The organism is Nocardioides thalensis (assembly GCF_013410655.1).
Classification (GTDB): domain Bacteria; phylum Actinomycetota; class Actinomycetes; order Propionibacteriales; family Nocardioidaceae; genus Nocardioides; species Nocardioides thalensis.
Genome location: NZ_JACCFP010000001.1, coordinates 2,430,011 through 2,884,195, shown reverse-complemented (window position 1 = coordinate 2,884,195; position 454,185 = coordinate 2,430,011). Strand labels below are relative to the sequence as shown.

Annotated in this window: 425 protein-coding genes, 1 tRNA gene, 1 other RNA gene, 2 pseudogenes and 2 riboswitches (2 of these 431 only partly in view); of the genes and pseudogenes, 257 read left to right on the top strand and 172 right to left on the bottom strand. The window is 71.4% G+C overall.

All coding sequences use genetic code 11. The features are described 5' to 3' along the window. Positions 1-205, top strand: partial view of an LCP family protein gene (locus HNR19_RS14090; RefSeq protein WP_343047188.1) — the end only. The gene continues 716 nt to the left of window position 1, outside the view; 205 of the gene's 921 nt are visible here — the last part of the coding sequence; its start codon lies beyond the left edge, outside the window; it ends in the stop codon at positions 203-205. Here the strand turns inward: HNR19_RS14090 and HNR19_RS14085 are convergent. Beyond that, positions 192-1,103, bottom strand: coding sequence for an LLM class flavin-dependent oxidoreductase (locus HNR19_RS14085; RefSeq protein WP_179668507.1), 912 nt, complete (start codon positions 1,101-1,103; stop codon positions 192-194). The two genes, HNR19_RS14090 and HNR19_RS14085, sit on opposite strands and share 14 nt — an antisense overlap. Then, positions 1,100-2,470, bottom strand: a complete 1,371-nt coding sequence (locus HNR19_RS14080) for an FAD-binding oxidoreductase (protein WP_246303516.1) — start codon at positions 2,468-2,470, stop codon at positions 1,100-1,102. The genes HNR19_RS14085 and HNR19_RS14080 overlap by 4 nt, the downstream gene beginning before the upstream one ends. A gap of 86 nt (positions 2,471-2,556) precedes the next feature. Here HNR19_RS14080 and HNR19_RS22855 point away from each other — a divergent pair, with 86 nt between their 5' ends. Together HNR19_RS22855 and HNR19_RS14070 are read left to right on the top strand one after the other, a co-directional pair. Then, a complete protein-coding gene (locus tag HNR19_RS22855) occupies positions 2,557-3,048 on the top strand; it encodes a MarR family transcriptional regulator (RefSeq protein WP_179668505.1) in 492 nt (163 codons plus the stop codon). Positions 3,049-3,090: 42 nt separating this feature from the next. Further along, the gene (locus HNR19_RS14070) at positions 3,091-3,921 is read left to right on the top strand and encodes an oxidoreductase (protein ID WP_179668504.1); all 831 of its coding nucleotides are present in this window, start codon (positions 3,091-3,093) and stop codon (positions 3,919-3,921) included. Positions 3,922-3,945: 24 nt separating this feature from the next. Here the strand turns inward: HNR19_RS14070 and HNR19_RS14065 are convergent, their stop codons facing one another. From HNR19_RS14065 to HNR19_RS14045, 5 genes and pseudogenes are all read right to left on the bottom strand, one after another. After that, positions 3,946-4,245 (bottom strand): hypothetical protein, encoded by a 300-nt coding sequence (locus HNR19_RS14065; protein WP_179668503.1) that lies wholly within the window; start codon positions 4,243-4,245, stop codon positions 3,946-3,948. Between the two features lie 120 nt (positions 4,246-4,365). Next, positions 4,366-5,112: an HNH endonuclease signature motif containing protein gene (locus HNR19_RS23580; protein WP_343047187.1), complete on the bottom strand. Its 747-nt coding sequence runs from the start codon at positions 5,110-5,112 to the stop codon at positions 4,366-4,368. A 116-nt stretch (positions 5,113-5,228) separates the two neighbouring features. After that, a pseudogene (locus HNR19_RS23575) lies at positions 5,229-5,771 on the bottom strand (DUF222 domain-containing protein); the annotation flags it as partial. 209 nt (positions 5,772-5,980) lie between these two features. Beyond that, positions 5,981-7,129, bottom strand: coding sequence for an MFS transporter (locus tag HNR19_RS14050; RefSeq protein ID WP_179668500.1), 1,149 nt, complete (start codon positions 7,127-7,129; stop codon positions 5,981-5,983). 37 nt (positions 7,130-7,166) lie between these two features. Then, positions 7,167-7,239, bottom strand: a tRNA-Arg gene (locus HNR19_RS14045). A 106-nt stretch (positions 7,240-7,345) separates the two neighbouring features. On the opposite strand from HNR19_RS14045, the gene argS reads away from it, so the two are divergent. From argS to HNR19_RS13930, 23 genes are all read left to right on the top strand, one after another. Further along, positions 7,346-9,001: an arginine--tRNA ligase gene (gene argS, locus HNR19_RS14040; RefSeq protein ID WP_179668499.1), complete on the top strand. Its 1,656-nt coding sequence runs from the start codon at positions 7,346-7,348 to the stop codon at positions 8,999-9,001. 16 nt (positions 9,002-9,017) lie between these two features. Then, a complete protein-coding gene (gene lysA / locus HNR19_RS14035) occupies positions 9,018-10,412 on the top strand; it encodes a diaminopimelate decarboxylase (protein ID WP_179668498.1) in 1,395 nt (464 codons plus the stop codon). Positions 10,413-10,418: 6 nt separating this feature from the next. Further along, positions 10,419-11,732, top strand: coding sequence for a homoserine dehydrogenase (locus HNR19_RS14030; protein ID WP_179668497.1), 1,314 nt, complete (start codon positions 10,419-10,421; stop codon positions 11,730-11,732). A gap of 2 nt (positions 11,733-11,734) precedes the next feature. Then, a complete protein-coding gene (gene thrC / locus HNR19_RS14025) occupies positions 11,735-12,802 on the top strand; it encodes a threonine synthase (protein WP_179668496.1) in 1,068 nt (355 codons plus the stop codon). A 2-nt stretch (positions 12,803-12,804) separates the two neighbouring features. After that, positions 12,805-13,716: a homoserine kinase gene (gene thrB / locus HNR19_RS14020; RefSeq protein WP_179668495.1), complete on the top strand. Its 912-nt coding sequence runs from the start codon at positions 12,805-12,807 to the stop codon at positions 13,714-13,716. 232 nt (positions 13,717-13,948) lie between these two features. After that, positions 13,949-15,616, top strand: coding sequence for a transcription termination factor Rho (gene rho, locus HNR19_RS14015; protein WP_425490733.1), 1,668 nt, complete (start codon positions 13,949-13,951; stop codon positions 15,614-15,616). Between the two features lie 109 nt (positions 15,617-15,725). Continuing rightward, positions 15,726-15,938: a 50S ribosomal protein L31 gene (gene rpmE, locus HNR19_RS14010; RefSeq protein WP_179668494.1), complete on the top strand. Its 213-nt coding sequence runs from the start codon at positions 15,726-15,728 to the stop codon at positions 15,936-15,938. 129 nt (positions 15,939-16,067) lie between these two features. After that, positions 16,068-17,144 (top strand): peptide chain release factor 1, encoded by a 1,077-nt coding sequence (gene prfA / locus HNR19_RS14005; protein ID WP_179668493.1) that lies wholly within the window; start codon positions 16,068-16,070, stop codon positions 17,142-17,144. Then, entirely contained in the window at positions 17,141-17,983 is an 843-nt protein-coding gene (prmC, locus tag HNR19_RS14000) for a peptide chain release factor N(5)-glutamine methyltransferase (protein WP_179668492.1), read from the top strand. The genes prfA and prmC overlap by 4 nt, the downstream gene beginning before the upstream one ends. Before the next feature lie 28 nt (positions 17,984-18,011). Then, a complete protein-coding gene (locus HNR19_RS13995) occupies positions 18,012-18,689 on the top strand; it encodes an L-threonylcarbamoyladenylate synthase (RefSeq protein WP_179668491.1) in 678 nt (225 codons plus the stop codon). Beyond that, positions 18,689-19,852 (top strand): MraY family glycosyltransferase, encoded by a 1,164-nt coding sequence (locus HNR19_RS13990; protein WP_179668490.1) that lies wholly within the window; start codon positions 18,689-18,691, stop codon positions 19,850-19,852. The genes HNR19_RS13995 and HNR19_RS13990 overlap by 1 nt, the downstream gene beginning before the upstream one ends. Positions 19,853-19,894: 42 nt before the next feature. Further along, on the top strand, positions 19,895-20,392 hold the full coding sequence (locus tag HNR19_RS13985; RefSeq protein ID WP_179668489.1) for a hypothetical protein: 498 nt from the start codon (positions 19,895-19,897) through the stop codon (positions 20,390-20,392). Between the two features lie 30 nt (positions 20,393-20,422). Beyond that, entirely contained in the window at positions 20,423-20,674 is a 252-nt protein-coding gene (locus HNR19_RS13980) for an AtpZ/AtpI family protein (RefSeq protein WP_218910257.1), read from the top strand. 9 nt (positions 20,675-20,683) lie between these two features. Further along, positions 20,684-21,493, top strand: a complete 810-nt coding sequence (gene atpB / locus HNR19_RS13975; protein WP_343047186.1) for a F0F1 ATP synthase subunit A — start codon at positions 20,684-20,686, stop codon at positions 21,491-21,493. Positions 21,494-21,566: 73 nt separating this feature from the next. Then, on the top strand, positions 21,567-21,788 hold the full coding sequence (gene atpE / locus HNR19_RS13970) for an ATP synthase F0 subunit C (RefSeq protein ID WP_118925418.1): 222 nt from the start codon (positions 21,567-21,569) through the stop codon (positions 21,786-21,788). Positions 21,789-21,854: 66 nt separating this feature from the next. Further along, entirely contained in the window at positions 21,855-22,406 is a 552-nt protein-coding gene (locus tag HNR19_RS13965; RefSeq protein WP_179668488.1) for a F0F1 ATP synthase subunit B, read from the top strand. Continuing rightward, entirely contained in the window at positions 22,406-23,221 is an 816-nt protein-coding gene (locus HNR19_RS13960) for a F0F1 ATP synthase subunit delta (RefSeq protein WP_179668487.1), read from the top strand. The genes HNR19_RS13965 and HNR19_RS13960 overlap by 1 nt, the downstream gene beginning before the upstream one ends. Positions 23,222-23,276: 55 nt before the next feature. Then, on the top strand, positions 23,277-24,914 hold the full coding sequence (atpA, locus tag HNR19_RS13955) for a F0F1 ATP synthase subunit alpha (protein WP_179668486.1): 1,638 nt from the start codon (positions 23,277-23,279) through the stop codon (positions 24,912-24,914). A gap of 2 nt (positions 24,915-24,916) precedes the next feature. Further along, positions 24,917-25,852: a F0F1 ATP synthase subunit gamma gene (locus HNR19_RS13950; RefSeq protein ID WP_179668485.1), complete on the top strand. Its 936-nt coding sequence runs from the start codon at positions 24,917-24,919 to the stop codon at positions 25,850-25,852. A gap of 28 nt (positions 25,853-25,880) precedes the next feature. Continuing rightward, positions 25,881-27,335, top strand: coding sequence for a F0F1 ATP synthase subunit beta (gene atpD, locus HNR19_RS13945; RefSeq protein ID WP_179668484.1), 1,455 nt, complete (start codon positions 25,881-25,883; stop codon positions 27,333-27,335). A 2-nt stretch (positions 27,336-27,337) separates the two neighbouring features. Next, positions 27,338-27,745 (top strand): F0F1 ATP synthase subunit epsilon, encoded by a 408-nt coding sequence (locus tag HNR19_RS13940; RefSeq protein WP_179668483.1) that lies wholly within the window; start codon positions 27,338-27,340, stop codon positions 27,743-27,745. 31 nt (positions 27,746-27,776) lie between these two features. Further along, positions 27,777-28,217 (top strand): DUF2550 domain-containing protein, encoded by a 441-nt coding sequence (locus HNR19_RS13935; protein ID WP_179668482.1) that lies wholly within the window; start codon positions 27,777-27,779, stop codon positions 28,215-28,217. Continuing rightward, positions 28,214-29,386, top strand: a complete 1,173-nt coding sequence (locus tag HNR19_RS13930; protein WP_343047185.1) for an MFS transporter — start codon at positions 28,214-28,216, stop codon at positions 29,384-29,386. The genes HNR19_RS13935 and HNR19_RS13930 overlap by 4 nt, the downstream gene beginning before the upstream one ends. 10 nt (positions 29,387-29,396) lie before the next feature. On the opposite strand, the gene HNR19_RS22850 is transcribed toward HNR19_RS13930, so the two are convergent. After that, complete coding sequence (locus HNR19_RS22850) at positions 29,397-29,810, bottom strand: pyridoxamine 5'-phosphate oxidase family protein (protein WP_343047184.1); 414 nt, start codon at positions 29,808-29,810, stop codon at positions 29,397-29,399. A gap of 310 nt (positions 29,811-30,120) precedes the next feature. Here HNR19_RS22850 and HNR19_RS13920 point away from each other — a divergent pair, with 310 nt between their 5' ends. Both HNR19_RS13920 and HNR19_RS13915 read left to right on the top strand, forming a co-directional pair. Next, complete coding sequence (locus HNR19_RS13920; protein ID WP_179668480.1) at positions 30,121-30,459, top strand: hypothetical protein; 339 nt, start codon at positions 30,121-30,123, stop codon at positions 30,457-30,459. Between the two features lie 66 nt (positions 30,460-30,525). Continuing rightward, on the top strand, positions 30,526-30,963 hold the full coding sequence (locus tag HNR19_RS13915) for a hypothetical protein (protein ID WP_179668479.1): 438 nt from the start codon (positions 30,526-30,528) through the stop codon (positions 30,961-30,963). Between the two features lie 88 nt (positions 30,964-31,051). On the opposite strand, the gene HNR19_RS13910 is transcribed toward HNR19_RS13915, so the two are convergent. From HNR19_RS13910 to HNR19_RS13895, 4 genes are all read right to left on the bottom strand, one after another. Continuing rightward, positions 31,052-31,867, bottom strand: coding sequence for an ElyC/SanA/YdcF family protein (locus tag HNR19_RS13910; RefSeq protein ID WP_179668478.1), 816 nt, complete (start codon positions 31,865-31,867; stop codon positions 31,052-31,054). Further along, positions 31,845-32,027, bottom strand: coding sequence for a hypothetical protein (locus HNR19_RS13905; RefSeq protein ID WP_179668477.1), 183 nt, complete (start codon positions 32,025-32,027; stop codon positions 31,845-31,847). Before HNR19_RS13905 ends, HNR19_RS13910 begins: the two co-directional genes overlap by 23 nt. A 223-nt stretch (positions 32,028-32,250) precedes the next feature. Continuing rightward, the gene (locus tag HNR19_RS13900) at positions 32,251-33,810 is read right to left on the bottom strand and encodes a hypothetical protein (protein ID WP_179668476.1); all 1,560 of its coding nucleotides are present in this window, start codon (positions 33,808-33,810) and stop codon (positions 32,251-32,253) included. 61 nt (positions 33,811-33,871) lie between these two features. Next, on the bottom strand, positions 33,872-34,414 hold the full coding sequence (locus tag HNR19_RS13895) for a putative glycolipid-binding domain-containing protein (protein WP_179668475.1): 543 nt from the start codon (positions 34,412-34,414) through the stop codon (positions 33,872-33,874). A gap of 153 nt (positions 34,415-34,567) precedes the next feature. Here HNR19_RS13895 and HNR19_RS13890 point away from each other — a divergent pair, with 153 nt between their 5' ends. Further along, on the top strand, positions 34,568-35,026 hold the full coding sequence (locus tag HNR19_RS13890) for a hypothetical protein (protein ID WP_179668474.1): 459 nt from the start codon (positions 34,568-34,570) through the stop codon (positions 35,024-35,026). Positions 35,027-35,098: 72 nt separating this feature from the next. Further along, the gene (locus HNR19_RS13885) at positions 35,099-35,614 is read left to right on the top strand and encodes a putative immunity protein (RefSeq protein WP_179668473.1); all 516 of its coding nucleotides are present in this window, start codon (positions 35,099-35,101) and stop codon (positions 35,612-35,614) included. Between the two features lie 100 nt (positions 35,615-35,714). Here HNR19_RS13885 and HNR19_RS13880 read toward each other — a convergent pair whose 3' ends face one another. After that, positions 35,715-38,924, bottom strand: a complete 3,210-nt coding sequence (locus tag HNR19_RS13880) for a DEAD/DEAH box helicase (protein ID WP_179668472.1) — start codon at positions 38,922-38,924, stop codon at positions 35,715-35,717. A gap of 134 nt (positions 38,925-39,058) precedes the next feature. Continuing rightward, positions 39,059-40,498 (bottom strand): FAD-binding oxidoreductase, encoded by a 1,440-nt coding sequence (locus HNR19_RS13875; RefSeq protein ID WP_179668471.1) that lies wholly within the window; start codon positions 40,496-40,498, stop codon positions 39,059-39,061. 156 nt (positions 40,499-40,654) lie between these two features. Here HNR19_RS13875 and HNR19_RS13870 point away from each other — a divergent pair, with 156 nt between their 5' ends. Then, complete coding sequence (locus HNR19_RS13870) at positions 40,655-44,101, top strand: BREX system ATP-binding domain-containing protein (RefSeq protein WP_179668470.1); 3,447 nt, start codon at positions 40,655-40,657, stop codon at positions 44,099-44,101. 3 nt (positions 44,102-44,104) lie between these two features. Here HNR19_RS13870 and HNR19_RS23570 read toward each other — a convergent pair whose 3' ends face one another. Genes HNR19_RS23570 through HNR19_RS13855 form a run of 3 tightly spaced genes read right to left on the bottom strand, consistent with a single transcriptional unit; the run spans position 44,105 to position 46,359 of the window. Further along, positions 44,105-45,115, bottom strand: coding sequence for a lytic murein transglycosylase (locus HNR19_RS23570; protein ID WP_218910256.1), 1,011 nt, complete (start codon positions 45,113-45,115; stop codon positions 44,105-44,107). After that, the gene (locus HNR19_RS13860; protein ID WP_179668469.1) at positions 45,112-45,690 is read right to left on the bottom strand and encodes a cob(I)yrinic acid a,c-diamide adenosyltransferase; all 579 of its coding nucleotides are present in this window, start codon (positions 45,688-45,690) and stop codon (positions 45,112-45,114) included. The genes HNR19_RS23570 and HNR19_RS13860 overlap by 4 nt, the downstream gene beginning before the upstream one ends. A gap of 42 nt (positions 45,691-45,732) precedes the next feature. After that, the gene (locus HNR19_RS13855; RefSeq protein ID WP_179668468.1) at positions 45,733-46,359 is read right to left on the bottom strand and encodes a hypothetical protein; all 627 of its coding nucleotides are present in this window, start codon (positions 46,357-46,359) and stop codon (positions 45,733-45,735) included. 223 nt (positions 46,360-46,582) lie between these two features. Between HNR19_RS13855 and HNR19_RS13850 the strand changes: the two genes are divergently transcribed. The 3 genes from HNR19_RS13850 (at position 46,583) to HNR19_RS13840 (ending at position 50,380) form a co-directional block, all read left to right on the top strand. Beyond that, positions 46,583-46,897, top strand: coding sequence for an STAS domain-containing protein (locus HNR19_RS13850; RefSeq protein WP_179668467.1), 315 nt, complete (start codon positions 46,583-46,585; stop codon positions 46,895-46,897). A 91-nt stretch (positions 46,898-46,988) separates the two neighbouring features. Continuing rightward, positions 46,989-48,986: a protein meaA gene (locus HNR19_RS13845; RefSeq protein WP_179668466.1), complete on the top strand. Its 1,998-nt coding sequence runs from the start codon at positions 46,989-46,991 to the stop codon at positions 48,984-48,986. A gap of 20 nt (positions 48,987-49,006) precedes the next feature. After that, positions 49,007-50,380, top strand: a complete 1,374-nt coding sequence (locus HNR19_RS13840) for an NAD(P)-binding protein (RefSeq protein ID WP_179668465.1) — start codon at positions 49,007-49,009, stop codon at positions 50,378-50,380. Between the two features lie 15 nt (positions 50,381-50,395). Here the strand turns inward: HNR19_RS13840 and HNR19_RS13835 are convergent, their stop codons facing one another. Continuing rightward, positions 50,396-51,400: a hypothetical protein gene (locus tag HNR19_RS13835; RefSeq protein WP_179668464.1), complete on the bottom strand. Its 1,005-nt coding sequence runs from the start codon at positions 51,398-51,400 to the stop codon at positions 50,396-50,398. A gap of 129 nt (positions 51,401-51,529) precedes the next feature. On the opposite strand from HNR19_RS13835, the gene HNR19_RS13830 reads away from it, so the two are divergent. Genes HNR19_RS13830 through HNR19_RS13820 form a run of 3 tightly spaced genes read left to right on the top strand, consistent with a single transcriptional unit; the run spans position 51,530 to position 53,224 of the window. Then, positions 51,530-51,724 (top strand): hypothetical protein, encoded by a 195-nt coding sequence (locus HNR19_RS13830; protein WP_179668463.1) that lies wholly within the window; start codon positions 51,530-51,532, stop codon positions 51,722-51,724. Between the two features lie 35 nt (positions 51,725-51,759). After that, positions 51,760-52,284: a ferritin gene (locus HNR19_RS13825; protein WP_179668462.1), complete on the top strand. Its 525-nt coding sequence runs from the start codon at positions 51,760-51,762 to the stop codon at positions 52,282-52,284. A gap of 7 nt (positions 52,285-52,291) precedes the next feature. Further along, positions 52,292-53,224, top strand: a complete 933-nt coding sequence (locus HNR19_RS13820) for an FAD-dependent oxidoreductase (RefSeq protein ID WP_179668461.1) — start codon at positions 52,292-52,294, stop codon at positions 53,222-53,224. Here HNR19_RS13820 and HNR19_RS13815 read toward each other — a convergent pair. Next, positions 53,193-54,602, bottom strand: coding sequence for an MFS transporter (locus HNR19_RS13815; RefSeq protein WP_179668460.1), 1,410 nt, complete (start codon positions 54,600-54,602; stop codon positions 53,193-53,195). The genes HNR19_RS13820 and HNR19_RS13815 overlap by 32 nt on opposite strands. Positions 54,603-54,705: 103 nt before the next feature. On the opposite strand from HNR19_RS13815, the gene HNR19_RS13810 reads away from it, so the two are divergent. Beyond that, entirely contained in the window at positions 54,706-55,563 is an 858-nt protein-coding gene (locus HNR19_RS13810; RefSeq protein WP_179668459.1) for an MmyB family transcriptional regulator, read from the top strand. On the opposite strand, the gene HNR19_RS13805 is transcribed toward HNR19_RS13810, so the two are convergent. Together HNR19_RS13805 and nucS are read right to left on the bottom strand one after the other, a co-directional pair. Next, positions 55,560-56,150 carry a DUF952 domain-containing protein gene (locus HNR19_RS13805; protein ID WP_179668458.1) on the bottom strand — a complete coding sequence of 197 codons (591 nt, stop codon included), beginning with the start codon at positions 56,148-56,150 and terminating at the stop codon, positions 55,560-55,562. The genes HNR19_RS13810 and HNR19_RS13805 overlap by 4 nt on opposite strands. Before the next feature lie 8 nt (positions 56,151-56,158). Continuing rightward, a complete protein-coding gene (gene nucS, locus HNR19_RS13800) occupies positions 56,159-56,857 on the bottom strand; it encodes an endonuclease NucS (RefSeq protein ID WP_179668457.1) in 699 nt (232 codons plus the stop codon). Between the two features lie 126 nt (positions 56,858-56,983). On the opposite strand from nucS, the gene HNR19_RS13795 reads away from it, so the two are divergent. Next, positions 56,984-58,150, top strand: coding sequence for a 3-hydroxyacyl-CoA dehydrogenase family protein (locus HNR19_RS13795; RefSeq protein WP_179668456.1), 1,167 nt, complete (start codon positions 56,984-56,986; stop codon positions 58,148-58,150). Positions 58,151-58,208: 58 nt separating this feature from the next. Here HNR19_RS13795 and HNR19_RS13790 read toward each other — a convergent pair whose 3' ends face one another. Continuing rightward, positions 58,209-58,712 carry a DUF4189 domain-containing protein gene (locus HNR19_RS13790; RefSeq protein ID WP_179668455.1) on the bottom strand — a complete coding sequence of 168 codons (504 nt, stop codon included), beginning with the start codon at positions 58,710-58,712 and terminating at the stop codon, positions 58,209-58,211. 107 nt (positions 58,713-58,819) lie between these two features. Here HNR19_RS13790 and HNR19_RS13785 point away from each other — a divergent pair, with 107 nt between their 5' ends. Next, complete coding sequence (locus HNR19_RS13785; protein ID WP_179668454.1) at positions 58,820-59,614, top strand: alpha/beta fold hydrolase; 795 nt, start codon at positions 58,820-58,822, stop codon at positions 59,612-59,614. A gap of 3 nt (positions 59,615-59,617) precedes the next feature. Here HNR19_RS13785 and HNR19_RS23565 read toward each other — a convergent pair whose 3' ends face one another. Continuing rightward, positions 59,618-60,157, bottom strand: coding sequence for a CGNR zinc finger domain-containing protein (locus HNR19_RS23565; protein ID WP_179668453.1), 540 nt, complete (start codon positions 60,155-60,157; stop codon positions 59,618-59,620). A 39-nt stretch (positions 60,158-60,196) separates the two neighbouring features. Here HNR19_RS23565 and HNR19_RS13775 point away from each other — a divergent pair, with 39 nt between their 5' ends. From HNR19_RS13775 to HNR19_RS13765, 3 genes are all read left to right on the top strand, one after another. Further along, positions 60,197-61,186, top strand: coding sequence for an EamA family transporter (locus tag HNR19_RS13775; RefSeq protein ID WP_179668452.1), 990 nt, complete (start codon positions 60,197-60,199; stop codon positions 61,184-61,186). A gap of 168 nt (positions 61,187-61,354) precedes the next feature. Further along, positions 61,355-61,870, top strand: a complete 516-nt coding sequence (locus HNR19_RS13770; RefSeq protein ID WP_179668451.1) for a SigE family RNA polymerase sigma factor — start codon at positions 61,355-61,357, stop codon at positions 61,868-61,870. Beyond that, the gene (locus HNR19_RS13765) at positions 61,870-62,991 is read left to right on the top strand and encodes a hypothetical protein (protein ID WP_179668450.1); all 1,122 of its coding nucleotides are present in this window, start codon (positions 61,870-61,872) and stop codon (positions 62,989-62,991) included. The genes HNR19_RS13770 and HNR19_RS13765 overlap by 1 nt, the downstream gene beginning before the upstream one ends. Before the next feature lie 58 nt (positions 62,992-63,049). Here the strand turns inward: HNR19_RS13765 and HNR19_RS13760 are convergent, their stop codons facing one another. The 3 genes from HNR19_RS13760 to ccrA all read right to left on the bottom strand — a co-directional run bounded on the left by HNR19_RS13760 (position 63,050) and on the right by ccrA (position 66,911). After that, entirely contained in the window at positions 63,050-64,198 is a 1,149-nt protein-coding gene (locus HNR19_RS13760; protein ID WP_179668449.1) for an AI-2E family transporter, read from the bottom strand. Then, a complete protein-coding gene (locus HNR19_RS13755) occupies positions 64,195-65,397 on the bottom strand; it encodes a coiled-coil domain-containing protein (protein WP_179668448.1) in 1,203 nt (400 codons plus the stop codon). The genes HNR19_RS13760 and HNR19_RS13755 overlap by 4 nt, the downstream gene beginning before the upstream one ends. 173 nt (positions 65,398-65,570) lie before the next feature. Beyond that, positions 65,571-66,911 carry a crotonyl-CoA carboxylase/reductase gene (ccrA, locus tag HNR19_RS13750; protein ID WP_343047183.1) on the bottom strand — a complete coding sequence of 447 codons (1,341 nt, stop codon included), beginning with the start codon at positions 66,909-66,911 and terminating at the stop codon, positions 65,571-65,573. Between the two features lie 195 nt (positions 66,912-67,106). On the opposite strand from ccrA, the gene HNR19_RS13745 reads away from it, so the two are divergent. The 3 genes from HNR19_RS13745 to HNR19_RS13735 are packed head-to-tail and all read left to right on the top strand — an operon-like array spanning position 67,107 to position 69,384. After that, entirely contained in the window at positions 67,107-67,820 is a 714-nt protein-coding gene (locus tag HNR19_RS13745) for a 5-oxoprolinase subunit PxpA (RefSeq protein ID WP_179670269.1), read from the top strand. Then, on the top strand, positions 67,817-68,533 hold the full coding sequence (locus HNR19_RS13740; protein ID WP_179668446.1) for a 5-oxoprolinase subunit B family protein: 717 nt from the start codon (positions 67,817-67,819) through the stop codon (positions 68,531-68,533). The genes HNR19_RS13745 and HNR19_RS13740 overlap by 4 nt, the downstream gene beginning before the upstream one ends. Further along, on the top strand, positions 68,530-69,384 hold the full coding sequence (locus HNR19_RS13735; RefSeq protein ID WP_179668445.1) for a 5-oxoprolinase subunit C family protein: 855 nt from the start codon (positions 68,530-68,532) through the stop codon (positions 69,382-69,384). The genes HNR19_RS13740 and HNR19_RS13735 overlap by 4 nt, the downstream gene beginning before the upstream one ends. A gap of 9 nt (positions 69,385-69,393) precedes the next feature. On the opposite strand, the gene mce is transcribed toward HNR19_RS13735, so the two are convergent. Then, positions 69,394-69,837: a methylmalonyl-CoA epimerase gene (gene mce, locus HNR19_RS13730; RefSeq protein ID WP_218910255.1), complete on the bottom strand. Its 444-nt coding sequence runs from the start codon at positions 69,835-69,837 to the stop codon at positions 69,394-69,396. A gap of 141 nt (positions 69,838-69,978) precedes the next feature. On the opposite strand from mce, the gene HNR19_RS13725 reads away from it, so the two are divergent. From HNR19_RS13725 to HNR19_RS13695, 7 genes are all read left to right on the top strand, one after another. Further along, entirely contained in the window at positions 69,979-71,181 is a 1,203-nt protein-coding gene (locus HNR19_RS13725; RefSeq protein ID WP_179668443.1) for an acetyl-CoA C-acetyltransferase, read from the top strand. A gap of 2 nt (positions 71,182-71,183) precedes the next feature. After that, positions 71,184-72,173, top strand: coding sequence for a methylmalonyl Co-A mutase-associated GTPase MeaB (meaB, locus tag HNR19_RS13720; protein WP_218910254.1), 990 nt, complete (start codon positions 71,184-71,186; stop codon positions 72,171-72,173). Between the two features lie 16 nt (positions 72,174-72,189). Then, complete coding sequence (gene dxr / locus HNR19_RS13715) at positions 72,190-73,287, top strand: 1-deoxy-D-xylulose-5-phosphate reductoisomerase (RefSeq protein ID WP_179668442.1); 1,098 nt, start codon at positions 72,190-72,192, stop codon at positions 73,285-73,287. Positions 73,288-73,313: 26 nt separating this feature from the next. Next, positions 73,314-74,672 carry a M50 family metallopeptidase gene (locus tag HNR19_RS13710; protein ID WP_179668441.1) on the top strand — a complete coding sequence of 453 codons (1,359 nt, stop codon included), beginning with the start codon at positions 73,314-73,316 and terminating at the stop codon, positions 74,670-74,672. 31 nt (positions 74,673-74,703) lie between these two features. Then, positions 74,704-75,855, top strand: coding sequence for a flavodoxin-dependent (E)-4-hydroxy-3-methylbut-2-enyl-diphosphate synthase (gene ispG, locus HNR19_RS13705; protein WP_179668440.1), 1,152 nt, complete (start codon positions 74,704-74,706; stop codon positions 75,853-75,855). A 37-nt stretch (positions 75,856-75,892) separates the two neighbouring features. Next, positions 75,893-76,738: a GNAT family N-acetyltransferase gene (locus tag HNR19_RS13700; protein ID WP_179668439.1), complete on the top strand. Its 846-nt coding sequence runs from the start codon at positions 75,893-75,895 to the stop codon at positions 76,736-76,738. A 62-nt stretch (positions 76,739-76,800) separates the two neighbouring features. Then, positions 76,801-78,561 carry a proline--tRNA ligase gene (locus HNR19_RS13695; protein WP_179668438.1) on the top strand — a complete coding sequence of 587 codons (1,761 nt, stop codon included), beginning with the start codon at positions 76,801-76,803 and terminating at the stop codon, positions 78,559-78,561. Positions 78,562-78,564: 3 nt separating this feature from the next. Here HNR19_RS13695 and HNR19_RS13690 read toward each other — a convergent pair whose 3' ends face one another. Further along, positions 78,565-79,176: a TetR/AcrR family transcriptional regulator gene (locus HNR19_RS13690; protein WP_179668437.1), complete on the bottom strand. Its 612-nt coding sequence runs from the start codon at positions 79,174-79,176 to the stop codon at positions 78,565-78,567. 54 nt (positions 79,177-79,230) lie between these two features. Here HNR19_RS13690 and HNR19_RS13685 point away from each other — a divergent pair, with 54 nt between their 5' ends. Together HNR19_RS13685 and HNR19_RS13680 are read left to right on the top strand one after the other, a co-directional pair. Then, entirely contained in the window at positions 79,231-80,106 is an 876-nt protein-coding gene (locus tag HNR19_RS13685) for an alpha/beta fold hydrolase (RefSeq protein ID WP_179668436.1), read from the top strand. Between the two features lie 9 nt (positions 80,107-80,115). Continuing rightward, entirely contained in the window at positions 80,116-80,835 is a 720-nt protein-coding gene (locus HNR19_RS13680) for an HAD family hydrolase (protein WP_179668435.1), read from the top strand. Positions 80,836-81,215: 380 nt separating this feature from the next. On the opposite strand, the gene HNR19_RS13675 is transcribed toward HNR19_RS13680, so the two are convergent. After that, complete coding sequence (locus HNR19_RS13675; protein ID WP_179668434.1) at positions 81,216-81,632, bottom strand: ferritin-like domain-containing protein; 417 nt, start codon at positions 81,630-81,632, stop codon at positions 81,216-81,218. Beyond that, positions 81,629-82,105, bottom strand: a complete 477-nt coding sequence (locus tag HNR19_RS13670; protein ID WP_179668433.1) for a hypothetical protein — start codon at positions 82,103-82,105, stop codon at positions 81,629-81,631. The genes HNR19_RS13675 and HNR19_RS13670 overlap by 4 nt, the downstream gene beginning before the upstream one ends. A gap of 144 nt (positions 82,106-82,249) precedes the next feature. Between HNR19_RS13670 and rimP the strand changes: the two genes are divergently transcribed. From rimP to HNR19_RS13655, 3 genes are read left to right on the top strand one after another with little or no spacing between them, the layout of a single operon-like run. Further along, on the top strand, positions 82,250-82,726 hold the full coding sequence (gene rimP, locus HNR19_RS13665; protein WP_179668432.1) for a ribosome maturation factor RimP: 477 nt from the start codon (positions 82,250-82,252) through the stop codon (positions 82,724-82,726). 4 nt (positions 82,727-82,730) lie between these two features. Next, positions 82,731-83,714 (top strand): transcription termination factor NusA, encoded by a 984-nt coding sequence (gene nusA, locus HNR19_RS13660; RefSeq protein ID WP_179668431.1) that lies wholly within the window; start codon positions 82,731-82,733, stop codon positions 83,712-83,714. 18 nt (positions 83,715-83,732) lie between these two features. Then, a complete protein-coding gene (locus HNR19_RS13655) occupies positions 83,733-85,295 on the top strand; it encodes a WD40/YVTN/BNR-like repeat-containing protein (protein WP_179668430.1) in 1,563 nt (520 codons plus the stop codon). Positions 85,296-85,301: 6 nt separating this feature from the next. On the opposite strand, the gene HNR19_RS13650 is transcribed toward HNR19_RS13655, so the two are convergent. Further along, positions 85,302-86,072, bottom strand: a complete 771-nt coding sequence (locus HNR19_RS13650; RefSeq protein WP_179668429.1) for a family 16 glycosylhydrolase — start codon at positions 86,070-86,072, stop codon at positions 85,302-85,304. Between the two features lie 80 nt (positions 86,073-86,152). Between HNR19_RS13650 and HNR19_RS13645 the strand changes: the two genes are divergently transcribed. The 6 genes from HNR19_RS13645 to HNR19_RS13620 all read left to right on the top strand — a co-directional run bounded on the left by HNR19_RS13645 (position 86,153) and on the right by HNR19_RS13620 (position 92,795). Continuing rightward, positions 86,153-86,512, top strand: a complete 360-nt coding sequence (locus HNR19_RS13645) for a YlxR family protein (protein WP_343047344.1) — start codon at positions 86,153-86,155, stop codon at positions 86,510-86,512. A gap of 96 nt (positions 86,513-86,608) precedes the next feature. Next, on the top strand, positions 86,609-89,425 hold the full coding sequence (gene infB / locus HNR19_RS23220; RefSeq protein ID WP_179668428.1) for a translation initiation factor IF-2: 2,817 nt from the start codon (positions 86,609-86,611) through the stop codon (positions 89,423-89,425). Positions 89,426-89,505: 80 nt separating this feature from the next. After that, the gene (rbfA, locus tag HNR19_RS13635; RefSeq protein ID WP_179668427.1) at positions 89,506-89,982 is read left to right on the top strand and encodes a 30S ribosome-binding factor RbfA; all 477 of its coding nucleotides are present in this window, start codon (positions 89,506-89,508) and stop codon (positions 89,980-89,982) included. After that, a complete protein-coding gene (truB, locus tag HNR19_RS13630; protein ID WP_179668426.1) occupies positions 89,979-90,833 on the top strand; it encodes a tRNA pseudouridine(55) synthase TruB in 855 nt (284 codons plus the stop codon). The genes rbfA and truB overlap by 4 nt, the downstream gene beginning before the upstream one ends. A 17-nt stretch (positions 90,834-90,850) precedes the next feature. Further along, positions 90,851-91,798 (top strand): bifunctional riboflavin kinase/FAD synthetase, encoded by a 948-nt coding sequence (locus tag HNR19_RS13625; RefSeq protein WP_179668425.1) that lies wholly within the window; start codon positions 90,851-90,853, stop codon positions 91,796-91,798. A gap of 1 nt (position 91,799) precedes the next feature. Then, entirely contained in the window at positions 91,800-92,795 is a 996-nt protein-coding gene (locus HNR19_RS13620) for a hypothetical protein (protein WP_179668424.1), read from the top strand. 10 nt (positions 92,796-92,805) lie between these two features. Here HNR19_RS13620 and HNR19_RS22820 read toward each other — a convergent pair whose 3' ends face one another. Both HNR19_RS22820 and HNR19_RS22815 read right to left on the bottom strand, forming a co-directional pair. Further along, positions 92,806-93,441 (bottom strand): response regulator, encoded by a 636-nt coding sequence (locus HNR19_RS22820; protein WP_343047182.1) that lies wholly within the window; start codon positions 93,439-93,441, stop codon positions 92,806-92,808. A gap of 371 nt (positions 93,442-93,812) precedes the next feature. Further along, positions 93,813-94,478 (bottom strand): annotated as a pseudogene (locus HNR19_RS22815) (sensor domain-containing protein); the annotation flags it as partial. 210 nt (positions 94,479-94,688) lie between these two features. On the opposite strand from HNR19_RS22815, the gene HNR19_RS13610 reads away from it, so the two are divergent. The 4 genes from HNR19_RS13610 (at position 94,689) to HNR19_RS13595 (ending at position 101,104) form a co-directional block, all read left to right on the top strand. After that, complete coding sequence (locus HNR19_RS13610) at positions 94,689-96,857, top strand: MMPL family transporter (protein ID WP_179668422.1); 2,169 nt, start codon at positions 94,689-94,691, stop codon at positions 96,855-96,857. Between the two features lie 190 nt (positions 96,858-97,047). Further along, complete coding sequence (gene rpsO / locus HNR19_RS13605) at positions 97,048-97,323, top strand: 30S ribosomal protein S15 (RefSeq protein ID WP_179668421.1); 276 nt, start codon at positions 97,048-97,050, stop codon at positions 97,321-97,323. 150 nt (positions 97,324-97,473) lie between these two features. Beyond that, positions 97,474-99,702: a polyribonucleotide nucleotidyltransferase gene (locus HNR19_RS13600; protein ID WP_179668420.1), complete on the top strand. Its 2,229-nt coding sequence runs from the start codon at positions 97,474-97,476 to the stop codon at positions 99,700-99,702. A 7-nt stretch (positions 99,703-99,709) separates the two neighbouring features. After that, the gene (locus HNR19_RS13595) at positions 99,710-101,104 is read left to right on the top strand and encodes a M16 family metallopeptidase (protein ID WP_343047181.1); all 1,395 of its coding nucleotides are present in this window, start codon (positions 99,710-99,712) and stop codon (positions 101,102-101,104) included. A 101-nt stretch (positions 101,105-101,205) separates the two neighbouring features. On the opposite strand, the gene HNR19_RS13590 is transcribed toward HNR19_RS13595, so the two are convergent. Beyond that, positions 101,206-101,724, bottom strand: coding sequence for a class I SAM-dependent methyltransferase (locus tag HNR19_RS13590; protein ID WP_179668419.1), 519 nt, complete (start codon positions 101,722-101,724; stop codon positions 101,206-101,208). Between the two features lie 50 nt (positions 101,725-101,774). On the opposite strand from HNR19_RS13590, the gene dapB reads away from it, so the two are divergent. Next, positions 101,775-102,569, top strand: a complete 795-nt coding sequence (dapB, locus tag HNR19_RS13585) for a 4-hydroxy-tetrahydrodipicolinate reductase (RefSeq protein ID WP_179668418.1) — start codon at positions 101,775-101,777, stop codon at positions 102,567-102,569. A gap of 231 nt (positions 102,570-102,800) precedes the next feature. Here dapB and HNR19_RS13580 read toward each other — a convergent pair whose 3' ends face one another. From HNR19_RS13580 to HNR19_RS13550, 7 genes are all read right to left on the bottom strand, one after another. Continuing rightward, a complete protein-coding gene (locus HNR19_RS13580; RefSeq protein WP_179668417.1) occupies positions 102,801-103,346 on the bottom strand; it encodes a GNAT family N-acetyltransferase in 546 nt (181 codons plus the stop codon). A gap of 133 nt (positions 103,347-103,479) precedes the next feature. Beyond that, on the bottom strand, positions 103,480-104,415 hold the full coding sequence (locus HNR19_RS13575) for an NADPH:quinone reductase (protein ID WP_218910252.1): 936 nt from the start codon (positions 104,413-104,415) through the stop codon (positions 103,480-103,482). Between the two features lie 149 nt (positions 104,416-104,564). Continuing rightward, the gene (locus HNR19_RS13570; protein ID WP_179668415.1) at positions 104,565-104,906 is read right to left on the bottom strand and encodes a putative quinol monooxygenase; all 342 of its coding nucleotides are present in this window, start codon (positions 104,904-104,906) and stop codon (positions 104,565-104,567) included. 71 nt (positions 104,907-104,977) lie between these two features. Continuing rightward, positions 104,978-105,988 carry an ABC transporter permease gene (locus HNR19_RS13565; protein ID WP_179668414.1) on the bottom strand — a complete coding sequence of 337 codons (1,011 nt, stop codon included), beginning with the start codon at positions 105,986-105,988 and terminating at the stop codon, positions 104,978-104,980. Next, on the bottom strand, positions 105,978-107,501 hold the full coding sequence (locus HNR19_RS13560; RefSeq protein WP_179668413.1) for a sugar ABC transporter ATP-binding protein: 1,524 nt from the start codon (positions 107,499-107,501) through the stop codon (positions 105,978-105,980). The genes HNR19_RS13565 and HNR19_RS13560 overlap by 11 nt, the downstream gene beginning before the upstream one ends. Position 107,502: 1 nt before the next feature. Beyond that, entirely contained in the window at positions 107,503-108,708 is a 1,206-nt protein-coding gene (locus HNR19_RS13555) for a sugar ABC transporter substrate-binding protein (RefSeq protein ID WP_179668411.1), read from the bottom strand. After that, complete coding sequence (locus HNR19_RS13550) at positions 108,705-109,289, bottom strand: VOC family protein (protein WP_179668410.1); 585 nt, start codon at positions 109,287-109,289, stop codon at positions 108,705-108,707. Before HNR19_RS13550 ends, HNR19_RS13555 begins: the two co-directional genes overlap by 4 nt. Before the next feature lie 122 nt (positions 109,290-109,411). Between HNR19_RS13550 and HNR19_RS13545 the strand changes: the two genes are divergently transcribed. Then, positions 109,412-110,314, top strand: a complete 903-nt coding sequence (locus HNR19_RS13545) for a LysR substrate-binding domain-containing protein (RefSeq protein ID WP_218910251.1) — start codon at positions 109,412-109,414, stop codon at positions 110,312-110,314. A gap of 160 nt (positions 110,315-110,474) precedes the next feature. Here HNR19_RS13545 and HNR19_RS13540 read toward each other — a convergent pair whose 3' ends face one another. After that, on the bottom strand, positions 110,475-111,341 hold the full coding sequence (locus tag HNR19_RS13540; RefSeq protein ID WP_218910250.1) for an NAD(P)H-dependent oxidoreductase: 867 nt from the start codon (positions 111,339-111,341) through the stop codon (positions 110,475-110,477). 65 nt (positions 111,342-111,406) lie between these two features. On the opposite strand from HNR19_RS13540, the gene HNR19_RS13535 reads away from it, so the two are divergent. From HNR19_RS13535 to HNR19_RS13525, 3 genes are read left to right on the top strand one after another with little or no spacing between them, the layout of a single operon-like run. Next, on the top strand, positions 111,407-112,276 hold the full coding sequence (locus HNR19_RS13535; protein ID WP_179668408.1) for a helix-turn-helix transcriptional regulator: 870 nt from the start codon (positions 111,407-111,409) through the stop codon (positions 112,274-112,276). A 45-nt stretch (positions 112,277-112,321) separates the two neighbouring features. Further along, positions 112,322-113,107, top strand: a complete 786-nt coding sequence (locus tag HNR19_RS13530; RefSeq protein WP_179670263.1) for a CoA transferase subunit A — start codon at positions 112,322-112,324, stop codon at positions 113,105-113,107. A 1-nt stretch (position 113,108) separates the two neighbouring features. Next, a complete protein-coding gene (locus tag HNR19_RS13525) occupies positions 113,109-113,747 on the top strand; it encodes a 3-oxoacid CoA-transferase subunit B (RefSeq protein ID WP_179668406.1) in 639 nt (212 codons plus the stop codon). 93 nt (positions 113,748-113,840) lie between these two features. Here the strand turns inward: HNR19_RS13525 and HNR19_RS13520 are convergent, their stop codons facing one another. Further along, positions 113,841-114,257 carry a rhodanese-like domain-containing protein gene (locus HNR19_RS13520; RefSeq protein ID WP_179668404.1) on the bottom strand — a complete coding sequence of 139 codons (417 nt, stop codon included), beginning with the start codon at positions 114,255-114,257 and terminating at the stop codon, positions 113,841-113,843. An 84-nt stretch (positions 114,258-114,341) separates the two neighbouring features. On the opposite strand from HNR19_RS13520, the gene HNR19_RS13515 reads away from it, so the two are divergent. The 3 genes from HNR19_RS13515 to HNR19_RS13505 all read left to right on the top strand — a co-directional run bounded on the left by HNR19_RS13515 (position 114,342) and on the right by HNR19_RS13505 (position 116,354). Next, positions 114,342-114,809 carry an Lrp/AsnC family transcriptional regulator gene (locus tag HNR19_RS13515; RefSeq protein ID WP_218910249.1) on the top strand — a complete coding sequence of 156 codons (468 nt, stop codon included), beginning with the start codon at positions 114,342-114,344 and terminating at the stop codon, positions 114,807-114,809. A gap of 2 nt (positions 114,810-114,811) precedes the next feature. Continuing rightward, positions 114,812-115,267 (top strand): GNAT family N-acetyltransferase, encoded by a 456-nt coding sequence (locus tag HNR19_RS13510; RefSeq protein WP_179668403.1) that lies wholly within the window; start codon positions 114,812-114,814, stop codon positions 115,265-115,267. 82 nt (positions 115,268-115,349) lie between these two features. After that, positions 115,350-116,354 (top strand): aldo/keto reductase family protein, encoded by a 1,005-nt coding sequence (locus tag HNR19_RS13505; RefSeq protein WP_179668402.1) that lies wholly within the window; start codon positions 115,350-115,352, stop codon positions 116,352-116,354. Here the strand turns inward: HNR19_RS13505 and HNR19_RS13500 are convergent. Together HNR19_RS13500 and nadA are read right to left on the bottom strand one after the other, a co-directional pair. Further along, a complete protein-coding gene (locus HNR19_RS13500) occupies positions 116,351-116,938 on the bottom strand; it encodes a DUF3043 domain-containing protein (protein WP_179668400.1) in 588 nt (195 codons plus the stop codon). The genes HNR19_RS13505 and HNR19_RS13500 overlap by 4 nt on opposite strands. Positions 116,939-116,960: 22 nt before the next feature. Next, on the bottom strand, positions 116,961-118,145 hold the full coding sequence (gene nadA, locus HNR19_RS13495) for a quinolinate synthase NadA (protein WP_179668398.1): 1,185 nt from the start codon (positions 118,143-118,145) through the stop codon (positions 116,961-116,963). A 103-nt stretch (positions 118,146-118,248) separates the two neighbouring features. Here nadA and HNR19_RS13490 point away from each other — a divergent pair, with 103 nt between their 5' ends. Then, positions 118,249-119,334, top strand: a complete 1,086-nt coding sequence (locus tag HNR19_RS13490; RefSeq protein ID WP_179668397.1) for a glycerate kinase family protein — start codon at positions 118,249-118,251, stop codon at positions 119,332-119,334. Here HNR19_RS13490 and HNR19_RS13485 read toward each other — a convergent pair. Further along, entirely contained in the window at positions 119,304-120,320 is a 1,017-nt protein-coding gene (locus HNR19_RS13485; protein ID WP_179668396.1) for a hypothetical protein, read from the bottom strand. The genes HNR19_RS13490 and HNR19_RS13485 overlap by 31 nt on opposite strands. Before the next feature lie 77 nt (positions 120,321-120,397). On the opposite strand from HNR19_RS13485, the gene HNR19_RS13480 reads away from it, so the two are divergent. The 3 genes from HNR19_RS13480 (at position 120,398) to erpA (ending at position 122,489) form a co-directional block, all read left to right on the top strand. Beyond that, the gene (locus HNR19_RS13480) at positions 120,398-120,868 is read left to right on the top strand and encodes a DUF4334 domain-containing protein (RefSeq protein ID WP_179668394.1); all 471 of its coding nucleotides are present in this window, start codon (positions 120,398-120,400) and stop codon (positions 120,866-120,868) included. Further along, a complete protein-coding gene (locus HNR19_RS13475) occupies positions 120,865-121,959 on the top strand; it encodes an alcohol dehydrogenase catalytic domain-containing protein (protein ID WP_179668393.1) in 1,095 nt (364 codons plus the stop codon). The genes HNR19_RS13480 and HNR19_RS13475 overlap by 4 nt, the downstream gene beginning before the upstream one ends. Before the next feature lie 83 nt (positions 121,960-122,042). Continuing rightward, positions 122,043-122,489: an iron-sulfur cluster insertion protein ErpA gene (gene erpA, locus HNR19_RS13470; protein ID WP_246303512.1), complete on the top strand. Its 447-nt coding sequence runs from the start codon at positions 122,043-122,045 to the stop codon at positions 122,487-122,489. A gap of 57 nt (positions 122,490-122,546) precedes the next feature. On the opposite strand, the gene HNR19_RS13465 is transcribed toward erpA, so the two are convergent. Beyond that, positions 122,547-122,771: a hypothetical protein gene (locus HNR19_RS13465; RefSeq protein WP_179668392.1), complete on the bottom strand. Its 225-nt coding sequence runs from the start codon at positions 122,769-122,771 to the stop codon at positions 122,547-122,549. 121 nt (positions 122,772-122,892) lie between these two features. On the opposite strand from HNR19_RS13465, the gene HNR19_RS13460 reads away from it, so the two are divergent. After that, complete coding sequence (locus HNR19_RS13460; protein WP_179670260.1) at positions 122,893-123,825, top strand: carbohydrate kinase family protein; 933 nt, start codon at positions 122,893-122,895, stop codon at positions 123,823-123,825. Here the strand turns inward: HNR19_RS13460 and HNR19_RS13455 are convergent. Both HNR19_RS13455 and HNR19_RS13450 read right to left on the bottom strand, forming a co-directional pair. Continuing rightward, a complete protein-coding gene (locus tag HNR19_RS13455; protein ID WP_179668391.1) occupies positions 123,818-124,042 on the bottom strand; it encodes a sulfurtransferase TusA family protein in 225 nt (74 codons plus the stop codon). The two genes, HNR19_RS13460 and HNR19_RS13455, sit on opposite strands and share 8 nt — an antisense overlap. After that, positions 124,035-125,195, bottom strand: a complete 1,161-nt coding sequence (locus HNR19_RS13450; protein WP_343047180.1) for a cysteine desulfurase family protein — start codon at positions 125,193-125,195, stop codon at positions 124,035-124,037. The genes HNR19_RS13455 and HNR19_RS13450 overlap by 8 nt, the downstream gene beginning before the upstream one ends. Before the next feature lie 103 nt (positions 125,196-125,298). Here HNR19_RS13450 and ctaC point away from each other — a divergent pair, with 103 nt between their 5' ends. From ctaC to HNR19_RS13430, 4 genes are all read left to right on the top strand, one after another. After that, complete coding sequence (gene ctaC, locus HNR19_RS13445; RefSeq protein ID WP_179668390.1) at positions 125,299-126,216, top strand: aa3-type cytochrome oxidase subunit II; 918 nt, start codon at positions 125,299-125,301, stop codon at positions 126,214-126,216. Further along, entirely contained in the window at positions 126,213-127,961 is a 1,749-nt protein-coding gene (gene ctaD / locus HNR19_RS13440; RefSeq protein WP_179668389.1) for an aa3-type cytochrome oxidase subunit I, read from the top strand. Before ctaC ends, ctaD begins: the two co-directional genes overlap by 4 nt. After that, the gene (locus HNR19_RS13435; RefSeq protein WP_179668388.1) at positions 127,961-128,377 is read left to right on the top strand and encodes a cytochrome c oxidase subunit 4; all 417 of its coding nucleotides are present in this window, start codon (positions 127,961-127,963) and stop codon (positions 128,375-128,377) included. Before ctaD ends, HNR19_RS13435 begins: the two co-directional genes overlap by 1 nt. 204 nt (positions 128,378-128,581) lie before the next feature. Further along, positions 128,582-129,811, top strand: a complete 1,230-nt coding sequence (locus HNR19_RS13430; RefSeq protein ID WP_179668387.1) for a L,D-transpeptidase — start codon at positions 128,582-128,584, stop codon at positions 129,809-129,811. A 7-nt stretch (positions 129,812-129,818) separates the two neighbouring features. Here HNR19_RS13430 and HNR19_RS13425 read toward each other — a convergent pair whose 3' ends face one another. Genes HNR19_RS13425 through HNR19_RS13405 form a run of 5 tightly spaced genes read right to left on the bottom strand, consistent with a single transcriptional unit; the run spans position 129,819 to position 135,502 of the window. Next, positions 129,819-131,441, bottom strand: coding sequence for a glycosyltransferase family 39 protein (locus HNR19_RS13425; protein WP_179668385.1), 1,623 nt, complete (start codon positions 131,439-131,441; stop codon positions 129,819-129,821). Beyond that, positions 131,441-132,901 (bottom strand): hypothetical protein, encoded by a 1,461-nt coding sequence (locus HNR19_RS13420; RefSeq protein WP_179668384.1) that lies wholly within the window; start codon positions 132,899-132,901, stop codon positions 131,441-131,443. The genes HNR19_RS13425 and HNR19_RS13420 overlap by 1 nt, the downstream gene beginning before the upstream one ends. Further along, positions 132,895-133,839 carry a lysylphosphatidylglycerol synthase domain-containing protein gene (locus tag HNR19_RS13415; protein ID WP_179668382.1) on the bottom strand — a complete coding sequence of 315 codons (945 nt, stop codon included), beginning with the start codon at positions 133,837-133,839 and terminating at the stop codon, positions 132,895-132,897. The genes HNR19_RS13420 and HNR19_RS13415 overlap by 7 nt, the downstream gene beginning before the upstream one ends. Further along, a complete protein-coding gene (locus HNR19_RS13410) occupies positions 133,836-134,540 on the bottom strand; it encodes an O-methyltransferase (protein WP_218910248.1) in 705 nt (234 codons plus the stop codon). The genes HNR19_RS13415 and HNR19_RS13410 overlap by 4 nt, the downstream gene beginning before the upstream one ends. Then, positions 134,537-135,502: a glycosyltransferase gene (locus HNR19_RS13405; RefSeq protein WP_179668381.1), complete on the bottom strand. Its 966-nt coding sequence runs from the start codon at positions 135,500-135,502 to the stop codon at positions 134,537-134,539. The genes HNR19_RS13410 and HNR19_RS13405 overlap by 4 nt, the downstream gene beginning before the upstream one ends. Before the next feature lie 183 nt (positions 135,503-135,685). Here HNR19_RS13405 and HNR19_RS13400 point away from each other — a divergent pair, with 183 nt between their 5' ends. After that, positions 135,686-137,026: a hypothetical protein gene (locus HNR19_RS13400; RefSeq protein ID WP_179668380.1), complete on the top strand. Its 1,341-nt coding sequence runs from the start codon at positions 135,686-135,688 to the stop codon at positions 137,024-137,026. Positions 137,027-137,126: 100 nt separating this feature from the next. Here the strand turns inward: HNR19_RS13400 and HNR19_RS13395 are convergent, their stop codons facing one another. From HNR19_RS13395 to ctaE, 5 genes are all read right to left on the bottom strand, one after another. Beyond that, positions 137,127-137,693, bottom strand: a complete 567-nt coding sequence (locus HNR19_RS13395; RefSeq protein ID WP_218910246.1) for an MOSC domain-containing protein — start codon at positions 137,691-137,693, stop codon at positions 137,127-137,129. Between the two features lie 72 nt (positions 137,694-137,765). Beyond that, on the bottom strand, positions 137,766-139,487 hold the full coding sequence (gene qcrB / locus HNR19_RS13390) for a cytochrome bc1 complex cytochrome b subunit (protein ID WP_179668379.1): 1,722 nt from the start codon (positions 139,485-139,487) through the stop codon (positions 137,766-137,768). Continuing rightward, the gene (gene qcrA / locus HNR19_RS13385; RefSeq protein WP_179668378.1) at positions 139,477-140,589 is read right to left on the bottom strand and encodes a cytochrome bc1 complex Rieske iron-sulfur subunit; all 1,113 of its coding nucleotides are present in this window, start codon (positions 140,587-140,589) and stop codon (positions 139,477-139,479) included. Before qcrA ends, qcrB begins: the two co-directional genes overlap by 11 nt. Further along, on the bottom strand, positions 140,586-141,461 hold the full coding sequence (gene qcrC, locus HNR19_RS13380; protein ID WP_179668377.1) for a cytochrome bc1 complex diheme cytochrome c subunit: 876 nt from the start codon (positions 141,459-141,461) through the stop codon (positions 140,586-140,588). Before qcrC ends, qcrA begins: the two co-directional genes overlap by 4 nt. Before the next feature lie 85 nt (positions 141,462-141,546). Further along, entirely contained in the window at positions 141,547-142,200 is a 654-nt protein-coding gene (gene ctaE / locus HNR19_RS13375) for an aa3-type cytochrome oxidase subunit III (protein WP_179668376.1), read from the bottom strand. Positions 142,201-142,306: 106 nt separating this feature from the next. Here ctaE and HNR19_RS13370 point away from each other — a divergent pair, with 106 nt between their 5' ends. From HNR19_RS13370 to trpD, 3 genes are read left to right on the top strand one after another with little or no spacing between them, the layout of a single operon-like run. After that, on the top strand, positions 142,307-143,218 hold the full coding sequence (locus HNR19_RS13370; RefSeq protein ID WP_179668375.1) for a cytochrome c oxidase assembly protein: 912 nt from the start codon (positions 142,307-142,309) through the stop codon (positions 143,216-143,218). 25 nt (positions 143,219-143,243) lie between these two features. Further along, positions 143,244-143,651 carry an Rv3143 family two-component system response regulator gene (locus HNR19_RS13365; RefSeq protein ID WP_179670256.1) on the top strand — a complete coding sequence of 136 codons (408 nt, stop codon included), beginning with the start codon at positions 143,244-143,246 and terminating at the stop codon, positions 143,649-143,651. 2 nt (positions 143,652-143,653) lie between these two features. Further along, positions 143,654-144,679 carry an anthranilate phosphoribosyltransferase gene (gene trpD / locus HNR19_RS13360; protein ID WP_179670255.1) on the top strand — a complete coding sequence of 342 codons (1,026 nt, stop codon included), beginning with the start codon at positions 143,654-143,656 and terminating at the stop codon, positions 144,677-144,679. Positions 144,680-144,689: 10 nt separating this feature from the next. Here trpD and HNR19_RS13355 read toward each other — a convergent pair whose 3' ends face one another. The 4 genes from HNR19_RS13355 to HNR19_RS13340 all read right to left on the bottom strand — a co-directional run bounded on the left by HNR19_RS13355 (position 144,690) and on the right by HNR19_RS13340 (position 151,896). Further along, the gene (locus tag HNR19_RS13355) at positions 144,690-145,322 is read right to left on the bottom strand and encodes a YgjV family protein (protein WP_179668374.1); all 633 of its coding nucleotides are present in this window, start codon (positions 145,320-145,322) and stop codon (positions 144,690-144,692) included. Between the two features lie 8 nt (positions 145,323-145,330). Further along, a complete protein-coding gene (locus tag HNR19_RS13350; protein WP_179668373.1) occupies positions 145,331-145,609 on the bottom strand; it encodes an Lrp/AsnC family transcriptional regulator in 279 nt (92 codons plus the stop codon). Positions 145,610-145,625: 16 nt separating this feature from the next. Continuing rightward, positions 145,626-150,071, bottom strand: coding sequence for a hypothetical protein (locus tag HNR19_RS13345; RefSeq protein ID WP_179668372.1), 4,446 nt, complete (start codon positions 150,069-150,071; stop codon positions 145,626-145,628). Positions 150,072-150,204: 133 nt separating this feature from the next. Further along, positions 150,205-151,896: a DEDD exonuclease domain-containing protein gene (locus HNR19_RS13340; protein WP_179668371.1), complete on the bottom strand. Its 1,692-nt coding sequence runs from the start codon at positions 151,894-151,896 to the stop codon at positions 150,205-150,207. Between the two features lie 64 nt (positions 151,897-151,960). Here HNR19_RS13340 and HNR19_RS13335 point away from each other — a divergent pair, with 64 nt between their 5' ends. The 5 genes from HNR19_RS13335 (at position 151,961) to HNR19_RS13315 (ending at position 156,225) form a co-directional block, all read left to right on the top strand. After that, entirely contained in the window at positions 151,961-152,191 is a 231-nt protein-coding gene (locus HNR19_RS13335; protein ID WP_179668370.1) for a hypothetical protein, read from the top strand. 34 nt (positions 152,192-152,225) lie between these two features. After that, positions 152,226-152,432 carry a hypothetical protein gene (locus HNR19_RS13330; RefSeq protein WP_179668369.1) on the top strand — a complete coding sequence of 69 codons (207 nt, stop codon included), beginning with the start codon at positions 152,226-152,228 and terminating at the stop codon, positions 152,430-152,432. A gap of 139 nt (positions 152,433-152,571) precedes the next feature. Next, positions 152,572-152,732, top strand: a riboswitch (cyclic di-AMP (ydaO/yuaA leader). 98 nt (positions 152,733-152,830) lie between these two features. Further along, complete coding sequence (locus tag HNR19_RS13325; RefSeq protein ID WP_179668368.1) at positions 152,831-153,748, top strand: C40 family peptidase; 918 nt, start codon at positions 152,831-152,833, stop codon at positions 153,746-153,748. Between the two features lie 298 nt (positions 153,749-154,046). Then, positions 154,047-154,958 carry a hypothetical protein gene (locus HNR19_RS13320; RefSeq protein ID WP_179668367.1) on the top strand — a complete coding sequence of 304 codons (912 nt, stop codon included), beginning with the start codon at positions 154,047-154,049 and terminating at the stop codon, positions 154,956-154,958. A 61-nt stretch (positions 154,959-155,019) separates the two neighbouring features. Further along, positions 155,020-156,225 carry a M48 family metallopeptidase gene (locus tag HNR19_RS13315; RefSeq protein ID WP_179670254.1) on the top strand — a complete coding sequence of 402 codons (1,206 nt, stop codon included), beginning with the start codon at positions 155,020-155,022 and terminating at the stop codon, positions 156,223-156,225. A gap of 82 nt (positions 156,226-156,307) precedes the next feature. On the opposite strand, the gene HNR19_RS13310 is transcribed toward HNR19_RS13315, so the two are convergent. From HNR19_RS13310 to HNR19_RS13270, 9 genes are all read right to left on the bottom strand, one after another. Continuing rightward, positions 156,308-156,514 (bottom strand): Flp family type IVb pilin, encoded by a 207-nt coding sequence (locus HNR19_RS13310; RefSeq protein ID WP_179668366.1) that lies wholly within the window; start codon positions 156,512-156,514, stop codon positions 156,308-156,310. 131 nt (positions 156,515-156,645) lie between these two features. Continuing rightward, positions 156,646-157,299 carry a response regulator gene (locus HNR19_RS13305; protein ID WP_179668365.1) on the bottom strand — a complete coding sequence of 218 codons (654 nt, stop codon included), beginning with the start codon at positions 157,297-157,299 and terminating at the stop codon, positions 156,646-156,648. Continuing rightward, positions 157,296-158,852: a sensor histidine kinase gene (locus HNR19_RS13300; RefSeq protein ID WP_179668364.1), complete on the bottom strand. Its 1,557-nt coding sequence runs from the start codon at positions 158,850-158,852 to the stop codon at positions 157,296-157,298. Before HNR19_RS13300 ends, HNR19_RS13305 begins: the two co-directional genes overlap by 4 nt. A gap of 19 nt (positions 158,853-158,871) precedes the next feature. Next, positions 158,872-159,798, bottom strand: a complete 927-nt coding sequence (locus HNR19_RS13295; RefSeq protein WP_179668363.1) for a type II secretion system F family protein — start codon at positions 159,796-159,798, stop codon at positions 158,872-158,874. After that, complete coding sequence (locus tag HNR19_RS13290) at positions 159,798-161,771, bottom strand: type II secretion system F family protein (protein WP_179668362.1); 1,974 nt, start codon at positions 161,769-161,771, stop codon at positions 159,798-159,800. The genes HNR19_RS13295 and HNR19_RS13290 overlap by 1 nt, the downstream gene beginning before the upstream one ends. Then, on the bottom strand, positions 161,764-163,263 hold the full coding sequence (locus HNR19_RS13285; protein ID WP_179668361.1) for a TadA family conjugal transfer-associated ATPase: 1,500 nt from the start codon (positions 163,261-163,263) through the stop codon (positions 161,764-161,766). Before HNR19_RS13285 ends, HNR19_RS13290 begins: the two co-directional genes overlap by 8 nt. After that, positions 163,263-164,444, bottom strand: a complete 1,182-nt coding sequence (locus HNR19_RS13280; protein WP_179668360.1) for a CpaE/TadZ family protein — start codon at positions 164,442-164,444, stop codon at positions 163,263-163,265. The genes HNR19_RS13285 and HNR19_RS13280 overlap by 1 nt, the downstream gene beginning before the upstream one ends. A gap of 7 nt (positions 164,445-164,451) precedes the next feature. Beyond that, a complete protein-coding gene (cpaB, locus tag HNR19_RS13275) occupies positions 164,452-165,162 on the bottom strand; it encodes a Flp pilus assembly protein CpaB (RefSeq protein ID WP_179668359.1) in 711 nt (236 codons plus the stop codon). A 251-nt stretch (positions 165,163-165,413) separates the two neighbouring features. Then, on the bottom strand, positions 165,414-167,210 hold the full coding sequence (locus HNR19_RS13270; protein WP_179668358.1) for an AMP-binding protein: 1,797 nt from the start codon (positions 167,208-167,210) through the stop codon (positions 165,414-165,416). Positions 167,211-167,314: 104 nt separating this feature from the next. On the opposite strand from HNR19_RS13270, the gene HNR19_RS13265 reads away from it, so the two are divergent. Genes HNR19_RS13265 through HNR19_RS13245 form a run of 5 tightly spaced genes read left to right on the top strand, consistent with a single transcriptional unit; the run spans position 167,315 to position 171,529 of the window. Beyond that, the gene (locus HNR19_RS13265) at positions 167,315-167,773 is read left to right on the top strand and encodes an SRPBCC family protein (protein WP_179668357.1); all 459 of its coding nucleotides are present in this window, start codon (positions 167,315-167,317) and stop codon (positions 167,771-167,773) included. Between the two features lie 40 nt (positions 167,774-167,813). After that, positions 167,814-169,037, top strand: coding sequence for a TRC40/GET3/ArsA family transport-energizing ATPase (locus HNR19_RS13260; RefSeq protein WP_179668356.1), 1,224 nt, complete (start codon positions 167,814-167,816; stop codon positions 169,035-169,037). Next, positions 169,034-169,465 carry a hypothetical protein gene (locus HNR19_RS13255; protein ID WP_179668355.1) on the top strand — a complete coding sequence of 144 codons (432 nt, stop codon included), beginning with the start codon at positions 169,034-169,036 and terminating at the stop codon, positions 169,463-169,465. Before HNR19_RS13260 ends, HNR19_RS13255 begins: the two co-directional genes overlap by 4 nt. Then, positions 169,462-170,421 (top strand): ROK family glucokinase, encoded by a 960-nt coding sequence (locus tag HNR19_RS13250; protein WP_179668354.1) that lies wholly within the window; start codon positions 169,462-169,464, stop codon positions 170,419-170,421. Before HNR19_RS13255 ends, HNR19_RS13250 begins: the two co-directional genes overlap by 4 nt. Positions 170,422-170,434: 13 nt before the next feature. Further along, positions 170,435-171,529 (top strand): ROK family protein, encoded by a 1,095-nt coding sequence (locus HNR19_RS13245; RefSeq protein WP_179668353.1) that lies wholly within the window; start codon positions 170,435-170,437, stop codon positions 171,527-171,529. Between the two features lie 308 nt (positions 171,530-171,837). Here HNR19_RS13245 and HNR19_RS13240 read toward each other — a convergent pair whose 3' ends face one another. Beyond that, on the bottom strand, positions 171,838-172,614 hold the full coding sequence (locus tag HNR19_RS13240; protein ID WP_179668352.1) for an alpha/beta hydrolase: 777 nt from the start codon (positions 172,612-172,614) through the stop codon (positions 171,838-171,840). Positions 172,615-172,724: 110 nt separating this feature from the next. On the opposite strand from HNR19_RS13240, the gene HNR19_RS13235 reads away from it, so the two are divergent. The 7 genes from HNR19_RS13235 (at position 172,725) to HNR19_RS13205 (ending at position 179,833) form a co-directional block, all read left to right on the top strand. After that, complete coding sequence (locus tag HNR19_RS13235; protein WP_179668351.1) at positions 172,725-173,450, top strand: lysophospholipid acyltransferase family protein; 726 nt, start codon at positions 172,725-172,727, stop codon at positions 173,448-173,450. A gap of 16 nt (positions 173,451-173,466) precedes the next feature. After that, positions 173,467-174,597 (top strand): MacS family sensor histidine kinase, encoded by a 1,131-nt coding sequence (gene macS, locus HNR19_RS13230; RefSeq protein WP_179668350.1) that lies wholly within the window; start codon positions 173,467-173,469, stop codon positions 174,595-174,597. Further along, a complete protein-coding gene (locus HNR19_RS13225) occupies positions 174,594-175,097 on the top strand; it encodes a flavin reductase (protein WP_179668349.1) in 504 nt (167 codons plus the stop codon). The genes macS and HNR19_RS13225 overlap by 4 nt, the downstream gene beginning before the upstream one ends. 97 nt (positions 175,098-175,194) lie before the next feature. Then, on the top strand, positions 175,195-175,338 hold the full coding sequence (locus HNR19_RS13220) for a hypothetical protein (protein ID WP_179668348.1): 144 nt from the start codon (positions 175,195-175,197) through the stop codon (positions 175,336-175,338). 40 nt (positions 175,339-175,378) lie between these two features. Continuing rightward, the gene (locus HNR19_RS13215) at positions 175,379-178,246 is read left to right on the top strand and encodes an AAA family ATPase (RefSeq protein WP_179668347.1); all 2,868 of its coding nucleotides are present in this window, start codon (positions 175,379-175,381) and stop codon (positions 178,244-178,246) included. Between the two features lie 29 nt (positions 178,247-178,275). After that, positions 178,276-178,929 (top strand): response regulator, encoded by a 654-nt coding sequence (locus HNR19_RS13210; protein ID WP_179668346.1) that lies wholly within the window; start codon positions 178,276-178,278, stop codon positions 178,927-178,929. Then, positions 178,922-179,833 carry a hypothetical protein gene (locus tag HNR19_RS13205; RefSeq protein WP_218910245.1) on the top strand — a complete coding sequence of 304 codons (912 nt, stop codon included), beginning with the start codon at positions 178,922-178,924 and terminating at the stop codon, positions 179,831-179,833. The genes HNR19_RS13210 and HNR19_RS13205 overlap by 8 nt, the downstream gene beginning before the upstream one ends. Here HNR19_RS13205 and HNR19_RS13200 read toward each other — a convergent pair. Next, the gene (locus HNR19_RS13200; RefSeq protein WP_179668345.1) at positions 179,830-180,642 is read right to left on the bottom strand and encodes a DUF1028 domain-containing protein; all 813 of its coding nucleotides are present in this window, start codon (positions 180,640-180,642) and stop codon (positions 179,830-179,832) included. The genes HNR19_RS13205 and HNR19_RS13200 overlap by 4 nt on opposite strands. Positions 180,643-180,770: 128 nt before the next feature. Here HNR19_RS13200 and HNR19_RS13195 point away from each other — a divergent pair, with 128 nt between their 5' ends. The 3 genes from HNR19_RS13195 (at position 180,771) to HNR19_RS13185 (ending at position 184,651) form a co-directional block, all read left to right on the top strand. Continuing rightward, positions 180,771-181,799, top strand: coding sequence for a 6-phosphofructokinase (locus tag HNR19_RS13195; protein WP_179668344.1), 1,029 nt, complete (start codon positions 180,771-180,773; stop codon positions 181,797-181,799). Positions 181,800-181,875: 76 nt separating this feature from the next. Next, positions 181,876-183,081 carry an amidohydrolase family protein gene (locus HNR19_RS13190; protein ID WP_179668343.1) on the top strand — a complete coding sequence of 402 codons (1,206 nt, stop codon included), beginning with the start codon at positions 181,876-181,878 and terminating at the stop codon, positions 183,079-183,081. 82 nt (positions 183,082-183,163) lie between these two features. Further along, positions 183,164-184,651, top strand: coding sequence for an APC family permease (locus tag HNR19_RS13185; RefSeq protein ID WP_179668342.1), 1,488 nt, complete (start codon positions 183,164-183,166; stop codon positions 184,649-184,651). Positions 184,652-184,654: 3 nt separating this feature from the next. Here the strand turns inward: HNR19_RS13185 and HNR19_RS13180 are convergent, their stop codons facing one another. Then, a complete protein-coding gene (locus HNR19_RS13180; RefSeq protein WP_179668341.1) occupies positions 184,655-185,416 on the bottom strand; it encodes an endonuclease/exonuclease/phosphatase family protein in 762 nt (253 codons plus the stop codon). A gap of 66 nt (positions 185,417-185,482) precedes the next feature. Here HNR19_RS13180 and HNR19_RS13175 point away from each other — a divergent pair, with 66 nt between their 5' ends. The 4 genes from HNR19_RS13175 (at position 185,483) to HNR19_RS13160 (ending at position 188,978) form a co-directional block, all read left to right on the top strand. Then, positions 185,483-186,118, top strand: coding sequence for a hypothetical protein (locus HNR19_RS13175; RefSeq protein WP_218910244.1), 636 nt, complete (start codon positions 185,483-185,485; stop codon positions 186,116-186,118). A 37-nt stretch (positions 186,119-186,155) separates the two neighbouring features. After that, complete coding sequence (locus tag HNR19_RS13170) at positions 186,156-187,502, top strand: class II 3-deoxy-7-phosphoheptulonate synthase (RefSeq protein ID WP_179668340.1); 1,347 nt, start codon at positions 186,156-186,158, stop codon at positions 187,500-187,502. 47 nt (positions 187,503-187,549) lie between these two features. Further along, positions 187,550-188,143 carry a cupredoxin domain-containing protein gene (locus HNR19_RS13165; RefSeq protein WP_179668339.1) on the top strand — a complete coding sequence of 198 codons (594 nt, stop codon included), beginning with the start codon at positions 187,550-187,552 and terminating at the stop codon, positions 188,141-188,143. 160 nt (positions 188,144-188,303) lie between these two features. After that, entirely contained in the window at positions 188,304-188,978 is a 675-nt protein-coding gene (locus tag HNR19_RS13160) for a DUF6928 family protein (protein ID WP_179668338.1), read from the top strand. Positions 188,979-189,037: 59 nt separating this feature from the next. Here the strand turns inward: HNR19_RS13160 and HNR19_RS13155 are convergent, their stop codons facing one another. After that, positions 189,038-189,250 carry a hypothetical protein gene (locus HNR19_RS13155; RefSeq protein WP_179668337.1) on the bottom strand — a complete coding sequence of 71 codons (213 nt, stop codon included), beginning with the start codon at positions 189,248-189,250 and terminating at the stop codon, positions 189,038-189,040. A gap of 95 nt (positions 189,251-189,345) precedes the next feature. Continuing rightward, the gene (locus HNR19_RS13150) at positions 189,346-189,648 is read right to left on the bottom strand and encodes a hypothetical protein (RefSeq protein WP_179668336.1); all 303 of its coding nucleotides are present in this window, start codon (positions 189,646-189,648) and stop codon (positions 189,346-189,348) included. 154 nt (positions 189,649-189,802) lie between these two features. On the opposite strand from HNR19_RS13150, the gene HNR19_RS13145 reads away from it, so the two are divergent. Further along, on the top strand, positions 189,803-190,267 hold the full coding sequence (locus HNR19_RS13145; RefSeq protein ID WP_179668335.1) for an SRPBCC family protein: 465 nt from the start codon (positions 189,803-189,805) through the stop codon (positions 190,265-190,267). Here the strand turns inward: HNR19_RS13145 and HNR19_RS13140 are convergent, their stop codons facing one another. Beyond that, a complete protein-coding gene (locus tag HNR19_RS13140) occupies positions 190,268-190,831 on the bottom strand; it encodes a TetR family transcriptional regulator (protein WP_179670252.1) in 564 nt (187 codons plus the stop codon). It abuts the gene before it with no gap. A gap of 85 nt (positions 190,832-190,916) precedes the next feature. On the opposite strand from HNR19_RS13140, the gene HNR19_RS13135 reads away from it, so the two are divergent. After that, on the top strand, positions 190,917-191,243 hold the full coding sequence (locus HNR19_RS13135; protein ID WP_179668334.1) for a DMT family transporter: 327 nt from the start codon (positions 190,917-190,919) through the stop codon (positions 191,241-191,243). A 51-nt stretch (positions 191,244-191,294) separates the two neighbouring features. Next, on the top strand, positions 191,295-191,951 hold the full coding sequence (locus tag HNR19_RS13130; RefSeq protein ID WP_179668333.1) for a flavin reductase family protein: 657 nt from the start codon (positions 191,295-191,297) through the stop codon (positions 191,949-191,951). Here HNR19_RS13130 and HNR19_RS13125 read toward each other — a convergent pair. The 4 genes from HNR19_RS13125 to pknB all read right to left on the bottom strand — a co-directional run bounded on the left by HNR19_RS13125 (position 191,935) and on the right by pknB (position 196,590). Further along, a complete protein-coding gene (locus HNR19_RS13125) occupies positions 191,935-192,963 on the bottom strand; it encodes a zinc ribbon domain-containing protein (RefSeq protein WP_179668332.1) in 1,029 nt (342 codons plus the stop codon). The genes HNR19_RS13130 and HNR19_RS13125 overlap by 17 nt on opposite strands. A 78-nt stretch (positions 192,964-193,041) precedes the next feature. Beyond that, positions 193,042-193,524 (bottom strand): SRPBCC family protein, encoded by a 483-nt coding sequence (locus HNR19_RS13120; protein WP_179668331.1) that lies wholly within the window; start codon positions 193,522-193,524, stop codon positions 193,042-193,044. Between the two features lie 72 nt (positions 193,525-193,596). Then, a complete protein-coding gene (locus HNR19_RS13115; RefSeq protein ID WP_179668330.1) occupies positions 193,597-194,463 on the bottom strand; it encodes a deoxyribonuclease IV in 867 nt (288 codons plus the stop codon). Between the two features lie 72 nt (positions 194,464-194,535). Next, positions 194,536-196,590, bottom strand: coding sequence for a Stk1 family PASTA domain-containing Ser/Thr kinase (pknB, locus tag HNR19_RS13110; protein WP_343047178.1), 2,055 nt, complete (start codon positions 196,588-196,590; stop codon positions 194,536-194,538). A 160-nt stretch (positions 196,591-196,750) separates the two neighbouring features. Between pknB and HNR19_RS13105 the strand changes: the two genes are divergently transcribed. From HNR19_RS13105 to HNR19_RS23215, 3 genes are read left to right on the top strand one after another with little or no spacing between them, the layout of a single operon-like run. Beyond that, entirely contained in the window at positions 196,751-197,137 is a 387-nt protein-coding gene (locus HNR19_RS13105; protein WP_179668329.1) for an Rv2175c family DNA-binding protein, read from the top strand. A gap of 18 nt (positions 197,138-197,155) precedes the next feature. Continuing rightward, positions 197,156-197,719, top strand: coding sequence for a guanyl-specific ribonuclease (locus HNR19_RS22810; RefSeq protein WP_179668328.1), 564 nt, complete (start codon positions 197,156-197,158; stop codon positions 197,717-197,719). Positions 197,720-197,723: 4 nt separating this feature from the next. Then, positions 197,724-198,134: a barstar family protein gene (locus tag HNR19_RS23215; RefSeq protein WP_179668327.1), complete on the top strand. Its 411-nt coding sequence runs from the start codon at positions 197,724-197,726 to the stop codon at positions 198,132-198,134. Positions 198,135-198,159: 25 nt separating this feature from the next. Here the strand turns inward: HNR19_RS23215 and HNR19_RS13090 are convergent, their stop codons facing one another. Further along, entirely contained in the window at positions 198,160-199,248 is a 1,089-nt protein-coding gene (locus tag HNR19_RS13090; RefSeq protein WP_179668326.1) for a polyprenyl synthetase family protein, read from the bottom strand. A 92-nt stretch (positions 199,249-199,340) separates the two neighbouring features. On the opposite strand from HNR19_RS13090, the gene metF reads away from it, so the two are divergent. Beyond that, positions 199,341-200,231 (top strand): methylenetetrahydrofolate reductase [NAD(P)H], encoded by an 891-nt coding sequence (gene metF / locus HNR19_RS13085; RefSeq protein WP_179668325.1) that lies wholly within the window; start codon positions 199,341-199,343, stop codon positions 200,229-200,231. A gap of 78 nt (positions 200,232-200,309) precedes the next feature. On the opposite strand, the gene HNR19_RS22800 is transcribed toward metF, so the two are convergent. Further along, on the bottom strand, positions 200,310-201,614 hold the full coding sequence (locus HNR19_RS22800; RefSeq protein WP_246303511.1) for a phytoene desaturase family protein: 1,305 nt from the start codon (positions 201,612-201,614) through the stop codon (positions 200,310-200,312). Next, positions 201,614-202,096: a YbaK/EbsC family protein gene (locus HNR19_RS22795; protein ID WP_179670251.1), complete on the bottom strand. Its 483-nt coding sequence runs from the start codon at positions 202,094-202,096 to the stop codon at positions 201,614-201,616. The genes HNR19_RS22800 and HNR19_RS22795 overlap by 1 nt, the downstream gene beginning before the upstream one ends. A 52-nt stretch (positions 202,097-202,148) precedes the next feature. On the opposite strand from HNR19_RS22795, the gene HNR19_RS22790 reads away from it, so the two are divergent. The 5 genes from HNR19_RS22790 to HNR19_RS13050 all read left to right on the top strand — a co-directional run bounded on the left by HNR19_RS22790 (position 202,149) and on the right by HNR19_RS13050 (position 206,018). Further along, entirely contained in the window at positions 202,149-202,595 is a 447-nt protein-coding gene (locus tag HNR19_RS22790; RefSeq protein WP_179668324.1) for a hypothetical protein, read from the top strand. A gap of 108 nt (positions 202,596-202,703) precedes the next feature. After that, on the top strand, positions 202,704-203,189 hold the full coding sequence (locus HNR19_RS13065; RefSeq protein ID WP_179668323.1) for an SAV_6107 family HEPN domain-containing protein: 486 nt from the start codon (positions 202,704-202,706) through the stop codon (positions 203,187-203,189). Positions 203,190-203,245: 56 nt separating this feature from the next. Beyond that, complete coding sequence (locus tag HNR19_RS13060; protein WP_179670249.1) at positions 203,246-203,962, top strand: methyltransferase domain-containing protein; 717 nt, start codon at positions 203,246-203,248, stop codon at positions 203,960-203,962. A gap of 249 nt (positions 203,963-204,211) precedes the next feature. Then, positions 204,212-205,423 (top strand): DNA polymerase IV, encoded by a 1,212-nt coding sequence (dinB, locus tag HNR19_RS13055; RefSeq protein ID WP_179668322.1) that lies wholly within the window; start codon positions 204,212-204,214, stop codon positions 205,421-205,423. A 151-nt stretch (positions 205,424-205,574) separates the two neighbouring features. Continuing rightward, a complete protein-coding gene (locus HNR19_RS13050) occupies positions 205,575-206,018 on the top strand; it encodes a DUF3040 domain-containing protein (protein WP_179668321.1) in 444 nt (147 codons plus the stop codon). Positions 206,019-206,227: 209 nt separating this feature from the next. On the opposite strand, the gene HNR19_RS13045 is transcribed toward HNR19_RS13050, so the two are convergent. The 3 genes from HNR19_RS13045 to HNR19_RS13035 are packed head-to-tail and all read right to left on the bottom strand — an operon-like array spanning position 206,228 to position 210,799. After that, entirely contained in the window at positions 206,228-208,552 is a 2,325-nt protein-coding gene (locus HNR19_RS13045) for a transglutaminaseTgpA domain-containing protein (protein ID WP_179668320.1), read from the bottom strand. Continuing rightward, the gene (locus tag HNR19_RS23560) at positions 208,549-209,805 is read right to left on the bottom strand and encodes a DUF58 domain-containing protein (protein WP_179668319.1); all 1,257 of its coding nucleotides are present in this window, start codon (positions 209,803-209,805) and stop codon (positions 208,549-208,551) included. The genes HNR19_RS13045 and HNR19_RS23560 overlap by 4 nt, the downstream gene beginning before the upstream one ends. Positions 209,806-209,821: 16 nt before the next feature. Continuing rightward, a complete protein-coding gene (locus HNR19_RS13035) occupies positions 209,822-210,799 on the bottom strand; it encodes an AAA family ATPase (RefSeq protein ID WP_179668318.1) in 978 nt (325 codons plus the stop codon). Between the two features lie 346 nt (positions 210,800-211,145). Between HNR19_RS13035 and mraZ the strand changes: the two genes are divergently transcribed. The 25 genes from mraZ (at position 211,146) to HNR19_RS12910 (ending at position 235,803) form a co-directional block, all read left to right on the top strand. Beyond that, complete coding sequence (mraZ, locus tag HNR19_RS13030) at positions 211,146-211,559, top strand: division/cell wall cluster transcriptional repressor MraZ (protein WP_246303510.1); 414 nt, start codon at positions 211,146-211,148, stop codon at positions 211,557-211,559. Between the two features lie 272 nt (positions 211,560-211,831). Continuing rightward, complete coding sequence (locus HNR19_RS13025; RefSeq protein WP_179668316.1) at positions 211,832-211,996, top strand: hypothetical protein; 165 nt, start codon at positions 211,832-211,834, stop codon at positions 211,994-211,996. A 13-nt stretch (positions 211,997-212,009) separates the two neighbouring features. Beyond that, positions 212,010-212,975: a 16S rRNA (cytosine(1402)-N(4))-methyltransferase RsmH gene (gene rsmH, locus HNR19_RS13020; protein ID WP_179668315.1), complete on the top strand. Its 966-nt coding sequence runs from the start codon at positions 212,010-212,012 to the stop codon at positions 212,973-212,975. After that, positions 212,972-213,547, top strand: coding sequence for a cell division protein FtsL (gene ftsL, locus HNR19_RS13015; RefSeq protein WP_179668314.1), 576 nt, complete (start codon positions 212,972-212,974; stop codon positions 213,545-213,547). The genes rsmH and ftsL overlap by 4 nt, the downstream gene beginning before the upstream one ends. 39 nt (positions 213,548-213,586) lie before the next feature. Continuing rightward, complete coding sequence (locus HNR19_RS13010; RefSeq protein WP_246303509.1) at positions 213,587-215,386, top strand: peptidoglycan D,D-transpeptidase FtsI family protein; 1,800 nt, start codon at positions 213,587-213,589, stop codon at positions 215,384-215,386. After that, entirely contained in the window at positions 215,386-216,891 is a 1,506-nt protein-coding gene (locus HNR19_RS13005; RefSeq protein WP_179668313.1) for a UDP-N-acetylmuramoyl-L-alanyl-D-glutamate--2,6-diaminopimelate ligase, read from the top strand. Before HNR19_RS13010 ends, HNR19_RS13005 begins: the two co-directional genes overlap by 1 nt. Beyond that, positions 216,888-218,297 (top strand): UDP-N-acetylmuramoyl-tripeptide--D-alanyl-D-alanine ligase, encoded by a 1,410-nt coding sequence (locus HNR19_RS13000; RefSeq protein WP_179668312.1) that lies wholly within the window; start codon positions 216,888-216,890, stop codon positions 218,295-218,297. The genes HNR19_RS13005 and HNR19_RS13000 overlap by 4 nt, the downstream gene beginning before the upstream one ends. After that, positions 218,297-219,382 (top strand): phospho-N-acetylmuramoyl-pentapeptide-transferase, encoded by a 1,086-nt coding sequence (gene mraY / locus HNR19_RS12995; RefSeq protein ID WP_179668311.1) that lies wholly within the window; start codon positions 218,297-218,299, stop codon positions 219,380-219,382. The genes HNR19_RS13000 and mraY overlap by 1 nt, the downstream gene beginning before the upstream one ends. Then, a complete protein-coding gene (gene murD, locus HNR19_RS12990; protein WP_179668310.1) occupies positions 219,379-220,845 on the top strand; it encodes a UDP-N-acetylmuramoyl-L-alanine--D-glutamate ligase in 1,467 nt (488 codons plus the stop codon). Before mraY ends, murD begins: the two co-directional genes overlap by 4 nt. 78 nt (positions 220,846-220,923) lie before the next feature. Further along, the gene (gene ftsW / locus HNR19_RS12985; RefSeq protein WP_343047177.1) at positions 220,924-222,123 is read left to right on the top strand and encodes a putative lipid II flippase FtsW; all 1,200 of its coding nucleotides are present in this window, start codon (positions 220,924-220,926) and stop codon (positions 222,121-222,123) included. 54 nt (positions 222,124-222,177) lie between these two features. Further along, a complete protein-coding gene (gene murG / locus HNR19_RS12980) occupies positions 222,178-223,269 on the top strand; it encodes an undecaprenyldiphospho-muramoylpentapeptide beta-N-acetylglucosaminyltransferase (protein WP_179668309.1) in 1,092 nt (363 codons plus the stop codon). Beyond that, the gene (gene murC, locus HNR19_RS12975) at positions 223,266-224,684 is read left to right on the top strand and encodes a UDP-N-acetylmuramate--L-alanine ligase (RefSeq protein ID WP_179668308.1); all 1,419 of its coding nucleotides are present in this window, start codon (positions 223,266-223,268) and stop codon (positions 224,682-224,684) included. The genes murG and murC overlap by 4 nt, the downstream gene beginning before the upstream one ends. Then, complete coding sequence (locus HNR19_RS12970) at positions 224,681-225,409, top strand: cell division protein FtsQ/DivIB (RefSeq protein WP_179668307.1); 729 nt, start codon at positions 224,681-224,683, stop codon at positions 225,407-225,409. Before murC ends, HNR19_RS12970 begins: the two co-directional genes overlap by 4 nt. A 380-nt stretch (positions 225,410-225,789) precedes the next feature. Then, positions 225,790-226,986, top strand: coding sequence for a cell division protein FtsZ (gene ftsZ, locus HNR19_RS12965; protein ID WP_179668306.1), 1,197 nt, complete (start codon positions 225,790-225,792; stop codon positions 226,984-226,986). A 15-nt stretch (positions 226,987-227,001) separates the two neighbouring features. Then, on the top strand, positions 227,002-227,727 hold the full coding sequence (gene pgeF / locus HNR19_RS12960; protein WP_179668305.1) for a peptidoglycan editing factor PgeF: 726 nt from the start codon (positions 227,002-227,004) through the stop codon (positions 227,725-227,727). Next, the gene (locus HNR19_RS12955) at positions 227,724-228,422 is read left to right on the top strand and encodes a YggS family pyridoxal phosphate-dependent enzyme (RefSeq protein WP_179668304.1); all 699 of its coding nucleotides are present in this window, start codon (positions 227,724-227,726) and stop codon (positions 228,420-228,422) included. The genes pgeF and HNR19_RS12955 overlap by 4 nt, the downstream gene beginning before the upstream one ends. 55 nt (positions 228,423-228,477) lie before the next feature. Beyond that, positions 228,478-228,981 carry a cell division protein SepF gene (locus HNR19_RS12950; RefSeq protein ID WP_179668303.1) on the top strand — a complete coding sequence of 168 codons (504 nt, stop codon included), beginning with the start codon at positions 228,478-228,480 and terminating at the stop codon, positions 228,979-228,981. A 61-nt stretch (positions 228,982-229,042) separates the two neighbouring features. Beyond that, complete coding sequence (locus tag HNR19_RS12945; protein WP_179668302.1) at positions 229,043-229,333, top strand: YggT family protein; 291 nt, start codon at positions 229,043-229,045, stop codon at positions 229,331-229,333. Between the two features lie 130 nt (positions 229,334-229,463). Further along, positions 229,464-230,243: a DivIVA domain-containing protein gene (locus HNR19_RS12940; RefSeq protein WP_179668301.1), complete on the top strand. Its 780-nt coding sequence runs from the start codon at positions 229,464-229,466 to the stop codon at positions 230,241-230,243. A gap of 177 nt (positions 230,244-230,420) precedes the next feature. Beyond that, the gene (locus HNR19_RS23555) at positions 230,421-231,479 is read left to right on the top strand and encodes a TraR/DksA family transcriptional regulator (protein ID WP_343047176.1); all 1,059 of its coding nucleotides are present in this window, start codon (positions 230,421-230,423) and stop codon (positions 231,477-231,479) included. Next, entirely contained in the window at positions 231,452-232,051 is a 600-nt protein-coding gene (gene lspA / locus HNR19_RS12930; RefSeq protein ID WP_179668300.1) for a signal peptidase II, read from the top strand. Before HNR19_RS23555 ends, lspA begins: the two co-directional genes overlap by 28 nt. Continuing rightward, positions 232,048-232,986, top strand: a complete 939-nt coding sequence (locus tag HNR19_RS12925; protein ID WP_179668299.1) for an RluA family pseudouridine synthase — start codon at positions 232,048-232,050, stop codon at positions 232,984-232,986. Before lspA ends, HNR19_RS12925 begins: the two co-directional genes overlap by 4 nt. Next, on the top strand, positions 232,973-233,437 hold the full coding sequence (locus tag HNR19_RS12920) for a GNAT family N-acetyltransferase (RefSeq protein WP_179668298.1): 465 nt from the start codon (positions 232,973-232,975) through the stop codon (positions 233,435-233,437). The genes HNR19_RS12925 and HNR19_RS12920 overlap by 14 nt, the downstream gene beginning before the upstream one ends. 326 nt (positions 233,438-233,763) lie before the next feature. Beyond that, a complete protein-coding gene (locus HNR19_RS12915; RefSeq protein ID WP_343047175.1) occupies positions 233,764-234,294 on the top strand; it encodes a 2'-5' RNA ligase family protein in 531 nt (176 codons plus the stop codon). 3 nt (positions 234,295-234,297) lie between these two features. Continuing rightward, positions 234,298-235,803: a sulfatase family protein gene (locus tag HNR19_RS12910; protein ID WP_179668296.1), complete on the top strand. Its 1,506-nt coding sequence runs from the start codon at positions 234,298-234,300 to the stop codon at positions 235,801-235,803. Positions 235,804-235,807: 4 nt separating this feature from the next. Here the strand turns inward: HNR19_RS12910 and HNR19_RS12905 are convergent, their stop codons facing one another. Both HNR19_RS12905 and HNR19_RS23550 read right to left on the bottom strand, forming a co-directional pair. Next, complete coding sequence (locus HNR19_RS12905; RefSeq protein ID WP_179668295.1) at positions 235,808-236,479, bottom strand: response regulator; 672 nt, start codon at positions 236,477-236,479, stop codon at positions 235,808-235,810. Continuing rightward, on the bottom strand, positions 236,476-238,629 hold the full coding sequence (locus HNR19_RS23550; protein ID WP_179668294.1) for an ATP-binding protein: 2,154 nt from the start codon (positions 238,627-238,629) through the stop codon (positions 236,476-236,478). The genes HNR19_RS12905 and HNR19_RS23550 overlap by 4 nt, the downstream gene beginning before the upstream one ends. Positions 238,630-238,795: 166 nt before the next feature. Here HNR19_RS23550 and HNR19_RS12895 point away from each other — a divergent pair, with 166 nt between their 5' ends. After that, positions 238,796-239,446 (top strand): hypothetical protein, encoded by a 651-nt coding sequence (locus HNR19_RS12895; RefSeq protein WP_179668293.1) that lies wholly within the window; start codon positions 238,796-238,798, stop codon positions 239,444-239,446. Positions 239,447-239,473: 27 nt separating this feature from the next. Here the strand turns inward: HNR19_RS12895 and HNR19_RS12890 are convergent, their stop codons facing one another. Then, positions 239,474-240,274 (bottom strand): DEAD/DEAH box-containing ATP-dependent helicase, encoded by an 801-nt coding sequence (locus HNR19_RS12890; protein ID WP_218910242.1) that lies wholly within the window; start codon positions 240,272-240,274, stop codon positions 239,474-239,476. Between the two features lie 69 nt (positions 240,275-240,343). Here HNR19_RS12890 and HNR19_RS12885 point away from each other — a divergent pair, with 69 nt between their 5' ends. Beyond that, positions 240,344-240,904: an NYN domain-containing protein gene (locus tag HNR19_RS12885; RefSeq protein ID WP_179668292.1), complete on the top strand. Its 561-nt coding sequence runs from the start codon at positions 240,344-240,346 to the stop codon at positions 240,902-240,904. Positions 240,905-240,926: 22 nt separating this feature from the next. On the opposite strand, the gene HNR19_RS12880 is transcribed toward HNR19_RS12885, so the two are convergent. Beyond that, the gene (locus HNR19_RS12880; protein ID WP_179668291.1) at positions 240,927-241,841 is read right to left on the bottom strand and encodes a TIGR01777 family oxidoreductase; all 915 of its coding nucleotides are present in this window, start codon (positions 241,839-241,841) and stop codon (positions 240,927-240,929) included. Positions 241,842-241,893: 52 nt separating this feature from the next. On the opposite strand from HNR19_RS12880, the gene HNR19_RS12875 reads away from it, so the two are divergent. Beyond that, entirely contained in the window at positions 241,894-242,319 is a 426-nt protein-coding gene (locus HNR19_RS12875) for an MmcQ/YjbR family DNA-binding protein (protein ID WP_179668290.1), read from the top strand. Here the strand turns inward: HNR19_RS12875 and HNR19_RS12870 are convergent. Then, entirely contained in the window at positions 242,316-242,528 is a 213-nt protein-coding gene (locus HNR19_RS12870; RefSeq protein ID WP_179668289.1) for a hypothetical protein, read from the bottom strand. The genes HNR19_RS12875 and HNR19_RS12870 overlap by 4 nt on opposite strands. Before the next feature lie 26 nt (positions 242,529-242,554). Here HNR19_RS12870 and HNR19_RS12865 point away from each other — a divergent pair, with 26 nt between their 5' ends. Next, a complete protein-coding gene (locus HNR19_RS12865) occupies positions 242,555-243,103 on the top strand; it encodes a CGNR zinc finger domain-containing protein (protein WP_179668288.1) in 549 nt (182 codons plus the stop codon). A 69-nt stretch (positions 243,104-243,172) separates the two neighbouring features. Then, positions 243,173-243,385: a hypothetical protein gene (locus HNR19_RS12860; RefSeq protein WP_179668287.1), complete on the top strand. Its 213-nt coding sequence runs from the start codon at positions 243,173-243,175 to the stop codon at positions 243,383-243,385. A gap of 13 nt (positions 243,386-243,398) precedes the next feature. Here HNR19_RS12860 and rnpB read toward each other — a convergent pair. Beyond that, positions 243,399-243,761, bottom strand: an RNA gene (gene rnpB / locus HNR19_RS12855) — RNase P RNA component class A. A 21-nt stretch (positions 243,762-243,782) separates the two neighbouring features. Here rnpB and HNR19_RS12850 point away from each other — a divergent pair. From HNR19_RS12850 to HNR19_RS12805, 10 genes are all read left to right on the top strand, one after another. After that, positions 243,783-244,196, top strand: coding sequence for a tetratricopeptide repeat protein (locus HNR19_RS12850; protein WP_179668286.1), 414 nt, complete (start codon positions 243,783-243,785; stop codon positions 244,194-244,196). 26 nt (positions 244,197-244,222) lie between these two features. Further along, a complete protein-coding gene (locus HNR19_RS12845; protein WP_179668285.1) occupies positions 244,223-244,408 on the top strand; it encodes a hypothetical protein in 186 nt (61 codons plus the stop codon). Beyond that, positions 244,409-244,717 (top strand): hypothetical protein, encoded by a 309-nt coding sequence (locus tag HNR19_RS12840; protein ID WP_179668284.1) that lies wholly within the window; start codon positions 244,409-244,411, stop codon positions 244,715-244,717. 269 nt (positions 244,718-244,986) lie between these two features. Beyond that, positions 244,987-245,613: a TetR family transcriptional regulator gene (locus tag HNR19_RS12835; protein ID WP_179668283.1), complete on the top strand. Its 627-nt coding sequence runs from the start codon at positions 244,987-244,989 to the stop codon at positions 245,611-245,613. Positions 245,614-245,627: 14 nt separating this feature from the next. Further along, entirely contained in the window at positions 245,628-246,194 is a 567-nt protein-coding gene (locus HNR19_RS12830) for an HhH-GPD-type base excision DNA repair protein (protein WP_179668282.1), read from the top strand. Between the two features lie 47 nt (positions 246,195-246,241). Beyond that, positions 246,242-246,622, top strand: coding sequence for a hypothetical protein (locus tag HNR19_RS12825; protein ID WP_179668281.1), 381 nt, complete (start codon positions 246,242-246,244; stop codon positions 246,620-246,622). Between the two features lie 56 nt (positions 246,623-246,678). Continuing rightward, a complete protein-coding gene (locus HNR19_RS12820; RefSeq protein ID WP_179668280.1) occupies positions 246,679-247,995 on the top strand; it encodes a SpoIID/LytB domain-containing protein in 1,317 nt (438 codons plus the stop codon). 140 nt (positions 247,996-248,135) lie between these two features. Beyond that, positions 248,136-249,686, top strand: coding sequence for an RNA polymerase sigma factor (locus HNR19_RS12815; RefSeq protein WP_179668279.1), 1,551 nt, complete (start codon positions 248,136-248,138; stop codon positions 249,684-249,686). 352 nt (positions 249,687-250,038) lie between these two features. Beyond that, positions 250,039-250,710, top strand: a complete 672-nt coding sequence (locus tag HNR19_RS23545) for an ANTAR domain-containing protein (RefSeq protein ID WP_179668278.1) — start codon at positions 250,039-250,041, stop codon at positions 250,708-250,710. A 131-nt stretch (positions 250,711-250,841) separates the two neighbouring features. Further along, complete coding sequence (locus HNR19_RS12805) at positions 250,842-251,309, top strand: DUF5994 family protein (RefSeq protein ID WP_179668277.1); 468 nt, start codon at positions 250,842-250,844, stop codon at positions 251,307-251,309. A gap of 7 nt (positions 251,310-251,316) precedes the next feature. Here the strand turns inward: HNR19_RS12805 and HNR19_RS12800 are convergent, their stop codons facing one another. From HNR19_RS12800 to HNR19_RS12775, 6 genes are all read right to left on the bottom strand, one after another. Then, positions 251,317-252,489, bottom strand: a complete 1,173-nt coding sequence (locus tag HNR19_RS12800; RefSeq protein ID WP_179668276.1) for a PP2C family protein-serine/threonine phosphatase — start codon at positions 252,487-252,489, stop codon at positions 251,317-251,319. A 3-nt stretch (positions 252,490-252,492) separates the two neighbouring features. Next, positions 252,493-252,915 carry an ATP-binding protein gene (locus HNR19_RS12795; RefSeq protein WP_179668275.1) on the bottom strand — a complete coding sequence of 141 codons (423 nt, stop codon included), beginning with the start codon at positions 252,913-252,915 and terminating at the stop codon, positions 252,493-252,495. Further along, entirely contained in the window at positions 252,905-253,237 is a 333-nt protein-coding gene (locus tag HNR19_RS12790; RefSeq protein WP_179668274.1) for an STAS domain-containing protein, read from the bottom strand. The genes HNR19_RS12795 and HNR19_RS12790 overlap by 11 nt, the downstream gene beginning before the upstream one ends. Next, positions 253,237-255,231: a glycosyltransferase family 2 protein gene (locus HNR19_RS12785; RefSeq protein ID WP_218910239.1), complete on the bottom strand. Its 1,995-nt coding sequence runs from the start codon at positions 255,229-255,231 to the stop codon at positions 253,237-253,239. The genes HNR19_RS12790 and HNR19_RS12785 overlap by 1 nt, the downstream gene beginning before the upstream one ends. 35 nt (positions 255,232-255,266) lie before the next feature. Beyond that, positions 255,267-256,103 carry an EamA family transporter gene (locus HNR19_RS12780; protein ID WP_179668273.1) on the bottom strand — a complete coding sequence of 279 codons (837 nt, stop codon included), beginning with the start codon at positions 256,101-256,103 and terminating at the stop codon, positions 255,267-255,269. Positions 256,104-256,194: 91 nt separating this feature from the next. Continuing rightward, on the bottom strand, positions 256,195-256,425 hold the full coding sequence (locus HNR19_RS12775; RefSeq protein WP_179668272.1) for a DUF7455 domain-containing protein: 231 nt from the start codon (positions 256,423-256,425) through the stop codon (positions 256,195-256,197). A 249-nt stretch (positions 256,426-256,674) separates the two neighbouring features. On the opposite strand from HNR19_RS12775, the gene HNR19_RS12770 reads away from it, so the two are divergent. After that, on the top strand, positions 256,675-258,765 hold the full coding sequence (locus tag HNR19_RS12770) for a DNA gyrase/topoisomerase IV subunit B (RefSeq protein ID WP_179670243.1): 2,091 nt from the start codon (positions 256,675-256,677) through the stop codon (positions 258,763-258,765). 10 nt (positions 258,766-258,775) lie between these two features. Next, complete coding sequence (locus HNR19_RS12765) at positions 258,776-259,147, top strand: hypothetical protein (protein WP_179668271.1); 372 nt, start codon at positions 258,776-258,778, stop codon at positions 259,145-259,147. 8 nt (positions 259,148-259,155) lie between these two features. Here HNR19_RS12765 and HNR19_RS12760 read toward each other — a convergent pair whose 3' ends face one another. The 4 genes from HNR19_RS12760 to HNR19_RS12745 all read right to left on the bottom strand — a co-directional run bounded on the left by HNR19_RS12760 (position 259,156) and on the right by HNR19_RS12745 (position 264,893). Further along, positions 259,156-259,650, bottom strand: a complete 495-nt coding sequence (locus HNR19_RS12760) for a beta-class carbonic anhydrase (RefSeq protein ID WP_179668270.1) — start codon at positions 259,648-259,650, stop codon at positions 259,156-259,158. A gap of 209 nt (positions 259,651-259,859) precedes the next feature. Next, positions 259,860-261,641, bottom strand: coding sequence for an MFS transporter (locus HNR19_RS12755; protein WP_179668269.1), 1,782 nt, complete (start codon positions 261,639-261,641; stop codon positions 259,860-259,862). Then, positions 261,641-262,402 carry an LppX_LprAFG lipoprotein gene (locus tag HNR19_RS12750; RefSeq protein WP_179668268.1) on the bottom strand — a complete coding sequence of 254 codons (762 nt, stop codon included), beginning with the start codon at positions 262,400-262,402 and terminating at the stop codon, positions 261,641-261,643. The genes HNR19_RS12755 and HNR19_RS12750 overlap by 1 nt, the downstream gene beginning before the upstream one ends. Before the next feature lie 4 nt (positions 262,403-262,406). Beyond that, entirely contained in the window at positions 262,407-264,893 is a 2,487-nt protein-coding gene (locus HNR19_RS12745) for a DNA gyrase/topoisomerase IV subunit A (protein ID WP_179668267.1), read from the bottom strand. A 60-nt stretch (positions 264,894-264,953) separates the two neighbouring features. Here HNR19_RS12745 and HNR19_RS12740 point away from each other — a divergent pair, with 60 nt between their 5' ends. From HNR19_RS12740 to HNR19_RS12685, 12 genes are all read left to right on the top strand, one after another. Further along, the gene (locus HNR19_RS12740; RefSeq protein ID WP_179668266.1) at positions 264,954-265,565 is read left to right on the top strand and encodes a dihydrofolate reductase family protein; all 612 of its coding nucleotides are present in this window, start codon (positions 264,954-264,956) and stop codon (positions 265,563-265,565) included. A gap of 34 nt (positions 265,566-265,599) precedes the next feature. Next, on the top strand, positions 265,600-268,311 hold the full coding sequence (locus tag HNR19_RS12735) for a bifunctional acetate--CoA ligase family protein/GNAT family N-acetyltransferase (RefSeq protein ID WP_343047174.1): 2,712 nt from the start codon (positions 265,600-265,602) through the stop codon (positions 268,309-268,311). A 45-nt stretch (positions 268,312-268,356) separates the two neighbouring features. Then, positions 268,357-268,941 (top strand): DUF5998 family protein, encoded by a 585-nt coding sequence (locus HNR19_RS12730; RefSeq protein WP_179668265.1) that lies wholly within the window; start codon positions 268,357-268,359, stop codon positions 268,939-268,941. 4 nt (positions 268,942-268,945) lie between these two features. Then, positions 268,946-270,082: an alkaline phosphatase family protein gene (locus HNR19_RS12725; RefSeq protein WP_179668264.1), complete on the top strand. Its 1,137-nt coding sequence runs from the start codon at positions 268,946-268,948 to the stop codon at positions 270,080-270,082. A gap of 131 nt (positions 270,083-270,213) precedes the next feature. Next, positions 270,214-270,744 (top strand): SigE family RNA polymerase sigma factor, encoded by a 531-nt coding sequence (locus HNR19_RS12720; RefSeq protein WP_179668263.1) that lies wholly within the window; start codon positions 270,214-270,216, stop codon positions 270,742-270,744. Continuing rightward, a complete protein-coding gene (locus HNR19_RS12715; protein ID WP_179668262.1) occupies positions 270,741-271,931 on the top strand; it encodes a hypothetical protein in 1,191 nt (396 codons plus the stop codon). The genes HNR19_RS12720 and HNR19_RS12715 overlap by 4 nt, the downstream gene beginning before the upstream one ends. 19 nt (positions 271,932-271,950) lie before the next feature. Next, positions 271,951-272,607: a thymidine kinase gene (locus HNR19_RS12710; protein ID WP_179668261.1), complete on the top strand. Its 657-nt coding sequence runs from the start codon at positions 271,951-271,953 to the stop codon at positions 272,605-272,607. Between the two features lie 195 nt (positions 272,608-272,802). Continuing rightward, entirely contained in the window at positions 272,803-273,975 is a 1,173-nt protein-coding gene (locus tag HNR19_RS12705; RefSeq protein WP_179668260.1) for a hydroxymethylglutaryl-CoA reductase, read from the top strand. A gap of 21 nt (positions 273,976-273,996) precedes the next feature. Beyond that, on the top strand, positions 273,997-276,027 hold the full coding sequence (locus tag HNR19_RS12700) for a M3 family metallopeptidase (RefSeq protein WP_343047173.1): 2,031 nt from the start codon (positions 273,997-273,999) through the stop codon (positions 276,025-276,027). 106 nt (positions 276,028-276,133) lie between these two features. After that, a complete protein-coding gene (locus HNR19_RS12695; RefSeq protein WP_179668259.1) occupies positions 276,134-277,048 on the top strand; it encodes a PDDEXK family nuclease in 915 nt (304 codons plus the stop codon). A gap of 67 nt (positions 277,049-277,115) precedes the next feature. Then, a complete protein-coding gene (locus HNR19_RS12690) occupies positions 277,116-278,273 on the top strand; it encodes a PQQ-dependent sugar dehydrogenase (RefSeq protein ID WP_179668258.1) in 1,158 nt (385 codons plus the stop codon). A gap of 33 nt (positions 278,274-278,306) precedes the next feature. Further along, positions 278,307-279,461, top strand: a complete 1,155-nt coding sequence (locus tag HNR19_RS12685; RefSeq protein ID WP_179668257.1) for a PQQ-dependent sugar dehydrogenase — start codon at positions 278,307-278,309, stop codon at positions 279,459-279,461. Positions 279,462-279,518: 57 nt separating this feature from the next. Here the strand turns inward: HNR19_RS12685 and panB are convergent, their stop codons facing one another. Then, complete coding sequence (gene panB, locus HNR19_RS12680; RefSeq protein ID WP_179668256.1) at positions 279,519-280,373, bottom strand: 3-methyl-2-oxobutanoate hydroxymethyltransferase; 855 nt, start codon at positions 280,371-280,373, stop codon at positions 279,519-279,521. Between the two features lie 118 nt (positions 280,374-280,491). Next, entirely contained in the window at positions 280,492-280,983 is a 492-nt protein-coding gene (locus HNR19_RS12675) for a VOC family protein (RefSeq protein WP_179668255.1), read from the bottom strand. Positions 280,984-281,076: 93 nt separating this feature from the next. Between HNR19_RS12675 and HNR19_RS12670 the strand changes: the two genes are divergently transcribed. The 3 genes from HNR19_RS12670 to HNR19_RS12660 all read left to right on the top strand — a co-directional run bounded on the left by HNR19_RS12670 (position 281,077) and on the right by HNR19_RS12660 (position 284,976). After that, positions 281,077-281,568 (top strand): SigE family RNA polymerase sigma factor, encoded by a 492-nt coding sequence (locus HNR19_RS12670; RefSeq protein ID WP_179668254.1) that lies wholly within the window; start codon positions 281,077-281,079, stop codon positions 281,566-281,568. Further along, positions 281,565-282,785, top strand: coding sequence for a hypothetical protein (locus HNR19_RS12665; RefSeq protein WP_179668253.1), 1,221 nt, complete (start codon positions 281,565-281,567; stop codon positions 282,783-282,785). Before HNR19_RS12670 ends, HNR19_RS12665 begins: the two co-directional genes overlap by 4 nt. A gap of 106 nt (positions 282,786-282,891) precedes the next feature. Continuing rightward, the gene (locus HNR19_RS12660; RefSeq protein WP_179668252.1) at positions 282,892-284,976 is read left to right on the top strand and encodes an NAD(+) synthase; all 2,085 of its coding nucleotides are present in this window, start codon (positions 282,892-282,894) and stop codon (positions 284,974-284,976) included. Positions 284,977-284,996: 20 nt separating this feature from the next. On the opposite strand, the gene HNR19_RS12655 is transcribed toward HNR19_RS12660, so the two are convergent. After that, on the bottom strand, positions 284,997-285,470 hold the full coding sequence (locus HNR19_RS12655; RefSeq protein WP_179668251.1) for a hypothetical protein: 474 nt from the start codon (positions 285,468-285,470) through the stop codon (positions 284,997-284,999). Between the two features lie 122 nt (positions 285,471-285,592). Between HNR19_RS12655 and HNR19_RS12650 the strand changes: the two genes are divergently transcribed. The 6 genes from HNR19_RS12650 to HNR19_RS12625 all read left to right on the top strand — a co-directional run bounded on the left by HNR19_RS12650 (position 285,593) and on the right by HNR19_RS12625 (position 293,987). Next, positions 285,593-286,282, top strand: a complete 690-nt coding sequence (locus HNR19_RS12650) for a helix-turn-helix transcriptional regulator (RefSeq protein ID WP_179668250.1) — start codon at positions 285,593-285,595, stop codon at positions 286,280-286,282. A 37-nt stretch (positions 286,283-286,319) separates the two neighbouring features. Further along, complete coding sequence (locus tag HNR19_RS12645; protein ID WP_179668249.1) at positions 286,320-287,657, top strand: glutamine synthetase family protein; 1,338 nt, start codon at positions 286,320-286,322, stop codon at positions 287,655-287,657. Further along, on the top strand, positions 287,654-290,635 hold the full coding sequence (locus HNR19_RS12640; protein ID WP_179668248.1) for a bifunctional [glutamine synthetase] adenylyltransferase/[glutamine synthetase]-adenylyl-L-tyrosine phosphorylase: 2,982 nt from the start codon (positions 287,654-287,656) through the stop codon (positions 290,633-290,635). The genes HNR19_RS12645 and HNR19_RS12640 overlap by 4 nt, the downstream gene beginning before the upstream one ends. Positions 290,636-290,796: 161 nt before the next feature. After that, a complete protein-coding gene (locus tag HNR19_RS12635) occupies positions 290,797-291,354 on the top strand; it encodes a manganese efflux pump (protein WP_218910238.1) in 558 nt (185 codons plus the stop codon). A 143-nt stretch (positions 291,355-291,497) separates the two neighbouring features. Continuing rightward, positions 291,498-292,343, top strand: coding sequence for a DUF559 domain-containing protein (locus HNR19_RS12630; protein WP_179668247.1), 846 nt, complete (start codon positions 291,498-291,500; stop codon positions 292,341-292,343). Between the two features lie 114 nt (positions 292,344-292,457). Beyond that, entirely contained in the window at positions 292,458-293,987 is a 1,530-nt protein-coding gene (locus HNR19_RS12625) for an SDR family NAD(P)-dependent oxidoreductase (protein ID WP_179668246.1), read from the top strand. A gap of 290 nt (positions 293,988-294,277) precedes the next feature. Here HNR19_RS12625 and HNR19_RS12620 read toward each other — a convergent pair whose 3' ends face one another. Genes HNR19_RS12620 through HNR19_RS12610 form a run of 3 tightly spaced genes read right to left on the bottom strand, consistent with a single transcriptional unit; the run spans position 294,278 to position 300,678 of the window. Beyond that, the gene (locus HNR19_RS12620) at positions 294,278-296,980 is read right to left on the bottom strand and encodes an alpha/beta hydrolase (protein ID WP_179668245.1); all 2,703 of its coding nucleotides are present in this window, start codon (positions 296,978-296,980) and stop codon (positions 294,278-294,280) included. Positions 296,981-297,027: 47 nt separating this feature from the next. Next, positions 297,028-297,480: an SRPBCC family protein gene (locus HNR19_RS12615; RefSeq protein WP_179668244.1), complete on the bottom strand. Its 453-nt coding sequence runs from the start codon at positions 297,478-297,480 to the stop codon at positions 297,028-297,030. Between the two features lie 51 nt (positions 297,481-297,531). After that, complete coding sequence (locus tag HNR19_RS12610) at positions 297,532-300,678, bottom strand: hypothetical protein (RefSeq protein WP_179668243.1); 3,147 nt, start codon at positions 300,676-300,678, stop codon at positions 297,532-297,534. Positions 300,679-300,887: 209 nt separating this feature from the next. Between HNR19_RS12610 and HNR19_RS12605 the strand changes: the two genes are divergently transcribed. Genes HNR19_RS12605 through HNR19_RS12590 form a run of 4 tightly spaced genes read left to right on the top strand, consistent with a single transcriptional unit; the run spans position 300,888 to position 303,951 of the window. Beyond that, complete coding sequence (locus HNR19_RS12605) at positions 300,888-301,103, top strand: DUF6458 family protein (RefSeq protein WP_179668242.1); 216 nt, start codon at positions 300,888-300,890, stop codon at positions 301,101-301,103. A 21-nt stretch (positions 301,104-301,124) separates the two neighbouring features. Beyond that, positions 301,125-302,396, top strand: a complete 1,272-nt coding sequence (locus tag HNR19_RS12600; protein WP_179668241.1) for a protein kinase domain-containing protein — start codon at positions 301,125-301,127, stop codon at positions 302,394-302,396. After that, on the top strand, positions 302,393-302,677 hold the full coding sequence (locus HNR19_RS12595; protein WP_179668240.1) for an FIMAH domain-containing protein: 285 nt from the start codon (positions 302,393-302,395) through the stop codon (positions 302,675-302,677). The genes HNR19_RS12600 and HNR19_RS12595 overlap by 4 nt, the downstream gene beginning before the upstream one ends. 44 nt (positions 302,678-302,721) lie before the next feature. Beyond that, positions 302,722-303,951 (top strand): cytochrome P450, encoded by a 1,230-nt coding sequence (locus HNR19_RS12590; protein ID WP_179668239.1) that lies wholly within the window; start codon positions 302,722-302,724, stop codon positions 303,949-303,951. Positions 303,952-303,958: 7 nt separating this feature from the next. Here the strand turns inward: HNR19_RS12590 and HNR19_RS12585 are convergent, their stop codons facing one another. From HNR19_RS12585 to HNR19_RS12565, 5 genes are read right to left on the bottom strand one after another with little or no spacing between them, the layout of a single operon-like run. Further along, entirely contained in the window at positions 303,959-304,885 is a 927-nt protein-coding gene (locus tag HNR19_RS12585; RefSeq protein WP_179668238.1) for a metallophosphoesterase, read from the bottom strand. Positions 304,886-304,895: 10 nt separating this feature from the next. Next, on the bottom strand, positions 304,896-305,312 hold the full coding sequence (locus tag HNR19_RS12580; protein ID WP_179668237.1) for a hypothetical protein: 417 nt from the start codon (positions 305,310-305,312) through the stop codon (positions 304,896-304,898). Next, positions 305,312-307,849, bottom strand: a complete 2,538-nt coding sequence (locus HNR19_RS12575) for a molybdopterin-dependent oxidoreductase (RefSeq protein ID WP_218910236.1) — start codon at positions 307,847-307,849, stop codon at positions 305,312-305,314. Before HNR19_RS12575 ends, HNR19_RS12580 begins: the two co-directional genes overlap by 1 nt. Further along, positions 307,849-308,301, bottom strand: a complete 453-nt coding sequence (locus tag HNR19_RS12570; RefSeq protein ID WP_179668236.1) for an SRPBCC family protein — start codon at positions 308,299-308,301, stop codon at positions 307,849-307,851. The genes HNR19_RS12575 and HNR19_RS12570 overlap by 1 nt, the downstream gene beginning before the upstream one ends. Before the next feature lie 11 nt (positions 308,302-308,312). Further along, positions 308,313-309,569 (bottom strand): NADH:flavin oxidoreductase/NADH oxidase family protein, encoded by a 1,257-nt coding sequence (locus tag HNR19_RS12565; protein ID WP_179668235.1) that lies wholly within the window; start codon positions 309,567-309,569, stop codon positions 308,313-308,315. 89 nt (positions 309,570-309,658) lie between these two features. Between HNR19_RS12565 and HNR19_RS12560 the strand changes: the two genes are divergently transcribed. Together HNR19_RS12560 and HNR19_RS12555 are read left to right on the top strand one after the other, a co-directional pair. Next, entirely contained in the window at positions 309,659-310,219 is a 561-nt protein-coding gene (locus HNR19_RS12560; RefSeq protein WP_179668234.1) for a TetR/AcrR family transcriptional regulator, read from the top strand. Positions 310,220-310,235: 16 nt separating this feature from the next. Beyond that, positions 310,236-311,156, top strand: coding sequence for a patatin-like phospholipase family protein (locus HNR19_RS12555; RefSeq protein ID WP_179668233.1), 921 nt, complete (start codon positions 310,236-310,238; stop codon positions 311,154-311,156). Positions 311,157-311,160: 4 nt separating this feature from the next. Here HNR19_RS12555 and HNR19_RS12550 read toward each other — a convergent pair whose 3' ends face one another. Further along, positions 311,161-311,583, bottom strand: coding sequence for a hypothetical protein (locus HNR19_RS12550; RefSeq protein ID WP_179668232.1), 423 nt, complete (start codon positions 311,581-311,583; stop codon positions 311,161-311,163). 93 nt (positions 311,584-311,676) lie between these two features. Here HNR19_RS12550 and HNR19_RS12545 point away from each other — a divergent pair, with 93 nt between their 5' ends. Then, on the top strand, positions 311,677-312,369 hold the full coding sequence (locus tag HNR19_RS12545; RefSeq protein WP_179668231.1) for a helix-turn-helix transcriptional regulator: 693 nt from the start codon (positions 311,677-311,679) through the stop codon (positions 312,367-312,369). An 8-nt stretch (positions 312,370-312,377) separates the two neighbouring features. After that, entirely contained in the window at positions 312,378-312,806 is a 429-nt protein-coding gene (locus HNR19_RS12540) for a protein-tyrosine phosphatase family protein (RefSeq protein WP_179668230.1), read from the top strand. On the opposite strand, the gene HNR19_RS12535 is transcribed toward HNR19_RS12540, so the two are convergent. After that, a complete protein-coding gene (locus HNR19_RS12535; RefSeq protein ID WP_179668229.1) occupies positions 312,793-314,181 on the bottom strand; it encodes a metallophosphoesterase in 1,389 nt (462 codons plus the stop codon). The genes HNR19_RS12540 and HNR19_RS12535 overlap by 14 nt on opposite strands. Positions 314,182-314,395: 214 nt before the next feature. Between HNR19_RS12535 and HNR19_RS12530 the strand changes: the two genes are divergently transcribed. Both HNR19_RS12530 and HNR19_RS12525 read left to right on the top strand, forming a co-directional pair. Then, positions 314,396-315,490, top strand: a complete 1,095-nt coding sequence (locus HNR19_RS12530) for a Glu/Leu/Phe/Val dehydrogenase dimerization domain-containing protein (RefSeq protein ID WP_343047172.1) — start codon at positions 314,396-314,398, stop codon at positions 315,488-315,490. Beyond that, positions 315,487-318,945, top strand: coding sequence for an indolepyruvate ferredoxin oxidoreductase family protein (locus tag HNR19_RS12525; RefSeq protein WP_179668227.1), 3,459 nt, complete (start codon positions 315,487-315,489; stop codon positions 318,943-318,945). The genes HNR19_RS12530 and HNR19_RS12525 overlap by 4 nt, the downstream gene beginning before the upstream one ends. Before the next feature lie 50 nt (positions 318,946-318,995). Here HNR19_RS12525 and HNR19_RS12520 read toward each other — a convergent pair whose 3' ends face one another. Next, the gene (locus HNR19_RS12520; RefSeq protein ID WP_179668226.1) at positions 318,996-320,219 is read right to left on the bottom strand and encodes an MFS transporter; all 1,224 of its coding nucleotides are present in this window, start codon (positions 320,217-320,219) and stop codon (positions 318,996-318,998) included. 111 nt (positions 320,220-320,330) lie between these two features. Between HNR19_RS12520 and HNR19_RS12515 the strand changes: the two genes are divergently transcribed. Next, positions 320,331-320,783: a MarR family winged helix-turn-helix transcriptional regulator gene (locus tag HNR19_RS12515; RefSeq protein ID WP_179668225.1), complete on the top strand. Its 453-nt coding sequence runs from the start codon at positions 320,331-320,333 to the stop codon at positions 320,781-320,783. Positions 320,784-320,796: 13 nt separating this feature from the next. Here HNR19_RS12515 and HNR19_RS12510 read toward each other — a convergent pair whose 3' ends face one another. Then, the gene (locus HNR19_RS12510; protein WP_179668224.1) at positions 320,797-321,228 is read right to left on the bottom strand and encodes a CBS domain-containing protein; all 432 of its coding nucleotides are present in this window, start codon (positions 321,226-321,228) and stop codon (positions 320,797-320,799) included. A 75-nt stretch (positions 321,229-321,303) separates the two neighbouring features. On the opposite strand from HNR19_RS12510, the gene HNR19_RS12505 reads away from it, so the two are divergent. Further along, positions 321,304-322,038, top strand: coding sequence for a GntR family transcriptional regulator (locus HNR19_RS12505; RefSeq protein ID WP_179668223.1), 735 nt, complete (start codon positions 321,304-321,306; stop codon positions 322,036-322,038). A gap of 173 nt (positions 322,039-322,211) precedes the next feature. Beyond that, complete coding sequence (locus HNR19_RS23200) at positions 322,212-322,346, top strand: hypothetical protein (protein ID WP_281366476.1); 135 nt, start codon at positions 322,212-322,214, stop codon at positions 322,344-322,346. Between the two features lie 4 nt (positions 322,347-322,350). On the opposite strand, the gene HNR19_RS12500 is transcribed toward HNR19_RS23200, so the two are convergent. From HNR19_RS12500 to HNR19_RS12475, 6 genes are all read right to left on the bottom strand, one after another. Next, on the bottom strand, positions 322,351-323,337 hold the full coding sequence (locus HNR19_RS12500) for a TerC/Alx family metal homeostasis membrane protein (protein WP_179668222.1): 987 nt from the start codon (positions 323,335-323,337) through the stop codon (positions 322,351-322,353). A gap of 33 nt (positions 323,338-323,370) precedes the next feature. Then, the gene (locus HNR19_RS12495; protein ID WP_179668221.1) at positions 323,371-323,934 is read right to left on the bottom strand and encodes a hypothetical protein; all 564 of its coding nucleotides are present in this window, start codon (positions 323,932-323,934) and stop codon (positions 323,371-323,373) included. 10 nt (positions 323,935-323,944) lie between these two features. Continuing rightward, complete coding sequence (locus HNR19_RS12490; RefSeq protein ID WP_246303508.1) at positions 323,945-325,360, bottom strand: Nramp family divalent metal transporter; 1,416 nt, start codon at positions 325,358-325,360, stop codon at positions 323,945-323,947. Between the two features lie 246 nt (positions 325,361-325,606). Further along, positions 325,607-327,751 carry an acetate--CoA ligase family protein gene (locus tag HNR19_RS12485; RefSeq protein WP_179668219.1) on the bottom strand — a complete coding sequence of 715 codons (2,145 nt, stop codon included), beginning with the start codon at positions 327,749-327,751 and terminating at the stop codon, positions 325,607-325,609. Between the two features lie 35 nt (positions 327,752-327,786). After that, complete coding sequence (frc, locus tag HNR19_RS12480; RefSeq protein ID WP_179668218.1) at positions 327,787-329,013, bottom strand: formyl-CoA transferase; 1,227 nt, start codon at positions 329,011-329,013, stop codon at positions 327,787-327,789. 152 nt (positions 329,014-329,165) lie between these two features. After that, positions 329,166-330,524, bottom strand: a complete 1,359-nt coding sequence (locus tag HNR19_RS12475) for an MFS transporter (RefSeq protein WP_179668217.1) — start codon at positions 330,522-330,524, stop codon at positions 329,166-329,168. A gap of 99 nt (positions 330,525-330,623) precedes the next feature. Between HNR19_RS12475 and sucC the strand changes: the two genes are divergently transcribed. Beyond that, positions 330,624-331,793 carry an ADP-forming succinate--CoA ligase subunit beta gene (gene sucC / locus HNR19_RS12470; protein ID WP_179668216.1) on the top strand — a complete coding sequence of 390 codons (1,170 nt, stop codon included), beginning with the start codon at positions 330,624-330,626 and terminating at the stop codon, positions 331,791-331,793. A gap of 13 nt (positions 331,794-331,806) precedes the next feature. Then, the gene (gene sucD / locus HNR19_RS12465; RefSeq protein ID WP_179668215.1) at positions 331,807-332,721 is read left to right on the top strand and encodes a succinate--CoA ligase subunit alpha; all 915 of its coding nucleotides are present in this window, start codon (positions 331,807-331,809) and stop codon (positions 332,719-332,721) included. A 19-nt stretch (positions 332,722-332,740) separates the two neighbouring features. Here sucD and fdhD read toward each other — a convergent pair whose 3' ends face one another. From fdhD to HNR19_RS12430, 7 genes are all read right to left on the bottom strand, one after another. After that, positions 332,741-333,589 carry a formate dehydrogenase accessory sulfurtransferase FdhD gene (gene fdhD / locus HNR19_RS12460; RefSeq protein WP_179668214.1) on the bottom strand — a complete coding sequence of 283 codons (849 nt, stop codon included), beginning with the start codon at positions 333,587-333,589 and terminating at the stop codon, positions 332,741-332,743. Positions 333,590-333,613: 24 nt separating this feature from the next. Continuing rightward, positions 333,614-334,105, bottom strand: coding sequence for a formate dehydrogenase subunit delta (locus tag HNR19_RS12455; protein ID WP_179668213.1), 492 nt, complete (start codon positions 334,103-334,105; stop codon positions 333,614-333,616). A 1-nt stretch (position 334,106) separates the two neighbouring features. Then, on the bottom strand, positions 334,107-336,926 hold the full coding sequence (fdhF, locus tag HNR19_RS12450; RefSeq protein ID WP_179668212.1) for a formate dehydrogenase subunit alpha: 2,820 nt from the start codon (positions 336,924-336,926) through the stop codon (positions 334,107-334,109). Further along, a complete protein-coding gene (locus HNR19_RS12445) occupies positions 336,923-338,521 on the bottom strand; it encodes a formate dehydrogenase beta subunit (protein ID WP_179668211.1) in 1,599 nt (532 codons plus the stop codon). Before HNR19_RS12445 ends, fdhF begins: the two co-directional genes overlap by 4 nt. Then, positions 338,518-339,009 (bottom strand): NAD(P)H-dependent oxidoreductase subunit E, encoded by a 492-nt coding sequence (locus tag HNR19_RS12440; RefSeq protein ID WP_179668210.1) that lies wholly within the window; start codon positions 339,007-339,009, stop codon positions 338,518-338,520. The genes HNR19_RS12445 and HNR19_RS12440 overlap by 4 nt, the downstream gene beginning before the upstream one ends. Before the next feature lie 55 nt (positions 339,010-339,064). Further along, on the bottom strand, positions 339,065-340,804 hold the full coding sequence (gene oxc, locus HNR19_RS12435) for an oxalyl-CoA decarboxylase (protein ID WP_218910233.1): 1,740 nt from the start codon (positions 340,802-340,804) through the stop codon (positions 339,065-339,067). Positions 340,805-340,902: 98 nt separating this feature from the next. Then, positions 340,903-341,874, bottom strand: coding sequence for a 2-dehydropantoate 2-reductase (locus tag HNR19_RS12430; protein ID WP_179668209.1), 972 nt, complete (start codon positions 341,872-341,874; stop codon positions 340,903-340,905). 99 nt (positions 341,875-341,973) lie between these two features. On the opposite strand from HNR19_RS12430, the gene HNR19_RS12425 reads away from it, so the two are divergent. The 5 genes from HNR19_RS12425 (at position 341,974) to HNR19_RS12405 (ending at position 347,352) form a co-directional block, all read left to right on the top strand. After that, positions 341,974-342,810, top strand: a complete 837-nt coding sequence (locus tag HNR19_RS12425; protein WP_179668208.1) for a hydroxypyruvate isomerase family protein — start codon at positions 341,974-341,976, stop codon at positions 342,808-342,810. 22 nt (positions 342,811-342,832) lie between these two features. After that, complete coding sequence (locus HNR19_RS12420) at positions 342,833-343,735, top strand: 2-hydroxy-3-oxopropionate reductase (RefSeq protein WP_179668207.1); 903 nt, start codon at positions 342,833-342,835, stop codon at positions 343,733-343,735. Between the two features lies 1 nt (position 343,736). After that, complete coding sequence (gene gcl, locus HNR19_RS12415) at positions 343,737-345,512, top strand: glyoxylate carboligase (protein WP_179668206.1); 1,776 nt, start codon at positions 343,737-343,739, stop codon at positions 345,510-345,512. Between the two features lie 155 nt (positions 345,513-345,667). Then, on the top strand, positions 345,668-346,018 hold the full coding sequence (locus tag HNR19_RS12410; RefSeq protein WP_246304733.1) for a YciI family protein: 351 nt from the start codon (positions 345,668-345,670) through the stop codon (positions 346,016-346,018). A gap of 44 nt (positions 346,019-346,062) precedes the next feature. Continuing rightward, entirely contained in the window at positions 346,063-347,352 is a 1,290-nt protein-coding gene (locus tag HNR19_RS12405; protein WP_179668204.1) for an RNA polymerase sigma factor, read from the top strand. Here HNR19_RS12405 and HNR19_RS12400 read toward each other — a convergent pair. Continuing rightward, positions 347,337-348,779 (bottom strand): flavin-containing monooxygenase, encoded by a 1,443-nt coding sequence (locus HNR19_RS12400; RefSeq protein WP_179668203.1) that lies wholly within the window; start codon positions 348,777-348,779, stop codon positions 347,337-347,339. The two genes, HNR19_RS12405 and HNR19_RS12400, sit on opposite strands and share 16 nt — an antisense overlap. Before the next feature lie 44 nt (positions 348,780-348,823). On the opposite strand from HNR19_RS12400, the gene HNR19_RS12395 reads away from it, so the two are divergent. Then, positions 348,824-349,420 (top strand): TetR/AcrR family transcriptional regulator, encoded by a 597-nt coding sequence (locus HNR19_RS12395; RefSeq protein WP_179668202.1) that lies wholly within the window; start codon positions 348,824-348,826, stop codon positions 349,418-349,420. A 49-nt stretch (positions 349,421-349,469) separates the two neighbouring features. After that, a complete protein-coding gene (locus HNR19_RS12390; protein WP_343047171.1) occupies positions 349,470-350,339 on the top strand; it encodes an SDR family NAD(P)-dependent oxidoreductase in 870 nt (289 codons plus the stop codon). A gap of 37 nt (positions 350,340-350,376) precedes the next feature. Here the strand turns inward: HNR19_RS12390 and HNR19_RS12385 are convergent, their stop codons facing one another. After that, positions 350,377-350,988, bottom strand: a complete 612-nt coding sequence (locus HNR19_RS12385; RefSeq protein WP_179668201.1) for a TetR family transcriptional regulator — start codon at positions 350,986-350,988, stop codon at positions 350,377-350,379. Between the two features lie 57 nt (positions 350,989-351,045). Between HNR19_RS12385 and HNR19_RS12380 the strand changes: the two genes are divergently transcribed. The 3 genes from HNR19_RS12380 to HNR19_RS12370 are packed head-to-tail and all read left to right on the top strand — an operon-like array spanning position 351,046 to position 354,328. Continuing rightward, positions 351,046-352,002, top strand: coding sequence for a patatin-like phospholipase family protein (locus HNR19_RS12380; RefSeq protein WP_179668200.1), 957 nt, complete (start codon positions 351,046-351,048; stop codon positions 352,000-352,002). Then, positions 351,999-353,477, top strand: coding sequence for a flavin-containing monooxygenase (locus tag HNR19_RS12375; protein WP_179668199.1), 1,479 nt, complete (start codon positions 351,999-352,001; stop codon positions 353,475-353,477). The genes HNR19_RS12380 and HNR19_RS12375 overlap by 4 nt, the downstream gene beginning before the upstream one ends. Continuing rightward, on the top strand, positions 353,474-354,328 hold the full coding sequence (locus tag HNR19_RS12370) for an SDR family oxidoreductase (RefSeq protein ID WP_179668198.1): 855 nt from the start codon (positions 353,474-353,476) through the stop codon (positions 354,326-354,328). Before HNR19_RS12375 ends, HNR19_RS12370 begins: the two co-directional genes overlap by 4 nt. A gap of 13 nt (positions 354,329-354,341) precedes the next feature. On the opposite strand, the gene HNR19_RS12365 is transcribed toward HNR19_RS12370, so the two are convergent. The 8 genes from HNR19_RS12365 to HNR19_RS12330 are packed head-to-tail and all read right to left on the bottom strand — an operon-like array spanning position 354,342 to position 364,559. Then, positions 354,342-355,055 (bottom strand): enoyl-CoA hydratase/isomerase family protein, encoded by a 714-nt coding sequence (locus HNR19_RS12365; protein WP_179668197.1) that lies wholly within the window; start codon positions 355,053-355,055, stop codon positions 354,342-354,344. Then, positions 355,052-356,884 carry an FAD-dependent oxidoreductase gene (locus HNR19_RS12360; protein WP_179668196.1) on the bottom strand — a complete coding sequence of 611 codons (1,833 nt, stop codon included), beginning with the start codon at positions 356,882-356,884 and terminating at the stop codon, positions 355,052-355,054. Before HNR19_RS12360 ends, HNR19_RS12365 begins: the two co-directional genes overlap by 4 nt. Further along, entirely contained in the window at positions 356,881-358,479 is a 1,599-nt protein-coding gene (locus HNR19_RS12355; protein WP_179668195.1) for a long-chain-fatty-acid--CoA ligase, read from the bottom strand. Before HNR19_RS12355 ends, HNR19_RS12360 begins: the two co-directional genes overlap by 4 nt. Positions 358,480-358,517: 38 nt before the next feature. Further along, on the bottom strand, positions 358,518-359,339 hold the full coding sequence (locus tag HNR19_RS12350; protein WP_179668194.1) for an SDR family oxidoreductase: 822 nt from the start codon (positions 359,337-359,339) through the stop codon (positions 358,518-358,520). Beyond that, the gene (locus HNR19_RS12345) at positions 359,336-360,568 is read right to left on the bottom strand and encodes an acyl-CoA dehydrogenase family protein (RefSeq protein ID WP_179668193.1); all 1,233 of its coding nucleotides are present in this window, start codon (positions 360,566-360,568) and stop codon (positions 359,336-359,338) included. Before HNR19_RS12345 ends, HNR19_RS12350 begins: the two co-directional genes overlap by 4 nt. 29 nt (positions 360,569-360,597) lie before the next feature. Further along, positions 360,598-361,965 carry an FAD-dependent oxidoreductase gene (locus HNR19_RS12340; protein ID WP_218910231.1) on the bottom strand — a complete coding sequence of 456 codons (1,368 nt, stop codon included), beginning with the start codon at positions 361,963-361,965 and terminating at the stop codon, positions 360,598-360,600. A gap of 6 nt (positions 361,966-361,971) precedes the next feature. Beyond that, positions 361,972-363,039 (bottom strand): alpha/beta hydrolase, encoded by a 1,068-nt coding sequence (locus tag HNR19_RS12335; protein ID WP_179668192.1) that lies wholly within the window; start codon positions 363,037-363,039, stop codon positions 361,972-361,974. Beyond that, positions 363,036-364,559 (bottom strand): flavin-containing monooxygenase, encoded by a 1,524-nt coding sequence (locus HNR19_RS12330; protein WP_179668191.1) that lies wholly within the window; start codon positions 364,557-364,559, stop codon positions 363,036-363,038. Before HNR19_RS12330 ends, HNR19_RS12335 begins: the two co-directional genes overlap by 4 nt. Before the next feature lie 214 nt (positions 364,560-364,773). Here HNR19_RS12330 and HNR19_RS12325 point away from each other — a divergent pair, with 214 nt between their 5' ends. From HNR19_RS12325 to HNR19_RS12295, 7 genes are read left to right on the top strand one after another with little or no spacing between them, the layout of a single operon-like run. After that, positions 364,774-365,436, top strand: a complete 663-nt coding sequence (locus tag HNR19_RS12325; protein WP_179668190.1) for a hypothetical protein — start codon at positions 364,774-364,776, stop codon at positions 365,434-365,436. Then, on the top strand, positions 365,429-366,772 hold the full coding sequence (locus HNR19_RS12320) for a glutamine synthetase family protein (RefSeq protein WP_179668189.1): 1,344 nt from the start codon (positions 365,429-365,431) through the stop codon (positions 366,770-366,772). The genes HNR19_RS12325 and HNR19_RS12320 overlap by 8 nt, the downstream gene beginning before the upstream one ends. Further along, positions 366,769-367,551, top strand: a complete 783-nt coding sequence (locus tag HNR19_RS12315; protein ID WP_218910230.1) for a gamma-glutamyl-gamma-aminobutyrate hydrolase family protein — start codon at positions 366,769-366,771, stop codon at positions 367,549-367,551. Before HNR19_RS12320 ends, HNR19_RS12315 begins: the two co-directional genes overlap by 4 nt. Next, a complete protein-coding gene (locus HNR19_RS12310; RefSeq protein ID WP_218910229.1) occupies positions 367,548-369,164 on the top strand; it encodes an AMP-binding protein in 1,617 nt (538 codons plus the stop codon). Before HNR19_RS12315 ends, HNR19_RS12310 begins: the two co-directional genes overlap by 4 nt. A 2-nt stretch (positions 369,165-369,166) precedes the next feature. Further along, on the top strand, positions 369,167-369,937 hold the full coding sequence (locus HNR19_RS12305) for an enoyl-CoA hydratase/isomerase family protein (RefSeq protein WP_179668188.1): 771 nt from the start codon (positions 369,167-369,169) through the stop codon (positions 369,935-369,937). Further along, the gene (locus HNR19_RS12300) at positions 369,934-371,031 is read left to right on the top strand and encodes a Zn-dependent alcohol dehydrogenase (protein WP_179668187.1); all 1,098 of its coding nucleotides are present in this window, start codon (positions 369,934-369,936) and stop codon (positions 371,029-371,031) included. The genes HNR19_RS12305 and HNR19_RS12300 overlap by 4 nt, the downstream gene beginning before the upstream one ends. A 28-nt stretch (positions 371,032-371,059) precedes the next feature. Then, positions 371,060-372,520, top strand: coding sequence for an aldehyde dehydrogenase family protein (locus HNR19_RS12295; RefSeq protein WP_179668186.1), 1,461 nt, complete (start codon positions 371,060-371,062; stop codon positions 372,518-372,520). A gap of 24 nt (positions 372,521-372,544) precedes the next feature. Here HNR19_RS12295 and HNR19_RS12290 read toward each other — a convergent pair whose 3' ends face one another. Next, positions 372,545-373,180 carry a TetR/AcrR family transcriptional regulator gene (locus HNR19_RS12290; RefSeq protein WP_179668185.1) on the bottom strand — a complete coding sequence of 212 codons (636 nt, stop codon included), beginning with the start codon at positions 373,178-373,180 and terminating at the stop codon, positions 372,545-372,547. Between the two features lie 438 nt (positions 373,181-373,618). On the opposite strand from HNR19_RS12290, the gene HNR19_RS12285 reads away from it, so the two are divergent. Genes HNR19_RS12285 through HNR19_RS12275 form a run of 3 tightly spaced genes read left to right on the top strand, consistent with a single transcriptional unit; the run spans position 373,619 to position 377,196 of the window. Continuing rightward, positions 373,619-375,019 carry an MFS transporter gene (locus tag HNR19_RS12285; RefSeq protein WP_218910228.1) on the top strand — a complete coding sequence of 467 codons (1,401 nt, stop codon included), beginning with the start codon at positions 373,619-373,621 and terminating at the stop codon, positions 375,017-375,019. 42 nt (positions 375,020-375,061) lie between these two features. After that, positions 375,062-375,820, top strand: coding sequence for a transporter (locus HNR19_RS12280; protein ID WP_179668183.1), 759 nt, complete (start codon positions 375,062-375,064; stop codon positions 375,818-375,820). Then, positions 375,817-377,196: an NAD(P)/FAD-dependent oxidoreductase gene (locus HNR19_RS12275; RefSeq protein WP_179668182.1), complete on the top strand. Its 1,380-nt coding sequence runs from the start codon at positions 375,817-375,819 to the stop codon at positions 377,194-377,196. Before HNR19_RS12280 ends, HNR19_RS12275 begins: the two co-directional genes overlap by 4 nt. Here HNR19_RS12275 and HNR19_RS12270 read toward each other — a convergent pair. Continuing rightward, the gene (locus HNR19_RS12270; protein ID WP_179668181.1) at positions 377,193-377,846 is read right to left on the bottom strand and encodes a winged helix-turn-helix transcriptional regulator; all 654 of its coding nucleotides are present in this window, start codon (positions 377,844-377,846) and stop codon (positions 377,193-377,195) included. The two genes, HNR19_RS12275 and HNR19_RS12270, sit on opposite strands and share 4 nt — an antisense overlap. A 93-nt stretch (positions 377,847-377,939) precedes the next feature. On the opposite strand from HNR19_RS12270, the gene HNR19_RS12265 reads away from it, so the two are divergent. After that, positions 377,940-379,397 (top strand): DHA2 family efflux MFS transporter permease subunit, encoded by a 1,458-nt coding sequence (locus HNR19_RS12265; protein ID WP_179668180.1) that lies wholly within the window; start codon positions 377,940-377,942, stop codon positions 379,395-379,397. On the opposite strand, the gene HNR19_RS12260 is transcribed toward HNR19_RS12265, so the two are convergent. The 4 genes from HNR19_RS12260 to HNR19_RS12245 form a co-directional block, all read right to left on the bottom strand. Further along, on the bottom strand, positions 379,366-379,737 hold the full coding sequence (locus tag HNR19_RS12260) for a hypothetical protein (protein WP_179668179.1): 372 nt from the start codon (positions 379,735-379,737) through the stop codon (positions 379,366-379,368). The two genes, HNR19_RS12265 and HNR19_RS12260, sit on opposite strands and share 32 nt — an antisense overlap. Before the next feature lie 36 nt (positions 379,738-379,773). Further along, entirely contained in the window at positions 379,774-380,355 is a 582-nt protein-coding gene (locus tag HNR19_RS12255; RefSeq protein ID WP_179668178.1) for a dihydrofolate reductase family protein, read from the bottom strand. Between the two features lie 63 nt (positions 380,356-380,418). Beyond that, positions 380,419-381,240, bottom strand: a complete 822-nt coding sequence (locus HNR19_RS12250) for a helix-turn-helix domain-containing protein (protein ID WP_343047170.1) — start codon at positions 381,238-381,240, stop codon at positions 380,419-380,421. 175 nt (positions 381,241-381,415) lie between these two features. Then, positions 381,416-382,567, bottom strand: a complete 1,152-nt coding sequence (locus HNR19_RS12245; protein WP_179668176.1) for a DUF2306 domain-containing protein — start codon at positions 382,565-382,567, stop codon at positions 381,416-381,418. Positions 382,568-382,629: 62 nt separating this feature from the next. Between HNR19_RS12245 and HNR19_RS12240 the strand changes: the two genes are divergently transcribed. Further along, positions 382,630-383,274, top strand: a complete 645-nt coding sequence (locus tag HNR19_RS12240; RefSeq protein WP_179668175.1) for a WHG domain-containing protein — start codon at positions 382,630-382,632, stop codon at positions 383,272-383,274. A gap of 147 nt (positions 383,275-383,421) precedes the next feature. Here the strand turns inward: HNR19_RS12240 and glnA are convergent, their stop codons facing one another. Continuing rightward, the gene (glnA, locus tag HNR19_RS12235) at positions 383,422-384,840 is read right to left on the bottom strand and encodes a type I glutamate--ammonia ligase (RefSeq protein WP_179668174.1); all 1,419 of its coding nucleotides are present in this window, start codon (positions 384,838-384,840) and stop codon (positions 383,422-383,424) included. Between the two features lie 218 nt (positions 384,841-385,058). On the opposite strand from glnA, the gene HNR19_RS12230 reads away from it, so the two are divergent. Next, complete coding sequence (locus HNR19_RS12230) at positions 385,059-385,463, top strand: RDD family protein (RefSeq protein ID WP_343047169.1); 405 nt, start codon at positions 385,059-385,061, stop codon at positions 385,461-385,463. Between the two features lie 142 nt (positions 385,464-385,605). Continuing rightward, positions 385,606-385,791: a hypothetical protein gene (locus tag HNR19_RS12225; RefSeq protein ID WP_179668172.1), complete on the top strand. Its 186-nt coding sequence runs from the start codon at positions 385,606-385,608 to the stop codon at positions 385,789-385,791. Here the strand turns inward: HNR19_RS12225 and HNR19_RS12220 are convergent. The 6 genes from HNR19_RS12220 to lipB all read right to left on the bottom strand — a co-directional run bounded on the left by HNR19_RS12220 (position 385,788) and on the right by lipB (position 397,130). Beyond that, on the bottom strand, positions 385,788-386,501 hold the full coding sequence (locus HNR19_RS12220) for a DUF4191 domain-containing protein (RefSeq protein WP_179668171.1): 714 nt from the start codon (positions 386,499-386,501) through the stop codon (positions 385,788-385,790). The genes HNR19_RS12225 and HNR19_RS12220 overlap by 4 nt on opposite strands. Further along, positions 386,498-387,463, bottom strand: coding sequence for a lipoyl synthase (lipA, locus tag HNR19_RS12215; protein ID WP_179668170.1), 966 nt, complete (start codon positions 387,461-387,463; stop codon positions 386,498-386,500). The genes HNR19_RS12220 and lipA overlap by 4 nt, the downstream gene beginning before the upstream one ends. Positions 387,464-387,496: 33 nt before the next feature. Then, the gene (locus HNR19_RS12210) at positions 387,497-388,483 is read right to left on the bottom strand and encodes a hypothetical protein (protein ID WP_179668169.1); all 987 of its coding nucleotides are present in this window, start codon (positions 388,481-388,483) and stop codon (positions 387,497-387,499) included. After that, positions 388,480-389,406, bottom strand: coding sequence for an ATP-binding cassette domain-containing protein (locus HNR19_RS12205; RefSeq protein ID WP_179668168.1), 927 nt, complete (start codon positions 389,404-389,406; stop codon positions 388,480-388,482). The genes HNR19_RS12210 and HNR19_RS12205 overlap by 4 nt, the downstream gene beginning before the upstream one ends. 96 nt (positions 389,407-389,502) lie before the next feature. Then, positions 389,503-396,318, bottom strand: a complete 6,816-nt coding sequence (locus tag HNR19_RS12200) for a SpaA isopeptide-forming pilin-related protein (RefSeq protein ID WP_179668167.1) — start codon at positions 396,316-396,318, stop codon at positions 389,503-389,505. 74 nt (positions 396,319-396,392) lie between these two features. Then, positions 396,393-397,130, bottom strand: a complete 738-nt coding sequence (gene lipB / locus HNR19_RS12195; protein WP_343047168.1) for a lipoyl(octanoyl) transferase LipB — start codon at positions 397,128-397,130, stop codon at positions 396,393-396,395. A gap of 70 nt (positions 397,131-397,200) precedes the next feature. Between lipB and HNR19_RS12190 the strand changes: the two genes are divergently transcribed. Beyond that, entirely contained in the window at positions 397,201-397,965 is a 765-nt protein-coding gene (locus tag HNR19_RS12190; RefSeq protein WP_179668165.1) for a hypothetical protein, read from the top strand. Here HNR19_RS12190 and HNR19_RS12185 read toward each other — a convergent pair. Further along, complete coding sequence (locus HNR19_RS12185) at positions 397,905-398,810, bottom strand: TIGR01777 family oxidoreductase (protein ID WP_179668164.1); 906 nt, start codon at positions 398,808-398,810, stop codon at positions 397,905-397,907. The two genes, HNR19_RS12190 and HNR19_RS12185, sit on opposite strands and share 61 nt — an antisense overlap. Positions 398,811-398,888: 78 nt before the next feature. After that, positions 398,889-399,105: riboswitch (cobalamin riboswitch) on the top strand. A 128-nt stretch (positions 399,106-399,233) separates the two neighbouring features. On the opposite strand from HNR19_RS12185, the gene HNR19_RS12180 reads away from it, so the two are divergent. Further along, positions 399,234-401,642: a ribonucleoside-diphosphate reductase subunit alpha gene (locus HNR19_RS12180; RefSeq protein ID WP_179668163.1), complete on the top strand. Its 2,409-nt coding sequence runs from the start codon at positions 399,234-399,236 to the stop codon at positions 401,640-401,642. Beyond that, positions 401,639-402,655, top strand: a complete 1,017-nt coding sequence (locus HNR19_RS12175) for a ribonucleotide-diphosphate reductase subunit beta (protein WP_218910227.1) — start codon at positions 401,639-401,641, stop codon at positions 402,653-402,655. Before HNR19_RS12180 ends, HNR19_RS12175 begins: the two co-directional genes overlap by 4 nt. Before the next feature lie 67 nt (positions 402,656-402,722). Here the strand turns inward: HNR19_RS12175 and sucB are convergent, their stop codons facing one another. Then, the gene (sucB, locus tag HNR19_RS12170; protein WP_179668162.1) at positions 402,723-404,570 is read right to left on the bottom strand and encodes a 2-oxoglutarate dehydrogenase, E2 component, dihydrolipoamide succinyltransferase; all 1,848 of its coding nucleotides are present in this window, start codon (positions 404,568-404,570) and stop codon (positions 402,723-402,725) included. A gap of 44 nt (positions 404,571-404,614) precedes the next feature. Beyond that, a complete protein-coding gene (lpdA, locus tag HNR19_RS12165; protein ID WP_179668161.1) occupies positions 404,615-406,003 on the bottom strand; it encodes a dihydrolipoyl dehydrogenase in 1,389 nt (462 codons plus the stop codon). 96 nt (positions 406,004-406,099) lie between these two features. Between lpdA and HNR19_RS12160 the strand changes: the two genes are divergently transcribed. After that, positions 406,100-406,498, top strand: a complete 399-nt coding sequence (locus tag HNR19_RS12160) for a hypothetical protein (RefSeq protein ID WP_246303507.1) — start codon at positions 406,100-406,102, stop codon at positions 406,496-406,498. Here HNR19_RS12160 and HNR19_RS12155 read toward each other — a convergent pair. Then, complete coding sequence (locus tag HNR19_RS12155) at positions 406,495-408,015, bottom strand: leucyl aminopeptidase (RefSeq protein ID WP_179668160.1); 1,521 nt, start codon at positions 408,013-408,015, stop codon at positions 406,495-406,497. The genes HNR19_RS12160 and HNR19_RS12155 overlap by 4 nt on opposite strands. A gap of 25 nt (positions 408,016-408,040) precedes the next feature. On the opposite strand from HNR19_RS12155, the gene gcvT reads away from it, so the two are divergent. From gcvT to HNR19_RS12115, 9 genes are read left to right on the top strand one after another with little or no spacing between them, the layout of a single operon-like run. After that, positions 408,041-409,162 carry a glycine cleavage system aminomethyltransferase GcvT gene (gene gcvT, locus HNR19_RS12150; protein ID WP_179668159.1) on the top strand — a complete coding sequence of 374 codons (1,122 nt, stop codon included), beginning with the start codon at positions 408,041-408,043 and terminating at the stop codon, positions 409,160-409,162. 4 nt (positions 409,163-409,166) lie between these two features. Then, positions 409,167-409,433, top strand: coding sequence for a hypothetical protein (locus HNR19_RS12145; RefSeq protein ID WP_246303506.1), 267 nt, complete (start codon positions 409,167-409,169; stop codon positions 409,431-409,433). A gap of 2 nt (positions 409,434-409,435) precedes the next feature. Further along, a complete protein-coding gene (locus tag HNR19_RS12140) occupies positions 409,436-410,080 on the top strand; it encodes a PhzF family phenazine biosynthesis protein (RefSeq protein WP_281366475.1) in 645 nt (214 codons plus the stop codon). After that, entirely contained in the window at positions 410,047-410,274 is a 228-nt protein-coding gene (locus HNR19_RS23195) for a PhzF family phenazine biosynthesis protein (RefSeq protein WP_343047167.1), read from the top strand. Before HNR19_RS12140 ends, HNR19_RS23195 begins: the two co-directional genes overlap by 34 nt. A gap of 10 nt (positions 410,275-410,284) precedes the next feature. Beyond that, positions 410,285-411,079 carry a thymidylate synthase gene (locus tag HNR19_RS12135; protein WP_179668158.1) on the top strand — a complete coding sequence of 265 codons (795 nt, stop codon included), beginning with the start codon at positions 410,285-410,287 and terminating at the stop codon, positions 411,077-411,079. Next, positions 411,076-411,591 carry a dihydrofolate reductase gene (locus HNR19_RS12130; RefSeq protein ID WP_179668157.1) on the top strand — a complete coding sequence of 172 codons (516 nt, stop codon included), beginning with the start codon at positions 411,076-411,078 and terminating at the stop codon, positions 411,589-411,591. The genes HNR19_RS12135 and HNR19_RS12130 overlap by 4 nt, the downstream gene beginning before the upstream one ends. Before the next feature lie 42 nt (positions 411,592-411,633). Next, positions 411,634-412,578: an LLM class F420-dependent oxidoreductase gene (locus tag HNR19_RS12125; protein WP_179668156.1), complete on the top strand. Its 945-nt coding sequence runs from the start codon at positions 411,634-411,636 to the stop codon at positions 412,576-412,578. A gap of 38 nt (positions 412,579-412,616) precedes the next feature. Then, entirely contained in the window at positions 412,617-413,513 is an 897-nt protein-coding gene (gene dapA / locus HNR19_RS12120) for a 4-hydroxy-tetrahydrodipicolinate synthase (protein WP_179668155.1), read from the top strand. Further along, on the top strand, positions 413,510-415,195 hold the full coding sequence (locus HNR19_RS12115; RefSeq protein ID WP_179668154.1) for a ribonuclease J: 1,686 nt from the start codon (positions 413,510-413,512) through the stop codon (positions 415,193-415,195). The genes dapA and HNR19_RS12115 overlap by 4 nt, the downstream gene beginning before the upstream one ends. 56 nt (positions 415,196-415,251) lie before the next feature. On the opposite strand, the gene HNR19_RS12110 is transcribed toward HNR19_RS12115, so the two are convergent. Continuing rightward, complete coding sequence (locus HNR19_RS12110) at positions 415,252-418,404, bottom strand: M4 family metallopeptidase (protein WP_179668153.1); 3,153 nt, start codon at positions 418,402-418,404, stop codon at positions 415,252-415,254. Positions 418,405-418,688: 284 nt separating this feature from the next. Here HNR19_RS12110 and HNR19_RS12105 point away from each other — a divergent pair, with 284 nt between their 5' ends. The 7 genes from HNR19_RS12105 to HNR19_RS12075 all read left to right on the top strand — a co-directional run bounded on the left by HNR19_RS12105 (position 418,689) and on the right by HNR19_RS12075 (position 434,074). Beyond that, a complete protein-coding gene (locus HNR19_RS12105) occupies positions 418,689-421,286 on the top strand; it encodes a DNA translocase FtsK (protein ID WP_179668152.1) in 2,598 nt (865 codons plus the stop codon). A 5-nt stretch (positions 421,287-421,291) separates the two neighbouring features. Continuing rightward, entirely contained in the window at positions 421,292-422,965 is a 1,674-nt protein-coding gene (locus HNR19_RS12100) for a helix-turn-helix domain-containing protein (protein WP_246304719.1), read from the top strand. 85 nt (positions 422,966-423,050) lie between these two features. After that, positions 423,051-424,439 (top strand): 30S ribosomal protein S12 methylthiotransferase RimO, encoded by a 1,389-nt coding sequence (rimO, locus tag HNR19_RS12095; protein WP_179668150.1) that lies wholly within the window; start codon positions 423,051-423,053, stop codon positions 424,437-424,439. Then, entirely contained in the window at positions 424,436-425,074 is a 639-nt protein-coding gene (gene pgsA, locus HNR19_RS12090; RefSeq protein ID WP_179668149.1) for a CDP-diacylglycerol--glycerol-3-phosphate 3-phosphatidyltransferase, read from the top strand. Before rimO ends, pgsA begins: the two co-directional genes overlap by 4 nt. A gap of 184 nt (positions 425,075-425,258) precedes the next feature. Further along, a complete protein-coding gene (locus HNR19_RS12085; RefSeq protein WP_179668148.1) occupies positions 425,259-433,208 on the top strand; it encodes an ExeM/NucH family extracellular endonuclease in 7,950 nt (2,649 codons plus the stop codon). Further along, on the top strand, positions 433,205-433,693 hold the full coding sequence (locus HNR19_RS12080) for a CinA family protein (protein WP_343047166.1): 489 nt from the start codon (positions 433,205-433,207) through the stop codon (positions 433,691-433,693). Before HNR19_RS12085 ends, HNR19_RS12080 begins: the two co-directional genes overlap by 4 nt. 81 nt (positions 433,694-433,774) lie before the next feature. Next, positions 433,775-434,074, top strand: coding sequence for a helix-turn-helix domain-containing protein (locus tag HNR19_RS12075; protein ID WP_179668147.1), 300 nt, complete (start codon positions 433,775-433,777; stop codon positions 434,072-434,074). A 6-nt stretch (positions 434,075-434,080) separates the two neighbouring features. Here the strand turns inward: HNR19_RS12075 and htpX are convergent, their stop codons facing one another. From htpX to HNR19_RS12055, 4 genes are all read right to left on the bottom strand, one after another. After that, entirely contained in the window at positions 434,081-434,959 is an 879-nt protein-coding gene (gene htpX / locus HNR19_RS12070) for a zinc metalloprotease HtpX (protein ID WP_179668146.1), read from the bottom strand. A 66-nt stretch (positions 434,960-435,025) separates the two neighbouring features. Continuing rightward, entirely contained in the window at positions 435,026-435,790 is a 765-nt protein-coding gene (locus HNR19_RS12065; protein WP_179668145.1) for an Fpg/Nei family DNA glycosylase, read from the bottom strand. Beyond that, positions 435,783-440,357, bottom strand: coding sequence for an ATP-dependent helicase (locus HNR19_RS12060; RefSeq protein WP_179668144.1), 4,575 nt, complete (start codon positions 440,355-440,357; stop codon positions 435,783-435,785). The genes HNR19_RS12065 and HNR19_RS12060 overlap by 8 nt, the downstream gene beginning before the upstream one ends. Positions 440,358-440,409: 52 nt before the next feature. Continuing rightward, a complete protein-coding gene (locus HNR19_RS12055; RefSeq protein WP_179668143.1) occupies positions 440,410-442,428 on the bottom strand; it encodes a PTS mannitol transporter subunit IICBA in 2,019 nt (672 codons plus the stop codon). Positions 442,429-442,600: 172 nt separating this feature from the next. Between HNR19_RS12055 and HNR19_RS12050 the strand changes: the two genes are divergently transcribed. Together HNR19_RS12050 and HNR19_RS12045 are read left to right on the top strand one after the other, a co-directional pair. Next, the gene (locus HNR19_RS12050; protein ID WP_179668142.1) at positions 442,601-443,659 is read left to right on the top strand and encodes a zinc-dependent dehydrogenase; all 1,059 of its coding nucleotides are present in this window, start codon (positions 442,601-442,603) and stop codon (positions 443,657-443,659) included. Positions 443,660-443,681: 22 nt separating this feature from the next. After that, a complete protein-coding gene (locus tag HNR19_RS12045; protein ID WP_179668141.1) occupies positions 443,682-444,449 on the top strand; it encodes a DeoR/GlpR family DNA-binding transcription regulator in 768 nt (255 codons plus the stop codon). Here the strand turns inward: HNR19_RS12045 and ptsP are convergent. Beyond that, positions 444,446-446,119, bottom strand: a complete 1,674-nt coding sequence (ptsP, locus tag HNR19_RS12040; protein WP_179668140.1) for a phosphoenolpyruvate--protein phosphotransferase — start codon at positions 446,117-446,119, stop codon at positions 444,446-444,448. The two genes, HNR19_RS12045 and ptsP, sit on opposite strands and share 4 nt — an antisense overlap. 91 nt (positions 446,120-446,210) lie before the next feature. Here ptsP and HNR19_RS12035 point away from each other — a divergent pair, with 91 nt between their 5' ends. The 7 genes from HNR19_RS12035 (at position 446,211) to HNR19_RS12005 (ending at position 450,095) form a co-directional block, all read left to right on the top strand. Continuing rightward, a complete protein-coding gene (locus HNR19_RS12035; protein WP_179668139.1) occupies positions 446,211-447,161 on the top strand; it encodes a hexose kinase in 951 nt (316 codons plus the stop codon). 16 nt (positions 447,162-447,177) lie between these two features. Next, on the top strand, positions 447,178-447,462 hold the full coding sequence (locus HNR19_RS12030) for an HPr family phosphocarrier protein (RefSeq protein ID WP_179668138.1): 285 nt from the start codon (positions 447,178-447,180) through the stop codon (positions 447,460-447,462). Between the two features lie 31 nt (positions 447,463-447,493). Further along, complete coding sequence (locus HNR19_RS12025) at positions 447,494-447,907, top strand: VOC family protein (RefSeq protein WP_179668137.1); 414 nt, start codon at positions 447,494-447,496, stop codon at positions 447,905-447,907. A gap of 9 nt (positions 447,908-447,916) precedes the next feature. After that, positions 447,917-448,549 (top strand): hypothetical protein, encoded by a 633-nt coding sequence (locus HNR19_RS12020; RefSeq protein WP_179668136.1) that lies wholly within the window; start codon positions 447,917-447,919, stop codon positions 448,547-448,549. 4 nt (positions 448,550-448,553) lie between these two features. Then, complete coding sequence (locus HNR19_RS12015) at positions 448,554-449,024, top strand: GNAT family N-acetyltransferase (RefSeq protein ID WP_218910224.1); 471 nt, start codon at positions 448,554-448,556, stop codon at positions 449,022-449,024. Positions 449,025-449,118: 94 nt separating this feature from the next. After that, positions 449,119-449,475: a YciI family protein gene (locus HNR19_RS12010; RefSeq protein ID WP_179668135.1), complete on the top strand. Its 357-nt coding sequence runs from the start codon at positions 449,119-449,121 to the stop codon at positions 449,473-449,475. Positions 449,476-449,723: 248 nt separating this feature from the next. Then, complete coding sequence (locus HNR19_RS12005; RefSeq protein WP_179668134.1) at positions 449,724-450,095, top strand: HNH endonuclease; 372 nt, start codon at positions 449,724-449,726, stop codon at positions 450,093-450,095. Here the strand turns inward: HNR19_RS12005 and HNR19_RS12000 are convergent. After that, the gene (locus tag HNR19_RS12000; protein ID WP_179668133.1) at positions 450,062-450,508 is read right to left on the bottom strand and encodes a methyltransferase domain-containing protein; all 447 of its coding nucleotides are present in this window, start codon (positions 450,506-450,508) and stop codon (positions 450,062-450,064) included. The two genes, HNR19_RS12005 and HNR19_RS12000, sit on opposite strands and share 34 nt — an antisense overlap. Positions 450,509-450,598: 90 nt before the next feature. Continuing rightward, positions 450,599-451,171, bottom strand: a complete 573-nt coding sequence (locus HNR19_RS11995; RefSeq protein ID WP_179668132.1) for a 1-acyl-sn-glycerol-3-phosphate acyltransferase — start codon at positions 451,169-451,171, stop codon at positions 450,599-450,601. A 68-nt stretch (positions 451,172-451,239) separates the two neighbouring features. Between HNR19_RS11995 and HNR19_RS11990 the strand changes: the two genes are divergently transcribed. After that, positions 451,240-451,899: a class F sortase gene (locus HNR19_RS11990; protein WP_179668131.1), complete on the top strand. Its 660-nt coding sequence runs from the start codon at positions 451,240-451,242 to the stop codon at positions 451,897-451,899. A 3-nt stretch (positions 451,900-451,902) separates the two neighbouring features. Here the strand turns inward: HNR19_RS11990 and HNR19_RS11985 are convergent, their stop codons facing one another. The 5 genes in view from HNR19_RS11985 to pdxR are tightly spaced (at most 33 nt apart) and all read right to left on the bottom strand, a layout consistent with a single transcriptional unit that may run on beyond the window. Continuing rightward, positions 451,903-452,232 (bottom strand): TfoX/Sxy family protein, encoded by a 330-nt coding sequence (locus HNR19_RS11985; protein ID WP_179668130.1) that lies wholly within the window; start codon positions 452,230-452,232, stop codon positions 451,903-451,905. A 28-nt stretch (positions 452,233-452,260) separates the two neighbouring features. Then, positions 452,261-452,842 carry a TIGR03086 family metal-binding protein gene (locus HNR19_RS11980; RefSeq protein WP_179668129.1) on the bottom strand — a complete coding sequence of 194 codons (582 nt, stop codon included), beginning with the start codon at positions 452,840-452,842 and terminating at the stop codon, positions 452,261-452,263. Continuing rightward, positions 452,839-453,348, bottom strand: coding sequence for an SRPBCC family protein (locus HNR19_RS11975; RefSeq protein WP_179668128.1), 510 nt, complete (start codon positions 453,346-453,348; stop codon positions 452,839-452,841). Before HNR19_RS11975 ends, HNR19_RS11980 begins: the two co-directional genes overlap by 4 nt. Beyond that, positions 453,345-453,728, bottom strand: coding sequence for an ArsR/SmtB family transcription factor (locus HNR19_RS11970; protein ID WP_179668127.1), 384 nt, complete (start codon positions 453,726-453,728; stop codon positions 453,345-453,347). The genes HNR19_RS11975 and HNR19_RS11970 overlap by 4 nt, the downstream gene beginning before the upstream one ends. Positions 453,729-453,761: 33 nt before the next feature. Then, positions 453,762-454,185 carry the end of a MocR-like pyridoxine biosynthesis transcription factor PdxR gene (pdxR, locus tag HNR19_RS11965; protein WP_179668126.1) on the bottom strand. It continues 911 nt past the right edge of the window, so only the last 424 of its 1,335 coding nucleotides appear in the window; the start codon falls outside the window, past its right edge; the stop codon is at positions 453,762-453,764.

The following is a 454,185-nucleotide window of genomic DNA, read 5'->3' as shown; positions in this document are numbered from 1 at the left end:
GAACCTGCACACCGACCTGGCGCCGTCCGAGCTGTTCCGGATCGCCCACGCGATCGCCGACGTCGACCCGGCCAAGGTGACCAGCTGCGTCGTCCACGGCGGCTTCGCCAACATCGGCGGCGCCAGCGTGGTCACCCCCGACACCGCGGCGGCGCGGCGCTACGGCGACGACGCCCGCAACGACGCCACCATCAAGAGCTGCTAGCGGCACGCTCCTTCGCGACGAGCTCGCGTACGGCGGGGGCCACCTCCGCGGCGTACCGCTCGGTGACCGCGTGGTCGTCGCCGCCGATGAGGAACGCGGTGACGCCGTGGGTCAGCGTGAGGTCGGCGAGCTGCTCGACCCACGCGTTCGGCGGGCCGTCGAGCAGGCCGCGCCCGGTGGGGGAGAACCCGACGCGCATGAAGTTCATGAGCCGCCGGACGTCCTCCGGGTTGCGCCCGGCCTCGACGGCGGCCGCGTCGATGCGCGCGTTGAGCCCGGGCAGGTCGGCGACACCGCCGGGGATGTACTCGATCGTCGGCAGCCAGCCGTCGCCGTGGGTGCCGGTGAGCTCGAGCATCCGGCGCTTGTAGGCGCCGACCCAGATGGCGATGTCGTGCGCCGGAGCGGGGCCGCGCCTCGCGCCCGCTGCCGTGTAGTAGTCGCCGTCGAGGCGGACCCCTCCCGGCGCGTCGGTCGCCCACAGCTCGCGGATCAGGGTGATGCCCTCGCGGAGGGCGTCGACCCCCTGGGCGGGCGCCAGCCGGCGACCGCCCATCGCGGCGATGCCGTCCCAGAACGCGCCCGCGCCGATGCCGAGCTCCAACCGGCCGCCGCTCAGGATGTCGAGCGAGGCCGCGGCCCGCGCCAGCACGGCGGGCGGACGCAGCGGCAGGCTGGTGACGTTGCCGGCGACGTGGACGCGCTCGGTGCGCGCGGCGACGTACGACAGCAGGGTCCAGGTGTCGAGGAACGACGGTTGGTACGGGTGGTCCTGGAAGGTCACCAGGTCCAGCCCCGTCCGGTCGGCGGTCACGGCGAGATCGACGACGGCCTCGGCGTGGTGGGCGGACGGGGTGACGAAGGTGCCGAACAGAAGGTCGTGTCCGTAGTCGGTCATGATGCGAGCTCCTCCTCGTCGGAGTCGGTGGTGGCGGGCGGGATGTTGAAGTTGTCGCGGAACAGGTTGTGGGGGTCGTAGCGCAGCTTGAGAGCGCGCAGGCGGTCGAGCACGGGAGGCGGGAACGCCTCAGTCAGGCGTTCGGGTCGGAGGTCGGTCTCGAAGCTCAGGTAGGTCCCCTCGAAGTGGTGGGAGATCCCGTCCCAGAGCGCGTCGAGCACCGCGCGGTCGCCGCCCATCGCCGTCACCTGGAACGCGGCGCCGCGGTGGGAGAACGCCGTCTCGTCCGGGGGTACGTCGGCGATGGCGCCGCCCATCGCGCGGAGCTGGAAGAAGTAGACCTGGCCGGTGCGCAGCAGCCGAGCGGCGTCGGCGGCGAGCTCGGGGGTCAGCGCGGTCAGCAGGGCCGACCGGGTGACCGGCTCTCCGTGGCCGCGATGGCCCTCCGGCCCGACGTCGGGGGCTTCCGCCATCACCGCCGCGTAGGTGGTCAGCACCACCTCCTGCTGAACCAGCGTGCCCAGCTCCTCGGCGAAGGGGCGCAGCCGCTCGACGACGACGTCGGCGTCGGGGGAGGCGGCGATGGCGTACAGCTGAACGACCGACTGCCCCTGCCGGGGCTGCCCGGTCACGAGGAACACCGTCGTGTCCCGCGGAGCCGCGCTCGCCAGCTCGCCGTAGCGCCGGAGCGTCTCCTCGATGTCGGCGGAGACCAGGGTGAGCTTCGCCCAGCCCACCTCGGGCACGTCGTCCACCTCGAACTCGAAGGCGGTGGCCACCCCGAAGTTGGCACCCGCGCCGCGGACGGCCCAGAACAGGTCGGGGTGCTCGTCGCGCGTCGCGCGCACCTGGCTGCCGTCGGCCAGGACGAGCTCGACGGCGCGGAGGTGGTCGATCGTCAGGCCGTGCTGGCGGCCGAGCAGCCCGATGCCGCCCGCGGTGGCGAGCCCGCCGACGCCCACGCCGCCGTAGTCGCCCGACCCAAGCGCCCAGCCGTAGGGGTCGAGCGCTGCCGCGACCCGCTTCCAGGTGGCGCCGGGCCCGATCCGGACCCGTCGGCGCTCGACGTCGAGCACCTCGATCGTGTCCAGGGCGCCGACGTCGATGACGATGCCGCCGTCGTTGGTCGACCGGCCGCTGATGCCGTGGCCTCCGCTGCGGATGCCGAGCGGGACGTCGGGGTGGCGCCGCGCGAACGCCAGCGCGTCGGCCACCTCGGCGGGGGACCGGGGACGCAGCACGAGTCCGGGCGACCCGGACCGGAGGTACGTCGACCTCACGCTGCGGTAGGCGGGATGGCCCGGCACGACGGCGTTGTCGGCGAGCGAGACGGGCACGTCGTAGGCGATGCCCTGGGGGAGTGACATGCAGGTTCCTCGGTGGTTCATCGGTTGGATAGATCGTCTGTACGACAGACGATTGGTTCAACAGAGTATTGCGTTAGGATGTTCCCGTGGCCGAGCGACGGACGAGACGTGAGCCGGAGGCCCGCGCCGAGGACCTCGGGTGGAGCCTCGGCGTGCTGCTGCGCGGCTTCCGCGAGTCGGTCGCGCCGCGGCTCGACGACCTGCCCCAGGGCGCGCGCGGCTACGAGGTCCTCTGTGCGGTGGTGAACGGCGACCACCCGAGCCAGCTGGCCCTGGCGCGCCACCTCGGCATCGACCGCACCGTGATGACCTATCTCGTCGACGACCTCGTCGAGGCCGGGCTCGTCGAGCGTCGGCCCAACCCCACCGACCGGAGGCAGCGCCTGGTCGTCGCCACCAGAGCAGGGGAGGAGCTGGTGGCGACCCGTTGCGCCCAGGTCGCGGAGGCGGAGGCCGAGCTGCTGCACGGCCTCGAGCCCGCGGAGCGCGCGCAGCTGCGGCGGCTGCTCGACAAGGCGGCGGGAGCGGCGGGCGGCGTCGACCGCGCGGCCGTCTGCGAGACCATCGCCGACAGCTGAGCGGCGGTTCCCGAGGCCCGTCCGGGCTGCCATGATCCCGGCATGACGAAGACCGTGCTGATCACCGGCTGCTCCTCCGGCATCGGCGAGGCGACCGCACGGCGCCTGGCAGACACCGGCTGGGACGTCTGGGCCAGCGCCCGTCGCCCCGAGACCCTGGACCGGCTGGTCGCCGCCGGGTGCCGGGCCGTCCGGCTCGACGTGACCGACGAGGCCTCGATGACGAGCGCCGTCGACACCGTGCTGAGGGAGTCGGGTCGGCTCGACGCGCTGGTCAACAACGCCGGCTACTCGCAGTCGGGCGCGGTCGAGTCCCTCGACGTCGACGCCGTGCGGCGCCAGTTCGAGACCAACGTGTTCGGCCTGCTCCGGCTGACCCAGCTGGTGCTGCCGGCGATGCGGGAGCAGCGGTCCGGCCGGATCGTCAACATCGGCTCCATGGGCGGCAAGATCACCTTCCCGGGCGGCGGCGCCTACCACGCGTCGAAGTACGCCGTGGAGGCCCTCTCCGACGCGCTCCGCTACGAGGTGTCGGGCTTCGGCGTGCGGGTCGTCCTCGTCGAACCGGGCCTGATCACCACCAATTTCGACGCCGCCGTCGCGGCCGGCATGCCGGAGGGGGAGGGGCCGTACGCCGCGTTCAACGCCGACGTCGCGCAGGCGACCACGGCGGCGTACGACGGTCCGCTCGCGCGGTTCGGCGGCCCACCGGAGGCGGTGGCGAAGGTGATCGAGAAGGCGCTCACCGCGAAGCGACCCAAGCCTCGCTACACCGTCACGCTCTCGGCGCCGGCGGCGATCCTCGCGCGCCGGGCGCTCGGCGATCGAGGCTGGGACCTCGCGATGCGGGCGCAGTTCCCGCGCCCGAGCTGACCTTGCCGGCGCTCGGCGGCCCGGTCACACCGAGCCGATGACTTCGACGAGGTACAGGGCCGCGAGGAGTGCGATCGGCATCAGCGCCGCGATCCCGCAACCGAGAGCGGTGCGGGGCATCCGACGCCACAGCGCGAGCGCCGGCAGCGCGAACGCCAGTCCGAGACCGGACGGAATCCCGACCACGAGCGGGAGGAGGTAGCCGAGTCCCGCCAGTCCGGAGTCGCCAGCAGTCGCGATGTAGCGGTCGGTCTCCGCCCACATCCACACCGCGGCCACTGCTCCCGGAACGGCGAGAACGAGCGCGAGAGAGGCGAGGACCACCGGAGCTCGGCTCGGGCGAGCTGGCAACGGTGGGGGCGCGGCAGTTCTCATGCCTCCACGGTGCTCGCCGCGTCGCGGATGCGCATGAGTGCGGATGCTCAACCTGAGACGTCGCTGCCCTCAGGCCGCGTTCGGTGGTCTGGCTCGGGCGGGTGCGAAGGACCATCGGTCGCTGGTGTCGATGGGTGGTGGTGGTGTCCACACGGGTCTGCCGGTGTCGTCGTCGATGGTGACGGTCCAGGGGGTGCGGTGGATGGCGGTGTGGTGTTTGCGGCAGAGCAGGATGAGGTTGTGCAGGGCGGTGGTGCCGCCGTCGGCCCAGTGGTGGATGTGGTGGGCGTCGCAGGCGATGGGGAGGCGGTTGCAGCCGGGGAAGGCGCAGTGTCGGTCGCGGAGCACGAGGGCGTTCCAGATCGGGGTGGGGACGGTGCGGGTGGTGCGGCCGATGTCGAGGATCTGCCCGGGGGTGCCGAGGACGGTGGGGATGATCTCGGCGGCGCAGGCCAAGCGTCGTACCGCAGTGGCGGAGAGCCGGTCGCCGGAGGGGAGGAGCCCGTCGGTGTCGAGGTGCCCGGTCCCGGTGAGGCGGGTGGTCAACGCGTCGAGCGATGTGGTGATGGTGATCCGGGCGGTGGTGCCGTGGGCGTGGGGTAGTGAGTCGGTGGCTTGGAGGCGGCGGGCGGCTTCGACGAGGGCGTCGAAGAGGCGGGCGCCGGACTCGCGGGGATCGCGGCCGTCGTGGCGGCAGTCGGGGTCGGGACACCCGTGGCTGATCCGCTGGCCGGTCTCGGGGTCGCGCCACTTCTTGGCGTCGGGTTCGCCGCCGCAGGCGCCGGGCTCGGTGACCACGGGAGCGGCCAGCGGCATGAGGGCGGTTTTGACGAGCTCGGTGTCCTCGGCGGTGCCGTAGCCCTTGATCTTGTAGCCGCCGAGCTTGTCCTTGTGAAGGTGAGGAACCGGGCGCGGTGGGCGGAGCGTTCGGCCTTGTCCTTCTCGGTGTCCCACGCCAGGAGGGTGCCGTCGGGGTCGAGGTCGTGGATCACGTCGGTGATGTCGTGGTCGAGGTCGGTGGCATCACGCTGCTCACCGACCGCCAGCTCCAGCAGCTTGCCGGCGGCGGCCGCCCGGAGGTCGTCGACGTGGGGGAGCTTCGCCACGTTGGACCCGATCACGCTGGCTTGGGCCAGGGACACCTCCCCGGCGGCCATCGCCTCCCGCACGTGGGGGAGGTCGGCGGTCTGCTTCGCCACGCGCAGGTAGGTCGCGCCGGTGCCTTTGTGGCCGCCCAGGAGATGGGTGAGGAAGTCCTTCGTCGTGGCCCAGCCCAGCTTGTCGGCGGCGCCGGTGGCCTCCAGCTGCTCGGCGACCTCGACCAGGGCCGCGTCGGCGTACGCCCGGATCCGCGCGATCGCCACCGCGGCCTCAGGAAGCAGGGAGTCCTCGACCTGGTCCCACTGCCCACCGGCGAGGTCCGCGCACGCCTGGACCGCGGCTGCGGCCGTGTCGAGCGCGGTGGTGGAGGTCATGCGCTCATCCTATCGAACAAATGTTCGATTCACAAGAGTGATGGATGCCGCCTTTGGAGGATCTACTCCGCCTGCCCGGCGCCGACTCGCGACCGCGGCCAGTCGGCAACCTCCCTCGTGCCCAGCCGCTTGAGCCGCAACCACCTCGGCCCCGATTGCCGACTGCGATACGAGTGCCGAACGAGTTCAGTTGGGCTCGCGGGTGGACCTCAGTCCCTCACCGGCGTCGCCCGGCAGTGCTCCCGGTGCGCCTCGAGCCGCTCGCGCCGACGGGTCGACGGCGGGCAGAACGGCAGCGCGGCGGCTGTCGCAGCCGCCGCGCCCAGGAGGGCCACGGCGTGGCCGCTCTCCTGGATCACCACTCCGGCGAGCGAGGGTCCGACCAGGGTGCCGACCGTCAGCGCGGCGCTGACCGCGGCGAGGCCCGCGGCCGGGTGGCCGGCGAAGACCTGCGCGGACCAGATGCCCTGCGCGGCGATCACCGAGGCGTAGAAGGCGCCGAACGACACGGCCGCCACCAGGGCGAGGGCCAGTTGGGCCGTGGCCACGGCGAGCAGGCCGAGCGACGCAGCGAGCAGCGCCGTCGCCGCGAGGTAGCCGGACCGCAGGCCGGTGTGCGCGAAGGCCAGGCCGCTGATCGACCCGAGCAGGCAGGCGGCGCCACACGTCGCGTAGACCGCCCGCGATGCCGTGGACCCGAGGTCGGCGTTCTGCATCGCGTCCACGCTGAAGGCCCACCACACCGAGCTGCCGATCCCGACCAGCACCGCGGACAGGAGGAGGGGGCGCGACCTCGGACAGAAGAACCAGGTCACGCTCAGCTGCGGGCGGCGGAGCCCGTCGTCGTCGCGCGCGGGCGCCAGGCGGGTCGCGGCGACGCCCACGACGACCGCGATCGCCACGAACCCCGCCCACGCCAGCCGCCACTGGTCGCCGGCCACGATCGCGACCGGCCCGGCCAGTGCGACGCCCCAGCCGGTGCCGGAACTGATCGTCGACCACACCACGTCCCGGCGCTCGGCGGGGACGTGGCGGTCGACGATGTCGGCGTACGGCGGGAACGCGAAGCCGGACGCCGCGCCGCCCACCAGGACCCCGACCCCCAGGACGGCGACGGTGTCGGCGACGGCGATGGTCGCCATCCCAGCGACGGCCGTCGCCGCCGCGAGGGCGACCGCGGCCCGTGGTCCCCAGCGCTCCGTCACCTGCACCACCGCGACGTTGGCGACCAGGTAGGACACGTAGGTCGCCGAGGACACCAGTCCGGCTGCGCCGGCGCTCATGCCGAGGTCGGTGCGCATCTCGGGCAGGAGCAGCCCGTAGCCGTAGCGGGCGAGACCGAACGTCACGGCGATCATCGCCGTGCCTGGCAGCAGAACAGCCTTGGTGTTCGTGCGCCCTCGGCAGGATTCGAACCTGCGACACCTGGTACCGGAAACCAGTGCTCTATCCCCTGAGCTACGAGGGCAATCACGCCGCCATCCGGCCCGAGAGGGCGTCGTGCGGCGCGGTGAGGAACCTTACCGGTCGATATCGGTGCGAGAGAAACCGGAGCCCGCCGATACGCTTGACCGGTGACCCCCGAGCAGCTCTCCGCCACTGTCGTCGACGCCCTGACGGCACTCGTCCAGCGGGGTGACCTCACCCTCGCCGACGGCGTGCCCGCGCAGGTGACGGTGGAGCGACCGCGGCAGAAGGGCCACGGCGACTACGCCACCAACGTCGCGCTCCAGCTCGCGAAGAAGGCCGGCACCAACCCGCGGGCGCTCGGCGACCTGCTCGCCGCGCAGCTGCGCACCGCCGACGGCATCGGCGACGTCGAGGTCGCCGGCCCCGGCTTCCTCAACATCACCGTCGACGCGGGTGCCCAGGGGCAGGTGGCGGCCGACATCGTGGCCGCCGGCGCGGCGTACGGCTCCTCCGACGCGTTCGCGGGCGAGAAGATCAACCTCGAGTTCGTCTCGGCCAATCCGACGGGGCCGCTCCACATCGGCGGCGTCCGGTGGGCGGCCGTCGGCGACGCGCTCGGCCGGATCTTCACGATGACCGGCGCCGAGGTGACGCGGGAGTACTACTTCAACGACCACGGCTCGCAGATCGACCGGTTCGCGCGGTCCCTGCTCGCGTCGGCCAAGGGCGAGCCGGCGCCGGAGGACGGCTACGGCGGCGACTACATCCGCGAGATCGCGGACGCCGTCGTCGCGGAGCGGCCCGACGTGCTGCAGCAGCCCGCCGAGGAGGCGCAGGAGACCTTCCGCGCGCTCGGCGTCGACATGATGTTCGCCGAGATCAAGAAGTCGCTCCACGACTTCGGCGTCGACTTCGACGTCTACTTCCACGAGGACGAGCTCCACAAGAGCGGCGCCGTCGGCCACGCGGTCGACCGCCTGCGCGAGCTCGGCAACATCTACGAGAAGGACGGCGCCCTCTGGCTCGCCACCGAGAGGTTCGGCGACGACAAGGACCGGGTGGTCATCAAGTCCGACGGCAACGGCGCCTACCTGTCCGGCGACCTGGCCTACTACCTCGACAAGCGCGAGCGCGGCTTCGACCGCTGCTTCATCATGCTCGGGGCCGACCACCACGGCTACGTCGGCCGGATGATGGCGATGTGCGCGGCGTTCGGCGACACCCCGCACGTCAACCTCGAGATCCTCATCGGCCAGATGGTCAACCTCCTCAAGGACGGCGAGCCGCTGCGGATGTCGAAGCGCGCCGGCACCGTCGTCACGATCGACGACCTCGTCGAGGCGATCGGGGTCGACGCGGCCCGCTACGCCCTGGCGCGCTACCACGCCGACAGCCCCATCGACATCGACCTCGACCTGTGGGCCCGGCAGACCAACGACAACCCCGTGTTCACGGTCCAGTACGCCCACGCGCGGATCGCCAGTCTGCTGCGCAACGCGGCCGACCTCGGCCTCGAGCACGAGTCGCACCCCGAGCTGCTCACCCACGAGAAGGAGGGCGAGCTGCTCCGCGCGCTCGCCGAGTTCCCGCGGGTGGTCAAGGCCGCCGCGGAGCTGCGCGAGCCGCACCGCGTCGCGCGCTACCTCGAGGAGCTGGCCGGCACCTACCACCGGTTCTACGACAACTGCCGGGTCCTGCCGATGGGTGACGAGGAGGCCGGCGACCTGCACCGCGCGCGGCTGACGCTCGTCCACGCCACCCGGGTGGTGCTCGCCAACGGCCTCGACCTGCTCGGCGTCTCGGCGCCCGAGCGCATGTGACCGGGAGAGCGAGCAGATGACCCACGAGGCAGGTTGGGCGCACGCGCCCGGAGCCCTGCGCGGACCCGCCTGGCTGCAGCCGCCGCGCGACGTCAACGCCCTGGTCCCGCTGCTGTGGTCGTCGACCGCGCACAAGGACGCGAACGGCGACCTCGTCGTCGGGGGAGTGCCCGTCGCCGACCTGGTCGCCGAGCACAACACCCCGGCCTACGTCCTCGACGAGGACGACTTCCGCGGCCGGGCGCGCGCGTTCCGCGACGCTTTCGCCGGGTGGGACGTCTACTACGCCGGCAAGGCATTCCTGTGCACGGCGGTCGCACGCTGGATCGCCGAGGAGGGTCTGAGCCTCGACGTGTGCTCGGCCGGCGAGCTGACCGTCGCGCTGCGCGCGGGCTTCGACCCCGCCCGGATTGGCTACCACGGCAACAACAAGTCGGTCGCCGAGCTCCGGCGCGCGGTGGCGGAGGGCGTGGGTCGGATCGTCGTCGACTCCTTCCAGGAGATCGAGCGGCTCGAGATGATCACCGCCGACACCGGCATGACCGCGCGCGTCATGGTGCGGGTCACCGCCGGCGTCGAGGCGCACACGCACGAATACATCGCGACGGCGCACGAGGACCAGAAGTTCGGGCTCTCGATCACCTCCGGCGACGCGTTCGAGGCCGTACGGCGGCTGCAGGCCTGCGCCGGGATCGAGCTGCTCGGCCTGCATTCCCACATCGGCAGCCAGATCTTCGACGCCTCCGGCTTCGAGGTGGCGGCCCGCCGGGTGCTGGCGCTGCACGCGCGGGTGTCCGACGAGCTCGGCGTGACCATGCCCGAGATGGACCTCGGCGGCGGCTTCGGCATCGCCTACACCACCCAGGACGACCCGTCGGACCCCGCGCAGCTGGCCACCGAGATGGGAAAGATCGTCGAGCACGAGTGCCGCGCCCTCGGCATCGACGAGCCGCGCCTGTCGATCGAGCCCGGCCGCGCGATCGTCGGTCCCGCGATGTGCACCGTCTACACGGTCGGCACCGTCAAGCCGGTCACCCTCGATGCGGGCGCGGTCCGCACCTACGTCAGCGTCGACGGCGGCATGAGCGACAACATCCGCACCGCCCTCTACGACGCCGACTACTCCTGCACGTTGGCGGCCCGCGGCTCCGACGCGCCGCCCGTGCTCGCGCGCGTCGTCGGCAAGCACTGCGAGGCCGGCGACATCGTGGTCCGCGACGAGTTCCTGCCCTCCGACGTGGGGCCCGGCGACCTGATCGCGGTCCCCGGCACCGGCGCCTACTGCCGCTCGATGGCCTCTAACTACAACCACGCGCTCCGCCCGCCCGTGATCGCGGTGCGGGACGGGGTCGCGCGCGTCGTCGTACGACGCGAGACTGAAGACGATCTCCTGGCTACGGATGTGGGTTGAGTTGTGATGACGGAGGGTGAGAAGCCCCTGAAGGTGGCCGTGCTCGGCTGCGGCGTCGTGGGCTCGCAGGTGGTGCGGCTGATCCACGAGCAGGCCGACGACCTCGCCGCGCGGGTCGGCGCACCGGTCGAGCTCGCCGGCGTCGCCGTACGGCGCCTCGACGCGCCGCGTGACATCGACGTGCCGGCCGACCTGCTCACCACCGACGCCGCCGGCCTCGTCGCGCGCGACGACGTCGACGTGGTGGTCGAGGTGATCGGCGGGATCGAGCCCGCGCGCTCGCTGATCCTCAGCGCTCTCGAGAACGGCGCGTCCGTCGTGACGGCCAACAAGGCCCTGCTCGCCGAGGACGGCCCGACCCTTTACGAGGCGGCCGAGAAGGCTGGCCGCGACCTCTACTACGAGGCCGCCGTCGCCGGGGCCATCCCGATCGTGCGACCGCTGCGTGAGTCGCTCGCCGGCGACAAGGTCACGCGGGTGCTCGGCATCGTCAACGGCACCACCAACTTCATCCTCGACAAGATGGACGCGCAGGGGAGCGGCTTCGAGGACGCCCTCGAGGAGGCCCAGGCTCTCGGTTACGCCGAGGCCGACCCGACCGCCGACGTCGAGGGCTTCGACGCGGCCGCGAAGGCCGCGATCCTCGCCAGCCTGGCGTTCCACTCCCGGGTCACCGCGGCCGACGTCCACCGCGAGGGCATCAGCGACGTGACCGCCGCCGACGTGCGCTCGGCCGCCGACCGCGGCACCGTCGTCAAGCTGCTCGCGATCGCCGAGCTGCGCGAGAGCGAGTCGGGCGAGGAGGCCGTGAGCGTCCGCGTCCACCCGGCGATGATCCCGAGGTCCCACCCGCTCGCCAGCGTGCGCGAGGCGTTCAACGCGGTCTTCGTCGAGTCCGAGGCCGCGGGACAGCTCATGTTCTACGGCCCGGGGGCCGGCGGCGCGCCGACCGCGAGCGCGGTGCTCGGCGACCTGGTCACGGTGGCGCGCAACCACCGGCAGGGCACCCGCGGGGTGGGCGAGTCGGCGTACGCCGACCGCGCCGTCCTGCCGATGGGGGAGACGCCCACCCGCTACCACGTGGCGATCGACGTCGACGACCGTGCGGGCGTGCTCGCCGCCGTCGCCAACGCTTTCGCCAAGCACGACGTGTCGATCCAGACGGTCCGCCAGGAGGGCCGCGGCGACGACGCCCAGCTGGTGGTCGTCTCCCACGAGGCGACCGACGCCCGGCTCGCCGCGACGGTCGAGGAGCTGCGCGGCATGGACATCGTTCGCGACGTCACCTCGGTGATGCGTGTGGAAGGGACCGACGAGTGAACGTGACCCAGGGGACCCACCAGTGGCGCGGCGTGATCGAGGAGTACCGCGAGCTCCTCGACATCCCCGCCGGCACCCCGGCGGTGACGCTGCGTGAGGGCGGCACGCCGCTCGTGCACTCGGAGTGGCTCTCCGGTCTGACCGGTGCGCAGGTCTGGCTCAAGGTCGAGGGCAGCAACCCGACCGGCTCCTTCAAGGACCGCGGCATGACCGCCGCCATCTCGGTCGCCGCCGCCGAGGGCGCGAAGGCCGTGGTCTGCGCGTCGACCGGCAACACCTCGGCGTCGATGGCCGCGTACGCCGCCAAGGCCGGCCTGACGCCGGTCGTGCTCGTGCCCGAGGGCAAGATCGCCGCCGGCAAGATGGCGCAGGCGGTGCTGCACGGCTCGCGGCTGATCCAGGTCCGGGGCAACTTCGACGACTGCCTGCGGATGGCGCGCGAGATGGCATGGAACTACCCGGTCGCCCTCGTGAACTCGGTCAACCCGGTGCGGCTCGAGGGCCAGAAGACCGCCGCGTTCGAGATCGTCGACTTCCTCGGCGACGCTCCCGACTACCACCTGCTGCCGGTCGGCAACGCCGGCAACGTCTCGGCGTACTGGCTCGGCTATATGCAGTACGCCGCGCTGGGGCGGGCGTCGAAGAAGCCCGTGATGCGCGGCTTCCAGGCCGAGGGCGCGGCGCCCCTCGTGACCGGCGAGCCGTTCCCCGACCCCGAGACCAAGGCGACGGCGATCCGCATCGGCAATCCTGCGTCGTGGAAGCTGGCCGAGGCCGCCCGCGACGAGTCCGGCGGCCGGTTCGCGTCGGTCTCCGACGCGCAGATCCTCGCGGCGCAGCAGGAGCTCGCCCGCCACGACGGCCTGTTCGTCGAGCCCGCCTCCGCGGCCGGCATCGCCGGGCTGCTGCAGGAGCTCGCCGGCGGCGCGTCGTACACCGGGGCCACCGTGGCGATCACGGTGACCGGCCACGGCCTCAAGGACATCGCGACCGCCCTCGAGGGGGTCGTCCTCCCCGACACCGTGGTGGACGCCGAGGTCGACGCGGCCGCGACCGCCGCTGGACTGTAGGCGTGAACGGCTTCGCCCCGGGAGTCGCCCGGGTGTCCGTGCCCGCGACCTCGGCCAACCTCGGCCCCGGCTTCGACGCGCTCGGGCTCGCGCTCGGCCTCCGTGACCGGCTCGAGGCCGAGGTCACCGACGACGGCGTCGTGATCGAGGTCGAGGGCTTCGGCGCCGAGGACGTGCCGCGCGACGAGTCGCACCTCGTCGTCCGGTCGATGTACGCCGCGTTCGAGGCGCTCGAGGTGAAGCCCGCCGGCCTGCGGCTGTCCTGCGTCAACGTCATCCCGCACGCGCGCGGGATGGGGTCGTCCTCCGCGGCGATCGTCGCCGGCGTCTGGCTCGCGCGCGAGCTGGTCGCCGGAGGTCGGCTGCTGCTCGACGACGCCGCCCTGCTCGACCTCGCGGCGCGGATCGAGGGCCACCCCGACAACGTCGCGCCCGCGCTCCTCGGTGGCTTCACGATCTCGGGACAGGACGCCGACGGTTCGTTCTACGCCGTCCCGGGGGCGGTCGACCCGCGCGTCGGTGCCGTCGTCTTCATCCCGCCGGAGCCGGTGTCGACGGCGATGGCGCGCGGGCTGCTGCCCGCCGAGGTGCCGCACGCGGACGCGGCCACGAACGCCGGCCGCGCCGCGCTGCTGGTCGCCGCGCTCGGAGGGCGGCCGCAGGAGCTGCTGCGCGCGACCGAGGACCGGCTGCACCAGGACTACCGCCGGCCGGCGATGCCCGCCAGCCTCGAGCTGGTCGAGACGCTGCGCGCGGACGCCGTACCCGCGATCGTGTCGGGCGCGGGGCCGACGGTCCTGGCGTTCACCGACACCTCCGACCGCGACCGCATCGCGGACCTCGTCGACCGCTGCCCGGAGGGTTGGACGGCGCTCGACCTCGCGGTCGACATGCGCGGCGCCACCGCGTGGTGACGGTGGTACATTGAGGCCGCTCGGCTGATCAGCCGTGCAGCGCGACACCGGATCGATCCGATACGCGCATTCAAACTCCCTCGCCCCGACCCGCACCTGTGCGTGCTCGTCCGTCGGGGCCACCGATACGTGGGAAGGACCTCACGTGACCGAAACGACCGAATCCGCCGCGGCGCCGGCCAAGAAGCGCTCCGGTGGACTCAACTCCATGCTGCTCGCCGACCTCAAGGCGATGGCAGGCGGCATGGGCATCGCCGGCGCGAGCAGCATGAAGAAGGCGCAGCTCGTCGAGGCGATCAAGGGCGCGCAGGCGGGCCAGTCCGGCCAGCAGCGCCCCGCGGCGGAGGCCAAGCCCGCCCAGGACAAGCCGGCCGAGCAGAAGGCCGCGTCCGAGCAGAAGGCCGCGTCCGAGCAGAAGCCCGAGCAGAGCGCCGAGCCCGAGAAGAAGACCGAGCCGGAGCAGCGTGCCGACGACCAGCGGGGTGGCAAGCAGGACGGCGGCAAGAAGGACCAGCAGGACGGCGGCAAGAGGGCCGGCGGCCAGAAGGACCAGAAGGACGAGCGCCAGAAGGACCAGAAGGACGAGCGTCAGGACGGCGCGCGTCAGCAGAACCAGCAGGGGCAGCAGAACCAGCAGGGCCAGCACGACGACGACCAGGGCGACGGCGAGGGCGGCAGCCGCCGCAACCGGCGCCGCCGCGGCCGCGACCGCGCGACCCGCCAGGGCGGCCGCAACGAGCCCGACCCGGTGATCCTCGAGGACGACGTCGTCGTCCCGGCCGCGGGCATCCTTGACGTGCTCGACAACTACGCGTTCGTCCGCACCAGCGGCTACCTCGCTGGCACCGACGACGTCTACCTCTCGCTCTCGATGGTGCGGAAGTACGGCCTGCGCCGCGGCGACGCGATCGCCGGCCAGGTGCGCCAGCCGCGCGAGGGCGAGCGCCGCGAGAAGTTCAACCCGATGGTGCGCATCGACAGCGTCAACGGGATGGAGCCCGAGCAGGCCAAGAACCGCGTCGAGTTCAGCAAGCTCACCCCGCTGCACCCCAACGAGCGGCTGCGGATGGAGACCGGCCCCGACAACCTGACGGGCCGCGTGATCGACATCGCCGCGCCGATCGGGAAGGGCCAGCGCGGCCTCATCGTCGCGCCCGCCAAGTCGGGCAAGACCATGATCCTCCAGGCGATCGCCAACGCGGTGACGGTCAACAACCCCGAGTGCCACCTGATGGTCGTGCTCGTCGACGAGCGACCGGAGGAGGTCACCGACTTCGAGCGCTCGGTCAAGGGCGAGGTCATCTCGTCGACGTTCGACCGCCAGCCGGTCGACCACACCACGGTCGCCGAGCTCGCGATCGAGCGGGCCAAGCGCCTCGTCGAGCTCGGCCACGACGTGGTCGTCCTGCTCGACGGCATCACCCGCCTCGGCCGCGCCTACAACCTGGCGATGCCCGCGTCGGGCCGGATCCTCTCCGGAGGCGTCGACTCCGCCGCGCTGTACCCGCCGAAGAAGTTCTTCGGGGCCGCGCGCAACATCGAGAACGGCGGCTCCCTCACCATCCTCGCCACGGCGCTCGTCGAGAGCGGCTCGAAGATGGACGAGGTGATCTTCGAGGAGTTCAAGGGCACCGGCAACATGGAGATCCGGCTCAGCCGTGAGTTCGCGGAGAAGCGGATCTTCCCGGCGATCGACGCGGTCGCGTCGGGCACCCGCCGCGAGGAGCTGCTCCTCAGCGACGAGGAGCTGCAGATCGTCTGGAAGCTGCGCCGGGTGCTCGCCGGCCTCGACGGCCAGCAGGCGCTCGAGCTGCTGGTGCAGCGGCTGAAGAAGACGCACTCCAACATCGAGTTCCTGATGCAGGTGCAGAAGAACACGCCGGTGCCGGAGGCGAAGTAGCGATTCGTCTCCCGCTCGCCGTACCCCGTAGACTTGTGGGTCGGCCCCGGTTCACGCCTGCATCCCGCACGGCGACCCGGGAGACCCTTGAAACCCTTGTGAGGAATCCATGAAGAAGGACATCCACCCCGACTACGTGGTCACCCAGGTCACCTGCACCTGTGGCGCGCAGTTCATCACGCGCAGCACGGTCGCGTCGGGCTCGATCCACTCCGACGTCTGCTCGCAGTGCCACCCGTTCTACACGGGCAAGCAGAAGATCCTCGACACCGGCGGTCGCGTCGCGAAGTTTGAGGCAAAGTACGGCAAGAAGCAGTCCTGACCTCCCAGCGCCGCCCGGCACGCACGCTGGCTGCGTTGTCGTCAGTCGACGGCCCGCTTCGCTTGAAGGCCGCCTCCTTCCTCCGCCTTGCCATCGCACGCACCGAACGACGCTGGAAGGCCAGGCAGAGTGAGTGCATTTGACGCAGTAGAAGGTCTGCTTGCTGAGCATGCGGACCTGGAGCAGAAGCTCGCTCTGCCAGAGACGCACGCTGACGCCCGGCTCGCGCGTACCCTCAACCGGCGGTACGCCGAGCTGGGCGCCATCATCGGCGCCTGGCGCGAGTGGCAGCAGTACGGCGAGGACGCCGGCGCCGCTCGCGAGCTGGCCGCCGACGACCCGTCGTTCGCCGACGAGGTCACCGCGCTGCTCGAGGGGCAGGAGGCGGCCGCCGAGCGGCTCCGCCGGCTGCTCGTGCCGCGCGACCCCACCGACGACAAGGACGCGATCCTCGAGGTGAAGTCGGGGGAGGGCGGCGAGGAGAGCGCTCTCTTCGCGGGCGACCTGCTGCGGATGTACACCCGCTACGCCGAGCGGCGCGGCTGGAAGACCGAGGTCATCGACGCCACCGAGTCCGACCTCGGCGGCTACAAGTCGGTCACGGTCGCGGTGAAGGGCGGGAGCAGCGAGCCCGGCCAGGCGCCGTTCGGGCTGCTGAAGTTCGAGGGCGGCGTGCACCGGGTGCAGCGGGTGCCGGTCACCGAGTCGCAGGGCCGGATCCACACCTCCGCCGCGGGTGTCCTCGTGCTGCCCGAGGCCGAGCAGGTCGACGTCGAGATCAACGACAACGACCTGCGCATCGACGTCTTCCGCAGCAGCGGGCCCGGAGGCCAGTCGGTCAACACCACTGACTCCGCGGTGCGCATCACGCACCTGCCCACCGGCATCGTCGTCAGCTGTCAGAACGAGAAGAGCCAGCTGCAGAACAAGGAGCAGGCGATGCGCATCCTGCGCGCGCGGCTGCTCGCCGCCGCCCAGGAGGAGGCCGACGCCGCCGCCGGTGAGGCCCGGCGCAGCCAGGTGCGCACCGTCGATCGCTCCGAGCGGATCCGCACCTACAACTTCCCGGAGAACCGCATCTCCGACCACCGCACCGGCTACAAGGCCTACAACCTCGACGCCGTGCTCGACGGCGACCTCCAGCCGGTGCTCGACTCAGTGGCGGAGCTGGACATGGCCACGCGGCTGGCGGCGCTGGAGTCGTGACCTCGCGACGCGACCTGCTGCGCGCAGCGCGGCAGACGCTCGCCGCCGCCGGGGTCGCGAGCCCCGATCACGACGCGGCCGTGCTGCTCGCTCACGTGCTCGGCACGAGCAAGAGCGGGCTCGCCCTCGTCACCGACGTCACGGCCGAGCAGGCCGCCGCCTTCGACGAGCTCGTCGTACGGCGCTCCGCCCGCGAGCCGTTGCAGCACCTCACCGGCGTCGCCTACTTCCGCCACGTCGAGCTCGCCGTCGGCCCCGGCGTCTTCGTCCCCCGGCCCGAGACAGAGCTGCTCGCCGGCTGGGCCATCGAGCAGGCGGGCGCCGGCACCGTCGTGGTCGACCTCTGCACCGGATCGGGCGCGATCGCCAAGGCGGTCGCCGACGAGGTGCCGAGCGCTCGGGTCCACGCCGTGGAGCTGTCCGAGGACGCACACGCGTGGGCGGAGCGCAACCTCGCCGGCAGCGGGGTGGACCTGCGCCAGGGCGATGCGTTCACGGCGTTCGACGACCTCCTCGGCGAGGTCGACGTGCTGGTGTGCAACCCGCCGTACGTGCCGCTCGAGGCGTGGGAGTCGGTGGCGACCGAGGCGCGCGACCACGACCCGCACCTGGCCCTCTTCTCCGGGCAGGACGGCCTCGACGCCATCCGCCTGCTCGAGGCGCGCGGCGCCGTGCTCCTCAAGGAGGGCGGGGTGATCGGCGTCGAGCATGCCGACGTCCAGGGGGAGTCCGCGCCGGCCGTGTTCGCCGCCACCGGGCGGTGGCAGGAGGTCCGCGACCACGAGGACCTCGCGGGCCGCCCCCGGTTCCTGACCGCGCGGCGTGCCCCGGTCGGCTGACCGCGCCGGGCGGTGCGAGGATGGCCGGGTGACTGCCCAGCGCTTCGCCACCGTCGACCCGGCGTCGCCCGAGGACGTCGAGGCCGCCGTCGACGCGGCCAGCCTCGCGATCCAGCGGGGGCGCCTGGTCGTGCTCCCCACCGACACCGTCTACGGCATCGCCGCCGACGCATTCGACTCCGGCGCCGTCCAGCGGCTGCTCGACGCGAAGGGGCGGGGCCGTGACATGCCGCCGCCCGTCCTGGTCGGCAGCGCCGGCACGCTCGACGCGCTCGCGAGCGACGTGCCGCCGTACGTCCGGCCGCTCGTCGACGCGTTCTGGCCCGGGCCGCTGACCGTGGTGTGCCACGAGCAGTCCTCGCTCCAGTGGGACCTCGGCGACACCCGGGGCACCGTCGCGGTGCGGATGCCCGACCACGAGGTCGCCCGCAAGCTGCTCGACCGCACCGGACCGCTCGCCGTCAGCTCGGCCAACCTCACCGGCCACGACGCGGCGACCGACGCCGACCAGGCCATGGAGATGCTCGGCGAGAAGGTGGCCGTCGTGATCGACGGCGGCACCACGCCCGGCAACGTGCCGTCCACGATCGTCGACGCGACGGGGGACCGGCCCCGCCTGCTGCGTCTCGGCGCGATCAGTGTCGAGCAGCTCGACGAGGCGCTCGCCGAGCACGCGGTGACCGTCGAGACCGACGAGACGGGCTGATGCGCGAGTACCTCGTCGTCTTCCTCGTCGCCGCGGCGGTGACCTACCTGCTCACGGTCGTCGCGCGCGAGATCGCCGTGCGCACCGGAGCGGTGGCCAAGGTGCGCGACCGCGACGTCCACGACGAGCCGATCCCGTACCTCGGCGGGCTGGCGATGCTGGGCGGCCTCTTCGGCGCGTTCCTGGTCGCGCGCGAGCTGCCGTTCCTCTCCACCTCGGCCCCGTGGGTGTTCGAGGACGCGCTGTCGGTGCTGGTCGCCGGGGCGCTGGTCTGCGCGGTCGGGGTCATCGACGACATCTTCGAGCTCGACGCGCTGACCAAGTTCGGCGGCCAGGTGCTCGCGGTCGGGGTCCTCGTCTACTCCGGCATCCAGTTCCGCTACTTCTACTACGCCAACGGCGAGCAGTTCTCGCTCGATCTCGCCCAGGGTGCGCTGCTGACGGCCTTCCTGGTCGTCGCCACCGTCAACGCGGTGAACTTCATCGACGGCCTCGACGGGCTGGCCGCCGGCGTCATCGGCATCAGCGCGGTGGCGTTCTTCCTCTTCGCCTACACGCTCTCCTACGCCAACGACGTCACGCGAGCGACCACGAGCGCGCTGCTGTCGGCGGCGCTTGCGGGCGCGTGCGCCGGCTTCCTCGCCCACAACCTCCATCCGGCGCGCCTGTTCATGGGCGACAGCGGCTCGATGCTGCTCGGCCTGGTGCTGTCCGCCACGGCGATCACCCTGACGACGCAGTTCGGCCCGGGCGACCTGACCAAGGGGGCCGGGGGCGGGCGGTCGAGCATGCTGCCCGTGCTGCTGCCTGCGGCGCTGCCCGTGCTGATCCTGATTGTCCCGCTCGCCGACCTCGTGCTCGCCGTCGTACGACGCACGTGGGCCCGCCGCTCGCCGTTCGCCCCCGACAAGCAGCACCTGCACCACCGGCTGCTGGAGATCGGGCACTCGCAGGGGAGGGCCGTCCTCATCATGTGGCTGTGGGCCGGGTTGATCGCGTTCAGCACGGTGTTCGCGAGCCTCTACACGGGGGTGGCGGTGTGGATCGGCGTGGCCGTCGCGTTCGTCGTCACGGTCGCCCTGACCTTCGTGCTCCCGGTGGTGCAACGTCCCGGGAAAGTGGGTACCGAAGGCCCCGATGCGGAGCCCTCCGGGACTTTGTGATAACTTTCACGAGCACCGACCAACGACCAGAACGGCCGCCCGATGCAGACGACCGAACGCACCGCCAGGCGCACGACGCCGCTGGTCGTCGCGGCTCTCGTGACGGTCGGTCTCGGTGGTGCGCTCGCCGTTGTCGCGGCCCTCACGCAGGGCAGCGCAGCGGCGTACGGCGCCCTCGTCGGCACCGTGATCGCGGTGGGTGTCTTCGCGTTCGGCGCGTTCGCGGTCGACGGGGTGTCCAAGCTGATGCCGGTCGCCTCGCTGCTCGTCGCGCTGCTCACCTACACGTTCCAGGTGCTGTTGATGGCGCTGGTGTTCGTGGCGGTCAACCGTTCCGGCCTGCTCGACTCGACCCTCGATCGCGTCTGGCTCGGGGGAGCGATCATCCTCGGCGCGCTGACCTGGTCGTTCGTGCAGATCTGGGCCACCTCGACCGCCCGAATCCCGGTGTTCGACGAGCCCGCTGAACGCCCGGTGAACACGGCGTCGAACACGGCCGATGAGGCTCACGCCCACGCGACGGAGGGCGGTGCAAGGTGAGGCGAACCTGCTGCTATTGTCCGGGGCGCAATGAGTCAGCCCGACGAGAAACCGAAGGGCGACCCGTGGCATGCGTTCGGCTACATCGTGGCCGGGGTCGCTTTCTACGGGCTGCTGGGCTGGCTCGCGGACAGGTGGCTCGGCACCCGCTACCTGGTGGCGATCGGCATCCTGGCCGGCGCGGCGATGGGCATCTACATGACATTCGCACGCTTCCGGCAGGAGCCGCCCGATGAGCCCGGCTCCCCACAAGCACAGTCAGACCCGCAGGACACGGAGTAAGGAGACCTGGTGATCACCGCAGCCAGCACCACCACCGCAGCGGCAGCGGCGGAGGAGAGCTTCCACGCTCCCGGGCCCAGCATCTTCGACCTGCCGCCGGTCTTCGAGATCGGGAGCCTCGGCGTCACCAAGCCGATGCTGCAGCTCGTGCTCGCCGCTGGCCTGGTCTTCACCTTCTTCTACGTCGCCTCGCGCTCGCGCTCGCTGGTGCCCGGTCGGCTCCAGTACGCCGGTGAGAGCGCCTACGGCTTCGTGCGCAACAGCGTCGCGCGCGACATCATCGGCAGCCGCGACTTCCAGAAGTTCGTGCCGTACCTGGTGGCGCTCTTCTTCTTCATCCTGGTCAACAACCTGTTCGCCAGCATCCCGTTCATCCAGTTCCCGACGTTCAGCCGCGCCGGCATGGCCTACGCGCTGGCCGGTCTGTCCTGGCTGATCTACAACGGGGTCGGCATGGCCAAGCACGGCGTGCTCGGCTACCTCAAGCTCCAGAGCGTGCCGTCCGGCGTCAGCCCGGCGATGTACCCGCTGCTGGTCCCGCTGGAGTTCTTCTCCAACATCCTGGTCCGGCCGGTCACCCTGGCCCTCCGTCTGTTCTGCAACATGTTCGCCGGCCACATCCTGCTGGTGCTGTTCGCCACGGGCGGTCTCTACCTGATCGAGCACGTCGGCGGGGTCGGCTACATCGCGGGCCCGCTGGCCTGGGTGCTGGCCATCCTGGTGAGCTTCCTGGAGATCCTGGTGCAGTTCCTGCAGGCCTACGTGTTCGTCCTGCTCAACGCCATGTACATCCAGGGTGCGCTCGCCGACGAGCACTGATCGGCCCGCACGCGTCCCTCGACCACAACCCCACAGTTCTCACACGAGAAAACAACCCGAAAGGAAAGTAGCCATGGGTGGCTCTCTCAACATGATCGGTTACGGCCTGGCCGCCATCGGCCCGGGTATCGGCATCGGTCTCATCTTCGCCGCGTACATCAACGGCGTTGCCCGCCAGCCCGAGGCGCAGAGCCGTCTCCAGTCGATCGCGATCCTCGGCTTCGCGCTCGCCGAGGCGCTCGCCATCATCGGCATCGCGCTCGCGTTCGTCCTGACCGGCGAAAGCACTCAGTGACGTTCGGTCTCCGACCGACGTCCTGAGCAGCACCTCATCAACGCTCGACCCAGATAGGTCAGGTCCATGAAGACACTCGTGATCCTCGCGGCGGCAGAGGGGGAGGAGCACAACCCCCTCGTCCCGCTGTGGGAGGAAGTCGCGATCGCCCTCGTGGTGTTCGGCATCCTCTTCTTCGCCATCTGGAAGTTCGTGGCTCCGAACTTCGAGAAGACGTTCTCGGACCGCGCGCAGGCGATCGAGGGTGGCCTCGCTGCGGCCGAGACCAAGCAGGCGGAGGCCGACGCCAAGCTCGCCGAGCTCGAGCAGCAGCTCGCCGACGCCCGGCACGAGGCGGCGCGCATCCGTGAGGAGGCGCGTGAGCAGGGTGCTGCGATCGTCGCTGAGATGCGGGAGCAGGCGCAGGCCGAGGCCGGCCGCATCGTCGAGCACGGCAAGGCGCAGATCGAGGCGGAGCGCCAGCAGGCGGTCACCTCGCTCCGTGCCGAGGTCGGCACGCTCGCGACGGGCCTCGCCGGCAAGATCGTCGGTGAGTCCCTGGAGGACGACGAGCGCCAGGCCCGCGTGGTCGAGCGCTTCCTCGCCGACCTCGAGGCCGGCACGCCCGGAGTGAACTGATGGTTGCTCCTGCCGGATTCCGTGGTGCCTCGGCCGAGGCCGTCGCCGCGCTGACCGACCAGGTCGGCGGCGTGGCGCAGGACAAGGCCGAGGTGGTGGCCACCGAGCTGTTCTCGGTGGCCGACACGCTGCGCGCCGAGGGCGCGCTGCGGCGCTACGCGACCGATGCCACCGTGCCCGCCGAGGCCCGTTCCGGTCTGACCGGTGAGGTCTTCGGCGGCAAGGTGGACGGCGCCACCCTCGACCTGCTCACCGCAGCCGTCGGCCGCCGGTGGACCCGGACGCGCGACCTCGCCGACGCCCTCGAGCACCTCGGCGTCGTCTCTGCGGTCCGCGCGGCCGGCACCGACAGCGAGCGGCTCGTCGACGAGCTGTTCGCGGTCCGCTCGGTGGTCGCCGACAACAGCGAGCTCCGGAACGCGCTCTCCGACCCCGCGCGCACCGTCGCCGACAAGAACGGCCTGGTGGAGGACCTCCTCGGAGGAAAGGCGCTGCCCTCCACCATCGCCCTGGTCAAGCAGTCCCTGGCCGGCACGCACCGCACGGTGACGGCCGCGCTGGAGGACTACGAGAAGGTCGCCGCGTCCGTCCACGGACAGCGCGTCGCGACCGTCCACGCCGCCCGCCCCCTCGCCGACGGCGAGCAGCAGCGGCTGGCCGACGCCCTGAGCCGGCAGTACGGCGTGCCGGTCCACCTCAACGTCGTCGTCGACCCGGCCGTCCTCGGCGGCATCCGGGTCGAGATCGGCGACGACGTCATCGACGGGACGGTCTCGAGCCGCCTCGACGTCGCCCGACGTAGCCTCGCTGGCTGACGGCACCGCACCCGCCCACCCTGAGTTTTCGAAGCACAAGAGAGAAGGACTGACGATGACGGAACTGTCCATCCGTCCTGACGAGATCCGCGACGCGCTGGCCAAGTACGTCGCCGACTACCAGCCCGCTGCGGCGAGCAAGGAAGAGGTCGGCACCGTCGCGTCCGCCGGTGACGGCATCGCCCGCGTCAGCGGCCTGCCCTCGGCGATGGCCAACGAGCTGCTCGAGTTCGAGGACGGCACCCGCGGCCTGGCCCTGAACCTCGAGGACCGCGAGATCGGTGTCGTCATCCTCGGTGACTTCGACAAGATCGAGGAGGGCCAGACGGTCCGCCGCACCGGCGAGGTCCTCTCGGTCCCCGTCGGCGCCAACTTCCTCGGCCGCGTGGTCGACCCGCTCGGCAACCCGATCGACGGTCTCGGCGAGATCGAGGCCGAGGGTCGCCGCATCCTCGAGCTCCAGGCGCCGGGCGTCATGGCCCGCAAGTCGGTGCACGAGCCGCTCGCCACCGGCATCAAGGCGATCGACGCGATGACCCCGATCGGCCGCGGCCAGCGCCAGCTGATCATCGGCGACCGCGCGACCGGCAAGACCACGATCGCGATCGACACGATCATCAACCAGAAGCAGAACTGGGAGTCGGGCGACCCGAGCAAGCAGGTCCGCTGCATCTACGTCGCCATCGGCCAGAAGGGCTCGACCATCGCCTCCGTGCGTGGCGCCCTCGAGGAGGCCGGTGCGCTGGAGTACACGACGATCGTCGCGGCCCCGGCGTCCGACAGCGCGGGCTTCAAGTACCTCGCGCCCTACACCGGCTCGGCCATCGGACAGCACTGGATGTACGACGGCAAGCACGTCCTCATCGTGTTCGACGACCTGACCAAGCAGGCCGAGGCCTACCGCGCCGTGTCGCTGCTGCTGCGGCGCCCGCCGGGCCGCGAGGCCTACCCGGGCGACGTCTTCTACCTGCACTCCCGCCTGCTGGAGCGTTGCGCGAAGCTGTCCGACGACATGGGCGCGGGATCGATGACCGGTCTGCCGATCATCGAGACCAAGGCCAACGACGTGTCGGCCTACATCCCGACCAACGTCATCTCGATCACCGACGGCCAGATCTTCCTGCAGTCCGACCTGTTCGCTGCCAACCAGCGGCCAGCGATCGACGTCGGCGTCTCGGTCTCCCGCGTCGGTGGCGCGGCGATGACGAAGGCGATGAAGGCCGTCACCGGCTCCCTGAAGGTCGACCTGGCGCAGTTCCGCGCCATGGAGGCGTTCGCCATGTTCGCCTCCGACCTCGACGCCGCGTCCAAGCAGCAGCTGGCCCGCGGCCAGCGGCTGATGGCGCTGCTCAAGCAGCCGGCCTACTCGCCGTACCCGCTCGAGGAGATGACCGTCTCGCTGTGGCTCGGTACCACCGGCCGCCTCGACGACGTCCCGACCGAGGACGTGCTGCGCTTCGAGCAGGAGTTCCTCGACTACCTGCGCCGCTCGCACGAGGGGGTCCTCGCCGCGATCCGCGAGACCACCAAATTCGAGGACGAGGCCGGCCTGGAGTCGGCGTACAACTCCTTCCTCGACCAGTTCGAGACCTCCGAGGGCGGCAGCATCAAGGTCGGGCACGAGCCCGAGGCTGGTGCGATGGCCGACGACGAGCTCGAGCAGGAGCAGATCGTCAAGCAGAAGCGGGGCTGACGATGGCCGTATCGCTGCGTGAGTACCGCGCGCGGATCAAGTCGACGGAGTCGATGAAGAAGATCACGCGCGCCATGGAGCTCATCGCTGCGTCCCGGATCATCAAGGCGCAGCAGCGGGCGCAGGCGGCAGCGCCGTACGCCCGTGAGCTCACCCGTGCCGTGTCGGCGGTGGCGACGTTCTCCAACGTCGACCACCCGCTGACCCGGGAGGAGGAGAACCCGAAGCGTGCGGCCGTGCTCGTCATCACGAGCGACCGCGGTCTCGCGGGTGCGTACTCCTCGAGCGTCCTCAAGGAGGCCGAGCGGCTCTCCGAGCGGCTGCGCGACGAGGGCAAGGAGATCGACTACTTCCTCTCCGGACGCAAGGCCGAGGCCTACTTCAAGTTCCGCGGGCGGCCGTTCGTCCAGTCGTGGACCGGGTTCAGCGACCAGCCGACCTACGACAAGGCGGCGGAGATCGGCCGGGCGCTGATCGACGCGTTCCTCGCAGACAGTAGAGAGCAGGGCGAGGAGGGCGGCTACGACGATGTCGACGAGGTCCACGTCGTCTACACCCGCTTCCGCTCGATGCTGATCCAGGAGCCGACGGCGATTCGACTGCTTCCCCTGGAGGTCGTCGAAGGCGAAGAGGCGCCGGAGGAGTCGGAGCTGCTTCCGCTCTACGAGTTCGAGCCGTCTCCGGCACAGGTGCTCGACGGGCTGCTTCCGCAGTATGTCCAGAGCCGGATCTTCTACTGCCTGCTGCAGGCCGCGGCCTCCGAGCTCGCCGCCCGCCAGAAGGCGATGAAGGCGGCGACGGACAACGCCGACGAGCTCATCAAGAAGCTCACCCGGATCGCCAACCAGGCGCGCCAGGCGGGCATCACCCAGGAAATCAGCGAGATCGTCGGCGGCGTCAATGCGCTTGCCGACGCTCAGGCTGCTGCGAACGACTGACCCGCACACGAATCAACGGAGTATCAACATGACTGCAACGGTTGAAGAGACCACGACCAGCGGTGCGGCCCAGGTCGGTCGGGTCGCCCGGGTCATCGGCCCGGTCGTCGACGTGGAGTTCCCCGTCGACGCCATGCCCGAGATCTACAACAAGCTCGAGGTCGAGGTCACCCTCGCCGGCGAGACCGCGGTGCTGCCCCTCGAGGTGGCCCAGCACATCGGCGACGGCATGGTCCGCGCCATCTCGCTGAAGCCCACCGACGGCCTGGTCCGCGGCGCCCAGGTGACCGACACCGGCGGCCCGATCACGGTCCCCGTCGGCGACGTCACCCTCGGCAAGGTCTTCAACGCCACCGGCGACTTCCTCAACCTCGAGGAGGGCGAGGTGCCCGACGTCCAGGAGCGTTGGGGCATCCACCGCAAGGCGCCGGCGTTCGACCAGCTCGAGTCCAAGACCCAGATGTTCGAGACCGGCATCAAGGTCATCGACCTGCTGACGCCGTACGTGACCGGTGGAAAGATCGGCCTGTTCGGTGGTGCCGGCGTCGGCAAGACCGTGCTCATCCAGGAGATGATCGCCCGCGTCGCCAAGAACCACGGTGGTGTGTCGGTGTTCGCCGGTGTCGGCGAGCGCACCCGTGAGGGCAACGACCTCATCGAGGAGATGAAGGAGGCCGGCGTCTTCGACAAGGTGGCGCTGACCTTCGGCCAGATGGACGAGCCGCCGGGCACCCGCCTCCGGGTCGCCCTGTCCGCGCTGACGATGGCGGAGTACTTCCGCGACGTGCAGAACCAGGACGTGCTGCTCTTCATCGACAACATCTTCCGGTTCACGCAGGCCGGTTCCGAGGTGTCGACGCTGCTCGGCCGGATGCCGTCCGCGGTGGGCTACCAGCCCAACCTCGCCGACGAGATGGGTGTGCTCCAGGAGCGCATCACCTCGACGCGTGGTCGCTCGATCACCTCGATGCAGGCGATCTACGTGCCCGCCGACGACTACACCGACCCGGCGCCGGCGACGACGTTCGCCCACCTCGACGCGACCACCGAGCTGTCGCGTGAGATCGCCTCGCTCGGCATCTACCCGGCCGTGGACCCGCTGACCTCGACCTCGCGGATCCTCGACCCGCAGTACATCGGTCAGGCGCACTACGACTGCGCGATCCGCGTGAAGCAGATCCTCCAGCGCAACAAGGAGCTGCAGGACATCATCGCGATCCTCGGTGTCGACGAGCTGTCCGAGGAGGACAAGATCATCGTCTCCCGGGCCCGCCGGATCCAGCGGTTCCTGTCGCAGAACACCTACGTCGCCAAGCAGTTCACCGGCATCGAGGGCTCGACGGTTCCCGTCGACGAGACGATCGAGGCGTTCAACAAGATCTGCGACGGCGAGTACGACCACGTCGCCGAGCAGGCCTTCTTCATGTGCGGCGGTCTCGACGACGTCGAGGCCAAGTGGGCCGAGATCCAGAAGAGCCTCTGACCATGGCCGACACCACTTCCGAGCCCCTGCACGTGGAGCTCGTCGCCGCCGACCGGACCGTGTGGTCCGGCTCGGCCGCGATGGTCATCGCGCGCACGGTCGAGGGTGACGTCGGTGTCCTGCGCGACCACGCCCCGATGCTGTCCCTCCTCACGGAGGCGGTCGTCGAGATCCAGGTCGCGGACACCAACGACGTCGTCGTCGCAGCGGTCGACGGTGGCTTCATCTCGGTCGCCAACAACCGGGTGTCGATCCTCTCCGAGCACGTCGAGCTCGGCGAGGAGATCCACGTCGAGCAGGCGAAGGCCGAGCTCGAGGAGGCGCGCGGCCTGATCGGCGCCAACAACGAGGCTGAGCAGCGGGTCCGGCACGCCGAGGCGCGCATCCGGGCCGCCGAGAAGGCTTCCTAGGTCTCGAACAGAAGGGCGCGGCGGAGGCTCGATGGCGTGGTGGCAGTGGCTGCTCGACATATCGGGCGCCGTGCTGCTCCTGCTCATCGCCTTCGGCGTCGGCCTGATCCTCCGCCGCAGGTTCATTGCCCGTCACGGCGGCACGTTCGAGCTCAGCCACCGGCTGAGCTCGGACGTCGCCGGCCGTGGCTGGGTGCTCGGCCTGGGGCGCTACTCCGGCGAGAAGCTCGAGTGGTTCCGGATCTTCACGCTCTGGCCCCGGCCCAAGGCCGTCTGGTACCGCGAGCAGCTGTCGTACGGCGACCGCCGGCTCCCGGAGGGCTCGGAGCTGATGTCGCTCTATCCCGACCACGTCGTCATCCGCTGCCACTCGCTCGAGGGTGACGTGGAGCTCGCGATGAGCGAGTCGTCGCTGACCGGCTTCCAGGCCTGGCTCGAGGCCAGGCCGCCCGGCACCGACTGGAACAAGTGATCATCGCCGCGCGCAACGCCGTTGCGCTCGTCTTCGTCCTCAACGGCCTCGCGTTCTCGTGCCTCGTGGCGCGCCTGCCCGACGTACGGTCCGGTCTCTCGCTGTCCAACGGCGAGCTCGGCCTGCTGCTGCTCGCCATTACCGCGGGCTCCCTGGTCGCGCTCTCCGCGAGCGGCCGACTCGTCGACCGGCTCGGTGCCGCGGCCGTGGTCCGCGCCGGGTGCGTCTTCGTCGTCGCCGGCTTCCTGCTCGCGACGGCGGGCGTCGCCGCTTGGTCGTCGGTGCCGGTCACGGCGGCCGGCTTCGTGGTCTACGGCGCCGGCATCGGCGGCTGGGACGTCGCGATGAACGTCGAGGCGGCCGAGGTCGAGCGCGAGCTGAAGCGCACGATCATGCCGCGCTTCCACGCCGCGTGGTCGCTCGGCACGTTCGGCGGGGCCGGCATCGGCGTGGTGCTCACCCGGCTCGACGTACCCGTTGCCGTGCACTGGATCGTAGGCGCGGTCGCCGCTGCCGTGCTCACCGGTGTGAGCGCGGGCCGGTTCGTCACGGCCTCGCCGAAGGCCGACGACGAGGAGGGCGTCGTGTCCGGACGCTCCCGGTCGCCCTGGCGGGAGCCGCGCACCCTCGCGATCGGCCTGGTCGTGCTGTGCTTCGCGGTCGTCGAGGGTGCGGCGAACGACTGGCTGACTCTCGCGCTCATCGACGGCTACGACGCCGAGCACTGGGTCGGCGTCGCCGGCTTCGCCGTGTTCGTGTCCGCGATGACCATCGGCCGGCTGACCGGTCCTCGCGCGCTCGACCACTTCGGCCGGGTGCCGGTGCTCGCTGCCAGCGCGGGTGTCTCCGGCGCCGGCATCGCGCTCGTCGTGTGGGGCGGAGTCTGGCCCCTGGTGACCGTCGGCATCGTGCTCTGGGGGCTCGGCGCCGCCCTCGGCTTCCCGGTCGGCATGAGCGCCGCCGCCGACGACCCGGCCGATGCCGCCCGCCGGGTCGGCGTGGTGGCCACCATCGCCTACGGCGCCTTCCTCGGGGGCCCGCCGCTGCTCGGCTGGCTCGCCGACCACGTCGGCACCCTCGACGCGCTCGCCGCCGTCGCCGCCCTCCTCGTCGTCGCCCTGCTCGCGGTGGGCTCGATGAAGGAGCAGCACCGGGAGTCGGCGGAGTAGGCCGCTCGCGCTACGGGGCGACGAGGCTCTGCGACAGCAGGAACCGCTCGACCTCGATGCGCAGCGCGACCCGCGTCGGGTTCTCACGCGGCGTGCGGTAGCGCGCGGCGTACCGCTCCTCGGCGCGGTGGACCGAGGCGGGGTCGGTCTTCACCGCAGCCAGGCCCTCGAGCGTCGACCAGCTCCTGCCCTCGACCTGGCACGCGGCGACCCGCGGGTCCGCGGACGCGTGGGCGGCCTTCAGCGAGCTCGCCGACGTGATGACCCACGCGCAGCGCCACTCGAGGTCGAGCGCGACGCCGACCGGGGTCACGTGGGGGTGGCCGTCGGCGCGCAGGGTCGTGAGGGTGCAGAGGCGTCGTTCGGTCCAGAACTCCAGAAGGGGGCTGGGGAAGTCGTCCCAGTCCGGTTGCCACGACGTCACGCGAGCATCCTCCCACTCGGGGTGGGTGGGGGAGGAGGGAGTGGAGGTCGGCGTGCCCGGGATGAGCGGGGCTAGCGGACCGCGAACGCCTTGTAGGTCTCCCAGCACCGCTCGGCCGCAGCCTCGACTCCGCCGCAAGCCAGAATTCAAGCCCGGGTCGGAACGGCTGCGGCCCTCGTGACGTCCCATACTCGTGCTCGTGCGCTCCGTCCTCGCCCTTGCATTCGCCGTGGGGACTCTTGTCGGTTGCGGCGTGGCCCAAGGCGAGGATCCGAGTCCGCACCCCGAGGCGACCGCCTCTGATTCTGACGTGAGGGTCGTCGAGAAGGCGCACGCGGACCTGGTGCTCTACGTGAGCAACCAGTCCTTCGATGACGAAGAAGTGCGCCTGACAGTTGCCGTCGACGGCGTGACCGTGGTCGATGGCGACTTCTTCGTCGAGGACCAGCACAACTGGGTGAGCTTCCCGCTCAGCCTGTCACCAGGTGACCACGACATCACAGCAGAGTCCGACACCGGGGCGGAGATGATCGAGTCGTTCCGCGTGCCCGGCGACAGGATGCGCTTCGCGATCATCGACCACTGGGGCGAGGACGGCTCGGCAGACCTGGAGTGGACGTTCCACCGACAACCTGTCGCGTTCGGCTGATGGCGTTCCTCGCTTACACGTGAGTGGCGCCCGCTCCGGCACCCGTCGCCATGGGAACCTTCACGGATGAGTGAGGTGCGAGAAGTTGTCGCAGCCCGGGGTACGGCTTCGAACGGCGCCAATTGGACGCTGCTGTACCGGCCTGAGGGCGGAGGGGTGCGGCACCACCTGGCTCTCTTTGTGAACGGCGGTGAACGTGAGAGCGCGTCTGGATTCGACATACCGGACACGACCGAGATCGGGTTCAGGGGCGGGCTCGCGCCAGGGAACGGAAGCTACTACCTGTACGGCCTCGTCACGTCCCGGATCCACTCAGTGCGAGCAGAGAGTGAGCAGGAGCACGACCGTTCTGACGTGTTGACCGCGACTCTCTCGGGGGCGACGGCCAATGACGGCGGCGCACTGCGCAGCTTCGTTATCGTTCGCCCGCCAGTCGACAATGTGACTGCTCTCGTCGGGCTGGACCAGGAAGGGCGCGAGGTGCAGAGGATCTCTCTGCCCTGACCGACGTCTGGTGCGGCACCAACTGGCACGCGGCGCCGATGGGGCGCTGGTGAACGCCTTCATTGCCCGCGAGCGGTGAGTGCCCCCGCTAGGGCATTGCGCGGTCCCAGTCCGGGTGCGCGGCGATCAGCGCGCGGTGGGCCGCGTCGACCTCCTCAGGCACCTCGACGTGGGCGATGAAGTCGCGGCCCCGCGGGCCGTAGCCGTGCGCGTCGTCTCGGAGCCGGGGGACCTCGCCCATCACGAGAGACAGCCATCGGTTCCAGGGCCATGCATCGCGGCTGTCGGGTCCGGGTCTGTTGACAGCGCTCGCGCTTGCCAGGGTCCAGGTACGGCGGAATCGGGCGTCCATTCGGCGCTGCATGGTGGGATCCTGGACGAGGGCGACGGTTCGTGGTCGGAGCCCGTGCCGGGCAGCGACGTGCTCCGCCAACGTGACGTTGTTGCCGCAGTTGGTCGAGCGGTCCTCGATTAGGACGTCCTCGATGCCGTGCACCTCGCGCATCCAGACGGCCATGACTTCGGCCTCAGTCGTAGCAGTTGTCTCCTCGGACTGAGGGTCCAAGCCGACCGCGGTGAGCGTGGCGTCGGTGGTGTGGCCCCGACCGCCCACCAACATCAAGGTCTCGACCTCGCCGGCCGTCACGGCATCGACCGCGACCTGCCACGTCGGGGGCATCGACCCGCCGAAGAGCAACATGAGATCGACCCGTCCGCGCCACGGGTCGGTCAACGCGAGCCAGCTGGCGATGGTGTCCAGCCGCCGAAGGTCCTCATCATCGATGGCGCGCGTTGCTCGTCCCGGATCGTCATCTCGGGTTGCGTCACGTCGCCATCCTGCCCGAACGGCCACGCCGGAATGGGCTACTTCGCAGTTCGACCTAGCGATCGCCAGGGTCGTCACTGATCGTTCGCCCGCCGAGACCTCGAGCGGCGATCATGAACAGCGCGACACCGACGCCCACCGCAGCGGGGCCGAAGAAATCCCAGGGCGCGCTGACATTTCCGCGGAAGTTGTTGTAGATCAGTACGACACCGAGGACGAACATGAAGGGCGCGATCACAGCGCATAGGACGACAGTCACAGGCGACGGTTGACGTTGGGCCACCGCGGCAGCGTAGGCGACGCAGGGGCGAGTGGTGCCACTGGCACGATCGCGACCAGCCACCTCCATCTCCACGAGACACGTACCCGGGACTGCGCGCCCTCAACGCACTGCGCCGGTCCGACCGACTAGGTCGGTCAGCATGATCGCGCGGGTATCCAAAGGGCAGGGGCGGGGTCGATTACGGCGGTGGCGACGGGTCGCTTTGGTAGATCTCGCCGACGACTCCACCGCTCGAGTTGCGGATGGGTTGGAATCGTCGGGTGCCGGCGGTGGTGACCAGTCGGCCGAGGCCGTGGGGGGTGACCCACCGGTAGGTGCCGAGGCCGAGCTGGCGCAGGTCGTAGCCGCGGCCGTCGCCGGCGTGGGTCTTGATCCGGTGGTGCTGGCGGGTCAGGGGGGCGTCGTTGTGGTCGCCGGTCTGCCCGGGTGGCCCGCCCTTGTCGATCGGGACGTAGGGGGTGGCGTGGTCGTGGTCCAGGCGCCGGTAGGCCAGGTTGGTGGAGTGGGGGAACACGTCGCCGAGCATCCGCAACAACGTGCGGTGCTTGACCAGGGTGGGGTGCTCGTAGCCGTTGACGGAGTGGGCGTGGTTGAGGTCGATGACCGGCTGCATCGTGACCTCGCGGTTGGCCAGGAGGTCGCCGAGCTGTTCCAGCAGCATCGGGCCGATGCCCTCCACCCGGGCGACCCCGTTGGCGAGGCCGAGGAGGACCAGGTCGGAGAGGTGGACGTAGATCGTGGCGGGGCGCTTCTTCTTCGGCGCCGGCAACGGCCCCGGCTCCGGATCAGGCTCCGGGTCGGGCTCGGCCGGCGGCGGCTCCGGTACGGGTGCCGGGTCCACGTCGTTGGTGGCGTGGGTGGCGTCGGTGGCGGGCGCGTTCTCTGCGGCCGGTGGGGTATCGGCGGGGGTGGTGGCGGTTTCGAAGGTGCCGACGGGTGGGCGGTCGCAGTCGGTGAGGAACGCTGAGGCGCGGTGGGGGTCGGTGAGGAGTTCCAGGGCCATGACCTGCAGCTCGCCGCGGGTGATGGTCTCGGCGACCTCTGGGGGCAGGTGGTCGAGGATGAGGTCGGCGAGCTCCTCGATGGAGTCGCATGCGTCGATCGCGACCCCGGGCGGCAGCTTCCACGTCACCCGCGTGCTGGCGGGTTCGCCTTCGACCTCGTCCACGCTCGATCCGGGTCGGGGTTGGGAGACGCGGACGCCGATCTCGGCGGCGTCCTTGGCGACCTTCGCGCGGTGGGCTTCGGGGTCGGCCTCGATCACCTTGGCCTCGGCGATCGCCAGGACCCGCCCCGGGGACTGCCCGGCCGCTGCGGCGACGGCGATGTCGACGATCTCGACCGCTTCCTTGGAGAGTCTGCGGGACATGGCGGCGACCTTGCGGGCCACCCACACCGGAAGCATCCGTGCTTGGACGGCCTCCCACACCAGCGGCAGCCGGTGCCGCAGGTCCAGGGCGTCGGCAGCGAGGTGCTTGGTGGCGATCACGCCCATCTGCTGGGAGATCGCGAACTCACCCCAGCACAGCTCCCGGGTCTTCGGTGTGCCCTCCCCGCCGAAGTCGAGCAGCTGATCGGCACCGATCACCCGGCCTTCGCCGGGGTCGGTGGAGTGGATGTCGGCCCACTGCAACGCCAGCCGGAGCAGGTCGACCTCACACTCCCGCGACCTGGACAACAAGGCCTCGGACGCGGCCAACACCGCTGCCGCGTCGAGGTCCTGCGCGCCCGAGATCATGGGCCTATTCAAGGCCGAGGGTCCGACACAAACCCGCTGCCCGGCGAGTTGTGCACAGGCGTCAATTCTCGGTGCGTGCGACCGCCCGCCAGAGGCCCTCGTACTCGAGGACCAAGCCGTTTTCGTCCACCTGGATCTCGGCCTCGAAGTCGTCCTGCGTGTAGCGGTACCGACGCTCGCCGAGGCGGGCATATGTCTGGCGCACCGGGCGTACGTCGAGGTCGGGCCAGACCAGCCAGGCGACCTCGATCTCCGCGTCCTCACCGATCCCCAGGTCGAGGCGACGGATCGGCAGCGTGTTGGTGGCCGGAGTGAAGCTGAGGTCGACATCCACGCAGCTCTGAAGCTCCGGAGGGCGCGGCTCCCCGGACCAGAGAGCCGCGAGGTCGGTCAACGCCTGCGAGGGACCTCCTGCCGTCGAGACGTCGACCTCGACGTCGGTGGTTGCCCACGTCGTATCGACCGACACCGCGTAGCGGATCTCCATCGGCCGCCCCTCATCGTGCGTCAGCACGGTCCCGGTCAGCCGCCAGCCGCGATCGGTTCTGTCCAGCACGCAGAGCTCGCTGCCGCCGTCGGACGCCTGCCAGAGCACCGAGGTCACGAGGCACACGTTAGGTCACCCCCTTGCCGCTGATCGGTGCTGAGGAGATGCCACGTCGCCACAGTTGTCCACAGGCCCTCCGGCGAGGGTCGCGGCCAAGGCCCTGGAAAGCGACGATTGCTCGCACACATCGTCTCGATCTCGGGAGCTTCCATGGCCCAGCCCCACCACGACGAAGGCGTCATCGTCAACGGCGCGTTCTCGATCGAACCGCCCCTGGACGACGAGACCTTCGACCTCCTCGACCTCGTCATGCGCGAGAGCTTCCGCGCGACGCTCGCCGGCCGCGGCTCGTCCGTGCTCGACCGGCTGGTGCCGGGGCACCCGGAGGGCGCCAACCCGTGGGTCGGGTGCGAGGACGGGTGCTGCCTGATGATGGAGGAGGTCCCGCTGATCCAGACCGACGCCGTGCAACCGTGGCTGACCTACCTGGTCGGTACGACGCTGAAGGGCTACCAGGTGAGCGGCAGCGTGCTGTGGTGGGACATCGCGAGCGACGAGCACTTCGCCCTGCAGGTCAGCGGGCGCCAGATCCGGAAGAAGTCGCTGTTGAAGGCGCGCACCAAGGAGGCGAGGAGCGGCACCAAGCGCCCCGCCCTGCGTAGCGTCTGACGCATCGTCACGGCGCGGGCTACTCTCCATCGCGATGCCTGCTCGCACCGTCACCGTCGGGGGTGGCGCCCGGTGATCCTCCCGAAGGTCCGCGACCCGCGCTTCGTGACGATCCGCCGTGGCGGGACGCTCACGGACGAGGACCACCACCTCCTCGCGCTCTGGGCGGCTGCGAGCGCGGAGCACGTCCTGCACCACTTCGAGGCGGCCAGGCCCGACGACGCCCGGCCGCGGGAGGCGATCGAGCACGCCCGCGCGTGGGTGCGCGGCGAGGTGAAGATGATGGAGGCACGGGCCGCGGGCGGACACGCGATGGGCGCGGCCCGGGAGCTGCGCGGAGCCGCACGCAATGCCGCGTACGCCGCCGGTCAGGCCGCGGTCGTCGCACATGTGGCAGCGCACGAGCTCGGCGCGGCCGCCTACGCCATCAAGGCCGCCCGTGCGGCTGCGCCCGTCGACGAGGCGGAGGAGGCGGGGCGGCGCGAGTGCGCGTGGCAGCGTGACCAACTGCCCGCGCCGATCCGCGACCTCGTGCTCGACGACCAGCGGTTGCGCAACGAGATCTGCTGGTCGGTCTTCGACTGCTGAGGGCCGGAGGTTTCGAGGCTCGGCCGCGGGCGGCCTCGCACCTCAACCACCGGCGGCCGGCTCGGCCGCGGGCGGCCTCGCACCTCAACCACCGGCCGGGTCAGTCGCCGAACAGCCCCCGGATGTCGTCGGCGCCGATGGCGGTGCTCATCGCGCCGTCGCCGTCGACGACCTGGGAGAACAGCTCGGCCTTGCGGGCCTTGAGCTCCATGACCTTCTCCTCGATCGTGTCGAGGGCGACCAGCCGGTAGACGTGCACGTGCGCGGTCTGGCCGATCCGGTGCGCGCGGTCGACGGCCTGCGCCTCAGCGGCGGGGTTCCACCACGGGTCGAGCACGAAGACGTAGTCGGCCTCGGTCAGCGTCAGGCCGACGCCGCCGGCCTTGAGCGAGATCAGGAAGACCGGCGCCGCCCCGTCGCGGAACCGCTGGATCACCGTCGGCCGGTCGCGGGTGGAGCCGTCGAGGTAGGTCGTCTGGATGCCCTCGGCCGTGAGCCGCTCGCGGACGCGGCCGAGGAACGAGGTGAACTGGCTGAACACCAGCGCCTTGTGGCCCTCCTCGGCGATCTCCTGCAGGTGGTCGACGAGCAGGTCGAGCTTGGCCGACCCGACGGCGTCGTGTGCCGGGTCGATGAGCGCGGGATCGAGCGCCAGCTGGCGCAGGCGGGTGAGCGCGCTGAAGATCGCCACCCGGTTGCGGTCGAAGTCGTCGACGAGGCCGAGGATGCGCTGGCGCTCCTTCGCGAGGTGGGTGTCGTAGAGCTTGCGGTGCTTGGGGCCGAGGACGACGTCGAGCTCCTGCTCCTGCTTGGGCGGCAGGTCGTCGGCGACGAGCTCTTTGGTACGGCGCAGCAGGAACGGCCGGATGCGCCGGCGGAACCGGTCGAGCGCCTGCTGGTCGCCGCCCTTCTCGATCGGGCGGACCACGATCTCGTTGAACTTCTGCGGCCACGGGTAGAGCCCCGGGACGGTGATCGAGAGCAGGGCCCACAGCTCCATCAGGCGGTTCTCGAACGGGGTGCCGGTCACCGCGAGCCGGAACGGCGCGGCCACGAGGCGCGCGGCACCGTAGGTCTTGCTGTTGTGGTTCTTGACCTGCTGGGCCTCGTCGAGCACCAGTCCTGCCCACCGCACCGACGCGTAGTCGGCCTGGCCGATGCGGAGCAGCGTGTAGGTGGTGACCACGAGGTCGGACTCCGCGGCGATCGCGGCCACGTCGTCGGTGCCGCGCTGGACCACGCCGACCCGGAGCCCGGGCGCGTGCCGCTCGGCCTCCTGCGCCCACGCCGAGACCACGGAGGTCGGGGCGACGACGAGGAAGGGGAGGGCGGACGCCTCGTCGTCCTTCTGCTTGGCGTAGGCCATCAGCGCCAGCACCTGGAGCGTCTTGCCCAGGCCCATGTCGTCGGCCAGGATGCCGCCGAGCCCGTGGTCGTAGAGGAACGCCAGCCACGAGAACCCCGACCGCTGGTAGGACCGCAGCTCGGTGGTCAGCCCGACCGGCTCGCGGTCGGGCAGCGCGTCGAGGTCGCGCAGGGCCTCGGCCCGGCGTACCCACGCCGCCGCCTGCGCGTCGACGATGCCGGTCTCGGCGAGCTGGGCCCAGACCCCGAGGTCGTGCTTGCCGACGCCGATGCGTTCGCCGTCGACCTCGCGCAGCTCGCCCGCGGCCTCGACGACCTCGCGCAGCCGGTCGAACTCGGGCCGGTCGGTGGAGATGTAGAGCCCGCTCGACAGCACCAGGAACTCGTGGCCCCGGGTGAGCGCGGCGAGCACGTCGGGCAGGGGCACGGACTCGCCCTCGACGCTGATCGTCACCATCAGGTCGAGCCAGTCGGTGTATTGCTCCTCGGCCTCCTCGTCGGGCTCGACGAGGTCGAAGCTGATCTCGGGAGCGTCGGTCGCCTCCCGGAAGTCGGGCCGCTGCTCCTGCACGACCTCGACGTCGTCGAGCTCCTCGAGGAACGGCAGGTCGTGGAGCGCCAGCGCGAGCGCGTCGCCGCCCGACACCTCGGTGCGCCCGAGCAGCTCGGCCGGCACCCGCGCCTTGATCTCGCGCTCCGCGGCCCGGTCGCGCAGGCCGCCCAGCAGGTCGCTGCTGTGGAGGCCGCAGCGGTGGGCCTCGCCGTAGCGCCAGGTCCACGTCAGGTCGGCCTCGGTCGAGCTCAGCCAGGCCACCTCGACCAGCAGCGTCGGCGCGACGGCCTCGGGGACCACCACCGACCCGTCGGACGAGCGCAGCGGCAGCTGCCGCACCAGCGTGGTCAGCCGGTCGCGGAAGGCGTCGAGCTGGTCGTCGGGTACGACGACCGCGTCCTCGTCGAGGAGCTCGCGCACCGAGCGCGGCACCGGCCCGGAGAGCCGCGCGAGCACGAGGCCGCCGGTCGCCCGGTCGAGGAGCGCGACCGAGGTCGCGGGAGTGCCCACGACCAGCACGTCGGGCCCGCGCCGCAGCTCACCGTCGACGTCGACGCCGACGCGCATCCGGGCACCGCCCTCGGTGGCGGTGAGGTCGGCCGCGAGCGCGACGGGATCGGGTCGCAGCTCGACGGAGGAGATCGGCGCCACTGGCAGGATCTTGATGCCGCTGTCGACCGCCGCGCGCAGCAGGTCGACCGCCCGCGGCCCGAACTGGTCGAGCGACGGCGAGACGCCGGTGGAGTAGTAGCCGCGGTTGGCCTGGAGCGCCGCGTGCAGCGCGCCGATCGCGTCGGCCTGCGCCGGCTCGAACGCCCGCGAGATCAGCCCGGCGTGGATGTCGGGCCACTCGGCCCCGGTCTTGATCCAATTGTCGCGGGCTCCGGGCCGCATCGGCCGCACCCGGATCGCGGGGCCGGACCGGTAGTGGCTGCTGCCGCGGCCCTCGTCGAGGCTCACCTGGAGCGCGAGCGGGAGGGGCGCCTCCGCTGCCCGCTCCTGGGTGGCGAGGTCGTCGACGAGCGAGCCCAGCCGGCGCTCCCAGTCGCTCGACCCGGACGTCGGCGCGTGGCCGGCGCGGATCGACATCGCCACGGCGGCGCCGTGCTTGCACATCGTGCGCACCGGGCAGGTGCACAGCGTGAACAGCCAGCCCTTGGGCGCCGTACGCCCCGGTGCCGTCGCCCGGCCGACCTCGGCGTGCAGCTGCACGTGGTAGGGCGCGGGACGGGTGCCGATCACGTCGGCGGTGGCGGTGACCGCGCCGGCGGAGAGGCTGCTGATGTGGGGCGGCCCGTCGAGCCGGTCGCGGTAGTCGGCGGCGCGCTCGAGCGTCTCGAGGCTGAAGTAGTCCTCGAGGAACTCGTCGGTCATCGCGGCCAGCACGTCCATCGCACTGCCATCGTTCCACGCACGTGCGACAGGGCCGGGGGGTCATCCACAGCCCTGTCGCGACCTGTGTCAGCGGACGTTGCCGACGGTGTTCCTGGTGTTCTTGGTGTTCCTGGTGGCAGCTCCGATGGGTCTCATGTCGTGGGCTGCCCGTCCTCGAAGAGCCGCGGCACCCGGTGGTTGGCGACGAACAGCCCGTGCGGGTCGACGGCCGAGCGCACCCCGGCGAGCTGGCGCCACGCCTCGGGCCGGTAGCCCCGTCGTGCGTCGATCGGGTTCTCGGCGAAGTTCAGGTAGGCAGCGCCGGTGGAGTACGGCGCCAGCGCGCCGGTGAGGGCGGTGGCCGCGCCGTGCACCGCGGCGCCCATCTCGGGCGTCATGGCCATGCCGGCCTGGAACGCGCCGAACTGCGCGTCCAGGCTCGACAACACGCCGCCTCCCTCGTGCGCGCGACCCAGCGCGCCGCCGAGCTGCCGGAGCTCGGCGATCGCGAGCGGCGTCTCGACGCCGGGACCGGCGTGCTGGAGGAACGTGTCGATCGCGCCGTCGGGCAGGCCCTCGAGCATCGCGGAGTCGGACACGCCGGGCATGCCGCCCTCGGGGTCCATGTGCAGCCGGACCAGGCTCTTGGCGGGCACCCGGCCGAACGTGTCGAGCTCGGGCCGGAGGGCACGCAGGCCGGCGAGGATCTCCGCGCCGTCCTCGTCGGAGCCGAGCACGGCGCCGTCGATGACGGCCACGGTCCGGCCGGCGAGGAACTCGGGGATCTCCGGCAGCGGCGGCATCCGCAGCACCCGGAACGCGGTGGTGATCTCGTCGGGGGCGCCCGGCGCCCAGGCGGCCCACTCGCGCAGCACCTTCTCGATGTGCTCGGGTCCCCACAGCATCATCCCGGCGTAGGCGGTGGGGATGTCGTACATCCGGAACTCGAGCGCGGTCACCACGCCGAAGTTCCCACCTCCTCCCCGCAGCGCCCAGAACAGCTCGGCGTTGTGGCTGGCGTCGGCCCGCACCAGGGTGCCGTCGGCGACGACGATCTCCACGGCGGTGAGGCTGTTGGTGGCGAGGCCGAGCTTGCGGGCGTACCAGCCGATGCCGCCGCCCAGCGAGTAGCCGGCGATGCCGACGTCGGGGGAGGAGCCGTGCAGCACCGCCTTCCCGTGCGCGGCCGCGGCGTCGACGGCGGGCTCCCACAGGGTGCCGCCCTCGACGCGGACGATCCCGCGGGTGGGGTCGGCGATCGCCATCGTCATCTCGGACATCCGGACGATCACGACGTCGTCGAGGCCCTGCGCGGCGAGCGGACCCGCGTTGTGGCCGGTGCTCTGCGGCGCGACCCGGAGGCCGGTCTCCGCCGCCATCCGGACGATGGTGGCCACCTCGGCGGCCGAGCGCGGTACGGCCACGGCGGCCGGACGCTGGTCGACGGCGAGGTTCCACGCGACCCGGGCGGCGTCGTACTGCTCGTCGCCGGGGAGGACGACACGGTCGCCGAGCAGGCCGCGGAGGGCGTGGCCGGCGGCGAGGGGGTCGGTGGTGCCGGTGGTCAGGTCCAGGTCGTTGTCGATGCTCATCGGGGTTCCTTCGGTCGGAGGGTTGGTGGTGCGATGGACCGAAGGTGCCCGGGACCGCTTGGGGCCGACTTGGGGTTCACTTGGGGCCCGACTGGGGCCGTCGGCGAATGACGCAAAGCGGCCCGTACGGCGCCCGCGCGTCCCTATGCTGCGGACGTGCCGCCGCCCGCACACCTCGAGGTCTCTGTGCTCGGAGCGCTCGAGGTCCGCCGTGATACGACGGCTCTGGACCTGGGCGCTCCCAAGCAGCGCGCGCTGCTGGCGTCGCTCGTGCTCGCCCGCGGCCGCCCGGTGTCGGTCGACGGGATCATCGACCACCTCTGGGGCGACGACGCGCCACCCGGCGTCACGGGCACGCTCCAGGCCTACGTCTCCCAGCTGCGGCGGGTGGTCGAGCCCGACCGCGCTCCGCGCACGCCGGCGACGATCCTGGTCACCGCGGCCCCGGGCTACGCGCTCAAGGTCCCGGACGACCAGGTGGACGCGCACCGGTTCGAGCAGGCGGTGTCGCGGGCCCACAAGGCGCTCCAGGCGCTGCCGGTCTGGGGACCCCACGAGCTGCCCAGGGACGAGATCGACAGGCAGCGCGCGACGATCGACGCCGCCCTCGAGAGCTGGCGCGGCACGCCGTACGCCGACCTCGGCGACGTCGACGCCGCGGCCAACGAGCGCACCCGGCTGGAGGGCCTGCGGCTGGTCGCGTTCGAGGACCGCGCCGCCGCCGGCCTCGCGCTCGGCGACCACGCGACCGTCGCGGCGGACCTCGAGGCGCTCACGTCGGCGCATCCGCTCCGCGAGCGGCTGTGGGCGCTGCGGGCGGTCGCGCTCGCCCGCGCGGGCCGCCAGGCCGACGCCCTCGACGTGCTCGGCCAGGTACGCCGGGTGCTCGACGAGGAGCTCGGTATCGACCCCTCCGCCGAGCTCCGCGACCTCCAGGCCGCCGTGCTCCGGCAGGACGAGCGGCTGGTGTGGGCCGCGCCCGCCTCCGGCCCGGTCCGTACGGCGCCGCCGGCGCCGGTGGCGGAGCCCGCATCGTCGGAGCCGCCGCGGCCCCGCCGCCCGGACGCCGAGGCCCCGGTCGCCCCGTGGCCGATGATCGGTCGCGACGCCGAGCTGGCGGCGCTCACCGGTGCGCTCGACGACGTGGCCGACGGCCGCACGTCGTTCGCCGCGCTGACCGGCGAGCCCGGCATCGGGAAGTCCCGGCTCGCCGCCGAGCTGCTCGTCCAGGCCCGGCGCCGCGGCTTCCGGGTCCTGGTGGGCCGGTGCTCGCAGGACGAGGGCGCTCCGTCTCTGTGGCCGTGGAAGGCCGTGCTCGACGCGCTCGGCACCGACCTGATGACCCTCGTCGACGCGGCCGGCGGGCCCGGTGGTCCCGGTGGCTCCGGTGGCGCCGACGAGGACGGCCGGTTCCGGCTCTGGGAGGCGGTCACCTCGGTCGTCCGCGACGCCGCGCGGCAGGGTCCGACGGTGCTGCTGCTCGAGGACCTGCACTGGGCCGACCACGCGAGCCTGCGGGTGCTCCGGCTGCTCGTCGAGGCGGCTCACGAGCCCGTGCTGGTCGCGGGCACGTGGCGGCTCCACCCGCCCCCGACCGGGACCCTGGCCGACGTCGCGGAGGCTCTCGCCCGCCGGCACGCCGTACGGGTCGACCTCCACGGTCTGCCCGAGCGCGACGTACGCACGGTGTTCGCGGCCGTGTCCGGCCGCGAGCCCGAGGGGGACACCCGCGCGCTGGTCGCGCGCACCGACGGCAACCCGTTCTTCGTCGTGGAGCTGGCGCGGCTCTCCGCCGAGCGCGGTGGTGGCGTCGACCTCGCCCACGGCGTGCTTCCGGCAGCCGTCGGCGACGTGCTCGACCGGCGGATCGGCCGGCTGCCGGACGACACGATCGCCGCTCTGCGCACCGCCGCCGTCATCGGCCGTCGCTTCGACCTCGCCACCCTCGCGCGGGCAGCGCGTCTCGACGAGGACGACGCGCTCGACGTGGTCGACCCCGCCGTGGCCGCCGGCCTGGTGCGGGAGGACGGTGTCGACCACTACCTGTTCACCCACGCCCTCGTGCGCGACCGGCTGCGCGCGGCGGTCGGCGCCAGCCGGGTCGCGCGGGTGCACGCGCGCGTCGCCGACGCGCTCACCGCGGTCGGACGGGAGACCGAGGCCGCCCACCACTGGCTCGAGGCCGGCCCGGCGCACGCGGCGCTCGCCTGGCGCGCCGCGCGCGACGCCGCCGGCGTCGCCGCGCGCCTCTACGACCACGGCCAGGCGGCCGACCTGCTGTCCGGTGCGCTGGCGAGCATGGACCACGACCCCGAGGCCACGCTGGAGGACCGCTACGCCGTCCTGATGGAGCTCGCGGAGGCCGACAAGTGGGCGGTGCGGATCCAGCACCTGGTGTCGGTGGTCGAGGAGGCGATCCGGATCGGCAAGGAGCTGCGCGACCCGGAGCGGGTCGCTCGGGCCGCGCTCGCACCGTCCACCGGCGTGCTGTGGCGCACGGCTCCGGCGTTCGAGGAGAACGGCCTGGTCATCGCTGCCATGCGCGGCAGCCTCGAGCGGCTGCCTCCCGGCGACGGCGAGCTGCGCTGCCGCACCCTGCTCGGGCTCGCCCTGGAGCTCTCGGGGGACGGGGAGATCCCCGATCCCGACGCGTCGCCGGCCACCGACCTGGCGCGGTCCGACGACGCCGTCGCTCTCGCCGAGGAGGGCCGCGCGATGGCACTGCGGCTCGGCGACCCGGCGCTGGTGATCACGGCCAACCAGCTCTCGTTCATCTCGATGTGGAGCCCGACCAGCGCTCCCGACCGGCTCTCCTGGAGCAGCTATGCGCTCGAGCTCGCCGAGGCCACCGGCGACCAGCGGTCGGCGGTCGTGTCCGGCGTCCTCCGCGCGATGGTGCTGGGTGACCTCGGCCGCGTCGAGGAGATGACCGCCCAGGTCGCCCGCACCCGGGTGCTCGTCGAGCGGCTGCGGATCGCGTACGGCGACCTCATGCTCACCGGGCTGGAGGCGGTGTGGGCCGCGGCCGCCGGCCGCTTCGACGACCTCGACCGGGCGCTCGAGCGGATCGCCGACCTCGGCGTGCGGATGGACCACGAGTCGACCGACGAGGCGTTCGCCGCCACCCAGCTGGTCAGCTCCTACTGGCGCGACCGGCCCGCCGAGGCGCTGCCGGTGATCGACCAGCTGCTGAAGCACGACTGGCCGTTCCAGACGAGCGACGCCGTCTACCGGTGGCGGTCCGGCGACCAGGACGGCGCCCGCCGGGTGCTCGACGACCTCGGCTGGCCGCCGGAGGAGGAGAACCAGCTGAGCCTGCTCGCCTGGAGCCACGCCGCGGAGGCCGCGCTGTACCTCGGCGACACCGCCCTGGCTGCGCGGGCCGAGGGCTACCTCGCTGGCTTCGCCGGCCGCCCCTGCACCGTCGGCGGCGCGATCGTGATGGCGCCGGTCGACGCCTACCTGGCGCTCGCCGCACGGGCACAGGAGCGGGCGGACGACGCCGCGGCGCACGCCGACGCGGCCGCGGCGCAGGCGGACGCGTGGGGGCTCGGCGCGGTCAGCTCGTGGCTCGCGGGGATGCGGACGGCGTACGACTTCTAGCGGTCAGTTCGTGATCGTGCCGAGGTGCCGCTCGGGGTGCTCCTCCGCGTACCGCCGCGCCGGGATGGACTCCTGCGACTCGTAGCCGACCGGCAGCCACAGGTCGCCGATCTCGGAGAGGTACATGATCTGCCACCGCACCAGCCCGTCGAGGGCGGCGGGGTCGCGCTCGATGATGCGCGCGTAGGCGAGGATCCCCTGCACGTAGCCCGAGTGGTTGTTGTAGCGGTGGAGCGCGTTCTCCAGGTCCGCCGGGTCGCCGGTGCCGCCGCCGTTGGACGCGAGGTAGCGCGCGGCGCCGAGGATCGCGTCGCGGGGGTCGTTGACGTCGCCCTCGCCGTACGCCGCCCAGGTCTCGGGCATGAACTGCATCGGTCCCTGCGCCCCGGCGACCGACGTTCCGCGGATCTTGCCGAACCCGGTCTCGACGAAGTTGACCGCGGCCAGCACCTCCCACGGCACGCCGAACTCCTCCTCGCCGTCGCGGTAGTAGCGCTCCAGCTCCTGGGTGGGCTCCGGGGGCACGATCCGCCACGCCGGCACGGTGTCGGACAGCTCGGTCAGCACGCTGCGCAGCGAGCGCCGCGCGGTCAGGTGGTCGCCGAGCGACGCGCGGTAGCGGGCGGGGATCGCGGAGCGCACCCGCTCCTCCCAGGCCGGGGTCCGGGCGAGGTGGCGGTAGAGCAGCTGGGTCTCGAACGCCGCCGCGTCGAGCACGCGCTGAGCCGAGCCCGGGTCGTGGAGGAGGTCCTCGGCGAGGGTCAGCCGGTCGGCCAGCTCGGCCGGGGTCCGCGGCGCCTGCCAGGACTCGGTGACCGGTGGCGCGCTCGGCAGCGGCTGGGAATCGAGCTCGGGCACCTGGGCGGTCTTGTCCGGGTCCGGGTCGGCCGGCGGGTCCGGGACCCGGTGCCGCCCGGTCGTCTCCTCCGTCGGCTGCGAAGCACGCTCCTCCTCGCCGCTGCACCCCGAGAGCAGCGCGAGGACGGCGACCGCGGCGACCGCTGCCCGGATCACTTGCTCCGCTCGCCTCCCGGGACCCACAGCACGTCGCCGTGCTCGCGGTTGGCGTACCGGGCGAGGATGAACACCAGGTCGGAGAGCCGGTTGAGGTAGGTGATCGCCAGCTTGTTCATGACCTCGCCGTGCTCGGCGTACGCCGCCCACGCCTTGCGCTCGGCCCGGCGCACCACGGTGCGGGCGACGTGCAGCTGGGCGGCGGCCGGCGTACCGCCGTTGAGGATGAACGAGCGCAGGTTGGGCAGCTGCTCGTTGTAGTGGTCGCACCACGCCTCGAGCCGGTCGACGTAGTCCTGCTCCACGCGCAGCGGCGGGTACTCCGGGTCGTCCGTCACCGGGTTGCACAGGTCGGCGCCCACGTCGAAGAGGTCGTTCTGCACGTGCACCAGCACCTTGACGACGTCGTCGTCGAGCCCGCCCGTCGCCACTGCGACGCCGATGAAGGCGTTGGCCTCGTCGACGTCGGCGTAGGCCTCGAGCCGCGAGTCGGTCTTCGTCGTGACGCTCATGTCGCCGAGCCGGGTCTCGCCGGCGTCGCCGGTGCGCGTGTAGATGCGGGTGAGGTTGACCATGGCCCGAGCGTACGGCGACCGCGCGTCACGTCGGCCGGCGAGTCAGCGGGCGGCCACCCACCAGCCGCTGGCGCGGGGGAGCGCGCCGCCGGGCACGACGTCGAGGATGTCGGAGTCCGGGTCGTCGGCCGTGTACTCGCCGAGCCCCTCGCACACGAACGTCCCGGCCGTCTCGGTGGCGGTGAAGGAGAGCAGCGTGACGTCGCACTCCTCGCGCTCGTAGGACGTCAGGTAGGTCCGTCCGCCGATGTCGATGCGGACGACGGGCGAGATCGTCCCGGCCGCGAGCTCGTTGCCCGCGTCGTCGAGCTGGTCGATCGTCAAGCGCGCGTCCTCGAAGGCGCCGATCTCCACGTGGTAGGACCCGTACTCGAACCCGCTCTCCGTCACGTCCTCGGAGGTGACGCACGAGGTCGTGCCGTCGTCGAGCTCGACCTCCGCAGCGAAGGATCCGGTCCGGTACGTCGCCCGGCCGGGGACCTCCACGGTGCCGGCGGCCGGTGGCTCGCCGCCACACGGCTCGGGGGAGGCGCTGGTGGACGGGTCGTCCGCGGCGGCGGGTCGGGCCCGCTCCGGCGGGCCGTCGTCACCGCACGCGGCGAGCGACGCCGCCGTCGCCAGCAGCGCAGCGGCGGCGCACACGCGACGCAGGTCTCGAGCAGGCTTCATTGATCTCTCCCAGGGGTGGCCTCAGGGGCAGAACGGGGGGTCTCCCGGATGCTGGCACGCCCCGCGGGCGGCGAAACTCCGTTCGTCGACAGTTCGTCCTCGAGGATGAAAGGCCGACACGACAGGAGAATTTCGGCGCAGCGTGCAACCGATTCCGTGTGGCGAGCGTCATGGTGGGTAAAGAACCACTCACAGACGCGAGGCCGAGAGGGAGGGATGGTCGATGGACATCACCACCGATGGACCCCACCTGCGCCTCAGCGGCGACCTCGACGTGCGCAGCACCTTCGAGGTCCGCAACGCGATCTACGACGCGCTGGCCCGCGGCGACGACCACACGCCGGTCACGATCGACATCTCCGAGGTCGACAGCATCGACCACACCGCGCTCAAGGTGATCGCCGCCGCCAGCCGCAACGCCGCCCGTGAGGGTCGCCGCGTCGTGCTCCGCGGGGCGTGCCCGGCGGTGCTCCGGATGCTGCACATCAGCCACCTGATCCGGGTGGTCGAGGTCGAGCGCGAGCCCATCGCGGTGTGATCGGCGGGCCGGCAGCCGGTCCGGCCCCTGTGGAGAACGCCACATTCCGTCGCAGTTACCTCCCGGTAGCAATCGGCCTACGCTTCGCTCTATGACTGCGAAGGACCGCCCCTGGGTGATGCGCACGTACGCCGGCCACTCGACCGCCGAGGCGTCCAACGCGCTCTACCGCACCAATCTCGCCAAGGGGCAGACCGGTCTCTCGGTCGCCTTCGACCTGCCGACGCAGACCGGCTACGACCCCGACAGCCCGCTCGCCCGCGGCGAGGTCGGCAAGGTCGGCGTGCCGGTCCCGCACCTCGGGGAGATGCGCAAGCTCTTCAACGAGATCCCGCTCACCGAGATGAACACCTCGATGACGATCAACGCCACCGCGATGTGGCTGCTGGCGATGTACCAGGTGGTCGCCGAGGAGCAGAACCCCGACCTGTCGCCGTCCGAGGTCGCCCACCAGCTCGCGGGCACGACCCAGAACGACATCATCAAGGAGTACCTGTCGCGGGGCACCTACGTGTTCCCGCCCGAGCACTCGCTGCGGCTGATCGCCGACATGATCGCCTACACGGTCCACGAGATCCCGAAGTGGAACCCGATCAACATCTGCAGCTACCACCTGCAGGAGGCCGGCGCCACGCCGACGCAGGAGCTCGCCTACGCGCTGTGCACCGCGATCGCGGTCCTCGACCAGGTCAAGAACTCCGGCCAGGTCAACGACGAGGACTTCGAGAAGGTCGTCGGGCGGATCTCCTTCTTCGTCAACGCCGGCGTCCGGTTCATCGAGGAGACCTGCAAGATGCGGGCCTTCGTGGAGCTGTGGGACGAGATCACCCGCGAGCGGTACGGCGTGCAGGACCCGAAGATGCGCCGGTTCCGCTACGGGGTGCAGGTCAACTCCCTCGGCCTCACCGAGGCGCAGCCCGAGAACAACGTGCAGCGGATCGTGCTCGAGATGCTCGGCGTGACGCTGTCGAAGAAGGCGCGCGCCCGCGCCGTACAGCTGCCGGCCTGGAACGAGGCGCTCGGCCTGCCGCGCCCGTGGGACCAGCAGTGGTCGCTGCGCCTCCAGCAGGTGCTGGCCTTCGAGTCCGACCTGCTGGAGTACGACGACATCTTTGACGGCTCCCACGTGATCGAGGCGAAGGTCAAGGAACTCGTCGACGGCGCCAAGGCCGAGATCGACCGGGTGCAGGCGATGGGCGGCGCGATCGCCGCCGTCGACTCCGGCTACATGAAGCAGGAGCTGGTCTCGGCCCACGCGGCGCGCCGCTCCCGGATCGAGGCCGGCGACGAGGTCATCGTCGGCGTCAACAAGTACGAGACCACCGAGCCGAGCCCGCTGACCGCCAACCTCGACGAGGCGATCATGACCGCCGACCCGAAGGCGGAGGAGTCCGCGATCGCGTCGGTCGAGGCGTGGAAGGCCCAGCGCGACCAGGCCGAGGTCGACGAGGCGCTCGCGAAGCTCGCGAACGATGCGAAGTCGGGCGTCAACCTGATGACCGCGACGCTGGCCGCGGCTCGCGCTGGTGCGACGACGGGCGAATGGGCCGGGACCCTGCGCGAGGTGTTCGGCGAGTTCCGCGCGCCCACCGGTGTGGCCGGCGCCGTCGGGGTCGCCGAGGCAGGTGCCGAGCTGACCGCTGTCCGCGACGCCGTGAAGCGCACCGGCGAGGAGCTCGGCGGCCGGCTGCGGCTGCTCGTCGGCAAGCCGGGGCTCGACGGGCACTCCAACGGCGCCGAGCAGGTGGCCGTCCGCGCCCGCGACGCCGGGTTCGAGGTCATCTACCAGGGCATCCGGCTCACGCCGGAGCAGATCGTCGCCGCGGCCGTGGCCGAGGACGTGCACTGCGTCGGCCTCTCGATCCTCTCCGGCTCGCACATGGAGCTGGTGCCGGCGGTGCTCGAGGGCCTGAAGGCCCAGGGCATGGCCGACGTGCCGGTGATCGTCGGCGGCATCATCCCCGAGTCCGACGGGCGCAAGCTGGTGGAGCTCGGCGTCGCCGCGGTCTACACGCCCAAGGACTTCGGGCTGACCGAGATCATGGGCGGGATCGTCGACGTGATCCGGAAGGCCAACGGGCTGGGCTGAGCAGGAGTAGCGTCCGCCTCATGGCGGAGGCGCTCAGCGCTGATTACGTCGTGGTCGGCGCGGGAGCGGCGGGCATGGCGTTCGCCGACGCCGTCGTCGGCCACTCGGATGCCGAGGTCGTCATCGTCGACCGGCGCCACGCTCCTGGGGGCCACTGGGTCGACGCCTACCCGTTCGTCCGGCTCCACCAGGCGTCATTGTTCTACGGCGTCGCGGGGGAGCAGCTCGGCGACGGCAGCGTCCAGACCTCCGGCCCCGAGCAGGGGCTCCAGGAGCGTGCGACCGCTCCGGAGATCTGCGCCTACTACACGCGGGTCATGGACCGTCTCGTGCGGACCGGGCAGGTGAGGTTCCTGCCCGGCTGCGACTGGCTGGCGGACGGACGCGCCCGCTCGCGCGCCTCGGGCAAGGAGTACGCCGTGAGCGCCCGCCGTGCCGTCGTCGACGCCCACTACCTCGAGCCGATGATCCCGGCGACGACGCCGGCGCCGTTCGAGGTCGGTGACGGTGCCCGGGTGATCCCCGTCAACGAGCTGGTCCGGCTCGACGGCGCACCGTCGCGCTACGCGATCGTCGGCTCCGGCAAGACTGCGACGGACTCCATCGTGTGGCTGCTCGGCAACGGCGTCGACCCGGACCGCATCTGCTGGATCCGGCCGCGCGACCCCTGGCTCCTCAACAGGGCGAAGGTGCAACCCGATCCCGCCGTCTTCCTCGGCATCGGCGCCGACATGATGGAGGCCGCGGCGACCGCATCGTCCCTGGACCAGATGTTCCTGCGCCTCGAGGAGGCCGGCGTCGTGCTGCGGATCGACACCGCCATCACCCCCACGATGGCGCGGACGCCGACCCTGGCGCAGTGGGAGCTCGACCTCCTGCGTTCGGTCGACGACGTCGTTCGGCTCGGTCACGTCCGGCACGTGGATCCCGGCCGCATGGTGCTCGACGACGGCACGGTGCCGCTGGCCGCGGACACGGTCGTCGTGCACTGCGCCGCGGCCGGGCTGCGGGACCGGCCGTCCGTGCCGATCTGGGGCGAGGGCACGATCACGGTGCAGCCGACCCGGGCCGGGTTCCCCTGCTTCGGTGCCGCGATGATCGGCTACGTCGAGGCGACCCGCGGCGACACCGACGAGAAGAACCGGGTGTGCCCGCCGTCGACCTACCCGAACTCGCTCGCGGACTGGACACGCATGCAGGTGCTCGGCGCCCGGTCCGCGGCGGCGTTCAACGCCGAACCCGACATCGCGGCATGGGCCAACGACTGCCTGCTCAACCCCGCGCGGGTGCCGGCCGAGAAGGCCGGCGACCCGGCCGTGGGTGCGGTGAAGGAGCGGATCGCCGCTGCCGGCGGCCCCGGACTGGCCCGGATGGCGGAGCTCGCCGGGCTCTGACTGCGCGGTGACGACTCAGCGGTCCAGGTAGCGCTCGGCGGCCTCGGTCCACCCGCGCGGGTCCGCGCCGTCGTGTGCCCGGCCGACGGCGACGTCGAGGATCGTGTCGAAGCCGGCGTCGCTCTGCTCCCAGTTGGTGTCGATCACGTACGCCGCGCCGTCGCCCATCGCGCGCACCAGGTCGAGGTGGGCGCGGATCATCGGCCACCAGCGGTCGCCGTACGTCTCGAACGTGAAGTCCCGCGGGCGGATGTCCGTGGGTCCGTCGATGGTCACGGTCACCTCGCGGTCGCTGACGCTGAGCGTGGCGACCGCGGGGCCTGCCGCGGCCACGAGCGCGTCCCACCGCTCGGCGTCCTCGGCGTCGAGGCCGCGGCCGCTCAGGTAGCCGCCGCCTCCGGAGATCAGGACGTCGGCCCATGCGGGGATGTCGGACGCCGCGACGTCGTCGGCGACCGCGCCGATGTCGGCGTACGTCGCCTCGGGCGGCATGTTGACCCAGACGTCGGACCCGGCGTCGTTCAGCGAGACGTAGCCGTGCTCGGCCAGTCCGCCGGCGGCAACCAGGAGACCCGCGGCGTCGGCGAGGTCGGTCTGCTCGGCGGTGTCGACGTGGAGGCTGACGCCGGCTCTCGTGGCGGCGATCGACTCGTCGCGGTCGCCGTCGACCTCGCCTATCTCGGCGAGCCCCTGCTCGAGGGCGGCAGCCACCTGCTCGGCCGTGGCGTCGCCGGAGGCGTGGATCACGAGGATCAGCTCGTTGATGCCCTCGCCGTCGATGCTGCGGAACTCGTAGCCCACGGCGTCGACACCGGCGAGCGCCTCCACCTCCTCCGCGAGATCCTCGGCGGCCTCGCAGTCGGCGGGGGAGTCGGCCTCGGTGGCGCAGCGGGCTCCGGTCTCGTGCGGGTAGCGTCCGCTGTCGTCGGTGCCGCCGCCGTCGCACCCGGCCAGGACCAGGGTCGCGCCGGTCGCGAGCATCGCGAGGCGGGTGAGGAGGACGACGCGGGAGCGGTGCATGCGGCCACCGTGCCCGGGCGTGAGGGCTGGCATGTCAGGAACCGGGGTAATTCGTCCGTCGGGACGAGCCGTACGACCACAGAGCGGTCCCACCAAGGCAAGCCTTACCTCTACCGATAGGGTGCGTGCGTGGGCAAGGGCAAGAAGGGGAGGCGCAAGCTCCCCAAGACCAAGTGCTGCGAGTCGAGCTCGAAGTGCGGTCGCTGCCCCCTGCGGATGCTCAAGGAGGGCACCCTGCCCGAGGGCCTCACCGTGAAGCACCGCCGGCTGGTGACGGTGAAGGGCAAGAAGGTCACGAAGAAGGCGCTGCAGAAGGCCGCATAGGGGGCGCTGTCGGCGGCATCGATAGGGTTCCGACCATGGCTGCCACCCGCTTCTCCGACCAGCTCAACGCCCAGATCGGCAACGAGTTCGCGTCCCACAACCAGTACCTCGCCTGCGCCGTCCACTACGACGCGCTGACGATGCCCCAAACGGCGGCCTTCTTCTACAACCAGGCGCTCGAGGAGCGTGACCACGCGATGATGATGGTGCAATACCTCCTCGACACCGACGTTCCGGTCACCATCCCCGCCGTGCCCGCGCCGACCGCCGACTTCGCCGACGTGGTCGAGCCCGTCGCGCTCGCGCTCGAGCAGGAGCGGCGGGTCACCCAGCAGATCAACGACCTGCTGCGCACCGCGCGCGAGGAGAACGACTTCGCCTCCGAGCAGTTCATGCAGTGGTTCATCAAGGAGCAGGTCGAGGAGGTCGCGACGATGAGCGACCTGCTCGCCGTCGTGACCCGCAGCAAGGACGACGTCAACGACATCGAGGAGTGGGTCGCCCGCGAGACCGGGGGCGCCCAGGACGACCCGACGGCGCCGCGGTTGGCCGGCGCCTGAGGCAGTCATGGCCAGGGTGATCGTCGTCGGGGCCGGCGTGATCGGCCTGTCCTGCGCGGTGCGCCTCGCCGAGGCGGGCCACCGGGTCGACGTCGTCGCCCGCGACCTGCCCCGCGAGACGACGTCCGCCGTCGCGGGCGCGTTCTGGTCACCGCACGGCGCCCTCCCGGTGGAGCGGGCGCGCGCCTGGTCGGCCCGCTCCTACGACGTGTTCACGGAGCTCGCCTCCGATCCCGCCAGCGGCGTCGTGCTGAGGCCGGGCACGGAGGTCTTCGCGACCGAGCAGCCCGAGCCGGAGTGGCGCGGCGCCGTACCCGATCTCGCCCGGGAGACCTCGCTTCCGGAGGGCTACGCCGACGGCTGGACGTTCACCACTCCGGTCGTCGAGATGCCCCTCTACCTCGACTGGCTGGCAGCGCGGCTCGCCGCGCTCGGCGGCACGCTGACCCGCATCAACCTCTCGGCGCTGCCGCCGACCGGCGACGGCGAGGGCGCCGACCTGGTGCTCGACTGCGCCGGTCTCGGCGCCCGGCTCTTCGCCGGCGACCTGTCGGTCGAGCCGGTGCGCGGACAGGTCGTGGTCGTCGAGCAGGTGGGCCTGGACCGGGTGTGGTTCGACCCCGCGGGGCCGACGTACGTCGTGCCGCGGTCGGGCGACATCGTCGTCGGCGGCACGCTGCAGCCCGGGGAGTGGAGCCGTACGCCGGACCCGGCCGCCGCCGACGACATCCTGGCCCGCGCAGCCCGGCTGGTGCCCGAGATCGCGGGCGCGCGGGTGCTCCGCCACAAGGTCGGGCTGCGCCCCGCGCGGCCGGAGGTGCGGGTGGAGCGCCAGGGCGACGTGATCCACTGCTACGGGCACGGTGGCAACGGCGTCGGCCTCAGCTGGGGCTGTGCCGACGAGGTCGTCAGCCTCGCCGGGAGTCCAGCAGCCGGGTGAGCCCGGCGACCACGACCATCGCGGCCGCCAGGAGGAGCACGGTGCGCTCGAACCCGTCGCCCACGCCCCAGCCGAGGTAGACCGACCCGACGACGGCCGAGCCGAAGCCGAGACCGGCCTGCATCACCGTGATCAGCAGTCCGCCGCCGAGGCCGGCGAGGTGGGCCGGCACCTGGCTCAGGACGACGCCGACGATCGGCGACCACACGAGGCCGAGGCCGAGTCCGCTGAGCGCCATCGGCAGGGCGACCTCCGCGGCGCCGAACGTCGCGGTCGCTCCGAGGTCGTCGAGCGCGAGGGCGAGCCAGCCGAACCCGGCGGCCGCGACCAGTGCGCCCACGGTGAGCACGGTGGCGCCGTACCGCGGAAGGAGGCGTCCGGCCACGATGGAGGCGACGAGGAACGCGGCCGACATCGGGAGCAGGCTCACGCCGATGCGCAGCGGGTCGAGGCCGTGGACGGCAGCCATGTAGGAGTAGACGAACATGAAGCCGCCGAAGGTCACGAACATCGGGGTGGCGACGGCGAGGCCGACGGGGATGCTGCGGAACCGGAACAGGCTCGGCGGCACGAGCGGGAGGTCGCCGCGGCGCTCGGTGCGCGCCTGCCATGCCACGAGCGCGGTTGCCGCCACCGGGACGCCGGCGAGGCACAGCCAGGTCCACAGGGGCCAGTCGAGCGTGCGGCCCTCGGTGAGGGGCAGGATCAGCAGGGCCATCGTCGCGAACAGCAGGCCGGCGCCCGGCCAGTCGAGCGCCGTGCGCGACGGGGCCTTGGACTCGGGGAGCCAGCGGACCACTGCGGCGAGCACGAGCACGCCGAGCGGAAGGTTGATCCAGAACACCGAGCGCCAGCCGAGGTCGGACCCCGCCAAGCTGCCGCCGACCAGGAACGCCAGGGAGGTGGCGATGCCGGCCGTCGCGCCGAACCAGGCCAGCGCGCGGGTGCGGTGGTGGCCCTCGGTGTTGGCGTGGATGCTCGCCAGCACCTGCGGAGCGACGAGCGCGGCGCTGACGCCCTGCACGAAGCGGGCGCCCACGAGCTGGAGCGGGGTCTGGGCGGCGGCACACAGCAGGCTGGTCACCGCGAACGCCGCGAGCCCGAGCACCAGCATCCGCTTGCGCCCGTGGGAGTCGCCGAGCCGCCCGCCGATCACCACCAGCGCGGCGTACATGACGCCGTAGGCGCCGACGACGAGCTGCAGCATGCCGGGCGATGCGTCGAGGTCGACGCCGATCTCTCCGAGCGCGACGTTGACGCTGAAGAAGGACATGACGGGCACGGTCAGGGCCGCGAGGGCGGCCACCAGGGCTGCCGGGTGCAACCGTCGCTGGTCGACCGCGTCGCCGGTCGAGGGTCGGGGGAGGGTGGAAGTCATGGCCAGTAGTCTTGGGGCGGTCGGATCAGGGTGGTGAGTGCCTGGTTATCCCGGTAGTGGCAGCAACTGGATAACCCCCACGGGCGGTGCGACCATCGTGTCCGTGGCCACCGACACCTCGCGCCGGCGTACCGAGCTCGCCGACTTCCTCCGCACGCGACGCGAGCGGCTCACGCCCGACGACGTCGGGCTCCCGCGCGGAGGTCGCCGACGCACGCCGGGCCTGCGGCGCGAGGAGGTCGCTCTGCTCGCCGGGATCGGCGTGACCTGGTACACCTGGCTCGAGCAGGGACGCGACATCAACGCGTCGGTCCAGGTGCTCGAGGCGATCGCGCGGACGCTGCAGATGGACAACCAGGAACGCTGGCACCTGTTCCAGCTGGCCGGGGTCACGATCGCCGCCGCGTCCTCGGAGCACGCGGAGCTGTCCACGGCTCAGCAGGAGGTGCTCGACCAGCTCGACCCGTTCCCGTCCGCGGTGGTGTCGCCGCGGTTCGACATCCTCGGCTACAACCGCGCCTACAACCGGCTGTTCGGTGACGTGGACTCGATCGAGCCGGGCGAGCGCAACACGATCTGGCTGTTCTTCACGAGCCCGCGCCTGAAGGACATGTGCATCGGCAACCGCGCGCAGGCCGCCGCCCACCTGGTCGCGACGCTGCGCTCGGCGTCGGCCCAGCACGTCGACGACCCGTTGTGGACCGGCCTCGTGCAGCGTCTGCGCGAGGCGTCCGAGGAGTTCGACGCGCTCTGGCGCCGCCACGACGTCGTCCACGGCGCGCTGCCCGCGAAGGACTTCCGCAGCCCGGTCGGCGACCTCCACCTCCAGGTCAGCCGGTTCGAGATGGGCGAGAACGGCAGCGCCCGGATGACGGTCTACTCGCCGCGCGACGAGGCGACCCGCGGGCGGCTCACGCAGCTCGTCGAGTACGACGCCGCGCAGCGCCTGCGGGCGGTCTAGCCGGCGCTCGCGCCGCTCCGCCGCGCGTGGAGCCAGACGCCCGCGACGACACCCACCGCGAGACCGACCCCCGCGCCGACCAGCCCGCCGGTGTCGCCCTGCGTGTAGCCGACCGCCGCGCCGGCGACGGTGCAGACGAGCACGACCGCGGCGACGAGCACGTTGGCGAACATCTCCTGGAGGAACAGCCGGCTGAAGCTCGGTCCGGGTGCGGTGGGTCCCGGCGCAGCGGGGGTGGGGGCCGGTCCATCCGGCGTCGTACCCGCCTCCGGCAGTGGCAGGGCGCGCACGACGGCGTCGACCCGGAGCGGCCCGTAGAGGTGCGGGAACGTCTCGGTGCCGCCCGGTGCCGCCGGCTCCTCGACCACCGGCACGTCGAGCAGGTCGGTGTCGATCTGGAGGAGCAGCAGCGGCTCGGTGACGTCGGCGTAGAAGCGCTCGCGCACCGCCGGCCACTGGTCGGCACGGCTGGCGTGGATGAAGCCCTCCTCGGCGAGCGTGCGCCCGCGCGTGGAGATCGTGTAGGCGCCTTCGCCCTGCGCCGCCTCCCAGTCGGAGGCGAGCGCGAGGTGGAAGATCGTGGCCATCTCGCTCCTCAGAACAGCCGGTCGGTCGGGTCGTCGAGACCGCGCAGCGCGTCGTAGTCGACGACGGCGCAGGTGATGCCGCGGTCGCCGGCGAGCACGCGGGCCTGCGGCTTGATCTCCTGGGCCGCGAAGATCCCGCGCACCGGCGCGAGCAGCGGGTCGCGGTTGAGGAGCTCGAGGTAGCGGGTGAGCTGCTCGACGCCGTCGATCTCGCCGCGGCGCTTGATCTCGACCGCGACGCTCACGCCGTCGGCGTCCTTGCACATCAGGTCGACCGGTCCGATGGCAGTGGGGTACTCGCGACGCACCAGGCTCAGACCGGGCATGAGCGTGCCGGGGTGGTCGGCGAGCAGCTCCTGGAGGTGCTTCTCGACGCCGTCCTTCTGGAGGCCGGGATCGATGCCGAGCTCGTGGGAGGAGTCGTGGAGGATCTCCTCGATCAGGATCCGTAGCGTGTCGGGCGTCGCGCCCTTGGCCGCCTTCGCGGTCACGGTCCACTCGACCCTCTCGGTGCCGTCCTCGTCCACGACGGACTCCCGGACCGTGCAGGGCGGCGACATCCAGTTCAGCGGCTTGTAGGAGCCGCCGTCGGAGTGGACCAGGACCGAGCCGTCGGCCTTGATCATCAGCACCCGGGTCGCCATCGGGAGGTGTGCGGTCAACCGGCCTGCGTAGTCCACCTGGCAGCGAGCGACGACGAGTCTCACGAGGCGCGAATCTACAGTGGCGGCGATGAGGGGAGGCGGGAGCCCGCCGTACGCGTGTCCAGCGCCACGTCTCGCATAGTTACCGGACGGTAGAACTCCGTGTGACGGCGTGTGACACTGCCTGTCATGACTTCCAGCGAAGAGATCTTCAGCACCCTGGTGCTGCCGTACCTCAACCACGCGGTGCGTATGTACGAGGCCGACTACGCCTCGGCGGCCGACATCGACGCGGCGATGCGGTTCGGCTGCGGCTACCCGCAGGGCCCGCTGGCGACGATCGACGAGATCGGCGCCGCGAAGGTCCGCAACGAGCTCGACGAGCGGTTCAAGCAGACCACCGACCACCTGCACCAGCCGGCCGACCTGCTCGAGCAGCTGGCTGCCGAGGGCAGGACGTTCGCCGAGGCGAGCGCGGCCGGTGAGGTCGCGACCCCCGAGCTCAAGCACGACATCGCCAAGGTCGGCGTCGTCGGCACCGGCACGATGGCCTCCGGCATCGCGCTCGTCTTCGCACAGAGCGGCTACGAGGTCACCTACGTCGGCCGTAGCCAGGAGAAGCTCGACGGCGTGGTCGGCTACGTGACCAAGAACCTCGACCGCGCGGTGTCGAAGGGCAAGCTCGACGAGGCCGGCAAGGAGGCCGTGCTCGGCCGACTGACCGGCGCGACCGAGCGCGAGGCGCTCGCCGACGTCGACATCGTGGTCGAGGCCATCGCCGAGGACCTCGCGATCAAGACCGAGCTCTACAAGGACCTCGACCGGATCTGCAAGCAGGGCGCGATCCTCGCGACCACCACCTCGAGCCTCCCGATCACCCGCCTCGGCGAGGCGACCTCGCGGCCCGAGTCGGTCATCGGCATGCACTTCTTCAACCCCGCGCCGGTGATGAAGCTGGTCGAGGTCGTCACCACGCCTGCCACTGGCGCCGACGTCGACGAGACCGTCAAGGCGCTGTGCGCGAAGGTCGGCAAGGTCGCGGTCTCCTGCGGCGACCGCGCGGGCTTCATCGTCAACTGCCTGCTGTTCCCCTACCTCAACGACGCGGTCAAGCTGCACGAGTCGGGCGTCGCGATCGCCGACATCGACGCCGCGATCAAGGAGCAGGCCGGCTTCCCGATGGGGCCGTTCGAGCTGCTCGACGTGGTCGGCAACGACGTGTCGCTGGCGATCCAGAAGGAGCTCTACGCCGAGTTCAAGGAGCCGGGCTTCGCGCCGGCCGAGCTGCTGGAGCAGAAGGTCGCCGCCGGCGAGCTGGGCCGGAAGACCAAGAAGGGCTTCCACGACTACGCGTGAGCCCGTCGTACGACGGAAACCGCCCCGCGCCTCGTCGAGGCGCGGGGCGGTTCGTCGTTCAGCGGCCGGTGCAGTCGGCGATCGCGACGTACTCCTCGCCGTCGCCCCGCACCGCGCGCAGGGCGCGGCGGACCGCCTTCCGCCGGGTCTCCTTGACCGTCAGCCGGCGCGCGAAGTCGGTCTCGCGGTGCGCCCACTGGAGCAGGTCGCCGTCGCTCGCGCGGTAGGCGATCGCCAGGCAGCCGTGCCGGTTGGTGCCCGCGGCGCGGCAGTCGGCGTCGTACTCGTCGGCGGAGTACTGCTTGCACAGCCTCTTGGCGGTCCGCCTCGCCGCCTCGCGCGTTGCGGTGTTCTCCCAGGTGTAGGCGACGCCCGTGCTGACGTTGAACGCGCCGCCGATCCAGCACCGCGGCGGGTTGCACTTCCTGCGCTCGGTCCCGGCCGCTCCCGCACTGTCGCCGTTGTCCGATGACGCAGCCGGGATCACGGCGAGCAGGGTGCCGCCGAGGAGCAGCGCTGCGGCCAGCGCGACTGCGGTGCGGATGAGTGCGGTCGGTGTCATGCGTCGTCTCCCGTGGTGAACGAATGGCTGGACAGCATCCTGGCCCCACCCCATCACGACTCCGACCCCGCTCGCCGCACGTTCGGCAGACTGCCTAGCCTTGCCGGGTGACGTTGCACACGAGTGAGCTCGGGGAGTCCGGCAGTCGCGTGGTCTTCCTGCACGGGCTCTTCGGGCAGGGCAAGAACTGGACGACCATCGGGAAGGCGCTCGCGACCGACCACCGGGTGCTGCTGGTCGACCTGCCGCACCACGGCCGCTCGCCCTGGGCCGACCGCTGGGACTACCGCGACGTCGTCGAGCAGGTCGCCGGCCTCTGGACCGCCGACGACCCGGTGACGCTGGTCGGGCACTCCCTCGGGGGCAAGGTCGCGATGCTGCTGGCGCTGCTCCACCCGGAGCTGGTCGAGCGGCTCTGCGTGGTGGACATGTCGCCGGTCAACTACGAGTCCAACCCGGTCGGCGGGCTCGCGCGCTACGCGACGGCGCTGCGGTCGATGGACCTCGACGCGATCGACGGACGCGGGGACGCCGATCGGATGCTGGCCGAGCACGAGCAGAGCCCGACCGTGCGGTCGTTCCTCCTGCAGAACCTGCGGCGGGACGGTGACGGCTGGCGCTGGCAGCCCAACCTGGAGGTGCTCGAGCGTGACATGCCGCTGCTGGGCGCCTGGCCCGACGACCTCGTCGCGGACGCGGCGCCGTACGGCGGACCGGTGCTCTGGGTGGCGGGCGGGCGGTCGGAGTACGTCAGCGACGAGTACGCCGACGAGATGGCCCGCTACTTCCCGCGGGTGCGCCGGGTGACCGTCAAGCAAGCCGGGCACTGGGTGCACTCCGAGCAGCCCGACGTGATGATCGAGGCGCTGCGGCGGTTCCTCAAGGCTCCGGTCGAGCAGTAGGGCTCAGGCGCCGGCGGCCTGGCGCGCGCGGTAGGCCGCGACCGCGTTGCGGTTGCCGCACGCCGCGGAGCAGAACCGTCGTGAGCGGTTGCGGGACAGGTCGAGCACGACGCCCTCGCAGTCGTCGTCGGCGCAGATGTCGAGGCGCGACATCTCGTCGGCGCGGATCATGTCGATCATCGCCATCGCGGTCTCCACGATGATCCGCTCGTGCAGCGGCCGCTCGGGGCCGACGGCGTGGATGTGCCAGTCGAGGTGGTCGTGCCGCACGAGCTGGGGGAGCGCGTCGTACTCGCGGAGCATCGCGTTGACCTGCTCCACCGCCTCGTCGCGGTCACTCGTGAGCAGGCGGCGCAGCCGGTCGCGGACGCCGCGGACCGCCTCGAGCTCGGCACGGTCGCGGTCGTGGCGGCCGGTGTACTCGAAGTCGGCGAAGAACCGGTCGAGGTCGGCGACCGTCGTCAGGGTGTCCGGCGCGAGCCCTGTGTTGGCGAGCGTCACCGCCGCCTGGAGGGCGATGCTCGTGTCATCGGCGAATACCACGTTGACAGGTTATCCGAACTGCCACTAGCGTAATGACCCATGGTGTCGATGACTCATGACAGCGCGGGGGCGGCCGGTACGTCGGCCGAGCTCCCCGTCACCCGCGCGTCGGCCGGCATCGGCCTCGCGCTGGCCTCGGCGGTGTCGTTCGCGCTGTCCGGCGCGCTCGCCTCGCCGCTGCTCGACAGCGGCTGGAGCGCGGGTGCCGTCGTCCTGGTGCGGATCGGGCTCGCGGCGCTCGTCGTGCTGCCGTTCGGCATCGCCGCCGTGCACGGCCGCTGGCACCTGGTCCGCGCCGCCGCGCCGACGATCGCGCTCTACGGCGTGCTCGCGGTCGCCGGGGCGCAGTTCTGCTACTTCTCCGCGGTGCAGACGATGGAGGTCGGCCCCGCCCTGCTGATCGAGTACACCGCGCCCGCCGCCGTCGTCGCCTGGCTGTGGCTGCGCCACGGGCAGCGCCCCGGCCCGCTCACACTGGCGGGCGCGGCGGTGGCCGCGCTCGGCCTGCTGCTCGTGCTCGACCTGTTCTCCGGGGCCGACTTCGACGTCGTCGGGGCCGCCTGGTCGCTGGGCGCGATGGTGGGCGCCGCGGCGTACTTCCTCATCTCCGCTGACGACACCACCGGCCTGCCGCCGATGGCGATGGCCGGCGGGGGCCTGCTCGTCGGAGGGGTGGCGCTGGCGCTGCTCGGGCTCGTCGGCGCGCTGCCGATGCGGACGGCCACGGAGGCGGTGACCTACGCGGGTCTCGACGTCGACTGGTGGGTCCCGCTGCTGCTGCTCGGCCTGGTCACCGCCGCGCTGGCCTACGTCACCGGCATCGCCGCCGCCCGCCGACTCGGGTCGCGCCTGGCCTCCTTTGTCGCGTTGAGCGAGGTGGTCGCCGCGGTGCTGTGGGCGTGGGCGCTCCTGGGCCAGCTGCCCAGCCCCGTCCAGTTCGTCGGTGGCGCCCTGATCCTGGTCGGCGTCATCGGGGTGAAGCTCGGTGAGCCCCGCCTGGCCGCCGAGTCGGCAGAAGTTCACGGCTGAGACACGCCGAGTCGGCAGAAGTTCACGCGTGGGGGACGCCGAGTCGGCAGAAGTTCACGGCTGAGGGACGCCGAGCCGGCGCGTGATCACCGGCCGACTCGGCAGAAAGTCACGCCGGCGACGCAACATTTCCGCGTCCGCTGACGTGAGTCGTGCGTGGATGTGGGGGTGACCGAGCGCAGCGGCGGCGAGACGGCCGCCGAGCCCGGCTTCGACGCGTGGGTCGAGGCGCGAGTGGCGGCGCTGCTGCGGTTCGGCTACCTGGTCACCGGGTCGCAGCAGGCGGCCGAGGACGCGGTGCAGTCGGCGCTGGTGCGGGCGTGCGAGAAGTGGTCGCGGGTACGACGGACCACCGATCCGGACGCCTATGTGCGCCGGATGGTCGTCAACGCACACGTCTCGGCCTGGCGGAAGTCCGGCCGGCGCGAGTCGCCGGTCGCGCTGGTGCAGGACCGGACGGCCGGCGACCCGGCCGAGGCGGTCGCTCGTGACGACGCGGTCTGGCGGATGTGCGCGGCGCTGCCGCCGCAGCAGCGGGCCGCCGTGGTGCTGCGGTTCTACGAGGACCTCGAGTACGGCGAGATCGCCGCCATCCTCGGGGTTGCCGAGCCGACCGTGCGCTCCCACGTCCACCGGGCGCTCGCGGCACTGCGCCGCGAGCTCGAGGCGGAAGAGGAGGCGTGATGCACGACCAGGAGCTGGAGCAGGTCCTGCGCGCCGGGCTCGCCGCCCGCGCCGAGGAAGCGGACACCACGGCGCCCGTGGTCGATCGCGCCCGGGCCGACGTGGGCCGGCGGCGCCGTACGCGATGGTCGATGGTGGGTGCTGCGGCGGCGGTGACGGTGATCGCCGGGGGCGCGTCGGTGGTCGCCGTTACCGGCAACGAGCCGCCCGACTTCGTGCCGCTGGAGGTCGATCGCACGCCAGGCACGGCCGACCGCGAGTGGCGCACGGAGTACTGGGCAGACGTTGCGGTCGACGTGCCTGCCGACTGGGGCTACGGGGGAGCGCCGAGCAGCGGCAGGGGTCGCGTCGCCTGCTACCCGACACCGATGGTCACCGCAGATGGAGAGCACCTGGAACGGCTACGGTCCAAGCCCGAGGTGTCCGGTTACGTCGGACGGCCGATCACCATGACCGACTCCTGCGCGGGCTACGTTGCCGGTGCTCCGTTCGAGGCGAACGGGCCGTTCGTGTGGCTCGGCGCCGCAGTACCGCCCGGAGTGATAGAGCGCGACGGATTCGTCCAGGAGACGGTCGAGGTCAACGGCACCACTCTGACCGTCGGCACCACGGATGACGCCCTTCGCGAGCGGATCCTGTCCACGGCCCGCGGCGGCGAGATCTGCGCCGCGTACCTTGACCGCATCCCTCGCGCCGACTATGCCATGACGGATGAGGGTCGCGGCGACCTGCTGCACGCCGAGGTGTGTGCGTATCACCGCAGCGACGACGGGGACTACAGGCTCTCCTACGCCCGCACGCTCAACGCGGCAGTTGCTGAGGAGACCTATGCCGCTGCGGAGGCAGCCCCGAGGGCGACGGTCGACTGCGACGACGACCCGTTCGAGTTCGTCGTCGTACAGGCGACGTACGACGACCCGTTCGGCTCCGAGGTTCTGCAGCGCACGGCCATCTACACCATGGGATGTGGTGGAAGTGTCGACGTCGGAGATCGCTGGTCGACGCACACGATGACTCCGCAGTCGGCCGCGCCGTGGGCGACTCACGGCATCCCTGCGACCGTCTATGGCCCGAGCAGCGCTCCCTGGGTCTACGACTACTTCATCGGGCCCCAGGGATAGGCCGGAGGTTTCGAGGCTCCTCGCTGCGCTCGTCGCACCTCAACCACCGGCCTGACGACTACTTCAGGTCCTGACGACGTACGACGACCTCGCGGATGACCAGCAGGATGGCCGCTGCGGTGGGGATTGCCAGCAACGCGCCCACCACGCCGAGCAGGCCGGCACCGACGAGCGCGGCGATCACGATCACCGCACCAGGAAGGTCGACCGAGCGCGACATCACCCGCGGGTAGATCACGTAGTTCTCGACCTGTTGGTAGATCGCGAAGAAGATCACGCACGCGATGCCGCTCTTGATGTCGGTGGCGAACGCGATCGCCGAGACCACGATCGCACCCAGCGTGGCGCCGATCATCGGGATGATGTCGAGCAGCGCGACCACGAAGGCGAGCGCGACGGCGTACTCCCGGACCTCGGTGAACCACAGGAAGATCAGCGACGAGATGCCCGCGCACAGCGCGACGATGAACGCCCCGGACACATAGCCACCGATGTTGTGGATGACCTTGTCGCCGAGCTTGGCGACGCGCTCGCGCCGGGAGGCGGGCGCGAGCTGGTAGATCGCGTGCGTCGTGGTGTTGAGCGACGCGAGGAAGTAGAGCGTCAGCACAATGATGATGAACGCGTTGAAGACCGCCGAGAGGATCTTCAGGCCGAAGCCGAGCACGCCACCGAAGAGCGTGGAGACGAAGTCGCCGTTGGCGACGTAGTCCTTCGCCTTGTCGATGACGTCGTACTCCTCGTTGAGCTCCTGGATCTGCTTGTTCTTCTGGAGCTCGTCGAGCCAGATCGGCGCGTTGTCGGTGAGCGCGCGCACCTGGTCGGTGATGACCGGGACGATCGCCACGATGAACAGTGCGATCGCGCCGGCCGCGATGACGATGACGGCCGTGGTGGCGAGGGAGCGGCGCAGCCCGCGGCGCTCGAGAAACTCGACCGACGGGTTGAGGCCCGCCGCGAGGAAGAACGCGACGACGACCAGCATCAGCGTGGAGCCGATGCTCGCGACGGCCTGGAACAGCCAGAACGCGATCAGCGCCCCGAGCGCGCCGAAGAAGCCCCAGTAGAACGGGCCGCGGTGGAGCGGCTCGCCGGGCTCGCCGTACGGCGAGGGCTCGACGATCGCGGCGCCTCCGTTGCCGTCAGTCGCGTCCGGGTCGCCGGTGCCGGACTCCTCGTCCGGCACCGAGCGACCGAGGAACCTCAACTCTCGTCCTCGCCGAAGCCCGAGACGAGGTCGGCCAGCGAGGACAGCTGCGCGGTGATCGCGGCCCGGCGCTTGGTGAGCCGGTCGAGCTCGGCGCGCGTCGCCTGGAGCTTGCGCTCGGCCTCGGCGTCACCGGCGCTGGTGATCGCCTCGGCCTGGGTCCGGGCCGACGCCACGATCTGCTCCGCCTCGCGGCGGGCCCGCGTGAGCAGGGCCTCGCTCTCGGACTGCGCGGCGTTGCGGCTCTCCGTAGCCCGCTTGTTGGCCTCGGCGGCCCGCTGCTCGGCGGCGGCAGCGCGCTCCTCGGCCTCCTGCACCAGGCGGGTGGTCTCGGCGACGGCGGTGTTGTGGTGATCGGTGGCCTCGCGGGCCAGCCGCTCCTTCTCGACCGCGAGCATCCGGCGGGCCTCCATGACCTCGCGGTCGGCGGCGGCGCGGGCCTGCTCGACCTCGCGCTGCACGCCGCTGCGCAGCTCGCTGGCCTCCTGCTGTGCGGCGAGCCGCAGCTGCTCGGACTCGCGCCGCGCGGAGGCGAGCAGGTCCTCGGCCTCGGTCTTCGCGAGGGCCCGCTCCTGCTCGGCGTCGGCGAGCAGGCGGGTGCGGTTCTCCTCCAGCTCCCGCAGCTGTACGGCGCGCATGTCGTCGGCCTCGCGGGAGGCCTCGGCGCGGATCGCCTTGGCGTCGCGCGTGGCCTGGTCGCGGATCTCGGCAGCATCGCGCTCGGCGATCGCCCGGATCTCCTCGGCCTCCTCCTCGGCCAGCCGCAGCATCGCGCTGGCGCGGCCGCCCAAGCCGGCGTACGTCGGCGCCTCGGCCTCCGTCATCTCGCTGCGGAGCTTCTCCAGCTCCTGCTCGAGGTCGATGACCCGCTGCTCGGACTCGGTCAGGCTCGCCCCCAGAGCCGCCTTGTCGCTGCTGAGCTGCCGGATCTGCGCGTCGACCGCCGCCCGGTCGTAGCCGCCCCGCTTGACCACCGGCAGAGAGCCGGGGGCGGGCGCCGCCGGACGCTGCGCGGGCGCACCGGTCGCGCCGCTCGGCGCTGCCGGGCGCGCGGCCGGCGCCTGCGTCGGCGGCGTGCTCGACTGCACGGCCGGGATCACCTGGGTGCGTTCCGCGTCTGGGGCCGGCTTGGGCGCCTTCGGCTTGGCCTCACCGTTGTTCGGCTCGTCGTCGAAGATGGACAGACCCTGGTCGCTCATGCGCAGGCTCCCTGTGGTGCTCGGCGGTTGGGGGACTGGGACATCATCCCCGATCCGTCTCGCCGATCCCAGCCGGGTCAGGCAAACCTTGGTTACATCTCAGGGACCGAAAACGCCGTCGGCCCGGCCCCACGCGGGGACCGGGCCGAGGTGAGCGTCGTACCTGTGCGGGCTCAGATTCCTCGGAAGAGGTTGATCTTGTCGAGGTGCTGCTCGCGGAGCTCGTTGTTGAGGACGCCCTGGCCCTCCTGAGGCGCGAGGCAGAGCACGCCGACCTTGCCCTGGTGCTTGTTGTGGTGCACGTCGAGGGCGGCCTGGCCGGTGTCCTCGAGGCGGTAGGTCCGCGACAGGGTGGGGTGGATCTTGCCCTGCGCGATGAGGCGGTTGGCCTCCCACGACTCGCGGTAGTTGGCGAAGTGGGAGGAGATGATCCGCTTGAGGTTCATCCACAGGTAGCGGTTGTCGTACTCGTGCATGTAGCCCGTGGTCGAGGCGCACGTAGTGATGGTGCCGCCCTTGCGGGTGACGAACACCGAGGCGCCGAAGGTCTCGCGACCGGGGTGCTCGAAGACGATGTCGATGTCCTCGCCGCCGGTGAGCTCGCGGATGGCCTTGCCCAGGCGCAGCCACTCCTTCGGGTTCTGCTCGGTGCCGTCCTCGTTCCAGAACTTGAAGTCCATCTCCGAGCGGTTGATGACCTTGTCGGCGCCCATGTTGCGCACGATCTGGGCCTTCTCCTCGTTGGAGACCACGCAGATCGGGTTGGCGCCGCCGTTGAGGGCGTACTGCGTGGCGAAGCCGCCGAGCCCGCCGGAGGCGCCCCAGATCAGCACGTTGTCGCCCTGCTTCATGTTGCCGCCGTTGGCGGAGACGAGCTGGCGGTAGGCGGTGCAGTTGACCAGGCCGGGGGAGGCGGCCTCCTCCCAGGTGAGGTGCTCGGGCTTGGGCATCAGCTGGTTGGCCTTGACCATCGCGACGTCGGCGAGACCGCCGAAGTTGGTCTCGAATCCCCAGATCCGCTGCGAGGAGTCGAGCATCGTGTCGTTGTGGCCGTCGGGCGACTCGAGCTCGACGGACAGGCAGTGCGCGACCACGCGGTCGCCCGGCTTCCACTTGGTCACGCCCGGGCCGACGGCCAGCACGACGCCGGACAGGTCGGAGCCGACGATGTGGTACGGCAGGTCGTGGCGCTTGGCGAGGTCGGACTCGCGGCCGTAGCGCTCGAGGAAGCCGAAGGTCGACACGGGCTCGAAGATCGAGGTCCACACCGTGTTGTAGTTGATCGCCGAGGCCATCACCGCGACGAACGCCTCGCCGGGACCGAGCTCGGGCAGCGGCACCTCGTCGACGTGCAGCGACTTGCGGGGGTCCTTCTCCTTCGAGGGCATGCCCTCGAACATGTCGACCTCGTCCTTGTGGACCGTCACGGCCCGGTAGGACTCCGGAAGGTCGAGGTTGGCGAAGTCCTCCGCGGAGGTGCCTTCCGCCTGGATGGCATCGAGAATGTGCTGCACGGTCGTTGTCTCCCTTGGGTCTGAGCGATGGGGTGGCAATACGGCCGTCCGGAACATTACTCACCAGTAATGGGCTGGTGTCAGGTTCGTGACAGGCGTCTCATCGCGGAGCCAGGGCGTCGACGTGGGCTCAGCGACGCAGGCATGCGCCACGATAGAGCGGTGACCTCTGCCTCCGCCGCCCCGGTCCGTGGGATGGTCGACCTCAACGCCGACGTCGGCGAGTCCTTCGGGCGCTGGACGCTCGGCGACGACGCCGCGCTGATGCCGCACCTGACCAGTGCCAACGTCGCGTGCGGCTTCCACGCCGGCGACCCGATCACCCTGCGCCGCACCTGCGAGCTCGCGGTCGGCTACGGCGTCGTGATCGGCGCGCAGGTCGGTTATCGGGACCTCGCCGGGTTCGGGCGAAGGTTCATCGACGTGCCCGCCGACGAGCTGACCGCCGACGTCCTCTACCAGCTCGGCGCGCTCGACGGGCTGGCGCGCGCGGTCGGGGGAGCCATCGGCTACCTCAAGCCCCACGGCGCGCTCTTCCACGCGGTCACCACGCACGAGGAGCAGGCGCGCGCGGTCGTCACCGCGGTCGTCGAGCACGGCGGGCTGCCGGTGCTCGGGCTGCCGGGCTCGCTGTTCCTCACGCTCGCGGAGGAGGCGGGACTGCCCGTCGTGCCCGAGGGGTACGCCGACCGCGGCTACCGCCCCGACGGCTCGCTCGTGCCGCGGTCGGAGGCGGGCGCCGTACTGACCGATCCGGAGGAGGTCGCTGCCCAGGCGGTGCGGCTGGCCGAGGCGGGCACGGTGCGCTCGCTGTGCGTCCACGGCGACTCGCCGGGAGCGCCGCGCCTGGCCGCCGCCGTGCGGGCGGCCCTTGCCGAGGCCGACGTCGCGGTTGCGCCGTTCGCATGACCGTTCTTTCGTACGGCGACCGCGCCCTTTTGGTCGAGCTCGGCTCGACGGAGGCCGTGATCGAGCTCGCAGCCTTGGTGTCCGGCGAGGCGGAGGTGGCGGGGTTGGTCGAGGACGTCGTGCCTGGTGCGAGGACGCTGCTTCTCGTAGCGGGGGCCGGTGTCTCGGTGGATCGTTTGCGTGCGGCGTTGTCGGAGCTCGGCGAGGCTCCCTCCCGGCTTGGCGTCTCCGCCGCGCGACGGCGCTCTTCGGCTGGACGCCGCGCGGGCTGGGGCGCCGGCGCGTCGTCGGCGAATCGCCGGGAGGTGGCCCCGTCGAGCCCCGCCGCCGGCGGCCGCGAGGTGGTCGTGCCGGTTGCCTATGACGGTGCTGATCTCGATGTGGTGGCGCGGTTGACCGGGCTCAGTGTCGAGGAAGTGGTCGCGGCGCACACGGGGACGTCGTGGCGGGTGGCGTTCGGCGGGTTCGCACCGGGGTTCGCCTATCTGGTGGGTGGTGACCCGCGGCTGCAGGTGCCCCGGCGGGACACGCCGCGGACCGCGGTGCCGGCGGGGAGCGTGGGGCTGGCGGGGGAGTTCAGCGGGGTCTACCCGCGGGAGTCGCCGGGCGGGTGGCAGCTGATCGGGCGGACCGACGAGGTGATGTGGGACGTCGACCGGGAGCCGCCGGCGCTGCTGGCGCCCGGTGCGACCGTGAGGTTCGTCGAGGCATGAGCGAGCTGATCGTCCGCCGGGCAGGGCTCGTCCTGGTGCAGGACGCCGGGAGACCGGGGCAGGCCGCCATCGGCGTGGGGCGGTCCGGCGCGGCGGACCGGGCGTCGTACGACCTGGGCAACCGGCTCGTCGGCAATGCACCCGGGGCCGCGGCGCTCGAGGTGGTGATGGGCGGCCTCGAGGTGGAGGCGACGGCGACGGTCTGGGTGTGCGTGACCGGGGCGCCCGCGCCCCTCGATGTCCACGGGCGGGGGGAGCCGCCGGGCGTCGTGCTCGCGCTGCGCGCGGGCCAGCGGCTCAGGCTGGGGGTCCCCGCGACCGGCCTCCGCTCCTACCTGGCCGTCCGCGGCGGTATCAACACCCCTCCGGTGCTCGGCTCGCGCTCGCGCGACACGCTCGCCGGGCTCGGGTGCGCGCCGCTGTCGGAGAACGTGACGCTGCCGGTCGGGTCCGCGGTGGAGACGGACATCTCCGTCGAGGGCTTCCCGACGCCCGCGCCCGCCGGTGACCCGGTGCTCCGCGTCGTGCGTGGACCGCGAGACGACTGGGTCATCGACCCGGACCGTCTCGTCACGACGACGTGGACGGTGTCGCAGGACTCCGACCGGGTCGGCGTCCGCCTCTCCGGCGGAGGGCTCGAGCACGCCGAGCCGGGGCGGCAGCTGCCGAGCGAGGGCGCCGTCAGGGGTGCGATCCAGGTGCCGCCGTCGGGAGAGCCCGTGGTGTTCGGGCCCGACCACCCGGTGACCGGCGGCTACCCGGTGGTCGGCGTCGTGGTCGACGAAGACACCGACCGCCTCGCCCAGCTCAGGCCGGGGGAGACGGTCGGGTTCAGGTGGGTCCGGGGGTGATGCGGTCGGTCAGTGCGCCTCGCCCGACGGCTCGACGAGCTCGACGAGCACGCCGCCCGCGTCCTTGGGGTGGATGAAGTTGACCCGGCTGTTCGACGTGCCGCGCTTCGGCTCCTCGTAGAGCAGGCGCAGGCCGCGCTCGCGCAGGGTCGCGGAGACCGCGTCGATGTCGGCGACTCGGTAGGCCAGCTGCTGCAGGCCGGGGCCGCTGCGGTCGAGGAACTTGCCGATCGTCGAGTCGGGGGAGAGCGGTGCGAGCAGCTGGATGCAGGTGTCGGTGTCGCCTACCCGGACCATGGCCTCGCGGACGCCCTGCTCCTCGTTCGTCTCCTCGTGCGCCACCGTCATCCCGTAGGTGTCGGTGTAGAACGCGATCGCCTCGTCGAGGTCGGGCACGGCGATGCCCACGTGGTCGATGGCGGTGAAAAGGTGCTGCACGTCGCTCAGGCTCATGCGGCCCATTGTGCCGATGGTTTGCCGTGACGGGCTGTGACGAGCGACTCACCGGATCGGGCGTGGACGCCCCTGCCCCTGCTGGCTACCCGCGAGTATCGTCACGAGAGTTCACCCACTCTCTTCACGGAGGCACCTGGAATGTCCCAGTCCGAGAACCCCAGCGTCATCGTCGCCGGCGCCCGTACGCCGATCGGCCGCCTCCTGGGCGGCCTGAAGTCCCTGTCGGCGGCGGACCTGGGCGGCATCGCCATCAAGGGTGCGCTCGAGAAGGCCGGTGTGTCGGGCGACCAGGTCGACTACGTGATCATGGGCCAGGTCATCCAGGCCGGTGCCGGCCAGAACCCCGCGCGGATTGCGGGCCACAAGGGCGGCATCCCGATGAGCGTCCCCTCGATCACGATCAACAAGGTGTGCCTCTCCGGCCTCAACGCGATCGCGACGGCCGACCAGATGATCCGCGCGGGCGAGGTCGACGTCGTCGTCGCCGGCGGCATGGAGTCGATGACCAACGCCCCGCACTTCCTCCCGAAGTCGCGTGAGGGCTTCAAGTACGGCGACGTGAGCCTCGTCGACTCGATGGCCTACGACGCTCTCTTCGACCAGTTCACCCAGCAGGCGATGGGCCTCCTCACCGAGGAGTGCAACGCCGCCGCGCAGAACCTGACCCGCGAGGAGCAGGACGAGTTCTCCGCCCAGTCGCACCAGAAGGCGGCCGTGGCCTGGAAGAACGGCGTCTTCGACGAGGAGGTCGTGCCCGTCGAGATCCCGCAGCGCAAGGGCGACCCGGTCGTCGTCAAGGAGGACGAGGGCGTCCGCGGCGACACCACCGCCGAGTCGCTCGGCAAGCTGCGCGCGGCGTTCTCCAAGGAGGGCACCATCACCGCCGGCTCCTCCTCTCAGATCTCCGACGGCGCCTGCGCCGTCGTCGTCATGAGCAAGGCCAAGGCCGAGGAGCTCGGCCTCGACTACCTCTGCGAGATCGGCGCCCACGGCATGGTGGCCGGCCCCGACTCCACGCTGCAGCTCCAGCCCGCCGCGGCCACCGCCGCCGCGTGCGAGAAGGAGGGCATCGCCGCCTCCGACCTCGACCTGGTCGAGTTCAACGAGGCGTTCGCCGCGGTCGGCATCTCCTCGGCCCGCGAGCTCGGTCTCGACAACGCCAAGGTCAACGTCAACGGCGGCGCCATCGCGCTGGGCCACCCGGTCGGCATGTCCGGCGCCCGCGTGGTCCTGCACCTCGCCCTCGAGCTCAAGCGCCGCGGCGGCGGCGTCGGCGCGGCCGCCCTGTGCGGCGGCGGCGGCCAGGGCGACGCGCTGATCGTGCGCGTGCCGCAGGCCTGAGATTGGCTGAGCACAACGTAGGGGGCGGCCGCCGCGGGATCACCGCGGCGGCCGTTCCTGACTTGGTGGCGAAGGCGCGGGAGGGCGACGCCCGGTCGGTCGGCCGGCTGGTCTCGCTCGTCGAGGACGAGTCGCCGCTGCTGCGCGAGGTGATGCGCGCGCTGGCGCCGTACGCCGGGAACGCGCGGATCGTCGGGCTGACCGGCTCGCCGGGCGTGGGCAAGTCGACCTCGACCAATGCGCTGGTCGGGGCCCTGCGCAAGCGCGGGCAGCGGGTGGCCGTGCTCGCGGTCGACCCGTCGTCGCCGTTCTCCGGCGGCGCGCTGCTCGGCGACCGGATCCGGATGTCCGACCACCTGCTCGACAGCGGGGTCTTCATCCGGTCGATGGCCGCCCGGGGCCATCTCGGCGGGCTCGCCTGGACCACCCCCCAGGCGCTGCGCGTGCTCGACGCCTCCGGCTTCGACGTCATCGTCGTGGAGACCGTCGGCGTCGGCCAGAGCGAGGTCGAGATCGCCGGCCTCGCCGACTCCACGATCGTACTGCTCGCACCCGGGATGGGCGACGGCATCCAGGCCGCCAAGGCCGGCATCCTCGAGATCGGCGATCTCTACGTCGTCAACAAGGCCGACCGCGACGGCGCCGACAAGGTGCGCCGCGACCTGCGCTCGATGCTCGGTCTCGCCGAGCGGCCCGAAGGCGCGTGGAAGCCGCCCGTCCTCAAGACCACCGCCCAGACGGGTGAGGGCGTCGACGAGGTCGCCGACGCCCTCGACGAGCACCACGCCTGGCTGGTCGAGTCCGGCGACCTCCAGCGGCGCCGGGTGCGCAGGGCCCGCGACGAGATCGAGGCGATCGCCCTCACCTCGCTGCGCAAGCGGTGGGGCTCGGTCGGCTCCGGCGACCGCCTCGACGAGCTCGCCGCCGCGGTCGTCTCCGGCGACACCGACCCCTACGCCGCCGCCGACGAATTGCTCCCGGAAGAGCGCTGACTGGGAGGATGAGGGCGTGAGAGACGTCGTCATCCTCGGCTCGACCGGGTCGATCGGCACCCAGGCCCTCGACCTGGTGCGCGCCAACCCCGACCGCTTCCGCGTGGTCGGGCTGACCGCCGGTGGCGGCAACCCGGCGCTCTTCGAGCAGCAGGTGGCCGAATTCGCGCCCGCGTTCTACGGACTGGGCGAGGACGCCAGCATCGAGGCCGCGCAGCGGCCGGCCGACGTCGTGCTCAACGGCATCACCGGCGCCGTCGGCCTGCGGCCCACCCTGGCCGCGCTCGACGCCGGCACCATGCTCGCGCTCGCCAACAAGGAGTCGCTCATCATCGGCGGCCCCCTGGTGAAGGAGCGCGCCAAGCCCGGCCAGATCGTCCCCGTCGACTCCGAGCACAGTGCCATCGCCCAGAGCCTCCGCGGCGGGAGCCCGGCAGAGGTACGCCGCCTGGTGCTGACCGCGAGCGGCGGGCCGTTCCGCGGGCGCACCCGCGACGACCTCGCGCAGGTCACGCCGGAGCAGGCGCTCGCACACCCCAACTTCGCGATGGGCCGCGTGATCACCACCAACTCGGCGACGCTCGTCAACAAGGGCCTCGAGGTGATCGAGGCGCACCTGCTCTTCGACATCCCGTTCGAGCGCATCGACGTCGTCGTCCACCCGCAGCAGATGATCCACTCGATGGTCGAGTTCATCGACGGCGCGGTCGTCGCGCAGATCGGGCTGCCGACGATGCTGGTCCCGATCGCGATGGGGATGGCGTGGCCCGAGCGCGTCCCGAACGCCGAGGCGCCTGTCGACTGGACGCGGGCGTCCGACTGGCGGTTCGAGCCCGTCGACGACGCCGCGTTTCCCGCGATCGCGCTCGCCCGCGAGGCAGGCGCGCGCGGGCTCACCGCGCCCGCGGTCTACAACGCGGCCAACGAGGTCTGCGTCGACGCCTTCCACGAGGGCCGGCTGCCGTTCCCGGGCATCGTCGACGTGATCGCCGACGTCGTGACGCGTCACGACGTACCCTCGACACAGAGCCTCACCCTCGACGACGTCCTCGCGGCCGACGCCTGGGCGCGTGAGGCCGCTGCCACCCGCATCGCGGCCATCGCCGCGAGCTGACCTGAACGACCGAGGATCGCCGCTTCATGGATGCCCTGCTCTACGCCGCCGGCTTCGTGCTCTTCATCGTCGGCATCCTGGTGTCGATCGGGCTGCACGAGCTCGGCCACATGATCCCCGCCAAGAGGTTCGGCGGGAAGGTCACGCAGTACTTCATCGGCTTCGGACCCACCGTGTGGTCCAAGCAGGTCGGCGAGACCGAGTACGGGCTCAAGGCGTTCCCCCTCGGCGGCTACGTGAAGATCGTCGGGATGCTCCCGCCCGACGCGGAGCACCTCGCCGACGAGATCACCTACGACGCCGACGGCAACCAGGTGACGCGGGTCCGCAAGTCCAACACCGGCATGTTCACCCAGCTCATCTCCGACGCACGGGCGGCGGAGTGGGAGCTGGTCGGCCCGGAGGACTCCGGCCGCCTCTTCTACAAGATGCCGCCCTGGAAGAAGGTCGTCGTGATGGCCGGCGGCCCGTCGGTCAACATCCTCATCGCGTTCTTCATCTTCGCCGGCGTCTTCGCGACCTACGGCAATGGCGGCGACCCGAAGATCGAGCCGGTGATCAGCCAGGTCCACGCCTGCGTCGTGCCTGCCGACGAGAACAACCGTGTCTGCACCGACGAGGAGATCCGCACCGACCCGACGCCGGCCTACGCGGCCGGCCTGCGCACGGGCGACGAGATCGTCGAGTTCAACGGCACCGCGATCACCGGCTGGGAGCAGCTCCAGGACCTGATCCGCGCCAACGGCGACCAGCGCGCCGAGATCGTCGTCGAGCGCGACGGCGAGCGGATGACGTTCGACACCCGCACCACCGTCACCCCGAGGTTCCTCACCGAGGACGCGGAGGAGGCCGAGCCGGTCGGCTTCCTGGGCGTCTCACCCACCCAGAGCCCGACCACCGGCGGCCCGCTCTACACGATCGGCCAGATGGGCCACATGACCGTCGACGTCGCCGAGGCGCTGGTCACCCTGCCGGTCAAGGTCTTCGACGTCGGCCAGGCGATCCTCGGCCTCGAGGAGCGCGACCCCGAGGGGCCGATCAGCATCGTCGGCGGCGGCCGGCTCGCCGGCGAGACCGCGGCCCACGACGAGATCGCCAACCAGGACAAGGCCGTCGGCTTCCTGCTGATGCTCGCCGGCTTCAACTTCTTCATCGGGATGTTCAACTTCATCCCGCTGCTGCCGCTCGACGGGGGCCACATCGCGAGCGCCCTGTGGGAGGCCGTACGCCGCGGCTTCGCGCGGCTGCGCGGGCGTCCCGATCCCGGCTACGTCGACGCCGCCAAGCTGCTGCCGATCGCGTACGTCGTCGCCTCCGTGATGCTCGTCATGGGCCTGGTCCTGATCGTCGGCGACCTCGTCGTCCCCGTCCACCTGGAATCGTGAGCGACGGCCTCCCGCAAGTACCCTTGAGGGCATGACCGCGATCTCCCTCGGCATGCCTGCCGCGCCCGCACCGGTGCTGGCTCCTCGCCGCAAGACCCGGCAGATCCAGGTCGGCAAGGTCGGCGTCGGCAGCGACCACCCGATCTCGGTCCAGTCGATGACCACGACGCTGACGGCCGACGTCAACACGACGCTCCAGCAGATCGCCGAGCTGACCGCCGCAGGCTGCGACATCGTCCGCGTCGCGTGCCCCTCGGCCGACGACGCCGAGGCGCTCCCCGAGATCGCCCGGCACAGCCAGATCCCGGTCATCGCCGACATCCATTTCCAGCCGAAGTACGTCTTCGCCGCCATCGAGGCGGGCTGCGCCGCCGTCCGGGTCAACCCCGGCAACATCAAGAAGTTCGACGACCAGGTCAAGGAGATCGCCCGGGCCGCCAAGGACCACGGCACCTCCATCCGCATCGGCGTCAACGCCGGGTCGCTCGACAAGCGGCTGCTCGAGAAGTACGGCAAGGCCACTCCGGAGGCGCTCGTCGAGAGCGCGGTCTGGGAGGCCAGCCTCTTCGAGGAGCACGACTTCCACGACTTCAAGATCTCGGTCAAGCACAACGACCCGGTCGTGATGGTGCGCGCCTACGAGCTGCTCGCCGAGCAGGGCGACTGGCCGCTGCACCTCGGCGTGACCGAGGCCGGCCCGGCGTTCCAGGGCACGATCAAGTCCGCGACCGCGTTCGGCGCGCTGCTGAGCAAGGGCATCGGCGACACCATCCGGGTGTCCCTGAGCTCCCCGCCGGTCGAGGAGGTCAAGGTCGGCATCCAGATCCTCCAGTCGCTCAACCTCCGGCCCCGCAAGCTGGAGATCGTCTCCTGCCCGAGCTGTGGCCGCGCCCAGGTCGACGTCTACACGCTCGCCGAGCGGGTCACCGCCGGCCTCGACGGACTCGAGGTGCCGCTGCGCGTGGCCGTCATGGGCTGCGTCGTCAACGGCCCCGGCGAGGCGCGCGAGGCTGATCTTGGCGTCGCCTCCGGCAACGGCAAGGGCCAGATCTTCGTCATGGGCGAGGTCATCAAGACCGTCCCCGAGGCCGAGATCGTGGAGACCCTCATCGAGGAGGCGATGAAGATCGCCGAGACGATGGAGCCGGTCGAGGGCGCCGAGCCCGCCGTCACCGTCTCGTAGTCCGCGACGCCTTCCGGGGGTGCCATAGGCTCACCCCGTGCTGACCACCCGCCACGGCGTGCGCGTGCTCGGGGCCAACGACCTCGACGCGTTCCTGGCGCTCGCGGGCGCCGACCCGGTGGTCAACGTGTTCGCGATCCATCGCGCGCGGACCACCAACCTCGAGCCGCGGTGGCTGGGCGGGGAGATGTGGGGCCGCTTCGACGGCGGCCACCTCACGGCCGCCTGCCACGTCGCGGCCAACCTGGTGCCCGTCGAGGCGGGGGTCGACGACGCGCTGGTGTTCGCGGAGCGCGCGGTCTCGCGGCGCCGTACCGTCTCCACCATCGTGGGCCCTCAGGACGCGGTGCGACCGTTCTGGGAGCGGGTGTCCGGCGACTGGGGTCGGCCGCGCGACGTCCGCTGGGACCAGCGGCACCTGGTCATCGACCACGCCCCGCACGTCGCACCCGACCCGCAGGTCCGCTGCAGCGTCCGCGACGACCTCGACACGCTCTACCCGGCGTGCGTCGCGATGTACACCGAGGAGGTCGGTGTCTCGCCCGAGGTGGGCGGCGGCCGCGACCTCTACCGGGCGCGGGTCGCCCAGCTGATCAGCCGCTCGTGGTCGTTCGTGCGCTACGACGGCGACGAGCTCGTCTTCAAGGCCGAGGTCGCCTGCGCGACGCCCGACGCCGCGCAGATCCAGGGCGTGTGGGTGCCGCCGCACCGCCGCAACCAGGGCATCGCGACCGCCGGGATGGCGGCCGTCGTCAAGCAGGTCCGCGACCGGATCGCGCCGACGGTGTCGCTGTACGTCAACGACTGGAACGCCGCCGCCCGCCACTCCTACGAGAGCGTCGGCTTCGTCGAGACCGCCCGGTTCGCGACCGTCATGTTCTGACCGGCCGGCCGAGGAGGCGAACCCGCTGTGGCCGCGCGCCCCGCGCCGCCTAACCTGTGCGCATGATCTCCCGGATGTCGACCCTGTTCGTGCGCACCCTGCGGGACGACCCGGCGGACGCCGAGGTGCCGAGCCACCGGCTGCTCGTGCGCGCGGGCTACATCCGGCGCGCCGCCCCCGGCATCTACACCTGGCTGCCGCTGGGCCTGCGGGTGCTGCGCCGGATCGAGGACATCATCCGCACGGAGATGGACGCGATCGGAGCCCAGGAGCTCTCGTTCCCCGCGCTCCTTCCCAAGGAGCCCTACGAGGCGACCAACCGCTGGACCGAGTACGGCGACAACATCTTCCGGCTCAAGGACCGCAAGGACGCGGAGTACCTCCTCGGTCCGACCCACGAGGAGATGTTCACCCTCGTGGTCAAGGACCTCTACAGCTCCTACAAGGACCTGCCGCTCTCGATCTACCAGATCCAGACGAAGTACCGCGACGAGGCGCGGCCGCGCGCCGGGCTGCTGCGCGGTCGCGAGTTCACGATGAAGGACTCCTACTCCTTCGACGTCGACGACGCGGGGCTGGACAAGAGCTACCAGGCGCACCGCGACGCCTACATCCGGATCTTCGACCGCCTCGGTTTCGAGTACGCCATCGTCAAGGCGACGGCCGGCGCGATGGGCGGATCGAAGTCCGAGGAGTTCCTCGCCAAGGCCGACGTCGGGGAGGACACCTACGTCCGCTGCTCGAAGTGCGACTACGCCGCCAACGTCGAGGCCGTGGAGGTGCCCGTCCCGCCACCCGTGCCGTACGACAACGCCCCCGCTGCTCACGCGGAGGCCACGCCGGGCACGCCGACGATCGAGACGCTCGTCGACTACCTCAACGAGAAGCTGCCCCGGGACGACCGGCCCTGGACCGGCGCCGACACCCTGAAGAACGTGCTCCTGGTCCTCAAGCACCCCGACGGCACCCGGGAGCCGGTCGCGATCGGCCTCCCCGGCGACCGCGAGGTCGACCAGAAGCGGCTCGAGGGCCAGCTCGAGCCGATCGAGGTCGAGGCGATGGACGAGGCCGAGCTCAACAAGCACCTCGCCCTGGTCAAGGGCTACATCGGGCCGGCCGGCATCGCCAACGCCGGCATCCGCTACCTCGTGGACCCGCGGGTCTCCGAGGGCACCCGATGGGTGAGCGGCGCCGACGTCGCCGGATCGCACGTCCTCGACCTCGTGGCCGGCCGCGACTTCACGCCCGACGGCACCATCGAGGCGGCCGAGGTGCGCGACGGCGACCCCTGCCCGCGGTGCGACGAGGGCGTGCTCGAGTCCGCCCGCGGCATCGAGATGGGCCACATCTTCCAGCTCGGCCGCAAGTACGCCGACGCCCTCGACCTGAGGGTGCTCGACGAGAACGGCAAGCTCGTCACCGTGACCATGGGCTCCTACGGCATCGGGCCGTCCCGCGCGGTCGCCGCGATCGCCGAGGGCACCCTCGACGACCTCGGGCTGTGCTGGCCCCGCGACGTCGCGCCGTACGACGTGCACGTCGTGGCCGCCGGCAAGGACCCGGCGGTGTTCGAGGCTGCCGAGACGCTGACGACCGAGCTGTCGGCGCGGGGCATCGACGTCCTCTACGACGACCGGGCCGGCAAGATCAGCCCCGGCGTGAAGTTCAAGGACGCCGAGCTGATCGGCGTGCCGACGATCGTGACGGTCGGCCGCGGGGTGGCCGACGGCGTCATCGAGGTCAAGGACCGGCGCACGGGGGAGAAGTCGGAGGTGCCGCTCGCGGACGCCGCGGCAAGCCTGGCGGACCTGGTCCGCGGCTGACGACTACCCGGGGGTGTCGCCGACCAGGCCGGTGATCACCGCGACCAGGGCGGCGCGCGCCTCCTCCGTCGCGACCGCGCGGTCCTCGGCGGTCGCGCAGTAGAGCGCCGCCTCGTCGAGCGCGCCGGCGAGCACGTGGGCCAGCGGCCGGACCGGCTGCTCGGGCAGGAGACCGCCGTCGATGGCGGCCGTGAGGCCCAGCTCGATGACTCCCAGCCCGTAGCGGAGCCCGATCTCCCGCCACCGGGCCCAGCCCAGGGCCGCCGGTGCGTCCAGGAGTGCGATCCGCTGGACGGCGGGGTCGGCACAGGCCTCGAGCCAGGCGTCCACGCTCGCCCGCATGGTGGCGAGGAGGTCGTCCGGGCCAACCGCGGCGATCTGCGCGCCGATCCGTTCCGCGATCTCGGCCTCGACCTGCTCGAAGACGGCCGCGAACAGTTCCTCCTTGCCCGAGAACTGGTGGTACAGCGCGCCTCGGGTGACGCCCGCGACCCGGGCGATCTGGTCGGTCGACACGGCGGCGTATCCCTGCTCGGCGAAGAGCGGGCGAGCGGCCTCGACGAGGGCGGCGCGGGTGGCGGCCGAGCGCTCGGCCTGGGTGCGCTTGCTTTTCATACAACCTGTCCGTAAGTTACGTACAACCTGTTCGTAACGGTAGTGGAGGCAGCGATGAACCCACCAGCGACCCGCCGCAGCATCGACCTCCCGGCAGGCACCATCCACTACCGGGAGCACGGGCCCGCGGACGGCCCGGTCGTCGTCTTCGTCCATGGGTTCCTGGTCGACGACACCCTCTGGTCCGACGTGCCCGAGCGGCTGGCCGCCCGGGGATTCCGCGCACTGGCCCCGACCTGGCCCTTGGCGTCGCACACCACCGCGATGCGCGAGGGCGCCGACCTCTCCCCGCGCGGGATCGCCCGGATCGTTCTCTCGTTCCTCGACGCGCTCGACCTCCGCGACGTGACGCTCGTCGGCAACGATACGGGCGGCGCAGTCTGCCAGTTCCTCCTCGACGAGGACGCCACGCGCGTCGGCCGCCTGGTCCTCACCAACTGCGACGCCTACGACCAGTTCCCGCCGTTCCCGTTCGGGCTCCTGTTCCGCGCCGTCCGCCGTCCCGGGCTCGGGCGGCTCCTCCTCCAGGCCACACGGGTGGGCCGCCTCCGCGTGGGACTGCTCGGCTTCGGCGGGCTGGTCGAGCGACGGCTCACGGCCGCCGAGACGGATCCGTGGGTACGCCCCTACCTGGACGACGCCGCCATTCGGCGCGACGTCGCCTCGTTCGCACGCGGCTGGGCACGATCGGACCTCGTCGACGTGGCGACCAGGCTCCCGGCGTTCGACCGGCCCGTCCTGCTGTGCTGGGCGCCCGCCGACCGGTTCTTCAAGATCGGACTGGGGCGTCGTCTCGCGGCGGACCTCCCGGACGCGCGGCTCGTCGAGGTCCCCGGCGCGCGCACGTTCGTCGCGCTCGACCAGCCGGCGCGCGTGGCCGACGAGATCGCCGCGTTCGCCGGTGCCACCGTTGAGGGTGGCCTCTCGTAGAGTCCGCGCATGACCAGCGCGCACCAGATCGAGGCCGTCATCTTCGACTGGGGCGGCACCCTGACCCGCTGGCACGACGTCGACTTCCACGCGGAGTCGCTGGCGCTGGCGGCCGCGGTCGTCGCGACGCCGAGCAGCGAGGACGACCGCCACCTCCACGCGCGCCGGCTGCACGAGGCCGGCAGCGTCATCTGGGGCCGCAGCCGCGACCACCAGCAGAGCGCGACGATCGCCGACCTGTTCGTCGAGGCCGGCCTCGAGCACGACCCCGAGCTGCTGACCGCCTACTACGAGTTCTGGGTGCCGCACACCGAGACCGACCCCGAGGTGCGTCCCCTGTGGGAGCACCTTCGGTCCGAGGGCATCAAGGTCGGCGTCCTCTCCAACACGATCTGGCCCCGCGAGTGGCACCGCGGGTTCTTCGAGCGGGACGGCGTGCTCGACCTCCTCGACGGCGACGTCTACACGAGCGAGGTCCAGTGGACGAAGCCCGCCCCGGAGGCGTTCCGCGCGGCGATGGACGCGGTCGAGGTGAACGACCCGGCGCGCTGCGTCTACGTCGGTGACCGGCTCTTCGACGACGTCTGGGGCGCCCAGAACGCGGGCCTGCGAGCGATCCACATCCCGCACAGCGCGATCCCGACCGAGCAGGTCGGCCACACCGAGGGCGTGCCCGACGCGGTCGCCCACCGGCTCGCGGACATCCCGGGGATCATCGCCGCCTGGTGACGGTCCCGGTCGTCTAGTCCACTTTGACCATTGCGCTCGGCGGCGGCGCGGGTCGATGATGCTGCAGTTCCCGGTCCTGCTCCCCGGGCTCACTGCTCTCTCGGACGCCCTCTCGCGATTGCGACGCCCGGTCGTGCGTTGCAGGTTCCTGCACTGCACGTTTCTGAGGTACGCCTTGGGATGACCCCACGGCGGCCTGTGTTGCATGATCATGCACAAGCGATCGGCGAGCCCCACACTCTCCGAACGCGGCAGACCGTTGTCCCCGGTCGCCAGTGGTCCGCGATCCCGAATTTCGGGGGACGTCTCGGGAGTCCCCCGGCGTTCGAGATCGCGGGCCGCTGCCAATTACGGGCTTTGCGACGCGTGAGGCGTCGGGATCAGAGCCCCGGGAGCGACGCCGGCTTCCCGCCGAACGCCAGCTGCCGCACGGCGGAGTCGAGGAGCGCCTCGACGCCCCACTCCCGCAGGTCGCTTCTCGTGCTCGCCACCAGATAGGCGTACGTCGATGCCGCCGCCCGCTCGATCCGCAGCGCGCGGTCGGCGATCGCCGTGGGTGTCGACAGGTCCGCCGGCAGCTCGTAGCCCGGCTCGGCCGCCCGCGGCTCGGCACCGGCCTGCTCGACGAGGCCGATCAGCGCGTCGCGGCGCTCCTGGTGCACCAGGTAGGCGGCGGTGACGTCGGAGAACAGCGTCGGCGTCGCCGACTGCGAGGTCTGCGCGCCGAGAGCGCCGTAGACCCACACCGCCGCGTGCTCGGCGGCCAGGGTGCGCTGGAGGGCCTCGGTGGCGGTCATGCGCCCGCCACCGCCCGCTGCTGCGCGACGCCGGCGGCCATCGCGGCGAAGACCTGGGCGAGCGCCCCGCTCTGGGCCTCGACCGCGGCCGCGACGAGTCGTCGTTGCAGCCGCTCCTCGGCGCGCAGCAACGCCGCCCGTGCCGACGCCTCGTCGCCAGGAGCGGAGCCGTCCGCCTCGGTGTCCGCGTCGAGCCGGTCGAGGTGGGTGCGGTGCAGGTCCGCGAACGCGCGGGCGACCCCGCGCAGGCCGCGGTGCCTGCGGGCCGTGGCGCTCGCCGCTCCCAGCGCCGTACCGATCTCGCCGACGACCCGTTCGACCAGGTCGCTGTCGGCCCCGACGGCGGGCGCGGTCGGCTCTGCCGACGCCCCGGACCCGGCGTCCTGGCTGCCGCACCCTGTGGCCAGGGCGACGGCTGCGCCGACCCCTCCGAGGAGCAGGCCGCGGCGGGCGACGGGGGAGCGGCTGAGCACGGGCAGACCCTACCCGCGAGGTTGCGGGACCGAGCGCCCGGAGCCGCTATCGTGGACGGTCAGGCACCGGTCGGTCCGCGACTGCTCGCGGACCAGCGGGTGCCCACAATTGGACCCACAACAGGACAGGGAGAGATCTCACTGATGAGCGCCAGCCAAGCCGCGACCGCGGAACGCATCGAGGCCGAGCTCACCGGCCCGCTCGGGGCGTTGGGCCTGGACGTGGAGGCCGTCGAGATCACCCCTGCCGGGAAGCGCCGCGTGCTGCGGATCGCCGTCGACAAGGACGGTGGCGTCACGCTCGACGACGTCGCCGCGGCCACCCGGACGGTCAACGAGGTCCTCGACGACTCCGACGTGATGGGCGAGCAGCCCTACACCCTCGAGGTCACGTCGCGCGGTGTCGACCGGCCGCTGACGCTGCCGCGCCACTGGCGCCGCAACGAGTCCCGCCTGGTCAAGGTGTCGCTCCACGAGGGCGGCGACCTGACCGGCCGGATCACGTCGTCCGACGACGACGCCGTCACCCTCGAGGTCGACGGCACGCAGCGCGAGCTGGCCTATGCCGACGTCAAGAAGGCGCTCGTGCAGATCGAGTTCAACCGCAAGAGCGAGGACTGACGACATGGACATCGACCTGAACATCCTGCGCATGCTCGAGCGGGAGAAGGAGATCAAGTTCGACGTCCTCGTCGAGGCCATCGAGCAGGCGCTGCTGACGGCGTACCAGAAGACCGAGGGGCACCACGAGGGCGCCCGGGTCGAGCTCGACCGCAAGACCGGCCACGTCACCGTCCTCGCCCCCGAGGTCGACGACGAGGGCAACAAGATCGGCGAGTACGACGACACGCCCGAGGGCTTCGGCCGGATCGCCGCGACGACGGCCAAGCAGATCATGCTCCAGCGGCTGCGCGACGCCGAGGACGAGATCAAGTTCGGCGAGTTCTCCGGCAAGGAGGGCGACATCATCTCCGGCGTCATCCAGCAGGGTCGCAACCCCGACGACGTGCTGGTCGACGTCGGCAAGATCGAGGCGATGCTGCCCGCTAGCGAGCGCGTGCCCGGCGAGGACTACCGCCACGGCACCCGCATCAAGTGCCTGGTCGTGTCGGTGCGCAAGGGCATGCGGGGGCCGCAGATCACGCTCTCCCGGTCGCACCCCAACCTCGTGAAGAAGCTGTTCGCGCTGGAGGTGCCCGAGATCGCCGACGGCACCGTCGAGATCGCGGCCATCGCCCGCGAGGCGGGCCATCGCACGAAGATGGCGGTCCGGTCGACGGTGTCCGGTGTCAACGCCAAGGGCGCCTGCATCGGCCCGATGGGCCAGCGGGTGCGCAGCGTGATGGCCGAGCTCGGCGGCGAGAAGATCGACATCGTCGACTTCTCCGACGATCCGGCCCGCCTGGTCGCCAACGCCCTGTCCCCGGCCCAGGTCAGCAAGGTCGAGATCGTCGACCCCGACGCTCGCTCCGCGCGCGTGGTCGTGCCCGACTTCCAGCTGTCGCTGGCGATCGGCAAGGAGGGCCAGAACGCCCGCCTCGCCGCGCGGCTCACCGGCTGGCGGATCGACATCCACTCCGACGAGGAGCCGCCCCCGCCGGTGGCATGACGGAACCGCTTGGGCGCGATGGCGCGTCGTACCAGCATGCGCTTCCGCACGGCAGCGGCCTGCCTGCCCCTCCTCGTCCTGGCGGCGTGCGGGGACGGGCCCTCCGGCGACCCGACCGGCCCGCGCGCAGAGGCGCCGGAGTGGCTGCCGCAACACCTCGGCGGTGAGGCGTCCGTCGACTTCCCGACCCTGCTGGTGACGGAGGGTGATGACGCCTTGGTGCTGATGCTGTCCGATGACGGTGTTCTCCAGCCGCACCTGTCGCGCGGTGGCGGCGACTTCGAGGCCGGAAGGCGGATCGACCTCGACGAGCGGTACCCCGCGCTCGCAGACGCCGTGAGGCTGGCCGACGGCACCTGGTTCGCGCTCGGCAACGCCGGGGTGCGGGAGGTCGACGGTGACGAGCAGTTCACCTACGACCCCCTCGCGCTGCGCAGCGACGACGGCCTGGCCTGGGAGCAGGTGGAGGTCACCGGGTTCGGCGCGTCGGTGGAGTTCAGCGACCTGCAGGTCGTCGACGGCCGGTTGGTCGTCGTCGGCAGCCACCGCAGCGAGGGCGACCTGGGCGGCTTCGAGGCGCGCGCCTGGACCAGTGGCGACGGTCGGACGTTCACCCAGGCGCTGCTGCCCGGTGTGCCCGACTACCGCGACTACGACGACGAGTCCTCCGTCAGCGACGTGGTGGCCACCGGCGGCGCCCTGCTCGCCGCAGGCAGGGTCGGCCGACGGGCCGCGCTGTGGCGGTCCGAGGACGGGGGCCGCTCCTGGGAGGGCGTCGACCACCCGGTGCTGGACCGCGCCTACGCGGTCTCCGGGATGCAAGCCGACGGTCCGACGGTCGTGGCGACGACCAGCGCCTCCGACACGCAGGCGATCCGCTCCGGCGACGGCGGCCGCACCTGGGAGCCGGTCGACGCGCTGCCGGTCAACGAGGAGGCCGACGGCTGGGCCCCGCTGTGGGCCGGCGCAGGCAGGTTCTTCACCCTCACCGGCATCGACGACATGAGCTGGTCGGAGCCCGAGGTCTGCTACGCCGACATCGACCAGTGCGGCTACGAGCGGCAGCCAGGCCCCCGCGTCGTCGCCAGCGCCGACGGGAGGAACTGGACCACGGTCGACACCGAGGGGCTCGGCGAGATCGACCACATCGCCGGGACCGCGAACGGCACGGTGCTGGTGATGGCCGGCGAGGGCGACGGTCGCACCGTGTACGCCTGGCCGTCGGGGGTCGAGCTACCGGAGGCCGACGAGCCCGCGCTGCCGGAACGGGTGGAGCTGGTCGAGGTGCCCCAGGGCGAGCAGCCAGCGGTCGGCGTCCGCTACCACGCCCCGATGTATGTGCACTGCGGGATGGACTGGCTCTGGTTCGCCGACGCGACCTGGCGCAGGACCGATGGCGGCCCGGGCGTCGAGACCGGTGCCGGCGAGGGTGCGCCGGATGGCTGGCCGCTGGTCGAGGGCCAGCAGACCCTCTACGGCTACGCGACCGTGCTGGCGGACGGGACCCTCGAGTACAGCGCCGACGACGGCACGGTGATCGCGACGTACGAGCGCAGGGGAGGCGCGCCCGGCTGCGACTGAGCAGGGTCACGCGGAGGTGCCGCTGACCTCCTCGACCACCAGCCGCGGCACCAGGTGCTCGTCATCGCCCGTCGACCAGTCCGGGAAGTCGAAGACCGCGAGCATCAGCTGCATCGGGTACGTCGGCGGGCGCGCGCAGCGCCGTACCTCCTGGCCGTCGACGGTGAAGACCGCCTCGTCGGCGTCCCAGTCGACCGCGTAGGTGTGCGGCTCGGCGACGTCGACGTCGACCCGGGGTGCGGCGAAGTCGTCGGCCAGCGCCGGGTCGCGGAACGGCTTGATGCCGACGCCGACCTCGGCCGAGGGCGCCCCGGGCGGCCCGAGCGCGCGGCCGAAGACCTCGAACACGCACAGCTCACCGCACTGGAGCTGCTCGGGGTCGTCCTCGAAGCCGGCCAGCCACAGCGCGGCCATCGAGCGGTGAGAGAGCGTCATCCGGGCGCGGATCGCCACCCGCCCGGACCTCGGCAGCCAGCCCTCAAAGCGGGGTTCCTCGGCCAGCACGACCAGACCCTCGCGGTAGCGCTGCTGGCCGCGGGACGACCCGACCGGCCCGGACCAGCTGCCGGACTGGATGCCTGAGACGCGCAGCGGGGGATGGTGGTCGTCGGGGCACCACAGCGGGTGGTCGACGGGGATCTCCAGGGTGAGGCCGGCGCCGTCGAGGCGGTAGGCCGCGGCTGTCGCCTCCCGCGACGACCACGCGGGCAGATAGTGGGGCAGCCAACGGGAACGATCGAGGTCGGGCCCGGTGAACCGGTCGAGGAACGTGTCCACGCCACTGTTCTACGCGGTGCGGCCCCGCCGCGCACGCCGGTTCGTGCTCGCTGCGCCTGACGCGGTAGAGTTTCCGTTTGGTGGCACGCCAAAGGAATATCCCTGCGTCCCCGGACGATTCCCTCTCCGAGGGCCCCGTCCGGACCTGCATCGGATGCCGGAAGCGGGCCTCCCGACGCGAGTTGTTGCGGGTGACCGCCGGCTCGGACGAGCACGGCCGCCCGGTCGTGGTCCCCGATCCCGACGGCACCGCACCCGGCCGTGGAGCGCACCTGCACCCCACGACCGCGTGCTACGACCTCGCGGTGCGGCGGAAAGCCTTCGCCCGAGCCCTGCGCGTGACGCAGGGGACGGCAGGGCTGTCCAGCGCACCGGTGGGGGAGTACCTCTCCTCGCAGGCACCGAATCCGACCGACAGAAGCTGGAGCACCCGCTCATGAGCACTCGATGAGTTCCTCGCGATGAGCCAGTTCAACCTGTTCCACCCACCAACGGTCTGAGAATCCCCCACCGGGTCTTGGGCCAGAAGGAGAAACGTGGCCAAGACCCGAGTTTCCGAACTCGCGAAGAAGTACGGCATCCCGAGCAAGGAGGCGCTCGAGAAGCTGAGCGCCATCGGTGAGTTCGCCAAGACTGCTTCTTCGAGCATCGAGCCCCCTGCGGTGAAGAAGTTCGAGGACGCCTACGGCGCCGAGCTTCTCGCCAAGATGAAGCCGGCCGAGCCGGCTGAGAAGGCCGCCCCCAAGGCGCCCGCGAAGAAGGCTGCCGCCGCTCCCGCGGCGGAGCCCGCTGCCGAGGCACCTGCTGCCGAGGCGCCCGCCAAGAAGTCCGCCCCGAAGCCGGGTCCGGCGAAGAAGGCCGCGCCCAAGCCCGCCGAGCCGGCAGAGCCTGCTGCTGCCGAGCCGGCGCAGCCCGCCGCGGCCGCCGAGGCACCGGCGCCCGAGGCGCCTGCCGCGCCGAAGCCCGGCCCGGGCGGTGCGGCCAAGCCGGGTCCCGCGCCCAAGGCGCCCGCCCCGCGTCCCGTCGGCAAGCCCGGCGGCACGCCGCGCCCCGGCAACAATCCGTTCTCGTCGAGCCAGGGCATGGGCCGTCGTCCGGCCCCGCCGCGCGGCGCGCCCGAGACCGGTGGCGGCGACAACCGTCCGCCGCGTCCGCCGGCCGCGGGCGGGCGTCCCGGCATGCCTCGCCCGAACCCGGCGATGATGCCGAAGTCGCCTGCCGCGTTCGGCAACGGTCCCGGCGGCCGCGGCCCGGGTGGCCCCGGCGGTCGCGGCGGTGCGCCCGGCCGCGGTGGCGCGCCCGGTCGTGGCGGTGCCCCCGGCCGCGGTGGCGCCGGCGCAGGTGCGCCCGGTCGTCCCGGTGGCGGTGGCTTCGGTCCGTCCGGCGGCGGTCGCCCCGGTGGCGGTCGTCCCGGCCAGCGTGGCCAGACCCAGGGTGCCTTCGGTCGCCCGGGCGGTCCCGCGCGCCGTGGTCGCAAGTCGAAGCGGGCGCGTCGCCAGGAGTTCGAGGCCATGGAGGCCCCGACGATCGGCGGCATGCGGGTCCGCAAGGGCAACGGCGAGACCGTCCGGCTCGCCCGTGGCGCCTCGCTGACCGACTTCGCGGAGAAGATCGGCGTCGACGCCGCCTCGCTGGTGCAGATGCTGTTCCACCTGGGCGAGATGGTGACCGCGACCCAGTCCGTGGGCGACGAGACCCTGGAGCTGCTCGGTGAGGAGCTCAACTACAAGGTCGAGGTCGTCTCGCCCGAGGACGAGGACCGCGAGCTGCTCGAGTCGTTCGACCTCGAGTTCGGCGCCGACGAGGGCGACGAGGCCGACCTCGTCGTCCGGCCCCCGGTCGTCACCGTCATGGGTCACGTCGACCACGGAAAGACCAAGCTGCTCGACGCCCTGCGTGGCGCCGACGTGGTCGCCGGCGAGGCGGGTGGCATCACCCAGCACATCGGCGCCTACCAGGTGCACACCGAGGTCGACGGCGAGGACCGCCGCATCAGCTTCATCGACACCCCGGGTCACGAGGCGTTCACCGCCATGCGTGCCCGCGGCTCGCAGTCGTCGGACATCGCGATCCTCGTGGTCGCCGCCGACGACGGCGTGATGCCGCAGACGGTCGAGGCGCTCAACCACGCCAAGGCCGCCGAGGTCCCGATCGTGGTCGCGGTCAACAAGGTCGACAAGCCCGAGGCCGACCCGACCAAGGTCCGCGGCCAGCTCACCGAGTACGGCCTGGTCCCCGAGGAGTACGGCGGCGACGCGATGTTCGTCGACGTCTCCGCGAAGGCCGGCATCAACCTCGACAAGCTGCTCGAGGCCGTCGTGCTCACCGCCGACGCGTCGCTGGACCTGCGGGCCAACCCGCACCAGGACGCCCAGGGCCTCGTCGTCGAGGCGCACCTCGACCGCGGTCGCGGCCCGGTCGCGACGATCCTCGTCCAGCGCGGCACCCTGCGCGTCGGCGACTCGATCGTCGCCGGCCCGGCCCACGGCCGCGTCCGCGCGATGCTCGACGAGCACGGCAACGAGATGGCGGAGGCCGACCCGGGTCGCCCGGCGATGGTCCTCGGTCTGTCGTCCGTGCCCGGCGCCGGCCAGAACTTCATCGTGGTCGAGGACGACCGTGTCGCCCGCCAGATCGCGGAGAAGCGGGAGGCGCGCGAGCGGGCCGCCCTGCAGGCGAAGCGCCGCGTGCGCCGTACCCTCGAGGACTTCATGGCCTCCATGGAGAAGGGCGAGAGCCAGGAGCTCAACCTCATCCTCAAGGGCGACGTGTCCGGTTCGGTCGAGGCCCTCGAGGACGCGCTCGCGCAGATCGAGGTCGGCGACGAGGTGTCGCTGCGGGTCATCGACCGCGGTGTCGGTGCGATCACGGAGGCCAACGTCAACCTGGCGGCCGCCTCCGACGCGATCATCATCGGCTTCAACGTGCGGGCCCAGGGCAAGGCGGCCGAGCTCGCCGACCGCGAGGGCGTGGAGATCAAGTACTACTCGATCATCTACCAGGCCATCGAGGAGATCGAGGCCGCGCTCAAGGGCATGCTCAAGCCGGAGTACGAGGAGTCGACCCTCGGCCAGGCGGAGATCCGTGCGATCTTCCGCTCGTCCAAGGTCGGCAACATCGCCGGCTGCATGGTCACGAGCGGCCTGATCCGACGCAACGCGAAGGTGCGCGTCATCCGCGACGGCGCCGTCGTCGCCGACAACCTCGACCTCGCGTCGCTCAAGCGGGAGAAGGACGACGCGGCGGAGGTCCGGGAGGGCTTCGAGTGCGGTCTCGTGCTCCGGAACTTCCAGGACATCAAGGAGGGCGACATCGTCGAGGCCTTCGAGATGACGGAGATCCCGCGCGGCTGACCCTGCCGTAGTGCCATCGTGTGGCGCCGGCCCGGTTCGTCCGGGCCGGCGCCACACGCCTGTCTGAGAGAGTGAGAAGCATGACCAACCCGCGCGTGCGCAAGATCGCGGACCGGATCCAGGTGATCGTGGCCGAGATGCTGGAGCGCCGGATCAAGGACCCGCGGCTCGGCTTCGTCACCGTGACCGACGTCCGGCTCACCGGCGACAGCCAGAACGCCACGATCTTCTACACCGTCCTCGGCGACGCCGAGGAGCAGGCGAGCACCGCCGCGGCGCTGGAGTCGGCCCGGGGCCTGCTCCGGTCCGAGGTGGGCAAGCAGCTGGGCATGCGGCAGGTGCCGACGCTGGCGTTCCAGCTCGACGCCATCCCGGAGAGCGCCCGCCACCTCGACGAGGTGCTGGCGAAGGCCCGCGAGGCCGACGCCGCGGTCGCCGCCGCCCGCGCCGGCGCGCAGCCGGCGGGGGAGGCCGACCCCTACAAGAAGCCGCGGGAGATCCCGGCCGACGACGACGTCGAGGAGCCGGGGGACACCGAGGAGGACCTCGACCGATGACGGCCTCCGGCCTCGTCGTCGTCGACAAGCCGGCCGGGATCACCAGTCACGACGTCGTCTCGCGCGTACGGCGCCTGGCCGGCACCCGCAAGGTCGGGCACGCCGGCACGCTCGACCCGATGGCCACCGGCGTGCTCGTGCTGGGCGTCGAGCGGGCCACGCGGCTGCTGGGCCACCTGCTGATGACCGACAAGTCCTACGAGGCGACGATCCGCCTCGGTGTCACCACGGTCACCGACGACGCCGAGGGCGACGTCATGGAGACCCGGGACACGAGCGACGTCACCGAGGCCGCGGTGCGCGAGGCCCTCGCGCGCTTCGTCGGCGACATCGAGCAGGTCCCGACCGCGGTCTCGGCGATCAAGGTCGACGGCAAGCGCGCCTACCAGCGGGTCCGCGCCGGCGAGGACGTGGAGCTGACCGCCCGGCCGGTGACGATCCACGAGCTCGTCGTCACCCGCGTCGCGCTACCGGAGGTCGACGTCACCGTGCGGTGCTCGAGCGGCACCTACATCCGGGCGATCGCCCGCGACGTCGGTGAGGCGCTCGGCGTCGGCGGCCACCTCACCGCCCTGCGGCGTACGGCGGTCGGACCCTACGGACTCGACGTCGCGCAGACCCTCGACCAGCTGGGCGAGGAGTTCTCCGTGCTCCCGATCGCCGACGCGGCCCGGTCGGCGTTCCCGGCCGTCGACCTCGACGACAGCCAGGCGCAGGCCGTTCGGTACGGCCGGCCGCTCGCGCTGCCCATCGACGGCCTCACGGCGGTCTTCGCGCCCGACGGCGAGTTCCTGGCGCTCTACCGGCCCGAGGGCGGGAACGCCCGCCCTGCCGCCGTGTTCGTCGGCTGATCGGTAGGCTCCCGCCCGTGCAGGTGTGGCGCGACAACTCCCTCGTCCCGGACGACCTCGGTCGCACGGTGGTGACGATCGGCAACTTCGACGGCATGCACCTGGGTCACCAGCACGTCGTACGGCGCGCCGGCGAGGTCGCCGCCGAGGTCGGGGTCGACCACGTCGTCGCGGTCACCTTCGACCCGCACCCGATCGCGGTGCTGCGACCCGAGCACGCGCCGCCCACGCTCACCACGATCGACGAGCGGCTGCGGCTGCTCGGCGACGCCGGCGTCGACGACGTGCTCGTCGTCCCGTTCTCGCGCGAGATCGCGGGCTGGACCCCGGAGGAGTTCATCGACCGGATCCTCGTCGAGGCGCTGCACGCGCGAGCGGTAGTCGTGGGCGCGAACTTCCGGTTCGGCAACCGCGCCCGCGGTGACATCCACACCCTGCGGGAGGCGGGCGAGACCCACGACTTCGTGGTCGAGGCCGTCGAGCTCGACGGCGGCCCGCAGGTCTGGTCGTCCACCTACGTCCGCACCTGCCTCGCCGCTGGCGACGTGGCCGGTGCGGCGGAGGCGCTCGGCCGCCCGTTCTGCACCCGCGGGGTGGTCATGGAGGGTGACAAGCGCGGCCGCGAGCTGGGCTACCCGACGGCCAACGTGCCCGTCGCGCCCGGCGCCGCCGCTCCCGCGGACGGTGTGTACGCCGGCCGCCTCCGGATCCTGAGCGGCCCCGAGGCCGGGAGCGACCTGCCGGCCGCGATCAGCGTCGGCACGAACCCGACCTTCGCCGGCGAGCGGGAGCGCCGCGTCGAGGCCTACGTGCTCGACCGCACCGATCTCGAGCTCTACGGCGTCGAGGTCGAGGTGACGTTCGTCGACCGGGTCCGGGGCATGGTGCGCTTCGACAGCGTCGACGACCTCCTCGTCGCGATGGCCGACGACGTCGTCCGGACCCGCGAGATACTCGGGGCCTGAGATGGAGCACGACGCGCGAGCGGGGGAGCGCGCGGCAGCAGAGGGCTGGTTCGCCCACCACGGTCTTCCCTACTTCGTCGACCACGTTCGTGAGGACGTCACCGACCGGCTCTCGAAGGGCTGGGTCTGGCTCGTGGTCGTCGTCGCGGTGCTCGCCGGTGCCGGCAGCGCGGGGCTCGTGACGGCGTACGGCGACGGCTCGTGGGGGCCCGTCGCCGGGGTGAGCGTCACGCTCGGCGTCGTCGTGCTCTACGCCGTCCTCGCGCTGCACGCCTCCGCGATCGCGCGGTGGGCGCTGCGCCGCGCGCTGCGCAGCCTCGGCCTGCTGTTCCCGCTGGCGACCCGGGCGCTCCCTATGCTGCTGCTCTTCATCACGTTCCTCTTCATCAACACCGAGGTCTGGCAGGTGTCCTCGGCGCTCCACGGCGGCGTGCTCTGGGGATCGGTCCTGTTCTTCGCCCTGGCCGCGTGCGCGTTCCTCGTGCCGCGCGTCGCCCAGGAGCTCGACCACTTCGACGACCGGGTCCAGGTCGAGGAGGTGCTGGCCGGCATCGCCGGCACGCCGATGGAAGCCGCCGGTGAGCAGATCGTCCACGACGGCGTCGACCTCCCGGAGGAGGCCCAGGTGACCGGGCTCCAGATGGTCAACCTGGTGCTCGTGCTGGTGATCGCCCAGGCGGTCCAGGTCCTGCTCCTCTCGCTCGCGGTGTTCGCGTTCTTCGTCGTGTTCGGCGCGGTGGTGATCGACGACAGCGTGATCACTTCGTGGGTGGGCCACGACCCGACGTACCCTCCCGGTCCGGAGCTCGCGAGCCACGAGCTGCTGCACGTGGCGCTGTTCCTCGCGGGCTTCAGCGGCCTGTACTTCACGGTCGTCGCGATCACCGACGACACCTACCGCAAGGAGTTCTTCACCTCGGTGATGAACGAGCTGGCGCGCGCGGTCAGCATGCGGGTGATCTACCGGATGCTCGACGGCGGCGCGGGCCCACCCTGACCGACCCCGGTCAGAGCCGCAGCCACGCCAGCACGGCCCGCACCCGGCGGTGGTCGTCGCTGTCGGGCGGCAGGTCGAGCTTGGTGAAGATGCTGTTGATGTGCTTCGCGACCGCCTTCTCGGTCACGACGAGCCGCTCCGCGATCGTCGCGTTCGAGCGACCCTGGGCCATCAGTGCGAGGACCTCGCGCTCCCGGGCGCTCAGGCGGTCGAGCGGCTGCTGCTTCGCCATCACCGTCGCGACCACCTCCGGGTCGAGCACGGTGCCGCCCGCGACCACCCGGCGCACGGCGTCGACGAACTCGCCGACGTCGGAGACCCGGTTCTTCAGCAGGTAGCCCACCGCGCCCTCGCCGCTGGCCAGCAGCTCCCGCGCGTAGAGGTGCTCGACGTACTGGGACAGCACCATGACGGGGAAGCCCGGGCGCTGCCGGCGTACCTCGATCGCGGCGCGGAGACCCTCGTCGGTCTGCGTCGGAGGAAGGCGTACGTCGAGGACGGCCGCGTCGACGTCGGGGTCCTTCAGCGCGGTGTCGAGCGCATCGGCGTCGTCGACGGCGGCGACGACGGTGAATCCGTTGCCCTCGAGGAGCTGGGTGAGGCCGGCACGGAGGAGGGCGTGGTCCTCGGCGAGGACAAGGCGCACGGGACCTCCATCGTGATGATCGTGGGCCCGCCGACCGGGCTCGAGACCATCATGGCGCCGTCGAACGCCCGGAGTCGCCTCATTACCCCGGTGATGCCGGTTCCGGACGTCGGGTCGGCGCCCCCGGCCCCGTCGTCGCCGACCTCCACGCGCAGCACACCGTCGGCATGTCCCAGGCGGATCCAGGCGGTCTCCGCGCGGGAGTGCTTGGCGACGTTGGCCAGGCACTCAGCAACGGCGAAGTAGACCGCCGACTCGACCGGGTCGCTCGGCCGGCCCGCGAGCGATGCCTCGACCTGGACCGGGATCGCCATGTCGAGCGCGAGCGCCTCGACGGCGCCGACCAGTCCTCGGTCGGCCAGCACCGGCGGGTGGATCCCGCGCACCACGGAGCGCAGGTCGTCGAGCGCCGCCTCGCTGGACTCGCGAGCGTCGTTGACCAGGCGGCGTGCCCCTTCCGGGTCCTGGTCGAACATCGCGTCGGCCATGCCGAGGCTCAGCGACAGCGCGACCAGGCGGGCCTGCGCGCCGTCGTGCAGGTCGCGCTCGAGCCGCCGCAGCTCGGCCGCGGAGTCGTCGACGGCAGCGGTGCGGGTCTCGGTCAGCTGCTCGACCCGGCGCTCCAGGCGCTCGGTGACGCCGGGGGAGAGCAGCCACTGGTCGGAGATCGCGCGCAGCCGCATCAGCGGGCCGACGGCGTAGTACCAGATCCACCAGGTCGCGACGCCGAGAAGGAGCACGACCACCACCAGCGACACGACGAACCCGAGCGTCATCGCGACGAGCATCCAGCCGAGGTCGCGCCAGGTCATCGGGTCGGTCGCCACCGCCCGGAGCCGGGCGAGTGGTGCCAGCCCCGCCAGGGGGACGTATGGCGCCGGCAGCTCGCGTTCGAGCACGGTGGCCGCCATCCGCCGGTGCCCGTTGGCCAGCGCGCGGGTCGCCGGGATCGCCACGGCGAGGAACAGGGCGCCGACCCACAGGATCATCAGCACCCCGCCGACCACCCAGAACACGAACAGCACGATCAGCGGCACCAGGGTGATCGCCTGCAGGGCGGCGTACCCAGTGAGCCGCAGTCGGCCGGGACGTCGGGGGTGGTCGGACACGCCGCCATCCTGCCCGAGCCGGTCGTGTCCGGCAGTGGTGCACGCACCACCTCTCGCCGGGGTGTCAGCGCTCCTGCCGCGGACGGCCGTCGCGCCGAGGCTGGGAGGGTCCCCACCGGTTCGAGCGAAGGAACCCCCATGTCCAACCCGTTGACCACGGTGTCCATGCGCGCCGCGCGCTGGAGCGCCACCCACCCCTGGCGAGCGATCCTCGGCTGGATCGGCCTCGTCGTGATCGCCGTCGCCCTGTCGACCGCCGTGTCCAGCCAGGAGGCCACGGACGCCGACTACCGCGTCGGAGAGTCCGGCACCGCGGACCGCTGGGTGCACGAGGCCGGCCTCGCGGCACCGGAGTCCGAGCAGGTCCTCGTGACCGCCGCCGACGGACCGCTCGACCAGGCCGAGGCGGAGTCCGCCGGTGCCCGGTTGGTCGACGCCGTCGGCGCGGTCGACGGTGTCGCCGAGGTCTCGGAGCCGCAGTGGAACCCGGACCGTACGGCGATGCTGGTGTCGGCGCAGCTGGCGAAGGACCACGACGATGCCGCGCCGATCCTGGCCGCGGTGGACGACGTCCGAGCCGACTTCCCGGGCCTCGACATCCGCCAGGCCGGCGACCTCACGCTGGACGACGCCATCGACGACCGGGTCGGCGACGACCTGTCCTCCGCGGAGGGCATCAGCCTCCCGATCACCCTGGTCCTGATGCTGCTGGCGTTCGGCGCGCTCATCGCCGCCGGCCTCCCGGTGCTCCTCGCGGCGACCAGCGTGGCCGCGACGATCGGCATCAGCGCTCCCGTGTCCTACCTGTTCCCGGCGGAGCCGACCGTCACCAGCATGATCGTGCTGATCGGCATGGCCGTCGGGGTCGACTACTCGCTCTTCTACCTCAAGCGCGAGCGGGAGGAGCGCGCCCGCGGGCGGAGCACCCGCGACGCCGTCGAGATCGCCGCCCAGACCTCCGGCCACTCCATCCTGGTCTCCGGCGGCGCGGTCATCTGCGCGATGGCCGGCCTGTTCCTGATGACCGACGTGACGTTCAACAGCCTCGCCGTCGGGTCGATCCTCGTCGTCGCGATCGCGGTCCTCGGCTCGATCACCGTGCTGCCCGCGCTCCTCGCCCGGCTCGGTCGCTGGGTCGACCGGCCGCGGGTCCCGCTGCTGTGGCGGCTGAACCGCCGGATCGGCCAGGGCGGGATCAGCCGGCGCCTCATCGCGCCGGTGCTGCGCCGGCCGGTCGTCGCACTCCTCGCCGGGGTCGCCGTGGTGGCCGCGCTCGCCGTACCTGCGCTCGGCATGAAGACCCACGCGTCGAACCTCGACACCCTGCCCGGCGACATCGCCGAGGTGCAGACGTTCAAGGACATCGTCGAGGAGTTCCCGGCCGAGGGGCCGGTGGCGCAGGTCGTCGTCCGCGCGGCCGCGGCCGACCGGGCCGACGTCGCCGACCGCCTCGACGACCTGGCCGCGGCCGCCGCCGACACCGGCAGCTTCCGCGCGCCGAGCGGGCCGGCGGTCGTCTCCGAGGACGGCCGGACGACGATCCTCGAGCTCCCGATGCCGTTCGACGAGTCCGACGAGGCCGTCGACGACGCGTTGCGGCTCCTGCGGGACCGGCTGGTGCCGGAGTCGGTCGACCTGGCCGGCGCGTCGGTCGCCGTCGGCGGCGGCGCGGCCGAGTCGCTCGACAACCAGCAGCGGATGTCGGACCGGCTGCCGCTCGTCATCGCCTTCGTGCTCGTGCTGACGTTCCTGATGATGGTGTTCGCGTTCCGCAGCATCCCCATCGCGGTGGTGTCGACGGTGCTCAACCTCGCCTCCGTCGCGGTGGCGTTCGGGCTCATGACGCTGGTGTTCCAGCACGGCGTGGGCGAGTCGCTGCTCGACTTCGACAGCCCCGGGTTCGTCATCGACTGGATCCCGCTGTTCGTGCTCGTCGTGCTCGTCGGCCTGTCGATGGACTACCACGTCTTCGTCGTCAGCCGGATCCGTGAGCTCGTGGACGCCGGCCTGCCGGCCCGGCTCGCGGTCCAGCGCGGCGTCACCGACACCGCGGGCGTCATCACGAGCGCCGCCGCGGTGATGGTGTCCGTGTTCGCGATCTTCGCGACCCTGAGCATGCTCGAGATGAAGATGATGGGCGTCGGGCTCTCCGCCGCCATCCTGCTCGACGCGACCCTGGTGCGGCTGGTGATGCTGCCGGCGGCCCTGGTGCTGCTCGGTGAGCGGGCCTGGTGGCCGAGCCGGCGGCGACCCCGGCGGGGCGAGCCGGTCGTGCCGTCCGTGCCCGAGATGGTGACGGCGGGGTGAGGGACCAGCGGGAGGCGGGGCCGCTGATTGGGTGGTCCCCGCCTCCCGCTGTTAGCCTTGACCGGTTGTCCGACGGGCGGTTGCGCCCGCGGACCGCACCTCGCCGTCAGAACGGCCGCGGACAAAGAGTGCCCCGGTGGACATGCCCGGGCGCGCCGCGCAACGAGAACCGGAAGGAACCCAGACAAGCATGGCTATTGGTACCGACGCGGAGACCAAGAAGAAGATCATCGCCGAGTACGCCACCACCGAGGGCGACACCGGTTCGCCGGAGGTGCAGGTTGCGCTGCTCAGCCACCGGATCGGTCACCTGACCGAGCACCTCAAGCAGCACAAGCACGACCACCACAGCCGCCGCGGCCTGCTGCTCCTCGTCGGCCAGCGCCGCCGCCTCCTGAACTACCTGAAGAAGACCGACATCGAGCGTTACCGCTCGCTGGTGGAGCGCCTCGGCCTCCGTCGTTGATCTTCGGCGACACATGGTTCACGGAACGGACGACCCCCTCGGGGCTCGTCCGTTCTGTGTTTCCGGCGCAGGTCGATACGCTGGTCTGCGACAACACATCCATTGAGCAGCGGAGCAGCGCGCTCTGCGACGTACGAATAAGAGAACATCTTGACTGAACCCACCATCTCCGCCGTCGAGACCGTTATCGACAACGGCAAGTTCGGCACCCGCACCGTCAAGTTCGAGACGGGCCTCCTCGCCCGCCAGGCCGCCGGCTCGGTGACCGCCTACCTCGACGACGAGACGATGCTGCTCTCGGCCACCACGGCCGGCAAGCAGCCCAAGGACCACTTCGACTTCTTCCCGCTGACGATCGACGTCGAGGAGCGGATGTACGCCGTGGGCCAGATCCCCGGCTCGTTCTTCCGGTCCGAGGGTCGTCCGGGCGAGGACGCGATCCTCACCTGCCGTCTGATCGACCGCCCGCTGCGCCCGACCTTCAAGAAGGGCCTGCGCAACGAGGTCCAGGTCGTCATCACCGTGCTGGCGCTCGACCCCGACCAGCCCTACGACGTGCTCGCGATCAACGCCGCGTCGATGTCCACCCAGCTGTCCGGCCTGCCGTTCTCCGGCCCGATCGGCGGCGTCCGCGTCGCGCTGATCGAGGGCCAGTGGGTGGCGTTCCCGAGCCACAGCCAGCTCGAGAAGGCCGTCTTCGACATGGTCGTCGCCGGCCGGGTCACCGACACCGGTGACGTCGCGATCATGATGGTCGAGGCCGAGGCGACCGAGGAGACCTTCGACCTGGTCCGCGGCGGCGCCACCGCGCCGTCCGAGGACGTCGTCGCCGGCGGTCTCGACGCGGCCAAGCCGTTCATCAAGCAGCTCGTCGAGGCCCAGGTCGAGCTCGCGAAGCAGGCCGCCAAGCCGGTCATGGACTTCCCGATCTTCCTCGACTACGAGGACGACGTCTTCGCCGCCGTCGAGGCCGCCGTGCGCGCCGACCTGGTCGAGGCGATGAAGATCGTCGACAAAACCGAGCGCAACGACCGCACCGACGAGCTCAAGGAGAGCCTGCTGGAGCGGCTCTCCGGCGAGTTCGAGGGCCGCGAGAAGGAGATCGGCGCGGCCTTCCGCTCGGTCAACAAGCAGGTCGTCCGCGAGAGCATCCTCCGCGACAAGGTCCGCATCGACGGCCGCGGTCTCGCCGACATCCGGCCGCTGCACGCCGAGGTCGGCGTGATCCCGCGGGTGCACGGCTCGGCGCTGTTCGAGCGCGGCGAGACCCAGATCCTGGGCGTCACCACCCTCGACATGCTCAAGATGGAGCAGCAGCTCGACACGCTGTCCCCGGAGAAGCACCGCCGCTACATGCACAAGTACGTCTTCCCGCCGTTCTCCACCGGTGAGACCGGCCGCGTCGGCTCGCCGAAGCGCCGCGAGGTCGGCCACGGCGCGCTCGCGCGCCGGGCGCTGCTGCCGGTGCTGCCGACGCGCGAGGAGTTCCCCTACGCGATCCGCCAGCTCTCCGAGGCCATGGGCTCCAACGGCTCGACCTCGATGGGCTCGGTCTGCGCCTCGACCCTGTCGCTGCTCCAGGCCGGCGTGCCGCTGAAGGCGCCGGTCGCGGGCATCGCGATGGGCCTGGTCTCCGGCGAGATCGACGGCAAGACCGAGTACGTCGCGCTGACCGACATCCTCGGTGCCGAGGACGCGTTCGGCGACATGGACTTCAAGGTCGCCGGCACCCGCGAGTTCGTCACCGCGCTGCAGCTCGACACCAAGCTCGACGGCATCCCGGCCGAGGTTCTCGCCCAGGCCCTCACGCAGGCCAAGGACGCGCGCCTGGCGATCCTCGACGTCATGGCCGAGGCCATCGACGCCCCCGAGGAGATGTCGGTCCACGCCCCGCGGATCATCACCGTGACGGTCCCCGTCGACAAGATCGGCGAGGTCATCGGCCCCAAGGGCAAGGTGATCAACCAGATCCAGGAGGACACCGGCGCCACCCTGTCCATCGAGGACGACGGCACCGTGTTCATCGGCGCGACCAACGGCGAGGCCGCCGAGGCCGCCCGCGCGGCGGTCAACGCGATCGCCAACCCGACCATGCCCGAGGTCGGCGAGCGCTACCTCGGCACCGTCGTCAAGACCACCAACTTCGGTGCGTTCGTGGCGCTGCTGCCGGGCAAGGACGGCCTGCTGCACATCAGCAAGCTGCGCAGCCTGGCCGGTGGCAAGCGGGTCGAGAACGTCGAGGACGTGGTCTCGGTCGGGCAGAAGCTCCAGGTCGAGATCGCCGAGATCGACGACCGCGGCAAGCTCTCGCTGGTCCCCGTGGTCGAGGACGCCGAGTCCGCCGACGCGGAGTCCGCGGAGTCCTCGGACGAGGAGTGAGCACTCCTTGAGCATCAGCTCTCGGACGACGGCCGGCCCGCGCGACGCGGGCCGGCCGTCGGCCTTGTCCGGACCCAACGCCACCGCCTCCGCGTCCGTCGCCGCGCGCGCCTCCACGCGCACCCTGGAGACGGTCCGCGACGGCCGCGGCCACGTGACCTCGCAGGTACGGCGCACCGTGCTCCCCTCGGGCCTGCGCATCGTCACCGAGCAGATGGCGGGCGCCCGCTCGGCGTCCATCGGCGTCTGGGTCGGCGTCGGCTCCCGCGACGAGACGGCGGCGACCCATGGCGCCTCGCACTTCCTCGAGCACGTGCTGTTCAAGGGCACGTCGGAGCGCTCGGCACTCGACATCTCGATCGCGCTCGACGCGGTGGGCGGCGAGTTCAACGCGTTCACGGCCAAGGAGTACACCTGCTTCCACGCGCGGGTCCTCGGTGAGGACCTGCGGCTGGCGGTCGACGTGCTCGGCGACATGCTCACCGACTCGCTGGTCGCCGACCACGACGTCGACGCCGAGCGCGACGTGATCCTCGACGAGATCGCGATGCACGACGACGACCCCGACGACGTCGTCCAGAACCTCCTCGCCGACCTGGCGTGGGGCAGCGGGCCGCTGGGCCGGCCGATTGCCGGCACGGTCGAGTCGATCCAGGCGATGACGCGCGACCGCATCAACCGCTTCTACAAGAAGCACTACGTGCCCGAGAACATGGTCGTCTCGGTCGCCGGCGCCGTCGAGCACGCCGACGTGGTCCGCACGATCAAGAAGGCCTTCGGCCGCAACGGCTTCCTCGACGGGCAGGCGGAGCCGCGATCGCCCCGCGGCGCCGTACGCCGCCCTCGCGTGCGCGGGGGAGAGGCCCACGTCTCCCGCCCCTTCGAGCAGGTCAACCTGGTCCTCGGGGTCGAGGGGCTCCCGCGCGACGACGACCGCCGGTTCGCGATGGGCGTGCTCAACACCGCGCTCGGTGGCGGCACGTCGAGCCGGCTGTTCCAGGAGGTGCGCGAGCATCGCGGCCTCGCCTACTCGGTCTACTCGTTCGCGGCCAACTACGCCGACTCGGGCCTGGTCGGCGTCGCCGTCGGCTGCCTGCCCGAGCGGCTCGACGAGGTGCTCGCGACCGTGCGCGCCGAGCTGGCGCTGATCGCGACCGAGGGCATCACTGCCGAGGAGCTGTCCCGCGGCAAGGGACAGCTGACCGGCGGGCTGGTGCTCGGCCTCGAGGACTCCGGCTCGCGGATGATGCGTCTCGGCAAGGCCGAGCTCGTGCACTCCGAGGTGCTCGGCATCGACGAGGTCACCGCCCGGATCGACGCCGTCACCCTCGACGAGGTGCGCGACGTCGCGCGCGAGGTCTTCTCCCGTCCCGAGCTGCTCGCGGTCGTCGGGCCGGAGTAGGCGCGAGTCGGCAGCGACGGGTCTCGATACAACGCCGTCGCGGCTTCGCAGGCTCAGCCGCGGGCGTCACTCGACCAGCGACGCTTGGTAGGCGCAAGCGCCTACCTGCGCCCGATGATGCCGATCACCGGGGGCTGCTTGCTGTCGACGATGTAGACGCGGAAGCCGCCCTCGGTGAGGGCGGCGGACGCCTTCGACAGGATCTCGGGCACCTGCTCGGGGCGCTTGGTGTCGTAGAAGAGGTTCACCGAGCCGCCGGGCAGCACCCGCTCGTGGAGGAGCGCCACCTCCTCCTTGCAGTCGCGGACCCAGAACAGGTTGACGTCGAACGCGAAGACCTTGGTGAGTCGCTTGACCGGCACCCGGAGGGTGGCGAGGTCGATCTGCCGGACGGTGAGCTTGCCGGCCTGGACGTGCTCGGCGCAGCGCTGCTTGGTGCGGTCGACGCCCGCCTCGGAGCGGTCGATGGCGAACATCTTGCCCTTGCCCTCGAGCCGCCTGCAGATGAGGTCGGCTGCCGCACCCGTGCCGCACCCGATCTCGAGGACGTGATCGTTGTGCTGGACGTCCATGAAGTCCACCGCCCAACGGATCCGGGCCGGGATCGTCTGCACCGCCATGGGTCCAGCCTGCCAGAAGTCGTAACCGGCCAAGGCACTACGTTGGCCTTGTGGGAACGAGTGTCGCGAACGAAGCAACCCCCTCCAACGGCTCCGCGCCCCTTCCAGTCGGCGTGCTCGGCGCTCGCGGCAAGGTCGGCAGCGAGGTGTGCGCCGCCGTCGCCGGTGCCGACGACCTGGCGCTCGTCGCCGAGGTCGACCAGGGCGACGAGCTCGACCTGCTGGTGTCGTCGGGCGCCCGCGTCGTCGTCGACTTCACCCACCCCGACGTGGTCATGGACAGCCTCGAGTTCTGCATCGACCACGGCATCCACGCCGTCGTCGGCACCACCGGCTTCGACGAGGAGCGACTGGCCACGCTCCGGGGCTGGCTCGACAAGAGCCCCGGGACCGGCGTGCTCATCGCCCCGAACTTCTCCATCGGCGCCATCCTGATGATGCGGTTCGCGGCCGTCGCCGCGCCGTTCTACGAGTCCGTCGAGGTCGTCGAGCTCCACCACCCCGACAAGGCGGACGCCCCGAGCGGTACGGCGCGGCGTACTGCCGAGCTGATCGCCGCCGCCCGCCGTGACGCCGGCGCGCCGCCTATCCCCGACGCGACCTCGACCTCGCTCGACGGCGCTCGCGGCGCGGACGTCGACGGCATCCGCGTCCACGGGCTGCGGATCCGCGGGCTGGTGGCCCACCAGGAGGTCGTGCTCGGCGGTCTCGGGGAGACGCTGACGATCCGGCACGACTCCCTCGACCGGGTCTCCTTCACGCCCGGTGTGCTGACCGGCGTCCGCCGGATCGGCGAGTTCCCCGGCCTCACCGTGGGGCTCGAGCACTTCCTCGACCTCGACTAGCGATCCCTGAGGCCGGCGCACCGCTGGGTTGGCGGTGCACGTTTGTGCGCTGCACCAACCTGCAGACGCCGCGCTCTGGCGAGGACGGCCGGAGAGTGGAATCGTCAGGAGTGCTCCCTCAACCGGGCGACTCGGGTGCCCGGTCCGGACAGTCCACGGCTGTCCTCCACGACTCGGGGACCCTGCGCCGGACGGGGAAGGCGCAGGGTCCCCGATTCGGCTTTTCCGGGCTCAGTCGGTCAGCGCGGTGTGCAGCCGGACCTGCTTCACGGACTCGTCGCCGGCGTCGTCCGCGAGCTCGCGCGACGCCCCGTCGGGGCCCCAGCCGGCGCCGGTGAGGAAGCCGCGCAGCGTGTCGTCGGAGGCGTCGACCCAGCAGACGGCGCGGGCGAACCCGTCGACGCGCAGCGTGTCGACGCAGGCCTGGAGCAGCCGGGAGCCGTGGCCGCCGCCCGTCTCGTCGGGCGCGACCGTGAACTCGGCGACCTCGCCGTCGGCCGAGGGGTCGGCGTCGGGGTCGGTCGCCGGCCCGGTGAGCGCGAACGCCACCACCCGGTCGTGCGCGAGGGCGACCAGCGCGCGGCGGCGGGCCTCGGGCGGGCGGGCGAGCGTCTGCCGCCAGGCCTCGGCCAGGGCCGGCTCGTCGATGCCCCGCTCGTCGAGCAGCGCAGGCAGGCGGTCGCCGTACCGCACGGCCCACGAGCGGAGCTGGATCGCGGCGATGCTGCCCGCGTCAGCGGGCCACGCGACCCGCGCGGACACGTCGGAGGTGGTCACCGGGAGATCCTCTCAGCAGGTCCTCGTGGTGCTCTCGTTGGACTCGGTTCTAGGATCGGACACATCGCCGTTCGCGGCGCGCCTGGTCACCGCGAGTCGGTGTTGCCACGCACGAGTAGACCGGCATTGTCGGTCAGGTTCCCTGCACGTCGATGAGCGCCTTGCCGAGGAGATTGCCGCGCACGGCGCGGTGCGCGTCAGCGACCTCGGACAGTGCGAACTTGGTCACCGGCAACGAGGTCAGGGCACCGGCCTCGAGTGCGTTGGCGACGCCGGCGACCGCGCGGCGCTTCGCGGCGTCCGAGATCGTGTAGACGAGCATGAATTCCAGGCGGAGATTCGCTTCCAGAAGACGCCACGGCATGACGGTCGGCCGGGCGGGATGGGCGTAGACCTGGACCGACGCCCCGGGTGAGGCGACCGTCGCGTCGAGCTCGATGTTGCTCGGCAGGTCGACCTCCAGGATGCGTGTCACGCCGTTCGGCGCCCATCGCACGAGGGCGCCCGCAACGTCGTCCTCGTTGTAGTTGACGACGAGATCTGCTCCGGCTGCTTCGGCGATGGCGGCCTTCTCCGGGCTCGACACGGTTGTTGCCACCTGCGCCCCGGCATGTCGGGCCAGCTCGATCGCGAAGTGTCCTACCGCCCCAGCGCCTCCGTGGACGAGCACGTGCTCGGTGGGGTCCAGCGGTCCGTCGGCAAAGAGGCAGTAGTGGGCGGTCATCGCCGGGATGCCCAGTCCCGCAGCGAGGTCGTCTCCGACGTCTTGCGGCAGTGGCACCGCGTGCTGGACAGGCAAGGTGACGTACTCCGCGGCCGTTCCGGAGTCGCGGCCCCACTGTGCCTGCCACATCCAGACCCGCTCGCCGAGTCGGTGTGCCGGGACGCGCGTGCCGATCGCGACGATGACGCCGACTCCGTCGTGGTGGGGCGTGATCCACCTCGTTCGGGACCGCGGTCTGCGTGCGGCGATGCCCGTTGGGTCGACGTGCGACGTCGGGGACGCGATGCGGTCGCGGGCTTTCCAGTCCGTCGGGTTGACCCCGGACAAGCTGACGTGGACCAGCACCTCGTGCGGTCCGGGGTCCGGTCTTCGCACCTCGTCGATCCCGATGATGCCCGCTCGTGGTCCGTCGCTCTGGTAGCGAGCGGCTCGCATGGCCGCAGGCAGCATCGGCGTGTCCCCGTGGGCGTGGGTGGGAGCCGTTTCTCTCCGGCTCACGCAGAGGCGGCGTGTCCGGAGATCGAGCCCTTGTCGGCATGGCCGCCGGGGGCCTCCTCGTAGTAGACGATGTCGGGATCCTGCGCCAGGTAGGTCCCGACCTCGGCCAGCGCGGTCTGGATGTGGTCGCTGTTGAGGTGGTCCGTCAGCAACTCGAGGTTCTCCCACCGCTCCACGTAGACGAGGCGGCTAGGGTCGGTCAGTCCTCGGTTGAGCGCGTAGAGGAGGCAGCCGGGCTCCTGGTGGGTCTCGTCGAGCAGGTCCGCCAGGAACTTCTCGAGCTCACCCTCCCTCCCGGGCTTTGCGACGAACGATGCGACGACGATGACTTCCGACATGGTCTCTTCCGATCTTTCAGTTGGACGCCAGTCTGGTCCGGCGTGGGTGGGATGGCGTTGAGAAGTGGATTTCACACGGCAGCCGCGTGCGCTGCCTGCTGCTCGAGGCGCGCGAGCTGCCGGGCCCGCGCTCGTGCGGCCTTGGCACGGGCTGCGTAGCCGGATAGGCCGACGGCGACGATCAGCACGGATCCGTTGAACACCGGCTGGACCCAGAACGGAGCGCCGAGCTGTTGGAGGCCCGATACGGCGACGGAGAGCGTGTAAGCGGCGAGGACGGCGCCGACTGGATTGAACCGGCCGGGGGTAATTGCCGTGGCGCCGAGGAATGCGCCGGCGAAGGCCGGCAGCAGGTAGGTCGCTTCGCCGCCCGGTACGACCGAGCCCAGCTGGCTGCCGAGTATCACCCCGGCGGCGGAGGCCAGCAGGCCTGAGGCAACGAAGGACCCGATGATCACCCGGTCCGCGCGAATGCCGCTCAGCTCGGCCGCGCGGCGGTTGCCGCCGACCGCGTAGAGCCTGCGTCCGACGGGCAGGCGGGACAGCACGAACCACAGCAGCACGGTGACGAGGAAGACATAGACCACCGGCAGCGGCACGCCGAGCAGGTGACCCCGGGCGAGCCTCGTCAACGACTGCGGGACTCCGGTGTAGATCGGGGCCCCGCCTGTGTACCAGACGACGGTGCCTCCGAGGACAGTGCTCGTCGCCAGCGTCGTCACGAACGCCGTGATCTTGAGCTTGACGATCACGAGGCCGTTGACGAGGCCGATCGCTGCACCGGCAGCCAGGGCGAGGGCGATGGCGACGGTGGGGGAGAGGCCCTGGAGCGCGCACAGTCCGCAGACGAGCGCCTGCCCCGTGCCGAGCACACCAGCCACGGAGAGATCGAACTCGCCCACGATGAGGGGCATCATGGCGGCGAGCGCCAGGAGCACGACGACGGCCTGGTTGTTGAGGATCGCTCGGTAGTTGTCCGGCGTCGCGAAGCTCGCGGGTCTGGCGAGGGAGAAGCCGACGACGAGGATGAGCAGGATGAGCGCCAGGCCGTAGCGGGAGAGCCAGCTCGAGTCAGTTCCCATAGGAGGCTCCTGTGAGTGCGGCGATGGTGAGGTCGTCGCCGTCGAGGACGCGAGCGACGACCCCGCGGCGCATGACGACCGCGCGATCGGCAAGGTCGTTGATCTCCTGGAAGTCCGAGCTGGCGAGCACGACCGCGAGACCCTGGGCTGCCGCGTCCCTCAGCTTGCGGTAGATGGTGGCGCGCGCGCCGATGTCGACCCCGGCCGTCGGCTCGCAGAGAACCAGGAGGGTCGGATCGGTCGCCATCGTCCGCGCCACAAGCACCTTCTGCGCGTTGCCGCCGCTGAGGGTCGCGACGGTCGCGTTGCTGTTGGGTGGGCGTACGTCGAACGCGTGGATCCAGTGATCTGCCTCGCTCCGCTCGCGCCGGTGGTTGAGCGGCCACCAGCGCCTGCGCGGATTGGGGAACAGATTCTCGCGAACGGTCAGTCCGCCGGCGAGACCCTCGGCGTTCCGTTCCGCCGGCACGTGTTGGACTCCCCGGCTCAACGCCTGGCCTGGGCGCCGAGCGGCGTATCCACGCCCGTCGAGCTGGACGTCACCGCCCTGGATCGGCCCTGCGCCGGACAACGCCGAGGCGAGTGCGAGGTGGCCGGCGTCGGCAAACCCGGTGAGTGCGACGATCTCGCCCGGGCCGACGTCGAAGGACACCGGCCCGAAGCCGTGGCCGGACAGGTCTCTCACAGCGAGTCGCGGGGGCCCTCCAGCGGGGACCGATCGTCGGGTCGGCATCTCCGGGACGGCGCCGACGATGAGCTCGATGAGATCGTCTCTGCTCAGCTCCTCGACCGGGCGGCTGCCGACGACTTGGCCGTTGCGCAAGACCGTCACATGGTCGCAATGGCTCAGCACCTCGTCGAGCCGATGCGTCACCAGGATGCACGAGATGCCCTTCTCGCGAAGTCGTTCCAGGGTGGAGAGGAGACGTGCGGCCTCTCCGGCAGCCAGGCTGGCCGTGGGCTCGTCGAGGACGATCAGCCGAGCGTCCTGGACGAGAGCCCTCGCGATGGCGACCGCCGCCTGCTCGGCGATGGACAGCTCACCGACCGGGACGTTCGGGTCGAGGGCGACGTCCAGTCGCGCGAGCGCCTCCCTGGCCCGGGCTTGGGTGGCCGGCCAGCTGATCCCGGAGAGGCCGGTCGGGTAGCCGGCATATTGGGCGATGTTCTCGGCCACGGTCATGGTGGCGACGAGGCCGAGATCCTGGTGGATGAACACCACCCCTCTCTCGGCCATGGTGCGCGGCGTTCGTCGTGGCGGCAGTGCCTCGCCGTCCAGTCGCACCTCGCCGGCGTCCTCGTGCTCGACGGCAGCGAGGATCTTGACCAGGGTGGACTTGCCCGCGCCGTTCTCGCCCAGGAGGGCGTGCAGCTGGCCGCGTCCCACGTGGATGTCGACATCGGCGAGTGCCGCGGTGCCGCCGTACACCTTGCGAAGCCGGCGCACCTCGAGGAGCCCGCTACTCCCCGTCCTCGTGCCTGGTCGTTGCACGACGCGCAGGTCGGTCGTCATGTCAGTGCAGCTTCCAGAGCTCGGCGTACTGCGCCTCGTAGTCGAAGTAGGACACGAAGGCGCCGACGCCGGAGTCGGGGAGGTCCTCTGCGGTGTAGAGGTGGGCGAGCAGCGGGAGATCGGCGTTCTCGACGTACGGTTCGCCGGCCATCCCGCGGATGACCTGGTCGATGCACTGGTACATGGCCAGCCTGGGGTCGACCGAGCTGACCATCTTGATCGAGCCGTCGGCGAGCAGCTGCTGGTTGACCGCATCCAGGTCGTCCGCGTAGATCGAGATGTCGCGGCCCGAGGCCTTGACTGCCTGGACGGCCGAGAACATGCCGACCGAGTACGGCAGGACCAAGGTGTTCATGTCCGGGTTCGCGTTGATGATGCCGGTCAGGATGTTGGCCGACTTGGCGGAATCGACGGCGTCCCCGATCTGCCACGTCTCTGTCTTGATCGTGCAGGTGGAACAGTCCTCGACCACCTGGACGAGGTTGTCGATCTTGCGGATGACCGCGGGGAATGCCTCGTCGCGGATCGCGACCACGTTGGCATCGCCATCGGTGTCGGCGACGATGCCCCAGCCCAGCAGCTCAGCGGAGAGGCCGTTGGCGTAGTCGGCGGCCGCGTCGAACTGGCCGTTGCTTCCGGTGGGAGTGGGGTCGCACGTCGACACGGTGATGATGCCCTCGGACTTCGCCTCCTCCAGCTTGTCGGCCACCTGGGTCGCGGTGATGCAGATGCCGACGATCGCTGAGGGGTTCAGCGCGATGGCGCTGGACATCGCTTGGTTGAGGTTGGGGATGTCGGCGGCGCCGTTGATGTTCACGGCCTCGGCCTCGAAGCCGGCACCCTGAGCGATCTCGACGCCGGCCTCCGCCGTCTCGTTGCAGACGGTAGCGCCGCAGGAGACGAACACGATCGACGCATTCTCCGGGAGCTCGGGGGTCTCGGTGGGCCCGAGCCAGGTCGTCATGGTCCGGAGGTCTTCGCCGGCGGTGAACTCGTTCTGTGGCGCGTAGACCACGCCGCTGGTGGCGTCGTCCCTGATTTGCTGAGCGAGCGCGACGTAGTCGGCCGAGCTTCCTGCCGCGCCGCCGTCGGAGCCGCTGGACCCGGTTGCGTCGCCGCATGCGGCCACGAGGGCCACGATCATCGCGAGGAGCGCCACGAGTACCGGCACCCGCCCGCCGACCAGGCGCGAGCTGCGGACGCTCATGCGGACACCGCCTGCGAGTCGGCCGAGTGGTCGCCCTCGGCGTAGCCGCCACCGAGATCGCCGCTGAGGGCGATGCCGGCCTGCTCGGGTCGGAAGAGTGAAGCCGCGCGGTTCCAGTCGCTCAGCTCGTGGTCTCCGGCCCAGGTCCTCACCTGCTGCGAGATGTGCGGGGGCAGCGCCGTGGCGTCGGCGTAGTCGACCTCGATCACGTTGCCAGCCGGGTCGCGGAGCCAGAACTGGACCTCACCTCGCGGCAGCTCGTAGGTGTGGTGAGGGAACGTCTCGGTGTCGACGACGCCCTCGTGGTGTGCCCGGTCGTAGAGCTGCACGAATCCGGGGAGATCGTCGATCGCGATGGCGAAGTGGTAGGCGGACGACCACGGGCCCTGTCCCTGGCGATCGGCCGCCGCATCGTGCTGGACGAGGTGGATCTGGATCTTGCCCAGCATGAGCCAGGCAACCGGGACCGGAAACCTCGGCGACGGGATGACCCGTGCGCCGAACCAGTCGACGTAGAAGGCACTGACCCGGTCGACGTCGTCGACCGGAAGTGCCACGTGATTGATGTACGGCAGGGCCATCGGGCTGCTCCTTGCTCGCGGTGGTGAGACGTCCGTCACCCTGACTCCAGAGGTGTCATGCTGTCCAATACCAATATCGGCGGATTGTCATAGCCATTTGGAATGCCGGGAGAGGGCCCATCGTGAACCTGCGCCAGCTGCAGTACTTCGTCGCCGTCGTGGACGAGGGCGGCTTCACCCGCGCCGCCCAGCGCCTGTTCGTGTCCCAGCCCAGCCTGTCCAAGCAGCTGGCGCAGCTGGAGGCAGAGCTCGGCGGCGCGCTCATCGAACGGCTGCATCGCGGCCTCCGCCTGACCCCGAGCGGACGGGCGTTCCTTCCCGAGGCCCGTGCCGCGGTTCTCTCGGCCGAACGCGCCCGGCGGGCCGCGCGGTCGGCCCACGAGCTCGACACGGGGACCTTGGAGGTCGCCACGCTCCTGTCGATCGCCGTCGGCATGCTCCCGCGTGCGATCCAGACCCTCCGCTCGCGGCATCCGGGGGTACTGGTCGACCTGCACGAGTTCCGCCACCGGAAGACGCTCGAGGAGGCCGTCCGGGGCGGCTTGGCTGATCTCGCGATCGGGCCCGTGCCCGTCGAGTGGGACGGGCCGATCATCAACCTGGGCTGGGAGGAGTTCGTGCTGCTCCTTCCGCCGGACGACCCCGCCCTCGAGGGGCCTCGGACCATCGACCTCGCCACCCTCGCCGATCGCCGTTGGGTGCTGCCCGCGCCGAGCGCAGGCATGGCCCCGCTGGTGGACGGGGTGTGCCGGGAGGCAGGGTTCGCGCCTGCACCCGCGGTCCACACCTCGCAGGTCGATGCATTGGCCCGCTTCGCGGCAGCGGGCCTCGGCCCGACGATCCTGCCCGCCAACGTCGTACCGCCAGACGTCAAGCGACTCACTCGCAGGTTGGAGAGGCCCCTCGCCAGGCAGCTGGCGCTGTACACGCGCAGCGAGTGGACGCCACTAGGCGAGGCGTTCGCCGCCACCCTCTGGGACGCGACATCGGCCCGAAGGCCGCGCAACGCCTTCGTCGTGCCCTGAGGGGTTGCGGGCCTCCGCGCGCGGCCATGGCCACATTTCGCCATCAGGCGAGCGGGCCGTTGCCGGCCGCCCGTCCCCGGAAATCGCATGCCGGGGCCGCAATGAGGGCGCCCGCCCCTGACCATCGTGGGGCGGGCGCCTCGATCGCGGACGACTGCGCCTACCGCGAGTGCAGCCCGAAACCCGAGCGGCCGGCGGGCTCCAGACCCTCCTTGAGGTGGAGCGACGGGATCTCATAGTCGCCGAAGTTCTGGCGGCGGAACGGGATCGGGTCGGCAGACTCCAGGTTCTCCAGACGGTGCTCCCAGGCCTTGGCGATGTCAGGGTAGTCCTCGTCGGTGGTCCGGTCCGTGCCGTACAGGACGAACGGCGGGAGCACCTCGATGCCCGGGTAGTAGAGGATGCCGTGGTGGATCGGGAACAGCAGGTCGTCGATCGGACCGTTGATGCCTCGGTCTGAATAGTGTGACTCCGGTCCACCGGCGGTCACGGACAGCATCGCGCGCTTGCCCAGGAGGGTGCCCTCTCCGAACCGCTCGCCGTACTTGACGTCGCTATGCTCGCCGACGCCGTAGGCGAAGTGGTACGTGAAGACGCGGTCGACCCAGCCCTTGAGGATGGCCGGCATCGTGTACCACCACATGGGGAACTGGAAGATGTACGTGTCGGCCCAGAGCAGCTTCTCCTGCTCGGCCTTGACCTCAGGGGCGAGTGTGCCGGTGTCGAAGGCAGTGCCCGAGTCCGCGGCGACCTTGAGCGGGCTTGAGGCAGAGGGGCCGTAGTCCTCCGCATCCAGGACGGCTTTCCACTTCATCCCGTAGAGATCGCTGACCTGAACCTCGTGGCCTGCGCTCTCCAGCGTCTTCACGGCCAGGTCCTTCAGCGAGCCGTTCAGCGAGCGAGGCTCCGGGTGGGCGTAGACGATCAGCACCTTCATGTGAAACTCCTTCGAATCGGCGTGCGCCTCGATGGGCGGTCTCCGATCTTCGACTGATCCGCGCGCGTCGTTCAGGGGCGCTGCGTCCATCGGAGCGGGGTTCCTGGGACCAGCAGTACCACCGTCATCGACCCAGCACACGTGATACTTGCGGCATGGATGATCTTGCGGACTTCCTCCGCTCCCGCCGGTCGCGCGTGGATCCGATCGATGCGGGAATCCCTGTCGTCGGGTATCGCCGCGTACCTGGGCTGCGGCGTGAGGAAGTCGCGCACCTGGCGGGGGTGAGCGTCGACTACTACGTGCGCCTCGAGCAGGGGCGCGCAACCCAGCCCTCGGAGCAAGTCCTCGACGCTCTTGCGCGGGTCCTCGGGCTCGACGACATCGAGCTCGAACACCTGTACCGGCTGGCGCGCCAGAAGCGCCGCAAGGCCCCGTCGCCGACCGGTCGGCTGCGGCCGGAGCTCGTGCGGGTCCTGGACCTGATCACCGACGCCCCGGCATTCATCGTCGACCATCGTCTCGACGTCGCGGCCGGCAACCGACTTGCCGAGCTCCTTTATGGCCGGTCGATGACGGGCCTGAACACCGCCCGGCACGTCTTCCTCGACGAGGACGAGCGCGGCCTGTACGCCGGCTGGGAGCAGTGCACTCTCGACGTGGTGGGTCACTTGCGCCTCGCCGCCGGTAAGTATCCCGATGATCCGCGACTGACGTCGCTGATTGGTGAGCTGGCGATGGGCAGCGAGCGCTTCCGGCGGCTGTGGGCTCGCGCCGACGTTCGTGCGCGCACCCACGGCCGCAAGGCCTACCGGCACCCGATGGTCGGTGATCTGGAGCTGCACCAGGAGGACTTCATGCTGCCCGACGAGTCGGGGCTGGAGCTCCTGGTGCTCTCGGCCGCCCCGGGCAGCCCGTCCGCAGACGCGCTTCGTCTCCTCATCGGCCTGAATGCCGACGGTGATGTGCGTTCCATGCCGGGGCGGCGGCTGGGCGTGGACGACGGCGACCCCGCGAAGCGCTAGGTGGCGTCGAGCGGTGAAATGGTGAGCCAGGAAGCAATGAGCGGAATCGACAAGGTCGTCCCCAGCGCTGCCGAGGCTGTCGGAATCATCCCTGACGGGGCGACGCTCGCCGTCGGCGGTTTCGGGATCTCCGGCATCCCTGCGGTGCTGATCGATGCCTTGGTCGCTGCGGGCACGGGTGATCTGGAGGTGATCTCGAACAACTGCGGCGTCGACGACTGGGGCCTCGGACGCCTCCTTTCGGCACGGCGGATCAGTCGCATGGTGGCGTCCTACGTGGGCGAGAACAAGGAGTTCGCGCGCCAGTACCTTTCGGGCGAGCTCGAGGTGGAGCTGACCCCGCAGGGCACGCTGGCAGAGCGGATGCGCGCCGGCGGATCGGGGATCCCGGCCTTCTTCACGGCGACCGGCGTCGGGACCCAGGTCGCAGAGGGCGGGCTGCCATGGCGGTACGACGCCAGCGGCGCTGTCATGATCGCGTCTCCTCCTAAGGAGGTCCGCGTCTTCCAGACGGCCGCGGGGCCCAAGGAGTTCGTCCTCGAGAACGCGATCGTCGCTGACTTCGGCCTCGTGCGTGCATGGAAGGCCGATCGACACGGCAACCTCGTCTTCCACAAGTCGGCCCGCAACTTCAATCCGCTGGCCGCCGCGTGCGGTCGCGTGACGATCGCCGAGGTGGAGGAGCTCGTCGAGCCCGGCGACCTGGACCCAGACGGGGTCCACACGCCCGGGATCTACGTGCAGCACGTCGTGCCACTGACACCAGCGCAGGCGAAGGACAAAAGGATCGAGAGGCGGACCGTGCGCCCACCCCAGCCGGAGGAGTCCTGATATGGCCTGGAGTCGCGCTGAGATGGCTGCCCGAGCGGCGGCGGAGCTGACCGACGGCTCCTACGTCAATCTCGGCATCGGGTTGCCGACGCTGGTGCCCAACTACGTCCCTGACGACTTCGAGCTGGTGCTGCAGTCGGAGAACGGGATCCTTGGCCTCGGACCCTATCCGGCGTACGGCAAGGAGGACCCGGACCTCATCAATGCCGGCAAGGAGACGGTGACCGTGCGTCGCGGCGCGTCATTCTTCGACTCCGCAACCTCATTCGGAATGATCCGGGGCGGCAAGATCGACGTGGCGATCCTCGGTGCGATGCAGGTCTCGAAGTCGGGGGACATCGCGAACTGGATGATTCCCGGCACGATGGTCAAGGGGATGGGCGGCGCGATGGACCTCGTGCACGGCGCCAGGAGGGTCATCGTGCTGATGGAGCACGTCGCCAAGGACGGCTCCTGCAAGGTCGTCGACGAATGCTCCCTGCCACTGACGGGCCGGGGGGTGGTCCAGCGGATCATCACGGACTTGGCGGTGATTGACGTAGTCCCAGCCGCTGAGGGCGGCGGTCTGCGTCTTGTCGAGCTCGCGCCTGGTGCGACCGAGAACGAGGTGCGCGAACGGACCGAGCCGACCCTGGGCTGATGTCGGCTCGGCTGCGAGCTCATGGGCCCGGCTGCGAGCTGCAGCCGGGCCCCCTCGCGCGTCCCGCTACGGTCAGGAGGAGCCGGCCGCGTGTCAGGCGGCCGGGGCGGTTAGCGGGTCGGGCTGCTGGCGCGTCCGGCCGTCATCGGTGACGACGGCGAGGCCCTCACGCGCCCAATATTCGAACCCGCCGATGAGTTCGCGGACACTCGTGTAGCCAAGCGTGGCCAACGCCAACGCTGCGCGCGTGCTCCCGTTGCAGCCAGGTCCCCAGCAGTAGACGACGATCTCTTGGTCGAGCGAGGTTGCTACGGCGCCGATGCGGTCCTGGAGGTCGGCGTTCGGGATGTGCACCGCGCCGGGGATGCGCCCCTGTGCCCATGCAGCGTCCGACCGAGTATCGATCACGAGTGGCGGGTTGCCGCCGGCACGAGCGGTAGCCAAATCAGAGGGGTCGGTCTCATAGGCGAGCTTCGCGGCGAAGAAGGCGGCCGCAGCGATCTTTGTCATGACACAATTGCACCGTCACGCTCACGCTGAGGGAACGGCCATCGTGGGCAGTTTTCTTGCTATCGCCGCGCAATCAACGGCATCATGGCTATCGTGCCTGCGAATCCACGGATTGACCTTGACGAGACGGATCGCGAACTCGTCCTGCTCCTGCAGCGCGATGGTCGTGCGACGGTGGCCGACCTTGGCCGTGCTGTCAGCCTGTCGCCGAGCGCAACCTCGGATCGACTGCGGCGACTGACGGATGCAGGCGTGATCAGCGGATACTCGGCAGTCATCGATCCGGAAGCCCTTGGATATGCGATCACGGCATTCGTCCGACTCTCGTATCCGTCGGGCAACTACAAGCCGTTCACCGATATGGTCGACGCCACTCCCGAGATTGTTGAGGCTCACCATGTCACGGGCGTCGACTGTTTCATCATCAAAGTGCACGCCCGGTCCATGCAAGATCTCGAGCGCATCGCGGGCCGGATCGCCGCAATGGGGACGATTGCGACCAGCGTGGTGTATTCAAGCCCGGTCCCTGGACGCCACCTCGTACCGGCGTAGCCATGACCGGGATTCGAGTTGAGTGGCTCACTGTCCCCTCCCGGACTCCATCGCTGGCAGCGCTCATCCATGCGCACGCCGAATACGAGCGATCTTCTGTGCGCCAACCAGCCGACGAGGTCCTGTCTCGGCTGGACGCTTGGTGTCGCGAAGGGCGAGTCGAGCTAGCCGGCGCCTTCGTCGGTAGCGAGCTGGCTGGATACGCGTCCCTTACTTCCGACGTCGCCACCTGGACGGGAGAAGAATTCGGGCACCTCGACTGCCTCTATGTCAACGAGGCCCACCGCGGTCAGATGCTCGGACAGCAGCTGGTCGATGCTGTCGTCGGACGCGCGCGCGTGCGCGGATTCCGTGAGCTCCAGTGGCAAACACCTAGCTGGAACACGCGCGCAATCCGCTTCTATGAACGGATCGGGGCTACTGGCACGCACAAGCAGCGGTTCCGACTGGAGCTTTGAGCGGCTCACGCAACCGATGGAGAGCCCTCGACGTATTAACACGATTCCTCACCCGCCACCACCGCGCCGATAGGTTGGAGTAATGGAAATCCGCAACCTCGGAGCGAGTGGGCTGAAGATCTCGGCCATCGCCTACGGCAACTGGATCACCCACGGCTCACAGGTCGAGGAGGACGCGGCGCTCGCCTGCGTCCGCGAGGCGCTGGACCAGGGGATCACCACCTTCGACACCGCCGACGTCTACGCCAACACCAAGGCGGAGAGCGTGCTCGGCAAGGCCCTGGCCGGCGAGCGCCGCGAGGGGCTGGAGATCTTCACGAAGGTCTACTGGCCGACCGGCCCCGGCAAGCACAACGACCACGGGCTCTCGCGCAAGCACATCATGGAGTCGATCGACGGCTCGCTGAGCCGCCTCGGCACCGACTACGTCGACCTCTACCAGGCGCACCGCTACGACTTCGAGACGCCGCTGGAGGAGACGATGGAGGCGTTCGCCGACGTCGTCCGGTCGGGCAAGGCGCTCTACATCGGGGTCTCCGAGTGGACCGCCGAGCAGATCCGCGCCGGCCACGCACTCGCGCGCGAGCTGCGGATCCCGTTCGTGTCCAACCAGCCGCAGTACAACATGCTGTGGCGGGTCATCGAGGCCGAGGTGGTGCCGACGTCCGAGGAGCTCGGCATCGGCCAGATCGTGTGGTCGCCGATCGCGCAGGGCGTGCTCACCGGGAAGTACCTGCCCGGCGAGCCGCCTCCGGCGGGCTCGCGGGCCACCGACGAGTCCGGTGGCGCCGGTTTCGTCAGCCGGCTGCTGACCGACGAGCTGCTCGAGAAGGTCCAGCGGCTCAAGCCGATCGCCGACGAGGCCGGCCTGTCCCTCGCCCAGCTTGCCGTCGCGTGGGTGCTCCAGAACCCCAACGTCTCCGCGGCGATCATCGGCGCGACCAGGCCCGAGCAGGTCGCCGAGAACGTCAAGGCCGCCGGCGTCCGGCTCGAGGACGACGCGCTGAAGGCGATCGACGAGGTGCTCGGAGACTCCGTCGAGCGCGACCCGGCGAAGACGGTCTCCCCGCCGAAGCGTGATTTCTAGCGGTAAGTGTCCGGGAGGCTCTGGCCGATCTTGACCTGCGCCTTGGGCATTCGCATGAACTTCATCTGCAGCGACCGGGTGATCGCGTAGAACGTGGTGCCCTTGTAGTCCTCGCCGGGGAAGCGCTGGGTGAGCGCGCGGCGCAGTCGGAATCGCAGGATCACCATGTCGACGATCACGAACAGGAACGTCGCCAGCATCACCATCGTGCTGGCGCCCATCAGGGTCGAGTTGCCGCTGTAGCCGAGCACCATGCTGATGATCAGCAGCGGGATCAGCATCTCGACGAGCGAGAACCGGACGTCGACGAAGTCGCGCACGAAGCGGCGCATCGGGCCGCGGTCACGGGCCGGCAGGTAGCGCTCGTCGCCGGTCTTCATCGCGGCGCGGATCTTACGGCTCTCCTCGCCGCGCGCCTGGCGCTGCCGGGCGGCGAGCTCCTTGCGGTTGCGGGGCGCGCGGGCCTTGGCCCGGGCGAGGGCCTCGGCCTCCTTGCGGGTCGGCGTCGGTCGTCCCTTGCCGCCCTCCTTGACCGGCTGCACGGTCTCGGGCTCGGGCGTCTCGGACTTGCTTCGGCGGAACAACGATCCTCCAGTCAGGGCCGGCTCAGTCGCGGTGCGACTTGCCCGGCAGGTCGAGCATCCGCTGCAGGGCGACGAGTGCCTCCTGCTCGGTCTTGGGGTCGACCTCGATCACGTTGACGACGTTGCCGGCGACGAGGTTCTCCATCGCCCAGACGAAGTGGGGGAGGTCGATCCGGTTCATCGTCGAGCAGTAGCAGACGTTGCGGTCGAGGAAGACGATGTTCTTGTCGGGGTGCGCGGTGGCCAGGCGCTGCACCAGGTTGAGCTCGGTGCCGATCGCCCAGCTCGAGCCGGCCGGCGCCGCCTCGATCGTCTTGATGATGAACTCGGTCGAGCCCACCAGGTCGGCCTTCAGCACGACCTCGTGCTGGCACTCGGGGTGCACCAGCACGTTGAGGTCGGGGATCTTCGCGCGGAGCTCGTCGATGACGTCGGGGGAGAAGCGGCCGTGGACCGAGCAGTGGCCCTTCCAGAGGATCACCTTCGCCGCGCGCAGCTCCTCGGGCGTGAGGCCGCCGTTGGGCTTGTGCGGGTTCCACACCACGCAGTCGTCGAGCGAGTAGCCCAGCTTGAGCACCGCGGTGTTGCGGCCGAGGTGCTGGTCGGGGAGGAACAGCACCTTGGTGTCGGCGTTGTCGGGGCCCTTCTGCTCGAACGCCCACTCGAGGGCCACCTCGGCGTTGGACGACGTGCACACCACGCCGCCGTTGCGACCGCAGAATGCCTTGATGTCGGCGCTGGAGTTCATGTAAGTGACCGGGACGACCTGGTCCTGGACGCCCGCCGCGGCCATCGCCTCCCAGGCGGCCTCGACCTGCGCGATCCGCGCCATGTCGGCCATCGAGCACCCGGCCGCGAGGTCGGGGAGCACGACCTGCTGGTGCGGGCCGGTCAGGATGTCGGCGGACTCGGCCATGAAGTGCACGCCGCAGAAGACGATGAACTCCGCCTCCGGGCGCGCGGCCGCGTCGCGTGCGAGCTTGAACGAGTCGCCCGTGACGTCGGCGAACTGGATGACCTCGTCGCGCTGGTAGTGGTGGCCGAGCACGAACACCCGGTCGCCCAGCGCCTCCTTGGCGGCGAGTGCGCGCGCCACCAGGTCCGGGTCGGACGCCGGCGGCAGGTCGCCCGGACATTCGACGCCCCGCTCCGAGAGCGGGTCGGTGCCACGGCCCAGCGGCAGCAGAGGCAGGTCGACGGTGGTCATGTCCTGATCCTATTCGCCGACCGGGGGTGCGCCCATTTCGCGGTCAGCCCAGCAAGAACCGACACCGTGACGGCGGCATTCCCGGGTCCGCGATGATGGGCGCATGCGGATCCTCGTGGCCCCGGACAAGTTCGCCGGCACCCTGTCGGCGGTCGAGGCGGCGGCGGCGATCGCCGAGGGCTGGCGGCGGCAGGCGCCCGCCGACGAGGTCGACACGGCGCCGATGTCGGATGGCGGCCCGGGGTTCGTCGACGTGCTCAACGCGGCGCTCGGCGGCGACCTGCTGGCCGTCACCGTCGCGGGTCCGCTGGGCACCGAGACGCCGGCGACCATCCTGATGGCGGGCGGCACGGCGTACGTCGAGAGCGCGCAGGCGTGCGGCGTCCACCTGACCGGTGGCGACAACGGCGAGAACGCGACGACGTACGGCGTCGGCCAGCTCGTCAGCGAGGCGGTCGCGGCGGGGGCGACGCGCGTCGTGCTCGGCCTCGGCGGCTCGGGCACCAACGACGGCGGGGCGGGGATGCTCGCGGCGCTCGGTGCGGCCGCCGACGTGCCGCTCGACCGCGGCGGCGCCGCCCTCGAGGGCGTGACCGAGGTCGACCTCTCCGCACCCCGCGCCGCGCTCGCGGGCGTCGAGCTGGTGGCGGCCAGCGACGTCGACAGCCCGCTCGCCGGCCTGTTCGGCGCGACGAAGACGTTCGGCCCCCAGAAGGGCATCGCCGAGGAACGGCTGCCGTGGCTCGACGGCGTCCTGGAGGCGTACGGCGCCGCGACCGATCGTCGGTTGGCCCTCGAGGCGGGCACCGGCGCCGCCGGCGGGCTGGGCTTCGCCGCCATGCTCCTCGGCGGGAGCCGCGTCCCCGGCATCGACCTGGTCGCGGAGGCGGTCGACCTGTCCGGCCGCGCCCGGGAGGCCGACGTCGTGGTGACCGGCGAGGGCGCGTTCGACTTCAGCAGCCGCGCCGGGAAGGTGCCGGCGGGCGTCGCCGCGGTGGCGGCCGCGGCACTGCGACCCTGCGTCGTGCTCGCCGGCCAGGTGCTGGTCGGCTCGCGGGAGATGCGGGCGCTCGGGATGGACTCGGCCTACTCCCTGGTGGACGCCGTGGGGGAGGAGCGGGCGTTCGCCGACCCGGCCGGCGCCCTCGCGGACCTCGCTCAGCGGGTCGCGAGGACCTGGTCGAGGTAGGCCTTCGCCTCGTCGATCCAGGTGCGACCCTGGCGGTCGGGCCGGGCGTCCCTGCCGAGCTCCAGCCGGACGAAGCGGTCCTCCTGGTAGCCGTCGTCGTCGAACGCGTACTCGTTGGTGATCTCCAGCGTCGCGTGCTCGTCGAGACCGGCGAGGACCTCCACCTGCTCGCGGACCAGCGGCCACAGCTGGTCGCCGTACGCCTGCGTCGTGAGCTGCTTCGGCGGGACGTCCTCGGGCAGGCGGGTGATGATCCAGATCGCGGTGCCGGCGAACGTCACCGAACGCACGGCCTCGTGGTCGAACGCCGCGGCCACCCCGTGCCACGCCTCCAACAGGTCCGGCGTCAGTCCCTCGTACCAGCCGAAGGACGCCTTGCGGTCGCCCGCGGTGACCGACAGGTCGCCCTGCACGCTGTCCGCGAGGAGCGGCTCGGACCGGATCGCGTCGATGTCGTCCGCGAGGGCCGCCCGGGGGTCGGACCCCTCGGCGGCACCGAAGACGGACCACTCCGTGGGCGAGACCACGACGACGTTGTGGTCGGGGAGCGCGGTGACCGCGGCGAGGAGCAGCTCGGCCATCCGCTCGTTGGCCGCGTGGTCGCGGGTGCTGCCGAAGATCCCGGGAGCAGCGTCCGGCGCGAAGTCGTCGCCCGCCCGACTCGTCGTACCGGCGCCGAGCGTGACCTTGCTGTCCTGGGGCGCGCCCTCACTCGCGCGCTCGCGCCGGCGGAGCGCGTCGAGCACCGCGGTCACCTCGTCGGCGGTCGCGTCGGAGGCCATGTCGACGACGATCTCCTCGCCGTAGTACTCCGTGTCGAACGCCTCCCGCTCGACCTTCGCGTCGTCGACGCCGGCCATCGCCTCGAGCTCGTCCTCGAACGCCGCCTGCGCGTCGTCGGACCCGTCGTCGCCGCACCCGGCAAGGAGGACTGACGAGAGGACGAGGACGCTGAAGCCGCGGCGGGCACGGGATCCGATTGGCACCGGGCGATCATGCCGCACCGATCACAGGGACGAACGGCACTGGCGCCGATGTTGGAACACGTTCTAGTGTCGGGCCCGTGATCGACACCCGTGCCCGTTTCGAGGCGCTTCGCACGGCCGACAGCGCCGACCCGACCGATCTCGACCAGCTGTGGGCCGACCTGGACACCACCACCGTTCCGGAGGTCCTCGGCTCGTGGCGCGGCGGCGACTTCGCCACCGGCCACGTCGCGAGCCAGGTGCTCACGAAGGTCCGCTGGCACGGCAAGCGCTTCGACGGCCCGCTCGCCGCCGTACCGCTGCTGTGCCGCGACGACCAGGACGAGCTCTACTCCAACAAGGAGGCCGGCGGGGGAGGCGAGGCCTCGCTGTGGCCCGTCGAGTTCCGCGGCGAGGTCACAGCGACGATGGTCTACGACCGGATGCCGGTCTTCGACCACTTCAAGAAGGTCGACGACGACACGTTGATGGGCATCATGAACGGCAAGCTCTCCGACGCCTTCGGCATCGACGACCTGTACTACTTCTGGCTGGAGCGCGAGGCGTGAGGACCACGGTCGCGCTCGTCGAGGAGCCGGGCGGGCCGTTCACGTTCGCCGACGTCGAGCTGGACGAGCCCCGCGCCGACGAGGTGCTGGTCCGGGTGGTCGCGACCGGCATCTGCCACACCGACCTGACGGTGCCGACCATGCTGCCCGCCGAGATGATGCCCACGGTGATGGGCCACGAGGGCACCGGCGTCGTCGAGGCGGTGGGACCGGAGGTCGAGGGCATCGCCGTCGGCGACCACGTCGTCATGAGCTTCCGCTCCTGCCGGGCCTGCCCACCGTGCCGGGCCGGCGACGTCGGCTACTGCGAGCAGACGCTCCTCTTGAACTACATGGGCATGCGGCCCGACGGCTCGACGTCGATGCGCCGCGGCGACCAGCAGGTGTTCGGCAACTTCTTCGGCCAGTCCAGCCTCGCCCGGCACGCGCTGGCGTACGCCGACAACTGCGTCGTCGTCGATCCCGCCCTCGACCTGAGCCTGCTGGCGCCGTTCGGGTGCGGCTTCCAGACGGGAGCGGGCACGGTGCTCAACGTACTCGACCCGGCACCCGAGGAGCCGATCGTGGTGTTCGGCGCGGGCGCGGTGGGGCTCGCTGCGGTGGCCGCCGCCCGGGGGATCGGCGTCGAGAGCGTGATCGTCGTGGACCCGCTCGCGGAGCGGCGCCGCGTCGCCGAGGGCTACGGCGCCACGACCCTGGACCCGACCGAGGGTGACCAGCCGGTCGAGCAGCGCGTGAAGGACCTCACGGGCGGCGGCGCGCCGTACGCCATCGACACGACGGCCCTGCCGGCCGTCGTGCTCCAGGCGCAGCGGTCGCTGCGCTCGCGGGGCCTGCTGGTGCCGCTGGGGCTCGGGGCGCCCGAGTACACGATCGACGCGATCGACCTGCTCCAGTCGGGCAAGGTGATCCGGTCGTCGATCGAGGGCGAGTCCGACCCGCTGACGATGATCCCGCGGCTGGTGCAGATGCGGGCTCAAGGCGCCTTCGACGTCGACCACCTGGTGACGACGTACCCGTTCGAGCGGCTGGCCGACGCGGTCGCGGACGCGACGGCGGGCAAGGTGGTCAAGCCCGTCCTGGTCTGGTGAGTCCGCGGTGAACCACGGGAATAACCGTCGGTGTGCGACCATTGGAACTGTCGAACACCGACCCGAGACCTTCTGGAGAGTTCATGAGCGACGCATGCGGATGCGGCGGCCACGGCCACAGCCACGAGGCGCCCGCCACCACTGCCACCGGCACTGCGACTGGCACGGCGACCGCGAGCGCCCCTGTCATCACCGACCGGCGTGAGGACCAGATCAACCTCAGCCCGGTTGCCGCGACCAAGGTGAAGAGCCTCCTCGAGCAGGAGGGTCGCGACGACCTCCAGCTGCGCATCTCCGTGCAGCCCGGCGGCTGCAGCGGGCTGCGCTACCAGCTGTTCTTCGACGAGCGCACCCTCGACGGCGACGTCGTCAGCGACTTCGACGGCGTGTCCGTCGTCGTCGACCGGATGAGCGTCCCCTACCTCAACGGCGCGGTCATCGACTTCGTCGACACGATCGAGAAGCAGGGCTTCACGATCGACAACCCCAACGCGACGGGTTCCTGCGCCTGCGGCGACTCGTTCCACTGATCCACATGCACGAACGCCCCCTGCCGAGCCGGCAGGGGGCGTTCGTCGCGTCCGGGGTCAGTCGAGGTGCAGGTGCAGCGCGTTGGCCAGTCGCTGGGCGGCCTCGCTGATCTCGATCTCGCGCTTGGGCACCTCGCGCGGGAAGTCGTCGTAGTGGATGCTCGGGGCGGGCGCCACCGCCTTGCGGGCGGCGTCGCTCATCCGGGCGGCCATCCGGTCGCGGGCGGCCGCAGCGCCGGCGGACATCTCTGCGGGCGTGGCGAGCTCCTCGTAGGGCGTCATGTCTTCGACGCTATGCGTTACTTCCGGGTAGACCCATCTCTACTTGCGGGTAGTGTTCCGCGTCGTGACTGACGCTCCCGGAGCCCTGCTGATCGCGGGCTCGATCGCCACCGACCACCTGATGACCTTCGACGGGCAGTTCAGCGACTCCCTCGTCGTCGACCAGCTCGACAAGCTCTCGGTGAGCTTCCTGGTCCACGACCTCGAGGTCCGCCGTGGTGGCTGCGCGGGCAACATCTCCTTCGGGCTGGGTCAGCTCGGCCTGCACCCGGTCCTGGTCGGCGCCGTCGGCGAGGACTTCGCCGACTACCGCGCCTGGCTGGAGCGGCACGGCGTCGACTGCGCCCACATCCACGTGTCGCCCACCCGGCACACCGCGCGCTTCGTCTGCACCAACGACTCGACCATGGCCCAGATCGCGTCCTTCTACCCGGGCGCGATGAGCGAGGCGCGCGAGATCGAGCTCAAGCCGATCGTCGACGTGGTCGGGGACCCCGCCTACGTGCTGATCGGCCCGGACGACCCCGAGGGCATGCTCCGGCACACCGACGAGTGCCGCAGCCGCGGCTACCGCTTCGTGGCCGACCCGTCCCAGCAGCTCGCGTTCGGCGACGGAGACCTGATCCGCCAGTTGATCGACGGGGCCGACATCCTCGTGACCAACGAGTACGAGACGCACGTCATCGAGAAGAAGACCGGGTGGGGGACCGACGACGTCCAGGACCGGGTCCGGCTCCAGGTCACCACCCTGGGCGCCGACGGCGTCCGCATCTGCGGCCGCGACCAGGAGCTGATCGAGGTGCCAGCTGCCAAGAACGTGACGCCGGTCGAGCCGACCGGCGTCGGCGACGCGTTCCGCGCCGGGTTCCTCGCCGCCCTCGGCTGGCAGCTCTCGCTCGAGCGCGCGGCGCAGGTCGGGTGCGTGCTGGCGGCGTACGTCGTCGAGACCGTGGGCCCGCAGGAGTACTCCTTCACGCCGGAGCAGTTCGTCGGCCGCGTCCGCGAGTCGTACGGCGACGCCGCCGCCGACGAGGTCGGGGCCTTCGTCAGCTGACCCGCCGTACGACGTAGCGCGGCGCGCCGTCGTCGGCGAGCTCCTCGCCGACGTACTCCTGCCCGCGCATCCGGCACCACGCCGGCACGTCGTAGCGCGCGGCGGGGTCGCGGGCGACCACGGCGAACGTCTCGCCGACGGCGACCGACGGCAGCGCCCGGGCCAGCTCGATCACCGGGCGCGGGCAGGGGAGGTCGCGGCAGTCGAGCTCAAGCACCGATGCTCCCGCGGATCTGGGTGACCGCGTCGACCAGGGCGGCGCAGAACCCGTCGACCTCGGCGTCGTCGGAGTCGCGGCGCAGCGAGACGCGCACGTTGCCGTGGGTCAGCGCGCCCATCGCGGCGAGGACGTGGCTCGGCTCCAGCGTCGAGGCGGTGCAGGCCGAGCCGCTGGCCACGCCGTACCCGCGGCGGTCCAGGGCGGCGACCAGCTCGTCACCGGCGACGTAGAGGCAGGAGAACGTCACCAGGTGGGGGAGCCGTTCGTCCGGGTCGCCGACCACCTCGGTGTCGGGCAGGCCGGCGGCGACGGCCCGGATCCGCTCCGTCAGCGCCCGTTGCCGCGCGGCCACCTCGTCGCGCTCGGCGAGCACGGCCTGCAGGGCAGCGGCCGCGCCCAGCGCGGCCGGCACGTTGGCATTGCCGCCCAGGTTGTCGAGGCCGTCGTCGCCCGGGAACGGGTTCGTCCAGCGCGTGCCACGGCGGACGGCGAGGATCCCGACGCCGGCGGGTCCGCCGAACTTGTGCGCGGAGCCGGCGAGTGCCGACCACTGCTCCGGCAGGGGCATCCGCCCGAGCGAAGCCGCGGCGTCGACGAACAGAGGGACGCCGGCCGGCAGATCGACCACGTCGACCGGCTGCACGGTGCCGACCTCCTGGTTGGCCGCCTGGAGCGCCACCGCTGCGACGTGCTCGCCGCGGGCGGCCGCGGAGAGCGCTTCAGGCGCGACCCGGCCCGCGGCGTCGACCGGGACGGAGACGTGGGCGGGGGAGTCGCGCCAGCCCACCGCGTGCAGCACCGAGGAGTGCTCGACGGCCGAGTGGACGATGCCGGAGCGACCCGAGCCCGACCGGGCGGAAACGAGGCCGAGCAGACCTCGATGGACGGCGTCGGAGCCGGACGCGGCGAACCCGACCTCGTCCGAACGCACCCCGAGGCACTCGGCCACCACGGCGCGGGCGTTGTCGAGGAGGAGCCGGGCGTCGCGGGCCGTGCGGTGCAGCCGCCGCGGGTCGCCGTACCCCCGGTCGAGCGCCGCCGTCAGCGCTGCCCGCGCCGCGGGGTGCAGCGGCTCGGCCGAGGCGGTGTCGAGGTAGCCGGAAGCGCCGCCCACAGGGGGTTCCGTGCTGCCGCCGGGGGTACTGGTCACCCCTGGAATCTATCCGGCGTCTGAATGCAGACCCCGCGGCGAACCGCCGGTCCGATTCCGCTAGGGTTCGTGATGATCTGACCCTCGAGAGGAAGGCTCGTTCGTGGGCTTGTGGCACCCCGAGCGCACGCGAGGAGCCCGGCGATTCCGCCGGCCGGCCTCGCTCGCCGGATTCGTCGTACTCGCTCTCGCCCTCGCGGGCTGCTCCAAGGAGTCCGAGGCGGGCCGTCTCGGCATGCCGGAGATCGTCACCGAGCAGGGCGACGGCATCCTCGAGCTCTGGCAGGGGGCGTGGATCGCCGCGCTCGTGACCGGCGTCGTGGTCTGGGCTCTCATCCTGTGGCCGGTGTTCTACTTCCGCCGCCGCAACGACGACGAGATCCCGGTCCAGACCCGCTACAACCTGCCGGTCGAGATCTTCTACACGGTCTTCCCGATCGTGATGGTCGTCGTCTTCTTCTCCCACACCGTGCGCGTCCAGAACGACGCCCTCGAGATGGTTGCCGAGCCCGACGTGTGCGTGACCGTGGTCGGACAGAAGTGGACCTGGACGTTCAACCACCACCTCGACGCGGCCGACTGTGCTGGCGACGAGGACACCCAGCAGGGCGAGGTCGGCTACGTCACCGGTGACTTCAACAGCGAGGAGGGCAACCGGCCCACCCTCTACCTCCCGGTCGGCCAGACCATCGAGTTCGACCTCTACAGCCCCGACGTCATCCACGACTTCGGCATCCCGGCGTTCGCCATGCGCATGGACGTGGTGCCCGGCTACGACAACGGCTTCCAGGTCACGCCGACCGAGACCGGCGGCCCCTACAAGGGCTACTGCTACGAGCTGTGCGGCGCCTACCACTCCCGGATGCTGTTCCAGGTCGAGGTCGTCAGCCAGGACGAGTACGAGCAGTACGTCGCCGACCTGGCCGCGGACCCCGACCACCACGCCGACGAGCCGGTGACCGGCGGGGCGTACGCCGACGAGGCCTACCTGAACCCCGAGACCGAGGGAGAGCACGAGTGACCGCGACCGCAGCGCGCTCGGCCGAGCTGACCGAGCGCAAGCCCCTGGGCCAGCAGCTGGTCCGGGTGCTGACGACCACCGACCACAAGGTCATCGGCAACCTCTACTTCATCACGGCGCTGGCGTGGTTCATGGCCGGCGGCATCATGGCGCTGCTCATCCGCTCCGAGCTCGCCTACCCCGGGAGCCAGGTCGTCAACGAGGAGCTCTACAACCAGCTCTTCACGATGCACGGCACGATCATGCTGCTGCTGTTCGCGACGCCGCTGTTCTTCGCCTTCGGCAACGCGATCATGCCGCTCCAGATCGGTGCGCCCGACGTCGCGTTCCCGCGGCTCAACATGTTCAGCTACTGGCTGTACCTCCTCGGCGGCCTGATCGCCGCGGCGGGCTTCCTGACCCCGCAGGGCGCGGCGTCGTTCGGCTGGTTCGCCTACACGCCGCTCTCCGACTCGGTCAACAGTCCCGGCGTCGGCGGCGACCTGTGGATCATGGGTCTCTGGATGGCCGGTCTCGGCACCATCCTCGGCGCGGTCAACTTCATCACCACGATCATCTGCATGCGCGCGCCCGGCATGACGATGTTCCGGATGTCGATCTTCGTCTGGACCGTGCTGATCACCAGCCTGCTGGTCCTGATCGCGTTCCCGATCCTCGCCGGCGCGCTGCTCTCGCTCGAGGCCGATCGACAGATCGGGGCCCACGTCTTCGACCCATCCCATGGTGGGGCGATCCTGTGGCAGCACCTGTTCTGGTTCTTCGGGCATCCCGAGGTCTACATCATCGCGCTGCCGTTCTTCGGCATCATCTCCGAGATCCTCCCCGTGTTCAGCCGCAAGCCGATCTTCGGCTACGTCGGCCTGGTCGCCGCGACCATGGGCATCGCGATCCTGTCCGTGGCGGTGTGGGCCCACCACATGTTCGTCACCGGCGCGGTCAACCTGCCGTTCTTCTCGGGCATGACATTCCTCATCGCCGTGCCGACAGGCGTGAAGTTCTTCAACTGGATCGGCACCATGTGGGGCGGATCCGTGCGCATGGACACACCCATGCTCTGGTCGGTCGGCTTCCTCACGACGTTCCTCTTCGGCGGCCTGACCGGCATCATCCTGGCCAGCCCGCCGCTTGACTTCCACGTGTCCGACTCCTACTTCGTGGTGGCGCACTTCCACTACACGGTGTTCGGCACGGTCGTGTTCGCGATGTTCGCGGGCTTCTACTTCTGGTGGCCGAAGCTCACCGGCCGGATGCTCGACGAGCGGCTCGGCAAGATCCACTTCTGGCTGCTGTTCATCGGCTTCCACACCACGTTCCTCGTGCAGCACTGGCTGGGCGTGGAGGGCATGCCGCGGCGCTACGCCGACTACCTGCCGGGCGACGGGTTCACCACGCTCAACCAGGTGTCGACCATCGGCGCGTTCATCCTCGCGTCCTCGATGCTGCCGTTCTTCTACAACGTCTACATCACCCGCAAGTCGCCGCTGGTCAACACCGACGACCCGTGGGGCTGGGGCCGCTCCCTGGAGTGGGCGACCAGCTCGCCGCCGCCGCGCCACAACTTCACGTCGCTGCCGCGGATCCGCTCCGAGTCGCCGGCCTTCGACCTGCACCACCCCGAGGTCGCTGCCATCGAGCTCGACGCCAACCCGGCGGAGAAGGGGGACCGGCTCGCCGACATCCCTGACACCGAGGGGCGTGCCGAGCACGTCGCGGAGATGAACGAGAAGAAGGACGGCGACGCCTGATGAAGATCGAGGCCTGGCTCTTCGGGATCACCACCGTCTTCCTGGTGCTGGTGACCCCTGCCTACTGGTTCATCACCGACGCGGGCGAGACCGGCGCCGACTGGACCGGCACCTCCGCCCTGGTCATGACCACGCTGCTCGCGGCGATGGTCACCCTCTACCTCGGCTTCCACGCCAACCGCATGGACGCCCGGCCGGAGGACCTCAAGGAGGCCGAGATCGCCGACGGCGCCGGCGAGCTGGGGTTCTTCCCGCCGTACTCCTGGTGGCCGATGTGGTGCGCGCTGTGCCTCTCGACGATCGTCCTCGCGCTGTCGTTCACGGCGTGGTGGCTGGCGATCATCGGCGGCGTGCTCGGCACGATCGCGCTGTCCGGTTGGATCTTCGAGTACTACCGCGGAGAGCACGCGCACTGAGCGCCGTATGTGACTAGACGCACATCACGCGCCCCGGGTTGCACCCGGGGCGCGTGATGTTTCTCTACGGCCGGGGATCCGTCGGGATGGGGGTCCGGCGGTTATCCTCGAAACGCGTCGCCACCCGGTCCGGTCTCCCCACGGCCCGACCGCGGTCCCAGAGGCGGCGTGCGCCGTACGCCATCGAGAGAGACGCACTTCGCCATGCTGCCTGTTCCCAAGCTGTTCCGACGCGCCCCGCTCGCCGCGGGGGTCGTCGTCGTGACCGTGTCCGCGCTGGCCCTGTCGGGCTGTGAGGCAGCGCAGGACGCCGCCGAGAACATCCCCGGTGTCGGGGCCTCCGACGACGAGACCACCGCCGTCGCCGAGACCACGCCTGTGCAGCTGAAGGCCAACGTCAAGCGGGGCGCCACCGACGTCCCGGTCTCGACGCTCGTCGAGGTCACCGCGGCGCACGGCGAGCTCGACAAGGTGACCGTGACCGGCGGTGGCGCCAAGCTGCCCGGCGAGATCTCCGCCAACGGCGCTTCCTGGACCGCGACCGAGCGGCTCGAGCCCGGCGTCACCTACTCCGTGAAGGCCACCGGCACCGGCGAGGACGGCGAGAGCGCGCGGTGGACCTCGGAGTTCACCAGCCAGGCGCTGACGCTGGACCAGCAGACCTACCCCTCGGTCGCGCCGCTCGACGGCGAGACCGTCGGAGTCGGCATGCCGGTGGTCGTCACGTTCGACCTGCCGGTGACCGACAAGAAGACGATCGAGCGCAACCTGCACGTCGAGACCACTCCGGCGCAGGAGGGCACCTGGCACTGGGTGACCGACAACGAGGTGCACTACCGGCCGAAGAAGTACTGGCAGGCGGGCACCGAGGTCAGCGTCGACGTCGACATCAACGGCGTTCCCGCCGGCGGCGGCCTCTACGGCCAGGAGGACCGGCAGATCGACTTCACAGTCGGCGACGCGCACATCTACAAGGTCAACGCGCAGACCCACCAGATGGAGGTCTTCTCCAACGGCAAGCTGCTGCGGACCATCCCGATCACGACCGGCAAGGAAGGGTTCACGACCCGCTCCGGCGTCAAGGTCATCATCGAGAAGTTCGACGTGAAGCGGATGAACTCCGAGACCGTCGGCATCCCGCAGGGCTCCGCGGAGGCCTACGACATCGACGACGTGCAGTGGGCGATGCGCCTCACCTACTCCGGTGAGTTCATCCACGCCGCGCCGTGGTCGGTCGGCTCGCAGGGCTACGCCAACGTCTCCCACGGCTGCACCGGCATGAGCACCGAGAACGCCGGCTGGCTCTACGACATGACCCTGCGGGGCGACGTCGTCGAGTACGTCGGCACCGACCGGCCGATGGAGCCCTACAACGGGTACGGCGACTGGAACATCGACTACGCCGACTACCGCGCGGGCTCGGCGCTCGACTGACCGTCGGTCAGCTCGCGCAGTCGTCGAGGCGGCGCACCTCGATCTCGGGGCCGGGTCGCACGAACGCTGGCGGGTACCAGTTGAAGCTGAGGTCGTAGGAGAAGGCCGGGCCCTCCCAGCCCTCGCGGTAGGGCGAGAACCTGGCCGCGACGCTGCTCTCGGCCTCGAGTCGGTCGTAGTACGCGACCGCGTCGTCGACGGCGGCGGCGAGCCCACGGTCGCGCTGGTGACTGTTCACCATCACCCAGCAGTAGCCGCCCGCGCGGTAGTCGTCGACCAGCTCCGGCCCGAGCGAGGTCTCGTAGAGCTGGTACGGCGGGCGGACCGGATAGCGGTCGAACCCCGCCGCCGCCGGCAGGTAAGAGCCCGGCACGGACGGCTCCACCACGATCCGACGGGCGCCGGTCACGTGGGTGGTGATCCATTCCCGCGCCTGGGTGCGGGTGTCGGTGCGAGTCAGGACCGCGTCGCTGCGGACGGCGTCGACGACGGGCTGCCCGAGTGCGATGACCGTGACGACCGGGATCGCCAGGAGGGCGGCCCGCTTCGACGTGCGCTCGCGCCACCACGTCATCACGCGGGCTGCGCCGTACCCCGCGAGCACGGCGAGGGCCGGGTAGGCGGGCAGGAACCAGCGCGCGAAGAAGCGGTCCTGCGAGCTCATGTAGACGTAGAGCACCAGGGGGAACAGGAGCAGCAGGGCCGCCCGCGCCGGGTGGCGACGCACGGCGACGACGGCGCCGATGACGGCAAGTGCCAACGGCGCGACGCCGAACGCCCATGGCAGCGTCGCCGGGTAGTAGGTCCAGCCGCCGGCGTCCTGGCCGAGCTTCGCGGTGGCGGCGAGGGAGGACTGACCGGTGAGCTGCTCCCGCGCGGTCGCGAAGTCGAGGACCAGGTACGGGTTGACCAACAGCAGCACGCCCACACACGCCGCGCCAGCGCCCACGAGGAGCAGGAGGGCACGCTGCGGCCGCTCGTCGCGGCGGACCACGCGGAGGACGACCGCGAGCGCGACGACAAGGGCCATCGGGGCGGCGAGGTACTTCGTCGCCCCGGCGAGTCCCACGGCTGCGCCGGCCAGGACGTAGGTCCACCAGCGGCCGCTGTCGAGGATCAGCAGGCAACCCACGAGCGCGACTGTGAGGGGGACGAGCGTGGGGACGTCGTTGACGGCTTGGTGGCTGTAGAACACGGGGAGGAACGCGAAGGTGACGAACGCAGCCGCGAACAGGCCACTGGCCTCGTCGAAGAAGCGCCTGCCCGCCCAGAAAACCAGCGGAACCAGCGCGGTCCCGAGCACGGCAACGACGGCGCGGGCCACGGTGAACGCGGGGGCGGGGTCGGCATCGAAGCCGGAGACGAGGTCCCCGGACCAGCCCGCGTCGACGACGACGAACACCGCTGCTAGCAGGTAGGTGAGCGCCGACGGGTTGTCGTAGTAGCCGGGCTCGAGGTCCCCGCCCGCCGCGTCGATCGCGCGCGGGACGAAGTGCAGGCCCTCGTCGGGGTTGTAGGCGAACGGCAGGCCGTGGCGGAGCCCGACCAGCCGAAGCACCAGCGCGGCCACGACCAGGCCGAGCAGGAGCAGCGTTGCCCGGCGGGAGGCACCGGTCGGAACAGGTGTCATCAATCGGTGAGCACCGGCGCCGCGCGCCGCACAGGCATCGCAGACCCGGGGCGTACGGCGACCGCGCGTCGCGCGAACGCCACCACGACGAGGACCCCGGCCGCTGCCGCAAGCCCGAGGAGCGCCCCGGGCAGGATGCCGCCGACCGGGTGCGGCGCGTCGGGGTAGAAGACGTGCCGGAGCTGCATCCAGGTCAGCCCGATCACGAGCCACACCAGCAGTAGCACCGACCAGGCCGTCGCCAGCTGCCAATCGCGCCGGAGCGGGTCGTCGGTCCGCCACCAGCGGCCGACGGCGAGCATGCCGAGCGCTGCCGCAGTGGCGAGCAGCGGCGCCAGCGGCATGAAGTACCGGTCGTGATGGCCGCCTCCGGCGAGGAGGAACGGCACGATGTTGGCGATCGTCGCCGCGGCGTGCAGCCCCAGGAGGACCCACACCGGATCGAGCCGGAGCGACCCCCGTCGCCAGGCGGCCACGGCGACGGTCGGGGCGAGCAGCACGAGCGCGACGAGCAGTGGCCACGTGGTCTGCACGCCTTCGACCAGGCTTGGGATGCCGGGGACGTCACTGAGCCCCCGCACCGGCTGCCGCTCGAACTTCTCCAGCAGGGCGCTCTGGCCGGTGAGGTCGCCGTACAGGCTCAGGTTGCGCAGGTAGAACCAACCGGTCGCCAGGGCCGGGACTCCGCCAGTGACGGCGCTGGCGACGATCGCGGTGCGCCAGCCCTCGCGGCGCCACAGGACGACAAGCAGGACGACCGTCGTGATCGCGACGAGGACGACGCCGGGCGCGCGGGTGCCCGCCGAGCACACGCCGGCGGCGGCCAGCACGACGAGCCGGGCCGGGGTGACGCGGTCCCGGAGGATACGGATGGCCATCCAGATGCCGAGGAGGGCGGCCGTGGAGCTGAAGCCGTCGTTCAGGAGGAACCCGGCCCGCATCGCGAGCGTAGGGGTCACCGCGGCAACGGCCGCGAGAGCCGGCACCGCCGGCCGGTTGGGCACCAGTTCGCGGGCGATCACGGCGACGAGCAGCACCCAGAGGGCGAAGCCGATCGTGTTGACCAGACGCATCGCGATGAACATGGACCCGGGGTCGCCGTCGGCCGCCCACCAGAGCGGCACCAGCATCAGGTGGTAGAGCGGCGGGTGGTTGGCCGTCCAGATCTGGTCATGCGCGGCGTCCCACCCGTCGACGCGGTCCGCGAACGCGCCGAACTGCTCAGGGTCACCGACGATCGGCGAGTCGATCGTCGGCAGGTCGCCGTCGGCGAGCGCGGCGATGTAGCCCAGGTGCGGCGGCTCGTCGTTGGACCACGTCGGGATCGTCGCGCTGCACGCGACCTGGGCGCCGACGCCGAGAACGACAAGGGCCATCAGGACAGGCACGGCCAGTGGATGCGCGATCCAGCGCCGGAACCGCGAGGACTCGGCGGGATGGTGGGGATTCTGCGTCAGCACGATGCGCTCCTCGCATGCTTCTCGTCGGCACGGGCGGGCTCGGTTGCGCGGCTGGTGGCCGCCGCCGCAGCAGCAGCGAGGAAGTCGGCGACGGTGTGGACGACGCGTGCCAGGAGTGCGGCCGCGGCGGCGGGCGCCGTGCCGACGGCCGGGCCGAGCAGGGCGATCAGCACGCCCTCGCGCGCGCCGAGACCGGCGGGGGCGAACACCAGGAGGACCCCGGCGGCGTGGCTGAGCGCGAACGCGCCGACGACGGCAGCAGGGTCCACGGTGGAGGGCAGCAGCACGACCAGCGCGGCGCCGTACGCCGTCCAGGTGCCGAGCATCAGCGCGACGGCGACGGCCAGGTCGCGGGCCGTGTAGGTCTCGTGACGGCCGTTGCCGGCCTCCTCGACCAACGGGCGCCCGGCGATCCGCGAGCCGAGCGGCCGGACGATGGGCGGCAGCAGCGCGGCGACACCGGCGACGGCGGCCAGGGCCCACAGCCAGCGCGGGAGGTCGGTGTCGAGCACACCGGCAGCAGCCAGCGCGGAGCCGAGCGTCACCCCCGAGAAGGTGTGCAGCAGCAGGAAGACCGAGGACGCCGCCACGCTCGACCGGGCGGGCACGCGGTGGCGCCGGCCGAGCTGGGCCTGGGCGGCGAAGCTCCAGACCGAGCCGGGGATGTACTTGCCCAGCTGTCCGACGAAGAAGATCGCCGCCGCGTCGCGCTGCGGCACAGACGACCCGAGCCTGGACAGCAGGTGCCGCCAGAGCACGGCGGTGAGCAGCAGCCCGGCCAGCGCCACGGCGACCGCGAGCAGCAGCTCGCCCGGGCCGGTGGTGGCGATCGCGTCGCCGATCTCGTCCCAGCGGCCGCGGAACCCCCACCACGCGAACGCGACCGTCAGTACGACGAATGCGGCCCGTGCGAGCAGCAGGGGGCGTGCCCGGGTCACGCCGTCGGGGCGGGGCGCAGGAGGGCGGTGCGCGTCGGGTAGGGGAGGGCCGGCGTGAGGCCCCGCGTCATCACGACCTCCACGCGGGGTCCCAGGGTGTCGATCGCGTCGACGTAGCGCTGCCGGTCGACGTTGTCGAACACGATCAGGCCGTCGGGGCGTATCCGGTCGACGGCCCGTGCGAGACAGGCCTCGCGGGCGCGGCCGTCGATGACGATCAGGTCGAAGTCGCCGGGCACCGCGTCGATCGCGGCGACGTACTCGGCGAACTCGAGCCCGGCGTGGCCCGGCTTGGCCGAGCCGACGGCGGGAGCCGCCGACTCGGTGGGCTCGACCACGGTCAGGATGACGTTGTCGGGCAGGCGTGGCGCGAGCTCGGCGGCCCAGCCGGCGTGGTGCTCGACGGAGCGCACGGAGCCGGCGCGGGCGGCGAGCCACAGCGTCGATGCGCCGGAGCCCCACTCGAAGACGCGCGCGTCCGGCCGCTGCTCCAGGAACGCCGTCACCCGGTCGGCGGAGTCGAACGTCCACCACGGAACGTCGAGCCGGGCGAGCTGCTCGACGTCGTAGATCGCGAAGAGCGACCGCAGCCACGCGGCGACCCGGCTGCGCGGGGCGAGGCGGTCGAGGAGCGTCATCACCCCGGCCCTGCGGAGCAGGTCGGCGAGTGCACGGACGAAGGTGATGTAGATCTTCTTCACAGCAGGCTCGCGGGGTAGTGGGGAGCGTCGAAGCGGGCGCGCTTCGTGTGCTCGAGGTTGACCTCGATGAGGGAGCGGTTGGTGCGGATCAGGTCGGAGACGATGCCGAGCATCACCGACAGCGCGGCCATCATGATGAGGGCGGTCCCCAGCAGCAGCGACTGGAGGTGACCGCCGCCCTCGCCCTGGTACTCCAGCCACGCGTACCGCGCGAAGGGGATCAGGCCGAGCACGCCGAAGACCGCCGCGAGCCAGCCGAAGATGACGTAGGGGCGGTACATGATGAACGCGCGGGTGATCGCAAGGCCGGACCGGAAGACGTGCTGGCGGGTGTTCTTGAACAGCCGCGACTCGCGGGTCTTGGCGTTGGTGACGACGGGGACGCTCGCGATGGCCATCCGCTTGTTGCCCGCCTGGATGATCGTCTCCATGCAGTAGGAGAAGCGGGTCACGGTGTTGAGCCGCATCAGGCTCTCGCGCGAGTAGGCGCGGAAGCCGCTCGCCGCGTCGGGGAGCTCGGTGCCCGCCGCCTTGTTGACGACGTGGCTGCCGAGGCGCTGGAGCCTCTTCTTCGTGGGCGAGAAGTGCTCGATCAGCTGCGTCTGCCGGTCCGCGATGACGATGTCCGCCTCGCCGCGCACGATCGGCTGCACCAGGTCGGCGATCCGCTCCTGCGGGTACTGGTTGTCGCCGTCGGTGTTGACCACGATGTCCGCGCCGATCGACAGCGCATAGCTGACGCCGTCGGTGAACGACTTCGCCAGGCCCATGTTGCGGCGGTGGTGCACGAAGTCGGTGACGCCGTGCGCCCGGGCGACCTCGACCGTGCGGTCCGTCGAGCCGTCGTCGATGACCACGACCACGATCTCGTCGATGCCGGGGATGGACCTCGGGATCGACCCGAGCACGAGGGGGAGCGTCTCCTCCTCGTTGAGGCAGGGGACCTGCACGACGAGCTTCACACGGGCCTCACTGGTCGGTGGACAGTCGGTGGACAGGCACTGGCCTGATCCTGTGCAGGTTCGTTCGCGGCGCGGTCCGGGCATCGACCTCGGCGGTACGTGTCGGTGTACGCCAGGAGAACTCCCGGTTGGGCGGGTACGCCGGTGGCGGGCTGGCGTCCCGGAAGGCACAGAATGGCGCGCATGTCCGGCTGGAGGCTCCCGCTCGCGCTGTTCGCGGTCGTCGCGACGACCTATCTCGCGACGATCAGCGCCGACCCGAGCCCGGACGTCTACTCGGCAGACTTCGCGGCCGCGCACATCGCCCGCACGGGCGACCCGGTGCCGGATATCTCGGAGTTCCCGGCGTTGGACGACAACATCATCCGGGAGACCTGGATCGTCGAGACCGCCGACGGCCGGGAGGCGATCGGCCGCGCGCCCGGCGTGATCGCGGCGTCGGTGCCCGCCTACTTCGTGATGCGGCCCGACGGCCTGAGCGCGATCCCCGGTGGTGTCACGGCCGCGCTCCTGACTGCGGGCTCGGTGACCCTGCTGTTCCTCACGCTGCGGCGGCGTGCCGGCACCAGGCTGGCGCTCGTGGCCGCGGGGCTGCTCGGACTCGGCACGCCGATGTGGAGCGTCGCCGCGGACGGGATGTGGCCGCACACGCTGACGGCGTTCGGGATCGTCGGGATGGCGTGGGCGGCCTCGCGCGACGACGACGCCTGGTGGCAGTGGTGGGTGGTCGGCCTGTTCGGAGGAGTCGTCCTGTGGGGGCGGCTGCACGCGGCCCTGATCTGCGCGGTGGTCGGCGTCGGCGTGGCACTGGCCCGACGCCGGCCAGCGGTCGCCGTACGCGTGGGGCTCGCGAGCGGGGCGATGCTGGGGCTGATGTCGGTGTGGACGCGGTGGATGTACGGGAGCTGGGACCCGTCGTCGGGGTATCGGTCGGGCGACTTCACCGGCGGCGTGGCCGACCGGCTGACGGACTGGGTGAACTTCTCCGGCTTCTGGGTCGCCCCCGACCGCGGGCTCCTGATCTGGACGCCGGTCCTGCTGGTGATGGCCGTGCCGCTGGCGCGTGCCTGGCGCGGACTGCCCGACTGGAGCCGCGCGCTCCTGGTCGGCGGGGTGCTCTACCTGCTGGCGCAGGGCCTGCTGGTGCGTTTCAGCGGCGGTGACGCGTTCTACGGCTACCGCACCAGCCTCGAGCTCGTCGTCTGCGCGACGCCGGCGCTCGCCCTGTCGGCGGGGGAGATGCGCCGTGTCGCCCGCGCCCTGTTCGTGCCCGCGGCCCTGCTCCAGCTGGCTCTGATCGCTCCGGGCGCCATCACCGACAACCTGGGCCTGCCCGTCGCCGAGGTCTGGCACGAGAACGCCTTCGTAGGAGGCGCGCTGCACCGGCCGGTGGTGACGCTGGTGCCAGCAGGAGCGGTGCTGCTCCTGGGACTCATGATGCTCGTCGTCGATCGCCGAGTCGGCAGAAGTTTGCCGTCAGCGCCCGCCGAGTCGGCAGAAGTTCGCTCGCCCGGGTTGCCGTGACGGTTGCGGTCCACGGCCGGGCTCGCAAACTTCTGCCGACTCGGCTACCTGGTCTCGTTTGCTTCGCTGCGCTCGCCCAGCTGGGCCTCCGTGGTGCCCGTCAGAGGCGTTTGACGCTGTCGCCCGGCCGGACCGTGCCGGGCTCGACGACGCGGGCGTTGAAGCCACGCAGGCGTAGCGCCTTGCCCTCGGGAGAGTTGACGAACCGCTCCGCGTCCTCGCCGAAGCGGCGGGTGAACTTGGCGCACCCGTTGTGCGGCTTGGCGGTCACCTCGATCACAGCGGTGGCGCCGATCGCGAGTCGCGTGCCGGTCGGCAGGTTGCCCGTCGACAGGTCGAGGTCGAGGTAGAGCTGGTCGCCCGCGCCGGCCTGCCGCACCGGGTCGCCGAACGCGAGGAACGACGCCATCCGGGCGCTCATGACGTTCAGCTGCGCGTCGAGATGGCGTCCGGCCTCGATGGACCGGGAGGTGGCGCGGCTGAGCCAGCTGTCGCCGATCAGCCCGTCGGCCAGAGTGAGCTCACCCTCCTCGAGCACCTCGCGGGTGCCGGGGCCGGGCCGCCGTACGACGAGCTCGAGCGTGCCGGTGTCGCGCGGGGCGGAGCGGAGCACGTCGAGGTAGTCGGTCAGCTCGGCGTAGGTCCGCTGGGGGAGGTGCTGTGCCACGGGCACATCCTGCCGGGGAAGGCCGACGGCCCGCCTCCCATTTCGGGAGGCGGGCCGTCGTCGCGCCTGGACTCAGTGGTCGTCGGACGGGCCGTGCTTGTTGGGGCCGGCCGCGATCTGGGCCTCCAGCTCGTGGAGCTCGTGCTCGGAGTGGTGCTCCGCCTCGTGCAGCTCCTCCGCCGTCGGCTTCTGCACGTTGTCGGCGAAGAACGCCTTCTGCAGGACGGCCTTGGCCTTGCGGAGGGCGTAGCCCTTCTCCTTCACGCCGTCGGCGTCGTTCTTGTACGCCGGGCCCGGCTCCGGGTCGCGGTCGCGCGCGGTGAGGACGTAGGCCTTCTCAGGCGCGATCGGGAGGTGCTTCTCGGCGTACGCACCGTCGGGCGAGCGCACGATGACACCGGTCTCGTAGCCGTGCAAGAGCCGCTCGTTGTCGGCGCGCTGGAGCGAGATGCACCAGCGCCGCGTGATGATGAACGCGATGATCGGCCCGATGAACACCGCTCCCCGCAGGAAGTAGGTGATCTGGTTGATCGACAGGTCGAACTTGATCGCGATGATGTCGTTGCCTCCCGCGGCCCACGAGAGGCCGTAGAAGGTGATCAGCGCGGCCATGATCGCCGTACGCGTCGGGGCGTTGCGCGGCCGCTGGAGCAGGTGGTGCTCCCGCTTGTCGCCGGTGACCCACGACTCGATGAACGGCAGCGCGATGAGCACCATCAGCATGAGCGGCGGCATGATCAGGATCGGGATCATGACGTTCCAGGACAGGGTGACGCCCCAGATATGGGTCTCCAGCGGCGGGATGATCCGCAACAGGCCGTCGGGCCAGCCCATGTACCAGTCGGGCTGGGAGCCGGCGGTCACCTTCGACGGGTCGTAGGGCCCGTACTTCCAGACGTTGTTGATCGAGAACAGGCCGCCCAGCAACGTGATCACACCGAACACGATGAAGAAGAAGCCGCCCGCCTTCGCGGCGTACACCGGGAGCATCGGGTAGCCGACGACGTTCTCCTCGGTGCGGCCGGCGCCCGGCCACTGCGTGTGCTTGTGGTAGACGAGCAGCAGCATGTGGGCGGCGATCAGCGCGAGCAGCAGGCCCGGGATCAGCAGGATGTGGATGACGTAGAGCCGCGGGATGATCTGGTCGCCCGGGAACTCGCCGCCGAACAGGAAGAACGACATGTAGGTGCCGACGACCGGGCTGGCCTTCATGAAGCCGTCGGCCGCGCGGACGCCCGTGCCCGAGAGCAGGTCGTCGGGGAGCGAGTAGCCGGTGAAGCCCTCGATCGTGCCGAGCAGCAGCAACAGGCAGCCGATGACCCAGTTGAGCTCACGCGGCTTGCGGAACGCGCCCGTGAAGTAGACGCGGAGCAGGTGGATCATCATCGAGGCGATGAAGATCATCGCCGCCCAGTGGTGCATCTGCCGCATGAGCAGGCCGCCACGGACGTCGAAGGAGATCTCGAGGCTCGACGCGAAGGCCGACGACATGTGGACGCCCCGGAGCGGGTCGTAGCTGCCGTTGTACTGGACCTCGGTCATGCTCGGGTCGAACCACAGGGTCAGGAAGACGCCCGTGAGGAGCAGCACGACGAAGCTCCACAGCGCGATCTCGCCGAGCATGAACGACCAGTGGTCGGGGAAGACCTTGCGCAGGTTCTTCTTCATCATCGACCCGAGGCCGAGACGCTCGTCGGCCCAAGTGGCGACTGCTCCGGCAGCCTTGGTGCCCTTGCTCACGGTTGCAGGCTCCGTGCCGTTGGTGGAAGCGACCTTGCTGGTATCAACGCTCATAGTAGTCCCGCTCCCAGAAGCTCGGTCCGACCGGTTCATCGAAGTCGCTCTGCGCGACCAGGTAGCCCTCGGAGTCGACGGTGATCGGCAGCTGGGGGAGCGGCCGGCCCGCGGGACCGAAGACGACCTTGCCGGAGTCCGCCAGGTCGAAGGTCGACTGGTGGCACGGGCAGAGAAGGTGGTGGGTGGTGCGCTCGTTGAGCGAGATCGGGCAGCCGACGTGGGTGCAGATCTTCGAGTAGGCGACGATGCCGTCGACGTCCCAGTTGGCCCGGCTCTCGCCCTTGGCGTCCTTGCCGGGCTTGATGTCCTTGGGGTCCATCCGGAGCAGGATCAGCGACGCCTTGCTCTTGTGGATCTGCAGGTTGACGCCCTCGACCTCCTCGGGGTCGATGCCGTAGCGCTCGGGGTTCATGAGCGCGTCGGGCTGGCAGTTGACCAGGTCGCCGATCTCGAGGTCGGACACCGAGATCGGGGTCCAGATGCCGTCGCGGACGATCCGCATCGGCGCTTCCTCGGTGCCCTCGCCCCAGATGGTGTGGTAGAGCGCGTCGCCCGGCAGCGGGCCGAGGTCGCGCAGCAGCACGACGGCTGGCACGCCCAGCAGGGCGGCGGAGCCGAGCATCGAGTTGCGGATCAGCGAGCGGCGGCCGATGCCCGACTCCTCGAGCCCGGCCGACAGGGCGGCGAGGGTGCCCTCGCGCTCCTCGTCGGTGGACCGGGCCGGGTGCCGCATCTCGACGATCTCGTGGTCGCCCATGAGCTTGCGGGCCCAGTGGATGACGCCGATGCCGATGAAGAGGAGCGCGCCGCCGAGGGTGACGCCCAGGGCCACGGTCGAGGCGCCGAAGCCGCCGACGACGTGCCAGTTGTCGTCGATGTCGAACGCGAAGTAGGCGACGACGAACAGGATCGTGCAGATCGCGGAGAAGCCGAAGAAGCTGGCGACCTGGAGCTCGGCGCGCCGCTCGGCCTTCTTGTCGACGTCGGTCGGGCGCCAGGTGTGCTCCGGCAGGCCGGGGTTGGCGATGGGCTCCTGGGGGACCAGCTCGCCGCCGGTGCTCTGGTGCTCGTCGCCGCTGCTCTCGTGTGCGTCGCTCACGCCTCGACCTCGTCCTTCTTCTTGCTCGAGCGAGTGGTGTGGGCGCCGATCCAGACGGCGAACCCGACCAGGGCGCCGATGCCGACGATCCACGCGATGATGCCCTCGCTGACGGGGCCCAGGCTCCCGAGCGTGAGCCCGCCGTAGCTGGGCTGCTCGTCGAGGGTCTCGAGGTAGGCGATGACGGCCTTCTTGTCGTCGGGCGGGATGTTGCCGTCGGAGAAGGTGTCCATCGACTGCGGGCCGGTCAGCATGGCCTCGTAGATGTGCTTCGGGTCCACGCCGCGGATCTTGGGCGCGTAGCCGCCGCGCGGCATGGCGCCGCCGGAGCCCTCGAAGTTGTGGCAGGCGGTGCAGTTGGCGAGGAAGATCTGGCCACCGCGGGTGACGTACTCCTCGCGCTCGTCCTCGGGGATCGTGTCCGGGTCGTAGAGCTCCGCGTCCGGGATGCCCGGGCCCGTGCCGAGCGAGGCGACGAACGCGGAGAGCGCCTCGATCTCGGCGTCGCTGTAGACGACCTCCTTCCGGGGCACCTGCACGCCCGGCTGGGCCATCGGCATCCGGCCGGTGCCGACCTGGAAGTCGACCGCGGCGGCGCCGACGTCGGTCAGCGCGGGGCCGTACTGCGTGCCGTCCTGGGTGAGGACGCCCTCGCCGTTCTGGCCGTGGCAGAAGGCGCAACCCACGAGGAAGAGCTCGCGGCCCTCCGCGACGAGATCGGCGTTCTCGGCCTCGTTGTCAGCCTGGGCAGGTGCGAGCGCGGCGTACAGGCCGCCCGTCAGCAGCAGCCCCAGGAGCAGCACCAGCAGGCCTGCGAGCGGCCCGCGGCGGTGCCGCGAGAGTCGACCGGCGGAGCGGTTCAGGAGTCGCACATTCAGTCCTTGCTGTCCAGGGTTCGGGCAGTCATTCGGTTGTCGGCCTGCTCGTTCGACACCGCAGCCGGCCAGGGTGTGACGGTCACTTGACCAGGTAGATCGTTGCGAACAGGCCGATCCAGACCACGTCGACGAAGTGCCAGTAGTAGGACACGACGATCGCGCTCACCGCCTGCTCGTGGGTGAAGCGCCTGGCGATGTAGGTGCGTCCGAGGACGAAGAGGAAGGCGATCAGGCCGCCGGTCACGTGGATGCCGTGGAAGCCGGTGGTCAGGTAGAACATCGTGCCGTAGCCGTCGTGGGGGATGGTGACGCCCTCGTGGATCAGCTCGGCGTACTCGAGCGCCTGGCCGCCGATGAAGATGGCGCCCATGATGTAGGTGAGGATGAACCACTCGCGCAGGCCCCAGCCGCCGACGTTGAGCACCGATCCCTTGCGGCCCACCTGGCCCCGCTCGGCGGCGAACACGCCGAGCTGGCAGGTCACCGACGAGAGCACGAGGATCGTGGTGTTGGCGGCAGCGAACGGCACGTTGAGGAGGTCGGTGTTGGCCTCCCACATCTCCGGGCTGACCGAGCGGATCGTGAAGTACGACGCGAACAGCGCCGCGAAGAACATCAGCTCGCTGGAGAGCCAGATGATCGTTCCGACCGCCACCATGCTCGGTCGGTCGTGCTGGCCGTGCAGGCGGGAGGCCGGGAGGGATGCGGTTGCTGTGGTCGCCACGGGCCTCATTATGGCGGTTGCGCTCCGGCACGGCATCCCGACCCCCTGGAATGGGCAGCGTATCCGCGGCACCTACGCTCAGGGCAGGTAGAGGAGGTGCCTGGACGTGCGTCTGATGAGCGTCGTGGAGCCGCTCCCGGAGCTCTCCTGGGGCACCGCGGTGAGCGAGTGGTCGCTCGCGCCGCTGCCACTCGTGGTGACCGTGTGGTCCGTGGGGCTGTACGCGGTGGGCGTGCTCGCGCTCCGGCGTCGCGGCGACCGGTGGCCCGTGGGCCGGTCCCTCGCCTGGGGCGTCGGCATGCTGGCGTTCTACCTCGCGACGTCGTCCGGGCTGGCGGCGTACGACACTGTGCTGCTGAGCGCGCACATGGTCCAGCACATGGTGCTGTCGATGATCGTGCCGCTTTGCCTCGCCCTCGGCGCGCCGGTGACCCTGGCGCTGCGGACGCTGCCCGCGCGGCCCAGGGGCTGGCTGCTCGCCGTGCTCCACTCCAAGGTGGCGAAAGTCGCGTCGTTCCCGCCGCTCGCGTTCGGCCTCTACGTCCTCTCGCCGTGGGCGCTCTACTTCACCGGCTGGTACGACGCGTCGCTGACCTCGGTCTACGTGCACGAGATGATGCACGTCCACCTGGTGGCGGTCGGCGCGCTGTTCTTCTGGCCGATCGTCGGGGTCGACCCGCTGCCCGGCCGGGTGAGCCACCCGTTCCGGGTGCTGCTGACCGTGCTGACGCTGCCATTCCATGCGTTCCTCGGGGTGACGATCATGGGGCAGACCGCGCTGCTCGGCGGCGACCACTACCCGTCGCTGCACGACGGCCCGATGGGCTCGTGGCTCCCCGACCCCAGAGCCGACCAGGAGCTCGCGGGCGGGATCCTGTGGGGCGCCGGCGACCTGGTGGGGCTCGTCTTCTTCGTCATCCTCTTCGCGCAGTGGGTGCGCGCGTCGATGAAGGAGGCCGAGCGCGAGGACCGGCGTCTGGACCGGTTGGAGGCGCAGGCCCGAGCGGACGCGAAGGCGAACGAGTAGAGTCCGCGCCGTGAGTGAGACCAGGATGAATTCTCGCCCCCTCAAGGTGCTCGTCTACAGCGACGACGTCCACACCCGCGAGCAGGTCCTGCTGGCTCTGGGCCGCCGTCCGCACCCCGACCTGCCCGAGGTGACCTACGTCGAGGTGTCGACCGAGCCGGTCGTGATCCAGAACATGGACGCCGGTGAGATCGACCTCGCCGTCCTCGACGGCGAGGCGGTCCCGGCAGGCGGCATGGGCATCGCCAAGCAGCTCAAGGACGAGATCTTCAACTGCCCCCCGATCGTCGTGCTCACCGGCCGCCCGCAGGACGCGTGGCTGGCCACCTGGTCGCGTGCCGACGCCGCGGTCCCGCACCCGATCGACCCGATCAAGCTGGCCGAGACGGTCGTCGCCCTGCTGCGCTCGCGCGTCCCCGCCACCACTTCGTGACCGTGCCGACCTGGCCCGACGTCCTCGACACCCTCGTCGCGGGCTCGGACCTGTCGCCCGAGCAGGCCGCCTGGGCGATGGGGGAGATCCTCGCCGGCCAGGCGACCGAGGTGCAGATCGCTGGCTTCGCGGTCGCGCTGCGCGCGAAGGGCGAGACGATCGACGAGGTCGCCGGGCTGGTCGAGGCGATGTACGAGGTCGCCACGCCGATCGCGGTGCCCGGCCGCACGCTCGATGTCGTCGGCACCGGTGGTGACCGGTCGTTCTCGGTCAACGTCTCGACGATGTCGGCCATCGTCGCCGCGGGCGCGGGCGCGCGCGTGGTCAAGCACGGCAACCGCTCCGCCTCTTCGCAGGCCGGCACCGCCGACGTGCTCGAGAAGCTCGGCGTCCGGCTCGACCTGCCCGTCGCCCGCGTCGCTGCGGTGGCCGAGGAGGCCGGCATCACGTTCTGCTTTGCCGCCGCGTTCCACCCTGCACTGCGCCATGCGGCCGTCCCGCGCCGCGAGCTGGGCATCGGCACTACCTTCAACCTGCTCGGTCCGCTGGCCAACCCGGCCCGGCCCGCCGCCCAGGCCATCGGGTGCGCCTACCCCGGCAAGGCCGAGCTGATGGCGGGTGTCTTTGCGCGCCGGGGCGTCGACGCCTGGGTGTTCCGGGGCGACGACGGTCTCGACGAGCTCACGACGACCACCACCTCGGCGCTGTGGACCGTCCACGACGGCCAGGTCGCCGCGACGTCGATCGACCCGCTCGACTTCGGCATCGCCCGGGCCACCGCCGAGGAGCTCAGAGGCGGCGATGCGGCGTACAACGCCGACGTCGTACGGCGCCTGCTGGCCGGTGAGGCGGGGCCCGTCCGTGACGCCGTGCTACTGAACGCCGGCGCCGCGCTGGCCGTGCACGACGCGCCGGGCGACCCTGTCCCGGACGCGCTCGCCGCCGGCATCGCCAAGGCGGCCGACGCGATCGACTCCGGCGCCGCTCAGTCGGCGCTGGAGCGCTGGGTGGCCGCGGCCTCGGCCTGAGCGCGAGGACTCACGCCGCCTCGACGTCCAGCACGAACACGTTGCCCTCGGGGCGGAAGCCGATCTTGTCGTAGTAGGGATCGACGACGTCAGGCGAGGTCATCACGCGGCGGTAGCCGTGCTTCCGCAGGAGGTCGCTGCGACGCCAGACGAACTCACCGGGCGTGAAGTCGCGGTAGCGCGGCGTCACGTAGTCGAGGTGGACGTGCGCGACGTCAGCCTCGCGCTTGACGATGACCACGCCCACCGTCTCGTCGCCCCTGACGACGACGAACGCCTCCTCGCCCGACTGCGCGTGCCCGACGAACGTCGGCTGATGCTTGCGGATGTCGTCCGCGTGGGTGTCGAGCACGTGCCGGAGGTACTGGTCGTTGAGCCCGACCTCGATCACCTCGAAGACGTCGTCGTCGTGCCGCTGCCGGGTCAGCTGGGCGATGAACCACAGGTTGATCGCTGAGGTGACGACGTTGAGGGCGACCATCGGCCAGACGCCGAGAATCGCGTTGAACACGATCAGCACGATGCCCGCGACCAGGTTGAGCGTGCGGAATCGCAGGACCCGCTGCTGGAGGAGCGAGTAGACGAGCAGCGCGCTGCCGCCCCAGCCGAGGGCGTCGATCCAGTGCTCCGCCAGCCAGTCCACCCGCGACCTCAGTCGAGCCCGAGGGAGAACGCGGTCTCGAGGTCGTGGCGGGAGTACGCCCGGTAGGCGATGTGCGTCTCCGTGTCGACCACGCCCGGCACCTTGTTGAGCTGGTCGGCGACGACCGTGGCGATCTCCTCGTGGCGCTTGACGCGGATCAGGGCAACCAGGTCGATGCTGCCGGTCACCGAATAGACCTCGCTGACGCCGTCGAGGGCGGCGATCGCCTCGGCGACCTCGGGGATCCGGGCGGTCTCGGCCTGCACGAACACGATGGCGGTGATCATGGCGCCACTCTAGGACTCAACGGCGGACGGTCACCGTGGTCCATGGGGAGTTCGCGGCGTTGATCTGAGCCGTGCCCTGATAGGCGACCCGCAGGCGGTTCCGTCCGACGCTCGCGAGCCTCACCTTGACGGACTTCGTGCCGTTGCCGGTTGCCGGTAGCGAGACGGTCGTCAGCGTCTTCGTCTGTCCGCTGGGGAGCTTCGCCACGACGGCAACCTTGCCGGCCGGCGAGGGCATGCCGGGCACCGACACGGCGATTCCCACGATCAGAGGCGAGCGTCGCCGGACCGTCGTCGACGAGACGGACATGGCGACGGTCGAGGCCAGGCGCGGGACGGAGACGGCGGGGCTCGTCGCCACACCGGGGGCGTAGCCGTCCTCCGTCGCAGTGACCCTCACGGACACCGAACGGCCGGCGTCTGCCGCCTGCACTTGATACACGGCCTGCGTCGCGCCTGGGATCGGCACGCCGCCCCGCAGCCACTCGTAGGTGTACCTCGGCGTCTGCGGCCAGGTGCCCGGTGCCGCGTACAGCAGACTGCCGTAGGCGGCGATCCCGGTGATCACTGGACGCGACATCGGCTCGAGCTGTTCACCGGCGGCGCCGGTGATCGCGTTGCTCTCGACCGTGCTGCTCGCGTGGCCGGCCACGGCGTAGGTGACCGCGAGCCGGACCTGTTGGTCCACGTCTTCAGGTCGGACCCGGTAGGACCCGGTCGTCTCGCCGTGGATCATGGTCGTCCCGCGGTACCACTGGTAGGTCACCGTGCCGCCTGCGGGCGTCCATTCACCTGGGGTGGCGAGTGTGAGGTCGGTGCCGACCTTGCCCGTTCCCTCGATCCCGGGGAGGACCGTCGAAGTGGGTGCGTCGCCGGTTACACCCACGATCACGTTGCTCGTGGTCACTCCGTTCCCGTAGCCAGGGACTACCAGCGTCACCCGGAGGCTGATCGGCTTGCGGACGTCAGCGGCCGTGACCTGGTACGTCGTGCCAGTCGCGCCGACGATCGGGATGCCGTCGCGCAGCCATTGCCAGGTTTCCTGGCCCTCGTCGACGATCTCGGCCGGCTGCCAGTCGGGTCGCGTCGACGTGAGCACAGTCCCGACCTTGCCGGAGCCGTGGATGAGCGGTTGGATGCCGTCCCCGTCGTCGCCCGTGCCGTCGGCGTGCGGCTTGCCCCACACATGCACGCTGCACCACGGGGCCACGCCAGGATCCGCCATCGGCCTGTCGTTGGCGTCCAGCGCGATGGCCCGCCACTGCCAGGTGCCCTCGGCAAGGGCCTCCGTCGGGGCCCAGGCGGTGGCAACGGTCTTCGTCTCAGTGATCGTGCCAGCGGCACTCCGTTGCTGGAAGCGGTAGGCCGTCGGCTTCACCTGTGCGCCGGTTGCCGACCAGCTGAAGACGGCTCCGTTCGGCGGGACCTCGCGGGTGCCGGCGCAGCCGTCGGGCTGTGTCAGGGTCCCGTGGACGTCGAAGGCCCTCCAGCCAGCCGACCACGGACCACGGTGGCCCGAGGCGTCGATCCGGCGTACTCGCCATACGTAGTCGTCGGCTGCGATGCCCGGTCTCGTGGCGGCCAGAGGGGCGGGCAGAGTCAGCGTCGGCTGCCGGGTGACGAGCAGCTCGTTGCTCGGCACCCGGTTCGCGGTGTTCTCGGAGCGGTCGTCGTTGCGGTGAATCTCGATCTCGTACGACGCGGCGAACGGCATGGGCGCCCAGCTGAACCGCACGCCGTCTGATGTCCCCAGGTTCGCGGGCACGGCGTCCGAGCCGAGCTCAGGTGCGGGGGACCGCTTGACCATCGGCTGCGGCCGGCTCCAAGGGAGGAGGTTGCCGGTCCCGTCGATCGCGCGAACCTTCCACCAGAGCGGGCCGTCGACGTACGTCGTGTCGAAGGAGGTGAACTGTCGCTGGTCGACGTCGATGGTGTCGACGATCGTCGTGAACGCCTCGTCGGTCGCCACCACCACGCGGTAGGTACGCGCCTCGATCGTGGCGGCAGCGAGGGGAATGTCCGTGCCGGTGACATTGGCGGAGGCGTGGGACTCCTGATAGTCCCGCCAACAGAGGGTGACGTCGTCCCCGATGTCGGGCACCGGTCCCGTCCCGGAGGTGGTGGGGCAGGAGGTGGGGACGGGCTCGACGGTGCTGGGAGCCACCAGCACCGGGTTGCTCCGCTTCTGGAACCGGTGGCCGGCGTAGGCAAGCGGGTTGCAGTGGTTGCGGTCGGTGCACGGCTGCACGTGCCAGTGGTAGCCGTCCTCGTTCGTCTGGTCGTCGGGGAGCGCGACGTCAGGGCGGTAGATCGTCCCCTCGACCCAGGTTCGGCACTCGGAGGGACAACCGGTCGCGAGGGGGTTCAGCCTTGCGTTGTGGCTCAGGTAGACGTAGTAGCCACCCGCGTCGGGGACCGACGACCACCTAAGAACCGGTGTCTCCGGGATGACCGAGCACAGGGTGTCGGAGCATGTCCTTCCGTCCTCGCCATCGATGGCGTCGCCGCCCGACAGCGCGACGAGGTGTCCAGAGACCGGGTCCAGCGGGGTCACCGAGAAGGATCCCGGTGCCCCATTGACGCTCCCGCTGGAGGTGACGGCCTGGACGAACCATTCGTATTCCTGCTGGACCAGCCGCGTGGCGGTTTGGTCCTCGATCCGCGGCTGCACGGTCTCGGCGACCTTGGCCCACGTCGTGTCGCCCTTCTTGCGCGCCCACAAGGAGTACGTCGGTGGCGTGGTCCTGCCGTCGGGCGCAACTGGAACGGGCAGCGGCTCCCACGACAGGGTCGGGAAGCGATGGCCCGAGGGCGTCGGTCGGGCGTCCGGGGTCGCCGCAGTGCCTCCGCCGGTCTCGGTGACGGTGAAGGTCGGCTGGCTGGTCGGGATCAGGCCGTTGCCCTTGGCTCCGCTGCTGGCGATGGGGACGACCTGCCAGCGGTAAGTGACCGGTGTGTCGACGTCCGGGATCAGGTTGGTCCGCGGCGTGTAGGAGGTCGCCGAGGTAGCGTCCGTCGCCACGGAGGCACCAGTGTCGGTCCGCCAGATCGACACCTCGTAGCTCGAGGCACCGGCGACCGCGTCCCAGGACAGGGTGGGCACGGGACCGGTGAAGCCGTCGGCGGGGGCGAGGCCGGACGCCTCGGTGGTCCAGGTCTCGTAGGTGAACTGGTGGACCCTGGCGCCGATCAGGTCGGTAACGGGGTCGGACGTGACGCTCGTGCCGTCGATGCCCTGGACGCGCCACCACCAAGTCTGACCGGGCGTGGGCCAGCACTGGCTGAGGTCGCGCGTCTTCGGGATGTAGGTCGTGTGGACCGTGTGGCAGCTGTAGATCTCTTGCGGGTTGGTCCAGGTCGGGTCGCTCGACAGCTGCAGGCGGTAGCGACTGGCGAGACGAGCGGGCTTCCACTGGAAGTAGAACGGAGCCGTCGAGGTGACCCGCTCCTCGTCCGCCGGGTGCACGGGTTCCGGCTGCTCGCTCCAACGACGCGTCACGACGAAGGGGCGCTCTGGCCACGCGGACTTGACGCCATAGGTGTCCACCGCGCGGACGCGCCAGTAGTACTGCCGGTCGTCCAGTGTCGTGGGTGGCGCGTAGCGGGTCCCGGTGATCCCCGTCACGGTCGTGGGTGTGACCGTCGGCTCGCCGTACTCGTCCTTGTCGGTATAGATCTGCAGCTCGTAGGTGACAGCGCCGCCGACGGGCTCCCAGTCCAGCACGAGGTCCTCGACCGCCGGGTTCACCGCGTTCGGCATGCCGGTCGTGACCGTCGCAGGACCCGCGGCGAGGAAAGTCCGGGTCTCGCTCCAGTCCGTGAAGACTCCCGTGCCCAAGCGGGCGCGCACCTTCCACTGGTGGACACCCGCCGCCGTAGGAGCGAAGAGGTGCGACGTGCCCTTCGGCTTGATCAGGGTGAACCGGCCGTCGACGTCGACGGCCGCCCCGACCCGCAGCTCGTACTCGATCGCGCCGGCGACGGATTCCCACTGCAGCGTGGGCAGCTTGTCTGGCTGCTGGACCCTGTCCCCATTCGCTGGCGCCGTGAGCGCCGGAGCACCCACGGGCACGTGCTCGAACCTGGCAACGGCACTCCATTCGCCGACCCCGGACGCGTCCCGGGCCCGGACCCGCCAGTAGAGCGTCCCGGCCGGGAGGGCTGCCGTCGGCACATGCGTGACGTTCGTCGTCATCTGGGAGAGCAGGGTCGTGGTGAAAGTGTCCGAGGTCGACAGCTGGACGTCGTAGGACGTCGCACCGGCAAGCCGCTCCCACCTCAGGTGGGGCGTGTCGGCGATCGACTCCCCGGCCGACGGGCCGACCACGACCGGACTGACGGGCACGGCGCGTGCAGGGGGCACCGGACCGAACCCGGCAGTCAGGAGGGTTCCGACGAGCGCCGCGGCGACGATGGTCGCCAGCGTCGTGACGGCCCGAGTGAACCCGATGTCCCTGTGCACGTGTCCCCGCTCCCTCGGCGGGCGCTCCCTACGCCGCCGCCGGGGACGCTACGTACTGGGGCGACGAGCGTCAGCGTTTGAGGGGCCAAATGACCCGATCGGGCTATGCAGACCAGCCGTTCGGGGGAACGCCTCAGCCGAACCGCGCGACCTCGCGGCCGGCGCCGGCCACCGGGCAGGTCCACTCGCCGTCGATGTCGATGAGGCGGACGCCGGGACGCTCGAGCCACCGCAGGATGCGCTCGGACTCCTCGGCGGTCGCCGCGGGGAGTGGCCCGATCGCCGGCAGCACCGTCTCGGCGCCGGCGCGCAGCTGGTCGACGTAGGCAAGGGCGTCGGCGCCGGCCGGGATCACGCCCGCCGCGGCCAGTCGCCCGTAGCGGACGACGTGGACGGTCCAACGCCCGTCGTCCTCGCGCAACGCGGCGACGACCTCGGGACAGCGGGTGAGCGAGGTGAGCCGTTGTGAGCGCGCCGCCGCACGCACGAACGAAGCGAGCCGGTCGCGGTGGACGCCGGCCTCCTCGAACCGCTCGCTCTCAGCAAGGGCGGCCATCTTGGCGTTGACGAGCTCGACGACGTCGTCGGGATCACGCAGCAGCGCGTCGCGGAGCTGGCGCACGACCGCCGCGTAGGTGTCGGCATCGGTGGTGCCGTCGCAGGGGGAGAGGCAGCGCCCCATCTCGGCGAGCACGCACGCCGAGCGCGACGGTTGCTTGCCGAACCGGTCGTTGCACTGCCGGATGGGGAACACCTCGTGGAGAGCGGCCAGGCAGCTCTCCGCCGCCGAGCGTGACGAGAACGGCCCGAGGTAGTCGGCGTCGTCGTCGAGGACCCGCTTGACCAGGGACAACCTCGGCCACGGCTCGCGGGTGAGCTTCAGGAAGGTGACCTTCTCGGGGTACTTCGAGCGGCGGTTGTAGGCCGGCTTGTGCTCGGCGATCAGCCGGAGCTCCCGCACCTCGGCCTCGAGCGCGGTCGAGCACTCGATGCCGGTGACGGAGGTCGCGATCCGCACCATCTCGCCGATGCGGGAGCGGGTCTCGGAGGCCGTGAAGTAGGAACGGACGCGCCGACGAAGGTCGCGGGAGGTGCCGACGTAGAGGACGCGAGACCCCTCGTCGCAGAACAGGTAGACGCCCGGGGCGTGGGGGAGCCGGTCGGCGAGGTGACGCTTGCGGCGCTGGGCGGCGTGGACCTTCGCGGAGTAGGTCTGGAGCTCCTCCAACGTGTGCACGCCGAGGCCGCCGAGCCGCTCGATCATCCCGTGCAGCACGTCGACCGTCGCTCGCGCGTCGGCGAGCGCCCGGTGGTTGGGCGTTGTGCCTGCCCGGAATACGCGCGCAAGCGACTCGAGCTTGTGGTTGGGCGACTCGTCACGGGTGACGACGCGGCGGGCGATCTTGACCGTGTCGAGCACCTCGAAGTCGGGCCAGGGGATGCCCTGGCGATCGGCGAAGTGGCGCAGGAACCCGACGTCGAAACGCGCGTTGTGGGCGACCAGCACCGAGCCCGCCGCGAACTCGAGGAAGGCCGGGAGCGCCGACTCGATGGCCGGAGCCTCGGCGACCATGCCGTTGGTGATGCCCGTCAGCACCGCGATGAACGGCGGGATCGATGTGTGCGGGTTGACCAGGGTCTGGAACTCGCCGAGGACCTCGCCACCACGGACCTTCACGGCGCCGATCTCGGTGATCATGTCGCCGCCGCCGGGCGAGCCGCCGGTGGTCTCCAGGTCGACCACGCAGAACGTCACGTCGCGGAGCGGGCGGCCGATCTCGTCGAAGCTCCGCTGCTCCTCCCAGGTCGCCGGCGCGGTGGTCATGGTCGTGACGCTAGGTCGGGCCCCCGACACAATTGCGACGGCACGCCGCCCCTAGAATCCGCACGTGGCTCCACTCCCTGACGCGACCCAGCGCTGGCGTTGCGCCGGCTGCGGCAACCTGACCCGGTTCGACGTCACCCGCAGCCGTCGTACGACGGAGTATTGGCACTTCGACCTCGCCGGCGAGCACCAGGTCGAGCAGACCGACGTGCTCGGGGAGAGCGTCGAGTCGGTCAAGTGCCGCTGGTGCGGCCGCGACGACGCGATCGAACTGGTGGCCCGGACCGACGCCTGACCTTTCTGTCGGTCCCCCTCGTCACTCTCGTCCCATGACGACGAGCATCGACTGCGACACCTGCGTGGTGCGCGGCCTGGCGTGCCACGACTGCGTGGTCACCGTGCTGCTGGGACCGCCTCCGGAGCTGACCATCGACGACGACGAGCTGCGCGCCCTCGACGTGCTGGCCGGAGAGGGGCTCGTCCCGCCGCTCCGACTGGTCCGGCCGGTCGACGGGCCGACGGTCGAGTCTGCGTGACTCCTGGGGCTGGTGTGACCGGAGACTCAGGACTTTGGGCCCGAACACGCCAGGGAGGGTTTGGTGGCCCCCGGCAACGGGACTAGTGTGCTCCCTCAGGTGTCCGTGGAAGTGGGTCGACCGGCCCGCGCGGACGCCGCGCTGAGTCCGGGACCGCCCGCGGTCCCGGAGCCGGGGAACCACTCTTCCTGGGGTGAATCCCGTGCAAGGCGCACCTCCCCGTCACCAGGTGGGGTCGTGCGAGGAGCACGGGTAGGGCAAATGTCGTGCCCGAACCCGTCAGCTCACCCGGTAGGCGTACGACACCACGAGGGGACCGCCAGCACGTGCTGAAGAACGGCCGTACACCCATCACGACCGCTCTCGCCGGAATCGTCGCTACCGCGACCGCAGGGTTGATGCTCAGCATCCCCGGGTCCGCGCAGGCCGAGCCCGACATCGATGCCGTCCGCGACCGTGTCGACCGCCTCTACCACGAGGCAGAGCAGGCCTCCGAGCGCTACAACGACGCCAAGCTGGAGCTCGCGGAGCTCACCGACGAGCTCGAGTCGCTGGAGTCCGACGAGGCCCGGCAGGGTGACCGGCTGGCCAGCGTGCGCTCCGACGTCCGCGACGCCGTCCTCCAGACCTACCAGGGCAACGACCTCGGTGCCGCCGGTGACCTGCTCGGCGCCGACTCCGGCGCGTTCATGAACGAGCTCACGACCATGTCGACGGTCAACGACCTCCAGGACGCGCTGCTCGCCGACTACAACGACGAGCTCAAGGCCTACACGATCCGGCGCGAGGAGACCGAGCGGCGCCGCGACCAGATCGCGGACCTCGAGGAGCAGCTCGCGGAGGAGAAGAAGGAGATCGACGCCAAGGCCGCCGAGGCCGAGGCCCTCCTCGACGAGCTCGAGGCCGAGGAGCGGGAGGCGCTCCTGTCGCGCGACGACGGTCGACTCCCGTCCGACGTGCCGGCGTCGGGCCGCGCCAAGGCCGCGATCGAGTACGCGATGGCGCAGCGGGGTGACTCCTACGTGTGGGGCGCCGCCGGTCCCGACGCGTTCGACTGCTCGGGTCTGACGATGATGGCGTGGGCGCAGGCCGGCGTCTCGCTCCCGCACTCGTCCAGCGCGCAGTACGGCTATGGCACCCACGTCGCGGAGAGCGACCTCCAGCCGGGCGACCTGGTCTTCTACTACAGCCCGATCAGCCACGTCGGCATGTACATCGGCAGCGGCCTCATCGTGCACGCGGCCAACCCGGGCGTCGGCGTCGTCGTCAGCCCCCTTCACTACATGCCCTACGTCGGGGCCACGCGCCCTGGCTGATCGTCCGCGGACGCTAGCGGTCGTCCTCGCCCTCGTCGCAGCCGTCTTCTCGGCGTGCGACGGGGGCGAGCCGTACGTCGCTCCGACGTCGGCCCCGAGCTCGGAGTCCGTCCGGCCGGTCGCCGCGACCGACACGCTGGCCGTCCTCGAACGGGCCATCCGTCGCGGTGACGCCGATTCGGCGGAGGCGCTCGCGGCCGATCCCACCGCGGCTGGCTCGCTCGGCGTCCTCGCGGACAACGCCGAGCGGCTCCGCATCGGTGGGCTGGGTCTCACCTATCTCGGCGAGACCGGCGAGGTGGTCGATGGCGGCTGGGTGGCGCGGGTGCAGGTCACCTGGCGCTATCGAGGGTTTGACGCGTCGGTCGGTCGCGCGGAGGTCGCGGTCACGTTCGGAGAGGGCGGTGCCACCGTCGACGGCGTCGCGCCGTACGGCAGCACCATGCCGCTGTGGCTGACCGGCCCGATCGCGGTCCGCCGTGACGCGGACTCGCTCGTCGTCACGACGGGCCGCCGCCAGCCGCTCGACCGGTACGGCCGACAGGCCGCGGAGGCGGTGGACACCGTCCGCGAGGTGCTCGACCGCCCGGTGCGACTCGTCGTCGAGGTGCCGGCGTCGGTCGATCAGCTCAACGGCGCTGTCGGCGCGGAGCCGGGGACCTACGACGCCATCGCCGCCGTGACGGCCGGGCTGGACGGCACCTTCGCTCCGGAAACGCCGGTGCACGTCTTCCTCAACCCCGCGGTCTTCGGGGGGCTGGAGGCGGTAGCAGCTCAGATCGTGATGACGCACGAGGCCGTGCACGTCGTCACCGAGGCACCCCTGGCCCAGAGCGCGGAGCTGTGGCTGCTCGAGGGCTTCGCGGACTATGTCGCGCTTCGCGACACCGACCTCCCGCTGTCCCGGACTGCGGCCCAGATCGTCGAGCGCGTACGTCGCCAGGGTGTGCCTGAAACCCTCCCGCTCCGCACCGAGTTCGACACCCGCGCCTCGCACCTCGGCGCTGTCTACGAATCGGCTTGGCTGATCTGCGTCGTCCTCGCCGAGAGGGGCGGCGAAGGAGCGCTGGTCGACTTCTACGATGCAGTGGTGCAGGGCGCGCTCCTGGAGGATGAGCTCGAGCGGATCTTCGGCTGGTCCGTCGCCGATCTGACCCGGGCGTGGCAGGCGCGCCTGGCCGACGTCGCAGGGGTGCCCACCGGTGGTTGAGGCGCCCGAGCGCACGCGGCCGGGGCTGGGGAGCTCCGGCGTGATCGGCCTCGGCACCGCCATGGTCGGCGCCGCCGGCTTCCTCCTCGTCGCGGTCTGGTTCGTCCCGTGGGAACCGGTTGCCGGAGGCGCGCCGGACCCGGTCTCCGCGAGGTCCGTGTTCACCGCGGCGCAGATCGAGCGAGCCGAGGAGTTCTCGTCCGCGGCACGGTTCTGGAGCTGGAGCTCGCTAGCGGTATCGCTGCTCGTCGCGTGCTGGCTCGGGTTCGGCAGGCGAGGACGCGCGTTGGCTGACCGTACCCGCGGACCTCAGTGGCTCCGTGTCGTGACCGTCGTTGCGCTTCTCGCGCTGATCGGCAGACTCGCGACGCTGCCGTTCGCGATCGGCTATCGGCGACTCGCGCTGGACGCCGGTTTGAGCACGTCGTCGTGGGGCGCGTGGGCACTCGACCTGGTCAAGGGCGAGCTAGTCGCGATCGTCTCGACGTCGATCGCGCTGGCCGTGCTGCTGACCTGCGTCCGGCGCTGGCAGCGGTCGTGGCCGGCGATCGCGGGTGCGCTGCTGGCGGGGTTCGTCGTGATCGGGTCGTTCGTCTACCCGGTGCTGGTCGAGCCGCTGTTCAACACCTTCACCCCGCTCGACGACGGGCGGTTGCGTGACCAGATCGTCGCTGTTGCGGAGCGGGAGGGCGTCGAGATCGACGATGTGCTCGTCGCCGACGCCTCGCGCCGGACGACGACACTCAATGCCTATGTGTCCGGCTTCGGCGGTACCAAGCGAGTGGTGCTCTACGACAACCTGGTCGCGGACGACGTGCCGCAGGGCGAGGTCGTTTCGGTGGTTGCCCACGAGCTCGCCCACGCGAAGCACGACGACGTCGTGCTGGGGACGGCGCTGGGGGCGCTGGGCGCGCTATGCGCGGGAGGCCTGTTGGGGGTGGTCACTGACTTGGTGCGGAGACGCGGGCGCCCCGACATGGGAGATGTCGGGGCGGTGCCGATGGTGCTCGCTCTCGCGGCGCTGGCGACCGTGCTGGTCGCGCCGGTTCAGAACGGGATCAGCCGGCAGATCGAGACCCGGGCCGACGTCACGGCCTTGCGGTCGACGGACGCCCCCCAGCCGTTCGTCGAGCTGCAGCGTCGTCTCGCTATCCGCTCCCTAGCCGACCCCACGCCGCCAGCGTTGTCGCAGTGGTGGTTCGGCTCGCACCCGACCGTGTTGCACCGCGTCGCGACAGCAGAAGCGGTGCTGGGGCCGTTGCCGTGAACGGTGCTCAGCTCTCTGCGCTGAGACGTCGAGGGCCGGAGGTTGGTCAACCTCCGGCCCTCGATTCGTTCGTAGCGCGAGATCAGTCGGCGGGCGCAGCCGGCGGGTTGTCGACGGCGGTCGACGTGTCGCGGAAGGCGTCAGAGATGGAGTCGCCGAGAAGGACGACCGTGGCGATGATGACGGCGGCGATCAGCGCGACCAAGAGGCCGTACTCGACGGCGGTGGCGCCTCGCTCCTCGTCCTTGTTGAACTTCGCGTCGAGCAGGATGCTCAGGTACTGGATCATCGGGTGCTCCCTCGTTTGATTCTGTCCCCGGGGTGTTGCCCCCGATATCCAGAACTTTGCATGACGAGGCCCCGGTGACGGATCGGGAGTTCGACCCGACCGTCGTAGTCACTTGGGACTAATCGCCGTCGTCACCGGGCGGGAGGTTGCACGATCGACAGCAGCCCGATCCGCATTGCGGTAACCAGCGCCTGCGCGCGGTTGGCAGCCCCGAGCTTTTGGTAGATGCGTGCGATGTGCGACTTCGTCGTCGACTCCGACAAGTAGAGCTTGGCACCGATCGCGGCGGCGTTGAGGCCCTCGGCGAGCAGCAGGAGCACGTCGTGCTCCCGTTCGGTGAGGGCCGTGGATTCGCCCGATTGTCGCCGCATCATCGCGCCGACGAGACCGGCGCAGACGAAGGCCTTGGGGGAGACCGCAGCGTGGCGTGCGGTCTTGATGACCTCGGTCGAGGGTGCATCCTTGCCCACGAAGCCCGACGCACCCGCCTGCATGGCGGCGAAGATCTGTTCGTCACCGGCATGCATCGTGAGCACGACCAGACCGACCTTGTCGTCCTGCTTGCGGACGGTGCGGACGACGTCGAGACCCGTGCCGTCCTGCATCTGGAGGTCGGTGATGACGACGTCGGGACGCAACTCCTGGTAGCGAGCGATTCCCTCTTCGACCGATGCAGCCGTGCCGACGATCTGAAGGTCGTCCTCGAGGTCGATGACTGCACCCAGCCCGTCGCGGATCAGCTCGTGGTCGTCGATCAGGAGGACGGTCAGGGGGCTGTCGGTCATCGAGACTCCTCGATCTTCGGGGCGGCGGAGGGGGCCGGGCCGCCTTGGACACGGGGCGAACGGAGCGCGACCGAGACGGTCAGGCCCCGGCTGGCATTGTCGCGCACGACGAGGTCGGCACCGATCATCCGCGCCCGCTCGCTCATGATCTTGAGCCCGTGAGAGTCGTCCCGCGCGTGCTGCAGGCCGACGCCGTCGTCGCTGACGGTGATGCGGGCCTCGGGAGGGTAGACCTGGCACCGAACGTCGATCGACGTCGCGCGGGAGTGCTTGACGGCGTTGTTGAGAGCCTCCTGGGTGATCCGGAACAGCTCCGCTTCGACCTCGGGTCGGAGACGCTGGGGTTGCTCGTCCAAGCGGACCCTGATCGGGATGCCAGAGGCCTCCGACTGGTGCCGCGCGATCGCTGAGATCGCCGCACCCAGGCTCTCGTTCTCGCCGATGCTGGTGCGCAGGTTCATCACTGAGCGACGCACCTCGGCGACGATCTTGGACACCCGGTCGCGCAGCATGCTGAGCGCCTTGGCCTGTTTGTCGTCGGCGGGACGGGCGGCGATCGCGTCGATCAGGTACCCGAGCGAGGCGATGTCCTGGGCGACCCCGTCGTGCATCTCCCGCGCGAGCCGCTGCCGCTCGTCGGCGGTCGCGGTGTCACGGAACTGGGTGAAGAGCAGCGCGGCGTCGAGCTTGACGGCGTCTGCCGTGACGCGCTTGGTGAGGCCTTGCAGGTCGGGGACCGTCGTACCGTCGGCGGGCAACAGTCCGGCGATGATCGCTTGGTCACTGGCGAGGAACGCGAAGCCCTGGCCGACCTGGAGCGCCTGCTCTCTCGCCCGGGCGTCTCCGGCGAGCGTCGCGCACGCAGCCGCGTCGCCTGCGGACAGCTCGACGGTGGATGCGACCGGTGTCAGCGTGTCGCCGCGCGGCACGTAGAGGACGAGCCCCCGGTTGGGCACCTGGTCGCTGATCTCGCTCAGCATCGCTCCACCGAGCGCAGACACGTCCAGTCCCGAGCTGAGGCTGCCGGACAGGTCGAGCAATTGCTTGAGCAGGTGCTGAGCCTCGCGGTAGGGCTCGAGCGGGTCGCCGATCCGGTCACCGGAGAAGGTCACGCCGGCGATCAGGCTCAGTCCCACGCCCGCCATCACCCAGATGAAGATCGACACACCCTCCTCGCCCGACAGCACCTGGTGCCACATCACCGCGAGCGAGACCACCGCGATGAACTCGATGACCACGGCGCGGACCATCAGGCGATAACCCTGGACCGCTGTTGCGTAAAGGGGTGGCACGACGAGCGCGGCGAGCAGCGCCGGCTCCCTGATGCCGACGCCGCACACGATTCCGATCGCCGCCGCCTCGGTCGCCGGTGACAAGGAGAGCTCGAGCTCCCGCCTGATGGCGGTCGCGCTCTGGTAGACCCAGATGCCGCCGACGACGGCGAGCCCGATCAGCGTGCCCGACTCCCGGTACCAGAGACTCGGTGCACCGATAGCGACCAGGGCGAACAGCCGCGCGAAGCCGACGACGGCGTAGATCTGGCTGTTGGGCATCGAGCCTCTTCGGTCGCTACTAACTGCCGGTGAAGGCGTCGATCGCGCTGAGCACCGCTGGCCCCATCACCACCACAAAGAGGCAGGGGAGGATGAAGAGGATCAGCGGGATCATGATCTTGACCGGCACCTGCTGGGCTTTCTCCTCAGCGTACTGCCTCCGCTTGAGCCGCATCTCGTTCGACTGCACGCGCAACACCTCGCCGATGGAGATGCCGAAGGCGTCCGCCTGCACCATCGCGCCGACGAAGGTGTGCACGTCCTCGACGTTGGTGCGGTCGCTCATTCCGCGCAACGCGTCGGCGCGACCCTTGCCGAGCTGCATCTCCCGGAGGACTCGAGCGAATTCCTCCGCGAGGGGGCCGTTGGTGTTGCGGGCGACCTGTTGGACCGCCGCATCGAAGCCGAGGCCGGCTTCCACGCTGATCGTGAGAAGGTCGACGGCGTCCGCGAGCGACTTGCGGATCTGGTCGGCGCGCTTCGCGGCGCACTGGTAAAGGTAAAGGTCGGGCGCGAAGAACCCGATCGCGACCCCTGCGAGTGCCAATAGGAGCTCCGAGCGCAGCGATAGCCCGAGCAGGAGGCCGTACGTCATGAAGACCGCAGGCAGGGCGACTCCGGCGATGACCTTGAGCGCGACCACGCGGTCCACAGACCAATCTCGTGGGTTGCCCGCGAGGTCGAGCCGATGCCGGATCCGCTCGGCCTTGTCGGCGCCCGTGATGCGCCGGCCGAAGGCGAGGGCCTTGCGCTGCAAGGGCTCGACGATCCGTTCGCCGAAGGGAGGGTCCGCCTGTTCGGTGAGATCCCGGCCGGCGCCGGTGCCCTGCCGCTCCAACGCGGCAAGTGCGCGAGCGACGCCCGTCGGTGCCTCGTCCTTGGTGAGCGCGGCGCCGAGAGCTGCAAGGGCCGCGAGCAGCAGCACGAAGGCCAGGATGAGCAGCATCAGAGTTCCACCTTCACCATTCGGAACATCGTGAACGTACCGATAGCCATCCACACAACGCCGAAGCCGCTTATCGCCCAGCCGCGCGGATCGTTGACGAGCGGGTCGAGGAAGTCACGGTTGGTCAGGAAGAGGTAAAGCAGGAACACGACGGGCAATGCGCAAAGGATGTAGGCCGACAAGCGTCCTTCGGCCGAGAGGGCACGCACGTGACGGCGGAGGAACTGCCGCTCCCGCATGGTCCCGGCGACCGTCTTGAGCAGCTCCGCGAGATTGCCGCCGACCTGGCGCTGGATCCGGATGGCCATCACGGCCCAGGCGAAGTCCTTGCTCTGGAATCGCTCCGCAACCCCCTCGAACGCGTCCTCGACCGGAACCCCGATGCGGGCCTCGACGAGGACCCGCTTGAACTCGGAGGCGATCGGCTCAGGGCCCTCGTTGACGACGGTGTCGACGGCCTGGTTGAGCGACAGGCCCGCGCTGAGCGCGCCAGCGAGCAGTTGGAGCACCTCCGGCAACGCATCGTCGAACGCCTTCCTGCGACGACTCACCTTCAAGCTCAGATAGAGCGGGGGAGCGACGAGGCCCAGCAGGACGAAGACCAGGCCGACGATGAGGTTCCCCATGCCCACAAGGAGGCCAAGGAGCACCGCGACGATCACGACACCTGCATGCACGAGCAGCCACTCCGAGGGCTTGAACTCGCTGCCCGCGGCTCCCAGGCGCCGCATCAGCCGGTTGTTGAGTCCGCTGTGGCGTTCGAGCAGGCCCTGAGCCGCGGCCTTCGCCTGGTCGAGGACCGGATCCGCGGCTGCCGCTTCGGGCGCGGACTCGGAGGAGGGCCGACGCGTCGCGGTGCTGTAGGCGGCGACCCGGTCGGCGATGCTCAGCGGCCGGGGCTTACCCGGCACCAGCAGGAACGCGAACATGAAAAGACCGAGGCCGAGCACTCCGATGCCGACGTAGAGCGCCCAGGAGGGGACCTCGATGCCTGTCGGGGTGGTGGTCTCTGGCACGGTCAGCGTCTCGTCGGCGGGAGTCGATGACGCGGCGATCGTCGCGAACGCGGAGGCGACCAGGTCGCCTCCGGCGGTCGGCAGGGTGACCTCGATCGTCGCCTCGGTCGCAGCGAAGCCGTCCGGCAGCGGCGCGGTGACCAGCACCTGGCTCGCGAGCACGTCTGCCTCGGCGGCGAAGGTCTCGGCCAACGCGTCGCCGGAGGCCGTGATGACCTCGCCGTCGCCGGCGTCGGTCATCTGCGCGAGCACGTCCAGCGCGTCGCCGCGCTGACCCATCGAGACCACGTCGACCAGCACGTCGGCGTCGGCGATCGCGGCCGTGACGTCGTCCACGGTGGTGTCGGCGCCGGTGTCGGCGCCGTCGGACAGCACGAGGACGGACCGCTGGCCGTCGCTGCCCGCGGCGTCGACCGCAGCGATCACGCCGTCGAAGAGGAGCGTGTCCTTGCTCAGCTCGAGATCATCGATGACCGTGGTCGCGGCCGCTCGGTCGGTGGTGGGCGCGAGCGCCTCGGTGACGTCGCTGTCGAACGTGACGATGCCGACGGCGACATCGGCCGGGACGGCGTCGAGGTACGTCGCCGCCGCCTCCTTCGCCGCCTCGAAGCGGCCGGCCTTGCGCATGGAGGAGCTGGTGTCGATCGCGAGCACGGCAGTCCGCTGGACGACCGCACCGGTGCCGGCGTGCTCTGCGGTGGCCTCGAGGGCGTCGCCGTCGAGCGTGGCGGTGACGCCGCGCATCTTCACGTCGGCGCCCGGCGGCAGGCTGACGAGGACGTTGAGCCCGTCGCCGGTGCTCTCGACGTGGGCGACCGACGCCTCGTCGGCCGCGTGGGCGGGAGAGGCGAGGAGCAGAGCCGCGAGCAGGCCGAGGAGCGCGACCATCAGTGGTTTCGAGGTTCCTCGCTGCGCTCGTCGCACCTCAACCACCGAGACGGCGCGCACGTCAGCCACCGACCCGGAAGATCGTCGGGTCGATCCGGACGTTCTGGTCGGAGAGCTTCTCCAGGAACTTCGGGCGCAGGCCCGTCGACACCAGGCGGCCCAGCACCCGGCCGGCCTCGTCGAAGCCGGGGCTGTTGTCGAACACGAAGATGTCCTGGAGGGTGATGATCTCGCCCTCCATCCGCTCGACCTCGGTGATGTGGGTGATCCGGCGCGAGCCGTCCTTGAAACGGGTCTGGTGCACGATCAGGTCCACCGCGGAGGCGACCTGCTCCCGGATCGCCCGCACCGGCAGCTCCATGCCGGCCATCAGCACCATCGTCTCCATCCGGGAGAGCGTGTCGCGCGGGCCGTTGGAGTGCAGGGTGCAGATCGAGCCGTCGTGACCGGTGTTCATCGCCTGCAGCATGTCGAGCGCGGAGGCGTCGCGGACCTCGCCGACGACGATGCGGTCGGGCCGCATGCGCAGGCTGTTGCGGACCAGGTCGCGGATGGTCACCGCCCCCTTGCCCTCGATGTTGGACGGGCGCGACTCGAGGCGCACGACGTGCTCCTGCTTGAGCTGGAGCTCAGCGGCGTCCTCGATCGTGACGATGCGCTCGTCGGTCGGGATGAACGACGACAGCACGTTGAGCGTCGTCGTCTTGCCGGCGCCGGTGCCGCCCGAGACGATGATGTTGAGGCGGCCGCGCACGCAGGCGTCGAGGAAGTCCGCGGTGGCGGGGGAGAGCGACCCGAAGCTGATCAGGTCCTGCACCGTCAGCGGGTCGGTCGAGAATTTCCGGATGGTGAGCGCGGCGCCGTCGATGGCGAGCGGCGGGATGATCGCGTTGACGCGGCTCCCGTCGGGGAGGCGAGCGTCCACCATCGGGCTGGCCTCGTCGACGCGGCGGCCGATGCGCGACACGATCTTGTCGATCGTGCGGCGCAGGTGGGCCTCGTCCGCGAAGTGGGCGTCGGCCTTCATCAGCCGGCCGCTCTTCTCCAGCCACACGTCGTTGTGGCCGTTGACCATGACCTCGGAGACCTCCGGGTCGCGGAGGAACGGGTCGATGGGCCCGTAGCCGAGGATGTCGTCGCTGATCTCGGTCGTGACGCGGAGCCGGTCGGCGTTGCTGAGCGGCGCCTCCTGGGCGCCGAGCACCTCGGACAGGACGGTGCGGACCTTCTGCTCCAGCTCGGCCTGGTCCATGTCGGCGTCGTACAGGTGCGGGCCGAGCTGCTTGAGCAGCTCGTCGTGGACGCTCGCCTTGAGGTCGTCGATGCGGTCCTCCTGGGAGGCCATCATCCGGCGCTGCGGGGTCATCTCGGCACCGCTGGCCGCGGCACGCGATGCCAACGGACCCGGCTTCGGCGCGGGCGGTACGGCGTCCGCGGTCATCGGAGCGGCCGGAGACTCCTCGGCGCGCCCGACGTGGTCTGCCGCCGGCTCACCGGCGTGCTTGCCTGCGACCGCCGCCTCCCGGCGTGCGGCGGCCAACCGCTCGGCGAGGCTGGACATCAGGACCTCCCTCGCCGGAAGAGCCCGCGCCGTCCCGGCTCGGAGGCGGTCGGGACGGTGCCGGCGGGCGGGGCCACCGGCTCACCGGTCACCGAGGACGCCAGGCTGTAGAACGCCATGCTCGCCGGGTGACCCGGCTTGGCGACCACGATCGGGGTGCCGGTGTTCGTCGAGGCCGCGACGTCCATCGCGCTCGCGACCCGCGACGAGACCGGCATCCCCAGGATGCTCTCGACCTTCTCGATGCTGATGCCGATCTCGGGGTCGGCCCGGTTGAGGAAGAGGTGCCGGTGACCGCGGGCGATGTTGAGCACGTCCATCGTCTCGAGGGCGACCTTGACGTTCTTCAGCGTCGGCACGTCGAGGGTCGCCACGACGACGCACTCGTCGGTCTCGTCGAGCGCGGTCAGCGTGGCGTCGTCGAACGACGGCGAGGTGTCGACGACCACGTAGTCGAAGCCGTCGCGCAGCGCGCGCAGGATGCGCGAGATCAGCAGGGGCGTGACCCGCTCGCGGACGTCGGGGTGCGCCGGGGCGGCGAGGACCATGAGGGCGTCCTCGTGCCGGGTCAGCAGCCCCTCGATCATCGACAGGTCGACGGAGTCCTCCGAGCCGACGGCCTGCTCGATCGAGTGGGTCGGGAAGAGCTGCATGGTGATCGCGACGTCTCCGAACGCGAGGTCGAGGTCGACCAGGCAGACCTTGCGTGCGCCCTTGTCGCTCAGAGCGAGCGCGAGGTTGACCGAAGACGTCGTCTTGCCGACGCCGCCCTTGGGCGAGAAGACGGTGACGATCCGACCCTGCTGGCGGGCGCCGGCGGGACCGCGCAGCGCCTCGTGCAGCTGGTGAGCGCGCTCGACGGCCTGGGTCAGGCCCTTCTCGTCCTCGCTCGCCACGACGTCGCGGACGCCGGCGTGCATCGCCCGGGTCAGCATGTCGGTGTCGAACTGGTCGCGGACGAGCACGACGCTCACGGTCGGCCGGTTGACCCGCAGGTCCTCGGCCGTGGACAGCGCCACCTCGAACGGCACGGACGGGCCGAGGGCGGCGACGTACTCGTCGGGGTGCTGGTCGAGCCAGGCGTGCATGCGGTCGGTGGTGGCAACCGCGTGCGAGCCGGCGGGCATCGCCCGCTGCAGCGCGGCGACGGCGGGTGCGGCTGCCTCTACGAGGACGGGCATGTCGGCCTCAGCCCTCGAGGCCCGGGATCAGGCCCTCGGCGCAGCTGTTGCGCTTGACCTTGCTCTCCGAGTTGAGGAGAGCGACGTCGAGCGTGCCGAGCGTCTTGGCGGTCTGGAGCTGCTCGACCTGCTTCTGCGACACCGCGAGGGTCAGCGGCGGTGCCGTGCCCGACTCCTCGGTCGCCTCGGTCTCGGTCCCTCCGGTGCTGGCGCCGACGGCGATCACCGAGACGCGATCGAGCAGGAGGCAGGTCTCGTTGCCGACGGTCACGAACACGGCGATCTCGGACCCCGGGAGGATGAACGACCCCACCGGCAGGTTGAACTGCTCGAACTTGCCGACCAGGCCCGCCGGGATCGGCAGAGCGGCCGTCGCGATCGGGTCACCCACGCCACCGAACTTGGTCGGGATCACCTGCTCCCCGGCGTACAGCGTCGTGAGCGCGACCTTGTCGCGGAGCGCCGCGGTGTCGGCGCTGGCGCCCTCGAGCAGCTGGTCGTTGGAGACCGGCGCCTTGACGATCTTGCCGGCCTGGAGAGCCGAGTCGATGCTCTCGCCCGGGAGGATCGTCTTGCCATCGGCGACGATCAGCACGTCGACGGTCTCGTACTTCTCCGCGGCTCGTGACTCCGCGCCCTGCGCGTACACGAACACCACGCCCACGCCGAGTGCGGCGATCACCGCTGCGACGACGAGCAACAACCTACGGCGGTCCATCTGGAACCCTCCCGATCCCCATGTCCGGGACCGACGCCCCCCGCCTCCCGATAGGGGGTCGCATCGTTCACCGACGACCACGCGCCACCCTCCGCGGCGCACCGGCGAGGCTAGCCGTTCCGGCCGCTCAGAAGTGACCGAAACCGCAAGTTCTGGACGGCCGGGATGTTGTCCTGGTCAGGAATGACTAGACCGCTAGTCCGGTAGGGGTCTCGTGACGGTCGCGGGGCGACCTCCTCGACCACCGGATGTCAGCGCTCGTAGAGCGCCGCGATCTCGTCACGGCACTCGCGGAGCACGACGTTGCGCTTCAGCTTGAGGCTGGGCGTGATCTGCCCGCCCTCCTCGGTCCAGTCGTAGGGGAGGATCTCGAACTTGCGGATCGACTCCGCCTTCGACACGGCCTGGTTGGCGTCCTCGATCGCGACCTCGATCGCGGCGCGCAGGTCGGGGTCGTCGACCAGGTCGGCGACGTCGCCGGTCTTGCCGTGCTGCTCCGCCCAGGCCGGGAACGCCTCCGCGTCGATGGTCACGAGGGCCGCGATGAACGGCTGCCCGTCTCCGACGACGAGGCACTGGCTGACGAGGGCGTGCGCGCGCACCCGGTCCTCCAGGACCGCCGGGGCGACGTTCTTGCCGCCGGCGGTCACGAGGATCTCCTTCTTGCGGCCGGTGATCCGGACGAACCCCTCGTCGTCGACCTCGCCCACGTCGCCGGTGTGGAACCAGCCGTCGCTGTCGATCGCCTCGGCGGTCGCCTCCGGGTTCTGCCAGTAGCCGATGAAGACCTGGCCGCCCTTGAAGGCGAGCTCCCCGTCGTCGGTGATCCGTACGGCGGTGCCGGGCAGCGGCCGGCCGACGGTGCCGATCTTGAGGGCGTCGGGGAGGTTGACGGTCACCGCGGCGGTGGTCTCGGTCAGGCCGTAGCCCTCGAGCACGGTCAGCCCGATGCCCCGGTAGAAGTGGCCGAGGCGCTCGCCGAGGGGCGCGCCACCGGAGACCGCGAACGCGCACTCGCCGCCGAGCGCCTCGCGGAGCTTGCCGTAGACGAGCCGCGAGAAGACGGCGTGCTGGGCGCGCACCGCGAGCGACGGGCGGCCGGCGTCGAGCCCGCGGGAGTAGGCGATCGCCGTCTCGGCGGCGCGGTCGAAGATCCTGCCCTTGCCGTCGGCGGTCGCCTTCTGCGACGCGGTGTTGAAGACCTTCTCGAACACCCGCGGCACGGCCAGGATGAAGGTCGGCTTGAACGTCTGGAGCTGGGGAAGCAGCGTCTTGATGTCAGCGCTGTGGCCCATCCGGGTCCGCGACTTCACGCAGCCGATCTGGATGATCCGCGCGAAGACGTGGGCGAGCGGCAGGAACAGCAGGGTGGAGGCGCCATCGGCCTGGAACAGGCGGTCCAGCTCGTGCACGGCCACGCCGAGCTCGGTCTCGAAGTTGCCGTGGGTGACCATGCAGCCCTTCGGGCGGCCGGTCGTGCCCGAGGTGTAGATCAGCGTCGCCAGGTCGCCGGGCCCGGCCGCCGTACGGCGCTTCTCGAGCTCGTCGTCGGCGATGTCGGCGCCGAGCCGCACGAGCACGTCGATGCCGTTGTCGCCGAACGCCCACACGTGGTGGAGCGCGTCGAGCCCGCCGCGCACGTCGGCGATCTTGCCGAGGTGGACGGCGTCCTCGGCCATGACTGCCTTGGCGCCGGAGTCCTCCAGGATCCAGGCGATCTGCTCGGCGGAGGAGCTCTCGTAGATCGGCACCGTCACCGCGCCGGCGAACCAGATGGCGTAGTCCATCAGCGTCCACTCGTAGCGGGTGCGCGAGATCAGGGCGACCCGGTCGCCGGGGTCGATCCCGGAGGCGACGAGTCCCTTCGCGACGGCGGTGACCTGGTCGTGGAACTCGCCGCAGGTGACGTCGGTCCAGCCCGATCCGTCCTCGGTGGGGCGGCTGAAGGCGACCGTGTCGCGGGCCTCCGCCGCGTTGCGAACGACGTCGTCGGTCAGGTTGCCCGTCGTCGGGACGTCGACCGTCTGCGGCGTGGAGTACTCGCGCACCGTTCCTCCTGGTGGGATGGGGGCCGCACGGCAGGTTACCGGGCGCCGTCCGGGCCACCCCCGGGCCGGTCAGAGGGCGGGCGCGATCCGGTAGCCTGCGGCCCATGGCCGAGCAGACGTCTTCGTCGATCACGATCGACGCTCCCGCGGCGGACGTGATGGCCGTGATCGCCGACTTCGCGGCGTACCCGCAGTGGGCCAAGGGCGTCACGACGGCCGACGTCGTCGCGTCGTACGACGACTCCGATCCCGCCGCCCGCGGCCGGGCGCGTGAGGTGTTCTTCGCCCTCGACGTCTCGCCCATCAAGGACGAGTACACGCTCGCCTACGAGTGGGACGACGACCGCCAGGTCACCTGGACGCTGGTGAGCGGCAAGATGCTGAAGTCGCTCGACGGCGCTTATGTCCTCCGCGAGACCGCGCCGGGCACCACCGAGGTGACCTACCGGCTCGCGCTCGACGTCTCCATCCCGCTGATCGGCATGCTCAAGCGGAAGGGCGAGAAGATCCTGATCGACACGGCGCTGAAGGGTCTGAAGAAGCGCGTCGAGACCGGCGCCTGAGCCCGGCCGCGTGGTCGAGAGGACAGGTGGAGCGAGAGCCGTGCGCATCGTGTTGTTCACCGGCAAGGGCGGTGTGGGGAAGTCGACGGTGGCCGCCGGCACCGCGGCGCTCGCCGCACGCAGTGGTCTGCGCACGCTGATCCTCTCGACCGACACCGCGCACTCCCTCGCCGACGCGTACGGCGCCCCGGGCGCGACGCCGGAGCCGACGCAGATCGCCGAGCACCTCTACGTCCAGCAGGTCGACGCCCAGCTGCGGTTCGAGCAGTCGTGGGCCGACATCCAGCGCTACCTCCTCTCCGTGCTCGACGCAGCCGGGATGGACCCGGTCGCCGCCGAGGAGATGACCGTGGTCCCCGGCGCCGAGGAGGTGCTCGCGCTGCTCGAGCTGCGGCTCCAGGCGAGCTCCGGCCGCTGGGACGTCATCGTCGTCGACTGCGCGCCGACGGGGGAGACCCTCCGCCTGCTCGCGCTCCCGGAGGCGCTCGGCTGGTACCTCGAACGGCTGCTGCCCATCCAGCGCCGCCTGGTGAAGGCGCTCCGCCCGGTCCTCAACCGTGCCGCCGGCGTCCCGATGCCCGGCGACACTGTCTTCGACGCGATCGAGCGCCTGCACGGCGAGCTCGACGACGTGCGCGAGCTGCTCTCGGGGCCCGACGCGAGCGTGCGCCTCGTTCTGACGCCGGAGAACGTCGTCCTCGCCGAGGCCCGCCGTGCCTACACCAGCCTGTGCCTGTTCGGCTACCGCGTCGACGGGGTCGTGGCCAACCGCGTCTTCCCCTCCGACGACGCCGACCCGTGGCGCTCGGCCTGGGTGGCGGCCCAGCGGGAGGTGCTCACCGAGGTCGAGCAGTCCTTCTCCGGCCTGCCGATCTGGACGTCGGAGTACCTGCCGGGCGAGCCGGTCGGCGTCGCCGCGCTCGCCGACCTCGCCGAGCGGTTGTACGGCGACGACGGTGCCGACGGTGGAGCCCTTGCGTCCCCGAAGGGCGAGGGGCCGTTCCGCGTCGCCACCACAGCGGACGGCGACGCCGTGCTCCACCTGGCGCTGCCGTTCGTGACCCGCGCCGAGGTCGATCTCGCGCGCAACGGCGACGAGCTGGTGCTGACCGTCGGCTCGCACCGCCGCCTCCTGACCCTTCCTGCCGGGCTTTCCCGGCTCCGCGTCGCCGGTGCCGCGGTCGTCGACAACGAGCTCCGGGTCCGCTTCCGCGAGGCTGCTGAGCCCGGGCACGTCGCTACCGCGAAAGAGGCCCACCGATGAGCGAGCACGACCAGCCCGGCGCGCCCGGCCCCGACGACCACGGGATCGGCAGCGTCGGCGAGGAGGCAGCGAAGCTGTTCGGCGCGATTGCCGACATGGCACGCGAGCGCGGCTCCGACATCGGCGACGGCCTCGGGGGTCTCGCCGGCCACGCCGCGGCGATGGCCAAGGACGTCGACGGCCACTTCGCGACCGGCGCCGAGGAGTGCCGCTACTGCCCGGTCTGTCGCGTCGTCCACGCGGTCCGCGAGACCTCGCCCGAGGTCCGCGCCCACCTGATGGTCGCGGCGTCCTCGCTCCTCCAGGCCGCGGCCGCTCTGATGGAGTCCACACCCCCCAAGGACGCACCCGGGTCGCCCCACCGCGGTGCCGAGGTCGAGCGGATCGACCTCGACGACGAGGGCCACGACGACGGAGTGACCGAATGACCACGCCCGACCCCTCGGCGGTGACCTGCGGCATCGACATCGGCGGCACCAAGATCGCCGGCGCCCTGGTCGACGCTGCCGGCACGATCCTGGCCGAGTCACGGGTGGAGTCGCCGGCGACCGACCCGGAGGCGATCGAGAGCGCCGTCGCCACCCTGGTCGGCGAGCTGTCCAAGACCCACCCGGTCAGCGGCGTCGGCGTCGGCGCGGCCGGTTACATCGACTCCGACCGGTCCACCGTGCTGTTCGCGCCCAACATCGCGTGGCGGGAGGAGCCGCTCGGAGCCGACCTTGCCAAGCGGATCGGGCTGCCGGTCGTCGTCGAGAACGACGCCAACGTCGCCGCCTGGGGCGAGTTCCGGTACGGCGCCGGCGGCGACGTCGACGACCAGCTGATGGTGACGGTCGGCACCGGCGTCGGTGGCGGCGTCATCATCGACGGCCGCCTCCTGCGCGGCGCGTTCGGCGTCGCGGCCGAGATCGGCCACCTGTGCCTGGTGCCCGAGGGACGCATCTGCGGGTGCGGCAACCGCGGCTGCTTCGAGCAGTACGCCAGCGGCAGCGCGCTGGTGCGCGAGACCCGGGAGGCGGCGGCGGCGAGCTCGCTGCTCGCCCGCGACCTGGTCGAGCGCGCCGGGGGAGACCCGGCCGGCATCACCGGCCCCTTGATCACCGAGGCCGCCCGCGAGGGCGACCGCTTCGCGATCGAGCAGCTGCAGCGGCTCGGGCACTGGCTCGGCCACGGCATCGCCTCGCTGGTGGCCGTGCTCGATCCCGCCGTGATCGTCATCGGCGGCGGCGTGAGCGAGGCGGGCGACCTGCTCCTCGACCCGATCCGTGAGACGTTCGAGCGCGAGCTCACCGGCCGGGGCTTCCGCCCCCAGGCCGAGATCCGCAGGGCCCAGCTCGGCAACCGGGCGGGCGTCATCGGCGCGGCCGACCTGGCGCGGGTCTGACGGAGCCGTCGCTGTGCTCGTAGGCGTCGACGTCGGCGGCACCAAGGTGCTGGCGGTCGAGCTCCCGTTCGCCGGGCCCGACGTGGCCCCGGTCCGTACGGCGCAGCGGCCGATGCCCGGGCGCGAGGCCTCCGACACCGCGGTCGAGGACGCCGTCGTCGGTGCGGTGCTCGACCTCGCCGACGGGCGACCCATCGAGATGGTCGGCGTCTCCGCCGCCGGCCTCGTCGACGCGCGTCGCGGCCGGGTGATGTTCGGCGCGCACGTGCCCTGGCGCGACGCCCCCGTGCGCGACCGCCTGGAGTCGCGGCTCGCCGAGCACCTCCGAAAGCCGGGGCTCGGCACCCAGCGGGCCGGCCGCACACCGCTGCCGGCGCTGCTGCGGCACGGCCCGAGCGTCGTGATCGACAACGACGCCAACTGCGCGGCGTACGCCGAGATCGTGGCCGGCGCCGCCCGTGGCGCCTCCTCGGCCCTGATGGTCACCGTCGGCACCGGCATCGGCGGCGCCGTCATCATCGGCGGGCAGGTCGTCCACGGCCACCACGGCTTCGCCGGGGAGTTCGGCCACATGCGGGTGGTGCCGGACGGACGGCCGTGCGAGTGCGGGCTCCGGGGCTGCTGGGAGCAGTACTGCAGCGGGCGGGCACTCGAGCGCGCCGTACGGCTGACGCTGGGGCCCGACGTCGTCGGCAAGGACGTCGCCGCGATGGCGCGCGCCGGCGACGAGACCGCGCGCGACGCGATCGCCGGCATCGGCGAGTGGCTCGGCACCGGGCTCGCGGGCCTGGTCTCCGCGCTGGACCCGGAGCGGGTGATCGTCGGCGGCGGCGTCTCCAGCGACGGCGACCTGCTGCTCGACCCCGCGCGCCGGATGCTCGCCGAGTCGCTCCAGGGCACGGCCTATCGCGCGGTGCCGCCGATCGTCGCGGCGAAGTTCGGGCCCGAGGCCGGGGCGGTGGGCGCAGCGCTGCTGGTGCGTGCCGTCACACGCGGGCGCCGTCGTCCCAGGGGTCCCTGGGCGACCGCGGCGAGCGCGTCACCAGGTACAGGAAGCCTCCGACGAACGCGACGGCGAGCAGAAGGCCGGCCCAGCCGGGGATGGTGATCCGCAGCGCCACCAGCACGACGACGAGGACCGGGGTCCCGAAGATCCCGATCCAGGCGAGCAGCCGGTCGTTGGGCGGCCGGGGGATCGGCGGCGTCGGAGGCGGCACGAACGCGTCGTCCGGGTCGTGGAGAGGCTCTGGCTCGTCGTGGTCGTCGTCCCACGACGGCTCCGGCTCCGGCCGCGTGGGCGCGGCCGGATGCTCCGGCCCGAGCTCGGCCCGGTCGCCGTAGTTGTCGACGATCGCCCGCCACGCGGCGTCGTCGCGGTCCTCGTCCCGCTGCACCCTCTCAGGGTACGTCGTGGGGTCAGGCCGTCGCGTCCGCGTGGGTGACCCGCGCGACGAACTCCGAGGAGCGCTCGAAGATGATCGGGGCGTCGTTGTCGAGGGTCGCGACGTGGAAGGAGTCCTCCAGCGGGACGACGGTGACGTCGGTGGAGGAGACGCCGTCGACGATCAGCGGCTGCGAGGCGTGGTCGACGACCTTGTCGACGGTCGAGCGGAAGTAGATCACCGGTGCGGTCACGCGCGGCAGGTCGGCCCGCAGCGGCTTCCACCCGCGGATCAGCGAGTGGATCGCCTTCAGCGGCGTGCGCGAGTAGCCGTGCTCGTCGACGCCCTGCTTCTTGATGTCGTTGGCGATCGCCGGGAACGACGGCACCAGGTGCTTGAGCAGCGGGAGCAGCTTGACGTCGAGCCGCTCGGTCGCGACGGCGGGGTTCACCAGCATCAGCCCGGCGACCTCGTCGGGGTGGTCAGCCGCGACGCGCAGCGCGAGGCCACCGCCCATGGACAGGCCGCCGACGACGACGGCGTCGTGCTCGGCGCGGAGCTTCACGAACGCCTCGTCCAATGCTGATGACCAGTCCGCCCACGTGTGCTGGTTGAGGTCCTGCCACGTGGTCCCGTGCCCGGGCAGGAGGGGTACGGCGACGCCGTACCCCTGCGCCGCGAGGTGCTCGCCCCACGGACGCATCGAGGCCGGAGACCCGGTGAACCCGTGGCTGAGCAGCACCCCGATCCGGCGTCCGCCGGTCAGCTCCGGGCGGGCGTCGGCGAACAGCGGCGCGTTGACGTCGGTCATGGCGCCGATTGTGCACCAGAGGTTCGTCTCGTCCACCCGTCGGCCGGTGCCGCACCCGCGGGGTGAGGGACTAGGCTGCCTCCAGGTGGTCTCGGGGAAAGGGTGCTGCGTTGTTCTACTACTTCTTGAAGTTCATCGCGCTAGGACCGTTCCTCAAGCTGGTGTTCCGGCCGCGCGCAGAAGGCGTCGAGAACGTCCCCGTCGAGGGGCCGGCGATCCTCGCCAGCAATCACCTCTCCTATGCCGACTGGCTGTTCATGCCGCTGGTCGTGCCGCGGAAGGTCAGCTTCGTGGCGAAGGCCGAGTACTTCACCAGCCCGGGCATCAAGGGCTGGCTGCAGAAGACGTTCTTCTCCGGCACCGGCAACATCCCGATCGACCGTTCCGGCGCCAACGCCGCGGCCGGCGCGCTGATCTCGGCGAAGCGGGTGCTGGCCGCGGGCGAGGTCTTCGGCATCTACCCCGAGGGCACCCGCTCGCACGACGGCAAGCTCTACCGGGGCAAGACCGGCATCGCCCGGCTCACCCTCGAGACCGGCGTCCCGGTCATCCCCGTCGCGGTCGTCGGCACCGACGTGGTCGCGCCGCCGGGCAAGAAGTTCGGCCGTTGGACCAGGCCGCACGTCCGGTTCGGCGAGCCGCTCGACTTCAGCCGCTACGCCGGCATGGAGAACGACCGCTTCATCCTGCGCTCGGTGACCGACGAGATCATGTACGAGATCATGCGGCTCTCCGGCCAGGAGTACGTCGACATGTACGCCACCCGTGCGAAGGAGGAGGCCAAGAAGGCCGCCTCGAAGGGCGAGGGCGACGAGCCGCGGAAGCTCGCGTCCTGACCGTCCCGACGGGTCGATGACGGCGTCCCCGGCGGCGGTCGCCGTCGAGAGCAGGATGTTCCGCGCGCTCGCGGTGCTGCGCGTCGTGGTGCTCGTCAACACCGTCGGCTGGAGCATCTACCGCGACAGCTTCGACCGTGCCGCGCTCGGCTGGACCGCGGTCGCGGTCATGGCGGCGTGGACCGTTGGCTCGATCGCGCTCTACCGCGCCCCGCACCGCCGTACGCCGACCGTGCTCGTGGTCGACCTCGGGCTGGCGCTCGCGATGCTGCTGCTCACGCCGGTGGTGAAGGGCGCGGACTTCAACGCCTCGATCCCGGGCTTCTGGATCAACGGCGCGCTGATCGCGTGGGCGATCCGCTTCGGCTGGCGCGGCGGAGCGGTGGCGGGCGTGCTGCTCGGCGGCTGCGACCTGCTGGTCCGCTCCGACCCGGGCCAGCACGAGTTCGGCAACGTCTTCCTGATCCTGCTCGCCGGCACCATGGTCGGCTTCGTGTGCGAGTCGCTCCAGCAGATGGCCGGCGAGCGCGACCTCGCCCAGCGGGAGGCGGCGGCCGCCACCGAGCGCGCCCGGCTCGCCCGGGTCGTGCACGACGGCGTGCTCCAGGTGCTCGCCCTGGTGCAGCGCCGTGGCGGCGAGCTCGGCGGCGAGGCGGCCGAGCTCGGTCGGCTGGCGGGGGAGCAGGAGCAGGCGCTGCGGACCCTGATCCGCACCCAGGACTCCGTGGCCGCGTCGCGTCCGGCGGGCGAGGCCGACCTCGCCGCGGCCGTCGGCGTGCTCGGCGCCCGGCCCGGGGTCGAGGTCGTCGTCCCCGGCGGCCCGGTCATGCTGCCGGCGTCGACCGTCGACGAGGTGGTTGCCGCGGTCACCGCCTGCCTCGACAACGTCACCCGCCACGTCGGCGAGGGCGCACCCGCGTGGGTCCTCGTCGAGGACCTCGGCGACCACGTGGAGCTGTCCGTGCGCGACGAGGGACCGGGCATCCCCGAGGGCCGGTTGGACGAGGCCGCCGCCGACGGCCGGCTCGGCGTGAGCGAGTCGGTGCGCGGGCGGGTCCGTGACCTGGGCGGTACGGCGACGCTGCTCACCGGATCGTTCGGCACCGAGTGGCAGATCGTGGTGCCGCGGGCAGGAGGAGCGCGGTGACGATCCACAGCTCCCACCCGTTCGCCGACGCCGAGCCCGACCCCGCACGGCGGTTCCGCGGCCGCACCGGGGGAGCGGTGACGCTCTGGGCCGCCGGCGACGGTGCGACCCGGGCCGGCCTCACGGTCACCTCGCTGATGGTGGCGCTCGGGCCGGATCCCGCGGTGCTCGCCCTGCTCGACCCCGACTCGGACCTCACCGAAGAGCTTCGCGACAGCGGCCGCGGCGTCGTACAGCTGCTGTCGTGGGGCCACCGGCAGCTGGCCGAGGCGTTCGCCGGCACGGCCCCGGCGCCGGGCGGCCCGTTCCGCCAGGCGGCGTTCGAGCAGACCGAGTGGGGGCCGCGACTCGCGTCCGCCGACACCTGGGCCGGCGTCACCCTCGTCGACGAGCGGGACGTCGGCTGGTCGGTCGAGGTCACCTGCCGCATCGACCGCGTCGAGGTCGGCGACGACGAGGCGCCGCTGCTGCACCGGCGCGGGCGGTTCCAGCGGGGATAAGACCGCAAGATGAGGAGTTCGGCGGATTCCTCAGCCGGCTCTTACGACGAACGTCCCTGGTGTGAGAACGACCCATCACCTGCACCAGGAGCCCGCCATGCACGCCACCTCGCCGTACGTCGCCCAGGTCATCGCCGCCCAGCGCCAGGAGGAGCTCGTCCGCGCCTCCGCCGAGCGGCGGCTGGCCCGCCGCCTGTCGCGGCGCACGCCCCGGGCGAACCGCGCCGCCGCGGACCTCTGAACCCCATGCGGCGGACGGTCGCACCTGCGACGATCGGCGCGTGGCACGCAACCGCAGCCAGGTCATGGTCGGCCGCGACGAGGAGATCTCGAGGCTCCTCGACGCGGCTGATCGTGCGCGCTCGGGCGACCCGGTCCTCGTGCTGGTGACGGGAGAGGCCGGCATCGGCAAGAGCCGACTGGTGCGCGAGCTCACCGACCGGCTCGATGACGCACTCGTGCTCGTCGGGCACGGCGTCGACCTGTCCTCCGGCGACCTGCCCTTCGGCCCGGTCGCCGACACCCTGCGTGACCTTCGGCGCAAGCGTGGCGCCGACGCGCTCGGCGCCGGCGAGCAGCGGGCGCTCGCGCCGCTGCTGCCCGGTGTGGCGGACGACGGCACCTCCGACCGGGCGCGGTTGATGTCGGGCGTCATCGCGCTCGTCGAGCGGCTGGCGGCCGACGAGCTGGTCTGCTGGGTGGTCGAGGACCTCCATTGGGCCGACGCCGCCACCCGCGACCTCGTCAGCATCCTCGCCCGCGGCTCCGGCGGGCGCCTGCTCCTGGTGACGACGGTCCGCACCGACGACCCGGCGGTGCCCGCGGTCCGGGTCGCCGAGCTGACGGCGTACGTCGACGGGCTCGTCCGGCTGCCCGCGACCGAGGTCGTGCGCGTCGACCGTCTCGGGGACGACGACGTACGGCGGCAGCTCGCCTCGCTCGTCGACGAGCCGCTGCCTGTCGACGTGGCGCGCAAGATCATCGACGTCGGAGACGGCATCCCGTTCGTGGTCGAGGAGCTGGCCGCCGCGCGCGGCCGCTCCGGCCTCTCGACGGTGGAGTCGGTGGCCGGCGCCCGGCTCGGGTCGCTCTCGGGGTCCGGCCGCCGACTGGTCGAGGCCGCCGCGCTCGGCGACGGGCACCTGCACCACGTGCTCCTCGAGACGGTGCTCGACCTGCCCGCCGAGGAGCTCGACGAGGCCGTGCTCGACGCGATCTCCGCCGGGATCCTCGAGGAGGACCGCGGCGGCGACGGCTTCCGCTTCCGGCACGCCCTCCTGCGCGACGCCGCCGACCGCTCGATCCCACCGGTCGCGCGCCGCGGCTGGCACCGGAGGTGGGCGCAGGCGATCCGCGACCACGCGGGGCTGATCGCGACCGACCCGGCGCTGCTCGCGTCGGCCCACCACTGGGCGCAGGCCGACGACCCCGAGGAGGCGGCGGTCGCGGCGGCCGCGGCGACGGGCGCCGCGGCCCGCGCGGGCGCGGCCCGCGTCGAGCTCGACCTGTGGGCGCGGATGCTCGAGCTGTGGCCCAGGGCCACCGAGAGCCTCGAGGCCATGGGCCTCACGCGGCACGACGTGCTCGCCGAGGCCATCCAGGTCGGCTACGGCGCGCTCGAGACCGGCGAGTACATCGCGCGGCTCGATGGCTGGGCGGCGACGGCCCAGGACGAGGCCGAGACCGCCGCGATCGAGCTCGCGCGCCTCTCGCTGCTCCCGGCGAAGGGCGACCTGCCGTCGATGCAGGCTCTCAGCACCGAGCTCCGCGACGAGTGGCTCGTCGCGCTGCGCAGCATCGCGCCCGACCGGCTCACGATCGACGCGATCGCCGCCATCGCGAGCTTCTACGCCGCCGACGACCCGGTCGCCGACGCTCTGCTGGAGGACATGACGGCTGCCGCCGAGGAGCTCGGCTACGAGCACGGCCTGGTCAACGCCTGGGCGATCTGGTCGTGGCGGATGGCGGCCCGCGGCGACCCGGCGGGCGCCAGCGACGGGCTGGAGCGGTTCCTCCGCCGGCCGGTCGCGATGTCCTACGGCGTGTGGCGGCTCGACGGCAACCTCGTCTACTGCCTCGCCATCCAGGGCAGGCACCGTGAGGCCCTCGCCGCCGCGGAGCGGGCGATGGCGCGGGTCGCCGACCCGCGCAGCGTGGGGCCCGCGTTCGAGCACATCGTCGAGAACGCCTGCTACTCCTGGCTGCGCACCGGCGAGTGGGAGCGGGTGCGCGAGCTGATCACGACCAGTCGTCCGTTCTGGGGTCCGGGCGTGACGCTCGGCGAGGTGCGCCTCGGGGAGCTCCAGCTGCTCACCACCGGACGCCTCGACGACCCCGAGGTGTTCCGCCACGACCTGGCTCACCCCACGCCGGGCGGGTCCGACGCGGTGTCGCTGTGCTACCTGCTCGCCGTGCACGCGGCGCACCAGGGCGACCTCACCGAGATGCGCCGCCTCCTGGCCGAGCCCTGGTCACACCCCGACCCCGTCGGCTTCACCGACCGGCTCTGGCCGATCGTGGTCAGCGCGATCCGGGTGGAGGCCGACGCGGCCGTCCGCTCGCCCGATCCGGCCGACCGGCCCGCCGCCGAGGAGCACGTCGCGACGATCGAGGCGATCGCCGCGCGGCTCCAGCGCTGGGGCGGCCTCGGCGAGGCATGGAGCGTGGAGGTCGACGCCCAGGTCGCGCGGTTCCGCGGCGAGGAGGCGCTGTCACTGTTCGAGGGCGCCGTGGCTGCCTGGGAGAGGATCGACCACGTCCACGACGCGGCCGTCGCCCGCGTCGGGCTGGCCGAGGCACAGCTGGCAGCGGGCGAGCGCGACGCGGCCCGCCGTACGGGGCAGGAGGCCGCGGCCGTCGCGCGGCGGCTGGGCGCCGCGCCCCTGGCCGCGCAGGTCGAGGAGCTCCTCCGGCTCGGCCGGCTGGCGTCGGGCCCTCGTGGTGCGGAAGCCGCGGCCGGCGTACTGACCGCCCGGGAGACCGAGGTGCTCGCGTTGCTGTCCGAGGGACGCACCAACGAGCAGATCGCGGGCGAGCTGTTCATGTCGCCGAAGACCGCGAGCGTGCACGTCTCGCGCATCATCGCCAAGCTCGGCGCGGCCAACCGCACCGAGGCCGCCGCGATCGCGCGGCGCGCCAACCTGGTCTGAGGAGTCCCGCTCCTCGATAGGGTCGGCCCATGACGGATGCGCCGGCCCGGGTGCGGGTGATGGTGGTCGACGACCACCCGATGTGGCGCGAGGCCGTGGAGCGCGACCTCGAGGCGGCCGGGTTCACCGTGGTCGCGACCGCGGCGACGGGCACGGAGGCGATCAACCGGGCGGCCGCTGCTCGCCCGCAGGTCGTCGTGCTCGACCTCCAGATCCCGCCGCCCAACGGCGTCGAGGTCACCGCGACGGTGCTCCAGGCCGACCCGTCGGCGCGGGTGCTGATCCTGTCGGCCTCCGGAGAGCAGGACGACGTGCTCGAGGCGGTGAAGGCCGGTGCCACCGGCTACCTGGTGAAGTCGGCGTCCCGCGAGGAGCTGGTCGAGGCGGTCCGCCGGGTCGCCGCCGGCGACAGCGTGTTCACGCCGGGGCTCGCCGGGTTGGTGCTGGGGGAGTTCCGCCGCATCCAGCAGCCGACGACGCCGCCGGGGGAGCAGCTGACCGAGCGCGAGACGGAGATCCTCAAGATGGTCGCGAAGGGGCTCTCCTACAAGCAGATCGCCGAGCGGCTCGTGCTCTCCCACCGCACGGTGCAGAACCACGTCCAGAACACGCTGCGCAAGCTGCAGATGCACAACCGGGTCGAGCTGACCCGCTACGCGATCGAGCAGGGCCTCGATGGCTGACCTGCCCGTGATGGAGCTGCTGCGCATCGCCGACGACCTCTACGGCCTGCCGCTCGCGGAGTTCACGCCCGCGCGCGACGCCAAGGCCAAGGAGCTCAAGTCGGCGAAGTCGCCGCTCGCTGCGGAGGTCAAGGCGCTGAAGAAGCCCAGCACCGCCGCCTGGGTCGTCGACCTGCTCGTACGGCGCGAGTCGGCCCAGGTCGAGCAGGTGCTCAGCGTCGGCGCGGCGCTTCGGGAGGCGCAGGCCGCCATGTCGGCCGGGGAGCTGCGGGCGCTGACCAAGCAGCGCCGCCAGGTGACCGCCGCCATCACCCAGCAGGCGCGCCGGCTGGCGCGCGACGAGGGGCTCAAGGTCACCGAGGCGGTCGCCGAGCAGGTCGAGGCCACCATGACCGCGGCGATGGTCGACGAGGACTGCGGTCGCGCGGTGCGCAGCGGGCTCCTCGTCGCGGCTCTCAGCACGACCGGGCTCGAGCCGGTCGACCCCGACACGCTGGCCGCCGCTCTCGCCGTACCTGCCGCGATCGGGTTCACCGCCACCGCTCGCGAGGCCCCGGAGCCGAGCCGCCCCGATCTGCATGTCGTCCCCGACCCGGACGCCGACGCCAAGGCCCGCGCCGCCGCCGAAGAGCGCCTCGCCGCGGCGACCGAGGAGCACGAGGCCGCGGCCGAGGCCCACCAGGAGGCCGTCGACGACGTCGAGCGCCTCTCGGCCCGCTCGCTCCAGCTCCAGGCCGAGCTCGACGAGCTGCGCCGCAAGCTGGCCGACCTCGAGTCGGAGCTCGACGAGGTCGACGACGAGCTCGGTGATGCCGAGGAGGTCCGCGACGAGGCCTCCGCCACCCTCCGGACCGCCACCGCAGAGCGCGACGCCGCCCAGGCCGCCCTCGACCGGCTGTCCTAGCGACGGACGATGGCGAGGATGCGCTCGTCGATCCAGGAGAGGTCGGCGGCGACGCGCATCTCGTAGTTCTCGGTGCCGACCCAGGTGGCGAAGTCGGGGTGGCCGGCGTCGCGGGCGAAGGACTCCAGCTCCTCGCGCAGGGCGTCGTCGACGACGACCTTCTCCTCGTCGGTGGTGGCGGTCAGGTAGAGGTCGTTGAGTCCGAGCAGCCGCTCGAGCTCCTGCACCGGGGCCTCGTGGTCGTCGACGCGCAGGTCGACGGCGACGTCGTCGCGGCCGCCGTACCCGGCTCCTTCTCGTACGACGAGGAGCGCCGCCGACTGCCGCCCGCGCTTGTCGCCGCCCGCCTCCTCGCCGGCGAGCAGCACCGTCATCAGCCGGTCGGCCAACGCGGCGTCGACCGGCGTGGCCTTCCACGCCGCCTCCATCGCCTCGATGACCTCGGGGCCGGCCAGGCAGTTGCCCTGGATCGCGTAGCCCTCGCCGATCACGCCGCCGGCGTGGTCGATGCACTCGTGGCCGGTGTGGGACGCCGCGCCGCCGTCGACGTCGACGATGCCGACCTGGCGGTGCTCGCGGCCGTCGTCCTCCTCCAGCAGCCGCTGCAGGGCGACCCCCGCGGTGGCGCCCTCGTCGAGGTGCGCGAGCGCGATCCCCTTGTAGGCCACGTTGGCGTCGGCCTGGGTGGCGATGGCCCCGACGCCCGCCACCGCGGCGGGGACTGCTGCGCCGACCGCGAGGAACTTGGACGCGACGGCCACGCCCCAGGACTCACCGTCGGCGGAGCGGGCCACGATCGAGTACGTCATGCCGTCACCCTAGTGACGAGCTAGTGACGGGCACCGGTCATATTCGCCGGTGACCCGGCTCACATCGTCACGCTAGGGTCGACCACGGTTGATCGATCCAAGGCTGGGCGAGCGAGAGTGGGAGAGACATGCGCGTCGGCGTGCTGACCGGTGGGGGCGACTGCCCGGGGCTCAACGCGGTCATCCGCGCGGTGGTCCGCAGGGGAGTGAAGGAGTTCGGGTTCGACTTCGTCGGCTTCCGCGACGGCTGGCGCGGTCCGCTCGAGGGCCACACCATGGAGCTCGGGATCCAGCAGTGCCGCGGCATCCTGCCGCGCGGCGGGACCATCCTCGGCTCCTCGCGCACCAACCCGTTCAAGGTCGACGACGGCGTCCAGAAGATCACCGACAACCTCAAGGCGGCCGGCGTCGACGCGCTGGTCGCGATCGGCGGCGAGGACACCCTCGGCGTCGCCACCAAGCTCGCCGACCTCGGCGTCAACGTCGTCGGGGTGCCCAAGACCATCGACAACGACCTCTCCGGCACCGACTTCACGTTCGGCTTCGACACCGCGGTCAACATCGCCACCGAGGCGATCGACCGGCTGCACACCACGGCCGAGTCGCACCACCGCGTGCTCGTCGTCGAGGTGATGGGCCGCCACGCGGGGTGGATCGCCCTGCACGCGGGCATCGCGGGCGGCGCGTCCGCCGTGCTCATCCCGGAGCAGCCGTTCGACATCGAGGCCGTCTGCGACCACGTGGAGACCCGGTTCCAGACCCAGTACGCCCCGATCATCGTCGTGTCGGAGGGCGCGCTCCCGGCCGACGGCTCGGGCATGACGCTGCAGAGCGGCGAGAAGGACGCGTTCGGCCACGTGCGGCTCGGCGGCATCGGCGACCGCCTGGCCAAGGAGATCGAGCAGCGCACCGGCAAGGAGGCCCGCGCGGTCGTGCTCGGTCACATCCAGCGCGGCGGCACGCCGACCGCGTTCGACCGCTGGCTCGCCACCCGGTTCGGCCTCCAGGCGATCGGCGCCGTCGCCGACGGCGAGTACGGCGTGATGGTCGCCCTGCGCGGCACCGACATCGTGCGTGTGCCGCTGATCGAGGGCACCGGCGAGCTCAAGGTCGTCAGCCCGGCCGAGTACGCGGAGGCGCAGGTCTTCTTCGGCTGAGGGCCGGGTCTCAACCCGGTCGCAACACTGCGCCGACACCCTGGCCCGGCGCCGCCGCGGGGTATGCACTGATCGCATGCACGCGCTCCGGTCCGACGTGGTCTTCGACGGCCACCGGTTCCTGTCCGGCGGCGCCACGGTGCTCGTCGACGCCGGTTCCATCGTGGGGGTGGAGCCGGCGTCGTACGACGTGCCGGCCGACTGTCCGGTCACGACCTACGACGGGACGGTCCTTCCCGGCCTGGTCGACGCGCACGTCCACCTCGTCAGTGACGGCTCGGTCGGGTCGCTCGAACGCGCCGGCACCGCGACCGACGCCGAGATCGACGCGGAGATCGAGCGCTCCCTGCAGGCCCAGGCGGCCCACGGCGTGACGACGGTCCGCGACCTCGGCGACCGCTCCTACCGCACCCTTGCGTTCCGCGCCGCGGCGATCGGGCAGCCGCGCGTGGTCGCCGCCGGTCCGCCGGTCACGATCCCCGGCGGCCACTGCCACTTCCTCGGCTGTACGGCGCCGCCGGAGCCCGGCGCCCTGCGCGACGCGGTCGCGGAGCACGTCGATCGCGGCGTCGACGCGATCAAGGTCATGGCCAGTGGCGGCTTCCTGACGCCCGGCACCGACATGCTCGGCGCGCAGTACCTCGCGGACGACATCAGCGTGCTCGTCGACGCCGCCCACGCCGCCGGTCTTCCCGCGGTCGCGCACGCCCACTCCGTCGCCGGCATCGAGGCCGCGCTCGCCGGCGGCGTGGACAGCATCGAGCACTTCACGGGCATCTGCGAGGACGGGTCGGTGCTCAGCGACGACCTGCTCGACCGGGTGGCCGCGGCCGGCGTACAGGCCGACCCGACCATGGGCAACGACTTCTCCCTGGTCGACACACTGCCGCCGCCACCGCCGCAGGTGCGCGAGGTGATGGACTGCCTCGGCCTCGACATCATGGAGTTCTTCGCCCAGCGGTACGCCGACCTCGGCCGGATGCGGGAGCACGGCGTCTGGGTGGTGCCGGGTGTCGACGCCGGCGCGATGCCGCTGAAGGCACACGGCAACGCATGGCTCGCGGTGAAGGACCTCGTCGTCGCCGGCTGGCCGGTGGCTGACGCGCTCGCGGCCGGCACGTCCGCCGCGGCGCGCGCCTGCGGCGTCGACGACGTCACCGGCGTCCTACGGCCGGGCCTCTCCGCGGACGTGCTGGTCGTCGACGGCGACGTGCGCGACGACATGGCAGCCCTCGGCCGCCCGGTCGACGTGTTCGTCCGCGGTGCCCGCGTGTCGCTCTGAGGGTCGAGGTCCTCGCTTCGCGGGCGCCGATGAGAGAAGGTGATCGGGCCAGCGCACTTCTACTCGGGAAGGGGACGGCCCCATGACCTCCTCCACCACGGACGTCGGGGGATCCACCGGGTCCCACGACCAGCCGGAGCTCAAGCGGGTGATGGGTCCCCGGCTCCTGCTCCTCTTCATCGTCGGAGACATCCTCGGCGCCGGCGTCTACGCCGTCACCGGACAGATGGCCGGCTACGTCGGCGGCCTGCTCTGGCTGCCGTTCCTTCTCGCCTTCGTCGTCGCCACGATGACCGCGTTCTCCTACCTGGAGCTCGTGACGAAGTACCCCGCAGCTGCGGGAGCGGCCCTGTACACGCACAAGGCGTTCGGCGTCCACTTCCTCACCTTCATCGTGGCGTTCGCGGTCGCGTGCTCGGGCATCACCAGCGCGTCCACGTCCGCCGCGACGCTGTCGCAGAACCTCTACGCCGGTCTCGAGGCCAACGGGTGGTCCGACGCTCCGAGCGAGGCCACCATCACGCTCGTCGCGATGGCCTTCATCGTCCTGCTGGCGATCATCAACCTGCGCGGCGTCGGCGAGAGCGTGAAGTTCAACATCGTGCTGACGCTCGTCGAGGCGACCGCGCTGTGCATCGTCATCGGCATCGGGTTCTCGGTGATCGCCCAGGGCGACGCCGACATGAGCGAGCTGGTCGACTTCCAGGACGGCTCCGACCTGGGCCTGCTGTTCGCGGTCACCGCCGCCACCTCGGTGGCGTTCTTCGCGATGGTCGGGTTCGAGGACTCCGTCAACATGGTCGAGGAGACCAAGGAGCCGGAGCGCATCTTCCCGCGCACGATGTTCCTCGGGCTCGGCATCGCGGTCGTGCTCTACATGCTCGTCGCCGTCGCGGTGATCTCGGTCATCGGCCCGGAGCGCGCGACGACGATCTACGAGGAGGGTGGTCGCGCCCTGGTCACGGTCGTCGACGAGGGCTCCGACCTGCCGGTCGAGAAGGTCTTCCCGTTCCTGGTGGTCTTCGCCGTCGCCAACACCGCGCTGATCAACATGCTCATGGCCAGCCGGCTCATCTACGGCATGGCCAAGCAGCGGGTGCTCCCGAAGCAGCTCGGAACGGTGCTGCCTCGGCGGCGTACGCCCTGGGTGGCGATCGGGTTCACGACGCTCCTCGCGATCCTGCTGATCTGGTACGTGACCAGCGACCCGGACAGCAACATCGTCATCAACCTCGGCAGCACCACGGCGCTCCTGCTCCTGTGCGTCTTCGCCATCGTCAACATCGCGTGCTCGGTCCTGAAGAGCAAGCGGGCCGACCACGACAAGACGTTCTTCACGGCTCCGGTGTGGCTCCCGCCCCTCGCGGCGGTCCTCTGCCTCTACCTCGCGGGGCCGTGGGTGGACCGCGACGGGATCGTCTACAAGATCGCGGGCGGCCTGATGGCGATCGGCGTGGGCCTGTGGCTGGTGACCTGGCTCCTCAACCGGGTGACCAACAAGGACGACGAGCCGCCGCACTTCAGCGACATCGACCACATGGACATCGACCCGACCGACGACCCGCGCTGACGGCTACAGCGAGTCGAGGTCGACCACGAGGGCGCGGTGGTCGCTCAGCGGCATCTCGTACGCCGCTGAGCGCGCCACCAGGTCGGGCTCGGCCAGCACGTGGTCGAGCTGCTCGACGGGCGCGTCCGCCGGGAACGTGGGGTGGGTGGCGAGCGACCGCATCCCGGTGATGCGCTCGGCGCGCTCCGGACCCATGTTGAGGTCGCCGGTCAGCAGCAGCGGGCGGCGCACGTCGCACGTGGCGGCGCGCAGGTGGCGCAGCTGCCGGCCGTTCCACCAGTCGACGAAGGACAGGTGCGTGGTCGCGACGGTGACCGCGCCCAGCGGCGACTCGATCTCGGCGGCGACCGCGACCCGTGGCTCGTCCCGCACGAGCGTGGGCAGCAGCTGGCCGCGGAACCGCATCGGCACCGGCACCGGGATCGCCGGCAGCTGCACGACCTGCCAGCCCGACACGGGGTAGCGGCTCAGCAGCGCGATGCCGTACGCCGCGGCGTCCGGCTGGAGCTCGCCGGTGGCTGCCGTCCAGGTGGCGCCGGGACTGCCGTGCAGCGCCGCGACGAAGCGGTGATGGGGTGCGTCCATCGCGTCGGCGGCCACCGCGGTCAGGTCGGCCCGCTGGGAGCGGGGCTGGTTGCGGTCGACCTCCTGGAGAGCGAGCACGTCGGGGTCCAGCTCCTTGATCGCCGCCGTCAGGACGGCCACGTCGACCTCGTGGTCGTGGAGGGAGCGCCCGTTGAGGATGTTGAAGGTCACCAGCCGCATCGGTTGCGCGGTACCCGCCGGACCGGTCTGCATGCCCGCCCGGACCGGGGGTACTTCCCGAGCACCATGAGCGAAGCATCCAACGGAACCAACGGTCACCTCCAGCACGGCCTGCGGGAGGCCCTCAAGCTGGTCGCCGTCGCCTTGAAGGAGGGCGAGCTGCCGTTCGCCCTGGCCGGCAGCTACGGCCTGTGGGCGCACGGCGGACCCGAGCCCGACCACGACGTCGACTTCATGATCGCCGAGGAGGACGCCGCCCGCGCCAAGGACCTGCTCGCCGACCGCGGCCTCGAGGTCGTGCAGCCGCCCGAGGACTGGCTGTTCAAGGTCTACGTCGACGACGCGATGGTCGACGTCATCCACCGGGCGGGCAGCGAGCCGATCGACCGCGCGCGCTTCGAGGACGTCGACCAGATCGAGGTCGAGTCCGTGCTGATGCCGGTGCAGTCGACGACGGTGCTGATGTCCGACAAGCTCGGCGCGCTCGAGGAGCACGCCTGCGACTTCGGCCGGATCCTGCCGGTCGCCCGCGCCGTGCGCGAGCAGGTCGACTGGACCTACGTGGCGGAGCAGACCCGGGACAACCCGTTCGCCGTCGCGTTCCTCTACCTGCTCGACCTGCTGGGCATCCTCGGCGAGGGCAGCCCCATTCCCCTCGACGCGCCGCGGACGGCGCGGGTGGAGTCCATCGCAGGGGCGTGAATCGGCGGGGGAGCGCGGTGCGCCGTACCCTTGTCCGGTGAGCATTCCTTCCCTCGAGCAGTTGCACGCCATCGGCGCGAAGCAGCAGCCGTCGTACGGCGACCCGGCGGCCCTCGCCGCGGCCGTCGACCGACTGCGCACGCTTCCCCCGCTGGTGTTTGCGGGGGAGTGCGACGAGCTGAAGGAGAAGATCGCGGCCGCCGGCCGCGGGGAGGCCTTCCTGCTCCAGGGCGGCGACTGCGCCGAGACGTTCGCGGGCGCGACCGCCGACAACACCCGCAACAAGCTGCGGGTGCTGCTCCAGATGGCCGTGGTGCTGACCTACGCGGCGTCGGTGCCCGTGGTGAAGGTCGGACGCCTCGCCGGGCAGTACGCCAAGCCGCGGTCCAGCGACTCCGAGACCCGCGTGATCGACGGCGAGCAGGTCACCCTGCCGGCCTACCGCGGTGACGCCGTCAACGGCTTCGAGTTCACCCCCGAGTCGCGCATCCCCGACCCGCAGCGGCTGCTCGAGGTCTACCACGCGTCCGCGTCCACGCTGAACCTCGTGCGGGCGTTCACCACCGGCGGCTACGCCGACCTGCGCCAGGTGCACGCCTGGAACTCCGAGTTCGTGCGCAACTCGCCCGTGGGCCAGCACTACGAGGCGATGGCGGCCGAGATCGACCGCGCGCTGACGTTCATGCAGGCGATCGGCGCCGACCCCGACGAGTTCCACCGGGTCGACTTCTACTCCAGCCACGAGGCGCTGCTGCTCGAGTACGAGCACGCGATGACGCGCATCGACTCGCGCACCGAGCAGCCCTACAACGTCTCGGGCCACTTCGTCTGGATCGGCGAGCGCACCCGCCAGCTCGACGGCGCGCACGTCGAGTACTTCCGCCACATCCGCAACCCCATCGGCTGCAAGCTCGGCCCGACGGCCACGGCTGACGACGCGCTGGCCCTGGCCCGGACCCTGAACCCCGCCAACGAGCCCGGCCGGCTCACGTTCATCACCCGGTTCGGGGCCGAGAAGGTCCGCGACGGGCTGCCGCCGCTGGTCGAGAAGGTCACCGCCGAGGGCGTCGACGTGACCTGGATCTGCGACCCGATGCACGGCAACACCTTCGAGGCGTCCACGGGCTACAAGACCCGACGCTTCGAGGACGTGCTCGGCGAGATCCAGGGCTTCTTCGACGTGCACCGCGCGCTCGGCACGGTGCCCGGCGGGATGCTCGTCGAGAACACCGGCGACGACGTCACTGAGGTCATCGGCGGCGGCGAGGAGCTCGACGAGCACGGCCTCGCCCACCGCTACGAGTCGGTGGTCGACCCGCGCCTCAACCGTGTGCAGTCGCTGGAGATGGCGTTCCAGGTCGCGGAGATGCTCCGGAAGTCCTGAGCCGAAAGATCGGGCCCGGGCGGCCCGATCGGGCCTAGCCTGCTGCCATGCGGGTGGTCCGTCTTCTCGTCGTCGTCCTCGCAACCGCGCTGCTGAGCACCGCGGCTCCGCCCGCACCGGTCGCGGCTGGGGGATCGACGACGGTCACCGTCGCGAGCATGACGTTCTCGCCGTCGGCCGTGTCGGTCGGCCTCGGAGAGTCCGTCACGTGGGTGTTCGAGGACCCGACGCCCCACACCGCGACGTCCGACCAGGGCTTCTGGGACAGCGGCTCGCACTCGAGCGGCGGCGAGTGGTCGCTCACGTTCGGGTCGGCCGGGACATTCCCCTACCACTGCACGCCGCACCCGCACATGAAGGCCAAGGTCGTCGTCCCGTTCAAGGTCACCGGCGGCTCCAAGATCGACGGCTGGAAGCTGCGGTGGGCCACAGGCGTCGCTCCCGAGGGCCTGGCGTACGACGTCCAATACAAGCGCAGCGGCACCAGCACCTGGCGGAGCCTCCGCACCGACACCGCGAAGGCGACCGGCCTGTTCAACCCGACGCGTGACGGCCGCTACGTCGTGCGGGCGCGTACATCGAACCTGGTCGACGAGGACGAGTCGTCGTGGTCGCCGATGCGGACGCTGGCGATCGACTGACCCGGGCTCATCTGCCGACGGAGACGATAGGCACCAGCAGGATCAGGACCTCGGTAGCGGCTTCGCCCCCGAAGCGGCATTCGTGCGCTCTCCGTCGACAGCGGCAGGTGCGGGCGAATCTCGGCCCTCACATCCTCGGAGGATCGATAGGGTCGCGCTCATGGGGGCCAAGGATTGGTTCGTTTGCTACGCCGACGGCGACGTCTCGAGTCTGCTCGCGACACGACCTGAGATCGACCGCGCCGCCACCGAGGCGCTGATCCGAAGGCTGTTCGCAGGTCACACGGTTGTCTCCGCCGCCGACGGGACGCTCGCCGAACATGCCAGTCCTGACGACGACATGGTGTACGCGGCCGTCTGGCCACGAATGACGATCGTGTGCACGAGCGCCGTTGCGTTGGACCGGCCCTCCGATATCGATGCCCGCTTCCTCGCCGAGGGAGCGGACCGCACGGTGTACGTGCATGCAATGCACAGCGTCGTCGATTGGTTTGCACTTGGGGTGTGGGGCCCAGGGGGCCAGTTGCGGCGATCCTTGAGTCTCAGCGGTGGGAACGAAGAGCTCATCGAGGACGTCGGCGAACACCTCAGCTTCGAGCAACCCTTCTGGGCCGGCGAGTACCCCGCCATCGAGGATGAGGAGGACGAGGAATACCCGTTTCCGTTTCATCCACTTGAGCTTGCCGAGGCTGCCCTCGACAATCTCTTCGGTTTCGTGTTCGAGGGCTACGAGGACATGCCGGACGACGACTCCGCCGATCCCTTCGACATCACGCTGGCCGGTTTCCGCCTGACAGCCGAGGCTCGCAAGCGGAGACTTTTCGGCCGCGGCTGACCCACAGCACGCCTCCGGCGTTCCGACCTCAATGCGGCGTGAGCGGACGGCAGACAAGGTCAGTCGCGGCGGGTGAGCGCCTGCGTTCCGAGGGCGACACCGCCAGCGATGATCCCCACAAGACCCGCGCCGAGTGACGTGACGCCGAAGAATGTCAACCAGTCGCTGCCCATGGCGTCTTCTAGCATCGCGCCGCCGATCCCGAGCAGGATCGCCCCAAGCAGGCCGTAGGCGACCCCGGGAGTGCCGCCGGAGGTAGGTGTTCGAGTCACGCTGAACGATCCCACGAGGCTGGCCGATGTGCCCGCTCATCGGCATGATCGGACGGGCGTTCGGCTCACGCAGATGAGTCGGCGCCGTTGGATTCCTACTTGGTTGTGCACACGTCATGCGCGTCAGCGACGACCATCTCGACATCCTCGACTGACAACCCAGGCTTCCCGACGTCAGTCCTGTACGAGACCCGCACGCAATCCCCGATTGCGAGGTCGCTCGTACGTTCGTCCTGGACGAAACACTCCCCGGTGGCGTTGTCAGCTCCTATGCAGACAAGCTCCCCGTCGACCTCGAGGACCGGCCCGACGAACATCCGGAGGTCCACATCGTGGGCGCCGCAGGCTCCGAACACGACGACGCCCAAGAAGGCGGCGCCGGCTGCAGCTGCTCTCATTGCCCACTCCTTTCGTCGTTCACCGGTTGTCGGGTACACGTCGAGGGAGACCGAACGGTTGTCGCCTCACCGCCGAGATAGTGGACGGGTCGGACGATCGGTCTCAGGAGCTTCACGCCAATGAGGTCGATGCACGAGCGGGGGAGGCGAGCAGATGAGCGACACGACACTGCGGATCGCGGCGGCCCCGCGGGCGACCTTCGACTACCTCGCGGACCCGCGCAACCGACCGGAGTGGCAGTCGAGCCTTCGGTCGGTGGAGCTGCTCACAGACGGGCCGCCACGCGTCGGCACGCGCTGGATCGATCGCACGACGATCGGGGCCGCACCGCGCCTCGAGATCGTCGAGATGACCCCACCCGCTGCCGATGGGGCTACTGCCGGTGCCTGGACCGAGGTCGGTCGATGGCGTGGACTGACGGCCCGGCTGACCTTGACCTTCGATGCGGTGGCTGCCGACCCCGGTGCGACCGATCTCGGCATCGTGGTCGCCATCAGTGGCGCCGGGTTGTGGCGCGGACCGGCGGCGGTGACGCGCCAGCTGGCTCCACCCGCGATCCGTGCCGACCTCCGTCGGGCGGCCCGCATCGTCGAGGCCGGCGCAAGAGGCGACCGCTGATCAGGACGAGAGTGCCGCCACCGCTACGCCGAGGTCGGCGACGGCTCGATCCCGGGCCGTCGGGTCTGTGTCGAGCGGCTGGTCGAGCTGGAAGCCCATGAATGCCGCGTCGATCATCGCTGCGGCGCGCTCGGCGATCGGCCGGTCGACGCCGGAGCCGACCAGGTGGGCGACGAGCGCGGCCATCCACACCGCGTTGGCCGTGCGAACCGCCGAGGAGTAGGGCTCGCGACCGAGGAGGCCGAGCGCCGCCGCTTGGATGTACATCCGCGTGCACCGGTTGGTCGGGTCGGTCTGGACGGCTGCCCACAGGTCCTCGACAGCCGCCCGGATCCCGCGGGATGCCGGCAGCGCGGCGATCTGGGTGACGGCCCGGTCGTTGGAGCAGCGCATGACGTCGACGACCAGCTCGTCCTTGGACCCGAAGTGGTAGATCAGCATCCGGTCGCTGGTGCCGAGGGCAGCGGCGAGCGGCCGCAGGCTCAGGCCGATCAGGCCGTGCTCGAGCACGTAGTCGGTGGCGGCTTCGGTCCAGGCGGCTCGGCGCTGGGGGTCCTTGGCGATGGCGTGCTCCTCGGTTCGGCTTCGATCTTACTGTAGCAAGTGCTACATTCGTTTGTAGCAACTGCTACAGAACTGAGGAAATCCCATGTACGTCGCATTCGGCCTGCTGATCGTGGCGATCGCAACGGAGGTCGCCGCCACCTCGGCGCTGCCGCGCGCCGAGGGCTTCCGCGACCCGTTCTGGAGCGTCGTGGTGATCAGCGGCTACGCGGTCTCGATCTGGTTGCTCACGCTTGTCGTCCAGCACCTCCCGGTGTCCACGACCTACGCGGTGTGGTCGGGGGCGGGCACCGCCGCCATCGCGGTGATCGGCGTGATGTGGCTCGGTGAGTCGATGGACGCGGTGAAGGCGGCAGCGCTGGCGATGATCGTCGTCGGCGTGGTCGTGCTCAACCTGCACGGCGCCCACTGACGGGTCCGATTCCCGCCAGAACGGCGCGCCTCGGCCCGACAGGATCGAGGCATGCACAGCGTCGTACCGCTCAAGGTCCACTACTACGGCACGCCCGTCGTCCTGATCTCCTCCACCAACCGCGACGGCACCACCAACCTGGCGCCGATGTCCTCGGCCTGGTGGCTCGGGCAGGACGCGATGCTCGGCCTGGCCGCGTCGTCGCGGACCACCCACAACCTGCTCCGCACCGGCGAGGCCGTGCTCAACCTCGCCTCCTCCGACCTGGTCCAGCACGTCGACCGGCTCGCGCTTCTCACCGGCTCGCCGGAGCTCTCGCCGCACAAGCGGCAGACCGGCTATCGCTACGAGCCGCGCAAGTTCGAGGCCGCCGGGCTCACCCCGGCGCCGTCCGACCTGATCGCGCCCGACCGCGTGGCCGAGTGCCCGATCCAGCTGGAGTGCCGGGTCTCCGGTCACTACGAGATCGGCCACGAGCGGACGTACGCGCACGCGATCCACGTGCACGTGCTGCGCGCGCACGTGGCGGACGCCGTACGCCTGCCCGGCACCGACTACGTCGACCCGCAGGCGTGGGACCCGCTGATCATGAAGTTCTGCGACTTCTTCGGCGGCGGGCAGCCGCTCGTGCCGTCGCGGCTCGCGGCCGGGTGGGAGATGCCGGGGCGCGTCCAGGCGGCAGCCGCGGACCTCACTCCGCCGCGGTAGCGCCGGAGATCATCAGCTCGCTGATCGCTGTGTAGTCCTTGCCCAGCGGTCCCTCGCCCGGGGGCGAGACCTCGACGATCTCGATGGTCAGCTTCTTCGTCCAGGTCGGCGGGACCGTCATCGACTGCATCGCGCGGTCGTCACCCAGCTCCTGGCTGACGCTCGTGCCGTCGTCGAAGACCCAGCTCACCGCGAGCACGCGCCGGTTGAGGGCGTAGCCGTCGTAGCCCGGGTAGGACTTGGCGTAGCCGTTGACCATCCCGACCTCGCTCACCTGGACGGGCTCGTCGAAGGTGACCGTCACGGACTCTCCGGACGCGTCGCCCGCCACGCGCCAGCAGGTGGTCTCGTCGTCGTCGTTGAGGTGGGCGGCCTCGAAGGTGACCGGCTCGCCGGTCTGGGCGTCGGTGCTCGGGGGAGCCTCGCCGGGCACCTTGATCTTGCGGATGAGCGGCGTGACGTCGCCGACGGGCCCGGGTTCGGCGGACGGGGCCGGAGCGTCGTCCGGCTTCCTGCCGTCGCCGTTGCGGCGCTCGCCGCGGTCCTCCTTGATCGAGCTGGCGGGTGCGGCTCGGTCGGCGGCCCGGTCGGAGTCGCCGTCCAGCACCATGACCAGGCCGACGACGACGGCGATGACCGCTGACACCCCGGCGATCATCGCCACGAGCCACCCGATGCTGCCCCGAGTGCGATCGCCGTCGGGCTCCTCGGACGGCGGCGGGGCCGCCATCGTGGGCGGGGGCGGGGGAGCGCTGGGCCTCGGCCCGGTCACCGAGTCGGCGTACAGCGGGAAGCGAGCCGGAGGCGGCGTGGCACCCGGCAGCTGCGGCGCAGGAGGTACGGCGTGCGCAGGCGCCGTGGGAGGTGCGGCGGCCGGCGTACCGGGTGTCGTCACCGGCTCGGGAGCAGGGGATGCGGGCACGCCCGAGTGCCGGCCGGCGATCGGCTGTCCGCAGTTGGTGCAGAACCGCCCGATGCCGAGCTCGTGTCCGCAGTTCGTGCAGTAGCCCATGCCCCAGGTCCCATGTCGGTGACTAACCAGGGGTCACGGTAATGGGTCAGGGCCTCAGGGTGAGAAGTTGCGGAAACGTCACGCGGCCACACCGACCCGCCGACGCACCTCCTCGGCGACGTCCTCGAGGTCGTGCTCGAGCATCTTGTGGGTGTGCTCGAAGCTGAACCCGCCGAAGAACTTCCAGGCGAGCTTCTCGACCGGAGTGCGCTCCTCCATGTGGACCGACGTGGTCATCGCGAGCCGCGTCCGGTTCTCGGCTCCGAACCGCGTCAGGCGGTAGGACGTGCGGACGACGTCGTGCTTGAGCCGGGTCTCGACGGCGAGCGAGAGCGGCGCCTCGCACTCCACGACGTGCAGCTCCTCGGACCCGTGGTGGCCGAAGAGGGTGCGCTTCTCCTCCCAGGTCGTGCCGACGCCGAACGGGCCCTCGCTGATCAGCCGGCTGTCGCTGACGCTGCGGAAGATCCGGTCGAACGCGGCGACGTCGGTGATGACCTCCCACACCTGCTCGGGCGTGGCGGCGATCGTCCGGTGGACGTAGATGATGTGACCTGCCATGGGGCTCTCCTCGGATCGCCTCCCCACGACCCATGATGCTCCTGTCGAGCGCCGCGATCCAGAGGCAAAGCCTCAGCCGCGGAGCGCCTTCAACAGCGCCATGTCCGGGTCGTCGGCGGTGCGCGACCCGGGAGTCTCGAGGATGAACGGCACGCCCTCGGTCGCGGGGTGCGCCAGCAGCTCGGCGAACGCCTCGGTGCCGATGTGGCCCTCTCCGATCTTCTCGTGCCGGTCCTTGAACGCGCCGCGCACGTCCTTGGAGTCGTTGGCGTGGATCAGCCGCAGCCGCCCCGGCCCGCCGATCTCGACGACCCGGTCGATCGTCGCCGTGGTGCCGCCCGGCTCGTCGAGCGGCGCGCCGGCGGCGAACACGTGACAGGTGTCGAGGCAGATCCCGGCCTTCGGATGGAAGTCGAGCGCGGCGAGGTAGCCCTCGAGGTCGTCCACGCCGGCGCAGAGCGAACGGCCCTGCCCGGCCGTCGGCTCCAGCAGGAGGTACGGCGCGGCCGCGTCCTGCGCGAGCGCGTCGAGCACCGGCATCAGCGCGTCGCGGATCCGGCGCATCGCGGCGTCGTAGCCCTCGCGGCCGCCATCGGGGTCGACGTAGGACCCGGTGTGCACGACGACGCCCTCGGCGCCGATCTGCACGGCGCGGCGCAGGTTGTGGGCGACGAGAGCCGCGGAGTTCTCGAACGTCGACGGGGTCGGGGAGCCGAGGTTCACCAAGTAGGGCGTGTGGATCACGACCCGCATCCCGGCCTCGGCAGTCGCGACGCGGAACCGCTCGTCGACGGCCGGGTTGCCGGGGGAGCGGGCCCAGCCGCGCGGGTTGCCGACGAAGACCTGCACCGCCTCGCAGCCGAGCTCGACGGCCGTCCGGAACGCGCCGTCCATCAGGTTCTTGCCGACGAGGACGTGGGTGCCGATCGGGTTCCGCATGACTGTGCAGACGTTAGTCGCCCTCGTGTCGAGGCTCGGCCGCGGGCGGCCTGCCTCCACCAGCGGCGACGGTCAGACGACGTAGAGGGTGATGGTGCTGCCCTTCGGCACCATCTCGCCCGCAGGCGGGTTGGTGCTGTAGGCGCGCGACCCGTCGAAGTAGATCTGCGCGCGCTCGACGTCGACCTCGAAGCCGGCATCCTCGAGCATCGCGACGGCGTCGTCGGTGGACTCGAAGAAGACCCGCGGCACCTCGATCAGCTCGGGACCGAGCGAGACGACGAGCTCGACCTTGTCGCCCTTGTAGAGCCTGCCGTCGGCCGGGTCCTGGCTGATCACGTCGCCCTCGTCGACGTCGTCGCTGTACTCCTCGTCGACGACCTCGACGTCGAGCCCGCGACTCTCCAGCTCATCGATCGCCTTGTCGGAGTCCTTGCCGGTGAAGTCCTTGACCTTGATCGGCTGGCGGCCCTTGCTGACCACGAGGTCGACCACGGTGTCGACGGGCAGCCGCTTGCCGGCCTTGGTGCCGAAGCCGGGATCGGAGCTGATGACCTGGCCCTCGGGCACGGTCTCCGACCACTTCTCACTGACCTTGCCGACCACGAACTGCACGTCGGCCAGCGCGGCCTCGGCCTCGTCGAGCGTCGTGCCCTCGAGCTTCGGTACGTCGTAGCGCTCCGGGCCGAGCGACAGCACCAGGGTGACGACGTCGTCGGGCAGGATCCGCTCTCCGGCGCCGGGCTCGCTGCTGATCACCTCGCCCTTCGGCACGCTCTCGGAGTACGCCGCGTCGCCGTACTCGACCGAGAGGCCGGCGTCGGCCAGCTCTGTCTCCGCAGCGGTCTTCTCGAGCCCGAGCACACTCGGGGTCGTGGTGTAGCGGGCCCAGCCGTACCAGTACGCGCCGCCGCCGATCGCCGCGGCGACGAGCACGCCGAGCAGGAGCAGGACGAGCGGGCGACGGCCGCGTCGTGGACGCCCCGGTGCGGCCTGGGGTGGCGGGGGCGGCGCCGGCCGGTCGCGCTCGGGCGCGGGCGGGCGCGCTTGCACCTCGAGCGCGGTCGTGTGCGGCCGCACCGGCTCCTCGATCCACCGCACGTCCATCGGCTCGGGCGTGGTGTCGTCGGTGACCTCGCTGCCGGTCATGTCGGCGCCGGCGTGGGCACCCACGGGCATCAGGTCGGCGAACAGCTCGGGGTCCTCGCGCACGCCCTCGTGGAGCGCGCCCTGCACCCGGCGCACGTGGTGGAGCAGCACCGCGGCGTCGGCCGGGCGGAGGCTGCGGTCCCGGCAGGTGGCGCGCGCGACGAGCGCGTCGACGTACGCCGGCAGGGAGGGCACCGTGGCGGAGGGTGCCGGCACGTCGTGGTGCACGTGACGGTAGGCGACCTGGATCGGCGTCTCGCCGGTGTGTGGCTTGGTGCCGGTGAGGAGCTCGTAGAGCATGACGCCGACGGCGTAGACGTCGGCGCGGGCGTCGGCCTTGCCGTCGGTGACCAGCTCGGGCGCGAGGTAGGACACCGTGCCGATCAGCACGCCCTGGGTGGCGGTGTGCTGGGTCTCGGCGCTCACGGCCTTCGCCAGCCCGAAGTCGGCGACCTTGATCCGGCCGTCGTCGGCGATGAGCACGTTCTCGGGCTTGACGTCGCGGTGGACCAGCCCGGTGCGGTGGGCCGACGCGAGCGCGGAGAGCACCGGGTCGAGCATCGCGAGCGCCCGCTCGGGCGACATCGGCGCTTCCTTGGTGATCGTGTCGCGCAGCGTGTGGCCGGTGACCAGCTCCATGACCAGGTAGACCGTGCCGTCGGCCGCGTGGTCGCCGCCCTGGTCGTAGACCGCCACCACGTTGGGGTGCGACAGTCGCGCGGCGGCGCGTGCCTCGCGCACGAAGCGCATCGCGAACGCCTCGTCGCCCGACGTCGCGTCGCCGAGGCCGGCGTGCATGATCTTGACCGCGACCGTGCGGTCGAGCCGGATGTCGTGGGCCTCGTAGACCGACGCCATCCCGCCCCGGGCGATGCGCGGACCGACCCGGTAGCGGCCGTCGAGGAGTCGCCCGACCAGCGGGTCACGCTCACCGTCGGCGGGGCGCCGGGGCGCGCGCGCAGGCGTGTCTTCGTGCACAGCCGACCCTCCTGTGCGGTCATGCGGTGAACCGGGCGGGGAAGTGTCCGGAAGGCCTCATGGTACGTGGCGGGACGCTCGTGGCCGGTCGGCGCGCCGTGGACGGCCGCCGCGCGGAGGCGGGGGTCATAGTGGCTGCCGGGTGGGGGAGGATGGACCCATGGACGCCAACGACGACATCCGGCTCGCCGACCGGGACCTCGCGGCGCTCGTCGACGAGTGGCTGGACTGGGACGCCGCGGGTGCGCTGCTCGGGGTGACTCCGGCCAAGGTCCGCACGATGGTGCGCGAGCACGAGCTCGCCGCAGCGGTCCCCGGGAGCGGCGAGCGTCGCCCGATGGTGCCCGCCCTCTTCATCGACGAGGAGGGCCTGCCGGTCAAGGGCCTCCCGGGGCTGCTGACGCTCATGCACGACAACGGGTACGACGACCGCGAGTGCATCGCCTGGCTGTTCCTCGACGCCGATCTGCCCGGCCGGCCCATCGACGCGCTGCGCGAGAACCGTGGGTCCGAGGTGAAGCGGCGGGCGCAGGCCATGGCCTTCTGACGCACTACGCTCACGGCCATGTCTCGGGGGAAGCTGACCGGAATCGGATCGACCGTCGTGGCCGTCATCACGGCCCTGGCGGTGTGGTGGCTCAACGACGGGCCGGGCGCCTCGGAGGAGCCGCCGCCGGTGCCCGAGACCAGCGCGACCGCCGAGGCCGAGCCGGCGCCGACCCTCACGCCCACCCCGTCGCCGACGGAGGCGGAGCCGACCGCGTCGGACGCCCCCAGTCCGTCGTACTCCCCGACGACCTCCCCGACGACGCAGGCGCCGGACGACATGCCGGCGACCGACCCCGACAGCGGGCTGCCCTACGTCGCGCTCGGCGACCTGCCGCCGGAGGCGGCGCAGACGGTCGACCTGATCGATGCCGGCGGGCCGTTCCCCTATGACAAGGACGGCAGTACCTTCGGCAATTACGAGGGGCTGCTGCCCGACCGTCCCGACGGCTACTACAGCGAGTACACCGTCGAGACGCCCGGCTCCGACGACCGGGGCGCCCGGCGCATCGTGGCCGGGTCGGAGGGCGAGCTCTACTGGACCGAGGACCACTACGAGTCGTTCGAGCGGATCTGGAGGTAGGTCGATGAGCGGACTCGCCGCCGTCATCGCCGGCAAGCATGGTCCCGGCGTCCACCACTGGCACTCCGGGCTGGAGGTCGCCGACGTGCGCCACAGCGTGGAGCACGCGGGCTGGACGTTCGGGTACGTCGACGGGGTCGCGCTGGAGAAGAAGCGCGAGGTGCTGCGCGCCATCGGCGACGCGCTGTCGTTCCCCGACCACTACGGCGCCAACTTCGACGCCCTGCGCGACTGCCTGCGCGACGTCGCCGAGCCGACGGTGCTGCTGTGGGAGGGCTGGGGGAGCCTGGCCCGCGCGGAGCCCGAGGTGTTCGAGAAGGTGTGCCGGGTGCTCGGCAACCGCGACGGCGGCCCGCCGTTCGAGGTCCTGCTGCGCGGACCGGGGCCGGAGACCGGCCTCGAGTCGCTCGACTGACCTCGACTGGTCTCGACTGACTTCGTCAGAGGGCGCGCTGGGTCGCGGCCGCGGCGAGCGACTCCAGCACGGCGCACGCCGGCCCGTCCAGGGTGCCGGCCCGCTGGGCCGCGGCGAGCGCCGCGACGGCCTGGGCGGCGAGGTCCGCGATCATCGTCTCGACCTGCTCGCGCGCGCCGGAGCGGTCGATGATGCCGCGCAGGTCCTCGACCTCCGCCTCAGTCAGCTCGGTGCCGACAGCGGCGTCCAGCCGCGCGGCCTCGTCGGCGGGAGCGCCCTCGATCGCCAGCGCCACCAGCACGGTGCGCTTGCCCTCGACCAGGTCGTCGCCGGCGGGCTTGCCGGTCGTCGCCGGGTCGCCGTAGACGCCGAGCAGGTCGTCGCGCAGCTGGAACGCCTCGCCGAGGGGCAGGCCGAAGTCGGTCAGCGCGGCCAGCTGCGCCTCGCCTGCGCCCGCGAGTGCCGCCCCGACGTGGAGCGGGCGCTCGACGGAGTACTTGGCCGACTTGTAGCGCAGGACGGTCATCGCCGTCGCCACGTCGGCGCGTCCGCGTGCCTGCACCGAGACGTCGAGGAACTGCCCGGCGATGACCTCGGTGCGGCACAGGTCGAACACCTCGAGGGTGGGGCCGACCCGGTCCCAGCCCAGGCCGCAGCGGCGCAGCAGCTCGTCGGACCACGAGAGCAGCAGGTCGCCGATCAGGATGGCGGCGGCAGCGCCGTACTGCTCCTCGTCGCCGCGCCAGCCGGCGCCTGCGTGCTCGGCCTCGAACGCGCGGTGGGTGGCGGGCAGGCCACGGCGGGTGTCGGAGGCGTCCATGAGGTCGTCGTGCACCAGGGCGCTGGCGTGCAGCAGCTCCAGCGAGGCCGCGGCGCGCCGTACGGCGATCTCGTCGGCGGCGTCGCCGCCGGCGGCGAGGTAGCCCCAGTGACAGAACGCCGCCCGGAACCGCTTGCCGCCGGAGACCATGGTCCGCGCGCCCGCCACGAGCCGTTCGGCGTCGGGCCCGAGCGGTGCGAGCACGTCGGCCTGGCGGTCGAGGAACGCATCGAGCTCGGCCTGGACGCCGTCGCGGAACGCCTGCTGGGCCGCTGCGTCCCACGCCTCCGTCATGGCGGCGAGGCTATCGACCGTGTGGAGGACCTCACCCGGCGGGATGGTCCGTATTGCGGTCTGCGGGGTCTCGGGCTCCTAGACTTCCGGGCATGGCTACCGGTCGCGGACGTTCGCTCGGGGAGCTGATCCGCTCCGGCGATCGCTCCTTCTCCTTCGAGTTCTTCCCGCCCAAGGACGAGGCGGGCGAGGAGCAGCTCTGGAACGCCATCCGCGCGCTCGAGCCCTACCAGCCGACCTTCGTCTCCGTGACGTACGGCGCCGGCGGCAGCTCGCGTGACAAGACGATCGGCATCACCGGCCGGATCGCCAAGGAGACCTCGCTCATCCCGATGGCACACCTGACCTGCGTGGGCCACACCCGGGAGGAGCTCGAGGAGATCCTCGACTCCTACGGCGCCGTCGGCGTGCACCACGTGATGGCCCTGCGCGGCGACCCGAAGGAGGGCCCGCGTGCCGAGTGGACCCCGACCGAGGGCGGCCTCAACTACGCCGTCGACCTCGTCGAGCTCGTCCGTGGTCGCGGCGACTTCCGCGTCGGCGTCGCCGCGTTCCCGGAGGGGCACCCGTCCGCCGAGTCGCTCGACCACGACGCCGACGTGCTCGTCGCGAAGGCCCGGGCCGGCGCCGAGTTCGCGGTCACCCAGATGTTCTTCCGGGCCTCCGACTACTTCGGTCTCGTCGAGCGGGTGCGTGCCCGTGGCGTCGACATCCCGATCCTCCCCGGCATCATGCCGATCCTGAACCTGTCGGCCATCCGCCGCCAGGGCGAGCTCATCGGCACGAGCGTGCCCGACGACATCGTCGCCCGGATCAGCGCCTACGACGGCGACCCGGCCGCGGTCCGCGCCGAGGGCATCAAGCTGGCCGCCGAGCTCTGCGAGGAGCTCCTCGCCGGCGGTGCGCCCGGCCTGCACTTCTACACGCTCAACCGCTCCAAGGCGACGCTGGAGATCTTCGAGGCCCTCCGGATCACCGTCTAGCGGTGGTTGAGGTGCGAGGAGCGCTGCGCTTGTACTGAGGTGCGAGCTTGCGAGCCTCGAAGTGACGAGCCTCGAAACCTAGGCCGGCCCGATCAGCTGCGCCACCAGGGCCGCCGACTGCGCGACGTACGGCACGCCCGCGCCGGGCGCGCCGTGCGCGCTGGCGACGTAGACCCCGGGCACGGGAGTGGACGGGCCGAGCCGGTCGAAGATCGTGCCCCGGCCCTGCCACAGCACGCCCATCGGGGAGCCGCGCCACTGCTCCACCTGCTGGCGGGGGGAGAGGTCGACCCGGGTGACGATCTGCTCGCGGACGTCGATCTTGTGGCGGGCGAGCGCGTCGGTCATGTCCTCGGCGAGCTTGCCGCGGCCGTGCAGCGTCCACGCCGTCCGGCCCTCGGGGGCGGTGCCGCCGGTGCGGATGGTCAGCAGCGGGTCGGCGTGGATCACCAGCTCCGGCGGCAGCTCGGGGAGCGGGCCCTCCAGCCCGAGGTGCGTGATCACCGGGGGGATCGCCGGCATGGTGCGCTCGACGTGCTTCTCCAGGGTCGGCAGGAAGCGGGGGTCGATGGCCACGACGACCGCATCGGCGTCGTGGCTGCCGGCCGCGGTCGCGACCGCCACGACTCTGCCCTCGCGCACGACCAGGTCGGTCGCCTCGGTGCCGGTGACCACGGTGACGCGTCGGGTCTCGAGCCGCGCGGTGAGCAGCTCGGCGATGCGGCCCATGCCGCCGGGCGGCCGCCACGCGCCGAAGGACTGCTCGAGGTAGAGGTGCACCGCTGCCCACGCCGGCACATTGCGGGGGTCGTGGCCCTCGGCGACCGTCGGGTGCGCGGCGACCAGGCCGAGCCGGTCGTCGCGCAGGTCGCGCCGCAGTCGCTTGTGCAGCGTCTCGCGGGTCTTGAACAGGGAGAGCAGGTCGCGGCCGGGATCCTTGCGGTCCCACGGTGCCTCGACGTAGTTGCGCCGCAGCAGGTCCCAGACGGGTGCGTAGGTGTCGACGTGCTTGGTCCAGGCCTCGCCGAGCCCCGGGTCGAGGGCGTCGAACGCCTCGATCTGCGCGGCGCGCGAGCCGCCGGGCAGCGAGACGGAGGTGCCGTCGGCGAACCGGTGCTCGCGGATCACGGTGAGCGGCTCGAGGTCGCCGCCGAGCTCGTTCTCCAGCGGCCGGCCGGACTTGCGGAACAGGTCGCGCAGCGCCGCCGGCAGCAGGGTGTACGTCGGCCCGGCGTCCCACGTGAAGCCGTCCTGGCTCACCGGCGCCAGCGCGCCGCCGAGCCGGTCGCTCGCCTCGAGCAGGGTCACCTCGTGACCGAGCTTCGCCAGGCGGGCCGCGGCCGCCGTACCTCCGAGGCCGCCGCCGACGACGACGATCCGCATCAGGCGTCGGCCTCGACGTTGATCGCGGTGGCGCCGGTGAGCTTCTGGAGCTCCTCGTAGGTCGTCGAGAACACGGCCGCGGGGTGACCCGCGGCGGCCCAGATCACGTCGTACCGCTCCAGCCAGGTGTCGAGGTACGTCGGCACCGGGGCCGGGTGCGCGAACGGCGAGACGCCGCCGATCACCTGACCGGTGTGGGCGCGCACGAACTCGGGCTTGGCCCGCTTCAGGGTCGGTACGCCGATGCGCGCCGCCGTGGCGGGCACGTCGACGCGGTGCGAGCCCGACGTCAGGATCAGCACGGGGGAGCCGTCGGCGTCGAAGAGCAGGCTGTTGGCGATCGCGCCGACCTCGCAGCCGAGCGCCTCGGCGGCCAGTGCGGCGGTGTGGACGGCATCGGGCAGAATGACGATCTCGCCGGTCCCGCCGAGACGCTGGTGCTCCTGACGGAACAGGGTGATCGAGGGGTGGTCGGCCGACATGGGCCGACCCTATCGGGGGTCTCGCCGGCACAGGCTGCAGTGGAGGGTGTGGATGACGAAGCGACCGGCAACGGTGGACCTGGCGTGCTACCTGCTCTGGCTGCTCGTGGCGGCCGGCCTGGTGGTCAGCATCCTGGTCGTCGTACGCCGTGACACCCTCGCGGAGGCCTGGGCCCCCGAGCCCTCGGGCGACAGCGCGCTCCAGCCCGTCGACTTCGTGCCCGTCATCCTCGTGCTCTACCTCGTCGTCGCGCTGACGGCGCTGACGCTGATCCCGCTGATGCGGCACGGCCACAACTGGGCCCGTCACTCGCTGGCGCTGATGTCGATCGGGATCTTCCTGTCCACGGCCGCGACCGTGCGCACCGGGCCGCCGCCGATGGTCCGCGGAAGCGCGATCGCGGCCGCCGCGATCGCCGCTGTCACCGTGGTGTTCCTCTGGCACCCGGACAGCCGCCGGTTCGCGCTGAGCGCCGGCGACGACGACCAGGACGACTGAGACGGCGGACGCACCCGGCTCCGGCACGACCCTTGACGTCGTGTCGGGGGAGCGGTGTACCTTGATGGTGTTCGAACAAATGTTCGAACACGACGAAGGGGAACCGTCATGGACCAGCCCGTCCTCCCGCCGACCGCAGCACCCGCCCAGCCGGGGCCGCACGCCCTGCCCGCGACCACGCATTCGTACCTCATGCGGGCGGCAGAATCGCTCAGCGAGGCGGTGGGCGCCCGCGACGTGCCCACCCGCTACGCGTGCGCCCACGTCGCCGCTCTGAGGTCCGCCGCCGCGCTGCTCGCTGCGCGAGCGCGGCCCGAGCCCAGCCGACCGGGCGGGCGGCGCCGCCCGCAGCGCAACGCGTGGGTGCTGCTGACCGAGGTCGCGCCCGAGCTCAGCGAGTGGGCCGTCTACTTCGCCGCGGGCGCAGCCAAGCGCGCCGCGGCCGAGGCCGGCTCGACCCGTGCGGTCACCGAGCGTGAGGCCGACGACCTGGTGCGGGAGGCCGACCGCTTCCTCGCGGTGGTCGAGCAGTCGCTCGGCCTGACGCCGCACGTCCCGCTCGGCAACCGGCTCGCCGGGCGCGCCGCGGGCTAGCGGGCTTGGGGGGCGTCGGTCGTGGCGGTGCTCAGCAGTCTCCTAAGGTGGCTGCCATGGTCACCGGTGAGCGCCGCGGCTCTGCCCGCACCGCGGTCGTGTGGGATGCCCTCGGCCCGATCCTCGAGGGCGGCGCCCGTCACGTCGTCGACATCGGCGGCGGCACCGGAGGGTTCGCCGTCCGGATCGCCGAGGGCGGCCACCGGGTCACCGTCGTCGAGCCCAGCCCCGACGCGCTCGCGGCCCTCGGCCGCCGCGCCCGCGAGGCCGGTGTCGACGTCGTCGGACACCAGGGCGACGTCTCCGACCTCCCGGCGCTCGTCGGCGCCGACAGCGCCGACGTCGTGCTGTGCCACGGCGTCCTCGAGGTGGTCGAGCCGGCCGACGCTCTGGCCCGGATCCGCGAGGTGCTCCGCCCCGGCGGCACCCTCAGCCTGCTCGTCGCCAACCGCCACGCGGCCGTCGTCGCCCGCGCGATGGCCGGCCACTTCCACCAGGCCCACGAGCTCATCGACGACGCCGCTCCCGCGGCCCGCGGCCGCGGCCCCGCCGCCCGCCGCTACACCGCCGACGAGCTGCGCGACCTCCTCGCCACCGCCGGCTTCGACGTCCGCGCCACCCACGCCGTTCGCGTCTTCGCCGACCTCGTCCCCGGCTCCGTCCTCGATCTCGAGCCCGGCTCCACCGCCGCCCTCACCGACCTCGAGCGCGCCGTCGCCGAACGCCCCGAGTTCCTCCCCCTCGCCACCCAGCTCCACGTCCTCGCCGGCTGACCCCAACCCCCACCACCACCCCCAGCACCGCATCCGCCGCGGCCCGACCGCCCGGCCGAAGCCGGGCGCGCGGGCGCCAGAACCCGAGGTGGTGGGTGGGGGATCCGGGCGATTTCGCGACGACGCGCCGGCGCCCCGACCACCGCGGCGCCCAGCCACAGAGCGCCGCAGCGCGGCGGAGCGAGCAAGCCCGGAGCACCCACCCACCACCTCGGGCCCTATGGCACCCACGGACCCGGGCGACCGGCCATGACCCAACCCACCAACCTCCTCCACGTCGACATGGACGCCTTCTACGCCTCCGTGATGATCCGCGACCGCCCCGACCTCCACCACGTCCCCGTCATCGTCGGCGGCGGCCACCGAGGCGTCGTCCTCGCCGCCAACTACCCGGCCCGCGCCTACGGCGTCCGCTCCGGCATGTCCGGCTACGAAGCCCGCCGGCTGTGCCCCAAGGCGGTCGTGATGCCGCCCGACTTCGAGCTGCTGGTGCCGGTCTCGAAGGCGATCCGTGAGACGTTCCGCTCCTTCACGCCCGTGGTCGAGGTGGTCTCGCTCGACGAGGCGTTCCTCGACGTGCGCGGGGCCGCGCGGCTGTTCGGGCCGCCCGAGGCGATCGCCCAGCGGATCCGGTCGCGGATCCGCGCCGAGCACGGCATCCCGTGCTCGGTGGGCATCGCCCGCTCGGTCTCGGTCGCCAAGCTGGCGAGCCGGCGCGCGAAGCCCGACGGGGTGCTCACGATCCCGCCCGAGCGATTCGTCGAGATGGTGCACCCGCTCGACGTCGGCGAGCTGTACGGCGTGGGGGAGTCCACCCGCGAGCGACTGCACAAGCTCGGCCTCATCACCGTCGGCGACGTCGCCAAGTTCCCGGTCGACCAGCTGCGCCGGATGCTGGGCCGTCATCTCGGCGGCCATCTTCACTCCCTCGTGTGGGGCACCGACCGCACCGAGCTGCACCCCGGCGGCGCCGGCACCTGGGGGTTCGGCGAGGGCACGCCCGAGGGGAGCATGGGCTCCCAGCACACGCTGGCCGCCGACGTGCGCGACCGCGACGACCTCCTTCGCGAGCTGCTGCGGCTGTCGTCGCGGGTGGCCGCGCGGCTCCGCGCAGCCGACAAGATCGGCACGACGGTCGCGATCACGATCCGCTACTCCGACTTCCGCACGATCAGCCGCTCCCGCAAGCTGCCCGAGCCCACTGACGTCACCCAGGACGTCTACGACACCGCGGTCCTGCTGCTCGACGCCCTCGGCCACTGGGCTCCCGACGTGTCCCGCCCACCCGCCGTCCGCCTGGTCGGCGTGCGGGTCGAGGGACTGCGGCGACGCGTGCCCGAGGCCGGCCGCCAGCTCGCCCTCGGCGAGCGCGACCCCGGCTGGCCCGACGCCGACCGGGCGATCGACCGGGCGACCGGGAGGTTCGGCCACACCGCTGTCAGGCGGGGCAGCCTGCTCTGAGCGGGGATGGGTACTGGCCCACACGAGGCATGCTGCACCACCGACCGGGCATGATCGATCCCAACCGGACACGATTTGTCCGTACCGTCTACCGCGGGCGGGGACGGCTGCCTACACTTGGTTGAAGACCGAAGGACGCTTGGAGGAACAGGTGCCACTCTCAGAAGAGGAGCTGCGACTGCTCGAGCAGATGGAGCGCGCCCTCGTCGCTGAGGATCCGAAGTTCGCCTCCACCCTGCGCGGCACCACGATGCGCCAGGCGGCCCGCCGCCGCGCGATCCTCGCCGGCCTCGGTTTCGCGATCGGCATCGCCGTCCTCATGGGCGGCGCCATCAGCGGCTGGTGGCAGATCGGCATCGTCGGCTTCGTGATCATGCTCGTCTCCGCGACCGTGGCCCTCAGCGCCCTGCGCGGCCAGCGGCCCGGTGCGCAGCCTGCCGCCGCCGAGAGCAGCCACCCGTCCGGCTTCGGCGTCATCCAGGGCGGCAAGGCCTCCAGGCGCAGCCACCACCACCGCCCGTCGCGCGGCTCCGGCTCGTTCATGCAGCGCGTCGAGGAGCGGTGGCGTCGCCGCCGCGAGGGCGGCGGGTTCTGATTTGATTCTGGCCGAGCGTGTCGCCCGACGCCGCTCGCCGCACGGGCCCTCGCAAGCTCGGCCCCGCGGGGTTCGCGCCGTGCCGCTTCGCGGCTGGGGCGCCACGCTGCCGGCCCCGCAGTCGAGGTGATCTCGGCTTGCTGCTGTTCGGCGGCAAGACCTTCCTAGTTCGGCCCTTCCAGGCGCAGCGGTGGCGACCACGAAGCCCGCTAGCGCCCCGCCCCCACCGTCGCCTTGTTCTCGTACGGCGCCCGGAGGCCCGCGCGCCGCAGTGACCGCGGCAGCCACTTCGCGCGGCGTCGTACTCGCGGGGTGACGCCGGCCTCCAGCGCAGCGACGCACGTCGCGCCGTCCTCGGCGAGCCCGGCGGGGACGGGCGCACCGGGGCGCGCGTAGCGGGCGCGCTCGACGGCGTCGAGCACCCGCTCCAGCGCGACCACGTCGTCGGCGACGTGCTCGACGAGCGCGGCGCCGACCTCCCGCGGCGAACGATGACTCGGCCACGGCACGTCGAGGTCGATCGCGGTGGCGTGCAGCTCGTCCCACACGTCGTCGGGTCCTCCGGCGAGGCGTCGTCTCCGCGCCCCGGCCCGCAGCGTGCGTGGCGTCATGAGCAGCACGACCAGGAGCACCGCGGCGAGCAGCGCCACGGCGACGATCGTCAGCACCTGGCCGAGGTCCGTGCCGCCGTCGCCGTCGGCACCGTCGCCCTGGGCCTCGTCCTCCGGGGCCGCGGTCGGCTCGGCCTGGGACGGCCGGTCGCTCGGCGGGAGCTCGTCGGACGGGTTGGAGGTCGGGCCGTCGGTCGGCAGGTCGTTCGGCTCGTTGACCGGCACCCGGGTGTAGTCGGGGACGGTGCGGGCGCGGCGCGACGGCGTCGGTTCGAACCGCACCCAGCCGGCGCCCTCGAAGTAGAGCTCCGGCCAGGCGTGCAGGTCCTTCGAGCTGTACTCCCACACGCCGTCGCCGATCGGGCTGGGGGAGAGGAAGCCGATCGCGACCCGGGCCGGGATGCCGAGCGTGCGAGCCATCGCGGCCATCGCCGAGGCGAACTGCTCGCAGTAGCCGATCCGGCCCTCCGGGCCCTCGTTGAGGAACGTCTCGAACGTCCCGCCGCCCACGCCCTCGGGTGCCCTGCGCAGGCTGTAGGTGAACTCGTCGCGGAACCAGTTCTGCAGCATGAGCGCCCGCTCGTAGTCGCTGGTGGCGGTGCCCGTCACCGCCTGCGCGTAGTTGCGGACGTCGGACGGCAGGCCACCGGGGACCTCGAGGAACTCCTCGGCCACCGAGCCCGGTGTGGCGTTGCTGAAGAAGGTGCCGGTCAGGCCGTAGTCGGGCTCGATCGCCGTCATCGAGTAGGAGATGTCGGCCGCCGTGAGCTCGTCGTCCTCGTCGGAGGCGAGGAAGTCCATCGTGTCGGGATCGAACCGCCAGTCGCCCTCCGCGACCACGGACGACGCCGGGTACTGGGTCGGCAGCCACCACGAGTCGAACTCGTCGGTCGTCTCGATCTGGGACTCGTACTCCACCGTCGGCACGGACGCCGAGAGCCCCTCGGGCTCGGGCATCTCGCCGGTCGCGCGGTCCTCGGTGGAGACGTCGCGGTTGCCGCTGGTCCAGATGTCGCCGGTGAAGAGGGCGAGGACGCCGGTGCGCAGGTACTCGGGCTTGGGGTCGTCGGTGGTCACCCGCAGGAGCGGGATGTCCTCGGTGTCCTCGAGGTCGCGGCGGAGGTCGACGCTGGGGTTGTGGATCTCGATGTCGTCGTCGCCGTCACCGGGACCGATACCGAACACGTCGAGGTCGAGCACCGGCACCAGGACGGGTACGACGAGCGCGAGTGCGGTGGCGGCGACGCCGATGCGGCCCGCTCCTGCCTGGACCGCGTCGGCGACCGGGTTGGTCTCGGCCCACGGGGACCCGTCGACCGGACCGAGCGGCCGGCCCCACCGCAGCAGGTGGTCGCGCGCGTCGAGGTGCAGCATGACCAGGAAGCCGATCGCGGTGCCGACGAAGGTGATCCAGCCGCCGCCGCTGCCCGTCAACCCGATCGGCACCGAGTAGATCGCGAGCAGCGCCAGGCCGGCGACCGGCACCCGGCGCAGCGTGCAGGCGACCAGGTCGACCAGGAGCACGAAGAACGCGCCCGAACAGATGAGCAGGGGAGTGACCGGTGGTGCGTCGGGCCCGATCGGCGCCTCGTAGGTGCGCGCCGACTCGGCGGCGATCTCGAGCGATCGCCCGAGCGCGTCGATGGTGCTGCCGGTCGGCAGCGCGGACCCGACGACCTCGATGGAGACGTACGCCGCGACGAGGAGCACCTGCACCAGGACCACCACGACGCGCGGGGTGTCGAGGCGTCGGAGCAGCGCGCCGGGCACGGCGACGAGCAGGCCGCAGACCAGCAGCGGCACCAGGTACTCCGACGGCATCGTGACGAACCCGCGCCACGACGTGAGCGCCGCCCATGCGGTGCCGACCGAGACCAGCGCGGACAGCAGCGCCAGGGGGAGCGCGGGACGGCCGGGCCTCATCGGGCACCGCTCTTCGCGCCGCGCTCCGCGTGACGACCGAGGTCCTGCCACGCCGTGTCGAGGCGATCGCGCGGTCCGACGCCGACGGCGCGCCAACCGAGACCACGCACGGCGGCCTCCGGCGACGGCAGGTCGGCGGACGGCGCCCGGCCGGCCCACTGCTCGACGTCGAGGACGATCGCCATCGTGCTGGAGCTGTCGTGCCGGATCCGGCGCAGCGCAGGGATGTCCGACGGCTCCATGCTCCCGAGCACCGCGAACACGGTGCCGCCGCGGTTCTGGTCGCCGGACCAGCCCGCGTCGAGCAGCGCACGCTGCGTGGGCGCGAGCAGCGCCAGCCGCTCGAGCATGCCCTCGGTGTGGTGCTCCGCACCGCCGTGCTCGCCACCTCCGCCGCCGCCCTCGGCCGTGACCAGGCGGACGGCGTACCCGATCTGCTCGAGGTGGACCACGATCGACGCGGCGACGCTGACCGCCGCCTCGAAGCTGGAGGCGAGCCCGTGGCCGCGGTGCACCCGCAGCCGGTTGTCGAGCAGCACGGTCGCCTTGGCCTCCCACGGCTGCTCCTCGCGCCGCACCATCAGGTCACCGACGCGCGCGGAGCTGCGCCAGTGCACGCGGCGCAGCTCGTCGCCGCGGCGGTACTCGCGCACGCTGACGTCCTCGGCCGAACCGGCCGCGAACGCCTGCGGCCGGTGCTCGCCGGAGCCGCTCCAGCCGCCGCCGAGCGGGATCTGGGGGAGGGGCACGGTGCGGGGCGTGACGACCAGCGTCGTCGTGCCGGGGAAGGTACGGCGCAGCTCGACGAGCCCGAACGGGTCGGCCACCCGCAGTGCCAGCGGCCCGATCTCGAAGCAGCCGCGCACGTCGGAGCGCACCTGATAGCTGACCTCCCGCTCCCACTCCCGCCCCAGGCCCTGCAGCACGAACCGCGAGCGGGTGCCGAGGGCGTACGGCACCAGGTCCTCGACAAGCAGGGCGCCGGTCGAGCGGCGGCCCCGGTTGGAGATGGAGAGGTCGATCCGCGCAGGCTGGCCGGCCGCCACGAGGCGCGGCGTCGCCGTACGGGAGACACCGAGGTCGAACCGACCGCGTCCGATCACGAACGCGGCGACGAGCGGCAGCACCAGCACAAGGACGCCGACCCGGGTCAGCGCCGACTGGCCGAGCAGGATGGCGCACACGATCGCCGTGCCGCCGGCGGCGAGGAAGGCCCGTCCGCGGAGGGTGAGGCCCGCGAGCGCGTCGCGCACCGTGCTGTCCCGCCCCTCAGGCGGAGCGCTCGGGCACCGGCACCCGGGCGGCGACGGCGTCGAGCACCGTGCCGACCTGGCGGCCGGAGACCGCTGCCTCGGCGCTGGGCAGCAGCCGGTGCGCGATCACGGGGTGGACCAGCGCGCGCACGTCGTCGGGCAGCACGTAGTCGCGCTGCTGGATGGCGGCGTAGGCCTTGGCCGCGCGGACCAGGTGGAGCGTCGCGCGCGGGGACGCGCCGAGCAGCAGCTCGGGGGTCTCGCGGGTCGCCGCGGTGAGCGCGACGGCGTAGCGCTGCACCGCCTGGCTGACGTGGACCTGCTGGACGATGCCGCAGAGCTTGCGGATCTCGGCGCCGTCGGTGACCGGCTCCAGGTCGTCGAGCGGGTTGACCCGGTCGCGGGCGTCGAGCATCGCGATCTCCGCGGCCGCCGGCGGGTAGCCGATCGAGACGCGGGCCATGAACCGGTCGCGCTGCGCCTCGGGCAGTGCGTAGGTGCCCTCCATCTCGACCGGGTTCTGGGTCGCGATGACCATGAACGGCGCCTCGAGGTGGTAGGTCACGTTGTCGACGGTGACCTGGTGCTCCTCCATGCACTCCAGGAGCGCGGACTGCGTCTTGGGGGAAGCCCGGTTGATCTCGTCGCCGATCACGATGTTGGCGAAGACGCCGCCGGGGCGGAACTCGAACTCCCGGGTGTTCTGGTTGTAGACCGACACGCCGGTCACGTCGGACGGCAGCAGGTCGGGGGTGAACTGGATCCGTCGCACCGTCGAGTCGATGCTGCGGGCCAGCGCCTTCGACAGCATCGTCTTGCCGACGCCGGGCACGTCCTCGAGGAGCAGGTGACCCTCGGCCAGGAGGGTGACGAGCGTCGCGGTGACGACGTCGCTCTTGCCCTCGATCACCTTCTCGACGTTCGCGCGGATCCGCCCGGCCACCTTGGCGACTGACGCCACGTCGGCGCTCTGGCCGATCTCCTGCGACTCCACGTGCTCTCCCTGTCCCGTCCTGTGAGGGCGCCCACAGTACGACGCCGCTGGTCAAACGATAGGCGCCCCGGGCGAACTGTGTCCGCGCCGTGACCAACTGGGTCCTCCACCGCCCACCACGTTCCGCTCCACCGTCCCCCACCTTTCGCTCCACCCCGCTCCACTTCGCGCGCCGGGCGGGCGAAAACGGGCGCTCACCTGCGCTTTCACCCACAGGGACGGCGCGCCTGCGACGCCGTACCTCCGGCGAGAAGGGCGCGCAACATGCCCGGATGTGGTTGACGGTGGGGGAAAGTGGAGTACTGTGGGGGAAAGTGGAGGAGATCGGAGGCTGCAGATGCTCTTCATGGGCACCTACACCCCGAAGCTCGACGAGAAGGGGCGCCTCTTCCTCCCGGCAAAGTTCAGGGATCGACTGGCGGAGGGCCTCGTGGTGACGCAGGGACAGGAGAACTGCCTCGTCGTCTGGCCCTCTGACGTCTTCGCGCAGGAGGCCGACCGGGCCGCCGCGCGGCCGATGACCAGCCGGGCAGCCCGCAACTACGCACGCATCCTCTTCGCCGGCGGCGACGAGGGCACCCCCGACAAGCAGGGCCGCATCGGCATCCCGGCGCACCTGCGTGAGTACGCCTCCCTCGAGCGCGACGTGGTCGTCATCGGCGTGCGCGACCGGCTCGAGATCTGGAACCCGGCCAAGTGGCGCGAGTTCCAGGAGGCCGCACTGGCCGAGTTCACCGAGCTCGACGAGGACGACGACTAGCCACCAGCAACGACAACTCGACAGGGATCACCGCAGGGCCAGGCCTCTGGCCCGCTCCACGCCTTCCGGGGCACCTTCCCCGGCTCCGGACGGCAACCGCGCTCGCGCGGTCTGGGACACCTTCCCCGGTCCCAGAACGCGGGGGCGGAGCGGGCAGGGACCTGGTCCTGCGGCATCCCGAACCACACAGCACCACCAGGGCAGCACCGAGAACCACGAGCAGGACCAGCAGTGACAGGGCAGCAGGGCAACTTTCGATGGGGGTCGAACCGATGAGCGTGATGCGCGTGAGCGAGGCGGCGACCTCGCCGGCACCGCCGGCACCGCCCCGTGTCCGAGAGCAGGCGCGCGCCGCGTTCGTGGTGATGGCCTTCTCCGCCGGAGTCTCGATCGCGACCACCGCGGCCCTGCTGGTCGCCACCGGACTCGGGCGCTGACGGGCCGACGACCGTGACTTCCCCACGCCACGTCCCCGTCCTCCTCGACCGGGTCGTCGCTCTCCTCACGCCTGCGCTCGACCACGACGGCTCGGTCCTCGTCGACTGCACCCTCGGCCTCGGCGGCCACAGCGAGGCGGTCCTCGAGCGCTGCGGCCTCGCCCGGGTGATCGGCATCGACCGCGACCCCAACGCGCTCGAGCTCAGCCGCGAGCGGCTGGCGCCGTACGGCGACCGGTTCACCGCCGTGCACGCGGTTTATGACGAGATCCCCGACGTGCTCGCCGACCTCGGCCTCGACGAGGTCGACGGCGTGCTGTTCGACCTCGGCGTCTCGTCCATGCAGCTCGACCTGCCCGAGCGGGGCTTCGCGTACGCCGTCGACGCCCCGCTCGACATGAGGATGAACCCGGACGCGGGGCTCACCGCGGCCGACGTGCTCAACACCTACAAGCCGCGCGAGCTCGTGCGGATCCTCAAGGAGTACGGCGAGGAGCGCAACGCGCGCCGCATCGTCGACGCGATCGTCCGCGAGCGAGCGAAGGAGCCGTTCACCAGCTCGGAACGGCTCGTCGCGCTGCTCTACGAGGCGATCCCGGCACCCGCCCGCCGCACCGGCGGCCATCCGGCCAAGCGCACCTTCCAGGCGCTGCGGATGGAGGTCAACGACGAGCTGCGGGTGCTCGAGCGTGCGATCCCGGCGGCGATCGACGCGATCGGCGTCGGCGGCCGGGTGGTGGTCGAGTCCTACCACTCCCTGGAGGACCGGCTCGTCAAGCGGGCGTTCGCAGCGGCGGTCGCGACGGACGTCCCCGACGACCTGCCGTTCGTCCCCGAGGGCCACGAGCCCGCGCTGCGGCTGGTCACGCGAGGTGCCGAGCAGGCGCCCGCGGAGGAGACCGCCACCAACCCCCGGGCCGCCTCGGTGCGGCTGCGAGCGATCGAGCGCATCCGACCCGGCAAGGGAGCCGCCGCATGAGCAGCACCGCACCCCAGCTCCGCCACCGCGTCGCGTCGCGGCTGGACCAGCTCACCGCGCAACGGGCCCGGCTGGCGGTGGTCCCGCGGCCCCGGGCGGTCCGCGCTCCCAAGGTCCCGTTCATCACCCTGGTCAGCGCCATCCTGCTGGCCGGCATCATCGGCCTCCTCCTCTTCAACACGTCCATGCAGCAGGCGTCGTTCCGTGAGACCGCTCTGGAGGCGCAGGCCCGCGACCTCAGCGCGCGGCAGCAGGCGCTCCAGCTGGAGGTGCAGGACCTGTCCGACGACACCCGGATCGCCAGGCTCGCGCAGGCCCTGGGCATGGTCATCCCGACCACCCCGGCCGGCGTGGTCGACCTCGCCACCGGCGAGATCGACGGAGACCCCGAGCCCGCCACCCGCGAGGGCGCGCTGCCGCTCTACCCGCCGGCGCCGGAGCGCCCCGACGCGCTCGACCCCGACCCGGTCGTCGTCGACCCGCGGCAGACCGACCGCTCCGGCGTGCCGGACCGGGATCAGGACCGTGGGGCGCTTAGGTTGAGGGAAGGACGTCGCAGCGCCCGTCGCTGACGCCCACCCGACCCGCCGCCGACACCCAGGATCCCCGCGTTGAGCCGACCGAGCACCCAGGCACGCCGCCCCGCCTCCGCGCGGGCGCCGCGTCGCGGATCGCCGAACGTGCGCCTGCGCGTCGGCTTCCTCGGGATCGCGATCGTGCTCTCGATCTTCGCTGCCCGGCTGGTGCAGCTGCAGGGCATCGACCCGGCGCAGTACGCCGAGATGGCCGCCGCGGAGGGCACCGAGTCGGTGATCATCCCCTCGGAGCGCGGCGAGATCCTCGACCGCAACGGCGAGCCGCTGGCCGAGTCCGTCGACGCGCTGATGATCGTCGCCGACCCCGCGCTGACGTCCGACGACGCGAGCGACCTGGCGCGGATCCTCTCCAACCGGCTCGACATCGACTACATCCGCACCCTCGAGCGGCTCCGCGTCGAGGACAGCCGGTTCCAGTACGTCGCCCGCCAGGTGCCGGCCAGCCTGGCCGCCGACGTCGTCGCCGACACCCGCGAGCAGGGCTACAGCGGGCTGTTCACCGAGCGCGACCCGCTCCGGGTCTACCCGGGCAAGTACACCGCCGCCAACCTGGTCGGCTTCCTCGGCACCCCGCGCCGCGACGGATCGGCCCGCGCGCTCGCCGGCCTCGAGGCGTCGTTCGACGAGTTCCTCGCCGGAGTCGACGGCGAGGCGCGCTACGAGGTGGGTGCCGGCAACACCATCCCGCTCGGCGACAACACCGTGACCCCCGCGGTCGACGGCACCGACCTCCAGACCACCATCGACAGCGACCTGCAGTGGTACACCCAGCGGGTGCTCCAGCAGACCGTCGAGGGCGCCGGCGGCAGCTCCGGCATGGCCGTGATCATGGACCGCCACACGGGAGAGCTCCTCAGCGTCGCCGACTACCCGTCCTACGACGCGTCGCAGCCGCAGGAGTTCGCCGACCAGAAGCACCTCTTCAAGTCGTCCGCGCTCACCGACGTCTACGAGCCCGGCTCGGTCGAGAAGGTGCTGACGCTCGCCTCGCTGATCGACGCGGGCTACGCCACCAACCGCACCAAGATCACGGTGCCGCCGGTGCTCAACCGCCAGGACCGGCCGATCGGCGACTACTGGGAGCACGGCACGCTCCGGCTGACGCTCGCCGGCGTGCTCGCCAAGTCGTCCAACATCGGCACGGTGATCGCCGCCGACCGGTTCAAGCGCGGCGAGTTGCGGCGGTACCTCACCGCCTACGGCCTGGGCCGGCGCACCGGCATCGGCATCGGCGGCGAGACCCGCGGCATCCTGCCCAACGGCGCCGAGTGGACGCCGCAGGTCGACGACCGGATCGCGTTCGGCCAGTCGCTGTCGGTCAACGCGATCCAGATGATCGCCGCGGTCAACACGATCGCCAACGGCGGCGTCCGCGTCGACCCCAGCCTGATCAAGGGCAGCGCGACGCTCGACGACGGCACCCGGGTCGGCACCGACGACGCCACCGAGCGCCAGGTGATCAGCGAGGACGCCGCCCACCAGACGACGCTCATGATGGAGCGTGTGATCGATCCCGAGGCAGGCGTCGCCCCCGGCGCCGCGGTCCCCGGCTACCGCGTCGCCGGCAAGACAGGTACGGCGCAGCGGGTCGGCGAGAGCGGCGTCTACGACTCGACCACGGTCTCCTTCGCCGGGTTCGCGCCCGCCGAGGACCCGCGGTTCACCATCTACGTCGTGGTCCACGACCCCCGCGAGGGCAGTGGCGGTGGCTCGGTCGCCGGCCCGGCGTTCTCCAAGCTGATGAGCTACACGCTGCGGCGCTACGCCGTGCCGCGGTCCGACACCCGTCCGTCCCAGATCCCCGTCGAGTGGTGATGGCAGCGCCCCGCCCGGCTCACCCGGTCGCGGTCGCGCTCGCCCGGGTCGTGGAGCTTGCGGGAGAGGGTGCGACGACGGAGCCGTCCGACGCCGGCCGGGTGCCGATCACCGGGGTGACCCTCGACTCGCGGCGGGTGCAGCCGGGCGACCTCTACGCGGCGCTGCCCGGCTCGCGCGCGCACGGTGCGCAGTTCGTGGAGCAGGCGGCGGCGTCGGGCGCGGTCGCCGTACTGACCGATCCCGCGGGGCTCGAGCGGTCCCGGGCGGCGGGCCTGGCCACCGTCGTCGTCCCCGACCCGCGCCGCGTGCTCGGTGCGGTGTCCGCCGGCGTCTACGGCGAGCCGGCGGGGGCGCTGCGAATGATCGGCGTCACCGGCACCCAAGGAAAGACCACCGTGACCCGGCTGATCGACGGCGCCCTCGGCGCCGCGGGAGTGCGGTCCGCGGTCATCGGCACCGTCGGCACCCGCATCGGCGGCGCCGACGTCAGGACCGCGCTCACCACGCCCGAGGCGCCCGACCTGCACGGGCTCTTCGCCGCCATGAAGGAGCAGGAGGTCGTCGGCTGCGCGATGGAGGTGTCGAGCCACGCGCTCGTGCTGGGCCGGGTCGACGGCGTCGTGTTCGACGTCGCGGTCTTCCTCAATCTCGGTCGCGACCACCTGGACTTCCACGCCGACGTCGAGGACTACTTCGCCGCGAAGGCGTCGCTGTTCACGCCCGAGCGGGCACGGCTCGCGCTGGTCAACGTCGACGACGAGTTCGGCCGCCGGCTCGCGGCCGAGGCCACGATCCCGGTCCGCACGCTGTCGGCCCGCGGCGAGGCCGACTGGACCGCGACCGACGTGGTCGCCGGCCCGACGGGCTCCCGGTTCACCGTGCGCGGTCCCGGCGGCGTGACGGTCGAGACCTCGGTCGGCCTGCCGGGCGACTTCAACGTCGCCAACGGCCTCGCCGCGATCGCGTCCGCCGCCGAGGCCGGCCACGACCTCGAGGCGGTCGCCGCCGGGCTGGCCGTGGCCGGCGGTGTGCCCGGACGCCTCGAGCGCGTCGACGACAGGGGACCGGTGCCGGTCTACGTCGACTACGCCCACAAGCCCGACGCCCTCGAGGCGGTGCTCCGCACGCTGCGGCCGGTCACCACCGGGCGGCTCGTCCTGGTGATCGGTGCCGGGGGCGACCGCGACCGCGGCAAGCGACCGGTGATGGGACGGATCGCGAGCGAGCTCGCCGACGTCGTCGTCGTCACCGACGACAACCCGCGCTCGGAGGACCCGGCCGCGATCCGCGACGAGGTGCTGCGCGGCGCGACCGGCGCTGCCGAGGTCGTCGAGATCGGCGACCGCCGCGCCGCGATCGCGGAGGCGCTCGACCGCGCCCGGCCCGGCGACCTGGTCGTCATCGCCGGGAAGGGCCACGAGACCGGCCAGGAGGTCGGCGGCGTGGTGCACCCGTTCGACGACCGCGAGGTCGCCCGCGAGCTGCTCGGAGGCTCCGCATGATCCCGATGACGCTCGACGAGATCGCCGCCGTGGTGGGGGGTTCGGTCCACGGGCCGGGCGAGACGCTGGTCGGCGGGGCGCCGTACGTCGACAGCCGGAGCCCGGTCGCCGACGGGCTCTTCGTCGCGGTGGTGGGGGAGCGCGTCGACGGGCATGCGTACGCCGCCGGCGCCCACGTGGTGCTCGGCAGCAGGCCGACCGAGGCGCCGACGGTCGTGGTCGACGACCCGGTGGCCGCTCTCGGGCGCCTCGCGCGCCACGTCGTCGACCGGCTGCGCGCGGCGGGCACCACGGTCTACGCGCTGACCGGGTCGCAGGGCAAGACCGGCACCAAGGACTACCTCGCGGGCGTGCTGCGTGTCCTCGCCGGCGACGAGCACGTGGTCGCGACGACCGCCAACAACAACAACGAGCTCGGGGTGCCCCTCACCGCGCTGCGGGCGACCGCCGAGACCCGCCACCTGGTGCTGGAGATGGGCGCCCGCGGGATCGGCCACATCGCCTACCTCTGCACGATCGCGCCGCCCGACGTGGCGGCCGTGATCAACGTGGGCACCGCCCACGTCGGCGAGTTCGGCGGCCGCGAGGCCATCGCGCAGGCGAAGGGCGAGATCGTCGAGGCGCTGGGGCCCGACGGCGTGGCGGTGCTCAACGCCGACGACGACTACACGGCCGCGATGGCACCGCGCACGAAGGCCCGGGTCCTCACGTTCGGCACCGACGGAGACGTGGCGTGGCGCGGGGTCGAGCTCGACGAGCTGGGCAGGCCGTCGTACGAGCTCGGGCACGGCGGTGAGTGGCTCCCCGTCCGACTGCGCCAGACCGGCGCGCACCAGGTGCTCAACGCCGCGGCCGCCGCTGCGATGGCGATCGGCGGCGGCGCCGGCGTCGCCGAGGTCGCGGAGGCGCTGGCGACGCTCGAGGCCGCCTCCCCGTGGCGGATGGAGCTCCGGGAGCGCGCCGACGGGCTGGTCGTCCTCAACGACGCCTACAACGCCAACCCCGAGTCGATGCGGGCGGCGCTCGACGCGCTGGTCGCGATCGGCGAGCGCAGCGGCCGCCGTACCTTCGCCGTGCTGGGCGAGATGAAGGAGCTCGGTCCCGAGCACGACGAGGGCCACCGATCGGTCGGCGCCCACGCGGCCCGGGCGGGCGTCGACGTCGTGATCGTCGTCGGCGACGCGGCGGCGGGGATCGCCGAGGGCGCCGCGTCCGTCACAGCAGACGTGAGCTCCGCACCGCTCGTCGTCCGCACCGTGGGGCGCGACGAGGCCGCCGCCTGGGTGCGGCAGAATGCCGGGGCCGGGGACGTGGTCCTCGTCAAGGCGTCGCGCGGCGCCGCGCTCGAGTGGGTGGCGGCGCGGCTCCTCGGGTCTGATCTCGACGTGAAGGGTGGAACTCCGTAGTGCTGGCGATCCTCTTCGGTGGTGGCATCGCGCTGATGGTGTCCCTGCTGGGCACCCGGGTGGCGATCCGGCTCTTCACCCGGTGGGGCTACGGCCAGGAGATCCGCGAGGACGGCCCGATGACGCACCACACGAAGAGGGGCACGCCCACGATGGGCGGCGTGGTCATCGTGGTCGCCGCGACCATCGGCTACTTCGCGGGCAAGCTGCTGACGCTCGACGCCCCCTCGGCGTCCGGGCTGCTGCTGCTCTTCCTGTTCGTGGGGATGGGACTCGTCGGGTTCCTCGACGACTTCATCAAGATCCGCAACCAGCGCAACCTCGGTCTGCGCAGCAAGGCGAAGATGATCGGGCAGACCGTCATCGCCCTGGCGTTCGGCGCGCTGGCACTCTCGCCGTGGCTCGAGGACGAGAACGGCCGCACCCCGGCGTCGGACAAGATCTCCTTCCTCCGCGACGTCGACTGGCTCGACCTGTGGTGGCCGCTCGCTCTCTTGCTGATCTGGCTCATCGCGACCGGCTTCAGCAACGCGGTCAACCTCACCGACGGCCTCGACGGCCTCGCGGCCGGCTCGAGCGTGATGGTCTTCGGCTCCTACACGCTCATCAACATCTGGCAGAACAACCAGTTCTGCCAGGAGGCCCCGAGCGCGACCTGCTACGACGTACGTGACCCGCTCGACCTCGCCGTCATCGCGGCCGCGATCACCGGGTCCTGCTTCGGCTTCCTGTGGTGGAACGCCTCGCCCGCCAAGATCTTCATGGGCGACACCGGCTCCCTCGCTCTCGGCGGCGCGCTCGCCGGTTTCGCGATCCTCACCCGCACCGAGCTGCTGCTGGTCATCCTCGGCGGCCTGTTCGTCCTCGAGACGGTCTCGGTGATGTTGCAGGTCACCTGGTTCAAGACGACCCGCAAGCTCACCGGGACGGGCAAGCGGATCTTCCGGATCACACCGATCCACCACCACTTCGAGATGCTCGGCTGGGAGCAGGTCACCGTGGTCATCCGGTTCTGGATCATCACCGGCCTCTTCGTCGCCACCGGCCTGGGCGTCTTCTACGCCGAGTGGGTGTCCCGCCTGTGACGAAGCCCGACGTCACGGGGCTCGGTCGGAAGGACTCCTGGGAGGGCGTGAAGGCCGTCGTCGGCGGCTTCGGCGCCAGCGGGGCGGCCGCTGTCGACAACCTGCTCCACCTCGGCGCCGACGTCGTCGCGCTCGCCGAGAACGCGAAGCCCGACATCCTCGAGCGCGCCGAGCTGCTCGAGGTGCTCGGCGCCCGGATCGAGATCCACACCGGGGCCACCGACACGCTGCCCGACGACGCCGACGTGCTGATCGTCTCCCCGGGCTTCCGGCCCGGGTCGCCGCTCGTCGCCCAGGCGGAGGAGCGCGGCGTGCCGGTCTGGGGCGAGCCCGAGCTCGCCTGGCGGCTCCGTGACCCCGACAACCCGGCACCCTGGCTGTGCGTCACCGGCACCAACGGCAAGACCACGACGGTGCAGATGCTCGAGTCGATGCTGCGCGCCGCGGGCCTGCGGGCCGTCGCTGCCGGCAACGTGGGGCTCCCGCTGACCGAGGTCGTCATGGACCCCGAGCCCTACGACGTGGTCGCGGTCGAGCTGTCGAGCTTCCAGCTGCACTACACCCACTCTGTCGCCGCCGAGTCGGCCGCCGTGCTCAACGTCGCCGAGGACCACGTCGACTGGCACGGCTCGATGGACGCCTACGCCGCCGACAAGGGGCGCATCTACGAGCGGGTCCGCCGGGCGTGCGTCTACAACGTCGCCGACCCGGTCACCGAGGCGCTGGTGCGCGAGGCCGACGTCGAGGAGGGCGCCCGCGCGATCGGGTTCACCCTCGGCACGCCGTCCGTCGGCATGCTGGGCCTGGTCGACGACGTGCTCGCGGACCGGGCGTTCATCGACGACCGGCAGCACAGCGCCGCCGAGCTCGGCACCCTCGCCGACCTCGCCTCGACGGCGCCGCACTTCATCGCCAACGCGCTGGCCGCGGCGGCGCTGGCGCGCGCACACGGGATCTCCGCGGCCGCCGTACGCGACGGGCTGCGGTCGTTCGTGCCCGGTGGGCACCGGATCGCGCTCGTCGGCGAGCGCGACGGCATCGCGTGGGTCGACGACTCCAAGGCGACGAACCCGCACGCCGCCCAGTCCTCGCTCGGCGCCTACGACTCGGTGGTCTGGGTCGCCGGCGGCCTGGCCAAGGGCGCCCGGTTCGACGACCTCGTGCAGGCCGTGCGGCAGCGGCTGCGGGCCGCCGTGCTGATCGGTCAGGACCGTCAGCTCATCGCCGACGCGCTAGCGCGACACGCACCGGATGTGCCGGTGATCGAGGTGACGTCCGGCGAGACTGGACCCGTAGACGGGGCTGACCTGATGGCACGCGTCGTCGCCGCGGCTCGAGCCTCCGCGCAGGCGGGGGACACCGTGCTGCTGGCGCCGGGCTGCGCGTCGATGGACCAGTTCACCGACTACGCCGCCCGGGGCGACGCGTTCGCCGCGGCCGTGCGGGCGGCGATCGAGGACTAGCACCATCCGAGCACCGAGGGGGACGCCATCACCACCGCGAACCCCGAGGGCACGCGCGGCGCCCGCTTCCGCCCGCTCGTGTCGCGGTCCGCGACCCGCACCTGGGTCGGCACCCTCCGCGAGGCGCTCGACCGGCCGCTGACGACCTACTACCTCCTCGTCGGCGCCACCGTGCTGCTGCTGACGATCGGGTTGATCATGGTGCTCAGCGCGTCGAGCGTCCACGGCTACGACAACTACGGCTCCAGCTTCTACTGGGTCAAGCGCCAGCTGATCTGGGTGCTGCTCGGCATCCCGGTCGCGATCCTCGCCTCGCGCGTGTCGACGAAGTGGGTGCGCGGGCTGGCCTATCCCGGCTTCGTCGTCGCGCTCGGTCTCCTCGTCGCGACCGCGGCCGTCGGCGTCACCATCAACGGCAACCGCAACTGGCTCGCGCTCGGCCCGATCCAGATCCAGGCGTCCGAGATCGCGAAGCTCGCGATCGTCATCTGGGCCGCGCACATCTACGCCAACAAGGAGCGCCGCCTCGGCAGCCTCCACCAGCTGCTGATCCCGGTGGTGCCGGGCATGGTGCTCGCGACGACCCTCGTGGTGATCGGGCGCGACCTCGGCACCGCGCTCGTCTTCTTCGCCCTGCTGGTCGGGATGCTGTGGGTGGTCGGTGCCCCGGTTCGACTGTTCGTGCTGTTCATGAGCGCGCTCAGCGTCGTCGCACTCGCTCTCGCGGCGACCGACACCGAGCGGCTCGAGCGCATCACGACGTTCGTCGACCCGTTCAAGGACTTCCACGGCACCGGCTGGCAGCCGGCCCACGGCCTCTACGCGATCGCCTCCGGCGGCATCTTCGGCGAGGGCCTCGGTGCCAGCCAGCAGAAGTGGGGCCAGCTCCCGGAGGCCCACACCGACTTCATCTTCGCGGTGCTGGGCGAGGAGCTCGGCCTCGCCGGCACCCTGCTCGTCGTCGGGCTGTTCCTGGTCATCGCGTACGCCGGTCTGCGCGTCGCGCGCGAGACCAAGGACCCGTTCGTCCGCTACGCGACGTTCGGCGTGATCATCTGGCTGCTCGGCCAGATGATCATCAACGTCGGCATGGTGCTCGCGCTCCTGCCCGTCATCGGCATCCCCCTCCCGCTCGTGTCGTACGGCGGATCCGGCCTTCTGCCCACGCTGGCCGCGCTCGGGCTGGTCATCGGCTTCGCCCGGCGCGAGCCGGCGGCCGCCCGCGCGCTGGCGCAGCGGCGCCGTACCCGCAGTCGGGGCGTGGCCGCCCGTCGGTAACGTCCTGTTGTCGAGAGTGCGGACAGGTCGGGCGGTAGAGGGAGTGGCGGCAGTATGAAGGTCTTGTTGGCAGGCGGCGGTACGGCGGGGCACACGTCCCCGCTCCTGGCCACGGCCGACGCGCTCGGCCGCCTCGAGCCGGGCGTCGAGGTCACCTGCCTCGGCACGCCGCGCGGCCTCGAGAACACGGTCGTCCCGGCCGCGGGCTACCCGCTCGAGCTGATCCCGCCGGTCCCGCTGCCGCGCAAGCCCGGCAAGGACCTCGCCCTGGTGCCGTCCCGGCTGCGCGGCTCGGTGAAGGCCGCGCTCGAGGTGCTCGACCGGATCAGGCCCGACGTCGTCGCGGGCTACGGCGGCTACGTCTCGGTGCCGGTCTACCTCGCCGCGCGCCGCCGCAAGCTGCCCCTCGTCGTCCACGAGCAGAACGCGCTGCCCGGCATCGCCAACAAGGTCGGCGCCCGCTTCGCCTCGAAGGTCGCCGTCAGCTTCCCGGGCACGCCGCTGCGCAACGCCGAGTACGTCGGCCTGCCGCTGCGGCGGATGATCTCCCAGCTCGACCGGCCAGCGCTCCGGGCGGAGGCTCGTGGGTTCTTCGGGCTCGACGCCGACCTGCCGACGCTCGTCGTCACCGGCGGCTCGCAGGGCGCGTGGCGGCTCAACCGAGCCGTCGCGGGCGCCGCGGCCGCGCTCGGCGCGGCCGGCGTGCAGGTGCTCCACGTCGTCGGCCCGCGTGGCAAGGAGGACCCGCAGTGGGTCGAGCCGGTCGAGACCGGCGTGCCCTACGTCGTCGCGCCGTACGTCGACCGCATGGACTACGCCCTCGCTGCCGCGGACGTGATGGTCTGCCGCGCCGGCGCCAACAGCGTCGTCGAGGCCGCGTCGACCGGCGTGCCCGCCGTCTTCGTGCCGCTGCCGATCGGCAACGGCGAGCAGGCGCTCAACGCCCGGCCCGTGGTCGAGGCCGGGGGAGCGCTGATGGTCGACGACGCGTCCTTCACCGCCGACTACGTCGCCTCGACCGTCACCGAGCTCGCCGGTGACCCCGACCGGCTGGCCCGGATGGGGGCCGCCGCGGCCCACCTGGTGCCGAGCGACGCCGACGAGCAGCTCGCGCGGATCATCCTCGACCAGGGACGCCGCCGATGAGGCTGCCCGTCCCCGACGTGGTGCCCGCGGCCGAGGAGCTGGGCCGGGTCCACTTCGTCGGCATCGGCGGCGCCGGCCTGTCCGGCATCGCCCGGATCATGGCCCGCCGCGGCGTGCCCGTCACCGGCAGCGACGACAACGACACCCCGTTCCTCGCGCCGCTGCGCGAGCTCGACGTCCCTGTCTCGATCGGCTACGACGCCGCCCACGTCGGCGACGCCGACACCCTGGTCGTCACCACGGCGGCGCGCGACGACAACCCGGAGGTCGTCGCCGCGCGCGCGGCGGGCAAGACCCTGCTGCCGCGCTCGGCCGGGCTGAAGTCGGTGATGGCCGGGCAGCGGGTGCTCGCCGTCGCCGGCACGCACGGCAAGACCACGACCACGTCGCTGCTCGCGGTCGCCCTGATCGAGGCCGGCGCCGACCCGTCGTACGCCGTCGGCGGCGTGCTCACCGCCACCGGCCGCAACGCCGACCTGGGCGCGGGGGAGCACTTCGTCGCCGAGGCCGACGAGAGCGACGGTGCCTTCCTCGTCTACGACACCCACGCGGCGATCGTGCTCAACGTCGAGGCCGACCACCTCGACATCTGGGGCACCGAAGAGGCCTACGCGCTCGCGTTCGACGAGTTCGTCGACGGCATCGACCTCGACGGGTTCCTCGTCTGCGTCGTCGACGACCCGGGCGCCGCACGCATCGCCGCCCGGCAGCGCGAGGCCGGCCGCCGGGTGGTGACGGTCGCCGTCGACGCAGGCACGGCCGACCTCCAGGCGCGCGACCTGCGCAAGGTGGGCAACGGCACCACGTTCACCGTCGTTCGTGGCACCGAGACGCTCGGTGAGGTCGCGCTCCGGATCCCGGGCCGCCACTACGTCGCCGATGCGCTCGCCGCGCTCGCCATGGGACTCGAGCTCGGTCACGAATTCGCCGCACTGGCGCGGGGTCTGGGCTCCTTCGTCGGCACCGGCCGCCGGATGGAGGCCAAGGGCGAGGCCGGGGGAGTGCGCGTCTACGACTCCTACGCCCACCACCCGAGCGAGATCCGCGGCGACATCGAGGCCGGCCGGTCGCTCGCCGGCGCCGGTCGGCTCATCGTCGCGTTCCAGCCGCACCTGGTCTCGCGCACCCGGATCTTCGCCGCCGAGATGGGCGAGGCGCTCGGCGCCGCCGACGAGGTCGTCGTGCTCGACGTCTACGTCGCCCGCGAGGAGCCCGACCCCGACGTCACCGGCGCGCTGGTCGCGGACGCCGTACCTCTGCCTGCGGAGCGGGTGCGGTATGTCGCAGACCGCACCGCTGTCGTCGAGGCTCTCGTGTCCGTCGCCCGGCCGGGTGACGTGGTCCTGACGCTGGGCGCGGGCGACATCACCGCACTGGCGCCGCAGGTCGTCGCCGCCCTCGAGGCGCGCGGATGAGTCGCCGTACCCCGCAGGACCGCACCCGCAAGCGGTTCGCGCGCCGGCAGTGGGCGCGCCGGTGGCTCACGTGGCGCTACCTCCTCGCCGCGTTCCTGCTGGTGGGCGGCATCGGCTTCGCCGTCTACGGCATCTTCTTCTCGCCCTGGCTGCGGGTCGAGGGCGCCGAGGTCACCGGCACCTCCCAGCTCACCGACGAGGACGTGCTCGAGGCGGCCGAGGTGCCCGACGGCGTCCCGCTCGCGCGGGTCGACCTCGACGAGATCGCCGAGCGCGTCGACGACCTCGACACCGTCAGGTCCGTCGACGTCTCCCGCCAGTGGCCGCACGAGATCCGCATCGAGGTCACCGAGCGCACCCCGGTCGCCGTCGTCGCCACCCCGGACGGCTTGACCCAGCTCGACGCCGAGGGCTTCCGCTTCGGCCACCTCGACGAGGCACCCGCGGACCTCCCGCGCGTCGAGGTCGGCTCGGGCGCCGAGTCCGACGCCCTCGAGGAGGCCGCCCTCGTGGTCTCCTCGCTCACCGACGAGGTCGCAGTCCTCGTCGACCACGTCGAGGTCGAGACCGTCGACGAGATCCTCCTCGAGCTCCGCGACGGCCGCCGCGTCCGGTGGGGGAGCGCGGAGCAGTCGGAGGAGAAGGCCGAGGTGCTCCTCACGTTGCTCCAGCACAAGGCGGAGATCTACGACGTCAGCGTCCCGGGGATGCCGACGACCCGCTGACGCTGGCCGCTTCACGCCGCGCCGCTCAGGTCCGGCGGTGCGGTTCGACGGGGTGACGTCCCGGCGATTTCGCGACGACGCGCCGGCGCCCCGCGCCGAGCGGCGCCCAACCGAAGTGCGCCGTCGCGCGGCGGAGCGAGCAAGCCGGGACGGCACGCCGGCGAACCGGACCGCCGGAACAGGGCGAACACCCGCACCAGCCACGCATTGGTCGGCGTGTCTGCGCCATCCCGCCCAGCGGCCTACCTACTGTCTTCATCACGACGAGGTTGACATAACTATAACCCTCAGCCTGAGGGTCAGAGTTGATCACCACGCCGGACTTCTTCCCCATCGCCGCACCCACACCACAGTCCTAGTCAACGAGAGGTGAAGCCGCCATGGCAGCTGCACAGAACTACCTGGCCATCATCAAGGTGGTGGGCATCGGCGGCGGTGGCGTCAACGCCGTCAACCGGATGATCGAGGTCGGCCTCAAGGGCGTCGAGTTCATCGCGATCAACACCGACGCGCAGGCGCTCCTGATGAGCGACGCCGACGTCAAGCTCGACATCGGCCGCGAGCTGACCCGCGGCCTCGGCGCCGGGGCCAACCCCGATGTCGGGGCGCGCGCCGCCGAGGACCACGCCGAGGAGATCGAGGAGGTCCTCAAGGGGGCCGACATGGTCTTCGTGACCGCCGGCGAGGGTGGTGGCACCGGCACCGGTGGCGCGCCGGTCGTCGCGCGCATCGCCCGCTCGCTCGGTGCGCTGACCATCGGTGTCGTCACGCGGCCGTTCCAGTTCGAGGGCCGCCGCCGCGCCAACTCCGCCGAGGAGGGGATCGCCAAGCTCCGCGAGGAGGTCGACACCCTCATCGTGATCCCGAACGACCGGCTGCTCCAGATCTCCGACCGCAACGTGTCGGTGATGGACGCGTTCCGCCAGGCCGACCAGGTGCTGCTGCAGGGTGTCTCGGGCATCACCGACCTGATCACCACGCCCGGCCTGATCAACGTCGACTTCGCCGACGTCAAGGCGGTCATGAGCAACGCCGGCTCGGCGCTGATGGGCATCGGGTCGGCGCGCGGCGAGGACCGCGCGGTCGCCGCTGCCGAGATGGCCGTGAGCAGCCCGCTGCTCGAGGCCTCCATCGACGGCGCCCACGGCGTGCTGCTCTCGATCGCCGGCGGCTCCGACCTCGGCATCTTCGAGATCAACGAGGCCGCCGCGATGGTCGCCGACGCGGTGCACCCCGACGCCAACATCATCTTCGGCACGATCATCGACGACGCGCTCGGAGACGAGGTCCGGATCACGGTGATCGCCGCGGGCTTCGACGGCGGTACGCCGAAGCGGGCGGAGGGCGCGACCCTGCGCCGCCCGCAGGAGCAGACCCGCAACGCCGAGGTGGCCACCCGTCGCGAGGAGCCGAAGCGCGAGGAGCGCGACGACGCCACCCGCGTGCGGCAGCCCGCGGAGGAAGAGGAGAAGCTCGCCCCCGAGACGCGGCCCGAGGTCACCGTCGGCGCCCGCCCCGAGCGCGCGCAGATGTCGTTCGACGACGACGACCTCGACGTGCCCGACTTCCTCAAGTAAGCGACTCCCGCCCGGGTGTACTCCTTCCGCACCACTTTCGGCCCCGTCGAGCTGGCGTTCACCGACCGGCTCGGCGGGGTCAGTGCTGCGCCGTACGACGAGCTCAACCTGTCGATCGCCGGCACCGACGACGAGAAGGCGACCGCCGAGAACCACCGGCTCCTGATCGGTGACTTCGCCCCCGACCTCGGGGTCGACCGCATCGCCGACCTCCTGCAGGTGCACGGCGCCGACGTCGTCGACGCGAGGGCGGGCGTGCGCCAGGAGGCCGACGGCATCGTCACCACCGAGCTCGACACCGTGCTGGTGGTCCGCGCCGCCGACTGCGTGCCGGTGCTGCTCGCCGACGCGGCGGCCGGCGTGGTGGGCGCGGCGCACGCGGGCCGGCTCGGCATGGCCGCCGGCGTCGTCACCCGCGTGGTGGAGCGGATGCGCGAGCTCGGCGCCGGCGACGTGCGGGCCTGGATCGGCCCCTACATCTGCGGCGCCTGCTACGAGGTGCCCGCCGAGCTTCAGCAGGAGGTCGCCGCCGCCGAGCCCGCGAGCCGGGCGACGACGTCGTGGGGCACTCCCGCGCTCGACATCGGCGCCGGCGTGCGCGCCCAGCTCGAGCGCGCGGGCGTCGAGGCGGTCGACGCGGCCCGCTGCACGCGCGAGTCGGCCGACCTCTACTCCTACCGCCGCGACGGTGTCGGTGCGGGCCGTCTCGCCGGGATCGTGCGACTGAGGGACGTGGCATGAGCCGCGCCGAGGAGCTCGCCGCCCGGCTGAGCCGGGTCCGCGACCGCATCGCGAGCGCGTGCGGCGCGGCGGGACGCGACCCGTCCGAGGTCTCGCTCATCGTGGTGACCAAGTACTTCCCGGCTTCCGACGTGCGGCTGCTCGCCGACCTCGGGGTCACCGACGTCGGGGAGAACCGCCACCAGGAGGCGGAGGCCAAGGCCGCCGAGACCACCGACGTGCCCGTCACGTGGCACTTCATCGGCGGGCTCCAGAGCAACAAGGCAGCCGCGGTGGCCCGCTATGCGGGCGTCGTCCACTCCGTCGACCGGGCCAAGCTCGTGGGCGCCCTCGACCGGGGTGCCGCTGCGCGCGGGGGAGCGGTCGACGTGCTCCTCCAGGTCAGCCTCGACCCGCCCGGCCGCGAGGGACGGGCGGGTGCCGACCCGGCCGACGTGCCTGCGCTCGCCGACGCCGTCGAGGCCGCCGACCACCTCCGGTTGCGCGGCCTGATGGCCGTCGCGCCGCTGGGGGAGGACCCCGAGGAAGCGTTCGCGCGGCTCGCCGACGTACGGGCCGCGTTCCTCGCCGATCACCCCGATGCGACGTGGTTGTCGGCCGGGATGAGCGGCGACCTGGAAGCCGCGATCGCCGCCGGCGCGACACACGTGCGCGTCGGCACCGCGGTCCTCGGATCGAGGCCTGCGGTCCAGTAATGTCCGAAACACGACCAGTCGCCCCACCGGGCGCAGAAACGCGGAGGCAAGTCTCATGAGCGGTGCGATGCGCAGGATCGGTGAATACCTCGGCCTGCTCGAGGACACCGGCTACGACGACTACGACGACGAGCTCGTCGACGAGACGCGGCCCGCACGCGGAGCGGCCTCCGAGCCGCGCCCGGCCCGGCAGCCGCGCGTCGCCCAGCCCGCCCCCGTCGCCGAAATCAGCGAGCGCCGGCGCCCGACGCCCGTGCAGTCCGCTCCGATGGTCGCGGAGCTGTCGCGCATCACGACGCTGACGCCGCGCACCTACAACGAGGCGCGTGCGATCGGCGAGGAGTACCGCGAGGGCACCCCGGTCATCATGAACCTCTCGGAGATGGACGACGCCGACGCCAAGCGCCTCGTCGACTTCGCCGCGGGCCTGATCTTCGCGACCCGCGGCAGCATCGAGCGCGTCACCAACAAGGTGTTCCTTCTCTCACCGCCCAACGTGAGCGTCGCCGCCGAGGACAAGCAGCGCATCGCCGACGCGGGCTTCTTCAACCAGTCGTGACGCAGCCCCTGCGTGGGGCCCGGTGCAGCAGACTCCTAGGTCGCTTGGATAGGTTCTCCGCGTGACCCTGGCCGGACAGATCATCGAATACGCGCTCTATGCGTTCATCGTCCTGCTCTGGGTGCGCTTCATCGTGGACTGGATCCAGGTCTTCGCCCGCTCGTGGGAGCCGCGGGGCTTCCTGCTCGTCGTGCTCGAGGTCGTCTACTCGGTGACGGACCCGCCGATCAAGGCTCTCCGGAAGGTGATCAAGCCGATCCGGATCGGGAACTTCGCGCTCGACCTGAGCTTCCTTCTCGTCATGATCCTGGCCTACGTCCTGCTCGCACTGAACCGGAATTTCCTGCTCTGACGGGTCGCGTAGCCTCGGGATTGCAGGGTAGTTGTGGTGTCGGAAGTGACTGGTGAATCTCGTTGGGGAAGGACCAGGCGCTAGAGTTCGCTGAGACAGAGTGTCTCCTTGATCGAAGATAGGTGAGGTCATGCCGCTGACGCCCGAGGACGTGAGCAACAAGCGCTTTACCCCCGTCCGGTTGCGCGAGGGCTACGACATGGGTGAGGTCGACCAGTTCCTGGACGAGGTCGAGGCCGAGCTCGCCCGGCTGACCCAGGAGAACGACGAACTCCGCGCCAAGCTGTCGGCGGCACAGTCGGGCGGCCCCGCGTCGTACGACTCCTACGACACCGCGACCGCCATCAAGCCGGTCCCGGAGCCGATCGCTGCGCCCGTGCCGACCCCCGAGCCGACCCCGGCCCCCGTGCCGGCCGCCGCTCCGGTCACCGGCGAGATCTCCGGTGGCGTCGAGACGATCCGGGTCGAGACCGTGCCCGAGGCGTCCAACGCCGCGGCCCGTCTCCTCGAGATCGCCACGCGCAACGCCGACGAGCTGGTCGAGGACGCGAAGAACGAGGCCGACAAGATCGTCGGCGAGGCCCGCACCAAGGCCGAGCGCCTCGAGAACGAGGCCAAGGGCAAGGCCGACCGCCTCGAGTCCGACGCGCGCGCCCGCGCCGAGATGCTCGACAGCGAGACGGCCGAGCGCCGCACGCAGCTGTTCGGCGACCTGGAGAAGGAGCGCGACAAGCTCAACATCGAGGTCGAGAACCTGCGCTCGTTCGAGCGTGAGTACCGCTCGCGCCTCAAGAGCTACTTCACCCAGCAGCTCGAGGCGCTCCAGACGCCGGGCGACACCGTCGCTCCCGTCGAGGAGTCGCCGGCGCCCAAGCGCCTGCGCTCGATCCTGGGCGAGGAAGAGCGCTAGTCCGTCGACCCGACGTTCTCTCGAACGGCCGCTCACCTCGGTGGGCGGCCGTTCGGCGTGTTCTCGGCTCGTGGTCCAGCCGGTGAGCCTGCTTGGAGTGGTCGCGACCAGGGGCTAAGGTCCCTGCAGCCTCCGCCGCAAGCCGTGGCGGAGCGTCGCTCCGAACAGGAGGCCCTCGTGGCGCGCACCTCGAAGAAGACGCTGGCGGGCTCGGCAGCGTCCGCAGCGAAGCGGATCATCCGTCGACCGAAGGCGCAGTCCAGCGCTGCGAGCAACGGAGCGACCAAGAAGAAGGCCGCCGCACCGGCGAAGAAGGCCGCGCCGGCCAAGAAGGCGCCCGCCAAGAAGTCGGCACCGGCGAAGAAGGCTCCGGCGAAGAAGGCGGCGCCGGCGAAGAAGGCTCTGGCGAAGAAGGCGGCGCCGGCGAAGAAGGCTCCGGCCAAGAAGGCGGCGCCGGCGAAGAAGGCTCCGGCCAAGAAGGCGGCGCCGGCGAAGAAGGCTCCGGCCAAGAAGGCGGCGCCGGCGAAGAAGGCTCCGGCCAAGAAGGCCGCGCCGGCGAAGAAGGCGCCCGCCAAGAAGGCCGCGCCGGCGAAGAAGGCGCCCGCCAAGAAGGCCGCGCCGGCGAAGAAGGCGCCCGCCAAGAAGGCCACGCCGGCGAAGAAGACGCCCGCAAAGAAGACCGCGCCGGCCACGAAGGCCGCCGCACCCGTGAAGAAGTCCACCCCTGCGAAGAAGACCGCTCCGGCGAAGAAGGCGGCCCCCGTGAAGAAGGCTCCGGCCACGACCAAGGCGGCTCCCGCCAAGAAGGCACCGGCCAAGAAGGCCACGCCCACCAAGAAGGCGTCCACCCTGGTCGTCCTCGAGGGCGAGGAGGCCTGGTCGAAGGCGGAGCTCGCCGAGGTGGTCGCGGAGCTGCACGAGCAGCAAACCCACAGCGCCGAGATCGTCGCCGAGCAGGAGGCCGACCTGTCGGGCCTGCTGCGGGACGCCGGTGACGGCGCCGGGCAGGACCAGGCCGACGTGGGCGCGACCTCGTTCGAGCGCGACCACGAGCTCACGGTGCTCAACCACGAGCGCGAGAAGCTGGCCCAGATCGAGCGGGCCCTGGCGCGCATCGACGACGGCACCTACGGCGTGTGCGAGTCGTGCGGCAACCCCATCGGGAAGATGCGGCTGATGGCATTCCCCCGTGCAACACTTTGCATGACATGCAAGCAGCGAGAGGAACGTCGGTAGGCACGCCCGAGGGCGGCGCCGACGGGCACGAGGCCCCCGCCCGGTCGCGCAGCTGGCTTCTCTTCGCCGGCGTGGCGCTCGTCGCGTACGCCGTCGACCAGCTCACGAAGCACTGGGCGGTCTCGGAGCTTGCGGGCGAGCCCGACGTCCAGGTCGTCGGAGAGCTCCTCCAGCTCCACCTGACCTACAACCCCGGTGCGGCGTTCAGCCTCGGCACCGACTTCACGGTTGCGCTCACCTGCCTCGCGATCGTCGCGACGTTCGTCGTGCTCTGGTTCAGCCGGCGCCTCGGGTCGGCGATCTGGGCGATCGGCCTCGGCCTGATCCTCGCCGGCATCGACGGCAACCTGACCGACCGGCTGGTGCGCGATCCGTCACCGTTCCGCGGGCACGTCATCGACTTCCTGATGCTCCCGAACTGGCCGGTCTTCAACGTCGCCGACATCTGCATCAACGTCGGTGCCGGACTGGTGATCCTCCAGGCCTTCCGCGGCGTCCAGCTCGACGGCAGCCGCGCGGCCAAGGAGACCGACGAGAAGGCCGACGGGGTGACCGACGAGGAGGACGCGTGACCAGCGTCGACCACCGCAGCCTCCCCGTGCCCGACAGCCTCGAGGGCGAGCGCGTCGATGTCGCCATGGCGCAGCTGTTCGGCGTCTCCCGCACCCGCGCGGCCGAGCTGATCGCCGACGGCCGGGTCCAGATCGACGGCGCCACCATCGCGACCAAGAGCGAGCGGCTGATGCCCGGCGCCGTGCTGGACGTCGAGATCCCGCAGGAGGCTGATCCGCTGGAGGTCGTGCCCGAGATCGTGGAAGGCATCAAGATCATCCACGACGACGACGCGATCGTGGTGATCGACAAGCCGGTCGGCGTCGCGGTCCACCCGTCGCCCGGCTGGCGCGGTCCGACCGTGGTCGGGCACCTCGCCGGCGCCGGCTTCCGGATCTCCACCTCCGGCGCCAAGGAGCGCGAGGGCATCGTCCAGCGCCTCGACGTCGGCACCTCGGGCGTGATGGTGATCTGCAAGTCCGAGCACGCCTACTCGGTGCTCAAGAACGCGTTCCGCCAGCGCACGGTCGACAAGACCTACCACGCGCTCGTCCAGGGGCACCCCGACCCGCTCAGCGGCACGATCGACGCGCCGATCGGCCGGCACCCGGGCGCCGACTACAAGTTCGCGGTGATGGAGGGTGGCCGTGCGAGCGTCACCCACTACGAGACGCTCGAGGCACACCGCTTCGCCAGCCTGCTCGAGGTGCACCTCGAGACGGGCCGCACCCACCAGATCCGGGTGCACATGTCGGCGCTCCGACACCCGTGCTGCGGCGACCTCACGTACGGCGCCGACCCGACGCTGGCGAAGCGACTGGGCCTGACGCGCCAGTGGCTGCACGCCGTGCGGCTCGGCTTCGAGCACCCGGAGACGGGCGACTACGTCGAGTACGAGTCGACGTACCCCGACGACCTGGCCCGCGCGCTCGACGTCGTCCGTGAGATCCACTGACGCAGCGGTCGCGCTGCGGCCGGCGACTCCTGACGACGCGAGCGCCGTCGCCGACGTACACCTCAGGGCACGGGCGGCGGCGTCGATGCCGCCAGGGATCCACAGCGAGGCCGAGGTGCGGGCCTGGCTCGCCGGACGGCTGGCCGAGGACGAGGTCTGGGTGGCCGAGGTCGACGACGTCGTGGTCGGCTACGCGCGGTTCACACCGACCTGGCTCGACGATCTGTACGTCGATCCCGGGGCGCAGGGTTGCGGCGTCGGGTCCGCGCTCCTCGACGTGGTCAAGGCGCTGCGTCCCGACGGGTTCTCGCTGTGGGTGTTCGAGGTCAACCATCCGACGCGGGCGTTCTACGCCGCGCGCGGGCTGGTCGAGCGCGAGCACACCGACGGCTCCGGCAACGAGGAGCGTGCCCTGGACCTCCGGATGGAGTGGCCCGGCGCGATCTCCTGAGGACCTGGTGTCAGGTGGCCACGGTCACCAGCACGCCCAGCAGGAGCAGGATCGCCAGGAGCATCAGCACCCCGGACATCTCCGGCACTTCGGTGTTGTCGACTTCAGGAATGTTCGTTGTCATCGATTACCCCCCAGTAATCCCCGAGTAGTGGATCGATCTGGCTGAGCCGAGGTCAGCGCGCCGGTCCACAGGGCACAACGAGGCAGAGGTGCGGGGGCGACGTCGGACACCAGGAATTCACCTGCTGAGTGACGCACCTCGCACCTGTGCGATGGTCATCCCCATGACCCGGCAACGCGGCCACAGCGTTCTGCTTGTTCCAGTGCCCGCGCTCGAGGCCTTCATACGGTCGCGTTGGGAGCACTACGCGCCGGAGCTCGTGTCCCGCGACCCCGCGTTCACCCACGCCCACGTGACGGTGCTCGCGCCGTATCTCGAGGAACCGAGCGCCGACGACCTCGCCGTCGTGGGCGAGATCGCTGCGTCGACGCCGGCGTTCGACTTCCGCCTCGACGACGTCGACGCGTTCCCCGACGGCGTCGTCCACGCCAGACCCGAGCCGTCCGCGCCGTTCAGCCTGCTGACGGAGCGACTGTGCGAGGCGTTCCCGCAGTGTCCGCCGTACGCCGGCCGGTACCGCGACCTCGTGCCGCACGTGACGCTGGACCGGGTCTCCCCGACGGTCGACGTCGCGAGCACCCGCGCGATGATGGGTGACCTGCTGCCCGCGCGCTGCGTGGCCGACCGGGTCGAGCTGCACTGGTACGAGACAGGCAACTGCCACGTTCGCGCCACGTGGGCGCTCGGCGTGCCTACCCTTGAGCCCGACCGGGTGAGCAGCGTCAGGGGGTAGGTCATGGAGGTGCCCGGCATCGAACGGGTCCGGGCCCTCCTCGCTGTCGCCATCTCGTTGGTCGTGCTCGGCCTTGCGGCGTGCACCGACGGCGAGGCGCCCGCGCTGACGCCCGACTCCTCGGAGTCCGCGACAGGCGGACGGCCCGGGGGGACGCCGCGGGAGCAGCCCAACGTGGTGCTCTTCGTGACCGACGACCAGACGCTCGACGAGCTCGCGGTCATGCCCCGGACCCGGCGGCTGATCGGCGACGCCGGCACGACGTTCAGGCAGGCGATCGCGCAGTACCCGCTGTGCTGCCCGTCGCGGGCGACCCTCCTCACCGGCCAGGTCGCCCACAACCACGGGGTGCTGGGCAACGAGGAGCCGTGGGGCGGCTACGGCCACTTCGACGAGACCGAGACGCTGCCGCTCTGGCTCCAGGACGCGGGCTACCGCACGGCGATGGTCGGCAAGTACCTCAACGGCTATCCCGACCCCGCTGACCAGGACGGCGCGACGCACGTGCCGGACGGCTGGACCGACTGGTACGTCCCGGTCGTCGGGCCCTACCAGTACCGGTCGTTCACCGTGAACGAGAACGGCACTCTGGTGCCGCGCAGGCAGTACCAGTCGACCTGGACAGCTGAGACCGTCTCCTCGCTCGTGCGGGAGTACGCCGAGGGCGAGGCGCCGTTCTTCGTCTGGTCGGGGTTCCTCGCGCCGCACGTGGGCGGCCCGGTGGAGGCGGACGACCCGACGGGGGAGGGCCGCGTCGGCACGCCTGCGGTCGAGGACCGCTATCGCGACACGGTGGCCGGCGGGCTGCCGCCGAAGCCGAGTCGCCACGAAGCGGACCTCAGTGACAAGCCGAGCTGGCTCGAGGAGCGCAGCGCGCTCGACCCCGCGGCGATGAACGAGCTCTTCCGTCAGCGCCGCGAGTCGCTGAGGTCGGTCGACGACGCGATCGCCCGCGTGGTCGACACCCTCGCCGCGGTCGGCGAGCTCGACGACACCGTGCTCGTGTTCACCTCCGACAACGGCACCATGCTGGGCGAGCACGGCTTCAACCAGAAGATCTACGGCTACGAGGAATCGATCCGCGTCCCGCTGCTGATGGCCGGCCCCGGCATCGCCCGCGGCGCCGTACGGGACCAGCTCGTGTCGCTCACCGACCTGCCCGCCACCATCCTCGACCTCGCGCGGGCGAAGCCCGGCCTGCCGCAGGACGGGGTCTCCTTGGTGGACGCCACCAACGACCACGATCACCTGGCCGACCGCCACCTGCTGCTCGAGGCCGGCGGCTGGCCCAACGAGGACCAGCAGCGGCTCTACACCGGCATCCGCACCTCCGACGGCCGGGTGCTGCTGCGCTACTTCGACGGCTGGGTCGAGACCTACGACCTGGCCGACGACCCGTTCCAGCTCGACGGGACCACGTCCGAGGCGGAGAGGCCGTGGCGCGAGGAGCTGCTCGCCGAGCTCGACCGGCTGGAGACGTGCGCCGGCAAGGAGTGCCTGGCGCCCTGACCTGTCAGCGTCGCGCCTGGCGTCCCAGCCCTGCGTCGCGGGCCCGAACGATCGCCTCGGCGCGGTCGACCGCGGCCAGCTTGGTGAGCACGGCGCTCACGTGGTTGCGGACCGTCTTCGGGGAGAGGAAGAGCCGCTGGGCGATCTGCGGGTTGGAGAGTCCGGCGGCGACGAGGTCGAGCACCTCGTGCTCGCGCGCGGAGAGCTCGGGGAACGGCGATCGGTCCGTCGCAGAGACGGCGGCGAAGAAGTCGACGACCTGGGCCGCCAGCCCGGCCCCGAACACGATGCCGCCCTCGGCGGCGGTGAAGACGGCGCGCAGGATTTCGGCGGGCTCGGCGCCCTTGAGCAGATAGCCCCGCGCGCCGGCCTGCACCGCGTCCAGCACGGTCGAGTCCTCCTCCGACATGGTCAGCACGAGCACGCGCACGCCCGGGTGTCGCGCGAGCAGCCGCCGGGTCGCCTCGACCCCGTCGAGGACCGGCATCTGGACGTCCATGACCACCACGTCCACACCGTCCTCGCCATGGCGGTCGACCGCGTCGAGCGCCTGCTGGCCGTCGCCGGCGGTGTCGACGACGCTGATGCCGTCCATGCTGCCGAGGAGCGCCGCGAACCCCTCGCGGAACACCGGGTGATCATCGACGACCAGCACCCGCACCGCCGCCTCGTTCACAGCGTCACCTCCATCGACGCCTGCGGTGTCACCGCGGGCTCGCTGCGCGGCGCGGGGGCCGTGACCCTCCCACCGGCGACCTCACGGATCGGTAGGTGCGCGGTCACGCGGGTGCCGCCAGCAGCCGACGACTCCACGGTGCAGCGACCGCCCAGCTCGCGAGCTCGCTCCCGCATCGACGACAGCCCGACGCCCGCGAGCGAGTCCGGGCCGATGCCGACACCGTCGTCCGCCACCTCGACGACCAGCTCCTGGTCTCGTACGTCGATCCGCACGTGAGCGTGCCCGGCGCCGGAGTGGCGTACGGCGTTGGTGAGCGCCTCGGACGCGATCCGGAAGGCCGCCACCTCAGCCGCGGCAGGCAGCGGACCGAGGTCGGCGGCGACGTCGACGGTGACCGACAGCGCGGGCGTGCGGATCCGGTCGGCCTGCTGGCGCAGTGCCCCCGCCAGGCCGACGTCGTCGAGCGCAGGCGGTCGCAGACCGTGCACCAGGCGGCGTACTTCGGCGAGCAGGCCGGAGATGTCGCCCCGCGCGGCCGCCAGCGCGTGGTCGGCCTCCGTGGGCGCCCGCTGCGCGGTGATCCGGGCGGTGTCGATGCGGGATGCGATCGCGGCGAGCGTCGGGCCGAGCCCGTCGTGGAGCTCGTTGCGCAGGCGACGGCGCTCGTCCTCGACAGCGGTGACGATCCGCTCCCGGCTCGCCTGCAGCTGGTCGGAGAGCTGGGCCGCGCGCGCCGCCGCGGCAGCCTGACGGACCATGTCGGCCAGGAGTGCCTCGTCCGCACGGCGCAGTCGCTGCCGCGGTCCGCGTGGGAGGTGGAGCCAGCCGATGGCCTCGCCTCGGTAGGCGATGGGCATCGCGTCGGTCTCGGCGGGCGGTGTCCCGTGCTCGACGGTCACGTGGCTGCCGTCGTCCTGGAGCAGCTCGACCCCGGCGTAGGTGGTGCGGAACGCACGGCTGACAGCTCGGGCGATCTCGAGGAGCTGCGACGACGGCGTGTCCGAGGTCTCGAGACGAGCGGCCAGGCGCGACATGACGCCGTAGGGGTCGTCGCGCTCACCTCGGGCGCTGCGCCGTACCCAGCGCCACAGCCGGTGCCGCAGCGGCGCGTAGACCAGGGAGACCACGAAGACCGCGAGCACGAGCGACTCGGCGCCCGACAGGTGTGCGCCGAGGAGGTTGCTCGCGAGCGCGAGCAGCGCGAGGTCGAGGAGGTACGACAAGACGACGAGAGCGCCGTACACGATGGTGCTGTCGAGGAGTCGGTCGACGTCGATGACGTCCGGACGGACGAGGCCGACCGCCACCGCCGCGCCTGTGACGGCGAGCGCGACGGAGAGGCCGTAGGACCCGACCGCGTCGGGAAGCACCGCGAACGCCAGCATCACGAGGACGTCGACGATGCCGGCCCACAGCAACCAGCGCATGCGGACCCGGTCGGCGCCGCTCGCGCGGCGGTAGCCGGCCGTCACGATCAGGAACGGCAGGACCAGGCTGACCGGCACCACGAGGTACGACGCCTGGAGTGCCGCCTGCCACACCTGGTCGGGGAGCGGGATCGTGACCGGATCGAGGTCGAGAGCCAGCACCGACGGTGGCAAGGGCGAGTCGGGCGACTCCATCTCGGCGACCTCGGCGGGGATCACGAGCAGGAGGAGCGGGAGCGCTGCGGTGCCGGCGAGCGACACCAGGGCCGGCCATCGCCAGCGCCCGGTCGGCAGCCGGCCGGTCGGGTAGAGCAGGAGGATCAGCGGCAGGATCAGCAGCAGGCCGGCGCCGAGCCGCATGAAGAACCAGAAGGCGAGCTCCGCGCCCGGCAGCGCTGGGTCGTGCGCGGTGGCCAGCGCGAGCCAGGCACCGCTCGCGGCGTTGAGTGCCGACCACATGCCGAAGGCGAGGAGCAGCCAGCCGAGGACGTGCCTGCGGTTCCGGAGCACGACGGTGCCCGCAGCCGCGAGCGCCAGCCCGGCCAGGCTGTCGGTCCACGGGCCCGGCAGCTCCAGCGCGGCGACGTGGTCCGCCGGCGCCCGGTCGGTGACGAGCACCGCGAACACCCCTGCGGCGGCGGTGATCGCGGGCCCCACGACGCAGGCGATGCGCGCGGGCACGCTCTGCACCTGCGCGGGCGCGGGGTCGGTCGTGGGCACGACCCAAGGGTGCCCGAGGGGGCGTCCCGTTGTCCCCGGGACCGGGATCACGACCGCACCGGGACAGGAAGGGTGACGGGGAACAGGACACGTCGCCCTGCCGGACTGGGACGTGGTCGCCGAAGGGTGCTCGTCAACGACCGCTGTCCGTCCGAAAGGCACGCCCATGAGCTTCTCCACCACTCCGCCCGCCGCGCGCACCGACGTCCAGGAGGCGCCGCTGCGCCGGCCGAGGACGATGTCGCGCACCACGATCCGCCAGGTCGGCGTCGGCCTGGCCCTCGGCGCTGCCGCCTGGGCGACGTCGGTCGCCTTCCACGGCTTCAACCCGGAGACCGAGACCGGTACCCGGGTGACCGGTGTGGCCGGCTTGCTGTTCCAGTGCGGTCTGCTGGCTCTCGTGCACGTCCACATGGCGACCCGCGCGACGGGGACCAAGAAGGTCAACGGCTGGCTGCTCAACGTCGAACGGCTCCTGTTGGTGCTCGCCATCGTGTGGACGCTGTGCCACACCGCGCTCCCGAGCCAGCGTGACGCGACCTGGCTCGCCGTCCTCGACTTCTCGTGGCCGCTGTCCATGCTCGGCATGCTGCTGATCGGCGTCAGCATCGCGATCAAGGGCCGGTGGCGGGGCATGGCCCGCGCCTGGTCGCTCGTCGCAGAGACCTGGGTGATCGTCACGATGCCCGCGCTGGGCATCCTCGGCGAGTCGGGCGGCACCGTCGTCGGCGTCGCCCACCTGGTCCTCGGCTACGGCGCGCTCGGACTGATCCTCGCGGCGCGGCCCGACCTGGTGGTCGCCGTCGAGGACCGCTGAGCCGGTCGTCGGCCCCGCGGGTGTCGGTCAGACGTGTCCGCTCAGTTGGGCCAGGCGCCGCGCCAGCGCGTCGACCATCGCGTTGGCCTGCTTGGCCGGCATCGCGGAGGTCTTGTCGCCGCCCTGGCTCGACACGGGCAGCACGTCGATCGAGAGCTTCGCGCCGCCGGCGAGGGCGCGCAGGTCGTCAACCTTGTCGCCGAACGGCGAGCCGCTGCCGGGGGAGTAGTAGCGGACGACGTCGTCCACCTCTCCGGCATACAGATCGGCCTTGGTGACCGCGATGACGAGCCAGACCGGCTTGTCGCGACGGACCGCCATCGACGCGATCCGGTGGGCGGTGATCGTCCAGTCCTCGAGCTCGGCGGCGAGCTGCTCCTCGCGGGTGGCGTCGGCCGAGCCGGTCGTGCCCGCCGTACGGCGAGCCGTGGCGTAGCCGTTGGCGACCACGTGGATCACGCCGTCGACCGGCTCGTCGTGGAAGACCTCGTCGAGCGCGCTGAGCCGTGTCGCCGCGTTGTCGCCCGGCACCACGAGGAAGCGGAAGCCGCGGAGCCGTCGCCCGCGCCGGGTGCGTCGCTCCATCACTGCCGAGCCGACCTCGGCGCCCTCGGGCGACGTCCGCTTGGAGAGCCGGTTGGCCAGCTCGGTCTTGCCGACCCCGGTCATCCCGGTGACCGCGACCGTCGGGAACCGCCTCCGGAACAGCCGCTGCACCCGCTCCGGCGCCGTCGCGAGGCCGGTCAGCATGCCGCCGGCCACGGTCGCGCCGACCGCGGCGCGGCTGGAGGTGGGCAGGATCGTCCGGAAGTGAGAGATGCGGGACAAGACGCCTCCTGGGCCTGCCGTCGACAGCGGGTCGCCCTGAGCCTACGTTCCGCGCCGTAAGGTCATCCCATGGCGGACGGACAGCGCACCACCTACGTGCTCGTCGACGGGGAGAACATCGACGCGACCCTCGGCGCCTCGATCCTCGGCCGGCGCCCGCGCCCCGAGGAGCGCCCGCGGTGGGAGCGGCTCCTCCAGTTCGCCAGCGACCAGTGGAGCCAGCCGTCGGTCGGCCTCTTCTTCCTCGCCGCCGGCAACGAGCTGCCCATGCCGTTCGTCCAGGCGCTCCTGGCCATCGGCTATCGCCCGATCCCGCTCTCCGGCGGGCCGGGCGAGAAGGTCGTCGACATCGCCATCCAGCGGACCCTGGTCGAGCTGCAGCGGCGTGAGGCCGACGTCTTCCTCGTCAGCAACGACGGCGACTTCGTCGACCAGGCCTCCGCTCTCCTCGACGGTCGCCGGGTGGCGGTCGTCGGGTTCGGTGAGTTCCGGAACAGCGCGTTCGCCGAGCTCATCGACCGCGGGCTCGAGGCCTACGATCTCGAGTACGACGTCGCGGCGTTCAACGCCCCGCTGCCGCGGGTCCGGATCATCCCGATCGACGAGTTCGACCCGGCTCAGTTCCTGTGACGCGGCACCTCGGACTGCGGTCTCAGTCAGCCCGCTCGCGGGACGTCAGGTCGGCGAGGGCCTCGTCGATGTCCGGATGGTCGAACTCGAACCCGGCGTCGAGAAGTCGAGCCGGCACGGCACGACGGCCGGTGAGCGCCAGAGCCGGGTCCGTGCGCAGCGCCACCGCGCCCAGCCGGACCATCGCGGCCGGCGTCGGGGGCGCGGCGGGCCGGCCGACGTTCCTCCGGAGAGCTGCCATCAGCTCGGCGTTCCTGACCGGCCGCGGCCCGGTGGCGTGCACCGTCCCGGCCATCGCAGTGCCGGGATCGAGCAGAAAGCTGACGATCGCCAGCCAGTCGTCGATGTGGATCCAGCTGATCCACTGCGTGCCCGGGCCCACGCGACCCCCGAGTCCCCACTTCGCCAGCGACAGGAGGCGGTCGAGCGCGGGCGTGCCGTTGTCCAGCACGATGCCCGTGCGGAGGGTGACCAGCCGTCGGGTGTTGGCGCCCTCGACGGACTTCTCCCACGCCTTCGCCACGCCCGCCATCTGCGGTGGGCCGTCGGCCGGGGGTGCCGTCTCGTCCAGGACCTCGTCGCCCGCGTCGCCGTAGATCGCGAGGGTGCTGGCCTGCAGCCACACCGGCACCGGCTCAGCCAGGGTCGCGCTGGCCGTGACCAGTGCCCGCGTCGGCTCGACCCGTGACGTCGTCAGCAGCTCGACGTTCGCCGCGGTGGGTCGCCGGTCGACGAGCTCGCCCGCGAGGTTGACGAGGGCACTGCCCTCGAGCTCGGCGGACCACGCACCCACGGAGCTGCCGTCCCACTCGACCTGCCGGAACCGACCCGGTCGCGGGCGCCGGGTCAGGACGACGACCTCGTGGCCACCGACCTCGAGGTGCTCGCACAACCGGCGCCCGAGCGCGCCGGAGCCGCCTGCGATCACTACCTTCACGGACCCAACATAGGTCGCCCACTCGGAGACGTGTGCGTCCTAGTCTGGCTCCATGGCGAGGACGGGTGGCCGGCCGGCGCGGGTCGAGGACGTGCACGAGCTCGCCCTCGGCATGCCCCACGTCCGCGTCGAGGCCGGCACCCAGGACAGGCCCGTCTACCAGGTCGGCGGGAAGTCGTTCGTGTTCTTCAGGAACCCGCGCCCGGACGCCGTCGATCCCGACACCGGCGAGCGCTACGACGACGTGATCGTCTTCTGGGTGCCCACGGAGGGCGACAAGCTGGCCCTGGTGCAGGACGAGTCCTCCCCGTTCTTCACCACTCCGCACTTCGACGGCCACCTGTCGGTGTTGATCCGGGCGAGCCGGCTGGCGGAGATCAGCTACGACGAGCTCGCCGAGGTGGTGCAGGAGGCGTGGCTCTCTCGCGCGTCGGCCCGCCGGGGTGAGGCGTGGCTCCGGGAGCACGCTCCGGACTAGCGCACGGTTCCCCGGTCGCCCACGGTGCGCGTCAGCGACTGCGGTGGAAGGAGCGGATGAGGCTGGAGGTCCACGCGTCGAATACCGCAGTCGACGCACCGCACGTAGCTGAGCCGGCCCTCGGAGGTCTGATGGCCGGACTCGGTGAGCCAGCCGTGCTCGTGGAGCGCGTCCGCTGGCGCGGACTGCTCTGCTGCGACGTCGGTCATGGTCACGACTCTGCTGTAATGGCCTTATGCATCTCAACCCTTACGGCGAGTACGCCGTGCTGATGGCGGCGTCGCTCGCCGACGACTGGCCCGAGGACCGCGCGGGCATCGAGGCCCGGACCAGGGCGTTCGGCATGACGATGGAGTTCGCCGAGGCGTCCGACGACCACGAGCGCACGCGCCGCGTCGTCGACGAGTGGCTGCGCGTCGTCGACGCGCTGGAGCCGGGGGAGCGGGCCCGGCTGCTCAACGACCTGATGGCGCGAGCGACGGCGTACCCGCGGCTCACCGACCACGGGGGCGAGGGATGGCACCTGCACTACCGCGACGACGCCAACGACTCGCTGCCCGACGTGCTGCGAGCGGTGATCAGCGTCGGTACGGCGCTGCACCTGACCACCCGGGGCATCCATCGGCTGAGCCGGTGCGCTGCGGGGCAGATGGACGGTGACTCCTGCGTGGCCGTGGTCGTGGACGTCACCCGCAACGGACGGCAGCGCTACTGCTCGGTCCGCTGCGCCAACCGCGCCGCCGTCCGCCGGCACCGGTCGAGGCGAGCCGTGACCGTGCCCTGATCGGGTTCCGGCCCTGGATACGTGGATCCGGCGGTGAGAGTGATCGAACAAATGTTCTAGTCTCGTCCCATGTCGCGCACGCCGTTCTGCTGGGTCAGGCGGGACTGGATGCCGGTGCCGCTCCCGGGGCTGATCCTGGAGTGGCGGCGCGACGAACAAGGCTGGATCGCTCTGGTCGCGGTGATCGAGCAGACACCGTCGAGGGTGGTGATCGAGTGGTTCAGGCCGCAGAACCTCCGGCCGGTGCCGGCGTCGCCGAGCCTCGGCAGCCGCTACGGCTGAACCGGCGACAGAAGGGACGGGCCGGCCTGTAAGCCGGGTTCTGTCGAGGGCGACCATCCATCTACGGCGACCGTTGCCGGCCGTCTCCAGCGACCTACCCGTGCACTCGGGCGAGCAGCCCTCGGGCGTGCACTGTCTGGTCTTGCTCCGGGTGGGGTTTGCCGAGCCGCTCCGGTCACCCGGGGCGCTGGTGGGCTCTTACCCCACCGTTTCACCCTTACCTCTCCCTCCTCGCGGAGAGTGAGGCGGTCTGCTTTCTGTGGCACTTTCCCGCGAGTTGCCTCGGGTGGGCGTTACCCACCACCCCGCTCTGTGGAGCCCGGACTTTCCTCGGAGCAGCGGTTGCCCGCTGCCACGCGATCGCCCAGCCGACCCGTCCGGGGGTAGCGTAGCCGGAATGGAGGAGGAGCAGCTGAAAGCGCCGGCGATCGTCTTCCCGCGAGGGGAGGAGCGGCTCGAGTCGGCGTTCCGGACCGCTCACGACCTGCTGTCGCGGCGGGCTCCCAAGGAGGCGCTCGAGGTCATCGAGCCGGCGCTCGAGGCCGAGCCGGGCAACCGGAGCCTGCGGGTGATGCGGGCCTGGGCCTACTACATGCGCGCGCAGCTCGGGAAGGCGGTCGACGAGCTCACCGAGCTCGTCGACGAGGACCCGTCGGACACGTGGGCGCGGCACACCCTGGGGCGGGCGCTGGAGCGGCAGTCGCGGCACCGGGAAGCGCTCCCGCACCTGCGGTTGGCGGCGGCGATGAGCGGCGACGTCGAGCACGAGGTCGACGTACTGAGGGTGGAGCGGGTCGTCGAGGGGCTCTGAGGCCCGATCGCGGTAGGTTCGTCGCCATGGAGTACTGGTTCTGCCTCAAGCACCACCAGGTCGAGCCGGAGGAGGGCTGCCCCAACAAGGACCGGCTGGGTCCCTACGCCTCGGAAACCGAGGCGGCGCGGGCGCTCGAGCTCGCCGCCGAACGCACGGAGAAGTGGGACGAGGACCCGGTCTGGAACGACGACGTCGAGGACGAGCAGTAGGTGTTCCGTCGTCGCCGGCGGATCAAGGCGCCGGTGATCGACCCGGCCACAGGGAAGCCCGTCTCCGCCGCGGCGTTCGTCGGCCTGATCCTGATGGCCGCGTCCTTCTTCCTGTACGGCGCCAGCGTGCTCGTCGCTCCATGGTGGGCGGTCGTGGTGCTCATGGTCGCCTGGGCGGCGCAGCTCGTGCTGTGCCTGAGCTGGTTCGAGCGGCGGCCGACGTGGCTGCCTGTGGTCGGCGCGGCGTCGATCGTGCTGTGGTTCCTCGCGCTCGTCGGGGGAGCCGCGTTCCTGGGGTGGAGCGCGTGAGCGGAAGACATTGGCCGACCTCCCCGGTCCCTCCAGCACCGGGGAAGTCGGCCGACCCGGACCGATGAATCGGGCTCTCCCAGGTCGAGGCAAGCCCGCCGCCTGGTGGGGCAGGCGCGGCGCTGACTCAGGGCGCCTGCTCGGGCTTACCGGATGTGGCAACGAAACCCCGGCGCCTTGACGGCTGTCAAGTTTTTGCTGGACATTTGACCGGACAATCTCCGTCGGAGGCCGCATCTGCTGGGGCCGCCGCAGGTAGGGTCGAACGCGTGACGACAGCCGCCGCCCGTCGTACGCCTGCGGACAAGCACGACGAGCGTCGCCGGGCGCTCGCCGACTCCGCACTTCGGACCCTCGGGGAGCTCGGCTACGCGCGCTCGAGCCTGCGCGAGATCGCCAACAACTCCGAGTTCTCCCACGGTGTCGTCCACTACTACTTCCGCGACAAGCACGACCTGATCGTCTACTGCGTCAAGCAGTACAAGGCGTCCTGCGTGCACCGCTACGACGGCGTGGTGGCCGAAGCGACGACGGCCGACGAGCTCGTCCGCGGCTTCGCGGCCAAGCTGGTCGAGACCATCGTGGAGGAGGCGCCGATGCACCGCCTCTGGTACGACCTGCGATCGCAGAGCATGTTCGAGGAGAGCCTCCGCGAGGCCGTGCTCTACATCGATCAGACCCTCGAAGACATGGTCTGGCGGGTCGTCGCCCGCTACGCCGAGCTCTCGGGCGCGGCACCCGCGATGACGTCTCATGTCGCCTACGGGCTGCTCGACGGACTCTTCCAGCAGGCGCTCCTCGGATATCTCTGCGGCAAGGAGGGCGTCCTCGACGACCTGACCGCCCAGGTTCACGGCCTGATGCCCGTTCTGCTGGCACCGGCGTCGGCGCCGTAGGCGATGATGTGGGCATGGCGATCCACATCACCGATGACGCGGCCGCTGACGAGCTGCTGACCACGAACCCGTTCGCCCTCCTGGTCGGGATGATGCTCGACCAGCAGTACCCGATGGAGCACGCGTTCCTGGGCCCGCAGAAGGTCGTCTCGCGGTTCGGCAGCTTCGACCCCGCCGTGATCGCCGCCGCCGACCCCGAGGAGTTCGCCGCGCTCTGCTCGCAGACGCCGGCGATCCACCGGTTCCCGGGTTCGATGGCTGCCCGGCTCCAGGAGCTCGCCCGGATCGTCGTCGACGACTACGACGGTCACGCCGAGCGGATCTGGACCGAGGCCGCCGACGCTAAGGACCTCTCGAAGCGACTGCAGGCGCTGCCCGGCTTCGGCGCCCAGAAGGTGAAGATCTTCGTCGCGCTGCTCGCCAAGCAGGTCGGCGTCGCCCCGGCCGGCTGGGAGAAGGTGTCGGGCGACTACGCCCTCGACGGCTTCCGGTCGGTGGCCGACGTGGTCGACCCGGTCTCGCTCCAGAAGGTGCGCGACTACAAGAAGGAGAAGAAGGCGGCGGCGAAGGCTGCGGGTTGATGCTCCGACGGTTGAGGTGCCCGATGGTGCGACCTAGGTTGCGGAGCATGCGAATTGTCTTCCTGAGCATCGCGATCGTGGCCGCGATGACGCTCACCGCGCCGGGGGCTGTGGCCGACCACGGCAATCTCAAGGGTGAGCGCAAGATCTGCCGGACCTTCGGCAACCCCAGGCCAGGAACGGTGATCTATGCGGGTCCGAGCAACGCAGGTGTCTACTGCATCGCCCGTCGCGACGAGAGGCGCTACGGCGTGACGGGCTACCACACGCGAGCGAAGGCGAAGCGGGGAGCGCAGGTCATCTGCCGGTGGTACAGCGCCGGGGTGGTCCGCAAGGGCAAGACCGCGATCGTGTCGCCCGAGCCGGGCTACTACCGGATGCAGTGGCTCGCTCGCCGCGTCGGCGGCAACGTGGTGTGCAACGGCTAGGCGATTGAGTCCGGATACTCACGCGCGGCCTTGCTCGCGCCTGTGAGGATCTGCGGATGACTCGCACCCGCCCCCTCCTGTACCTGCTCGCGCTGCTGCTGCCCGCCCTCGTGCTGGTGGCCCCGCCCGTCCACGCCGAGGAGAGGTCCGCCGGCCGCGCCGCCGTACCCAGCTCCTTCCGGATCACCGGCTCCGGCTTCGGCCACGGGGTCGGGATGTCGCAGTACGGCGCCTTCGCGATGGCGGTGGCGGGCCGGAGCGCCGAGCAGATCCTTGAGTACTACTACCCGGGCGCATCGCTCGGTACGGCGCCGAACCCGTGGACGGACATCGACGTGCAGGTGTTCGGCTCCGCCGGCGACGCCCGCACCACGACCGTGTCGCTGAGCAAGGGGGAGTGGCGGCTCCGGGCCAGCGGGAGCACGACCGACCTCGCGGAGGGCACTCCCTCCCGCAAGGTGGCCCTCGACGTCGTCGACGGTCGGGTCCGCGCCCGGGTCAAGGACGGCAGCGAGGTCGTCAAGACCGTCACCAAGCCGACGCTGGTCCTGCAGTGGACCGGCACCCGGGCGTGGGCGGGCACCGCGGGCGTCGTCTCCGTCGCCGGCGCCCAGGGTCGCTACCGTCACGGGACGCTGACCGTCACCGCGGTTGGCGGCCGGGTCAACGTCGTCAACAACGTCCGGATCAACGACGAGTACCTCTACGGCATCGACGAGATGCCCTCGCTGTGGGGCTCCGACGTGGCAGGTGGCGCCACCGCCCTCCAGGCGCAGGCGATCGTGGCCCGCAACTACGCGATCCTCGCCAAGACGAGGAACCCCGACGGCCTGGCGGCCTGTGACTGCCACCTCTACGACGACACCCGCAGCCAGCACTTCGTGGGCTGGCCCAAGGAGAGCGGCGAGGCCGGGTCGGTCTGGATCGATGCGGTCGACGCGACCCGCCAGGACGGGGCAGGCGAGGTGTGGGTCGTCCGCGACGCCGAAGATGCGATCGCCGAAACTCCCTTCTTCGCCCGATCCGGCCGGGTCTCCGCGACCGCCCGCGGTACGGCGAACAACCGCGACGTTTGGGGGAGCACCCAGCAGGACCACCTGCGCCACGTCACGGACCCCTGGTCGTTCAAGGGCGAGCCCGACAGCAAGCACGTCAGCTGGACCGACCGCCTGACCCAGGCCAAGGCGCAACGACTTTTCGGCATGAAGAAGGTCGCGAGGATCATCGTCGTCGCGCGCTACTCCAGCGGCCAGGTGAAGACACTCAAGGCGGTCTCCCCGACGGGGACCGCGGTGCGCCGTACGAAGACTGCCGACGAGTGGCGCGTGGCGCTCGGGGTACAGGGATCGTGGATCGTGAGGTTCACGAGCTGAGGGCAAGGGACTGCCCACCGGACGGCCTGGGTACGGCGTGCTTCCACCTGCGTGGCAGAATGGCGGCAGCGGTCTTGACGCCTCCGGGCTGTGCCGCGCCCAACTGCTCGTAAAGCCCGTCAGTTCGCCAGTATCGAGAGGTGTTCGTGTCCTCGAACGCACGCAAGGTCCCGCCCGCGGTGCTCGCACACCCGTCCATCGTCGCCCTCGTCGAGCGGGCCCGCCCCACCGGGAGCGTGACGCCCGAGGACGTCCGGCAGGCATTCGCAGAGGCTGACGTCGCGCCGTCCCACCTCAAGCCGCTGATGGCCTACCTCTCGGCCGAGGGGATCTCCGTCGTCCTTCCGGCCGACACGCGCGTCGCGGCCGCTGCCGCCTCGCGCTCGACCGCCACCTCCGCCACCAAGAAGGCGGCGGCCAAGAAGGCCGCGCCCGCGAAGAAGGCGGCCCCGGCGAAGAAGGACGCGTCGAAGGACGAGGCCGAGGCGCCCGCCAAGAAGGCGCCCGCCAAGAAGGCTGCCGTCAAGAAGGCTGCCGTCAAGAAGTCCACTGCCAAGACCGCGGCAGCGAAGGCCGCCGCCGAGACCGGGGACGCCGCGCCCGCGGTGGGCCCCGACGGCAAGAAGATCCTCCCCGACATCTCCGACGAGCAGTTCGAGAAGGACGTCGCCGCCGACCCGACGATCAAGGAGGACGAGGAGGAGGCCTCGGCCACGTCCTCGTTCGTCGTCTCGACCGCCGACGAGACCGACGAGCCCGCCCAGCAGGTCATGGTCGCGGGTGCGACCGCCGACCCGGTCAAGGACTACCTCAAGCAGATCGGCAAGGTCCCGCTCCTCAACGCGGAGATGGAGGTCTCGCTCGCGAAGCGCATCGAGGCCGGCCTCTTCGCCGAGGAGAAGCTCGCCCGCGGCGGCAAGGTCTCCCCGAAGCTCCAGGAGGAGCTGGAGTGGATCGCCGAGGACGGCCGCCGGGCGAAGAACCACCTGCTCGAGGCCAACCTGCGCCTCGTCGTCTCCCTCGCCAAGCGCTACACCGGCCGCGGCATGCTCTTCCTGGACCTCATCCAGGAAGGCAACCTCGGTCTGATCCGCGCGGTCGAGAAGTTCGACTACACCAAGGGCTATAAGTTCTCGACCTACGCGACCTGGTGGATCCGGCAGGCGATCACCCGCGCGATGGCCGACCAGGCCCGCACCATCCGCATCCCGGTCCACATGGTCGAGGTCATCAACAAGCTCGCGCGCGTCCAGCGGCAGATGCTGCAGGACCTCGGGCGCGAGCCCACTCCGGAGGAGCTCGCCAAGGAGCTCGACATGACCCCGGAGAAGGTCGTCGAGGTCCAGAAGTACGGCCGCGAGCCGATCTCGCTGCACACGCCGCTGGGCGAGGACGGCGACTCCGAGTTCGGTGACCTGATCGAGGACTCCGAGGCCATCGTCCCGGCCGACGCCGTGTCGTTCACGCTGCTCCAGGAGCAGCTGCACGCGGTGCTCGACACGCTCTCCGAACGGGAGGCCGGCGTGGTCTCGATGCGGTTCGGCCTCACCGACGGCCAGCCGAAGACGCTCGACGAGATCGGCAAGGTCTACGGCGTCACGCGCGAGCGGATCCGGCAGATCGAGTCGAAGACGATGTCGAAGCTGCGGCACCCGTCGCGCTCTCAGGTCCTGCGCGACTACCTCGACTGAAGATCGCGACTCCGGACCTGCTTCACGCAGGCCGCGAAGGGCGCTCCCTCTGCGCGGATGTTCGCGGGAAAGCGACGAACGCGCCGCACGTGTGCGACCCTCATAAGAGGTTCACTGGTCCCCCGGGGGTTCAGGGAGCCTAGGCCCGGGACATCCAGCAGAGCGGTGTTGTGGGCCGCCCCCATCCAGCGGTTCCAGGCGTGATCTCCTTGCGTCCGGCAGGCGTCCTGTACGTTTCGTTGTCCGGTCAAGACGTGGCCGGTCCTGCTTCGTCAGTCGTCGGTGTGTCTCGGTGAGCGCTTCGTCTGCCCTAGTGCACGAGAGAACTCACGTGAACCACTCTCCAACCGACGTGGCCGCTGCACTCACCGCAGCGGCCAAGGCCATCCACGCTCCTCGCAGTCTCGAGGAGACACTGACTGCCATTGTGAGGGCCGCCCAGGACGCCATTCCGGACATGAACCACGCGGGCATCTCGATCAGTCACCGCGACGGCCGGATCGAGACCCTCGCCGGAACGGACCAACTTGTCTGGGATCTCGACTCTGTTCAGTACGACCTCAACGAAGGCCCCTGTGTGTCCTCGGTCAAGGACGACCCGGTGGTGGTCGTCGAACACGCCAGGCAGGAACAGCGCTGGCCCCGTTACATGCCGCGCGCTGTCGAGGCGGGGCTGCGGGCGCAGCTTGCGCTCCGCCTCTACACGGACGAGGACACGATCGGCGGCCTGAACCTCTATTCCACCGAGTCCGAGACCGTCTCGTCCGACACGGTGCAGATGGCCGAGCTGTTCGCCGCCCACGCCACGATCGCCCTGAACCGCACCCGGTACGAGCACCAGCTCAACGAGGCCCTGGCCTCTCGCAAGGCCATCGGGCAGGCGATCGGCTTGATCATGCAGCGCTACCAGATCGACGAGGACCGTGCTTTCCACTTCCTCGTGCGCGCCTCCTCGAGCAGCAACCTCAAGCTGCGGGTCATCGCCGACGAACTGATCAGCTCCGCGAACCACATGTTCAGCTGAGGCCACATCCGGGCGGCCCGCGCCCGACGAAGCAGGTCGTGTACGCCCTCCGTGCTACGTTGCCAAGAGGTCGTCACCAGCGGTCGCCGTCGAGGCGTAGCGGTTCATCTGCGGCCGAAGGGATGGCCGTGATGGTCGCCGTCACAGCACCTCGACCGCTTCGTATCCGGCTCAACCCACGTCAGGGGGACACCCTCGATGGCGGGTGGTGGCCCTACACCCGCGACTTCGCCGCCGAGTTCGCCAGGCTCGTCGACGAGTTTCCTTCGGAGCACGGCCGCATCTACCGCGGTCTCTACTCCCGCCCTGACTGGGACGACCATCCGCGGCGGGTGCCGGTCGGCCGCGGACGGGTCAAGGTGGGCAGCTTTCCTGCAGACGACACCCACGTCATCCACCTGACGACCAGCAACCGGGTCGTGCTGTGCCTGCTGGTGGTCCCAGCCGACTTCAGCGAGGAGCAAGGTGCCGAGTCGTTGCTGGCGTCGACCACGGTCGGCACCCGGCACGGGGCCGGCGCCGTCCTGCGCGCGGTGAGCAATGAGATGCCGGTCGACCGGTCGCTCCTCTGGGAGCCGTCCTCCGACGAACCAGGCTGATCCGCGCTCAGCCGTCGCGGCGGACGACGACGACCGTCACGTCGTCGGTCGTGCGTGTGCTCGCCGTCGCGTCGGCGACCAGTCGGCCGACCATGGCCTCCGCCGAGTCGGTGGCGGCCAGGGCTTCGACCGCGAGCCGCAGCACGCCGTCGGCGTCTTCGGCCGCGTCGAGCATCCCGTCGCTGACGAGAACGAGCGCCTCGCCGGGCGAGAGCCGGCCGGGGTGGCTCTCCCAGCTGTCGTCAGGCAGCGCGCCCACCGGCATGCCCGCAGTCGCGAGTCGCACGGCACGGTCGGGGCCCACGACGAACGCGAGCCCGTGGCCGGCGTCGACGTACTCCATCGCCCCGTCGGTCGGGTCGAAGCGTGCCGCGAACAGCGTGACGAAGCTGGTCATCTCGCTCAGGTCGTCGCCGGTGTCGTCGGCGATGCGCCGGAGCGTGGCGCTGAGAGTGTTGTGCGGCGACGCGCCTCGCGCGATCGCTCGTACGCCGGCCGCGAGCAGCGCCGCCTGGAGTCCCTTGCCCATGACGTCGGCGAGCATCACCTGGACCTGGCCGATGCGTCGTAGCACCTGCCAGTCGTAGAAGTCGCCGCCGACCGCGCCGGCCTGGACGCAGCGGCCGGCGATGTCCCAGCCGGGCAGGTCGGGGATGCTGCTCGGCAACAGCCGGCGCTGGAGCTCCGCGCCCTGCTCGAGGTCGGCGCTCGTGGCCAGCTCACGGTCGAGCCAGGCGGCCATGTCGCTGAGGGCGGTCCGCTGGGCGGGCGTCAGCGGTGGCCGGGGCTGGGTGTCGACCAGGCAGAGCGCGCCGACGCGCTGGCCGCCGGGCCCGTGCAGCGGGGCGCCCGCGTAGAACCGCACCTCGCCGTCGCGGCGGACGTGGTGGTCGCGCCACGCGTCGTCGGCGTGGAGGTCGGGGATCTCCAGGATCCGTTCGTCGGCGACGGTGATCGCACAGAGCGTCTGCTCGAGCGGCTTGCTCTCGCCCGGCTCCAGGCCGTCGCCGGAGAGCGTGTACTGCCGGTCGTCGCCCACCAGGTTGAGCCCCGCCATCGGCACGTCGAAGATGTGCTTGGCCAGACGGACGATGCGGTCGAACCGCTCCTCCGGGGGCGCGTCGAGCAGCTGGAGCTCCTCCACCGCCGTGATCCGCTCCGCGTCCGTGTCGCGAGGCATGCGCTATCCCTCCTCCGGGCGCTCCGCCCGGTGCTTCACCATCCGCCACACGTTGCCGTCGTCCTCGCGCGCGTAGGCGAGCTCATCGAGCATCGAGCTCGCGAGCGCCAGCCCGCGGCCGCCCTCGGCGTCGAGGTCCGGCATCGCGCGGTCGACCTCGCCCTCGAACTCCTGGCCGTCGTCGTGGAGGGTGGCCTCGAGGTCGGTGTCGGTGATGCCGAGGTCGAACCGCCACCGCACCCCGCCCGCGGGCTCGCCGTGCTTGACGACGTTGCTCGCGATCTCGATCACGGCGGTCTCGAACAGCATCAGGTCGGTCGGGTCGACCGTGTCGTCCTCGGCCGCCGCGCGCTCGAGGAGGTCGTGGAGCTCGTCGAGCCCCTCGGGCATCGCGAAGCCGGTCAGGCGATAGCGCTCACCAGCCATCGAGGGCGTCCTCGAGCGAGGCGTGCGGACGGAGGATCCGGTCGAGGTTGGTGAGACCCAGCACGGTCGCCACCTGTTCGCTGGCGCCGGCGATCCGCAGGTCGCCGGACGCCTGCCGGGCGGACTTGAGGCCGCCGATCAGCGCGCCGAGGCCGGAGGAGTCGATGAACTCGACGCCGGAGAGCTCGACCACGATCTTGGCCCGTCCCGCGGCCACGCTGTCGTCGACCGCCGACTTGAGCCGCTGCGCGGAGACCATGTTGAGCCGGCCGCTGGGCGACAGCACCGTGACGGCGTCGCGCTCGGACTTCTCGATCTGCATCAGGGCACCAGCTCCTCGGGCTCGGGCGCCCGGAACAGCGCCGCTTGGATGATGACACTCATGACCACGAGGTCGTAGGCGATCCAGACGGTGTTGACCCCGACGCCGATGACGGTGACCGCGTCGCCGAGCCACAGCTGCAGCACGCCGCAGACGACCGCGACGACGAGCAGCGCCATGATCGTGAGCTGGGGCCAGATCAGGCGCGCCGGGAACCGCTGGCGGCCGCCCTCGCGGACCTTCGGCGTGACCATGAACCCGAGCTCGCGACCGAACCAGACGTTGGCTGCTGCCGTCGTGCACGCCTTGATCCAGATAGGGAACAGCGCGAGCGAGTACTGGTGGCCGCGCCACGTCTTCACGCCGTAGCCGACGATGAGGAACAGCAGCTGGTTGAGCAGGAAGTACGGCGTGAAGTACGCCAGGAACGTCAGCCCGTAGGCGTGGACCGGGAGCGTGCCGGTCGTCAGATAGATGATCGGCGCGATCAGGAACGCGAGCGCGGCGAAGCCGGACAGATAGCTCCACATCGTCGCGAAGTACATGAGGCGCTGGCCGACCTGGAGGCCCTTCTTGGTGAGCGGGTTCTCCTTGAGCAGGACCTGGAGCGTGCCCTGTGCCCACCGCAGCCGCTGCTTGAGCATGGTGCCGAGGTCCTCGGGCGCGAGCCCGTGGGCGAGAACCTCGTGGTGGTACGCCGACTTCCAGCCTGCGGCGTGGAGCCGCATGCAGGTCGCCATGTCCTCGGTCACCGAGACGGTGGCCATCGGCATCACTGGCATCGCCTCGTCGCCGCGGTCGACGTCGACGGCGCGCATCAATCGGTCGACCGCCTCGAGCGCGGCGAGCGGGCTGTGGTCGCGGCCGGCGAGTGCGTCGAGGGCGGTCTCGTCGACCAAGGGCAGGCCCGAGGCGGGGTCGCTGACGATGCCGAGGTCGACGCCGCCGTCGAGGACCTGCAGCTCGGCCAGGTCGCGCTGGATGTCGGCGAGGTCGTTGGCGACGAGGGAGCGGCTGGCCTCGCGCGCGGTCTGCTGGAATGCCCAGGTCACCTCGGCCACCGGGTCGCCGGCCGCGAGCCGGTCGAGAGCCGTCCCGGCCGCGGCGCGGACCTCGCCGATCGCCGCTGCCGCGGCGGGCGCCTCGCGCCGCACGCGGCGCTCGGTGCGGGTCAGGATCCGGCGGGACGCTCGCAGCGCGGTCCGGACGGCTCGCTCGACCTCGGCGACGTACTCGGTGATGCCGAGACGCATCAGCGCCTCGCGGCGGATCACGGCGTTGGAGCCGCAGAAGAACGCCGCGTTCCAGCCGTCCTTGCCCTGCTGGATCGGGCCGTAGAACAGCGGGGCCTGGCTGCCGAGCGGGTCGGCGTCGGTGACGTTGCTGAACCACTGGGGCGTCTGCACCAGGGCCATGTCCGGGTCCTCGAACCACCCGAGCGTGCGGTCGAGGATCTCCGGCAGCGGGATCTGGTCGGCGTCGAGGATGAGCAGGAACTCGCCGGCGGTGTGGAAGAGGGCGTTGTTGAGGTTGCCGGCCTTGGCGTGCCGGGAGCGGCCCTCCCAGTCGGCGGTGCGGGTGATGTAGCCGACGCCGAGCTCCTCGGCGGCCGCTCGCATCTCGGGACGGGCGCCGTCGTCGAGGATGTAGGTCTGGTGCGGCCAGGAGATGGCCAGCGCGGCGCGCGCCGTCGCCGCGACCATCTCGACGGGCTCGTTGTAGGTCGTGATGAGCACGTCGACCGTTGCGCCGGGCGGGGGCGGGGGAGCGTCGCCGCGCTGCTTCATGCGCCAGACGGTGGCCGCGAACAGGTAGCCGTCGATCAGCGCGTAGGTCTCGGCGACGACCAGGGGTACGGCGATCCACCAGTTGTCCCAGTTGACCGACCAGCCCCACCGCCACACGACGTAGGTGGTGCCGGCGAGCAGCGTCAGCACCGACACCACGCGCAGGGCGAAGAGCTTGGCCACGCCTCCCCGGTGCCCCTCTCGCACGGCTTTACCCTAGGGGGCCGCGTCACACATCCGGTTCACCCCGCCGCGACCAGCGCCACCGAGACGCCCGCCAGCACCAGGCCGACCGCCTGGTGGCGGAAGATCGCCTCCTTCAGCACGACCGCCGCGAGCAGGATGGTGAACGCGGGGTAGAGCGAGGTGAGGACCGCGGCGACGGTGAGCAGGCCGGCCTGGGTCGAGAGCAGGAAGAGCAGCTGCGCCGCGGAGGCGAGCAGGCCCGCGACCAGGCCCCAGCCCTCGGTGGCCTGGGTCGGGCGCCAGGCCACGCGCATCGCCACGGCGACCACCACGATCATGATCGTGCCCGTCCCCTGGGCGACCGCCAACGGCCAGTAGCCGGCGTCGTCCGGCACCTGGCCGATCGCGACGAACAGCAGGCCGAAGCCGGCGCCGGCCAGCACGCCGTCGAGGAGTCCCTCGGCCAGGCCCGCGGTCGCCGTACCGTCCGAGGGCGCTTGGGCGACCAGCCAGATCGCGGGCAGCGCGAGCAGCAGGCCGACCCAGACGAGGCCCGCCGGCCGCTCGCCGAGCGCGAACCCGACCACCACGGGCAGCACCGCGGCGCCGACCGCGGAGACCGGGGCGACGACGCCCATCCGGCCGGTGGCGAAGCCGCGGTAGAGGAACGCGCTCCCGAACCCGGCGCCGACGCCGGAGAGCGCGCCCCACAGCAGGTGACCGGTCGTGGGGTCGCCCGTCACGACCAGGGCGACCGCCGCCGAACCGAGCAGTCCGCCGATGCTGGCGAGGAAGGCGACCGGCCAGGCCGACGTACGCCGGGAGGCCACGCCGCCGACGAAGTCGGAGACGCCGTACGCCGCGGCGGCGCCGAGCGCGAGGAGGATGCCCATCGCGGGGGAGCCTAGGCAACCCGGGGCTGTCGACGCACCTGAGAATTGCGAACGACCCCGGGCCGGGCCCGGGGTCGTTCGTCAGATCGGGTCAGCGCTCGTCGTCCGGCGCCACTGCCGGAGTGCGCTCGAGCTTGTGGGTCTCGTCCTGGACCGTCACCGCGATCTCCTTCAGCTTGGCACCGTGCTCGCGAGCGTGGTGGGCGCAGAAGAGGAGCTCACCGCCGGTGGCGAGCTCGACGCGGAGGTAGGCCTGGGCACCGCAGCGGTCACAGCGGTCCTCAGCGGTCAGCGGTGCGCTGGGGGCTACAGCAGTAGTCACTTCGGCCTCATCTCTTTCGTCGTTCGGTGCCGGAACGGGGTCCGGTACCGGGATCAACGTAGCGACCGGGTTCAAGATTCCCGGTCACCTGTGGTGCTAGCCACGTGGTCAATCCAACCACGCGGTAGGAGGATCTTCGGCTGTTTTCCACCGGCCGAAACATCCTTGTGACAGAACCACATCGTGATCCTCCACATGTCCGTGTGCCTGCACTGTCGATCGGCGTGTCGCCGGTATCTTTGAGGGGTCCTGAGCAGTTCTAGAGGGAGCCCGATCATCGCCGACAACACCTACAACGCCGCCCACCTCCTGGTCCTCGAGGGCCTGGAAGCGGTCCGGAAGCGGCCGGGCATGTACATCGGGTCCACCGACACCCGGGGCCTCATGCACTGCCTGTGGGAGATCATCGACAACGGCGTCGACGAGGCCCTGGGCGGCTTCGCGCGCTCGGTCGAGGTGACGCTCCACCCCGACGACTCCGTCGAGGTCTACGACGACGGCCGCGGCATCCCGACCGACAAGGAGCCCAAGACCGGGCTCCCCGGCGTCGAGGTGGTCGCGACCAAGCTCCACGCGGGCGGCAAGTTCGGCGGCGGGTCCTACAACGCCTCGGGCGGTCTCCACGGCGTCGGCCTGTCGGTCGTCAACGCGCTCTCCTCGCGGATGGACATCGACGTCGACCGCTCGCCGGCCCAGCAGGGCCTGTCGTTCCGCCGCGGCGTGCCGGGCGTGTTCGACGGCGACGGCCCGAAGGCGGCCTTCGAGGCGAGGTCCGGGCTCACCCGGAAGGGCAAGCGGGTCGCGAAGGGCAGGAGCGGCACCCGCATCCGGTTCTGGCCCGACCGGCAGATCTTCACCAAGGACGCCCGCTTCGAGATCGAGGGGCTCCTCGGGCGGGCGCGGCAGACGGCCTACATCGTGCCCGGCCTCGAGCTGGTCGTCCGCGACCTGCGCGGCCCGGAGCTCTTCGAGGAGAAGATCCGCCACGACGGCGGCATCTCCGAGTTCGCCGACGCGCTCTCGCACGGCGAACCGGTGACCGAGGTGCTCCGCATCACCGGCACCGACACGTTCACCGAGACCGTGCCGATGCTCGACGAGCAGGGCCACATGACCCCGCAGGACGTCGAGCGCGAGCTCACCGTCGACATCGCGGCCCGCTGGGACACCGGCTACGACACCGAGCTGCGGTCGTTCGTCAACGTGATCGCGACCCCGAAGGGCGGCACCCACGTCGCCGGCTTCGAGGCGGCGCTGACCAAGACGTTCAACGACGCCATGCGGGCCACCAAGGCGCTGAAGGTCAACGACGACGACGTCATCAAGGACGACATCCTCGAGGGCCTCACCGCGATCGTGACGGTGCGCCTGGCCGAGCCGCAGTTCGAGGGCCAGACCAAGGAGATCCTCGGTACGCCGCAGGTGCGCTCGTCGGTCCGCAAGGTCGTCGCCGCGCAGCTCAAGGACTTCCTGACCTCCACCAAGCGTGCCGAGAAGGCACAGGCCAAGCTGCTGATGGAGAAGGTCGTGGGCGCGTCCAAGACGCGCATCGCCGCCCGCCAGCACAAGGAGACCCAGCGGCGCAAGAACGCCCTGGAGTCCTCGACGCTGCCGGCGAAGCTCCACGACTGCCGGTCCAACGACACCGACCGCACCGAGCTGTTCATCGTCGAGGGCGACTCGGCGCTCGGCACCGCGAAGTACGCCCGCAATTCCGAGTTCCAGGCGCTGCTCCCGATCCGCGGCAAGATCCTCAACGTCCAGAAGGCCTCGGTCGGCGACGTGCTCAAGAACGCCGAGTGCGCCTCGATCATCCAGGTCGTCGGCGCCGGCTCCGGCCGCACGTTCGATCTCGACGCCGCGCGCTACGGCCGGATCATCTTCATGGCCGACGCCGACTCCGACGGCGCCCACATCCGCACCCTGCTGGCGACGCTGTTCTTCAAGTACATGCCCGACCTGGTCACCGCCGGCCGGGTCTTCTCGGCCGTCCCGCCGCTGCACCGGATCGAGATCTCCAACCCGCGCAAGGGCCAGGACAAGTACGTCTACACCTACTCCGACGACGAGCTCCAGCGGAAGCTGGCGGAGCTGAAGAAGAAGAACATCCGCTGGAAGGACCCGGTGCAGCGCTACAAGGGTCTCGGTGAGATGGACGCCGAGCAGCTGCGCGAGACGACCATGGACCCGCGGCGCCGTACCCTCCGCCGGCTGACGGTCGACGACGCGACCCAGGCCGCCGACGTGTTCGAGCTGCTGATGGGCGGCGAGGTCGCGCCGCGCAGGGAGTTCATCGTCCAGTCGGCCTACGAGGTCGACGTGGAGTCGCTCGACGCGTGACGATGACCCCATGACGGGCCAGGCACGGACCGCGGTCGTCAAGACGCTCAAGGCGCGCGGCGCGAAGGCGCGGCGCGGTCACCTGCGACTCCAGGTCGGCGAGCTGTTCTGGTACGTCGACGTCCTCGCCGACGGAGTCGGGCCAATGGCGCCGTTGCGGCTGGAGATCGGCTGCTGGACGCCGGAGCTCCCGCCGGAGCCCGACGGTGGCGCGGTCGACTGCCCGCTGCTGATGGACGTGCCGCTGGACGGCGACGAGGTGACCACGACCGAGCGCCTGCTCGACCTGATCGGCAGCGTCGGCGACCTGACGACCCTGCGCGAACGGTTGCCGGAGCTGCCGGGAGTCCTCGTCGACAAGAAGCTCCGCGACCTGCTCTGAGCCGACGCTCAGATCTTCTGCTCGAGCAGCCCGCTGTCGACGTCGTAGAGGAACCCGCCCACCTTCACGGTGTCGGGGATGAGCGGGTGGGACCGCACCTTCTGCACGTCCTCGGCGAGGGCCCGGGCCTGGTCGTCGACCACGTGGAACCGCTGCCAGCTCGCGTCCTGGCCGGCCGACTCCGACACCCGTGCGCGCAGCTCGGCCTCGGTGTTCGAGGCGACGGCGCAGCGGGTGTGGGGCACCACGAGGACCCGCTCCACCCGGAGCAGGTGGACGCCCAGCACCAGCGCCTCCAGCGCCGCCTCGGTGACCCGGCCGCCGGGGTTGCGGAAGATCTTCGCGTCGCCCGGCTTGAGCCCGAGCATCCCGAGCGGGTCGATCCGCGAGTCCATGCAGGTCACGATCGCGACGCCGGCGTGGGCGACACCGTCGAAACCACCGAGAGAGAAGTCGCTCGCGAAGTCCCGGTTGGCCGCGAGCAGGTCGTCGAAGTCCGCCATGGCTCGAAGACTATCGCCGGCCGGCGCCCGTCCCCGTTGCCGATCTCACGCCGACGCGTGTCGGTTCGCTCACACCCTCACCCCCTCCCGCCGAACCGGCACGGTTGGCGTGCCGAACGGGCACGGTTGGCGTGCCGAACGGGCAGGGTTGGTGTGACGAACCGGCAGGGTTTGGCGTGACGAACCGGCACGGTTGGCGGCCAGGTCCGTCAGCCGGCGGCCCGGAGCACCTCGGCGACGTCGACCGCGCCGGTGCGGGCCCGCCGGAAGAGCGTGAGTGCTAGTACGGCGGCGAGGAACGCGACCGCGGCGGCGCCGGTGAACACGGCCTGCTCCTGGACGATCGCGAGCTCACGAGTGTCCAGGTCGGGGTTGGCCTCGGCCTCGGCGTACAGGCGCCGCAGGCCCCACGTCGTGAGCGCGGAGATGCCGACCAGCATGCCGACCATCCGGGCCACGACCACCAGGGCGCTCCCCAGGCCGTGGGCGTCGTCGGAGGTGGATGCCAGCATCGCCGCGTTGACCGGCGCGAGCGCCAGGCCGAAGCCGAGCCCGCCGAGGACGAGCGGCACGTTCGAGACGAACGCGTCGAGGCTGGTCTCGCCCCACTGCGCCATCCAGAGGAACGCGACCGCTGCGCACACCATCCCGGCCGCGGTCACGACACCCGCCGGCACTCGGCGCAGGAGCCAGCCGCCGACGACCGCGCCGACCGGCAGCGCGACGAGGAAGCGGAGCAGTACGAGCGCGGCTCCGAGCTGGGTGTCCTCGGTCGTGGTGCGCGCGAGCAGCGGGATGTCGACGAGCGCCGCGATCAGCGCCCAGCCGACGAGGAAGCTGACGACCAGCGACCCCCAGGCGGGTACGGCGCGCAGCGCCCCGCGCGGCACGATCGGCGCGTCGGCCCGGCGCAGGTGGAGGAGCAGCAGGACCGTGGCGACCGCGGAGCCGAGCAGGAACCACGGTCCCTGCGGGTTGAAGACCGCCACCTCGGGGTCGGCGGTGGCGAACGCGAGCACGACCCCGGCCAGCGCCGTCGCGAACAGGAGCGCGCCGAGCAGGTCGGCCTCGACCATGCTCCGGAACCAGCCGCGCAGGTCCACGAGCGTGCGGCCGGGGAGCAGGCACGAGCCGACCAGCACCACGAGCGCGACGATCGTGATCACGCCGATCGGGGTGAGCCAACGCGGGCCGTCGTCGACGTACGGGATGAACAGCTGGCCCCAGGTCAGGTCGCGCCGGAGCTCCGAAGGCTCGGTGAACGTGATCAGCCCGGCCACGAGCGTGACCACCGCAGCAACGAGTCCGAGGACCAGCGGAACCAGCGAACGAAGACGGTTCGACGCGCCAACCGTGCCGGTTCGACCCGCCAACCCTGCCGGTTCGGCGCGCCAACCGTGCCGGTTGGGCGGGGACAGGGCGCGGACGGCGAGGGCGAGGACGACGCCGACGGCGAGGTTGATCGCGAAGATGCCGCGCCAGGAGGTGAAGGAGAGGACGAGGGCTCCGAAGAGGGGGCCGAGGACGCTGCCGAACTCCTGGACCGCGGAGACGATGCCGAGCGGCATCCCGCGGCGCTCGACGGGGTAGAGGGCGGCGACGAGGGCCATGGTGGCGGGGACCAGCCCGCCGCCGCCGACGCCCTGGAGGAAGCGGCCGGCGACCATGGTGCCGAGGTCGTAGGAGACCGCGGTGAGCAGCGACCCGATCGAGAACACGACCAGGGACATCGCGAGCACCGGCACCTGGCCGCGCAGGTCGGCGATCCGGCCGATCAGGGGCAGCATCGCGACGTAGCCGAGCAGGAACCCGGAGACGATCGGCGCCGCGCGCTGGAGCTCGTCGACCGGGATCCCGGTGGCCGCCATCATGTCGGGCAGCGCGAGCACCACGACGTACGTGTCGACCGCGGCGAACGCCACGGCGACCGCGCAGAAGCCGAGCAGCAGCCGTGCGCGGCGGTCGGGCCCCGCCGTCACCCCTGTGTCCATCAGGGGGCGGTGATCTCGCGCTCCACGTCGTACTCGAGGACCTGGATCGTGTAGGTGATGTCCTCGACGCCCGGGAAGAACTCGCCGGTGATGTCGGCCGAGTCGAGGTAGCCGTCGCCGTTGACGCGGAAGGTCGCCTCGAACTCGTCGCCCTCGGCGCACGGCAGGATCTGCTGGATCGCCTCACCGGGCACGGTGCCGTCGAACGGCGTGAGGATCACCTCGTTGTCGGCGCCGCCGCGCTCGGCCTCGCCCTCCTCGAGGCCCTCGGCCGCGGTGAGGACGGAGGAGACGCCCGACTCGGGGTCGAGCAGCAGGGCGGGGTCGGGCGCGCAGAACTCGGAGGGGTCGAACGTGGTCCACCCCGTCACGGGAACGTTGACCTGGAGCTCGCCGTCGACGGAGACCACGTCGATGTCACTGGCGTCGAAGCCCATCACCCGGCCGCTGACGGTGCCGTCGAAGGCCGGCTGGGTGGTGATCGTGCCTTCAGCGGCGGCCAGGTAGTCGCCCTCCGGCGGCTCGTCGTTGGTCTTGAGGCTGATCCGGACGCCGGACGTCTCGTCGAGCAGGCTCTTGGCGTAGGCCATGACCTCCTCGGGCGTGACCGACCCGTCCTCGTCGGCGTCGGCGGCGTCGTTCTGGCCGGCCGTCTCTTCGGGCTCGCCGGTGCAGGCCGTCAGCGTCGTCGCGGCGAGCAGCGCGAGCATCGCACCGGCGGCGAGCTGCCCGGCCCCGGAGCGAGGGAGGCGGTTCGTCATGGCGTCACCCTGACACATCGCTGGTCGGCTCCGAGGGCAGTACGGCGGACAGCGGGCCGGCCGCGGCGGCCAGCGGCTGGCTGCCGGGCACCCCCGAGCCGTCGCGCCGTCCGGTGGCCTCCGGGAGGTCGACCGGGGCGCCGCTCGCCGCGGCACCGCGGGCGGGCGCCGGCCCGGCCCAGGCGAAGACGAGGGTGTCCTCGCCCTTGAGGAAGCGGTGGCAGCGGACCCCGCCGGTGGCGCGGCCCTTCTGCGGGTACTCGGCGAAGTCGGTGACCTTCACCGCGCCCGGCTCGGTGCCGGGTAGCGCCGTGGACGACCCCGAGGCGGTCACCAGTACGGCGGGCACGCCGCCCGCGAGCGCGCCGAACCACACGACCCGCTGCTTGTCGGCGACCCGGATGCCGGCGATGCCGCCGCCCGATCGGCCCTGCGGCCGGACCGCGTCGGCACCGAACCGCAGCAGCTGGGCGTCGGAGGTCACGAAGCACAGCTCCTCGTCGCCGGTGCGCAGCTCGACCGCGCCGACCACCTCGTCGCCGTCCTTGAGCGAGATGACGTCCCACTCGTCCTTGCCGAGGACCTCGGGGTTGACCCGCTTGACGACGCCCTGCCGGGTGCCGAGCGCGAGACCGGGACCCTCGGTGGCCAGGGAGCACAGCGCGAGGGCGCGCTCGCCGGCCGCCAGCGGGAGCATCTCCGCGAGCGGGAGACCGCCCTGGAGGTTGGTCTCGTTGGCCGACGGTGGGATCGCCGGCAGGTCGAGCACGCCGAGCCGCAGGAGGCGCCCGGCGGAGGTCAGCACGCCGACCTCGCCGCGGGCCGTCGTACGGACGGCTGAGACGACCACGTCGTGGTTGGCGCGGGAGCCGCCCTCGCCGACCGGGTCGGCGCTCGCCGTGCGCGCCAGCAGGCCGGTGGAGGAGAGCAGCGCGAAGCACGGGTCGTCGGGCACCTCGAGGGGCGTCGAGGCGGCCGCGACGGCGGCGGTGCCGGCCGACTCGAGCAGCACCGTACGGCGCGGGGTGCCGTAGGTCTTGGCGACCTCGGCGAGCTCTCCGGAGACGACCTTCCGCAGCAGAGCGTCGTCGGCGAGGATCGCGTCGAGCTCCTCGATCTCCCCGCGGAGCGTCTCCTGCTCCTTCTCGAGCTCGATGCGGGAGAACTTGGTGAGCCGGCGCAGCTGCATCTCGAGGATGTACTCGGCCTGCGCCTGCGAGAGGTCGAACACCGAGATCAGGCGCTCCTTGGCGGCGCCGGAGTCGTCGCTGGTGCGGATGACCTGGATGACCTCGTCGATGTCGAGCAGCGCGATCAGGAGGCCGTCGACCAGGTGGAGGCGCTCGGCCTTCTTGTTGCGGCGGTACTGCGACCGGCGGCGGACGACCTCGTAGCGGTGCTGGAGGAAGACCTCGAGCATCTCCTTCAGGCCGAGCGTGCGCGGCTGGCCGTCGACCAGGCACACGTTGTTGATGCCGAACGTGTCCTCGAGCGGGGTCAGCTTGTAGAGCTGCTCGAGGAGCGCCTCGGGGACGAACCCGTTCTTGACCTCGATCACCAGCCGCAGGCCGTGGTCGGCGTCGGTGAGGTCCTTCATGTCCGCGATGCCCTGGACCTTCTTGCCCTGGACCAGCGTCTTGATGCGCTCCTGCACCTTCTCGGTGCCCACGCCGTAGGGGAGCTCGGTGATCACGATGCCCTTGCGGCGGCCGAACGTCTCGACCCGGGCGGTCGCGCGCATGCGGAACGTGCCCCTGCCGGTCTCGTAGGCCTCGCGGATGCCCTCGAGGCCGACGATCTTGCCGCCCGTGGGCAGGTCGGGGCCCGGGATGAACCGCATCAGGCCGTCGACGTCGGTCTTCGGGTGCTGGATCAGGTGGCGCAGCGCCTGCACGACCTCGACCAGGTTGTGGGGCGCCATGTTGGTGGCCATGCCGACCGCGATGCCGGCGGTGCCGTTGACGACGAGGTTGGGGATCGCGGCCGGGAGCACGATCGGCTCGTACTCGCGGCTGTCGTAGTTGGGCTTGAAGTCGACGGTGTCCTCGTCGATCGACTCGGTCATCGCGACCGCGGGCGAGGCCATCCGGCACTCGGTGTAGCGCATCGCGGCGGGGGAGTCGTCGGGCGAGCCGAAGTTGCCGTGGCCGTCGACCATCGGCAGCCGCACCGACCAGTCCTGGGCGATGCGGACCAGCGCGTCGTAGATCGCGCCGTCGCCGTGCGGGTGCAGCCGACCCATGACCTCACCGACGACGCGGGCGGACTTCACGTGGCCGCGGTCGGGCCGCAGGCCCATGTCGTTCATCGTGTAGAGGATGCGGCGCTGCACCGGCTTGAGGCCGTCACGCGCGTCGGGCAGCGCCCGGGAGTAGATGACCGAGTAGGCGTACTCCAGGAACGACGACTGCATCTCGTCGCGGATGTCGGTGTCGAGGATGTGCTCCTCGAAGTCGTCGGGTAGGTCTTGCTTCGTCGTACGCCGTGCCATGACGGTCATTCTTCCGAATGCCCCCGATGATTCCGGGGAGGTGGTCCGGTCAGTCCTGTCATGAGCAAGGTGATCATGCACGCAGTGGCGTCGGTCGACGGGTTCATCGCCGACGAGAACGACGAGGTCGGGCCCCTGTTCGACTGGTACTTCAACGGCGACCAGCCGCTGACCGGGGACGAGGAGCTCGCCGAGGAGCACGGACAGGACGACGGCGCCTTCCGGGTGTCGAAGGCCTCCGCCGGCTACACCCGGCCGATGTGGGACAGCATCGGGGCGATCATCCAGGGCCGGCACCTGTTCGACCTGACCAACGGCTGGGAGGCGCGGCCGCCGGCCGGTGACCACCTGTTGGTGGTGTCGCACCGGCCGAAGCCGGAAGGCTGGCACCCCGAGGCGGACGTGCCGTTCTTCGATGACGTGACGGCCGCCGTGGAGGAGGCCAAGCGCCGCGCCGGAGACCGCGTGGTGGCGATCTGCGCGGGCGAGATGGGCGGCCAGGCGCTGGCGGCCGGACTGGTCGACGAGGTCGCGATCGACGTGGTGCCGGTGGTGTTCGGCAAGGGCAAGCGGTACTTCGGGTCGGTCGACGGGCAGCACCTCCTCGAGGATCCGCACGTGGTCGTCCAGGGCGACCGGGTGCTCCACCTGGCCTTCCGGGTCCGGCGGTAGCTCCGATCGTCGGCGGAGCCACTAGATTTCTCGTGTGACCCCCGGCGATCCGACTCCGACCGACGAGATCGAGGCGCCCCCCGCCCACTGGGAGGCCGACGTCATCCTGCGCGACGGTCGTACGGCGCACATCCGCCCCATGAGCGGCGACGACGAGGACCTGCTGGTCTCGTTCTACGACCGGGTGTCGGACGAGTCGAAGTACTACCGCTTCTTCTCGCCCATGCCGAAGCTCTCCGAGCGCGACATCCGTCGGTTCACCCACGTCGACCACCACAACCGGGTGGCCCTGGTGATGATCCTCCAGGGCCGGATGATCGCCGTGGGGCGCTACGACGTCGTCGAGCCGCGGGAGGCCGAGGTCGCTTTCCTCGTCGAGGACGAGCACCAGGGCCGCGGCATCGCCCAGCTGCTGCTCGAGCACCTCGCGCAGGCCGGTCGGGAGAACGGCGTCGAGCGGTTCACCGCCGAGGTGCTGCCCGACAACCACCGGATGATCCAGACGTTCCGCGACGCGGGCTACCGCGTGGCGAGCGGGTACGCCGACGGCGTCGTCACCCTCGAGTTCCCGATCGACCCGACCGACACCGCGATCGGGAAGATGCACAACCGCGAGCACGTGGCGGAGGCGGCGTCGATACACCGCTTCTTCCACCCCCGCTCGGTGGCGATCATCGGGGCCAGCCGCCGCCAGGACACGATCGGGCAGGTCCTCGTCCGCAACCTGGTGACCGCCGACTTCACGGGCCGCGTCTACGTCGTCAACCCGAGCGCCACCGCGGTGAGCGGCATGCCGGCGTACAAGAACGTCAACGAGATCCCCGACGACGTCGACGTCGCGATCGTGGCCGTGCCGGCCGACAAGGTGACCGACGTGGTGCTCGACTGCGCCGCCAAGGGCGTCCATGGCCTGATCGTCATCTCCTCCGGCTTCGCCGAGACCGGTGAGGAGGGCCGCCGGAGGCAGCGGCACCTGGTCGGCCTGTCCCGCTCCTACGGGCTGCGCCTGATCGGCCCCAACTGCCTCGGCGTGATCAACACCGACCCGACCGTCCAGGTCAACGCGTCGCTGTCGTCGGTCATGCCGACCCGCGGCCGCGCCGGCTTCTTCTGCCAGTCCGGCGCGCTCGGCTCCGCGATCCTGGAGAAGGTCCGCAACCGGGGCCTCGGTCTCTCGACGTTCGTCAGCGCGGGCAACCGCGCCGACGTCTCCGGCAACGACCTCCTCCAGTACTGGGAGGAGGACGACTCCACCGAGGTCGTCATGATGTACCTGGAGTCGATCGGTAACCCGCGCAAGTTCTCCCGCATCGCCCGCCGGGTCTCCAAGCGCAAGCCGATCGTCGCCGTCCGCTCGGGCCGGACGACCCAGGGCGTCCCCATGGGCCATGCCGTACGGCGCATCGGCGCCCCCCAGGCGGCGGTCGACGCGATGTTCCGCCAGGCCGGCGTCATCCAGGTCGACGACCTCGACGCGATGTTCGACGTGGCGCAGCTGCTCGCCCACCAGCCGCTGCCACGCGGGCGCCGGGTCGCGATCGTCGGCAACTCCGACGCGCTCGGCCTGCTGGCCGCCGACGCCGCGTCGGCGGTCGGGTTGGTCGTCAACCGGAGCGTCGCGCTCGGCGCCGACGCCACCGCGGAGGACTTCGAGGACGCGCTCGACCAGGCCATCGACGACCCCGACGTCGACTCCGTCGTCGCCGTCTACATCCCGCCCCTCGACGTGTCCGGCGAGGACGTCGCCAACGTGCTCGCCGCGGTGGGGGAGCAGTCCGACAAGCCGTTGGTCTCGACCTTCCTCGGCGCGGAGGGCATCCCCGAGCTGCTGCGGGTGCCCGACGTCGCGGGCTCCACCGCCGGGCGCGGGTCGGTGCCGTCGTACCCTGCCGTGGAGGCCGCGGTCCGCGCTCTCGCGCGCGTGGTCGAGTACGCCGTGTGGGTCCGCACGCCCGACGGACCGATGGCCGACCCCGGCGACATCAGGCCCGACGCCGCGCGCAACCTGGTGCTCGGGATGGTCAACGACGCGCCGGGCGAGGTCGAGCTCGGGCCGGACCAGACGCGCGACCTGCTGGCGACGTACGGCATCGAGCTGTGGCCCGCCACGCCCGTCGCGACGCTCAAGGACGCCCAGGCCGCGGGCAAGGAGCTCGGCTGGGACGTGGTGCTCAAGTCGACGGAGGCGTCGGTGCGTGAGCGGCCCGACCTGGCCCACGTCTGGCGCAACATCTCCGGCCCGTCGGAGATGAAGGAGGCGTGGGCGCAGCTCACCGGGATCATCAGCGACCCCGAGCGCGCGGCCTTCGTGGTGCAGAAGAACGCGCCGCCGGGCGTGCCGATCGCGGTGCGGTCGCTGGAGGACCCGCTGTTCGGGCCCGTGGTCTCGTTCGGGATCTCCGGGCCGGTGATCGAGCTGCTGGGGGACTGGTCCTACCGGATCCCGCCCCTGGGCGAGCACGACGTCGCGTCCATGGTCCGCGAGGTCAAGAGCTCACCGCTGCTGTTCGGCTACCGCGGCACCGAGCTGGTCGACGTCGCGTCCGTCGAGCGCCTGGTCACTAAGGTGGCCCAGCTGCAGAACGACCTGCCGCAGATCAGCTCGGTCGACCTGTCGCTGGTGCTCGCCGGCACCAGCGGCGTCAACGTGCTGACGGCAAGCGTGCGGATCCACCCGGTGCGCGACCCCCGGCCCGACTCGTACGTGCGCCGGCTCAGCGACGTCACAGCCACCCTCCCGGACTGACGGGCGCGCGGCCGGCGTCGACGGGCCGGGGATAGGGTCGGGGTCATGCCCGACGTCCGTGCCCACGACCGTGATCGCTCCCGGGAGCTGCGTGCGGCCATCGACCGGACCGGCTACTACCCCGAGGTGGTGGCCGACGCGGTCGTCGAGGCCGTCGGCGGCGAGGACGTGGTGTCGTTCTACGTCCATCACGAGCCGACGTTCGAGCGCGACGAGGTGCGCCGCCACCAGTCGGTGATCGTGCTGACGCCGACCCGGTTGATCCTGGCCCACACCGACGAGCACACCGGCGACGACCTGCTGCCCGAGCCCTACACGTCGACCTCCACCGAGGCGGTCAACCTCGGCTCGGTCACGTCGGTCGTGGTCACCCGGATGACGACCAGCCCGTCGCAGGGTCCGCGCCCGCCCGCGGAGGCCGTGCTCACGATCGGCTGGGGCGGCGTCCACCGGGTCGACCTCGAGCCGGCCGGCTGCAACGACCCCCAGTGCGAGGCCGACCACGGCTACACGGGCGTCCTGGCCTCCGACGACTTCTCGCTGCGGGTCTCGGCCGCGGCCGACGGACCGCACGCGGTGGAGGGGCTCCTCTCCTTCGCCGCGTCGCTGTCCGCGCGGACGCGGGGCTGACGAGTTGGCCGAGCAGTCCAGCGACCCCTTCTGCGAGCCGAGGTACGGCGACCGCTCGCTCGGTGACGTCGTACCGGCCGTGTCGGCGGCCCTCGGCACGCCGGTCGGCACCACGCCGAGCGGGCTCGCCCTGCCGGACGCGGCGTCGTACGTCGTGTTCCTGATCGACGGGCTCGGCGCGCAGCTGCTCGACCGCTACGGCCACGCCGCGCCGTACCTCTCCTCGCTGCTGGCGGGCGGCCACGCCCCGATGACCGCGAGCGTGCCGTCGACGACCTCCACCAGCCTGACCTCGCTGGGCACCGGCCTGGTGCCCGGCGGGCACGGGCTCGTGGGGTTCACGACGCGCGTGCCGGCGACCGGCGACCTGCTCAACGCGCTCGTGTGGGACGCCGACGTCGACCCGCTCCAGTGGCAGCCCCACCAGACGGCGTTCGCGGCGATGCAGGCGGCCGGCACCCGGGTGAGCGTGGTCAACAAGCGCGAGTTCGACGGCAGCGGCCTGACCGTGGCGGCCCACCGAGGTGCCGACTACGTCGGTGTCGACCGGGTCGGCGAGCGGATCGCCGCCGTGGTCGCGGCGTCGAGCGCGCGCCCGTCGCTCACCTACGTCTACGACGGCGACCTCGACTGGACCGGCCACCGCTGGGGGGTCGCCTCGAGCCAATGGCTCCAGCAGCTGGCGATGATCGACCACGAGGCCGAGCAGCTGCGTGAGGCGCTGCCTCCCGACCGGCGGCTGCTGGTCATCGCCGACCACGGCATGGTCGACGTGCCGGCCGACGGCCGGATCGATCTGGCCGACGACGAGGAGCTGTGCCGCGGCATCGCCCTGGTCGGCGGCGAGGCGCGGTTCCGCCATCTCTACTGCCGTAGCGGCTCCGTCGACGACGTCGTCTCGACCTGGCGCGAGGTGCTGGGCGAGCGCGCCGACGTGCTCACGCGCGCCGAGGCGATCGGCCGCGGCTGGTTCGGCGGGGTCGACCCGACCGTGCTGCCGCGGATCGGCGACGTGGTCGTCGCCTGCCATGGCGACTTCGCCGTGATGTCGACCGAGGGCTTCCCCTACGAGAAGCGGCTGGTCGGCATGCACGGTTCGCTCACCCCCGCCGAGATGCTCATCCCCGTCCTGCTGGATTGAGACGCCGGAGGTTTCGAGGCTCGGCCGTGGCCGGCCTCGCACCTCAACCACCGGCGGCGCCGAACCTTTCGTGTTCTCATCTCGTCTGGGCGGGTGAGCGGGGCGACAGGCCTCGGATGATCGGAGGCACGATGGCTGGTCGGGACAGAGCCGCGTTCGCGGACTTCGTCGCCGCGCGCTCCGGTGCGCTGCACCGTGCGGCGTACCTGATGGTCGGTGACGTCGGCCTGGCGCAGGACCTCGTGCAGGAGGCGCTCACCAAGACCTACGTCGCCTGGCCGCGCCTGCGCGACTCCGCCAACGCCGAGGCCTACACGCGCAAGGTCATCACCAACACCGCGATCACGTGGTTCCGGCGCAAGGGCTGGAACGCCGAGCGGGTCAGCGAGCACCTGCCGGAGCAGGCCCACGCCGGTCATGCGGATCACGTCAGCGACCGCGCCGCCCTGATGGACGCGCTCTCCCAGCTGCCGCCCCGACAGCGCGCCGCGATCGTGCTCCAATTCTACGACGACATGACCGAGGCCCAGACCGCAGCGGCCATGGACTGCGCGGTCGGCACGGTGAAGAGCCAGGTCTCGGCCGGGCTCACGAAGCTGCGCGCCCTGCTGGGCGACGCCGTGGACCTCGACGACCTGATGCCCACTGGAGGTGCGGCATGACCGAGAAGCTGAAGACCCTCATGGACGATGCGGCTGAGGCAGCCGGGGTGGACTTCGCCACCCCCGACCTCGACACGATCTACCGCGACGGCGACAAGGCCGTACGGCGCCGCCGGCTCGTGGTCGGCGCGGCCGGGCTGGCCGCCGCTGCGGTCGTGACGACCGCCGTCGTGCTGACCCAGGGCGGCGACGAGACGGAGGTCGCCGACAGCGAGCTCGCCACCGACGTGCCGATGTGGGCCCAGGGCAGCACGCTCCGCACGCCGGACCGGACCTATGACCTGGGCGTCGAGGTGACGACGCTCGGCCGGACGACGGAGGGCGTGGTCTACGCCAATCGCGATGGTGACGTCTACACCTTCGACGGCCGCGCGAGCGTGCAGGTCGGCGAGGCGGCCCAGAGCCCGTACGGCGCGTTGGTCGCCGACAGCGACGGCACGCTCGTTGGCTGGGTCGAGGGTGACAAGGGCGACCAGCGGTTCGTCGTCCTCGACATGGCGACCGGTGACCGGGACACGTTCGAGGCGCACGCCGACCCCGACCACCCCGGCGTGCAAGGGATGTCGATGTTCCTTGCGCTCGACGGAAGCACGGCGTACTGGCTGGACGGTGGGGCCATGGTCGCCACCGACCTCGGCAGCGGGGAGTCGCGCCCGATCAGCCAGGGGGACGGCCTGACCCTGGTGGTCGCGGCTGAGAACGGCCTTGCCGTGAACTGGATCGAGGACGAGGACGGCGGCGACCGCGGAACGGACGTTGTCGACGCCGACGGGGACGTGCTCCTCGGCCATGCCGACGTCGGTGAGGTCGCGGTGCTCTCGCCCGATGCCACCTGGGCGTCCAGCATGGAGCTGCCTGCGGTGTGGGAGGTGGGCACCGGGCGGCAGGTCATGCTCGACCTCGGCGGCACCCCCGAGGGGATGGGCTTCGACTGGCTCGACGAGGCGACATTGATGGTTGTGGCCGAGGCTGACGACCGCGGGCTCCTCCGGCTGATGAAGTGCCAGGTTCCCTCGGGGGATTGCACCGAGGTGGCCGAGATCAACCCCGAGGACGGCTGGGTGTCGGTGCCGACGGGCGGGCTGATGACGATGGCCGCGTTCGCGTCGGGAGACGCGCAGGTGGCCGAGGAGGAGGCGGTGGAGGTGGAACCGTCCGAGACGACCAGCACGGAGCGTCCCGAGTAGGTCTGGCACGATTCACCGCGTGGCGGAGCTGACCTTCTGGACGGGCACGATGGACGCGGGCAAGTCGACGCTGGCCCTCCAGACCAACCACAACCACGCCGCGCGCGGCCGGATCGGCCGCCTGTTCACCTCGCACGACCGCGCGGGCGTCGCGCTGGTGTCCTCCCGGCTGGGCCTCACCCAGAACGCGGAGGAGGTCACGCCTGAGCTGGACTTCTGGCGCTACACCGTCGAGGCGCTCACCCAGGGGGCGCGGATCGACTACTTCGTGTGCGACGAGGCGCAGTTCTACACCGCCGAGCAGATCGACCAGCTCGCCAAGATCGTCGACGAGCTCCAGATCGACGTGTTCTGCTTCGGGATCCTCACCGACTTCCGCACCCGGCTGTTCCCGGGGTCCGCCCGTCTGGTCGAGCTCGCCGACCGCACCGAGGTGCTCCAGGTCGAGGCGCTGTGCTGGTGCGGCAAGCGCGCCACCCACAACGCCCGCACCGAGGACGGCGTGATGGTCACCGAGGGCGAGGTCATCGTCGTCGGCGACGTCGAGACCGCCGATGGGCCGCCGCCGGAGGTGGCCTACGAGGTGCTCTGCCGGCAGCACCACCGGCGGGGGCTCACGGCGGCGAGGGCGCGAGCTGTGTCACTCGCACCGGACCCGCTCCCGTTCGGCTCGTAGCGCCGGAGGTTTCGAGGCTCGGCCGCGGGCGGCCTCGCACCTCAACCACCGGCGACGTCTCGGCCGCGGGCGGCCTCGCGCCTCAACCACCGGCGACGTCTCGGCCGCGGGCGGCCTCGCGCCTCAACCACCGGCGACGTCTCGGCCGCGGGCGGCCTCGCACCTCGACCACCGGCGGCAGCAATACTTCTCCGCATGTCCGACCTGAGGATCCCGCGCGACCGCGACGACGACTACTCGGCAGCCGCCATCAAGGCACGCCATGAGCTGGTGCGCGAGCACACCGACAGCACCCTCGAGCACGTGGCGTCGTACTCGCTCGACTCCGGGACGCTGCCGGGCAACATCGAGAACTTCATCGGCGTCGCGCAGGTGCCGATCGGGCTGGCCGGGCCGCTGCTCGTCAACGGCGAGCACGCGCAGGGGGAGTTCCTGGTGCCGCTGGCCACCACGGAGGGCACGCTCGTCGCGTCGTACTCCCGCGGCATGAAGCTGACCCGCGAGGCGGGCGGCATCACCACCACGGTGCTCGACGACAAGATGCAGCGGGCCCCGGTCTTCAGCTTCGACAGCGCCCGCGAGGCCAAGGCGTTCTCGGCCTGGCTCGACGAGCACTTCGACGAGATCGCGGCGGCCGCGCAGACCACGACGAGGTCGGGCCGGCTGGTCGAGATCCAGAAGTTCTCGGTGTCCAAGCTCCTCTACACCCGGTTCAACTACACGACCGGCGACGCGGCCGGCCAGAACATGACCGGGAAGGCGACGTTCGCCGCCTGCGCGTGGATCAAGCAGAACTACCCGGGCGAGCTGCACTTCCTGCTCGAGGGCCAGTTCGCGACCGACAAGAAGACGTCGGTCGTCAACATGCTGCACACCCGCGGCAAGAGGGTGGTCGCCGAGATCACGCTCCCGGCCGCGCTGGTCGAGGAGCACATGAACGTCACGACCGACAAGCTGTGGGCGGCCCGGCTCCGCGGCCAGCTCGGCGCGTTCATGTCGGTGACCAACAACAACGGCAACCACTCCGCCAACGGCATCACGGCCATGTTCATCGCCACCGGCCAGGACGTCGCCAACGTCGCGGAGAGCTCGGCCCTCTACGGCTTCTCCGAGCTGCTGCCGAACGGCGACCTCTACACCTCGATCACGATCCCGTCGTTGATCATCGCGACGTACGGCGGCGGCACCGGGCTGGCGACGCAACGGGAGTGCCTCGAGCTGCTCGGCTGCTACGGCGCCGGTGGGGTACGCAAGCTGGCCGAGATCATCGCCGCCACGGTCCTTGCGGGCGAGCTGTCGCTGGGCTCGGCCGTGGTGGCGGAGGAGTGGGTCGAGGCGCACGACAATCTGGGTCGCAACCGCCCTTGACCGTTCTCTAGGGTGGGCCGCGTGAGCCTTGATGCGCTGCTGAAGTCCAGTGACCTGCCCTACCAGCTCCCGCGGTTCGCGGACATCACCGACGACGACTACGGGCCCGCGCTGGACGCGGCGATGGCCTCGCAGCTCGGCGCCGTGCAGGCGATCACCGGCAACCCGGGCGAGCCGACGTTCGACAACACGCTGAAGCCGCTCGAGGAGAGCGGCACCGCCCTCCAGCGGGTGCTCCGGGTGCTCGGCAACAAGGCCGGAGCCGACAGCAACGACAAGATCGACGCGATCCGCGCCGAGTACGCGCCCAAGCTCGCCGCTCACGGCGACGCGATCCTCCTGGACTCGGCCCTGTTCGCCCGCCTGCAGGCGGTCCACGACGCCCGGGAGGCCCTCGACCCCGAGTCGCGCTACCTCGTCGAGCGCTACGTCACCGAGTTCACCCTCGCCGGCGCCGCGCTCGGCGACGACGACAAGGCCAGACTGAAGGAGCTCAACGCCGCCATCTCCTCGCAGGAGACCGCGTTCGAGATCGCGCTCCAGGCCGACAGCAACGACCTGGCCGTCGTCATCGACGACGCAACCGAGCTCGACGGCCTGACCCCGGGGGAGATCTCCGCTGCCGCCGCCGCGGCGGAGGCGCGCGGACTCGACGGCAAGTACCTGCTGACCCTCGTGCTGCCCACCGGCCACCCGCACCTGGCCTCGCTGACCGATCGCGACGTACGGCGCCGCCTGGCCGTCGCGCAGCGCGCGCGGGGGAGCCGCGGCAACGATCACGACACCCGGGCGATCCTGCTCGACATCCTGCGCCTGCGCGCCGAGCGCGCCCGGCTGCTGGGCTTCGACAACCACGCTGCGGTGGTCACCGCGGACAACACGGCCGGGACCCCGGCCGCCGTACGCGCGATGCTCGAGCGGCTCGCCGCTCCCGCCGCGGCCAACGCCCGCGCCGAGCAGGAGGCCCTCTCCGAGGAGGCCGGGTTCCCGATCGAGGCGCACGACTGGGCCTTCTACGCGGGCAAGGTGCGGGCCGCGAAGTACGACGTCGACCTGGGCGCGCTCCGGCCGTGGTTCGAGGCCGACCGGGTGCTGAAGGACGGGATCTTCTTCGCGGCCAACCGGCTCTACGGCATCACGTTCACCGAGCGCGAGGACCTCGAGGGCTACCACCCCGACGTCCGGGTCTTCGAGGTGCACGAGGAGGACGGGACGCCCGTTGGGCTCTACCTGCTCGACCTCTACACGCGGGACTCCAAGCGCGGGGGCGCCTGGATGAACAGCTTCGTCGACCAGTCGCAGCTGCTCGGCATCGACACCGCGATCGTGGTCAACAACCTCAACGTCCCCAAGCCGGCCGAGGGCGAGCCGACGCTGCTGACGTTCGACGAGACCACCACGTTCTTCCACGAGTTCGGGCACGCGCTGCACGGGCTGCTGGGGCGGGCGACGTACCCGAAATTCTCGGGCACCAACGTCTTCCGCGACTTCGTCGAGTACCCGTCGCAGGTCAACGAGATGTGGATGCTGTGGCCCGAGGTGCTGGCCAATTACGCCGTGCACCACGAGACCGGTGAGCCGATCCCGGCCGAGGTGATCGAGCGGCTCGAGGCCTCGGCGGTGTTCAACGAGGGGTTCGGTACGTCGGAGTACCTCGCGGCCGCGCTGCTCGACCTCGCCTGGCACGAGCTGTCCGCGGACGAGGTGCCGACCGACGTCGACGCCGTCGCGGACTTCGAGGCGAAGGCGCTCGCCGCGGTCGGGCTCGACAACCCGGCGGTGCCCGCGCGCTACTCGACGCCGTACTTCGCGCACTCGTTCTCGTCGGGCTACGCGGCGGCGTACTACTCCTACATCTGGAGCGAGGTGCTCGACGCCGACACCGTCGCCTGGTTCAAGGAGAGCGGCGGCCTGACCCGCGAGAACGGCGACCTCTACCGACGCTACGTGATCGGCATCGGCGGCACCCGCGACCCGCTCGAGTCCTACCGCGAGTGGCGTGGCCGTCCCGCCCCGATCGAGCCGCTCCTGGAGCGCCGCGGCCTGGCCTGACCGCGGGTCGGCCGGGTGAGAGTGACCTATACGTCACTCTCACCCGGCCGACTCGGGCCTGTGGAGGACCGGAGCACCACTCCTCCGTTTCGGGCACCCTGCTTCCATGTCTCGGGAGGACTGGCGACGCGTGGCCGATGCTCAGTGCGGTCTCATCACCCGCGGCCAACTGGGTGCGCTCGGCATCGACCGCTGGGCGATCCGGCACCGCGTGTCGTCGGGGCGGTGGATCGAGCTCACCCCGACGGTCATCGGCACGACGACCGGCCAGCTGTCCCGCGACCAGATGATGTGGCTCGGCGTGCTCCACGGCGGCGACACTGCGTTGGTCGGAGACCTGACGGCCGCCGAGGTCGCTGGGCTGCGGAACTGGCACCGCGACGAGGTCACGATCCTGGTGCCGCACGGTGCCGACGTCGGGGCCGGCTGTACCGGGATCCGATTCCGCTGGATCCGTCGCAACCTCGAGGAATTGCGCCGGTCCGCGGGAGGACTGCCTGTGTGCCGCTACGAGCCCGCGGTCCTCCTGTTTGCCTCCCGCCAGCGATCCACTCGAACGGCCGAGGGCATCCTGGCCGCGTCTGTCCAGCAGCAGCTCACCTCGCCTGCAGCGCTGCTCGAGTGGATCGATCGGCTCACGCCGCTTCGCGGCGCGGCTCGCTTCCGGCAGTGTCTCGCGGAGATTGCGGGAGGAGCCCACTCCGTGGGGGAGCTCGACGTGAAGCGCATGTGCAAGCGGTTCGGCATCAAACCCCCGGATCGACAAGTGCGGCGCCGCGATTCCCAAGGGCGTCTGCGATTCACCGACTGCGAGTGGCGTCTGCCCGACGGGCGCACGCTCGTCCTCGAGGTCGATGGCGGCTTCCACATGGACGTGGAGCATTGGGAGGACGACCTGGCCAGGCAGCGCGCGCTCACGTCTCCCCCGCGCATCGTCGTCCGGTGCACCACTCGCGAGCTCCGGGACGAACCGGGACGAGTCGCGCACGATCTGCTGCTACTGGGTGTCCCCGCCGCGTGAGTCGGCCGGGTGAGAGTGGTCTATCGGTCACTCTCACCCGGCCGACTCGAGCAGTACGGTGAGTGTCATGCGATCGGGCCGTCTCTCCACAGTTCTCGCGGTGCTGGTGCTCACCTGTCTTGGCGGGCGCGCCGACGCCGTGCCTACCGAGGCGGAGGGGGATCCGGGCCGCACGGACCTGCCGGGCTTCCGGGTCACCACCGTCGCCGACGGCCTCGCGATCCCGTGGGACGTGCAGTCGATCGGTGGCGGGCGACTGCTGTTCACCGAGCGCGACAGTCGCAGCATCACGCTGATCGACGCCGACCGCGAGCTGCACCCCGTCGAGATCGACAACGGCTCGCTGTGGTCGTCGGGCGAGACCGGCCTGATGGGGCTCGAGGTCGACCCGGGCTTCGACAAGAACCGCCGGATCTACACCTGTTCCGGCTGGACCAAGAACGACGGCAGCCACGACATCCGGGTCCACGCCTGGCGGCTCAGTGAGGACCTCGGCTCCGCCACCCGCACCGAGACGCTCGTCGCCGGCCTGCCGACGACGAGTGGCCGGCACGGCGGCTGCCGCCTGCTGGTCCTGCGCGACGGCTCGCTGCTCGTCGGCACCGGCGATGCCGCGCAGACCGAGAACCCGCAGAACCGCAACAGCCTCGGCGGCAAGACCCTGCGCCTCGACCGCATGACCGGCGCGCCCTGGCCGCGCAACAAGTGGGCCGACGAGAAGGGCCGTCAGCGCTACGTCTTCACCTACGGCCACCGCAACGTCCAGGGCCTCGCGCAGCGCGCCGACGGCACGCTCTGGTCGGCCGAGCACGGCACCTACCGCGACGACGAGATCAACCGGCTCGGCAACGGCCGCAACTACGGCTGGCAGCCCGGCCCCGGTTACGACGAGAGCCCGCCGATGACCGACTTCTCCCTGCCGGGCAAGCAGTACGGCGCCCGGTGGAGCTCGGGCGAGCCGACGATCGCGACGAGCGGCGCCACCTTCGTCGCCGGCAAGGAGTGGGGCGTGCTGAGGGGCACCATGGCCGTCGGGGTCCTCGCGGGCAGCCGCCTGATGTTCGTGAAGTTCAGCGCCGACGGCAAGCTGAGGTGGACGAAGGCCCCGGCGGCGCTGAAGGAGTTCGGCCGCTTGCGGTCGGTGACGCGCGTCGGCAACGCGCTGCTCGTCACGACCTCCAACGGCAGCAACGACAAGATCCTGCGGATCACCCCGCAGCCCTGAGTGACATTGCGACGGCCTGGATACCTCACCGGCATGCGCGCCTCTCTCGCCGCCGCCCTCGCGGCCCTCACGCTGCCCCTGCTCGCGACGACCGCTCCGACACAGGCGGCGGACGACGTACCACCGCCGACGAGCCGCACCGCCCTCCCACGGCTGAAGGTCACCGTCGTGCGGTCGGGGTTGGAGGTCCCGTGGGACGTCCAGTCGATCGGCAACGGCCGACTGCTCTACACCGAGCGCGACCGGGGCACGGTCACCCTGCTCCGCGCCAACGGCGACGCGCGCCGGGTGCGGTTGCGCGGCGCCCGGATCTGGACCGAGGGCGAGACCGGGATGATGAGCCTCCAGGTCGACCCCCGCTTCGCGAAGAACCGGCGGATCTACACGTGCACGGGGTGGCGGGCGGCGGGCGGGCCCGAGGTGCGCGTCGTCGCGTGGCGGCTCAGTGACGACCTGCGCTCCGCGCGCCGGGTCCGGACGCTCGTCGACGACATCGCGATCAACAGCGCCGGCATCCACGGCGGCTGCCGCTTGCTGATCCTCCGCGACGGTTCGCTGCTCGTCGGCACCGGTGACTCCCGCGTCGGGCGCAACCCGCAGCGCCTCCGCTCACTCAACGGCAAGACCCTCCGGCTCGACCGGATGACCGGCCGCCCGTGGCCCGGCAACCGGTGGGCGGACGCGAAGAGCAACAAGCGCTACGTCTTCACCTACGGCCACCGCAACGTGCAGGGCCTCGCGCAGCGAGGCGACGGATCCCTGTGGTCGGTCGAGCACGGCACCGATCGCGACGACGAGGTCAACCTCCTCCGCAGGGGCGGCAACTACGGGTGGAACCCGGTGCCGGGTTACAACGAGAGCGTCCCGATGACCGACTTCTCGCTGCCGGGCAAGCAGATCGGCGCCCGCTGGCGGTCCGGCCACCCCACGATCGCGACCTCCGGGGCCACCTTCGTCGGCGGCGCCGGCTGGGGGCGGCTCAAGGGCACGCTCGCCGTCGGCGTGCTGAAGGGATCGCGGTTGATGTTCGTGAAGCTCGACCAGCGCGGCCGGCTGGAGTGGACCCGTGCCCCGAAGGCGATGCGCCAGTACGGGCGTCTCCGGTCGGTCACGCGCGTGGGCAACGCGCTGCTGGTCACGACCTCCAACGGCAGCAACGACAAGATCCTCCGCGTGCGCCCGCGCTGAATCGGAGTTGGCTGGCTGAGAGTGATCCAGGGACCACTGTCAGCCAGCCAACTGCTGTCAGAACGTGTGCTCCGGGCCCGGGAACGCGCCCGACTTCACCTCGGCGGCGTAAGCCTTCGCGCCCTCGAGGAGCTGGCCGCGCACGTCGGCGTACTTCTTGACGAAGCGGGGGAGCTTGCCGTCGTCGGGACCGCGGATGCCCATCGCGTCGGTCCACACGAGCACCTGGCCGTCGCAGCCGGCGCCGGCGCCGATGCCGATGGTGACGATCTCGAGCTCCTTGCTGATCTGCTCGGCGATGTCGCCGGGCACCATCTCCATCACCACGGCGAACGCACCGGCGTCAGCCACCGCTCGCGCGTCGGCCTTCACCTTCTCGGCCGCGTCGCCGCGACCCTGGACGCGGTAGCCGCCGAGCGCGTGCTCGGACTGGGGCGTGAACCCGATGTGCGCACACACGGGGATGCCGCCCTCGACGAGCTTCCTGATGGTGGGCGCCATCTCGGCGCCGCCCTCGAGCTTGATCGCGTGGGCGAGGCCCTCCTTCATGAACCGCACCGCAGTCAGGTAGGCCTGCTCGGGCGAGGCCTGGTAGGAGCCGAACGGCAGGTCGCCGAGCACCATTGCCCGCTTCGTCGACCGCGCGACGGCGCGCGTCAGCGGGATGAGCTCGTCGACCGTCACCGGGAGCGAGGTCTCGTTGCCGTAGACGTTGTTGGCCGCGCTGTCACCGACCAGCAGGATGTCGATCCCGGCCTCGTCGAAGATCCGCGCGGTGTACATGTCGTAGGAGGTCAGCATCGTGATCTTCTCGCCGCGCGCCTTCATGTCGGCGAGGTGGTGGGTGCGGACCTTCCGTACCGCGGGAGCCGGGTTGGCCCCGCCGCCGTACGGCGCTGCTTCTTCGCTCATCGTCGAGCTCCTCTTTCCTGACTCGCGGCTCCGGGCGGAGTCCACGTTCGAAATCGGACACTCACGAGGCTAGACCCGCGGCCTCCCCGAGCGCGCTGTGTCGCTGCTCACCCCGAGGTCAGGCAGGTACGGCGTCGACCGCCGCCTCGATGTCGGCGATGACGATCCTGCGCATCTTGAACATCGCCTCGGTCGCCGCCCGCGCGCGGCGCGGGTCGGGGTCGGAGACCAGCTCGTACAGGCGGGTCGGCACGATCTGCCACGACAGGCCGAACCGGTCCTTGAGCCAGCCGCACACCGACTCCTGGCCACCGTCGACGAGCGAGTCCCAGTAGTAGTCGACCTCGGACTGGTCGCGGCAGGTCACCGAGAACGAGATCGCATCCGTGAACACCAGCCCCGGGCCGCCGTTGATCCCGCGGAACGTGACGCCGTCGAGGGTGAACTCACCGGCCAGCACCGTCCCCGGCGCGCCGGGACCCGCCTCGGTGTAACGCGCCAGGTGGCCGATCGAGGAGTTCGGGAAGATCGAGGTGTAGAACCGGGCCGCCTCCTCGAGGTTGTCGTCGAACCACAGGCAAGGCTGGATCCGGCTCGTCGCGATGCTCATAGGGGTGGTGACTGCTCCTGCTGGGCGAATTCATCGACGCCAACCATTTCCGGCCCGGCTCGCGTTGGATGGACGTCGCACGTGAGGAGCGGGATGGACGAGGCAGGGTTCACCGAGTGGGTGGAGGGTGTCGAGCGGCAGCTGCTGCGCTCGGCGTACCTGCTCACGGGTGACCTCCACCGTGCCGAGGACCTGGTCCAGGAAGCGCTGGTCAAGGTGGCTCTGCGTTGGAGGCGGCTGCGCGACGGCAACCCGACGGCCTACGCCCGCACCATCCTGGTCCGCGACAACATCTCCGCCTGGCGGCGTCGCTGGCGGGAGGTGACGGTCGCCGAGGTGTTCGTCGAGGGTGGCGCGTCGTCCGACCCCGAGACCGAGCTGGTCGTACGGCGCGCGCTGGCCCGCCTGACGCCGGCCCAGCGCGCGGTGGTCGTGCTGCGCCACTTCGACGACCTGACCGAGCGCGAGACCGCCGAGATCCTCGGCGTCTCGATCGGCACCGTGAAGAGCCAGAACGCCGCAGCCCTTGCCCGGCTCCGCACCGGTGCCCCGGAGCTGCTCGACCTGATCGGAGGAGCGCGATGAACGACGACGACAGGCTGTCAGGTCTCTCAGGCGTCCTGGACCGGGCGACCGAGAGGATCGCCACGCCGCACCTGGCGGCCACCACCCTGCGCGTGGCGGGCGCGCGGCGTGCCCGGCGCCGTGCGGTGGCCGGCACGGTCGTCGCGGTCGTCGCCGTGGTGGGCGCGGCGTCCTTCGTCGCGACCCAGCGTGACGAGGCCCCGCCGGCGCCGGTCGGCAGCTCGCCGGCGACAGCCACGAGCGCGGGCGGCATCGACCCCTCCGCGCAGCGGCTCTGGGACCCGTTCACGCTCGCGGACGCGCCGCTCGCGGAGTCGGTGCTGCCGGAGCGGCTGGACCCGCCGGACCTCCCGCCGAGCGTGCTCGACCACCCGATGGACGCGGCGGTGCTCGCCTGGCCGGAGGAGGGCGAGGACGTGAAGCTCCTCGGGGCGAACGGCGAGTGGCGGTGCATCCCGGGCACCGACGACGCCGCGACCAGCACGTGGTGGTATTCCAACCCGGCGCTCTCAAGCGACGGCTCCCGGGTGGCGCTGACGACCGAGGAGGGGGTGCTCGTCGTCGACGTCACGACGGGGGACCAGCAGGTCGTGCCGTGGCCGGACGACCTCGCCCCGCCCTGGGACACCGCACCCCAGGTGCGATGGCTCCCGGGCGACGCCGGCCTCGCCGTGATGTCGTGGCGCGACAACCGCGCCGTGAGCCTCGACGGCGAGTGGAGCGAGGCGCCGTTCGCCGGATACAGCGTCGCGATCGACCCGGACGGCGCGATCATCGAGCACCGCTGGAGGACCAGCGAGCTGGTCGAGTGGCAGGACGGCAAGGTGACAAGCCGGGTCGACTTCCCGTGGCAGGGCGAGCGCTTCGTCGCCCGGCACGGTCTCGTCGCGTTCACCACCGGAAGCCTCGGTGACCCACCGCGCGGCGGCCCGGTCGTCGCGGACTCCTCGACCGGCGAGCTGGTTGCCTACGCCCCGATCCGCGATCCGCACGCGGCCTACAGCGACAACGGCGGCCTGACCGCTCAAGGGTTCCTCCACGAGGACACCGTGCTGCTGCTCGTGAAACCCGACGCGGTTGCCGAGCAGCGGCATGACCTCGACACCTGGCACCTCGTCGCCTGGCACTTCCGCACCGGCGAGTTCGAGCGGGTCACCAGCGGCGCCGACCCGATGGGCATGATCGACGTCGCGCCCGACCTGGTCACCGGCGACTGAGCCGCGGGCCGTGGCCTTGTCGCGGGTGCCGCGATCAGGCGGAGGTCGTCGCCCACGCCGCGTTCGCCAGGACGTGCTTGCTGGCCGCGATCCCTAGACTCCCCGTGTGGACTTCTACTCGGCCTACGCCCACGGATTCGCGCGGATCGCGGCGTGCACGCTGCCGGTCGCGGTGGCGGACCCCGCCAGCAACGCGGCACGGACGCTCGAGCAGGCGCGGGAGTGCCATGACGAGGGGGTCGCGGTCGCGATCTTCCCGGAGCTCGGGTTGACCGGCTACGCGGTCGACGACCTCTTCCTCCAGGACACCCTGCTCTCCGCGGTCCACCAGGCCATCGGGTCGATCGTCGAGGCGTCGGCCGACCTCGGCCCGCTGCTCGTGGTCGGCGCGCCGCTGGAGCACCGCAACCGGGTGCTCAACTGCGCGGTCATCATCCATCGCGGCGAGGTCCTCGGCGTGGCGCCGAAGTCCTACCTGCCGACCTACCGCGAGTTCTACGAGCGCCGGTGGTTCGCGCCGGGCGACGACCTCCACGGCAGCGAGATCGAGGTCGCGGGCGAGATCGTGCCGATGGGACCCGACCTGATCTTCTCCGCCACCGACGTGCCGGGGCTCAAGTTGCACGTCGAGATCTGCGAGGACATGTGGGTGCCGATCCCGCCCAGCGCTGAGGCATCCCTCGCCGGCGCGACCGTCCTCGCCAACCTGTCCGGCAGCCCGATCACCATCGCGCGCGCCGACGACCGCCACCTGCTGGCGCGCAGCGCGAGCGCTCGCTGCTCGGCCGCCTACGTCTACGCCGCCGCGGGCCAGGGCGAGTCGACGACCGACCTCTCGTGGGACGGCCAGACGATGGTCTACGAGTGCGGCGAGCTGCTGGGGGAGAGCGAGCGGTTCCCCGACGGCCCGCGCCGTACCGTCGTCGACGTCGACCTCGACCGGATCCGCCAGGAGCGGCTGCGGCAGGGCACCGTCGACGACAACCGCCGGGGTTTCGAGGCTCGGTTCGCTCGCACGTCAAACACCGGCCACATCGCGAGTGACTTCCGGTGGATCGACTTCGAGCTCCAGCCGCCGGACGGCGACATCGGCCTGTTCCGCAAGGTCGACCGCTACCCGTTCGTCCCCGACGACCCGGCCCGCCTCGCCCAGGACTGCTACGAGGCCTACAACATCCAGGTCTCCGGGCTCGAGCAGCGGCTCGCGGCGATCGGGCAGCCCAAGATCGTCATCGGCGTCAGTGGCGGGCTCGACTCGACCCACGCGCTGATCGTGGCCGCCAAGGCGATGGACCGGCTCGGCCGCCCCCGCAGCGACATCCACGCGTTCACGATGCCGGGCTTCGCGACCGGCGACCGCACCAAGTCCTACGCGACCCGTCTGTCCCAGGCGCTCGGCTGCACGTTCGAGGAGCTCGACATCACCGCCACCGCGCGGCAGATGCTCGAAGGGCTCAAGCACCCGTTCGCCGAGGGCGAGCCGGTCTACGACATCACGTTCGAGAACGTGCAGGCCGGGCTGCGCACCGACTACCTGTTCCGGCTCGCCAACCACCGCGGCGGCATCGTCCTCGGCACCGGCGACCTGTCCGAGCTCGCCCTCGGCTGGTGCACGTACGGCGTGGGCGACCAGATGTCGCACTACAACGTCAACGCCGGGGTGCCGAAGACGCTCATCCAGCACCTGATCCGCTGGGTCATCGACTCCCACCAGCTGCACGACGGGCAGTACGACGACGAGGCCGACGCGGTGCTGCGCGAGATCCTCGAGCAGGAGATCACGCCGGAGCTGATCCCCACCGAGGAGGGCAAGAAGCCCCAGGCCACGGAGGACTCGGTCGGGCCCTACGCGCTCCAGGACTTCACGCTCTACCACGTGGTCCGGCGGGGCTTCCGGCCCAGCAAGATCGCGTTCCTCTCCTGGCACGCGTGGCGCGACAAGGACCTGGGGGAGTGGCCCCCGGGCTTCCCCGAGGAGGCGCGCACGTCGTACGACCTGGCGACGGTACGGTCCTGGCTCGAGGTGTTCATCAAGCGCTTCTTCGCGAGCCAGTTCAAGCGGTCGGCGCTGCCGAACGGGCCGAAGGTCAGCCCCGGCGGCACCATGTCGCCGCGCGGCGACTGGCGGATGCCGTCCGACGCCAGCGCGGCGGCGTGGCTCGCCGAGCTGGCGTCGGTCCCGGAGGACTGAGCGGGCAGACTCCGCCGGGGTCAGACGGCCTCTCCCGGCGCCCGGTGCGCGGGCTCCGTGTGGTGGTAGGCGGTCGACATCCGCGCCATGGCGAGCGCGCACAGGCCGAGCGCCAGCACGCCGATCGCGAGGTGCGCCATACCGTCGATCGCGAACAGGCTGCACGCACCGAGCAGCATCCAGAGGGCGAAGAGGTCGCCGCCGACCCGCGGCACCAGCGCCACGCATGCGGCGAGGGCCAGCTCGATGATGCCGAACCACATCACCGCGTCGGAGGCCGTCCCCGGAAGGACGTCGTTCGCCCAGGTGGCGAGATAGCCCTCCCAGTTGTCGGTCATGAAGCCGAACAGCTTGTCGAGGCCGAACAGCAGCGGGACTGCGATGAACGTCGCCCAGAGGCCGAGGTAGGCCTGGCGGGCGGCGTCCACCCGGTTGAAGGTCGCGAGGTCGTGCATCTCGTCCCGCATGTCGTGCCAGGCGTGGGTGAGCGCCATGGCCGTCTCCTTTCTCGAGGTCCTCTTGTAAAGGACGTCACATTCGACGGTAGACCTGGACGACTGTTTCGGCAAGACTGATGTCCGTTAGAAATCCGGACGGGACACGAGGGAGGGCCTCCATGCCGGACGACGCGTTCGCGCGGCGGGTGAGCAAGGTGGGTGCGCTGGCCGACCCGGTGCGCCGCGCGCTCTACCGCTTCGTCGCCGAGCAGCCGGGCGCGGTGAGCCGCGACCAGGCCGCGAGCGGCGTCGATGTGCCACGCCACACCGCGAAGTTCCACCTCGACAAGCTGGTCGAGGAGGGGCTGCTCGTCACCGAGTTCCGTCGCCTCACCGGACGCTCCGGTCCCGGCGCGGGCCGGCCGGCGAAGCTCTACCGCCGCTCCCGCAAGGAGGTCGCCGTCACCCTGCCCGTACGCCGCTACGACCTCGCCGGCCGGGTGCTCGCCGACGCCGTCGAGCGGTCGCTGGCGGGCACGCCGATGCAGGAGGCGCTCGACGCCTGCGCGGCCGACGCGGCCCGGGCGATGGTCGAGGAGGTCGCGCCCTCGGGTGAGGGGAGCGACGCGGTCCGCGAGGTGCTCGACCGGCTCGGGTACGAGCCGCGTGAGGGGAGCGAGGGCGACATGGTGCTCCGCAACTGCCCCTACGCCCGCCTCGCCGCCAGTCACGTCGACCTGGTCTGCGGCGTCAACGAGACGTTCGTCCGTGGAGTCGCGGACGAGGTCGGGTGCACCGCCGGCGTACGGCGCCGCGGGGACGGCCCGGCACCGACGGGCTGCTGCGTCACCGTCACGGAACAGACCTGACCAGCACGCGCATCGCCGTACCCCTAGGCTCTGCCCCATGGGCAAGCAAGAGGACTTCGTACTCCGCGCTCTCGAGGAGCGTGACGTCCGGTTCGTCCGGCTCTGGTTCACCGACGTGCTGGGCTTCTTGAAGTCCGTCGCGGTGGCCCCGGCCGAGCTCGAGGGCGCCTTCGCCGAGGGCATCGGGTTCGACGGCTCGGCGATCGAGGGCTTCGCCCGGGTGTCCGAGGCCGACATGCTCGCCAAGCCCGATCCGTCGACGTTCCAGATCCTCCCGTGGCGCGGCGAGGGGCCCTCCACGGCGCGCATGTTCTGCGACATCCTGCTGCCCGACGGCTCGGCGTCGTACGCCGACCCGCGCAACGTCCTGAAGCGCACGCTCGCGAAGGCCGGCGACCAGGGCTTCACGTTCTACACGCACCCCGAGATCGAGTTCTACCTGTTCAAGGACCAGCCGGAGAACGGCGGGGAGCCCGAGCCGATCGACCGGAGTGGCTACTTCGACCACTCCGCACACTCGCACGGCTCCGACTTCCGGCGCGAGGCGATCACGATGCTCGAGGCGATGGGCATCTCGGTGGAGTTCAGCCACCACGAGGGCGGGCCCGGCCAGCAGGAGATCGACCTGCGCTACGCCGACGCGCTCACCACAGCCGACAACATCATGACGTTCCGCACGGTCGTGCGGGAGGTGGCGCTGGCGCAGGGCATCTGGGCGACGTTCATGCCCAAGCCGTTCACGACGCACCCCGGCTCCGGCATGCACACCCACGTCTCGCTCTTCGAGGGCGACCAGAACGCCTTCTACGAGCCGGGCTCCGAGTACCAGCTCTCCAAGACCGGCCGCGGCTTCATCGCGGGCGTCCTCCAGCACGCCGGCGAGATCAGCGTGGTGACCAACCAGTGGGTCAACTCCTACAAGCGGATGATGTTCGGCGGCGAGGCGCCGTCCTACATCTGCTGGGGCCACAACAACCGCTCGGCCATGGTCCGGGTGCCGATGTACAAGCCCAACAAGGGCCAGTCCACCCGCATCGAGCTGCGCACGATCGACGCCGCCTGCAACCCCTACCTGGCGTTCGCCGCGGTGCTCGCCGCCGGGCTCAAGGGCGTGCAGGAGGGCTACGAGCTGCCGCGCGAGGCCGAGGACGACGTCTGGGCGCTCACCGACAAGGAGCGCCGCAGCCTCGGCATCGACCCGCTGCCCAAGAACCTCAACGAGGCGATCGAGATCGCCGAGCGGTCCGAGCTGCTGGCAGAGACGCTGGGGGAGCAGGTCTTCGACTACTTCCTCCGCAACAAGCGCGCCGAGTGGGACGACTACCGCGGCCAGGTGTCGGCCTTCGAGCGGGACCAGATGCTCCCCGTCCTGTGACAGCCGGCCGGGCCCACTCCCGCAGCGACCTGCTGCGGCTCGGCTTCGCCGACATCGACCGGGCCGTGGACGGCCTGGCGGAGCTCGGCGAGGTCGGGGTCCGGCTGCTCGCCTACCTGGGCCGTACGGCGGACCCGGACGCCGCCGTCGCCGGGCTGGTGCGCCTCGCCGAGTCCGTGGATGACCGCGACGCGCTGCTGGAGAGCGTGGCGGACGACGAGGGTACGGCGATGCGCCTCCTGCGTGTGCTCGGCGCGAGCACGGCGCTGGCCGACCACCTGGCCAACCACCCGGAGCACTGGCGCGAGCTCACCGACCCGACGCTCGGGTCGACCCGGCCGGCGGCGTACTGGCTGCGTGACCGGCTGCTGCGGGCCGTCGGCGCCGACCCCGACGCCGTCGCACCGGTCGCGACGCTGGCCGACGGCGAGGCGGTCAACGCGCTGCGCGTCGAGTACCGCCGCCTCCTGCTCCGCCTCGCCGCCCGCGACCTCGCCCACGACCTCGGCGTCGACGACGCGGCGGCCGAGCTCTCCGACCTCGCCGCCGGGACGCTCGAGGCGGCGCTGGCGGTCGCACGGCAGCGGGTCGGCCCCGAGTCGGCCGACGTCCGTCTCGCCGTGATCGCGATGGGCAAGTGCGGCGCCCGCGAGCTCAACTACGTCTCCGACGTCGACGTGATCTTCGTCCACGAGCCGGCCACGGAGGGGGCTGATGATGCTGCGGTCGGCCGCACCGCGGTCCGGCTCGCGTCGCACCTCATCCAGGTCTGCTCCGACCACACCGCGGAGGGCACGATCTGGCAGGTCGACGCCGCGCTCCGTCCGGAGGGCAAGGCCGGCGCGCTCAGCCGCACGATGACCGGCCACCGCGGCTACTACGAGCGGTGGGCGGAGCCGTGGGAGTTCCAGGCGCTGCTCAAGGCCCGCCCCGTGGCGGGCGACCTCGAGCTGGGCCGCGAGTTCACCGCGATGGTCGAGCCGATGGTCTGGTCGGTCGCCGACCGGCCCGGCTTCGTCGAGGCGGCGCGCGCGATGCGCAAGCGCGTCGTCGACCACATCCCGGCCAACGTCGTGGAGCGCGAGCTCAAGCTCGGTCCCGGCGGCCTGCGCGACGTGGAGTTCGCGATCCAGCTGCTCCAGCTCGTGCACGGCCGCGCGGACGAGCAGATCCGGCTGCCCACGACGCTCAGCGCGCTGGCCCGCCTGATCGACGGCGGCTACGTCGGCCGCCCTGACGGTGAGGCGCTGCACGACGCCTACGCGTTCCTCCGCAAGCTCGAGCACCGGATCCAGCTGCACCGGTTGCGCCGTACGCACATCGTCCCCGACGACGAGGCCGCGCTGCGGCGGCTCGGGCGCAGCCTCGGGTTCACCAAGCAGCCCGACGTCAACCTGGTGCGCACCTGGGAGCACCACCGCCGCGAGGTCAGCCGGCTCCACCAGAAACTCTTCTACCGCCCGCTGCTCACCGCGGTCGCCCAGATCAGCGGCGACGAGGCGCGGCTGTCGTCGGAGGCGGCGCGGGCGCGGATGTCGGCGCTCGGGTACGACGATCCCGCCGGCGCGCTGCGGCACCTGGAGGCGCTGACCTCCGGCATGTCCCGCACGGCCAGCATCCAGCGCACCCTGCTGCCGGCGATGCTCCAGTGGTTCGCCGAGGGGGCCGACCCCGACGCCGGCCTGTTCGGCTTCCGCCGGATCAGCGAGGCGCTCGGCAGCACGCCCTGGTACCTCTCGACGCTGCGCGACGAGGGCGAGGTGTCCGAGCGGCTCGCCCACCTGCTCGCGACGTCGCGCTACTGCACCGACCTCCTCGAGCGCGAGCCCCAGGGCGTGCGGCTGCTCGGCGGCGACCTCCAGCCGCTGGAGTCGGCCGTGCTCGTCGACGAGATGCTCGCGACCGCGCAGCGCCAGGAGACGCTGGAGAAGTCGGTCCGCTCCGTCCGGGCCGTACGGCGCCGCGAGCTGCTGCGGATCGCTGCCGGCGACGTGCTCGGGCTGACCGACGTCGCCGACGTCGGCCGCGCGCTCACTCGGCTCACCGACGCCACGCTCGAGGCCACGCTCGCGGTCACCGAGGACGCCGTGCGGCGACAGCGCGGCCTGGACCGGACGCCCACCCGGCTCGCCATCATCGCGATGGGCCGCTACGGCGGCTTCGAGCTGGCCTACGGCAGCGACGCCGACGTGCTGTTCGTGCACGACCCGGTGCCCGGCGCCGACGCGCACGCCGCGGCGTCGTACGCCAAGGCAGTGTTCGAGGAGCTGCGGCGCTCGCTGGCCAGCCCCGGTCCGGACCCCGCCCTGGTGGTGGACGCGGACCTGCGCCCGGAGGGCAAGCAGGGGCCGCTGGTGCGCACCCTCGACTCCTACGCCGCGTACTACGCCAAGTGGTCGCACGTCTGGGAGGCGCAGGCCCTGCTGCGCGCCGACGCCGTCGTCGGCGACCGCGGTCTGCGCGACCGGTTCACCGAGCTGATCGACCCGCTGCGCTACCCGGCGGGCGGGCTCTCCGAGGACGACGTGATCGAGGTGCGCCGGATCAAGGCGCGCGTCGACACCGAGCGGCTGCCGCGCGGCGCCGACCCGGCGCTGCACCTCAAGCTGGGCCGCGGCGGCCTGGCCGACGTCGAGTGGACGGTCCAGCTGCTCCAGCTGCGGCACGGCGCCGAGGTGACCGGGCTGCGCACCGCCGAGACCCTCGCCGCGCTCGACGCCGCGACCGAGGCCGGGCTGCTCGAGCAGGCCGACGCCGACCAGCTCACCACCGCGTGGCGCACGGTCAGCCGGGTGCGCAACGCCGTGGTCCTGGCGCGGGGGCGCGCGGGCGACCAGCTGCCGAGCGATCCTCGCGAGAGGCGGGCCGTCGCCGGCATCGTCGGCTACCCGCTCGACCACAGCGACGAGTTCATCAACGACTACCTGCGGGTCACCCGGCGGGCCAGGGCGGTGGTCGACCGGGTCTTCTGGGAGTGACCCGGATTTCTCGGCGGGGTGCTTAGGCAAGCCGAACAGATGTATGGCATGATTCTTTCGTCGGGCCGCGACCGACCCCCCCAGAGGTCGCGGCCCGATGCCTATTTCTCGGCTGCCCCCGATGCCGACGTTTCAATCGCCGGACCCTAGGCTCGCGGCTCGTGACCACCGCTGAGCTCGTCGTGCTGGCGTTCGCCCTCGCCATGGACGCCGTCGCCGTGTCCCTCGCGGAGGGCCTCCGGCTCCGTCGGCCACCGTGGCGGGCCGCCCTGCTGATGGCGGCGATGTTCGGCCTGTTCCAGGCGCTGATGCCGGTGCTCGGCTGGGTGCTGGCGTTCTGGGCCGCCGACGCCGTCAGCGAGGCGACGCCGTGGATCGCGTTCGGGCTACTCGCGATCATCGGCGGGAAGATGATCAAGGAGTCGTTCGAGGACGAGGACGACCACACCACGCCGGTCGTGACCGTCCGGTCGGTGCTGCCGCTGGCGATCGCGACGTCGATCGACGCCGCGGCCGTCGGCGTGACGTTCGGCGTGCTCGAGGTCTCCGTCGCCCCGGCGGTCACCCTGATCGGGGTCGTCACGTTCGCGCTCTCGCTGGGCGCGGTCTTCATCGGCGCGCGGGCGGGGGAGCGGCTCGGCCGCTGGGCCACCCTGGTCGGCGGCGTGATCCTGGTCGGGATCGGGCTCCGGATCCTGCTCAGCCACCTGCTGGGGTGACCCTCGGCGCATCAGGGGGCCTTCCCGAGCAACGCCGGGCCGCGACACGCCGTATGGCGACCGCGTGTCGCGGCCCTGCTGCGTCTGGCGTGGCCTGTGGATGAAGTCAGCAGCGGCAGGCCCGACTGGCGGACACTTGCGCCGTGGGTGGGTTGACTGCGACAGAGGCGCTGGAGCGGCTCGGCGGTATCGCCGGTGCCGCGTCCGTGATCCAGCTGTCCTCACGCCGGCGGCTCCGCACTTCCGTCGCCAACGGCAGCGTCCTCAAACTCGGTCCCAACCGATACGCGCTTCCCACCTCCCAGGCCGGACTCGCGGCGGCGGTCGCTCTCCGTGGCCACCTCAGCCATCTGACCGCAGCTGCCCATTGGGGCTGGGAAATCTGGCAGCAACCACCTGTCGCGTCGATCGTCGTCCCGGCGTCGAGCACAGTCCTGTCGACACACTGCGACCTGCGACGGACCGACCTGAAGCCTGGCGAAGTCGACGGCTGGGCCACGTCGAAGATGAGGACGGTGCTCGATTGCGCGCGCGACCTTCCGTTCACCGCCGCCCTCGCTGTGGCCGACTCGGCCATGCGTCACGGAGACGTCCTGCACGAGGAGCTCGTCAGCGCCGCGAAGCGTGAGCCCGAGCACGTCCGACGGGTGGCTGAGTGGGCCGACCCGCGCCCCGCCAACCCCTTCGAGTCGGCGTTACGTGCGCTGACCGTCCAAGCCGGTCTCCTGGTCGTCCCGCAGTTCGCGACGACCTGCGGCGAACAGACCTATCACCCCGACCTGGCCAATCCTTTCCTCGGCATCGCCGTCGAGGCGGAGTCCTGGGGCTTCCATTCAGACAAGGAGACCCACGATCGTGACTGTGTGCGCTTCAACGCGATGACAGCCGCGGGATGGCTCGTGCTCAGGTTCACCTGGAACCACGTGATGTGGTCACCGAGCTACGTCATGGCAACGATCCAGGAAGCGATCACCGAGAAGGCCGCCTGACGAGCAGGACGGACACGACACGCCGTACGACGACCGCGTGTCCCACTTGATCGGCCCTGCGCGTGGCCGTTCCGCGAAGCGGCGCCAAGGTGCGCGAGCACATACGATTCCGCGGTGACCGACCCCGCTGCACCTCGCCCGAACTCGCCGACGGAGCGGATCGACCCCGACGAGCTCGCGATCGCGATCAAGGTCCTGCGCCAGATCCCCGAGCTGCACCCGGACCACGACGACGTGCGCACGATGAAGCGCGCGGCGTCGTACATGTACAAGCTCATCAAGAAGCAGCGCCGGGCCGAGATCCGACTGGAGCGGCAGCGGCACGACCAAGACATCATCGAGCGGACCGCGACCGGCTCGCCGATGCGGATCGACGACGAGACCGCGGGCATCCCACTGGTGTCCACCGCGCAGGGCGCGTTCGCGGGCGAGCTGATCACTGCCCGCGGGTGCTACATCTGCAAGGAGGACTTCACGCTCGTCGACGCGTTCTACCACTGGCTGTGCCCGCGATGCGCCGCGCTGAGCCATGCCAAGCGTGACCAGCGCACCGACCTCACCGGCAAGCGGGCGCTGCTGACGGGCGGCCGGGCGAAGATCGGGATGTACATCGCGCTGCGGCTGCTGCGCGACGGCGCGCACACGACGATCACGACGCGGTTCCCGAAGGACGCGGTGCGCCGGTTCTCGGCGATGGAGGACTCCGCCGACTGGCTGCACCGGCTCAAGGTCGTCGGCATCGACCTGCGCGACCCCACGCAGGTCATCGCGCTCACCGACGACGTGGCTGCCGAGGGGCCGCTCGACATCCTGATCAACAACGCGTGCCAGACCGTACGGCGCTCGCCGGGCGCCTACTCCCACCTGGTCGAGGGTGAGAGCGCGCCGCTGCTGCCGCTGGCCGACGGGCGCGACCTCCCCGAGATGGTGACCTTCGACCGGATCTCCGAGGCGCACCCGGCGGCGATCGCGGGTGCGCTCGAGGAGCACGCGGTCGCCCACCACGAGGGGGAGTCGCCCGCGGCTGCGGCCGCCGCCCACAGCGCCGCGACCATCACGGCCCTCGCGCTCAAGGCGGGCAACGCGTCGCTCGAGGCGCACCTCGCGGGGACCGCCGTCGACGCGGGTGGGCTGCTGCCTGACATGCAGACCACCAACTCGTGGACCCAGCACGTCGACGAGGTCGACCCGCTCGAGCTGCTCGAGGTGCAGTTCTGCAACTCGATCGCGCCGTTCCTGCTGGTCTCACGCCTGCGCCCGGCGATGCGGGCCGCCGTCCAGGGCGGCGCGCGACGGGCCTACGTCGTGAACGTCTCGGCAATGGAGGGCCAGTTCTCGCGGCGCTACAAGGGCCCGGGCCACCCGCACACCAACATGGCGAAGGCCGCGCTCAACATGATGACCCGCACCAGCGCGGGGGAAATGTTCGAGACCGACCGCATCCTGATGACGGCCGTCGACACCGGCTGGATCACCGACGAGCGGCCGCACCAGGAGAAGCTGCGCATCGCCGCCGAGGGCTGGCACGCCCCGCTCGACCTCGTCGACGGAGCGGCCCGGGTCTACGACCCGATCGTCCGTGGCGAGGCCGGTGAGGACCTCTACGGCTGCTTCGTGAAGGACTACGCGCCCAGCCCGTGGTGACGATCGGCAGGAACCCACCGGTTCGGTGGTGAGTGGCGCTCGGCCGCAAGGTCTCCGTCGGCCGAGGTTCAAGCGGCTGGGCACGAGAGAGCGCCGCGGTGGTTTGCGGACGCCGGTCGGCTGCCAGGACGCGCATGTAACACGCTGTTCGCCGATCTAGGCGGCCGGTGCCAGATGTTCGGACGCCATGCATGGGGACCGAACATCTGGGAAGCGGCGACAAGCCGAGCGGACAACGTGTTACATGCCGCATCTTGCCGCCGCGCCGACAGCACCGGCGGATCGCCGCGTCAGCCGGCGTCGACGACCTTGACCCGCACCTGCTCGGGGCGGTCGTTCATCCACAGGTCGAGGTCGAGGAACTCGGCGCCCTCCTTGCGACCGTCGGCAACCGTGGGGATCCGCAACGTCGTGCTCGTCTCACCCGCCTGGATGCGACCCCGGAGCCAGACGTGCAGCCGCCACAGCGGTCGGCCGACCCGGTCGTCCGCAGCCTCGCTGTGCTCGGCGAGCCACGTGGCGGGTACGTCGCTGCCGCGCAGCGGCTCGCCCTTGCCCTTGTCGGCGCTGGCGTAGATGCGGAACGCGCGGCCGAGCGGGATGTCCGAGCTGATCGTGACCTCGATGGCCTTGCCCTCGACGACCCGGCGCGGGGCGTCGACGGTGATCACCGGCTCGGGGTCGTCCTCGACGATCCGCAGGCCGCCGATGTAGTCGTCGGTGGCGATGCCCGTCAGCGGCCATGCGGTGATCTGAACGAGCCGCGCTCGGCTGAAGTAGGTGTCGCCGACCCAGGTCAACGGGATCGTGCCGCTGGTCTGTCCGGGCGCGACGTCGATGACCACGCGCTGCGAGGAGCCGCGCTCCTCACCCGCGGTGATCGCGACGAACCTCGCCGGATCGGTCACCGCGCCCGTGATCGTGTACGGCACCTTGGCGGTGTGGGTGCCCTTGTCGCCCTCCTCCACGCTGATCGTGCCGATGTCGACCTGCGGCAGCGCGTCTGCCGGCGGGGCGGGCAGCACTGCGGGCGCCGACGCCAGGTCGGTCACCCAGAGCCGGCCCTCCGCGTTGCTCGCGACGAGCTCGACCGCGGTGATGTCGGCGAGGTCGACACCGGTCGCTGCGGACGCGTCGACGAGGAGCGCCTGCGCCCACAGCTTGGTGCCGTAGGACATCCGTGGGAGCCGGATCGGCTCGGTGCCCGTCACGGGGTCCAGCAGCGCCGTGCCGCCGGACGAGTCGGAGACCCGCACCTGAAGGTCGGGCGCGGCGTACCCGACGTCGAGGATGACCCGGAGCTCGAGCCGGTCCGCGGTGAGGTCGAGCGGGTCGCTGAAGCGGAGCCCGCCGGTCGCGCCCGCGGCCTCCCACGACATCTCGAGGAACCGGCGGGTCGGCACGCGGTCGCCCTGGGACGCCCAGTGCGGCGCGACGTGGCGACCGGAGTCGCGGCCGCACATGCCGAACGCCGCGCTCTCGTAGGTGACCACGCCGGTGCAGAGCTGGGTCTCCGCGCCGGAGGGCAGCGTGCGGGTCGCGTCGATGCCCGGCCGGCGCATCGACCGTCCGCCGCCGATGGCGTGGCTCAGCACCTCGGCGTCGCCGACCGACGGGACGTGGACGGGTGAGCCGTCGTACTGGGGCAGGTAGTCGTCCTCGCCGGTGAACAGGCGCACCGCGCCGGCGACGTACGCCGTGCCGACGCTGCGCTGCTCCCGCGCCGAGAGCCGGCCCTCGTGGCGGGTGCCGCAGGTCTTGTCGCGCTCGCCACCCCAGTCGTCCCACGACGGCGCGGCCGCCGTGGACGGCGTCCACTCGCTGTTGAAGTAGTTGTGGTTGGCGCCCATCACCAGCACCGAGCTCTTCAGCGAGGTGTCGCCCGGAGCGAGGTCACGCGCGACGTCGGTGAAGCGCTGGCCCTGGAGGTCGAACACGTCGCCGTCGCAGTAGGGGAGCACGGTCACGGTGGGCACGCCGGGCGCGGTGTGCCACGCGAAGTCGACCGGCGCGAGCAGCACCTGGCCGACGACGTCGTACGGCGCGCCCGGCCCGATCTGGATGGCGGCCCGGTCGACGCCCTCGCCGCCGCGGCTGTGGCCGACGAGGACGACCTGGTCCATGTCGACCTGGTGCTCGCCGGCGAGCGTGACCCAGTGGTCGAGGTGCTCCTGCACGATGGCGGCGCGGGCGTCGGCACCACCGTCGGCGAGGCGGTGGTCCTGGGCGTTGATGCCGTTGACCCGGATCGACACGGTCGCGTAGCCCTGGGTGGCCAGGATCCGCTGGGTGTGGTCGTAGCCGAGGTGGCTGGGGATCTCCTTCGCCGGCGCCTGGCACGGCCAGCGGCCGCCCCCGTCGTCGGGATCGTCGGGGTTGTAGCAGACGCTGTGGCGGCCGTGGAGGAAGAGCACGAGCGGACGTGGGCCGGTCTCGGCGCCCGCCGCCGGCTCGACCACGTGGCCGACCATCTCGATCGGCTGCGGCATCCCCGGCAGCTTCACACCGGGCAGCTCGTAGTCGCTGGAGACGATCTCGAACGCTCCGGGCAGGCCGGGATCTGCCGCCTCGAGGGCGGTGGTGGCGCGCTCCGCAAGCGGCGTCGCCGTACCGACGGCGGAGGGGTCGAAGCCCGGCTCGTCGAGCCGGTCGCCCGACAGCACGACGTCGAGGTCGGCCGCCTCCGGCGCCGCGTCGGCGGTCACGGACGCGGTGACGGTGCGGCCGTCGGCGCTTACGGTCGGCGGCCCGAAGTCGAGTCCGTCGCCGACGATCGTCGGCCGGTCCGAGGTGGTCGGGAACCGTCTCCCGGAGGTCCACGACACCTCGAACGAGCCGTCGCCGTGATCGACGACCTCCCAGGCCGGGCCGTCAGGCTCGGCGGCGCCCGCCGGCGAGGCCGTACCTGTGGTGGCCAGCAGGGGAGCAGCCCCGAGGGCGGCGACGAGAAGAGTGCGGCGGACGGTCAGCGCGATCGCGCGAAAGGACTCCACAACTCCGAGACGCTACGGCCGCGAGGATGGTTGCGTCCCGGCTTTCTTTACTTCTCTGCGAGCGCCTTCAAGTTCGCCAGGCCGCGATCGAAGTCCTTGGCGATCGCCTTGTCGAAGAACAGCTTGCCCATCACCGACATCAGCAGCCCGCGGTCGCCGGTCATGGTCCACACGACGCGGGTGCCGGCGCCCTCCGGCACCAGCTCGAAGATCGTCTTGTTGCTCGCCTTGAAGGGCGCGATGAACTCGAGGTCGATGTCGATGCGCTCCGGCGTCGAGCCGGTGATCTCCATCGACCCCGTGCCGACCTTCTTGTTGCCCTCCCACGCGTAGTGGGAGCCGACGCCCTTCGCCGGACCGCTGAACTCTCGCTTCAGGTCGGGGTCCATCTCCTCCCAGGGCGACCAGCCCTGCCACTGGTGGAAGTCGTCGAGGATCGCGTGGATCTTCGCCGGCGGCGCTGCGATCGTGGTCTCGCGGGACTGGGTGAAGGCGGCCATGGCACCGAGCGTAGTGCTCGGGGCCGCCGACCTCACCCCATCAGGAACCCCTCAGCACACCCCGAAGGTGCCGTCGAGGACGTCCGGGTTGGGGAGGTTGTTGATCGCGATCTCCAGGTTCGGGCTGTCGCCACAGGTGAGGCTGCCGCTGGAGGTGTAGTCGAGGGGGTCGAGCGAGATCACGTCGTAGTGCAGGTAGAAGAACAGCTGGTTGAGCGCGACGAAGTCGTCGGGTGCGTTCAACCGCAGGTCCATCAGCGGCTCCGGGAAGATGTCGCCGTCGCCGTTGAAGTACCGCACCCGTCCGGTGATGTGGTCACCCTCCGGCGGCGAGCCGGGCCCGTGCGTGTTGGCGCCGGCCCAGACCGCGCCGCACGCCACGTCGCAGCCCTCGTCGATCGAGCTGAAGGCGGCCTCGACCGTCTTGAACGCGAGGTTGTCGATGACGATCCGCTTCCGGTTCGAGCCGAGGTCCTTGCACGCCCCCTCGTCCGCGACGTCGGTGCACGCGATCCCGTTCACCACCAGCGGCGTCGCGGGGACGGTGCCGTTGAGGTTGGTCGGGAAGAAGTGCACCGCGAAGTCGGGGTCGTGCACCGTGCGCCCGGTCGCCGTACCCGGGACCCACGACGGCCGGCACAGCGTGCCCTTGGCGGTCTGGAGGCACAGGTCGAGGTTCGCGGGCACGTTCTGCAGGTCGGCCTCGAGGAAGGCGCCGCCGATGACCCCGGTGACGGAGATCGAGTCGATCGAGCCGTCGCCGGTGTGGTTGGCTGGGTCGACGTTGTACGTCGCCGTGAGCCCTCCCTCGCCGTCCACGTCCTTGTCGCGGGGGTGGAACACGACCGTGGCCGGCTGCGGGTTCGCGACCGTGCCCCGCAGGCTCGTGTCCGGGACGTTGACCACGAAGTCCAGCGGCACGGCGGCGATGTCGTACTTCAGCCGGAACGGCTTCGCGGCCTTGCTCACCTCGGCGTTGCCGATCTGCAGCAGGTTCGCCGCGATGTGCTGGCCCTCCGAGTACGCGAGCAGCTGGCGCGCCGGGTCGACGGCGCGCGGGCTTCCGCCGTACGCCTGCGCGTAGACGCGGCCGATGTGGTCGCCGTGTGCGTCGAACACCACGTTGCCGTCGTTCTTCGGCAGGGTGAGCGTCAGGTGGCTGGGCAGGTGCTCGATGACGGCCTCGAAGTTCGGCATGCCTGCGGGAGCGGGCAGGCCGCTGCCGGTCGCGACGATCTCCTCGATCTCCTGCCCGTGGCTGTCGAAGTCGACCACGGTCTCGGCGTTGGGCCCGGGTTGCAGGGAGAACGTCAGGTGCGCCGGCAGGGAGTCGATCGTGCCGTCGAACGTCACGCCGCCCGCATCGCCGCGCACGGTGAGGAACTGCGGTTGAGCAGTCTTCAGCGTGGCGACCACAGGGTCGGCCTGGAAGCTGACCTCCTTCAGCCCGGAGATCCGCAGGAACGCCCGGTAGAGCGCCGGGGTGTCGTCGTAGGACACCGCGGAGCCGGTCATCGCAGGCGCGCCGGGGCCGTTGCTGGCGAGCAGGGTGAGCGCGCCGAGCGGCTCGCTGGCCGTCGCGGTCACCGTGCCGTCCTCCTGCTTGACGTCGATGACCTCGAGCGCCGGCAGGTCCTCGAGCGTCGCCTCGAGCCGGGTGGCCCGGTCGAAGAACGGGTCGGGACGGGTGGCCTCGAGGTGGATCTCGTCAATCCCGGTGCCGTGCCCGTCGAACGTCACCTTGCCGTTGTCGAGGTCGAGGGAGACCTCGGTGTCCGCGGGCAGGTTGGACAGGTGTCCCTCGAGATGGGTCGAGGTGACGTCGTCGTCGGCGGTGAACGGGAACAGCCCGGGTGCGGTCGCGAACACCAGCCGGCCGCCGTACGGCGCCCCCTGGTCGATGCGGACCGAGCGTAGGTCGGAGACCTGGAGCGATGCGGTGAAGTCCTCTTCCGTCGTGCGGTGGAACCGTGCGAACGGGGCCGGGTCCTCGACGAGCGGTGTCACGTCGGAGCCGCGGGCGAAGCGTGCCTGGATCCGGTCGATCTTCGCGTCGTCGGCCGTCTTCACGGTCGTCTGCTCGTCGGCCTGCTCGAACGTGAGGTGGGACGGGATGCCCCACGCGTCCAGCGCGGCTGCGGTCTCGATGTCGCCGTCGACCGTGTCGGTGTAGGTCCCGGTCAGGCGTGCGATCGAGCCGTTGGCGTCGTAGGTCGTGGTGTCGGTGCCGGTCTGCTCGTCACTGTCGTGGACGACGTCGACGAACGAGGGGATCTGGTCGGCGACCAGGTCGATGTTCTGCTCACGTCCCGGCGTCGCGATCAGCACGTCGCCGGTCAGTTTCGTGGGCTGCCCGTTCACGGTGACCTGCTGGCGGCCGTCAGCAAGCCGGAGCCGGGTGTTGAACTCCGGCGGGACCGGGGCGAAGCCGAGCTTGCCGCGGTAGGTGTCGTCCGGGGCGTCGGGGTCCGGTCCGCTGAACATCTCGGCGATCAGGCCCTGCGAGGACGGCGCGTTGGCCGAGGTCACCTTGAGGCCCAGGTCGGCGCCGTCGGCGGCGATGGACGCGACGCTCAGCAGCGCCTTCCACATGCCGCCCATGCCGGCCGTGGAGCCGTCGGGGCCGAAACCGATGTAGCTGTTCTCCGCCACCGGGTTGATGAGGACCGCCTCGAGCGTGACCCGGTTGGCCGCGGGGAAGTACGCGTTGCGCGAGACCTGGACCCAGACGCCCGGCGCCAGCAGGTTGACGCCGAGCATGCCGGTGAAGTCGGGGAGGATGCCCTTGCCGTCGACGTCGATCAGCGCGGGTACGCCGGCCGTCGCCTTCGTGTAGCGGACGACGGGCGGCCCGCTCGGCGGGTAGTAAGTCGAGCGCCACACGAAGCCGGCCACGTTGAGGGCGCACGTGATCGCCGGCAGCTGGCTCGCGACCGGACCGACGACGGGAGCGTCGCCGATCGAGTCGGCCACCCCGGTGCCCACCGGACACAGTGCATTCCGCAGCAACGTGCTCGGCTGCCCGCCGAACGCGCCGTCGAGGCCGTCGTTCGGGTTGGGCGCCGCTGCCGCCACCGCGGCGGCGGGGGCCGCAGCCGGGGCAGGAGGGGCGGCCTGGGCCGGCAGCGCGGTGGTGACCGCTGCCGCGGTGGTGGCGACGACCGCCAGGAGGACGCGCAAGGGACTGTTCCGGAGCATGCCGGCATCTCCTCGTGGCCGCGGAGCAACGGCCTGGGAACCATGGGCCGAGGTCACACGGTCCCGAGCGGCGGCGGCCTCGCCGAGGATGCTAGGGACCCCTCGTTCCGAGCGTCCAGACCAGAATATGGACCGTGACACCGGGTACCGCTTGGCCGACAACGCGCCGGGCACGGCGTGGTGACTCAACCCGAGGAGAGCAATACATCATGGCCATCGGAAGCGGCATCGTCCTCATCGTCCTGGGCCTGATCCTGGTACTCGACGTCATCAACATCGACACGTCGGTCGTCGACACCGCGACGCTGGGCTGGATCCTCCTGATCGCCGGTATCGTCGCGATCGTGATCTCGCTGATCGTCAACCAGCAGCGCACCCGCTCCACCGTGGTCTCGGAGCACCGCGACACCCACCGACCGCTCTGACCGATGCACGAGGGACCGGCAGTGGCCGACTCGGCGCTGCTGGCCGGTCGCTATGCGCTCCAGGCGGTCATCGGCACCGGCGGCATGGCCGAGGTCTACCGCGCCGATGACGTGAAGCTGAGCCGCCCGGTGGCGGTCAAGCTCCTGCGGGACACCGCGGGCGACGAGAGCGACCGCGCCCGCTTCATCGACGAGGCGCGCACCCTCGCGATGCTCTCGCACAGCGGGTTGGTCATGGTGCTCGACGCCGGCTTCGGCACGCAGCGACAGGACGACGGCACCGGCCCGCCCGACATCGAGCGTCCGTTCCTCGTGATGGAGCTGGTCGAGGGGCCGACGCTGGCGGACCGGATCGCCGTCGGGCCGATGCCGCTCGCAGACGCCGGCGCGATCGGGGCACAGGTGGCCGAGGCGCTCGCCTACGTCCACGGCCGCGGGGTCATCCACCGCGACGTGAAGCCGGGCAACGTCCTCATCGGTCCCGCCGATCGGGTCAAGCTGGCCGACTTCGGGATCGCCCGGCTCGTCGCCCAGGCCACGCGACACACCCGCACGGGTCACGCGATCGGTACGGCGGCGTACCTCGCACCCGAGCAGGTCCGCGGGGAGGAGGTCGACGGCGCCGCCGACGTGTACTCGCTGGGCCTGGTGCTGCTCGAGGCCGTCACCGGGCGCCGCGAGTACGCCGGCCCGGCCGCCGAGGCCGCGATGGCCCGCCTCCACCGCTCGCCCGAGGTGCCCGACCTGCCACCGGCATGGCGCGACCTCCTGGTGGCGATGACCGCAACCGATCCGCAGGAGCGACCGTCCGCGCTCGAGGTCGGCGAGACGCTGCGCGCCGGCCTCGCCCGCGCCGCTCCGTCGGGCAGCGAGAGCGTGCCGGACGCGATGACGGCGCCGATCCTGGCTGCCCCTGGGGCGACCGACGCGGCAGGCCCCGGCGCCACGAAGCCGCTCACCGCTCCGCCGCCATCGGTGCCCGCCCCGACGGGCCGAGGGCCACGGCCGACGGCGCCGCCACCGGGCTGGGCGCCCGACGCCCCGACTCCGACTCCGACACGCGAGGGACCCACGCCCCGCGAACGGTTGCACGGTCTGGTCGGGCGGGCGCGCGCGGTGCCGCCGCACGTGCGGGGCGTCGCTGCCGCGGTCGCCGTGCTCCTCGCACTGCTCGTCGTCGTCGCGATCGCCTCCGGTGACGGCGCCTCCAGCGAGCTACCGGCGAACACTCCGCCGGAGCTGCGCGAACCGCTCGTGGAGCTGCGCGAGGCCGTGCTGGGGGAGGACGGATGAACGCGCGCCTCGCCCTCGCCGGCCTGCTCGTGCCGGTCGCGCTTTCCGGCTGCGGGTCGGAGACCGCCCCCGCCGACGACGTGCCGGCGCTCGCCACGCAGCTGGACGCGGTGGAAGCGGCCATCGAGGCAGGCGACTACGACAAGGTCCGGGCGGCCCTCGACCGCCTCGTCGCCCGTACGTCGCGCGCCGAGCTCGCCGCGGAGATCTCCGGCGAGGAGGCCGACCGGATCCGCGAGGCCGCGCGAGAGCTCCTGGCGGAGCTGCCGGCGGATGAGTGACCCCGCACCGGTTCCCACTCCGGCGGTCGGGTACCGCGGTGCGCATGGTGGCGTTCCGCAACGAGCTGTCCCTCGCCCTCGTCCGTCACGGCTACGCCGCGATCGCCCGCCTCCGGGAGGCCGGGGGAGGCGCCGACTGGTTCGAGGCGCGGCTGCTCGGCCGTCGCGCGCTCGTCGTCCGCGGCCCGCTCGGCGTCCGCACGTTCTACGACCCCGACTTCGTCACCCGCCGCGGCGCGGTGCCCGCGCCGCTGCGACTGCTGCTGTTCGGCCCCGGCACCGTGCACGGGCTGGACGGTGTGGCCCACCTGGAGCGCAAGGATCTGTTCTTCCGGATCATCGACGACGCATCGGTACGGCGGCTCGCGGCCCTGGTCGACCGACGACTGGACGAGGCGAGCCGCGCGTGGGACGGCGCCGAGATCCGGCTCTTCGACGAGCTGACCGCCGTTTACGGCGAGGCCGTCGTGGAGTGGAGCGGCATCGAGACCGAGCGGGCGGAGGCCCACCGGATCGCACGCGAGCTCGCGCTCATCGTCGACGGATTCGGGATCCGCGGTACGGCGTACCCGCGTGCCGTGCTGGGACGGGTCCGCGCCCAGCTGTGGGCGCGGCGGATCGTGCGCGAGACGCGTGCCGGTGAGCGCGTGGCGCCGCCGGGCAGTGCGCTCCACGTGATCGCCGCCTCCGACCTGTCCGACACCGTGGCCGCGACCGAGCTCGTCAACGTGCTCCGCCCGACGGTGGCGGTGGCGTTCTTCGGCGCGTTCGCGGGCCATGCGCTCGCCGCCCACCCCGAGTGGCGGTCCAGGCTGGCCGACGGCACCGACGACGAGCGCCGCGCGTTCGAGCACGAGATCCGCCGGTGGTATCCCTTCGCCCCGTTGCTTCCGGGCCGCGTGCGCCGTGACATCCACTGGGCGGGCGGCACGGCGCGGCAGAAGGACTGGATCGTGCTCGACATCATCGGCACCAACAGGGACCCGGCCGTCTGGCGGGACCCCGACCTCTTCGAGCCCGAGCGCTTCCTCGACGCCACGGGCCGGGTGGTCGAGCCCGACGTCCATCGCTACGTGCCGCACGGCGGGGGAGACGTGCGCAAGGGCCACCGCTGTCCCGGTGAGCCCTCGGCCGCCGCGCTGCTCGAGGTGACCCTGCGTCGCCTCGCGTCGATCGACCTTGATCTCGGACCGGGCGCCCACGAGGTCCCATTGCGGCGGATCCCGTCACGCGCTCCCGCGGGCACCCGCATCGCCGCCCACGCGCCGCGCTAGCGGACCGTCACGGGACGACCGGCTCCTCCCTGCGGTTGAGCGGGGAGTCCTTGCGCGCCACCATGTCGAACCGCTGCTCCGGCGTGAGCGCGCGGAACGGCTCGAGCATCTCCAGCCCGTAGCCGCTGATCTCGGGCGAGTCGGCGGCCGGCACCACGGAGTGGACGATCTGGTCGGCGTACAGGTGCAGCATCGTGAACGACTGGTGGGCGTCGACGGCCGACAGCAGCCGCTCGTCGGGCGCGAGCTCGGAGGTGTAGCAGGTCGCCGCCGCCACCGAGACCGGCACGCCCGCGAACGTCGAGTACGACGTGAAGTGGAAGTGCCCGCCGAGGATACCGCGCACGTCGGAGCCGGTGACCACCTCCGCGAGCCGGGGCTGGTCGTGCAGCTCGATCAGCTCGGCGAGCCGCAGCATCGGCACCGGGATCGGCGCGTGGTGCATGGCCAGCAGCGTGCCGTGCGGTGCCGGCTCGGCGAGCACGTCCCGGAGCCACGCCAGCTGGTCGTCGGTCAGGTCGCCGTGGTGCCAGCCCGGCACGCTCGTGTCGAGAGCCACGATGCGCAGGCCCGCGACGTCGTGCACGCGGTCCTGCGGAGCGTCGCTGTCGGTGTCGAACAGCTCGCGCGCGTAGGTGCGGCGGTCGTCGTGGTTGCCCATCACCCACACGACCTCGGCGCCGAGGTCCTCGGCGACGGGCTCGACGACCGCGCGGAGCGTCGCGTACGCCGCGGGCTCACCCTGGTCCGCCAGGTCGCCGGTGAAGACGAGCGCCTGGGGCGGCGTCGGCATCCGGCGCAGGCGGTCGAGCGCCTGGCGCAGCCGGGTCACGGTGTCGACCACGCCGTACTGCAGCGTGTCGGCGAGCAGGTGCGGGTCGCTCAGGTGGGCGACGGTGTGCGTCGGGTCGGGATACTGGCCGAGGGGCTCCACGAGGGCGACGCTAGCCGCTGCGTGAGCGCCGCATCTCCGCAACGCCCTCGTCGGTGCAGAACCCGGTGAGGCTGGCCTTCAGGCAGAGCAGGCCGACCAGGTGCATCTCGTCGTCGACCACGGCGATCCGGCGCAGTCCGGTGCCGGCCATGGACTCCCGCAGCGGCCCGACCGGCACGTCCACTCTGGTGGTGCGGCCCTCGAGAGAGGCGATGCTCGCGGCGGGCGCGGCGGCGTCCGCCTCCGGCGTGGTCTCGACGTCGTGGCGGGAGACGGCCCCGACCAGGACGTCGTCGCGCACCAGCAGGAGCAAGTGCCGCTTCGGGCTGCTCGCGAAGAACGCTCGCGCCTCGGCGACCGTCAGGTCCGCGGGGTGCACCGTGGGGTGGTGCAGCATCGCGTCGCCGACGGTCTCCATGGCGTCCATCAAACAGCTTCGACCCTCGCCGGCACGTACTTGTGCCAGGGAGTCCCCGCGATCGGGTCCCGCCGGAGCGCCCCCGACAGCTCGTTGAGGGGTACGCCGGTCCGCTCGCGGTTGCCGCTCTCGTCGGGGTAGTCGGTGCCGAGGCCGTTGGGGAGGGACACGTGGCCGGGCTGCATCACGTCAGTGATCTCGACGCCCACCTCCGCGGCGCCCGTCTCGGTCGTGATCCGCACCCGGCCGTCCGCGGCCACGCCGATGCGCTCGGCGTCGCTGGGGCTGATCCGCAGCGCGCCGTCGGCGTCACGGCGTCGCCACGAGGGGTCGCGGATGATGTCGTTGGCGGTGAAGGCGCGCCGCTCCCCGGCCATCAGCACGAACGGGAATTCGTCCGTCGTCCACGACGACGGGGCGTCGGCCAGCGCCCGGAGCTCGGGCAGCAGCTCGGGGATGGCGACGGTGATCCGGTCGTCCTTGCGGGCCACGTAGTCCCAGGCGTGCTCCCACTCGTCGACCGTGAACGTGACGCCGGCCCGCTCTCGGAGCACGGCCTCGAACAGCTTCTGGCCGGCCTGGAGCAGCGGTCCGTCGAAACCGGCGCGCGCGGTCCCCTCGGGGTAGGACAGCACGCAGAGCTGCGCCAGGCCCCACAGCACCGCGGCGGCCCGGGCTCCGTTCGGGAGCGTCGGGCCGAGGGTCTCGTGGAGCACGAAGCCCGCCATCTTCATCAGGGAGGGATCGGCGGCGGCTGCCGAGAAGAACGCGAGGGCGAACGCGTCCGGTCCGGCCGTCAGGGCCGTGCGCAGGCGGTCGAGCACCCCCTCGTCGACGACGCCCAGCTCGCGGATCACGCGGGCATAGATCTCCGGCTCGCCCAGGGTGCCCGGGGTCGGGTCGAGGAGCGGGGCGCGCAGCTGGAACGAGTTGTGCGGGAACTCCAGGTTGAAGAACGTGCACTCCCACTTCTCGAACTGGGTCGACGCGGGGAGCACGTAGTCGGCGGTGCGCGCGGTCTCGGTGAACGCCACGTCGACCACGACCGTGATGTCGCAGGCCCGCATCGCCTTCTTGAACCGGTCGGAGTCGGGCAGCGAGTGGGCGGGGTTGGAGCTGTCGATCCAGATCGCGCGCATCCGCTCGGGATGGTCGGTCAGGATCTCCTCGGCGATCGAGTTCGCCGGGATCATGCCGCCGATCACCCGGGCGCCGGTCACCGGCGTGGTGCGCTCGGCGCGCGGGTAGGCGCCGGCGGCCAGGCCGTCGGCGAGCACGGGGGCGAGCTGGGCGAGCAGCTTCGCCGAGACCGTGTTGGTGGCGCCCTTGTGCAGGCGGGCGCCCCACGGCGTCGCCCGGGAGACGCCCGCAGCCCCGGCGGTGACGGCGCTCGCGACCGCGCGGCGCTGCAGCCTCGTCAGGGTGGAGGCAGGTCTGCGGGGAGTGGCGCGCGGGTCGGCCGGTGGCTCGCCGGCGAGCCGGGCGAACCAGGAGTGCAGCGCCATCGTGCCGGGCTTGCCGAAGTTGCCGGTCAGGATCCAGAGCAGCTTGTTGAGGTAGGACACGAGCGTGCTGTTGGGCGCCTGCTGGGTGCCGAGGTCCTCGTAGGTCATCGCGCTCGCGGCGGTGGCGAAGCGCCGGGCCGCGGCCCGGATCAGGGCCTCGGGCACGGCGCACGTGGCGGCGTACTGCGCCACGGGGACCTCCCGCAGGACCTCGAGGACCTCGTCGACCCCGTGGGTGTGGTCGTCGACGAACGCGTGGTCGATCAGGTCCTCCTCGACGATCGCGCCGAGCATCGCCGCCAGGCACCAGGCGTCCGTGCCGGGCCTGACCTGGAGGTGGAAGTCGGCCATCGCCGCGGTCTCGCTGCGACGCGGGTCGAGCACGATCATCGACCGCTGCGGGTCGCGCGCGAGCTCCTTCAGCACGGGGCGGGCTCGCGGGAACGAGTGGGTCTGCCACGGGTTCTTGCCGATGAACATCGCGACCTCGGCGTGCTCGACGTCGCCCTTCGTGTGCCCGCCGTACAGCTTGCCGTCGACCCAGGCCTCGCCGGTCTTCTCCTGCGCGAGGGCGTTGGAGTAGTACTTCGTGCCGAGCGCCGCGCGCAGCGACTGACCGTACGCCGCCGGCAGGTGGTTGCCCTGCCCGCCACCGGCGTAGAACAGGATGCGCTCGCCGCCGTGTGTCTCCTTGATGCCGGTGAGCTTGGCGGCGATCTCCGAGATCGCCGTGTCCCAGTCGATCTCCTCGTAGCTGCCGTCGTCACGGCGCCGCAGCGGGGACGTGATCCGGTCGCGGCTGTTCTGGTACTTGTCGAGCCGCAGCGGCTTCTCGCAGGTGTAGCCCTGCGACGAGACGTGGTCCTTGTCGCCGCGGATCTTGGCCAGCCGCCCGTCCACGACCTGGATCTCCAGGCCGCAGTTGCACTCGCACAGGATGCAGGCCGACTTCTGCCAGGTCGCTTCAGTCATCTGTCGGCGGTTCTCCGTGTCGCCGAGGTCGAGGACGTGGACGCCCTCGCGCCGGCGGAGGCCCGGCATCAGGCGGCCGCGCTTGCTGCGATGGCGCGCTTCTCGACCTGGGCGAGCGTCATCACGAAGATGAAGCGGAACGCGGCCGCGAAGCCCGCCTCCGCGACGGCGAGCATCTTGTTCTCGAGGCCGAATCGTGTGGTCCAGACGACCTTCGTTCCGCCCGGCACTTCACTGAACTCGACCCGGCCGAGCTCGTGGGTCGACGCCGGCCGTGACCTGGTGATCGAGTACTCCATGAGGGTCGGCCGTTCCCAGCCGACCATCTCCTCGCGCAGCCAGATCAGGCCGCCGTTGACCTCGCGCACGGCGCCGAGCCCGTTCTTCTCGGTCCGGCCGGGCACGGTCACCTTCGCCGAGATCACCATCGGAAGGTCGGCGAGCCGCTCGTGGTCTGTGTAGGCCTCGAAGACCTCCTCGATCGGGGCCCTGAGTGTCTTGGTCACGACGACGGTCTTCATCGCTGGTCCTTTCAGGCGCGCGGCGAGCGCAGGCTCTCGATGCCGTTGTTGAGCAGGTACTGGGTCACGTTGATGGCGGCGTGACGGTCCGGCGCTGGCTCCTTGCCCTTGGCCATCCGCCACATCTGCACGGTGTAGTAGGTCAGCTCGGTGAGGTTGTCGAGGAGCTTGATGCCGCTGCGGCGCGGGTTGACGACGCTCTCGTCGACGCGTCCCGCGAGCAGGTCCGCGGGGAAGTCCGGCTGCACGGTGAGCGGCCGGCCCAGACCGACGACGTCGATGGCGCCGGACTCGATGGCGTCGACCATGCCGTCGGCGGTGCGGAAGCCGCCGGTCAGCATGAGCGGCAGCTGGGGGAGCATGGCGCGCACCTTCTCGGCGTACTCCAGGAAGTACGCCTCGCGCCTGCGGGTGCTCTCCCTGAGCGACACGTCGACGCCGAGCATGGCGGCCGACGTGTAGGTGCCGCCGGAGACCTCGAGCAGGTCGAGGCCCTCCGCGGCGAGGGCGTGCACGACCTCGAGCGACTCCTCGTGGCCGAAGCCGCCCTTCTGGAAGTCGGCGGAGTTGAGCTTGATCGCGATCGGGACGTCCGCTCCGACCTCGGCGCGGATCGCACGGAACACCTCGAGCACGAAGCGGCGCCGCTTCTCCGGGGTGCCGCCCCACCCGTCGGTGCGCTGGTTGGCCAAGGGGGAGAGGAACTGGCTCACGAGATAGCCGTGGGCGCCGTGGATCTGGACTCCGTCGAACCCTGCATCGGTGACGATGCGCGCCGTCGTCGCGTAGCGGCTGACGAGGTCCTCGATCTCCGCGCCGGTGAGCTCCCGCGGCGTGGCGAACAGCTTCGCGGAGCCGGGGAGGGCGACGGGGGAGGGAGCCACGGGGTGAGGCGTGAGCGTGCGCGGGGTCTGGCGTCCCGGGTGGTTGATCTGCACCCAGGCGCGGGAGCCGCCGGACTTCGTGATCTCCGCCCAGGAGCGTAGCTGGTCGCCGTGGCGGTCGTCCTCGACCGCGACGTTGCCCGGCTCGCCCAGCCCGTGGCGCCGGTCGATCATGACGTTGCCCGTGATCGTGAGTCCGACGCCGCTGTCGGCCCAACGCCGGTAGAGGGTCCGGATCCTGGTGCCGGGGCCGCCGTCGCGGTCACCCAGGCCCTCGCTGAGCGCGGCCTTGGCGAGCCGGTTGGGGATCACGAAGCCGTTGGGCAGCTCGAGCGGCCGCTCGAGGACGGTACGGCGGTTCACGGACTCGGTCGTGCGCTGCATCAGGAAGCCTCCAGTAGACTGACTGGTCTACAGACAACCATGATGTAGACCATCTGGTCTACAGCGATCGGCGAAACGAGGTGTGGGCGATGCCACAGGGACCGCGGGAGCGCCTCATCGTCGCCGCGATCGAACTGGTCCGTGAGCGGGGCGTGGCGGGTACCGGCCTTGCCGACCTCCTCGAGCGCAGCGACAGTGCCCGACGGTCCGTCTACCAGCACTTCCCGGGCGGCAAGCTGGAGCTGATCGACGCGGCGACCCGCGCGGCCGGAGCGTGGATGCAGCGGGTCATGCGCGAGGTCGGCGCGACGATGGACAGCGCCACCCTGCTCGTCGAGACGATCCGCCAGACGTCCGCCAACCTCGTCGACTCGGACTTCCGGCTCGGCTGCCCGGTCGCGGCCGCGGCCGCGGCGCCGGCCGACGCCGTCGCCGTGCGCGAGGCGGCCGCCGCGTCGTTCGAGGCCTGGGCAGGGGAGCTCGCGGCCAAGCTCGAGGGTGAGGGACATCCCCGTGAGGAGGCGCGCTCGTTGGCCGGGTTCGTGGTCAGCTCGGTCGAGGGGGCGCTGCTGGCGGCGCGGGCTGCTCGGTCGACCGAGCCGCTCGACCAGGCGGCGCGGCACCTCGCGCCGCTGCTCGCGCGCCGGTAGTGCGAGGATCCGGGCCATGACGGTGGCCGATGTGCTGCGAGCGCGCCGCGAGGCCGGCAGTCGTCCGGGTGCTCGCTCGGACGGGCACCGGGTCGCGCTGGCGATCGAGGGCGGCGGCAACCGCGCGGCGTACTCGGCCGGGATGTGCCTCGCGATCGACGAGCTCGGGCTGACCGACTGCTTCGACGCGGTGTACGGCACCTCCGGGGGTGCGCTCAACGCGGCGTGGCTGCTGACGGGAGAGGCGCAGCGCTGGCTGCCGTCGTGGGCGTCGCCGGAGGTGGCGGCCGCCGGGGTGACGGATCCGCGGCGGCTCCTGCGCGGGGGACCGGTCGTCGACCTGGAGGTGCTGGTGGGCCACGTCTACGAGCGGCTGACGCCGATGGACTTCGAGGCGATCCTCGCGAACCCGATCACGCTCCACCCGATCGCGACGGACGCGCGGACGGGTGAGTCGGCGGACCTGGCTCCGCACCTGACCGACCGGGTGTCCGTGCAGACCGCCCTGCGTGCGTCGGCCTGCATGCCGCTCCTCGCCGGGCGGCCGGTGCCGCTGGGCGGGCGTACGTTCGTCGACGGTGGTTTGTCGGAGGCGGTGCCGTGGCCGACCGCGGTGGCGCAGGGCGCCACCCACGTCCTGGTCCTGCGCACCCGCCGGGAGGGCCAGCTGCCCGCCGGGTCGAGGCTCGAGCGGCTCGCGCTCGCGCCGTACTTCCTGCGCCACGCCCGCGGCGCCGGCCGGAGCCACCGGGTGCGTCACGAGCACTACCGGTCGACCGACGCCGCCCGCCACGAGTCTGCGCACCTCACCCAGGTGCGGCCGCCGCCCGGCGCCCACGACGTGTCCCGGCTGACCAAGGACCTGGCGTCGATCGAGAGTGCCATCGCCATCGGGCACGCCGCCCTGATCGACGCCCTGTCCTCGAGCCCGGCGTAGGACGTCAATCCCTCCGACGCCGGGCGTCCCACGCGAGGAGCGCGAGCGCGAGCGCTCCAGCGAGCAGGCCGAAGTCGCGCAGGGCGACGTCGTAGTACTCGCCCATGGTCACCAGGTTGAGGATGATCCCCGCCAGCCAGGCGGCGACGAGCGGTCCGCCGAGGCGGGGCGCGATCGCGACGACGACGCCCGCGACGATCTCGATCACGCCCACGCCGAGCATCGCGTCGTGCGCGCTGCCCGGCACGAGGTCGTTGACCCAGGGCGCGAGGTACCTGTCCCACTCGGTCAGCAGCTCGGCGAACTTGTCGAGCCCGAACGCGATGGGTGCGACCGTGAAGACGGTGCGGAGCAGCCGGTACGCCAGGTCGGCGCCGGTGCGGCGGCCCTGGCTCGTGGCGGGGGTGGCGGTGGTCGAAGTCGCCATGACGGCCTCCTATTCTACTAAAACAGAACTTTATTAGAAGTAGAGACCCGCGGGCACTGTTGTGTCAAGGACTTTCTGTTTTAGACTGCGCTCATGGAGCTGGGGACGAAGGCGGCCGGCATCGGCGCGCTCGCCGACGACACGCGCCGCGCGCTCTATGAGTACGTCGTCGCCCAGCCCGAGCCGGTGGGCCGCGAGCAGGCGGCCAGCGCGCTCGACATCGCGCAGCACAACGTGAACTTCCACCTCGACAAGCTCGTCGCCGAGGGCCTGCTCGAGGTCGAGTACCGCCGACTCAGCGGTCGGTCCGGTCCTGGCGCCGGCCGGCCGAGCAAGCTGTACCGCCGCGCGGCCCAGGAGTTCGCCGTCTCGCTGCCGCCCCGGCGCTACGACCTGGTGGGCGACATCCTCGCGGCCGCGGTGACCCGGGCCGCCGACGGCGTGGCGCTCCCGACCGCGATGAGCGAGGTCGCCCGCGAGGAGGGACGCGCTCTCGGCGACTCGGCGGAGGGGATTGCTGCGGATGCCGAGCCGCTGGCGGCCGTCGCGCAGGTGCTGGCGATCCAGGGCTACGAGCCGCGCATCGACGTCGACGAGGTGCTGCTCAGCAACTGCCCGTTCGACTCGCTCGCCCGCAAGCACACCGAGCTGGTGTGCGGGCTCAACCACGACTTCGTGCAGGGCGTCGTCGACGGACTCGGGTACGACGGGGTCCGCGCCTGCCTCGAACCCGGGCCCGACCAGTGCTGCGTCAAGGCGCGGGCCGAGGCCGGCGCCCCGGAGTGAGGTCGGTGATGGACGACTGGGGCGCGGCGCCGGGGGCGGTCCGGCTGCCCGACGGGCGCGTCGTCCGCGGCACCGCCGTACGGCGTCCGCGGGGCGACGTGCCCGCCCCGGACTTCGCCGTCTACCTCCTGGGCAAGGACCCGCGGATCACCGCGTGGCCGAGCCGCTGGGTGCGATGGCCGGACTTCCGGCTGCCGGCCTCGACCGACGAGGCTGTCGCCGCGCTGCGGGAGGCGCACGACCGGGCCGCCACCGAGCGGGTCGAGGTGGCGTGCGGCGGCGGCATCGGCAGGACCGGCACGGCGATCGCGGTGCTCGCCGTCATGAGCGGGGTCGACCCGGCGGAAGCCGTCGACTGGGTGCGGGCGAGCTATCACCGGCGCGCCGTCGAGACCCGTCGCCAGCGACGATGGATCGCGATCGCTACTCGACCGTGAACGGCGGCCGGACGACGCGGTTGTCCGCATCCAGCGCGGTGAGCAGGTGCGGCGTCCCGTCCGCGAGCAGGCCGGAGACCGGCGTCAGCTCGGCACGCTCGCCGTCGACGTCGACCACCAGCAGGTGCGCGTGCGCCGCCCATGCCTCGGCGCCGGGCTCGCCGAGCCGGGCCGGCGCCTCCTCGCGCACCTTGCCCCCGGCGCCGGAGACGACGTACGTCCTCTTGCCGATGCGGCCCACCTGGAAGTTGTGCTCGTGGCCGGCGAGCACGAGGCGCACGTCGGCGCTGTCGAAGAGCGGCACGAGCGCGTCGATCATGTCCGCGTCGTCCTCGTGATGTGGACCGGCGCAGTACGCCGGGTGGTGCGAGAGCGGGATCCGCCACCGCACGCCGGGCTCGGCGAACACCCGGCGCAGCCAGGCCAGCTGGCGCTCGGCGAGGAAGTGCCGGCTCACGTCCTCCTCGGGGTCCTGGGAGGTGTCGATGCCGACCAGCTCGAGGTCCTCGCCGAACCGGACGGTGTAGAAGAGGCCGGGCTCGATCCTGCTGCGCCCGGGGCCCTGGAAGCGCTCGGCGAGGTGGAAGTTGTCCGCCATCTGCGCGCGGTCGTCGCTGCCCTCGGTGTCGGTCGTGTCGTGGTTGCCGATGACGGGGAAGAACGGCACCTGCGCGAGGGCGTAGCGGTAGGGCTGGAAGAAGCTGGAGTACCAGTCGTCGTCCTCGCCACCGCTCTCGTCGTCCACCGCGCCCTGCTCGCCCTGGTAGATGTTGTCGCCGAGCGACACGACGAAGCGGACGTCGCCCTCGGCGACCAGCCGGTCGAGGACCTCTGCCACGCGGCGTTGGCGGCGGCTCGACTCCGAGTCCGAGCGGATCCCGACGCCGTAGTCGCCGAGAGCCAGGAACCGCAGCGGGGGAGTCGGGCCGTCCGGCGCCGGGAAGGTGCGGAAGCGGAGGTCGTAGGAACGACCCGCCGGAGCGAGGTCGTAGCCGCCCCGGCGGTCCTCGACCCAGTCGTGGCGCTCGCCGGCGGCCCACTCCGCGCCGTCGACCAGCACGCGATAGGTGTACGTCGAGTCGGCCGCGAGCCCGTCGACCCAGGCCCAGGTGCGGTCTTCCGTCGTCGCCCGGGCGACCACGCCGCCACCTGCGTCGAGCACCTCGACGACCCCGGCGCCGAACGGCTCGGCGTCGTGGCCGATGCAGGTGTGCCGGCCGAAGCCCTCCTGGAGCTCGGAGTCGTCGACGATCTCCCACCGCTGCTCCGCGTGGTCCCGCCGGAAGTGGAACGCACCCCACGCGACCAGCGCCGCGTCGTGCGTGACGTCGACCAGGTGGACGAACGGCTCGACATGGACCTCGGGTCGCGGCATGGATCCCCTCCCTGTGCTGCCCGACAGGTACCCACCGGTGGACCGCCTAGAGGGCGTGCCAACTGTTCATCGGGCATCCGGTTGGACCATGATGTGGGTCACACGGTCACCCACCCTGTGACCGTCCCCCGACGGGGCGCCCTCACCCGGGCTCCCCGGCCATTGCTCCGGACCGGACCACCAGCTCCGCCCGGATGAGTGAGGAGTGAGACGCGTGTCCGCAAATGCAGCGCCGGCCCGCCTGGACGGGCTTGTCTTCGATCGCACCGACGAGCTCGGTGCCGCCGCCCACGAGCAGGTCGTCTTCTGCCATGACCGCGCGAGCGGCCTCAAGGCGATCATCGCCATCCACGACACGACACTCGGCCCCGCGCTGGGCGGCACCCGGATCTATCCCTACGCGTCCGAGGCCGAGGCGCTCACCGACGTGCTGCGCCTCGCGCAGGGCATGACCTACAAGGCGGCGGCCGCGGGCATGGACCTCGGTGGCGGCAAGGCCGTCATCATCGGCGACCCCGAGCGCATCAAGTCGCGCGAGCTCCTCCTCGCCTACGGCCGGTTCGTCGACACGCTCGGCGGGCGCTACATCACCGCGGCCGACGTGGGCTCCACCGCCGATGACCTCGACGTCGTCGCCGAGGTGACCCGCCACGTTGTCGGCAAGAACGCCGGCGGCTCCGGCGACAGCGGCTACTCCACGGCGTACGGCGTCTTCAGCGCGATGCGCGCCGCCGCCGAGCACCGGTACGGCGAGGACGGCCTCGCCGGCCGCACCGTCGGCGTCGAGGGCGTCGGCAAGGTGGGCTCGCGCCTGGTCGCCCTGCTGTCCTCGGCCGGCGTCGAGCGGATCCTCGTGGCCGACCCCCACCAGCCGGCGCTCGATGCGCTCACCTCGACGCTGGCACACGTGCGCGCCGTACCGTCCGTCCTCGACGAGGACGTCGACGTCTACGCGCCCTGCGCCCTCGGCGCGACCCTGACCGCCGCGACCGTCCGCGACATGAAGGCAGCGATCGTGTGCGGCGGTGCCAACAACCAGCTCGCGACCCACGAGGTCGCCGACGAGCTGCACGCGCGGGGCATCCTCTGGGTGCCCGACTACGTCGCCAACGCCGGGGGTCTGGTGCAGGTCGGCGGCGAGCTCGTCGACGCCACCCGCGAGGAGGTGGAGGCCAAGATCGCCCGGATCGCCGACACGACCACCGAGATCCTGGTGCACGCCGAGGAGCTCGGCGTGACCACCAGCGCCGCGGCCGACGCCGTCGTGGAGCAGCGCCTCGCCGCCCGCCGCGCGGAGCTCGCGCGGTGACCGCGGTCTTCGAGCCGGGGACCGCGTTCGAGGCCTACGACCTGGCCGACCGCTACCGCGTCGGCGCGGGGCCGGTGCTGCTGACCGGCGTGCAGGCGATCGCCCGCATGCTCGTCGAGCAGCGCGCCCTCGACCGTCGTCGCGGCCTGCGCACCGGCACGTTCATCTCCGGCTACCCGGGCAGCCCGCTGGGCGGGCTCGACACGCTGCTCCTGGGCCTCAAGCAGGAGATGGCCGACTCCGACATCACCGTCGTCCCCGGCCTCAACGAGGAGCTCGCCGCCACCGCCGTGTGGGGCACCCAGTCGGCTGTCACCCTCGACACCAGCAAGTACGACGGCGTCACCGGCGTCTGGTACGGCAAGGGCCCCGGCGTCGACCGCGCCCTCGACTCCTTCCGCCACGCCAACATGTACGGCGGGCACCGCAACGGCGGCATGCTGATGCTCGTCGGCGACGACCCGGCGGCGAAGTCGTCGTCGGTCCCCGCCGTCAGCGAGCGCACGCTCGCCTCGCTCGGCATCCCCGTGCTGTTCCCGCGCAACTCCTCCGAGATCGTCGAGTACGGCATGGAGGGGATCGCCCTGTCCCGCGCGTCCGGGTGCGTGGTCGCGCTGAAGATCGTGGCCGACGTCGCCGACGGCGCCTGGGTGGTGCAGCCCGAGATCGGCGTGCTCGACCCCGTGGTCCCGACCGTCGAGTGGGGCGGTGCGCCGTACACCTACGAGCCGACGAAGATCGAGCTGTTTCCCGACCGCATCGTCGGCGCGGAGGCGAAGCTCTACGGCCCGCGGATGGCAGTCGTGAAGGCGTACGCCGCCGCCAACAAGCTCAACCGGATCGAGGTCAAGACGCCGGACGCGAAGGTAGGCATCATCGCCTCCGGCAGCTGCTACGACTCCACGCGCCAGGCGCTGACCGACCTCGGCCTCGGTCACGACGACCTGGTCGCCGCCGGCGTCCGGGTGCTGCGCCTCGGCATGATGTGGCCGGTCGAGCCGACCGTCGTGGAGGAGTTCGCCGACGGCCTCGACGAGATCGTGGTCGTCGAGGACAAGACCGCGTTCATCGAGCAGGGCGTCCGCGAGATCCTGTACGGCCGTCCCGGCGCGCCGGCGATCGTCGGCAAGAACGACAGCGCCGGCGTGCCGCTGGTCCCGCTCGAGGGCGAGCTGACCGCGGGTCGCCTCCTCAAGCCGCTGCGCCGGGCTCTGGCCGGGCGCGCCGAGATGACGCCCGAGCCGCCGACCCGCATCGACCTGCCGCTGCTGTCGACGTCGCGGCTGCCGTACTTCTGCAGCGGCTGCCCGCACAACCGCTCGACCGCGATCCCCGACGGCTCGCTCGGCGCGGGCGGCATCGGCTGCCACACGCTCGTGACGGTGTCGCAGCGCGACGACAGCGCGGTCACCGGCATCACGCAGATGGGCGGCGAGGGTGCGCAGTGGATCGGGCAGGCGCCCTACAGCCACAGCACCCACACGTTCCAGAACGTCGGCGACGGCACGTTCTTCCACTCCGCCCAGCTGGCCGTCCAGGCGTGCGTGGCCGCCGGCGTCAACATCACCTACAAGCTGCTGCACAACGACGTGGTGGCGATGACCGGCGCGCAGAAGCGCCAAGGTGCCGTGGCGATGGCGCAGCTGACCCACAAGCTGGTCAACGAGGGCGTCAGCGCGGTGATCGTGTGCGCCGACGAGCCGGAGCGCTACCGCAAGCGCGACCTCGCACCGGGCGTGCGCCTGTGGCACCGCGACCGCCTCGACGAGGCCCAGCGCGAGCTGCGCGAGATCCCGGGCGTGACCGTGCTGATCTACGACCAGCACTGCGCCGCCGACGCGCGCCGGCAGCGCAAGCGCGGCACGCTCGCGCCGCGCACCAAGCGGGTCGTGATCAACGAGGCCGTCTGCGAGGGCTGCGGCGACTGTGGTGTGAAGAGCAACTGCCTGTCGGTACAGCCGGTCGACACCGAGCTCGGCCGCAAGACCCGCATCGACCAGACCGGTTGCAACACCGACTACACGTGCGTGCAGGGGGAGTGTCCGTCGTTCATGACGGTCGAGACCGACCCGGCTGCGAAGGTGGCGCGCAAGGCCACCCCCGAGCCGCCGCAGGTCCCCGCGCCGACGTACCAGCCGCTCGACCGGACGTTCAGCGTCTTCATGGCCGGCATCGGCGGCACCGGCATCGTCACGGTCAACCAGGTGCTGGCCACCGCGGCGCTGCGGGCCGGCTACGGCGTGGAGTCGCTCGACCAGGTCGGCATGAGCCAGAAGGCGGGACCGGTCACCGGGCACCTGCGCTTCGGGCCCGGTGCGGTCGAGCCGTCCAACCGGGTGACGCCCGGCTCTGCGGACGCGTTGATCGGCTTCGACCTGCTCACGCTGGCCGAGGGCAAGAACCTGGCGTACGGCGACCGCGGGCACACCGTGGCGGTGGTGTCGACGAGCCAGACGCCCACGGGGCCGATGGTTTACGACAAGTCGATCGCCTATCCCGGGTCCGACGAGCTCCTCGCCCGGGTCGCCGGGGTCGCGGCCGACGTCACGGCGTTCGACGCGCTCGCCGCCGCCGAGGTGCTGTTCGGAAGCACGGCGGCCGCGAACTTCCTGCTCGTCGGCGCGGCCTACCAGGCCGGCGCCCTGCCGATCGCCGCCGAGGCGATCGAGGAGGCCGTCGGCATCAACGGCGTCGCTGTCGCCGCCAACGTCGCGGCCTTCCGGTGGGGCCGGGCGTCCGTGGCGGCTCCCGAGGCGTTCCGGAAGGCCACCGCCCGCACGGTGAAGCCCGCGCGGCCCGTCGAGGTGCCCGCGCTCGCGTCGGCTCCGTTCGACGGCGAGGTGCGCCGGCTGGTCGACGTCCGGGCGCCGCAGCTCGTGGACTTCCAGGGCCAGGCGACCGCGAAGGCGTACGTCGACCTCGTGGGACGCCTCTGGGAGAAGGAGCGCGCCGTCACGACCGAGACCCGTTTCAGCGAGGCGGCGGCCCGCTACCTGTTCAAGCTGACCGCCTACAAGGACGAGTACGAGGTCGCGCGGCTGCTCACCGCGCCGAGCGCCCTCGACGACGTGCGCACGCAGGTGCCGGCAGGCACCAAGGTGACGTTCCAGCTGCGGCCGCCGATCCTCACGCGGTTCCTCAAGGAGCGCAAGATCGGGTTCGGCCCCCGCCTCCAGGTCCTGCTCCGCCTCCTCGCGACTCTGAAGTTCCTGCGGGGAACGGCGCTCGACCCGTTCGGGTACGCCGAGGTCCGTCGGACCGAGCGGGCGATGGTGCGGCACTACCGCTCGCTCCTCATGACGCTCGCCGACGACCTCTCCCCGGCGTCGTATGACCGGGCGTGCCGGATCGCCGAGCTGCCGGACGTCGTGCGCGGCTACGAGAGCGTGAAGATGCGCAACGTGGAGCTCTACCGCGAGCAGCTGCGCGCGGCGGGGGTCGACGCGGACTTCTGAGGCGCCAGGGCGCCCGGTCACCTGTTGGGTGTCCGGGCGCCTTGTGGCTGTCAGTCGGCGACGACCAGCCTCGGCGCGCCGGTGAGGGAGACGGGGGCGCGGGGCGTACGGCGCTCGAGGACACCCGACAGCACGGCGAGCGCCAGCGCCGAGGCGGCCAGCAGGGCGCCCACCCAGTTCGGGGCGGTGTAGCCGAGGCCGGCGGCGATCACCAGGCCACCCAACCAGGCAGCAAGCGCGTTGCCGAGGTTGAAGGCGCCGATGTTGACCGCTGACGCCAGGGTCGGGGCACCGGCCGCGTGGTCGAGCACGCGCTTCTGGAGCGGGGGGACGGTGGCGAAGCCCAGGCCGCCGACGAGCAGGATCGTCACCGCAGCGAGAGCCCGGTGGTGGGCGGTGACGGTGAAGAGGGCGAGCACGACGGCCAGGCCGCCGAGCGTCAGGTAGAGCATCGGCATCAGCGCCCGGTCGGCGTACCGGCCCCCGAGGAGGTTCCCGAGGAACATCCCGACACCGAAGAGGACCAGCAGCCAGGTGACGGAGCTCTCGGCGAATCCCGCGACCTCCGTCATCATCGGCGCGATGTAGGTGATCGCGGCGAACACGCCCCCGAAGCCGAGGACGGTCATGGCCATCGCCAAGGTGACCTGGATGTTGCGGAAGGCGGACAGCTCCGCACGGAGTCGCGCGCCTTCGGGCCGAGGAAGGGCCGGCACCAGGGCGGCGATGCCGACCAGGCCGGCCACCCCGAGGACGGCGACCAGGGCGAACGTGGTGCGCCACCCGATCGCGTGCCCGACGAAGGTCCCCAGCGGGACTCCCAGGATGTTCGCGACCGTGAGACCCGTGAACATGAACGCGATGGCGCCTGCCCGCTTGTGCGGCGCGACGAGCTCTGCTGCCACGACGGAGCCGATACCGAAGAACGAGCCGTGGGCGAGCGACGTCACGAGCCTGCCGATCAGCATGAGACCGAAGGTGGGCGCCAGTGCGGAGAGCAGATTCCCGGCGACGAACAGGACCAGCAGCAGGAGGAGCATCGTCTTGCGTCCGAGGCGAGTGCCCAGCACGGTCGTGACGGGTGCTCCGACCACAACGCCCAGCGCGTACCCGCTCACGAGCCAGCCGGCCGTCGGGATGGAGACGCGGAACTCGTCAGCGATCTCGGGGAGCAGCCCCATGATCACGAACTCGGTCGTGCCGATGCCGAATGCGCCGATGGCGAGGGCGAGCAGGGCCCACGAGGCGCCGGCCGTCCGAGAGGAGGATTCCATGCAGGCGACGGTAGTTGCACACGCGCATAAAATGCAAAAGCGTGAGAACCGCGGCCGCGCGGTAGACTGCCTGCGGAGGCGGAGGCGGAGGCCTCGGCGACAGGAGTGGTGATGACCGTCAAGGACGCGGGTCCGATCGGCTTGGTCGACGGCTGGTATGCGCTGTCGCTGCTCCACGACCGGATCGAGGCGAGGGTCGAGCGGGCACTGCAGGCCGGTCATGGCTTGAGCGCGCGTGAGTTCTCGCTGCTCGAGGTGCTCAGCCGGCAGCACGCGGGGGAGGGTGGGCACCTGCGGATGAATCAGGTGGCCGACGCGGTCGTGCTCAGCCAGAGTGCGGCCACACGCCTCGTCACCCGGCTCGAGGACCGTGCCCTGCTGTCCCGCTACCTCTGCGCGACCGACCGGCGTGGCATCTACGCCGACGTGACAGCTGCGGGTCTCCAGCTCCTCTCCGAGGCGAGGCCGACGCACGATGCAGCGCTGCGCGAGGCCCTCGATGAGGCGGCCGCCGACCCGCGCCTGGCGCGGCTCGTCGAGACGGTACGGGCCAGCGGTCGCTGACGTCGAACGGTGCTCAGGCGCCGCGCATGCGGCTGGCGCGCATCGCGGCCACGCCCTCATCGGTGCAGAACCCGGACCGGCTCTGCTTCAGGCACAGGAGCCCGAGCAACGTTCCGTCGGGCTCGATGACCGCGAGGCGACGCTGCCCCTCGCGAAGCATCGCCTGGAAGGTGTCCTCGAGGAGGGCGTCCGCTGCGACGCACCTGCCGGTCAGCGTCCCGGCGTTCGCAGCGGCGGCCGCTGGGTCCGCTCCGGGGTCGAGGTCCTCGCGCACGACCGTGCTCACCAGCCGGCCGCCGGTGACGAGGAGGAGCACCCGGGTCTTGGCGCCGGCGGCGAAGACCGACCGCGCCTCCCGGACGGTCAGGTCGGCGCGGTGCACGGTCGGGTGGCGGAGCATCGCGCCGCGGACCGTCCGATCTGCCGCAGTTCGGCCCCGTTGCATCTTGACGACTGTATACTAAGAACTCCGGCGAGGACTGCCCGCCGGAGAATCGTCATCACAGCGTGGGGGTAGGGCATGAGCGAGCAGCAAGTAGGCACGACCGCGCGAGGGGCCGGCCTGCGCAAGGCGGCGGCTCCGACCCGCGCCGCCCGGCCGCCGTTGGAGCGGCCCACCCCGCTTCGCGAGCGCGTCTACGACGCCATCGCGGAGATGATCATCACCCGCGAGCTCAAGCCGGGGGAGCACCTCGTCGAGAACGAGCTGGCCCTCCACCTCGGTGTCAGCCGCCAGCCGGTCCGCGAGGCGTTGCAGCGGCTGCAGACCGAGGGCTGGGTCGACCTGCGCCCGGCCCACGGCGCGTTCGTGCACGTCCCGACCGACGAGGAGGCCGACCAGCTCCTCGCGGTCCGCACGCTCCTCGAGTCGGAGTCCGCGCGCCTCGCCGCGAAGCACTCCACTCCGGAGCAGGTCGCGCAGCTGCGGGCCCTGCTCGCCGTGGGGGAGGAGGCCGTCGCGGCCGACGACCAGGAGGCGATGGTGTCGGCGAACGCCGACCTCCACGCCTACGTCGTCTCCATGTCGGGCAACGGCGTCCTGGCCGACATGATCGCCTCGGTCGACCGGCGGGTGCGGTGGTACTACACCCCGATCGCCCGGACCCGGGGCAAGGACGCCTGGGACGAGCACGCCGAGATCATCGCCGCGATCGAGGAGAAGAACGCCCGCCGGGCGGCCACCCTCATGCGCCAGCACACCGAGCGCACCCGCGACCTGCACCACGAGCAGCGCGAGGGCTCTGCCGAGGACTGATCTCCTCCCTCGGGAGGGGCCGTTCGAACAGCCCTGATCGGGTACTGATCGGTTTGTGAACAGGATCACGTGCCCGACGTTTGGGTTCTGCGTCGGTGCGCTGGAAGACTGTATGCAGTAGTCAAACGGGCAGGCGCCAGTCGGCCCAGCCCCCGAGAAGAAGGAGTTGAACCATGATCTTCACCAGTCGATTCGGTGCCCTTGCCGCCCGTCCGAACTTCCGCGAGACAGCCCCGGAGCAGGACCTCGACCGTGAGCTCGACGAGCTGCTGAAGGACGCGGACTTCGAGTCCGCCGACGACCACTGAGCCCTTAGTCCACCTCGGCCTCCACTCCCACCGGGGTCCGCTCGGACAACGGCGTCCGTGCGGACTTCAGTAGGCTCAGGATGGTCGTCACGCCTAGCGTCACGACGATGACTCCGAGTGAGACGAGGATCGGGATCTCCGGGGCCCAGTCCGCACCGTGGTGGTGCGCCGCCTCGAGGATCAGCTTGACGCCGATGAACCCCAGCACCACGGCCAGTCCGTAGGACAGGTACACCAGGCGGTCCAGCAGGCCGCCGATCAGGAAGTACAGCTGTCGGAGCCCCATTAGGGCGAACACATTGGCCGTGAAGACGATGTAGGGCTCCTGGGTGAGTCCGAAGATGGCGGGGATCGAGTCCAGCGCGAAGATCAGGTCGGTCGTGCCGATGGCGATCATCACGATCAGCATCGGCGTCACGAACCGCTTGCCGTCGATCCGCGTCAGCAGGGCCGCGCCGCGGTACTCGTCGGTCGTCGGCAGCAAACGGTTGGCCGCCTTGAGGACGCGGTTGGCCTTGAACTCGTCCTCCGCGTCGTCCTCGGCCGTTGCGAGCTTCCACGCCGTGAAGACGAGGAACGCGCCGAAGATGAAGAACACCCAGTCGAAGCGCTCGATGGCCTCCGCACCCAGCGCGATGAAGATGCCGCGCAGCACGAGCGACAGGCCGATGCCGATGAGCAGTACCTTCTGCTGGTAGGCGCGCGGCACGGCGAAGTTCGCCATGATCAGCAGGAAGACGAACAGGTTGTCGACCGACAGCGAGTACTCGGTCAACCAGCCGGCGAAGAACTCGCCACCCCGCTGTCCCCCTGCCGTCACGGTCACGCCGATGCCGAACGTCACGGCCAGGGCGACGTAGAACGTCACCCACATCGTGGCCTCACGCAGGGACGGCTCGTGCGGGTTGCGCGCCACGATGAAGAAGTCGAGCGCCAGCACGCCGATCGTCACGACCAGCGTGATCGCCCACACCGACATCGATACGTCCACTGCGTGTTCTCCTTCTTCCTCGTCGGTCCGTGGTCAGGCGTGCGCGCGCTTGGCGCGCCGGGCCTTCTTCCGCGCGTCCTCGCGGACCTTCTGCTGGTAAGCGCGCGACGCGTAGGCGAGGTAGGCCTCGGCGAGGCCGGCCGCCAGCGGGTTGTGGTCGCGGATCCGCAACAGCCACAGCGGTGCGACCCGCTCGTGCAGCCAGATGAACCCGAAGGCGAGACCCGGGGCCAGCAGGGCGTTGTAGAGGGCGAACGACACGACGTCGGTCGACAGTCCCGGCCCGCCGGTGAGGTACACCGAGGCCGAGCCCTCCTGGACGAGTCGGCTGACGGGATAGGCGATCAACCAGTACAGGGCGGCCGGGGCGAACACCCCGACCGGGACGACTCCCCGTGCGCACAGGATCGTGTACCCGCCGCCGAAGAGCGCCATCGGCACCGCGAGCGCGATGACGTTGACGAGGGCGAGGCCCCAGCCGAGGCCCGCGATCATCGTGATGATGCCTGCGAACAGGCCGGCTGCGGCGCCGATGCCGGCCCCGGGGAGCATCAGCTCCCCGAGGTCGGCGAGCCGCGACTTGGTCACGGTTGTCATGGCGGTCCGATCAGCCCATGTCCGTGACGCCGAACTTGATCATGCTGTAGAAGAGCATGCCGAGGTAGAACAGCGCTCCGAGGCCGATGACCACGTTGGGGACGATGCCCGGTCGGATCTTCTTCGGCAGGATCCGGTTGTTCACCAGCAGCAGGGTCACGCAGTAGGCGCCCATGGCGAACGTCGACAGGAACGCCAGGATGTCGAGGACCGCGGTCGGGCCGTCGGCCGGTCCCCAGTTGACGATGATGATCCCGAAGATCACGACGCCCCAGAGGAACGCGCCGTAGAGCCTCGCCATGCCGATCTTCTTGGCGCCCTTCACGTTGTTGAACACCATGTCGGCCTGGCCGCGGGAGAACGAGTCGAACAGGCCCAGCGTAGCGTTGAGGCCGATCAGCGAGATGAACCCGAGGAAGACGCTCCCGAGGCCCGCCCAGCCGGCGGACGAGAACGCATCGGCCATCGCGGGCAGTGCCGCGTCGCGGTCACCGGCGAGGAGCCGCTCCCGCACGGCCGCGCTCTCTTCCGCGGCCGCCATCGCCATCACCGTGAACGAGATGGTGACGAGCATCGTGACGCCCCAGAAGAGGGCGAACGCGTCGAAGGTGACCCACTTGCGCCAGCCCTTCCACTTCTCCATCTCCGCCGGGTCCTCGGTGTCGAACATGAACCCACGCTCGGGCATCGCCGCGATGTCGACGTCTTTGGTGTGGGCCAGCCCGGTCAGCTTCGGGATGTGGGCGCCCATCGCCGCACCGCTCTCCCGCAGGTGGAGCGTGTACCACATCTGCTGCATGCCCGAGGGGCCGGCGAACGCGATGGAACCGACGACGACGGGGAACCACGCCGCGGTCTGGATCTCGTCGGGGAAGTAGCCGAAGTGGAACATCCCGAGGATCGTGTCGCCGAGGGCGTCCAGGCTGCCGACCATCGAGGCGATCACGGCGGTGCCGATGACCAGGCAGCCGATGAGCACGCCGAGCACCTTCTCCAGCAGGTCGTAGATGACCCGGGCCAACGTGAAGACGACCGCGACCGCGACCAGCGCGATGGTGCCGGTGACCTGCCAGGGGACTCCGGTCAGCTCCTCGAAGGCCCCGGCGCCGGCCGACATGTGGCCGGGCCAGATGTAGACGCCGATCGCCGTCAGGAAGAAGAACCACATCAGTGGTTTGAACACCCGTGCCGCGCCCGTGAAGATGCTCTCGCCGGTGGCCATGGCGTAGCGGGACATCTCGAGCATGACGACGGCCTGGAGCGTGACGCCGATCAGGAAGAGCCATCGGATCTCGGGTCCGAAGACGACGACCAGCCGGGGCCACATGAAGGACTCGCCCATGCCCACGCCCAGCGCGAGCAGGAACACGGTGGGTCCGAGGATGTGCACCGAGGGCGGCGCTTCGGGCAGCTTGCGGATGGGCATCGGATCGAGCCCACCGGCCTCCCACACCTTCTCCTCCGATGCACGTTCTTGAGTTGTGCGAGGTTTTTCCGGAACCCCGGATGTAGTACCTGAGACGTCCAAGGCGATGGCCTCCCTTTGATCGACGTCAGCGAACAGCATGCCGACAGAGATTGAACTGCTGTGCTCCGCTCCTCTCGGGGTGTCGTCGAGCGTTGTTTCCTTCTGGGGCCGCCGCGCCTGGTGGCGGGCGGCCACCGATGCGTCTCAGCCGCCGAGCGGTCCGGCGTTCCGGGCCCAGCGGTACTTCGCCCCGAGGACGTCGACCGGCAGCTCGGTGGTGTACGGGTAGGCGACGATCCCGTGCTCGTAGAGGTAGGCGCTGGCCTCCTCGACCTCGACGTCGCCGGAGAGCGACGCGACCACGGGCTTCTCGATGCCCTTCGCGCGATACTCCTCGACCACCTCGGTGACGAGCTTGGCGAACACCATCGGCGGCGTGACGATCGTGTGCCAGTAGCCCAGGATCAGCGAGTGGATCCGGTCGTCCTCGAGCCCGAGGGCGATCGTGTTCCGGTAGGTCGAGGGCGGCTCGCCGCCGGTGATGTCGACCGGGTTCCCCGAGGCACCGAACGGCGGGATGTACTCGTCGAACGCCGCCGCGAGGTCGTCCGGCATGTCCATCAAGGTCATGCCGTTGTCGACGACCGCGTCGGAGAGGAGCACGCCCGAGCCGCCGGCGCCGGTGATGATCAGGACGTTCTCACCCTTGGGCGTGGGCAGCTTCGGGACGCCGCGGGCGAACTCGAGCATGTGGTTGAGGCCGGGGGCCCGGATCACGCCGGACTGCTTGAGGATGTCGTCGTAGACCTTGTCGTTGCCCGCCAGCGCGCCCGTGTGCGAGCTCGCCGCCCGGGCGCCCATGTCGGTGCGACCCGCCTTGAGCACGACGACCGGCTTCTTCTTCGACACCCGGGAGGCGACCTCGGCGAACGAGCGCCCGTCCTTGAGGTCCTCCAGGTGCATCGCGATCAGCTGCGTGTTGTCGTCGGACTCGAAGAACGTGAGCAGGTCGTCCTCGTCGATGTCGGCCTTGTTGCCGACGCCGACAATGGAGGAGACGCCCATCTTCGAGGAGCGGCTGAAGCCCAGGATCGCCATACCGATGCCGCCGCTCTGCGACGACAGCGCCACGCTGCCCTTGACGTCGTAAGGCGTGCAGAACGTCGCGCAGAGGTTCTCGGGCGTGTAGTAGTAGCCGTAGATGTTCGGCCCGAGGATCCGCACGCCGTGCTTGCGGGCCACCGCCACGACCTCGTCCTGGAGCTCCTGCTCACCGGTCTCGGCGAAGCCGGAGGGGATCAGGATCGCGCCCGCGACACCCTTCTCACCGCACTGCTCGAGCGCGCCGGCGACGAACTTGGCGGGCACCGCGAACACCGCGACGTCGACGTCGTCCGGGACGTCGGTGATCGCCTTGTAAGCAGGCAGGTCCAGGACCGTGTCCGACTTGGGGTTGATCGGGAAGATCGTGCCCTGGTAGCCGCCGTTGATGAGGTTCTTCATCACCGAGTTGCCGATCTTGCCCTCCTCGTTGGAGGCACCGATCACGGCGATCGCCTTCGGCTTCATGATCCGGTTCATCGACGCGAGGATCTCCTCCTGGGAGAACCGCTCGGGCTCCTCGGCGCCCTCCGGGTCGATGATGATCCGCACGTCGACCGCCGTCGCGCCATCGGGGCCCGCGAGCACCGGGTTGAGGTCGACCTCCGAGAGCTCCGGGAAGTCGGTCACCAGGTCCGAGAGTCCCGAGATCACGGCCGCGAGAGCGTCCTTGTCGACCGGCGCCGCTCCGCGCACGCCGTCGAGGACGGCCGCCGCGCCGATGCCGTCGACCATCGACCTGGCGTCCTCCGGCGACGTCGGCGCGAGCCGGAACGTCACGTCCTTGAGCACCTCGACGAGGACGCCGCCCAGGCCGAACGCGACGATCTTCCCGAAGGCGGGGTCGGTGACGGCGCCGACGATGACCTCCTGGACGTCGGGGCCGTTCACCAGCATCTGCTGGACCTGGACGCCGGTGATGTCGGCGTCGGACTTGTAGGCCTTGGCGTTCGCGATGATCTCGTCGTACGCCGAGCGCGCCGCCTCGTCGCTCTCGACGCCGACCACGACGCCGCCCGCGTCGGTCTTGTGCAGGATGTCGGGGGAGACGATCTTCAGCACGACCGGGTACCCGATGCCTGCGCTGAGCTTCGCGGCTTCCTCGGCCGAGGTGGCGAGTGCCTCGCCCGGGGTCGGGATGCCGTACGCGTCCGCCACCTGCTTGGCCTCCGGGGCGCTGAGGCTGGTGCGCCCCTCCGCCAGTGCCTTGTCGAGGATTGCTTGTACGGCGGTCCGGTCGTGTGCCATGCCTGCTCCTGTTCGGTGAGTGGTGGGGCCCGTTGTCAGATGACGCCGGCGGTCTTCAGGTCTTCGAGCTCGGCAGCGTCGATGCCGAGCTCCCCGTAGATCTGGGCGCTGTGCTCGCCCAGCCCGGGGGAGGTGACGATCTCCACGGGGGAGTCGGAGAGCTTGATCGGGCAGCCGACGGTCTTGAACACACCGCGCTCGGGGTGCTCGACCTCGACCACCGCACCGAGATCGGCGAGCGTCTGGTCCTCGATCAGCTCGCGGGTGCTGAGGATCGGCCCGCAGGGCACGTTGAGGAGGTTGAGGTGGTCCATGACCTCGTACTTGGTGAGGCCCTGGGTCCACTCCTCGATGAGGGCGAACATCTTGTCGAGCTTGTCGAGCCGCGCCGCCGGGGTCGCCCAGTCGGGGTCCTCCGCGAGCTCGGGGTGGCCGATCAGCTCGGCGATCTTCGGCCAGCCGGGGGGCTGCACGATCACGTAGATGTAGTCGTTCGGGCCGCCGGGGCTGCACTTGACCGCCCAGCCGGGTTGGCCGCCTCCCGACGCGTTGCCCGACCGCGGCACCTCGTCGCCGAACTCCTCGTTGGGGTACTCCGACAGGCCGCCGTGGGCGAGCCGCTGCTGGTCGCGCAGCTTGACGCGGGTCAGGTTGAGCACGGCCTCCTGCATGGCGACGGAGACCCGCTGTCCCCGGCCGGTCTGCACCCGCTGATAGAGAGCTGCGAGGATGCCGGCCACGAGGTGCATGCCGGTGCCCGAGTCGCCGATCTGCGCACCGGTCGCGGTCGGCGGGCCGTTCTCGAAGCCGGTGGTGCTCATCGCGCCGCCCATCGCCTGGGCCACCACCTCGTAGGCCTTGCAGTCGGCGTACTTGCCCGGGCCGAAGCCCTTGATCGAGGCGAAGATCAGCGCCGGGTTGATCTCCTGGAGCCGCTCCCACGTGAACCCCATGCGGTCGACGGCGCCCGGCGCGAAGTTCTCGACGAGGATGTCGGACTGCTTGACGAGCTCGGTGAAGATCTCCTTGCCCCGCTCGCTCTTCATGTTCAGCGTGATGCTGCGCTTGTTGCAGTTGAGCATCGTGAAGTAGAGGCTGTCGACGTCCGGCAGGTCGCGGAGCTGCTGGCGCGTGATGTCGCCGGTGGGGGACTCCAGCTTGATGACGTCGGCCCCTAGCCACGCCAGGATCTGCGTGCAGGAGGGGCCCGACTGGACGTGCGTCATGTCGAGCACTCGGACGCCTTCAAGGGCTTTGGTCATGTTGTCGCCTCCGTGTTCTGCGGACGGTCGCCATGAAACTGCATACCGTATGCGGTGTTATGTGATGTGTACCTCACTCCGAGCGGGAATGTCTAGGGGCTGCGCGGAGTTTCGGCAGATTTGAATGCTGTATGCAACCTGGCCGGCGGGCATCAGCCGCGTGGGGGCAGCGTGGGACGCCCGGGCTGCTTGAGCCGGGGCAGGAGGCAGGCGGCGACGAGGGCCGCGCAGCCGGCAGTGGTGAACGCGGCGACGTGCCCGGAGTGCGAGATCAGGGCGGCGCCGCCACCGATCCCGACGACGCCGCCGACCGCCTTGGCGCTGTAGAGGATCGCCTGGTTCTGGAGGACGTCGCGCTCGCCGAAGTACTCGAGGACGAGGTGGGCGAAGATGGCGTAGAAGGCGCCGCCGCCGAGGCCGGCGAGGATCGCGAAGAGCGTGAACCCGATGGCGTTGCCGAGGTGGCCCGTGGCGGCGAGCCCGAGCTGGGCGACTCCTTCGCCGGCCACGATCACGCCCAGCACGTGGGAGCGCCCGAAGATGTCCGAGAGACGGGCCGTGGCGGACCGCCCGAGCCCACTGACCGCGGCCAGTCCGGCGGCCGCCAGTCCGGCGGCCGTGACCCCGAGCCCTGCCTCGACGGCGTAGTGGCTCACGAAGGCGGTCCCGAGGAGCGCGACCGCGGTGACGGTGGCGAAGATCAGCCACATGAGGGGCAGCGCCGAGGTGCGGAGCGCGTCCAGCGGCGGGTACTCGCGGACCGCGGGCACGTTGTGCGGGAGGCTGCGGTTGAGGCTGTGGTCGATCGCCCAGAGCTGCGGGTCGATGTCGGCGGGCCACCACTGCGGCGGCGGATCGACGAGCCCTCGCCCGGCCGCGGTCACGACGACCAGTGCGATTCCGGCGAGCACGTCGTAGACGACCACGTGGGCGTCGGCCGACGTCGCGAGCGTGAGCGCCAGGATGCCGGGTACGGCGCCGCACGCGAACGCTCCGGTGACGAAGCCGATCGTGGAGACGCGTCGGTCCGGGAACCAGCGGCCTGCCGTCGAGGCGGCTGTGGAGTAGACGAGGCCGGCCCCGACGCCGCCCAGTCCGGCGTACCCGACCGCCGCCACCGCGAGGCTGTCGGCGTGGCCGAGGCAGAGGAGGCCGGCCGCCGCGAGCACGCCCCCCGTGGTGACGAGCGCCGAGGGTGACGGAGCCATCCGGCGCCGCGCCAGCCAGGCGCAGGGGAGCGCTGTGCCGGCCTGGACCACGACGAAGAGCGCCAGGAGCCACGCCGCGTGGACGGTGTCCCAGGTGCTCGTGCCGGGGACGCCGAGCACGGCGAAGCCGAAGAGGTACTGCAGGGGGCCGATGGCGGCTAGGCACAGCCAGGCACGCCACACCTGGTGCTCGCGTGGGCGTCCGGTGAGCTCCTCGGGCGTCTCGCCGACCCGGTAGCGACGGCCGTAGGCGTCGGTCACCTCGCGGCTGAACCTGACCAGACGGATGGAAGTGGTGAACATCGTCGCCTCCTCTTGCCTGTGATGTTGCATACAGCATACTGTCTGCGAACCGAATTGATCCCTACTGATTTGCGTGGACCGCGGCGGAGGAGGCCCTCGGTGGACCTGATGGAGTTTCAAGCGAAGCAGCTCTTCGCGAAGCATGGTGTGACCACCACTCTCGGCACGGTTGTGGAGACCGCCGAGGAGGCGCGTGCGGCTGCGGAGGAGTACGGCTTCTGTGTCGTCAAGGCGCAGGTCAAGGCCGGTGGCCGCGGCAAGGCCGGTGGTGTGAAGCTGGCGAAGACGCCCGAGGAGGCGCATCTGCACGCGAGCAACATCTTGGGGATGGAGATCAAGGGCCTCACGGTCAACCGGGTCCTGGTCACCCCGGCGACCCCGCCGGTCGAGGAGTACTACTTCTCGTTCCTGCTGGACCGGTCGAACCGCCAGTACCTGTGCATCGCCTCGGTGGAGGGTGGTGTGGAGATCGAGGAGGTCGCCAAGACCAACCCGGATGCGGTGAAGAAGATCGCGATCGACCCCGGCCAGGGTGTGGATGCGGCGAAGGCCCGTGAGATCGCTGCTGAGGCGAAGTTCCCCGAGCCGGTCTTCGAGCAGGCCGTGGAGATGATCGAGAAGCTCTACACCGTGTTCGTGGAGGAGGACGCCACGCTGGTGGAGGTCAACCCGCTGGCGCGGCTGGAGGGCGACAAGCTGGAGGCGCTGGACGGCAAGGTCTCGCTCGATGACAACGCCTCGGAGGTGCGGCACCCCGATCACGAGGAGTTCGTGATCCGGGAGGAGGCCGACCCGCTGGAGGCGAAGGCGAAGGACCTGAACCTCAACTACGTCAAGCTCGACGGGCAGGTCGGGATCATCGGCAACGGCGCGGGCCTGGTCATGTCCACCCTGGACGTGGTCGCCTACGCCGGCGAGGCGCATGGCGGGGTGAAGCCCGCGAACTTCCTCGACATCGGCGGCGGCGCGAACGCCACGGTGATGGCCAACGGCCTGGATGTGATCCTCAACGACCCGGCCGTGAAGAGCGTGTTCGTCAACGTCTTCGGTGGCATCACCGCGTGTGATGAGGTCGCCAACGGCATCAAGGGTGCCCTGGAGATCCTCGGCGACGCCGCGACCAAGCCGCTGGTGGTGCGCCTGGACGGCAACAACGTCGAGCAGGGCCGGGCGATCCTCGATGAGCTGAACCACCCGCTCGTCACGCAGGTCGACACCATGGACGGCGCGGCCGACAAGGCCGCCGAGCTCGCCCACGCGAACGCCTGAGAAGGGGACGAGAATGTCTATCTACTTGAACAAGGACAGCAAGATCATCGTCCAGGGCATCACCGGCGGCATGGGTGCCAAGCACACCGCCCTGATGCTCGACTCCGGCGCGACGATCGTCGGCGGGGTCAACGCCCGCAAGGCCGGAACGACCGTGTCCCACAAGAACGCCGACGGTGCGGATGTGGAGCTGCCGGTGTTCGGCACCGTGGCCGAGGCCATGAAGGAGACCGGCGCCGACGTGTCGGTCCTGTTCGTGCCGCCGGCGTTCACCAAGGACGCGGCCATCGAGGCCATCGACGCCCAGATGCCGCTGATCGTGGTGATCACCGAGGGCGTCCCGGTCCAAGACACCGCCGAGGTGTGGTCCTACCTCCAAGGCAAGTCCACCCGGATGATCGGCCCCAACTGCCCCGGCATCATCACCCCCGGTGAGTCGCTGGCCGGCATCACCCCCCACACGATCACCGGCTCCGGCCCGGTCGGCCTGGTGTCGAAGTCCGGGACCCTGACCTACCAGATGATGTATGAGCTGAAGGACTTCGGCTTCTCCACCGCCATCGGCATCGGCGGCGACCCGATCGTGGGCACCACCCACATCGACGCCCTCCAGGCCTTCGAGGACGACCCGGAGACCAAGGTCATCGTGATGATCGGTGAGATCGGCGGGGACGCCGAGGAACGCGCCGCGGAGTACATCAAGGCCAACATCACCAAGCCCGTCGTCGGCTACGTCGCCGGGTTCACCGCCCCCGAGGGCAAGACCATGGGCCACGCGGGTGCCATCGTGTCCGGCTCCGCCGGCACCGCCGCCGCCAAGCAGGAAGCCCTCGAAGCCGTCGGCGTCAAGGTCGGCAAGACCCCCTCAGCCACCGCCGCCCTGGCGCGGGCGGCGCTGGCGTCGGAGCTGGACGCTCAGCCCGCGTGATGGGTGGGCCGCGCGCTCGTCACGCGCCGAGCTGCGCGGCCTGCTCCAGCCCGAGCCGGTCGGCCCCGCTGTAGACGTTCATCGACGACCCCCGGAGGAAGCCGACCAGGGTGAGGCCCGCGTCGGTGGCGAGCTCCGCGGCGAGCGACGACGGTGCGGAGACCGCAGCCAGCGCGGGGATCCCACCCATTACGGCCTTCTGCACCAGCTCGAACGACGCGCGCCCGCTCACCATCAGGATGGTGCCGGTGAGCGGCAGCCGGTCCTCGCGCGCGGCCCAGCCGAGGACCTTGTCGACGGCGTTGTGGCGTCCGACGTCCTCGCGCGCGCAGAGCAGCTCGCCGTCGGCGGTGAAGAGTCCTGCGGCGTGCAGACCGCCCGTGCGGTCGAAGACCGGCTGGGCGGCGCGCAGGCGGTCGGGGAGCTGCTCGAGGAGCGACGTGTCGAACCGGACGGGGTCGTCGTGCACGGTCCAGAACGCCGACGTGCGGACGGCGTCGAGACTGGCCTTGCCGCACACCCCGCACGACGACGTCGTGTAGAAGTTGCGCTCGACCGACGGGTCCGGGGGCGCCACCCCGGGGGCCAGCGACACGTCGACGACGTTGTAGGTGTTGGTGCCGTCGTCGACGGCGCCGGCGCAGTAGCGGATGCCCTGGATGTCGGAGGAGCCGCGGATCACGCCCTCGCTGACCAGGAACCCGGCCGCCAGGTCGAAGTCGTGGCCGGGGGTGCGCATCGTCACCGACAGCGGATGGCCGGCCACCCGGACCTCGAGTGGCTCCTCGACGGCCAGGGTGTCGGGCCGCGCCGCAACGCCCTGGCGCCCCAGGCGGATCACCCGTCGTCGTCTCGTCACGCGTCCCATACGCTCACCTCACCTGGATCGAGTCTACGGCGCGACCAGGCCGTGGTCGCCGTTCACGGCGCGCGCGGGCACGTCCTCCTGGTCGAGCGCGAGCAGCGCCTCCGCCGTGGTCCAGCGGGTCGTCACCTGCTCGATCGCCCCGCGGAGGTCGGAGGCGGTGCGGCCGGTGCTGTCGACGCCGATCGCCGACCGCAGCCCGTCGACCGACCGCGGGTCGCCGAGGTCGACCTCGAGCGATCCGTCCGCCGTCCGGACCGACAACAGGGTCGCGCTCGTCGCCGGTGCCTGCGGCGGCGACACGCTGCCGTTCACGAGCCCCACCGCGGCGTACGCCGCCGGCTGGAGGAGCTCTGCCTCCGTCGTCGCCAGCTCGAGCAGCCGTGCCTTCATCCGGGGGTCCCAGAACTTGCGGACGTGGTTGGCGACCTCCTCGGAGGCCCGCTCGGGCGCCAGGTGGCCGAATTGCACGGCGATGTTGTTGATCAGCCGGATCTCCGGGGGAGTCGTCGCGGACACGTCAGCCCACCAGCTGCTCGGACGCCGGCTGCTCGGCGATCGGCTCCTCGCGCTCCTCGACCGGCGCGTGCGTGCGCGTGACCTGGACGGCGGTCACCTTGTACTCCGGACAGTTCGTCGCCCAGTCGGAGTTCTCCGTCGTCACGACGTTGGCGCCCGTCACCGGGTGGTGGAACGTCGTGTAGACGACGCCGGGCGGCACGCGGTTGGAGATCTGCGCGTGGAGAGTCGTCTTGCCGACCCGGCTGGCGATCTCGATCAGGTCACCGTCGACGACGCCACGGTCCTCGGCGTCGTGCGGGTGGATCTCGAGGACGTCCTCGGGGTGCCAGGCGACGTTCGCCGTACGGCGGGTCTGCGCACCGACGTTGTACTGCGAGAGGATCCGCCCGGTGGTGAGGATCAGCGGGAACCTCCGCGTGCTCCGCTCGTCGGTGGGCACGAACGGCGTGGGCACGAACTTGCCCTGACCGCGGGTGAAGGAGTCGACGTGCATGATCGGGGTGCCCTCGGGGGCGGCCTCGTCGCACGGCCACTGGATGCTGCCGACCTGGTCGATCCGGTCGAAGGAGACGCCGGTGAACGTCGGTGTCGTGGCCGCGATCTCGTCCATGATCTGGCTCGGGTGGTCGTAGTGCATCGGGTAGCCCATGGCCGTCGCGATCTCGCACACGATCGTCCACTCGTGCTTCCCGGACTTCGGCGGCATCACGGCGCGGACCCGGTTGATCCGGCGCTCGGCGTTGGTGAACGTGCCGTCCTTCTCGAGGAACGAGGCGCCCGGCAGGAACACGTGGGCGAACTTCGCGGTCTCGTTGAGGAACAGGTCCTGGACGACCACGAGGTCCATCGCGCCGAGCGCGGCGGACACGTGCTGGAGGTTGGGGTCGGACTGCGCGATGTCCTCGCCGTGCACGAACAGTCCCCGGAAGGACCCGTCGATCGCGGCGTCGAACATGTTGGGGATCCGCAGACCGGGCTCGGAGAGGAGCGTCCGGCCCCAGAGGTTCTCGAACACGCTGCGCACCGCGTCGTCGGAGACGTGGCGGTAGCCGGGCAGCTCGTGCGGGAACGAGCCCATGTCGCACGACCCCTGCACGTTGTTCTGGCCGCGCAGCGGGTTGACGCCGACGCCGTCGCGTCCGAGGTTGCCGGTCGCCATCGCGAGGTTGGCCATGCCCATGACCATCGTCGAGCCCTGGCTGTGCTCGGTCACGCCGAGCCCGTAGTAGATCGCCCCGTTGCCGGCGCGGGCGTAGAGCCGCGCCGCGGCGCGGAGCTCGTCGGCGGGCACGCCGGTGAGGGCCGCGACGGCCTCCGGGCTGTTCTCCGGCCGCGCGATGAACTCCGCCCACTCGTCGAAGCCCTCGCATCGGGAGCTGACGAACGCCTCGTCGACGAGGCCCTCGGTCACCACGACGTGGGCCATCGCGTTGACGACGGCGACGTTGGTGCCGGGGTTGAGCTGGAGGTGGTGGGCCGCCTCGATGTGCGGGGACCGGACCAGGTCGATGCGCCGCGGGTCGACGACGATGAGCTCGGCACCCTCGCGGAGCCGCTGCTTCATCCGCGACCCGAACACCGGGTGTGCCTCGGTCGGGTTGGCGCCGATCACGACGATCACGTCGGCCTGGGCGACCGACCGGAAGTCCTGGGTGCCGGCGGACTCGCCGAACGTCTGCTTCAGGCCGTAGCCGGTGGGGGAGTGGCAGACCCGCGCGCAGGTGTCGATGTTGTTGTTGCCGAACGCGGCCCGCACCATCTTCTGCACCACGAAGACCTCCTCGTTGGTGCAGCGGGAGGAGGAGATCGCGCCGATCGCGCCGGCGCCGTACTGCTTCTGGATCTCGAGCATCCGGGTGGCGACCGTCGTGATGGCCTCCTCCCACTCGACCTCGCGCCAGGGGTCGGTGATCTTGTCGCGCACCATCGGACGCAGCTGCCGGTCGGAGTGCGTGGCGTAGCCGTAGGCGAAGCGGCCCTTGACGCACGAGTGGCCCTCGTTGGCGCCGCCGTCCTTGAGGGGCACCATGCGCACCAGCTCGTCGCCCTTCAGCTCCGCCTTGAAGGAGCAGCCGACCCCGCAGTAGGCGCACGTGGTGACCACCGAGCGGTTGGGCATGCCGAGGTCGACCACCGACCGCTCCTGGAGCGCGTCGGTCGGGCAGGCCTGGACGCACGCGCCGCACGAGACGCACTCGGAGTCCATGAACGTCGTGCCGCCCGGCGACACCTTCGAGTCGAACCCGCGTCCCTCGATGGTGAGCGCGAAGGTGCCCTGGATCTCGTCGCAGGCACGCACGCAGCGGGAGCAGACGATGCACTTGGCGGGGTCGAAGTTGAAGTAGGGGTTGGTCAGGTCGGGCGACTCGTGGAGGTGGTTGGCGCCCTCCTGGCCGTAGCGCACGTGCACCAGCCCGACCCGGTCGGCGAGGTCGTGCATCTCGCAGTCGCCCTGCGCCCCGTCGGTGAGGCAGTCGAGCGGGTGGTCGGACATGTAGAGCTCCATGACGTTCTGGCGGAGCTTGTCGACCTTCGGGGTCTGGGTGTGCACGACCATCCCATCGGCCACCGGGGTGGTGCACGACGCGGGCGTGCCCTTGCGTCCGTCGATCTCCACGAGGCAGAGCCGGCAGGAGCCGAACGCCTCCATCGAGTCGGTCGCGCACAGCTTGGGTACGTCGACGCCGGCGAGCGCGGCCGCCCGCATCACCGACGTGCCCTCGGGCACCGAGACCTGCCGGCCGTCGACCTCGATGGCGACGGTCGGTTCACCGTCCCGGGCCGGGGTGCCGAAGTCAGGTTCCTTGAGCACGGTCATGAGCTGGCCTCCGTCATCGCGTCGGTGGGCACGGTTGCTTGTCCTGGGGGTGGGGGGAAGAAGTCCTCGGAGAAGTGGGTGATCGCGCTGCGCACGGGCATCGGCGTGAGCCCGCCCATCGCGCACAGGGACCCCTCGGTCATCACGTCGCAGAGGTCCTCGAGCACGGCGAGGTTCTCGTCGCGGTGGTCGCCTGCGGTGATGCGGTCGATCACCTCGACGCCGCGCACCGAGCCGACCCGGCACGGCGTGCACTTGCCGCACGACTCCGCGGCACAGAACTCCATCGCGAACCGGGCCTGCGCGGCCATGTCGACGGTGTCGTCGAAGACGACGATCCCGCCGTGACCGACCATCGCGTTCGCGGCGGCGAACGCCTCGTAGTCCATCGGGAGGTCGAACTGCGACGGGGGCAGGTAGGCGCCCAGCGGGCCTCCGACCTGAACGGCCCGGACCGGGCGGCCGGACCGGGTCCCGCCGCCGTACTGCTCGACGAGCTCGCCCAGCGTGACGCCGAAGGCGGTCTCGACGATGCCACCTTGGCGGAGGTTGCCGCCGAGCTGGAAGACCTGGGTGCCCCTCGACCGCTCGACGCCGAGCCGCTGGTAGGCCTCGGGCCCGTCGGCGAGGATCGCCGGCACGGTGCCCAGGGTCAGCACGTTGTTGACCACCGTGGGCTTGCCGAAGAGACCCTCGATCGCGGGGATCGGCGGCTTCGAGCGCACCATGCCGCGCTTGCCCTCGAGGCTGTCGAGCATCGAGGTCTCCTCGCCGCAGATGTAGGCGCCCGCGCCGACCCGCACCTTCAGGTCGAAGGAAAGGCCGGAGCCGAGCACGTCGTCACCCAGCCAGCGCAGTTCGCGGGCGATCTCGATCGCGGCGCGCAGGGTGGCCACGGCGTCCGGGTACTCCGAGCGGAGGTAGACGTAGCCCTCCGTGGCGCCGACGGCGTGCGCCGCGATCGTCATCCCCTCGATGAGGACGAAGGGATCGCCCTCGATCAGCATCCGGTCGGCGTACGTCCCGCTGTCGCCCTCGTCGGCGTTGCAGCAGACGAACTTCAGCTCGTCGTCGCAGTCGAGGACCGTCTTCCACTTGATGCCTGCCGGGAAGCCGGCGCCGCCTCGCCCCCGGAGCCCGGACTCGGTCACGGCGGCGACGACCTCGGCGGGCGACATCTCCAGCGCGCGCCGCAGCCCGGTCAGACCGCCGTTGCGGAGGTAGTCGTCGGTCGACAGGGGGTCGGTCACACCCACCCGACGGAAGGTCACTCGGTTCTGCCGGGCCAGCCACGGCAGCTGGTCGACGACGCCGACCCGCGCCGGGTGCTCGGCGCCGTCGAGCAGGCCCGCGGCGACCAGGTCGTCGACATCCTCCGGCGCGACGGGGCCGTAGCCGACCCGCCCCTCGGCGGTCTCGACCTCGACCAACGGCTCGAGCCACAGCAGGCCGCGGGACCCGTTGCGCACGACGCGGATCTCACGGCCCTGGCCGTCGGCCGCGCGCTGCAGGGAGTCGGCGACGTCGTCGGCACCCACCGAGCGGGCCGCGGAGTCGCGGGGGACGTAGACGGTGACGGGGGAGGAGGTGCTCATCGGCCGAGCTCCTTGTCGACGAGGGAGCCGAGCCGATCGGGGTCGACGCGGCCGTGCAGGCGGCCGTTGATCTCGACCGTCGGGCCGAGCGCGCAGTTGCCGAAGCAGAACACCCGCTCCACGGTGAGCGACCGGTCCGCCGTGGTGTCGCCATGGGCTGCGCCGTACTGCTCCTTCAGGCGCGCGACGAGGTCGCGCGCGCCCACCGACTGGCAGGCCTCGGCCTCGCAGACGCGGACCGTCGTGCGCCCGGCCGGCTCCGACCGGAAGTCGTGGTAGAAGCTCACCACCCCGTGGACGTCGGCGTAGGACAGGTTGAGCTCGTCGGCCAGCACCTGGACGGCCTCGGGCGGCACGCAGCCGAGGCGCTCCTGCACGCCGTGGAGGATCTCCAGCAGGGGGCCGCGTTCGGCCCGGTGCGCGGCAGCGACCTCGCGGACGACCGCCTCGGTCTCCGCGCCCACCGACCCGTTCACTGTCAGACTCATCGGCTCAGCATCTCCTCGTCACATCGTCTCACTGTCCCGGTCAGGAGGGGTGTGCTCAGCGCGCGCCAGCGATCCCCTTGGGGTTGAGGTGAGCGATGTTGCCACTCTCGGTGCCGTCCGAGGGGTCGATCACGCAGTCGATGAGGGTCGGGCGACCGGAAGCCAGGGCGTCGCGGAGGTACGACGCGACCTCCTCCGGCGTCGTCGCCTGGTGGCCGGTGCCCCCGAAGGCCTGGATCATCAGGTCGTGGCGCGCCTTGAGCGCCGTCGGCGCCGGGTCGCCCGTAGGGGACAGGGAGTCGCCGCGGTAGACGCCGCTGTTGTTGAGGACCACGGTCACGACGGGCAGGTCGTAGCGGCAGATGGTCTCGAGCTCGATGCCGCTGAAGCCGAAGGCGCTGTCGCCCTCGATCGCGATGACCGGCTTGCCGGTCTCCACCGCGGCCGCGATGGCGTAGCCCATGCCGATGCCCATGACGCCCCAGGTCCCGCTGTCCAAGCGGTGCCGCGGGACCTTCATCCCGATGGTGTTGCGCGCCAGGTCGAGCGCGTTGGCGCCCTCGTTGACGATGTAGGACTCGGGGTTCTCGTCGAGCACGTCGCGGATCGCCTGGAGCGCGCCGAGGAACTTCATCGGGTGCGCGGCCCGTGCGGCCTCGAGCCGGGTCGCCATCTTGGCGACGTTCTGGTCGGACTTCGCGGTGAGCTCCGCGCGCCACTCGTCGGGCACGGCGATCTGGCCCGGCTTGCTCCGCTCGACGAGCGCGTCCATCACCGACCCGACGTCGCCCACCAGGGGCGCCGCGATCGGCTGGTTGCTGTCCATCTCGCTCGCCTCGATGTCGACCTGGATGAACTTCGCGTCGGGGCTCCACTGCGGCGCGTCGCCGTGCCCGAGCAGCCAGTTCAGCCGGGCGCCGACGAGCATCACCACGTCGGCGCGCTTGAGGGCCAAGGACCGCGCGGTCGCGGCCGACTGCGGGTGGTCGTCCGGGAGCAGTCCCTTCGCCATCGACATCGGGACATAAGGCACGCCGGTCGACTCGATGAAGTTGCGGATGGTCTCGTCGGCCTGGGCATAGGCGGCGCCCTTGCCGAGCACGACGAGCGGCCGCTCGGCGCTGGCGAGCAGGTCGACCGCGCGGTCGATCGCGGCGGGCTCGGGTACCTGCCGTGGCGCCGGGTCGACCGGCTTCCAGAGCGAGTCCTGCGCCTGCTGGGCGTCGATCACCTCGCCGAGCACGGCCGCGGGGATGTCGAGGTAGACCCCGCCGGGGCGACCGGAAGCAGCGGTGCGGAGCGCGCGCGCCAGGCCGCGACCGATGTCCTCGGCCCGGGACACCCGGTAGGCGGCCTTGCAGAACGGGCGGGCGGCGGCCAGCTGGTCCATCTCCTCGTAGTCGCCGCGCTGGAGATCGACGAGGTGGCGCTCGCTCGAGCCGGAGATCTGCACCATGGGGAAGCAGTTCGTCGTCGCGTTGGCGAGCGCGACCAGCCCGTTGAGGAACCCGGGGGCGGAGACGGTGAGGCAGATGCCGGGCTGCTTGGTCAGGAAGCCGGCGGCCGCTGCCGCGTGCCCGGCGTCGCTCTCGTGGCGGAACCCGATGTAGCGGATGCCCGACGCCTGCGCGAGGCGCGCCACGTCGGTGATCGGGATGCCGACGACTCCGTAGATGGTCTTGACGTCGTTGAGCTTCAGCGCGTCGATGACGACGTGGATCCCGTCGGTGAGGGAGGGCGACTCGGCACCGCCCTCGGCCTCGACGAGGGGCTTGGAATCGTCGATCGTGGTCAAGGTTTCCTCCTTGGGAGAGCGCTGAGCATCACTAGATTGTATGGAGTATGAACCATGCAGTAGTTCAGATCCCACCGTACTCGCCCTGTCGGTGAGAGTCACGGGATTGCCGTGCTCGCCAGCAGGTCGACCGCCGCATGGATGGTGCGCAACGTCGGCGCCGCCGCACCGGTGATGTCGGCGAGCTCGACGACGGCAGTCACGATGGCGTCGAGCTCCAGCTGCTTGCCGGCCTCGAGGTCCTGGAGCATCGACGTCTTGTGGTGGCCGACGCCCTCGGCGCCCCGCAGCCGCTTCTCGACCGAGATGTCGGGAGAGCTGCCGAGCCTGGCCGCGATGTCGAGCGTCTCCTCCATCAGCTGCACCACCACCTGCCGGGTCTGCGGGTGCTGGCAGATCTCGACCATGGTCGCCCGGGTGAGCGCGCTGATCGGGTTGAACGCCACGTTCCCCATCAGCTTGATCCAGATGTCGTTGCGGATGTCGGGCTCGACCGGGCTCTTGAGCCCGCCCGCGATCATCGCGTCGCTCAGGTCGGTGCAGCGCGTGGAGATCTCGCCCGACGGCTCGCCGATCGAGAACCGGGTGCCCTCGAGGTGGCGGATGACGCCCGGCGCCTCGATCACGGTCGCGGGGTAGACCACGCAGCCGATCGCCCGCTCGGGCGGGAGCACCGCGCTCGTGGCGCCATCGGGGTCCACTGCCTCGATCCGCCGGCCCTGGTAGGGCCCTTTCAGCTCGTGGAAGTACCACCACGGGATCCCGTTCTGGGCCGCGATCACCGCGGTGTCGGGGCCGAGCAGTGGCGACACCAGGTCGCTGCAGGTCGGGTAGCAGTGCGCCTTGAGCCCGAGGAAGACGTAGTCGACGGGGCCGACCTCGGCCGGGTCGTCGGTCGCGTGGGGGTGGGCCACGAAGTCGCCGCGCGGGCTGAGCACCCGGACCCCGTGTGCCCGCATCGCCTCGAGGTGGGCGTTCCGCGCGATGAGGTGGACCTCGGCGCCGCCGCGATCCATGGCAGCGCCCCAATAGGCGCCGATTGCTCCTGCTCCGACTACGGCGATCCTCACGGGCACTCCCTCGGTATTGACGTCGTATACCGTCGAATCCATACTGTATACGAACTGATCCACTCCGCAAGGGGCCGAATCCGGGAGACCGAAGCTGGCATGAGTCACTCACTTCGCTACGACGTCAACTGCTCGATCCTCTTCACCGAGCTGCCCCTGCTGGAGCGGCCGGCGGCCGCCGCAGCGGCGGGGTTCTCCGCCGTCGAGTTCTGGTGGCCGTTCGACAAAGCGGTGCCCGACGGTCCCGCGGTGGACGCGTTCGTGTCCGCGGTGCGCGACGCCGGCGTCGCGCTCGTCGGCCTGAACTTCGCTGCGGGGGACATGCCCGGCGGGGACCGTGGCCTCGTGTCCTGGCCGGACCGCAGCATCGAGTTCCGGGAGAGCGTCCACGTGCTCGTCGAGATCGGCGAGCAGCTCGCGTGCACCGCGTTCAACGCGCTCTACGGCAACCGCGTCGACGACGCGCTTCCGGTCCAGCAGGACGAGCTCGCGCTGACCAACCTGGCGTTCGCCGCCGAGGCGGTGGCCAGCATCGGTGGAACCGTCCTCATCGAGCCGATCAGCGGGTCGCCCCGCTATCCGTTGCTGATGGCCGACGACGCCGTCGCGGTCATCGACAAGGTGCGGGCCGACAGCGGCGCCACCAACATCGCTCTGCTGGCCGACCTCTACCACCTGGCCGTCAACGGCGACGACGTCGACGCCGCGATCGCCGCACACGTCGGGCGGGTCGGCCACGTGCAGATCGCCGACGCTCCCGGCCGCAACGAGCCCGGCACCGGTGAGCTGCCGCTCGAGCGCCAGCTGGCCGCGCTGGAGTCCGGGGGATACGCCGGCTGGGTCGGGCTGGAGTACAAGCCGTCGACCACGACCGCCGCCAGCCTCGACTGGCTGCCGCGGGAGCGCCGTACGGCGGCCCTCGACGTCACCCACTGACCACCCACGAAGGAGCATCAACATGAGCAGCGCCACCAGCATCGGCTTCATCGGGCTCGGCATCATGGGCAGCCCGATGTCGGTCCACCTCGCGACGGCCGGCCACCCGGTCGCCGGCTACGACTTCGATGCCGCGAAGGCGGAGCCGCTCGCTGCAGCGGGTGGGCGGGCAGCGACCTCCGTCGCCGAGGCGGTGGCCGGCGCCGACGTCGTCTGCGCGATGGTGCCGGACTCCCCGGACGTCGTCGCGCTGATGCGGGGCGCCGAGGGGGTGTTCGCCCACGCCAAGCCGGGCGCGCTCATCATCGACTTCTCCAGCATCCGGCCCGACGTGACCGCCGAGCTGGCCGAGGAGGCGCGGGAGCGCGGCTTCCGCTACCTCGACGCCCCGGTCTCCGGAGGCGAGGCGGGAGCCAGGAACGCCGCGCTGTCGATCATGGTGGGCGGATCCGCCGACGACTTCCAGGCCGCCAAGCAGATCTTCGACATCGTGGGCGGCACCGTCGTGCACGTCGGCCCGAACGGAGCGGGGCAGACGGTGAAGGCCGCCAACCAGCTCATCGTCGCCGCCAACATCCAGGCCGTCTCCGAGGCGCTGGTGTTCCTCGAGGCGTACGGCGTCGACACCAAGGCGGCGCTCGAGGTGCTCGGCGGCGGGCTCGCCGGCTCGAAGGTGCTCGAGCAGAAGAAGGAGAACATGCTCGGGCGGAGCTTCCAGCCCGGCTTCCGGATCGACCTGCACCACAAGGACATGGGCATCGTGACGGCGGCGGCCCGTGAGGCGGGCGTCGTCATCCCGCTCGGCTCGCTCGTCGCCCAGCTGGTCGCGGCGACGCGCGCCGCCGGTGACGGCGGCCTCGACCACTCGGCGCTGCTCCGGGGCGTGGAGCGGATGTCCGGTCGTCGCACGGACGGGCAGGCGTGACATGGCACGGATGCGTGCCGTCGACGCGGCCTGCCTGATCCTGGAGAAGGAGGGCTCGACCCAGCTGTTCGGGCTGCCCGGAGCCGCGATCAACCCGTTCTACAACGCGGTCAAGAACCACGGCGGCATCAAGCACGTGCTCGCGCGCCACGTGGAGGGTGCCTCCCACATGGCGGAGGGCTACACCCGGGCCGCTGCCGGCAACATCGGCGTGTGCGTGGGCACGTCCGGCCCCGCGGGCACCGACATGATCACCGGCCTCTACTCGGCGACCGCCGACTCGATCCCGATCCTCTGCATCACCGGCCAGGCCCCGGTCGCGAAGCTGCACAAGGAGGACTTCCAGGCGATCAACATCGCCGACATCGCCGCGCCGGTGACGAAGTGGGCGACCACGGTCCTGGAGCCGGCACAGGTGCCCGGCGCGTTCCAGAAGGCGTTCTGGCTGATGCGCGAGGGCCGGCCGGGCCCGGTGCTGCTCGACCTGCCGCTCGACGTCCAGCTCGCCGAGATCGAGTTCGACATCGACGCCTACGAGCCGCTCCCGGTGCAGCGCCCCGCGGCCTCCCGGGTCCAGGCCGAGAAGGTGCTCGCCCTGCTCGCCGCGGCCGAGCGGCCGCTCCTGGTCGCGGGCGGTGGGGTGATCAACGCCGACGCCGCGGACCTGCTGGTCGAGCTCGCCGAGCTCACCGGTGTGCCGGTCGTCCCGACCCTGATGGGCTGGGGTGCGATCCCCGACGACCACCCGCTCAACGCCGGCATGGTGGGGCTGCAGACCTCCCACCGGTACGGCAACGCCTCCCTGCTCGAGTCCGACCTCGTGGTCGGGATCGGCAACAGGTGGGCCAACCGCCACACCGGCGGCATCGACACCTACACCAGGGGTCGCAAGTTCGTGCACGTCGACATCGAGCCGACCCAGATCGGCAAGGTCTTCGCGCCCGACCTCGCCGTCGTCTCCGATGCCGGAGCAGCGCTCGAGGCGTTCCTCCAGGTCGCCCGGGAGCAGGACGCCGACGGGACGCTGCCGGACCGCACGGCGTGGGCGGAGTCCTGCCGCGCCCGCAAGCGCACGCTGGAGCGGAAGACGAACTTCGACGCCGTCCCGATCAAGCCGCAACGGGTCTACCAGGAGATGAACCGGGCGTTCGGCCCCGACACCCGCTACGTCAGCACGATCGGCCTCTCGCAGATCCAGGCGGCCCAGATGCTGCACGTCTACAAGCCGCGGCACTGGATCAACGCGGGACAGGCCGGGCCGCTGGGCTGGACCCTCCCGGCAGCGCTGGGCGTCGCGACCGCCGACCCGGAGGCGCTCGTCGTCGCCCTCTCCGGCGACTACGACTTCCAGTTCCTCATCGAGGAGCTCGCGGTCGGGGCGCAGTTCAACATCCCGTACCTCCACGTCGTCGTGAACAACTCCTACCTCGGGCTCATCCGGCAGGCCCAGCGTGGCTTCGACATGGACTACTGCGTTCAGCTGGCGTTCGACAACGTGAACAGCCCCGAGGTCGCCGGCTACGGCGTCGACCACGTGAAGGTCGCCGAGGGCCTGGGCTGCAAGGCGATCCGGGTGACCGAGCCGAACGACATCCTGGCGGCGTTCGAGAAGGCCAAGTCGATGATGGCGGAGTACGCCGTGCCGGTGGTGGTCGAGGTGATCCTCGAACGGGTCACCAACGTGTCGATGGGCACCGAGATCGACGCGGTCACCGAGTTCGAGGAGCTCGCCGAGTCGCCGGAGGACGCGCCGACGGCCATCGCCGCCGGCGGCTGACCCTCGACTCGCTCCCGTTCGCCCCAAAATTCTTTTCACGGCGATGTCGAGGCAGGAGGATGCCGTTCGACGTCTGGGCGAACCGGCCACCGACCAGCGGTGGACGCCGACAACGAGGAGCGAGAGCAATGCCGCGTTTCATGGGTTTCGTGAGGATGGAAGAGGGCGGCCCGACGCCGCCGCAGGCGCTGTTCGACGCGATGGACAAGTACATCGGGGAGCAGGCCGCGAAGGGCCACTTCCTCGACGGCGGCGGGCTCTTCGGCACCGAGGACACCGTCAACTTCGTCGTCCGCAAGGGCGAGACCACGCGCGTCGACGGCCCGTACGCCGAGGCGAAGGAGGTCGTCGGCGGCTGGGCGCTCATGCAGTACGACAGCTTGGAGGACGCGATCGCCGGGCAGCAGGAGTTCGCCGAGCTGCACGCGAAGTACTGGCCGGAGTGCGAGATGGTCGCGACCCTGCGCCAGATCTCCGACGAGCCGCCGCAGCCGGCCGACGCCTGAGCGTCGCCTGCAGACGGGCATGCGGCCGGCAATAGTCTGGCCGCATGCCCGAGACCACCGCGGACGCCGTCACCACGACCTGGCGTGAGGAGTCCGCCCGGCTGGTCGGCGCCCTGACCCGGATCACCCGCGACCTCGAGCTGGCCGAGGACCTCGCCCAGGACGCGCTCGTGAGCGCGCTCGAGAGCTGGCCGACCGACGGCGTACCCGCCAATCCCGCGGCGTGGCTGATGACCACCGCCAAGCGTCGCGCCGTCGACACGTTCCGACGGTCCGAGAACCTGCGCCGCAAGACCGCAGAGCTCGGCCACGGACTGCGAGAGGAGGACGGCATGCCCGACTTCACCTCGCAGGTGGACTTCATCGAGGACGACGTCCTCCGGCTGATCTTCTTGTCGTGCCACCCGGAGCTGACGCCCGAGTCACGGGCGGCGCTGACGCTCCGGCTCGTCGGCGGCCTCACGACCGCCGAGATCGCCCGCGCGTTCCTCGCCAGCGAGTCCACGATGGCGCAGCGGATCTCCCGGGCGAAGCGGACGCTCGCGGAGGCGCGCGCGGACTTCGAGCTGCCGGTCGGCGACGAGCGCACGGCTCGGCTCGACGACGTGATGGCGGTGGTCTACCTGATCTTCAACGAGGGGTACGCCGCCACAGCCGGGGACGACTGGATGCGTCCCGAGCTCGCCAACGAGGCGATCCGGCTGGCGAGGATGCTCGCCGAGCTGGTGCCCGACGAGCCGGAGGTGCACGGACTCCAGGCGCTGCTGGAGCTGCAGGCGTCGCGTTCGTCGGCGCGGGTCGACGCCGACGGCCGGCCGGTGCTGCTCGACGACCAGGACCGCAGCAGGTGGGACGAGCTCCTGATCCGGCGCGGGCTCGCCGCGCTCGGGCGCGCCGAGTCGTTCGCCGCGCGCGGGAAGCCGGTCGGCCGCTACTACCTCCAGGCGGCGATCGCCTCCTGCCACGCGCGGGCGGCCACCCCGGAGGACACCGACTGGCGTGCGATCGCCGGCCTCTACGAGGTGCTGGCCGAAGCGGCGCCGGGCCCGATCGTGGAGGTCAACCGGGCCGTCGCGCTCGGTCGCGCGTCCGACCCCGCCGCCGGCCTGGCGGTGCTCGACGCGCTGCCCGCGGGCGCGCTGGGCGGCTCGCACCTGCTGCCGAGCGTCCGCGCCGACCTGCTCGCCCGGCTCGGCCGGCACGCCGACGCGGCGGTCTCCTTCCGCGAGGCGGCGGCGCTGACCCGCAACGACAGCGAGCGGGCGATCCTGCTCGCCCGCGCCGAGGAGTCGGCGAACCGTCCCGCCGGTGGGGAGCCTCAGCGCACCACGTAGTCGGCGCTGTCGAAGACGGCGTTGCGGCGGTACTCCAGGGAGATGCCCGGCCAGTTGGTCGTGACCCGGCCGTGCGCGTTTCGGTACCACGAGGAGCAGCGCGTCCACACGCTGTCGGCGAGCCGGTCCTGCGTGGCCCGGTCGAACTCCTCCGCCACCTCAGGACGTATGTCGATCGGTCGGCCCACGCGGGCGACGTGCTCGACGTACTGCCCGACGTAGCGGGCCTGGGTCTCGAGGAAGTAGAGGATCGACCCGCCGCCGGTGTTGGTGTTGGGCCCGTAGATCATCGGCATGTTCGGGAACCCCGGCACGGTGAGCCCGTAGTAGGCGTGCGCGCCCTCCGACCACACCTTGTCGAGGGCGACGCCGTCGGCGCCGGTGACGTCCATCGGCGCGAGGAAGTCGGTGGCCGCGAAGCCGGTGCCGTAGATGATCACGCCGACCTCGTGGAGGGTGCCGTCGGCGGTGCGGACGCCCGCGGGCTCGATCGCAGTGATGCCGGTCGTGACCACCTCGACGTTGGGCTGCGCGAGGGCGGGCAGGTACTCGTCGGAGAGCAGGATGCGCTTGCAGCCGAACGGGTAGTCGGGCCACACCTTCTCGAACAGGCCGGGGCGGGACGCGGTCTGCTTCTTCATGTGCCGGCGCGAGTAGGCCTGGAAGACCCGGCCGACGGCGGGGGAGTAGACGAACCCGGTGGTGAGGGTCTCCATCAGCGCCCACCACGCCAGCCGCTCCCCGAGCTGCACGGCCGGGACCCGGCGGAAGAGCGAGTGGTGCCGCGGTCCGTAGGCGGCGTCGTTGCGCGGCGCGATGTAGGGCGGGGTGCGCTGGAACAGGGTGAGCGAGCCGACCTCAGGCTGGATCGCCGGCACGAACTGGATGGCGCTCGCGCCGGTGCCGATGACGGCGACCCGCTTGCCCGCCAGGTCGGCGTCGTGGTCCCACTCGGCGGAGTGGAACGTCGTCCCCTCGAAGGTCGAGCGCCCCGGGATCGAGGGGTACGCCGGCCGCGACAGCTGCCCGACCGCGGGCACCAGCACGTCGCCGGTGACCTGCTCGCCGGACGCGAGGGTGACCGTCCACCGGTGGTCCGCGTCGCTCCAGTCGCAGCGTGCCACCTCCGCGCCGAACCGCATGTGCCGGCGGACGTCGTACTTGTCGACCACGTGGTGGATGTAGCCGAGGATCGAGTCCTGCGGGGCGAAGCGGCGCGGCCAGGCCGGGTTGCGCTCGAACGAGTACGAGTACAGCGGAGTCGGCACGTCGCACGCCGCGCCGGGGTAGGTGTTCTCGCGCCAGACACCGCCGACGTCGTCGGCCTTCTCCAGCATGACGATGTCGTCGAAGCCCGCCTGCTTGAGCTGGATCGCCACGGCGATGCCGCCGAAGCCGGTGCCGATGATGATGATCGAGGGGTTCATGGTGGTGCTGGTGGTCAGCGTGCCCTTCGGATAGATTGACTGTCATGACAGTAAAGCAGGTCGGGCGCCCGAGCAAGGTGCAGGAGCGGAGTGCCGAGATCCTGCGGGCGACCGTCGCCGTCGTCGCCCGCGAGGGCCTGGCCGGCGTCACCTTCGCCAAGGTCGCGGAGGAGGCTGGCCTGCGGCGCACGCTCGTGCTGCACTACTTCGGGTCGCGGGAGGAGCTGATCTCGGCGTTCATCGACCACGCGATGGGGGACGTCGGCACCGAGATCCTGCACCGCGGCTCGGGAGAGCACTCGCTGCGCGAGCGGGTGGGGATGATGCTCGCGCCGGGGGCCTACCAGAGCCGCGACGACCTCGTCGTGTGGAAGGAGCTCGTCACGCTGAGCGCGCGCGATCCCGAGGTGGCCGCGCGCATGCGTGAGCTCTGGGACAGCCGCTGGCTCCCCGACCTCGAGGCGCAGCTCGCGGAGGAGCATCCGGGAGCCCCTGCTCCTGCCGTCGCCGCGAGCGCTTACGCGCTGGCCTGCCTCTTCGAGGGCCACTGGGGGTTCAGCCTGCAGGGGGTCGCCGACGATGACCGGACCCGGCACGTGCAGCGGGCCGCACTGATGATCCTCGACCGGCTCGAGGAGTGACGTCGGTGGCGCGACCACTAGCGTGAGCCGCGAGACCTGAGGAGAACCCGTGAAGCTCATCGTCCAGACCCCTCGCGCCGCTGCCGCGCGGGTCCTGCGCCGCGTCACCGGCGCTCCGAGCCCGCTCGACGGCCGCGTCGTGATGATCACCGGCGCCTCGTCGGGCATCGGCAGGGCGACCGCGCTCGCCACCGCGCGGCGCGGTGCCCGCGTGGTCCTCGTCGCGCGACGCGCCGACGCGCTCAAGGAGGTCCGCGCCGAGATCGAGAAGGCTGGGGGAGCGGCGGACGTCTTTCCCTGTGACCTCACCGACGGCCCGGCCGTCGACGCACTGGTCGCCGACGCCCTCGAGGCATACGGCGCCGTCGACTACCTGGTCAACAACGCGGGCCGCTCGATCCGGCGGTCGCTCGACCTGACCTACGACCGGTTCCACGACTTCGAGCGGACGATGGCCGTCAACTACTTCGGTCCGGTGCGCCTGACCATGGGGCTGCTGCCGGCGATGCGCGCCCAGAAGTTCGGGCACGTCGTCAACATCCTCACCTGGGGAGTGCAGATCAAGGCGCCCAAGTTCGCCCCCTACATCGCCTCCAAGGCGGCGCTCGACGTGTTCTCCCGCATCGCCGGGCGGGAGGCGTTCTTCGACAACGTCACGTTCACCAACATGCGGGTGTCGACCGTCGACACCGCGATGACCGCCCCCACGGAGGCGTACGCCGGTCGCGGCCTCTCGCCCGAGACCGTCGCCGAGCGGGTGGTGCGTGCGCTCGAGGACCGGCCGCTGACCGTGAACACGCTGTTCGCCGACGCCTATGAGGTGTTCAACCTGGTCGCGCCACGGCTCAGCGACCTCGGGATGGCGATCGCCCACCGCGCGACCAAGGACTCCGCCGCGGCGCGCGGGCAGGGCGGCTGACGCGGGACTGAGCTGAGCCCGGCGCCGCCGGCCCGGGTCACTCGTGCCGTTGCGGCGCGGGCTGCCGGACGTAGAGCTGGCGCAGCAGGTCGACCAGCGAGGTGATGGGGAGCTCGGGGTCGAAGGCTCGCTGCACGCCGAGGCCGATACCGAGCGACAGCAGGGTCACGGCCGCGTCCTCGGCCGGCATCGGGAGGGTCAGTCCGAGGTCGGCGGCCTGGCGCTCGATCAGGTCCGCGATCGCCGCGGTCACTGCCCGGCGCCGCTCGGCGAGCTGCGCAGTCGCCCCGGCCACGTGCCGGTTGCTGGTGGCGAACTCGACCTCGAGCGTTGTCCAGCCGACGTCACCGATGTTGGCGTCGGCCCAGACGGCGAACGCGTCGAGCTGCTCCTCGACCTCTGTCAGTCCGTCGATCGCGGCGGCCAGGGACACGACCCGGTCCTCGCGGACCGCATCGAGCACGGCGAGGCCGAGCTCGTACTTGGTGCCGAAGTTGGAGTAGACCGCGCCCTTGGAGAACCCCGCCTCGGTGGCGACCTTCTCGAGCGAGGTGACGTTGTAGCCCTGCTCGAGGAACAGCTGCTTGGCGGTCGTCACCAGAGCCTCGCGGGTGCGGGCGTGGGACTCCTTGCGGCTGATCCGGCTCACGAAGAAATCCTAGCATCGGACTACCGTTGGTATTCGAATACCGTTAGTATCCGAAGTATGACGACGCGACGTGCACTCGCCATCGGCTGCGGCGGCACCCTCGGGCTCGCCTGGACGGCCGTGGCGCTGTCCGAGCTGGAACGTGCCCTCGACTGGGACGTCCGCGACGCCCACACCCTGGTCGGCACCTCGGCCGGGGCGGAGCTGGTCGCCGCCATCGGCTCCGGCCGGTCTACGGCGGACCTCCTCGCCGCGCTGGACCACGAGCCCGGGGCGGACTCCCTTCTCACCGGGCACCTCGACACCCATCCCGGGCACCTGCCGCGGTTTCCGGCGATCGGTGTCCCGGCCTGGGGCCTGGTGCGGGCGGGCATCCGCGGCGGCTCGGCGTACACGGCGGTCGCCGGGTTGCTGCCGCGGGGCAGCGCGGACGCCTCCTGGCTGCGTGCCTTCGGGGAGGTGCTGGCCGACCCCGCTACCGGCTGGACGATTCATCCGGACACGCTGATCGTCGCCGCGGACGCCCGCACCGGTCGGCGGGTGGCCTTCGGTGACGCCGACGCGCCCAGCGCAGACCTCGGTGACGCGGTCGCCGCGTCGTGGGCCATCCCGGGCTGGTTCCCTCCCGTCGGGATCGGCGGCCGGAGCTATGTCGACGGCGGAGCGGTCTCCTCGGTCTCGGCCGACCTCCTGCTGGGCCGGGAGGTCGACGAGGTCGTCGTCGTGGCGCCGATGACCACCCACGGCGGCGTCCCGGGCACCGGCCTGTCCCGGCTCGAGCGGCTGCTGCGCAGCCAGATGACCCGCGGGCTCGACCGCGAGGTCGCGATGCTCCGTGACGCCGGCATCCGCGTGATCCGGGTGGAGCCGGGCGCCGACGAGCTGGCCGCGATGGGACCGAACTTCATGGACATCGCCCGGCGGGAGGCCGCGATCGTCGCGGCCCGCCGCGCCCTCCCGGCACGGGTCGCAGCAGCCGTCCGCGCCGCCGACACAGCAGGAGCCACCGCATGAGCACCACCCACCACGAGGTCGTCATCGTCGGCGCCGGCATCTCCGGCATCTGCGCGGCCATCAGGCTGCGGGACGCCGGGGTCACCGACATCGTCGTCCTCGAGAAGGCCGAGACCTACGGCGGCACCTGGCGCGCCAACACCTACCCCGGGTGCGCGTGCGACGTGCCGTCCCGGCTCTACTCCTACTCGTTCGCTCCCAACACCGGCTGGTCGCGCGTCTACTCCGGCCAGGCCGAGATCCTCGCGTACGTCGACGCCGTCGCCCGCGACCACGGGCTCGACGACGTGACCCGGTTCGGCGTCGCCGTCGAGTCGGCGGCCTGGGACGGTCCCGCCGGACGGTGGCGGATCGCGACCTCCGCGGGCGACCTCACCGCGACCTACCTCGTCTCGGCCGCCGGCCCCTGGAACGAGCCCAAGATCCCCGACGTGCCGGGGCTGTCCGCGTTCCCGGGCGAGGTGTTCCACTCCGCGCGCTGGAACCACGACTACGACCTGCGCGGCAAGCGGGTCGCCGTGATCGGGACCGGAGCCTCTGCCGTCCAGTTCGTGCCGGAGATCCAGCCCGACGTCGCCGAGCTCCACCTCTTCCAGCGCACCGCGCACTGGGTCCTCCCGAAGCTCGACCACCCCGTGCCCGGGCCGGAGCAGTGGGCGTTACACAACGTGCCGCTGCTCGCGGCGACGGTGAAGCGGCTGGAGTACTCGATGATGGAGCTCGTGGGGCTCGCGTTCCACCGGCCGCGGCCGCTGATGCACGCGCTCCAGGCGCTCGGCAAGGCCTACCTGCGGGCGGCGGTCCGCGACACCGAGCTGCGGGAGAAGCTGACGCCGGCCTACCTCATCGGTTGCAAGCGGATCCTGTTCTCCAACAACTACCTCCAGACCCTCGGCAGGACGAACGTCGAGGTGCACGCCACCGGAGTCCGCTCGGTCGAGGGCTCCACCGTCGTCGGCGCCGACGGAACCGCCGTCGAGGTCGACGCGATCATCCTCGGCACCGGGTTCCACATCCTCGACATGCCGGTCGCCGAGCTCGTCCGCGGCGCCGACGGCCGCTCGCTGGCCGAGCACTGGGCCGGGTCGCCCGAGGCCTACCTCGGCACGGTCGTGTCCGGGTTCCCCAACGCGTTCATCGTCCTCGGGCCCAGCCTCGGCACCGGGCACACCTCCGCGTTCCAGATCACCGAGGCCCAGGTCTCCTACATCGTTGACGCCATCACCGCCGCCCGCGCGGAGGACCTCGTCCTCGACGTACGACCGGAGGTCCAACAGGCGTACGTCGACGAGGTGCAGGCCGCGCTCGAGGGCACGGCCTACAACGCCAGCTCCTGCAACAGCTACTACCGCGACGCCAACGGCCGCAACAGCTTCGCGTGGCCGTGGTCCAGCAGCGCCCTGGTCCGCCGGGTGAGCCGCTTCGACGTCGCCGCCTACACCACCGCTTCCGCGACCGAGGAGGTCCCCGCATGAGCCGCTTCACCCCGATCGACCTGGACGGCGCGCTGGTCGTCATCACCGGCGCTGCCCGTGGCATCGGCCTGGCCACCGCGCGCGAGTTCGCCGCCGCAGGCGCCCAGGTGGCGATCGGCGACCTCGACCTCGAGCTCGCCCAGGAGGCGGCCGCCGACCTGGGCCCGCAGGTCAGCGCCTACCTGCTCGACGTCACCGACGCGACCTCCTTCGAGACGTTCGTCGCCGCGGCCGAGGAGCACCACGGCTCGCCGGTCGACGTCCTGGTCAACAACGCCGGCATCATGCCGAACGGCGCCTTTCTCGAGGGCACCGAGCGGATCGACCGGATGACGATGGACGTCAACGTCCACGGCGTCATCAACGGCATGCGGATCGTGCTGCCCGGCATGGTCGAGCGCGGCCGCGGTCACGTGGTCAACGTCGCCTCCCTCGCGGGCAAGTTCCCGCTGAAGGGCCTCGCGGTCTACAACGCCAGCAAGTTCGCGGCTGTCGGCCTCACGGCCGCCACCCGTCTCGAGATGGGGGGCACCGGTGTCAGCGTCACCGCGGTGCTGCCGAGCGCGGTCCGCACCGAGCTCAGTTCCGGCATCGACCTCGGTGTCCTGCCGACAGTCGACCCCGAGGACATCGCCCGGGCCGTGGTCGGCTCGGTGCGGACCCGTGCGGCCGAGATCGCCGTCCCTTCGTACGTCGGGCTCGCGACCAAGACGGTGCCGTTCGTCCCAGAGCGGGTGCTCAACGTCCTGCGCAGGCTCACCCACGACGACGCCGCGATCACCCGCGTCGACGAACCCGTACGCCGCCGCTACCTCGACCGCATCGAGAACAAATCCGAGACCGCGAACTGAGGGCGGGGCGCGATCATGCCTGGGGAAGCCCGGCGCCCTCACGCTGAAATGTCAGCAGCCGGGTGTTCTCGTAGTCGATCCGCTCGGACGTCCGCTCCAGCTCGCGAAACATCTCCTTGAGCGTCCGCACTCCGATGGCCGACTGGCGCGTGATGGCCTCCGCGAGCGCGATCGCGGCGGCCTCGGCCTCGGCGGCGGGCACGACCGCCCGGGCCAACCCCAGGCCGACCGCTTCCTCGGGGCTTACGGGTCGACCGGTGTAGATCAGCTCCTTGGCGCGGCTGAGCCCGACGAGTCCCGAGAGCCGTGCCGGACCGACCGGCACGCCGAGGCGGGCACCGGCCCACGCCAGCTTCAGGTTGTCGCCGACGACCCGCAGGTCGCACCCGGCGACGATCTCGGCTCCGGCGCCGACGCAGTTGCCCACGCACACGGCGATCGTCGGCACCGGGACGTGCTCGACGAGTCGGTATAGCTCGGCAAAGGCCTCCATCCGGGCGACGCCTCCCTCGGCATCCAGCGACTCGCCGACGTCGGCGCCGGCACAGAAGGCCGTGGTGGACGTCGTCGAGAGCACGATCGCCCGGAGGTCCGCGTCGTCCGACAGCTCGGCCAGCGTCTTGTTGAGCAACCGGAGCGTCGCGGTGTCGAGGGCGTTGCGCCGGTCCGGTCGGTCGATGCGCAGGATCTCGGTGCCGCCGTCACGGCGTTCCCTGATGAGGCTCATGACGCCGAGTATCGAGGGTGTGGTCGGTCGGCGCGGACGTCCGACCGGCCCGTGACCTCCGCGACCGCCTCCCTGATCTCCTCGAGGTGGGCGTCACGGATCTCGCGCGGTGTGACGTCGTGGTCGAGACAGACCTTCGCCGCGGCCGCGGTGGCGATCGCGTGCTGACCACCGTTGCCCATGAACTTGGTGACTGAACCGGCGACGTGAGTAACACTGATGTGCTTACCTGCCATCATCAGGTTCTCGATCTCGGGCGAGTACAGGCATCGGAACGGCACCTCGAACGGCCTGCCGTCTCGGGTGTCCCACTTCCAGTCCCGGAGGCGGAAGTCGTACTTCTCGTGGCCCGGGTAGTGCAAGCAGAACGCCCCTGAGTTCCACGCGACCGTGTCGTCGAACCTTCGGTGCTCGCGGATGTCGTTCTCGGTCAGGACGTAGGCGCCCTTGTAACGACGGAACTCGCCTTGTCCGGGGACCACGGCCACCCAGTCGAGTGCGAGGTTCGCGTAGGTCTCCGGCTCGAGCGTCTTGACGTTCGCGAACGTGCCGTAGACCGCGCGCAGGAGGTGGTCGCGGATGTGCTCGGCCTCGGTGTACGGGTCGAGGTCGTGACCGTACTCCCAGAAGTGAGTCAGAGGCTTGAGCATCCGCCGGCGGACGTCCGGATCCGGGGTCCGCGCGGGTCCGGCGACCGGGCCTGCTGCGTTGTCGACGCCGGGGCGTTCGAGCTGTCCGCCGAGGTTGGCGAAGTCCTGGGCCACCTCGACTGCCCACGGGACGTCGGGGAAGCCGCACGGATGGTCCAGCTCTCGGGTCCGGAAGAACAAGGTGTTGCCGTGGTGAGAATCGACGCGCTTGTCCGGAGCGAGCGGCTCGTCGAACTCGGCTCTGCTCTCGTAGCCGAACATGGTCTCGGCACCGGCCAGGATGCCGAGGATCGCGGTACCGGTGCAGTCGATGAACATCGCGCCGCGGAATCGGATCTCGCGTCCTGAGTGGGCCTGGCGGGCGTCGACCGCGACAATCCGGTCGCCGTCGCGCACTACGCCGAAGACCTGGTGGTCGAGGAACACCGAGACCGTGGGTTCTGCGCGCAGGAGCTCGAGCGCGGCGAGGTCGCCATTCCTCGACCGCGCGGTCAACGCCGTGATGAGCGGGCCGGTCTCTCCCCGGGGCGTCAGACCGATCTCGATGCTCGCGTTGCCGCCCAGGACCGGGCGGTTCTGGATGAGAGCGACCTTGAGGCCGAGGCGACCTGCCGCGAGCGCGGCTGCCGATCCCGTCACGCCACCGCCGGCGACCACCAGGTCGAACGATCCACCATCGGCCGGATGGTCCGGCAGTCCGCGCAGCTGACGTCGCCAGGCACGAGCCTCGGGATCGATCGCGTTGGGTGGTTCGGCGTCGGTCGTCGTCAGGTAGATGGCATCGCAGCGGCCGTCGAACCCCGTCAGGTCGGTGAGGCGGATCGTGACTCTGCCTGCAGCGAGCTCCACCCGGCCGGCGTTCTCCCAGCTCCAATCACGCCCATTCGCGCCGAGCTCGACCGGCAGCCGCTCGCCGCCGATGCTGACGGTGAAGCGGCCGGGATGGTGGGAGGGCACCCAGTCCTTGGCGCGCACCCACACGCGGTAGGAGCCGGCCCGCTCGACGTCGACGGTTGTCGAGGCGTCTCCGACAGGGATTCCTAGGCCGTGAGCCAGAAGGTACGGCGATCCCATCTCCGACTCGAACTGAGAGTCCAGCGTCCATCCGCCGTAGTCGTCGAACTCCTCGGCCTCCACGAGGATGTGGTGGTGGCGCTGCGGCTCGCGAGAAGGGCTCATGCGTCCGCGGAGGTTGCGGTGGACCTCGACGTACTGCGCACCAGCTCGCGCTTGAGGATCTTCCCGGTCGCGGTCATCGGGAGGCTGGGCACGAACTCGACGATGCGGGGGTACTTGTAGGAGGCCATCTGTTCCCTGGCCCAGGCCACGAGCTCGTCGCTGGTCAGGGGGGAGCTGGGCTGGGGGATCACGAAGGCCTTGACCTCCTCACCGTGGCTCTCGTGCGGCACGCCCACGACGGCGGCGAGGCTGACGCCCGGGTGGGTCAGGAGAACCTCTTCGACCTCTCGGGGATAGACGTTGAAGCCGCCTCGGATGATGAGATCCTTCGATCGGTCGACGATGTAGTAGTAGCCGTCCTCATCGCGGCGGGCGAGGTCACCGGTCCTGAACCAACCGTCCTCGTTGATGACCTGGGCAGTCGCCTCGGATCGCTTGTAGTAGCCCTTCATCACGTTGTGTCCCTTGATGGCGATCTCGCCGACAGCGTCCGGCGACCATTCGATCTCGGCCCAGGAGTCAGGCTGGATGAGCTTCATCTCGACACCGGGAATGGGTGTGCCGATGGAGCCGGGGCGCGGTGGTTCGCCATACGGCGCGAACGAGGCCACGGGGGAGGTCTCGGACAGGCCGTACCCCTCCGCGATCGTGACCCCGAGGCGCTTCTCGACCTCGTGGTGAATCTCGACGGGGAGCGCCGCCCCGCCGGAGATCGCGATGCGGAGGTTCTTCGCCAGGGTCGCCACGTCGGTGTCGTCGTCGAGTGCCCCGAGCAAGCCCCAGTACATCGTCGGCACGCCGGCGAAGACGGTGACCGACTCGCGCAGCATCGCCTCGATCACCGGACCAGGTTCGAAGCGGGGAAGCATCACCACGGTCCCACCGAACGCGAAGGCGCCGTTCTGGATCGTCGTCTGCCCGAAGGAGTGGAAGAGCGGCAGGACGCACAGGTAGGTGTCCGGCCGGCTCTCGTCGCACCCGAACAGAGCCTTGCTCGCCAGCGCGTTGTCCCACATGTTGCGGTGGCGCAGCTCGGCGCCCTTGGGCTGGCCGGTCGTCCCGGAGGTGTAGAGGATGACCGCGGTGTCGTCGGCGTCGGTGAGCACTGTCTCGAAGGTCGTCGGCAGGCCCGCCAGCGCCTGGCCGAGCGTCTCGGCACCCTCGATCGGCGAGGGCGCCGCCGGGTCGGCGACGAGGACGAAGAAGTCCGTGCAGGCGCCGACCTGGTCAAAGCCAGCCGCGGCCTCGGCGCCGATCGGCAGCGCTTCGGTGCCCTCGAAGGCGATCAGCGCCCTCGCATCCGAGTCGTCGAGGTGATAGGCGACCTCGCGCCCCTTCAGCAGCACGTTCAGTGGGACGACCACGGCGCCCGCCTTGAGGATGCCGTAATAGGCGATCGGGAAGTGCGGCAGGTTCGGACACATCAGTGCGACCTTGTCGCCGGGCTGGATCCCGCGCTCCACGAGCAGGTTCGCGACCTGGTTGGCGGCGGCGTCCACCTGGGCGTACGTCATGCGCGTCGCCCCCAGCACCACCGCCTCGCGGTCGGGGTGCTTGCGGGCGGAATGCTCGAGCAGGGTGGCCAGATTCAGCATGGTGGTCCTCACGGGCTTGGAGGTCGGGTCGATCGTCATCACGGGCGGTCGACGAAGATGTCGTACTCGAGCTCGCCGGTCCCGCCGTACGGCGAGAGGTCGGTGACTCCCGCCTCGCGGAGCACCTCCACGTCGAGGAACGTGTTGCCGGAGCACTCGATGGCCGGCCGCTCGAGGATCGCCACCGCGGCGTCGGCCACGATCTCGGGCGACCGGGACCGTTCCAGGGCGGCCTCGCCGCCCAGGATGTTCCGTACTGCGTCGGTGGCGATGTAGGTCTCGGGCCACAGGCAATTGGCGGCCACGCCGTGCGCGGCGTACTCCGCCGCCCACCCGAGGGTCAGCAGCGTCATGCCGTACTTGGCCATGGTGTACGCCGGGTGGGCGCCCAACCAGGCCGGAGAGAGGTTGAGGGGCGGACTGAGCGAAAGGATGTGTGGGTTGGTGCCCTTGCGCAGGTGGGGCAGCGCCTTGCTGGACAGCAGGTACGTACCGCGCAGCTGGATGTCGGTCATCAGCTCGAACCGCTTCGTCGGCAATGCTTCGGTGCCGTCGACCGCCAGCGCGGAGGCGTTGTTGACGACGATGTCGACGCCTCCGAACCTCTCCACCGCCTGCTCCACCGCCCGCTCCACCGACGCCTCGTCGCGTACGTCCCCGACGACCGGGAGCGCGTTGCCGCCTGCAGTCTCGATCTCCGCAGCAGCGGTGTGGATCGTGCCGGACAGGCGCGGGTCCGGAATGTCGGTCTTGGCCAGCAGGACCACGTTGGCGCCACGGCGTGCGGCGGCGACGGCGATCGCCAAACCGATCCCGCGGCTGCCGCCCGACATGAGCAGAGTGCGGCCCGCGAGGCTCATCCGGTGATCTCCTTGCCGAAGATGGTGCGCGCCACGACCCACTTCAGGATCTCGTTGGCGCCTTCGTAGATCTCGCCGATCTTGCTGTCGCGGTAGATCGCCTCGACTGGTCCCGGCGTGCCGTCGGCGCTGAGCTCGCGGGCGAAGCCGAGGCCGCCGAACGCCTGGACGGCATCGCGGGCCATGTCGACCGCGAGCCGGCTGCCGTAGAACTTCGCCATCGAGGCCTCCGGCTCGGGGAACACCTCGCCCGCGTCGCGGCGCAGCGCTGCCTTGAGGTAGAGGGAGCGTGCGTTCTCGATCTCCGTCGCCCGCTCGGCCATGAGGAACTGCCAGTGCTGGTTGCCGGCCAGCTTGCGGCCGAAGGCCTCGCGGGTCGACAGGTGCGCGACGGCGTGGTCGAACGCGGCCTGCGCCATGCCGACGCCGGCGGCCGCGATCCCGATGCGGCCCAGGGTGAGCGTGGCGAGGGCGTGGCGGAGGCCCTGCCCGGGCTCACCGCCAAGGAGGGCGTCGTCCATGAGTTCGACGTCCTCGAACCAGACGTCCGCAGTGAGTTGGCCGCGGTTGCCCATCTTCTGGTCCGGCTGACCGACGCGGACGCCGGGCTGGCTGGTGTCGACGATGAACATCGACAGCCGGTCCTCCGTGCGGGCGAGGGTGACGATGAAGCCGGCGACCGGCGAGTTGGAGATCCATCGCTTGCGCCCGTTGAGCACCCAGGCGTCGCCGTGCCGGACCGCGACCGTCTGCACCGCCTGCGGACTCAGGTCGGACGACGCCTCCGGCTCGGTGGTGGCGAACGCCCCGACCAGGCTGCCCTCCGCGACCGGTCGTAGCCATCGCTGCTGCTGCGCCTCGGTGCCATGGGTCAGCACGCTGCCGGAGAGGATGCAGTGGACGTCGAAGACCGCCGCGATACTGCTGGAGTAGTAGGCGAGCTCCTCGATCGCGACCGCGGTGGCGGTGACCGGGTGCGCCAGGCCGTCTCCGCCGACTTCGGCGGCAAAGGGCACGCGGAAGAGCCCTGCGGAGGCGAGCCCGTCGAAGACGTCGCGGGGGAACCCGTCGACGCGCTCGTCGCCGTTGGCGATCCGTCGCGCGGCCGGTGCCACCACGTCGGCGGCGATCTTCCGGACCCGCTCCCGGATCTCGAGCGTCTCGGCGGGGGAGAGCAAGTCGCGATAGAGGCGGTCGGCCTGGCGGACCGGGTGCTGCGGGGTGGTCATGAGTGCCTTTCGATGGTGGTGCAGGACGGTCAGTCGTGGGTCAGGCTCGCCCGTACCTGCTGTGCGGCCCGCTCGCCGGACGCGGCAGCGTCGGCAAGGGAGGGCATGTCGAGCTGGTAGTCGCCAGCCAGGTGGACGGGGCCGAGGGGTTCGCGGAGGGTCGGCAGGGTTGCGCGGCCGCCGGGGGCCCAGAACGGCACGACGCGGGGATGTCGGCGGAGGATGCCGTCCTCGAGCTTGCCCTCCAGCTCGGGATACACCTTGATGAGGTCCGCGGTGAAGCGGGCGACGATCTCCTCGTCGGTCAGCTCCATCAGCCTGTCGGCCTCGGCGCCCCCGGCGAAGCAGGCCAGCGCCCCACCGGGCTTGCGGACCGGACCACGACGCAGGGCCGCAGCATGGTTGAACACGGCCTGAAACGAGTGTCCGGGCGTCGACACCGCGAGGTAGTCGTCCCACCGCTGGGTGCCCTCCTCGTGGGTGAAGAACCCGACGACCACGTAGCGGCCGTAGTGGATGGCCTCGAAGGCGGCTCGGTACGACGCGGGCAGACCCGGCATGATCTTCACCGCGACGTCGGCCGGTACCGCGACGATCGCGCGGCGGGCCTTGATGCGGGCCGGTCCGTCGGCGTCGTGGTAGTCGACGACGACCCCGTCCGCGGTCCACTCGAGCGCGTTGACCGGCGAGCCGAGCCGGAGCCGGTCGCCGAGGTCCTCGGTGAGGATGTCGGTCAGCGTCTGGTTGCCGCCCTCGGGGAGCGTCAGGTTGTCCACCTTCTCGGGGTCGGTGAGCAGGATGCCCATGGAGAAGACGAACTGCGTTGCGGCGGTCTCCTCCGGCTCACAGCCCATCCACTGCCCGGACCAGGAACGGACCATGTCGCGAGCGAGCTCGGACTTCACACCGCGCAGGACGAAGTCCGCGCGCCGGTCGTCCAGCTTGGCCCGGACGCGCCTGGCCCACCGATTGTCCTCGTTCATCTCGAGGAAGGGGACGTTGGCCAGGATGCGCGTTCCGACTGCGGCCAGGCCGAAGCGGTCCCGCCACGTCATCTTCGACCGGAACATCAGGGCGAACGGGTTCGAGGTGTCGACCTGCTTTCCGCCCAGCGACAGAGCGACCGACTTCCCCTCCAGCGTTCCGAGGTGGACCCCGTGACGGTGGAGCGCGTCGATCAATGGGCCGGTTCCCTCGGTGAACTGGGTGCCGACGTTGATCCAGTAGTCGCCCTTGCGCACAGTGTCGACGCGGCCGCCGGCGCGGTCGTTTGCCTCGAGCACGACGACGTCACGCTCGGCGAGGGTGGTCGCGGCCATCAGACCGGCCATGCCGGCGCCGACGACGACGACCTCGCAGCTCTCCTCACGGGTCTCGGTGCTGGTGGATGCACTCACGGTTGATCAGCTCGCCTTCGTGACGGGAGTGGTGAGGTCGATGCGGCCGAGCGCCGCGGAGATGGAGGCGACGAGCCGCTCGGTCGCCTGGCGGCAGCTCGGGCTGACCGCGGTGTAGGAGATGTACCCGTGCACCTGGCCGGCCTCGCGGGTCACCTCGACGGGCACGCCGGCCTCGAGCAACGCGGAAGCGTACGCCGTGCCGTCGTCGTGGAGCGGGTCGAAGCCCGCCACGTTGACGATCGCGGGGGGCAGCCCGGCCAGCGAGCTCGCGCGCAAGGGGGAGACCAGCGGGTCGCTACGGTCGGTGCCGTCAGGCAGGTAGTTGTTCACGAACCAGGCGATCTGCTTGGCCGACAGTGCGGGGGAGTCGGCGAACTCGCCCTGCGAGGGGCGGTGCTCCACGAGGTCCGTGACCGGCTGGATGAGGACCTGCAGCATCGGTTGGACCGCCTCACCGCGCACCTGCTGGGACAGGACCGCGGCGATGTTGCCGCCCGCGCTCTCGCCGGCGACCACGATGCGGCGGGGGTCGACCCCCCACTCCGCAGCGCGCGCGGCGACGTACCTCCACGCGGTGAGGGCGTCGTCCTGGGCCGCGGGGAACGGGTGATCGGGGGCGAGCCGGTAGCCCACGGAGACGACGTCGGCGCCGGTCCCGTGGGCGAGCATCCGCACCGGGGCGGTGTAGCTCACCCGACTACCGATGACGAAGCCGCCACCGTGGAAGAAGAGGATCAGCCCGCGCGAGGGCGTGCCGTTGCTGTAGCGGGTGAGCTGGACCTCGGACGAGACCTCGATCTCCTCCTCGACGGCGCAGGGCTCGACCCGGGCCGCGAAGAGGGCAAGGTCCTGCTCGGTGGTCGCCCGTGCCTCCTCGGGTGGCAGGTCGCTGTAGTCGGGACCCGACGCGCCGAGCTTCATCAGCAGCGCGACATCCGGAGCCATGGTGTCGCCGGCGCTGTTGACCGGCGGCTTCGCCAGCAGCCGCTGCAGGCGCGCCGGCAGGCGGCTCAGCAGGACCAGCAGGGTCCGCTGCAGGCGCTGGGCGACCGTGAATCGTGGCTCGCTCATGATGCTGCCTCCACACCGGCCAGGTGCTGGGCCTTGGCGGCTCGCTTCGCGAACTGGATGTCGTCGTGGATGAGTCGTCCCTTGAAGAGCCGGTTGTCCCTGACGAACGTCGTGTGCATCTGCCACGGCAGGCCGGTGCCCTGGCGCGGGAGCTCCGCCCTCGCGCGCTCCATGTAGCCGGCCGAGAGATCGAACAGGTCCGTTGTGGGCATGCCCTCCGGAGCGACGGGCAGTGCCGTGTCGTGACCGTTGCGGTCCATCTCGCGGATCACGTCGGCGACGAGGCGGGTGACGTTGCGGATGCGCAGGGTCCAGGTCGCCTTCGTGAAGCCGAGCATCATGGCCCAGTTGGGGACGCCGGAGATCAGAGCGCCGCGGTAGAGCACCGAGTCGGCGACGTTGACCGGGGACCCGTCCACGGTCGGCTTGATGCCGCCGAGCATCTGCATGACGAGGCCGGTGGCGGTGACGATGAGGTCGGCCTCGAGGTGCTGGCCGGACTTCAGCAGGATGCCGTCCTTGGTGAACCGCTCGATCTGGTCGGTCACGACGTCGGCGCTTCCCTCACGGATCGCTTGGAAGAAGTCGCCGTCGGGCGTGGCGCACAGGCGCTGGTCCCACGGGTTGTACGGCGGCGAGAAGTGGGTGTCGACGTCGAAGCCCTTGGGCAGCTCCTTGGCGGTCATGCTGCGCACGAGCCAGCGACCGAACCTCGGGAACCGGCTCATGACCGTCACGAGGAAGTGGTCGCGCCAGATGTTCTTGCGGCGCGTCAGGGCGTAACCCCGGTCGATGCCGAAGACCTTCATGAGCGCCTGGGCGACCTTGTCCACCCGGGGGATGGATGCGATGTAGCTCGGGGTCCGCTGCAGCATGGTGACGTGGGCCGCCGCGCTGTCGCCCTTGAGCATCGCGGGAAGCATGGTCACGGCGGTCGCGCCGCTGCCGATGATCACGACGCGCTTGCCGCTGTAGTCGTAGTCCTCGGGCCAGTGCTGCGGGTGCAGGATGTCGCCCTGAAAGTCCTCCCGCCCCTCGAACCGCGGCTCGTAGCCCTGGTCGTACCGGTAGTAGCCGGTGCTGCTGAAGACGAAACTGGTTTGAATGGTCTTGCGGGTCACGTTGCCGGCCTCGTCGGTCGCGGTGACCTGCAGGGTCCACTGCGCGTTCTCGCTGTTCCAGTCGGCAGCGGTGACCCGGTGTCGCAGGCGCAGGATCTCGCCGAGGCCGAACTCGGTCATGGTCTCGTGCAGGTAGTCCATGATCAGGTGGCCCTCGGCGATCGCGTCCTCGTGCAACCACGGCTTGAACTCAAAGCCGTAGTGGTGCACGGCGTCATCGGACCGGATGCCCGGGTACTTGAACAGGTCCCAGGTGCCGCCGATCGAGGCTCGGGCCTCGAGAAGCTGGAGCTTCTTGTCGGGGAATTCGTCCTTCAGGTACTTCGCGGCGCCGATGCCCGAGAGCCCGGCGCCGATGACGACGATGTCGGCGGTCTCGGTGGTCGTCTCGTGCTTCATCGCTGCATCCTTCGAGTTAGTCATCTGATTGGGTCGGTTGACTAAGTGTGTGGCAGTGATCACCCGCCGTCAAGAGCCGATTCGGACTGCGTGCTGGGTGGACGGATCGGGGCGTGGTGGTTGACAAGGCGTGCTTCGCGCTCCACCATCATGGTCAAGCGATCGAGTCATATGACTAAGAAACGATCGATGGCGTACCAGCCGGAGGACAGCAATGACCGAGAGCACGACGATCGAGGCGCCGTCCCCGCGCCTCGAGATGACCCGCATCCTTGTCGAGGACGACGCCACCCCGGTGGTGCGCCTCATCGGGCGCACCCTGCGCGACGCGGCGGCAGTCGCACGCGACGGCGGCGACGACCTGGTGGCCGGGTTGCTCGGCACCGTGGCGGTCCGCTCGCACGACACCCCGCAGGCGGCCACGGTCACGCTCGCCGGCGACGTGGTCGAGGTGACGAGCGGGGTCTTCGGAGAGCCGGCTGCATCCGTCGTGGTCGACCTCAACGCCCGGTTCGGGCCCACCGAGGAGCCGACGGGGGACGCGGGGCTGGCGGCCGCGCTGCTCCGCGCGCTCCGGCTCCCCATGGCCCCGTGGCGGGATGCGGCCGCTCGGTTCTGGGAGGTCGCGCGCGGCATCCCGGGCATCCCGGACGTCCTGGTCGTCGAGGCGCTCGGGGCGAACGGTGTCGAGCGCGGTCGATTCGGCGAGGGCGCGACGACCTACGGGATCGCCGGACCGGCCGACCTCCTCGCCGGCGTCTTCAGCGGCGCCGACGACCTCCTCACCTCCCTGGGCGCGGGGGTGCAGGTCCAGGGCACCCTCGCACAGCTGTCCGTGATGACCGCCGCCTCGTGGAAGGTCCGCTTCGATGTCTGACACCACCACCGCCCGGCGGGCCGTCCGCCTCGAGGCCACGAACCACGAGGGCAGTCTCCTCGGCAAGAACGTGTCGTCCGCGAAGTTCGAGGCCGGCAAGGAGACCGGCTTCGCGTTCGCCGACATCCTGTTCGCGATCGACCTCAACAACGAGATCGTGCTCGGTGACGCCTTCCCCGACTGGCGGGGCAACCTCTACGACATCCAGATGATCCCCGACCTCACGACCCTGGTGGAATGGAAGCCGGGCCTGGACTCGGTGATCGGTGACTACTGGCTGAAGGACGGCACCCCCGTGCCGATCTGCCCGCGCAACCTGGTGCGGCGGCTCGTGGCGCGCCTCGCCGACGACGGGTACGACGCACCGGTCGCCGTCGAGATCGAGGCGACCCTGTTCGAGGAGTCCGTCCAGGAAGCCCGCTCGCGCGGGTACCGCGACCTCACGCCCCTCGGCGGCAGCACCGGGGCGACGTACCACCTCGCGCGCTCGGGCGACTGGATCGCCTACATGGAGGCGGTCGTCGAGCGGCTCGACCGGGTCGGCATAGCGTGGGAGGCCTGGACCGACGAGGCGGCGCCGGGACAGACCGAGCTGAACCTCGCCCCGACCGACCCGGTCCGGCTCGGCGACAACTGGGCTCGCACCCGGCAGGTCATGCGCGAGGTCGCCCACGAGCTGGGCCACACGGTCTCCTTCATGGCTAAGCCCACTGCGGGCTTCGGTCAGGGCGCGCACATCAACGTCTCGCTCCAGAGCGACGGTGTGAACCGCTTCTTCGCCGAGGACGGACCGTCCGACCTGATGCGAAACGCCGTGGGCGGCCTGCTCGCGACGATGGAGGGCAACACCTCGATCGCATTCCCCCAGATCACCTCGTACCGGCGGTTGGTGGACCTGACCGGGCCGCCGACCACGGTCAGCTGGGGAGTCAACAACAAGACCGCCGCGGTGCGGGCGATCACCGGCCACCCGAAGTACTCGCGGCTCGAGTACCGGCTGCCCGGCGCCGACGTGAACCCTTATCTGGCCCTGGCGGGCGTGCTCGCGGGCGTGCTCGCGGGCATCGAGCAGCGGATCGAGCCGCCCGCCGAGGTCACCGACATGGCGTGGTGCCTGCCCGACAGCCGCGGCGTGCCACGGATCCCCGACACCATGTCCAAGGCCGGCGCCGCTCTGGACGCCGACCCGCTCCTGCGCGAGTACCTCGGCGACGAGTTCGTGGACTTCTGGGTCGCGTCCCGCCGGTGGGAGTGGATGGAGTTCCACACCAAGGGCGGCGACCCGTTCGCCGAGCTCTCCGCGTGGGAGTCCCAGCGCTACTTCGAGTTCCCGTGAGGCCGCGCACGACGGCCGACCGGCGGCCGTTGATCGGCATCACCGGTCGTCGGTTCCGGCTGTCCCTGATCGAGGGCTCCGACGAGCGGTACGGCGACCGGTGCATCGACACGTCGATGTCGGACTTCGCGACGCGGGTCGCCGAGGCCGGCGGCCTCCCGGTGCACGTGTCCTACGACACCGACCCGGAGGGCGTCTGCGCCTGGCTCGCCGGAGTCGTGATCACCGGGGGGCAGGACGTGCACCCGGCGTACTGGGGTGGCGACACCTCCGTGGTCCGGGGCATCGACCCGAGGACCGACCCGATGGTGCACGACCCCGAGCGCGACGAGTACGAGCTCGCCCTCGTCCGGGCAGCCCTGGAGCGGGAGATCCCCGTATTGGGTGTGTGCCGCGGGATGCAGGTCCTCAACGTCGCCCTCGGCGGCACGCTCGTCCCCGACCTCGCACCCGGGTCCGTGAGCCACCTGTCAGCCGACACGGCGCCCACCGACGGCACCGTCGACCACCTCGTCTCGTTCGAGACCGGCTCCGTCGCTGCTGGCCTGTTCGACGGCGACGTGGTGACCAACTCCTGGCACCACCAGGCCGTCGACCAGTGCGGCGCGGGAGTGGTCGTCACCGGCCGCACCGCGGACGGCGTCGTGGAGGCGATCGAGGTGCCCGGTCGCCCTGTCCTCGGCGTGCAGTGGCACCCGGAGTGGATGAAGAGCACCGACCCGACGCTCACATGGGTCGTCAGCGAAGCGGCCCGACTGCTGCAGAGGAGTGAGTTGTGAACACGCAGCTGACCGACCTGACCCGCGGCCCCGCCGTCGCGTCCGAGCAGATGGCGGACGAGCCCTCGGTCCCGACGCTGACCGCGCTGCTCGCACAGCGCGCCCGGGACGCGGGTGACCGTGAGTTCCTGCGCTTCGGCGAGTGGTCCTGGTCGTTCGCCGAGATCGATGCCTGGACCTCTCGCCTGGCCCACCGGATGCTCGAGGTGGACGGTGTCCGCGCGGGGGACCGCATCGCCATCATGCTGCCGAACGTCGTGCACTGGCCCGTGGTCTGGCTGGCTGCGCTCAAGGCCGGGGCGGTCGCCGTACCCGTCAACTGCGGCTACCAGCGCGCCGACCTCGCCTTCGTCCTGCGCGACTCGGGGGCCCGGGCCGTCTTCACCGACAGCGAGCGCGCCGGTCTGGTCAACGAGGTGCTGGCGGGTGAGAGCGGGCTCGCCGCCGTACGTGTCATCGACGTGGCAGACGACGGCTCGGAGCCCTTCCCGGACACGCCACCCGTCCTGGACGCGGCGACCGACAGCCTCGCGAACCTCCAGTACACGTCGGGCACGACGGGTTTCCCCAAGGCCTGCATGCTCACCCACGGCTACTGGGTCCGCCTCGGTTGGATCTGCGCCGCGGCCACCGGGCTCGGCGGCGACGACGTCCTGCTGACGTCGCAGCCGTTCTCCTACATGGACCCGCAGTGGAACACGGCACTCTCGCTCACGGTGGCGGCACCACTGGTGGTGCTGCCGCGGTTCTCCGCGTCGACGTTCATGGCAGACGTACGTCGCCACCGGGCGACCTTCTTCTACGTGCTCGGGTCGATGCCGACGCTGCTCTTCAAGCAGCCGCCGTCACCGGACGACCGCGACAACGACCTCCGCATGGTGTTCTGCTCGGGCATCCCGACCGCTTTGCACGCCGGCCTCGAGGAGCGCTGGGGTGCGCCGTGGCGGGAGGTCTACGGCATGACCGAGTCGGGGATCGACCTGTTCAGTCCCTTCGACGACCCCACGGTCGTGGGCAGCGGGAGCCTCGGCGGCCCCGTGCCCACCAAGCAGGTCCGAGTTGCCGACCCTGCCAGGCCAGGGGAGGAGGTGGCGCCCGGCGAACCGGGCGAGCTGACCATCGCGGGAGTCCCGATGATGAGCGGCTACTGGAACCGCCCGGAGGCCACGGCCGACGCCCTGCGCGACGGGTGGCTGCACACGGGCGACCTCGTGGTCCGCCGTACCGACGGCGGCATCCAGCTGGTCGGCCGCATCAAGGACATGGTGCGGCGTGGCGGCGAGAACGTCGCCTGTGCCGAGGTCGAGGCAGCCCTCGAGCGAGACGACCGGGTGGTGGCGGCGGCCGTCGTCGCCGTACCGGACGGGGTGCTCGGCGAGGAGGTCAAGGCCTTCGTCCAGCTCAGGGAGGACGTGGCTGCCGACCGGGACACCGCGCAGCAGCTGCTGGAGAGTGCCGGCGCGCAGCTCGCCCGGTTCAAGGTGCCGAGGTACGTCGAGTTCGTCGCGGACTTCCCGCGGACGCCCTCCGAGCGGGTGTCGAAACCCGCCCTCAAGGCGCGGGCGGCCGAACAGCCCGGCACCACCTACGACTTCGCCCGACCCAGGAGCTGATCATGACCGCACCTACCAGCACCGAGCACGTCGACGTCGCCCTCGTGCGCGACGTCGCCGTGCTCACGCTCGACCGTCCCGAGAAGCTCAACGCCCTCACCGTCGCCATGCGGCGGCGCCTGGCGGCGCAGGTACGCGAGCTCGGCACGGGCCACTCCGTTCGTGGCATCGTCCTCACCGGCCGCGGCCGCGCCTTCTCCGCCGGCGAGGACCTGCAGCACGCCCCGACCACCGAGGCCGAGGTCCATGAGGCGTTCGAGAGCTTCCACGACGTCACCCGCGCCATCCTGCAGACCCGGGTCCCCGTGGTTGCGGCGGTCAATGGCCTCGCCGTCGGCGGCGCCTCGGAGATCACGCTCTGCTGCGACGCCCGGATCGGCACCCCGGCATCCGAGTACTTCCAGCCGGAGAACGCTCGCGGTCTCACCATCTCCAACGCGACGAGCCTGCTACTGCGTCGGCTCGTCGGCAACCACGCCATGCGGATGGTGCTCGGGTCGGAACGCATCGCGTCCGCCGAGGCACTGCGGATCGGCCTGCTCGACGAGGTCGTCGAGCCCGAACGACTCGTCGAGCACGCCGTCGACACGGTGCACGGGTGGACCCCCGCGGGGAGCACCACAGCGCTCCACCTTGCGCTGTTGCGGCCCGAGGTCGCGCAGGTCGAGGCGGCCTTCGAGCGCGAGGACCACGCCGCCCACGAGGCGTGGGCGAGCGGACTGCTCACCGCCGGCGTCGCCGGCTTCTGGAACACGAGGGAGACCACCCCATGATCACCACCCGAGCCGCCGTGCTCAACGAGGTCGGCGCACCGCTCGAGCTCACCGAGATCCGGGTCGACCACCCGGAACCGCACGAGGTGCGGGTCGCGGTGAGCAACGTCGGACTGTGCCACAGCGACCTTCACTACATGACGGGCACCGTGCCGACCGACCTCCCTGTCGTCGTCGGGCACGAGGTGGCCGGCGTGGTCGAGTCGGTCGGCTCGGCCGTGACCTCGCTGCGCCCGGGCGACCGCGTCACGGGCGCCCTCACGCCTCCGTGCGGCGGGTGCGTGAACTGCGATGCCGGGCGGTCCACGCAGTGCCTGCGGCTGGACGAGGTACGCCGTCGGCAGCGGCCCGCGTTCGAGACCCTCGACGGCCGCCCCGTTGAGCGGCTCGCTGCCATCGGCGCCTTCTCCCAGCACATCCTGCTGCGGGAGAACGCGCTCGTGCGCTTGCCCGACGACGTACCCCTGCACGTGGGCTGCCTGCTCTCCTGCTGCGTCGTCACCGGCGTCGGCGCCGTGTTCCGTGGCGCGCAGGTGCGACCCGGCAGCACCGTCGCCGTCATCGGCTGCGGCGGCGTCGGCTCGGCGATCATCCAGGGCGCGCGGCTCGCGGGCGCCTCGGCGATCGTCGCCATCGACCTCGACGACGACCGGCTCAAGGCGGCCCGGCAGTACGGCGCCACCCACGCCTTCAACGGTGGCGACGGGGACCCGGTGGCAGAAGTGCGTGCGCTGCTCGGAGACGGGGTCGACTACGCCTTCGAGGCCGTCGGCTCCGCCCGCACGGCACAGACGGCGCTGGCTCTCGTGCGGTCGACCGGCACGGCCTGCCTCGTCGGCATCGCGCCGATGGGCACCGACCTCACCGTGCCCGCCCTGGACTTCTTCTTCTCGGAGAAGCGGCTCATCGGGTCCTACATGGGCTCGGGCCAGGCCCGCGAGGACATCGCCCAATTCGCGCGGCTCTATCAGCAAGGCCGGCTGCTGCTCGACGAGATGGTGACCCGAGTGCTGCCGTTCGAGGAGATCAACGAGGGCTTCGAGCAGATGAAGTCCGGCGACGTGACGCGCATCGTCGTCGACCTCCAGTCCTGAACCGCAACCGTCCCCCGAGGTGAATTTCATGAGCCACGACACCCCCTTCCCGCAGCCGGTGAACTTCATCGCCGACGAGTGGACCGAGTGCGCCATCGTCGACAACGCGTGGAACCTCGATCCCAACACGCGCACGCCCGTCCACCGCAGCGTGGGCACCACGCCTGACGACCTCGAGCGGGCTCTGCGCCACGCCGAGCGCTCGTATGACGTCGCGTCCTGGGACGAGGAGGAGCGGCAGGAGCGCGCCGCCGTGCTCGACAGCGTGGCCGACCTGCTCGAGGCCCGGTCGGAGGAGATCGCGCGTGTCGACGCGCTCACGAGCGGTACGCCGATCGGCGTGACCCGCCTGGTAGCGGCCTTCCTGCCCCACCGGATCCGGTCCACCGCGGCGGACCTGCGCGCGATCCCACGGATCACGGCACTGGAGGCGGGCGGTCGCGACGTGCGCCTCTACAAGGTGCCGTGGGGACCCGCTGCGATCCTCACCCCGTGGAACGGGCCGAGCTTCATCCCGGCCGCGAAGGTGGTCAGCGCCGTCGCCGCCGGCTGTCCCGTCATCCTGAAGCCGTCGGAGCACGCGCCCGCCAGTGCGCAGGTCGTCGTCGAGTGCTTCGTCGAGGCGGGACTGCCGGCCGGCGCACTCCAGCTGGTGCACGGGGCAGGCGACGTCGGCGCACGGTTGACGACCGACCCGCGGGTCAAGATCGTCTCCTTCACCGGCGGACCCGCGGCGGGGCGTGCCATCGCGCGCGCTGCTGCGGAGGACTTCAAGGTGCTGCAGCTCGAGCTGGGCGGCAACAACCCCGTCGTCGTGCTCGACGACGCAGATGTCGACGTCACCGCTGACGGCATCCTCGACGGGATGACCAAGCTCAATGGTCAGTGGTGCGAGGGGCCGGGCAAGGTGCTGGCGCCGCGGGGCCTGGTCGGTTCCCTGACCGAAGCGTTGACCGAGCGGATCTCGAAGCTCGTCGTGGGCCACTCCCTGGACGAGGACAGCCAGGTCGGGCCGATCTCCAACGGCCCGCACTTCCAGACCCTGCAGGCAAGGATCGAGGGGTTGCGCGGCCTGGGGGCGGAGATCCGCCAGCCGGCGACGATGCCCGACCTCAGCGGGTTCTTCCTCTCGCCGACCGTCGCCGTGGGCGCCGACGCTGCGAGGGCGACCGCCGAGCTGTTCGGCCCGGTGGTCTCGCTGCACCCGGTGGACTCCGCCGAGGAGGCCGTGCGGATCGCGAACGCCGACCCGTCGGGTCTCGACGCCTATGTGTTCGGCACCGACACCGATCGTGCGATCGAGATCGGCTCCCGGATCGTGGCGGGCGAGGTGAGGGTCAACGGGGCGAAGGTCGCCGACCTAGGGGAGGACTCGGCGCAGGGCTTCTGGGGACCGGCCGGTATCGGCGGTCACGGCCCGGCTGAGTCGGTGCGGGTGTTCTGCGGCGATCGGGTCGTGGGCGTGGATTCAAGCGAGCTGCCGCTCTGACCGCACTCGGGTCGCGGCCGACGATCAGGCCCGGGACGTGCGTGCGCGCCGTGCGGGCTTGGCCTTGGTGGCTGCGACTCGGCGCGCGAGCCAGGCGTCGAGCACGGAGCTGTTGATCTCCATCTGTCCGCGGGCCACCGTGGTGTCGCCGTAGGTGAGCCAGTTGACCGCGAACCCGTCGGCGAGCGTCGCCACGACGTAGGCGACCTCGTCGATGACTTCAGGCGCGACAGGGTCGGCCGCTGCCGCCTCTTGAAGCGCCTTGCGCAGCGCGTCGAACGCCTGGTCGTAGACGGCGATGCCACGACCGCCGTGCTGTCGTCGCGCCCAGCTCACGAGCTCGAAGGTCGCAGCCGTGAAGCTGGGCGAGTCGAGGTAGCACTCCATGACGCCGCGCAGGATCCCCTGAGCCGCCTCCGGCAGCGTGGTGTGCGGGTCGTTGCCCTCGATGACCTCGCGGTACTTGCCGGTCACGAACTCGTAGACATCTGCGAAGAGGTCCTCTTTCGAGTCGTAGCAATAGTGCAGCATCGCCACGTTCGCCTTGGCCTGCTCGGCGATCCGGCGTGTGGTCGCGCCGTCGATCCCGTGGGCGGCGATCACCTCGACGGCCGCAGCGATGAAGTCGCGGCGTCGTTGGGCGACGGGGACCCGTGTCATCAGACCTCCAGGCAAGTGGGCGAGCGCCAGTTGGGCGCTTGATTTAGTCAGACGCAGCCTAGCAGGGACCCCTGTCGAGCGGGGATCGAGAAAACTTGGTCAAACATCTTGGTCAAACATCTTGATCGCGTGACCAACTTCGACATAGCGTATGAGCCGGATCACACGGAGTCGCCGAGAAGGAGGAGGAGCTCGCGCCATGTCAGAAGGACTCGCTACGTGTCTCCCGCTCCTCGCGTTCATGCTCACGCCGCTCTGGATCCCGCTCGCTGTCGCGCTGGTCGGCGCGGTCTTCGACCTCTTCTCGTCCCACGGAATGCCGCGCCGCGCCGCGCGACCGGCAACGCAACGACAGGAAACGGAAACCTCATGACAGAGATTCGCCAGCAGGCCCCGTCGGGCCGCAGAGACACGGCTCGCCCCGCGTCGAGGAAAGCGGTGCTCGTCGGGATCGGCGCGCTCCTGGTCGTCCTGACCAATGCCGTGATCTTCATCCTGCCGCCCCTGTTGCCGGTCATCCAGGCGCAGTACGGCCTCGCCACGGTCGCGGAGACGACGTGGCTCTACACGGTGCTGACCCTGGGCGGTGGAGCGGGATTCATCCTCCTGCCCCGCTTGGCGGACCTGTACGGCGACCGGAACTCGAACGCCGCGGCGGCGGCGTTCCTCACGGTCGGCGCGCTCGTGCCCGCGGTGGGGGACTCCTACCCGGCCTTGCTGGTCGGCTGCTCCCTCATGGGCTTCGGCGGCGCGGCCCAGGTGCTTCCCCTCGGGTTCCTGCGCCGCGGTCTGGGGGAGGGTGGGATCACGGTCGCGGTCGCGGTCCTGGTCATCGGCACGGGCGTCGGCATCGTCGCCGGCATGATCGGCGGCGGGCTGATCGTGCAGAGCCTGTCGCTGCAGACCTTCTTCGTCGTCCTGACCGCGATCGGTGCCGTGACCACCTTCGCTTCATACCTGCTGATCCCGCACGCGCCGCCCGCCGCGCGGGCGGGCCGCATCGGCGTTCTCGGCACGATGTGGATGATCGCGTGGGTCGCGGCGATCCTGCTGACGCTGACCCAGGGACTGGTCTGGGGCAACGCCGCGCTGATCCCGCTGGTGCTCGGCGTGGTCGGCGGCATCGCCTGGGTCCGGGTCGAGCGCAGGTCGTCCACGGCCGTCTTCGACCTCACGCTGATGAAGGCCCCTCTCGTCACCGCCTCGTGCATCTGCATCGCCTTGTTCGCGGCCGTGAACTCGGCCTTCCTGCTCCTCCTCAGCACCTACGCGCAGATCATCCCGGAGGCGCTGCGGCCGGTGGACTCCTACGGCCTGGGTCTCAGTGCGCTCGAGACCGGCTGGCTCATGCTGCCCTTCGCGGTGACGTTCGTCGTGGGTGGAGCCATCGCCGACCGACCGGTCAACAACGGCCGCGCGGTGCCGGTCTTCGTGAGCGGGGCGATCATCAGCGCCGTTGGACTGGGCTGGCTCGCCGTCGCGCACGACCAGGAGTGGCACTACCTCGTGGGCGCCGCGGTCATCGGCCTCGGATGCAGCATCGGCTATGCGGCCGGCTTCACGGTCGTGCAGCTGGCGGTGCCCGAGGAGAAGGCGGGGATGGCGACCGGGGTGGCCGGTACCTTCCTTGCCGTCGGTTTCGCGTTCGGCACCGCCCTCGTCAGCGCCGACCTCAGCGCGTCGCTGGTCCCCGTGCCCGGCACGACGCTGGAGGTTGCCGCCGAGAGCCTGTACGGCGTCGGTTACTGGATCTCGGGCGCGCTCGCTCTGGCGGTGGTGCTGACCGTCTTTGTGTCGACCTCCCGCACCCGCCGTCGTACCGGCCGCATCGCGGCCTGATGGACCAGCCGCGACTCCTGTCGCTCATGCAAAGGAAATGACATGAAAGAAGATATCTACGGCCTGACCTTCCTGGTCGCCGACCTGATCATGATCGTGTGCGGCTACTGGGCCGGGTGGCGATTCATCAAGCAGTACCGCAACTACCTGCTCGGTATCGAGTGGTTCATCGTCGCGACCTCCGGCGTGAACTTCCTGATCTGGGGTCTCCGCTTCGCAGATGATCCCCATGGTGGCGAGACCAGTCCGCAGTACGCTTTCGCGTTCTTCCTCGACGCCTTCTCGCGGTCGATCGGCATCACGCTGCTGCTGGTGGTCGGCCTGATGGCCGTGACGCACCGCTACAAGGCGAGCCTCGCCGTCGAGATCGGCATCTTCGTCCTGGCGATCGGCAGCGGTCTCTTCCTGGCCCAGTCCAAGTATCGCGATCACGTCGACGACGACGGCGAGTTCATCCTCCACCAGGGTCCGGCCACGTTCTACCTGGTGGCGAACCTGCTGACACTGGTCTTCCTGGTGTACTTCGTGAAGCGGCTGTGGGACATCGGGGCCACCCGCGTCGCGGTCGCAACGCTGGCGGTCAGCCTCGCGGCGACGGTCATCGCGCTGTCCTACGACTTCTTCCCGCTGCCTGATTCGGTCGATCCCCTCCAGGACCGCGCGCTCTTCTACACCGCCGCACTCACCGTGTGGGGTCTGCAGCTGCTCACCTACCTGTTCGCCTACCGCGCCCTCCACAACCACAACGTGGCGACCGGCGTCGAGCCGGCCCCTGCCGCCCCGAAGGTGATGCAGGCATGAGGACCGACCAGGTCGAGTACCTCTCGTTCAGCGGATGGGCCGATCCACCGACGGACGTCCGGCCCACGCTGGGCGGCGACCTCACGTGCCGGGTCGCCGTCATCGGCGGCGGCATCAACGGCATGTCCACCGCCCTGCGACTCGCGCAGCGCGGTCAGGACGTCGTGCTACTCGAAGCCGAGTTCTGCGGACACGGGTCGAGCTCGCGCAACGCGGGTCAGCTGGCGGGTGCGCCAGGCGGGGACCTGCAGCTTCTCAACCTGCTCTCCCGCAAGAAGATGCCCGGGATGATGCGGCTGGCCGAGAACGCAGCACACCACGTCGAGGAGCTCATCGCCAAGCACGGCATCGATTGCGACTATGAGGCAACGGGAAACGCGTTCGCCGCCGTCTCGCGCGGGCAGATGGGGCGCGTGCGCCGAGTGGCGAAGATCGTCAGCCGCGCCGGCGGAAACGTCCAGGTGGGCACGGCCGAGGAGCTCGGGATCCCGCGCGGGTTCGTGGGCGGCATGCGCGAGGTCGTCGGAGGACGGATGAACCCGGGCAAGTTCAGCCTCGGCATGCGTGACGTGCTGCTCAGGTCCGCGGCGAGGGTCTTCGAGCAGACGAAGGTCACCGACGTCGTGCGCGAAGGCCGGCAGGTCATCGTCACCACGCCGCACGGGCGGGTGCGGGCGGACCGGGTGGTGCTCGCGACCAACGCATTCGCCGGAGAGTGGGACATCACGCCGCGGCACCTCTCCGTGCCGATCTACGTGATCGAGGTGGAGACCGAGCCCATCGACCCCGCGCGCATCGCCGCACTCGGGTGGACGAGCGGCATGGGCCTGGTGACCCAGCACGCGATCATGGAGAACTATCGACTCACGCCACGCAACACGATCGTCTTCGGCGTGCGCCGGTTGGAACGGGGCCCCAGCTATCCACTCCCGGCGAAGACCCCTGATCCGTCGCTCGTCGAGGAGTTGGCAGGCGCGTTCGACCGGCGGTTCCCGTCGCTGGCGGATGTTGCGCTGGAGCGGGCATGGGGCGGGTGGATCGCGATCACGTCCTCGTGGCTGCCGATCGCCGGCCAGCTCGGAGACAACATCCACTACTCGATCGCCTGCAACGGGCACGGGCTGGCCCAGGCGCCGTACGTCGGGTCGCTCATCGCCGACGCCATCGTCGACGGGGAGCGGCACGAGGACCTGCAGACCCTGTGGCAGGAGAAGCCCAAGTTCCCGCGGCCGGTGATGATGGGCCGCGCCGGGCTGCGGACCATCTGGGCCGTCGACCGCTTCAACGACAGGATCAACGGCAGCAGGCGCAATGCCCGCCGGGGAGTGAACGACGCTCCCGCGCCACTTCGGGCCGAGACGCCTGGCCGCACTTAGACCGGCGCGGGAACCTCGATCTGTCCCAGCAGCTCCTCGACCGCTGACCGGTCTCCCTCGAGGGTGGCGGTGCCACTGGCCAGCGCCTCGTCCAGCGTCTCGCGCCGCCACATCAGCGACTCCAGACCGTCTGAGGTCGTCCGCAGGGACGCAGCCGGGCTCGCGGGTCGCCCCCGCGTGACCTGGAGCTGTCCGTCGACCACGCGGACGGCGTAGGGCAGGTCGCTCAGGACCAGCTCTACCTCGAGCTCGACCGCCGTGTCCGGGGGGCTGAACAGCGTCTTCATCGCGAGCATCGCCGAGTCGGGTCCGACGGGTAGGTCGTCGGGCAACGTCGGGGAGCTCGCGCCCCACTCGCCCAGAGCGATGAGCACCGCCTCCAGCCGGCCTCCCCACGGGGTGAGCTCGTAGACCTGGGAGGCGGCCGGCGGGGGAAGCGTGTCGCGGCGCACAACGCCGATCTCTTCGAGCTCGCGCAGTCGCTGCGCCAGCACGCTCGGGGTCACCTTGGGGAGCGCTGCGGCCAGGTCGCTGAAGCGCTTCGGGCCCAGCACCAGCTCGCGCACGACCAGCAACGCCCAGCGCTCGCCCACGAGGTCCAGCGCGTGCGCGATGCCGCATCCGTCGCCGTACGTCCGCTTCGTGGCCATGCCCAGATCCTAGCGGTCGCTCGAAATATCCAACGGGCAGGTATGTCGGAGGGAGGTACTACTATGTTTTTCCTACCAACCGAAGGAGTGCTGATGTCCACCTCTCTGTCCACGTCCCCCGCCTACCCACCGCCCAGCCGTCGAGCCTGGGTGCTCGCCCTCGCGTCGATCGCCTCGCTGATGGTGTCGCTCGACACCCTCGTCGTCTCGACCGCACTGAGCACGATCCAGGCCGATTTCGGCGCGACGCTGGTCGAGCTCGAGTGGACGGTCAACGCCTACAACCTGACGCTGGCGGTGACGCTGATGCCGGCGGCCGCGCTCGGCGACCGTTTCGGCCGGCGCCGGCTCTTCGGATTCGGCCTCGGCCTCTTCGTGCTCGCCTCCGCCGCGTGTGCTGTGGTGCCCGACGCGTCATCCCTGATCGCGGCGCGGGCGGTCCAGGGCATCGGCGCCGGCGCGGTGCTGGCGCTGGCGCTCGCGCTGGTGAGTGCGGCGTACGCGCCGGACAAGCGTGGCGGAGCCATCGGGATCCTCGAGGGCATCACCGGCGTCGCGGTGGCGCTCGGTCCGGTCGTCGGCGGCGCCATCGCAGGAGGAGTCGCCTGGGAGTGGATCTTCTGGATGAACGTCCCCATCGGCGTCCTCGCGATCCCGTTCGTCTGGGCTCGCATCGACGAGTCCCGCGGTGACGACGCGAGCGTCGACGTCGCCGGTGTCGCCCTGGTGACGCTCGGCTCGCTGGGCGTGGTGTGGGCCCTGGTCCGTGGGAACGGCGCGGGCTGGGACAGCGTCGAGGTGACTGGATCCCTCGTCCTCGGTCTGGTGGCGCTCGGCGCGTTCGTCGCCTGGGAGCTGCGCGCGAGCGACCCCATGCTCCCGATGCCGTTCTTCCGGAACCGGCTGTTCGCGGTCGGCAACGCGGCGACCTTCTTCATGTTCGCCTCCCTGTTCGGGGCGGTCTTCTTCCTCGCGCAGTTCCTCCAGGTCGGCCAGGGGAGTGGTCCCCTCGAGGCGGGGGTCAAGCTGCTCCCGTGGACGGCGACCCTCTTCTTCGTCGCCCCGGTCGCCGGCGCCCTGACCGACAAGTACGGCGGCAAGGCGCTCCTGGTCGGCGGCCTGCTGATGCAGGCGGTGGGCATGGGCTGGTTCGCGCTGATCGCCTCGCCGGAGGTGGCGTACGGCGCCCTGGTGCCGCCGTTGATCGTCGCCGGCTGTGGCGTGTCGATGGCGATGGCGCCCGCGCAGAGCTCGGTGATGGCATCGGTCTCAGCGGTGGGCAAGGCCGCGGGAGCGAACAGCATGCTGCGCGAGCTCGGCGGTGTGTTCGGCATCGCCGTGCTCGTCGCCGTCTTCGCCGCGACCGGCAGCTACGCCTCACCCGACACGTTCGTCGACGGCTTCGGACCGGCGCTGGCGACCACCGCGGGCCTCTCGCTGGCCGGGGCGATCTGCGGCCTGTGGCTGCCGCGTGGGGTGTTCCCGCATCCGGCCGCCGACGAGGTGGCGGGCGCGCAGCTCAGCGGTGTCGCCGGGCCCGCCACGCGCTGACGGTCGCGGTCGCGGCCACCGGCGTCCAGATCGCTCGCTCGACCGGGGAGCGCGACGCGGCGTTGGCCAGCGTGCCGAGACCCATGAAGACGCTGAGCGCCGTGTAGGCCGTACGGCGGACGTCCGGGGTACCACTGCCGCGCACTGCGAGGACCGCGGTGGTGCCGTAAGCGACGCTGGCCGCGCCACTGATCATGCGCAGGTGGCGCGGCAAGGTCCCGTCGTGGGTGCCGCCGTACGCCGCGCGGCCCCACGGAGCGCCGGCCGCCAGCGCGGCCTGGAAGATCCCGAGACCAGCAAGCACGGTGGCCGTCGTCAGCTCAGGGCGGGTGGCGGTCACCGTGCGAGCGTACGTCGGGCGATCCGGCCGGATCGGTCAGCGGCGCACCCGGTAGCGCAGGTGGAGCACCCTGTTCCCCTGGACCACCACGTCGGGGTCCTCCAGCAGGTGCTGCGCATCGACGGAGCCGAAGTAGCGCTTGCCGGCGCCGAGCACGACCGGCGCGACGTCCATGCGCACCTCGTCGACGAGTCCGGCCGCGAGCAGCTGCCCGCCGACGTCACCGGCAGCGACCTCGACGACGCGGTCGCCCGCGAGCTCCCGCGCCTTGTCCACCGCTGCCTCGATGCCGTCGACGAAGTGGAACTGCGACCTGGCCTCCCAGCCCGCGGGCCTGCCGCGGTGGGTCACCACGACCACGTGGTCGATGCCGCTCGGCGGCGTACCGTCCCAGCCGTCGGTGATGTCGAAGACGTGACGACCAGCGATGGTCACCCCGATCTCGTCCCAGTACGGCCGGACGTGGTCGTACGAGGCCTGGGACACCTTGAGCACCCCACTGTCGTCCAGCGGCACGTCACCGCTGACCAGCCACTCGAAGATCGGACCCGGATCGTCGTTCTCGGCGGCGATGAAGCCGTCCACCGAGACCGACGCGTTCATGACCACTCTTCCCATGGGCTCCTCCTCTGTCGGGAGCCCCGAGTCTGGCCTGGCGTGGGCCGCCTCTCTTGTACGAAATCAATCGGCCGGCAACGGCCAGCCCTCCAGGGCGTGCTCGGGATGATCGCGCAGGAATCGCCGGCGGACCTCGACGTACCTCGTCGGCGTGAGACCACTGAACTCGCGGAACTCGCGGGCGAAGTGCGCCTGGTCGAAGTAGCCCGCGTCCGCCGCGACCTCACCCCAGTCGATCGGCGCAGCGACGTCGATCGCCAGCGTGGTAAGGGTGAACCGATAGCTGCGGGCGAGCCGCTTCGGCGTCACGCCCACCACGTCCTTGAACCGCTGAGCCAAGTAGGTGCTGCTGACACGCGCGGCCGCGCCGAGCCCGCCGATCGCCACGGTTCCGCCGGACGTGGCGATGGCGCTGCCCGCTCGGCGGACCACCTCCAGCCCGGGTACGTCGCGATGTCGTCGCAGCAGCTCCGCCTCGAGCAGCGTCAGCATCTCGTCGGGCGTCTCCGCCGAGGTCATCCGCTCGCGCAGCCCCGCTGCCGCGGACTTTCCCCAGACCTGCGCCACCGTCGCCGGCCGGTCGCACAGCTCTGCTGCGGGCACCGGCAGGAAGGGCGCGAGACCCCACGGCTTGAAGTGCACGCCGACCGACCGGGTCCACGACGGGTAGCCGAACTCCCAGGCGCGGGTGGGCGTGGCGACCACGCAGCCGTCCGCATACTGGGCCGCATCGTCGGCCGAGCCTCCCCGGACCTGGAACGGCGCACCGAGGTTGACGATCAGCAACGGCGCGGGCGCCGCCGGCAGCAGCAGCCGGGAGTACGGCGGCTCGCCAGCCAGGTAGTAGATGTCGTCGATGAGCCCGTCCAGGGGTGGCCGAGGCACTCTCGACACGTACTCCATGCGCACATCATCGCCGACAGAAGAACGCCCCCTGGCGCTGGGAGACGTCGAAGGTCTTCGCAGGCCAGGGCCGCCTCAGGCACCTGTCAGGTGGCCGTCAGGCCACGCGGGATCAGTCGTACTCGACGCAGCGGCCGTTGGGGGGCCTTGGTGCCCTTCATGATGGTTGCCAGGCTCGCGCCACCAATTCGCGTTCGCGGGGGGCTTGCCGCGCCGGGCGTCGACGACGCCAGATGACGTGCAACAGCGCCAGCACGATGGTGATCGCGGGCGCGGTGAGCAGTGCCCCGACCAGCGCCTCGGCGCTGGTGAACGGCAAGTCGTAGATCGACCAGAGCAGTACGACGCCCGGGACGCCGGCCAGAAGTCCGACGACCATCGAGCGCCATTCCTCGGCGCCGACCGACGCGTGTTCGGCGCCCGCCAGGCGCGTCAGCGCAACCGCAAGGGCAGCGAGCCATCCGGCGAGGCTGCAGCCGGCCACGCGCTCCAGTCCGTCCAGCTCAGCTCCGGCACGGGCGACCAGTACGACCGTTGCGACCAGGGCTGAGGTCCCGGCGATGATCGTGGCGACGCGACCGGACCACGGGCGGACGTCCGGGTGACGACGTGCCGCAACCGGCATGGTCCGGGCCGCGAGGAAGGCGCCGAATGGTGCCCAGGTCGCGAGGATCGCCGCACCAGCGAGATTCGTCTCGAGCTGGGTCGAGTCCGGCCACGTGTTGCCGAGGATCAGGTAGCCGACCCGGAGCAGCGGCGCGGTGAGCAACATCGAGAACGCCAGAGCCATGAGGGGCTGGTGCATCGTGATCTGCCGCTTCCTCGCGGCGGCGATGCCCAGTGCCGTCGAGGCGAAAGCCCCGATGCCGAGCGCCCACAGCTGCACGTAGAAAGCTGGGCCGTCGAAGGTGTCCTCTGGTCCGGCCGACAGCAGGTAGAGGAACGAGCCGACCGCGGTGGTCAACACCAATCCGCCCGCGACCCGGCCGACGTTTCGGTGCCGGCCGAGGTCGCGCCGGAAGCGTGCGGAGAACTGGGCGGCGAACAGCATGATCGCGATGCCGCCGGCAGTGGTGTGGAACAGCAGCGTCAGCCGGTTCGCTTCGTAGGTCGCTTCCTGCTGGCCGTGCACGGAGCTGGCGCCGTACGCCTCGTCGTGGTCGACGATCGCGGCGTAGGTGTGATCCCACAGCCCGGGGCTGTCTGGATTGAACAGCCGCCACGTGTACTCGATCGCCATCGGGCCGTACAGCAAGCACAGCGCGGCGATCGCAGCCCATGCGACGAAACTCCAGCGAGTCGATTTCATCGGGTCTCCATAACGGTCGTTATGTAGGATCGTACCGACTCGAGCGGTCGGAGGTGGGAATCGTGAGTGACCTCACGCCCGACGCCATGCCCGGACGACTCATCGCCGCCGCAGCGGGCTTGATCGCTGCCAGTGGCGCCGGCAGCCTGAGTGCTCGTCGGGTCGCCGCCGCGGCCGGCACCTCGACGATGGCCGTGTACACGCACTTCGGGTCGATGGGCGCCCTGGTGCGGGCCGTCGTGGCTGGCGGCTTCGACGCGCTGGAGGCCGCGTTCGTTTCGGACGTCGAGACGGACGACCCCGTGGCGGACGTTGCCCGGCAGTCGGCCGCCTATGTGCACTTCGCCCGAGAGAACCGCGATCTGTATGCGGTCATGTTCGGCATCGCGGCGCTCGGCGAATTCCGGCCGACCAGCCCCGAGGAGCTGGGCGTCGGGCGACGCCAGACTCTCGACCGGGTGACCAGCAATCTGGGCCGAGCCGCAGCGGCCGGACGCATCGGCGCAGCGCGCGGAGATGCTCCGACCTTCCGCTGGTGGACTGTCGTGCACGGCTATGCGCTCCTGGAATCATCCGGCCACATTGCTCCCGACCGCGGCCCGAAGAGCGTCCTCGCGCCCCTGTTGTGCGACTTCTTCGTCGGCGAGGGCGACGGCCGCGCCCGGGCGCTGGATTCGGTAACCGGCGGGCTGGCCTCCCTCACCTGACGGCCATGGCGGAAGTGCCCGCTCACTGCTGCACCTCACGTGCTCCCCAACGAGAAGTGGCGGCTGACGCCACGGAGCTTTCCGCAGGCCAGCCGCCACTTTCGACGACTCTGGAGAACGAGTTCGGCCGTTCTCCTATATCTAGGTCTAGATGTCGTAGTAGAGCTCGAACTCGTGCGGGTGCGGCCGCAGCTGCACCGGCGCGATCTCGTTGGTGCGCTTGTAGTCGACCCACGTCTCGATCAGGTCCGGCGTGAACACGTTGCCGGCCGTGAGGAAGTCGTGGTCGTCCTCGAGGGCGTCGAGGACGGCGCCGAGGGAGGTCGGCACCTGGGCGATCTCGGCCATCTCGTCCGGCGGGAGCTCGTAGATGTCCTTGTCGATCGGCGCGGCCGGCTCGATCTTGTTCTGGACGCCGTCGAGACCGGCGAGCATCAGCGCCGAGAAGGCGAGGTAGGGGTTCGCCGACGGGTCGGGGAAGCGGGTCTCGACGCGCTTCGCCTTCGGGTTGGTGCCGGTGATCGGGATCCGGACCGATGCGGAGCGGTTGCGCGAGGAGTAGACCAGCGAGATCGGGGCCTCGAAGCCGGGGACCAGGCGGTGGTAGGAGTTCACCGTCGGGTTGGTGAACGCCAGCACGGCCGGCGCGTGCTTGAGGATGCCGCCGATGTACCAGCGGGCGACGTCGGACAGGCCGCCGTAGCCGCTCTCGTCGTAGAACAGCGGCTCGCCGCCCTTCCACAGCGACTGGTGCACGTGCATGCCCGAGCCGTTGTCGCCGTAGATCGGCTTCGGCATGAAGGTGACCGACTTGCCCTCGGCCCACGCCGTGTTCTTGATGATGTACTTGAACTTCATGACATCGTCTGCGGCCTTGAGCAGCGTGTCGAACTTGTAGTTGATCTCGGCCTGGCCCGCGGTGCCGACCTCGTGGTGGGCGCGCTCGACCTGCAGGTTGACGGCCTCGAGGTTCTTGACCATGTCGGCGCGCAGGTCGCTGTAGTGGTCGTAGGGCTCGACGGGGAAGTAGCCGCCCTTGTAGCGGGTCTTGTAGCCGCGGTTGTCGTCCTGGGCGCCGGAGTTCCACCAGCCCTCGACGGAGTCGATGTGGTAGTAGCCCTCGTTCTCGCCCGTCGAGTAGCGGACCGAGTCGAAGATGTAGAACTCGGCCTCGGGAGCGAAGAACGCGGTGTCGGCGATGCCGGTGCTGTCGAGGTAGGCCAGCGCCTTGCGCGCGATGTTGCGCGGGTCGCGGGAATAGGCCTCGCCCGTGATCGGGTCGTGGATGAAGAAGTTGATGTTCAGCGTCTTCGACTTGCGGAACGGGTCGATGTAGGCCGTCGTCGGGTCGGGGAAGAGCGCCATGTCCGACTCGTTGATGGCCTGGAAGCCGCGGATCGACGAGCCGTCGAAGCCGAGACCGTCGTCGAACACCGACTGGTCGAACGACGACACGGGCACGGTGAAGTGCTGCATGATGCCGGGCAGGTCGCAGAAGCGCACGTCGACCATCTCGACGCCTTCGTCCGCGATGAACTTGAGCAGCTCTTCGCTGTTGCTGAACATTCGTTCCTCCTCGGCTGACCAGGTCAGCCTCCGGTTGGGATCCCTCCGGTGGGATCGAGGTCTCGAGCGATCGTACCTACGCGACGCTGCGTGGATCTCCGCTGACCGAAACGTACGAACGGGCGGTTTCCCGTCCATGACCCTTTTGTTTCAGTGATGTAACAGGTTTCCCGACAGGCGCCGCCATGGGCGCTCCGCAGGGTGTCTAGCCTGTGCGGGTGGCCGACTTCCCGACCGCGTCCTGGGGACGCCGGATCCTCGCGCTCTTCGTCGACTGGGCGATCTCGACCCTCGTCGTCCTCGGCTTCGTCGGACTCGACCGGTACGGCGAGCCGGGCTCCGGCGCACAGGGCTACACGCTGCTCGTCTACGTGATGGAGGCCACGGTGCTCACCTGGCTCGGCGGGGGCTCGATCGGCAAGATCCTGACCGGGCTCTGCGTCGTGCCGGCCGAGGGGCCGCTGCGCCGGCTCAACCCGCTGAAGCTGTTCGTGCGCCAGGTGCTGGTGATCCTGGTGATCCCGCCTTTGGTGTTCCGCCCCGACGGCAGGGGGCTCCACGACGTCGCAGCGGGCACGGCGACGGTCACGTTCGGCACCCTCGCCAAGCTGCGCGGGGCCTGATGACCGCTGCCACCTTAGGCAGCCGGCCGGCCCGGACCGGGCGCGGAAATGAGGCATCCGGCCGATGTTCCACCCGTGGCCTTAGGGCGACCGTGAGGATCACCGGGGAGAGCACCCCGGGTCCCGACCTCAGGAGCTCGCCATGTCCGTCTACGTCACCGAGCAGGTAGCCCGCCACCAGATCAGCGACCGGGTGCGCGCCGCCGAGCAGCGCCGCGCGCCGCGCGATGCGCGTTCAGCAGATCGCGGCTACGAGACCATGACGCCGGCCGTGCCCCGGCCGCGTCGCCGGTTCGTGCCGCAGTTCGCGCGGGAGCTGGGCGTCTAGCGGCCGCGCAGGTTGCCGCGCATGCCCTTCATGCTCGTCGGCACCGGGCCCTTGGGCATCGGCACCTTCGGCCGCTGGGCGTCGAGCGCCTTGAGCCGGTGGAGCAGCTCGGTGAGCTCGGCGGGCTTGACCTGACGGCCGAGCTTCTGGACGTGCCGCACCAGCTTGGGCAGCGGCACCTCGCCCTCACCCGAGCCGACGATGACCTCGTGCACGGGATACTCGGCGGCCACCCGCTCGTGCTTCCGGCGCTCGCTCGCCAGCAGCGCCCTGAGCCGGCTGGGGTTGCCCTCGCCGACCAGGACGATGCCCGGCGGGCCGACGACCCGGTGGACGAGGTCCTGCTGCTTGGTGAACCCGATCATCTGCTCGGTCGTCCAGCCGCGGCGGAGCATCGTGAGCGCGCGGGCACCGGCGCCGACCTGCCCCTCCATCCGGGTGTACGCCGCCTTCTGCGCCCGTCGGCTGAACACGATCATCATCGCCAGCAGGCCGATGAGGAGCCCGGCGATGATCGCCATCACGAGGGCGAACGTGCCGCTCCCCGGGAGCAGGAAGTAGAAGACGGCGAAGCCCGCACCGCCGAAGAGCAGGAAGGCGCCGAGCATCCACCACCCGATGGCCTTGTCGACCTGTCGGGACATCTTGAACGTCTCGACGATCTGCTGCCGCCGGCTCATCGTCGACGGATCGAGCGGAGTGTTGCTCATGCGTTGCTGACCTGCATCTCTTCGGACTGACGGGACTCGATCGCCTGACGGTACAGGCGACCGGCGCGGTAGGACGAACGGACGAGGGGGCCGGACAGCACGCCCGGGAAGCCGATGTCCTCGGCCTCCTCGCGGAGCTCGACGAACTCCTCCGGCTTGACCCACCGCTCCACGGGGTGGTGGTGGAGCGACGGGCGCAGGTACTGGGTGATCGTCAGCAGCTCGCAGCCGGCGTCGTAGAGGTCCTGCATCGCCTGGCTGACCTCCTCGCGGGTCTCGCCCATGCCGAGGATCAGGTTGGACTTCGTGACGAGGCCGAACGCGCGGGCCTGCGTGATCACGTCGAGCGAGCGCTCGTAGCGGAATGCGGGCCGGATCCGCTTGAAGATCCGCGGCACCGTCTCGACGTTGTGGGCGAGCACCTCGGGCCTCGACTCGAAGACCTGCTGGAGCAGCTCGGGCCGGCCGTTGAAGTCGGGGATCAGGTTCTCGACGCCGGTGCCGGGGTTGAGCTCGTGGATCGCCCGCACGGTCTCGGCGTACAGCCAGGCGCCGCCGTCCTCGAGGTCGTCGCGTGCGACGCCGGTGATGGTGGCGTAGCGCAGCTCCATCGAGCGCACCGACTCGGCCACCCGGCGCGGCTCGTCGCGGTCGAGCGGCTGCGGCTTGCCGGTGTCGATCTGGCAGAAGTCGCAGCGGCGCGTGCACTGGTCGCCGCCGATGAGGAACGTGGCCTCGCGGTCCTCCCAGCACTCGAAGATGTTGGGACAGCCCGCCTCCTGGCACACGGTGTGGAGGCCCTCGGACTTCACCAGGTTGTGCAGCTGGCGGTACTCGGGTCCCATCTTCGCCGTGGTCTTGATCCAGGCCGGCTTGCGCTCGATCGGGGTCTCCGCGTTGCGGACCTCCAGACGGAGCAGCTTCCGGCCCTCGGGAGTGGGCGTGGGGGCGGTGCTGGTCACCCCGTCAGCCTACTCCCGCACCCTTCGCGGACCTCAGCCGACGTCGCGTCGCCAGAACGACGCCAGTGAGGCGGCGCAGGCGGCTGCGAGTACCGGGACCACGAAGGCCAGCGCGCGGCCGATCCTGAGCTCCTTCTCCACCTCGCACATCCCGACGTCTCCCTGCGTGCCGCACGGGACCTCGGCCCAGTACGTCGTGCCGTCGAGGATGATCGCCGCCAGGTTCAGGCCGGGGTTCCACACCGAGTCGATGCCGATGACCGCCAGCACGACACCGCCAGTGACGCACACCGCGAGGAGGATGCCGAGGGCCGCGACGGTGCTGCGGAACAGCATGGTCAACGCGTACCCCGCGAGACCGGCCGCGGCGGCGACGCCCGCTCCCCGCCACCCGCTCTGCAGGCAGTCGAGCAGCAGTCCGTCCGGGACGGCGATGTCACGGGAGCGGACGACCGCGGCGAGCAGGAGCCAGTACGCCGTCACGACGGCAGCCGTGAGCGCTCCCGCGACGGCGGTGACCACCACGGCCTTGGCCGTCCAGACGCGTACGCGGCGGGGCTCGAAGAGCAGCTGGTTGCTGACCGAGCCGCTGGCCCAGTCGTGCCCGGCGAACGTGGTGCCGGCGATGAGCATCAGCACGGCCAGCACCAGCACGACGACGAAGCCCGAGCCCTCCTCGCGCTCCTCCTCCAGCGCGAGCTCGTCCCAGTAGACGTACCAGTCGGCGCGGGGAAGCACCTGCTCGGCGCACACGTCTTCGACGTCGTCGATCTCCGGGTTGACGCCCCACTCCTCGGGGGTGTCGATGCAGCGCTGCAGCTGGCGCTGGGACCGAGGCTTCTCCGCCTCGCGCTCCGCCCGCGCCTCGGCGCGCGCGAGCTTGTCGGCGGGCGGCGGCTCGGTGTTGATCACGGTCGCGACACCGATCACGCCGGGGATCAGGATCGCGAGGCCCAGCAGCACGAGCACCGCGCGACGGGCGACGAATCGGGCGAGCTCGACCCGCAGCAGGCGGGTCATGCCTGCTCTCCCAGCTGCTCGTCCTCGGTGAGCGCGAGGAAGTAGGACTCGAGGTCGGCGCGCAGCGGCGTGAGCTCGCTCAGCCAGATGCCCGCCTCACCGAGCACCCTCGTCACCTCCGACGGCTGGTCGGTGTCGACCTGGAGGCCGGTGTCGAGCACGGTCGGAGCCAGGCCGGCCCGCGTCAGCACCTCGGCGGCGGCCGCCGGGTCCGGCGTCGCCACGCGGTACGCCGTACCGGCGCCCAGCAGGTCGTCCACGTCGCCCGAGGCGAGCAGCTTGCCGTTGCCGATGATCGTCGCGGAGGTGCAGACCTGCTGCACCTCGGCGAGGATGTGCGAGCTCAGCAGCACCGTCACGCCGGAGGTCCCCAGGTCGCGGATGGTCTCGCGGATCTCGCGGATGCCGGCCGGGTCGAGGCCGTTCGTCGGCTCGTCGAGGATGAGCAGGCTGGGCTCCTTCAGCAGGGTCGCGGCGATCGCGAGCCGCTGCTTCATGCCGAGCGAATAGCCCTTGTAGCGGTCCTTGTCGCGGCCGGTCAGCTTCACCTGCTCCAATGCGGCGTCCACCCGCGTCGCGGGAGCGCCGATCGCGCCGGCGAGCAGCTGGAGGTTGCGGCGGCCGCTGAAGTTGGGCGAGAACTTCGGCGACTCGACCACCGCTCCCACTCGCCCGATGACGTGCGGCAGCCGGTCCGGCACGGGCTCGCCGAACAGGCGCATCGTGCCCTTCGTCGGCCGGGCCAGCCCGAGCAGCATCCGGATCGTGGTCGTCTTGCCCGAGCCGTTGGGCCCGAGGAAGCCGTGCACCCGGCCACCGGCGGGGACCGCCAGGTCGAGATGCTGTACGGCGACCCGCGTGCCTCCGCGCAGGGAGCGGAACTCCTTGCGCAGGCCACTGGTCTCGATCACCAGGTCGCTCACAGGGGAGCCTCCGTCCGCGGGTCGGTCACGAAGGTCAGACGATCTCAGGGACCGAAAGGTTTGCGCGGAGGCGCGCCGGTCGGTGGTGCTGGTCGGTCAGGCGCGCCGCGACCGTCGGACGACGACCGCGCCGAGCGCGACAAGCAGCAGGCCGATCGGGACCAGCCACCACGGCGGCCCGCCGGTGTCGGGGAGGGTGCCGTCCTGGTCGTCGCCGTCGGGGTCGGGGCACGCCGCCGTTGCACTCGACGTGCAATCCGGTGGCTCGTTCCCGTCGTCGGCGCCGACCTCGTGGCTGGTGTTGTCGCAGCCGGGGCGCGCGCAGGGCTCGGCGCCTGGTCCGGTGCCGCTCGCGCTGTTCGCGACGAGCGCGCCCTCCTCAGCGTCCCGGGTCACCTGCACCTGGTAGGTCAGGGAGAGCGGACGGTCGAGGACCGGGATGTGCCACCGCAGCGCGTCGCCGCGCTTCCGGGCCGTGCCGGCCTCGGCATCGATCGAGCCGGGGACGAACCGCGCGTCGTCCAGCACGTCGGCCAGGTCGTCGACCACGCGCGCGTCGAGAGCCCCGGAGTCCGTCAACGGGCTGGCGGTCAGCGTGTAGGTGATGACGTCGCCGGCCAGCACCTCGCTCCCGGACGGCGGGTCGCTGCGCTTGGTCACGGTCCACGGGGCCCGGTCGTCCTCGACGGTGGTCGTCTGCTCGTCGCCGACGTTGCCTGCGTCGATGACGAAGGGATCGGCGACGGGGGAGTCCGGCAGGACGTAGCCGCGTGGCGCGAGGGTCTCCACCCAGAAGTACGTGCCGAAGTCGAGGTCCTCCAGGCGGCAGGTGCCGGTCTCGTTGGTGGTGCAGGTGCCCATCAGCGCGTCACCGTCGTCGTACTCTCCGTCGCCGTCGGTATCGCGGTAGAGGTCGAACGTCGCCGCCTCCAGCACCTTGCCCGTCACCGCGTCCACCTTGCGCACCTGCGCGGCCCCGGGCAGGCGGTTGTTGGTGAACCGGTAGGGCCCGACCTCGGTGCCTCCGTTGGCCTGGTTGATCGTGATCAGCGGGCTGGTCCGGTCCTGCGGCACCTGATAGCCCGGCGCGGGCGAGACCTCGTACCAGAAGTAGTCCCCGAACGGCAGACCGCGGCGGACGCACCGGCCCTGCGCGTCCGTCGTGCACTCCGTCCCCAGCGGCCGGTCCGTCGCCGGGTCGGCCTCGCCGTCGCCGTCGTCGACGTAGAGCTGGAACACCGCTCCCGCGAGTCGCGTGTCGTCCGCCGGGTCGACCTTCACGAGCGAGATGTCCGCCCGGCCGGCGATCGTCGTCCCGCACGCCCGGTCGTCGTTGTCGCCCGCTGCCGGGTCGAGCGACTCGGAGCCGACGAGGGCGGTGTTGCACACGTTCCGCCCCGCCCCGTCGGGCAGGACCATGGTGATCGTCGCGGACGCCGACTCCCCGACGCGGAGGGTGCCGAGCGTGCACCGGACGACCACGTCGTTGTCGGTGACCTCCGGAGCCGGGCACGGGTCGTCGGTGTCGTCCGTCGCCCTGACGAACGTCATGCTGTCGGGCACCCGGTCGGCGACGACGACGTTGTTGGCGGCAGAGGGCCCGTCGTTGGTGACGGTGATCCGCCAGGTCGCGGGCTCCCCGGCCTGCATCGGGTCGGGGCGCACCAGGGTCTTGGTGAGGTGGAGGTCCGAGACCCGCTGCACCGAGAGGACCTGCTCGGTCGTGTTGTTGGCGTACGTCGACTCCGGGGTCGACGTCTCGATCTGACCCTCGGCGCGGTACGTGCCGGTCGGGGTGTCGGTGGGCACGTGCATCACGACCACGCTCGTGTTGGCGAACCCGGGCTCGAAGAGCCGCGACGGGTCGGCCGAGCGGCAGGTCAGTGTGTAGCGGGTGTCGCTCCACGGCTCGGCATAGGGATCGGCCGGCGCTGCCGGGCTCCACTCACAGGTGTTGAACGGGACGTTGTGACTGACCGGCACGAAGCCCGCCGGGAAGGTCGTCGAGCCGGTCACGTCCCGCGCGGCCGACGGGCCGTTGTTGATCGTGTAACCGGTGAACGTCACGTCCTGTCCCGCGGCCGGCGTCGTGGTGCTCACCGAGGACGAGATCGCCACGTCGGCGAGCACGTCGAGGTCGGTGGTCACCGACGCCGTGTCGTTGTCGGGGTCCGGATCGGTCGCCGGCGAGCTGACCGTGGCCGTGTTGGTGATCGTCCGGGGCGAGTCGTCGGGGGAGGTGCTCGCGACCACCCGGACGGAGATCGAGTCGCCGACGCCGAGCGCGCCGAGGGAGCAGGTGACCTGCTGGCCCGTGGCCGGCGTACCGCCCGTCACCGCGCAGTCCGGGGACTGGGCGGGGTCGAGCGTCAGCCCGGTCGGCAGGGTGTCGGTGACGGTGGCCTCCTCGACCGCCGACGGCCCGGCGTTGACCGTGGTCAGCGTGTAGCCGACGTCGCCCCCGACGTAGGTCACGGGGGCGTCGGCGACCTTGAACTGCTGAAGGTCGGCCATCTCGATGATGTCCACCGTCGCCGTCGCCGTACCGCTCGCGGGGGAGCCGGAGGTGTCCGGCGTGGTCGACGTGGCGGTGGCGGTGTTGTCGACCTGCTCCGCCTCGGCATCGACCTCGACCGTGCCGCTGACGGTGATCACGACGGGCTCGTCGGTCCCGGGCCAGGCTGAGAGTGTTCCGAGGTCGCAGGTCACCGTGCGCCCGGCGATGTCGCAGGTGCCGGCGGTGGTGCTGACGGCGGTCGGCGTCATGCCGGCCGGAAGCGTGTCGGTGACTGTGACGTCCTGCGCGTCGGCGATCAGCTCGCCGATGCCGGTCGGCACGCCGACGGTGACCTGGTAGGCGAAGGCGGTGCCAGCGACGAACGAGTCGTGCCCGTCGGCAGGGTTCTCGACCGGGTCGACGGCCGCCTTCGTCACGTCGAGCTCCGTGCGCGGGGCCGTGATCGTCGTCGCCGCCTGCGCGTCGTTGTTGGCCAGGTCGGACTCAGGCGTCGAGGTCGTCACGTCGACGCGCGCGACGTAGTCGCCGGCCTCCTGGTAGCCCGCGATCAGGACGCGCACGCCGAAGGTGACCTCCTCGCCGGGTGCCAGGTCGCGGCCGTCGATCGTGCACACGAGCTCGCCGTCCAGGAGGGCACAATCGGCGGGCAGCTGGCCGTCGATGATCGCGGCGTCCCAGTCGACGGCGAGCCGGAACTCGACGTCGCGGGCGACCGACGGCCCGTCGTTGCGGAGCGTGAAGACGATGTCGCGCGGCGACCCAGCGCCCTGGTAGGACGGGTCGGGCGACGTGATCGTCAGGTCCGTCACGAGGACGTCGGCCTCGGCGACGACGGTCGTGCTCGCCGACGAGACGTTGTTGGCCGGTGCCGGGTCCGGGTTGCTCGGTCGGTTGCGCGCCTCGGCGACGTTGACGAGGGTCGTGCCGGCCGGGAGGTCGGCCGCGAACCGCACCGTGATCTCGACGGTGCGGGACTGGCCCGGATCCAGGTTCATCGCCGGGATCGGGAGGTCGCAGGTGACCTGTTGCCCCGCGGCCGTGCAGTAGGCCGGGGTGACGGATCCGGGCGCTCCCGCGGGGACGAGGGTGACGCCGTCCGGGAGCGTGTCGACCAGCGTGGGGGCGAGCGCGGCCTCGCCCTCCAGCGTGGCGTTGTTGGTGATCTCGAAGCCGTAGACGCCGGTCGTGCCCGCGGTCGCGGTGGCCGGTGCGCTCTTCTCGAGCGCGAGGTCGCTCACCGGCTGCCCGCTGAGGGTCCAGGTGGCCTCGTTGTTGCCGAGGTTGGCCGACGGCTCGCCGGGCGCGCTCGCGGTGACGGTCTCGGTGAGGTCGGGACCGGTGGTCAGGTCGGCGCGGGCGACCATCGTGACGACCACCTGCTGCGAGCCGCCGACGGGGATCGTCGCGGCGAGGTCGCAGGTGATCAGCCCGTGGTCGGCGTCGCCCGGCTGCGGGGTACCCGCCTCGGACGTGTCGCACGTCCCGCTGTCGGGCACCGCCGAGGTCACGGTGAAGCCGTCGACCAGCGGCACCTTGTCGGAGACCGTGACCCCCGTGGCGACCGAGGGACCTTCGTTGGCGACCGTGATGACGTAGCGGACCGTCCGCGGGTCGCCGGGGCTCGCCGCAGGGAGCGACGTCCGGTTCGCCTGCTTGGTGACGACCAGGTCGACCACCCGGTCGATGGTGGTCGTCGCGCTCGCGGTGTTGTTGCCCGGTGCCGGGTCGGTGCTGGTCGAGGCCACGTCGGCGACGTTGGTGCGAGTGCCCGACGCCGCGGCTGCGACGGTCCCGGTCACCTGGATCTGTACGGCGCCGCCCGGCTCGCCGGCCGGGCCCGCAGGGAGCCCGCCGACCTCGCAGGTGACGGTCTGTCCGCTGATCGTGCAGGTGCCGCGGCTGGCCGTGGCCGACGTCGGGGTGATGCCCGCCGGGACGGTGTCGGTGACGGTGACACCGGTCGCCGGGGACGGACCGTGGTTCGTCGCCGTCAGGTCGTAGGTGATCGTGCCTCCGGCCGTCGCGGTCGCCGGTGCGTCCTTGACCAGCCGGACGTCGGCGACCGGGTCGGCCACGGTGACCTGGGCAGTCGCCCGGTTGTCGGACGGCTCGGGGTCGGGGACCGAGGAGCCGACGCTGCCGGTGTTGCCCACGACGGTGCCCGGCTCGAGCGTGGTCGCGAGCACGCCCTCGACGACGACGCCGGCGGACGCGCCCGCAGCAAGGGTGTCGACGGTGCAGTTCACCGCGCTGCCCTGGGCCGCGGTACAGCTCGCGCCGCCCGTCGTGCTCACCACGGAGGTCAGCGTGAGCTGGCTGGCGTCGTCGACGGTGTCGGCGAACACGACGTCCACGGCGTCGGTCGGGCCGTTGTTGGTGACCTCGAGCGTGTAGCGCACGGCGCCGCCGGCGGGGGCGCTGCTGCGACCCGCCGTCTTGGTGATGGCGAGGTCCGCGGACCTCACGACGCCGAACGTGTCGCTAGAGACGTTGTCGCTGAGGTCCGGGTCGTAGGAGGTCGTGTCGACGTACGCGATGTTGGTGAGGGAGGTCGCGTCGGTGGACTGCTGGAGGTGCCCGCGGAGCCGGATGACGACGGAGTCGCCGTCGGGGATGCTGCCGACGTCGCACCGGGCCTCCCGGTCGACCACCTCGCAGGTGACCCCGTCCGGAGCGTCGAAGCCGTCGTGGGCCCAGCCGGCCGGGAGCGGGTCGCGCACGGAGACCTGGCGCGCGGTGTTGGGGCCGTCGTTGGTGACGGTCAGGGTCGCGACGACCGCGCCGCCGACGGCCGCGGGATCTGGTGCCACGGTCTTGGAGACGCCGATGTCGGCGCGGTTGATCACGGGGGTCGCGGTCGGCGGGGTGTCGTAGGTCGCCTCGACGCCGGTCGTGCCCGTGGCGTAGTCGAGGTGGGCGAGGTTGCGGACCGTCGTCCCGCCCGCGGCGTCGTCGAGCGTGACGCGGAACGAGTACGACGTCGAGGAGCCGACCGGGATCGTGCCTCCGGACGTGGCGGTCGCGCCCGTCCCGAGCCGGACCCGGACCGTTCGTCCGTCGAGCTCCCCGCGGTCGTCACCGGCGCCGTCGGTCAGGGGCCCGGCACCCGGGCCGCTCAGGATCCGGAGCGAGCCGGGGACGTACGTCGTGTTGGCGGGAAGCGGGTCCTCCGACACCGAGCGGACCGCGGGGTCCTGCCCGGTGTTGGCGTAGTTGAGCGTGTACTCGAGGGTGTCGCCCGGACGGGCCGGGTCGTTGCCGCTGAGGTTGACGACCGACTTCGACGACGTCGTGAAGTCGGGGGCGTAGAGGTTGATGGCGAGGCCGACGACCCCGGGGAAGTAGACGTCGCCGCTGCTCCCGAACGTGAAGGTCGCGCTGGTGGCGCCGTTGGGGATCGCCCCGGACGCACCGAGGTTCTTGATGTCGTAGCCGAGCATGTTGCGGTCGGCGGGCGACCGCGTGGTGACCGACGTGCCGTAGAGGTCGTTGGTGCCGTTGAAGAAGTTCGAGCCCGGTGAGATGCCGTCGGCCAGCTGGGTGTTGTTGAGCCGGGCGAAGTCACCGCTGGTCGACAGGTCGCCCTCGTAGGCCACCATCGACAGCTGCGTGTCGACGGGGCCCGACAGCGGCGCCGTGAAGCCGCTGACCGTCACCGTCTCCGGGGTGCCCGAGCCGACCGCGCTGAAGCCGTCGAAGATCGTCAGGTTGCGCAGCGGCAGCCCGGGGGCCGAGTAGGCGACGGTGATCGACCAGCCGGCGTAGCGGTCCTGGCCGGTGCCGGCGACCACGTTGGCTCCCCAGTAGGTGCCGTTGCCGGCGGCCCTGACCAGGGAGGTGACGTCGGCGAACTCCTGGTAGGCGTTGCTGCTGGCGGTGTTGGGCCCGAACTCCTCCTGCGAGGTGATGGTCTGGTAGCCGCCGCCCGGCACCCGGAACTGCATCTGCGTGCGGGTGCCGGTGCCGGCCGTCCCGCCGGAGCCGGCCGAGAGGCGTGCGCCCCAGTAGAGACCGGCCCACAGCACCGTTGCGCCGGCGGGCAGGTCGAGGGCGGACGACGAGGAGTTGAACGTCGACCCGACGTTGTCGGCGTCGAGGTTGACCATGTTGAACGAGTTGTTGTTGACCGGGGACCCGGCCCGCGCGTTGGCGCAGGTGATGTTGCTCCCGACCGAGCCCGGCGGGCAGGTCAGCAGGTTGTTGCCGATCGAGACGATCGCGCCGTTGGCGTTGGTCGAGAACACCTGCGAGAACGGCGTCTCGTTGGCGACCGGCTCGAGCGAGTCGGGCACGGGCGTCGAGGGGAGTCCGGCCAGGTAGAGGGCGGTAACGAGGAACAGCAGTGCCGTTCGGCGGACGAGTCCCGAGGTCGTCCAACGCTTGCGATGCCTCATCGGCCACCTTCCCGAGTCACCGCACCCCCTGCGCGGTGGTCGTTACTCTAAGGCAGCCGGAGGGTGCTCGCCGCTCAGGCGCGTCCCGTCGGGGACAGCACCTCGATCCGCGGCCCCTTCGCCGGGTCCGGGCGCGGGTCGTAGTCGGGGGTGGCGACGTACGGCCGCCAGGCGAGGAGCTCGCCGAGGTGGCGGCGGACCGACGGCAGCACCTCGGTGACGGTGACGTCGCGGCCGAGCTCGCGCGACAGCGACGTGACGCCGGCGTCGTCGATGCCGCACGGGACGAACCGGTCGTACCACGCGAGGTCGACGTCGCAGTTGAGCGAGAACCCGTGCATGGTGACGCCGCCGCGGACCCGGATGCCGAGCGCTGCGATCTTGCGCTCGGGGCCGCGGTCGTCGGCCCGGAGCCAGACGCCGCTGCGGCCGGGCACCCGCGCGGTGGTGACTCCGAGGTCGGCGCAGACGCCGATCAGCGCCTCCTCGACCCGGCGCACGTAGTCGACGACCTTGACGTGGTCGGGCAGCCGCACGATCGGGTAGCCGACGAGCTGGCCCGGACCGTGGAAGGTGATCTTGCCGCCGCGGTCGGTCTCGACCACGGCCGCGCCGCCCGGGTCGGCGGGGTAGAAGTGCGGCTCGGTGCGCTTGCCGGCGGTGAAGACCGGGGGGTGCTCGAGCAGGAGGACCGTGTCGCCGGTGGTGCCCTCGCGGACCGCCGCGTGCAGCTCGCGCTGGAGGTCCCACGCCACCAGGTAGTCGATCGCGTCGGCGCCCAGGCCGACCTCCCGGAACACGAGGTCGCTCACGTCCGGAAGCGTACTCCGGGCCTGTGGATGACCGGATGCGGACGCCGTCGATCCGGGCGAGGCTGGGCGCATGGAGGATCGGGCCTCCCGGCGGACCGTCGCCGTCACTGCCGTGGTGCTGGTGGCGGTGGCCGCGCTGCTCGCGGTGGCGCTGACCGGCGGCACCACGCGCGATCCCGGGCACGGCGGGGCGAGCAGCGGGACGACGCCGCTGCGGGTGCCGCGCGACGTGACCCCGTCGGCCGCCCTCGCGTCGCTCACGGTGCTCCGCGACTGGGACCGTCGGCGCGCCGCTGCGTGGCGTGACGGCGACCCTGCCCGGCTGGGCGCGCTCTACGTGCCCGGCTCGGCGGCCGGTGCGCACGACGTCGCCATGCTCGAGCGCTGGGTCCGCCGTGGGCTGCGGGTGCGGGGGATGGCGATGCAGGTGCTGTCGGTCGACCTGCGGGTCCGCACCGATCGCCGGATCGTGCTCGAGGTGACCGACCGGCTCGCCGGCCCGGTCGCGGTCGGCCGGGGCCGACGGTGGCCGCTGCCGCGTGACGGGGTGAGCGTGCGGAGGCTGGAGTTCCGCCGTACGGCGGGCCGTTGGCTGCTCGCCGCGGTCCAGGCACAGCCTGGATCCACCGATTCCCCGCCACTGCGCGACCCCATCCGGGCGCGCTGGCTGCGTTGCCGCCGCTCGACGTGCACCCAGCATGCCTTCGCGACGGTCGCCTTGCCATCGCACCCGTCTGGGGCCGCTCGCTACGCGGCGAATCGGTGGATCCAGGCTCAGGCCGCGTCGAGCCCCGAAGCGACCACGTCGGCGACCGTCGGGTCGGCGAACTCGTAGCCCCAGCCGAGCAGCGCGGCCGGACGCACGCGCATCGACCCGAGCACGTCGGGAGCGACCCGTCCGGCAGCGAGCCGCACGAGCGGGGCAGGCGCGGGCAGGAGAGCCGGGCGGCGCACGGCGTCGGCGAGCGCGGCGGTGAACTCGGCGTTGGTCGCCGGCTCGGCGCACGACAGGTTGACGGGCCCCGTCGCGGTCGGGTGCTCGAGGAGGAACGCCACCGCCCCGACCCAGTCGCGCAGCGAGATCATCGGCATCCACTGCCGGCCCGCGCCGATCCGGCCACCGAGGCCCGCCTTGAACTGCAGCGCCTGCTGCTTGAGCGGAGCGCTGCGCCGGTCCTGCACCGGCGCGGTCCGCAGGAAGCACACCCGGGCGCCGGCGTCGACCGCCGGCGCCGCCGCTGCCTGCCAGTCGCGGCACACGCCGGTCATGAACGAGTGGCCGCGGCTGTCGGCGGACTCGGTGAGCTCGGCGTCGCCGTGGTCGCCGTACCACCCGACCGCGTTGCCGGCCAGGAACGCCGGCGGCCGCGCGGACGCCGCGATCGTGGCGGCCAGCAGGCCGGTGGTCGACACCCGGCTCTCTCGCAGCTCGCGCGCCCAGCGCGACGAGTGCGGGTTGCCGAGGGTGGGGGAGCCGGCGAGGTTGACGACGACGTCGGCCCCGGCCACGACGGTCGGGTCGACGACACCCGCGGTGGGGTCCCACGACGACTCCGAGACCGTCCGCGCCGGCCGGCGCACGAGCGCGGTGACCCGGTGCCCACGGCGCTCGAGCTCGGTGCGCAGGTGCGTGCCGAGGAACCCCGAGGACCCGGCCAGGACGACCGACAGCGACGACATGGCCCCACTCTGCCACCGCCGACCCAGCCGACACGCCGACCCAAGATCTGGTCCCCGATGTCGGCGGTCGTTCTACATATGGTGGTCGACGCAGCTGGTTCGACCGTCATCCCGGCAGGGCGGGCGGTCGTCGCAAGAGGGAACCCGGTGAGAGTCCGGGACTGCCCCGCAGCGGTGAGTGGGAACGGAAGCCGTCAACGGCACTGGGTCCGAGGACCTGGGAAGCGACGGCCGGTAGGTGTCTGCATGCAGGCGTGCCCGCGAGTCCGAAGACCTGCCAGCGCGTCACGCCCGCCGGGCGTGGCGGTCCGAGGCCTCGCGGGAAGGCCGACGGCTGGTACGGCGACCGCGCCTGCGGCGTCGTACGACCGTCCCTCCTCGCGTCCCCGGACCTTCCAGGACCGATCTCGCGAGGAGAGAGAAATGACGGTCACCCTTTCGCCGGGCTCTGCCACCGGCAGCACCCGCACCACGATGACGGTGCGCAAGCGCAACGGCGACACCGAGCACGTCGACGTCACGAAGATCGTGCGTGCCGTCGACCGGGTCGCGGCCGACCTGCCCGACGTCGACCCCATGCGGGTCGCGACCCGGACGATCAGCGGGCTGTACGACGGCGCGACCACCGCCGAGCTCGACCGGCTGTCGATCCAGACCGCCGCCGAGATGATCGGCGAGGAGCCGGAGTACTCCCGGCTCGCCGCGCGGCTGCTCGCCGGCTACATCGACAAGGAGGTGCGCAACCAGGGCATCGCGTCGTTCAGCCAGGCGATCGCGCTCGGGCACGCGGAGGGCCTCATCGGCGACGACACCGCCCGGTTCGTCAAGGACAACGCCCGCAAGCTCGACTTCGCCGTCGACGCCGAGCTCGCCGACGGCGCCGACCGCCGGTTCGAGTACTTCGGGCTGCGCACCGTCTACGACCGCTACCTGCTGCGGCACCCCACGAGCCGGCAGGTCGTCGAGACGCCGCAGTACTTCCTGCTCCGCGTCGCCTGCGGCCTCGCCCGTACGCCGGGGGAGGCGATCGGGTTCTACCGGCTGATGGCGTCGCTCGCCTACCTGCCGTCGAGCCCGACGCTGTTCAATTCCGGCACGCGCCACACGCAGATGTCGTCGTGCTACCTGGTGGACAGCCCGCGCGACGACCTCGACTCGATCTACTCCCGCTACGCGCAGGTCGCGAAGCTGTCGAAGTTCGCCGGCGGCATCGGCCTGTCCTTCTCGCGGGTGCGCTCGCGCGGCGCGCTGATCCGCGGGACCAACGGCCAGTCCAACGGGATCGTGCCGTTCCTCCGCACGCTCGACGCGTCGGTGGCCGCGGTCAACCAGGGCGGTCGACGCAAGGGCGCGGCCTGCGTCTACCTGGAGCCGTGGCACCCCGACGTCGAGGAGTTCCTCGAGCTGCGCGACAACACGGGGGAGGACGCGCGCCGTACCCACAACCTCAACCTGGCGCACTGGATCCCCGACGAGTTCATGCGGCGGGTCGAGGCCGACGAGGAGTGGTCGCTGATCGACCCCGACCAGGCGCCCGAGCTGCCGGACCTGTGGGGCGAGGCGTTCGACGAGGCCTACCGCCGGGCGGAGGCGGACGGCCGCGTCGTGCGGACCGTGCGGGCGCGCGACCTGTACGGCCGGATGATGCGGACCCTCGCCCAGACCGGCAACGGGTGGATGACGTTCAAGGACGCGAGCAACCGCACCTGCAACCAGACCGGCGACGAGGCGGGGACCGGCCGGCCGGTCGTGCACCTGTCGAACCTGTGCACCGAGATCATCGAGGTCTCCTCCGACACCGAGACCGCGGTCTGCAACCTCGGGTCGGTGAACCTCGCCCGGCACCTGACGGCGGACGGCATCGACTGGGACAAGCTGCGGGAGACGGTGCGGACGGCGCTGCCGCTGCTCGACCGGGTCGTCGACGTGAACTTCTACCCGAGTGCCGAGGCCGCCGCGTCCAACCCGCGGTGGCGTCCGGTCGGACTCGGCGTGATGGGCCTCCAGGACGTCTTCTTCGCGCTCGGGCTGGCGTTCGACAGCGAGGAGGCGCGGGAGCTCTCCACGCGCATCGCCGAGGAGATCTACCTGACGGCGCTCGAGGTGTCGTGCGCCCTCGCCGAGGAGCACGGCCCGCACCCGGCGTACGACGGGACGCGCGCCGCCGCCGGGCAGCTGCAGCCCGACCTGTGGGGTGTCACGCCCACCCAGGCCGAGCGCTGGGCGGCCCTGCGCGAGCGGGTCGCCGAGCACGGGCTGCGCAACTCGCTGCTCATCGCGATCGCGCCGACCGCGACGATCGCCTCGATCGCCGGCTGCTACGAGTGCATCGAGCCGCAGGTCTCCAACCTGTTCAAGCGCGAGACGCTGTCGGGGGAGTTCCTCCAGGTCAACGGCGCGCTGGTCCGCGAGCTCAAGGCGCGCGGTCTCTGGACGCCGGAGGTGCGCGAGGAGATCAAGCGCGCCGAGGGCTCGGTGCAGGGCATCGCCGCCCTGCCCGAGGACGTACGGCGCGTCTTCCGCACGGCGTGGGAGCTGCCCCAGCGGGCGCTCATCGACCTCGCGGCCGCGCGGGCGCCGTACATCGACCAGAGCCAGTCGCTCAACCTGTTCGTGGCCGGGCCGTCGATCGGGAAGCTCTCGTCGATGTACCTGCACGCCTGGAAGGTCGGGCTCAAGACGACCTACTACCTGCGGTCGCGGCCGGCGACCCGGATCCAGCAGGCGACCGTCTCCGTCGCCCAGCCCACCACCCTCAGCACCACCCTGCCCGTGAGCGACGCCGTCGCGTGCTCGCTCGAGAACCCCGAGACCTGCGAGGCCTGCGAATGAACACCACCAGCGACCGGATGCTGCTCGACCCCGGCATGAACCTGACCCTGCGCCCGATGCGCTACCCGCACTTCTACGACCGCTACCGCGACGCCATCAAGAACACCTGGACGGTCGAGGAGGTGGACCTCCACTCCGACCTGACGGACCTCGCGCGGCTGACCGATGCCGAGCGACACCTGGTGTCACGGCTCGTCGCGTTCTTCGCGACCGGCGACACGATCGTGGCCAACAACCTGGTGCTCAACCTCTACCAGCACGTCAACAGCCCCGAGGGCCGGCTGTACCTCTCGCGGCAGCTGTTCGAGGAGGCCGTCCACGTGCAGTTCTACCTGACGCTCCTCGACACCTACGTGCCCGACGAGGAGGAGCGCCACCAGGCGTTCGCGGCCGTCGACAACATCCCGTCGATCAAGCACAAGGCCGACTTCTGCTTCAGGTGGATCGACTCGGTCTTCGAGCTCGACCGGCTGGAGACGCGCGAGCACCGGCGGGCGTTCCTGCTCAACCTGATCTGCTTCGCGGCGGTGATCGAGGGCCTGTTCTTCTACGGCGCCTTCGCCTACGTCTACTTCCTCCGCTCGCGCGGCCTCCTCAACGGGCTGGCCTCGGGCACCAACTGGGTGTTCCGCGACGAGTCGATGCACATGGCGTTCGCGTTCGACGTCGTGGACACGGTGCGGGAGGAGGAGCCGGACCTGTTCGACGACGAGCTCGCCGCCCAGGTCCGGCAGATGATGATCGAGGGCGTCGACGCCGAGGCCCAGTTCGCCGAGGACCTGCTCGGCCAGGGCGTCGCCGGCTTGTCGACCGCGGACATGCGCGCCTACCTCGAGCACGTCGCCGACCGGCGGATGCAGCGGCTCGGGCTCGAGCCGATCTACGGCTCGGCCAACCCGCTGGCGTTCATGGAGCTCCAGGACGTGCAGGAGCTGTCGAACTTCTTCGAGCGCCGGGTGTCGGCCTACCAGGTCGGCGTCAGCGGCTCGGTCGGGTTCGACGAGGACTTCTAGCTCTCCTCAGTACGCCGAACGGCGGGCCTCCCTCCCGGGAAGCCCGCCGTTCGGCGTACGACGTCGATCAGACCTCGAAGGCGCCGGCCTCGAGGCGCTTCTTGACCTCCTGGAGGAACCGGCCGGCGTCGGCGCCGTCGACCAGGCGGTGGTCGTAGGTCAGCGCGAGGTAGACCATGTGGCGGATCGCGATGGTCTCGCCGAGGTCGGGGTCGTCGATGACGACCGGGCGCTTCACGACCGCGCCCGGGCCGAGGATGGCGACCTGCGGCTGGTTGATGATCGGCGTGTCCCAGAGGGCGCCCACGCTGCCGAGGTTGGTGATCGTGAACGTGCCGCCGGACAGCTCGTCGGGCGTGATCTTGTTGGTGCGGGTGCGCTCCGCGACGTCGGCGATCTTCTTCGCCAGGCCGGCGACGGACAGGTCGCCCGCCTCCTTGACGACCGGGGTCAGCAGGCCGCGCTCGGTGTCCACCGCGAACGCGACGTTCTCGCGGTCGTAGTAGGTGATCTCGCCGGCCTCGGCGTCGAGGTGCGCGTTGAGCTTCGGGTGCACCTTGAGCGCGTCGATCGCCGCCTTGGCGAAGAACGGCAGGTAGCTCAGCTTCACGCCCTCGCGTGCCAGGAAGTCGGCCTTGGAGGCCTCGCGCAGCCGGGCGACGTTGGTGACGTCGACCTCGACTACCTGCGTCAGCTGCGCCGACACCTGGAGCGACTGCGTCATCCGCTCGGAGATCACCTTGCGGAGGCGGCTGACCTTCTCGGTCGTGCCGCGCAGCGGCGACGGCGTCGCCGGCGCCGGAGCGGCCGCGGCGGGAGCCGAGGACTGAGCCGCCGGGGCGGAGGACTGCGCCGCGGGTGCCGCCGCCTTCTGCGCGGCGGCAGCATCGAGCACGTCCTGCTTGCGGATCCGACCGCCGACGCCGGAGCCCTTCACCGAGGCGAGGTCGACGCCGTGCTGCCCGGCGAGCTTGCGCACCAGCGGCGTGACGTAGCCGGCGCCCTCGCTCGCGGAGGACTCGGCCGGGGCGGCCTGCTGCTGCGGCGCGGCCTGCTGCTGCGGAGCCGCCTGCTGCTGCGGGGCCTCCTGCTGGGGCTCCGGCTGCGCGGGCGCCTGCTCCTGCTGAGCGGGCTCTGGCTGCGGCTCGGGCTCGGGCTCGGGCTGCGCGGGCGCCTGCTCCTGCTGCGCGGGCTCGGGCTGCGGCTCCGGCTCGGGCTCGGCGGGCGCGGACTGCTGGGCCGGCGCGCCGCTGCCGATGATGGCGAGCTCGGCACCGACCTCGACCGTCTCGTCCTCCTCGGCCTTGATCTCCAGCAGCGTGCCGGCGACCGGCGAGGGGATCTCGGTGTCGACCTTGTCGGTCGAGACCTCCAGCAGCGGCTCGTCGACGGCGACCTCGTCGCCGACCTGCTTGAGCCAGCGGGTGACCGTGCCCTCGGTGACCGACTCACCGAGCGCCGGCAGGGTCACCGGCGTGCCGGATCCGGATCCGCCACCGCCCTGCGCGGCGGGCTGGGCCGGCTGCTCGGCGGGCTGCTCCGGTGCCGACGGCTGCTCGGCCGGGGCGGGCTGCTCCTCCTGGGTGCTCTCCTGCGGAGCGGGCTCCTGCGCCGGCTCCTCCTGCTGGGCGTCCTCCTGCGGGGCCGACTCCTGCGCAGGGGCACCGCCGCCCTCGCCCTCGTCGCCGATCACTGCGAGCACCGCGCCGACCTCGACGGTGGCGTCCTCCTCGGCCTTGATCTCCAGCAGCGTGCCCGCGACCGGCGAGGGGATCTCCGTGTCGACCTTGTCGGTCGAGACCTCCAGCAGCGGCTCGTCGACGGCAACCTGGTCGCCGACCTGCTTCAGCCAGCGGGTGACGGTGCCCTCGGTGACGGACTCGCCCAGTGCGGGGAGGGGGACTTCGGTGGCCATGGATTCCTCTTCGGTTCGTCTCGGTTGCGGTTCGTTCGTGCCGGTCAGCTGTGGGCGTGCAACGGCTTCCCGGCCAGCGCCAGGTGGGCCTCGCCGAGGGCCTCGTGCTGCGTGGGGTGTGCGTGGACCAGGGGAGCCACGTCGTCGGGATGGGCCTCCCAGCCGTAGATCAGCTGGGCCTCGCCGATGAGCTCGCCGACGCCGTCGCCGACGAGGTGGATCCCGACCACCGGGCCGGCGCCCTCTCCCTCGAGCCGGCGCACGAGCTTCACGCTGCCCTGGGTCTTGCGAATCTGGCTGCGGCCGTTGCCGGCCAGGTCGTAGACGAGGGTCTGCACGGCGTCCGCGCCGTACTCCTCGACGGCCTGGGCCTCGGTGAGGCCGACCGATGCCACCTCGGGGCGGCTGTAGGTGACGCGCGGGATGCCGCGCTCGTCGATGGGGCGGGGCGCGAGGCCGGCGATGTGCTCGGCCACGAGGATGCCCTGCTGGAAACCGCGGTGGGCCAGCTGGAGGCCGGGCGTGATGTCGCCGACCGCCCAGACGCCCTCGACGTTGGTCGCGCAGCGCTCGTCGGTGAGCACGAAGCCGCGCTCCATCGCGACGCCCTGCTCCTCGTAGCCGAGTCCTGCGGTGCGGGGGCCGCGGCCGACCGCGACCAGAAGGACGTCGGAGGTGAGCGTGTCGCCGCCGGCCAGCGTCACCTCGACCCCGGTGTCGGTCGCCTTCGCGCCTTCGACCGCCGCGCCGGTGCGCACGTCGATGCCGCGCTTGCGGAACGCACGCTGCAGCGCTGCGGAGGACGCCTCGTCCTCGCCCGCGACCAGGCGGGAAAGCGCCTCGACGATCGTCACCTCGACGCCGAAGCTGCGCCACAGGCTGGCGAACTCGCAGCCGATGACGCCGCCGCCGAGCACGATGGCCGACCCAGGCAGCCGCTCGGGTCGCAGCGCGTGGTCGGAGGTCAGGATCCGCTCGCCGTCGACCTCGATGCCGGGCAGCAGGCGGGGCTCGGAGCCGGTCGCGAGCACGACGTGGTCACCGCGGTAGACGGTGCCGTCGACGGTCACCTCGCGCGGGCCGGTGAGCCGGCCGGCGCCCTGGACGACGGTGATGCCGCGGCTCTTGATCAGGCCGGTGAGGCCCTTGTGGAGCTTGTTCACCACACCGTCGGCGTAGGCGACCACCCGGTCGGGGTCGATGCCGTCGAGGGTCGCGCGGACGCCGTACTGCTCGGACTCGCGGGCGGCGTCGGCGACCTCGGCGGCGTGCAGCAGCGCCTTGGTCGGGATGCATCCCACGTGCAGGCAGGTGCCGCCCAGCCGGTCGGCCTCGACGAGGGTGACGGTGAGGCCGAGCTGCGCCGCGCGCAGAGCACATGCGTACCCCCCGGATCCCGCTCCGAGGATCACCACGTCGACCACGGGCCCCATCCTTGCATCACACCGGGCACGCGCCGCAACGACCTCGGCTACCGATCGGTAGCGATCTCGGGGTGCTGCTGTGGCCGATGGGGCAAACTTGGGCCCATGGCGTTGTGGGACCGGTTCCGCCGGGGCACGAGGATGAGGGCGCCGGCGAAGGACGCCGCGCGCACCGGGTCGACCCGTGTCCGCGCCGCCGACAAGGCCGACGAGCAGCACCTGCACGAGTGGGTCGGTGCCCGCCGCGGGGTCGAGGGGTTCGTCGAGCCGCGCACGGCGGTCAGCGACGTCACCCTCCTCCTCGTCGCCCACGACGGCGAGTGGACCCGCCGCCGGGTGCCGTCGGTCAGGTGGGCCCACGACTTCTGCAACCGCCACCAGGTCCCGTCGTACGACGCCGCCGTCGTCGGCGTGCCGCAGCGGATGCGCGACTACAACTCCCGGATGCGCAAGCAGCAGAAGGCGGCCGACTACCAGCAGTACGAGCCGCGCGACGAGTCCTAGGAGCCGTCGGCCGCCAGCGCGCGGCAGAGCTCCACGAGCGTCGCGACGCCGTAGCCGGTCGCCCCCGAGGTCCAGTGGCCCGACGGGCCCCCCTTGTTGAAAGTCGGGCCGGCGATGTCCAGGTGGCCCCAGGGCAGGCCGCCGGTGAACTCCCGCAGGAACGCGGCGGCGAACAGCCCGCCGCCCCACCGGATCAGGTCGTGCTGCGCGAGGTCGGCGACCTTGCTGGAGCGGATGCGCTCGTCCATGTAGTCCGGGATCGGCATCGGCCAGGCGTCCTCGCCGGCGGCCTCGGCCGCCGCCAGCAGCTGGCTGACGACCTCGTCGCTGCCCATCACTCCGGCGAGCCGGTCGCCGAGCGCGACGACCATGTGACCGGTGAGCGTCGCGACGTCGACCATCAGGTCCGGCTCGCGCTCGACGGCCAGCCCCATCGCGTCGACGAGGACCAGCCGGCCCTCGGCGTCGGTGTTGAGCACCTCGACCGTCGTGCCGGTGTAGGTCGTGAGCACGTCGCCGGGGCGCATCGACCCGCCGCCGACCATGTTCTCGGCCAGGGCGGCGAACGCCGAGATCCGGATCGGCAGCCCGAGCCGGGCGATCGCGAGCGTCGCCTGGACGACGGCCGCCGCGCCGGCCATGTCCTCCTTCATGGTCGGCATGCTGTTGGCCGGCTTGATCGAGAGCCCGCCCGAGTCGAACGTGATGCCCTTGCCCACCAGGGCCAGGTGGGTGGTCGCGTGCTTGGGGGAGTAGGTCAGCTCGACCAGCCGCGGCGGCGCGGCGGAACCCGCCCCGACGGCGAGGATGCCGCCACAGCCGAGCTCGGCCAGCCGTACCTCGTCGAGCACCTCGACCTTGACCTTGCCGCGGCCCTTCAGCTCCTTGTTGGTCGCCGCGACCGCCGTCTCGACCGCCTCGGCGAGGGCGGGCGGGGTCAGGTCGCCCGGCGGCGTGTTGACCCAGTCGCGGGTCGCCGCGACGGCGTCGACCACGACGCCGGCCTGCTCGAGAGCCGCTGCCATCTCCTTCCGGCGGGCACCGCCGCTGAGGACGACGACCTCGGCCGACCGGGTGTCGCTGGTGCGGGACTTGTACGTCGTGAACGTGTAGCCGCCGAGCCGGTAGCCCTCGACCACCGCGCGCACCAGGTCCGGGGTGTCGGCGGGCAGCGCGAGGGCGACACTCGCGGCGTTCGTGACGGCCCGGGCGGCGTTGCCCGCGGCGCGTCGTACGTCGGCCGGGCCGGGGTCGGCGCCGAGGCCGACCAGCACGAGGAGCGGCGACCCGATGGTGCCGCCGGTGGGGACCTTGACCACCTCGCCGGCGCGACCGGTCACGCCGAGCGTCGCGAGCAGGCCGCGGAGCTTGCGGCCGTAGGCCTTCGCGACGTCCTCGCCGCCGGCCGCGAGGCCGGCGCCACCCGCGGCGCCGTCGTCGGCCGGCACCACCCCGACGACCACCGCCTCGGCCTTGGTCTTGGCCGGGCTGGCGTTCCGGAGGGTGTACGACGTCACCGGCGCAGGATATAGATTCCGCCGCATGGCCGACGCATCTCCTCCCACTGATCTGCTCCGCTCGCCGCTGCACGACCGCCACGAGGCGCTCGGGGCGAAGTTCGCCGAGTTCGGCGGGTGGCTGATGCCGCTGGAGTACTCGACCGGCGTCGTCAAGGAGCACACCGCCGTGCGCACCGGCGTCGGCATCTTCGACGTCAGCCACCTCGGCAAGATCGTCGTCCGCGGCCCGGGCGCGGTCGGGTTCGTCAACGCGACCCTGAGCAACGACCTCGGGCGCATCGGTCCCGGCCGGGCGCAGTACACGCTGTGCCTCGACCAGGAGACCGGCGGCATCGTCGACGACATCTTCAGCTACTACCGCGACGACGAGCACGTGCTGCTCGTGCCCAACGCCGCCAACAACGCCGAGGTGTTCAAGCGGCTGAGCGCGGCCGCCCCCGACGGCGTCGAGGTCGTCAACCAGCACGAGGACTACGTCGTGCTGGCGGTGCAGGGCTCCACGTCCGACGAGGTCGTCGCGGGCGCCGGCTTCCCGGTCGGCCACGACTACCTGACGTTCGTCGAGGCGCCGTTCGAGGGCGCGACGGTCGTCGTCTGCCGCACCGGCTACACCGGTGAGCGCGGCTACGAGCTGATCGCCCCGTCGTCGGTGGCGCCGCAGCTGTGGGACGCGCTCATGAGCGCCGGCGCGCCGTACGACATCACGCCGGCGGGCCTCGGCGCGCGCGACACCCTGCGCACCGAGATGGGCTATCCGCTGCACGGCCAGGACATCTCGCCCGAGACCACGCCCAACGAGGCCCGCCTCGGCTGGGCGGTCGGCTGGAAGAAGCCCGAGTTCTGGGGCCGCGACGTGGTGCTCGCCGAGAAGGAGAAGGGCGCCCGCCGCAAGCTCGTCGGGCTGGTGGCGACCGGACGGGCGATCCCGCGCCCGCACATGGGCATCTCCCTGGTCCCCGACGTGCTGCTGGGCGAGGTCACCTCCGGCACCTTCTCGCCGACGCTGAAGAAGGGCATCGCGCTGGCGCTCGTCGCGAGCGTGGTCGCCGACGACGCCGAGGTCAGCGTCGACGTCCGCGGCCGGCGCGAGGTCTTCAAGATCGTCAAGCCGCCGTTCGTCGACCCGTCCGTGCGGGAGGCCTGACGTGTTGCCCGACCAGCCCCCGATGTTCCGCCCGCCGTCGCCGGCCGAGCGCCCGTGGTGGTGGCGCCTCGAGGACGCCTCCGGCGCCGAGGTCGCACTTCCCGACGAGGTCCACGAGGAGTACGGCGACCGCCGCTTCGCGTCGCAGGCCGACGCCGAGTCGTGGATCGGCGAGACGTGGCCGCCGCTGCTGGAGGCCGGCGTCACCGCCGTGACCCTGCTCGAGGTCGACCGCGTCGTCTACGGCCCGATGCCGCTGTCGGCCGGCTGACGATGGCCCGTCGTTTCAGCCAGGTCGACGTCTTCAGCGACCGGCCGCTGCTCGGGAACCCGGTCGCGGTCGTGCACGACGCCGACGGGCTGACCGACGAGCAGATGGCCGCGTTCGCGCGGTGGACGAACCTCTCGGAGACCACGTTCCTGCTGGCGCCGACCGACCCCGCCGCCGACTACCGGCTGCGGATCTTCACGACCAGCGGCGAGCTGCCGTTCGCCGGTCACCCGACCCTGGGATCGGCGCACGCGTGGCTGGCGGCCGGCGGCGTGCCCAAGGACGACGGGCGCCTGGTCCAGGAGTGCGGCGCCGGACTGGTGGCGCTCCGGCAGTCGGAGCGGATCGCGTTCGCCGCGCCGCCGCTGGTGCGCAGCGGCCCGGTCGCCGACGCCGACCTCGACCGGGTCGCCCGGGCACTGCGGATCGGCCGCGACGACATCGTCGACGCGGCGTGGACCGACAACGGGCCGGGCTGGGTCTCGGTGCTGATGCGCGACGCGGACGCCGTGCTCGCCGTCGAGCCCGACCTGATGGCGTTCGGCGACCTCGACATCGGTCTCGTCGGGTCGCACCCGCCGGGCTCCGAGGCGACCGTGGAGGTGCGGGCGCTGTGCCTGGGCACGGCGTCGTCGAGGACCCGGTGACCGGCAGCCTCAACGCCGGCATCGCCCAGTGGCTCACCGGCAACGGCACGCTGCCGGCGTCGTACGTCGCCCGCCAGGGGACGGCCATCGGCCGTGCCGGCCGGGTGCACGTCGACACCGACGACGACGGCACGATCTGGGTCGGCGGTGACACCCGGCTGACGGTCACCGGCACCGTCGACGTCGGCGACTAGGCTCGGGCTCGTGCAGGCCTACCTCGATCTCCTCCAGCGCATCCTCGACGAGGGGGTGGAGAAGGGCGACCGCACCGGCACCGGCACGCTGAGCGTCTTCGGCCACCAGATGAGGTTCGACCTGACCGCCGGCTTCCCGCTCGTGACGACCAAGAAGATCCACACCCGCTCGGTGTTCGGCGAGCTGCTGTGGTTCCTGCGCGGCGACACCAACGTCAAGTGGCTCCAGGACCGCGGCATCACCATCTGGGACGAGTGGGCCGACGAGAACGGCGACCTCGGCCCGGTCTACGGGGCCCAGTGGCGCTCGTGGCCCGCCCCCGACGGGCGCCACATCGACCAGCTGGCCCAGGTGATCGACCAGATCCGCGCCAACCCCGACAGCCGGCGCCACATCATCAGCGCCTGGAACCCGGCCGAGGTCGACAACATGGCGCTGCCGCCGTGCCACTCGCTGTTCCAGTTCTACGTCGCCGAAGGCCGGCTCTCGTGCCAGCTCTACCAGCGCAGCGCCGACGTGTTCCTCGGCGTGCCGTTCAACATCGCGTCCTACGCGCTGCTGACGCACATGGTCGCCCAGGTGACCGGTCTCCAGGTGGCGGAGTTCGTGCACACGCTCGGCGACGCACATCTCTACTCCAACCACCTCGAGCAGGCCCACCTCCAGCTCGGCCGCGACCCCCGCGCGCTGCCGACGCTCGTCCTCAACCCGGCCATCACCGAGATCGACGGCTTCGACCTCGAGGACATCGGCGTCGAGGGCTACGACCCGCACCCGGCGATCAAGGCCCCGATCGCGGTATGAGCACCCCGGCGGGCCGGCGCGTCACGATGGTGGCCGCCGTGGCGGAGAACGGCGTGATCGGCGCCGACGCCGACATCCCCTGGCACCTGCCCGAGGACTTCGCGCACTTCAAGCAGACGACGATGGGCCACGTGCTGGTGATGGGCCGCACGACCCACGAGGGGATCGGCCGCCCTCTGCCCGGCCGCACCACGATCGTGCTGACCTCCAACCCCGACTGGGCCGACGAGGGCGTCCACGTCGCGCACTCGATCACCGAGGCCCTGGAGCTCGCCGACCGGCTGCTCGACGGCCAGCCCGCCGACCGCCAGGTCATGATCGGGGGCGGCGCCGCGGTCTACGCCGCGGCGATGCCGTACGCCGACGTGCAGGTGATCAGCGAGGTCCCGCTGAGCCCCGAGGGCGACACCCGCTACCCACCGTTCGAGGGCAAGCGCTGGCGCGAGGTCTCCCGCGACCCCCGCGACGGCTTCACGATCGTCACCTGGGAGCGCGTCTTCGCCTGCGGCTGACCGTCGACCGGCGGGCTGGGACCGGGCTGGCAGGCTGGGCCCATGACCGTAGAGCTCCGGGTGTTCACCGAGCCCCAGCAGGGCGCCTCCTACGACGACCTCCTCGAGGTCGCCCGCACGGCCGAGGAGCTCGGCTTCGGGGCGTTCTTCCGCTCCGACCACTACCTGACGATGGGCGGCGACGGGCTGCCCGGCTCCACCGACGCGTGGACCACGCTGGCCGGGCTGGCTCGGGAAACCAGCACGATCCGGCTCGGGACGCTGATGACCAGCGCCACCTTCCGCCACCCCGGCGTGCTGGCCATCCAGGCCGCGCAGGTCGACGCGATGAGCGGCGGGCGCCTCGAGGTCGGGATCGGCGCCGGCTGGTTCAACGCCGAGCACACGGCGTACGGCATCCCGTTCCCGTCGACGAAGGAGCGGTTCGAGCGCTACGCCGAGCAGCTCGAGCTCATCACCGGCCTGTGGCGCACGCCGGTGGGGGAGACCTACGACTTCGCCGGCACCCACTACCAGCTCGCCGACTCGCCGGCGCTCCCGAAGCCCGCCCAGCGTGACGGCCACGCCGGCGGCCCGCCGGTGATCATCGGCGGCGTGGGCGCGCGGAAGACGCCCGCGCTCGCAGCCCGCTACGCCGACGAGTTCAACCTGCCTTTCGTCGACCTCGACACGACCAAGACCCAGTTCGACCGGGTCCGCGCCGCGGCCGAGGACATCGGCCGCGACCCCGGCTCGCTGGTGTGGTCCAACGCGCTGGTGCTGTGCGTGGGGTCCGACGAGGCCGAGGTTGCCCGCCGGGCCGCCGCGATCGGCCGCGAGGTCGACGAGCTGCGCGTCAACGGGGTGGCTGGCACGCCCGACGAGGCGGTGGAGAAGATCCGCGCGTACGCCGGGCTGGGCGCCCAGCGGATCTACCTCCAGACGCTCGACCTGTCCGACCTCGACCACCTGCGCCTGGTCGCCGCGGAGGTCATGCCGCACGTGTGAGTGCAAGGGATCCCGACCGGGAGCGATAGCCTTGCGGCATGACTGCTGCGCCTTTCGGCACCGTGCTGACCGCGATGGTGACGCCGTTCAACGAGGACGGCACGGTTGACCTGGACGGGGTCCAGAAGGTGGCCCGCCACCTCGTCGACCACGGCCACGACGGGATCGTGGTGTCCGGCACGACGGGTGAGTCGCCGACCACCACCGTCGCCGAGGACGGCGAGACGCTCGCCGCGATCCGCGACGCGGTCGGCGGCGACGTGAAGCTGGTCGCCGGCATCGGCACCAACGACACCCGCACCACTCTCGAGCTCGCGGCCCAGGCCGAGAAGGTCGGCGCCGACGGGCTGCTCCTCGTGACGCCCTACTACAACAAGCCCGGCCAGCGCGGCATCCTCGAGCACTTCCGCCAGGTGAGCGGCTCCACCGGCGTGCCGGTGATGCTCTACGACGTGCCCGGCCGCACGGGCAGCGCACTGTCCTTCGAGACCTACGCCGAGGCGATCAAGATCGACAACGTGGTCGCGGTCAAGGAGGCGGTCGGCGACTTCGCCCGCGGCGTGCGGCTCACCGAGATGGGCTACGCCGTCTACTCCGGAGACGACGAGGCCAACCTGGCCTGGCTCGCCCACGGCGCGGTCGGCTTCGTGTCCGTCGTCGGCCACGTGCTCGGCGACCGGCTGCGACAGATGTACGACGAGTACCACCACGGCGATCCCACCGCAGCGCTCGACACGTTCGCCGGGATGCTCCCCGCGATCGACGCCATCATGGGCGCGCCCAACTACGGCGCGACCGCTGCGAAGGCCGCGCTCCAGCTGACCGGGGTCCTCGACAACCGGCGCGTCCGGCCGCCGCTCGTGGAGCTCGACGACGAGGAGCTCGCCGCCCTGCGGGCCGGTCTCGAGGCCGCGGGCATCGAGGTCACCGCATGAGCCACCCGCACCCCGAGCTGAGCGCCCCGCCGGCTCTGCCCGAGGGCGGCCTGCGCGTCATCCCGCTCGGCGGCCTCGGCGAGGTCGGCCGCAACATGACGGTCTTCGAGTACGACGGCCGCCTGCTCATCGTCGACTGCGGCGTGCTGTTCCCCGACGACAGTCAGCCGGGGGTCGACCTGATCCTCCCCGACTTCTCGCCGATCCGGGACCGCCTCGACCAGGTCGAGGCGCTCGTGCTGACCCACGGCCACGAGGACCACATCGGCGCCACGCCGTACCTGCTCCGCGAGCGCGAGGACATCCCGCTCGTCGGCTCCGAGCTGACCCTGGCGCTGGTCAACAGCAAGATCCGCGAGCACCGGCTCAAGCAGACCTCCTTCACCACGGTGAAGGAGGGCGACCGCCTCACGTTCGGGCCGTTCGACCTCGAGTTCGTCGCGGTCAACCACTCCATCCCCGACGCGCTGGCCGTCGCGATCCGCACCGGCGCCGGACTCGTGCTGCACACCGGCGACTTCAAGATGGACCAGCTGCCCCTCGACGGCCGGATCACCGACCTGCGCGCGTTCGCCCGCCTCGGTGAGGAGGGCGTCGACCTGTTCATGACCGACTCCACCAACGCCGAGGTGCCCGGGTTCACCACCCAGGAGAAGAAGATCACCCCGGTCCTGGAGCAGGTGTTCCGCGAGTCCAAGCAGCGGATCATCGTCGCGTGCTTCGCCTCGCACGTGCACCGCGTGCAGCAGGTGCTCGACGCGGCCGTCGCCCACGACCGCAAGGTCGCCTACGTCGGGCGGTCGATGGTGCGCAACATGGGCATCGCCCGCGACCTGGGCTACCTCACGATCCCGCCCGGCGTGATGGTCGAGGCCAAGCAGCTCGCCGACCTCCCGCCCGAGCGACAGGTGCTGATCTCCACCGGGTCGCAGGGCGAGCCGCTGAGCGCCCTGTCGCGGATCGCGCAGCGCAGCCACAACTTCGTCCACCTGGAGGAGGGCGACACCGTGGTGCTGGCCTCCAGCCTGATCCCCGGCAACGAGAACGCCGTCTACCGGGTCATCAACGGCCTCGCCCGGCACGGCGCCCGCGTCGTGCACAAGGGCAACGCGCTCGTGCACGTCAGCGGCCACGCCAGCGCCGGCGAGCTGCTCTACTGCTACAACATCGTCAAGCCGCGCAACGTCCTGCCGATCCACGGCGAGATCCGGCACATGCTGGCCAACGCCGACATCGCCCGCCAGACCGGGGTCGACAACGTCGTGATCGCCGAGGACGGCGTCGTCGTCGACCTGGTCGACGGTGTGGCCTCGGTCGTCGGCAAGGTCGCCTGCGGCAACGTCTTCGTCGACGGCCAGACCGTCGGCGACATCACCGAGTCCGAGCTCAAGGACCGGCTGATCCTCGGCGAGGAGGGGTTCATCTCCGTCATCGTCGTGGTCGACTCCGTCAGCGGCAAGGTCTCCGCCGGACCCGAGATCCACGCCCGCGGCCACGCGTGGGACGACTCCTCGTTCGAGGAGATCAAGCAGCCGATCATCGACGCGCTCGACAGGGCGATCGCCGAGGGCACCACCGACGCCCACCAGCTCCAGCAGACCGTACGGCGCGTCATCGGCCGCTGGGTCAGCAACACCCACCGGGCGCGGCCGATGATCATCCCGGTCGTCGTCGAGGCGTAGGCAACGAAGAAGCCCCCCGCCGAACCGGCGGGGGGCTTCGTCGTGCTGCTAGGCGGCTACCTCACGACCTTGACCGTGAAGGTGTCCTTGCTGGCCTCGAAGCTCGCGTTGCCGAGGTAGGACGCGACGAGCTTGTTCTTGCCGAGCGGCAGGGACTTGGTCACCTTGATGACGGCCACGCCGTTCTCCAACGTCGCCGAGCCGAGCTTGGTGGTGCCCTTCTTCAGGACCACCTTCCCGTTCGGGGTGGCGTCGGGCGAGCTCACCTTGACCCTCACCGTGAACGGCTTGCCCTTCTTGATCGGGTCGGGCTTGACCGACACGAACTTGGTGGTGGTCGGCGCCTGCTCCGCGGCGTCGTCGACACAGCTGGCGACGGTGACGTTGTCGATGTACCAGCCCTCGACGCCGTTGCAGCCGTCACGACCCAGGTCGAACCGGAAGTTGACGGTCTGCCCCGCGTCCGCGATCGCCGACAGGTCGATGATCGACGTGCCCCACGAGCCGCCGAGCTCGCCACCGTCGGTGCCGGTCCAGGCCTCCTCGCCGGCCATCGGGCCGCCCTGCTCCGGGTCGAGGTGGCCACCGGGCGCGTTGTAGAGGTAGGCCTCGGCGGGCACGAGCTCGAACTCACCGCCGTCGACGCTCACCTTGACGTTGGCGCCGTCCCACTCCGCCTCGGTCGCCACGTAGTGGTCGAAGGAGAGGCGCGGGCTCTCACCGTCGGGGACGGTGAGGTCCGGGGACACCAGCCCGGTCCGGCTGGTCAGGTCGTTCGGCCCGCCGTCGCACTGTCCGGTGGTCGGGTCCGGGCTGAACGCGGTGCCGCCCGAGTGCTCGGGAGCGTTGAACACCTGCTCCCAGGGCAGCGAGTTGTCGTTGTAGACGAACTCCTCGTCCAGGGTCCACCCGGCCAGGCCCTCGTCGCCCTCGAAGTCCTCCGAGAACGACACCTCCTCCGACGTACCGTCGCCACACTCCAGCGACGGTGCGCCGGGCTGCAGCAGGGGCTGCCAGTCACACTGCTCGGTCGGGTCGAGCCGGAGCTCGGTCTCCGCGATGGCGGCGGTCACCGACGCGCAGTCGGCGGCCGTCATGCCGTCCTGGATGACCTCCGGGTTGCCGACCCCGCCGTCCGAGCCGTCGGCCTCGGTCGGGTCTCCCAGCGTGATCTTCTCGATATCCGCCCCGGTGAGCGCCGTGCACGAGGCCTCGAGCGCGTCGGCCAGGTCGGGGAAGAACGACGTCGGCGTCAGGAAGTGGTACTGCGAGTACCAGAACAGCCACGCGGCCTTGTCCATCCCGATCGGCTCGACGACGCCCGGAAGGCCGTCGACGAGGATCGCGAAGGTGCGGTTCACGACGCCGGAGTTGGTGTGCACCCCGCCGGAGTCGTCCGCCGCGCAGTGGTACTCCGCGTCGGACACCTTGCCCGGGTCGCCGTAGCAGTTCGGATTCCACATGTCGCGGATCGCGCCGCCGAACGCCGGGTCGTTCTCGCCTGACAGCCAGCGGTAGCTCTCGTCGGTGTCGGCCGGGACGGCGGCGATCTCGAAGGTCACCGGCTCGCCCGCGGACTTGAACTTCGCCCCGTCCTCGTTGGTCACCATCACGCCGTAGATCTCGGCGGTGCCGGGCATCGAGACCGGCGGCCGGCCGGCGACGCTGTCGCCCACGACGATGCCGAGCGCGCCGGCGTCGACAGCGTTCTGGGTCTTCTGCACGAATGGGCAGGTGCCGCGGTCGACGTACGCCCAGTTGCCCGCGACCGCCGCCGCGTTGTCGAACGGGGAGCAGCCGTCGGTGGTCGACGGCCCTTCCTCGTTCGCGGCGTCCGCCGCGACCACGGCCGTGCCGGTCACGCCGGCCTGGGTGATGACCGGGCCGAACGACGCCGGGGCCGCGGTGCACGGACCGGCGACGCTCGCCGGTGCGGTGATCTCCATGGTCACCTCGGCACGGGTGAACTCCGAGCACTTGCCGGCCTCGCGAAGCACGGCGCCGCCGGCGTCGCCGTCCTCACCGAGCTCGTTGTGACGCTCGTTCTTCATGTCGACGACCTCGCCCCAGATGTCGGAGTAGGCCTCGTTCATCGCGCCCGCCTGCCACTGGTAGATCAGGCCGGACGTGGACTCCGTGTAGGCGTGGCCCCACTCGTGGGCGACCGTGTCGTCACCGGTGACGCCGGAGCAGTAGTTGGTCGTGACGCCGTTCCAGTTGGCGTTGGGGCAGCTGATCCGCGGGTCGTTGTTGACCGTGATCATCTTGCCGCCGGTGCCGTCCCAGGCGTTGTAGCCGAACGTGTTGCGGAACATCCAGTAGGACTCGCCGGTGGCGAGGACCTCGTTCTGCTGGTCCTCGTCGAGGTCGGCGGGGAAGGGGTCGCCCTCGGCCCACACGGGCTCGTCGAGGCCGCCGACGAAGTCGTCGTCGGGGTCGTCCGGGGTGCCGTTGTCGTCGACGTAGGCCTCGTAGAGCTCGCGGTCGAGCGCGTGCGCGATCATCGACCACCGGTTGAGCGGCTTGTTGGTGGTCGCGTCGAGGATCAGCGTCTCCCGGATGGTGGCCTCGTTCCAGACCTCGGCGACCCAGGCGAGACGGGCGTCGCCGTCGATCCCGCGGGTCGATCCGGTCCGGTAGACCATCAGCTCGATCGAGCGCACCTCGAGCCCACCGGTGTAGGCCGGCGCGGTGCCGTCCTCGTAGCCACTCGGCTGCGACTCGACCAGCGCGAGCGCCCGTGCCCGCGCGTCGGCCTCGGAGACCTTGGGCGAGGTGCCGATCGAGATGTCAGGGGCGACGTATCCGTTGACCGAGGTGAGGCTGCCGTGCTGGTCGACGTGGGCGTGCAGCTCGGCGCCGAACACGGGGACGCCGCGGTAGTCCTGGGCGTAGGTGAAGGTCCAGCCGGTCTGGTCCTTGGCGACGTCGGGCGTGCGCTTCAGCTGGCCGGGAGCCGCGCCGAAGCCGACGGCGAACTCGTCGAGGTAGGCGTCGGCCTTGGCCGCGGCCTCGGCACGGGAGTCGGCGGCGACGTCGGGCAGGAGGTCGGCGTTGGCGCCGGCCGCCCGGACGAAGCCGACCTCGCCGGTGGCGGGGTTGGCGCGGACCTTGACCCGGCCGTCGGCGGTGGACCGCATCTGGTCGACCACCGAGGGGTCCGGCTTCGGTGCTGCCGCGTTGGCGCTCAGCGCCGGGGGTGCTGCCATTCCGGCGGCGATGAGAGCGAGGCCCAGAGTCAGACTCCGGCCTCGGTTGAGGATCTTCACCGAGAGTTCCCTTCAGTGAACTAATTTTCGGGGGAGTGCGGCCGAGGGGCGCGCACGTCCGGAACCCTAGGTGTGCTCTGGCTCACGGTCTAGATGCAGTTTCCTGCGACCTGTCGCCCGCTGTTCGTCCGTGGTTTGCACAAACACGAAATCGGCTTCTCCGGCGCGGCGACACGCTCGCGTGATGCCTGTGACTGGTGTTGCTGATGGGTAGGTTGATGACCATGGCGACCCGTACGTCTTCCCCGACGGCGTCGCGCAGCAGGACCACGACCTCCTCCCGCAGCACCAGCGCGAAGAAGAAGTCAGCCAGCTCGCGATCCCGTAGTACGAAGAAGAAGCCCGCGTCCCGCTCGACGAGCGGGCGTTCCTCAGCGCGCCGTCCGGCGCCCCGCGCGGTCCGCAACGGCCCGGGACCGGTGGCGCGCGGGTTCACCGCGCTCGGCCGTGGGGTCGCCGCGATCTGGCTCGCCGTCGCCCACGCGCTCGGCGCCCTGGTGCGGAGCATCATCGGCGGGGCCCGGGACATCGAGCCCGAGCAGCGCCGCGACGGCGCCGGGCTGTTCCTCTTCGGCGTGGCGGTGATCGTGGCCGCGGCCGTGTGGTTCGAGGTGCCCGGCGGCTTCATGGACTTCGTGCGGGCCGCGGTCTCCGGCACGGTCGGCAAGATCGGCTGGCTCGCGCCGCTCGGCGTGCTGCTGGCCGGCTGGCGGGTCATGCGCGACCCGGTGCACAACGGCCCGGCCGGCCGCCAGGTGATCGGCTGGGCGGCGCTCTCGTTCGGCGTGCTCGGCATCGTGCACATCGCGAACGGGAGCCCCCAGCCCGTCGACGGCGACACCATGGCCCTGCGCGACGGCGGGGGAGCGGTCGGCTACGTCGTGTCCGCCCTGCTCCTCGACCTGCTGCGCTCGTCGTACGTCGTGGTCCCGCTGCTCGCGCTGCTCGGCTTCTTCGGGGTGCTCGTCATCACCGCGACCCCGCTCTACCGGGTCCCGGACCGGCTGCGCGACCTCGCCGACCACCTGTTCGGCCACCCGCACGGCGGCGAGGGGGAGCAGACCCAGCCGATCCGGCTGGACGACACGTTCGAGCGCAACGGCGACCCGGCCTACGACACCCCGCTGCTGGAGGAGCCGAAGCGCAAGCGGCGCAAGAAGGCCGCGGCCGACGACCTCGACCGCGACATCAACGAGAGCATGGAGCTGCTCGCGCCGATCGACGCCGACCTCGACGCGCCGCCGGCCACGCCGGCGCCCCTCGTCCCCGAGGACGTCGTCGAGACCGGCGAGCTCGAGCCCCCGCCGCACAGCGAGATCCCGCAGCGCGTCGAGCAGCTCGCGCTGTCCGGCGACATCGTCTACTCCCTTCCCGAGGGGACGGTCCTCAAGGAGGGCTCGCCCCACCGGGCCCGCACCAAGGCCAGCGACGCGGTCGTCGACCGGCTCACCCAGGTGCTCGACGAGTTCGGCATCGACGCCCAGGTCACCGGCTACACCCGCGGCCCGACCGTCACCCGCTACGAGATCGAGCTCGGCACCGGCGTGAAGGTCGAAAAGATCCTCGGGGTCCAGCGCAACATCTCCTACGCCGTCGGCTCCGAGGACGTCCGGATCCTCAGCCCGATCCCCGGCAAATCCGCGGTCGGCGTCGAGATCCCCAACGTCGACAAGGAGATCGTGTCGCTCGGCGACGTGCTCCGGTCCAACGCGGCCCGCAACGACCACCACCCGATGGTCGCCGGGCTCGGCAAGGACGTCGAGGGCGGGTTCGTCGTCGCCAACATGGCGAAGATGCCGCACCTGCTGGTCGCCGGCGCCACCGGCTCCGGCAAGTCGAGCTTCATCAACTCGCTGATCACGTCGATCCTGATGCGCGCCACGCCCGACGAGGTGCGGATGATCATGGTCGACCCGAAGCGGGTCGAGCTCAACAACTACGAGGGCGTGCCGCACCTGATCACGCCGATCATCACCAACCCCAAGAAGGCCGCCGAGGCGCTCGCGTGGGTCTGTCGCGAGATGGACATGCGCTACGACGACCTGGCCAACTTCGGGTTCCGCCACATCGACGACTTCAACAAGGCAGTGCGGGCGGGGAAGGTCGAGGTGCCCGCCGGCAGCGAGCGGGTGCTGTCGCCGTACCCCTACCTGTTGGTGATCGTCGACGAGCTCGCCGACCTGATGATGGTCGCGCCGCGCGACGTCGAGGACTCGGTCGTCCGCATCACGCAGCTCGCGCGTGCCGCCGGCATCCACCTGGTGCTCGCGACCCAGCGGCCGTCGGTCGACGTCGTCACCGGCCTGATCAAGGCCAACGTGCCGTCCCGGCTGGCGTTCGCGACCTCGTCGCTCGCCGACAGCCGCGTCATCCTCGACCAGCCCGGCGCGGAGAAGCTGGTCGGCCAGGGTGACGGGCTGTTCCTGCCGATGGGTGCGTCGAAGCCGATAAGAGTCCAGGGCTCGTGGGTCACCGAGAAGGAGATCCACGAGGTCGTCAAGCACTGCAAGCAGCAGCTCGAGCCGACCTACCGCGAGGACGTCACCGCGCCGCAGAGCAGCGGCAAGGTGCTCGACGACGACATCGGCGACGACATGGACCTCGTCGTCCAGGCGATCGAGCTGGTCGTGTCGACGCAGTTCGGCTCGACGTCGATGCTCCAACGCAAGCTCCGGGTCGGCTTCGCGAAGGCGGGCCGGCTCATGGACATCCTCGAGAGCAGGGGCGTCGTCGGACCCAGCGAGGGTTCGAAGGCGCGCGACGTACTGGTGAAGCCCGATGAGCTCGACTCCGTGATCGCGACGATCCAGGGGGAGGCGTGACCGCCATGACCGACGACTACACCGACCACTCCGACCACTCCGACGACATCGACCCCCGCGACAGCGAGGGCGCCGACCGCGACCCCGTCGAGGTGCGCCGCAACCTGTGGCTCTCGGCCTCGATCGGCCTGCTGTCCGCACTGCTGGCGGCCGCGTTCGCGGTGCGCGCCTTCCAGGGCGGCGAGCTCGTCGACTGGGTCGGGCTCACCGTGCTCGGCGTGATCGCGCTCGTGCACCTCGCGACCGTCGTCGACAGCCGCGCACCGCTGCTGGTGGCCGACGGCCTCGGCGTCCGGCTGCGCGACGGCAACAAGTGGCAGGGCCTCGCGTGGGACGAGATCGAGTGCCTGGAGCACCTCCCGCGCCGCGGGCTGTTCCGTGACGGGCACGTGCTCGTGGTCGGTCACGACGACCGGCAGCTGATCGTCCCGCTGACGCTCGCGACCACGCTCGCGGGCGCGGACAGGGCCGGCCTCAGCGACGCCCTCGCCGACCTGGCCGGCGGTCGCACCGACGTCGTCGAGGTGGTCCCCGGGCTCGGGGACGACGACGAGACGCCCGGCCCGGACGCCGCCGACGGCGCCGATGACCCCGTGCAGCCTGATCCGCAGGACGGCGAGGACGCCGGTCCCGAGCCGATGCGGCTCGAGGTCGACGACATCGCCACCGGCGAGATGGACGCCGTGACCGACGCCGCGGCGCCGACCGTGCTGCCCGCGCGGCTCGACCCGCCGCGGAGCGTCGTGCGCGACGCGATCGGCCACCTCTCCACCATCGGCGCCAACGCGCTCCGGCGCGAGCCGGCGGCCGCGCCGACGGCAGGCCTGCCGGAGGAGGAGCTGCTGCGCCGTACGGACGACGACGAGGGCACCGAGAGCACCGAGAGCACCGTCACCGTCGTCCGCCACGACGACGAGCCGGAGGAGCTGACCGTCGTCCTCGCCGACGTGTCGGTCCAGCCCGCCGACGAGCCGGTGATCGGTCCGCAGCTCGCCGCGGCCCGGGAGCGGCTGCGCCTCAGCGTCGACCAGCTCGCCGACCGCACCCGGGTCCGGCCCCACGTCATCGAGTCCATCGAGGTCGACGACTTCGGGCCCTGCGGGGGCGACTTCTACGCCCGCGGGCACCTGCGCACGCTCGGCCGGGTGCTGGGCGTCGACTCGGCCCCCCTGGTCGCGGCGTACGACGAGCGCTACGCCGACGCGCCGGTCGACCCGCGCCGCGTCTTCGCGTCCGAGCTGGCGACAGGCGCAGGCGGCTCGATCCGCGGCACCCGGGGCGGACGAAACTGGTCGGTCCTCGTGGCCGCGGTGATGGCGGCGGTGCTGGTGTGGTCGGTCGCGCGGCTGGTCATGGACGGACCGGTGCAGATCGAGAAGCCGCCCGTGCTCAACCAGAGCGGCGGCCCGAACGCCGGGATGGTCTCCGGGAAGATCGACCCGATCGACGTCACGCTGACCGCGGCCGGCGGGGGAGCCCAGGTGGTGGTGCGCGACGCCGACGGCGACATCGTCTTCGACGGCAGCCTGGCCTTCCAGCAGTCCACCGAGCTCCAGGTCGTGCCGCCCGTGCGGGTCTGGAGCTCCGACGGCTCCGTGACCGCCTCGGTGGCCGGCGAGGAGGCCGCCCCGCTCGGCGAGATCGGCGCCGAGGTCAACAAGACGCTCGTCGCCCCGTAGGCGGCGGAGTAACCGGGACCACACCCGGCGCGGCGCCTGCGGGTTCGTCCCGGGAGGCTCGCGGGCGCCATACTCGTGGGCAGACATGACTGACTCTGAACTCGCGGTGGCCCTGCTGACCCTCGGCTGCGCCCGCAACGACGTGGACTCCGAGGAGCTCGCCGGCCGACTGGCTGCCGGCGGCTTCCGGCTGGTCGACGACCCCGAGGCCGCCGACACCGTGGTGGTCAACACCTGCGGGTTCGTCGACGCCGCCAAGAAGGACTCGATCGACACCCTGCTCCAGGCAGCGGACCTGAAGGAGACCGGACGGCCGCAGGCCGTGGTCGCCGTGGGTTGCCTCGCCGAGCGGTACGGCGCCGAGCTGGCCGACGAGCTGCCCGAGGCCGACGCCGTGCTCGGCTTCGACGACTACGGCGACATCGCCGACCGTCTCCGGTCGATCGTCGCGGGGGAGCGGCCCCACCCGCACACCCCGCGCGACCGCCGCAAGCTGCTGCCGCTCAGCCCGGTCGAGCGCGAGGCGCTCCCTGCGGTCGAGCAGCGGGCCCGGCTGAGCGACGCGCCGTGGGCGCCGCTGAAGCTGGCGAGCGGCTGCGACCGGCGCTGCACGTTCTGCGCGATCCCGATGTTCCGCGGCTCGTTCATCAGCCGCCGCCCGTCCGACGTGCTGGCCGAGGCCCACTGGCTCGCCGAGCAGGGCGCGCGCGAGGTCTTCCTCGTCTCCGAGAACTCCACGTCCTACGGCAAGGACCTCGGCGACCTGCGGCTCCTCGAGACGCTGCTGCCCGAGCTCGCCGCCGTCGACGGCATCGACCGGGTGCGGGTGTCCTACCTCCAGCCCGCGGAGACGCGTCCCGGGCTGGTCGAGGCGATCGCCACCACGCCGGGCGTCGCGCCGTACTTCGACCTCAGCTTCCAGCACGCGAGCAACGCGGTCCTGCGGCGGATGCGCCGCTTCGGTGACCCGGAGAGCTTCCTCGGCCTGCTCGAGCAGGTACGCCGCCACGCGCCCGAGGCGGGCGTCCGCTCCAACGTGATCGTCGGCTTCCCCGGCGAGACGGAGGAGGACCTGGAGACGCTCTGCGACTTCCTCGTCGCCGCCCGGATGGACGTCACCGGCGTGTTCGGCTACTCCGACGAGGACGGCACCGAGGCCGCGACGTTCCCCGACAAGCACGACGACGACGAGATCGCCGCCCGCGTGCAGCACGTGACCGACCTGGTCGGCGAGCTCAACGCCCAGCGCGCCGAGGAGCGCGTCGGCGCGGTCGTCGAGGTGCTGGTCGAGGAGATCGACGACGACGGCGAGGGACCGGCCGTCGTGGGTCGCGCTGCCCACCAGGGCCCCGAGGTCGACGGCACCACCCGCCTGGAGTCGTACGACGGACAGGTGGGCGACCTCGTCCGCGCCACTGTCGTCGCGGCCGAGGGCGTCGACCTGGTCGCCGTACCGCTGGAAGGAACCCGATGACCGAGCCCGTGCCCGCTCCCGCACAGGTGAGCAACTGGAACCTGCCCAACGCGCTGACGACGCTGCGGATCCTGATGGTGCCGTTCTACGGCTGGGCGCTGCTCGTCGACGGCGGCGACTCGATCCTGTGGCGCACGGTCGCGTGGGTGATCTTCTTCCTGGCGATGGTGACCGACAAGGTCGACGGCGACATCGCTCGCGCGCGCAACCTCATCACCAACTTCGGCAAGATCGCCGACCCGATCGCCGACAAGGCGCTCACCGGCATGGCCTTCGTCGGCCTGTCGATCATCATGGACACCTGGTGGATGTGGACGATCACCATCGTGGTGCTCGTCCGGGAGTGGTCGGTGACGCTGCTGCGCCTCTCGATCCTCAAGCGGGTCGTCCTCGCCGCGGCCAACAGCGGGAAGTGGAAGACGACCGCCCAGGGCCTGGCCCTGGGCCTGCTGACGCTGCCGCTGCTCGAGGTCGGCGACGAGGTGGGCTGGCTGGACGTGCCCGGCGAGGTCACCTACGTCGTGGCGCTGGTGTTGCTGGTGATCGCGTTCGTGCTGACGATCTGGTCGGGCTACGAGTTCTTCCGCGACGTCTGGAAGCAACGCCACAACCTGCGGGGCAAGACCACCGTCTGAGCAGGATCTCCCGCTCGGCGGCCGGTTGCTAATTGTTACCGAACTGCCGAAAACATTTCCTCGGATTTGTTGCGGAGGGGCCGGGGCGTCGACATAAGGTCAGGTCCTTCCCCTCGTGCGGCGCGGACTCGGGCCCGGTCGCGTGACCACTTGTCTCTTCGCGACCCTCCGGAGCACCTGGCACATGCGCACGTCCCTGCGGTTCCTCGTCAGCTCACTCACGATCGGACTGGCGGCCGCCGGTCTCTCGATCACGCCAGCGCCCGCCGCGCAGGCCAACCCGGCCGGCAGCGGCGTCATCATCAGCGAGGTGTTCGGTGGCGGGAGCTCCAACACCACCCCGGGGTCGAAGGCGAACGACTTCATCGAGCTCTACAACCCCACCGCGGCCGCCATCCCGGTCAACGGCTGGTCGGTCCAGTACCGCTCGGCCACGGGCACCTCGGCACAGGTCACCGAGCTGACCGGGGAGATCCAGCCCGGGGAGCACTACCTCATCCAGGAGGGCACCTTCACGACGCCGGAGAGCACGCAGCTCCCGAAGCCGGACGCCCAGGGCAACATCAACATGTCCGGCACCAACGGCGTCGTGCTGCTCGTCAAGAACACGACGCAGTACACGACCGTCGGCAACCTCGCCGGTGCCGGCGACCCGCTCGTCGACATGCTCGGCTACGGCACCACGCCGACGTCCTTCGAGGGAGCCAGGACCGGCGTCCAGCTGTCCACCACCACCTCTGCGCAGCGTGACGTGACCGCCGTCCAGCCCGACAGCGACCACAACGCCACCGACTTCACCGAGCTCGCGCCGACCCCCGTCAACTCCGCTGGCGAGACGAAGCCCGTCCTCGACGCCAAGGGCCCCGCCACCCTCGACATCGTGCAGGGCCAGGCGATGCCGCCCCTGCAGCTCACCGCGACGGGTGGCACGCCGCCCTACACCTGGACGTCGACGGCGCTCCCGGCAGGCCTCAGCCTGAGCGTCGGTGGCGAGCTCACCGGCACGCCGACCGAGGTCGGCACCACCGATGTGACGTTCACGGTCACCGACTCCGCGAGCCCGGCCGACACCGACGACGTGGTGGTGCCGATCACCGTCAGCGAGACGGTCTCGGTGACGCCGATCCACGAGGTCCAGGGCACCGGCGCCCGATCGCCGTTCGCGCCGGCAGCTGGCACCGGGCCGGGTGAGACCAAGACCGTCGAAGGCATCGTCACCGCGCTCTACCGCACGGGCGGCTTCAACGGCTTCTACCTGCAGACCGCGGGCACCGGCGGCACCACCGACACGACGCCCGGAGCCTCGGACGCGCTGTTCATCTACACGCTCAGCGGCGCCAACATCCCCGCCGGCATCCAGCTCGGCGACTCGGTGCGGGCGAAGGGGCCGGTGAGCGAGTTCGCGGGTACCACCGAGATCACCGCCCCCACGGGCAACATCACCGAGCTCGCGACCCCGCTGGACCCGGTCACGGGTCTCCAGATCGCCTACCCTGCGACCGAGGCCGACCGCGAGGCGCAGGAGGGCATGCTGCTGGCGCCCGCCGGGCCGTTCACCGTCACCAACACGTTCCAGACCAACGGCAACGCCGAGATCGGGCTCGCTGCCGGCGACGTCCCGCTGAAGCAGCCCACGGAGTTCGTGGCCCCTGGCAACACCGCCGGCCTGGAGGCCGTCGTCGCGGAGAACGCCGAGCGCGCGGTCACCCTCGATGACGCAGCCACGGTGAACTACCTGCAGAACCAGACCACGAAGGCCATCCCGCTTCCGTGGCTCACCGGCACGGCCTCACCGCCCCGCGTCGGAGCCGCGGCGACGTTCGTCTCGCCCGTGATCCTCGAGTTCCGCAACAGCACCTGGAAGTTCCAGCCGCAGTCCCAGGTCACCGACAGCGGCAGCAGCGTCGTGACGTTCGAGGACACCCGGGCGACCAACCAGGTGCCGCAGGACGTGGGCGGCGACATCTCGATCGCCACGTTCAACGTCCTCAACTACTTCAACACGACCGGCGAGGCGTACGCCGCGGCCGGCCCGCAGCAGAACCCCCCGCTCGACACGTTCTGCACCTACTTCACCGACCGGCAGAGCAACCGGATCGGCAACGACTCCTGCGGCGTACGGCTGCTCGACGACCCGGACACCACCCAGGACGAGTCCGACCGCAACGACGGACGCGGCCCGCGCGGAGCGGCGACGACGGCGAGCCTCGCGCGCCAGGAGGAGAAGCTCGTCAACACGATCAACGCGATGGACGCGAGCGTCATCGCGCTCGAGGAGATGGAGAACTCCATCAAGCTCCCGGGCGAGACCAACCGCGACGAGGCGGTGGCTCACCTGGTCCAGATGCTCAACGCGGACGCGGGATCCACGAAGTGGAAGTACGTCCGCAGCCCAGGGGAGGCCCTCGACGCCGGTCCCGTCGCCGAGCAGGACGTGATCCGCCCCGCGTTCATCTACCAGCCGGCACTCGTCGCCCCGGTCGGCCAGTCCGACATCCTCTTCGGCACCACCGAGTTCGCCAACGCCCGGGAGCCGCTGGCCCAGGCGTTCAAGGCTGCCGGTGCGCCCAACAGTGACGCGTTCGCGGTGATCGTCAACCACTTCAAGTCGAAGGGCGACAACGCCGCCCCGGCGCCGCCTGCGACGGGTGACAACGCCAACGACCCCTACGTCGGTGCCTTCAACGGCGACCGCGTGCGGCAGGCGGAGCGCCTGGTCCAGTTCGCGAACGCCTTCGCCTCTGCGCGCGACATCGAGGCCGTCTTCCTCGCCGGTGACTTCAACTCCTACACGATGGAGGAGCCGATCGACCGGCTGGAGGCCGGTGGGTTCGAGCTGATCGAGTCCGACCAGGCCGACGAGGAGAGCTACTCGTTCAGCGGCCTGTCCGGCTCGCTCGACCACGTGCTCGGCAACAGCGCCGCCATGGAGCTGGTGACCGGCGCGGACATCTGGGAGATCAACGCCAACGAGTCGGTGGCCTACCAGTACAGCCGCTACAACTACAACGCGACCATCTTGTTCGACGCGGGCAACCCGTTCGCGACCTCGGACCACAACCCCGAGATCGTCGGTCTGGACGTCCCGGACGTCACCCCGACGACGACGAAGAAGATCCAGGTCGTCGGCACCAACGACTTCCACGGCCGACTGCTCCCCGACGCGGGCAACGCGGCGGGTGCGGCGCCGTTCGCCACGGCGATCAACGAGCTGCGCGCGGAGTACCCGAACACCATCTTCGCCGCGGCGGGCGACCTGATCGGTGCGTCGACCTTCGAGTCGTTCGTCCAGGACGACGAGCCGACGATCGAGGCGCTGAACGCGATGGACCTCGAGGTCTCCGCGGCCGGCAACCACGAGTTCGACCGCGGCTACGAGGACTTCGTCGGCCGGGTCCAGGACCTCGCCGAGTGGGAGTACATCGCGACCAACGTGGACGAGCCCGGTGACCGGGACGACCTCGCCGAGACGTGGACCACCACGATCGACGGCGTGGACGTCGGCTTCGTCGGCGCCGTGACCGAGGACCTCCCGGCACTGGTCAACCCGGCCGGCATCGAGGGAGTCACCGTCACCGACATCGTCGACTCGACCAACGCCGCGGCGGAGGACCTCCGCGCGGCCGGCGCCGACATCGTGATCCTGCTGGTCCACGAGGGCTCGCCGTCCACGGACTGCCAGTCGGAGAACTTCACCGACCCGGCGACGGTCTGGGGCAACATCGTCCAGAACACCTCGGGCGACGTCGACGCGATCATCTCGGGCCACACGCACCTGGCCTACAACTGCCGCTACCCGGTCGCCGACTGGGTGACGGAGGGGCGCACGGTGACCCGCCGTCCCGTGGTCTCCGCCGGCCAGTACGGCACCAACCTCAACCAGCTCGTCTTCAACCTCGACACCACCTCCGGTGCGCTGGTCGAGATCGAGCAGGAGGTCATCGGCACGGCGGGCGTCGGCTACGCGCCCGACACGACGGTCCAGCAGATCGTCGACGACGCGGTCGCGTTCGCCGAGACCAAGGGGGCGGAGGTGCTCGGCCAGGTCGAGGGACCGTTCAAGCGGGCCACCTACAACGCCAGCTCCGGCGCGACCGAGAACCGCGGCGGCGAGTCGACCCTGGGCAACCTCGTGGCCGAGGTGCAGCGCTGGGCGACGACCGGTGAGGGGGTCAGCACGGACGCCGACATCGCCTTCATGAACCCCGGCGGCCTCCGTGCCGACATGCTCGGCGTGGCCAACGGCGCGGTCCGTGACCTGACCTACCGCCAGGCCGCGGACGTGCAGCCGTTCGCCAACACGCTGGTGAACATGGACCTCACGGGCGCCCAGATCGAGAAGGTGCTCGAGGAGCAGTGGCAGCGGACGCCGCAGGGCGGCGTGCCGTCGCGCCCGTTCCTCCGGCTCGGCGTCTCCGAGGGCTTCACCTACACCTACACCGAGTCGCCGGTGACGGTGACCGCGCCCAACTCGGCGCCGGTCAACACGTTCCAGGGCGAGGTGACCGGCATGTGGCTCGACGGGGAGCCGATCGACCCCGCCGCGACGTACTCGGTCACCGTGAACTCCTTCCTCGGCTCCGGTGGCGACAACTTCCGTGAGTTCGCGAACGGGACGGGCAAGGTCGACACCGGTGTCGTCGACCTGCAGGCGATGGTCGACTACATGGCGGCCAACGCGCCCGCCGGCACCCCGCTGCCCGTCGACTACAGCCAGCGCGCGGTCGAGGTCACGTTCCCGAACGACGCACCGGAGACCTACGAGCCGGGCGACACGCTCGCGTTCGAGGTCGCCTCCTGGTCGATGTCCCAGGGCAGCGACCTGAAGGACACCGAGCTGAAGGTGAAGGTCGGCGACCAGGTCGCCGGCACGGTGCCGGTGGACAGCACCGTCGGCAACAAGCCCTACGACAACACCGGCACGGCGACGGTCAGCCTGACCATCCCCGAGGGCGCGGTGGGTCCGGTGACCCTGGTGGGCGCCACGACGGGCTCCTCGGTCCCCGTCGGCGTCGAGGTCGAGCCGACGATCGCGGAGATCCAGATCATCGGCACCAACGACTTCCACGGCCGGATCCTCCAGAACGCGGGCAGCCGCGAAGGCGGCGCCGCGGTGCTGTCGGGTGCGGTGAAGCAGCTGCGTCAGGAGCACCCCAACACGGTGTTCACCGCCGCGGGTGACCTGATCGGCGCGACGACCTTCGAGTCCTTCGTCGACAACGACGAGCCGACGATCGACGCGCTCAACGCGGCCGGTCTCGAGGTGTCCGCCGCAGGCAACCACGAATTCGACCAGGGCTACGAGGACCTCGTGGGCCGGGTCCAGGACCGCGCGAGCTGGGAGTACATCGCGGCCAACGTCGAGGAGCCTGCTGGCCGCGACGACCTCGCGGAGACCTGGGTCAAGGAGATGGACGGCGTCACCGTCGGCTTCGTCGGCGCGGTGACCGAGGCGCTGCCGTCGCTGGTCTCCCCGGCCGGTATCGAGGGCGTGACCGTCACCGACATCGTCGAGGCCACCAACGCGGCCGCGGCGGACCTGAAGGCCGGCGGCGCGGACGTCGTCGTCCTGCTGGTGCACGAGGGCTCCGGGTCCACGAGCTGCTCCTCGCCTGAGTTCACCGACCCGGCGACCCCGTGGGGCAACGTCTCGCAGAACACCTCGGACGACGTGGACGCGATCATCTCCGGCCACACGCACCTCGCCTACAACTGCACGATCAACGGGCGCCCGGTGGTGTCCGCAGGTCAGTACGGCATGAACCTCAACCAGCTGCTGGTCTCGGTCGACACCGGCACCGGCGAGGTGACGGGGATCGAGCAGAACCTACTGCCGCTGATGAGCACCGACCCCGACGGGAACGGCCCGGCGCTGCCGACGCCTCTCTACCCGGCGGACCAGGCCGTGGCCGACATCGTCAAGGCCGCGGAGGACTACGCCCGGCCGATCGGCGCACGGGTCCTCGGCCCGATCCAGGGTCCGTTCAACCGCGCGAAGCTGGCCAACGGCACCACCGAGAACCGTGGTGGCGAGTCGACGCTCGGCAACCTGGTGGCCGAGGTGCAGCGGGCCGAAACGCCGGCGGAGCAGGGCGGAGCGCAGATCGCGTTCATGAACCCGGGCGGGCTGCGGGCCGACATGACCGGCACCGTCGTCACCCAGGCCTGGCTGGACGACCCGGCCAACGCCGAGTGGGCCGCCGACTACGAGATCGGCGACCGGGTCCTGACCTACCGCCAGGCCGCCAACGTGCAGCCCTTCGCCAACGGCCTGGTCAACATGGACCTGACCGGCGCGCAGATCGAGGAGGTCCTCGAGCAGCAGTGGCAGCGCACCGAGGACGGCACGTCCCTGCCGCCGAGCACGACCCGCTACTTCCTGCGGCTCGGCGTGTCCGAGGGCTTCACCTACACCTACGTGGAGAAGGCGCAGACCGTGAGCGGGGTCAACACGTTCGTCGGCGACGTCACGCAGATGTGGCTCGACGGCGAGCCGATCGACGCGGAGGAGACCTACTCGGTCACGGTCAACTCGTTCCTCGCCGGCGGCGGTGACAACTTCTGGACGTTCCGCGAGGGGACCGGCCAGGCACAGTGGGGCGTCACTGACCTCCAGGCGATGGGCTCCTACATGGAGGCCAACACGGGGGACACGCCGCTGGCGGTGGACTACAGCCAGCGTGCGGTCGAGGTCGAGTTCCCCGCCGACGCGCCGGAGCGCTACCGCCCCGGCCAGGCGGTCAAGCTCGACGTCACCTCCTGGGCCATGTCGACCGCCGCCGACCTGAAGGACGCCGAGATCTCGGTGCTTCTGGGTGGGACGGAGATCGGCAGGGCGACCGTGGACAACACGATCGGGACCGACACCTACGACCAGTACGGCAAGGCGACGGTCGACGTCACCCTGCCGGAGGACGCGCCGTTCGGCGACGTCACGCTGACCCTCGTCGGTGAGACGACCGGCACCCGCGTGCTCGTCCCCATCAAGGTGCAGCCGAGGCCGCAGGTGACCGCGGCCGACGTCACCGCGCCGGTCGGCACCGACGCCGTCGTCGAGGTGACCGTCTCCGGCGCGGCCGGCGTACCGACCGGGACCGTCGAGGTCTTCGCGGGCCAGACGCTGCTCGGCTCGGGTGAGCTGACCGACGGTGCGGCCTCGGTGACCATCGACAGCTCCGGGCTCGCCCTCGGCGAGCACGTCCTGACGGTCGTCTACCGCGGCGACAGCACCTACACCCAGGCGCAGGGACAGCTGACGCTGACGATCGAGCAGCACGGCTCGGCCGTCGCCGCCGAGGACGTGACCATCACGTACGGCGAGCAGGCCGTCCCCGGCGTCACCGTGAGCGGATCCGGAGCCACCCCGACCGGTGAGGTCGAGGTGCGCGACGGAGCGACGGTCCTGGGCACCGGGACGCTGGTCGACGGAGCCGTCGACGTCACGCTCGACACGGCGGAGTACGAGCCGGGCACCTACTCGCTGGTGGCCGCCTACGCGGGCGACGCCACCCACGAGGGCGGCACGGCCGGGCTCACGCTCACCGTCGAGAAGCTCGCGGCCACGGTCACGGGCACCGACGCGGTGACCAGGTACGGCAAGCCGACGACGATGGACGTCACGGTGACGACCGACGGGGACGTCGTTCCGACCGGCACCGTCACCCTCACGTCGGGCACCGAGACGCTCGGCAGCGCCACGCTGGAGGACGACGGCACCGCGACGGTCACCATCCCGAAGCAGGTGCTCAAGCCGCGTGGCACGCCGTACCCGGTGACGATCACCTACAGCGGGGACGAGCTGGTCGCCGGGGCGACGGGCGCGGCGGAGCTGATCGTGAAGAAGGGCGGTGTCGTGTTCGACAAGACGCTCACACCGAAGCCGGCGAAGGTCGACAAGACGCACGTGAAGGTGGAGGTCACCGTCTCGAACGAGGACGGCGTCGAGGCGACCGGGCGGATCACGGTCTCGGCGCGGGGCATCGACGACGTGAGCGCGCGTCTCGTCGACGGCACCGCGACGTTGCGGCTGGACGCCTTCGGGTCGACCGGCCGGAAGACCATCACGATCAGCTACAGCGGCAGCGACCTGCTCCGGGACGCGACCACCTCCGGCGTGCTGCGCGTGGTCCGGTGAACGAGCCGATCCAGGCCGTCGACCTGGTGGCCCGCCTGAAGGAGCGGCGGGCCACCGTGGCGACCGCCGAGTCGCTGACCGGGGGCCGGCTGGCCGCGCGGATGTCGGAGGCGCCCGGTTCGTCCGAGATCTTCCTGGGCGGTGCCGTCACCTACGCCACCGAGGCCAAGGTCAAGGTGCTCGGCGTGGCGCAGGAGGTCGTCGACGAGCACGGCGTCGTGTCCGCCGAGTGCGCGCGGGCGATGGCGGAGGGCGCGCGGCGGCTGCTCGGCTCGACGTACGGCGTCAGCACGACCGGCGTCGCGGGCCCTGACACCCAGGAGGGCAAGCCGGTCGGCACGGTGTTCGTCGGCGTGGCGGGCCCCAACGGCACCGACGTGGTCCCGCTGGCCCTCGACGGCGACCGGGAGTCGATCACGAACGAGAGCGTCGCCGCGGCGGTCGAGGCGCTGGTGGCGGCTCTCGAGGGTCGTCCCGAGGAATGAACTCCCTGGTGTCGGGCGCGGGAAGAACCAGCCCTCCGGTAGCGTTAGGCTGAACCACCGAGTTGGAGAGGAGGCTGCCCGATGAGCGTCCCGGTGCTGTTCCGCCGCCTGCTGGGCGACGTCCTGCGCGAGCGCCGCTCCGAGCTCGGCATGACGCTGCGTGAGGTCTCCGGCGTCGCCCGCGTCAGCCTCGGCTACATCTCCGAGATCGAGCGCGGCCAGAAGGAAGCCTCCTCCGAGCTCCTCGCGTCGCTCTGCGACGCCCTCGACATGCCGCTCTCGCGCGTCCTCCACGACGTCGCCGACGCGGTCGCGCTCGAGGAGGCGGCCCAGCAGGTGCCGTCGATCGGCACCCCCGAGGTCGTGCCCTCCGCCGCCTGACCCTGGTCAGCGCTGCGCGGCCATCGCCTCCAGGCGGGCGATCCGCTCCGGCATCGGCGGGTGCGTGGAGAACAACCGCGAGACGTCCTGCGCGCGGAACGGGTTCGCGATCATCAGGTGGCTCGTCGTCTCGAGGCGCGGCGACTGCGCGAGCGGAGCCCGGCGGGTGCCGGCCTCGAGCTTGCGGAGCGCCGAGGCGAGGGCGAGCGGGTCGCCGGTCAGGCGGGCACCGTCCTCGTCAGCGTCGTACTCCCGGGTCCGGCTGATCGCCAGCTGGATCACCGTGGCCGCGAACGGCGCGAGCAGGGCCATGGCGAGCATGGCCAGCGGGTTGGGGGCGCGCTCCTCGTCGCTGCCGCCGCCGAAGATCGACGAGAACGCGAGGAACTGGCCGATCGAGCTGATGACGCCCGCGATGGCCGCGGCGACCGACGAGGTCAGGATGTCGCGGTTGTAGACGTGCATCAGCTCGTGGCCCAGCACGCCCCTGAGCTCGCGCTCGTCGAGGATCCCGAGGATGCCCTCGGTGACGCACACGGCCGCGTTCTGCGGGTTGCGCCCGGTCGCGAAGGCGTTGGGGGCCTGGGTCGGCGAGATGTAGAGCCGTGGCATCGGCTGCCCGGCGCGGTCCGAGAGCTCGCGGACGATCCGGTAGAGCCACGGGGCCTCGGCCTCGGAGACCGGTACGGCGCCCATCGAGCGCAGCGCGATCTTGTCGGAGTTCCAGTAGCCGTAGGCCGTCATGCCGACGCCGATGAGGGCGAAGATCCAGATGAAGGCGCTGTTGCCGGTGCCGGCCGCGATCAGACCGCCGACGCCCAGCAGCAGGGCGAAGATCGCGCCGAAGAGCCCTGCCGTCTTGAGTCCGTTGTGATGGCGATGCATGTCGGTTTCAACGCCCGCGGCGCGGCGTTTCGTTCCGCCGGAGGGCGGCGACCGGACGATTCACAGTCACTTCTCAGGCTGGCACGACGGGCACCAGTACGTCGTCCGCTGCTGGCCGGGCGGGCCCACCTCGCCGGCCACCACCGTCGTGCCGCAGCGCGGGCAGGCGCGTCGCTGCCGGCGATAGACCTGCTGGGGCGGACGGCCCGCGCTCACCCCGGCCTTCAGCAGGCGCCGGGCCCGCTCGAGCAGGCGCTCGGGGTCGCGCACGTCACCGACCCGCGCCATCGGGTGCACCCCGTGCAGGAAGCAGGTCTCCGCGAGGTAGATCGTGCCGATGCCGGCGACCACGGTCTGGTCGAGGAGGGTCTCACCCAGCACCCGGTCGGGATCGGCCGTGAGCCGGCCGACGACCTCGCCGACGTCCCAGTCGTCGGCCAGCAGGTCGGGCCCGAGGTGGCCGACGACGCTGTGCTCGTCGGCCGTCGGCAGCAGCTCGACCAGACCCAGGGAGAAGCCGACCGCCTCGCCCGGCTCGGTGCGCAGCACCACCCGCGCGGTGTGGGCCGGCTTCGGCCAGCGATCGCCCCGCCGCACCACCCGCCAGGTGCCCTCCATCTTCAGGTGCGTGTGCAGCGTGAGCGCCTGACCCTCGTGGTCGAGCCGGGTGAGCAGGTGCTTGCCGTGGGTGCCGGTGCCGCGCACGGCCGCGCCTGCGAGGTCGACCGTGGCGAGCGACGGCCACCGGAAGTCGGTCGCGGTCAGCGTGCGGCCGGCCAGCGCGCGGTCGAGGCGCCGGGCGGTGAGATAGACCGCGTCACCTTCAGGCACGGTACTGGGCTCGGTCGCCGAGGATCCGCAGGCCGCGCGGGGTGGCCACGAACCCGGCGGCGTCGAGCGCCTCGCGCAGCGGCGAGGGGCCGGCGCCGAGCAGCGGGGCGCCGTCGGCCTTCTCGACGGTGAGCCGGCCGAGCGTGCCGCGCCGGACCGCGGTGGAGAGCGCCTCGGCGGCCGGGCCGAGATGGTCGGGGTCGTCGGACCAGGTGAGCAGGGTGCGGCCGCCGCGCTCGACGTAGAGCACCAGCCGACCGTCGACCAGGACGACGAGGGCGCCCGCCTTGCGGCCCGGCCGGTGGCCGCCGGCGTCCTCCGCGAGCGCGGGCCAGGGGAGCGCGGCGCCGTAGGGGTTGGCGGGGTCGGTGGCGGCCAGCGCGATCGCCGCCGGCTTGTCGTCGCTGCCCCCCGCCACCTGGGCGAACGTGCGCAGCCGGTCGACCGCGCCCGCCGTACCGAACTGGGACGCGCCGAGCCCCTCGACGAAGTAGCCGCGGCGGCAGCGGCCGGCCTCCTCGAAGCGTGACAGCACGCGGTAGACGGCCGCGAAGCCGCCCGGGACCCGCTCGGCGACGACGGCGCCGCGCGTGACGACGCCGTGGCGGTCGAGGAGCCGCTCGGCGGTCGCGTGGGCGCGCCGGGTGGCGTCGTCCTCGACGGCGGGAAGCAGTGCCCAGCGGCCGGCGGTCTCGGGCGGGCCGGAGCGGGCGACCCGTCCGGGGCGGGGAGGGGCACGCCGCGCCCGGTGCGCCGGCCGGCCGGTGCTGGTGAGGGCGCGGAGAGGGGCGAGCGTGTCGTTGGTGACCCGCCCCGACCAGACCAGTCCCCAGAGTGCGGTGCTCAGCGCGGCGTCGTCGGTGAGCGCGAGCGAGTCGGAGAGCTGGCGGAAGAACCACGCGCCGCCCGGCGCCAGGGCGTCGAGCACCCGCTGCTGGAGCTCGTCGGGCTCGTGGTCGGTGGGCTCGGGCAGGGTGAGCGGCGCCTGGTCGGCCAGGTGGAGCGAGACCCAGCCGTCGGCGCCCGGGAGCGCGCCGTGGCCCGCCCACACGACCTCACCGGTGGCGGTGAGCTCGTCGAGGTGGGCCGGCTCGTAGTCGCGGACGCGCGCCGGCAGGACCAGGGTCTCGATCGCGCTGGCGGGCAGCGGCGCTCCGGCGAGCTGCTCGACGACCCGGACCACGCCGTCGATCCCTCGCAGGCCCTTGCCCTCGATGTGCTGCCACGCGGCGCCGAACCGCGCCAGGGCGGTCGGCTCGACCGGCTCGATCTCGTGGCGGAGCTTGGCCAGCGACCGCCGGCGGAGCCGGCGGAGCACCTCGGCGTCGCACCACTCCTCGCCGACGCCGGTGGGCCGGAACTCGCCGGTCAGCACCCGGCCCTGGGCCTCGAGCCGTTGGAGCGTGTGGCGTACGACGGCCGGGCCGAGCCCGAGCCGCGCGGCGACGTCGGCGGTGGTGAACGGCCCGTGGGTGCGGGCGTAGCGGCCGACGAGGTCGGCGAGCGGGTCGTCGACCGGCTCGGTGAACACCGCCGGCGTACCGGGCGGGACGGGGGTGCCGAGCCCGTCGCGGAGCCGCCCGACGTCCTCGACGGCGGCCCACGCGGCGCCGTACGGCATCCGCACCTCGACCGCGCGGCGCTGCGCGGCGAGCCCGGCCAGCCACTCGGTGGGGTCGTCGACGGAGCGCTCCGCGACCTCGGCGTCGGTGAGCGGGCCGAGCAGCCGGAGCAGGTCGGCGACGCCCTCGGCGCCCCGCGCGCGGCGGTCGTCGGCGGTGCGCTGGAGCTCGGCCTCGACCTCGGCGAGCACGTCGGGGTCGAGCAGCTCGCGCAGCTCGGCGCGGCCGAGCAGCTCGGCGAGAAGGCCCTGGTCGAGGGTGAGCGCGGCGGCGCGGCGCTCGGCGATGGGGGAGTCGCCCTCGTAGACGAACTGGGCGACGTAGCCGAAGAGGAGGGTGCGGGCGTAGGGGGAGGGCTGCGGGGTCTCGACGTCGGTGACCGTGACCTCGCGGCGCTCGATGCGCTGCAGCAGGCCGGTCAGCGCGGGCAGGTCGTAGACGTCGTTGAGGCACTCGCGGACCGTCTCGAGCAGGATCGGGAACGACGGGTAGCGCGCGGCGACCTCGAGCAACGACGCCGCCCGCTGGCGCTGCTGCCACAGCGGCGACCGGCGGCCGGGGTCGCGGCGGGGGAGCAGGAGCGCCCGGGCCGCGCACTCGCGGAACCTGGCGGCGAACAGCGCGGACCCGCCGACCTCACGGGTGACGATCTCGTCGATCTCGTCGGGCTCGAAGACCACCAGCTCGGCGGACGGAGGCTCGGCATCGGTGTCGGGGAACCGGATGACGATGCCGTCGTCGGAGGCCATCGCCTGCCCGTCGATGCCGTAGCGCTCGCGCAGTCGGGCGTTGATCGCCAACGCCCAGGGGGCGTGGACGGCGGTGCCGTAGGGCGAGTGGAGCACCAGCCGCCAGTCGCCCAGCTCGTCGCGGAACCGCTCCAGCAGGAGCGTCTGGTCGGAGGGGAGGAACCGGGTGGCGTCGACCTGCTCGCGGAGGTAGCCGACCAGGTTGGTGGCGGCGTTGTCGTCGAGACCCTCGGCCCGGGCCTGGTCGAGCGCGGTCGGGTCGGGCAGCGCGGAGAGCTCGCGGGTGAAGGCGCCGATCGCCTGGCCGAGCTCGGCGGGGCGGCCGACGTTGTCGCCCTTCCAGAACGGCAGCCGCCCGGGGACGCCCGGGGCGGGCGTCACCAGCACCCGGTCGTGGGTGATGTCCTCGATCCGCCAGCTGGTCGCGCCGAGCGCGAAGACGTCGCCGACCCGGCTCTCGTAGACCATCTCCTCGTCGAGCTCGCCGACTCTCCGGTTGGAGCCCTCGCCGACGAGGAACACGCCGAAGAGCCCGCGGTCGGGGATGGTGCCGCCGCTGGTGACCGCCAGCCGCTGGGCGCCGGGCCGGCCGGAGATCCGGCCGGTCACCCTGTCCCAGGTGATCCGCGGGCGGAGCTCGGCGAACTCGTCGCTGGGGTAGCGGCCGGCGAGCAGGTCGAGGGTGGCGTCGAAGGCCGACCTGGGGAGCTGGGAGTACGGCGCCGCGCGCCGCACGACGTCGTAGAGCTCGTCGACGCTCCACTCGTCGACGGCCGCGGCGGCGACGACCTGCTGGGCGAGCACGTCGAGGGGGTTGGCGGGCACCCGCAGCGACTCGATGCCACCGGTGCGCATCCGTGAGACGGACACGGCGGCGGGGGCGAGGTCGCCGCGGTGCTGGGGGAAGAACACGCCCTTCGACGTCTCGCCGACCTGGTGGCCGGCGCGGCCGACCCGCTGGAGGGCGCTGGCGACGCTCGGCGGGGACGCGATCTGCACGACCTGGTCGACCGCGCCCATGTCGATGCCGAGCTCGAGGCTGCTGGTGGCGACGACGGCCGGTAGCCGGCCGGACTTGAGGTCGTCCTCGACCAGCGCGCGCTGCTCCTTGGAGACCGAGCCGTGGTGGGTGCGGGCGAGCAGGGGCGACGCGCCGGCGCTGGCGCCGGACTGCGCCATGACCTGCGCCGGCGGTTTCGAGGCTCGCTTCGCTCGCACCTCAACCTCCGGCACGCCGTCGGCGGTGACGCCCGCGGCGATCTCGTTGAGGCGGGCCGTCAGTCGCTCGGCGCCGCGGCGACCGTTGGTGAACACGATGGTGCTGCGGTGGGCGCGGATCAGGTCGGCCACCCGCTCCTCGACGTGCGGCCAGATGCTCTGGTTGCGTCGCTCCCGCGACTCGCCGAAGTCGTCGTAGTCCTCCACCTCGGGGAGTCCTGCGTCGGGCTGGCTCATGTCCTCGACCGGGACGACCACCTGCAGGTCCCACTCCTTGTGGGCGGGCGGGGCGACGATGTCGACCGGAGCGGCGCCGCCGAGGAACCGGGCGACCTCCTCGGTCGGTCGGACCGTCGCCGACAGCCCGATCCGTTGGGCGGGCTCGGGGAGGAGCGCGTCGAGCCGTTCGAGGCTCACCGCGAGGTGGGCGCCGCGCTTGGTGCCTGCGACGGCGTGCACCTCGTCGACGATGACCGTCTCGACGCTGCGCAGGGTCTCGCGCGCCTGGCTGGTCAGCATCAGGAACAGCGACTCGGGCGTGGTGATCAGGATGTCGGGCGGCCGGGTCTGGAGCTTGCGACGGTCGCTCGCCGACGTGTCACCCGATCGGATGCCGACACTGACCTCGGGGAGCGGCGGCAGGGACAGGCGGTCGGCGGTGTGCCGGATGCCGGTGAGCGGCGCCCGCAGGTTGCGTTCGACGTCGACGGCGAGGGCCTTCAGCGGCGAGACGTAGAGGACGCGGGTGCGCCGGCGCTTGTCGTCGGGCGCCGGCGTGGTGAGCAGCCGGTCGATGGCGGCGAGGAACGCGCTGAGCGTCTTGCCGGACCCGGTGGGGGCGACGACCAGGCTGTGGCGACCCGCGCCGATCGCCGCCCAGGCGCCTGCCTGGGCGGCCGTCGGCTCCGCGAACGCGGCGCGGAACCACGCGCGCGTCGCCTCGCTGAAGGAGCTCAGCGGATCGGACTGGTCTGCCACCGGGACAGTCTTGCGCACCGCGCCGACAGCGCCGCCCCACGGCGGAGCCCGGTCAGGCGGGCTGCGCGGCGGCCCCGAGCACGCCCAGCACCTCCTCGGCGGACGTCGCGGCCTCGAGACGGGCGACCTGCTGCTCGTCGGCGAAGACCTCGGCGATGCGGGCGAGCACCCTGAGGTGGTCGTCACCGGCCGCGGCGACGCCGACGACGAACGTGACGTCCTTCCCGTTCCAGTCGACGCCGGCCGGGTAGCGGACGAACGACAGCGCCGTACGACGGATGCTCGGCTTGGCCTCGTTGGTGCCGTGAGGCAGCGCCAGGCGGTTGCCCATGTAGGTCGACACGGACTTCTCGCGCGCGTGCATGGAGGCGACGTACGACGCGTCGACCGCGCCTGCCGCCACGAGCAGCTCACCGGCCGTCGTGATCGCGTCGTCGCGGGTGCCGGTCGCGTCGAGCACCACCGACGAGGCGGCGAGGATCGGTTGGCCCGCCGGGGAGTCATCGGAGGCCGGCGCCGGCGCAGGAGCCGGAGCTGCGTCAGCCCCTGGCTCGCTCCGCTCGCGCACGAGGGCGACGATCTCGTCGTACCTCGGGCTGTTCATGAAGTTCTCGACGGAGACGTGGACGGCCGAGGGAGTGGACCGGCGTGCGCGGTCGGTCAGGTCCTGGTGGGTGACGACGAGGTCGACGTCGTCACGCAGGTTCGAGATGGCCTTGTTGACCACGGTCACGTCGGTGAAGCCGGCGCCGTGGACCTTCTTCCGCAGGACCGAGGCACCCATCGCGGACGAGCCCATGCCCGCGTCGCACGCGAACACGATCGAGCGGATCGGGCCCCCGCGGGTGGACCCGGCGAGCGCGGTCGAGGCGATCGACCGCTTGCCCTTCATCGACTCCATGCTGGCGGTCGCCCCCGCCAGGTCGCCCTCGTCGGCGGCACGGTCGGTCTTGAGCAGGAACGCGGCGACGAGGAACGACACCGCCGCGGCGAGCACGACCGAGAGGGTGACCCCGACGATGCTGCCGGCCGGTGACTGGAGCCAGACCGCGATGATCGAGCCGGGAGCGGCGGGCGCGCGGAGGCCGGAGTCGAAGATCAGGTTGGTGGCCACGCCGGTCATGCCGCCGGCGATCATCGCCAGGATCAGCTTCGGCTTCATGAGGACGTACGGGAAGTAGATCTCGTGGATGCCTCCGACGAAGTGGATCAGCGCGGCGCCCGGGGCGGAGGCCTTGGCGACGCCCTTGCCGAAGATCATGAACGCGAGCAGCAGGCCGAGGCCGGGTCCGGGGTTCGCCTCGACGAGGAACAGCAGCGACTTGCCCTCCTCCGCCGCCTCGGTGGTGCCGAGCGGGGTGAACACGCCGTGGTTGATCGCGTTGTTGAGGAAGAGGACCTTGGCCGGCTCGACGAAGATCGAGGTCAGCGGCATCAGGCTGTTGTCGACGAGGAAGTCGACGACGTCCTCAGCCACGTTGGAGAACGCCTCGACGAACGGGCCGGCGACCAGGAAGCCGCCGATCGCGAGGATCATGCCCCAGATGCCGGCGGCGAAGTTGTTGACGAGCATCTCGAAGCCGGGCCGGATCTTGCCGTCCCACAGGGCGTCGATCTTCTTCATCGACCAGCCGCCGAGCGGGCCCATCACCATCGCGCCGAGGAACATCGGCACCTCGGCACCGGCGACGGCGCCCATCGTCGCTATCGCGCCGACGACGCCGCCGCGGATCGAGTCGTTGTACATCATCCGGCCGCCGGTGTAGCCGATCAGGATCGGCAGGAGGTAGGTGATCATCGGGCCGACGATCCCGCCGCCGTCCGCGTCCCAGCCGCCGAGCGCGGAGACGAAGCCGTAGTCGTACTGGCCTTCCTCGAGGCCGGGCGGGTAGCCGAACCACTTGTCGCCGATGAGGGTGATCCAGCCGGCCTGGATGAACAGGGCGGTGATCAGGCCCCACGCGATGAACGCCCCGATGTTCGGCAGCACCATGTTGGAGAGGAACGTGCCGAAGCGCTGGACGTGGACGCGGAGCCCGCTCCGGGTCGTGGTCGCGTGGGTCGTGGACATGGGCGGAACCTCCAGCGAACGGGGAGTGACTGGCATCACATGAATCTGTGAATGTCTTTGTATCGCCCCCGAAACCGCTCGTCAAGAGTCTGAAACCAACATGAGTGAAGACGAAGCCACTGATTTCCGGTACGCTGCGGCCATCACTCGGAGCCACCCCTGGGAGGACATGATGAAGGCCCTGCGCTTCTACGCACCGGAGGACGTCCGCGTCGAGGAGGTGCCCGAGCCGGTCTGCGGGCCCGACGAGATCAAGCTCAAGGTGCGCAACTGCTCCACGTGCGGCACCGACGTGAAGATCCTCCACAACGGCCACCAGAACCTCACCCCGCCCCGGATCACCGGCCACGAGATCGCGGGCGAGGTGGTCGAGGTCGGCGCGGAGGTCAACGCGACGTACGGCTCCTCCTGGTCCGTCGGCGACCGGGCCCAGGTGATCGCGGCGGTCCCGTGCGGCGAGTGCCACGAGTGCCGCAAGGGCTGGATGGCGGTCTGCCAGAACCAGACGTCGGTGGGCTACCAGTACGACGGCGGCTTCGCCGAGTACATGATCGTGCCCCGCCAGGTCCTCAAGGTCGACGGCCTCAACCGGATCCCCGACGCCGTCGGCTTCGATGCCGCCTCGGCCGCCGAGCCGCTCGCGTGCGCGATCAACGCACAGGAGCTGCTCGGCATCGAGGAGGGCGACACCGTCGTCGTGTTCGGCGCCGGCCCGATCGGGTGCATGCACATCCGGCTCGCGCGCGGCGTGCACGGGGCGGGGCGGGTCTTCCTCGTCGACGTCAACGCCGACCGCCTCGCGATGTCCGCCGAGGCCGTGCACCCCGACGAGCTGATCGACGGCTCGAAGGTCGACGTCGTCGACCGGGTGATGGAGCTGACCGACGGGCGCGGGGCCGACGTCGTGATCACCGCGACCGCGGCCAACGTGACCCAGGAGCAGGCGATCGCGATGGCCGCGCGGAACGGCCGGATCTCGTTCTTCGGCGGGCTGCCGAAGACCAACCCCACGATCACCTGCGACTCCAACGTCGTCCACTACCGCCAGCTGCACATCCACGGTGCCAACGGTTCGGCGCCCGAGCACAACAAGCGCGCCCTCGACTACATCGCGACCGGGCAGGTGCCGGTCGCCGACCTGATCACCGAGCACGTCCCGCTGGAGCGGGTGCTCGACGCGTTCGCCATCGTCGAGAAGGGCGCGGCCATCAAGGTGACCGTGGAGCCGTGACGACCGTGATAGGACAGCCACCATGTACGCCGAGGAGCGCCAGCAGGCGATAGCGCAGCTGGTGACCGAGACCGGGCGGTGGTCCGTCAACGACCTCGCGGCCCGGTTCACGGTCACCACCGAGACGGTGCGCCGGGACCTGTCGGCGCTCGAGCAGATCGGCCTGGTCCGCCGGGTCCACGGCGGCGCGGTCGCCGCCGAACGCCTCGCCGTGATCGACACGGCACTGGGCGACCGCGACGTCGCGCACGCCGAGGAGAAGGAGCGGATCGCGCAGGCAGCGCTCGCCCAGCTCCCGACCACGGGCGCCCTCGTGCTGATCGACGCCGGCACGACGACGTCGCGGTTCGCGGCCGCGCTGCCGACCGACCTGCACCTGGTGGTCACGACGCACGCCGTGCCGATCGCAGCCCGTCTGGCGCCCCGGGGGCACCTCGACCTGCACCTGCTCCCCGGGCGGGTGCGCGCCACCACCCACGCGGCCGTCGGCGCCGAGACCGTCGCCGCGCTGGGCGACCTGCGCGCCGACGTCGCCTTCCTCGGCACCAACGGGCTGACGCTCGACCACGGCCTGTCGACGCCCGACGCCGAGGAGGCCGCGGTCAAGCGCGCGATGGTCGCCGGTGCGCGCCGCGTGGTCGTGCTGGCCGACTCGTCCAAGGTCGGTGTGGAGAGTCCGGTGCGGTTCGCGACCATCGAGCAGCTCGACGTGCTCGTCACCGACAGCGGCATCGACGCCGAGGTGCGCGCCGCGCTCGAGCGCGCAGGGATCGAGGTCGTGGTCGCCTAGTCGCGATCGCGTGCGGCGCGTGCGGCGGCACGCGCTCCGACGGGATCGGTGGCCGCGAGCGCCGCTGCCGCCATCTCCTCGCACTGGGTGACCGTGACGGCACCGAGCGCCGCGCCGACCGGACGCACCGCGGCGGCGGCCATGGAGAGCGAGGTGACGCCCAGCCCGACGAGGACGGCCGCCAGCAGCGGGTCTGCTGCCGCCTCGCCGCACACGCCGACCGGCTTGCCCGCCTCGGCACCCGCGCGCGCGGTCATCGCGACCAGGTGCAGGACGGCCGGCTGCCACGGGTCGGTGAGGTGAGCGAGGTCGGTGGCCATCCGGTCAGCGGCCATCGTGTACTGCGTGAGGTCGTTGGTGCCGATCGACAGGAAGTCCACCTCGGCCAGCATCTGCTCGGCGAGCAGGGCGGCGCTCGGAACCTCGACCATCACGCCGGCCCGCAGGCCTCGTCCGCGCACCGCGGTGGCGAAGTCCCGCGCCTCGGCGGTGGTGGCCACCATCGGCGCCATCACCCAGGTCTCCGCCCCGGTGCGCTCGGCCGCGATCGTGATCGCGTCGAGCTGCCGGTGCAGCAGGCCGGGGTCGGCGAAGGAGAGACGCAGGCCCCGCACGCCGAGCGCCGGGTTCTCCTCGTCGGGATGGGTCGCGAAGCTGATCGGCTTGTCCGAGCCGGCATCGAGGGTGCGCACGACGACGTGGCGCCCGTCGGCGTACGGCGCCAGCGCCTCGGCATAGATGTCGGCCTGCTCGTCGACGCTGGGCTCGCGGTCGCGGTTGAGGAAGCAGAGCTCGGTGCGGAACAGGCCCACGCCGTCGACGGGCTCCTTCGCGGCAGCGGCGGCCGACGCGCCGTCGGCGATGTTGGCGAGGAGCTTCACGTCGGTGCCGTCGGCGGTGCGGCCGGGGCCCGCCCAGGTCGCGACCGCGGCACGCGCCGAGCGGTCCGTCTCCGCGCGCTCGCCTGCGGCGACCGGGTCGGGATCGACCTCGATCACGCCGGTCGCGCCGTCGACGAGCAGGAGCGTGCCCGCCGCGACGCCAGCGGCGCCGGCGGCTCCCACGACGCAGGGGATGCCGAGCTGGCGGGCGATGATCGCGGTGTGGCTGGTGGGTCCGCCCCGCTCGGTCACGAGAGCGAGGATCAGCGTGGGGTCGAGCGTCGCCGTGTCGGCGGGGGCGAGGTCGGGGGCGACCAGCACGCTCGGCCGGTCGGGGACGGGCACCCCCGGCTCCGGCTCCCCGACGAGGTGCGCAAGGAGCCTGCTCTGGACGTCGCGGAGGTCGGTCGCCCGCTCGGCCATCAGGCCGCCCATGCTGGTGAAGAGGTCGACGAAGTGGTCGACCGCGTGGGCGAGTGCGACGGGGAGGATGTCGCCGCCGTCGAGCTGCTTCTGGACCGTGGCGCGGAGCCCGCGATCGGTGGCGAGGGCGGCGCTCGCCGTGAGCACCTCGGCGGTCGCGCCGCTGGCCAGGCCGGCCTTGCGGGTGAAGCCGGCCGCCACGGCGGCCGCCGCTTCGTCGTACGCCGCGAGCGCCGCGTGGGCATCGGCGAAGCCCCCGTCGCCGTACCTCTCGACGGCCTCGGGGGAGACGGCCGTGACCGCGACGAGCGCGGGGCCGACGGCGATGCCTGCGACGACGGGCGTGCCCTGGATGCTGGTGACCATGGTCACACCGTAGGCCGAGAAAGCCTTGACAAGCAACAGAAACGGGCATAGAACAACACAAACACAGATCGCGTGCTCCAGGAGGTCGGAAGTGATCGTCACCGTCACGCCCAACCCGAGCATCGACCGCACCGTCGCCCTGCCCGGCCCACTGACGCGGGGTGCCGTGCACCGGGTGGCCTCGCACGTCGACGAGCCCGGCGGCAAGGGCGTGAACATCTCCCGTGCGTGCCTCGCGGCCGGGGTGCCGACCCTCGCGGTGCTGCCCGCGGTGTCCGGCGACGGCTTCGTCCGTGACCTGGAGCGGCTCGGCGTCCCCTGCCTGGTCGTTCCGCACGCCGGGTCGATGCGGGTGAACCTGACGATCAGCGAGCCCGACGGCACCACGACGAAGCTCAACGCCTTCGGCGCCGACACCTCGCCCGACGAGCTCGAGGCGCTCGCGGACGCCGTGCTCGCACGCCCCGCCGGCGGGTGGGCAGTGCTCGCGGGGTCTCTGCCGCCGGGAGCGCCGGACGACTGGTACGCCGGGCTCGCCTCCCGGCTCCGCTCGGCCGGTTGGGCCGTGGCGGTCGACACCAGCGGCGCCGCGCTCGACGCGGTCGTCGCCGCGCTCACGCCTGCTGCCGCCCCGTCCCTGATCAAGCCCAACGCGGAGGAGCTCGCCTCCGTGACCGGCGAGGACCCCGCGAAGCTCGAGGCAGACCCCCGCCTGACCGCCGTCGCCGCGCAGTCCCTGGTCGACCGCGGCGCCGGCGCCGTGCTCGCGACGCTGGGGCCCGGCGGCGCCGTACTGGTGGACGGTTCGGGGGCGTGGCACGCGCAGCCGCCCGCCACCCGCGTGGTCAGCACGGTCGGCGCCGGCGACGCCAGCATGTTCGGCTACCTGCACGCCGACCTGCTCGGGCTGCCCGCCCCCGAGCGCCTCGCCTCGGCCGTGGCCTACGGCAGCGCCGCAGCCGGACTGCCCGGCACGACCGTGCCCACCCCGGACGACGTCCGGGTCGCCGACGTCCTCGTTCGCCAGCTCGATCCCGTCTGAACCCCTGGAGGAACCCATGCCCACCAAGTCCGTCGTCGTCGGGTCCGCCGTCGGCCTGCACGCCCGCCCCGCCGCGCTGATCTCGCAGGCCGCGCTCGACCTGGGCTCCGAGGTGCTGATCGGGCTGCCTGGGGGAGTCCCGGTCGACGCGAGCTCGTCGCTGATGATCATGACGCTCGGCGCGGGCAACGGAGCGACCGTGGAGGTGTCCGGCGAGGTCGAGGCGGACGTCGACGCGATCGCCGCGCTCGTCGCTCAGGACCTCGATGCGGAGGACGCACCGGGGGTCACGGCCGTCTGATCCCTCGCCCCACCGGCGTAGGGTCCGAGGCATGGCGGAGTTCCCCCAGCTCTTGCACACCGTGCTCGACACGACCGACTGCCGCGGGCTCGCGGAGTTCTACCGCGAGCTGCTCGGGTTGTCCTACCGCCCCGGCGACGTGCCGCCCGGCGAGGGCGAGGTCGACGACGCGGACTGGCTGGTGCTGGTGGACGCTGGCGGCGCGCGGAAGCTCGCGTTCCAGCACGTCGACCGGCTCACGCCCACGACGTGGCCCGAGCACGACGTACCGATGCAGCTGCACCTCGACTTCACGGTGACCGACCGCGACGAGCTCGAGCGGCACCGTCGCCGGGCCGAGGAGCTGGGCGCGACTGTGCGGCTCGACCGGACCGACGACGCCGACGAGCCGCTCTACGTGCTGGCCGACCCGTCGGGCCACCCCTTCTGCATCTTCGTGGCGTAGGTTCGCCGCGTGCTGGAGACGCCGGAGGAGTACTACGCCCGCATCGCCGCCGCGACCGACGAGGACGGGCGCCTGCCGGTCGCCGTCGAGGAGATGCCCGGCTGGGACATCTATCCCTACGAGGTCGACTCGCTGCGCATCAAGCCGCTGCAGCCGCTGGGCGAGGAGGAGCCGGACCGCAGGGGCGAGCGCGCCGAGGACTGCTGGTGCGCCGACCCCGGCTCCCGCGGATCACACGGCGGGGTCGCGTGGCACAACGAGCGGTGGCGGGTGGTGCTCTCGAGCGAGACGCGGGTGCCGGTGTTCCTGATCCTCGAGCCGCTCGCGCACCACGACTACGGCGACCTGACCGACGAGCTGGCGGGGGAGATGGGCCGGCTGCTCGTTGCGCTCGCGGCGGCCATCGAGGAGCTGCCGAGCGTCGGCCGGGCGCACCAGTACCGCATCGGCGACGGCGGCGCGCACCTCCACCTGATGTTCTTCGGGCGTCCCCGTCGCATCCTCCAGTTCCGCGGGTCACCGCTGCTGGACTGGGAGGAGAACCTGCCCCTGGTCCCGCAGGAGGTGCACCGCGCCAACGCGGCGTACGTCGGGGAGCGCCTGGTCGAGCGGGTCGGCGGGTCCGGCCCGGACTGGACGTGACGTCGTGAGCGACGCCCTGTCGTACGTCGTCGAGCGGGTGCCGGTGACCGACACCTATCCGCTGCGCGCCCTGGTGCTTCGCAACGGAGGGCCGCCGGAGAGCGCGCGGGTCCCCGGCGACGACCACCCCGAGGTCGCGACGTACGCCGCCCGCGACGCCGCCGGGGCGGTGGTCGGCTGCGTCGGGCTGTTCCCCGAGCCGTGCCCCGACCTGCCCGACGACTCTCGGCGCGGGTGGCGGATCCGCGGGATGGCGACGCTTCCCGAGCTGCGCGGCCGCGGGGTCGGCTCCGCCGTACTCGCCGCTGCCCTGGACCACGTACGGCGCGCCGGCGGCGGACTGGTGTGGTGCAACGCGCGGACGCCGGCGCGGACGCTCTACGAGCGGGCCGGCTTCCAGGTGATCGGCGAGGAGTGGGAGGACCCGGAGATCGGGCCGCACGTGCGGATGTGGCGCGCGGTCGATCCGGCGTGAAGTTTTTCGCGCGAGGCTGTCGGATCCGCGTGCGACCGTTCGTGGCGTAGGTGAAGGTGGGCCATCAGGCCTGCCCGGAAGCAAAGGAGCAGTCATGGCCGAGTACCTCATCTACTTCAACCAGCAGTGGGTCGGCGACCACCCGGCCGAGTGGTTCCAAGGGAGGGTCGAGCCCTCGATGGCGGTCGTGAACGAGATGAAGGCCGCCGGCGTCTGGGTGTTCGGCGGCGGCCTCGAGGAGGACGGCCCGGTCTACGCCGCGGACGCGACCAGCGGCGAGGTGCTGGTCACCGACGGCCCGTACGTCGAGACCAAGGAGCAGCTCGGAGGCTTCTGCGTCGTCGACGTCCCCGACGACGAGACGGCCAAGTACTGGGCCGGCAAGGTCGCCGCAGGGTGCGGCTGGCCGCAGGAGGTGCGGAAGTTCGGGGCGGTGCCCGAGGTCGGCTGAGGTCGCGGGACGGCCGTGAGCGCGGCGGCCTAACTGGCGGGGCGACGTCTCGGTGTTTCCGCGGTTGATCCCTGTCACCCGATGCCCGTGATCAACCGCGCTGTTGTCGTCAGGACGCCTCCGGTCGCGGTCGTAGGACTGAGAGTGACCTATACACCACGCTGAGTCCTACGACCTCCGGAGCGCGGCCGTGCGGGGGAAGAGCGCGCCGCCATCAGTCAGGGTCCCGTACGCCGTACGCTGCCGTCGTGGCAACCACCCGGAAGGCGCGGGCCGCTCGGCGGCGCAAGGTGCGCATCGCCCGGGTGGTCAACGACCTGACCGACGAGCAGTGGATCGCGCTCCAGACCGCGTGGGCGGCGTGTGCCTACTGCGGCGCCGAGGAGCCGGCCCTCCAGCGCGACTGCGTCCTTCCGATCTCGCGCGGCGGTCGCTACACCCTCGACAACGTGGTGCCGGCCTGTCGCTCCTGCAACGCGAGCAAGTGCAACGACGAGGTCACCAGCTGGATGCGCCGCAAGAGACTCGACGAGCGGGCGTTCCTGTTGCGGTACGCCGAAATCAGGGCGCATCTGGCGCAGCTGGCTCAGCTTGCCGAACCGGGAGCGTCCGCGGGGTAGATCTCGCGCAGTGGCGAGCCCCCGTCGACCAGCAACCGTGCTCCCGGTCGCAGCGCCGCAGCGATCCGGGCGCGGGCGCGTTCGCCGGCGCGAGGATGTCGACCGTCGAAGGCCCCGACCCGGACGGCGAACGCGAGGTCGTAGGGCTGCTCGTTCGCGTCGAGTACGAAGTCCTCGGCCGCGACGTGGCGAAGGCGCACCATGCCTGCCTCGATCTCCGAGGCGAGCTTGCGCTGGGTCAGCGCGATGCCGCGAGCCGACCGGTCGATGAGCAGGACGTGAATCCCCTCCACGCGCCGCACCAGCGCGCGGGCCGCGGCGCCGGGCGCGCCTCCGATCTCGATCACCCGCATGCCCGGTCGCACCGGCAGCGCTTCGACGATGGCCGCGAGGCGGGGCGAGAGCGTCGTCATGGCTCGCACGCTAGATGTGCAGCCGGGGCGGCGCCTGACCGTTCTTGCGCCGTCGGGGCGGCGGAGGCGTGGGGGTGGGCGCGCCGAACGTCAGCGCGAGTCGTCCTCCTCGCGCAGCCGCGGCTCCGTCCGGTTCTCCGGCCGGATGCCCTGCTTGTCGCTGTAGAACTCCCGCACCCGGTTCATGTCGGCCACCAGGTCTCCCGACGGCTGGAAGGTCGGGCCCATGCCGAGCGTGCGGGTCGGGCCGTCGACGAAGCCGAGGGTCACGGGCAGGCCGGTCTGCTGGGAGATCCGGTAGAACCCGGGCTTCCAGTACTCGCCCTTGCTGCGCGTGCCCTCGGCCGCGATGACGAGCAGGAAGGAGTCGTGGCTCTCCGCCTCCTTGAGCAGGGCCCGGATGGTCGCACCCGGGTTCGCCCGGTCCAGCGGGATGCCGCCCGTCGCGCGGAGCAGCGTGCCGACGGGCCCCTTGAAGAACGACTGCTTGATCAGCACCTGCGGCTGCACGCCGTTGCTCCACGCGATCAGGATCATCGCGACCCAGTCCCAGTTGGAGGTGTGCGGCGCGCCGACCAGGATCCCTCGCTCCGGCACCTCGCCCACGAGCCTCCAGCGGGTCGCTCGAAGGACGGTCCGGGCAATGACGGGTCGCAGCCTCACCAGCGGAGCGTAGCGACGGCACACCCGCCGTACGATCGCGGCATGGATCGACGGGGGACCGGGCCGGCATGAGCGGCCGCGTCCGGATCGCTGCCGCGGTGGTGGGCGCGCTCGCCTGTGCCGCGGTCGCGCTCGCCCTGTGGCTGTCCGCCGGCGACGAGTCCGCGCCGGACACAGGCCCCGACGCCGGCGAGGCGCCGAGCGCGGCGCCCGCGTCGGCGACCTCCTCGCCACAGCCCCCGACGCCCACCGACGGCCCCGACGACCGCTGCCGGGCCATCGGCCCGTTCCCGCCCGAGCGCATCGTCGTCCCCGGCGTCCTCGAGGCCGAGGTCGTGCCCGTCCCGCGGGACGACCGGGGCGTCACCGGCGTGCTCCCGCTCAGCGACAAGGAGAGGTTCGCGTGGGACATGCCGCCGAGCGTCCAGCCGGGGGAGCGCCGGGGCAACGTGCTGCTCAACACCCACACCTGGGCCGACGGCAGCGCGGCCGGCAACCGGCTGCTCGACGGCCTCGACGTGGGCGACAGGATCATCCTGACGGGCAGCGGCCAGCGGCAGTGCTACGACGTCGACCAGCGGATGGAGGTCGAGGCGAGCGCGAAGCTCCCCGCCTACTACGAGGACGACGGCCCGCACCGGGTCGCGATCATCGTGTGCTCGGGGGAGCGCACCGGCCCGGGGGAGTGGAGCCACCGCACGATCTGGTTCGCCCGCGCGGTCGCGTAGCCGCTACTTCGACGGCAGCGACCCGGCGTAGGCCACCCCGCGGTCGACCCACTCGCGCAGGTCGTCGTCGGTCGCGACCTGGTCGGTGGCCACCCGCAGCCAACCGGTCATCGCGCGGCCGCGCATCTCCATCGGCTCGGCGGGAGTGGTCGCGATCAGCTCCTCGCCTTCGGCCGGGTCGACCCGCACCATGATGCCGCCCTGGCCGCTGGCGGCGATCGCCATGTTGCCGCCGACCATGAACCCGAGGCCGCCGAACATCTTCTTCTCGACCAGGGTCGGGTCGTCGATCAGCGCGCGGATCCGCTCCGCGAGGGCTTCGTCGTACGCCATGACCCGACCGTACGGCGCGCCGCCGACATCAGGCCGGCGGCGCCCACCGCGGGTCGCGGCCGATGAAGCCGATCATCCGCGTCTGCCAGTCGGCGTCGTCCGGCACGGGCACCGCGGCGCCGTACTGACCGCTCGAGCGCAGCACGTCCTCCATCGCCGCCATGCCCTCGTAGAGCTCCCGGCACTTGTCCCGGTCGAGCCGGTCGTCCTGGCCGGTCGCGCGGGCGAGGTCCCAGGTGTGCATGAAGACGTCGGCGGTGTAGAACCGCGAGATCGCGTCGGGCAGGGGCTGCTCCGGGAGCCGCGGGTGCGCGAAGACCATGCCCGCGGAGGCCGGGTCGTCGAGCACCGCCTGTACGGCGTCCGCGTGGTGGGTCCACGCGCCGACCGGGTCGTCGTCGACCGAGGGCCCCGGCGCGATCCGTACGTCGGACCCGCCGGCGAGGAACGCCGGGAACCACTCGACGAGGTGGCGCACGACGTCGCGGGCCACCCAGTCCGCGACGGGCGAGGGGGCGTCCCAGCCCCCGTCGGCCACGCCGCGGACCCGCTCGGTGAACGCCCCGGCGATCGCGCGGTGCTCGTCGGCAGGAGCGGTCGGCAGGGTCATGCCCGGCCGTCCGCGAACATCTCGTCGAGGACGGCGTAGCCCTCGTTGATGCCGACCTCCATGCCGCTGGCGAGCATGCCGGCGCGCGCCTCCATGGAGAACACGACCGACAGGATGTCGACCTCCGTGCGGCCGTCGCCGAGGTCGCGGAACGTCGCGGTCTCGAGGTCGACCGCCTCCGGCATCTCCTCGAACCCGAACGTCTGCGTGATGTAGGCGTGCTCCTCGACGCGGTGGACTGAGCCGTAGAAGTGCGCGATCTCCTCGCCGTCGCGGCGTGCGGTGTAGCGATAGGACCCGCCGGTGCGCATGTCCCACGTCTCGATCTCCATGTCGATCGACCGCGGGCCCATCCACTGGCTCACCAGCTCGGGGTCGGTCCACGCGCGCCACACCCGCTCGAGCGGCGCGTCGAAGGAGCGCGTGATCCGGACGGTGGGCAGGTCGGGGTCGGCCTCGATGACGGTCTCGGGGGCGGTGCTGGTGCTGGTGGTCGTGCTGGTCATGATGCTGCTCCTCGCTCGGGGTCGGTTGGTGTTGACTGCTCGACGCCGTCCTCCTCATCGCCCATCCGGGCGAGGAGGGCGTCGAGCCGCTGGTAGCGCTCCTCCGCCTGTCGTCGGTAGCGCTCGATCCACTTCGTCATCAGGTCGAAGACCTCCGCCTCCAGGTGGACCGGCCGGCGCTGCGCGTCGCGGCTGCGCCGCACCAGCCCGGCGTCCTCGAGCACCTTCAGGTGCTTGGACACCGCTTGCAGGGACACGTCGTACGGCGCCGCCAGCTCGCCGACGGTCGCGTCACCCGCGGCCAGCCGGGCGACCATGTCGCGCCGCGTCGGGTCGGCGAGTGCCGCGAAGACCCGGGAGAGACGGTCTTGTTCAACCATGCGGTTGATTAAATGCCCTCGTTCCGGCCTTTGTCAACCGTTTGATTGAATACCGTGCACGACGGCGGCGAGAGCCCGGTCGAGCTCGGCGTCGGTGACGCCCCCGAACCCCAGCACGATGCCCGAGAGGCGGGCGGTCCGGCAGTAGTCCGCGAGGGGAGCGATCTCGAATCCGGCGGCCCGCGCCCCGGCCCGTGCGCGCTCGACCACGTCCGGCGGCATCAGCCACGACGAGTACATCCCGGCGGACGGGCCGGCGGCCTCGCCGTACGGCGCCAGCGCCTCGGCGACGCGGGGCGCGCGGTCGGCGTACACCCGCCGCGCGCTGCGCACGACCTTGTCGACCCAGCCCTCGCGCAGCAGCGCCAGGAGCGCCCGCTGCGTCGGCCACGACGGCATGTCGTAGGTGCGCTCGCGGTGGACGACCATGGCGTCGAGGAGGTCCGGAGGCGGCACG

What these genes read in the sequence shown, in the direction of transcription:
- HNR19_RS14085 (WP_179668507.1), bottom strand. Translation starts at nt 1,103, where the DNA reads ATGACCGACTACGGACACGACCTTCTGTTCGGCACCTTCGTCACCCCG.
- HNR19_RS14080 (WP_246303516.1), bottom strand. Translation starts at nt 2,470, where the DNA reads ATGTCACTCCCCCAGGGCATCGCCTACGACGTGCCCGTCTCGCTCGCC.
- HNR19_RS14070 (WP_179668504.1), top strand. Translation starts at nt 3,091, where the DNA reads ATGACGAAGACCGTGCTGATCACCGGCTGCTCCTCCGGCATCGGCGAG.
- HNR19_RS23580 (WP_343047187.1), bottom strand. Translation starts at nt 5,112, where the DNA reads ATGCCGCTGGCCGCTCCCGTGGTCACCGAGCCCGGCGCCTGCGGCGGC.
- HNR19_RS14050 (WP_179668500.1), bottom strand. Translation starts at nt 7,129, where the DNA reads ATGATCGCCGTGACGTTCGGTCTCGCCCGCTACGGCTACGGGCTGCTC.
- lysA (WP_179668498.1), top strand. Translation starts at nt 9,018, where the DNA reads ATGACCCACGAGGCAGGTTGGGCGCACGCGCCCGGAGCCCTGCGCGGA.
- HNR19_RS14030 (WP_179668497.1), top strand. Translation starts at nt 10,419, where the DNA reads ATGACGGAGGGTGAGAAGCCCCTGAAGGTGGCCGTGCTCGGCTGCGGC.
- rho (WP_425490733.1), top strand. Translation starts at nt 13,949, where the DNA reads ATGGCAGGCGGCATGGGCATCGCCGGCGCGAGCAGCATGAAGAAGGCG.
- rpmE (WP_179668494.1), top strand. Translation starts at nt 15,726, where the DNA reads ATGAAGAAGGACATCCACCCCGACTACGTGGTCACCCAGGTCACCTGC.
- HNR19_RS13990 (WP_179668490.1), top strand. Translation starts at nt 18,689, where the DNA reads ATGCGCGAGTACCTCGTCGTCTTCCTCGTCGCCGCGGCGGTGACCTAC.
- HNR19_RS13985 (WP_179668489.1), top strand. Translation starts at nt 19,895, where the DNA reads ATGCAGACGACCGAACGCACCGCCAGGCGCACGACGCCGCTGGTCGTC.
- HNR19_RS13980 (WP_218910257.1), top strand. Translation starts at nt 20,423, where the DNA reads ATGAGTCAGCCCGACGAGAAACCGAAGGGCGACCCGTGGCATGCGTTC.
- atpE (WP_118925418.1), top strand. Translation starts at nt 21,567, where the DNA reads ATGGGTGGCTCTCTCAACATGATCGGTTACGGCCTGGCCGCCATCGGC.
- HNR19_RS13965 (WP_179668488.1), top strand. Translation starts at nt 21,855, where the DNA reads ATGAAGACACTCGTGATCCTCGCGGCGGCAGAGGGGGAGGAGCACAAC.
- HNR19_RS13960 (WP_179668487.1), top strand. Translation starts at nt 22,406, where the DNA reads ATGGTTGCTCCTGCCGGATTCCGTGGTGCCTCGGCCGAGGCCGTCGCC.
- atpA (WP_179668486.1), top strand. Translation starts at nt 23,277, where the DNA reads ATGACGGAACTGTCCATCCGTCCTGACGAGATCCGCGACGCGCTGGCC.
- HNR19_RS13950 (WP_179668485.1), top strand. Translation starts at nt 24,917, where the DNA reads ATGGCCGTATCGCTGCGTGAGTACCGCGCGCGGATCAAGTCGACGGAG.
- atpD (WP_179668484.1), top strand. Translation starts at nt 25,881, where the DNA reads ATGACTGCAACGGTTGAAGAGACCACGACCAGCGGTGCGGCCCAGGTC.
- HNR19_RS13940 (WP_179668483.1), top strand. Translation starts at nt 27,338, where the DNA reads ATGGCCGACACCACTTCCGAGCCCCTGCACGTGGAGCTCGTCGCCGCC.
- HNR19_RS13935 (WP_179668482.1), top strand. Translation starts at nt 27,777, where the DNA reads ATGGCGTGGTGGCAGTGGCTGCTCGACATATCGGGCGCCGTGCTGCTC.
- HNR19_RS13915 (WP_179668479.1), top strand. Translation starts at nt 30,526, where the DNA reads ATGAGTGAGGTGCGAGAAGTTGTCGCAGCCCGGGGTACGGCTTCGAAC.
- HNR19_RS13900 (WP_179668476.1), bottom strand. Translation starts at nt 33,810, where the DNA reads ATGATCTCGGGCGCGCAGGACCTCGACGCGGCAGCGGTGTTGGCCGCG.
- HNR19_RS13890 (WP_179668474.1), top strand. Translation starts at nt 34,568, where the DNA reads ATGGCCCAGCCCCACCACGACGAAGGCGTCATCGTCAACGGCGCGTTC.
- HNR19_RS13880 (WP_179668472.1), bottom strand. Translation starts at nt 38,924, where the DNA reads ATGGACGTGCTGGCCGCGATGACCGACGAGTTCCTCGAGGACTACTTC.
- HNR19_RS13875 (WP_179668471.1), bottom strand. Translation starts at nt 40,498, where the DNA reads ATGAGCATCGACAACGACCTGGACCTGACCACCGGCACCACCGACCCC.
- HNR19_RS13860 (WP_179668469.1), bottom strand. Translation starts at nt 45,690, where the DNA reads ATGGTCAACCTCACCCGCATCTACACGCGCACCGGCGACGCCGGCGAG.
- HNR19_RS13855 (WP_179668468.1), bottom strand. Translation starts at nt 46,359, where the DNA reads ATGAAGCCTGCTCGAGACCTGCGTCGCGTGTGCGCCGCCGCTGCGCTG.
- HNR19_RS13850 (WP_179668467.1), top strand. Translation starts at nt 46,583, where the DNA reads ATGGACATCACCACCGATGGACCCCACCTGCGCCTCAGCGGCGACCTC.
- HNR19_RS13845 (WP_179668466.1), top strand. Translation starts at nt 46,989, where the DNA reads ATGACTGCGAAGGACCGCCCCTGGGTGATGCGCACGTACGCCGGCCAC.
- HNR19_RS13840 (WP_179668465.1), top strand. Translation starts at nt 49,007, where the DNA reads ATGGCGGAGGCGCTCAGCGCTGATTACGTCGTGGTCGGCGCGGGAGCG.
- HNR19_RS13835 (WP_179668464.1), bottom strand. Translation starts at nt 51,400, where the DNA reads ATGCACCGCTCCCGCGTCGTCCTCCTCACCCGCCTCGCGATGCTCGCG.
- HNR19_RS13825 (WP_179668462.1), top strand. Translation starts at nt 51,760, where the DNA reads ATGGCTGCCACCCGCTTCTCCGACCAGCTCAACGCCCAGATCGGCAAC.
- HNR19_RS13820 (WP_179668461.1), top strand. Translation starts at nt 52,292, where the DNA reads ATGGCCAGGGTGATCGTCGTCGGGGCCGGCGTGATCGGCCTGTCCTGC.
- HNR19_RS13815 (WP_179668460.1), bottom strand. Translation starts at nt 54,602, where the DNA reads ATGACTTCCACCCTCCCCCGACCCTCGACCGGCGACGCGGTCGACCAG.
- HNR19_RS13805 (WP_179668458.1), bottom strand. Translation starts at nt 56,150, where the DNA reads ATGGCCACGATCTTCCACCTCGCGCTCGCCTCCGACTGGGAGGCGGCG.
- HNR19_RS13795 (WP_179668456.1), top strand. Translation starts at nt 56,984, where the DNA reads ATGACTTCCAGCGAAGAGATCTTCAGCACCCTGGTGCTGCCGTACCTC.
- HNR19_RS13790 (WP_179668455.1), bottom strand. Translation starts at nt 58,712, where the DNA reads ATGACACCGACCGCACTCATCCGCACCGCAGTCGCGCTGGCCGCAGCG.
- HNR19_RS13775 (WP_179668452.1), top strand. Translation starts at nt 60,197, where the DNA reads ATGGTGTCGATGACTCATGACAGCGCGGGGGCGGCCGGTACGTCGGCC.
- HNR19_RS13765 (WP_179668450.1), top strand. Translation starts at nt 61,870, where the DNA reads ATGCACGACCAGGAGCTGGAGCAGGTCCTGCGCGCCGGGCTCGCCGCC.
- HNR19_RS13755 (WP_179668448.1), bottom strand. Translation starts at nt 65,397, where the DNA reads ATGAGCGACCAGGGTCTGTCCATCTTCGACGACGAGCCGAACAACGGT.
- HNR19_RS13745 (WP_179670269.1), top strand. Translation starts at nt 67,107, where the DNA reads ATGGTCGACCTCAACGCCGACGTCGGCGAGTCCTTCGGGCGCTGGACG.
- HNR19_RS13740 (WP_179668446.1), top strand. Translation starts at nt 67,817, where the DNA reads ATGACCGTTCTTTCGTACGGCGACCGCGCCCTTTTGGTCGAGCTCGGC.
- HNR19_RS13735 (WP_179668445.1), top strand. Translation starts at nt 68,530, where the DNA reads ATGAGCGAGCTGATCGTCCGCCGGGCAGGGCTCGTCCTGGTGCAGGAC.
- mce (WP_218910255.1), bottom strand. Translation starts at nt 69,837, where the DNA reads ATGAGCCTGAGCGACGTGCAGCACCTTTTCACCGCCATCGACCACGTG.
- HNR19_RS13725 (WP_179668443.1), top strand. Translation starts at nt 69,979, where the DNA reads ATGTCCCAGTCCGAGAACCCCAGCGTCATCGTCGCCGGCGCCCGTACG.
- HNR19_RS13710 (WP_179668441.1), top strand. Translation starts at nt 73,314, where the DNA reads ATGGATGCCCTGCTCTACGCCGCCGGCTTCGTGCTCTTCATCGTCGGC.
- ispG (WP_179668440.1), top strand. Translation starts at nt 74,704, where the DNA reads ATGACCGCGATCTCCCTCGGCATGCCTGCCGCGCCCGCACCGGTGCTG.
- HNR19_RS13695 (WP_179668438.1), top strand. Translation starts at nt 76,801, where the DNA reads ATGATCTCCCGGATGTCGACCCTGTTCGTGCGCACCCTGCGGGACGAC.
- HNR19_RS13690 (WP_179668437.1), bottom strand. Translation starts at nt 79,176, where the DNA reads ATGAAAAGCAAGCGCACCCAGGCCGAGCGCTCGGCCGCCACCCGCGCC.
- HNR19_RS13685 (WP_179668436.1), top strand. Translation starts at nt 79,231, where the DNA reads ATGAACCCACCAGCGACCCGCCGCAGCATCGACCTCCCGGCAGGCACC.
- HNR19_RS13680 (WP_179668435.1), top strand. Translation starts at nt 80,116, where the DNA reads ATGACCAGCGCGCACCAGATCGAGGCCGTCATCTTCGACTGGGGCGGC.
- HNR19_RS13675 (WP_179668434.1), bottom strand. Translation starts at nt 81,632, where the DNA reads ATGACCGCCACCGAGGCCCTCCAGCGCACCCTGGCCGCCGAGCACGCG.
- rimP (WP_179668432.1), top strand. Translation starts at nt 82,250, where the DNA reads ATGAGCGCCAGCCAAGCCGCGACCGCGGAACGCATCGAGGCCGAGCTC.
- nusA (WP_179668431.1), top strand. Translation starts at nt 82,731, where the DNA reads ATGGACATCGACCTGAACATCCTGCGCATGCTCGAGCGGGAGAAGGAG.
- HNR19_RS13655 (WP_179668430.1), top strand. Translation starts at nt 83,733, where the DNA reads ATGGCGCGTCGTACCAGCATGCGCTTCCGCACGGCAGCGGCCTGCCTG.
- rbfA (WP_179668427.1), top strand. Translation starts at nt 89,506, where the DNA reads ATGACCAACCCGCGCGTGCGCAAGATCGCGGACCGGATCCAGGTGATC.
- truB (WP_179668426.1), top strand. Translation starts at nt 89,979, where the DNA reads ATGACGGCCTCCGGCCTCGTCGTCGTCGACAAGCCGGCCGGGATCACC.
- HNR19_RS13620 (WP_179668424.1), top strand. Translation starts at nt 91,800, where the DNA reads ATGGAGCACGACGCGCGAGCGGGGGAGCGCGCGGCAGCAGAGGGCTGG.
- HNR19_RS13610 (WP_179668422.1), top strand. Translation starts at nt 94,689, where the DNA reads ATGTCCAACCCGTTGACCACGGTGTCCATGCGCGCCGCGCGCTGGAGC.
- rpsO (WP_179668421.1), top strand. Translation starts at nt 97,048, where the DNA reads ATGGCTATTGGTACCGACGCGGAGACCAAGAAGAAGATCATCGCCGAG.
- HNR19_RS13590 (WP_179668419.1), bottom strand. Translation starts at nt 101,724, where the DNA reads ATGGCGGTGCAGACGATCCCGGCCCGGATCCGTTGGGCGGTGGACTTC.
- HNR19_RS13570 (WP_179668415.1), bottom strand. Translation starts at nt 104,906, where the DNA reads ATGTCGGAAGTCATCGTCGTCGCATCGTTCGTCGCAAAGCCCGGGAGG.
- HNR19_RS13565 (WP_179668414.1), bottom strand. Translation starts at nt 105,988, where the DNA reads ATGGGAACTGACTCGAGCTGGCTCTCCCGCTACGGCCTGGCGCTCATC.
- HNR19_RS13560 (WP_179668413.1), bottom strand. Translation starts at nt 107,501, where the DNA reads ATGACGACCGACCTGCGCGTCGTGCAACGACCAGGCACGAGGACGGGG.
- HNR19_RS13555 (WP_179668411.1), bottom strand. Translation starts at nt 108,708, where the DNA reads ATGAGCGTCCGCAGCTCGCGCCTGGTCGGCGGGCGGGTGCCGGTACTC.
- HNR19_RS13550 (WP_179668410.1), bottom strand. Translation starts at nt 109,289, where the DNA reads ATGGCCCTGCCGTACATCAATCACGTGGCACTTCCGGTCGACGACGTC.
- HNR19_RS13540 (WP_218910250.1), bottom strand. Translation starts at nt 111,341, where the DNA reads ATGGACGCAGCGCCCCTGAACGACGCGCGCGGATCAGTCGAAGATCGG.
- HNR19_RS13535 (WP_179668408.1), top strand. Translation starts at nt 111,407, where the DNA reads ATGGATGATCTTGCGGACTTCCTCCGCTCCCGCCGGTCGCGCGTGGAT.
- HNR19_RS13525 (WP_179668406.1), top strand. Translation starts at nt 113,109, where the DNA reads ATGGCCTGGAGTCGCGCTGAGATGGCTGCCCGAGCGGCGGCGGAGCTG.
- HNR19_RS13520 (WP_179668404.1), bottom strand. Translation starts at nt 114,257, where the DNA reads ATGACAAAGATCGCTGCGGCCGCCTTCTTCGCCGCGAAGCTCGCCTAT.
- HNR19_RS13515 (WP_218910249.1), top strand. Translation starts at nt 114,342, where the DNA reads ATGGCTATCGTGCCTGCGAATCCACGGATTGACCTTGACGAGACGGAT.
- HNR19_RS13510 (WP_179668403.1), top strand. Translation starts at nt 114,812, where the DNA reads ATGACCGGGATTCGAGTTGAGTGGCTCACTGTCCCCTCCCGGACTCCA.
- HNR19_RS13505 (WP_179668402.1), top strand. Translation starts at nt 115,350, where the DNA reads ATGGAAATCCGCAACCTCGGAGCGAGTGGGCTGAAGATCTCGGCCATC.
- nadA (WP_179668398.1), bottom strand. Translation starts at nt 118,145, where the DNA reads ATGACCACCGTCGACCTGCCTCTGCTGCCGCTGGGCCGTGGCACCGAC.
- HNR19_RS13490 (WP_179668397.1), top strand. Translation starts at nt 118,249, where the DNA reads ATGCGGATCCTCGTGGCCCCGGACAAGTTCGCCGGCACCCTGTCGGCG.
- erpA (WP_246303512.1), top strand. Translation starts at nt 122,043, where the DNA reads ATGAGCGACGCATGCGGATGCGGCGGCCACGGCCACAGCCACGAGGCG.
- HNR19_RS13465 (WP_179668392.1), bottom strand. Translation starts at nt 122,771, where the DNA reads ATGACGCCCTACGAGGAGCTCGCCACGCCCGCAGAGATGTCCGCCGGC.
- HNR19_RS13460 (WP_179670260.1), top strand. Translation starts at nt 122,893, where the DNA reads ATGACCTTCGACGGGCAGTTCAGCGACTCCCTCGTCGTCGACCAGCTC.
- HNR19_RS13435 (WP_179668388.1), top strand. Translation starts at nt 127,961, where the DNA reads ATGAAGATCGAGGCCTGGCTCTTCGGGATCACCACCGTCTTCCTGGTG.
- HNR19_RS13430 (WP_179668387.1), top strand. Translation starts at nt 128,582, where the DNA reads ATGCTGCCTGTTCCCAAGCTGTTCCGACGCGCCCCGCTCGCCGCGGGG.
- HNR19_RS13425 (WP_179668385.1), bottom strand. Translation starts at nt 131,441, where the DNA reads ATGACACCTGTTCCGACCGGTGCCTCCCGCCGGGCAACGCTGCTCCTG.
- HNR19_RS13400 (WP_179668380.1), top strand. Translation starts at nt 135,686, where the DNA reads ATGTCCGGCTGGAGGCTCCCGCTCGCGCTGTTCGCGGTCGTCGCGACG.
- qcrB (WP_179668379.1), bottom strand. Translation starts at nt 139,487, where the DNA reads ATGAGCGTTGATACCAGCAAGGTCGCTTCCACCAACGGCACGGAGCCT.
- ctaE (WP_179668376.1), bottom strand. Translation starts at nt 142,200, where the DNA reads ATGAGGCCCGTGGCGACCACAGCAACCGCATCCCTCCCGGCCTCCCGC.
- HNR19_RS13370 (WP_179668375.1), top strand. Translation starts at nt 142,307, where the DNA reads ATGAGCGTCGTGGAGCCGCTCCCGGAGCTCTCCTGGGGCACCGCGGTG.
- HNR19_RS13365 (WP_179670256.1), top strand. Translation starts at nt 143,244, where the DNA reads ATGAATTCTCGCCCCCTCAAGGTGCTCGTCTACAGCGACGACGTCCAC.
- HNR19_RS13350 (WP_179668373.1), bottom strand. Translation starts at nt 145,609, where the DNA reads ATGATCACCGCCATCGTGTTCGTGCAGGCCGAGACCGCCCGGATCCCC.
- HNR19_RS13340 (WP_179668371.1), bottom strand. Translation starts at nt 151,896, where the DNA reads ATGACCACCGCGCCGGCGACCTGGGAGGAGCAGCGGAGCTTCGACGAG.
- HNR19_RS13330 (WP_179668369.1), top strand. Translation starts at nt 152,226, where the DNA reads ATGACGACGAGCATCGACTGCGACACCTGCGTGGTGCGCGGCCTGGCG.
- HNR19_RS13325 (WP_179668368.1), top strand. Translation starts at nt 152,831, where the DNA reads ATGCTCAGCATCCCCGGGTCCGCGCAGGCCGAGCCCGACATCGATGCC.
- HNR19_RS13315 (WP_179670254.1), top strand. Translation starts at nt 155,020, where the DNA reads ATGGTCGGCGCCGCCGGCTTCCTCCTCGTCGCGGTCTGGTTCGTCCCG.
- HNR19_RS13310 (WP_179668366.1), bottom strand. Translation starts at nt 156,514, where the DNA reads ATGATCCAGTACCTGAGCATCCTGCTCGACGCGAAGTTCAACAAGGAC.
- HNR19_RS13305 (WP_179668365.1), bottom strand. Translation starts at nt 157,299, where the DNA reads ATGACCGACAGCCCCCTGACCGTCCTCCTGATCGACGACCACGAGCTG.
- HNR19_RS13300 (WP_179668364.1), bottom strand. Translation starts at nt 158,852, where the DNA reads ATGCCCAACAGCCAGATCTACGCCGTCGTCGGCTTCGCGCGGCTGTTC.
- HNR19_RS13295 (WP_179668363.1), bottom strand. Translation starts at nt 159,798, where the DNA reads ATGCTGCTCATCCTGGCCTTCGTGCTGCTGCTCGCGGCCCTTGCAGCT.
- HNR19_RS13285 (WP_179668361.1), bottom strand. Translation starts at nt 163,263, where the DNA reads ATGTCCAGCCTCGCCGAGCGGTTGGCCGCCGCACGCCGGGAGGCGGCG.
- HNR19_RS13280 (WP_179668360.1), bottom strand. Translation starts at nt 164,444, where the DNA reads ATGCCCGTCCTCGTAGAGGCAGCCGCACCCGCCGTCGCCGCGCTGCAG.
- cpaB (WP_179668359.1), bottom strand. Translation starts at nt 165,162, where the DNA reads ATGGACCGCCGTAGGTTGTTGCTCGTCGTCGCAGCGGTGATCGCCGCA.
- HNR19_RS13265 (WP_179668357.1), top strand. Translation starts at nt 167,315, where the DNA reads ATGGCCGAGCAGACGTCTTCGTCGATCACGATCGACGCTCCCGCGGCG.
- HNR19_RS13255 (WP_179668355.1), top strand. Translation starts at nt 169,034, where the DNA reads ATGAGCGAGCACGACCAGCCCGGCGCGCCCGGCCCCGACGACCACGGG.
- HNR19_RS13250 (WP_179668354.1), top strand. Translation starts at nt 169,462, where the DNA reads ATGACCACGCCCGACCCCTCGGCGGTGACCTGCGGCATCGACATCGGC.
- HNR19_RS13240 (WP_179668352.1), bottom strand. Translation starts at nt 172,614, where the DNA reads ATGACCGACGTCAACGCGCCGCTGTTCGCCGACGCCCGCCCGGAGCTG.
- macS (WP_179668350.1), top strand. Translation starts at nt 173,467, where the DNA reads ATGACGGCGTCCCCGGCGGCGGTCGCCGTCGAGAGCAGGATGTTCCGC.
- HNR19_RS13220 (WP_179668348.1), top strand. Translation starts at nt 175,195, where the DNA reads ATGCACGCCACCTCGCCGTACGTCGCCCAGGTCATCGCCGCCCAGCGC.
- HNR19_RS13210 (WP_179668346.1), top strand. Translation starts at nt 178,276, where the DNA reads ATGACGGATGCGCCGGCCCGGGTGCGGGTGATGGTGGTCGACGACCAC.
- HNR19_RS13205 (WP_218910245.1), top strand. Translation starts at nt 178,922, where the DNA reads ATGGCTGACCTGCCCGTGATGGAGCTGCTGCGCATCGCCGACGACCTC.
- HNR19_RS13200 (WP_179668345.1), bottom strand. Translation starts at nt 180,642, where the DNA reads ATGACGTACTCGATCGTGGCCCGCTCCGCCGACGGTGAGTCCTGGGGC.
- HNR19_RS13195 (WP_179668344.1), top strand. Translation starts at nt 180,771, where the DNA reads ATGCGCGTCGGCGTGCTGACCGGTGGGGGCGACTGCCCGGGGCTCAAC.
- HNR19_RS13190 (WP_179668343.1), top strand. Translation starts at nt 181,876, where the DNA reads ATGCACGCGCTCCGGTCCGACGTGGTCTTCGACGGCCACCGGTTCCTG.
- HNR19_RS13185 (WP_179668342.1), top strand. Translation starts at nt 183,164, where the DNA reads ATGACCTCCTCCACCACGGACGTCGGGGGATCCACCGGGTCCCACGAC.
- HNR19_RS13180 (WP_179668341.1), bottom strand. Translation starts at nt 185,416, where the DNA reads ATGCGGCTGGTGACCTTCAACATCCTCAACGGGCGCTCCCTCCACGAC.
- HNR19_RS13175 (WP_218910244.1), top strand. Translation starts at nt 185,483, where the DNA reads ATGAGCGAAGCATCCAACGGAACCAACGGTCACCTCCAGCACGGCCTG.
- HNR19_RS13165 (WP_179668339.1), top strand. Translation starts at nt 187,550, where the DNA reads ATGCGGGTGGTCCGTCTTCTCGTCGTCGTCCTCGCAACCGCGCTGCTG.
- HNR19_RS13160 (WP_179668338.1), top strand. Translation starts at nt 188,304, where the DNA reads ATGGGGGCCAAGGATTGGTTCGTTTGCTACGCCGACGGCGACGTCTCG.
- HNR19_RS13150 (WP_179668336.1), bottom strand. Translation starts at nt 189,648, where the DNA reads ATGAGAGCAGCTGCAGCCGGCGCCGCCTTCTTGGGCGTCGTCGTGTTC.
- HNR19_RS13145 (WP_179668335.1), top strand. Translation starts at nt 189,803, where the DNA reads ATGAGCGACACGACACTGCGGATCGCGGCGGCCCCGCGGGCGACCTTC.
- HNR19_RS13135 (WP_179668334.1), top strand. Translation starts at nt 190,917, where the DNA reads ATGTACGTCGCATTCGGCCTGCTGATCGTGGCGATCGCAACGGAGGTC.
- HNR19_RS13130 (WP_179668333.1), top strand. Translation starts at nt 191,295, where the DNA reads ATGCACAGCGTCGTACCGCTCAAGGTCCACTACTACGGCACGCCCGTC.
- HNR19_RS13125 (WP_179668332.1), bottom strand. Translation starts at nt 192,963, where the DNA reads ATGGGCTACTGCACGAACTGCGGACACGAGCTCGGCATCGGGCGGTTC.
- HNR19_RS13120 (WP_179668331.1), bottom strand. Translation starts at nt 193,524, where the DNA reads ATGGCAGGTCACATCATCTACGTCCACCGGACGATCGCCGCCACGCCC.
- HNR19_RS13115 (WP_179668330.1), bottom strand. Translation starts at nt 194,463, where the DNA reads ATGCGGAACCCGATCGGCACCCACGTCCTCGTCGGCAAGAACCTGATG.
- HNR19_RS13105 (WP_179668329.1), top strand. Translation starts at nt 196,751, where the DNA reads ATGGACGCCAACGACGACATCCGGCTCGCCGACCGGGACCTCGCGGCG.
- HNR19_RS22810 (WP_179668328.1), top strand. Translation starts at nt 197,156, where the DNA reads ATGTCTCGGGGGAAGCTGACCGGAATCGGATCGACCGTCGTGGCCGTC.
- HNR19_RS23215 (WP_179668327.1), top strand. Translation starts at nt 197,724, where the DNA reads ATGAGCGGACTCGCCGCCGTCATCGCCGGCAAGCATGGTCCCGGCGTC.
- HNR19_RS13090 (WP_179668326.1), bottom strand. Translation starts at nt 199,248, where the DNA reads ATGACGGAGGCGTGGGACGCAGCGGCCCAGCAGGCGTTCCGCGACGGC.
- metF (WP_179668325.1), top strand. Translation starts at nt 199,341, where the DNA reads ATGGCTACCGGTCGCGGACGTTCGCTCGGGGAGCTGATCCGCTCCGGC.
- HNR19_RS22800 (WP_246303511.1), bottom strand. Translation starts at nt 201,614, where the DNA reads ATGCGGATCGTCGTCGTCGGCGGCGGCCTCGGAGGTACGGCGGCCGCG.
- HNR19_RS22795 (WP_179670251.1), bottom strand. Translation starts at nt 202,096, where the DNA reads ATGTCGGCCGACCACCCCTCGATCACCCTGTTCCGTCAGGAGCACCAG.
- HNR19_RS22790 (WP_179668324.1), top strand. Translation starts at nt 202,149, where the DNA reads ATGACGAAGCGACCGGCAACGGTGGACCTGGCGTGCTACCTGCTCTGG.
- HNR19_RS13065 (WP_179668323.1), top strand. Translation starts at nt 202,704, where the DNA reads ATGGACCAGCCCGTCCTCCCGCCGACCGCAGCACCCGCCCAGCCGGGG.
- HNR19_RS13060 (WP_179670249.1), top strand. Translation starts at nt 203,246, where the DNA reads ATGGTCACCGGTGAGCGCCGCGGCTCTGCCCGCACCGCGGTCGTGTGG.
- dinB (WP_179668322.1), top strand. Translation starts at nt 204,212, where the DNA reads ATGACCCAACCCACCAACCTCCTCCACGTCGACATGGACGCCTTCTAC.
- HNR19_RS13045 (WP_179668320.1), bottom strand. Translation starts at nt 208,552, where the DNA reads ATGAGGCCCGGCCGTCCCGCGCTCCCCCTGGCGCTGCTGTCCGCGCTG.
- mraZ (WP_246303510.1), top strand. Translation starts at nt 211,146, where the DNA reads ATGGGCACCTACACCCCGAAGCTCGACGAGAAGGGGCGCCTCTTCCTC.
- HNR19_RS13025 (WP_179668316.1), top strand. Translation starts at nt 211,832, where the DNA reads ATGAGCGTGATGCGCGTGAGCGAGGCGGCGACCTCGCCGGCACCGCCG.
- ftsL (WP_179668314.1), top strand. Translation starts at nt 212,972, where the DNA reads ATGAGCAGCACCGCACCCCAGCTCCGCCACCGCGTCGCGTCGCGGCTG.
- HNR19_RS13005 (WP_179668313.1), top strand. Translation starts at nt 215,386, where the DNA reads ATGGCAGCGCCCCGCCCGGCTCACCCGGTCGCGGTCGCGCTCGCCCGG.
- HNR19_RS13000 (WP_179668312.1), top strand. Translation starts at nt 216,888, where the DNA reads ATGATCCCGATGACGCTCGACGAGATCGCCGCCGTGGTGGGGGGTTCG.
- murG (WP_179668309.1), top strand. Translation starts at nt 222,178, where the DNA reads ATGAAGGTCTTGTTGGCAGGCGGCGGTACGGCGGGGCACACGTCCCCG.
- murC (WP_179668308.1), top strand. Translation starts at nt 223,266, where the DNA reads ATGAGGCTGCCCGTCCCCGACGTGGTGCCCGCGGCCGAGGAGCTGGGC.
- HNR19_RS12970 (WP_179668307.1), top strand. Translation starts at nt 224,681, where the DNA reads ATGAGTCGCCGTACCCCGCAGGACCGCACCCGCAAGCGGTTCGCGCGC.
- ftsZ (WP_179668306.1), top strand. Translation starts at nt 225,790, where the DNA reads ATGGCAGCTGCACAGAACTACCTGGCCATCATCAAGGTGGTGGGCATC.
- HNR19_RS12955 (WP_179668304.1), top strand. Translation starts at nt 227,724, where the DNA reads ATGAGCCGCGCCGAGGAGCTCGCCGCCCGGCTGAGCCGGGTCCGCGAC.
- HNR19_RS12950 (WP_179668303.1), top strand. Translation starts at nt 228,478, where the DNA reads ATGAGCGGTGCGATGCGCAGGATCGGTGAATACCTCGGCCTGCTCGAG.
- HNR19_RS12940 (WP_179668301.1), top strand. Translation starts at nt 229,464, where the DNA reads ATGCCGCTGACGCCCGAGGACGTGAGCAACAAGCGCTTTACCCCCGTC.
- lspA (WP_179668300.1), top strand. Translation starts at nt 231,452, where the DNA reads ATGCAAGCAGCGAGAGGAACGTCGGTAGGCACGCCCGAGGGCGGCGCC.
- HNR19_RS12910 (WP_179668296.1), top strand. Translation starts at nt 234,298, where the DNA reads ATGGAGGTGCCCGGCATCGAACGGGTCCGGGCCCTCCTCGCTGTCGCC.
- HNR19_RS12895 (WP_179668293.1), top strand. Translation starts at nt 238,796, where the DNA reads ATGAGCTTCTCCACCACTCCGCCCGCCGCGCGCACCGACGTCCAGGAG.
- HNR19_RS12885 (WP_179668292.1), top strand. Translation starts at nt 240,344, where the DNA reads ATGGCGGACGGACAGCGCACCACCTACGTGCTCGTCGACGGGGAGAAC.
- HNR19_RS12875 (WP_179668290.1), top strand. Translation starts at nt 241,894, where the DNA reads ATGGCGAGGACGGGTGGCCGGCCGGCGCGGGTCGAGGACGTGCACGAG.
- HNR19_RS12870 (WP_179668289.1), bottom strand. Translation starts at nt 242,528, where the DNA reads ATGACCGACGTCGCAGCAGAGCAGTCCGCGCCAGCGGACGCGCTCCAC.
- HNR19_RS12865 (WP_179668288.1), top strand. Translation starts at nt 242,555, where the DNA reads ATGCATCTCAACCCTTACGGCGAGTACGCCGTGCTGATGGCGGCGTCG.
- HNR19_RS12860 (WP_179668287.1), top strand. Translation starts at nt 243,173, where the DNA reads ATGTCGCGCACGCCGTTCTGCTGGGTCAGGCGGGACTGGATGCCGGTG.
- HNR19_RS12850 (WP_179668286.1), top strand. Translation starts at nt 243,783, where the DNA reads ATGGAGGAGGAGCAGCTGAAAGCGCCGGCGATCGTCTTCCCGCGAGGG.
- HNR19_RS12845 (WP_179668285.1), top strand. Translation starts at nt 244,223, where the DNA reads ATGGAGTACTGGTTCTGCCTCAAGCACCACCAGGTCGAGCCGGAGGAG.
- HNR19_RS12830 (WP_179668282.1), top strand. Translation starts at nt 245,628, where the DNA reads ATGGCGATCCACATCACCGATGACGCGGCCGCTGACGAGCTGCTGACC.
- HNR19_RS12825 (WP_179668281.1), top strand. Translation starts at nt 246,242, where the DNA reads ATGCGAATTGTCTTCCTGAGCATCGCGATCGTGGCCGCGATGACGCTC.
- HNR19_RS12820 (WP_179668280.1), top strand. Translation starts at nt 246,679, where the DNA reads ATGACTCGCACCCGCCCCCTCCTGTACCTGCTCGCGCTGCTGCTGCCC.
- HNR19_RS12805 (WP_179668277.1), top strand. Translation starts at nt 250,842, where the DNA reads ATGGTCGCCGTCACAGCACCTCGACCGCTTCGTATCCGGCTCAACCCA.
- HNR19_RS12800 (WP_179668276.1), bottom strand. Translation starts at nt 252,489, where the DNA reads ATGCCTCGCGACACGGACGCGGAGCGGATCACGGCGGTGGAGGAGCTC.
- HNR19_RS12795 (WP_179668275.1), bottom strand. Translation starts at nt 252,915, where the DNA reads ATGGCTGGTGAGCGCTATCGCCTGACCGGCTTCGCGATGCCCGAGGGG.
- HNR19_RS12790 (WP_179668274.1), bottom strand. Translation starts at nt 253,237, where the DNA reads ATGCAGATCGAGAAGTCCGAGCGCGACGCCGTCACGGTGCTGTCGCCC.
- HNR19_RS12780 (WP_179668273.1), bottom strand. Translation starts at nt 256,103, where the DNA reads ATGGGCATCCTCCTCGCGCTCGGCGCCGCCGCGGCGTACGGCGTCTCC.
- HNR19_RS12765 (WP_179668271.1), top strand. Translation starts at nt 258,776, where the DNA reads ATGACGGGCCAGGCACGGACCGCGGTCGTCAAGACGCTCAAGGCGCGC.
- HNR19_RS12760 (WP_179668270.1), bottom strand. Translation starts at nt 259,650, where the DNA reads ATGGCGGACTTCGACGACCTGCTCGCGGCCAACCGGGACTTCGCGAGC.
- HNR19_RS12755 (WP_179668269.1), bottom strand. Translation starts at nt 261,641, where the DNA reads ATGGACACAGGGGTGACGGCGGGGCCCGACCGCCGCGCACGGCTGCTG.
- HNR19_RS12750 (WP_179668268.1), bottom strand. Translation starts at nt 262,402, where the DNA reads ATGACGAACCGCCTCCCTCGCTCCGGGGCCGGGCAGCTCGCCGCCGGT.
- HNR19_RS12745 (WP_179668267.1), bottom strand. Translation starts at nt 264,893, where the DNA reads ATGGCACGGCGTACGACGAAGCAAGACCTACCCGACGACTTCGAGGAG.
- HNR19_RS12740 (WP_179668266.1), top strand. Translation starts at nt 264,954, where the DNA reads ATGAGCAAGGTGATCATGCACGCAGTGGCGTCGGTCGACGGGTTCATC.
- HNR19_RS12730 (WP_179668265.1), top strand. Translation starts at nt 268,357, where the DNA reads ATGCCCGACGTCCGTGCCCACGACCGTGATCGCTCCCGGGAGCTGCGT.
- HNR19_RS12720 (WP_179668263.1), top strand. Translation starts at nt 270,214, where the DNA reads ATGGCTGGTCGGGACAGAGCCGCGTTCGCGGACTTCGTCGCCGCGCGC.
- HNR19_RS12715 (WP_179668262.1), top strand. Translation starts at nt 270,741, where the DNA reads ATGACCGAGAAGCTGAAGACCCTCATGGACGATGCGGCTGAGGCAGCC.
- HNR19_RS12705 (WP_179668260.1), top strand. Translation starts at nt 272,803, where the DNA reads ATGTCCGACCTGAGGATCCCGCGCGACCGCGACGACGACTACTCGGCA.
- HNR19_RS12695 (WP_179668259.1), top strand. Translation starts at nt 276,134, where the DNA reads ATGTCTCGGGAGGACTGGCGACGCGTGGCCGATGCTCAGTGCGGTCTC.
- HNR19_RS12690 (WP_179668258.1), top strand. Translation starts at nt 277,116, where the DNA reads ATGCGATCGGGCCGTCTCTCCACAGTTCTCGCGGTGCTGGTGCTCACC.
- HNR19_RS12685 (WP_179668257.1), top strand. Translation starts at nt 278,307, where the DNA reads ATGCGCGCCTCTCTCGCCGCCGCCCTCGCGGCCCTCACGCTGCCCCTG.
- panB (WP_179668256.1), bottom strand. Translation starts at nt 280,373, where the DNA reads ATGAGCGAAGAAGCAGCGCCGTACGGCGGCGGGGCCAACCCGGCTCCC.
- HNR19_RS12675 (WP_179668255.1), bottom strand. Translation starts at nt 280,983, where the DNA reads ATGAGCATCGCGACGAGCCGGATCCAGCCTTGCCTGTGGTTCGACGAC.
- HNR19_RS12670 (WP_179668254.1), top strand. Translation starts at nt 281,077, where the DNA reads ATGGACGAGGCAGGGTTCACCGAGTGGGTGGAGGGTGTCGAGCGGCAG.
- HNR19_RS12665 (WP_179668253.1), top strand. Translation starts at nt 281,565, where the DNA reads ATGAACGACGACGACAGGCTGTCAGGTCTCTCAGGCGTCCTGGACCGG.
- HNR19_RS12655 (WP_179668251.1), bottom strand. Translation starts at nt 285,470, where the DNA reads ATGGCGCTCACCCACGCCTGGCACGACATGCGGGACGAGATGCACGAC.
- HNR19_RS12650 (WP_179668250.1), top strand. Translation starts at nt 285,593, where the DNA reads ATGCCGGACGACGCGTTCGCGCGGCGGGTGAGCAAGGTGGGTGCGCTG.
- HNR19_RS12645 (WP_179668249.1), top strand. Translation starts at nt 286,320, where the DNA reads ATGGGCAAGCAAGAGGACTTCGTACTCCGCGCTCTCGAGGAGCGTGAC.
- HNR19_RS12615 (WP_179668244.1), bottom strand. Translation starts at nt 297,480, where the DNA reads ATGGCCGCCTTCACCCAGTCCCGCGAGACCACGATCGCAGCGCCGCCG.
- HNR19_RS12610 (WP_179668243.1), bottom strand. Translation starts at nt 300,678, where the DNA reads ATGCTCCGGAACAGTCCCTTGCGCGTCCTCCTGGCGGTCGTCGCCACC.
- HNR19_RS12605 (WP_179668242.1), top strand. Translation starts at nt 300,888, where the DNA reads ATGGCCATCGGAAGCGGCATCGTCCTCATCGTCCTGGGCCTGATCCTG.
- HNR19_RS12595 (WP_179668240.1), top strand. Translation starts at nt 302,393, where the DNA reads ATGAACGCGCGCCTCGCCCTCGCCGGCCTGCTCGTGCCGGTCGCGCTT.
- HNR19_RS12590 (WP_179668239.1), top strand. Translation starts at nt 302,722, where the DNA reads ATGGTGGCGTTCCGCAACGAGCTGTCCCTCGCCCTCGTCCGTCACGGC.
- HNR19_RS12580 (WP_179668237.1), bottom strand. Translation starts at nt 305,312, where the DNA reads ATGGACGCCATGGAGACCGTCGGCGACGCGATGCTGCACCACCCCACG.
- HNR19_RS12575 (WP_218910236.1), bottom strand. Translation starts at nt 307,849, where the DNA reads ATGCCGGGCCTCCGCCGGCGCGAGGGCGTCCACGTCCTCGACCTCGGC.
- HNR19_RS12570 (WP_179668236.1), bottom strand. Translation starts at nt 308,301, where the DNA reads ATGAAGACCGTCGTCGTGACCAAGACACTCAGGGCCCCGATCGAGGAG.
- HNR19_RS12565 (WP_179668235.1), bottom strand. Translation starts at nt 309,569, where the DNA reads ATGCAGCGCACGACCGAGTCCGTGAACCGCCGTACCGTCCTCGAGCGG.
- HNR19_RS12560 (WP_179668234.1), top strand. Translation starts at nt 309,659, where the DNA reads ATGCCACAGGGACCGCGGGAGCGCCTCATCGTCGCCGCGATCGAACTG.
- HNR19_RS12555 (WP_179668233.1), top strand. Translation starts at nt 310,236, where the DNA reads ATGACGGTGGCCGATGTGCTGCGAGCGCGCCGCGAGGCCGGCAGTCGT.
- HNR19_RS12550 (WP_179668232.1), bottom strand. Translation starts at nt 311,583, where the DNA reads ATGGCGACTTCGACCACCGCCACCCCCGCCACGAGCCAGGGCCGCCGC.
- HNR19_RS12545 (WP_179668231.1), top strand. Translation starts at nt 311,677, where the DNA reads ATGGAGCTGGGGACGAAGGCGGCCGGCATCGGCGCGCTCGCCGACGAC.
- HNR19_RS12540 (WP_179668230.1), top strand. Translation starts at nt 312,378, where the DNA reads ATGGACGACTGGGGCGCGGCGCCGGGGGCGGTCCGGCTGCCCGACGGG.
- HNR19_RS12535 (WP_179668229.1), bottom strand. Translation starts at nt 314,181, where the DNA reads ATGCCGCGACCCGAGGTCCATGTCGAGCCGTTCGTCCACCTGGTCGAC.
- HNR19_RS12520 (WP_179668226.1), bottom strand. Translation starts at nt 320,219, where the DNA reads ATGGAATCCTCCTCTCGGACGGCCGGCGCCTCGTGGGCCCTGCTCGCC.
- HNR19_RS12515 (WP_179668225.1), top strand. Translation starts at nt 320,331, where the DNA reads ATGACCGTCAAGGACGCGGGTCCGATCGGCTTGGTCGACGGCTGGTAT.
- HNR19_RS12510 (WP_179668224.1), bottom strand. Translation starts at nt 321,228, where the DNA reads ATGCAACGGGGCCGAACTGCGGCAGATCGGACGGTCCGCGGCGCGATG.
- HNR19_RS12505 (WP_179668223.1), top strand. Translation starts at nt 321,304, where the DNA reads ATGAGCGAGCAGCAAGTAGGCACGACCGCGCGAGGGGCCGGCCTGCGC.
- HNR19_RS23200 (WP_281366476.1), top strand. Translation starts at nt 322,212, where the DNA reads ATGATCTTCACCAGTCGATTCGGTGCCCTTGCCGCCCGTCCGAACTTC.
- HNR19_RS12495 (WP_179668221.1), bottom strand. Translation starts at nt 323,934, where the DNA reads ATGACAACCGTGACCAAGTCGCGGCTCGCCGACCTCGGGGAGCTGATG.
- HNR19_RS12490 (WP_246303508.1), bottom strand. Translation starts at nt 325,360, where the DNA reads ATGCCCATCCGCAAGCTGCCCGAAGCGCCGCCCTCGGTGCACATCCTC.
- HNR19_RS12485 (WP_179668219.1), bottom strand. Translation starts at nt 327,751, where the DNA reads ATGGCACACGACCGGACCGCCGTACAAGCAATCCTCGACAAGGCACTG.
- frc (WP_179668218.1), bottom strand. Translation starts at nt 329,013, where the DNA reads ATGACCAAAGCCCTTGAAGGCGTCCGAGTGCTCGACATGACGCACGTC.
- HNR19_RS12475 (WP_179668217.1), bottom strand. Translation starts at nt 330,524, where the DNA reads ATGTTCACCACTTCCATCCGTCTGGTCAGGTTCAGCCGCGAGGTGACC.
- sucD (WP_179668215.1), top strand. Translation starts at nt 331,807, where the DNA reads ATGTCTATCTACTTGAACAAGGACAGCAAGATCATCGTCCAGGGCATC.
- fdhD (WP_179668214.1), bottom strand. Translation starts at nt 333,589, where the DNA reads ATGGGACGCGTGACGAGACGACGACGGGTGATCCGCCTGGGGCGCCAG.
- fdhF (WP_179668212.1), bottom strand. Translation starts at nt 336,926, where the DNA reads ATGACCGTGCTCAAGGAACCTGACTTCGGCACCCCGGCCCGGGACGGT.
- HNR19_RS12445 (WP_179668211.1), bottom strand. Translation starts at nt 338,521, where the DNA reads ATGAGCACCTCCTCCCCCGTCACCGTCTACGTCCCCCGCGACTCCGCG.
- HNR19_RS12440 (WP_179668210.1), bottom strand. Translation starts at nt 339,009, where the DNA reads ATGAGTCTGACAGTGAACGGGTCGGTGGGCGCGGAGACCGAGGCGGTC.
- HNR19_RS12425 (WP_179668208.1), top strand. Translation starts at nt 341,974, where the DNA reads ATGAGTCACTCACTTCGCTACGACGTCAACTGCTCGATCCTCTTCACC.
- HNR19_RS12420 (WP_179668207.1), top strand. Translation starts at nt 342,833, where the DNA reads ATGAGCAGCGCCACCAGCATCGGCTTCATCGGGCTCGGCATCATGGGC.
- gcl (WP_179668206.1), top strand. Translation starts at nt 343,737, where the DNA reads ATGGCACGGATGCGTGCCGTCGACGCGGCCTGCCTGATCCTGGAGAAG.
- HNR19_RS12410 (WP_246304733.1), top strand. Translation starts at nt 345,668, where the DNA reads ATGGAAGAGGGCGGCCCGACGCCGCCGCAGGCGCTGTTCGACGCGATG.
- HNR19_RS12405 (WP_179668204.1), top strand. Translation starts at nt 346,063, where the DNA reads ATGCCCGAGACCACCGCGGACGCCGTCACCACGACCTGGCGTGAGGAG.
- HNR19_RS12400 (WP_179668203.1), bottom strand. Translation starts at nt 348,779, where the DNA reads ATGAACCCCTCGATCATCATCATCGGCACCGGCTTCGGCGGCATCGCC.
- HNR19_RS12395 (WP_179668202.1), top strand. Translation starts at nt 348,824, where the DNA reads ATGACAGTAAAGCAGGTCGGGCGCCCGAGCAAGGTGCAGGAGCGGAGT.
- HNR19_RS12380 (WP_179668200.1), top strand. Translation starts at nt 351,046, where the DNA reads ATGACGACGCGACGTGCACTCGCCATCGGCTGCGGCGGCACCCTCGGG.
- HNR19_RS12375 (WP_179668199.1), top strand. Translation starts at nt 351,999, where the DNA reads ATGAGCACCACCCACCACGAGGTCGTCATCGTCGGCGCCGGCATCTCC.
- HNR19_RS12370 (WP_179668198.1), top strand. Translation starts at nt 353,474, where the DNA reads ATGAGCCGCTTCACCCCGATCGACCTGGACGGCGCGCTGGTCGTCATC.
- HNR19_RS12365 (WP_179668197.1), bottom strand. Translation starts at nt 355,055, where the DNA reads ATGAGCCTCATCAGGGAACGCCGTGACGGCGGCACCGAGATCCTGCGC.
- HNR19_RS12360 (WP_179668196.1), bottom strand. Translation starts at nt 356,884, where the DNA reads ATGAGCCCTTCTCGCGAGCCGCAGCGCCACCACCACATCCTCGTGGAG.
- HNR19_RS12355 (WP_179668195.1), bottom strand. Translation starts at nt 358,479, where the DNA reads ATGCTGAATCTGGCCACCCTGCTCGAGCATTCCGCCCGCAAGCACCCC.
- HNR19_RS12350 (WP_179668194.1), bottom strand. Translation starts at nt 359,339, where the DNA reads ATGAGCCTCGCGGGCCGCACTCTGCTCATGTCGGGCGGCAGCCGCGGG.
- HNR19_RS12345 (WP_179668193.1), bottom strand. Translation starts at nt 360,568, where the DNA reads ATGACCACCCCGCAGCACCCGGTCCGCCAGGCCGACCGCCTCTATCGC.
- HNR19_RS12335 (WP_179668192.1), bottom strand. Translation starts at nt 363,039, where the DNA reads ATGAGCGAGCCACGATTCACGGTCGCCCAGCGCCTGCAGCGGACCCTG.
- HNR19_RS12330 (WP_179668191.1), bottom strand. Translation starts at nt 364,559, where the DNA reads ATGAAGCACGAGACGACCACCGAGACCGCCGACATCGTCGTCATCGGC.
- HNR19_RS12325 (WP_179668190.1), top strand. Translation starts at nt 364,774, where the DNA reads ATGACCGAGAGCACGACGATCGAGGCGCCGTCCCCGCGCCTCGAGATG.
- HNR19_RS12320 (WP_179668189.1), top strand. Translation starts at nt 365,429, where the DNA reads ATGTCTGACACCACCACCGCCCGGCGGGCCGTCCGCCTCGAGGCCACG.
- HNR19_RS12305 (WP_179668188.1), top strand. Translation starts at nt 369,167, where the DNA reads ATGACCGCACCTACCAGCACCGAGCACGTCGACGTCGCCCTCGTGCGC.
- HNR19_RS12300 (WP_179668187.1), top strand. Translation starts at nt 369,934, where the DNA reads ATGATCACCACCCGAGCCGCCGTGCTCAACGAGGTCGGCGCACCGCTC.
- HNR19_RS12295 (WP_179668186.1), top strand. Translation starts at nt 371,060, where the DNA reads ATGAGCCACGACACCCCCTTCCCGCAGCCGGTGAACTTCATCGCCGAC.
- HNR19_RS12290 (WP_179668185.1), bottom strand. Translation starts at nt 373,180, where the DNA reads ATGACACGGGTCCCCGTCGCCCAACGACGCCGCGACTTCATCGCTGCG.
- HNR19_RS12280 (WP_179668183.1), top strand. Translation starts at nt 375,062, where the DNA reads ATGAAAGAAGATATCTACGGCCTGACCTTCCTGGTCGCCGACCTGATC.
- HNR19_RS12275 (WP_179668182.1), top strand. Translation starts at nt 375,817, where the DNA reads ATGAGGACCGACCAGGTCGAGTACCTCTCGTTCAGCGGATGGGCCGAT.
- HNR19_RS12270 (WP_179668181.1), bottom strand. Translation starts at nt 377,846, where the DNA reads ATGGCCACGAAGCGGACGTACGGCGACGGATGCGGCATCGCGCACGCG.
- HNR19_RS12265 (WP_179668180.1), top strand. Translation starts at nt 377,940, where the DNA reads ATGTCCACCTCTCTGTCCACGTCCCCCGCCTACCCACCGCCCAGCCGT.
- HNR19_RS12255 (WP_179668178.1), bottom strand. Translation starts at nt 380,355, where the DNA reads ATGGGAAGAGTGGTCATGAACGCGTCGGTCTCGGTGGACGGCTTCATC.
- HNR19_RS12245 (WP_179668176.1), bottom strand. Translation starts at nt 382,567, where the DNA reads ATGAAATCGACTCGCTGGAGTTTCGTCGCATGGGCTGCGATCGCCGCG.
- glnA (WP_179668174.1), bottom strand. Translation starts at nt 384,840, where the DNA reads ATGTTCAGCAACAGCGAAGAGCTGCTCAAGTTCATCGCGGACGAAGGC.
- HNR19_RS12225 (WP_179668172.1), top strand. Translation starts at nt 385,606, where the DNA reads ATGTCCGTCTACGTCACCGAGCAGGTAGCCCGCCACCAGATCAGCGAC.
- HNR19_RS12220 (WP_179668171.1), bottom strand. Translation starts at nt 386,501, where the DNA reads ATGAGCAACACTCCGCTCGATCCGTCGACGATGAGCCGGCGGCAGCAG.
- HNR19_RS12210 (WP_179668169.1), bottom strand. Translation starts at nt 388,483, where the DNA reads ATGACCCGCCTGCTGCGGGTCGAGCTCGCCCGATTCGTCGCCCGTCGC.
- HNR19_RS12200 (WP_179668167.1), bottom strand. Translation starts at nt 396,318, where the DNA reads ATGAGGCATCGCAAGCGTTGGACGACCTCGGGACTCGTCCGCCGAACG.
- HNR19_RS12190 (WP_179668165.1), top strand. Translation starts at nt 397,201, where the DNA reads ATGGAGGATCGGGCCTCCCGGCGGACCGTCGCCGTCACTGCCGTGGTG.
- HNR19_RS12185 (WP_179668164.1), bottom strand. Translation starts at nt 398,810, where the DNA reads ATGTCGTCGCTGTCGGTCGTCCTGGCCGGGTCCTCGGGGTTCCTCGGC.
- HNR19_RS12180 (WP_179668163.1), top strand. Translation starts at nt 399,234, where the DNA reads ATGACGGTCACCCTTTCGCCGGGCTCTGCCACCGGCAGCACCCGCACC.
- HNR19_RS12175 (WP_218910227.1), top strand. Translation starts at nt 401,639, where the DNA reads ATGAACACCACCAGCGACCGGATGCTGCTCGACCCCGGCATGAACCTG.
- sucB (WP_179668162.1), bottom strand. Translation starts at nt 404,570, where the DNA reads ATGGCCACCGAAGTCCCCCTCCCCGCACTGGGCGAGTCCGTCACCGAG.
- lpdA (WP_179668161.1), bottom strand. Translation starts at nt 406,003, where the DNA reads ATGGGGCCCGTGGTCGACGTGGTGATCCTCGGAGCGGGATCCGGGGGG.
- HNR19_RS12160 (WP_246303507.1), top strand. Translation starts at nt 406,100, where the DNA reads ATGGCGTTGTGGGACCGGTTCCGCCGGGGCACGAGGATGAGGGCGCCG.
- gcvT (WP_179668159.1), top strand. Translation starts at nt 408,041, where the DNA reads ATGGCCGACGCATCTCCTCCCACTGATCTGCTCCGCTCGCCGCTGCAC.
- HNR19_RS12140 (WP_281366475.1), top strand. Translation starts at nt 409,436, where the DNA reads ATGGCCCGTCGTTTCAGCCAGGTCGACGTCTTCAGCGACCGGCCGCTG.
- HNR19_RS12130 (WP_179668157.1), top strand. Translation starts at nt 411,076, where the DNA reads ATGAGCACCCCGGCGGGCCGGCGCGTCACGATGGTGGCCGCCGTGGCG.
- HNR19_RS12125 (WP_179668156.1), top strand. Translation starts at nt 411,634, where the DNA reads ATGACCGTAGAGCTCCGGGTGTTCACCGAGCCCCAGCAGGGCGCCTCC.
- dapA (WP_179668155.1), top strand. Translation starts at nt 412,617, where the DNA reads ATGACTGCTGCGCCTTTCGGCACCGTGCTGACCGCGATGGTGACGCCG.
- HNR19_RS12115 (WP_179668154.1), top strand. Translation starts at nt 413,510, where the DNA reads ATGAGCCACCCGCACCCCGAGCTGAGCGCCCCGCCGGCTCTGCCCGAG.
- HNR19_RS12110 (WP_179668153.1), bottom strand. Translation starts at nt 418,404, where the DNA reads ATGGCAGCACCCCCGGCGCTGAGCGCCAACGCGGCAGCACCGAAGCCG.
- HNR19_RS12105 (WP_179668152.1), top strand. Translation starts at nt 418,689, where the DNA reads ATGGCGACCCGTACGTCTTCCCCGACGGCGTCGCGCAGCAGGACCACG.
- HNR19_RS12100 (WP_246304719.1), top strand. Translation starts at nt 421,292, where the DNA reads ATGACCGACGACTACACCGACCACTCCGACCACTCCGACGACATCGAC.
- rimO (WP_179668150.1), top strand. Translation starts at nt 423,051, where the DNA reads ATGACTGACTCTGAACTCGCGGTGGCCCTGCTGACCCTCGGCTGCGCC.
- pgsA (WP_179668149.1), top strand. Translation starts at nt 424,436, where the DNA reads ATGACCGAGCCCGTGCCCGCTCCCGCACAGGTGAGCAACTGGAACCTG.
- HNR19_RS12085 (WP_179668148.1), top strand. Translation starts at nt 425,259, where the DNA reads ATGCGCACGTCCCTGCGGTTCCTCGTCAGCTCACTCACGATCGGACTG.
- HNR19_RS12075 (WP_179668147.1), top strand. Translation starts at nt 433,775, where the DNA reads ATGAGCGTCCCGGTGCTGTTCCGCCGCCTGCTGGGCGACGTCCTGCGC.
- htpX (WP_179668146.1), bottom strand. Translation starts at nt 434,959, where the DNA reads ATGCATCGCCATCACAACGGACTCAAGACGGCAGGGCTCTTCGGCGCG.
- HNR19_RS12055 (WP_179668143.1), bottom strand. Translation starts at nt 442,428, where the DNA reads ATGTCCACGACCCACGCGACCACGACCCGGAGCGGGCTCCGCGTCCAC.
- HNR19_RS12050 (WP_179668142.1), top strand. Translation starts at nt 442,601, where the DNA reads ATGAAGGCCCTGCGCTTCTACGCACCGGAGGACGTCCGCGTCGAGGAG.
- HNR19_RS12045 (WP_179668141.1), top strand. Translation starts at nt 443,682, where the DNA reads ATGTACGCCGAGGAGCGCCAGCAGGCGATAGCGCAGCTGGTGACCGAG.
- ptsP (WP_179668140.1), bottom strand. Translation starts at nt 446,119, where the DNA reads ATGGTCACCAGCATCCAGGGCACGCCCGTCGTCGCAGGCATCGCCGTC.
- HNR19_RS12030 (WP_179668138.1), top strand. Translation starts at nt 447,178, where the DNA reads ATGCCCACCAAGTCCGTCGTCGTCGGGTCCGCCGTCGGCCTGCACGCC.
- HNR19_RS12025 (WP_179668137.1), top strand. Translation starts at nt 447,494, where the DNA reads ATGGCGGAGTTCCCCCAGCTCTTGCACACCGTGCTCGACACGACCGAC.
- HNR19_RS12010 (WP_179668135.1), top strand. Translation starts at nt 449,119, where the DNA reads ATGGCCGAGTACCTCATCTACTTCAACCAGCAGTGGGTCGGCGACCAC.
- HNR19_RS12000 (WP_179668133.1), bottom strand. Translation starts at nt 450,508, where the DNA reads ATGACGACGCTCTCGCCCCGCCTCGCGGCCATCGTCGAAGCGCTGCCG.
- HNR19_RS11990 (WP_179668131.1), top strand. Translation starts at nt 451,240, where the DNA reads ATGAGCGGCCGCGTCCGGATCGCTGCCGCGGTGGTGGGCGCGCTCGCC.
- HNR19_RS11985 (WP_179668130.1), bottom strand. Translation starts at nt 452,232, where the DNA reads ATGGCGTACGACGAAGCCCTCGCGGAGCGGATCCGCGCGCTGATCGAC.
- HNR19_RS11980 (WP_179668129.1), bottom strand. Translation starts at nt 452,842, where the DNA reads ATGACCCTGCCGACCGCTCCTGCCGACGAGCACCGCGCGATCGCCGGG.
- HNR19_RS11975 (WP_179668128.1), bottom strand. Translation starts at nt 453,348, where the DNA reads ATGACCAGCACGACCACCAGCACCAGCACCGCCCCCGAGACCGTCATC.
- HNR19_RS11970 (WP_179668127.1), bottom strand. Translation starts at nt 453,728, where the DNA reads ATGGTTGAACAAGACCGTCTCTCCCGGGTCTTCGCGGCACTCGCCGAC.